The sequence below is a fragment of the Zoogloea sp. GW822-FHT05C07 genome, from assembly GCF_058800215.1.
This window is the reverse complement of the sequence record NZ_CM179510.1, coordinates 1,074,956-1,519,648: the sequence shown is the minus strand read 5'-3', so window position 1 is coordinate 1,519,648 and position 444,693 is coordinate 1,074,956. Positions and strand designations below refer to the sequence as shown.

The window sequence follows — 444,693 nt, the reverse complement described above, 5'->3', positions numbered from 1 at the left end:
TCGCCGAGACGGTCGCGGTGGAGGCGGGCTTGCCGGTGGCCATCTTCTCGATGGAAATGCCGGGCACCCAGCTGGCGACTCGTTTCCTCTCGTCCGTTGGCCGCATCGACCAGCACAAGATCCGGACCGGCAAGCTGAATGACGAGGAGTGGCAGCGCCTGACCTACGCGCTGGGTAAGCTCCATGAGGCACCGATCTTCATCGATGAAACGCCGGGCCTCAATCCGACCGACTTGCGCGCTCGCTGTCGTCGCCTGCACCGCCAGTGCGGTCGGCTGGGCCTGATCGTCATCGACTACCTGCAGCTGATGACTTCGCTAAAGGAAAGCGATAACCGCTCGGCTGAACTGTCCGAGATCTCCCGTTCGGTCAAATCCCTGGCCAAAGAGTTGCATGTGCCGATCATTGCGCTGTCGCAGTTGAACCGTAGTCTTGAGCAACGGCCGAACAAGCGCCCGGTGGCGTCCGATCTGCGGGAGTCCGGTGCAATCGAACAGGATGCAGACATCATCATGTTCATTTACCGGGACGAGATCTATAACCCTGACTCGCCGGACAAGGGGATGGCGGAACTGATTATCTCGAAGCACCGTAATGGTTCAACGGGGACCGTCCGGATGACCTTTATTGGTGAGTTCACGCGCTTCGAGAACTTTGCCGGTACTTATACCGGCGCAGGCGCTCCGGAATACTGATTGCTTGGATATCTAATTATTTTCCCAAATAGTGTTGACGCATTCCGATAACTCTTTATAATGCGCAGCTCTTTCGCTGCAGCGCGTTACGAAGTAGGCGCTACGGGGTGAGGAGGCGGTGCTGAAGCGGTTTGTGTGTTTCGGTGCTGGCGCGTTAAGCAGTTTGTTTCGAAGTGCTGAAACAAACTGCTTGACAGGGTTAAAAGGCTCTGTATAATGCGCACCTCTTCGCTGCTTCTGCAGCAGTTCTTTAAAAAGATGAACAACCGATAGGTGTGGGTGCTCGGTTTTGAGGGGTGACTGATTTATATCAGAAGCCACAAAGAAATTGAAGTATCTGCAGAAATCGTCAGGTTTCTGGAGTTTTTGGATTGAACTTAAGAGTTTGATCCTGGCTCAGATTGAACGCTGGCGGCATGCTTTACACATGCAAGTCGAACGGCAGCACGGGCTTCGGCCTGGTGGCGAGTGGCGAACGGGTGAGTAATGCATCGGAACGTGCCGTGTAATGGGGGATAACGTAGCGAAAGTTACGCTAATACCGCATACGCCCTGAGGGGGAAAGCGGGGGATCGTAAGACCTCGCGTTATACGAGCGGCCGATGTCGGATTAGCTAGTTGGTGGGGTAAAGGCCTACCAAGGCGACGATCCGTAGCGGGTCTGAGAGGATGATCCGCCACACTGGGACTGAGACACGGCCCAGACTCCTACGGGAGGCAGCAGTGGGGAATTTTGGACAATGGGCGAAAGCCTGATCCAGCCATGCCGCGTGAGTGAAGAAGGCCTTCGGGTTGTAAAGCTCTTTCAGTCGGAAAGAAATCCTTCGGGTTAATACCTCGGGGGGATGACGGTACCGACAGAAGAAGCACCGGCTAACTACGTGCCAGCAGCCGCGGTAATACGTAGGGTGCGAGCGTTAATCGGAATTACTGGGCGTAAAGCGTGCGCAGGCGGTGATGTAAGACAGATGTGAAATCCCCGGGCTCAACCTGGGAACTGCGTTTGTGACTGCATCACTCGAGTACGGCAGAGGGAGGTGGAATTCCGCGTGTAGCAGTGAAATGCGTAGAGATGCGGAGGAACACCGATGGCGAAGGCAGCCTCCTGGGCCAGTACTGACGCTCATGCACGAAAGCGTGGGGAGCAAACAGGATTAGATACCCTGGTAGTCCACGCCCTAAACGATGTCAACTAGTTGTTCGGTGAGGAGACTCATTGAGTAACGCAGCTAACGCGTGAAGTTGACCGCCTGGGGAGTACGGCCGCAAGGTTAAAACTCAAAGGAATTGACGGGGACCCGCACAAGCGGTGGATGATGTGGATTAATTCGATGCAACGCGAAAAACCTTACCTACCCTTGACATGCCAGGAACTTGCCAGAGATGGCTTGGTGCTCGAAAGAGAGCCTGGACACAGGTGCTGCATGGCTGTCGTCAGCTCGTGTCGTGAGATGTTGGGTTAAGTCCCGCAACGAGCGCAACCCTTGTCATTAGTTGCCAGCATTAAGTTGGGCACTCTAATGAGACTGCCGGTGACAAACCGGAGGAAGGTGGGGATGACGTCAAGTCCTCATGGCCCTTATGGGTAGGGCTTCACACGTCATACAATGGTCGGTACAGAGGGTTGCCAAGCCGCGAGGTGGAGCCAATCCCAGAAAGCCGATCGTAGTCCGGATTGGAGTCTGCAACTCGACTCCATGAAGTCGGAATCGCTAGTAATCGCAGATCAGCATGCTGCGGTGAATACGTTCCCGGGTCTTGTACACACCGCCCGTCACACCATGGGAGTGGGGTTTACCAGAAGTAGGTAGCTTAACCGCAAGGAGGGCGCTTACCACGGTGAGCTTCATGACTGGGGTGAAGTCGTAACAAGGTAGCCGTATCGGAAGGTGCGGCTGGATCACCTCCTTTCTAGAGAAAAACCTCTGAATCGAGTATCCACAACCTATCGGTTGTTTTTTAAAGAACAGTGAGAGGCTGGGCGTCAGGCAGTGAGACATCGCGGGCTGATGTCGGGCTGTCTGGGCTGATCCTCGAAACAGTAATGGGGGTCAGTAGCTCAGTCGGTTAGAGCACCGTCTTGATAAGGCGGGGGTCGTAGGTTCGATTCCTACCTGACCCACCAAGCGATCAAAGGGGGCATAGCTCAGCTGGGAGAGCACCGGCTTTGCAAGCCGGGGGTCGTCGGTTCGATCCCGACTGCCTCCACCAGAGATCAGAACAAAGCAGCACGGTGCGTGTGCTTTGTTCTGGTTTTTGCCAGTAAGACTGTTCGATCTTTAACAAAGTGGAAGAAGTGTGTAGCGTCTGTTGATGAGACAGAGGCTACATGGGTTGTGTGATTGCATTTGCATCACTGCTGGCTTTGAACCAGCACAGTGGTGATGCGCACAAGCGCGAGTTCGTCGATAGCTTTGTCTCTGAGCAATCAGAGTGCAACGTTATAGGATCAAGCGACAAAGTGCATGTGGTGGATGCCTTGGCGATCACAGGCGATGAAGGACGTGCAAGCCTGCGAAAAGCGGGGGGGAGCTGGCAATGGAGCTTTGATCCCCCGATATCCGAATGGGGAAACCCACCTCTTTTGAGGTATCCCTGACTGAATTCATAGGTCAGTGGAAGCGAACCGGGAGAACTGAAACATCTAAGTACCCCGAGGAAAAGAAATCAACCGAGATTCCCCAAGTAGTGGCGAGCGAACGGGGATGAGCCTGCACGACTAAACCGGTTACTTAACAGAACAAGCTGGAAAGCTTGGCCATAGTGGGTGATAGCCCCGTATGTGAAAAGTAGCCGGCGGGTCTGAGCGTGCGACAAGTAGGGCGGGACACGTGAAATCCTGTCTGAAGATGGGGGGACCATCCTCCAAGGCTAAATACTCGTGATCGACCGATAGTGAACCAGTACCGTGAGGGAAAGGCGAAAAGAACCCCGGGAGGGGAGTGAAATAGATCCTGAAACCGCATGCATACAAACAGTGGGAGCCTCGCAAGGGGTGACTGCGTACCTTTTGTATAATGGGTCAGCGACTTACGTTCAGTAGCAAGCTTAACCGGATAGGGGAGGCGTAGCGAAAGCGAGTCTGATAAGGGCGATTCAGTTGCTGGGCGTAGACCCGAAACCAAGTGATCTATCCATGGCCAGGATGAAGGTGCGGTAACACGCACTGGAGGTCCGAACCCACTAATGTTGAAAAATTAGGGGATGAGCTGTGGATAGGGGTGAAAGGCTAAACAAACTTGGAAATAGCTGGTTCTCCCCGAAAACTATTTAGGTAGTGCCTCGTGCGGACACTTCCGGGGGTAGAGCACTGTAATCGTTGGGGGGGTCATTGCGATCTACCCCGCGATAGCAAACTCCGAATACCGGAAAGTGATACACGGGAGACAGACGGTGGGTGCTAACGTCCATCGTCAAGAGGGAAACAACCCAGACCGCCAGCTAAGGTCCCAAATACATGGCTAAGTGGAAAACGAGGTGGGAAGGCATAGACAGCTAGGAGGTTGGCTTAGAAGCAGCCACCCTTTAAAGAAAGCGTAATAGCTCACTAGTCGAGTCGTCCTGCGCGGAAGATGTAACGGGGCTCAAGCCATGAACCGAAGCTGCGGATCTCGTAAGAGATGGTAGGGGAGCGTTCTGTAAGTCTGTGAAGGTGTCTTGTAAAGGATGCTGGAGATATCAGAAGTGCGAATGCTGACATGAGTAGCGATAAAGGGTGTGAAAAGCACCCTCGCCGAAAGCCCAAGGTTTCCTGCGCAACGTTCATCGACGCAGGGTGAGTCGGCCCCTAAGGCGAGGCAGAAATGCGTAGTCGATGGGAAACAGGTCAATATTCCTGTACCGCTCTATGATGCGATGGGGGGACGGAGAAGGTTAGGTCAGCCGGGTGTTGGACGTCCCGGTTTAAGCGTGTAGGCGTGCTCTTTAGGCAAATCCGGAGAGCTTAGCTGAGGCGTGACGACGAGGTCTCTTTGAGACCGAAGTGATTGATACCCTGCTTCCAGGAAAAGCCTCTAAGCTTCAGTCATAGAGTGACCGTACCGCAAACCGACACAGGTGGGCAGGTAGAAGATACTAAGGCGCTTGAGAGAACTCAGGAGAAGGAACTCGGCAAATTGATACCGTAACTTCGGGAGAAGGTATGCCTCGGTAGCTTGTAGGAGTACATCCGAAGGGCGAAGAGGCCGCAGAGAATCGGTGGCTGCGACTGTTTATTAAAAACACAGCACTCTGCAAACACGAAAGTGGACGTATAGGGTGTGACGCCTGCCCGGTGCCGGAAGGTTAAGTGATGGGGTGCAAGCTCTTGATCGAAGCCCCGGTAAACGGCGGCCGTAACTATAACGGTCCTAAGGTAGCGAAATTCCTTGTCGGGTAAGTTCCGACCTGCACGAATGGCGTAACGATGGCCACACTGTCTCCTCCTGAGACTCAGCGAAGTTGAAGTGTTTGTGAAGATGCAATCTCCCCGCGGCTAGACGGAAAGACCCCATGAACCTTTACTGTAGCTTTGCATTGGACTTTGACGGGACTTGTGTAGGATAGGTGGGAGGCGCTGAGACCAGGACGCTAGTTCTGGTGGAGCCGTCCTTGAAATACCACCCTGGTGTCGTTGAGGTTCTAACCTAGGTCTGTGAATCCAGATCGGGGACCGTGCATGGTAGGCAGTTTGACTGGGGCGGTCTCCTCCCAAAAGGTAACGGAGGAGTACGAAGGTCTTCTAGGTACGGTCGGACATCGTACTGATAGTGCAATGGCAAAAGAAGGCTTGACTGCGAGACCGACAAGTCGAGCAGGTGCGAAAGCAGGTCATAGTGATCCGGTGGTTCTGTATGGAAGGGCCATCGCTCAACGGATAAAAGGTACTCTGGGGATAACAGGCTGATTCCGCCCAAGAGTTCACATCGACGGCGGAGTTTGGCACCTCGATGTCGGCTCATCACATCCTGGGGCTGTAGCCGGTCCCAAGGGTATGGCTGTTCGCCATTTAAAGTGGTACGTGAGCTGGGTTTAAAACGTCGTGAGACAGTTTGGTCCCTATCTGCCGTGGGCGCTGGATATTTGAGGGGGCCTGCTCCTAGTACGAGAGGACCGGAGTGGACGGATCTCTGGTGTACCGGTTGTGACGCCAGTCGCATCGCCGGGTAGCTAAATCCGGAAGAGATAACCGCTGAAAGCATCTAAGCGGGAAACTCGCCTCAAGATGAGATATCCCTGGGAACTTGATTCCCCTGAAGGGTCGTTGAAGACCACGACGTTGATAGGCTGGGTGTGGAAGCGCAGTAATGCGTTAAGCTAACCAGTACTAATTGCCCGTGAGGCTTGATCCTATAACCTTGCAAAAAAGTGCAAGATGAACACCGCGCACAGCGCAGTCACACACCCCACAGAACACTTCTTCCCTTTGACGCTCAGCGCGAAAGCGCGCCTGAGCGGTACAAGTTATAGTCTGACGACCATAGCGTCTTGGAACCACCCCTTCCCATCCCGAACAGGACCGTGAAACGAGACCACGCCGATGATAGTGCACAGCCGTGCGTGAAAGTAGGTCATCGTCAGACTAACCCATCGAAGCCCCCGCAGAGTTCTCTGCGGGGGCTTTTTGTATTGGAAATTCGGAACCAAGAACACCCGCCCGAACCCGCGCAACCCTTACCGTATCACCATACAGCCGCGTAACGACCCGAATGTCAAGTTCGGGCATGATGGAGCGGCAAGGCTCAATTGCGTTCAATAGCAATGGTTGAAGTTGTGAATGGAAGCAGTGAAACACCGCTCAGGGGTCATCCCTGAAAGGAACGATACCCGAATACGGCGATGAAAGACTCAACCCAGCGTTGGACGGCCAAGCGCAAGAGCGCGTTGGTGATGGAAGCCCTGCAGGAAAAGACATACGGGCGTTTTGTCTGATTCTTTGGATACTTGGGGCGGATTGTGTATGGGAGTCATGATCTGTTGTCCTCGGTTGCCGGGTCATAGGGAAATGCAATCGGGTGGAATGACGACCATGTGCATGGATAATGCCCGGCTGGCGGCGCTGTTCCCGGATATCCCGACAAAGTAAGGCAGGTTCTGCCTGGTCAGTCTTTCGCGATCGGGACGTATGGCGACAAGGCGGGAGCACGGGGCTCTGTTTCGGGCAACATGACGTTTCCCCTTGCCTGGCTTGAAGGGATGGATATTTCTCAACCTAGCCAAGGTGGCGCGCAATTGCGAGATCCATGTTGTGGGGGGCTCGACTTCAGTTCATGAAGGAGCCGTGCCGCCGCTAGCTGTGGGGACAACGGCTGCCGTTTGATCGATGCATGACAGGAGCGCCAATGCTGCAGATAGAGATAGCCGACAGGATTGCGACCGTGACCCTGGACAGGGAAGACCGGCGTAATGCGCTTTGTGAGGAAATGGTCGAGGAGTTCTCGGCGGCGCTGGAATCCTTTCGTGGGGTAGGTGTGCGCTGCGTGGTGCTGCGAGCCAGGCCGGGCTGCAAAGTCTGGTCTGCCGGCCACGACATCAATGAGTTGCCAGAGGCCGGACACGATCCGCTGGCGTGGCGCGATCCGTTGCGCAAGTTGATTCGGGAGATCGAGAGTTTTCCTGCGCCGATCATCGCGATGATCGAGGGAAGCGTGTGGGGTGGTGCGTGTGAAACCGTGTTTGCCTGTGATCTGATCGTCGCTGCGGATGATGTGACCTTTGCGGCAACGCCAGCCAAACTGAGCGTGCCTTACAATGTGGGGGGCTTGCTGACTTTTCTGAATGCAGCAAACCTGCGCCTAGCCAAGGAAATGCTGTTTACCGCCGCTCCGCTGCCAGCGTCACGTTTGTGCAGTCTCGGGGTGATCAATCATGTCGTACCGAAGGTGGAGTTGGACGATGTGGTTTACGCTATGGCGAATCGTATTGCTGAGAATGCGCCCCTCTCCATTTCCGTAATGAAGGAGCAATTACGGATTTTGGCTGGCGCGCATGCCATGGCCCCGGAGGATTTCGAGCGGATCCAGGGCTTGCGTAGGGTGGTTTACAACAGCCGTGACTATGCGGAAGGACGACTGGCTTTCAAAGAGAAGCGGAGGCCGGAATTCAACGGAGAGTGAGCGACTCGTCCAAGTGTGCGGTGAGCGCCGCGATGTATCAATGCTCGAGGATCTACAAATGCAGAGCGAACAACGCAGGAAATTCAGCCGGGTGCACTTCCAGGAGGGGGCAATGCTGCAGTTGGCCGGGCATGGGCTGGCGTGCGAAGTGCGCGACCTGTCATTGAAAGGTGCATTGCTGACCTGTCCCGCTGTGGAGGGGCAGGTCAGTTCCGCCAAACGTGGCGAAGCCTGCCAATTGCGGCTGGTTCTGTCCGGGATAGGCGATGCCACGGTGTCGATGGATGGCGAGATTGCTCATGTCGAGCAAACTGGCGGCCAGCTTCATATCGGCATGCGCTGCAGGGAGATCGATCTGGACAGCATCACCCATCTGCGTCGTCTGGTGGAGCTCAATCTCGGGGATGCGGGTGTACTGGACCGTGAGATGGCCGCGCTGACAAGTGGTGACTGAAACATTCGCGGCGGCTGAGGTTTGGTGCCGCCGCGTTCGCTACGATCAGGTGCTGCTTCGGATGTGAAGTCAGCGCTTGATCTGATGGCCGATCACGCCGCCTACCGCTGCGCCACCGACCGTACCGCTCGTGCTGCCGCCGGTCAGCACCGATCCGGCAACGCCACCGATTGCCGCGCCGATTGCCGTGTTCTTGTCCCGGGAACTCATGTTCGAGCAGCCCGTGAAAGTGCTCATGGCCAGCACAAGCACCAAGGTTCTCGTCATCGTTTTCATGCTGTTCTCCAGTTGCTCTTCACTGTCGGTCGAGGCCGACGGCTTGTTTTTCCACTGTAGAAGATGCGCTGACGAGGGGGTGTAACCAGTCGTATGGATTTGTAAGCCGGCGTGCTGGGTGATTGCCGGCTTGGGCGCGCTCAGAGCACGAGGCCAGCGAATACTTCCTTGAAATAGGCGTCGTCTTCGGTTGCAACCTGGTGTCCGTTGGCGCTTTGATGGCGTTCGGCTTCGACCCGCTGTTCCAACTGCTTGGCAAGAAGATCGCGCAGTTCGGTGAAGCTCATGGCAGTGTCCTTTCAAGTGAGGGTTGGCGCGGCCTGCCACCTGGCGAGGGAGGAGAGGAAGGCGGGCGGCAGGCTATTTCGTCGCGCCGTACCGTCAATATATTTCGCGTGTTGCGGTGCAGCAAACGAGTATTTGTAATGCTACGATTAAGCTTTTCTTATTCGTTGGCGTGATGAGCTATCGATTGCCCCCTCTTTCTGCGCTGCGCGCATTTGAGTCGGCCGCCCGTCATCTGAGCTTCAAGCGAGCGGCTGCCGAACTCTTCGTGACGCCCGCGGCGATCAGCCAGCAGATCAAGACGCTCGAGACCTATCTCGATACCCCATTGTTCCGGCGCTTGCCGCGTGCGCTGGAGCTTACGGATGCGGGCGTTGCGATGCTGCCCAAGGTCAGCGAAGGACTCGCCAATCTCGTCGCGGCCGTGGAAACGACGCGCCACGGCGGGCCGCGTGCGCTGACGGTCCATGTCCCTCCTTTTTTTGCGCTGCGCTGGCTCGTGCCGCGGCTGCCACTGTTTGCGGCGTTGCACCCTGACATCGAATTGCGCCTGACCAGCAGCGATGCCAGCATCGACGGGGTGGGGGAGCCGGTCGAGGTGCTGGCAGACCTGCACGGCGATGTGACCGACGTGATGGTGCGTTTTGGTGCCGGGCGTTACGCAGGCTCCCAATGCGACCTGATTCTCGCGCCGGACTACATGCTGGTGTGCAGCCCGGAATTGATTGCTCGCTCAGGGCCTCTGCTGGCGCCGGCGGAGGTGTGTCGCCAAGTGTTGATCCATGATGAGTCCTTGCCGGACGAAGGTGGGCGTCCGAACTGGGCGGACTGGTTTCGTCTGGCCGGTCTACCGGGGGCCGATGTCAGTCGGGGACCACGCTTCTCGAGCACTGCGCTCGTGCTCGAAGCGGTTCTGGGCGGGCAGGGCGTGGCCCTGATCCTGCGGCCGCTCATTGAGGCCGATGTGGCAGCCGGCCGCCTGATTCTGCCTTTCGATGTGTCCATGCCTTCCCGCTATGCCTATCATCTGGTGATCTCCGATTCCGTCAGCGAGCGTCCGGAAGTGCGGGCTTTTCGCGAGTGGATGCTGACGGAAGCGGTCAAGCCGGACGGGCGGTAATGATGCGACCTTATCGCCAAATTTTCGGGTGATATAATCCGGCTTTGCCGAATTTCGCCACTGCCTGGCTTTTCCCGTGCAGCTTTTTGCCCTTGGGTTGAATCACCACACCGCGCCCCTGTCGATCCGCGAACAGGTCGCGTTTCGTCCTGAGCGTCTGGTTCAGGCACTGGCTGATCTGGTGGAGGCCAAGCCGGTGAAAGAGGCGGCCATCCTGTCCACCTGCAACCGCACCGAGTTGTATTTTGCGACCCAGCAGCCCCAGCATGCGGCGGACTGGTTTGCCGAGTACCACCGGGTCGCGCTGAAGGACATCTCTCCCTACCTTTATACATTTCCGCAGCGGGACGCGATCCGCCACGTGTTCCGTGTGGCGAGCGGGCTCGACTCGATGGTTATCGGCGAGCCGCAGATCCTTGGGCAGATGAAGGATGCGGTGCGCCAGGCCGAAGAGGCCGGGACGCTGGGCGCGACGATGCACAAGCTCTTCCAGCGCACCTTCTCGGTGGCCAAGGAAGTGCGCTCGACGACGGCGATCGGTGCCAACATCGTGTCGATGGCGGCCGCGGCCGTGCATCTGTCGGAGCGGATCTTCGAGCGGGTCAGCGACCAGAAGGTGTTGTTCATCGGTGCCGGCGAGATGATCGAGCTGTGCGCGGCGCACTTTGGCGGAGCCAAGCCCCGCCGCCTGACGATCGCCAACCGGACCCAGTCTCGGGCGGAAAACCTGGCGGCCCGTTTCGGCGGCGATGTGCTGCGTCTCGACCAGGTGGGTGAGGCGCTGGCCGGCTACGACATCGTGGTGTCCTGCACCGGCAGCCCCTTGCCCATCATCGGGCTCGGCATGGTTGAACGGGCCCTCAAGGTGCGTCGCCATCGCCCGATGGTCATGGTGGACCTGGCCGTGCCGCGGGATATCGAGGGTGAAGTCGCCGGGCTCGACGACGTGTTCCTCTACACTGTGGATGATCTCGCGCAGGTGGTGGATTCCGGTCTCGAATCCCGCCAGGCGGCGGTGGTCGAGGCAGAAACCATCATCGATGAACGCGTAGATGGCTTCCTGCATTGGCTCGACAGCCGCGATACGGTGCCGACGATCCGGGCGCTGCGCTCCCATGCGGATGAGTTGCGCCGGGCCGAACTTGAGCGGGCCGTGCGCCTGCTGTCCCGCGGCGACGATCCGCAGAAGGTGCTCGAGGCCCTCAGCCACGGGCTAACCAACAAGTTCATGCATGCCCCGACGCGCTTCCTGAACGACGCGGAGGGCGACCAGCGGGGCGACAGCGCCGAGCTGGTCCAGCGTATCTTCAATCTCCACCGAGACCACTAGCCCCTGCCGGGGCAGTCGTCCTCGCCTGCAGCCGCAGGCCCCATGCCAATGAAACAGCGTATCCGCGACAAGCTGGACAATCTTGCCGACCGTCTGCAGGAGCTCGATCGCCTGCTCGCCAGCAGCGAGGCGGCCAGCGACATGGACAACTACCGCAAGCTCACGCGCGAGCATGCCGAAATCTCGCCGGTCGTCGCGCTCTACCGGGATTTCTGTCAGGCGCTCGAAGACGAAGCCACCGCCCGGGACATGCTGGCCGACCCGGAGATGAAGGAACTGGCCGTTGCCGAGCTGGAGACCGCCCAGGCGACCCAGGCGCGCATCGACGGCGAACTGCAGACGGCCTTGCTGCCCCGCGATCCCAACGATGAGCGCAACCTGTTCCTGGAAATCCGCGCGGGTACCGGTGGCGACGAGGCGGCGCTGTTCGCCGGTGACCTGCTGCGCATGTACACCCGTTACGCGGAGCGTCAGGGCTGGCGTGTCGAGATCATTTCGGCCAGCGATTCCGAACTGGGCGGCTACAAGGAGGTCATCGTCCGGGTGGCCGGCAATGGCGCCTATTCCCGCCTGAAGTTCGAATCCGGTGGCCACCGCGTGCAGCGGGTGCCGGCCACCGAGACCCAGGGGCGCATCCATACGTCTGCTTGCACCGTGGCCGTGATGCCCGAAGCCGATGAAGTCGGCGACGTGGAACTCAACCCGGCCGATCTGCGCATCGATACCTTCCGGGCCTCCGGTGCGGGCGGCCAGCACATCAACAAGACCGACTCGGCGGTGCGTATCACCCACATTCCTACCGGCATCGTGGCAGAATGCCAGGACGGGCGCTCCCAGCACCAGAACAAGGCTTCCGCGCTGCGTGTGCTGGCGGCGCGAATCAAGGACATCCAGGTACGCGAGCAGCAGGCCCGCGAGGCTGCGACCCGCAAGAGCCTGGTCGGCAGCGGCGATCGTTCGGAACGCATCCGCACCTACAACTACCCGCAAGGCCGGCTCACCGATCATCGCATCAACCTGACCCTCTACAAGCTCGACGCGGTGATGCAGGGCGAGCTGGATGAAGTCATCGCGGCGCTGACTGCAGAGCATCAGGCCGAACTCCTGGCGGCACTGGCCGACGAGAATGCCTGAGCGGACCCTCGGGGCCGCGCTGGCGGCGGCGCGGGGGCGCATCCCGGCCAGCGAGGCGCGCATGTTCCTGTGCAGGCTGCTCGGCATCGGGGCTGCTCAGGTGGCGGCCTACCCGGAACGCGGCCTGTCGCTCGAGCAGTCCGCGCACTATGCGGCCTGGCTCGAACGTCGAGCGGCTGGCGAGCCGATGGCCTACATTCTCGGAGAGCGGGAATTCTACGGGCGGCCTTTCCAGGTGGGCTCGGCGGTGCTGATTCCACGCCCCGAAACCGAACTGATCGTCGATCTGGTCCGCGAGCGGATTGGTCCGGGGAGCGCGCCGCGCATCCTTGATCTGGGAACGGGTAGCGGCGCGCTGGCCGTGACGTTGGCGCTGGAGATTCCGGAGGCGCAGGTGATGGCGGTGGACCTGTCACCGGCCGCACTCGAGGTCGCGCGTGGCAATGCGGCCCGCCTCGGTGCTACGGTGCGCTTCATCGCGAGCGACTGGTTTTCCGCGGTGGACGCGACAGCTTTCGATTTCATTGTCAGCAATCCACCGTATATTGCCGATGCGGATCCGCACCTGGATGATGGCGACGTGCGTTTCGAGCCCCGCACGGCGCTGGCGTCAGGGCCCGCAGGGCTCGACGATCTGCGCCGGATTGCGCTGGCGGCGCCGGCCTTTCTGGCGCCCCGCGGTTACCTGTTCATGGAGCATGGCTACGATCAGGCAGCAATGGTCCGTGACTTGCTTGTTTCCTCTGGCTTCCAGGAGGTGGCGTCGGCAGTGGATCTGGCTGGTATCGAAAGAACGAGCCATGGCCGCCGCCCTTGACGCCTTCCTCCGTCAGGCCTAGACTTTCCCGACTGAATTGCTCAACTATTCTATTTGCGAGACCACGATGGACGTTCAAAAGATCATTCACGAACAAGTCACTACGCACCCGGTCGTGCTGTACATGAAGGGTACGCCGGCCATGCCGCGCTGTGGCTTCTCCGCCGCCGCCGCGCAGATCCTCAAGGTTTCCGGTGTGCAGGACCTGTTCTCTGTCGACGTGCTGTCCGACGACGCCATCCGCCAGGGCATCAAGGAATACGCCAACTGGCCGACCATTCCGCAGCTCTACATCAAGGGCGAATTCGTCGGCGGTTCGGACATCATGAAGGAAATGTTCGACTCCGGTGAGCTGAAGAAGCTGATCGACGAAGCGCTGGCCTGAACTAAGCGGGCTTGAAAACAGACGGGGCAGCCATTGGCTGCCCCGTTTGCATTGGTGGCCAGCTTGCTTCAGACGCTGGAGATGCGGCTGTTGGCCAGGGACAGGCGGGTGGCGAGGACTTCGAGGAAGCCCTTGTAGAAGTGCATCTGGCACAGCGCGGAGGCGCGCAGCAGGGCCGGCGCCCGGATGATCAGGATGCGCGTCTCGGCGGTGGCTTCCACCGAAGCGGTGCGTGCGCCGCGTCCGGCCGTGAAGAGTGCCATCTCACCGAAGCAGTCGCCGGTGCTGAGCACGTTGAGCAGGTGGCCCTTCTTGATGATGCGCAGCTCGCCATCCACGACGATGCAGAAATGATTGCCCGGCTCGCCTTCCTTCATGACGATGGAGCCGGCCGGAACCAGTCTCCATTCCGCGAAGCGGACGATCTCCCAGATTTCGATGTCGCTGAATTCCCGGAAAAAGCGGAAGGCGCGCAGACGCTCGAACTTGGCACTCTCCGGCGGCTCGCTGCGGTCGTCCGCTGCGAGGTTGCGGTTGCGGTAGGCCTGGGCCAGGTCGTGGGAAAACTCCATCCAGGTCGCGTAACGGGCGGATAGGTCCTTCTGCATCGCGCGCACGACGATGGCATCCAGTTCGGGCGGAATTTCAGGACGGATGCTCGATGGCGGTGGGGCGACCTGGTTGGCGATCTGGTAGATCAGGTTGACGTTGGTGCTGGCCTGGAAGGGCAGCTGCCCGGTCAGCAGCTGGTACATCACCACACCGAGGGAATAGATGTCGGTGCGGTGATCCAGCGGCATTTCGCGGACCTGCTGCGGCGACATGTAGGCCGGCGAACCAAGGCCCGACACCTGCGTCGTCTCACTGGCCGTGAATATAGCCGCGCCGAAGTCGGACACCTTGATGTCCTGACCATTCGGTGAGGTGAGCAGGATGTTGGCCGGCTTGATGTCCCGGTGCGTGACGCCCTGCAGGTAGGCGTAATCGAGGGCCCGCGTGCACTTGAAGATGATCTCCACGAGGCGCTCGAAGGACAGCAGATTGTCCGGCTTCGTGAAGGGCTCCAGCGTGCCGCCGGGCACGTACTCCATCACCACGTAGGCGTCCCGATCCTCGATGACCGCATCGTGGATCTGGGCGATGTGCGGATGCTGCAGCTTGCCGGCGAGGGAGGCCTCGTTGAGCAGCAGGTGGTGGTACAGCGCGGTGCGGTCGGTACTGCGCAGGATCTCCGGATGGAGGCGCTTGATGGCCACCTCGCGCTGGCTGAAAGGATCGAAGCCGAGATAGACGGCGCTCGTTGCGCTCTCGCCGAGCAAACGCCGGATCTCGTACTTGCCGATCCTTTCCATCATGTCTCTCCTCAGGCCAGACGCGCACGGGCGCGAGCGATGGCTGCGCGCACCTGATTGGGGGCCGTACCGCCCACGTGATCGCGGGCCGCCAGCGAGCCTTCCACCGTCAAGACTTGGAACACATCCTCACCCAGACGTTCGACTGCGCCGGCTACATGAGCCATTGCCGCGCGCAACTCTTCGAGCGGGATCTGCGGCAGGTCGCAGCCCTTTGCATCGGCGGCACGCACGGCCAGCGCAACGGCTTCGTGGGCGTCGCGGAAGGGCAGGCCCTTCTTGACCAGGTAGTCGGCCAGGTCGGTGGCGGTGGCGTAACCCTGGGTCAGCGCGGACTGCATGGCGGCCGGCTTGACGCGCACGTTGAAGACTTTTTCGCCGTTCTCGACGCGGCTGCCCATCATGTCAGCATAGATGCGCAGGGTGTCGATGGCGGTGTCGGCGGAGTCGAACAGCGGCTCCTTGTCTTCCTGGTTGTCCTTGTTGTAGGCCAGCGGCTGGCCTTTCATCAGGGTCAGCAGCGCGATCAGGTTGCCGTTGGCACGGCCGGTCTTGCCGCGCACCAGTTCGGGCACGTCGGGGTTCTTCTTTTGCGGCATGATCGAGCTGCCGGTGCAGAAGCGGTCGGCCAGGTCGATGAAGCCGACGCGCGGGCTCATCCACAGGATGAGTTCTTCCGACAGGCGCGACAGATGGGTCATCAGCAGCGACACGGCGGCGCTGAACTCGATGGCGAAGTCCCGGTCCGACACCGCGTCGAGGGAGTTGAAACAGACTTCCTCGAAACCCAGCAGCCCGGCCACGTATTCCCGGTCGATCGGGTAGGTGGTGCCGGCCAGAGCGGCGGAGCCCAGCGGCAGGCGGTTGACCCGCTTGCGACAGTCGGCGAAGCGCTCGGCGTCGCGGCGCGTCATCTCGTAGTACGCCATCAGGTGATGGCCGAAAGTGACCGGCTGGGCGACCTGCAGGTGGGTGAAGCCCGGCAGCGGGGTGTCGGCGTGGTGCTCGGCCAGGTCGAGGACGGCCAGTTGGAACTCGCGGATCAGGCCGAGGATGTTGTCGATGGCATCGCGCAGCCACAGGCGGATGTCGGTGGCGACCTGGTCGTTGCGGCTGCGGCCGGTGTGCAAACGCTTGCCGGCATCGCCGACGAGTGCGGTGAGGCGCTTCTCGATGTTGAGGTGGACGTCTTCGTCGTCCAGGTTCCAGGTGAACTCGCCGCGCTCGATCTCGCCGACGATCTGCGCCATGCCGCGCTCGATGTCGGCCAGATCGGTGGCGCCGATGATGCCCTGCTTGGCCAGCATCGTGGCGTGGGCGAGGGAGCCGCGGATATCCTGGGCGGCCATGCGGTTGTCGAAGAACACGCTGGCGGTGTAGCGCTTCACCAGGTCGGAAACGGGTTCGGAGAAGCGGCCGGACCAGGCCTTGGGGCTGTCCTGCGGCGAGGATTGATCTGCCATAATTGCGAATGCTCTCTGCGATTAAGTTGGCCTATGCCCGTGGAGAATCCCGTGGATTCAAGGTTTTGGCCCGATTTTTGACCCATGAGTATAAAACAAAACCCGCAGCTTGCCGGCCGTGTGCGCTACCAGGGGGCCTTGCCTGACTTCCGCAATCTGGGGGTCGTGCTGCGCATCCTGCTGCTCGTCAATGCACTGGCCCTGCTGGCGGTGTTCGTCCGCAACGAGGCTGGCAGCCGCTTTGCGCAGGACGTGCTCGACATGGCGATGCGGGTCGAATTCCCGCTGATCCTGTCGGTTTCGCTGCTGTTCCTGCTCCAGCCCGTGCTGGGGCGCCTGCCGACGCCGGGTGGAGCCATCGCCGCGGGCGGACTTGTTCTGGTGGTGGCCGTGCTCTCCCATCTGCTGCTGGCGCCGGTGGATGGCTATGGCCTGGGGCGTTCCCTGGTCTGGTCCTGGATGGCCCTCGGTTGTGTGCTGGCCTATTTCCATCACCGTGGCGCAACCTATGCGCCGGCGCTTGCCGAGGCCCGCCTGCTGGCGCTGACCGCACGGATCCGCCCGCACTTCCTGTTCAACAGCCTGAACGGTGTGCTGGGCGTGCTGCGTTCCAATCCACGGCGGGCCGAGGAGGCCCTGGAGGAGTTGTCCGATCTGTTCCGGGCCCTGATGCAGGACAACCGCGACCTGGTGCCGCTGGCCGAGGAGGCGCGCCTGTGCGAACGCTATCTGAGCCTGGAGCGCCTGCGCCTCGGCGGGCGGCTGGCGGTGGACTGGACGAGGGACCCGGCCGCCGATGCGGCGCTGGTGCCGCCGCTGATGCTCCAGCCGCTAGTCGAGAACGCCGTCTATCACGGCATCGAGCCCGGAGAGGCGGGGGGCACCGTCGCCATCTCCACGGCCCGGCGCGGTGCGGAAGTCCATATCGAGATCGCCAATCCCGTATGCGGCGTCGCCATGCACCATGTGGGCAACCGCATGGCGGTGGACAACATCCGGGAGCGCCTGATGCTGTTCTTCGATCTGGAAGCGAGCTTGGACGTCGAGCAGGGGGACGACGTTTACCGGGTGCGCATCCGTCTGCCTTTCAGGGTTGCCCGATGACTGCCGTGCCGCCGCTCTCCGTGCTGATCGTCGATGATGAAGCGCCGGCCCGCACGCGCCTCCAGGACCTGCTCGGCGATCTTGCCGAGGTGCACCCGACCCGCGTCATCGGTGCTGCGGGCAATGGCGTGGAAGCCCTGGCCGTGTTGGAGCGGGAGCGGGCGGACCTGGTGCTGACGGACATCCGCATGCCGGTCATGAACGGCATCGAGCTGGCCCGCCACCTGGGACGGCTCGAATCGCCGCCGGCCGTGGTGTTTACCACCGCCTACGACGAGTACGCGGTGCAGGCCTTCGAGTTGGCGGCGATCGATTACCTGCTCAAGCCGGTGCGTGCTAGCCGCCTCGCCGACGCGCTGGCCAAGGTGCGGCGCCAGCACCGGCCATCGGAGGACACCCTGCGCCAGCTGTCGCCGGGCGGGCGGGGGCATTTCTGCGTCAGCGAGCGCGGGCGCATTCTGCTGGTGCCGGTGGCTGATGTGCTGTTCCTCAAGGCTGAGCAGAAATACGTGGTGGCCCGCACCCGCGAGCGGGAATATCTGCTCGACGAATCCCTGGTGCAGCTTGAAGAGGAATTCGACGGCCGCTTCCTGCGCATCCACCGCAACAGCCTGATTGCCATCCATGCCGTGAAAGGCGTTGCACGCGCCACCACCGGCGAAGACGGTGAAGCCCACTGGGTCGTGCTGTTCGACGGGCTGGCCGAGCAGCTGCCGATCAGCCGGCGCCAGTGGCCGGTGGTCAAGGAAGCCTTGAAGGTCTAGGGAACGTCCGGTTTCGCGGGTGTTCCAAGATGGGCTCCCGTACAATCGTGCCCATGGAAAAACCTGGCACTACCCCCTCTTTGCTTTCGTATCCCCCTTACCGTCCCAAGCTGAAACGGGCGCCTTTCCTGCCCATGAGCCGGGCGGAAATGGACGCGCTCGGCTGGGACGAATGCGACATCATCGTCGTCACCGGCGATGCCTATATCGACCATCCCAGTTTCGGCATGGCGCTGGTCGGCCGCGCGCTGGAGGCCCAGGGTTTCCGCGTCGGCATCATCAGCCAGCCGGACTGGCATTCCGCCGACGCCTTCCGCGCTCTTGGCAAGCCTCGCCTGTTCTACGGCATTACCGCCGGGAACATGGATTCGATGATCAACCGCTACACCGCCGACCGCAAGCCGCGCTCGGACGACGCCTACACGGCGGACGCGCAGCCCGACAAGCGCCCCGACCGGGCGGTGGTGGTGTACGCCCAGCGCGCCCGCGAAGCCTATCCGGACGCCAACATCGTGATCGGCAGCATCGAGGCCAGCCTGCGCCGCATCGCCCATTACGACCACTGGTCCGAGAAGGTGCGCCGCTCGGTGCTGCCCGACTCCAAGGCTGACCTGCTGATCTTCGGCTCCGGCGAACGGGCGGTGATTGCGCTGGCCCATCGCCTGGCCGCCGGCGAGCCGATCGAAGAGATCCGCGATCTGCGCGGCACGGCCTTTATGGTCAAGCCAGGCTGGCACCCGGAGGGCTTCGTGGAGATCGATTCCGTCGCCATCGACCGGCCCGGCCCCGTCGAGCCTCATCCCGATCCCTATGCGATGGAGCCCCAGCAAACCGCCCCGGCGACGCCGGATGGCGCGCAGCCGGTGCGCATCGTGCCCGCCGCCGAGCGCGTCGCCGCCCGCAAGGCCGCACGTGCCCACCAGGTCATCCGCCTGCCGGCCTACGAGGTGGTGAAGGACGACCGGGTGATGTACGCCCACGCGTCGCGCACCTTCCACCTGGAGTCCAACCCCGGCAACGCCCGCGCGATGGTCCAGGCCCATGGCGTCGGCCCCGGCTGCCGCGACGTATGGCTCAACCCGCCGCCGCTGCCGCTCTCCACCGAGGAGATGGACTGGGTCTTCGGCCAGCCCTACGCCCGCCAGCCGCACCCGAGCTATGGCGAGGCGCGCATCCCGGCCTGGGACATGATCCGCTTCTCGATCAACATCATGCGTGGCTGTTTCGGCGGCTGTACCTTCTGCTCGATCACCGAGCACGAGGGGCGCATCATCCAGAGCCGCTCCGAGGCCTCCATCCTCAAGGAGATCGAGGAGATCCGCGACAAGACGCCGGGCTTCACCGGCACCATCTCCGACCTCGGCGGCCCGACCGCCAACATGTACCGGATGGCCTGCAAGGATCCGAAGATCGAGTCCTCCTGCCGGCGCCTGTCCTGCGTCTTTCCGGGCATCTGCGAAAACCTCGGCACCGACCATGGCCCGCTGATCCAGCTGTATCGCAAGGCGCGGGCGATCCCCGGCGTGAAGAAGGTGCTGATCGGCTCCGGCCTGCGCTACGATCTCGCCGTGCGCTCGCCGGAATACGTGAAGGAGCTGGTCACCCACCACGTCGGCGGCCTGCTCAAGATCGCTCCCGAGCACACAGAGGAAGGCCCGCTCTCCAAGATGATGAAGCCGGGTATCGGCACCTACGACCGCTTCAAGGAGATGTTCGAGCGCTTCTCGAAGGAAGCCGGCAAGAAGCAGCACCTGATTCCCTACTTCATCGCCGCCCACCCGGGCACCACGGACGAGGATATGGTCAATCTGGCCCTCTGGCTGAAGACCAACAATTTCAAGCTCGACCAGGTGCAGACCTTCATGCCGACGCCGATGGCGATGGCGACCACGATGTACCATTCCGGCAAGAACCCGCTACGCAAGGTGTCGGCGGGATCCGAAGCGGTCGATACGCCCAAGTCCGGCCGCCAGCGCCGCCTGCACAAGGCGCTGCTGCGCTACCACGATCCGGAAGGCTGGCCGCTGATCCGCGAAGCCCTGCGGGCGATGGGCCGCGGCGACCTGATCGGCGCATCTCCGCGCCACCTGGTGCCGCGCGATCAGCCGGTGGTCCTCGACCGTGGTGAAGGACGCAAGTGCGCAGCCGGCGCGCCGCGCAAGAGCGGCGGCAAGGCCGCCAGTCCTGTCGGTGCACGCCGTGCGCAGCCGGAGGTCCGCAAGCCGCCGGCGCTTGCGGCCGCGCGGCCGCGCGGGAAGCGCTGAAAGTTCATCGCCGCCGGCGGCCTGCCGGCGTGTTCTACTGAGTCACTCAGCCAGCGCCGTTTCGACTCATGCTGAATGGGCGAAAACGGGCCCGGCCGATCGGCCGGGCTTGTCTTTTCTGCGCGCGTCGGGGATGCACCATTGTCGTCTTTGCGACAAGCCCCGGTGTCCGCCGATGGCGCGGAAAGCCTTGTCCTGCAAGGCACGGCCGTTTTCGTACGGGCTGGCATTCCTTTTGCACAGTAATGGTCATTTGCCATCTACCTGCCAAGGAAGCCGCCATGCTGTACGACCGCTACGAAAAAGACCAACTCCTCTTCAACATGAACTTCAAGGAAGCCGTCGGCGACAAGGCTGCCTATCGCGGCGAGCTGGTGGTGATCGAAGGGGAAGTCGGTGATGCCCAAGGCCGCCGTAACGCGCCGAAGGCCGTGCTGAAGCAGGGCGTGTCCCTCGCCGCCGGCGACAAGCTGGTGTTCCTGGCCGGCTCCCTCGACCAGCTCGACCTGGTCGAACCGCTGTTGGCCAAGTACGGCCCAGACTTCGCCGAAGGCTCCAAGGCGATCCTGTTCGTGGTCAACGTCGCCAAGCCGGTGCTGTTCGATTTCAACGGCGCCACCGTCGAGCTGATCCCGCTGCAGGACGGCATGACCTGGAACGAACTGGCCGACCTGATCGGCTACGAAAAGGAAGACTTCAAGGGCCAGACCGCCTCCCAGAAGGTCGTGACCCTGGTGGATGGCCTGGCCTCCCGCAAGCCCAAGCTCGACAAGCTCACCCTCGCCGAAGTCATGGGCCTGGCCACCGACGCCAAGCGGGAAGCCCGCGGCGCGGTCTAAGCCACCGCCCCCGGAGAGGCGGCGGTTACGCCGTTTCTCCCTTTCCCTTGTAACCTGCCGACAGCCGGCTCGCCGTTCCTGCGAGCTGGCTGTGGTCGTTGCGTCCGGACACCCGAGCCGAGGCCTCAGCCATCATGCGCATCAATCAGCCTGTTACCCGTTCGGAAACCCTGCTGCCGGACGGTGAGTTCATCTATTCCCGTACCGACCTGAAGGGCACGATCATCGAGGCCAACGAGGCCTTCGCCACCGTCAGCGGTTTTCGCCGCGAGGAGATGCTCGGCCAGTCGCACAACATGGTGCGTCATCCGGACATGCCGCCGCAGGCCTTTGCCGACATGTGGCGTGACCTGCAGGCCGGGCGTCCGTGGCGCGGCCTGGTCAAGAACCGGCGCAGCGACGGCGGCTATTACTGGGTCGTCGCCAATGCCTCGCCGGTGCGCGAGCATGGCCGCGTCACCGGCTACCAGTCGATCCGCGCGCGCCCGGCGTCCGGCGACGTGGCCGCCGCGGAAGCGGCCTACAAGCGTATTACCGATGGCGACACGTCGATCCGTATCGAACATGGCCGCGTGGTGCCGGCGCGGGTGTCGCCGTGGGCTCTGCTCGGTTCCTTCCCGGTGCAGCTGATCGGCGTGGGTTTTGGCTGCCTGCTCGGCAGCCTGCTGATGGTGTCGGGTTTCGCGTCGGAGCTGCCGCCTTATGTATTGCAGGGCCTGGGCCTGATCGGCCTGCTGTGGAGCGCCTGGTTCCTGGCTTTCTTCGTGCCGCGCATGCGGCGGGATCTGGGGGCCATCACCGACCATATCGAACGCCTGCTGACCAGCGGCAACCTGGATCAGCGTTTCCATCTGGCGCGACCCGACGTCGTCGGGCAGATCGGCCGTGGGCTGGATGATTTCGTCGCGTCGGTGCAGGCCACGGTCCAGGGTATGGCGGATACGGCGTCGCAGGTCCAGCAGGTGGCCAGCCGGGTTGCCCAGGGCGTTGCCGAAAGCGCAAGTTCGGCGGAGGTGCAGGGCGAGGCGACGGCCTCGGCGGCCCAGGGCATCGAACAGATTTCCCAGTCCATCGGCACCGTCGCCGCGTCGGCGGCAGCAACCCGTGCGGCGGCGGAGGCGGCCAGCCAGGTATCGGTGCAGGGCGCCAGCCTGTCGGTGCAGGCCAGTGAAACCATCCTGGCGCTGGCCGAAACAGTCACCACGTCGGCCCAGCAGGTGGAGTTCCTCGGCACCCAGTCGGCGGAGATTTCACGCATTTCCGGCGTGATCCGCGAGATTGCCGATCAAACCAACCTGCTGGCCCTCAATGCGGCCATCGAGGCGGCGCGGGCCGGCGAGCAGGGCCGTGGTTTCGCGGTGGTTGCCGACGAGGTGCGCAAGCTGGCCGAGCGCACCGGCCAGGCGACCCAGGAGATCGGCACGATGATCGGCAGCATCCAGGCCGAAACCGGCAAGGCTGTGGATGGCATGCGCGCCGGCGCGGTGCAGGTGGAGGCGGGGGTGCGCCTGGTGCAGGACGCCCGTGAAGCCCTGCAGGCCATCCAGAGCCAGATGGCGGAAACCCAGGACATGGTGAACGGGATCTCGCGCCTGTCCGAAGAGCAGCAGGGGGCGGTGGCCCACCTGACCGGCAGCGTCGAGCGCGTGTCGGCAATGACCGACCAGAACCAGGCCGTCATCGGAGTGACCCGTGAGGCGGTGCAGATCCTCAATCAGGCTGTCGAGCGGATGGAGATTGCGGTAACCCAGTACGCGGTGTAGGTGGGGGCCAGCCCGGGGGCCGGAATGCCGGCCCCCGGCACCGTGTATCAGCCGCTGTTGCGCAGGCCGGCGGCGATGCCGTTGATGGACAGGTGGATGCCGCGTCGCACGCGTTCGTCCTGGTGCCCTTCCCGGTAGCGGTGCAGCAGTTCGACCTGCACGTGGTTGAGCGGGTCGAGGTAGGGGAAGCGGTTGCGGATCGAGCGCTTGAGCAGCGGGTTGGCGTCCAGCAGCTCGCCCTGGCCGCTGATGGTCAGCAGCATCTCGATGGTGCTGGCGTGCTCCTTGGCGATGCGCGGGAAGATCGCCTCGCGCAGCGCGCCGTCCTTGACCAAGTCCGCATAACGGCTGGCGATCGCGATGTCGCTCTTGGCCAGCACCATGTCCATGTTGGACAGCAGCGTCGAGAAGAAGGACCACTCCTTGTGCATCGCCTGCAGGCGGGCCAGGCCGGCGTCGCCGTGCTTGGCGATGTAGGCGTGCACCGCCGAGCCGAAGCCGTACCAGCCCGGCAGCATCAGGCGGCACTGGGCCCAGCTGAACACCCACGGGATGGCGCGCAGGTCTTCGATGGCGGTGGATTTCTTGCGGGACGCCGGGCGGCTGCCGATGTTCAGCGCGGCGATTTCCGAGATCACCGTGGATTCCCAGAAATAGCGCTCGAAGCCGTCGGTCTCATAGACGAGGTTGCGGTAGGCCTTGAAGGCGGCGTCCGACAGCTCGTCCATCGCTTCCAGGTATTCGGGGCGCGGAGCCGGATCGCGCGGCGCGAACAGCGTGGCTTCCAGCGTCGCGGCGGCCAGCACTTCCAGGTTGCGGCGGCCGACTTCCGGGTTGGCGTACTTGGAGGCGATGACTTCGCCCTGCTCGGTGAGGCGGATCTGCCCCTGCACCGCGCCGCCCGGCTGGGCCAGGATGGCCTGGTAGCTGGGGCCGCCGCCGCGGCCGACGGAGCCGCCGCGGCCGTGGAACAGGCGCAGGCGCACGCCGTGGCGGGCAAAGGTGTCCACCAGGCCGATCTCGGCCTTGTAGAGCTCCCAGCCGGAGGTCAGGAAGCCGCCGTCCTTGTTGCTGTCGGAGTAGCCGAGCATGACTTCCTGCTCCTTGCGGCGGGACGCCAGCAAGGCCATGTAGGCGGGCAGCGAGAACAGGCGGTCCATCACGCCGGCGGCGTTCTGCAGGTCGCCGATGGTCTCGAACAGCGGAATGATGTTCACGTCCAGCACGCCTTCGGCCGGGCGTAGCAGGCCGGCTTCCTTGGCCAGCACGGCGACTTCTAGGATGTCGGAGACGTCGTCGGTCTTGGAGATGATGCAGTTGGGTACCGCGGCCTTGCCGTAGCGCTGGTGGGCGGCGCGGGCGGCGCGGAAGATCGCCAGCTCGCCGCGGCTTTCCTCGGAATACTCGATCCACGGGGACGCCAGCGGGCGCGCGGTGGCGAGCTCTTCGAGCAGCATCTCGATGCGGCCGGCTTCGTCGAGGGCCAGGTAGTCCTTGGCCGGGTCAGCGGCCTTCAGCAGTTCGGCGACGACGCGCTCATGCACGTCGGAGTTCTGGCGCAGGTCGATCGGTGCCAGGTGGAAGCCGAACACCGAGACCGCCCGGCGCAGGTGGCGCAGGCGGCCGCGGGCGAGGGTGCCGAGGCCGTTGGCGGTGAGGGAGCGGTGCACGATCTCCAGCTCGTCGGCGAGTTCGTCCGGGCTGCCGTAGGGCGCTGCCGGCGCAACCGCGTGGCGCGGCGGCTGGTGGCCGAGGAGCTGCGCGTAGGTGGCGGCGAGGCGCGCATAGACGCCGGTGAGCGCGCGGCGATAGGGCTCGTCGCTACGGTGCGGCGAGCCGTCCGGCGATGCGCCGGCGAGGCGCAGCAGCGCGTCGGACGCGCTGACCAGGCCTTGGGCGATGGATAGCTGGGAGCCGAGGGTATGCACCTCGTCCATGAAGTAGGTCAGGGCCTTCTCGGCCTGGGTGGCGAGGGCCTTTTCGAGGATCTCGGCGGTGACGAAGGGGTTGCCGTCCCGGTCGCCGCCGATCCAGCTGCCGACGCGCATGAAGTTGGGCAGCTCCAGCGCGCCCCAGCTGCGATCGCGGGCCACCAGGCGGTCTTCCACGTTGGCGTAGAGGCGCGGTAGTTCGCGCAGGAAGCTGTAGTCGAAGTAGGACAGGCCGTTGCTGACCTCGTCCATCACCGACAGCTTCTCGGTGCGCAGCATGCGCGTCTGCCACAGGGTCAGCACCGCGCGGCGCAGGGCCTCGTCGTTGGCTTCCTGCTCGTCGGGGGTCAGCTGCATGCGGTCGCGCTCGTCGAGCAGGCGGGCGATCGCCATCTGACAGTTGAGGATGCTCTTGCGCTGCACCTCGGTCGGGTGGGCGGTCAGCACCGGCACCACGTTGGCGGTGTCGAAGAAGGCTGCCAGTTCCGTACTGCCCATGCCGGCCTCGAAGGCCCGCTCCAGCGCGTGGGCCAGGCTGCCTTCCTTCGGCGCGGAGCCGGCGATCTGGTGCGCGCGGGAGCGGCGGATGTGGTGCTGGTCCTCGGCGATGTTGGAGAGGTGCGAGAAGTAGCTGAAGGCGCGTACCACGTCGATGGTCTGGTCGCGGGACAGGGAGTCCAGCGTGGCTTCGAGTTCGCGGCGGGCGGCGTGGTCTTCGTGGCGGCGGAAGCGGATCGAGCTCTGGCGGATGGTCTCGACCAGGTCGAACACCGCTTCGCCTTCCTGGGCGCGCACGGTATCGCCAAGCACGCGGCCGAGCAGGCGGATGTCGTCACGGAGGGGGAGGTCCTTGTCTTCGCTGCTTGTCTGTTCGCTCATCGGGGGCGGAATCCTGTCCTGTCGGTTACGGTCGGCGCGGGAGGCGCATCAGGGCGCCATGCTAGAATCCAGACCCGAATGGTCGCCATAGGTGCCTACCCTGATTGCTGCGCTGCGCAAGTCTGCAGCTTGCCCGTGGGTTCCCGCCTTGTCCATTCCTCCGAACCGCCCATTTACGCCAGCCGAGCCCGAATACCGTGAGCGCCTCTACGCCCGACCGCATCGTCATCGCCACCCGTGAAAGCCGCCTCGCCCTGTGGCAGGCCGAGCACGTCAAAGCCCGTCTCGAAGCCTTGTACCCGTCCTGCCGCGTCGAACTGCTGGGCATGACCACCCGTGGCGACCAGATCCTCGACCGCCCGCTGGCCAAGGTCGGCGGCAAGGGCCTGTTCGTGAAAGAGCTGGAAACCGCGCTCCTCGACCGGGCGGCCGACATCGCCGTGCATTCGATGAAGGACGTGCCGATGACCCTCGCGCCCGAGTTCGCGCTGGTGGCTATCGCCGACCGTGAAGTGCCGCTGGATGCTTTCGTGTCCAACAAGTACGAGAGCCTCGACGACATGCCGCCGGGCGCCGTGGTGGGCACCTCCAGCCTGCGCCGTGAATCGCAGATCCACGCCCAGTACCCGATGCTGGCGGTCACCAGCCTGCGCGGCAACCTCGACACCCGTCTGCGCAAGCTCGACGAAGGCCAGTACGACGCGATCATCCTCGCCGCCGCTGGTCTGACCCGCCTTGGCCTCGCCAGCCGCATCCGCGCCACGCTGCCGTCCCACGTGTCGCTGCCGGCGGCCGGCCAGGGCGCGCTGGGCATCGAGGCGCTGGCTGATCGTCCCGAAGTGGCGGCGTGGATCGCTCCGCTGGCCAACCCCAACTCCGCCGCCTGCGTGCGCGCCGAACGGGCCACCTCGCGGGCGCTGGCCGGCAGCTGTGAAGTGCCGCTGGGCGCTTACGCCGAAGTGCAGGACGGCCAGCTGTGGCTGCGCGGCTTCGTCGCGCTGCCCGATGGTTCCCGCATCGCACGTGCCGAGCGGCGCGGCTCCATCGACCAGCCGGAGGCCCTCGGCCTGGCGCTGGCCGAAGACCTGCGGGCCGATGGCGCCGACGAGATCCTCGCCGGCCTGTAGCCATTCGATCATGGCCGTCGGCCAGCAACCCCTCGCCGGGCGCTCCATCCTCATCACCCGTCCGGCAGGGCAGGCCGACAGCCTGTGCGCGGCGCTTGCCGCGCTGGGGGCCGAGCCCCTGCGCTTTCCGCTGCTAACCATCTCGCCGGTGGCCGATCCATCGCCGCTGCAGGCCGCCGCCCGGCGCCTCGGCGATTTCACGCTGGTCTTCTTCGTCAGTCCCAACGCGGTGCATTTCGCCCTCGACGCAATGCTGCCGGTGATCGGCGCCTGGCCGGCCGGAGTGGCGCTGGCGACGGTCGGCAAGGGCAGCGAAGCCGCCCTGGCGGCGCGGGGATTTGCCGACGTGATCGCGCCGGCCGACGGCTTCGACAGCGAGGCCGTGCTGGCCTTGCCGGCTTTCCAGCCCGCCGCCGTGGCTGGCCGTCGGGTGCTGATCCTGCGCGGCGACGGCGGGCGCGACCTGCTCGGCGACACCCTCAAGGCCCGCGGTGCGCTGGTCGACTACCTGACCTGCTATCACCGCAGCGGGCCGGCGGAAGATTTCGCGCCGGTCGTCACCCGCGCCCGGGATGGGCGCCTCGATGCGCTGACGCTGACCAGCAGCGAGAGCGTCGGCCATCTGCTGGCCTTGCCGGATGCCACGGCCCTGCGGGACATCCCGGTATTCGTGCCGCACCCGCGCATCGCCGCGGCGGCGCAGGAGGCTGGTTTTTCCACGTTGATTGCCACCGGCGCCGGCGACCAGGGCCTCATCGATGGCCTCGTCGGCCATTTCGCCGAGCGCAAACACACTACTTATCCGGGTTAAACTCGTTTTCATGAGCAACGAAATTCCGAGCCTTCCCTCCATCGATGCCGCCCAGCCGGCGTCGTCGGCGCCCGCTTCGCGGCGCGGTTCCACCCTCATCGTCGCCGCCGTGGCGCTGGTCCTGCTGGGCTGGCAATGGGCCGACACCCGTAGCCGCATCACCGATCTGCAGGATGAACTGACCCGTCGCACCGCCGACGGCGACAACCTGGCCAAGGAAGGGCGCGTGCTGGCGAAGGAAGCCCAGGACCGTCTGCAGGAACTGCAGGGCAAGGTGGGCGCCCTGGAGGCGCGCCTGAACGATTCCCAGGGCCAGCAGGCGGCGCTGGAGGCCATGTACCAGGACTTCTCCCGCACCCGCGACGACCGCGTGCTCGGCGAGGTGGACCAGGCCGTGGCCATCGCCGTGCAGCAACTGCAACTGGCTGGCAACGTGCAGGCCGCGCTGTTTGCGCTGCAGACCGCCGACGCACGCCTGGGCAACATCGACCGTCCCCAGTGGCTGCCGCTGCGCAAGGCGCTGGCCGGCGACATCGAAACCCTCAAGTCGCTGCCGCAGGTGGATGCGGGCGGGATGGTCCTCAAGCTGGAAACCCTGATCGGCCGGCTGGACAACCTGCCGCTGGCCTTCGAGGCCAAGCCGAGGGGCGATGCGTCCAAGGCCGGCCACGCCGAAGCCGGCTGGCTGAAGGGGTTGTGGCTGGATTTCTGGGCCGAGTTCAGCCAGCTGGTCCGCATCGAGCGCATGGACCGGCCCGACCCGGCGCTGCTGGCGCCGAGCAATGCGGTGTTCCTGCGCGAGAACCTCAAGCTGCGCCTGCTCAATGCCCGTCTGGCGCTGCTGTCGCGGGACGGCAACTCCTTCCGCGAGGACGTACGCCTCGCCGCCCAGTGGCTGGAGCGCTACTTCGATGGCAATGACGCGTCGGTGAAGGCCGCCGGGCAGGATCTGGCTGAACTGCGCAAGGCGCCGGTCGGCGTCGACCTGCCGACCCTGCAGGCCAGCCAGTCCGCGCTGCGCAGCCTGATGGCGGCGCCGGAGAAGCGCGTCGAGGCCACCCAGGCCACGGCGAGCACACATGCCGCCAAGTCGGCCAAGAAGAACTGAGGTCGGCGATGCGTGGATTGTTGTGGTTGCTCGGCCTGTTCGCCCTTGCCGCCGGTCTCGCGGTGGCCGGCCGTTACAACGAAGGTTATGCGCTGCTGGTGTGGTCGCCGTACCGGGTGCAGATTTCCCTCAATCTGCTGATCCTGCTGCTGCTCGGCGGCTTCGGCATGCTCTACGGCGCCTCCCGCCTGGTCTCGCGGACGATGGCCCTGCCCGGCGCGGTGCAGCGTTTCCGCGCCCGGAAGAGCAAGGAGCGCGCATCCCAGGCGCTCTATGACGCGACCCGACTGCGCATCGAAGGGCGCTTCGGCCAGTCCCTCAAACAGGCGATCGCCGCCTACGAGGCCGCCGAGTCGCCGGGCCTGGCGGCGTTGATCGCGGCGCGAGCGGCCCATTCGATGCGTGATGACGAGCGCTACCGCCACTGGCTGGCCAAGGCCGCGGAGCACGACGGCGAGGTCCGCGTCGCGCGCCTGATGACCGAGGCCGAACTGGCGGTGGAAGGCCGTCGTTTCGACGAAGCCGCCGAGCGCATCGCCGACCTGCAGGCCGGTGGTCAGCGCCACATCGCCGCGCTGCGCCTGGCGCTGCGCACGGCCCAGTCCCAGGGCAACTGGGTGGAGGCGGTGCGCCTGGTGCGTCAGCTGGTCAAGGTCAAGGCCCTGCGCCCGGACCAGGCCGAGCCGGTCAAGCGCCGCGCCCACCAGGAAGGCCTGCGCCAGCGCGTTGGCGACGCCCGGGCCCTGCAGGCCTACTGGCAGGGCGTGCCGCGGGACGAGCAGCGCGATGCGGCGGTGGTGACCGAACTGGCCCGCGCGCTGATCGCGGCGGGGGACAGCGACGGTGCCCAGAAAGTCATCGAGGCCCGCTTGGCGGGCGAATGGGATTCGACGCTGGCCGGTGTGTACGGCCGCTGCGACGACGGCGATATCCGCGGCCGGCTGGTCCGGGCCGAGGAATGGCTCAAGAAGCATCCGCGGGACCCGCAGCTGCTGCTGACCCTGGGCCGCCTGTGCGTGCAGTCCCAGTTGTGGGGCAAAGCCGAGAGTTACCTGGAGGCCGCGCTGGCCATTGCCCCGGGCTGGGAGGCCCATGTCGAGCTGGCCCACCTAGCCGAACGTATCGAGCGCACGGACGATGCCAACCGGCATTACCGGGCGGCAGCGGAGCTGTCGCGCCGCTGATGTTTTACCGGGCCGGCATTCGCCGGCTCGTCATGCCTTTTTCAAATTCCGCGGATACCGTTAGAATTTTCGGGCTTGCCCAGCCGTGCAGCGACCCGTCGTGCTCGATAGTTTTTCTCAATTCAGATTATTTCTCTAATCAATTTGAGCGATTGGGCTGTCGGGCCTATCATGTGATCTCCAGAATTCATCAACCCGTGAAGGAAACAGCTATGTCCCTGATCAATACCGAAATCAAGCCGTTCAAGGCTACCGCTTTCAGCAATGGCAAGTTCGTTCCGGTTTCCGACGCCGACCTGAAGGGCAAGTGGTCCGTCGTTTTCTTCTACCCCGCTGACTTCACCTTCGTCTGCCCGACCGAGCTGGGCGACCTGGCTGACGTCTACCCCGAATTCCAGAAGCTGGGCGTCGAGTGCTACTCCGTTTCCACCGATACCCACTTCACGCACAAGGCCTGGGCCGACGCGTCCGACACCATCAAGAAGATCAACTACCCGATGGTTGGTGACCCGACCGGCACGATCACCCGCAACTTCGACGTGATGATCGAAGAAGAGGGCCTGGCCCTGCGCGGCACCTTCGTGATCAACCCGGAAGGCGTGATCAAGGTCGCCGAGATTCATGACCTGGGCATCGGCCGTGACGCCAAGGAACTGCTGCGCAAGGTGCAGGCTGCCCAGTACGTGGCTTCCCACCCGGGCGAAGTGTGTCCCGCCAAGTGGACCCCGGGCGAGGCGACCCTGTCCCCGTCCTTGGACCTGGTCGGCAAGATCTAATCAGCCGCCAGCCAGTTCTGGCGAGCTGTTCTGCAACGCCCGGACGTCCTTGCGACGTCCGGGCGTTATTGCATTTTGAGCGCCAACAAAAAAACCGCCGGATTCGATCCGGCGGTTTTTTTGTGTCTTTCAGTTCCTCAGGCCCTTCAAGCCCAGTCGCGGGGCACGAGGAAGTCCGTGTAGAGTTTCTCTTCCGCGCTGCCTGCCTCCGGGTGCCAGTCGTAGCGCCATTTGACGATCGGCGGCATGGACATCAGGATGGACTCGGTGCGCCCGCCGGATTGCAGGCCGAACAGGGTGCCTCGGTCGAAGACCAGGTTGAACTCCACGTAGCGTCCGCGGCGGTAGGCCTGGAAGTCGCGTTCCCGCTCGCCGTAGGGCGTGTCACGGCGACGTTCGACGACCGGCAGGTAGGCCGGCAGGAAGGCGTCGCCGACGCTGCGGGTCATTGCGAAAGCCGCATCGAAATCCACCTTGCCGTCGGCGCCGTGGTCGTCGAAGAACAGGCCGCCGACGCCGCGCGGCTCGTTGCGGTGCTTCAGGAAGAAGTAGCGGTCGCACCAGTCCTTCAGGCGTTGGTACTCGTCCTCGCCCCACGGCAGCACGGCGGCCTTGCAGGTGGCGTGGAAGTGGCGGACGTCTTTCTCGAAGGGGTAGTAGGGCGTCAGGTCCATGCCGCCGCCAAACCACCACACGTCGTCCTTGCCCGGCGCGGAGGCGATGAAGAAGCGCACGTTCATGTGCACGGTCGGGCAGTACGGGTTGCGCGGATGCAGGACCAGGGACACACCCATCGCCTCGTAGCTGCGGCCGGCCAGTTCGGGGCGTGCGGCGGTGGCGGACGGGGGCAGGCCTTCGCCCATCACATGGGAGAAGTTGCAGCCGCCGCGTTCGAAGAAGTTGCCCTCTTCGATCAGGCGGGTGAGACCGCCGCCGCCGGCCGGGCGCTCCCAGCTGTCGGTGACGAAGGGCTTGCCGTCGAAGCTTTCGAGGGCGCTGACGATGCGTGCCTGCAGGTCGAGGAGATAGGCCTTGACGGCGTTGCGGTCGGGCATGGGCGTCTTTCCGATGGAAAAGAAAAAGGCCGGCTCTGCAAGGAGCCGGCCAGGATCAACAGGTGCCAGGCAAGGCTGCCGGCGTCAGGCCTTGCGGCCGACCGCGCGGTAGCCGATGTCGCGGCGGCACTGCATGCCGTCGAACTGGATCTGGTCCACCTGTTCGTAGGCGAGCTTCTGGGCGCTCTTCACGTTGTCGCCGAGGGCGGTGACGCACAGCACGCGGCCGCCGCTGGTGCGCACTTCGCCGTCGGCTTCGGTGGTGCCTGCGTGGAAGACGTGCACGTCGTCGGAGACGGCGCTGTTCAGGCCGCGGATCGCGTCGCCCTTGCGCGGGCTGTCCGGGTAACCGGCGGCGGCCATCACCACGCCCAGTGCGAAGCGGCGGTCCCACTCGGCCTCGATCTTGTCGAGCTTGCCGGCGATGGCGGCCTCGACCAGATCAACCAGGTCGGACTTGAGGCGCATCATGATCGGCTGGGTTTCCGGGTCGCCCATGCGGCAGTTGAATTCGACCACGCGAGGCGCGCCCTTGCCGTCGATCATCAGGCCAGCGTACAGGAAGCCGGTGTAGGGCAGGCCGTCGGCGGCCATGCCGGCCAGCGTCGGGTTGATGATCTCGCGCATCACGCGGGCGTGCACCTCGGGGGTGACCACTGGGGCCGGTGAGTAAGCGCCCATGCCGCCGGTGTTGGGGCCGAGGTCGGCGTCCTTCAGGCGCTTGTGGTCCTGGGAGGTGGCCAGCGGCAGCGCGTGGCGGCCGTCGGCCATCACGATGAAGCTGGCTTCCTCGCCGTCCATGAACTCCTCGATGACAACCCGCGGGCCGCGCTCGTCGTACTGCACGCCGAGCGTGTTGTGGGTGAGCATCGCGTCGATGGCCTGGTGGGCCTCGTCGAGGGTCATTGCCACCACCACGCCCTTGCCGGCGGCCAGGCCGTCGGCCTTGATGACGATCGGCGCGCCTTCCGCGTCCACGTAGGCATGAGCCTCGGCGGAGTCGGAGAAGGTGCGGTACTTGGCGGTCGGGATGTTGTGGCGGATCAGGAACTGCTTGGCGAAGTCCTTCGAGCTCTCCAGCTGGGCGGCCAGCCTGGTGGGCCCGAAGATCGGCAGGCCGGCGGCGCGGAAGGCGTCGACGACGCCGGCGGCCAGTGGCGCCTCGGGGCCGACCACCGTCAGAGCGATCTGCTCCTTGCGGACGAATTCGACCAGCTCGGGGATCGCGGTGACCGCCACGTTCTCCACGCCCGGCTCACGGGCGGTGCCGGGGTTGCCGGGGGCGACGAAGACTTTCTGGATGCGCGGCGAGCGCGACAGCCTCCAGGCCAGCGCGTGTTCGCGACCGCCGGAGCCGATGACGAGGATCTTCATGGACGGGCCCCGGATCAGTGACGGAAGTGGCGGAAGCCGGTGAGGACCATCGCGATGCCCTGCTCGTCAGCAGCAGCTATCACTTCGGCGTCGCGCACCGAGCCACCCGGCTGGATGACGGCGGTGGCGCCAGCCTGGGCCAGCACGTCGAGACCGTCACGGAACGGGAAGAAGGCGTCGGACGCGACCACGCAGCCGGGGATCACCAGGCCGGCGTTCTCGGCCTTGATCTTGGCGATGCGGGCGGAGTCCACACGGCTCATCTGGCCGGCGCCGACGCCGATGGTCATGCCGTCCTTGCAATAGACGATGGCGTTGGACTTGACGTACTTGGCGACGCGCCAGGCGAACAGCAGGTCGCCGAGTTCCTGTTCGGTCGGCGCACGCTTGGTGACGACCTTCAAGTCGGCCGCGGTGATAGGCGCGAAGTCGGCGCTCTGCACCAGCAGGCCGCCGCCGACGCGCTTGTAATCCGGCTGCTTGACCTGGCCCAGCGGCACGATCAGCACGCGCACGTTCTGCTTGGCCTTCAGAAGTTCAAGGGCTTCGTCGGTGTAGGCGGGGGCGATCAGCACTTCCAGGAACTGGGCGCTGACGGCTTCGGCAGCGGCCTTGTCGACGGTGGTGTTGAAGGCGATGATGCCGCCGAAGGCGGACGTCGGATCGGTGGAGAAGGCCTTCTTGTAGGCTTCCAGCGGGCTGGCGGCGACGGCCACGCCACACGGGTTGGCGTGCTTGACGATGACGCAGGCGGTGCTGTCAAAAGCCTTCACGCATTCCCACGCGGCGTCGGAGTCGGCGATGTTGTTGTAGGACAGCTCCTTGCCCTGCACCTGGGTGTAGGCGGCGATGGCGCCGGCCGGGGCTTCGGATTCCTTGTAGAAGGCGGCGCTCTGGTGGGGGTTCTCGCCGTAGCGGAGGTCCTGCACCTTGTCGAAGGCCAGCTGGAAGCGCTCCGGGTAGGCCTTCTTGGAGCCGTCGTCGGCCAGCGCGGTCAGGTGGTTGGAGATCGCGCTGTCGTAACGGGCGGTGTGCGTGAAAGCCTTGCGGGCCAGGTCGAAACGGGTCTTGTAGGACAGCGCGCCGGCGTTGCCCTTCAGCTCGGCGACGATGGCCGCGTAGTCTTCCGGATCGGTCACGATGCCGACGCCGCCGGCTTCATTGCCGTGGTTCTTGGCCGCCGCGCGGACCATGGTCGGGCCGCCGATGTCGATGTTCTCGATGGCGTCTTCCAGCGTGCAGTCAGGCTTGGCGATGGTGGCCTGGAACGGGTAGAGGTTGACCACCACCAGGTCGATGCGCGGAATGCTGTGCTCTTCCAGCTTGGCCAGGTGCTCGGGCAGATCGCGGCGAGCCAGGATGCCACCGTGGACCTTGGGGTGCAGCGTCTTCACGCGGCCGTCGAGCATCTCCGGGAAGCCGGTGTAGTCGGACACGTCGGTGACCGGCAGGCCGGCATCGCGGAGGGACTTGGCGGTACCGCCGGTGGACAGCAGGGCGATGCCGAGGGCGGACAGTTCGCGGGCGAATTCGATCACGCCGGTCTTGTCGGAGACGCTGAGCAGGGCTTGGGTGACTTTCATGGTGTTTCTCTGGAAGGCCGCGGGGATGCCGCGGCGGTCAATGGAGGAAAACGGGGAGGGCGCCGCTCAGAGCAGTTCGTGCTCGGAGAGCTTGCGGCGCAGGGTGTTGCGGTTGATGCCGAGCATTTCGGCACACAGGGTCTGGTTGCCGCCGGCCTGCTTGAGGACGAACTCGAGCATCGGACGTTCGACGTTCTTGATCACCATGTCGTACAGGGCATTCGGCTTTTCGCCGTCGAGGTCGCGAAAATAGGTGTCCAGCGCCCGGCAGACGGACTCGGCAATCTCATTGCTGGTACTGCTCATGCTGCAAGCTCCTGGGGGAATTCTTCGGGTTCGGCATAGACCAGGCGGCTGTCCCGGTCGGCAAGGCTGCCGAAGAATTCGTCGATGGCAGCCAGCTGTGCCTGGACGGTCGGCAGAGTGTTCATGGTCTTGCGGAACTGCGCGGAGCCGACCAGGCCCTTGGTGTACCAGCTGATGTGCTTGCGGGCGATCTTCACGCCGGTGTCTTCGCCGTAGAAGGCGTAGAGGTCGGCGAGGTGCTCCTTGCACACCTGCAGGATTTCGGAAACCAGCGGGGGCGGCAGCTCTTCGCCGGTCTTCAGGAAGTGTTCGATCTCGCGGAAGATCCACGGGCGGCCCTGGGCGGCACGGCCGACCATGACGCCGTCGGCGCCGGTGTAGTCGAGCACGAACTTCGCTTTTTGCGGCGTGGTGATGTCGCCGTTGGCGATCACCGGGATGCGGACGCGGGTCTTCACGTCGGCGATGGTGTCGTACTCGGCGTTGCCGGTGTACTGGCAGGCGCGGGTGCGGCCGTGGATGGCGATCAGCTGCACGCCGGACTCCTCGGCGATGCGGGCTATCATCGGGGCGTTCTTGTTGGCCTTGTTCCAGCCGGTGCGGAACTTGAGCGTGACCGGCGTGCTGCCGGCGGCCTGGATGACGGCCTCGAGGATGCGCGCGACCAGCGGCTCGTCCTGCATCAGCGCCGAGCCGGCCATCACGTTGCAGACCTTTTTGGCCGGGCAGCCCATGTTGATGTCGATGATCTGCGCCCCGCGGTCGATGTTGTGGCGGGCCGCTTCGGCCATCATGGCCGGATCGGCGCCGGCGATCTGCACGGAGATCGGTTCCACCTCGCCGTCGTGGTTGGCGCGCCGCTGGGTTTTGGCGCTGCCGTAGAGCAGGGAGTTGGAGGTGACCATCTCGGACACGGCGAGACCCGCCCCCAACTTTTTGCAAAGCTGGCGGAAGGGACGATCCGTCACGCCGGCCATGGGCGCGACGAACAGGTTGTTTCGCAAGGTGAATCCGGCGAATTGCATCGGGGGAGGCACAGCTGGGGAAAAGCAGCGCATTCTACCTCAAGGGCCATCCGTCTGGCAGGTGCCGACTTCCCGCAATGGCGTGAGGTTCTTCCTTTCGGGAGAAGCGTTTCAGGGCACTTCGGAGTACTGCATGCGGCTCTGGATGCGCACTGCATGAGCCGCCAGGCGTGGACCGTAGGTCTTTTCGTACTTGCGCGGATTGGGCAGCATGACCGCCAGGCGGGCCGCCTGGGCGGGCGCCAGCTGGGCCACGGAAACCCGGTAATAGCGCTGGGCGGCGGCCTCGCAGCCGAAGATGCCGTCGCCCCATTCGACGACGTTGAGATAGACCTCGAGAATGCGCCGCTTGTCCCACAGGTTCTCGATCATCACGGTGATGAGGGCCTCTTCGGCCTTGCGCAGGTAGCTGCGGGCCGGGGACAGGAACAGGTTCTTGGCCAGCTGCTGGCTGATCGTCGAGCCGCCGGCAACGGCCTTGCCTTTCTTCTGGTTCTTCTCGATGGCCTTCTGGATGCCGTCCCAGTCGAAGCCCTCATGGTCCACGAACTTGTCGTCCTCGGCGGCGATGACGGCGCGCTTGAGGTGTACCGAGATCTTCTCGTACGGCACCCAGCGGTACTGGAGCTGGGCGGCGGGATTGCGGGCCAGCAGTTCCTCACGACGCAGGCTCATGAAGCTGGTTTCCGACGGCGGCTCCCATTTCCACCACAGCACGTGGCCGAGCAGCCACAGCTGATAGGCGATGAGGAGCAGGACCAGCGCCAGCAGGCCGCGGCGGGTCCAGTGCCAGAGGGTTTTCACCGCCGGCGCGCCTACAGGCTGGCGCGCAGTTCGGCGAGAACGGGGGCGCTCTGGGGGCGGACGCCGCGCCATAGCAGGAAGCTCTCGGCGGCCTGTTCGACGAGCATGCCGAGGCCGTCGGCCAGGCGCGCGGCGCCTTGCTCGCGGGCTGCGCGCATGAACGGGGTGTCGCCCTTGCCGTACATCATGTCGTAGGCCAGGCTGCCGGGGGCGTACAGGCCGGCCGGCAGGTCGGGGGCCGCGTCGGACAGGCTGGAGCTGGTGGCGTTGATGACCACGTCGAAGCACTCGCCGGCCAGTTCGGCAAAGCCGCAGCCCTGCGGGCGCTGGGCCCCGGAGGAGAACTCGTCGGCCAACTGGACGGCCTTGACGGCCGTGCGGTTGGCGATGGTGAGGCTGGCCGGCTGCGCGTCGAGCAGCGGCAGGATGGTGCCGCGGGCGGCGCCGCCGGCACCGAGCAGCAGCACGCGGCGGCCTTCCACCGGGCAGCCAAGGTTGACGGTGATGTCGCGCAGGATGCCGGCGCCGTCGGTGTTGTCGCCGAGCACGCCATCGGGGCCGAGGGCCAGCGTGTTGACCGCGCCGGCGGCCAGCGCCCGCGGAGTGTGGCGGTCGGCGAAATCGAAGGCTTCGAGCTTGAAGGGCACGGTCACGTTGAGGCCACGGCCGCCGGCAGCGCGGAAGGCCTCTACGCTGGCAACGAAGCCGTCGAGGGGCGCCAGCAGCGCTTCGTAGCTGAGGGCCTGGCCGGTCTGGGCGGCAAACAGGGTGTGGATGCGCGGCGACTTGCTGTGCGCGATCGGGTTGCCGATGACGGCGTAACGGTCCATCGTGGGCTTACTCTTTTTTGGCGGACGTCTGCAGCACGTCCGAGTTGGTGAAGGTCCAGGTGCGGGTGATCTCGATCACGTCGGTGTCACGCCGGATGTCCGGCGGAAAGGCCGCATAAGGGGCTGCCAGCTGGACGATGCGCCGGGCTGCTTCGTCCAGCACCTTGTGGCCGGACGAGCGGTGGATGTCGATGCTCTGTACGCTGCCATCGGCACGGATGGTGACGGACAGCAGCAGGCTGCCGTAGAGCTTGCCGCGGGCGGCGTCCGGGTAGTTGAGGGTGCCGACCCGTTCGATCTTCTGGCGCCAGTCTTCGGCGTACTGAGCGAAGCGGTATTCGTTGGCACGGGCACCGATGAACTTCTTGCGCGGCCGGGCTGAGTAATCCACCAGGTCCTTGTCGATCTGCGCCTCGATGCGGGCCACCGCGGCGGAGCTGTCAAGGAGATCGTAGCCCGACACCTGGCGCGGGGCTTCGGTGGGCGAGACCTGCTGGTTGTTCACCGGCAGCGCCGCTTGGCTGCGGCTGGCGGTCATGACCTGGGACTGGGGCGTTTCCGGGGCCTCGGCGCGGCGCTGGGCCTCGACCAGGCTGTCGCCGGAGCGGGTCTGCTCCAGCGGCGGCAGCGGCGTGCTCGGCCGGGCCTCCGCGCCGTCGGTGCCGCCGGCGTCGAGGTTGGTCTGGGCCAGTACGTCGGCCTGCTCGGGGCGCTCGGCGTGGCGCGAATTGACTAGCACCACTTCCAGCCCTTTGTCCCGGTGGCGCAGTTTGTCCGCGTCCGGCATCACGAAATGGATGGACAGCAGGACGGTGTGAGCGGCCAGGGACAGGCCGACCCCCCATTCCAGCGCGTAGCGGGCGGTGCCGCCGGTGAAGGTCGGCCAGATGCCGCCCTTGCCGGCGGCGGGAGGCGCGCTTGGCAGAGTGCTTGGTGGAGCGCTCGGCTGGGGAGGCTGGGGGCGGCGCAGGGCTTGCATGGGACTCGCGGTCAGGCGGCGGCAGGAGGCGCTTCCGTGGCGGTGGGCGCGGGTGCGTCTTCAGCCGGCGCCTCGTCGGGGAGCAGCTCTTCGTCTTCGGGGAGCGGGTCACCACTCGCTTCGCCCACGGTTTCGACGTAGGTGGCGCGGACTTCCACGTCCACCAGGTCGCTACGCTCGAGGGCCAGGCGGACCCGCGTGCCCGGCGGCAGCGTCGGCAGCGACGGGACCTTGAAGACGAAGGGGATGTCGTCGAGGCGGACCAGGCTTTCGCGTAGCACACGGGCCGTCACCTGCGGATGGCCGGCCTGGCGCAGCCAGCGCACGCACCAGTAGCGTTCCATGCCGCGCTGGAATTCGGCGTAGGCGGCATAGGTGAGTTCGAAGTCGCGCATCGCGGCGATCAGTTCCGGCGACTTGGGCGGGAAGGTCGGTGCCGTGCCGCGCAGCCAGCTGATCAGCTGCCATTGGTTGACCAGGTCCACGTAGCGCCGCAGCGGGGAACTGGACCAGGCGTAACAGTCGACGCCGAGGCCTTCGTGGGGCGCGGCGGCGGTGGTCATGCGCACCTTGCCGCCGGTCTGGGCCCGGTACAGGGCCGGAATACCGGCGTCGGCGAGAGCCTTGCCCCAGGTGCTGTTGGCGGCGATCATCAGTTCCGCGACCAGCTTGTCGAGGGGCGAGCCGCGCGGGCGGCGGCCGATCTCGATGCGGCCGGGGCCGTCGTCGGTGGTCTCGTTCCAGTCGACGCTGAAATTGTAGTCCACCATGTTCTGGTTGGCGGAAGGCTTGCCGCGGCCGGCCTCTAGGACGGTGGCCAGTTCCCACAGCAGGGTCAGCTCGGTCTTCCACTGGAAGTCCGGGCCACCGTCGGCCAGCGTGGTTTCGTTGAAGACCGGCTCGATGTCGTGGTGGCGCAGGTTGGCGACCACTGGCACGCGTTCGAGGCGCGAACTGTTGCCGGTGACGATCAGGTCGCGGCTGACCTCCAGGTACAGGGACAGGGCCGGACAGTCGCGCCCTTCGCCCAGCGTGAAGCGGGCCACCACGTCGTCCGGCAGCATGGTGATCTTGTTGCCGGGCATGTACACCGTGGACAGGCGTCCGCGGGCGATCCCGTCGAGGGCCGAGTCGCGGCCGAAGCCCAGGCCCGGCGCGGCGATGTGGATGCCGATGCGCCAGCCGTCGGTGGTCGGCGTGACCGAGAAGGCATCGTCGATCTCGGTGGTGGCGGCATCATCGATGGAGAAGGCGCGCACTTCGGCGAGCGGCAGGTCGGTGGGATCGACCGGCGCTTCGACGGCCGGGAAGGCGGTGCCGTCCGGGAAGTACTCGAACAGGAAACGGTCGAAATGCAGCTCGTGGGTCGAGGCCAGCGCGCCGCAGTCGAGTAGCAGGCGGGCCGCCGACTTGCCGTTTTCGGCACTGGCGGCTTCCAGGGCCTTGGTTTCGAGGCGGTTGCGGTCCGGCTTGTAGAGGAGCTGGCGGATCAGCGGTTTGAGCTCTTCCGGCAGCTGGCCGCCCAGCAGTTCGTCGCGCATGCGCTCGACGGCCGCCGCCTGCTGTTGCTTCTTCTCGAGGCCGGCGAGGGCGGCCTGCAGGATCTCGGCCGGTGCCTTGCGGAAACGGCCCTTGCCCTTGCGGTGGAAGTAGATCGGCGCGGCGTGCAGGCGCAGCAGCACGGCGACGGACTCCACCGGGCTCGGCACATGGCCGAAGTATTCCTGGGCGAACTCGGCAAAGCCGAACTCCTCGTCACCGCAGACTTCCCACAGGAATTCGGTGTCGAGGCCGCTCGCCTCGGCGTCGGCGCGGTCCAGCAGTTCGCTGGCGGAGGGCTGGTTGAAGCGCAGCAGCACATCCTTGCTCTTCAGCTTGAGGCGCTTGCCGTAGGGCGTTTCCACCTGCAGGGAGGCGTCGTTGTCGGTCAGGATGGTGCCGGTCTTGAAGGCACCATCCTCTTCGAAGAGCAGATTCATGGAATGGCCAAGCGGGAAAACAGCCGATTATAGCCAAGCCCGGGCCCTGCCCGGACGAAAGCAGTGCTCCGTTCGGGTCAGGCCGGCGTGGTGACGAAGTTGTGGATCAGGCCGAGCAGCACGTCTTCGTCGTAGGGCTTGCCAAGGTAGTGATTGACGCCGATTTCCTCCGCGTAACGCTTGTGCTTTTCGGCCGTGCGGGAGGTGATCATGATGATCGGTACGGCCTTCAGGCGGGCGTCGGCGCGGATGTTGCGGGTCAGGTCGAAGCCGTCCATGCGCGGCATCTCGATGTCGGCGATGACCACGTCGGGGGTGACCGTCAGCAGCTGCTCCAGTGCATCGACGCCGTCCTTGGCGGTGACGACCCGGTAACCTTCCCGTTCGAGCAGGCGCCCGGTGATCTTGCGCACCGTCAGGGAGTCATCGACCACCATCACCGTCGGCTGGCTCGGCGTGCTGACGCCGGCCTGGATCGGCGTTGCGTCGTCGCCCGTGTCCGGGCTGCGACCGGCCAGCGCGACCGGGTTGAGGATCAGTACGATCTCGCCATCGCCGAGCACCGTGGCGCCGGAGTAGCCCACCATCCGGGCGTACTGCGGGCCGGCGTTCTTGACGACGATTTCCTGGTTGCCGCGCAGCGCATCCACGTGCAAGGCCAGGGTCTCGCTGCCGGCGCGCAGCAGCAGCACCCAGTTGAAGCGCTCGACTTGTGGCTGCGAAACCTGGTCGCCGAGCAGGCGCGGCAGGTAGCGGTAGCCGTAGTGCTCCCCGAGCCAGTCGGTGCCGTGGTCGCCGCGGATCTTCTCGAGGGCTTCCGCCTTCAGTTCCAGCACCTGGGCGACCATCGACGAGGGGATTGCGAAGGTCCGGTTGCCGGCGCGCACCAGCAGCGCCTGGGTGACCGCGAGGGTCAGCGGCAGGTGGATGCGGAAAATGGTGCCTTCGCCGGGCGTCGTGTCTACGCTGATGCGGCCGCCGACCGCGGCGGTCTCGCTCTTCACCACGTCCATGCCGACGCCGCGACCGGCCAGGCTGGACAGGCTCGCGGTGGAGAAGCCCGGCACGAAGATCAGGTTGGTGAGGCGCTTGTCGTCGGCTTCCTCGTCGGCGGTGATCAGGCCGCTGTCGATGGCGTGCCGGCGGATGCGCGCAAAATCGAGGCCGGCGCCGTCGTCGCGGAATTCGATCAGCACCTCGTTGCCCTCGTGGGCGATCTTGAGGGTGATCTGGCCGATTTCCGGCTTGCCGGCGGCCCGCCGTGCTTCCGGCGTCTCGATGCCGTGGGCGACTGCATTGCGCACCAGGTGGGCCAGCGGGCCGCTCATCGCGTCGAGCACGCTGCGATCGATTTCGATCTGCCCGCCGATGATGTCCAGGTTGGCGCGGCGGCCGAGTTCCTTGGCGGTCTGGCGGACCAGGCGGTAGAGCCGCTCGGCCAGGCTGTCGAAGGGCACCATGCGCACGTGCATCAGCGATTGCTGCAGCTCGCGTGCCATGCGGGACTGGGCGTGCAGCGCCGATTCGGCGCCGTCCAGGTTGCGCAGCAGGTTCTGCTGCACGGTGGTCACGTCGCCGACGCTCTCCGCCATCATCCGCGTCAGTTCCTGCAGACGGGTGTAGCGGTCCATCTCCAGGGGGTCGAACTCGGTGTGCTGGGTTTCGACTTGGGACAGGCGCGACTGCATCTGCGTGTCGGCCTGGATTTCCACTTCCCGCAGCTGGTTGCGCAGGCGGATGACGTTCTCGGTGAGGTCGAGCAGGGAGCGGCGCAGCGTGCGCAGTTCGCCTTCGATGCGGGTGCGCGCGATGCTGATTTCGCCGGCTTCGTTGACGAACTGGTCGACGCGGCTGGCATCCACGCGCAGCTGGGTGCGGGCCGCGGGCGTGGCGGCCTCGCCGGCCTGCAGCGGGCTGCTGTCCTCGGCTGGTGCTGCGCCGGCGGGCTGCGCGGGGGCCGCTTCAGCCTGACCGCTCTGTAGCGTGTCGAGGGTTTGACGGGCATGGTCGAGGGCCGACTCGATCTCGTCGATGATCGCCGTGCCGCCAGGATCCTGGGCCCGGGCCCGTTCGAGGCGGGTTTCCAGGTCGTGGAGGTGCTGGCCGAGGTTCATCGCGCCGACCATCCGTGCGCTGCCCTTCAGGGTGTGCAGCAGACGCGCGACGCCGCTGACGTGGCCCGTTTCGGCCGGCGTTATACGCCAGGCGCGCAGGGCCGTGTCGAGGTGGTCGAGCAGCTCGTTGCCTTCGTCGAGGAAGATCGGCAGCAGTTCCGGGTCGAGGTCGTCGCGCAGCGGCGTGGCGGCCTGGCTGCTCTCGACCGGACGTGGTGCGCTTTCCTCGCGGGGGCGCAGCGTGGCGGTGACGAGCTCGGGCGGGGCCGTTGGCGCGGCGAGTCCGATGATGTCGTCCAGCTGGGAGGCCAGGATGGCGTCCAGCCGGGCGATCAGCTCTGGCTCCGGATCGGGCAGCACGCGGGCGCCGAGCTGAACCACCATGCTTTCGAGGGCGGCGGCCGTGTCGATCAATACTTCCGTCTGCTCCGCGGAAGGGGACTGGTCGAGGTCGGCGAGGCGCTGCTGGGCCAGTTCGAGGGACTTGGCCAGGTGCTGCGGGGCACTGAAATGGGCCGTACCGGAAATGCCGGCCAGCGTATGGGCGGCGCGGATCGACACAGTGGCCGGGGGCTGCGCCGGATTGAGCGGCAGGCGCGACAGTTCCTGGCGCAGCGTGGCCACATGCTGGCGGGCTTCGGCGAGGTACAGGTCGAACAGCGGGCGGGACAGCGTGATGTCGCCCAGGCGGACTTCGTCCGGCCCTGCGCTGATATCGGGCTGCGTGTCGATGGGGGCCGCTTCTGCCGGCGCCGGCTCTACGGCCTCGGCTTCTTCCACCTCCTCGAGTTCCTCGAACTCTTCGAGCTCGAGGCCTTCGGCGGCGATATCGATGTCCTCCACCGCAAGGAGGGCTTCGGGCAGCGTTTCGGCAGGAAGTTCGGCGAGGGGCTCTTCCACCTCTGCCGGAGTTTCCAGCTCGGCTTCCACTGCCGGCCCGGCTGCAGTTTCGAGGGCCGCGGCGTGATCGGCAGCTTGCTCCTGATCGAGCTCCAGGGCCTCAAGGGATTCATCTAGACTGATGTCTTCGAGGAGCTCCAGGGATTCGGGCTGTTCGAAGATGTCCTGGATCTCGACCGGGGCCGGGATTTCGAGGGTGTCCTCAAGCGTCGGCTCGGTTGCTTCGATCGCATCATCGGCCGGTTCATCGGCCGGGAGCAGGGCTTCGATTTCCACTGACTCCGGGGCACTCACCGGCTCCTCGTCGATGTCGAGGATTTCCAGGTCCAGGTCGTCGATGGACGTCGGCGTCCCGATTTCGGTGGGCAGGGGGATTTCCGCAGCCCTGTCTTCGACCGGGAGTTCGAAGCTCAGATCGAAATCGACCGGTGTGGGCGTGGACGCCTCCAAGATGGCGTCGGCGGGGAAGGACTCCTGCTCCGGTGGGGGCTGGTTGACCGGTTTCTCCGCCGCATGGGCTTCTTCGAAGCTGAGGTTGGGGAAGTCAAGGTCGACGGCTTCGAGCGCGCTGGCATGGGCCGCGGCGGCCAGCGTGAGGCTTTCACCCAGGTCAGTGGCCGCGAAGTCGAGCTCGGGCAGCGTGATCGAGGCTTCCAGGTCCACTTCCTGGGGGGCGCTGTCGAGGCTGATTTCGGTTAGGGGGGGTTCCGCAGGGGCCCTGCGCACGGCTTCGACGGCGCTCGGTTCGGCAGGTGCCGGGGGCGGGGCTGTTTCTTTGCGCAGGCGAGCCGCTTCGGCCAGCAGCGCGCTGACGTCTTTCTGATGGCCGGTGCCCGCTTCGAGCTGGTCGATCCAGGCCGAGAAATCCTGTGCGGCGTCCGCGATCAGTTGCAGGAGTTCGGCGTCGACCGGCAGTTCGAGGCGCAGCCAGTGGTTGAGGGTCTGTTCCAGGCCCCAGGCGGCTTCGCCGAAATCCCGGAGCCCGACCATCCGGCCGCTGCCTTTGAGGGTGTGGAAGCTGCGCCGGATGGCGGTGAGCACCTCCGCATCGGCCGGGTCCTGCTCCAGCTGCGCCAAGTTGGCGGCGATGGCGGCACGGACGTCGATGGCTTCCTCGATGAAGATCGCCAGCAGTTCTGCGTCGATCTCCTCCTCGCTGGCCTCGATCAGCCGGCTGGCCTCGGGGGACAGGGCCGGGGTTTCGGCGGCGGCGATCGGTGGTGTTTCACTGAATAGTGCGCCGGCGTCGAGCAGGCTGAGGGCCTGGCGGGCCTGTTGCTCAAGCTCGGTGTTGGCGGTCAGCGAGGCGTCCTGGCGCAGGCTTTCCAGGTTGATCTGCAGCTCGGTGCGCAGGCCGGAGTCGTCCGGATTGTCCTTCAGCGCGGCGGCGAGTGCGGCGGCTTCCCGGCGCTGCTGCGCGAGTTCGGCCTCGATGCTGGTGACGGGGTGCTGGCCGTCGGTGTCGGGGTGCAGGATGCGCTCGAGGTCGGCCGGGCCATGCTGCAGGGCTTCGATGTAGATGCCGAGGGCCGACAGGCGATGGGCGATTTCTTCGAAGTCCTGCTGTTCCGGCGACACGTCGTCGCTGGCGGACAGGGCGCGGATGCGGGCCGCAGCGTCCTGCAGCAAGCGGACTGCGCCATCCTCGTTGAGGACCGACAGGGCGCCTTCGATCTGCTTGAGGGGATCGCGTACTGCGGCGAGAACGTCCGTGCGGCTTGGCGCGCGGAAGAAACTATCCAGGTTCTGTTCGACCTCGCCCAGCGAGTTGAGGATCTCGTGGGCCAGTTGGCGATTGAGGTGGCGGCTGTGGGAGCCGCCGTCGGTGATCTCCAGCGGCGAAACCGTTTCGCCCCGTTGATGGGCCTGCAGGCGCCCTATCAGCTGGGCCAGTTGGGCATCGCTGACGTCATCGCCGTGCTGGTGGATGTCGAGGCGGGTCTCAAGCAGGAGCATCGTCGACGCCATGTCCATGGACAGGGCGTCGGTGAGCTGCAGCGGGTCCTGGCGCAGCCAGCGGGCCGTGGCGCCCAGCTCATCGAGCAGGGCCGAAACTTCCGGCTGGTCGATGCTGCGGGCCAGTGCGGTGAGGGGGGCCAGGGCGTCCTGGAAACGGGGCAGGCCGATGGCGCTTCCCTTGGCGAACTGGTTCCAGGCTTCCTTGGCATCGGCCAGACCGCTGCGCAGCCCGGCCAGCAGCGGTGCCTGGGGTGTGTCGCTAATGGGGCGCTTGCCCGCAGGCATCAGGTGTTCGAGCCGGTAGGCCGCGCGGATCGCGTCGATGGCCGGCGAGTGGGCGGTGGATACCGCAACCTGGTACAGCACGTCGCGCATCAGGCGCTCGGCGACGACACAGGAGCCTTCGAGGACACGCCTCATCTGCGCATCGATGCGGCCACAGAGGCGCTTGCTGATGGCGTCAGCAGGGATGCCCTGCAGGCCGAGGCTGTCGAAGAAGGCCGAGCAGGCCAGCCAGAAGGCCCGGGCCGCGGGTGTGGTCTGGAGGCTTTCGATGCCAGTCGCGGCTTCGCGCATTTCCTGCGGACCGGACGGGTCGCCAGGGGTTCTGAACCACTTCAGCAGGCCACGCTCGAAGCGGCTGCGCAGCCCACGCAGCTGCTTGGGATCGTCACCGTCAGTGGCCGGTGGGGCGAGTTCGGGACGCTGGTTCAGGTCGGGGAAGAACAGCTCGCTGGGCGTCGGGGCTTCCTGGCCTCGTGCGGCGGCCAGCTCGGCATACATGTCGAACAGCCGCAGGGCCTGGTCGGGCCTGCCACGGGTCAGTTCGTCGAGGTAGTTGCCGATGGCAGCGATGCAGCGGGCCGCCAGTTGGGCAATTTCCGGTGTGCAGGCGATCTGTTGGGAGGCCAACTCGCCGAGCAGGCGGTCGAGCTGGTCGGAGAACTGGGTCAGGCCATCCAGTCCGACGATGGACAGCGCACCGTGGGCCTGGTGCAGGTGGGTCTGGGCAAACTTGATCTGGCCGAGGCGGTCGGGGCTCGAGCTGGCTTCAGCCAGCGCTTCCGCCGCCCGCCCGAGGGCCAGGTCGATCTCGCCTTTGACCCAGGTCAGCGGACCCAGGTCGAGTTCGTGTGCAGGGTTCATCAATGGTTCTTCGGCGAAATCCGTGCGCTATCGGGGTCTCAGACCTTGAAGCCCGAGACGGAACCCTTGAGTTCGACAGCCAGATCGGCCAGTTCGCCGATGGAGACGGCGGTCTGCTGGGTGCCGGCGGTCGTGCGGTCGGTGATGGCGAGAATGTTCTTCATCTTCTCGGCCACCTGGGTTGCAGCCTTGGCCTGAACTTCAGTACTGACGGAGATGCGTTCGATCAGTTCGGCGGTTTCGGCGGACACGCGCTCGATTTCCGCCAGTTCCTGGCCGGCGGTTTCCGACAGGTGAGCACCGTCCACCACGTCGCGGGTGGCGTTTTCCATGGCCGCCACGGCGTCGCCGGTGTCGGTCTGAATGGTCTTCACGATCGCGCCGATCTGCTTGGTGGCTTCGGCGGAGCGTTCGGCAAGGCGCTGCACTTCTTCCGCAACCACCGAGAAGCCGCGCCCGGCTTCGCCGGCGGAGGCGGCCTGGATGGCTGCGTTGAGGGCGAGCACGTTGGTCTGTTCGGTAATGTCGGAAATCAGTTCCACGATTTCACCGATCTCCTGGGAGGATTCGCCAAGGCGTTTGATGCGCTTGGAGGTTTCCTGGATCTTCTCGCGGATGTCGTTCATGCCCTTGATGGTGTCTTCCACCGCGACGGCGCCCTTCTGGGCGGCCTGCAGGGAGCGCCGGGCAACCTGAGCGGACTGCAGCGCGTCTTCCGATGCAGCACTCATGGAGCTCGCCATGTTCTGGGCGGTTTCACCGGCGAGGCGCAGTTCCTGGGCCTGGCGTTCGGTGGCGGCCAACAGTTCGTCGGAGGTCTGCTGGGCAGACTCGGTGGCCGAGGTCACGCGGATGGCGGCGTCGTTGATGCGGCGCACCAGCACCGAGAGCTCTTCGATGGTGTAGTTCACCGAGTCGGCGATGGCGCCGGTGATGTCTTCCGTGACGGTGGCGCGGACGGTAAGGTCGCCGTCGGCCAGGTCGCCCATTTCGTTCATCAGCCGCAGAATGGCCTGCTGGGTGTTATTCCGCTCGGCTTCGGCAGATTCGCGCAGGCGTTCGGCCGCCAGGCGGCGACGAGCGATGTCGTCGTTGTAGGTCTTGGCCATCAGGGCCAGGCTGGCCAGCGTGATCAGCGCACAGAGGATGATCGCCAGGCTGACCCAGGTGAAGAAGCCGGTGTAGCCGTGGGTGTAGGCGTCGGTCAGCGCGGAGGTCTTCTCGAGCAGCGGGCCGGAGTTCTGGAAGATGTGGCTGCCGGCTTGCTTGGCCTGCACCAGCAGCTGGATGTTGCCGAGGATTTCCATCACCGAGGCGAGGTTGTCCTTGCTGACCTTCTCCAGTTCGGTGAGCTTGGTCTTGGCGTCGCTGCCGTCGGCGGTCATCTTCTGCAGCTGTTCGATGAGGTCGCGGAAGGTGTTGGTGTCCTTGCCGAGCAGGAAGGCCACTTCCGGGTCGATGGCATTGGCGACCAGCAGCGCGTTGGCGTTCTTGGCGATGCGCTGGGTCAGCATCACGACCTGGTTGGCGATGGCGATCTCGCGGGCCGATGCGCCGCCCTGCAGTTTGAGGGACGCCAGTTGCTCGGAGAGTTCGAGCAACTGGGGGTTCTTGGTGTTGATGGTGCTGACGGCCTTGCCCAGGCTGGTGAGGTTCTTTTCCTGGGCGAGCAGGGCGGTGGCGTCCTTGTCTGTCTTCTGCCACAGCTCGGTGACGGTGGCAAGTTCATCGGTGGCTGCGTTGGCGCCGCCCGGCACGCTGGTGCCGTTGACGTCGCCGCCGTTGGTCACCGCTTCGAGGAGGGTATTGAACTGTTCGCGGCTGTTCTTCAGTTCGATGAAGGCCTTGGAGTCTCCCTGCAAGGTCAGCTGGCTGGCCTTGGCGATCTGCTGGGACAGGGTGCGCATTTCGCCGCCGGCCGTCACGTAGGCGGTGCCGAAGTGGCTGACGCGGATCTGGTAGAGGACGAAGGCGCCGGTCAGTGCAGCGAAGACCAGGAAGGGGACGCGCAGGATGCGCAATTGTTCGGTGGACGATTTGCCGGCCAGAAAGGGAAGTGCCGCCTTGGTCACACCCTCGCCGGAATCGAGAATCGTATCCACATTGCCGGTGGCAGGCTTGCTGTTGCCTTTCGACAGTCCTGGTAGCTTGAATGCCATATTGTCCTCTTCAGCGGATCGAGACCGCTGTATCTCCCGAAATGAAATTCACGAAAGCGCAGCGTCCAGAAAGCGCGAGTGATTGAGCAATGCCGAAACCTTGAGTCGGGTCCAGGCGCCGCCGCGGCTGTCCTGGAGGCGGTCGCCGATCCACGGCCGTGTTTCGTCGGCGGGGGCCGGAACCGGGATGAAATCCTCGATGGAGCGCAGGCCCAGTGCGCGCGTCACGAGCAGCGCGCTGTTGAGGCCATGGCGTACGCCGACGAGCAGCAGCCGGGAATGGCCGGCGGGGGCGATCGGCGGCTCGCCGTGGAAGACGGCGAAGTCGACGACGCTGAACAGGTTGCCGCGTACGCTGGCCAGGCCCCGGAACCAGGGCTGGGTCAGCGGGACGTGGGCCAGGGGCGGCACCGCGAGGATCTCGCCGGCTTCGGTAAGGTCCACCAGCCAGTTGCGGCCACCGGCCTGGACGGCCAGGAGGGCCGACGCCCTGTTGTCGCGAGCCTCGGCCAGGCGTCGGGCAAGCCCGGCCTGGAATTCATGAAGACTGATCCGTTTGGCCATGGGGGCTCAACCGAGAGCGCGGATCTTGTCGAGCAGTGCGGCGTGATCGATGGGCTTGACCATGTAGTCGTGCGCGCCTTGGCGGAGGCCCCAGATCTTGTCGGTTTCCTGCCCCTTGCTGGTGCACATGATCACCGGGATGCTGCGGGTGGTTTCGTCCCGGGAGATCGTGCGGGTTGCCTGATAGCCGTTGGTGCCGGGCATCACGACGTCCATCAGGATCAGGTCGGGTTGCTCGCTCTTGCTCTTCAGCACCGCCTCGTCGCCGTTTTCGGCGGTCACCACCTGGTAGCCATTTTTCACCAGGACTTCCGACAGGGCCAGGCGCTCCGTCGGGGAGTCGTCTACAACAAGGATTTTCTTGATCGGCATGGACGCGGTTCTTGCAGTCAGTCGTTGGTGGAGGCCTGGCCCGCCTGGGTGTGGTTGGCCACCGAGCGCAGCAGGCTTTCCTTGGTGAAGGGTTTGGTCAGGTATTCGTCGGAGCCGGCCAGGCGGCCACGGGCGCGGTCGAACAGGCCGTCCTTGGACGACAGCATGATCACCGGGGTGGCTTTGAGGCGCGCGTTCTTCTTGATCAGGGCGCAGGTCTGATAGCCGTCGAGGCGCGGCATCATGATGTCGACGAAGATCAGATCGGGGGCATGGTCGGCGATCTTGGCCAGTGCGTCGAAACCGTCCTCGGCCAGCACGACCTGGCAGCCGGCCTGGGCGAGGAAGATTTCCGCGCTGCGGCGGATGGTGTTGCTGTCGTCGATGACCATGACCTTGATGCCGCTGAGATTCACCGGGGACCTCCGGAAACGGTTCGGGTGGCGTGATCGTTATGAATGGGCATGGTACTGGGCTGGGGGGCGGTCAGATTGCGACCATCTCGAAATCTTCCTTGCGGGCACCACATTCGGGGCAGGTCCAGTTCGGGGGTATGTCTTCCCAGCGGGTACCGGGCGTGATGCCCTCGTCCGGGGAGCCGGCTGCTTCGTCGTAGATGAAGCCACAGATCAGACACATCCAGGTCTTGTAGGGAGGATTTGCCATTTGGGTGCGGCGTAGTGATTTCGGCTAGAATCGCTTGGATCGTGAATGGTAGCGCAGTCGCAGTTAAATTTGTGCGTCCTTGTTTCTTCGAATGACTATATCCCGTAACGATCCTGGTCCTCCCCTAGTCCTTGTTTTTGCTGCATCCGATCCAACCGGTGGTGCGGGCATTCAGGCTGATATTATGACGTTGTCAGGCATGGGTTGCCACCCCCTGACGGTCATCACCGCGTTGACCGTCCAGGATACGGCCGGCGTGGAGGATGTGCTGCCTATCGACGCCGATTTCGTCGCCGAGCAGGCGCGGGCGGTCCTCGAGGACATGCCGGTGAAGGCCTTCAAGCTCGGCGTGCTGGGCAGCGTGGACAACATTGCCGCGATCGCCGAGATCATTTCCGACTATCCGCATGTGCCGGTGGTCGTCGATCCCGTGGTGGCGTCGGGGCGGGGCGATGAGCTCGCTTCCGAGGCGATGCTGGAGGCCATGCGAGAGCTCATCCTGCCGCAAGCCACCGTCATCACCCCCAACACCATCGAGGCGCGCCGCCTGGCCGACCTGCATCGGGACGGGCACGACGAGGGCTCCCTCTACGATTGCGCCACCCGCCTGCTGAATTCGGGCTGCGAACATGTGCTGATCACCGGCTCCCACGCCCAGACGCCTCAGGTCATCAATACCCTGTATGGCCGCGGCGGCGTGATCCGCGCCGATACCTGGGAACGCCTGCCGGGCAGCTACCACGGTTCAGGCTGTACGCTGGCATCTGCGGTGGCGGCGGCGCTGGCCCACGGCATGGAGATGTCGGCGGCGGTGCAGGAGGCACAGCGCTTCACGTGGAGAACGCTGGAGGCGGCCTTCCGGCCCGGCATGGGGCAGCACATTCCAGATCGATTTTTCTGGTCCAGGCCGAGCCTGGTTGAGAAGGACTGAACTGATGTTCGAACGTGGACTTTATCTAGTGACGCCGGACTGGAACGACACCGGGGCGTTGGCCGCTGCCGTGGCCGATGTGCTGCCGGCCCGGCCTGCCCTGGTGCAGTACCGAAACAAGAATGCCGATCCGTCCCTGAAGCGGGAACAGGCGGTCCGCCTGCTGGCCCTGTGTCGTCAGGCGGGGGTGCCGCTGGTGCTCAATGACGACCTGGCGCTCGCGCTGGAGATCGACGCCGACGGTGTTCACCTGGGCCGTGACGACGGCGATCCGGCGGCGGCCCGGCAGGCCCTCGGCACGCAGCGCATCCTCGGCGTCAGCTGCTACGGCGAATGGCCTCGCGCCGTAGCTGGCGCGGCGGCCGGTGTCGACTACGTCGCCTTCGGCGCCATGTATCCGTCTTCCACCAAGCCCGCCGCGGTGCCGGCGCCGCTCGACATCCTGACCCGCGCCAAGCGCGAGCTGGGCCTGCCGGTGGCGGCCATCGGTGGTATCACCCTCAACAATGCCCCGTCGCTGATCGACGCCGGCGCCGACCTGCTGGCCGTCATCAGCGACGTATTTGCAGCTCCCGCTCCGGCCGCCCGTGCGGCCGCCTACGCCGGGCTGTTCGATTGACCAACAAGGAAACACCAGCATGAGCCGTAACGAAGAACTCTTTGCCCGCGCCCAGCGCACCATCCCCGGTGGCGTCAATTCGCCGGTGCGGGCCTTCCGCTCGGTGGGCGGCACCCCGCGCTTCCTGAAGAAGGCGCTTGGCGCCCGCGTGTGGGATGCGGACGGCAAGGAATACCTCGACTACGTCGGCTCCTGGGGGCCGGCCATTCTTGGCCACGCCGATCCGGTGGTGGTCGAGGCGGTGCGTGCTGCGGCCCTCGAAGGCCTGTCCTTTGGCGCGCCGACCGAGCGCGAGATCGACATGGCCGAGCGCCTGTGCGAACTGCTGCCCAGCCTCGAGATGGTGCGTCTGGTGTCCAGCGGCACCGAAGCGACGATGAGCGCGATCCGCCTGGCCCGGGGCTTCACCGGCCGTGACGCGATCATCAAGTTCGAGGGTTGCTACCACGGCCACGCCGACAGCCTGCTGGTGAAGGCCGGCTCCGGCCTGCTGACCTTCGGCAATCCGTCGTCGGCCGGTGTGCCGGACGATTTCGCCAAGCACACCATCGTGCTCGACTACAACAACCCGGCCGAACTGGAAGAAACCTTCAAGGCCCGCGGCAGCGAGATCGCCTGCGTGATCATCGAGCCGATCGCCGGCAACATGAACCTCGTCAAGCCGTCTGCCGAGTACATGCACCTGCTGCGTCGCCTGTGCACCGAGCACGGCACGGTGCTGATCTTCGACGAGGTGATGACCGGTTTCCGCGTCGGCCCGCGCGGCGTGCAAGGCCTGTTCGGCATCACGCCGGACCTGACCACCCTCGGCAAGGTGATCGGCGGTGGCATGCCGGTGGGTGCCTTCGGCGGCCGTCGCGACATCATGGAAAAGATTGCCCCGCTGGGCGGCGTTTACCAGGCCGGCACCCTGTCCGGCAGCCCGGTGGCGGTGGCCGCCGGCCTCGCCAGCCTGGAGCAGATCGCCAAGCCGGGTTTCTACGAGGTGCTCACCGCCCGTACCGAACGCCTCGTCGCCGGCCTCAATGCGGCGGCGGCCAAGCACGGTGTGACTTTCATCGCCGATTCCGTCGGCGGCATGTTCGGCCTTTATTTCGCCAAGGCCGTGCCGCAGAGCTACGCCGACGTGATGGTCTCTGACCGGGAGCGCTTCAACCGCTTCTTCCACGCGATGCTGGATGCCGGGCACTACTTTGCGCCGTCGGCCTTCGAAGCCGGCTTCGTGTCGGCGGCCCACTCGGAAGCCGACATCGACAGCACCATCGCCGTGGCCGAAGCCTGGTTCGCCGCCAACGCGGGCTGAGGCTGCCGGCGGGTGAAAATCCGCTGAAGCGGACGTGAAAAGGGGGCGACTGGATCGCCTCCTTTGCTTGCGCAGCGTCCGGCTGGAGTCCCGGCTACATCAGGAAGATCGTCGCCAGCCCGAGGAAAATGAAGAACCCGCCGGAGTCGGTGACGGCGGTAATGATCACGCTGGAGCCGACCGCCGGATCCTGCCCGATGCGGTGGCGGAGCATCGGGGCCATTACGCCGACGAAGGCGGCGACGAGCAGGTTCAATGTCATCGCGGCGGTCATCACCAGGCCCAGCTTGCCACTGCCGTAGAGCACCCAGGCCAGGATGCCGAGGAGGCCGCCCCACACGATGCCGTTGATCAGCGCGACGCCGAGCTCCTTCTTGAGCAGGCGGCTCAGCGCGTCGTCCTGCACCTGGCCCATGGCGATGCCGCGGACGATCATCGTGATGGTCTGGTTGCCCGAGTTGCCGCCGATGCCGGCCACGATCGGCATCAGCGCGGCCAGCGCGACCAGCTTCTCGATGGAGCCTTCGAAGGCGCCGATCACCCGGCTGGCGATGAAGGCGGTGACCAGGTTGGCGGCCAGCCAGGACCAGCGGTTCTTCACCGAGTCCCACACCGGCGCGAAGATGTCTTCGCCTTCCTTCAGGCCGCCCTGGCTGAGCAGTTCGCTCTCGGTTTCCTCGCGGATGAAGTCCACCACTGTGGCCACCGTCACACGGCCGACCAGCTTGCGGTGGTAATCCACCACCGGCGCAGACACCAGGTCGTAGCGCTCGAAGGCCTGCGCGGCGGTTTCGGCTTCGTCGGAGGGTTCCAGCGTGAGGGTGTCGGTGAGCATGATCTCGCTCACCTCGGTTTCCGGGTCGTTGATCAGCAGCCGGTCGATCGGCAGCACGCCACGCAGGTGTTCGTCCCGGTCCACCACGAAGAGCTGGTCGGTGTGGTCAGGTAGTTCGTCGAAGCGGCGCAGGTAGCGCAGCACCACCTCCAGAGTGACGTCCTCGCGCACGGTGACCATCTCGAAATCCATCAGCGCGCCGACGGAGTCTTCCGGGTAGGACATGGCCGCACGCAGCTGCTCGCGCTCTTCCGGGTCGAGCCCCTGGTAGACCGCTTCCATCACCTCGTGGGGCAGGTCGGGCGCCAGGTCGGCCAGTTCGTCGGCGTCGAGCTGCTCGGCGGCGGCGCGGAGGGAGGCCGGGTCCATCGACTCGATCAGGGATTCCCGGACCGCGTCGGAGACTTCCAGCAGGATCTCGCCGTCTCGCTCGGCCTTGACCAGATCCCAGACGAACAGGCGTTCGTCGAGCGGCAGGGCTTCGAGGATGTGGGCGACGTCGGCGGAGTGCAGGCTGTCGAGCTTGTGGGTCAGCTCGTGGACGTGCTGCTTATGGACCAGGCTTTCCACCAGGTCGTGCTTGGGCATGTCCTGGCGGTGGACGAGCTCTTCCACCAGCTTGTGGCGGGCGAGGAGGTGCTGTATCTCGCGCAGGTGGCTGTCGAGGTCGTCGTGTTGCTGCAGGTCGTCGGTTTCGGCCATGGTCGCAATCCCGTGCTCCGCTGCGTGCCGGGCGGCGCGCAGGGGGCGGATTCTACGGGGTTTGCGGCGCTGCGGCGACCGCCATTTTCACGCCCGCGGAAGGGTTTTCGGTCAGGGCCAGGCGCGGGCGCCGAACATCATCCGCTTGGCGACGAAATGGCGTGCCGGTGGCAGCAGGTCGAGGGCGAACAGGCCGGCGCCGCGGGCGTGCTTGAGTGGGCCGAAGGTGGTGCTGAACAGGCGCACCAGCGTGTCGGTGAAGCGGATCGTGCCGTTCCGGTCGAGGCGGCGGGCGTCGGCGTAGGCAGCCAGGGTTTCCGTCGTGCCCGGGTCGCCGCCGGCGCGGATCAGCGTCTGGGCGCAGGCCCATACGTCGCGCAGGGCCAGGTTGTAGCCCTGGCCGGCGACCGGGTGGAGGGTCTGGGCGGCGTTGCCGAGCCACACCGTGCGGCGTCCGATCGGCTCCTGCCGGTAGCGCAGTACCAGCGGGTAGCGGGCGCGCGGGCCGACGGCGGCAAAGCGCAGGCGCTGGCCGAAGTGGTCCTGCAGGCGTGCCAGGTAGGCGTCGTCGTCGAGAGCGAGCAGCGCGTCCGCTTCATCCGGCGAGGCGGTGTGCACGATGGCGCAGTCGTGGCCGCAGGGCAGTGCGGCGAGGGGCCCCTGCGACGTGAAGCGTTCCCAGGCGCGGCCATGGTGCGGCGTGGCTGGCGTGACGACGCTGATCACCGCGTGCTGGCCGTAGTCCCGTTCGACGAGGGGGACATCTTCGTCACTGACGATGCTGCCTTCGGCACAGGCGGCCAGGCGGGCCGACAGATTGTGGCCGTCGGCGAGGCTGATCAGCACGTCGTCGGCACCGGGCACCAGGCGGCTGACCGTGGTGTGGTCGTGCAGCGGGATGCCGGCGGCCATCAGCGCGTCGTCCAGCGCCGCGGCCAGCGCGCCGGCGGCGACCACATAGCCGAGGGCCGGTTGGCCGTATTCCTCTGCGTGCAGCAGCGTGCGGCCGAGGCCGCCCTGGTGGGAGACGTGGATGCTCTCGATGGCGGTGGCCGGCAGACGATTCCACACACCAAGGCGTTCGAGGGTCAGGCGGGTGCCGTGGGACAGGGCCAGGATGCGCGGGTCGTCGCGGGCTGCGCCGCGCGGGCGGGCATCGACCAGCAGCATGTCGAGGCCGGCATCTTTGAGGGCGAGGGCCAGCGCCATGCCCACCGGGCCGGCGCCGACGATGACGAGGTCGTGGCGGTTCATGAAGATCGTTCGGATTGGATGGCCGAGCTCAGGCGCCGGCCATCACGGCTTCGATGTCGGCGACGCTCTTCGGCGTGGCGGCGGTGATGATCTCGCAGCCGGTGTCGGTGACCAGTGCGTCGTCCTCGATGCGGATGCCGATGTTCCAGAAGGCTTCCGGCACGCCGTCGGCGGGGCGGATGTAGCAGCCCGGTTCGACGGTCAGCATGTTGCCGGTGACCAGCGGGCGCCATTCGCCGGCCAGCTTGTATTCGCCGGCGTCGTGCACGTCGAGGCCGAGCCAGTGGCCGGTGCGGTGCATGTAGAACTGGCGGTAGCTGCCGGATTCGAGCACGCCGTCCAGCGTGCCGCTGAGCAGGCCCAGGTCGATGAAGCCCTGGGCGAGTACGCGGGTGGCGGCGTCGTGCGGGTCGTTCCAGCCGGCGCCGGGGCGGATCGCGTCGATGGCGGCGGCCTGGGAGGCCAGCACCAGTTCGTAGGCGGCCTTCTGCGGTCCGCTGAAGCGGCCGCTCACCGGGAAGCTGCGGGTGATGTCCGAGGCGTAGCCGTCGAGTTCGCAGCCGGCGTCGATCAGCAGCAGGTCGCCGTCCTTCAGCTGGCAGTCGTTTTCGACATAGTGCAGCACGCAGGCGTTGGCGCCGCCGGCGACGATGGAGCCGTAGGCGGGGGCCTGGCTGCCGTGGCGGCGGAATTCGTGCAGCAGCTCGGCTTCCACCTCGTATTCCCAGGCGCCCGGGCGGGTGGCGCGCATCGCGCGGCGGTGGGCGCCGGCGGAGATCTCGGCGGCGCGGCGCATGGTGGCGATTTCGCTGGCGTCCTTGATCAGGCGCATCTCGTCGATCAGGCCGCGCACGTCGCGGATCTGGGCGGGGGCATGGCAGCCGGTGCGAGCCTGGGCGCGCACGCGGTTGAGGGCGTCGGCGATGCGGCTGTCCCAGGCCGGCTCGTAGCCGACCGAATGGAAGATGGCCGGCTGGTTGCCGAACAGCGTGGCGAGCTGCTCGTCCAGTTCGGCGACCGGATGGGCTTCGTCGAAACCGAAGGTCTCCTGCGCCGCCTCGGGGCCGAAGCGGTAGCCGTCCCAGATTTCCCTTTCCATGTCCTTGGTGCGGCAGAACAGGATGCTGCGCGGGGTGTCGCCGGCCACCAGAACGAGCACTGCCTCGGGCTCGCGGAAGCCGGTGAGGTAGTAGAAGTAGCTGTCGAAGCGGTAGCCGTAGTGGGTGTCCCGGTTGCGCACGCGTTCCGGCGCGGTGGGAATGACGGCGACGCCGCCGCCAGCGGCCTGCATGGTCTGCAGCAGGCGGGCGCGGCGGGCCTGGAAGGGGGAAATGTCGAGGGGCATGGCGATGTCCGGTGGCTGGATTCTGGATTGACCGTGGGGTGGCCGCTTTGTTGCGAGCTTACGGCAATCCCGTCAGGGCGTGCAGGGACGGGCCTCGCGCAGGTAGGCGTCGAGTTCGCGCAGGCGCTCCGGCGTGCCCACGTCCACCCAGTTGCCGAGCAGGCGGATGCCGGCCACGTGCCTGCCAGTCATTGCTTTGCGCAGCAGCGGGGCCAGCTTGGCGGGGTGATTGCCATCCACGCCGATGAACAGCGCCGGGTGATAGGCGCCGATGCCGGAGAAGGTCAGGCGTTCGTCACCGTCGTCGTGGACCAGGCCGTCCGGGCACAGGGCGAAGTCGCCCTGCGGGTGGTGGGGCGGGTTGGTGACCAGCAGCAGGTGGGCCTGCGTGCCGCCGGGGCTCAGGGTGCCGGCGGCGCGGTGCAGGCCGGCAAGGTCGGCATCGCAGAAGACGTCGCCGTTCACCACCAGGAAGGGTTCGTTGCCGAGCAGCGGCAGCGCGCGGGCGATGCCGCCGGCGGTTTCCAGCGCGGTTTCTTCCGCCGAGTAACGGATGTGCACGCCGAAGCGCGAGCCGTCGCCGAGGGCGTCCTCGATCATCCGGCCCAAGTGGGCGTGGTTGATCACCAGCTCGCGGATGCCCGCCGCCGCCAGACGCTCGATGTGCCACACGATCAGCGGCTTGCCGCCCACTTCCAGCAAGGGCTTGGGGCAGTGGTCGGTGAGGGGGCGCATGCGTTCGCCGCGGCCGGCGGCGAGGATCATCGCTTTCATCGTCGTGGGCTCAGAACGAGTAGCCGACTTCGGTGATGGTCGGGTCGGTCTGTTCCAGGATGCGCAGCAGCGGCCTGAGTTCGCCGTAGCGTTCGCAGGTCTTGCGCAGGTAGTGCAGGACCAGCGGCATGTCCTTCAGGTAGCCGTCCTTGCCGTCCCGGTGATACAGGCGGGCGAAGATGCCCAGCACCTTGATGTGGCGCTGCACGCCCATGTATTCGTAATCGCGATGGAAGTCGGTGAAGTCCTCGCGCACCGGCAGGCCGAGGCTGCGCGCGGTTTCCCAGTAGCGGGCCAGCAGGTCGAGGGTGAAGTCCTCGTCCCAGTGGACATAGGCATCCTTGAGCAGGGAGGCCAGGTCGTAGCTCAGCGGGCCGTAGACGGCATCCTGGAAGTCGAGCACGCCCGGGTTGGGCTCGGACAGCATCAGGTTGCGGCTGTGGTAGTCGCGATGGACGTAGACCTTGGGCTCGGACAGGTTCACGTCGAGGACGCGGTCGAAGACTTCGTAGAGCTGCTGGGCCTGTTTGTCGGTGAGGGTGATGCCCTTGTGGCGCGACACGTACCACACCGGGAACAGCTCCATTTCCCGCTGTAGCAGTTCGCGGTCGTACTCGGGCAGCACGCCGGGCTTGCTGGAGAGCTGGATGCTCATCAGCGCGCCAAGGGCTTCCGCGTACAGGTTGTGGGCGTTGTCCTTGGTCAGCGCCTGCAGGTAGGTGCTGCTGCCCAGGTCGGACAGCAGCAGGAAGCCCTGCGCGAGATCCTGCTTGATGATCTGCGGCACATGCACGCCGGCGGCACCGAACAGTTCGGCCACCTTGATGTAGGGGCGGCAGTCCTCGTGGCTGGGGGGGGCGTCCATGACGATCTGCGATACGGGATCGTCGGCGAATGTCAGCCGGAAGTAGCGCCGGAAGCTGGCGTCGGCGCTGGCCGGGGCGAGTTCGAAGGCGCGGCCGGGAAATTCGGCGGCGATCCAGGCCTGGAGTTGTTGGCGTCGTTCCACGGGAGTCGAAGAAGTGTTCGTGTAAAATCCGGCAGTTTATCAAACCAAGCGGTCGGCTCGCCGGCTGGTTCCCGCTCCAGGATGAAACCACGTACGCAGTTGCGCTTCCTGTCCATCGCCCTTTTCGCCCTGTGGGGGCGGGCGGGTGCTGAAGATCTACCGCCCTTCGTGGTGTCGCCGTCGCTGCTCGGCAAGCCGGCCACCGTCCGGCCCGCCGCCACGCCGCAGCCGTCGGCGCCGGCCGCTGCTGCACCGTCCCGGCCTGTGACAGCATCCGCACCGGCACCGGCTGCAGCGAAGAAGGCCGCCACGCCGGCCGCTGGCGGACGCAAGGGCACCACGCTCCAGCCCGCCACGGCCGGAGCTGCGGCGCTGCCGCTCCACACAACGGTGATCGACGGCGACCGGGTGACCGGCCGCCAGGATCTGGATGCGGTGGCCGAGGGCTCGGCCGTGCTGACCCGAGACAACACTCGCGTCGAGGCCGACAAGCTTCAGTATTTTGAATTGACCGACGAGGTCGAGGCGACCGGTCATGTCCGCATCACTCGTGGCCAGGACGAGATGACCGGCCCCCATGCGCGCATGAGGGTGCAGGAACAGGTCGGGACCTTCGATTCGCCGAATTATTCGATCAGCCGCCCGCCGCGCGGCCCGCGTCCCGGCGAGGCGCCGCTGCTGCCTGGTCAGGCCATACCGATGAGCCAGCAACCGCTCACCGGCCATGGCTCGGCCGATTCCATGCAGATGGAAGGTGAGAACCAGTTCCGCTTCTTCAACGCCACCTGGACCAGCTGCAAGCCCGATCGGCCCGACTGGTACGTCAGGGCCAAGGAACTCGAGCTCGATTACGACAGCAGCGTGGGCGAAGCGACCAACGGGACGCTGATCTTCAAGGGCGTGCCGCTGGCCTACATGCCGTGGGCTGACTTTCCGCTCGGCGACAGCCGTAAATCCGGTCTGTTGTCGCCGACCTTCGGTACGTCGAACAAGGTCGGCTTCGACCTCACCATTCCGTACTACTTCAACCTGGCGCCGAACTACGACGACACGCTGACCACCCGCTACATGGGGCGGCGTGGCCTGCAGATGCGCAACGAGGCGCGCTACATCACGCCGACGTATCGGGGCATGAACTATTTCGAGTGGATGCCCAACGATGAAGTGGAAGGGCGCAGCCGGATGGCCGGCCAGATCCGCCACAATCAGGTCTTCGGCAACGGCTGGGCCGGCAACATCGACTTTTCCGGAGTTTCCGATCCGCGCTACTTCATCGACCTGAGTTCGCGGCTGGCGCTGACGTCGCAGGTCAACCTGCTGCGCCAGGGGGCGGTGAGCTACTCCGGCGGCGGGTGGTGGACGGCAACGGGCTTGGTGCAGGCCTACCAGACGCTGCAGGACCCCAACGGCGCGCCGGTGGCGGTTCCGTACAAACGCCTGCCGCAACTGACCCTGACCGCCAACCGGCCCGAGCTGCCCGGCGGTACCACCTTCCTGCTCAACAGCGAGTACGTGGCCTTCAGCCACCCGACCCTCGACGAGGGGCGGCGGATGACGCTCTACCCGCAGCTGTCCCTGCCTCTGCAGACTTCGGCGTTCTACATCACTCCGAAGATCGGCGTGCACATGACGCGCTATGACCTCGACCGCCGCACGACCGTCGGCGAGAACACGGTGACCCGGACGCTGCCGATCATGTCGGTGGACAGCGGCGTGACCTTCGAGCGCGATACCAGCTTTGCCGGCCGCGACTACGTGCAGACCCTCGAGCCGCGGGTGTATTACCTGTACGTGCCGTATCGCGACCAGTCGATGATTCCGAACTTCGATTCGGGCTCCTACGACTTCAACTTCGCGCAGCTCTTCGCCGAAAACGTCTACACCGGCGGCGACCGTATCTCCAACGCCAACCAGCTCACCACCGCGGTCCAGTCCCGCCTGATCGATCCCGCTACGGGGGCCGAGACGGTGCGCGCATTGGTCGGGCAGCGTTACTACATGGACGACCAGCGGGTGGTCTTGCCGGGCGGCACGCCACGTACCGGCAAGCGGGCCGACCTGCTGGGCGCCTTCGGCATCAATCTGGCACCGAAAACCCAGCTCGACACGACCTGGCAGTACAACCCGCGGGATCACTGGACCGAGAGATTCAACTTCGGTGTGCGCTTCCAGCCCAGCTACGCCCACGCCATCGGCGTCAACTGGCGCTATCGCCGCAACTACTCCACCGATGATGCCAACCCGGACGGTTTCCGCGACCTGGACATCACCGGCCAGTGGCCACTGTGGGGCAACTGGTATGGCGTGGCCCGTTACAACCGCAACCTGCGCGACCACCGCCTCAACCAGGGCGTGGCCGGCCTCGAATACAACGCCGGTTGCTGGGTCTTCCGCGGCGTCGTGCAGCAGCTGACCACCAGTGTCAATGACGTGACCCGCGCTTTCTTCTTCCAGCTCGATTTCAACGGCGCCGGCAGCCTTGGCTCCAGCCCGATCAACGTGCTCCGCCGTAGCATCCCCGGATATGGGAAGATCAACGACGGTTCCAACCCCTTCTACAGTGAAGACGACTTCTGATAGATCGTCCCGGCCCCATGAAACTGATCGTCTCCCTGCTCGCCGCCTACCTGGTCACCCAGTCCGCCTTCGCCGCCAACGGGCCGGTCGAAGTGGACCGCATCGTGGCCGTCGTGAATAGCGAAGTCATCACCCAGTCCGACCTGCGCCAGCGGGTCGACCAGGTCACTCGCCAGCTGTCCCGCCAGGGCACGCCGCTGCCGCCCGCCGACGTGCTCCAGAAGCAGGTGCTCGAGCGCCAGATCATGGAGCGGCTGCAGATCCAGCTGGCCAACGAAACCTCCCTGCGGGTCGACGATGTGACCCTCGACCGGGCCATCGGCCGCATCGCCGACAGCAACAAGCTGTCGATGACCGATTTCCGCAAGGCCCTCGAGAAGGACGGCCTGTCCTGGGATCGTTTCCGCGAAGAGATCCGCAACGAGATCCTGATCAGCCGCGTGCGCGAGCGCGAGGTGGAGAGCCGCATCGTGATCTCCGACGCCGAGGTGAACAACTTCCTGGCCCACCCGGAGAACGTGCTCGGTCAGCAGGAATTCAATCTGTCCCACATCCTGATCCGTACGCCGGAAGGCGCTACGCCGGAGCAGCTGGCCCGTGTCCGTGCCCGTGCCGAAGACGTGGCGGCCCGTGTCGCCCGTGGCGAGCCCTTCGATAAGCTGGCGGCCAGCTTTTCCGACGCGCCGGACGCCCTGTCCGGCGGCAATCTGGGCTGGCGTAGTTCGGAGCGTCTGCCCAGTCTCTTCGCCGAGGCCGTGGCCAGCCTAAATCCTGGCGACACGACCCCGATCCTGCGCAGCTCGGCGGGTTTCCACATCGTGCGCCTGCTCGACCGTCGCGGCGGCAATGAATCCGCGGCGCCGACCAAGGTGCAGCAGACCCACGCCCGTCACATCCTGATCAAGACCAGCGAAGTGGTGTCCGATGCGGAAGCCCGTCGCCGCCTGGCCGAACTGCGCGAGCGGGTGGTGCAGGGCGGTGCCAGCTTCGCCGAGCTGGCCAAGGTCCATTCCGCCGACCTGTCCGCCTCCAAGGGCGGCGATCTGGGCTGGATCTATCCGGGCGACACCGTGCCGGAATTCGAGCAGGCCATGGACGCCCTCAAGCCGGGCGAGCTCAGCCAGCCCATCCAGTCGCCTTTCGGCTGGCACCTGATCCAGGTGGAAGAGCGCCGTATGCAGGACGTCTCCGAAGACCGCAAGCGTGCGGCTGCCCGCAACGCCCTGCGCGAGCGCAAGATGGACGAGGCCTACCAGGACTGGCTGCGCCAGCTGCGCGACCGGGCCTATGTGGACTACCGCACGGAAGACAAATAAACCGGGAACGCGCGCTTCAGACGATGGTCTGACGCGCGTATAGTCTTTCCCCAGCCCCTGCAGAGGGGCTTTTTCCATTCTTCAGCTCCGTTCCGATGCCCTCTCAGCTTCCCGTTCTAGCCATCACCAGCGGCGAGCCCGCCGGGATCGGCCCTGACCTGTGCGCGGCCCTGCCGCGCCGCGAATGGCCCGCCCGTCTCGTCGTGCTGGGCGACCGCGACATGATCGCGGCACGCATCCACGCAGTCGAACCTTCCCTTGACATCATCGATTACCGCCCGGACGGCGCCTCCCGCGAGGGCGCGCTGGAAGTGCTGCATGTGCCGCTGGCCATGCCGGCCGCGCCCGGCCGCCTCGATGCGATCAATGCCCGCTACGTGCTGGCTGTGCTCGACCGGGCCATCGACGGCTGCAAGTCCGGCGAGTTCGCCGGCATGGTCACCGCGCCGGTGCACAAGGGCATCATCTGCGAAGCCGGTGTGCCGTTCTCCGGCCATACCGAATACCTCGCCGAAGCCACCGCCACGCCGCTGGTGGTGATGATGCTGGTCGGCGGCGGCCTGCGCGTGGCGCTGGCAACCACACACTTGCCGCTGAAGGACGTGCCGGCGGCGATCACCCGTCAGCTGCTCACCGACACCCTGCGCATCCTGCACAAGGACTTGCGCGAGCGCTTCGGCCTGGCGTCGCCGCGCATCCTGGTGGCCGGCCTCAACCCCCATGCAGGCGAGGGTGGCCACATGGGGATGGAGGAGATCGAGGTCATCACGCCGGTGCTGGACGCCCTGCGTGCCGAAGGCATGCAGCTCGTCGGCCCGCTGCCGGCCGACACCCTGTTCGTCCCGCACACGCTGGAGCAGGGCGATGCGGTGCTCGCCATGTATCACGACCAGGGGCTGCCGGTGCTCAAGCACGCCAGCTTCGGCGGCGGTGTCAACGTGACCCTCGGCCTGCCGATCATCCGCACCTCCGTCGATCATGGCACCGCGCTGGATCTGGCCGGCACCGGTCGTGCCGAGCCGGGCAGCCTGTTCGCGGCCGTCGAACTGGCCATCCAGATGGCCAAGGGGCGGAGTCAGGCATGAATACCCGTCGACGTTTGCTGATCGGCGCCGCGTCCGTGCTGGGCCTGGCTGCCTGTGGCGGCCTGCCGCAGAAATCCGCCGAGGCGCCCGCCCGCCCGCTGGCGGCGCGCAAGCCGAAGATCGCGCTGGCCCTGGGCGGCGGTGCGGCGCGTGGCTTCGCGCACATCGGGGTGATCAAGGCCCTGGAAACCAACGGCATCGTGTCGGACTTCGTGGTTGGCACCAGTGCCGGCTCGGTGGTCGGTGCGCTCTATGCGGCCGGCCACGGTCCCTTCGAACTGCAGCGCCTGGCGATCCAGCTCGACGAGTCGGCGATCACCGACTGGAGCCTGTTCGACCGCGGCGTGATCAAGGGTGAAGCCCTCGAGCGCTTCATCAACACCAATGTCGGCAACAAGCCCATCGAAGGGCTCAAACGGCGCTTCGCGGCGGTCACCACCGACCTGCAGAGCGGCGAGCCGATCCTCTTCCAGCGCGGCAACACCGGCACCGCGGTGCGCGCGTCGGCGTCCATCCCCGGTGTCTTCCCGCCGGTGCTGGTCAGCGGCCGCGAGTACGTGGACGGCGGCCTGGTGGCGCCGATCCCGGTGCGCGAGGCGCGTAGCCTCGGCGCCGACATCATCATCGCGGTGGACATCTCCGGCCGTCAGAGTGGCAAGAAGAACCAGGGCACCGCGGACGTCCTGCTCGACACCATCTCCATCATGGGCGGCGCCCTCGGCAAGGTCGAACTGGCCGGCGCCGACGTGATCATCCGTCCGGAGCTGCGCGGCGTGCCGGCTACCAACTTCCAGCAGCGCCATGAGGCGATCCTGGCTGGCGAGCAGGCCGGCTTCTCGGCGGTGGCACGCATCAAGGACGCGCTGGCCGCGTGGGAAAGGAAAAACGGATGAGCGAACAACATCAGGCGCGCAAGCGCTTCGGCCAGAACTTCCTGTCCGACCCCAACATCATCCGCAAGATCATCGAGGCGATCCGCCCGGTGGAAGGCGACCGCATGGTCGAGATCGGCCCCGGCCTCGGCGCGATGACCGAGCCGCTGATGGACCGCCTCGGCCACCTGCACGTGGTGGAAATCGACCGCGACCTGATCGCCCGCCTGAAGACGACCCACTCGCCAGAGCGCCTGACGATCCACGAGGGCGACGCCCTCAAGTTCGATTTCGGCAGCCTGGTGGCCGACGGCGCGCCGCTGCGGGTGGTCGGCAACCTGCCCTACAACATCTCCACGCCGATCCTGTTCCACCTGGCCGAGTATGCTGACAAGGTGAAGGACATGACCTTCATGCTGCAGAAGGAAGTGGTGATGCGTATGGTGGGCGAGCCGGGCACCGAGGAGTACGGGCGCCTGTCGGTGATGCTGCAGTACCGCTTCAACATGGGCCGCGTGTTCGACGTGCCGCCCGGCGCCTTCCGCCCGGCACCGAAGGTGATGTCGAGCATCGTGCGCATGGTGCCGCGGCCGGCGGCGGAATGCACGGCGGCCGACTACGCGCTGCTCGGCAAGATCGTCACCGCCGCCTTCGGCCAGCGCCGCAAGACCTTGCGCAACACGCTGCGCGATTACCTCGGCGAGGACGACTATGCGGCGCTCGGCATCGATCCTGGCCTGCGTGGCGAGAAGCTCGGTGTGGATGAGTTCGTGCGCATCGCCAACCATGTGACGGCGCGTGGCGTTGCAGCCGGTTGAGTCAGGCGGATGTGCCGTCCATGAAAAAGCCCGGCTACAAGCCGGGCTTTTTCATGGTGCGTGGCGATGATCAGCTTTTCTTCATCGGACAGGTGTTGATGCCGATCAGCGTGTAGGCGGGGCAGAAACCGATCAGCCCGGTGGCGATCGGCATCAGGCCGATCCACGCCCACACCGGGCCGCCGAGGGCTGCCCAGGCTACCAGCGCGGCACCGCCGCCGACGCGTACGATCCTGTCGAGATTACCTTCGTTCCGTTTCATGATGGCCTCCTTGGCCGATGTATTCAGGTGTACGTATTTCAACAGCATTTCGCGACGGGCGTCTGTAACCTTGGTTACACAGCCTGCCGGCCGTCAGCCCGTCGCGACGCGGCGCAGGCCGGCGGGGTCCAGGATTTCCACCTGTTCGCGGGACAGGGCGACGAGGCCTTGTTCGGCGAAGCCCTTCAGCAGGCGGCTGACGATCTCCCGTACGCTGCCCAGCTCGTCGGCCAGCTGCTGGTGGGTGACATGCAGGCGTTGTCCCTTGCCGAGCAGCAGCGCGGCGAGGCGCTGGTCGAGCTTGCGGAAGGCGACTTCCTCGATCAGCTGCATCAGGTCGGCAATGCGCTCGGAGAACAGTTGGAAGATGAAGTCGCGGAATGCCGCTTCGCCGAGCAGGGCCTGGAAATCGGCATTCGGCAGGAGCAGCAGCCGCGTCTCCGTCTCGGCGATGCCGCGGGCGTTGTAGGGTGTGTGGCCGAGCAGGCAGGCCGACGAGATGATGCAGGTCTCGCCCGGCGTGACCCGGTACAGCGGCAGTTCCCGCCCGTTGGGGGCGGCCTTGACGACCCGCAGGCTGCCCGACAGCACGAAGGGAAAACCCTGGCAGGCCTGTAGTTCGTCGAAGACGACGGCCCCGGCCGGTACGCTGATGACCTGGGCGTGCTGTTGCAGGCGTTGGTTGGCGGCGGCCGGCAGCGCCGCCAGCACCGGGTAAAGGGTGTTCAGCGGGGCGTTCAGCGCGCCGTCGGCGTTGTCCGTCATGCCAGTTCGACGACCACCGGCGCGTGGTCGGACGGGCGCTCCAGCTTGCGCGGGGCTTTGTCGGTGAAGCAGGCGGTGCATTTTTCTACCAGCGGCTGGGACACCAGCAGGTGGTCGATGCGCAGGCCGAAATTGCGGCGGAAGGCGCCCATGCGGTAGTCCCACCAGGAGAAGCTCTTCTCTGGCTGTTCGAAGAGCCGGAAGGCGTCGGTGAGGCCGATGTTCAGCAGGGCCTTGAAGGCGTCCCGTTCCGGCACCGACACGTGGATCTCGTCCTTCCAGTCCGGGTGGGCGTCCCGGTCTTCCGGGGCGATGTTGTAGTCTCCGCCGAGCACCAGTTGCGGTGTGGTTTGCAGTTCCGCCTTCAGCCAGGCGGTCAGCGCCTCCAGCCAGGCCAGCTTGTAGGCGAACTTGTCGGAACCGACCGCCTGCCCGTTGGGGAAATAGCCGCACACGATGCGGACGCCGTCGAGGGTGCCGGCAATGATGCGTTTCTGTTCGTCGGCGAAAGCGGGGATGTCCAGCGTGACGTTCTCCAGCGGTTTGCGCGTGAGGATGGCCACGCCGTTGTAGGTCTTCTGGCCGTTGAAGACGGCCTGGTAGCCGGCCGCTTCGATCTCTGCCAGCGGAAAGGCCTTGTTCTCGCACTTGAGCTCCTGCAGGCACAGGGCATCGGGCTGGTTGGCGGCCAGCCAGTCGACGACGTGGGGCAGGCGGACCTTGAGGGAGTTAACGTTCCAGGTGGCGATCTTCATGAGGTCTTGAAATCCAGTATTGGCGCGGGTTTGTCTTTTTGTGTGTGCTGCTGGCTACACATCTAGCTACACACCGCTAGTCGGCTTACCGTGATTGTGCCAGTGACGGTAGCGTTGCCGCTTGCTGATCGACGCGACGGGGGAGGGAGCCTGGGCTTCGGCTATCGTTGAGCTGCACAAGCGCGTTTCACGCTTGCGACGGAGATTTGGAAGTGTTCTGCGGTTGCCTTGATGCTGGCCGAGTTGCCGGCACGCCACGCGACCACCTCGCCATCATTCACCGTTTTCTTGCGCCCCAGGTGCTTGCCTTCCGCCCGTGCTCGCTCCAACCCGGCGAGCTGGCGAGCCTTCAGGTTCTCCCGTTCCAGTTCCGCCACTGCAGCCAGCATGGTGAGCATGAGCTTGCCCGCAGGCGTAGCCAGCTCGAAGCCTTCCCGCATTGAGATCACGGCCGCGCCGGTCTCCTTCAAGGCCTCGACGGTGTTCAGCACATCCAGGGTGTTACGGCCGAGGCGATCAATTGCAGCGACCACCACAACGTCACCTTCCCGCACATAACCGAGGAGGGCGGACAGGCCTGCCCGCTGAGTCGCAGCCACCGTGCCCGACACACCATCGTCGGAGAACCACTTATCCACCTTGTAGCGCTCAGCGATGGCGCGGCGCTGGTTTTCGCAGGTCTGGTCGTCGGTGGAGACGCGGGTATAGGCAACGATGGCGGACATGGCGGGCCTCTATGTGGCTCAAAATCTATAGCTCACACAATAGGCTAGCTCAAAATAGAAAACAACGATTTTGAGCTATGTGTTTTGGGGCTGTTTGGTTGTGGCTCAAAAGGTAAAGGTTTTGATCTACTTCAAAGCTGTTTGCCAGATGCAGACTCGTAGTCACCATCTGGTATCCATCAGGTCTTGTAGTGGAACAAGTCACAGCGCATCTATACACATCGTCATTTTCTACAGAGACATATCACGCTAGCGTATGAGACACCCTCAACTACCCTACAAGGGCATTGCGTAGGCCCGGATTGTTTCTACGAAATCGGCTTCCATTGCATTGAAATGAAGAACAACGCTAAACGACTTACTGTGAGATTTTACCGAGCTGGGATTGGGCCCGACGCTGTTGGCGGATCTATCATGAAACAGCTTCTTGATGCCCGTAGAGATGATGGCATGACGAAGCCTTTGGAGTTAGGTGAGAAATCATTGCAAGTCAGAGGGATCACCCCATCGAAGGATGGCAGGTCGATACGTGGGTACGTTGTACGGTTTCGTGATGACGCTCCTCTATCGGGATCGCGGAATGATCCAAAGGAGCAGCCTATTCACCTTGAGGCAGGCCACGAGATCATTGAACGAAATCATTTCGTTATTTTTCAAGAGCGTGCGGGACTTGAAGTCATTGCTTTTCAGCCATCACTCGAAGGCTGTCACATCAGCAATCTGGCCCACTATTTGACGTTACTCTTTGGTGCCAATGATGCAGTGCACATGGATGACATCCTTACGGTTGACGCATACAAGGCATTGCAGGGCGGCGGTCTGATCAAATCAATCCAATTCCGTATTGCAAAACCCAGGAGTAAGAAGTTTGCGCCAGACCCCAATGATGAATGGACGCAAGAGAGTATCGACTTCATGAAAGCAACTGGAGCCACAACTTTCACAGCAAAGATCACCACACAAGAAAGGTCACGTGGTCTGGTGAACGCACTCAACAAACTTAAGTTGTTAATGCAGTCACCACAAACAAAGGCTCTTCGAGTAAAAATGTCTGACTCATCACATCTGATCGATCTACTTGCCGATCGCGTGTACCAAGATATTAGCGTCGAAAAAGTAAACGGTCAGATCCCGTCAACAGCTGTCTGGAACGCCATCGAAGGCGCAAAATTGCAGGCGCAGCACCAACTTGATGAGTACTTTGGAACGGGAGATGAAGCACTTCACTAAACTGAGTTTGGTACTGTCATTGGCGTTAGGAGGACTTCTGTGGCAGTACGATCTCCTGCTGTGCATGAATAGTGGCGAACTGCGATCTGCTGTCGGTATTGCGGCGCAGATATCTGCGACGATGCTCGGCTTTCTTATTGCGGCTCTTTCAATCCTAGCATCGATCTCTGGACACCGCTTGCTACGCAATATGCAAAAAACAGGCCATTACCGAGTTCTTTTGCGGCGCCTGTTCTGGAACTCAGGGGCTTATGCGGTAGCCATGATTGCATCTTTCGTAGCAATCTTGGTTGACGGCACCTTGCTTACCTCCTTCTCTTTGATCGCATTGGTCCTTTTTACTTACGCGTGCCTTTTCCTCATCGATATCGGATGGAGATTTTGGCTCGTGCTCGCAAACCTGGGGACCAGTGATTGATTCAAAGCCCAACCATAAATATCTCTTCGATTGCCGCAGCCGACAGAGCACTGGATTGTGATTCCAGGTGTCACGGGCGCCCGGAACAGGAATCGAACCCGTAAGCCAAGCACCGGGGGAATCGAACCCCCGTCCGGGCTATCGATGTACCCAAACATCGCCGTCAGAGCGACAGGAGCGTTTCTTCGTAACGCAGCACTGGTTCGATCCCAGTACCGCCCATCTCCAAGATGCGAGACATGGGCCTACATGACCTTGCACCCCATGCAAGTGCGCGACCACCTCCCGGCAGGCTGGCAGGGTATCGACCCGTGCATGGTCTGCACGGTGCACTGCAGACAGCACAACGCCGGGACAAGCCCGGCGCTGGTTATGAACTGAACGCTTACAGGTGCCCGCCGATTGCCAGGCGGGCGATGTAGCCGGAGCGGGTTTCCCCGGCCGCCTTGGCGGCCCGGTCGAGACGGGAGAGCACCCGTCGTGGCAGGGTGATGTTTACCCGTTCGATCTGGTCATCGAGCATGGCCGGATCGATTTCGACCAGTGCCCAGATCCAGCCGACGAACTCCGGCCTCCCTTGGTGCGCACCGATGGGCCGGGCCGGCGGGACAGCTTCGCCATCGTCCAGCAGCCCATCGATGTGCAGCTCGATGGCTTCGCGGGCGTGCTCGATGGCCTCATCGAGGGTATCGCCAGCAGAGAAGCAGCCGGGCAGATCGGGCACGACCACGCCCCAGGCGCGGGTGTCGTCTCCCGGTTCGATAGCAATCGGGTAGCGCATGTTCAGGATCTCCATTACTTCAGGCCAGCTTGCTTCAGGATGGAATGCAGCGTGCCAGGCGGCAGGTCTTTCTTTGGGTGCGGCACGGTGACGCGGCCGGGCTTGGTCGGGTGCTTGAACTGGTGATGGCTGCCGCGAACGGCAACCTCTTCCCAGCCATCGGCCTTGAGCATTCGGATCACATCGGCACTGTTCATAGTGTGTAGCATACACACGCACCGGAAGTGCCGACAGTGCCACAGCAGCCTTGCCAGGAAGAAAAACCGAGAAAGCCCCCCGGATGGTCACTGTCAAAACTGCCAAATTGAGAAAAGACAGTTTTGGCAGTTCGGTTTCTAGTGCACATGGGCAAAATTCAGCCTCAGTGCCGTGCAGGCACGAGCGGCACCGACTTGGGATTGACCACGTACAGTTGCCGCGGCTTGGTACGTGAAGGCTCCTGCCACTCCTCCAGGTGCCCCAGCTCCACCAGCAGCCCAAGGCCCTCGGCCACGCGCTTCTGATCGGCCAGCCCTGACCACCCCGGCCGCCACACGTCGCGGCTGCCGAACCCCTCCCGCGCCAGATCCCCCTTCCTGATCCGCTCCAGAATCCGCCGGGCCGTGTCCGCCTCGCTCCCCTGGGCGACCCCGTAGCAGCGCCGGGCGTGCGTCTCCAGATACACGGCCCAGTGCAGTGCCCGCAGTGTCGAGGCGAGGCCGACCGGGCCGCCGTGTCCGTCCCCGAGGTGAAAGGTCAGGGCCAGCGCCGGGACCAGCTTGCGGTACTTGGCCAGGTGGGATTCGAGGGCTGGATACAGTTCGCCCGAGCGCAGGCCGGCTTCGAAGCCCGTGCGCCAATCGGTAAAGGCTTCCAGGGCTTCCGGATCGAAGCGCAGGAAAGGTGGACCACCCTCGCCTTCCTGCTCGGCACCACGGGCAAGGAGGGCATCGAGGGCGTCCAGCTCGTCAAACGCGGCGAAGGCCATGTCCTTGGCGGGGCCGTCCGGGTAGCGGTCCACGTTCCTCCAGGTGCCGCCGGTCTCCGGCCACACGAGCAGGCCGAAGCGGGCCAGCATGCCGTCGTCGGATGCCCCGCCACGCAGCGTGGCGCGCAGGTACTCCCCGAGGGGGCCGGGCTGGGCGCCGCCGATCACGCCCAGGCACACCGCCGGCACACGCCGATGGCCGCGGCCGATGCGGTCGAAGGTCCAACCGTCCTTGCCGTTCCAGCCCGTCATCAGGAAGGCGCGCAGCTCGGCGGCGTCTTCCCGGTCCAGGCCGGCGAGCCAGCCGGGCAGCTCGTCGCGGACCACCAGCAGGCCGCGCGGATTCTCGATGAGCTTCTCGGCCAAGGCTTCCACGGTCGCGCTGGCCACCGTGTAGCGGCGCAGGATCGGGGCTTCATCTGCATCGGGCGTGAGGAAGCTGGCCACGTCCACCAGGGCGTTGGGGTCCTTGCGGAGTGCCCGGGTCGCTTCCGACTTGCGGGCTTCGGCCCGCGCCTTGGCGATCTCGGCTTCGGCTCGCCATTGCCCTTGGGCTTGTGTCCATGCCTCCAGCGCACGGGCTTCTAGGCGCACGATCGGTGCCAGGGCCGCCATCATGGCCGGGCTCTTCATCATGCCGGGGCGCCCGACGATGCAGCCCCACAGGTTGGGAAACTCCTGCCAGTCGCTGCGGGCCTGGGGCCGGATGGCGCAGCGCCGGCCGATCAGGTTGCCGGCGGCGGCCACCATCGGCACGGCGACGAAGTCCGGTGGGCACTGCATGCGGTCGGCCACGTCCTGCACCCACGGCCGCAGCCGATCCGGCAGCAGCGCGTAGTCGAACGGGGCGACCGGCGCGAGGCCTTCCGGAAGCGGCAGGGGATCGGGCCAGGAGGCTACCGGCCAGGTACGCGGATCGCCCAGCGCCGGGGCCAGGGCGGCCCGTTCCTCCAGGCGGGCGGGCTCATAGGGGGGCGGTGCCTTCATGGCTGCACCTCCTGCCCGTGGGCCTCGCTGACGATGAACTCCGCCGCCGGCGTGCCGCCCGGCTGCAGCAGGATCAGCCGCTTGGGGCGTGCCGACACCAGTTCAGCCAACAGATGGCGCAGGCGTACCGCGTCCGGTACCGGTAGTGGCACCACCAGCACCGACAGGGCCGCCAGGTAGCGCCAATCGAGGCGGGACGGATGAAAGTCCGGCGGGCAGCAGATCGCCGGCCCCAGGCCTGTGACCGGCCCGGCCGGCCAGTGGTCGAGGAAGACCACCACCTGGCGCTGGGTGGGCACCAGATCCCGTGCCCGGGCGTCGGCCAGGTCACGGGCATAGGCTGGCAGGCGTCGGCCCGGAGAGCAGCGCCAGGCGGTGCGAGGGTCAGCGTTTGGGGCGCTCATAGCAAGCCCTTTTCTGCAAAGCTCAGTGGGCGGGATGCCCCGGCAACAATGATGTGATCGAGCACCCGTACATCGACCAGGGAAAGCGCACTGCGTAGGCTTCGGGTCAGATCGATGTCGGCCCGGCTGGGTGAAGACTTCCCCGACGGATGGTTGTGGGCCAGGATCACGGCCGCCGCAGAGAGCTCCAGCGCGCGGCGAACCAGCTCACGGGGATAGACATTGGTTTGCGCCAGCGTGCCAACGAACATCGGTTCGAATGAAATAACCTGGTTCTGCGCATCGAGGTAGAGCACGCAGAACACCTCGCGTGCATCCTCGGCCAGTTCGAACTTCAGGAACTCGCGTACTTCGTTCGGCGACTCAATTGCGACAGTTGTCTTTAGGAGGCGCTTCTCAAGCACCTTGCGGGCGCGGGCCAGCAAGCGTTCTTCCCGGTCGAGTTCGCTGAGCGGCGGACGGGTACGCGTGATCGGGGCCACGTAGTGGGCGGCCACTTCGGCCACTTTGACACGGCGGTTGCGGGGTGCGACCGGCGGGGCGCCGGTGAGACGTTGGAGGCTCATGACCGATCCCCCTTCACGAACGGGCGGCGACGCCGCGGCAGGTCGTCGAGGGCGGCGATGTCGGCCACGCGGCGGGATACGGGTGCCGGCATGGCCGGGGCGGCGGCCGTCAGGAAGCTGAACAGCGGGGCCAGGCCCGTGCGGCGCGGCAGCGTCGAGGGCGGCGCCGCCTTGAAGGTACGGGTGCTCATGCTCCGACCCTCCTGGCAAAGGTCAGGCGGAAAGCCAGGGCCGGGCCGGCGAAACGACGCAGGGCGCGGTACAGGTTCAGGGTTTGGATGGGAGATACAGGCGCGTGCAGACGTCTGCACGCCAAGGCGAGGGTTGCCATGGTGCGATGCTCCTACTTTGCGGACTAAATCCGCTCCCCGTCGCCAAACGGGGGGCGGGCCAAAGTGGGGTTGGCGAACCGGAAAGTAGGCACCGGCAGCCCGTGAGGGCTCCCCACCCGGCCCGCCATTGATCGGGGCGCACCAAGGGTGTTACGGACGCAAAAAAAGCCGCGGGGCGGCTTGAGTCCGCCTACTTTAATCGGGTCGCCAAACCCGGTCACCACTGTTTAGGTGACGGTGTTGAGTATCAACCCGGCATCGTGGACGCGTCAAGGGGATGGCATGAGAATTCTTCAACAATCGCATGTATGCTTTTGTTCTACCCGTTGCGAACAGGAGCCATCTCATGGATTTTGTTGCTATCGATTTCGAAACGGCCAATCCCGACTTTTCCAGCATCTGCCAGATAGGTGTGGCCCGCTTCAAAGACGGCCGGCTGTTCGATACCTGGGAATCGCTGGTTGATCCCCAGGACTACTTCAGCGGCTTCAACGTATCAATTCATGGTATCGATGAAGACGCCGTGCGCGGAGCGCCTAGCTGGCCGATAGCCTTCGCCGAATGCGCCCCTCTGCTGACTGGCGCCACCATCGTGAGTCATACCCCCTTTGATCGGGTTGCGTTAGCCAGAGCTTGTGAGAAGCACGGTATCGGGACGCCGGAGTGGCCTTGGCTAGATACGGCATGTGTTGCCCGGCGGGCCTGGCCTGGGGAAAAGTGGGCGCTTCGAAAGATCGCGAAGCGCTTGGGTATTACCTTCCTGCACCACAATGCCAGGGAAGATGCACGTGCTGCCGGTGAAGTTCTTCTACGTGCAATTCATGAGAACGGTCTTGATGTCGAAGGCTGGATGCAACGCGTTCGACAACCTATTGATCCGACGCGCACCCAGATTGCCAGCCCAGGAAATCCTGATGGCCCTCTCTACGGCGAAGTGCTGGTCTTTACCGGTACGCTTTCTTTGCCACGTAAGACAGCTGCGGAGCTGGCCGCCCGCGCAGGATGCGAGGTTGCGGAAGGGGTCACAAAGCACACGACGCTTCTGGTCGTTGGTGACCAGGACATCCGTCGTTTAGGCGGTGAAGAGCAAAGTTCGAAGCACCGGAAGGCGGAAGCCTTGATCGAAAAGGGACAGGCAATCCGAATCATCGGGGAGTCCGATTTCCAGCGGCTTTGCGGCCTGCATTGACTCTGGCCTGTCTTCTAGCTGCGGTCCAGACAAGCCGGGGGAGGTGGGCGCAGGGCGCAATTTGCGCCATGTTTCGAATGGACTGCGCTTGCGCCGACCTCGGCCGGTGTTCCGACTAATATTGGTTGTTCCGACTTGTTCACTACATAAGTCGGAACAACCTGCACTCCGTAAAGCCGCGCTGCTGCTGGGCTTCCGGTTTTTGTTCCGACCGTTCCGACTGTTCCGACCAGTTTGGGAATGCCCAAGCCTCCGCCCTTGTCACAGGCCGCCGCGGATACCCCCGAAAGCCGCGCCCGGCAAGGGCTGCAGGGGTATGAAGGCGCGGTGTGGTTTGGTGCTACCGATGGCGCTGCACAGGAAGGCACCAGCTCGACGATCCGGCACCAGGGCACAAAAAATGCCACTCGACCCGCCTTCATGCAGAGGAAAGCCCAACCTGTTTAGCCCCCCCTACCCCTTGGAAAATGTCTCTATAAAAATGTGGCTAGGCGTCCGGTCCCGAGACAAATTCCCGTAGAGATTTGCCCCCCCTACCCCCTACAGGGCGAGGGGAGTACCCCCCGGTCGAAACTCCCGCACACAAAAAAATGGCGGGACGTCCGGTCCCGCCGTGCCCTCTGCCAGAAATTGGATACCCCCTACCCCCTGGCAGGATGCTTCCCCAGGGCGGGGTGAAGCCGCCAGAGGCTGCAGCTCGCTCCGCCATCCTCGGGGAGCTGGCGCAGTGGATGCCCAAGGGTATAGGCCGGCGGCAGATCGTCCCGGCCACCGCAGTACCCATCCGACAGACCAGGGCGACGGAACGAAGCACAGCGCCTGCAGGCAAGGTCGAGGGCTTTTTCCGATGGCGCAAAGCCTTCCGAAGCCCCACCCACAACCGAGCTTTTTAATGACGTTGGATTGCCATTTTCACTTCTATCTTCCCTCGTCCATTCAAAAATGGTCGGAACGGTCGGTACAGTCGGAACAGAGCCCGCAAACCCAGTACTGGCAAGGCTTTCCGCTGTTCCGACCTTTTCGGGATTTTGGCTGTTGTTCCGACCATTCGAGTCGGAACAAGGCCAATTTGCCTCATTTTTAGGCAAGTCGGGGAACGATTGGGCGACAAGTTCAGACCAGTCAATCATGAGTTTTCAACCCTCATGGCATGGCCGCACCCATCCGTTTGGGGACAGGTGCGGCACGCTGCTTCAATCGGCTGTCAGGGCTTCAACGGCCGCCCGGGCTTCGAGCTGCGTCACACGGGCATCGAGCAGCTTGAGCTGTTCGAGCACATCGTTGATCAGCTTGAACTGCTGGTTCTGGAACTGCTGCACCTCGCCGAGCGCTTCCGTACCGCCGCGGATCTCCGCCTGGATCTTGCCAACCTCGGTCATCAAGGTTTGCTTGATCGGATCAAGGGCGGCGCGCACCAGCTCGCGGGCGGGGTCTTGCTTCTGCTTCTGAAACATCATGGTGACTCTCCTGAATGGGGTCAGGCCTGCGGGCCTGTCGTGTTGAGTTGAAGGGCTTCCTGCTCGATGCGATCCACCAGCTTGGTGACAATGGCTTCGAGCGCAGCCTGTTTCTTGGCCTCGAAGGCCGGGCGCATGAAGGGATGGGCGGCCATCTTGCTGGTGCCGAACTCCACCCAGCGCCAGTAGTAGGCATCGGTCCGGCCGTAGGCCTTCACGTTCTTCTGGCCGACCGATCCGTTCTTGGCCTGGCGGACATAGACCTGTGCCACCTCGCGGGTGCGCGTGCTGTCCGCCGGCACCCGTTTGACGGCAATGGCCCGCTTGAGGGTGCCCGGCGGCGGGTGCCCATCTGCCACCTTCCCGTGGTACTCGGGGGCCTGCTGCCTGGCTTCGTCCCGGATCACGGCTGCGCCGGCATAGACGGCCGCCCGCAGGGCGTTCTTGGCCACCCGCTTGGGCAGGTTTGCCAGCGCCTCGCTCACCGCGGCCAGGCCTTTGATTTCGACGGTCCCCATCACCCGTTCCTCGCCATGGCACGACGGGCCTGCACGCCTGCCTGCAGGGCCAGTTGCTGCACCGTACGCGCATCCACGGGGCCGGAGACGTGGAAGTGCAGGGTCTGGCTGAATCCTTCGGAGCTGGGCTTGTTCTGCGATGCCGGTACGATCTTCTCGCCCGCATGGATCTTGGCAATCATGTCGTGCGGCACGTAATCCGTGCCCACATCGAAGCTCGGCAACAGGGAAGCGAGGTTGGCGAGGAGGCCCGGAGAACCGCCCATGCCGCCCGCGTCGATGTAGTCTTCGGACGTCTTGGCCACGTTGGCCTTGGTGTTCCCCGAGAAGATGTTGCCGATACCAGCCAACCCCGTACCCAGCAGCCCCGAGCCCTGCAGGGACATCGCCAACGGCATGGTGATCTGCTGGCGGATGGCGATCCGGGCCAGATCGGCAATGATCGAATCGGCAAAGCTCTTGAAGTTCAGGCGACCGCTTGTCGTGAAGCTGACCAGTGCATCTTCCATGCTGCTGAAGCTGCGCGTGACGGCGGACTCCACCGCCTTGCCAGCGTCCTGGGCCTCTTTGATGTAAGCCCGGAATGCTCGATTGGCGCCGGCCTCTCCCGTTGTCGAGGCGGCTTCCATGGCGCTGGCTCGCAAGGCGTCGATCTTCGCCAGTTGGTCTGTCAGTCCTTCCGCCTGCAGGCGTTTGACCAGTGCGCTGTTCTGGGCGTCAAACGAGATGGCCGCCGCCGCTTCGGCGTGGCCCTGCATGGACTGGTAACGTGCATCCAGGCCGGCCAGTTGCCGCTCCAATTGCTCATAGGCTTTGGCCTGATCGAAGACGTTTTGCTCCAGCCTGGCGCTGCTGTCCTGCATGGAGCGAGCGCTGCGGTCCTTCACATCGGCCAGCTTGTTCTGGGCTTCCGCCTTCAGGCGCGTGTCGGTGGTGCGGGCCAGGAAGTCCTTCAAGATCTGTTCTTCCTTGGCATAGGCCACTGCCGCGTTGTCCGTGCTCAGCTTGATCGCATTGGCCCGAGCAGAGTAGTAGCCTTCAATGCTCATCAGATCATCCCGGTAGCTGCGCTCCAGCATCGCCGTCCGCTGACCCAGGAGATCCTTCTCGATCTGGATGCGGCGTTCCTGCTCCTTCAGCAGCCCATCGAGAACCTGCCGGCTGGTATCCACGATCTTCTGGTCATCGAGCGGCGAGGCACGGGGCGTGTACTTGAGATCCGGCTTTGCCTGCTCGGCAACCGCGGAGTCCGGAAAGTTGGTGGCGGCCAGGGCAAGCTGGGCCGCCCGCTGGATCTCCACGCTGTAACCGGCGTAGGCCTTGGCCACCGCCGCCGCGTTGTCCGCATAGACGACGGGGCGTTCCTGCTTCTCCCTGAGGAGGTCCTGGAAAGCAATCTGCTTCTGGACGGCCTCGATCTGCTGTTCCACATAGCGAAGCGCCCCCGCCGACATCTCGGGATTGGGCGGATTGACCGTCGACATGATCCTGGTCCGCTGGGCCTGAAGATCGGCCAGGCGCTTCTGGATCTCGTCCATATCCACCTTGGCGCCGCCCAGGAAGCTGCCAATGCCGAAGGTGTTGAGGGCCTTCCAGAAGCCCCCGGCGATCTTCGTCCCATCGTTCATGCGGTCGACGAAGGTGTTGAGCGTTGGCAGTGCGTCCATGGCCAGCGTGCGGTAAAACGTGCTGGTGCCGGCCGTGAGGCGCTGAACGGCTTTTTCGTAGTGATCGGCCGCATAAGCGGCCTCGTCGGTCACCTTGCCGACCATATCCTGGCGCTCGGCAAGCTCCTTCAGGAAGGGCAGCAACTGCGCACCGCTCTTGCCGAAAAGGTCCATAGCCAGGGCCGTTTTGCCGGCGCCATCGCGGTACTCGCTGAGCTTGTCGGCCACGGTCTTGAGGGCGTCAGCCGTATCCTGGGTGCGCAGCTCCTTCGCAGAAAGCCCCAGGGTGCTCAAGGCATGGCCGGCGCCCTTGGCTTCGTCGTCGGCCCCGGACATGGCCTTGGCCATGCGGACCAGGCCGGTTTCCACCGTGCTCATCTCCATGCCCGCCTGCTTGGCGGTGGCACTGAGCGCCGACAAAGCCTGCACACGAGCGCCGGTTTTCTCTGACAGGTCCTTCAGTTCCGCCATGCTGGAAATGGCCTTGTCCATCTGGCTGACGATGGCCGAAACCCCCAGGCCCGCGCCAACACCCAGGGAACCCATTGCGAAGTTGGCCATAGCCGATTTGGCCTTATCGAAAGCCGAAACCAGGTCGTTTCCGACGATGCCGCCGAAGCTGGTCAAGGTCTGCGAGCCTCGCGCGAGCATGGCGTCCACCTGGGCCATGACGTTCAAGTTGTCATTGGAGGCTTTGCCAAACTGCTTGGTGAGATCGGCGGCCCGGTTCAGGGCTGATTCAAAGTTGGCGGTCTCTGCCGAAAGGGAGACGGCCAACGAGCCGAGTGATGCCATAGGTAATACTCCTGAAGGGCGCGATGGAAAGGACAGTCCGCACCTGCGCCCGACGGCGCGGGCTGCTGGTTCAGTCGTCGCCGTCCAGGCTTCCTGTGATGGCGGGCGTGAGGAGATACAAGCGGCTGTAGCCGGCACCGGGTTCGCGGACCTTCACCGGGACGTTCTTGCCGTCGCCGTGCTCAAGCAGGCCCCGCTTGAGCAGTTCCTTGATGACCTGGGCGGGGTCGAATCCGCTGCAGAGTTCGGTCTTGAATACCGTCGGGTAGATCAGGTATTCGAAGATGTGATCGGCTTCGTTGAGACTGGCGGTGTCCTTCGTCGGCCGCTTCCAGCCCGCCCGATTCATCGTCCGCGGCGCGTGGGTGTCGGAGATGCTGGGGCGTCGCCAGTCTTCCAGCCGACCGCCGGCATGAGCCTGAATCCAGGCCTGTACCTGTTCCACCATCTTGCGGGGCTCGCGGTTCTCTTCGCCTCCGAACACATGCAACCAATCGCGGAAAAGGCGGCCGGCGGCGTTGATCGCTTCGCCTTGTGGCCACCCTGTCAGGCCCCATTCCGTGGCCTTCTCGCCGGCATAGGCCACGGCAGCAAAGCGGGTTGCAGCGCGGATGGCTTGGGACCCTGCGTTGCCGGACAAGGCGCGTTTCTCGAAGCTGGTCCGCAGCTGCTCGAACTCGGCGGGCATTGCGGCCCGGTGGTCGAGCACACGGCGGATGAACTCCGGATAGGCCGAGCCATAGTGCTCTTTAGCTTGCTGCTGGAGGTATTCCGAGAAGCGGGCCCCATCGGGCTGGCCGTGTAGTGTCTCCCAGCAGCCGAAACCGGCCTCTGCATCGGCGGGCAGTTCGCAGAACCGCACCTCCTGGCCGGCGTAGGCGCGCTCCTGGTTCTCCTCGAGAAACTGAGTCAGGCCCAGTTCGCCGTTCGACTGGAACAACAGCGAGAATGCCGCCGTTTCCCGAAGGCCTCCGGCTGCCTGGCCGCGGCCCTTGCCCTGGCCACTGGCGAGCATATAGGCGGCTTGGGCCACATCACGGGGGTTGCCGGACTGTTTGAGTTCATCGAGGAGAAGCGGCGCATCGCAGTGGCCGGCGGCCAGCATTTCGACTGCAGTACCTGTCTGCAACCAGCTCTTGCGGAACTCGGGCGAGCCACACAGGCTAGCGGCCGCCAGGAGCAAGCCCGATTTTCCCAGGCTACTGGTTCCCATCCAGTGGAACCCCCCAGCGATGTTGGGGTGGAGCCAGCAGAGGCCGCCGGCAAACGCTGCCGAAATAGCGAAAGCGAGGCGGGAATTCCCAACGGCCAGCGCCGCTACATGGGTACGCCATTGCTCCAGGCTGCCTTCCTGTTTGAACTGAGCGTGACCGCTTCCCACCGCCTGGTGAAGCCAGAGCTCCGCGCCTTCTGTGGCAATGGGGTCACGCTCGCCGCCGACTACAAATGACCAGCGGCCCGACTCGTTCACATCCTTGTGCCAACCGATCCGGCCCGTCACACGAGCACGCGCCGCGGGGCGAGAGCGATTGACATACATCTTCAACAGCCCACCCTTGTTGTCGCCGATGAAGAGACCGTGCCCGCGAAGCAACTTCGCGAGGGCTGCGCCATCGCCTTCCAGCATCTCGTCGGGCACCAGCACGCGGCGGCGGCGGCCGTCGTGATCCTGGAACGTCGCCAGACGGCACCAGCCTTCGCCCTTCGCATCACGCACCAGGTGCGTGATCTCCAGCGGAGCACAGACGAACTGCTCGACCTGCTCCCAGCCCTCACCACGTCGCTCCACCTTCAGGCGATAGACGCCTCGGCCTTCGTTGCCGTCACGCAGTTCGAACAGCTCGCCGCCTTGTGTAGGCGTCTGCACACCGCCGGCTTTGCCCTTGCCTTTGGTGCGGGCACGCTTCGCAGGCTGGGCTACGTCATCTGCTGGTGGTGCCGAGGCTGTCTCCGGGGCACTGGTGGCGCTTTCCACATCGGGGGCATGCGTGGGCACATCGACGGGGGTGTCATCGCCTTGTAGGGCCGGGAGCGCAGCCGCTGCCGCTTCGAGGATGCGGCGCACAGCGGCCGGGCCTTCACCATCGCGAGTGCTAGTCGCCAAGTCGTTAAAGTCGGTCGGGGCCTTGCCAGATTCCTGGTAGCCCACCCAACGCCCTTCCGGGTCGGCAAACTCCGGCATGGCAACGACACCGCCGACCGCCCGGGCCGCCTCATTCGCCCGGATCTGGCCCGCGTTGCGGCATTTGTGCGGCTGGTCGCAGCTCGGGCAGATGTCACCATCGGCCACCCGAACCGGTGCCTCGCAGGCCTGGCAGTGGCCGAAGGCGTCGTTGTCGGCGCACAGGATAATGCGGGCCTGCGGATAGGCCTCCTGCAGGGCGCGGGCAACGGGCTCCAGGCTGCCGGCGTCGAAGGCCACGGCAACCGGCCAGCCGGTTACCTGGTGCAGGCTGGCCGCGGTGGCGTAACCCTCGGCTATGCAAACAGGCTGATCGGGGAGGATCTCGCCGATCAAATGCAGCTTGCCGCGCTTCTCGCCGTGAGGCAGGAAGTCCTTGTCGCGGCCGTCCACCTTGTCGGCATAGATCGCCTGCAGGCTGTGCAGCGTGCCGGAGGGGCTGCGCATGGGCACCAGCAAAGCGTTGGGGATGCGTACCTCGTCCCATACCTCCGGACGGACTTCCGACCACTTGGACCAGGTTCCGACACGCAGCCCATAGGAAGGCACACCCTTGCGGGCGAGGTAGGGGTGATCGTCCGGCGCCGGCTTGGCGCTGTTCCAGATCCCGTTCGCCTTCCGACGGGCTTTGTCGCGCTTGGCCTTGGCTTCGGCTTCCCGTTCGGCGCGCTGGGCCTCCATGCGGGCGCGGTGGGCGGCCTCTTCCTCGGGCGTGAGCTGGCGGCCGACGTCGGCCCGCCAGTTTTCCCACTCAAGGCCATCCTTGAAGTTCTGGAAGCCACCGGCCGGGATGCCGTCCAAGTGCAGCAGATAAGCGCCATCCTTCTTGCCTTTCGGACCGCCGATCAGCTCGCACCGGTACAGCTTGCCGTCGGCGTCGATACGATCCGGCAGGAGCAGACCCCGGACGGCCGCAGCGGCACGGAACTGGGAGAGGATCGAGGCGGTGTCGATCATGTCTTCAGCCTCGCCCACTCAGTTTCTGAGCTACACGGTCACGCCATTTTTCCCAGGTCTCGCCGGGGCGAGAAGGAAGGCCAAGGGCCCGTGCCTTGGCTTCCAAGGCGGAATTGCTGGTCCGCCAGTCATCGCTGGAGATCGAGGGCGCTTCAGGCTCCTGGTGCTGCAGGCGGTCCGCTGCAATCCATACCGCTGCGAGCAGCAGCATCCAGGGGCGCTTGGTGCAGTAGGCCTCGCCGAACACAGGGGCCAACAAGCAACGCGCTTCCTGCAGATCCTTGGCGAAGGACGGTGCGCGAGAGGACTTGGCGGTGCTCATTTCCAAGCCTCCCCGCGGAGTGCTTTGCGAAGATCCCCAACGTTCCAGGCCGTTACGCCCTCGCTGAGACGCCGAGGTGCAGGTATGCGGCCGTTTTTTGACCAACGCCAAGTGGTGGCGGGGGAGATTTGGAACAGTGCCGATGTGACCGGCAAGCGCACATAGGCCGAGTCGGGCAGTGCGTCGAAGTTACGGAGGGCATCGGGAATTGCTATTGCAGCAGGCGCCGGGAGCGCGCTGACGGAGTCAGGGAAAAAGGCCTTGCGGCTGGATGCCTGGGTTTTCATGCCATGTCCTTAGATGGAGAGGCATGGCGCTACCTGCTGATACGCCATGCCTCGGTGGGAGACATGGCGAGATTAGGAATGGGCGTGAAAGCTGTAACGCTGCAAAGGGTTGTAGGAGGGTGGGGTAATGGGTTCTGTCAAACCCCTTGAATCCCGCAGCCACAAAGGGTTTCAGGGGGTTACCCCTTCGATTGCTTTTTGTTCCCCCCTTGACGTGCCCATGTAGGTCTAATGAGCGAGTCAATGGAATCTGCTTTGGCATCCGACGGGACGCGCTCCCTAATCCAGCTGAAGATTTCGTCTCTTTTTGGAGGCCTGCTCGGGTCTGCATCCACCCAAAATTTCCGTATAGCCTCAAACATTACGTCCAACTCACTCGGGGTGTCGTAGCCAGGGACAACCGGCATTTTGCATTCTTGAATGGTAGGTTGAGGCTCAGATAACCGCTGAGCGGGTTCTGGCGCGGGAACGTGCTGGACAACAATTGGTTTTGGCTTCTGTGGTTCTAGTGACTTTACAGCTTCAAGCAACCCTGTTGCTACATCAAACTTTTTGCCCCTGAGAAAACTCAAGATCGTCTTCGGTGGGCTTTCTCGTTTGAGCTGTCCGTGACGAATCGCCCGACTCAGCAAGTCTTCCAATTCATGGAACGAGTCGGTCGAAGTTAAGCCATAACGTTCATTACGAACGGTAGCTGGGTCATGGCCCAGAACGAGAGTCGCTGCTTCATCCAGAGTCCAATACGGCTTGCGAGCCCAACTAAGAAACATTGCCTTCTTCGCTTCAATCCGCCTCCGCTGCTCAGCCGCACTGCGTTCCGCCTCTTGCTGGCGAGTGACAGCAGCAGCAAGAGTCCGCAGTTCCTCTGAGGACTTAGCTTCAAGTTCGTCGCGGTAGGCCCAAGCTGTCCTCGCCGTGCGGCGTGATGCCTCCTCTACCTCTTCGTTTGATGCTCCGACGCGACAGAACTCACGCATACGTTCGATGTCGGTGTTCCTTGCCCATCCCTTCTCCCTGTCGTCCAGCAGGATGTCAATACACTGCTTACGCGCAGTTTTTTCATTCGCTTCCATGTAAGCGTCCCTTCGTACGCCCCTTCAAAATAGGTGCCGCGCCAGCGGGGTGAAGGTCTCCCCGTTTTCGGTTGGCCGACCTAGGCGCGGCGTGCTGCTCGGTTGATCTTCAGGTCATGCGGCATGGCCCCGCAGCGGGACAACCTTGCCCCCAGGTGCGATCCATTCTTTTCCTGACTCGCAGGCGAGTAAGAACGATGCCCACAGTTCCAGTGCTGCGCGGCGCTCCGTCAGGTAATCGTGCTGGTCATACACCGCAACCAGTCCGCCCAGGGAGTGGTTCAGGCAGCGTTCGGCAATCAGCACTGGCACCCCAAGTGCCGCCAGGTGACTGCGGGCGGTACTTCGCAGATCGTGCGGCGTGAAGCGCCGGGATTTGTCTCCGAGGCGGTCGCACAGCTTGTGCAGAATGGCGTTCAGCGCGCGCTGCTCGAAATGCGTTTCCTGGCCATGGGTGAGCAGGCGCCGCTGCTGTCGGGCAGGAAGGACGAAGCGGGAGCCACAGGCCAGCTCCTGGAGTTCTTTGAACCAGCCCACCGCGCACGGTGGCAGTGGGACGGTAAAGCCCTTGCCTGTCTTGCTGTTCTCATCGGGGATGAACCATTCCCCTTTGGACAAATCTACGTGAGTCCATTCGGCACGGGCCAGCTCGCCAACGCGGGCGCAGGTCACGAGTAGCAGCTTTACGGCCAACATGTTTTCGCGGCCGATCGATGGCAGGGCGGGGAAGATCGCCCGCAATTCTGCTTCGGTAAGCATGAGTCGCAGCCGGCGTGGATCTGCCTTGCCGCAGATCGCAGAAACCGAAATGCCAGCGCATGGATTGGTCACCACGACCCGGCGAGCGATACCGTGCTTGAAGATCTCCGACAGAGCGGTGAAGACCAGCTCCGCCACATTTACGGACTTCGCGCCCACGGATTCGATCAGGGCCACGACGTCGGCGCCGGTTACTTCACGGGCCGGAAGACTCCCAAGCTTCGGCAGGATAACGCCTTCGATGTGCTGCCGCCGCTGCTTGACGGTGGTATCCGCCAAGCGGGGAAAGGCCTTCTCCATGTAGTCGCTGGCCAAGGCGCGAAAGTTTTTTGCGCCTGCGCGTTCGATCTTGCCCAGTTGTTTTTCGCGGGCCGGGTCGGCTCCCTGGCTGATTCTCACACGGGCTTCCGCTGCCAGCTGGCGAGCTACGGCCAGCGTGATGTCAGGGTATCGGCCGAGGGTGAGTTCGTGGGCCTTGCCACCAAAGCGATATCGGAGCACCCACGTGCCGCCTCTCTGGCTGGCCTGGTAAGCGCTCATGGTGAAGGTGAGTCCGCCGCTGTCTGCTTTGGCTACCGGTTGCCCGGTCTTGATCCATGCGCGAAGGGCGATGTCGGTTAGATTTCCCAAGGGGCCTATTTCGTAATCTCAATTTGTTAGCTACGCAGATAGCTACACAAATTATAGGCGCTGGGGTGAGGTTTGGTGATTTTAATTGATGCATGAAAACCCAGGTTTTATGCGGCTTTCGCGCCTTTGTGAGACGGCGTGAAGCTACACAAAACGAGGAATTAACTTGCAGGTGGCGATCTTCATGGGGTCTTGAAATCCAGTATTGGCGCGGGTTTGGTGCGCTGGATGCGCTCTTGGCTGCACACCTGGCGACTCACCGCTGATGGGTTTGCCGTGATTGTGCCAGCGACAGGGGCCTTAGCGCTTGCGGATCCATGCCGCGAGGGCGGAGATCACGCGTCTGGACTGTGCAGGCCGAGCCAGGCCACGATGCCGGCAGTGCTGAGGAGCACGCCGACCGTGATGACGCCAGACCAGCCGGCGATGCCGTAGGCCTGGGCGGAGGCGAGCGAGCCGAGCGCGCCGCCGATGAAGTAGCTGGTCATGTAGGCGGCGGTCAGGCGGTTGCGCGCATCCGGACGGATCCGGTAGATCGCGCCCTGGTTGCTCACATGGACGCCCTGGACCGCCAAGTCGAGCAGCAGGACGCCGATCAGCAGGCTCGCCAGGCCGTGCTCGGCGGCCAGGCCCAGCGGCACCCAGGACAGCAGCAGCATGCCGAGCGCCAGCAGGGTCGCGATTTCCCCGCGCCCCGAATCGGCCAGGCGACCGGCGAGCGGGGCGGCGAGGGCGCCGGCCGCCCCGGCAAGGCCGAAGAGGCCGATGGTGGCCGGTGCGTAGCCGAAGGGCTGTGCGCTCAGGAAGAAGGCCATCGAGGTCCACAGCACGCTGAAGTTGGCAAAGGACAAGGCACCCAGCACCGCCCGGCGGCGCAGCACCGCTTCCTCGCGGAAGAGTTGGAGCACTGACAGCAGCAGGCGCGGATAGGGAAGATCCACGCTGTCGCCGCCGCTGGGCAGACGCCGCGCCAGCACGATGGCAATGGCGAGCATGGCCAGGGCGCCGGCGAAATAGACAGTGCGCCAGTCGCCGAGTCCTGCCAGCAGCCCGGCGATCGTGCGGGCGAGCAGAATGCCCAGCAGCAGGCCGCTCATCACCGTGCCGACGATCTTGCCGCGCTGGGCGGGCTCTGCCAGCGCGGCGGCGAGGGGAACCAGGATCTGCGCCACGACAGAACACAGGCCGGCAATGGTGGTGCCGACGAGCAGCATGGTGAGTCCGGGAGCCAGGCCATTGATCAGCAGGCCGCCGGCTGCCAGCAGGCTCATGGCGACGACCAGGCGGCGGCGGTCCACGAGGTCGCCCAGCGGCACGATCAACAGCAGGCCCAGGGCATAGCCGAGCTGGGCGGTCGTGACGATGGTGCCGGCGGTGCCGCTGTCCAGGTGCAGGTCGTCGGCGATGGCGGGCAGCAGGGGCTGCGCGTAGTAGTTACAGGCCACGGCCAGCCCGGTAGCGGCGGCCATGAGGCGCACCAGACCGGGCGTCAGGGCTTGGGTGTGTGGGGGCATTGGGGGCTCTCTTCGGCAGGGTATCCGGGGTGTCTGCCCTGGATCAATTGGAATCAACGTGCGGAGGGCAGTATCGGCAAGGCGGATTGATCATTCCAATGTATTGTTGATATTGGTTTGATCGTGAAAAGAGATTATTGAGATGAACCTGCGGCAGATTGATTTCGTGCTGGCCCTGGCCGAGGAAGGCAATTTCACGCGGGCCGCGGCGCGTTGCCATACCGTCCAGTCGGCCTTCAGTCACCAGGTGGCCCGTCTTGAGGAGGAGTTCGGCTCCCGGCTGTTCGAACGCTCGTCACGGCGGGTCGCCCTGACGGCGGCGGGGCGAATTTTCGTCGCCCATGCCCGCCAGGTGCAGGAGGCAACCCGCCGCCTGCGGGATGAAATGGCCGCGGCGACGGGCGAGATCCGCGGCACCCTGACCGTCGGGACGATCTCGACCCTCACTGTGGCCAATCTGCCGGCCTTGCTGGCCGAATTCCATCGCCGCCATCCCCGCGTCGATATCCGTCTTCACATCGGCATGAGTGATGCGCTGCTCGATGAACTGCGCGGTCAGCAGACCGATGCGGCCTTCATCGGGGTGTGGCCCGGCGAGCCGGTGGCGGGGGTGTCGGCGCGCCTCCTCAGCGAGGAGTGCCTGGTCGCGATCCTGCATCCGGACCATCCGCTGGCCGGGCGCAGCAGCCTGAGCCTGGGGGAACTGGCCGGGCAGACGCTGGTGGATTACCAGGCCGGCACCGGGCCGCGCCAGCAGACCGACGCCGCGTTCCGGGCGGCCGGTATCGAGCGGCGCGTGGCCTTCGAGGTCAACCATGCGGAGCTGCTCGAGCAGATCGTGCGCCAGGGCCTGGCCATTGGCCTGGTGCCCGAACAGTCGGCGCTGGGATACGCGGGGTTGCTCAGGGCCCGCATCGACGAGGCGCCGCAGCGCAAGGTCTACTTCGCCTGGAGCCGCAACCCCACGCCGGCCGCGGCGGCCTTCCAGGCGCTGGTACTGGGGGGCGATGCAGCGCAGGGAAACTGAAGGGTGCCGCGGTCCGGGTCGGGTTACGGCCGCTCAGGCCCCGCTGCGGGCCGTGTACCAGGCCCGTAGCGACTCCTCGGTGGCGCCGTAGGCGAACTCATCGGAGGCTTCGATGCCGGCGTCCTGCAGGCGCTTCTTCGGGCCGTCGCCGACTTTGGCGACGAGCAGGCCGGCGCAGTCGGAGAGGGCGCGGATGATTACCTCGCGCTTGTCCTCGTCGCCGAAGCCGCCCTGGCAATAGTGTTCGACAATGCGCTTTTCGACGAAGCGGATGCCATCTTTGTCGACTTCGTACACATGGAAGTCGTCGGCGTGGCCGAAGTGCAGGTCCACCTGACCATGGCCCTTGGTGGCGACGGCGATCTTGAGAGTGGCGGATTGGGTGGGAGTGTCGGTCATGGAGGCCTCGCTGGATGTCGGTGAGGGCCCCGCGGCGGCGGGGCCGTTACCGGAAAATCAAGCGAGGTCCATGCCAGTCAGGGCTTGCTGACGGGATAGCCGGCTTCGGTCAGCACACTGTTCCAGGCGGCCTCGGCGAACCCGCTTTCCAGCTTCTTGCCCACCAGCAGGCTGGGGGCGAAGGGATCCTTGCCGAAGCGGCTCTTGAAGGCGGTCACGTCGGCCTCCGTTTGCAGCAGGGTTTCCGAGAACGGGATGCCGCGCGTGGTGAGCAGAGCCCGTGCCTTGTCGCAGGCGTCGCCGCAGTCCTTGCCGACGTAGAGGGTCACCGGAAAATCGGCGGCGGCCTTCTTGACGGCGTAGGGTTGCTGGGCGGTGGCGCGGTTGGCCTGCAGCTTGCGCTCGTCGAACTTCTTCACCGACTGGGGCGGCGGCTGGTCGCTGTATTGCACGCGCCCCTTGTCGTCCACCCAGCGATAGGCGCTCTGGGCCGCCGCTGGCAGCGCAGCGGCTAACAGCAACAGGCCGAACAGCCGCCGCGCCGTCATGCCGGCACCATGCCGCTGTGGCGCAGCAGGGCGTCCACCTGCGGTTCGCGGCCACGGAAGGCCTTGAAGGAGTCGAGCGCCGGGCGGCTGCCGCCGACGGCGAGGATCTCGTTCCAGAAGCGTTCGCCGGTCTGGGCGTCGAGCACGCTGCCCTTCGGGCGGCCTTCCTCCTCGAAGGCGGCGAAGGCATCCGCCGACAGCACCTCGGCCCACTTGTAGCTGTAGTAGCCGGCCGCGTAGCCGCCCGCGAAGATGTGGCTGAAGCTGTTGGGGAAGCGGTGCCAGGCCGGCGGCACCAGCACGGCGACTTCCTTGCGTACCTCGGCGAGCAGGTCCAGCACGCTCCGCGTGGCCGGGTCGAAGTCCATGTGGATCTGCAGGTCGAACAGGGAGAACTCCAGCTGGCGCACGGTCTGCATGCCGCTCTGGAAGTTCTTGGCGGCGAGCATCTTGTCGAACAGTTCCTTCGGCAGCGGGGCACCGGTTTCGCTGTGGGCGGTCATTTCGCGGACCACGTCCCACTCCCAGCAGAAGTTCTCCATGAACTGGCTGGGCAGTTCGACGGCATCCCACTCGACGCCGTGGATACCGGACACCGCCAGGTCGTCCACCTTGGTCAGCAGATGGTGCAGGCCGTGGCCGCTCTCATGGAACAGGGTGATCACGTCGTCGTGGCTGAAGGTGGCCGGCTTGCCGCCCACCGGGCCGGGGAAGTTGCACACCAGGTAGGCCACTGGCGTCTCGATGCCGCTGGCGAGACGGCGGCGGGTGATTGCCGAATCCATCCAGGCGCCGCCCTTCTTGGTGTCGCGGGCGTAGAGGTCGAGGTAGAACTGGCCGACCAGCTGGCCGTCGCGCTCGATGCGGAAGAAGCGTACATCCGGATGCCAAACCGGGCCGGTGTCGGGCTTGATGCTGACCTGGTAGAGCTTCTGGACCACGCCGAACAGGCCGTCGAGCACCTTGGGTTCGGGCAGGTATTCCTTCACTTCCTGCTCGGAGAAGGCGTACTGGGCGACGCGCAGCTTCTCGGAGGCATAGCCCACGTCCCACGGTTCGAGTGGGTCGAGGCCCAGCTGGTCCTTGGCGAAGGCCTTCAGTTCGGCCAGGTCGCGTTCGGCGAAGGGCTTGGCCTTGGCGGCCAGTTCGCGCAGGAAGCCCAGGACCTGTTCCGGCGTGTCGGCCATCTTGGGCACCAGCGATACTTCGGCGTAGTTCCTGTAGCCCAGCAGCGCGGCCTCTTCGGCGCGCAGGGCGAGGATCTGCTTGATCAGCGGGCCGTTGTTCCACTCGGCCTTGCTGTAGCCGTTGTCGATCTCGGCGGCGCGGGTCGCGTAGGCGCGGTAGAGGGTTTCGCGCAGGGCCCGGTTGTCGGCATACTGCATGACCGGCAGATAGGACGGCATCTTGAGGCCGAACTTCCAGCCGGCGGTGCCGGCCTTGTCGGCGGCCTCGCGGGCGGCGGCGATGACGTCGTCGGGCAGGCCGGTCAGCTCGGCCTCGTCGGTGACGATGTGGGCGAAGGCGTTGGTGGCGTCGAGCAGGTTCTCGGAGAACTTGGCGCCGAGGCCGGCGAGTTCTTCCTGGATGGCCTGGAAGCGGGGTTTCTGCTCGTCCGGCAGCTCGGCGCCGGACAGGCGGAAGCCGCGCAGCTCGTTGTCGATGATGCGCTGGCGGGCCGGGCTCAGCGTGGCGAACTCGGCGCCGTTCTTGATGGCCTTATACTTCTGGAAGAGTTTGAGGTTCTGCCCCAGTTCGGCATAAAAGCGGGTGACCTCCGGCAGCATCACGTTGTAGGCTTCACGCCATTCGGGGGTGTCCATGACGCTGTGCATGTGGGCGGCAACGCCCCAGGCACGGCCGAGGCGCTCGCCTTCGTTCTCGATGGGTTCGACGAAGTTGGCCCAGGTGGGCGCGGCGGGGTCGTCCTGCAGGCGCTCGACGGTGGCGCGCAGGGCGTCCAGCAGGCTGCGGACGGCGGGCTCCACGTGGGCCGGTTCGATCGCGTCGAAGCGCGGCAGGCCGGAGAGTTCGAGCAGGGGCGAGGTGGCTGGCGTGTTGGTCATGTTCTTCGGGTGATCGGTTGAGTGGTTTTATTGTGCCGAATTCTGCGCGGAGTGTCGCCCTTGGCGACGGGTGCGGAGCGGCCGGGTTGAAGGGGACAAGCTGTGAGCGACAAGGCATTGAATCTGGCGGAGCAGGCTTTCCTGCATACCGTCACCAAGGAGCTGGAGGAGGGGGAGCTGCGCTTCCCGACCTCCATGGAAGTCACGATGCGTGTGCTCGAGGCCCTCGATGTGCCCGACATGGAGGTTTCCAAAATCTCCGCGATGGTGTCGGCCGAGCCCTTGCTGGCGGCGCGTACCGTGGCCCTGGCCAATTCCGTCTGGTACAACCCGGGCGGGCGCCTGGTGACCGATGTGCCGAAGGCGCTGGTGCGCATCGGTTTCGGCAAGCTGCGGGCGCTGGCCATGGCGGTGGCGGCCGAGCAGTTGCTGCATCGGGATCTGCTCGGGCCCTATCAGCCGCTGATCCGCAAGCTGTGGGCTCACAGCGTGGATGTGGCTGCGACGGCCTGCGTGCTGGCGCGGCGATGCACCCGGCTCGATCCGGACGCCGCCTTCTTTGCCGGTATGGTGCATGACATCGGCCAGTTCTTCCTGCTGGCGCGGGTATGGGAATACCCGGAGATGCTCAGTGACGAAAGCCCCCTGTCGGACCTGGTGCGGGTCTGGCATGCGCCGGTCGGGCGGGCGGTGCTGGCGGCGATGAACATGCCGCGGGAGCTGGTGGATGCCGTCGACAATCCCGAGCTTTATGGCGGCTCCTGGCCTCCGGGTACGATTCCGGACCTGATCTTCATCGCCAATCTGGTCGCCGAGACGCGCAATCCCTTCACGCCGGATACGGAAACCGAGAACCTGCGCCATGGTCTGGCCAAGGCCGCCACGCTGGGCCTGGACGAGGCCAAGCTGGCGGAGGTGCTGGAGGAGTCGGCGGAAGAGCGCAAGGCGCTGATCGACATCTTCCACGTCGGCTGACTGGGCTGTAAACGATCCAACCCGCCGTAGCGGGTTGGATGCGGGCATGTGGCTTTGGCCCGTGTGCTCGTTTCAGCAGTGGCCATGGGGCGAAGTCATCGCCCCATGGCCACTGGCCGGCTTACAGCGTGTTACCGGTCAGCTTCTCGTAGGCTTCCACGTACTTGGCCGCGGTGCGGGCGACGACTTCTTCCGGCAGCTTGGGCCCCGGGGCGACCTTGCCCCAGTCGAGGGTTTCCAGGTAATCGCGCACGTACTGCTTGTCGTAGCTCGGCGGGCTGATGCCCTCGGCGTAGCTGTCGGCGGGCCAGAAGCGCGAGGAGTCGGGCGTCAGGGCTTCGTCGATGAGGTGCAGCGTGCCGGCGGCGTCGATGCCGAACTCGAACTTGGTGTCGGCGATGATGATGCCGCGGGTGGCGGCATAGTCGGCGGCCTCGGTGTACAGGCGGATCGCCGCGTCGCGTGCTTCGGCCACCAGTTGGGCGCCGGTCTTGCCGGTGCCCTTGAGGGCGTCGGCGAGCAGCGCGTCAGTGCGGGCCTGGGCCTGTTCGAAGCTGATGTTCTCGTCGTGGTCACCGACGTCGGCCTTGCTGGCCGGCGTGAAGATCGGGAACGGCAGCTTCTGGGCCTGCTTGAGGCCGGCCGGCAGTTCGATGCCGCAGACGGCGCCGGTGTCCTGGTAGTCCTTCCAGCCGGAACCGATCACGTAGCCACGCACGACGGCCTCGATGGGCAGCGGGGTGAGGCGCTTGACGACCAGCGCGCGGCCGCGCACCTGCCCGGCTTCATCGGCGGCGACGACGCTGGCCGGGTCGATGCCGGTGAGCTGGTTGGGGACGATGTGGCCGAGCTTGGCGAACCAGAAGTTGGCCATGGCGGTGAGCACTTCGCCCTTGCGCGGGATCGGATCCGGCAGGATCACGTCGAAGGCCGACAGACGGTCGGAGGTGACGATGAGCAGCTTGTCGGCGTCGATGGCGTAGATGTCGCGCACCTTGCCGCGGCCCAGCAGGGGCAGGCTGCGGATGGAGGATTCGAAGAGCGGAGTGGTCACGGTCTGTCAGGTCCGTTGGACAAAACGCGATTATACCGACGCTGCGGAGGTGAGTAACGCTCACGTTCCGTGGCGCGGATCAGTCACCACCTGTTGGGGCGATTCATTCGCCCCGACGGTGTCAGAGTCCCAGCCCCACGGCCTCCGCTGAATCCTCTACGCGTGGCCTTCGGCGGCGGCCAGGTGCTTGCGCATGCGATGGGTGCCGATGGCGACCAGCGCGGCGATGACCGGGATCGCCACCGCGGTGATGCCTTCCGGCGTCAGCGGCTCGATGTAGTGCTTCACGCCCTTGGCCAGGTATTGCACCAGCTGCGAGGCGTAGTAGGTGATGGCCACCACCGACAGGCCTTCGACGGTTTCCTGCAGGTGCAGCTGAAGCTTGGCGCGGCGGTTCATCTGGGCCAGCAGTTCCTGGTTCTGGCGTTCCAGCTCGACCTCGACGCGGGTGCGCAGCAGCTGGCTGTTGCGCGCCACGCGGCTGGACAGGTCTTCCTGGCGGCGGGCCATCGTCACGCAGGTGTTCATCGCCGGCAGCAAGCGCCGTTCCATGAATTCGTGGAAGGTCGGCAGGCCGCTGATGCGCTGTTCGCGCAGCTCGGCGATGCGCTGCATGACCAGGCTGTGATAGGCCCGCGCGGCGCCGAAGCGGAAGGTGGTGCGGGCCACCGAGTGCTCGATTTCCGCCGCCATGGTGGTCAGGTCGGCCAGCACGCTGCGCTCGTCTTCCGGGTTGCGGGCCGAGCCGGTGCGGTCCATCAGGTCGGCGAGGCGCTGCTCGGCGCCGCCGATCATGCGGCCGACGTCCTTGGCCACCGGGAAGGCCAGCAGGGCCATCAGGCGGTAGGTCTCGATCTCCACCAGGCGCTGCACGGTACGGCCGGCCTGGCGGCGGGTCAGGGACACGTCGATGATCAGGAAGCGCGAGAAGCCTTCCTCGAACAGGAAGTCGGTGAACACCCAGGCGGCACCGTCGGCCACCTTGGCGCCGACCATTTGGTTGCCGGTCGGCGACAGCTTGGCCATCACGCTCTCGGGGGTGATTTCGGTGACGCTGCGCAGTTCAACGTGGGTGGCGACGATCAGCTTGCCGGGCAGGCTGCGCAGCCAGGCTTCCGGCACCACGGCCAGCGCCGAGGTGGGGTGCTCCAGCCCTTCGCCATGGGCAACCGAACGGAAGAAGGTGTAGCTGGAGAACTCGTTGTGCAGTTCCCACTTGAGCTGGAAGGTGCCGAAATCGATCAGGCTGTGGCGGCCGTCGCTGTCGATCGGGCGCTCGAGGAGCTTGCCGAGGGCGAGCAGGTGCTGCAGCGCGGCGTCGGCGGCGGTGTCCCCGTGGTGCATCGCCACATAGCTGATCAGCTGCGGGCTTTCCAGGGGCACCGGCGGCCGGGCGTGGAATTCGTCGTTGAGGGCCTGGCGCTGGTCGTGCTCGATGAAATAGTCGGGCAGGGTCATGGTGGGCGGCTCTGCGGCGCTGTCGGCCGGGCTGGGTCGGGCCGTCATCTTGCCGTTACGGCAGGGGCGCTGGCAAGGGCGGCTGCAGATGCGGCGTGGCGCGGATCACACTGGATGTTGCGGCGCAGCAACGATCAGCGGAACAGACTGGCGACGAACGCGACGACAAGAAGCAGCAGGCCGCCGCCGAGAATCTGCACGCGGCGGCGGAGTGCTTCGGCGGCGCGCACGAGTTCGGCGTTCTGGGCGGCAAGGGCGGCGAGCAGCTCGGCGCTGTCGTGCTGGCGGGCTTCGAGCTCGGCGAGGCGGGCATCGATGGCGCCGAAGCGGGAGTCCGGATCGGTGGTCGCCGGCGCGGCGGGGGCTACCGCTTCATCGGCGTGGTGCTTGCCGACCTTCTGCCACAGCCTGCGGGCGCCCTTGGCGACGGTCGGGGCATGGGCGATCACGTCGGACCAGGGAATTGCGCTGAACAGGGCGGACCAGGGGGCGGCCATCGGGGGCTCCTTTGAAAGGGGGAGAACGGGTTGGCTTGGGGACTTGGGCTTGACGTAGCGCTGGCTGTTGGGCCGGTGAGAGGGCGAACAAGTTCGCCGCGACGGGTCCCCCGGCGTGCGGTGCCATGGAAAACGGGGCCGCGTGGCCCCGTTTCATGACTGCCGGCGAGGACGGGGAGCGGACTCCCCGTGCCTTGCTTAGCGGACGATCTGGTTCAGGTCACCGCTCTTGTAGCGGGCGGCGATCTTGTCCAGGGACACCGGCTTGATCTTGCTGGCATTACCGGCGGTGCCGAAGGCTTCGAAGCGGGCCTTGCAGACCAGCTTGGCGGCTTCGCGGGCCGGCTTGAGGAACTCGCGCGGATCGAATTTGGAGGGGTTCTCGACGAAGAACTTGCGCACCGCGCCGGTCATGGCCAGGCGGATGTCGGTGTCGATGTTGATCTTGCGCACGCCGTACTTGATGCCGCGGACGATTTCCTCGACCGGCACGCCGTAGGTTTCCTTCATGTCGCCGCCGTACTCGCGGATGATCTCCAGCAGTTCCTGCGGCACCGAGGAGGAGCCGTGCATCACCAAGTGGGTGTTGGGGATGCGGGCGTTGATTTCCTTGATGCGCTCGATGGCCAGGATGTCGCCGGTGGGCTTGCGGGTGAACTTGTAGGCGCCATGGCTGGTGCCGATGGCGATGGCCAGCGCGTCCACGTTGGTCTGACGGACGAAGTCTGCGGCCTGGTCGGGGTCGGTCAGCATCTGGGAGTGATCCAGCGTGCCTTCGGCGCCGATGCCGTCTTCTTCACCGGCCTGGCCGGTTTCGAGGGAGCCCAGGCAGCCCAGTTCGCCTTCGACGCTGACGCCGATGGCGTGGGACATCTCGACCACGCGGCGGGTCACGTCCACGTTGTATTCGTAGGAGGAGGGGGTCTTGCCGTCCTCGAGCAGGGAGCCGTCCATCATCACCGACGAGAAGCCGGAGCGGATGGCGCCCTGGCAGACGGCGGCGGACTGGCCGTGGTCCTGGTGCATGACCACCGGGATGTGCGGATAGGCCTCGACGGCGGCGTCGATGAGGTGGCGCAGGAAGGCTTCGCCGGCGTATTTGCGGGCCCCGGCGGAGGCCTGCATGATCACCGGGCTGTCGGTTTCCGCAGCGGCTTCCATGATGGCCTGGACTTGTTCGAGGTTGTTGACGTTGAACGCGGGCAGGCCATAGCTGTTTTCGGCAGCGTGGTCGAGAAGCTGGCGCATGGAAACGAGAGGCATGGTTTTTCTCCGATGGCCGGAAGATTGGCCGGGTAAAGACTATAAAGGCAGGATTCTAGCGTGGCGGCATGCCGCCTGCGCGTCTGGCGGGCCCGGAGTTTACACCGGGATCCATGCTCATGTGCTAAGTGCTTGCTGCGGGCCGGGCCTGGGGGTGTCACCGACGCGCACGATCTTCATCGTGTTGGTGCCTCCGGCGGCGCCGATGGGTTCGCCGATGGTCAGCACGATGAGGTCGCCGTACTGTACGACGCCCTGTTCGAGGAGGATCTGCTCGGCTTCCCACAGCAGCACGTCCCGGTCGGCGTGGACTTGCGACATCAGCAGCGGGTAGACCTCCCGGTAGAGGGTCATCTGGTTGCGGGCCGAGATTTCCGGCGTCAGTGCGTAGATCGGCACGCCGCTGTTCAGGCGGCTCATCCACAGGGCGGTGGAGCCGGTCTGGGTGAGGGAGGCGATGGCCTTCACCTTCAGGTGGTAGGCGGTCCACATGGCGGCCATCGCGATGGACTGGTCGATGCGCGTGAACACCCGGTCGAGGAAGTCCCGGTCCATCGTCACCTCGGCGGATTTCTCGGCCTCGAGGCAGATGCGCGACATGGATTCGACGACCTCCACCGGGAATTTGCCTGAGGCGGTCTCGGCGGACAGCATCACCGCGTCGGTGCCGTCGAGCACCGCGTTGGCCACGTCGGACACTTCGGCGCGGGTCGGCACCGGGCTGTGGATCATCGATTCCATCATCTGCGTGGCGGTGATGGCGAGTTTGTGCTTCTCGCGGGCCAGCCGGATCATGCGTTTCTGCAGCGCCGGCACGGCGGCGTCGCCCACTTCGACGGCCAGGTCGCCGCGGGCCACCATGATGCCGTCGCTGGCATCGAGGATCTCTTCCAGGTTGGCAACCGCCTCGGTGCGCTCGATCTTGGCGATCAGTACCGCGCTGCTGCCGGCGGCGCGCAGCAGCTGGCGGGCCATGTACATGTCGGCCGCGCCCTTGGGGAAGGAGATTGCGACGAAGTCCACGCCAATCAGTGCGGCGGTCTTGATGTCTTCCATGTCCTTGGCGGTCAGCGCCGGGGCGGTGAGGCCGCCGCCCTGGCGGTTGATGCCCTTGTTGTTGGACAGTTCGCCGCCGACCTTGACCTTGGTGTGGATCTCGTGGCCGAGCACGCGCTCCACACTGAGCTTGAGGCGGCCGTCGTCGAGCAGCAGCACGTCGCCGGGCTTCACGTCGCGGGGCAGGTTCTTGTAGTCGAGGCCGACCCGGTGGGCATTGCCGAGCTCGCACTGGGCGTCGAGGATGAAGGCGGCGTCCTTCTGCAGCGTGATCCGGCCTTCCTCGAACTTGCCGACGCGGATCTTCGGCCCCTGCATGTCGGCCAGGATGCCGACCGGACGGCCGACCAGCTGGGACACTTCGCGGACCTGGCGGGCGCGGGCGATGTGATCGTCCGCCGTGCCGTGGGAGAAGTTCAGGCGCACTACGTCCACGCCCGACTGCACGAGGCGTTCGAGCACGCTGAGGTCGGAAGAGGCGGGGCCGAGGGTGGCGACGATCTTGGTGTGGCGGGACATGGGGTCTCCAGATATGGGCGCAACGGACGGCGAGGATTCTAGAAGCAGGTCCGGCCGCAAGTAAATCGCGGCGCGCTCAGGGCGTGTCGGCCGATGCCGTGGTCCCGTCGCGGCCGCCCAGCTTGCTGCGGTACATGGCGGCGTCGGCGTTGCGGGTCAGGGTTTCCAGGTCCTGGCCGTGGTCGGGGTACAGCGCGATGCCGATGCTCACCGACACGGAGCAGGACTGGCCGTCCAGCTCGAAGGGGGCGCCGATCGAGCGGCGGATCTTGTCGGCAACTGCAAAGGCTTCGTCAATGCCGTGGATGTCATGCAGCAGGGCCAGGAACTCGTCGCCGCCCTGGCGGGCGAGCAGATCGCTGGCGCGCAGGCAGTGGCGCATGCGGCGTGCCGTTTCCTGCAGCAGCGCGTCGCCGGCAGCGTGGCCGAGGCTGTCATTGACCGCCTTGAAGTGATCCAGGTCGAGGAAGAGCAGCGCGAAGCGCGTCCGGTGGCGGTGGGCGATCAGCAGGCTGTTGTTCATCTGCTCCATGAACATGGCCCGGTTGGCCAGGCCGGTCAGCGGGTCGTGGGTGGCCAGGTAGCGGATGCGTTCCTCGGCGGCCTTGCGCTCGGAAATGTCGGTGATAGTCAGGATGGCGCCCTGCAGTATTCCGGCCTCATCCATGTGCGGGGCGTGGGTGACGATGACGGTGATCAGCCGTCCGTCGGCGTTGTGCAGCTGTTCTTCCCGTGCGACGGCCTCACCGTGCCGCAGGTGTTCGATGAGGGCCTGGCTGCGGCTGGCGTCCGCGGTGGGCCACGTGCTGTCGAAGCGGCGGCCGAGCAATTCCGTTTCCGGGAAGCCTAGGAGCTTGAGGAGGCGAGGGTTCAGGTAGGTGAAGCACAGTTGGGCGTCGAGCGCGGCGATGCCGTCCTCGGACAGATTGACCAGCGTGCTGTAGCGGACTTCGCTGCGGCGCAGGGAGGCGCTGATGCGGACCAGTTCGACCGCCCGCTGGCGGGCCGCGCAGAAGGAGACGGTCAGCAGCACGAACAGGCCGGTGACCAGAATGATGGTCGCCTGCTCCAGGCGCCATTCGGAGGGCATTGCGGCGAGTTCGGGTGTGCTGTTGAAAACCAGTGTCCATACCCGGTTATCCATTTCTAGCGTGCTGCGGCTGCGTCGTGCCCCCTGCTCCGGCAGTGTGGGGTGGCTGTCGAAAAGCAGTGCCGACGGTGTCGGGTCATGGCCGTCGTAGATGCGCAGGTGCACGCGGGGGGCGGCATCCCCGAGGGTACCGGTGATCAGGTCGTTCATGCGGAAGGGACTGTAAACCCAGCCCATGAAGGCGGCTTCCCGCTGGGCCGGGGTAGTCAGCGTCGAGTCGCGCCGGAAGACCGGTAGATAGAGCAGGACGCCGGCCTGGATGTCGGTCGCGGTTTCCTGTACCAGCCTGACTTTGCCAGTCAGGGTTGGTGTCCCCAGTTCGCGCGCGCGCGCCATGGCGGTGTGGCGCACAGGCTCTGCGTACATGTCGAAGCCGAAGGCCCGCTGGTTGCGCCAGTCGAAGGGCTCCAGATAGAGGACGGCGGTGTATTCGGCACGTGGCCCCGGCGGGCCCAACTGATAGTCCACGAAGCCCTGATCATGCATCTCCCGCTCGTGGCGGCTTACCTCGGTGGCCGGTACGGGTACGGCAAACCCGACCCCCTGGATGCCGGGATAGTCTTCCGGCAGGCGCAGGGCATCCACATATTGTCGCCATTCCTCGCGTGTCACCTCGCGGGAGGCTGCGAACAGGGCCCGGGCGCCGCGCAGCACCTGCCGATAGGCCTTGAAGCGCTCGTCGATCTTCAGGGCGATTTCGCTCGTTTCGGCATTGAAGGCCCGCTGTTGCGTTTCCTGATGGCCGGTTTCGATGCGCTGCCACGCGATGCCGCCAGCGACCGTGCCCAGGATGAGCGCGATCAGCGTGGGGATGATTATCGCGGGCTGCAGGTAGCGCAGCATCCTGTCCTCTTCAACGACGTGCGGGCATTTGCCATCATGCCGGAAATCCCCGACCCCGACGGCATTCGCCGGGTAGGGCGAGGTATTTTCTTCCACGCGTGCACACGTGTGTTTTTGTTGGGGTGAGATAATCGAAACGACTCGTCGAGCATCCACTGCTCCGCCGTTGCGGCAGGTGCCGCAAGAGCTTGAGTTTGTCATAATCCCGGCTGAATAGTTTATCCAAGGACATCCATGATTCTCGTAACCGGCGGCGCCGGCTTCATCGGCGCCAACTTCGTACTGGACTGGCTTGCAACGCGTGACGAGCCGGTCGTCAATCTGGACGCCCTGACCTATGCGGGCAACCGGGAGAACCTGGCCTCCCTGGCGGGCGACGCCCGGCACGTGTTCGTGCACGGCGACATCTGCGACCGCGCCCTGATCGACCGCCTGCTGGCCGAACACCAGCCCCGCGCCATCGTCCACTTTGCCGCCGAAAGCCACGTGGACCGCAGCATCCACGGCCCGGGCGAGTTCATGCGCACCAACGTCGAAGGCACCTTCACCCTCCTCGAAGCCGCCCGTGCCTACTGGCAGGGCCTCGAAGGCGAGGCCAAGGCCGCCTTCCGCTTCCACCACGTGAGCACCGACGAGGTCTATGGTTCCCTCGGCCCGAACGATCCGGCCTTCACCGAAACCAAGACCTACGAACCGAACAGCCCGTACTCCGCCAGCAAGGCCGCCTCCGACCACCTCGTGCGCGCCTGGCACCACACCTACGGCCTGCCGGTCACCACCAGCAACTGCTCCAACAACTACGGGCCATACCACTTCCCCGAGAAGCTCATCCCGCTGATCATCGCCAACGCCCTGGCCGGCAAGCCGCTGCCCGTCTATGGCGACGGCCAGCAGATCCGCGACTGGCTGTACGTCACCGACCACTGCAGCGCCATCCGCGCCATCCTCGACGCCGGCACCCCCGGCGAGGTCTACAACGTCGGCGGCTGGAACGAGAAACCCAACATCGACATCGTCAAGACCCTCTGCGCGCTGCTCGACGAACTCCAGCCCGACCCCGCCGGCAGCTACAGCCGCCTGATCACCTACGTCGCCGACCGCCCCGGCCACGACCGCCGCTACGCCATCGACGCCCGCAAGATCGAACGCGAACTCGGCTGGCGCCCGGCCGAGACCTTCGAGACCGGCATCCGCAAAACGGTGGAGTGGTACCTCGCGCACCAGGACTGGGTCGCCCACGTGCAAAGCGGCGCCTACCGCGAGTGGCTCGAAAAGAACTACACCGCCCGCTGAAAGGACGCCCCCGATGAAGATCCTCCTCTTCGGCAAGAACGGCCAGGTCGGCTGGGAACTGCAGCGCAGCCTCGCCCCCTTGGGTGAGGTCATCGCCCTCGACCACGACGGCGCGCCGGGCCTCTCCGGCAACTTCGCCGACCCCGACAGTCTCGCCGCCACCGTCGACGCCGTCGCCCCCGACCTGATCGTCAACGCCGCCGCCCACACCGCCGTCGACAAGGCCGAAAGCGAACCCGACTTCGCCCGTGCGCTCAACGCCCTCGCGCCGGGCGTCCTCGCCCGCGAAGCGGCAAGGCAGGGTGCGCTGCTGGTCCATTACTCCACCGACTACGTCTTCGACGGCAGCGGTGATGCCCCGCGCACGGAAGAAGCGCCCACCGGCCCCTTGTCCGTGTATGGCCGCACCAAGCTCGAAGGCGAAGACCTCATCCGCCAGAGCGGCTGCCGCCACCTCATCTTCCGTACCAGCTGGGTGTACGCCGCCCGCGGCGGCAACTTCGCCAAGACCATGCTCCGGCTTGCCGCCGAACGCGATGCGCTTACCGTCATCGACGACCAGCACGGCGCCCCCACCGGCGCCGAGCTCCTCGCCGACGTCACCGCCCACGCCGCCCGCGCCACCCTCGCCAACCCGGACCTCGGTGGCCTCTACCACCTCGTCGCCGGTGGCGAGACCACCTGGCACGCCTACGCCTGCCACGTCATCGAATTCGCCCGCGCCCGCGGCATCCCGCTCAAGGTCGCGCTGGACGCGATCCGCCCGGTGCCCACCACGGCCTTCCCGACCCCCGCCGCCCGCCCGGCCAACTCCCGCCTCGACACCCGCAAGCTGCAGGCCGCCTTCGGCCTCACCGTGCCCGCGTGGCAGCAGGGCGTCGAACGCATGCTCACCGAAATCCTCCCGAACTGACCCAGGACCCCACCATGCAACGCAAAGGCATCATCCTCGCCGGCGGCTCCGGCACCCGGCTCCATCCCGCCACCCTGGCGGTGTCCAAGCAGCTCATCCCGGTCTACGACAAACCGATGATCTACTACCCCCTCAGCACCCTCATGCTGGCGGGCATCCGTGACATCCTGATCATCTCCACCCCCCAGGACACCCCGCGCTTCACCCAACTGCTCGGTGACGGCAGCCAGTGGGGCCTCAACCTCCAGTACGCCGTCCAGCCCAGCCCCGACGGCCTCGCCCAGGCCTTCCTGATCGGCGAAGACTTCGTCGGCAATAATCCTAGCGCCCTCGTGCTCGGCGACAACCTCTTCTACGGCCACGACCTCGCCGCCGACCTGCGCGCCGCCACCCAGAAAGAAGACGGCGCCACCGTCTTCGCCTACCCGGTCACCGACCCCGAGCGCTACGGCGTCGTCGAATTCGACGCCCACGGCCACGCCATCAGCCTCGAAGAGAAGCCCAAGGTCCCCAAGAGCCGCTACGCCGTCACCGGCCTCTACTTCTACGACCAGCGTGTCGTCGACGTCGCCAAGTCCATCCAGCCCAGCCCGCGCGGCGAGCTCGAGATCACCGACGTCAACCGCCAGTACCTCGACTGGGACGCCCTCGACGTGCAGGTCATGGGCCGCGGCCACGCCTGGCTCGACACCGGCACCCACGAAAGCCTGCTCGACGCCAGCCTGTTCATCCAGACCATCGAAAAGCGCCAGGGTCTCAAGATTGCCTGCCCCGAAGAGATCGCCTGGCGTGCCGGCTGGATCGACGCCGCCCACCTGCAAAAGCTCGCCGCCCCGCTCGCCAAGAACGGCTACGGCCAGTACCTGCTGCGCATCCTCGAAGAGAAGGTGTTCTGATGCAGGTCACCCCGACACGTATCCCGGGCCTCTTGATCCTCGAACCGAAAGTCTTCGGGGATGCCCGCGGCTTCTTCATGGAAAGCTTCAACGCCCGCGGCTTCCGTGAGGCCACCGGCCTCGACGTGGATTTCGTGCAGGACAACCACTCCCGCTCCGGGAAGGGCGTGCTGCGCGGCCTGCACTACCAGATCCAGCAACCGCAGGGCAAGCTCGTACGGGTCGTCAAGGGCCGCGTCTTCGACGTGGCGGTGGACCTGCGCCAGGGCTCGGACACCTTCGGGCAGTGGGAAGGCGTCGAGCTGTCGGAAGACAACCACCGCCAGTTCTGGGTGCCGGCGGGCTTCGCGCACGGCTTCGTGGTGCTCAGCGAGTCGGCGGACTTCCTCTACAAGACGACCGACTACTACGCCCCGCAGTTCGAGCGCAGCCTGGCCTGGAACGACCCGACGGTGGGTGTCGCGTGGCCGCTGCATGAACTGGACGGCGCGCCGCTGCTGTCGGCCAAGGATCAGGCGGGCAAGGTGCTGGCCGAGTGCGAGACTTTTGCCTGAGTTTTGTTTGGCGCGCTGTCGTGCTGGTCGCCTGACAACTATTTCTTTGTTTGCCTCGTGGGGCGCGCGCGATAATGTGCCCCTGTCATCTTTTGCCCGTGGAGTCTCCGTATGTCCCGTTCGCTGATCTACCTCGTCGCCGGCGCGCGCCCCAATTTCATGAAGATCGCGCCGATCGTGCGGGCCCTGCAGGCCCGGGCGGACCGCTTCGAGTTCAAGATCGTCCACACCGGCCAGCACTACGACCGGGAGATGAGCGACGTGTTCTTCGACGAGCTGGGGATTCCCAAGCCCGACTATCACCTGGAAGCCGGCGGCGGCAGCCACGCCACGCAGACCGCCAAGATCATGGTGGCCTTCGAGGAGATCTGCCAGCAGGCACGCCCCGATTGCGTGCTGGTGGTGGGGGATGTGAACTCCACGCTGGCCTGCTCCATCGACGCCAAGAAGCTGAATATCCCGGTGGCCCACGTGGAGGCCGGTCTGCGCAGCGGCGACATGCGCATGCCGGAAGAGATCAACCGCCTCGTCACCGACAGCATCTCCGACTGGTTCTTCTGTACCGAGCCAGCCGGTGTCGACAACCTGCTGAAGGAAGGCAAAGACCCCGCTGTGGTCTTCCACGTCGGCCACGTGATGGTGGACAACCTGCTGTTCCAGCGCGACAAGCTCGACGCGTCCGACAAGAGCGGCCTCGAAACCCAGGCGCTGAAGGCGAAGTATCCGCGCTACGGCGTCGTGACGCTGCACCGCCCGTCCAACGTGGATGACGAGGCCAACCTGCGCGGCATCGCCGGCGCACTGACCAAGATCGCCGCCGACTTGCCGCTGATCTTCCCGGTGCATCCGCGCACCCGCGGCAACCTGGAAAAGTTCGGTCTCGACCTGGGCCCCAACGTCGTGCTCACCAAGCCCCAGTCCTACATGGAGTTCCTCAACCTGTGGAAGGACGCGGCGCTGATCATGACCGACAGCGGCGGCCTGCAGGAGGAAACCACCGCGCTGGGCGTGCCCTGCCTGACGCTGCGCGAGAACACCGAGCGTCCGGTGACCATCGACGAGGGCAGCAACGTGCTGGTCGGTACCGACCCGGCCCGCATCCTGGAAGACGCGGCCAAGGTGCTGGCCGGCCAGGGCAAGCACGGGCGGCGTCCGCTGCTGTGGGACGGCAAGGCCGCCGAACGTACCGTTGCCGAGCTGGACCGCCTGCTGGAGTCCTGAGCGGCATCCGAAGGCGCCACTCCAAGGCGGCAGCTCCGGGCACGGAGTTGCCGCTTTTTCTTGTCAGCCCGTCCTCAGCCCACTTTCGATGGGCTGTGCAACTGGATCGCCACGTCGGCGATCCGTCCTTCCTCTTCCGGCGCACCCAGCGTCAGTGCGAGTTCCAGCTCTCCGTGCAGCCGGCAGCGGGCCACGCCGAGCAGCCAGGCCGGCGCAGCTGTATCGAAGTGGCGGGTGACGTCCGTCAGTTCGACGCGCAGGCGGGTCATGCGTAGTCCGAAGCCCGGCGCGGCGCCTGTCAGGTCGATGACGTTGAGGGATTCGAAGGTGGCCAGCACGGTTTGCAGGCTGCGCGCCAGCAGCGTGTCGATGCTATCCCGGTCCTTCGCCCAGGCCCGCAGTTCCAGATCGATGCGTCCTTCGCCGCGCTCCCGGTAGCCGGCGCTCCGCGTGCCACGCGTGCGTGCGACCACCTGCCCCGGCGGGGGCCGGAAGAAGCGCAGCGTGCGGCCATCCAGCAGGTAGGCGTCGCCGGCGGACAGGATCCGCCCTGGCGGGCTCTGCACTTCGGCCAGATCGCCGATAGCCTCGACCGGCAGCGGAAAATCCAGCGGATGCGCCGCATCGCTTAGCAGTGTTCCTTGCCAGCCCAGGCGGGCTGGATCCCGGGTCGGCGCTGCGTCGCCGTCCGCAGTACTGCGTGGCCGGCGTAGACGGGTGGCGTGGAGGGCGACGCGGCTGTCCCCCTGGGAAGGGGCGATGGCCGGACCGCCCTGCAGATCCTGGGCGGCGCCGAAGGTTTGCCGCAGGGCGGGCAGCAGCAGGTTTTCCAGGGCTCCCAGCATGGGATCGTCCTCAGGTGGGGGCCGGGGCCGTGTCCAGCACTCCGACCCGCAGTTGCAGCCAGGGGGCGTTACCCGGCCCGTCGAGGGGTAGCCAGGGGCCGTCAGCCGTCTGGTAACGGCTGTCCGTCACCCGTGGCGGCCGCTCCGGGTCGGCGTACCACAGCACGGCGCCTTCGCGCACCCGGCAGACCAGCCACCAGGTTCCGTCGGCGAGGGCCTGCGGTGTGGGAAGGCGTGCCGTCAGCCAGCTCGGGGCCGCCGCCGATGGCTCGTCCGCCAGCAGTTCGAAGTCCATGGTCAGCACCGGGCTGTCCTGCGGCAGGGCGCCGGTCGCCCGGTGGATGCTCAGCTGTCCCCGCGTGGCTTTGCCAAGGGGGCGCAGGCGCAGCGCGATGCTCGACAGTACGCCGCTCTCTACGGGTGGCAACACGACGGCCGCCGCGTGGCGGCTATCGCACAGCTGGGCCAGGGCCGTGCTGCCCTGGCCCTCCGGGAGCCAGGGCTGTTCGCCGGGGCGTGGCGTATCCGCCGGGCCGGGGCCTGGAACGGGCTGTGTCGGTGGTGGCGGAAGGGCCTCCAGTTCGGCCTCGAACGCCGACACGACGAAGGCTTGGTGGCCGGCGGAATGGATCAGCAGCGGCAGGCTGGTGGCCTGCGGATGGTCGCTGCGGTAGCGGTTCAGGGCCCGGGCCAGCCCCCCCACTTCGGTGGGCGTGAGCGGCAGCGGCCCGTCCGGCGTGAAGAACGGGGCTTCGTCGTCCACGGCCACTGTCAGGCCGCAGGGTTGCTGGCTGAGGTGAATGCTGAGCTGCTTGATCGACAGCGTGCCGGGGATGAGGACGCCAGTGGCCGTGTCGCCGACCTTGCCTTCGACGAGGGTTTCCACGCTCAGGCAGCTGGCGCTCTGCGGCGGAAAACCCTGGCGGCTACCGGTGGGCAGGGTGTCGAGGGGCATCACCGGCAGCCAGTTGCCGCGCTTGAAGAGTCGGGCGCGCACCCCGTTCCTGGGCGGCGGGTTGTCGGCGATGACAGTGAGGCCGATGACCGCACGCTCCTCGCCCCAGTCCGCGGTGGCCCAGCGCAGCGCGACGGCGGTATTGCCGTCCAAGTTCTTGTCGCCGGCGTCGCTCTGCAGCGCCGGCTGGATGGTCTGGACGCCGCCGTCCGCGGCCGCCAGCAGCAGACGGGCGTTGGCCAGGCGGCGGCCGGGGGGCACGCCGACGGTGAGCTTGAGACCGTCGGCGGCTGTGAACTGCCGTTTCCCGGCCGGCTGGCCGTCAGGGCCGCAGAGCGTCACCGATCCGTCCATGGAGGGCCTGCGCTCAGTTAGCGACCAGGCGTGGGCCGTTGGCCTCGCCGCTGGCGTCGGCGGCGGTTTCGGTAGCCAGCACTTCTTCCAGCACCTGGATGGCGCCGCTGATGCGCAGCAGTGTGCTGCGCAGTTCGTCCTGCTTCTTCTGCAGGTCGGCGAGTACCTTGGTGCCGGCGTCGTATTCGTCGCGGAGTTCGCTCAGGCGGGCTTCGAGTTGGTTTTTCATGATGGTCTGCGGGGAGGGTCAGCGGAGGAAAACAAAAATGTCGATGAGGCCCTGCTCGCCGTCGAAGGCGTCGAGGGCCTTGCCGATGGTGGTGCCGACGGGGGCGTCATCGGCGCGCATCGCGTGGCCGGGCAGGCTGGCGCTGGTCAGCAGGTCGCCGCGGCGGATTGGGCCGTTCTCGCCGCTGACCTTGCAGGGCACCCGGCCCGACAGGGCGACCGGGTATTCGCCGGGGCGTGGGAGGCGCCGGGCCGGGTCGGCGCCGAGCAGCAGGCCCGGCTGGGACGACACCACGCCGAGGACCAGCGGGTCCTGGCTGCGCCGACAGCGCAGCATGCCGTTGCCGTCCGGGTCGAGGCTGACCACGTCGCCGGCTTCCAGCGCCTCGACGGTATCGAAGTTCTCGGCGAGGTCGCGGTTGCCGGTCTGCACGTTGTTGCGCGCCCAGATGGTGGCCTCGGCCTCGATGTCGTAGGTGTGGATGCCGCCGCCCCAGCCCGGGGTCTTGGGGGTCGGTGAGAAGCCGTGGGTGCCCAGGTTGCCGGCGATGAACACGTTGTCCCAGATCTTCACGACCCGTCCGAGCGGCCCGCCGGTGGACCGGCCGAGGATCATCAGCGCGTTGTAGTCACCGCCGTCGTTCTCGAGGGCAGCATAGCCGGCCCGGTTGCCGAAGCCGGTGTGGCGGTGGCCCGTCTCGGTGAAGTAGAGGTCGGAGCCGCCGGCGTGGATGGCACCGCGCACGTCCAGGCGGGCGGCCGGTGCGCCGGTGCCGATCCCGACGCTGGCCTCGGTGATGGCGCACACCTTGCTGCCGAGGGTGGCGATGTTGCGCTGGTTGCCGCCATCGGCCTCGACACGCAGGAAGCGGAACTCCTGCCCGTCGGCGTCCGGGTTCATGTGCAGGTTGACGCCGGCCTTGCCGCTGTCGATGCGTTTCCAGGCGCCGTCGTAGTAGGCGTTGGAGCCCAGGTTGGTCCACGCCTCGGTGCGTCCGCCGGCGTCGATGGCGGTGAGGTTGCCCAGTTGCAGGCGGCTGCTCGGCGCCCGCTCGCTGCCCAGCGTCAGGCGCTCGCTGACCGACAGGCTGCCCTTGATCGCGCCGCCGCTGCGGCCGAGCGCGTTGCCGAGACTGGTGAGGATGTCATTGATCTGGGTGGTCAGGTCATGGGTGCTCAGCTTGAGGCTGCCGCGTACTTCGAGGTTCTGGACGGTGACGCTGGCGGCCGGGTCGATGCGGCTGCCGTCGATGGCTTTTTCGCGGATGCCTTCCCGCGGGATCGGGGTGCCGTTGCCGGTGCCGTGATCGTGGCCGGCCAGCGCCTCGCGGGCCTGCACCTGGGCTTCGTTCCAGTCGTCGGCGCGGATGATGTCGCCGGCGCTGCGCTTCACGTAGGGATCGGGGCGTTCGGCCATGGGGCGCTCCGTCAGTTGCGCAGCGGAAGGGCGCTGCGCAGGTCGTCGATCATCGCCTGCTGCTCCTTCACGGCCTGTACCAGCAGGGCCACCACCGCCGAGGTGTCGATGCCCTTCCAGCCGTCGGGGCCTTCACTGACGGCTTGGGGCAGGACCGCCTCGACGTCCTGGGCGAGTAGGCCGAGGACTTCCCGCGAGGCGTCACTCTTCCAGTTGAAACTGACGCCGCGCAGCTGGTTCAGCCGGGGCAGGGCCCGGTCGATCTCCTGGATATTGCATTTCAGGCGTTGGTCCGACTGTTGATACTGGCCTTGCATGGTCCACATTTTCGACGCGGCGAAGCCGCCCCAGTAGGCGTTGTTGGCCACGTTCTTGAGCCGCAGCCAGTCGTCGTTGGCCTCGTGGTCGCCGGTGCCCGACAGCCGCCACTTGTCGCCCAGGCGCAGCACGTCGGTTTTGAACACGCCGTTGATGGTGTCGAAGTGCATGCGGATGCCACGGTTGCTGTCGCGGATGTACAGGTTGTCATCCACATTGATGTACACCTGCCCCTGCCAGCGGTAGAAGGTGCCGTCGGCAGTCATGTGCTGGCCGATATCCGTGCTGACGTCGATGCCTTGGGAAAAGGTGCTGCCGTTGACCTCCAGGCGATCCCACACCGATACGCGGCGACCGAGGCCAGCACTGCGGTTGCCGACCAGCATCAGGGTCTTGTTGACCACGGTGTCGTTGCAGATTTCGGCACCGTTCGTCGTGCCTTCGTATTGCCCTGTCCAGGATGACGACAGGCGCAGTGGATTGTTGGCCGGAAAGAAGTCCACGATGGGGGTTTCGGAACCGTCGCTGGCCTTGGCCGCATGCACGCGAAGGCGTAACGCGCCAGCGGAGACGACGCTGACCGGGTGTGGGCTCTTAGTTCCGACGATCATGCCCGGTTCGGAGCCGAAGAAGCCGGCCACATGGCTCATCAGCCGGCCGTCGATGTTGCCGGCGCGCACCGACAGCTTGGCGTGCTCGGCGCCGACCACGTCGGCGACCCGGTTCCAGCCCTCGGCGTTTTCGGGGCTGTCGGTGCCGATGCCCAGGTCGCCGGTGGTGGTCAGGCGGGCCCCCGAAAAGCTGGCCAGGGCGGCGCGGATATCGGCGAGCTGGCTGGTCCCGGTCACCTTGAGCGGGCCGCCGATGGTGAGCTCCTTGAGGCTCAGCTTGATGTCCGGGTCGATCTTGCTGGCGTCGATGGCCTTGTCCTGGATGCCTTCGCGGGGGACCTGACGGGCGGCATCGCCGGTGTGGTCGTGGGCGCGCAGCTCGCTGCGGGCCCGCACCTGCATCTCGTTCCAGTCGGCGGCGAGCATGATGTCGCCGGGATCCTTGCGGAGATAGGGATCGGGTGTATCGGCCATCAGAAGATCACCTCCCAGGTTAGCGTCATTTCGAGGTTGCCCGCCCGGTTGATGAGCGGGAAGGTCACGCGGTTGTAGAGCACCGCTTCGGCACCCGGCAGACTGATCAGGATGCCGGCCTCCTGCAGGGCCTGCGGGTCGGCGCTGCCGGAGGCCGGCAGCGTGGCGGTGACGCGGGCGGTGATGCGTTGCTGCCCGTCGTGGTCGGCCAGCGCGATGCTCGGGATACTGGCCGGGGCCGAATCGAGCGGATCGCCGAGGGCGGTGTCGTCGAGGCTCACTGTGCCGCCCTGGCCGCCGACGGCGATGCGCAGCTCGGGCCCCTGGGCGGCGCCGGCGAACAGGCGGGCCAGCAGATTGCGGCCGGCATTGGTGATCAGGTTGTCCATCCGGTGTTTCTCCACCACGCGGCCGCTAGCATCGCGCAGTTCGATCGAGAGGCGGCCGGCGAGGCCGTGGCATTCCTTCATGGGCATCTTCTTCAACTCCTCGGGGCGATTCACCCCGCGTGGCTCCAGTCCAGGCGGGTGGTGTCGAACACCACCCGCATCGAAAAGCGTCCTTCGCCGGGCTCGTGGCGCTCTTGCGAGCTCAGGCCGAGGCTGGTTTGCAGTGTTCCGTCTTCCGGGGCAGCGTCTTCCGTCCAGCGCTGGGCTAGGGCGATCACCGAGAGCCCGTCGGCGGGCATCAGGTCCTCGCGGCGGGGCGGCTCCGGGAAGTCCACCATCGCCCGTACGCCGGCGGCGGTGGCCCGGGTGATGTCGCTGCGCAGCAGCTTGAGGGCGCCGCGGGTGGCGGCGGCGGCGACCCAGCTGGTCTTGGGAATGCGCAGGCGATAGCTGGCCGGTGGGCGCGACATCCAGTCGAGGCGCAGGGACAGGCGCGGTGCGTTGGCGGTGGTTTCCTCGCTGGCACTGCCGGTGTCGGTCTTGCTGAAGGACTCGAACAAGATGGAGGCGTAGCGGGAGTCGCTGCGGCTGATGGAGCCGTCGAGCAGCGCGAAGCTGGTGCCGCCCACGTCGTCGTGCCCGGCGAAGCGGGAGGTATGGACGGTGGTCGTGGCGTCGGCGAATTCGGCGTCGGGCTGGGCGAAAGTCAGCAGCATCCATTGGTTGCCGCCGCACTGCAGGCGCGGCGTGAGGACCCGCTGGTCGAGCACGCCGCAGCGCATGGCGCCGAGGGCCGACTGGGGATCGTCGAAGCGGTTGCCCCACAGGTAGAAGATCGAGTGGCTGACGTCCCGTTCCGTGCCGTCGGGCCCGATCAGCAGCGCCTGCCCGTTGAGGTGGGCGCTGAGCCAGGCGTGGTGTCCGGGGGCGTCGAAGCCGTCGAAGGGGGCGGCTTCGGCAGGCGTGACGGCGGGGTAAAGCACCAGGGTTTCGCCGGGTTTGACGGTGCCCGCGTAGAGGGTGATCTCGCCGGTGTCGATGCTGCGGATGGCCGGGTAGGCCGCCGGCTGTTCGGTGATCGTGAGGCTCAGCACCGGTCGGTCGGGGTGCAGGCTCGGATTGCTGATGGCAAACGGGCGGCGCAGGCGCGGCGCGCTTTCGGCATGGCTGGCCGGCAGGCTCGGGTTCTCGGTGAGCCAGGCTTCGATGACGGCCTTGGCGCGGTTGGGGCAGGCCATGTCGCCCTTGCCGCCGCAGGCGCTGCAGCGCTTGCGGGTGCCCGGTGGCATGCCGAAGGCGAGCGTGCTGTCCTGCTGGTGCAGCAGGCGCGGGCAGGGTTCGGCGCCGAGGTCGGCAATTGCCAGGGACAGCAGCGCCCGCGGGGTGGTCAAGCCGCCGGTGCGTACGCGGGCGGTGACCAGCAGGCGCTGGCGATAGGTTTCGCCGGGTTCCGGATCGAGCACAGCCAGGAAGGGCGCCAGGGCATCGGTGTCGGCTGCGCTGCTGGCGGTGACACTCAGGCTGAGCTCGTCGTTGCCGAGCGCGAAGGCGAGGCCGGGGAACAGGGCGCCGAGGGCTTCCGCCGGATCGACGGGCGGGCGGCCGTTGTGCGGGCGCCGCCAGCCTTCGCCGATCAGTTCGGTCAGCGCTTCGTCCCGCGGCGCGCTGTGGTCGAAGCGGATCTCCAGCCGGTCGGGGGACGGTCTGTCGTAGCCGGCGTGGTTGAGGCGCGGCGGCAGGCGGGCGACCTGCAGCAGCTGGCCGAGCTGTTCCACCGCGCTGGCGTCGTCCGCATCGTGCCGCTGCGCACTGGCCAGGCCGACCCAGCGGTCGTACTGCACGCGGGTCAGCGCGTCGTCGAGGCGGGCCAGGCTGGTGGCCAGACCGCTGATGACGGCGGCCACCGCGCTCCGTTCCGGCTGCGCCGTATAGATGCGTGGCAGCAGCTGCAGCAGGCGTTCCCGGCGCCGCCGCGGGTCAGACATCGCCGTTCTCCACGCGCAGCGTGACGGTCCGCGGCATGTGCTGCTCGCGCACGCTCACGTGGGCCCGCCCGCTGGCGTCGTCGAGCTCTTCGGCGAGCCCGTCCCGCTCGTGGATGACGGTGACGCGCAGGCGCGCCAGGGCGCTGTCGCCGGTAACCGCGGCGACGGCGGCGCGCAGCGTGGCATAGGCGACCTCCGCCGGCGCGTCCTCGCTGGCCTGGCGGGTAGCCTTGTCAAAGGCATCCTTGAGGGCGCTGGTCACGCGTGCCTGCAGGCCGTTGGTCGGCGTGCTGGCGGCGAGGGTCAGGTTCGCATCCACCCACACATTGAGCTTGGGCGGCTCGATGCTCAGGCGCAGCGGCAGGGCTTCGGGGTACAGGCCGATGCGCTCGCCGGGGCTGGCCAGCACGTCGCCGTTGCCGAGCAGGGAACGGTAGGCCACCGACTGGAGGCCATTGCCGTCCTGCCACACGAAGGGTTCCAGCAGCGGGCGCTGGCCGCTCCGGCTGCAGCCGACGATCGCGTCATGGCCGAGCAGCAGGGAGCGAACCTTGGCTTCGCGCACCGCCTCACCGACCTTCAGCTTGCCGAAGTAGTCGATGAGGGTGGCGCCAAGGCGTTTCTCGATGTCCTTCTGTTCCCGTTCGGAAAGCTCGGCATTGAGGGTCAGCGTTGCCGTGACCTGCACGAACACCGGGGTCGCCGGCCCGCAGCGCAGCACGATGCCGGCCGGGCGCACGTCCTCCAGGCGGTTGCGCACCTCTTCGAGCAGGTCGGCGGGGATGTCCTTGTCGCCGAGGATCACCTCCACCTCGCCGGGCCTGCCGCCGGGATTCTCCATCACCTGCACCTCCTGGATGCCCAGGCTGCGGGCGGCTTGTTCCAGCGCCGACACCGTGCCGGTGTTGGAGGACTGCACCAGCCGGCGGGCGCGGGCGCGCAGCTCGTCGTCGGTTTCCTCCCGCTGGCGGAGGACCAGGTCGCCGGGATTGCCGACCGTGTCGATGCCGGCGATCGGCCGCGGCAGCGTGGCTAGGGCGTTGGCCTTGACGGTGTTGCCGCCCGGTTCCACCGCGCGGACGCCGACCATCAGCTGGCGTTCGCCCTTGCCGAGCACGGCGTTGGCGGTGGTCGCAAAGAGGGGCACGTCGCGCCCGGCGACCAGCGTGCCGAGGGGGATGTGGATGTCTTCCGGGGCCGGCTGGCCGCGGCCGAACAGGGCCGTGCCTTCCAGGTGGCCGCCGCGCTGGCGTTCGATGCCGAGCAGCGCGACGACGTTGTCGAGGGCCGGGCCGCTGGCGCTGTCGAGGTAGGCGTTGCGGTAGACCGTATCGAGTTGCTCGTAGCAGACCGCCAGTTCGCGGGCGAAGGCCTCGGCCAGGGTGCGCACCACGCTGCCTTCGTTGGCGTCGGTGAGTGCCACGCGGCCGCCCATGCCCGAGCCGATGTCGGCCAACAGGGCGTCCACCACCTCGGCGAAGTCCTTTTTGATGAAGACCCGGTCAAGCGGCATCGATGCGTACCTCCACGCCAGCTTCCTGGCCGCCGACGGCGCGGACCCGGGCGACCACGTCGACGCCGTCGCGGCGGGCGTCGTGGGGTGTGACGGTGACCTGCAGCACCTCCTCGACGCGCGGGTCGCGCAGCAGCTCCTGGCGTACGTAGCGACGCAGCAGTTCGAGGTTGGGGCGGTCGAGGGGCTCGCCGATCAGGTCGCGGATGCGGCTGCCGTAGCGGGGGTGGGCGAGGCCGGCCAGTTCGCCGCGGTCCACCAGCAGGCGCAGGGTCAGGGCCTGGACCAGGTTCTCGACGCCGTCGATGGTTTCCAGGTCCTGCAGGCCGAGGGCCAGGTCGACGCCGGTTTCCTCACGGGGGAAGACCAGGCGCAGGTCGGTGCCGAACGGGTCGGGGGCGGTCGCCATGGTGGTGGCCTCCTTCACATCAGTCGTCCGGGGCCGGCGCTGGCGCCAGGCGGGCAGGGAATCCCGGGCGATACCAGGACCTGGGACGCGAACAGGGTGAGGGCCAGGTCCACGCTCTGAGCGAGGGCCTGGGCCAGCTTGGGCGCATCTTCGCCGCGCAGCCCGTTCTGGCTGAGCAGGCCATTGGCGAAGCCTTCCAGCGGGGACTGCAGTGGCACCGGCTGGAGCATGCCCGGGGCGGCGCTGACGAATCCGGCCACCGCGATGCCGGGCATCACCATGCTCTGGGCGCAGAACAGGTTGATGGCCTGGGCGACGGTGCCGGCGATGGTCTTCGCCAGGCCGTCCGCATCCTCGCCACGCAGCCCTTGCCCTTGGCACTGGGCGCCGGCCAGGCCCTCCAGCTGCGACGCGCCGGGTCCGCCGGCCGGCGGCGGCATCAGCTTGCCGGGGCCGGCGGTGGCGCCGCTGCCGGTGATCGGGTCGGCCGCCACCGGGATGCCGGGCATCACCATGGCCTGGGACAGGAACATCGTCAGCGCCTGGCCGGTAGTGTTGGCGATGGCGGTGGCGAGGCCGGGAATGTCCTCCCCCTGCAGGCCGGCGGCCTTGAGGAAGCCGCTGGCCGGGGATTCGATCTGGCTGGAGGTCGGGGCGGGCATGTCGGTTGTCCTCGCGTCAGCCCTTGGCCTTGACGGTGCCGGACGGCACCAGGGCCTTGCCGGTGTAGTAGCACTTGTGAGATTGCTCGGTGATCACGCCGGCGCCGTTCTTGCCCAGGTCCACGTTGCCGGATGCGTCGACGGTGAAGTCGGTGCATTTGATCGTGAGCTTGCCCTTCACCTCGATGGTCAGGTCGGCTTCGCCCTTCACCTCGATGTTGCCGTCCTTTTTCACCGTCACGACCGTTTTGCCGGCGGTGACGATGCAGGACTCGTCGGCGTCGATCGCGAAGCTGCTGACGCCGTCCGCGGTGGCGAAGGCGTGCCATTCCTTCTCTTTGTGCACTGGCGGATTGATCTTCTCGGAATACAGGCGGCCGACGACGACGGCCCGGTTCGGGTCGCCGCCGACGTAGCTGAGCAGAACCAGGTCGCCGACCTGCGGCGGGCTCACCATGCCGACATGGGGCGTGGCGATGGGGACCTTGCGCAGCTCAAGGCCACCTTCGCGCAACTGGACCGTGCATTCGTGGTTGTTGCCGTCGTCGTTCCCCGTGTGGGGGAAGACGCTGGTCACCACCGCCAGCTCGCCGAGGCGCAGGCTGCGCAGCTCGTCGCGGACCACCGCGCGGATGATGTCGATCGGATCGCTCATGGCCGGGTGTGCAGTGTTTGCCGGATCAGGCCGGGGCCTTCAGCGGATCGAAGCCCTTCGGCAGCGCATCGGCCTTGAAGCGCTTGGCCCGCTTGAGGTTCTTCGCGTCGTAGTCCAGGTGCAGCAGCCGGTTGAGGGTGGCGTTGTCGAGCTTGCCGCTGACCGGCAGTTCGTTGAGCTGCTGGAAGGTGCGCAGGCGGCCGGTGAACTCGGGGCTGAAGAGCTTGCGGTCGGCCACGTTGGGGGTGACGTAGCCGAGGGCTTCGAGGATCGCGTTGGCGTCCTGCACGTCGCTGCCGGCCTTGTCGGTGGAGAAGTCGAGCTCCCACACGGTTTCCACATCGGGGGCTTCGCCGAACTTGCCGATCGACTTGAGCGGCAGCTTGTCGGCGCCGGCTTCCCACAGGCGGCGGGCGCCGAGGCGGTTGATGTCGAGGGACGACACGCTGGCGCCCTTGCCGAAATTCTGCAGCTTGAAGTTCTGGTCGAAGCCGAACTGCAGCAGGCGCAGCGTGCCGGTGTGGGCGAGGACCACGTGGCTCTCGGTGGCGGTGCCGAGCTTGGCTTCGTCGAGCGGTGCCTGCTCGATGCCGAGCAGCTTGTAGAGGGACGCGCCGATGACTTTCAGGTCGTCCGGTTCGGGCACCTTGTCGGCGATCTGGACGATCTTGTCGATGATGTTGGCCACGTCGGGGATCGGCGAGTCGGGGCTCGGATCCTGGCCCACCGCCAGTTCGAGGGCGTTGATGAATTCCTTGCTGGTGGCGGTCTTGATGAACTCGGCGGAGACCTCGACGAGGGCCTTGGCGGCGTCGCCCTGGATCAACAGGTCGTTGGCGTCGAGGGTGAAGCGCTGCAGGTAGGCCACCGCCAGCGTGAGCACGTCGAGAGCCTTCATGACGCCCTTGGCGATTGCGTCGTCGCGGAACTCGCGCACGCGCACGACGCGTACCCAGCGCGGTGCCTGGTCCTGGCGCTTGCTGTTCTCGAGGGCGACGCGCACCCCGTCGAGCAGGATGGCGACGGCACGGAAGGGATTGTCGGCGCGGCCGTCGGCGGCCGGCGCGGGAACGGGCGTGTTGTCGGGCATGGTGCTTATCCTCCAGAAAGAGCGGCGCCGGGCGTGGCGCTGGCGGGGGTGGTCGGGGGGGCAGGCGTCTTGAGGGCCTTGAGGGCTTCGGAAAGATGGTCGAGGGCGCTGATGAGGCCGCGCCATTCAGCGGGGGCGAGCAGGGAGACGGCGCCTTCGGCGACCTCCACGCCCATGTCGAGCACGCCGGACACCTGGCGGATCGGCCCGGACACCTGCCGGGCGGCGCCGGCGGCATCACCCAGGCCGATGCCGAGGCGGGCCAGCCAGTCGCCGGAGGCGTCGGTGGCCGCGCCGATACCGCCGACGAAGCCCGGGATGCAGCCAAGCAGGGCGACCAGCGCATCGGCATCGAGGGCGGTGCGGCGCAGCGGGACGGCGCCAGCGCGGATTTCGCCGAGCACCCGGCCGAGCGCGTCGACGCCCTGGGCCAGTTGCGGCTGGGCGCCGAGGTCGCGGGCGATGTTGGGAATCTCCCGGGCGGTTTTGGTTTCCAGCAGGGCGGCCAGCGCCTGCACCAGAGCGGCGAGGTCGCGCACGATGTCGGCGGCGCTGCTCACTTCAGTCCTCCCTTGACGATGCGGTCGAGTTCCGGTGGCAGCTTGAGATCCTTGATATCACCGGCCAGACGGCCCGCCGCGTCGAGCACTTTCTTGAGCTGGTTGAGGAATTCGAGACCGCCGGAGAAGGCCTTCATCAACGAGCTGAACTTGGATGGATCGAGCTGCTTCAGGAAGGCCGCGCCTTCCTGGACATACTTGGACAGCATCGGGCCGAGGGCGCCAGCCTTGCCCAGCGCGTCGAAGAAGCCGCTGGCCTTGCCCGGATCGGCGGCGGCGAGGGTGTCGAGCACGCCGTTGAGCTGGCCGGTGTCCAGGCTGTCGAGCTTGTTGGCGACGGCGTCGCCGAGGGCGTCCATGTCGAGGTTGTCGAGCAGGGCCGGCTGGGCGGCGAGGGCTGCCGAAAGGGAGGCCGGATCCTGCAGCACGCCGGCCGCCGCCAGGCTGTTGTCGCTCCACGCGTCGGCATCGGCGGCGACGCCGTTGTCGACGTCGGCCAGCGCGGCGTCGCTGGCCTGGGGCGCTTCGATGTGCTCGCGCAGGCGCAGGCTGAAGCGGAAGCGGTCCCGGTAGCCGGCCACCTGGCGGACTTTGAAGTCTTCGATGATGACTTCGGTGAGATCGGTGCCAACCACCAGGTCGGCCGCGAAGGACTGGGGCTCAGCCTTGGCATGGGCCTGGCGTAGCGTCTCGAGGGACGACAGGGCTTCTTCGCCGAGCAGCAGGCCGTCGATGAGGATGGTGACCGGCTCGCGTCCCAGGTCCTGGAACACGCTGCCTTGCTGTTCGGGGACCCGCTGTTCGACGAGGGTGCGTGCTTCCTCTGTGTGCAGGTCTTGCACGCCGGTGAGTTCGATCTTGCCAATGCGCACGCTCATTTTCAGAAGCCCAGCCGGGTGAGCGTGCCGCGCTGGCGATCCAGCAGGTGGCGGACGTGGCGGACGCGCAGCGTGCCGCCTTGGCCGAGCAGGCTGGCGGCGGCATGGTCGGTGGGGAGGCCGTCGATCGAAACGAGGTCGCCGGGCTGAACCTTGGGGGCGGCGAAGACTTCCAGGCTGCCGCCGAGCAGGCGGGCGGCCAGGCTGGTGGCCCAGGCCTTGGCTACCGCCTCGACGGATTCGCCGGAGCGCAGTGCGCCTTCGCGCAGCCTGAACGGGCGGGCGCCGAGCTTGCCGGCCTGGACCTGGCCGTCGCTGTCGACAGCGGCCTTGGCGCTGACGCCGGCCAGGTCGGTGCTGAGCCAGTGGGCCTTGTCGGCCCCCTTGGCGCTGGCGGCGCCTTCACCCCACACCTCGATGCTGTCGAAGGCTGGGCTGCATTTCTGGATGGCCAGCCGGATCACCGTTTCGCCGAACTTGAAGCGGTGATCGGCGGAACCCGCCTTGGGGGCCGCGCAGTGGATCTTGCCGTCGCCGCTCGCATATAGGTCGGCACCGCACAGCAGGGCCAGGCGGCGCAGGTGGCCGAGGGCCGTGGGGCCGCGGTGCAGCGTCCAGCCTGACAGGTCCGGTCCCTTGCTGACGGTGCCGGCCGACGCGCCGACCTTGCCGATCAGGTCCTTGATGATGAAATCGGCGGACACGCTGTCGTAGGTGCCTTCCACTTCGTGGCGGCCGAGCTCGGCAATCGCGCCGTGGGCAACGAGGCTCTGGCCGGTAGCCCGGGCCGCGCTCTCCGCGAGCGTGCCGGTGAAGACGGTTTGTGCGCCATCGCCGACATCCAGCTTGACTGTGACGGTGTCGCCGGCGCTCGGCGGTGCCACATTGCTGTCCGCCAGCTCGATGGAGCACGCGGCGCCGGGGCCGTCCATGTTCAGGTCGACGCACAACTGCAGCAACTGGCGGTGGGATTCGCTGGCCTTGCTGCTGGCCAGCACGCTGCCGATCTGTACCTGGTAGGCGTTCTGGCGGACCGGCTTCATACGTCCAGCCCCTGGCGGCGGGCCGCATCGCGCAACAGGGCGACGAGGGCCGTCTCGAGTTCCTGCGCGTCGCGGGGGGCCGAGTTTTCGCTGGCCAGCGCCACGCTGACGTGGAAGTGATTATTGACGCGCGGGCCGGGGGCCATCGAGGGCGTCTGCTTGTCGTCGCTGTCGCGCAGGCTGCTGTCGGTGAGTTGCCAGGCCTTGTCGAGAACGGGGGCCATCGCGTCGGCGACGCGTCCGATGGGCGCGTTGCGGTAAGGTGGCGCCACGGGCTGCGGAGCCGGCGCTGAGGTTTGTGATGTGTCCGCCACTTCCGGCGTGTCGCCGCCCAGCGCTGAGGGCATCGCGGGCGCATCGCCGAACGGCCTTTTCAGGCGCCAGTGCCTGGGGCGTCGGCCGGAAGGCTCGGGGGCGGCCAGCGTGGGCTCTCCGGCAGAGGCTGCGGGTGGTCCGCTGGCGTCGCGCCGCGATGGAAAGTCAGGGGCTGGCTTGGTGGCGGGGCTTGAGCTGACAGGTGTCAGACTGGGCCCCGGGTCTGTCGATAAGGGTGCATCCGCCGCGAAGTCGGACGCAGGCGGAACGGAACGCAGCAGCGCGGGAGCCCTGATCGATTGTCCTGCGCCATCACCGGCATAGGTAGGCGCCACAACGGACTTCCGTTCGTCGGGTGGCTGCACACGTGTTTCTTCCCCTTCGCGTTGGACTACCGGGTGTTCCGTCACGCCAGCAACCCGAAGGACGGGAGGGTGATGGAAGGTGGGCGCGGGGGCAGGCACAACCGCCGGGTCGGTTGGTGTCGTGTGCTGGGGAGGCCTGTGCTGTGTGACTGATTTTCCGAGGGGCTGTGGGAGATGCGCTGCGGGGGATGCAGTGTCACGAGCTGATTGGAAACGTGCGTTGTTCGCCGGTTCGTTTGTCCTTGCGGGCGGAAGTGGAGATGCATCCATCACGGCAGGGATGGAGATGGGCCGGTCGATGTTCGGCGACAGCTCCTGTTTTGAGGAGCGAATGCTGTGGGCTGTGTTCTGCGGGGGCGCCCCGCTCGCGGGGGCCGCAGCGGGTGTTCCGGAGGACAGGGGCGTGGCGTATTCCTCTTCCTCGTCCGGAGCTGCGTCCACTTCCAGCGTGAGATTCCGCCGCGCCTCCTCCAGGCTGCGGGCCAGGGGCTGGAGAATGCGGGCGACGAGGAGCTCGGTTCCGGTCGTCACCGGGACATCCTTTCCACGGTCTCGTCGTCACCGTCGTCGTCGATGCGGATCACCGTGGCGTCCGGATGGTCGGCCAGGCTGCGGCGGCGGGGTGTCTGCGCAGCGGGCTGCAGCATGTCGAGCATGCGCAGCAGGCGGTCCACCTCGGCGGCGGGCGTCGCCCACACCTTGGTGGGCGTCCAGCCCAGCACCTGGCACAACCGCAGCGTGCGGGCAGCGCATTGGCGGGCGGCTTCGCCACCTTGCAGCAGGTGCTCGGCTTCTTCGTCGATGACGTTGAGGGCGACGGTGGCGTGGAGCAGCAGGGCGGTGGCGCGGGCGTCGAGATCGTCCAGGCCGGAGGGGGCGTCGAGGGTGACCACCGACGCGTCGACCATGCCTTCCAGGTAGCGTACCGGGTCGAACCAGCTGTCGTCGTGCTCCCCGGACAGGCTCGCGTCGAGGGCCGCGAGGCGCTGGTGCTCGGTCCAGGGGCGCAGGCGCGCGCGGGCCGGGTTGTCGTAGCTGCCGAGGACCAGCCATTCCCCTTCGGCCGGTGGCTGGGCGAGGGGGGCGTCGCCGCCGGCGGCCCACCACAGGGCGACGGGGGCGAGCGTGCGGCGGCCGGTATCGTCCGCCTCCACGCCGGCGAGCACCGCATCGCAGAGGGCTCGGCTATCGAGGCGCAAACCCGCCGCGGAGGGCGCGGCGCACAGGCGCAGGGTGTCCATGTGACGGCGATAAGTCCAGGGCGAAAGGGTGACGGCCAGCGTGTCGGTGGCGACGCCGAGGGGCCGGTGGAAGCCCGCGAAGTCGAGCCTGTAGGCCGTGCCGGCGAGGTTCAGCTCCAGCGGACCCAAGGGCTCATTCCTCGCGGATCCGCGTGGCGCTGAAGGTGTAGGCGGTGACGACGGTGCCGCCGGCACCGAGGCTGAAGGCCTTGTCCTCGATGTAGCAGTCGTCGAAGGAGACCGTGCGCTTTGGCGAATCGGCGGCGTCGTCCTTCTTGAGGTTGGCGACGAGCTGGAAGCGGGCCTGTTTGTCCAGGTGCCCGTCGAGCTTGAAGCTGGCCGAACGGACGGTGATCTCGCCCTGCACGGTGCGCAGGCCGAAGCTCACCGCAACGCGCTCGTCACTGCCCACGGCGCGGATGTCCTCACGTTCGGTGACGACGCGGTAGGCCAGGGACTGCAGGCCTTCGATGGCTTCGCCGTCGACCAGCACGCTGGAGCGATTGGCGGAAAAAACGGTCGGCATGGCGGGCTTCTCCGGAGAGGCTGGGGGCTACGGGGAAAACGGCGGCTCGGGCTGAGTTCGGCTCAGACCTGGACCAGGACCGTGGCGTAGATGTAGTCGATGGCCCGGACCGGGCGGACGGCCAGGTCCACGCGGACGATGCCCTGGGCGAAGTCCTGCTGGCTCGAATAGACGTTGAGCTTGAAGGCCGGGTCGGTGCCGTCGGTGGAGGGCACGATGGCGCCTTCCTTCTGCATCTGGACGAGGAATTCGACCAGCTTCTGCTTCAGGGCGCCGCGGCCCTCCTCGTTGTTGAGGCGGCCGATGAAGAGTTCGCCGATGGTTTTGACACCGCGCACCGCGTGGTCGGCGACCCGGCGCACGCTAATCTGGTCGCCGTCGGTGGTGAGGCCGCGGATCACGATGATGCCGCGGCCGCGCTGGGCGACGATGGGTACCACGTTCTTGCGCAGGAGCTCCTGCTGAGCTTCCACGCCGAGGGCCGGGGCGGGCTCGCCGAGGCCGGACAGGCGCTTGAAGGTGGGGGACTGGAAGTAGTCGAGGCTGCCGGTGGTGCCGGCCACCGCTCCGACGACGCCGGCCGGGGCGACCAGCACGAAGCGGTCGGAGACCAGCGTACCGGTGAGCTTGTCGGCGGCGGTTGCAATCTCTGCGGAGCTGGCGCCGGGGACTTCGCCGAAGCCGATGCGGCCCTGGCTGCGGGCGCTCATGCGGTCGCAATGACTGATCACGTCGGCATAGATGCGGCCGACCCTGGTGGCGTCCTTGGTGTCCTGCACTGACACCAGCACCATGTCCACGTCGGCCTCGTTCTCGAGCTGGGCGAGGGCCTGGCGGTAGGCGTCGGGGTCCGCGTCGCTGGCGCCGGCCAGTGCGTAGGCGGCGGCGTTGCTGTCCTTGCTGTCGGGGCTGTCCTTGGGGGCTTTGAGCTTGTCCCGGTCTTCGCTGATGCGCAGCAGCTGAGACTGGGCGGCGAGCACGTCGCGGGCATTACGGATCTGGTCGGCCGGATCGGCGGACAGGTTGCGGTGTACTTCCTTGTAATCGCTGCCGGCGTAGCGGGCGGTGAGGTCGAAGACCGTGCGGGTTTCATCCTCGCCGCTGTCGAGCTTCTTGCCGGTGGGAACCTGGCGCGACAGGATGCTGACCGCGATGGCGTTGCCCCACGGCCCCGGTGCGCGGGCGACGAGGGTGAAGGCGGCGGTGTTGCCGGTGGCGGCCGGGACCTTGACGCTCGCCGTGCTGCTGCAGGCAACCGGGCAGACGACCAGCTCGAAGACCCCGTTGCCGAGAGCTTGGGCGGCTTCGGGCAGGCTGAAGGCGCTGGCCGCGCCGAAACCGTCGATGAAGCTGCGCCAACTGGCTGCCCGACCGACGCCGGTCGGGTTCTCGATGATGCCGACCAGCCCGAGGACGCCCGACGGGGCGAGCTGCGGGGCGAGGACTTCCTTGACGACCTTGACTTCGACGCCGGGGATGATCAGTGCCATGGGGTGTCTCCTCCCGATCCTGTCTGTTGGAAAGCGGCGCCGATTGTACTGCTGTTTATGCTTTTGTCATTAATTTTGTGGGCGCCGCGATTCGCGATCTGATTAATCAGATTAGATGGCGTCTTGCCTATGTCAAGGGCGGGACGCGGTTGCGGACGGACAGGCGGAAAGCGGGCGTCCGGCGGTGGACGATGGAATCCGGCCGACCAGCGAGCACGCCAGGCGGACCCATTCGGAGGGCGTGCCGCTGGAGAGGGTGATGCCGCCCTGCCAGTCTGCCGAGGCGAGGCCCAGGCCGTTCGGCAGCCAGGCCAGCGCCAGGATGGGGCTGCCGTGGTGGAGCAGGGGCGCGTGCAGGACCTGGCCGGTGGCGGTGTCCCACAGGCGCAGCCGGCCTTGCCGATCGAAGCCGGCGAGGGTCCGGCCATCCGGAGAAAGGGCCAGGCCGAGCAGCGTGCCGCCTGTGCTGCCGAGCGGCGTCGCGGGTGTGGTGTCGGCATTCCAGCGCAGCAGCCCCTGTTGCTGGCTGGCGATGAGGAGCTGTCCGCCGCCGGGCAACCAGGCCGTGCCGTAGAGGGCGCCGCTGCCAGCCGCCGCTTGGCTGGCGAGTCGCCGTCCGTCGTGGCTGCCCCATACGCTGGCCCGGCCGTCGTAGCCGACGCTGACGAGACGCCGGGAGTCCGCGGAGAAGCTCAGGCTGGCCACCGGGCCGCCGTGTTCCGGCTGCACTGCGAGGGGCGTGGCGGCGGGCATCGCCCACAGGCGGATGCGCCCATCCCGCCCGCCGGCCGCGAGAAGCTGCCCGTCGGGGCTGAAGATCGCCCGCTGCAGCGGCGCTCCGTCCGCCAGCAGGGGGCGTGGCGGCCCGTCGCCGTTCGCGTCCCACAAGAGCAGGCGGCCGTCCTGGCCGGCGCTGGCGAGGCGCTGGCCGTCGGGGCTGAAGGCCAGGCTGCTGACCAGCGCGGTGTGGCCGTCGCGGGGGGCGCCGACTGGCGCGCCGCTGTTACCGTCGCGCCATTGCAGGCGGGCCCCGGCATCGGCGCTGACCAGGTGCCGTCCGTCCGGGCTGAAGGCCAGCGCCCACACGGTGTCCCTGGTGGGGGTCAGCAGCCTGCTCAGCGGGCCGTGGCCGCTGGTGTCGTGGCGGATCAGCAGGTCGTCGTCGCCGCCGGTGAGAAAACTGCCATCGGGCAGGAACAGCACGGCCAGCGCGTCGCCGGTGTGTCCGGGGCGCTCCAGGGCGGCCCGGCCCGGCTGGGTGAGGTCATGGACACGCACCTGGCGCTGTTCGCCAACGGCCACGAGGCGGCGTCCGTCCGGGCTGAAGGACAGCTTGCGCACCCCGGCTTCGTAGCCGCCGAGCGGGTCGCCGAGCTGGGTGAGGCGGGGTGCTTGCCACAGCAACACGTGCCGGTCCGCGCTGGCGGTGGCGAGGGTCTTGCCGTCCGGCGCGAAGGCCACGTCATGCAGCACGGCGGGGTGGCTGGCGCGGGCGAGCGGGGCGCTGCTGCCGTCGAGATGCCACAGGAACAGGTTGCCGTCGTAGCCGACCGAGGCCAGGGATTCGCCGTCGGGGCTGAAGGCCAGGGCGGTGACGGTGTCTGCGTGGGCCAGCAGCGGGCTGCCCAGCGGCGCGCCGCTGAGTCCGTCGCGCAGCACGATGCGCCGGTCGGCGCCTGCGCTGGCGAGGCGGCGGCCGTCCGGGCTGAAGACGAGGGCATGCACCGGGCCTTCGTGGTCGTCGAGGATCACGCGGGCGCGATGCTCGGCCACCTGCCACAGCACGATGCGGTGATCGGCGTCGGCGCTGGCGAGGGTCTGGCCGTCCGGGCTGAAGTCGAGGGCCAGCACGGCATTGGCGTGGGCCTGCAGGGTGGCGACGACGCTGCCGCCACGCCACAGCCGGATGCTGCCGTCCTTGCCTCCGCTGGCGACGAGCTGTCCGTCGGGGCTAACGGCCAGCGCCTGTACGCCTTTCTGGCCGGCCTGCCACCAGTCGAGGGGCGACTGGGCGAGGGCGGCGAGCAGGCTGTCGCGGGCTTCAAAGGTTGGCTCGCGCTGGTAGCTGGCGGCGGCCAGTTGCAGCGCACCGGCCAGGTTGCCGGTGGCCAGCTCGCTGGAGGATTCGGCCGCCAGCTGGCGGGACAGGGCGATCTCGCCGGCCTTCTCGGCCCGCTGCCATAGGAAGCCGGTGACGCCCGCGACCAGCGTGGCGGCGACGATGGCGACGACGGTGACGCGCCACACCCGCTGGTTGCGGCGCCGCTCGGCCTCCACGCGCCTTTCGGCGGCCGCCCGCGCCTGCTCGGCGGCGGTGGCTTCGTCGCGGGCCCGGCGGCTGGCGTCGAGGAAGGTCAGTGCAGGTTCGAGGGCGCGGCCGTACTGCCGGGCCCAGGCCGGGGTCGGTTGCGCGCGGGCCTGCCAGTCGAGGGCGAACTGCAGTTCGGGGTCGCGCCACAGGCTGGCTTCGCCGGCGGTATGGAGGTCGGAGGCATCGGCCAGGCGGCGCAGCATGCGTGCCGACTCGGCCTCCCGTGCGCCCCAGTCGCGCAGGCGATCCCAGATGCGCATCAGACTTTCGTGGGCCAGGTCCACGATGCTGCCGGCCTGCAGCGGAACATCGGCGGGAGGCATCAGGAAGGCCACGCCGGGGGCCCGGAATGGCGCCAGCGTGGCGTCCAGTCCGGCGGCGTCGGCGCCAGCGATGGCGGCCAGGTCGCCGAAGCGGGTCGGCCGGCGGATGCCGCGACTGTCGGTGCTGGTGTCGGTCAGTGCGCGGAAGGCGTGGGCGCACAAGGCTTGCTGCGCGGCTGTCAGGCCGGTGTGGATTTCCTCGGCATGCTGGTTGAGGGCTTGCGTGAGGGTGCCGATGGCGTCGTAGTGGCGGCCGTCGATGGGGCTCGCGTCGCCGCTGGCCAGCCAGTGGGCCCAGGTGCGCGCGAGGGCGTGCTGGAGCAGGGAGAGCTGGTCCGGGTCGTCACCCACGTCGTTCACCAGGCGGGTCAGCAGCGTCGGTGCGATGTCGGCGCCGAAGACCCGGGCGGGCCCGACGATGGCGGAGCGGCGTTCGTCGCGGCTCATCCGTGGCACCAGGTACTGGCCGCCGTTGATGGCCTCCGGCAGGCCGGCGAAGCGCGCGCAGTCGCCGAGGAAGTCGGAGCGCATCGTCATCACCACGTGGATCGGCACGTCCGCCAGGCGGGCTTCGAGCAGCAGATTGACGAAGGCGGTGGCCTGGTCATCCTGCGGGTCGGTCAGGCTGCGGTAGCGGAACAGCTCCTCGAACTGGTCCACCACCACCAATAGCTGTGTGCCGAGGGGCAGCGCGGCTTGCCGGTAGGCGTCGATGAGGCCGCGTCGGCTCATCGCCAGCGTGGCTTCGATGAGCTCGGCGGCGCTGAACGGCCCCGGCGGTGCCGCCTGGTGCAGCGCACCGGGCTGGGCGAGGGCTTCGGCCAGTGCGCGCAGGGGCTGGCCGCCGGGCCGGCAGCTGGCCATCCGCCAGGCGCTGCCGGCACTGGCCAGCAGGCCCCGGTGCAGGGCAGGGCGCAGGCCGCAATTGACGAGGGAGGACTTGCCGCAGCCCGAGCTGCCGATGACGGCCAGGAGGCGCTGGCGGGCGAGGGTGTCCACCATCGCATCCACCTGGGCTTCGCGGCCGAAGAACAGGTATTCCTCGTCTTCCCGGAAGGGGCGGATGCCTGGGTAAGGGCAGGTCGGTGTGGCGGCGTTGCTCATGGTGCCGGCTCCAGGCCGAGGGCGGCGGTAAGCGGGGCCAGCGTTTGTGGAGCGATGCCGTTCAGGCCGTCGAGGGTGTCCGCGTCGGCGAGGGCCTGCAGCACTTCCTTGTCGTCGCTGAGGGGCGGCGCCAGCAGTGTGAAGCGGGCGCACAGCGGGCGCTGCCGGTCCAGCCCCTGCAGTTTGCGCAGCTCGTTCTCCTGGTGGTACTTCCAGGTCTCGTCGCCGGCCCCGTAGTAGAGAATCAGCGCGTCGCAGTCGAGCGCACGCTGGCGGTTGGCTTCGCGGACTTCGGCAGCGTCGCCGGCGAACAGCGGCAGTGTGACGTCTAAGCCCAGCCCGCGCAGCTGCTTGATGAGCGGGACGCTGTCCTTGCGGTCGCGGGCGTCGCACAGCAGGTGGACCCGCGGCGTGCCGGTGGCGGCGCTGTCGGCCGCTGGGTCGGGGGCCGCTTCGGGTTTCTTCAGCGCGGCATGAATGGCCGCCTTGAGGGTTTCCAGGTCGCCGTTCACCAGGTCGGCGCCCAACTGCAGTGCGGCGTCCTGCTGCAGTGCGTCGATGAAGGCCTGCTGGGCTGGTTGTGTGCCGCTTGCCCCGGCGGGCAGCCAGATCACCCGGCGCAGGCCGGCCTGGCGGCTGCGTTCGGCGGCCAGCCGGTTCTGCAGTACGACGACCGATTCGCTGCTGTCACCGTCCGGTACCCGCCCGTAGCCTTCGCCGATCAGGTGGATTGACAGCGCGCTGCGCTCCAGCAGTTCGGCGACCGCGGCCCGGTGTTCGTCCTCGTCGTCCGGCAGGCGCCGGTCGGGCAGCACGGTGTAGCCGCAGCAGGCCAGTTCCGCCTCGATGCATTCGCGGGCGTCGCGGCGGTCGCGGCTGCATTCGGCGAGGAAGACGGCGGGTTTGACCGCTGCCGCGGCGTCGTTGGCGGCAGGCTGCTGCTGGAGTAGTTCGAGCTGGGCGGCCAGATCCCAGGCGAGCTTGTTGGCCTTGCGCAGGAAGGCCTGGCGGGGCTGGTCGCCGTAGGCGGGGTCCAGCTCGCGGGGCGTGCGGTCTTCGTCGAACTCGAAGAACTCGTAGCCGAGCAGCTGGCCGACCGCCTCGGGCAGCGTGCCGCTGCCGTCGATCGGCAGCTTGAGCACCTTGATGACGCGGGCCTTGTTGCCGACCACCAGGCGGTGTTCGTCTTCGGCCTGCCGACAGAAGTTGGTGATCTCGCGGGTGCACCATTCTGACTTCAGGTAGCGGGGCGTCAGCACCGACACGAATAGGGCGGTGCGCGACAGCTGATCGAGGATCTCGTCGGAGAACACGTCGTTGCCGCGCAGCTTGTCGTCCCGCCAGATATCGGCCGGGGCGCCCAGGCGCTGGCTGAGGAGGGTCTGCAGGGTGCTGTGGAACAGGCTCACCCAGCCCAGCTGGTCGGCCGTTAGCGGCTGGTTGTCCAGGTGGGCGTAGCTGATGAAGACCTGCCGTTCGAAGCTCATCGGGCGATCGCCGGCGGGAGGGGGATGGACTGGCCAGGGGGTACGAAGCGCTGCAGCCAGCCCGCGTAGGTGACCGGACACCACAGCTGCAGGCCGAGGCTTTCCAGGTGGGCGAACTCGTCGGCGCTGGGCATCGAGCGGTAGCGCCGTTGCCGCCTGTCCTGGGGATGGCCGGCGGGGCGGCGCCCGGCCGCGCATTCGTCGATGACTGCACGCAGCGTCGGGATGGCCAGCGGGTAGAGCTCGCGCACCTGGCTGAGCAGGCAGCGGCGTGGCTCGATGGGGTGGCGGTGGACGTCCAGCAGCGGGCCGTCGTCGATGCCCGGAGTGATCCAGTGGACGCTGCAGGCGAAGGCGTCGGCGCCGTCCAGCACTGCCCGCAGCGGAGCGTGCAGGCCGGCATAGACGGGCAGTTCGCCTGGGTGGACGTTGAGCATGCCGAAGCGCGGGATGGCGATGGTGTCTGCGTCGAAGAGCAGGCTGAAGCGGGCGACGATGACCAGGTCCGGTTCCAGTGCCGCCATCCGCTCGCGGGCGGCATGACCGTTCACGTCGCCGACCACCTGGATGGGCAGCTTGTAGCGCTCGGCGAGGCCGGCGAAGGTGGCTTCGGCCGCGTCCGGGCCTGACGGCAGCGCGTCGACCAGCGGAAAGACCAGTTCCTCCGGCAGCGTGCGTTCGAGGAAGCGCAGGGCGACCAGGCCCGGCACCGCGTTTTCCGAGTCGCGGGCCTTGTCCGATAGCCAGACTTCCTGGACTTGGTGGCCGGCCAGGGCCGGTAGCAGGCGGTTGAGGAAATGCAGGCCGTGGAGATCCCGCTTCGAGCAGACCAGGATGCGCATGTCAGTGTTCTCCGCTGTCGATGCCGACGATCTCGGCGACGTCGAGCAGCTTGAGGGGCGGGTAGCGGCCGAGCTGGAGGGCGACCGGAAGGTTGATGAGGTAGGAGAAGTTGCGCGGCAGCGTCACTGGGATGTCCGCCGGTGACGCCTTGTCGCGCAGGATGCGGACTGCCTGGGCGGCGGTGAAGCGGCCGACGTCCTCGTACTTGTTGACCACGCCGAACAGCGCGCGGGATTGCTGTACCGGCGCTTCGGCGGCGGCGAAGACGGGCAGGCCGCGGGCCAGTGCGCCGTCGGTGAGGGCGTCCCGGCGGCTGTTGAGAAAGCTGTCGGGGCCCTGATAGAGCAGGTCCACCTTCTCGCGGGCGAGCTCGTCCACCAGGCCCGGCAGCGCGTTGCCGTCCGGCGTGCCGGACGGGGACACCGGCAGCCGCCGCTCGACCAGCGTGAAGCCGTGGCTGGCGGCGAGGCTGCGGAGCTCGTCGCGGGTGCTGACCGAGTTGGACTCGGTCTCGTTGAGGATGTAGCCGATCCGCTTGAAGTCCAGGTAGCTGCGGGCGGCCTTGATCTGGGTCTCCACCGGCAGCAGGTAGAGGGTGCCGCTGACATTGCGGCGCGGGCGGCTGAGGGCGGGCACGATGCCGGCCGCGACGGGGTCGGAGACGATCATGAAGAGCACTGGCCGGTCGGTGATGTGGCGCTGGGGATCGACACGCCGCCAGTCGCCGACCGCCTCCTGGGTGACGGTCGTGCCCCAGGTGACCACCAGGTCCGGCTTGTCGCGGTGCACTTCGTCCACGAAGCCGGCGACGCGGCGTTTGTCCTGGGCGGCGTCGCGCAGCGTGAATTCGGCGGCGATGCCGTGCTGGCGGAAATAGGCCTGGAAGCCGCGGCAGGCCTCTTCGCAGCCGCGGAACAGCAGCATCGTGATGCGGTAAGGGGCGGCTTCCGTCGCCGGCTTCGCACTGCCCGGCAGCGGGGCCAGCAGGGCGGTGGCCGATGTGGCGACGGCGAGCAGCAGGCGGAGCGGGACGTTCACACGGCTTTCCTTTCCCAGGTTTGAAGGAGCGCAAATCCGAGGGTGGCGCCGATGACCAGCGCGCCTATCGTCGCCATCACGCCGCCATAGGCGGCCACCGCCAGCAGGCTGCCGGCCAGCAGCGGGCCGATCACCGCGCCGAGGCGCTCGACGGTGCGCAGCAAGACCACCGCGGCCGGACCGCTGCGACCGAGCATCGCCTGCAGCGCGGCGGCCGACAGGCCGGTGCCGATGCCGAGGGCGGCGATGCCGGTGAAAAGCGCCGGCGCGCCGCCGAGCAGCCCGGCCAGGCCACCGAGTCCGATCACCAGCCCGCCGAGGGCAACCAGGCCTCTTTCCCAGGCGTAGCGGTCGGCCAGCCAGGATGCCAACGGGTTGCTGGCGGCGACTAGCAGAAAATACATCATCATGGCCCTGCCGGTCGACCCGCTGCCGAAGCCTTCCTGCCGCAGCGCCAGTGGAACCAGGTAGAACAGAAAGCCGGCGAGGGCCAGTTTGGCCGGCAGCGCGGCGGTGAGCAGCGGGGCCAGGATCCGGCGCTGGAGCAGTAGCTGGAGCAGCGGTGGGGATGTATTGGCCGTGGCTGGGGCTGGCGGGCTGCGGTCCAGGCGCTGCACGAGCATGGCCAGCAGGCTCATGCCGACGGCCCCGGCAAAGACCGCGGCGGCGCCGAACTGCTCGGCCAGCAGGCCGCCGATCGGGGCGCCGCAGATCGCCGCCGTCTGCACCGCGCCGACGAACAGCGCGAGGGCGCGGGCCCGCTCGCCGTCCGCCGCAGCGCGCAGGAAATGCTGCTGCATGGCCATCGTGCCGATGGCGTAGCCCGCGGCGCACAGGCAGCGGGCGGCGACGAAGGCCGCGTAGCCGCCGCCGGCCAGTGCCCAGCCGAAGCCGGCAGCGGACAGTGCGGCACCGATGGCGAAGGTGCGGGCGGTGCCGAAGCGCTCGGCCCAGCGCCCGGCGAAGGGGGTCAGGAGAGCGAAGCTCGCCATGTAGGCGGAGATCGGCAGGCCGATTGCCGCCGCTCCGTGTTCGCCGGCCGCCTGGGCCAGGCCGGCGATGTGCAGTGGCAGGAAGGCGCGGGTCAGCTCTTCCGACAGGATCAGCAGGAACACCGCCAGCCGCGCCAGGCCGAGACGTCCGCGACCGGCGGAGGCCGGGTCGATGTGGTCGCCGGCGAGGATCGCACCGAGGGTTTCGTTGAACAGCACGACGGCAACCAGGAACACGATGGCCAGGTCGACGGCCTGGCTGAGCATTTCCCGATGGACCACGTGGCTGTCGGTGCTGGCCGTCAGCCGGGCCAGGGGCTGGCCGTCCGGGCCGGCGACGGTGGCTTCGACGTGGTGGCCAGGCTCGCCGGGGTGCGCGCGCAGGTAGTCGTGCGCGTGGCTCTGCAGGTGCAGGGACAGGATCTCCGGGTGGCGGGCGAGGGCGTCGTCGAAATAGGCCTCGACGCCGTTCAGGTGTTCGAAGGGAATGCCAAGGGCGAGCGCGGTGGAGATCCGCCTGGCCAGCGCGCTGGCCAGGATGTGCGCCTTGGCATCCAGCGCTGGGTGCAGGCGTTCGGAGAAGCTCGGCAGTGTCTGAATGCTGAGGGCCAGGCTGCTGGCGACGGCGAGCAGCAGGGCTGCGGCGAGGATGCGCACGCGCAGTCTTGCCTTTGTGCTGCCCCAGCGGGCCGCGGCTGCCAGCAGCAGGGGCAGTGCGACGGCGACCCCGGCCAGCGTGGCGAGCAGGCGGGGCCAGGCGGCACGGCGGGCAGCCTGTAGGGTTTCCGACAGCGCGCCGGCATCGACGTCGAACAACACGCCGCCGACGACTTCTCCATCGTTGTCGGCCAGACGCAGCCCGACCCGCAGCGGCCCCTGTGCCGGCAGCTGCGACCACGCGCCCTTGCTCTTGAGGAGGGCATCGAGTTCGCCTTGTTCCGGGGGGCGTCTCAGCGCTCCGCTGCTGAACAGGGAGACTCCGTCCGCCGCGACGACATGGATGGCCCGGATGTCCGGGTCTTCCGTCTGCAGGCGGGGCAGCAGGCGGCGGATGCCGGCCGACTCGGCGAGGAGCAGGCCGTTGGCGGAACTGCGCTGGAAGGTGGCCTGGACCTGGTCCGCGGCGATGGCGATGCGGGAGACGGTGATGCCGACCAGCAGGTCGTGCTCTTTATGGAGCAGCAGCAGCGCCTGCAGGCTCAGCGCGAGGGCCTGGGCGGTGAACAGCAGCAGGCCGATGCGCAGCCAGTGGCCCAGTGGAAAGGGGGAGGCCGGGGTGTCGGCAAGGTGCACCGCCCGGTTGATCGGGCGGGCGTCGGGGGCTGGCTGCATCCACGTCTCTCCGCGGCAGGGAGGGGCGTGGTTTGTTGTCCGTCAGGTCCGCCCCGTCATCCCGGAAGAATAGGCGAGAACGCGGGGCGGTGCACGTCGCATATGACGTGCGGCAGTTCGGGTCAGTCGGCCTGCTCAGTGGCGCCGCCGACCGGCGTGAACAGGGCGTCCACGAACTCCTTGGCGCGGAAGGTCTGCAGGTCGTCGATCTGCTCGCCAACACCGATGAAGCGCAGCGGCTTCGGGCTCTGGCGGGCGATGGCCGCCACCACGCCGCCTTTGGCGGTGCCGTCGAGCTTGGTGAGGACCAGGCCGGTGACGCCGATGGCGGCATCGAAGGCCTTGACCTGCTGCAGCGCGTTCTGCCCGATGTTGGCATCGAGCACCAGCAGCACTTCGTGGGGGCCGGAGGGTTCGGCCTTCTGTACGACCCGGCGGACCTTGGCGATTTCTTCCATCAGGTGCAGTTGGGTGGGCAGGCGGCCGGCGGTGTCGGCCAGCACGATGTCGATGTTGCGGGCGCGGGCGGCGTTGATCGCATCGAAGACCACGGCCGCCGGGTCGCCGGATTCCTGGGCGATGACGGCCACGCCGTTGCGCTCGCCCCAGGTCATCAGTTGTTCGCGGGCGGCGGCGCGGAAGGTGTCGCCGGCGGCAAGCAGCACGCTCTTGCCCTGGTTCTGGAAGTGCTTGGCCAGCTTGCCGATGGAGGTGGTCTTGCCGGAGCCGTTCACGCCCGCGATCATGATGATGTAAGGCTTGTGGCCGCTGATCTCGAGGGGCTGCTCAAGGGGCGCGAGGATGGACAGCAGGCCTTCGGCGAGGGCGCCCTGCAGCTGGTCGGCGGTTTCCAGCTTGTCGCGCTTCCAACGCAGGCGCAGTTCCTTCAGGAGGTGCTGGGTGGCCTCGACGCCGCAGTCGGCCATCAGCAGCGTGGTCTCGAGTTCTTCGAGGAGCTCCTCGTCGATCTTGCGGCGGGAGAACAGGCTGGTCAGGTTGCCGAGGCCGCCGCCGATCTGCTCGCGGGTGCGGGACAGGCCGGCGCGCAGGCGGTCCATCCACGAGCGCTTCTTTTCGGGCTCCGGCGCCGGGACTGCCGCAACGGGGGCCGGGGGCGGCACCGGCGCTTGCGGCGCGGGCGTGGCGGGGATGTCCGCCTCTGGCGCTGCGGCCGGCGCTTCGGGGGCCGGAGCCGGGCTGTCGCCGGGCTTGAGGGCTTTCTTGAGGAAACCAAACATGGGGTGCTGAGTCTGAATGTGGGTCGATCGGACCGGCGCATGGGGTGAAAAGGCCCGTCATGTCCGGTTGGCCGGGTCGTCGGAATGCCGCTATGATGCCGCGCCACACGCCGGCCCGCGGCCATCGTTCTTCAATTTTACCAGATGCTTCAACAGCCTATGATGAAACGCAGTTTGCGGATCGCCTCGTCCGCTGTCGCCCTTGCCGTGGCGCTGGCCGCCCCGGCCTGGGCCAATCCCTACGAGAGCGTGCTTCCGAATGGAATGAAGTTGATCGTCAAGGAGGACAAGCGGGCGCCGTCGGTGGTGCATATGGTGTGGTACAGGGTGGGCGCGATGGACGAGGTGGACGGCACCTCCGGCGTGGCCCATCTGCTCGAACACATGATGTTCAAGGGCACCAAAAAGGTTGGGCCCGGTGAGTTCAACAAGCTCGTCGCCGCGGTCGGCGGCCGCGACAACGCGTTCACCAGCCAGGATTACACGGCCTATTTCCAGCAGGTGCCGAAGGAAGGGCTGGGCCGCATGATGGCGCTGGAAGCCGACCGCATGGCCAATCTGCAGGTGACCGAGGCCGGTTTCAGCAAGGAAATCGAGGTCGTGAAGGAAGAGCGCCGCCTGCGCACCGACGACAAGCCCCGTGCCCTGGTGATCGAACAACTGATGGCGACCGCCTTCCAGGCCCATCCCTACCGCCGGCCGATCATCGGCTGGATGAACGATCTGGACAACATGACCGCCCGCGATGCGCGCGAGTGGTACCAGCGCTGGTATGTGCCCAACAACGCGACGCTGGTGGTGGTGGGCGACGTGGATCACAAGGCGGTCTTCAAGGAGGCGGAGCGCACCTACGGCCAGGTGAAGAGCCGTCCGCTGCCGGTGCGCAAGCCGCTTGTCGAGCCGGAGCAGACCGGGCCGCGGCGGACCGTGGTGAAGGCGCCGGCCGAACTGCCCTACGTGGCGCTGGCCTGGCGAGCGCCGACGCTGCACAACGTGAAGGGCGACGACGATTACTACGCGCTGCAGGTGCTGGCTGCCGTGCTGGACGGCTACGAAGGCGCCCGCCTGGCGAAGAACATCGTGCGCGGCAGTCGCGTGGCGGTGACCGCCGGTGCCGGTTACGACGGTTCGGCCCGCGGCGAATCCCTGTTCATCCTCGACGGGGCGCCGGCCGCCGGCAAGACGGTCGCCGACGTGGAGGCCGCGCTGCGCGCCGAGGTCGCGCGCATCCAGAACGAAGGCGTGTCGGACGAGGAATTGCGCCGCGTGAAGGTCCAGGCGGTGGCCGGCCAGGTCTTCAAGCGCGATTCGCTGATGGGCCAGGCGATGGAGATCGGCATGGACGAAATGGTCGGCCTGTCGTGGAAGGACGACGACCTGATGCTGCAGCGCATCCGCGGCGTCACCGCGGAGCAGGTGCAGGTGGTGGCCAGGAAGTATTTCCGTGATGACACCCTGACCGTCGCCCAGCTCGATCCGCTGCCGGTTGATCCCCAGGCCCGTGCCAAGGCCACTGCGCCGCATCAACATTGAGCGCCCCCGTTTTCGAGGTGATTTCCTGATGATTTCCCGTTATCAACGTCTCGGGGCGGCGCTGGCGCTGGCCCTGACGACCCTGTCGGCCCATGCGGGGCTGAACATCCAGACCTGGACCGCTGCCGGCGGCGCCAAGGTGTTCTTTGTCGAAAGCCATGCCTTGCCCATCGTCGATGTGCAGGTGGATTTCCGTGCCGGCGGTGCCGAGGTGCCGGCCGGCAAGGCCGGCGTCGCGGGGCTGACCCGCTCCCTGCTCGACGCCGGTGCCGGCGGCCTGGACGAAGAGGCCATCGCCAACCGTGTCGCCGACCTGGGCGTACAGATTGGTGGCGATGCCGACATGGATCGCGCGTCCCTGTCCCTGCGCACCCTCAGCAACCCGGAGGAGCGTAACGGCGCGGTCGATCTGCTGGCCACGCTGATTCAGCAGCCGAGCTTTCCGGAGGCCGTCGTCGAGCGGGAGAAGGCACGCAGCATCGCCGGCCTGAAGGAGGCCGACACCCAGCCCGACGCGATCCTGTCCCGCCGCTTCGCCGCCGCGGTGTTCCCCGACCATCCCTACGGCCGCCTGCCGAGCGTGGACACGGTGTCGTCGATCACGCGGGATGACCTGGTGGCGTTCTACAAGCGCAACTACACCGCCGCGCGGGCTGTGGTGAGCATCGTTGGCGACGTGTCGCGGGCCGAGGCGGAAGCCATTGCCACCCGTCTGACGAGTGGCCTGCCGGCCGGCGAGGCGGCGACCGCGACGCTGAACACGACGCAGCCGCAGGCCCAGACCATCCGTGTGCCGAATCCCTCGGCCCAGGCCCACATCTCCCTTGGCCTGCCCGGCATCCGCCGCGGCGACCCGGACTTCTTCCCGCTGGTGGTCGGCAACTACATCCTCGGCGGTGGCGGCTTCGTCTCGCGGCTGACCAACGAAGTGCGCGAGAAGCGCGGCTATGCCTATAGTGTCTACAGCTACTTCATGCCTCAGCGTGATGTGGGGCCCTTCGAGATCGGCCTACAGACCAAGGGCAGCCAGACCGACGATGCCTTGAAGGTGGTGTCGGCGACCCTTGAGGAATTCCTCGCCAAGGGGCCGACGGAGGCGGAGCTGAAGGCGGCCAAGGACAACCTGATCAATGGTTTCGCGCTGCGTCTCGACTCGAACCGCAAGATGCTGGAGCAGGTGGCCGTCATTGGCGGTTTCGGCCTGCCGCTGGATTACCTGGATACCTATCGGGACAAGATCAAGGCGGTGACCGTTGCGCAGATCCGTGAAGCCTTCAAGCGACACGTGTCGCCAGCCCATCTGGTGACGGTAGTGGTCGGGGGCGATGGCGACAAGACCGTGCCGGTGAAGACGGGGGCCAAGCCTTGAGCCGTGTCCGCATCATCGGTGGGGAATGGCGCTCGCGCCTGATTGACGTCAGCACCGTCAAGGGCCTGCGCCCCACGCCGGACCGGGTGCGCGAAACCCTGTTCAACTGGCTGGGGCAGGAACTCGACGGCCGGCGCTGTCTGGACCTGTTTGCCGGCAGCGGCGCGCTGGGTTTCGAGGCGGCATCCCGCGGGGCGGAGGGCGTGACGATGATCGAGCAGGACCCGGTGGCTTTCGCGGCCCTGCGCGACAACGCAAAAACCCTACAGGCAACACGTGTACAGATTGTGCGGGGCGATGCGCTAAAATTCGCGCGCTCCGCGCCTCAGCCCTTCGATGTGGTGTTTCTTGACCCGCCGTACCGGGCGGGCTGGATCGAGCGGATCGCTCCACTGCTGCCCGGCCTGCTGAGCAAGGGTGGGGTGGCCTATGTGGAAGCGGAGCACGGGATCGAGAGTATCGACGGATTGACGCGAATCAAGCACGGAACGGCCGGGCAGGTGTATTACCACCTCTTTGCTGCCTGCGCCTGACGGCCGCGTGGTTTTCTGCCAACAGGGAAGGGCTGCAGGATGAGGGACGGTATCGCGGTATATCCGGGGACTTTCGATCCCTTTACGCGGGGACACGAGGATCTGGTGCGGCGCGCGTCGCGCCTGTTCGAACGGGTCATCGTCGGTGTGGCCACCAGTGGCGGCAAGGGGCCGATCTTTACCGTCGAGGAGCGGGTCGAGATCGCCAAGGAAGTGCTGGCGGCCTACCCGAACGTGGAGGTAAAGGGTTTCTCGTGCCTGCTGATGGATTTCCTCCATCAGAACGGTGCGCGCGTCATCCTCCGCGGCCTGCGTGCGGTGTCGGATTTCGAGTACGAGTTTCAGATGGCCGGCATGAACCGCAAGCTCTACCCGGACGTGGAAACGGTCTTTTTGACCCCCTCCGACGAGTTCATGTTCGTATCGGCCACGATGGTGCGCGAGATCGCACGGCTCGGCGGCGATGTGAGCAAGTTTGTGCAGCCTGGCGTACTCGAGCGGCTGCATTTGAAGATCAACAGTTAGTAACGAAGGAAGTAAAGCAAAATGGCTTTGATGATTACCGACGAGTGCATCAACTGCGACGTCTGCGAGCCGGAATGCCCGAATGGTGCCATTTCCCAGGGTGAAGAGATCTACGTGATCGACCCGAACAAGTGTACCGAGTGCGTCGGCCATTTCGATGAACCCCAGTGCCAGCAGGTCTGTCCGGTGGACTGTATTCCCTTCAATCCGGAACACCCGGAGAGCAAGGAAGACCTGATGGAGAAGTTCCACAAGCTGACCGCCGAAAAGTAAGACGCGGCTTCAGTCCTGATGCAAAAAGGCCGGACGCTCCGATGGGAGCGCCCGGCCTTTTTGTTTTGCTGCCGGACCGTGGCCCGGCGCTCGTCTCAGGCAGCTAGGGCCGCCGCGGCGCTGCTGTCGGCGGGCATGTCGAGGGCACGCTCGATGCGCACGGACAGCGTGTCGAGCTGGCGGAGCTGCTGGACCAGCAGGTCTTCGGCCTGCTGCAGTTCGCCGACCCGGTCTTCCAGCGTGTCGGTGGCCTGGTGGATGCGCTTGACGCTTTCCAGGCGGCGCTTGAGCTGCAGCTGGTACTCGCGGACCTGGGTTTCCAGCGGCGCCATGACGGCCCGTAGCCACTGCTCGGCATCCCTGTTGGCGATTTCGAAGGTGCGCCGCGCCTGCACGGCGACGGTTTCGAAGAACTTCTGCGTGAGGGTGTGCTTCTCGGTGGTGACGATGGTCAGCACCGTGTTGAACTGGTTGTTGAAGGCTTCTTCCAGACGCTCGATCTCCTTCTCGTAGCGCAGCGTCGAGAACGCCGACGGAGCGGCCAGCTTGAGGCCGTGTTCGACGGTGAAGCGCTTGTACATGGCGTCGAGCATCTTGGAGATCTCGCCGACTTCGTCGGTGGATTTCCGGAGGTTGCCGCGCAGGTGTTCGAAGAAGCCCTTCATCGCTTCGCGCAGGCCGCGGGAGAAGGCGGAGTCGAGCATCGCCTCGCGGGTGCGCCGGGTTTCGTCGCGCAGCGCGTCGAGGCCCAGGTGGCCGAAGAGGTTGTTGGACAGGTTGGAGAACACGCTGCGCACCGCGTAGTACTTCTGCAGGCCCTGTTCGAACTCGTCCTTCTCGGAGCGCACCTTGCGCATCATGTATTCGATAACGTTCTGGTTCTTGCCGCGCAGGTCGGTGAGTTCCTGCAACTGCTCGCGCAGGCCGGTGAGGCGGGCGTTGAGCAGTTCGCGGCTGCGGCTGACGATGTCGCTCACATCGCCGTAGGTGTTGTCGCGCACGATGTCGCGCTTGGTCGGCAGCAGCTCGGTGGACAGGGCTTCCTCAAGTTCGACGATGCGGCTGCGGGCGAGCAGGTCCTCATCGTTATTGACCTTGGCGACCAGGCCTTTCTGTGCGGAGACCGGGTAAACCTGGCTCGGGTCGATGTCCAGCGTGTCGGCGACGCTGGCGACCTGCCCGTTGATCTCCCGCTCAATGTCGGCCTCGCTGCGCAGGCCGTCCCACAGGCCGTCGATCTTGTTGAGGGCCACCAGTCGGCCGCGCTGGCGGCGGCCGGCGTTCACGTGCTCGCGCCATACGGCCAGGTCGCTCTGGGTGACGCCGGTGTCGGCGGCCAGGATGAACAGCACCGCGTGGGCGTTGGGCAGCAGGTTGAGGGTCAGCTCCGGTTCGGCACCGATCGCGTTGAGGCCCGGTGTGTCGAGGATGACCAGCCCCTGCTCGAGCAGCGGGTGCGGGAACTGGATGATGGCGTGGCGCCAGCGCGGGATCTCGATCCCGCCATCGGCGTCGGGGCGCAGGCCGGCGTCGCCGCTGTCATCGACCGGGAAGCCCAGCTGGTCGGCCTCGGCACGACTGACCAGGCGGGTTTCGCCGACCTGAGCGAGGGCCTGCTGCAGGCTTTCGGCGGAGCTGGTGTCGAGGGGGCGGATCTGCCATTCCTCGGGGTAGCGCTTGAGTTCGGTGATGCTGGCGTTGGTCTTGCGGCTTTCGATGGGTAGCAGCCGGATCTCCGGCTTGTCGCCCGCCTTCCATTGCAGTTCGGTCGGGCACATGGTGGTGCGCCCGGCGCTGGACGGCAGGATGCGGTTGCCGTAGCCGGCGAAGAACACCGCGTTGATCAGTTCGGACTTGCCGCGGGAGAACTCGGCCACGAAGGCGACGATCAGCTTGTCCTCGCGCAGGCGATCAAGCAGGTATTGCAGGCGCAGGTCGGACTGGGCATCCCCGATTTCATTGAGGTGCAACCATTTGCGCAACTCCTCGATCCCGGTCGCGACGTCGCCGCGCCATTGGGTGTAAGCGGAGAAGTGTTCAGCAAGCATATGGGCGTCTTTCACGGGCTTCATTCCTGGCTGGGCGCCGCTTCGTCGGCACAAACGTCGAATATCCCAAGCATAAACGTGAACGCTGCCGGCAGGAACAGCTTTCAATGCTGACAGCGTGGGCAATAAAAGGTGGCGCGCTGTCCCATGATGCGTTTGCGGATCGGTGTGCCGCAGCTGCGGCAGGCTTCGCCGTCGCGTCCATAGACGAAATACTGCTGCTGGAAGTAGCCCGGTGCGCCGTTGCTGCCGACGAAATCGCGCAGCGTGCTGCCGCCGGCGGCCAGCGCGTCCTGCAGGGTCTCGCGGATGCAGGTGGCGAGGCGAGCGCAGCGGCGCGGGCCGAGTTCGCCCACTGGCGTGGTCGGATCGATACCGGCGCGGAACAGGCTCTCGGAGGCGTAGATGTTGCCGATGCCGACCACGTGGGTGGCGTCCATCAGGAACAGCTTGACCGGCGTCCTGCGCTCACGGCTCGCCCGGTGCAGCCAGGCGCCGTCGAAGACCTCGCCGAGGGGCTCGATGCCCAGGCCGGCGAGCAGCGGATGTTCGGTGTCGCCGGCCTGCCACAGGACCAGGCCGAAGCGGCGCGGGTCGCGCAGGCGCAGTGCCCGGCCGCTGAAGAGAATATCCAGGTGGTCGTGTTTTTCGGGCGGATGGTCCGCTGGCACGATGCGTAGGCTCCCCGACATGCCCAGGTGCACGAGCAGGCTGCCGGTCGCGAAACGGAACAGCAGGTATTTGGCGCGGCGCTCCACCGCCAGCAGGGCCTGGCCGGCGAGGATGTCTCCGAGATCGGCGGGGATCGGGTGGCGCAGGCGGCCGTTGCGGATGAGGACCGCGCTGACAGTAGCTCCGGCAAGTTCGGGGGCGATGCCCCGGCGGGTGGTCTCGACTTCGGGTAGCTCTGGCATGGGCGTGGGAGTTGGGTTGGCCTTGGGGTTTGCTTGCTTGGGGGCGGGGAAAGCGCCTAACATCCGGCGAGCCCCGAACCCTATTGTAATAGCGCGATCCAACCGGTGTCCGGGGGCCGCCGATGCCATCACCGTCCGCCCGGCGTGGCGGCTGCGGCCTTCTCCATCACCTTGTCAGAGCCTTTTCGATGACGTCTTTCATTCGCCTCGTGCGCCCGGCCCGCCTGCTGGCCGTTCTGTTGATAGCGGGGGGGCTGGCGACGGTGGCGCGGGCCCAGGAATCCGCCGTGGAAGACGTGGCGGACTCGGTCGCGACGTACCCCGCGCAGCAACTGACGCCGCAGATCCTGTACCAGCTGATGCTGGCGGAAATCGCCGGCGCGCGCGGGCAGCTGGTTGTATCGGCGCGCTCCTACCTGGATCTGGCCAAGCGTACGCGGGATCCGCGGATCGCCCGGCGGGCCGCAGAAATTGCTGCGGTCTCGCGCCAGGCCGATCTGGCCAGCGAGGCGTCGCGCCTGTGGCTGGAGCTCGATCCCGGCTCCTTACAGGCTCAGCAGCTGGCCAGTGGTGCGCTGGCCAACGAGGAGCGTATCGAGGAGCTGAGCGCCCAGCTGGCCAAAGCGCTGGCCCAACAGGGGCCGAATGTCAGTGTGGCGCTGATGGGGCTCAACCGCGGGCTGGCGCGGATTCCCGACAAGGTGCTGATCCGGCGCCTGGTGAATGAACTGACCGAACCCTATCTGGACCGGGCCGAGGCGCATTTCGCACGCGCCAACGCGGCCTTCGTCGCCGGTGATACGGCGGCGGCTTCCGAGGCTCTGGATGGCGCGCTGGCGATCCGGCCGGACTGGGAGCAGGCGATCATCCTGAAGGCCCAGTTCCAGCAGGAGGCCTCGCCTGGCGCCGGTGTAAAGACCTTGCGCAGCTACCTCGGCACCAATTCCGAATCCCGCGAGGCGCGCATTGTGCTGGCCCGCATGCTGGTGGCCAGCCGGGAGTTCGCCGAGGCGCGCGAGCAGTTCGAGATCCTGCTCAAGCTATCCCCCGACGACCGGGACGTGGTCCATGCGGCGGGCCTGCTGGCCATGCAGCAGGGCGATCGCCAGGCCGCCGAGGCCCATTTCCGCCATCTGCTGAATCTCGGTTTCGGCGATCCGGACACCATCCGCATGTACCTCGGCCAGATCGCCGAGGATGCCAAGCGCTACGACGATGCCCTCAATTGGTATCGGGCGGTGGCGCCGGGCCCGCAGTTCATCGGCGCCCAGGTGCGCTTCGCCCAGGCGCTGGCCAACCGCGGCAAGCTGGCCGAGGGCCGCCAACATCTGCAGGCCGCGGCCAGCGCGGCGCCCCAGGACAAGCTCCAGTATGTGCTCGCCGAGGCGCAGTTGCTGCGGGATGCCAACCGGGCGGAGGATGCCTTCGAGGTGCTCGACGAGGCCCTGCGCCGCGATCCCGAGAATACTGACCTGCTGTACGAGTCCGCGCTGGCCGCCGAGCGGCTCGGCCGCGTCGAGGCGATGGAAGGGCGCCTGCGCAAGGTCATTGCCCTCAAGCCCGACCAGGCCCATGCCTATAACGCGCTTGGCTATTCCCTCGTCGACCGCAACATGCGCCTCGACGAAGCGGAGATGCTGATCCGCAAGGCGCTCAGCCTGTTGCCCGGCGATCCCTTCATCATCGACAGCCTGGGCTGGGCCCTGTATCGCAAGGGCAAGCTCCCTGAGGCCCTGGAGCAATTGCAGGCCGCTTTCGAACTGCGCGCCGATCCGGAGATCGCGGCCCATCTGGGTGAGGTCCTGTGGATGCTCGGACGGCGGGATGAGGCGGCCAAGACATGGCGGGAGGCGGCCAAGGCCAACCCGGACAACACCGTGCTCGTCGACGTGATCAAGAAATTCAAGCCGTGATGCGAGTCCTTGCCGCGAGCTTGCTGCCGCTGGTTCTTTGTGCCTGCGCCATGCAGCCGGTGACGCCACCTTCAGCCGTGAAGGCCCCGGCAGCGCCGTCTTTGGCTGCGCTGTCCCGTTTCGAGATCGATGGCCGCCTGCAGGTGCGCGACGGCGACAAGACCGCCGCCGTCGGCGTCGAATGGATGCACGCGGAGGAGGGGGACGAATGGCTGTTCTCCGGCCCGCTGGGGCAGGGGTTGGCGCGCATTCAGTCCGACCCGGACGGTGCCCGGATGACTCTCGCCGACGGGCGGCGCGTCGAGGCCGCGTCGGCGGCGGAGTTGGCCGAGCGCCTGTTCGACGTGCAGGCGCCCTTTGCGCAGTTACCGCGCTGGGTGACCGCTCGTGTGCCGGGCGGGGCTGAGATCCGTGAGCTCGATGCCGCGGGACGCCCGCTGCGTGTCATCGACCAGGGATGGACCGTCGAATACCTGGAATACACCGACGACGGCCGGGCGGCGCTACCCCGCAAGATCGACATCCACCGTGGCGACACCCGGCTGCGCCTGATCATCGATACCTGGAATCCCTGACGTGACCCTCGCCCAATTCGATCCGGCTGCCACCCTCCGCGTGGCTGCTCCGGCCAAGATCAACCTCTTTCTGCACATCGTCGGGCGTCGCCCGGATGGCTATCATCTGCTGCAGACCGCCTTCCGCATGCTCGACTGGGGGGACGAGATCACCCTGCGCCGCCGCGACGATGGAGCGATCCTGCGCTCCATCGACATTCCCGGCGTACCGGCGGAGTCCGATCTGGTCGTGAGGGCCGCGCGGGCCCTGCAGGCGGCGACGGGCAGCACCTTCGGCGCAGAGATCGGCGTCAGCAAGAAGATCCCCATGGGCGGCGGCCTGGGCGGCGGAAGTTCGGATGCGGCTTCGGTGTTGCTCGCGCTCAACAGGATCTGGGGCTGCGGGCTGTCTCGCCAGCGTCTGCAGGAAATCGGCCTCAAGCTGGGCGCCGACGTGCCCTTCTTCATCTTCGGAGAGACCGCTTTTGCCGAGGGCGTGGGGGAGGATCTGACCCCCTTGAGCGTGCTGCCCGCCTGGTACGTAATGGTGGCTCCGAGCGTTTTCGTGCCAACTTCAGAAATATTTTCTGATCCCCTGTTGACACGCGATAGTGAAATCCTAATAATGCAGGCCTTCGCAACGCACACAACGCGAAACGACATGCAGGCAACAGCATGCAGAAAGTTTCCGAAAGTGGCTGAAGCGCTAGATTGGTTGTCGCAGTACGGGGCAGCAAGAATGAGCGGTTCAGGGGCTTGCATCTTCGCTCCCTTCGATACGAAGGAAGCAGCAGAGCAGGTTCTGGCCAAAGCGCCGCAGGGTTTGAAGGTCTGGGTAGCCGAAGGGCTCGACAGGCACCCTCTGCAGAGCTGGGTTGTGTAAGTAGCGAAAACGATTTCTTGGGGAGTCGCCAAGTTGGTCAAGGCACCGGATTTTGATTCCGGCATTCGAAGGTTCGAATCCTTCTTCCCCAGCCAAATTATGCGGGCAGGCCAAAAACCTGCCCGTTTTGTTTTAAGCTGTTCTTCATCGCAGTAACGAGAGGTGATCATGGCTTCGGGCAGCCTGATGGTTTTCACCGGCAACGCCAACCCCAAACTGGCCGCAGATGTGGTGCGCCGCTTGGGCAAGTCTCTGGGTTCCGCCACTGTGGGGCGTTTCTCCGACGGCGAAGTCAATGTCGAACTGCTGGAGAACGTGCGTGGCAAGGACATCTTCGTCCTCCAGCCGACCTGCGTTCCCACCAACGATAACATCATGGAGCTGTTGATCATGGTGGACGCGCTGAAGCGCGCTTCCGCCGGCCGGATCACCGCAGCCATTCCTTATTTTGGTTACGCCCGTCAGGATCGCCGTCCGCGCTCCGCACGTGTGCCCATCACCGCCAAGGTGGTGGCCAACATGCTGCAGGCCGCCGGTGTCCAGCGCGTCCTGACCGTCGACCTGCACGCTGACCAGATCCAGGGTTTCTTCGACATTCCGGTGGACAACATCTACGCAACCCCTGTGTTGCTGGATTACCTGGAAAAGCAGAAGTACGACGACCTGATGGTCGTTTCCCCGGACGTCGGCGGCGTGGTTCGTGCCCGTGCCTTCGCCAAGCGCCTCGAGTGCGATCTGGCGATCATCGACAAGCGTCGTCCCAAGGCCAACGTGTCCGAAGTGATGAACATCATCGGTGAGGTCGAAGGCCGCACCTGTGTGATCATGGACGACATCGTCGATACCGCCGGCACCCTGTGCAAGGCCGCCCAGGCGCTCAAGGAAAACGGTGCCAAGCGCGTGCTGGCCTACTGTACCCACGCGGTGCTGTCCGGCCCGGCGATCAGCCGCATCAACGAGTCCGATCTCGACGAGCTGATCGTTACCGACACCATCCCGCTGTCCGACGAGGCCAAGGCCTGCGGCAAGATCGGTTCGGTGTCCATCGCCGACCTGCTGGCCGACACCATTCTGCGGATCAGTAACGAAGAGTCGGTGAGTTCGCTCTTCACCGAGTAAATCGTCAAGTTTTGAGCCGGTGGGTGAAAGCCCGCCGGCTTTTTTCAGCCTGTCTGGTCGCGGACAGGCTTTTTACTGGAGTAGTACTGATGACCATTCAATTCAATGCCAAGTCGCGCGTTCAGCAGGGTTCGAGTGCGAGCCGCCGCCTGCGTCGTGCCGGCAGCGTGCCCGCCATCGTGTTCGGTGGTGCCGCCGCTCCCCAGCAGGTCGAAGTCGATCACAACGAGATCTACCACGCCCTGCGCAACGAAGCCTTCCACGCCTCCGTGCTGAGCATGGTCCTGGACGGTGCCGTCCAGTCCGTGATCCTGAAGGATGCCCAGTGGCACCCGTACAAGCAGCAAGTGCTGCACCTGGACTTCCAGCGTGTTGACGCTGCCCACAAGATCCACGTCAAGGTGCCCCTGCACTTCGTGAATGCCGAGATCGCTCCGGGTGTCAAGCTCGACGGCGGCATCGTGTCCCACGTCATGACCGAAGTCGAACTCGAGTGCCTGCCCGGCGACCTGCCCGAGTTCATCCAGGTTGACCTGAAGGATCTGGCTTCCGGCCACTCCGTGCACGTGTCCAACCTCGTCCTGCCGGCCAGCGTCAAGGCGCTGACCCACGGTGAAGACCCCGTCGTGGCGACCATCCTGGCCGTCCGCGGTAGTGGCGACGACGCAGCTGAAACCCCGGCTGCCTGATTCTCTCCGGGATTGCGAGGTCGATAACGTATGAGCCAGCTTGTACCCAAGCTCGTCGTCGGCCTCGGCAACCCCGGTGCGGAATACGCTGAAACCCGGCATAACGCCGGGTTTTGGTTTTGTGAGCGCCTCGCCCGTGATCTGGGCACCAGTTTCAGCAGGGAAGCCCGCTTCCATGGCCTCGCTGCCAATGCCCGCAATGACGGCGTCTGGCTGCTGATGCCGCAGACCTTCATGAACCGCTCCGGCCAGTCGGTGGCCGCGCTGGCGCGTTTTTATCGCATCGCGCCCGCCGAGATCCTGGTGGTGCATGACGAACTCGATATTCCCCCCGGCCAGTTGCGCGTCAAGTTCGGCGGCGGCCTGGGTGGCCATAATGGCCTCAAGGACATCACTGCCCACCTGGGAACGCAGGACTTCTGGCGCCTGCGCATCGGCATTGGCCATCCGGGCGACCGCAACGAGGTGGTGAACTTCGTCCTCAAGCCGCCCCGGCGCGAGGAGTCCGTCCTCATCGACGAATCCATCGATCGTGCCTTGTTGGCCTGGCCGCTGATCGCGCGGGCCGACTGGAATGGTGCGACCCAGCGCCTCAATACCCGTCCTGCCGAGCCGAAAACTCCCCGCTGATTTCGCCGCGAGGCCTTAAGGCCTGCAGCGCCTTTGCCGTAATACCCCTCATAGACAACAACTGACCGGAAATCAAAAACCGGCACCAATCTGGGGTGGTAAGCATGCGCAAGCTATCGGATACGCCTATCTGGCTACGTCTGACGGGGGCAATCTGGCTGATGCTGGTGATCGCTTGGGGGGGCATGATCGCGTGGGAAACCCGCGTCAACCGGGATATCGCAATTGCGCAGGCGGAAGACTTCGCGCACAGCATCCACGAAATGACCATGGCCGGCCTGACCGGCATGATGATCACCGGTACGGTAGGACAGCGGGAGGTCTTTCTCGACCAGATCAAGCAGCTGTCGGTCATCCGCGATCTCGAAGTGATCCGCGGTGAAGCTGTTAACAAGCAGTTCGGGCCTGACAAGCGGCCCATGCGTGCGCTCGACGCAGACGAGCAGCAGGCATTGACTACCGGCAAGGCGTTAGTGCGGGTGGATCATGGCAGCGCAGGTGAGTTCCTGAAAGTCGTCAAGCCGGCGCTGGCGGCCACCAATTACCTTGGCAAGAACTGTACGGCCTGCCACCAGGTGACGCCAGGCACGCCACTGGGCCTGGTGAGCATGAAGATTTCCCTCGACCGGGTGAACGAGGCGGTGGACACCTTCCTGTGGAAGAGCATCGTCAGTGCGCTGGTGGTGTCCATACCGCTGATCGTTTTCGTGATGATCTTCATCCGGCGTTTTGTCGTGAATCCGCTCACCGAGATGAACAACAGTCTGGCCGAGATCGCCAAGGGCGAGGGCGACCTGACCCGGCGCCTGACCGTGGCCGGGCAGGACGAAATCGGCAAGACTGCATCCACCTTCAACGAGATGCTCGGCACGATCGCCCAGCTGGTGCGGCATGTGTCCGAGTCGGCGGCGCGGGTGACCAGTTCGGCCCATCAGCTGTCGTCCAGTGCCGGCCGGGTGGCCGACGGCTCCCGCCGCCAGAACGATCAGTCGATGAATGCGGCGGCGTCGGTGGAGCACATGGCGGCCAACATCGCCAACGTGGCGGCCAGCGCCGAGCGGGTGCACCAGCGTTCCCAGGAGAGTCTGAAGCAGGCCGGCGAAGGCAGCCGGACCCTGGATTCGCTGGTGGCGGAAGTGAGCCATGCGGAGAGCGCGGTGCGGGAAATGGCCTCGTCGGTGGAGCAGTTTGTCGAATCAACCACCGCGATCACCACGATGACCCAGGAGGTGCGTGACATCGCTGAGCAGACCAACCTGCTGGCGCTCAATGCTGCTATCGAGGCGGCTCGTGCCGGCGAGCAGGGGCGTGGCTTTGCGGTGGTGGCGGACGAGGTGCGCAAGCTGGCCGAGAAGTCGGCCCGCTCCGCCGGCGAGATCGACGCGGTCACGTCGCGCCTCAGCAAGCAGTCGGTGGCGGTGCGCGAATCCATCCAGCAAGGTCTGGAGCATCTGGCGTCCAGTCGTGAAGCGGTGTCCACGGTGTCCAGCGCGATCACTGCCGGCAATGAGTCTGTGGTGGCGGTCGGGCATGGCCTCGACGAGATCGCTGAGGCGACGGAGCAGCAGCGCTCGGCCAGCGCTGCGGTGGCCGAGAGCATCGAGTCGATCGCCGCGATGGCGCGGGACAACAACGAAGCGGTCGAGTCCACGGCCCGCGCCGCTCAGGACATGGAGAACCTCGCCAGCCAGTTGCAGCAGACAGTGTCGCGTTTCCGGGTCTAAGCCGGAGGCGTGCGGTGCTGGAAACGGACGGCTGCGGCCGTCCGTTTTGCTTTTGGGCTGCCACGTTCAGCCCACCGGATGGAACGCTACCTGCTTGCCAGGCTGCCCGAGGACAGCCGGCCGTTCCTTGTGCCCGCAGATGGTGGGCCCGGCCGTTTGTCCGTGACATTCCGGAAGCCATCCTGTCATGAACCCGACACCCAGCCTGCCCACCCGCGACGACAAGGTCTTCGTGGCCGGCCATCGCGGCATGATCGGCGCCGCCCTCGTGCGTACCCTCGAAGCCCGCGGCTACACCGACATCCTGGTCCGCAACGATATCCAGCTCGACATCCTCGATCAGCGTTCGGTTTTCGAGCTGATCGAGTTCCAGCGCCCCGCGTACGTCTTCTGTGCCGCCGAGCGCCCGCCGTCCGGCGAGGTGGAAGAGCCGGGCCGGGTGCTGTTCGAGAACCTGACGATCCAGAACAACCTCATCCACGGCGCCTACGAGGCGGCGGTGCGCTGGCTCGCTTTCATCGCGGCAGATGGCATCTACCCGGCAGGCGCGGTGGAGCCCGTCGCGGAGTCCGCGGTGATGAGCGGACCACCGGCGGCCGGCGCCTATGGCCAGGCCAAGTTGACCGGAGTACAGCTATGCGGCGCCTACCGCGCCCAGTACGGCCAGTCCTTCGTGAGTATCGTGCCGTCCTGCGTCTATGGTCCGGCGGACGACTTCGATCTGCATGGCGACCGGCCGGTCCCTGTGTTGTTGCGCCAGCTGCATCTGGCCAGGCTGGTGCAGAGCAATACGCTCGACGCGATTTCCGCCGACGAGAAGCGCTACGGGCGTATTCCGGATGAGGTGCTGGCCCGCCTCGGGCTGGCGCGCGGAGAGGGCAAGCGCTTCGTGGCGACCGGCGCCGCGCCGTCCGTCCTCCTGCCCTGGGCCGCCGACTCGCGCTGGGATCTGATTTTTGCCGACGATCTGGCGACGGTTTGTGTGGACCTGATGGAGCGGGGCTACGACGGGCCGATGCTCAATGTGGGAAGTGCGATCCGGGTGACGCTGGCCGAGCTGGCCAGTGCGCTGGCGGCGGTGGTCGGTTACGAGGGCCGCATCGAGTTTGCAGCGACGGGGGCGGCCAGCTCGCCGCTGCTCGATACGGGCCGCCTGTCGGCGCTCGGGCTGGCGGTGAGAACCGCCCTCGAAACCGGGCTGGCTGCGACCTACGCGGACTACTCCGCCGATCGCAAGAGGAAGGCCACCGCCGTCGCTGTCTGACGCTGCGGCCGTCCGCGTCAGCGGATGCCGGCGCGCTGGATCAGGGCCTGGATCTCGCCGACGATGCCGCGCCGGAAAGCCAGCACGCAGGCGACGAAGATCGCCCCCATGATCACCGTCACCCATGAGCCGACCTTGTCGGCCAGCTCGTTCTGCAGGCTGACGATGGTCGCCGAGCCGACTGCCGGGCCGAGGATGGTGCCGAGGCCGCCGAGCAGGGTCATCAGCACCACCTCGCCGGAGGTGTGCCAATGCACGTCCGACAGGGAGGCGAGCTGGAAGACCAGGGTCTTGGTCGCGCCGGCGAGGCCAGCCAGCGAAGCCGAGATCACGAAGGCCAGCAGCTTGAATTTGGCCACGTCGTAGCCAAGGGACACCGCCCGCGGCTCGTTCTCGCGGATGGCCTTGAGGATCTGGCCGAAGGGCGAATGGATCGTCCGGTAGATGATGAAGAAGCCGAGGCTGAACACCGCGTACACCAGGTAGTACATGGCGATGTTGTCCGATAGGTCGATGATGCCGAACAGGTGGCCGCGGGGCACGCCCTGCAGGCCGTCCTCGCCGCCGGTGGCCGGCACCTGCAGGACCAGGAAGTACACCATCTGGGCGAGGGCCAGCGTGATCATCGCGAAGTAGATGCCGGTGCGGCGGATCGCCAGAATGCCGAACAGCCAGCCGAGCAGGCCGGCGCTGACCGTGCCGGCCAGGATGCCGACCTCGGGCGACACGCCGGAGTCACGCACCAGCAGGCCGCACACATAGCCTGCCGTGCCGAGAAATGCGGCGTGGCCGAAGGACAGCAGGCCGGCAAAGCCGAGCAGCAGGTTGAAGGCGCTGGCGAACAGCGCGAAGCAGAACAGCTTCATCAGGAAGGTCGGGTACACCGCGAAGGGTGCGAGCAGGCCGACGACGAACAGGCCGGTGTATAGCACCTCGGTCTTGATCAGGGCACTGGGCTGGGCGGGAGAGTTCACGCTGACTCCTGGTTTCCGTGGATCAGGCCTTGCCGAACAGGCCCGCAGGCCGCACCAGCAGGACGATGACCATGATGACGAAGACGACGACGGCGGAGGCTTCCGGGTAGAAGACCTTGGTCAGCCCCTCGATGAGGCCCAGCCCGATGCCGGTGACGATAGAGCCGAGGATGGAGCCCATGCCGCCGATCACCACCACGGCGAAGACCACGATGATCAGGTTGGAGCCCATCAGCGGATTGACCTGGAACACCGGCGCGGCGAGCACGCCGGCGAAGGCCGCCAGCGCCACGCCGTAGCCGTAGGTGAAGGTGATCAGCAGCGGCACGTTGATGCCCAGCGCCTGGACGATCTGCGGGTTCTCGGTGCCGGCGCGCAGGTAGGCGCCGAGGCGGGTCTTCTCGATCATGAACCAGGTGCCGAAGCACACCGTCAGCGACGCGACGACGACCCACGCACGGTACAGGGGCAGGAACATGAAGCCCAGATGGATGCCGCCGGAGAGGGCTTCCGGCACCTCGTAGGATTCGCCGGAGATGCCGAACTGGTCGCGGAAGATGCCCTCGATGATCAGCGCCAGCCCGAAGGTGAGCAGCAGGCCGTAGAGGTGATCCAGCTTGTAGAGCTTGCGCAGCATGGTCCGCTCGAGGATCACGCCGAGCAGGCCGACCAGCAGCGGTGCGGCGATCAGCGCGACCCAGTAGTTGACCTGGAATTTGGTGAGGGCCAGCCAGGCGACGAAGGCGCCCATCATGTACTGCGCGCCGTGGGCGAAGTTGATGATGTTGAGCAGGCCGAAGATGATCGCCAGCCCGAGGCTGAGGATCGCGTAGAAGGAGCCGTTGATCAGCCCGACCAGCAACTGGCTGCCGAGCAGGGCGGTCGGGACGCCGAAGATTTCCATGGGGCACTCCAGTCCTGGTATCGCGTCGGGCTACCAGACAATGTTGGGGACGCTGCTCCCTGTGGCGGCGACGGCAGCCGCCACACAGGAGAGGGGCTGCCGCGATTACTTCTTGACCAGCGCGCAGCGCGACTGGGACAGGGGCTGGAAGGCCTCCGCCGCCGGGATGGTCTGGCGCACGTTGTAGTAGTCCCACGGGTACTTGGAGTCCGCCGGCTTCTTCACCTGCATCAGGTACATGTCGTGCACCATGCGGCCGTCGTCGCGGATCTGCCCGTTCTTCGCGAAGAAGTCGTTGATCGGCATCTTCTTCATCTGCGCCATGACCTTCTTGGTGTCGTCGGTGCCGGCCGCCTTGACCGCCTTCAGGTAGTGGTAGATCGACGAGTACTGGCCGGCCTGGACCATCGTCGGCATCTTCTTCTGCACGCCGAAGAAGCGCTTCGACCAGGCGCGGGTCTCGTCGTTGAGGTCCCAGTAGAAGCCTTCGGTCAGGTACATGCCCTGGGTGGATTTGAGGCCGAGTGCGTGTACGTCGGTGATGAACATCAGCAGGCCCGCCAGGGTCTGGGTCGGCGTGATGCCGAACTCGGCGGCCTGCTTGATCGAGTTGGTGGTGTCGGCGCCGGCGTTGGCGAGGCCGATGACCTGGGCGCCGGAGGCCTGGGCCTTGAGCAGGAAGGACGAGAAGTCCGAGCCCGGGAAGGGATGGCGCACCGAGCCGAGTACCTTGCCGCCGTTGGCGACGACCACCGCCGAGGCATCTTTCTCGAGGGCCTGGCCGAAGGCGTAGTCGGCGGTGATGAAGAACCAGCTCTTGCCGCCCTGCTTGGTGACAGCCCTGGCGGTGCCGTTGGCCAGCGCGTAGGTGTCATAGGCGTAGTGCACCGTCACGTCGTTGCACTGCTCGTTGGTGATGGCCGTCGAGCCGGGGCCGTTCATGATCGCGATGCGGTCCTTCTCTTTGGCCACCTTCATCACCGCCAGCGCGGTGGACGTGGTGACCAGTTCGGTGGCGGTATCCACGCCTTCGCGCTCGAACCATTCGCGGGCCTTGTTGGAGGCGATGTCGGCCTTGTTCTGGTGGTCGGCGGTGACCACCTCGATCTTGAAGTTCGGCTTCTCCTTGGCGATGAAGTCCTCGATGGCCATCTTGGTGGCCAGCACCGCGCCGGAGCCGGCCAGGTCGGAATAGGTGCCCGAGAGGTCGGTGAGCACGCCGATCTTCACCACGCCGCCGGAGATCTGCGCGTGGGCGCCGGCGGACAAGGTGGCGAGGGCGGCGGCACAGGCCAGGCTCATCGTCTTCTTCATGCTCATGTCTCTCACTCCTTCTGCTTGTTGTGTCGGGATGTTCAGACGCCCAGCGTGTGGTGCAGCCAGTCCATGCGGCCGGGCAATTCTTCCTTGCTGATCGTGGCCAGGATCTCGCCGTGCTCCAGCACGTAGTGGCGGTCGGCCAGCGGCGCGGCGAAGCGGAAGTTCTGCTCCACCAGGATGATCGTGAAGCCGCGTGCCTTGAGCTCGTTGATGACTTCGCCGAGCTTTTTGACGATGACCGGCGCCAGGCCTTCGGTGATTTCGTCGAGCAGCAGCAGCTTGGCGCCGGTGCGCAGCACGCGGGCCATCGCGAGCATCTGCTGCTCACCGCCGGACAGCTTGGTGCCGGGGCTGTTGCGGCGCTCCAGCAGGTTGGGGAACATCGCGTAGAGCTCGTCCACCGACATGCCGCCGCTGGCCACCTGGGGCGGCAGCAGCAGGTTCTCCTCGGTGGTCAGGGAGGCGAAGATCGCGCGTTCTTCCGGCACGTAGCCGATGCCGTAGCGGGCCATGCGGTGGGTCGGTTCGGCGATGACTTCCTTGCCATTCACCATGATCGAGCCGCTGCGCCGGCCCACCAGGCCGAGGATGGACTTGAGGGTGGTCGAGCGGCCGGCGCCGTTGCGGCCCAGCAGCGTGACGCACTCGCCGCGGCCGACGTGCAGTTCGATGCCGTGCAGGATGTGTGATTCGCCGTAGAACGCGTGCAGGTCGCGGATGCGCAGCATTTCGGGCTTGGGGTCGAAGGCGCTGGTCATGGGGCGGGCTTCCGGTCAGTGGTGGGCGTCGTGCATGTCGGCCGAGCCCACGTAGGCTTCGAGCACCTGCGGGTTCTTGGAGACCTCCGCGTAGGGGCCTTCGGCGAGGATGCTGCCTCGCTGCAGCACGGTGATGCGGTCGCACAGGTCGGCCACCACCGACAGGTTGTGCTCCACCATCAGGATCGTGCGATCGACGGACACCTTGCGGATCAGCGCGACGACGCGGGCGATGTCCTCGTGGCCCATGCCCTGGGTCGGTTCGTCGAGGAGCATCATCGTCGGCTCCAGCGCCAGCGTCGTCGCGATCTCCAGTGCGCGCTTGCGGCCATAGGGCATTTCGGCGGTGACGGTGTCGGCGAAGCCGGCCAGGTCCACCGATTCCAGCAGTTCCATCGCGCGGCCGTTGAGCGTGTCCAGGCTCTTTTTCGAGCGCCAGAAGTGAAACTCGGTGCCGAGCTTCCGCTGCAGGCCGATGCGTACGTTCTCCATCACCGTCAGGTGCGGAAAGGTCGCCGAGATCTGGAAGGAGCGCACCAGCCCGCGCCGGGCGGTGGCCGCCGGCGCCTCGCGGGTGATGTCCTGCCCGTCGAAGCTGATCGTGCCGCGGGTTGGCGGCAGGAACTTGGTGAGCAGGTTGAAAACGGTGGTCTTGCCGGCGCCGTTGGGGCCGATCAGCGCGTGGATGTGGCCGCGCCGGACTTTCAGATCCACACTGGAAACCGCGGTGAAGCCCTTGAATTCCTTCGTCAGGCCGGCGGTTTCGAGGATGTATTCGCTCATGGAGCCTCCCGCTGCGTGGCGGATCAACGTTTCGTTGGGAGGGTTCGGCGGGCGCGGACGGGAATGGGGCGCCGCTGCGTCTCGATGAAGTGGCAGGCCAGTCGCAGGGCGAGGGCGAGCGTGATGATCGTCGCCAGGATGGGCAAGGGGCTCATGGCGGTGTCTCCGTATCGTTATGGCTGCTAGCCTAGGGCCGGACCTTGTCCACAGCGTTGCTCAAATGTAACGAATGTTGCGATATGCCAGCCGGGCGGCCCTGCCGCGGAGCGCCTTTGCTGGCGCCACAAGGGCCTGGCGGCCGGGACGTGGCGAAGGCTAGGAAATACCCGAACGACGTGGGCCGATCATGGGGCTTCCCACGTCCGCTGCAGCACGGGCCGCCGCAAGCGCTAGAATGCAGGATTGCAACAAACCATTCGTTTGAAGACGGAGTCCCCCGAGATGCCCCAGTACCGTTCCCGCACCTCCACCGCCGGTCGCAACATGGCCGGCGCCCGCGCCCTGTGGCGCGCCACCGGCATGAAGGACGGCGATTTCGAAAAGCCGATCATCGCCGTGGTCAACAGCTTCACCCAGTTCGTACCGGGCCACGTGCACCTGAAGGACCTGGGCCAGCTGGTCGCGCGGGAGATCGAGAAGGCCGGCGGCGTCGCCAAGGAATTCAACACCATCGCCGTCGATGACGGTATCGCCATGGGGCATGGCGGCATGCTCTACAGCCTGCCCAGCCGCGACCTGATTGCCGATAGCGTCGAGTACATGTGCAACGCCCACACCGCCGACGCGATGGTGTGCATCTCGAACTGTGACAAGATCACCCCGGGCATGCTGATGGCCGCGCTGCGCCTCAACATCCCGGCGATCTTCGTGTCCGGCGGCCCAATGGAGGCCGGCAAGGTCAAGTGGGAAGCCAAGGTGATCTCCCTCGACCTGGTAGACGCCATGGTCAAGGCCGCCGACAGCAGCTGCTCCGACGAGGAAGTGGACGCCATCGAGCGCTCCGCCTGCCCGACCTGCGGCTCCTGTTCCGGCATGTTCACCGCCAACTCCATGAACTGCCTGACCGAGGCGCTGGGCCTGTCCCTGCCCGGCAACGGCACCGTGCTGGCCACCCACGCCGACCGCGAGCAGCTGTTCCTGCGCGCCGGCCGCACCATCGTCGGCATGGCCCGCCGTTACTACGAGCAGGACGACGAGTCCGTGTTGCCGCGCTCCATCGCCAGCTTCAAGGCCTTCGAGAACGCCATCAGTCTCGACGTGGCGATGGGCGGCTCCACCAACACCGTGCTGCACCTGTTGGCCGCCGCCAAGGAGGCCGGTGTGGATTTCACGATGAAGGACATCGACCGCATCTCCCGCCACGTGCCCTGCCTGTGCAAGGTGGCACCGGCCGTGGCCGACGTCCACATCGAGGACGTGCACCGCGCCGGCGGCATCATGGGCATCCTCGGCGAGCTGAACCGCGCCGGCCTGCTGCACACTGACCTGCCCACCGTGCATGCCAAGACCCTCGGCGAAGCGCTGGCCTCCTGGGACGTGATGCAGGCCCACGACAGCGGCGTGTTCAACTTCTACAAGGCTGCGCCGGGCGGCGTGCCGACCCAGGTCGCCTTCAGCCAGGACCGCCGCTGGAACGAGCTGGACCTGGACCGCAGCAAGGGCGTGATCCGTGACAAGGCCAACGCCTTCAGCCAGGAGGGCGGCCTCGCCGTGCTGTACGGCAACATCGCCGAGAAGGGCTGCATCGTGAAGACCGCCGGTGTCGATGAATCCATCTGGGTGTTCACCGGCCGCGCCCGCGTGTTCGAGAGCCAGGAAGACGCGGTGGCCGGCATCCTCGCCGACCAGATCGTCGCCGGCGACGTGGTGGTGATCCGCTACGAAGGCCCGAAGGGCGGCCCGGGCATGCAGGAAATGCTCTACCCGACCAGCTACCTCAAGTCCAAGGGCCTGGGCGCCGCCTGTGCGCTGCTCACCGACGGGCGTTTCTCCGGCGGCACCTCCGGCCTCTCCATCGGCCACGCCTCGCCGGAAGCCGCCTGTGGTGGCGCGATCGGCCTTGTGGAAGAGGGCGACACCATCGAGATCGACATCCCCAACCGCCGCATCAACCTGGCGGTGTCCGACGAGGTGCTGGCGACCCGTCGCGCCGCCCAGGACACCCGTGGCTGGAAGCCGGCCAACCGCGTCCGCCACGTGTCGGCCGCACTGCAGGCCTACGCGGCGCTCACCACCAGCGCCGATACCGGCGCGGTGCGTGATGTGACGCAGGTCCAGCGCTGAGTTTCACTGCAGCGTGATCGAACAAAGCCCGGCGAAAGCCGGGCTTTGTTTTTGTGGAGCAAGTTCCCGCGTCCGTGGACGTCGTTCAGACTGCGGAGTGCGAATGCGCCCGCCCCTGCAGTCTGTCGCGTCGCCCTGGCCTAGCGCGCCAGCTCCTCCAGTGACGCGTGCAGCTTGGGCACGAACAGCGCGTCCTGCTCGCTGATCTGGGCCAGGGCGTAGCGGATCAGCTGGGTGCCGGCGGGGATGGCATCCGGCGCATTGTCCAGTTCCGCGGCGAAGCGGCCGATGCTGCTGGCCACCAGCCGCGTGATGCGCGGGTTCTCGCCAAAGACGCGGGCTGTGCCGACGGCGTTGCTGATCAGCGCGGCGGTGGCCTCGAAGTGGTCGGGTTTCGGCTTGGCCATGGCGTGTCCTCCAGGGCAGGGGTCAATCCACGTGTACGTCGTCGGCTGCCCGGTTGGCGCCGTAGTTGCGCAGCCGGTTCTCGGCGGCGACGCCGAGGATCTTCAGCAGCCAGGGCGGCGGCGAGTTTTCCATCGCGTGCTGGAATTTGGTGATCACTTCGTCCGCGGTGCCGCCTTCCGCCAGTTTGATCGGGTAGATGTCGGCGCGGATGATCTTGGCCGCCGCCGGGCCGCCGACGGACACCACGTACACCACGTGGCAGTCGCCGATGAGCTGGGCGCGGAACAGGTTCTTGTCCGGCGCGAAATCCGCCTCGGCCGTGTGGCGGACGTCTATCAGGCGGCTCCCGGTGGGCGACACCTGATAGACCAGGAAGCGCAGGCAGGAGCCGAAGTGGCCGTTGAGTGCCAGGCCGAAGTCGGAGGCGATGGCGACGCGCACCGAGCCCGGCATGTCGCCTTCGTTGTAGGGCTCGAGCGGCGGCAGGCCCTCGTCGTCATCGGCGTCGCCCCACAGGATGCGCACGGCCAGCTTCATGGCTTCCAGGCCGATGCCGATGTCTTCACCATCCTCTTCGCCGTCGAGGCTGCCGAAGCCGGTTTTCAGGTGGGTGACGGTGATGTTGCGCAGGGTCTCGGTGTCGATGCTGTCGCCGAGGCATTCCTGCAGCACTTCGATGAGGCGGGTCAGGCCGATGTTGGGCATGGCCCGCGCGGCAAGGGCCACCCGGAGGGCGGCCTCGCGGGTGATCTTTTCGGGTTTTTCCATGGGGGACTCCGCTCGCTTGTGATGTTTCCCCAGCTATCAGCAGATACAGTGCCAGCTCCCGGTGCGTCGTCGGGTGTGCTGTTCAAGTGCTTGTCGGCAAAGCGGAAGTTGGCGGATGCCGGGGCCCGCCCAGCGGCCGGCGATGTGTCGTTTCAGCGACAAAGCCCGCATCCGGCGTGGCGGGAAAGCGGCGGCAGGATGTCGCCTTCCTGACAAGCCGGGGGCGTCAAGGGGGCTGGAATGCCGCGCCGGGGGCGCTATCCGGGCCTGGGAAGGCGTGGTTCGAAGCTTGCTAAGGCCTTGTTCGACACCGCCGGATTGCGGCGGTCTTCGACAATGCGACAGCGGGAGACCCACATGGATGCAAGAGTTAGCGTGAAGGACAGGAACGGCCGGGCGGTCACCGTGGGCGAACATGTGCGGATCCTGTCCGTTTCGCCGGACCCGGACATGGACGAGGACGAACTGGACATGATCATGTTCATGGTCGGGGCGATCTCCGAGGTGGAGAAGATCGATGAGGAGGGCCGCGCCTGGGTGACCATGTGGTGGAACTGCGTGGAGACGACGGCGGTGAGTAGCGTCGGCCTCTTCCCCCACGAAATGGAATGGGTGCCGCCGGAGCTGGGCTAGGGCGTGCGGACGTGCATGCCAAATCGTCGATTTTAAAGGTCCACAAACTTCAGGGCTGTTCGTTTCCGGACAGCCCCCGGGAAGGGCTCAAGCCCTGATCAGCCCGGGCAGTCCCCGGCCTGCAAACCCCGGGAACACCTCCGCCAGGCGCCCGTCGGCGAGGCGCAGGTGGCGTTCGCAGAGCGTGGCCAGCACATCGCGGAAGTCCGTGGTGACGGCCAGGTCGCGCCCTTCATAAAGGGCCGACGCGTCCAGGCCGGGCCAGCGGCCATGGACCTTGCCCCCGGCGACGCGGCCGCCGAGCAGCCACATCACGTTGCCATGCCCGTGATCGGTGCCGCCATTACCGTTCTGGCGCACGGTGCGCCCGAACTCGGACATCACCACGATCTGGGTTTCGTCCAGGCGTGGCCCGAGGCCCCGCGCCAATTCGGCCAGGCCCTGGGCCAGGGGCTGCAGGCGCCCGGCCAGCTGGCCTTTGGCTGCGCCCTGGTTGGCGTGGGTATCCCATCCTCCGACGGCCATGAAGGCTAACTGGATGCCCCCGTCCTGGCGCATCAGGCGCGCCAGGCGGGCCGCGTCGCCGGGAAAGCCCGCCGCAGGTGGGGCGCCGTTGTCGGCGGTGGTCATCTCCTGTGCGAGGCGGGCCGGGTCGAGGGCCTCCATGGCTTCCTTGTGGGCGCGCTGGGACTCCCGGTAGGCCCGTGACAGCTTGTCGTCGCTGTCGTACAGGCGATCGAAGGCCTGGGCGACCTTGGGCCGGTCGAGCAGGGTCGGGCGCGTGGCCCGGTCGCCCAGGGGCAGGTTCGCCACCGGCTGGCGCCCCGCCAGGGCACGCGGCAGCACTGCGCCCATGCCGAGGGCGCGCAGCGGCGCGGGGTTGGCCACCGGCGGCAACGCCCCGAGCAGGCGATTGAGCCAGCCGTCCGGGGTTGTCCTGCGCCCCGGCGTGCCGGACTCCATGTAGTCCTGGGCGTCGAAGTGGGAGCGGCTGGGGTCCGGCGACCCGGATGCATGCACGAAGGCCAGGCGCCCGCCCTGCCAGTACGGCAGCAGGGGCGCCAGGGCCGGGTGCAGACCGAAGCGCCCGTCCAGGTCCAGGACCCCGTTCTCGCCGCCCGGCGGGGCCAGGGCGATGGTCGATCTGGCGCGATAGTATTCGGGCTCGCCGTAGGGCACCACGATGCTCAGGCCATCCACCGCCCCGCGCAGGAACACCACCACCAGCCGGCCTGCGCCGGCTGCACCCGGTTCCCCCCGGGCCGCGATGGCCGAGCGCCCGCAAGGCAGCAGCACGGCGCCACCCAGAGCCGCCATCTTGAGGAAATCCCGGCGCAGCATCGCGTGTCTCCAGGGTCAGTGATGCATGAAATCAGGGCTGCCGAGCACCAGCGCGGCTCGCAGGGTCGGCGCCGATTGTTCCACCTCCGCGCGGGTCCTGGCCGAAATGGAACTGCCCAGGGTTGTCAGCAGGCGCGCCGCATCCACCGAGGGCTGCCCTTTGACGGACGCGTCGCGCATTTCCCGGGCGCGGCCGGCGCCGCTCGGCACGGCCGTGGCCAGCATTGCACCGCCCCCCTCGCCAGGCGCTTCGGCCAGGACCAGCCTGCCGCCCGCCAGGGCCGAAGCAAAGTCGATGCGGCGGCTCACCGCATCGGGGCTGAGCCAGGCGTCCTCGGTATTCTTGTAGCCGTCGGGGGGCAGGCAACCGTACAGCGGCATGCCCAGCTGATTGAGCGTTCCCAGCAGCGGGCGGACATTGCGCACCGGATTACCCGCAGCGCGCAGGGACGACAGCACGTACTGGTAAGGCGTCTTGAACTTGGCCCCCTGGAAGGCGGGGGTGCGGAACTCCTTGCTCGCGAACAAGCTCGCCAGCACCGCGCGGATATCGCCGTCGGTCTCCAGGAAGCGCCGGGACAAGTGTTCCACCAGGGTGGGGGGCGGAACATCGGCGACGAAATACTGGGCGAGCTGGTAGCTGATGTGCCTGGCAGTGGCCGGCTGGCGGGCCAGCACATCGAGCGCCCATTCGCCCTCGGCCTGGCCACGCGCCGTCACCGGGCGCCCCAGCCAGGTCTTGTCCCCGTTGTCGTGGCGCCGGGGGTCGAAGAAGAACAGGGCGTCGCCCCGTCTGGTGCGCGCATCGAAGGTCCAGCCTGTGAGCATGCGGGCCAGCTCGGTCACGTCATGCTGGCTATATCCCCCATCGACGCCGAGGGTATGCAGCTCCATCAACTCGCGGGCGTAGTTCTCGTTGAGGCCGGATGTCTTCGCCGCCGGCCCGCCGCCGCGGGGGTGGAAATCGGGCGACACGGACAGCCAGTTGTCCAGGTAGAACAGCATGGCCGGATGGTGGGCCGTGGCGCCCAGCAGATCGCGGAAGCGTCCCAGGGCGTAGGGCCGGATCGCCTCGCGCTCGTAAGACTCCACAAGGACGCGGTCGAGCCCCTTGCCGGCGAAGACATTGAAGTGATTGAACCAGAAATCGACCATGACCTCCTGCAACTGCCGGGGGCTTTGCAGCGCCTGCAGCAGGCGGGCTTCGCCGGCCTCCAGGGCCACGCGGCGCAACAGCTCCCGCCGCTGGGCCTTGGCATCCTCGCCCTCCGAGCGAACCGCCTGCTGCGCCTCCCGGAACTGGCCGATGAGTTCCCGGGGAGACGCATTTGCCGAATCGAGGCCCGCCAGATCGCGGCTGAGCGATCCGGGTATAGGCAAGCGTTCGGGATGCAGTTGCTCATCGATATAACGATCGACACCCACCTGCATGACGTGGGCCAGATCGCCCGGCGCGGGGCCAAAGCTCAGGCGGTTGAGGACATGCAGCGCGGCTCGCTCGCCGGCGCCGTCGTCCGCGCGCAGCGCCACTGGCGTGAGAAAGGCCAACAACAGCGCTACCGCGCAGCCCAGTTTCCCAACGGCTGGAGCCATGGCCGCGAACCCTTACTGGCCGATCTGGCGGCTGACCGCGTTTTCCTGCTGGTTCAGGGTCCGCTGTTCGCGCTTGGTGATATGGCCTCCGTTCTGGCTGGCCATCATGCGCTCCTCGCGGCGGATCTGCCGGTCTTCCCTGTGCAGGGCAGCGGCCTGCTTGCCACTGATCTCCCCTTCCTTCACTTCCTGATTGATGCGGTGATTCTGGTTCGCCAGCCGGCCATTCACTTCGGCGCGACGGGGATGCGTCTTGGCCCACTGACCATCGGCCGCAAAAGTGTTGCCTATGACAACGGAAGCCATGGCGGACACGACGAGGGCGGAAAACAGGTTGCGATGCTGCTTGGTCATGATGATCTCCTCCGCAGGAAAGGGGCTTTCAATTGGAGCAGGCGCGAATCGTCCTGCCTGCGAACACTAACGTTCTGGCCTGACGCCTGTTTGACATCGAAAATGTAAGCAAGCGGCCTCATTTGCAAGCACGTGTTGCGCGGGCCGCCTCTGCCTCTTTCAAGCCGGTGCGGATTCAGAGCTTCTTTTCCATGAACAGGGCCTGGCCCATGGCCGGGTCGAGCTGGTAGCCCGCGAAGCCGCTGTTCAGGTAGGCCTGGCGGGCGCCGGCATTGCCTTCGAGCACCTCGAGGGTCAGCTTGCAGCAGCCCCGTTGCCGCGCCACCTGTTCGGCGTGGGCCAGCAGGGCCGTGGCGATGCCGCGGCGGCGGAAGTCTTCATGCACGATGATGTCGTGCACATTCAACAGCGGTTTGCCGGCGAAGGTGGAGAAGCCCTCCACGCAGTTGATCAGCCCTGCGGCCTGCCGCTCCTCCTTCTTGTTCCAGTAGGCAATGAAGCTCAGCACGGTCGGGCGGCGGCGCAGTTCGTCCGGCAGGCGCGTGCGCAGCGTGTCGCTCATGGCCTGGCCGCTGCCGGTCGGGCCACGCATGTAGTGGTCGAGCAGGACGAGGAAGTCGTCGCGCTGGGCTGCGTCGTCGAAGTCGACGGGCTGGATGGAAAGGTCGCTCATCGTAGGGATCGGAAAACTCGGGTTTATGTCGTTTGATTGGTTTGGAAGTGGACGTATGGTTTCCGTTTGACCGGTCAGTCGATTACCAGTCTCCCGGCGCTATTGGCGCGACGGCCTGTCGTGAATTGATAAAGCCTTGTCGGATAAGGGTTTTTGAAGCGTTCCGAAATTGGGCACGCTTTTTGTTAAATCCCCTCTCGCCATGTGCGACCGTGCCGGCCCGCTTGCGTCGCAATAGATCAGAACATATCCGGGCCCGATGTTCCACCAGGGGGTTGGTATCCATGACTGAAACGTTCTACGAAGTGCTGCGGCGGCAAGGCATCACGCGCCGCAGCTTCATGAAATTCTGCAGCCTGACGGCCACCTCGCTGGGCCTCGGCAGCGCTTTCGTACCCAAGATCGCCCACGCGCTGGAAAACAAGCCGCGCACGCCGGTGATCTGGCTGCACGGTCTGGAGTGCACCTGCTGCTCGGAGTCCTTCATCCGCTCGGCCCATCCGCTGACCAAGGACGTGGTGCTGTCGATGCTGTCCCTCGATTACGACGACACGCTGATGGCGGCTGCCGGCCACCAGGCCGAGGCGATCATCGAAGAGGTCAAGAAGAAGTACAAGGGCAACTACATCGTTGCCGTCGAAGGCAATCCGCCGCTCAACGAAGATGGCATGTTCTGCATCCACGGCGGCCGTCCCTTCGTGGAAGTGCTGAAGGAAACCTGTGCCGACGCCAAGGCCATCATCAGCTGGGGTGCCTGCGCGTCCTACGGCTGCGTGCAGGCCGCCAAGCCGAACCCGACCCGCGCGACGCCGGTGCACAAAGTGATCACCGACAAGCCCATCGTGCGCGTGCCCGGTTGCCCGCCGATCGCCGAGGTGATGACCGGCGTCGTCACCTACATGCTGACCTTCGACAAGATTCCCGAGCTGGATCGCCAGGGCCGCCCGAAGATGTTCTACGGCCAGCGCATTCACGACAAGTGCTACCGTCGTCCTCACTTCGACGCCGGCCAGTTCGTCGAGAACTGGGACGACGACGCGGCGCGCAAGGGCTATTGCCTTTACAAGATGGGCTGCAAGGGCCCGACCACCTACAACGCCTGCTCGTCGATGCGCTGGAACGGCGGCGTCAGTTGGCCGGTGCAGTCCGGCCACGGCTGCATCGGCTGCTCGGAAGACGGCTTCTGGGACAAGGGCAGCTTCTACGACCGCGTCACCGACATCAAGCAGTTCGCCATCGAAGGCAATGCCGACAAGGTCGGCGGCACGGCGGCCGGCGTGGTCGGTGCGGCGGTTGCCGCCCATGCCGCGGTGACGGCGCTGGCGCGGGCCCGCAGCGACAAGCAGGGCGACAACCAGAATTCGGGAGATAAATAATGACTGTGCTTGAAACCCAGGGCTTCAAGCTCGATAACTCCGGCAAGCGCGTGGTGGTCGATCCGGTGTGCCGGATCGAGGGCCACATGCGTGTCGAGGTGAACATCGACGACAAGAACGTGATCCGCAACGCGGTGTCCACCGGCACCATGTGGCGCGGGCTGGAGGTGATCCTGAAGGGCCGCGACCCGCGCGATGCGTGGGCCTTCACCGAGCGGATCTGTGGCGTGTGCACCGGCACCCATGCGCTGACGTCCGTGCGCGCGGTGGAAGATGCCTTGGCGATCCAGATCCCGGAGAACGCCAACATCATCCGCAACCTGATGCAGCTGAACCTGTACATCCACGACCACCTGGTGCACTTCTATCATCTGCACGCGCTGGACTGGGTGGACGTGGTGTCGGCGCTGAAGGCCGATCCGAAGAAGACCTCCGAACTGGCCCAGAGCATTTCCAGCTGGCCGCTGTCCTCGCCGGGCTATTTCCGCGACGTGCAGAACCGCTTGAAGAAGTTCGTCGAATCCGGCCAGCTCGGCCCCTTCATGAACGGCTACTGGGGCAACCCGGCCTACAAGCTGCCGCCCGAAGCCAACCTGATGGCGGTCACTCACTACCTGGAAGCGCTGGATTTCCAGAAGGACATCGTCAAGGTCCACACCATCTTCGGCGGCAAGAACCCGCACCCGAACTGGCTGGTCGGCGGCGTGCCCTGCGCCATCAACCTGGAAGGCACCGGCGCGGTCGGGGCGATCAACATGGAGCGCCTGAACCTGGTCAGCTCCATCATCGACCGCTGCATCGACTTCATCGACAACGTCTACATCCCTGACCTGAAGGCCATCGCCAGCTTCTACAAGGACTGGACCTACGGCGGCGGCATCTCGTCCCAGGCGCTGCTGTCCTACGGCGACATCCCGGACAAGGCCAACGATTACTCCGCGTCCAGCCTGCTGCTGCCGCGCGGCGCGATCATCGGCGGCGATCTGACCAAGATCCACGAGGTGGACCTGAAGGACCCGGAACAGATCCAGGAATTCGTCGCCCACAGCTGGTACAAGTACGCCGACGAGTCCAAGGGGCTGCATCCCTTCGATGGCGTCACCGAGCCGCACTTCGAGCTCGGCAAGAACACCAAGGGTACCAAGACCCGGATCGAGAGCCTCGACGAAGCGGGCAAGTATTCGTGGATCAAGGCGCCGCGCTGGCGCGGCAACGCGATGGAAGTGGGCCCGCTGGCCCGCTACGTGATCGGCTACGTGCAGAAGAACCCGGAGTTCAAGGAACCCGTCGACAAGCTGCTGTCCGACCTCGGCCTGCCGCTGCAGGCGATCTTCTCGACCCTCGGCCGTACCGCCGCGCGGGGCCTGGAGGCCTCGTGGGCGGCGCACAAGTCGCGCTACTTCTTCGACAAGCTGATCGCCAACCTGAAGGCCGGTGACCTCAATACCGCCAACATCGACAAGTGGGAGCCGAGCAAGTGGCCGGCCGAAACCAAGGGTGCCGGCTTCACCGAGGCGCCGCGCGGCGCGCTGGGGCACTGGATCAAGATCAAGGACGGCCGTATCGACAACTACCAGGCCGTGGTGCCGACCACCTGGAACGGCGGTCCGCGCGACGACAAGGGGCAGATCGGCGCCTTCGAGGCCTCGCTGATGAACACCCCGGTGGCCAAGCCCGACGAGCCGCTGGAGATCCTGCGCACGCTGCATTCCTTCGATCCCTGCCTGGCCTGCTCCACCCACGTGATGGCGCCGGACGGACAGGAAATGGCATCGGTCAAGGTTCGCTGAGGAGGCAATGATGACCCCCATGCTCACTTCGTTTGCCAGGCCCTGCGGGGCCGCCTGTCGGGAGGGCTGATCATGTTGTCACAACAGGACATGCTGGAAGCCGAGAGGCACGGCCGGCAGGTACGCTCGATCTACGTGTATGAAGCCCCGGTGCGCCTGTGGCACTGGATCAACGCGCTGGCGATGGTGGTGCTGGCGGTCAGCGGCTACTTCATCGGCAAGCCGCTGCCGACGCTGCCTGGCGAGGCGTCCGACAACTTCCTGATGGGCTACATCCGCTTCGCCCATTTCGCTGCAGCCTACATCTTCGCGGTAGGGCTGGTCGGGCGGGTGTATTGGGCTTTCGTCGGCAACCACCATTCGCGCCAGATCTTCAAGCTGCCGATCTTCAACGGCCACTGGTGGAGCGAAGTGTTCTTCGAGCTGCGCTGGTATCTGTTCCTCGAGAAGCAGCCGAAGAAATACGTCGGTCACAACCCGATGGCGCAGCTGATGATGTTCTTCTTTTTCACCGTGCTGGCCTTCGGCATGCTGTGCACCGGCTTCGCGCTGTATGGCGAGGGCCTGGGTCTCGGCTCCTGGGCCGACCGTCTGTTCGGCTGGGTGATCCCGCTGCTCGGCGGCTCGATGCAGACCCACAGCCTGCACCGGCTGGGCATGTGGATCATGATGAGCTTCGCCGTCGTGCATGTGTATGCGGCGATCCGTGAAGACATCATGAGCCGCCAGAGCCTGATCTCGACGATGGTGTCGGGCTGGCGGATGTTCAAGGACTGAGTGTTGCGCACTACCGCGCAATGACCCGCAAGGTCTCCCTCCCCGGGCCGGACCGTCCCTGGAAACAGGGCGTTCCGGCCTTTCTGCGTCTACGCCCGGGAAGGCGCCCGCTGCATCCGGGCTTCTTTCTGGAGAGCCGTTTCCTGGTGCCCCTGGGCATCACCCAGGATGCGCTGGCGAAGGCGCTGGGGATCTCCCGGCGCCGGGTCAATGAGCTGGTGCGCGGCAAGCGTGCCGTGACGCCGGATACGGCGGTACGGCTGGCGCTGCTGTTTCAGCTGGAGCCGGCTTTCTGGCTGGGGTTGCAGTTGCAGTGGGACTTGTATCGGGAGTGCCGGGCCGTGGGCGGCCCGGATCGCTCAGGGGATCAGTGACAGCATGTGAATGATGCCGGCGGAGCACAGCGTCAATAGCAGCACTGCGCTGATTCCGGCGGCTGCCAGTGGGGCATAGCTGACATTGGAGAAGTGGCGCCCGCAGTTGCGGCAGCGGAAATACTCGCTGAACTGGATGCCGGCGATCCGACGCGGCTTGATCCGGGAAATGCGTATGTCGGTGCTGCCGCAGTGGACGCAGGTCGGCGTCGTCGGTGTCCAGAACGAGGTGCGGCGTGCCGGGCGGTGGCGGTCCTCAGTGCGGAGCGCATGCGCTTTGGCCTTGACTGCTGGTGAGGCGGGTGGGCGCCCCGTGTCGTTCTCCGGCGTCGTGCTGTCGGGTTCGGCCTCGTCGTCGTTTTGCTTGGCGGATCGTCGGCTACGGTGCAGGTGGAAGGCCAGGGCGCTTGCCACCAATGTCAGTGCGATGATCAGCCCGGTCTTCAGGTGGGGCAGGATGCCCAGATACAGGCTCTTCAGGTCCTGCAAGCTCCAGGACGAGTCGTCCGCCGCCGCAGGCGTGCTGGACGACGTGGTGGACTCGCCGCTCTGGTTCTTGAGTTCTTTCAGTTTTTCGTGGCCATGCCAGGCGGCATCGGCGGGCCCCATGCCGGCCCGGGTCAGCAGCACTGCATCATCGAAGGCAAAGCCGGCCTCCCACCAGGCCAGGCGGTCGCGCGGGGTAAAGCCCTCGCGTTTCCATTGGGCCGGATCGGACTGGTCCAGGTCCGCCATCAGCGTGCGGTTGTTCTTGGTCGAGTCACGCCATTCGGCCGCTTCGTCCGGATCGAACCCCTTGTCCGACCAGGTGCGGGCCACCAGCGGTGGAAAGCCGGCGTGCTTCCAGGCGAGGGCGTCCTGCGGCTTGAACGCGTAGTTTTCCCACTCCCGGGCTTCCGCCGGCCTCATGCCGGTATCTTCCCAGCGGGAGATCTTGCGGGGGGCCGACTGTGCGTCCCCCTCCGTCTCCGCGGCGGCGGTACTCGCTGGTTTCTCGGGGTTGTCTTCCGCCGGCCAGGCCAGCGGTGCAGCCGTCAGGAGGGCAAGGGCGGTGAGGCTGGGGAGGATCTTCTTCATGGGCTCAAGACAATAAACCACTCCGTTCGGGAGTGCAGCGCAAATTCCGTTGCAATGCGGAAAAATTCCTCCTGTGTTGCCCGTGATATGTCTTTGAAATATATGCATGGCAGCGCGTGATGTCGGGCGGGACTGCCGGGCAGGGGGTGGTATGCGAATGGTCTTTTTTTGTGTTCTTTGGTGGAAGGATGTGTTTCTATTTTTTGTTTGTTTGGAATGATGGTATCCGCCCTGCGTCGCAGGGGGCATTTGCGCCCGCTCGGATTGGGCCAGGCAGGCCTTGCGGACACGCTTTCCGGCGACGAATCCGGCTGAGCCCAAGTCCGGCACGGAACTTGATTGTGTAACCTATCCCGTTACAAAGGCGTGTTCATGACTTCCGTGCCGCGAATTCTCGTTTTGGGTATCGGCAATCTCCTGTGGGCCGACGAAGGCTTCGGCGTGCGTTGTGTGGAGGCACTGGCCGAACGCTATGCGTTGCCGGACAACGTCACCGCGATGGACGGCGGTACCCAGGGCCTGTACCTGTTGCCCTATGTGGAGGAGGCGCAGCGCCTGCTGGTCTTCGATGCTGTGGATTATGGCGATGCGCCGGGCACGCTGCGCATCGTCACCGGCAGTGAGGTGCCGCGCTTCATGGGTGCGAAAAAGATGAGTCTGCACCAGACTGGTTTCCAGGAGGTGCTGGCGTCTGCCGAGTTGCTCGGCCGCCTGCCCGAAGAACTGGTGCTGATCGGTTGTCAGCCGGTTGAGCTGGAGGATTTCGGCGGCAGCCTGCGCGATGCGGTGAAGGCGCAGATCGAGCCGGCGCTGGCGGTAGCCGGCGAATGGCTGGCCCGCTGGGGCTCGCCGCTGGCCCCGCGCGAAGGTGCCGGGCCGCGCCTCAACGAAGGCAGCCTGGAAATGGCCAATTACGAGTCCGGCCGCCCCAGCGAGCAGGAGGCCTGCCGCTTCGGCGATGCGCGCTTCCTGCAGGAGGGCTGAGCCGTGTGCCTCGGCGTACCGTATCGCGTTATCGAATCCGCCGGCTGGATGGCCCGCTGCGACGGGCCGGACGGCGAGCAGCACATCGACCTGTCGCTGGTCGGCGAACAGCCGCCCGGCGCCTGGCTGCTGACCTTTCTCGGCGCCGCGCGGGAGGTGATCGACGCCGACCGGGCCGCCGCCATCAACAACGCGCTGGCAGCGCTCGATGCGGCAATGGCCGGCGACCATGCGCGCATCGATGCGCTGTTCGCCGACCTGGTCGATCGCGAACCGAGCCTGCCCGATCACTTGAAGGATCTTTCATGAGCGTTCAATTCGCGCCGCCCCAGTCGTCCCTCGACAAGCTGGACGCGGCCCTCAAGCGCCTGGCCGAGCGCCACGGCTTCGAGCGCGTCGCCGACGCGGCCGCCTTCGACGCCGGCGCGGGGCTGGCCGTGCTGCTGCTGACCGACGACCCCCAGCGCAGCCCCGAATCCCTCGACGTCATCGTCGTGCTGCCCGAGGCGTTGCAGGCCCTCGGCCTGCCGGCGCGGCGCTTCGCCGCCGATGCGCAGGTGAGCCCGCAGCTCGCCAAGCGGTTTGGCGCCAGCCGTTTCCCGAGCGTCGTCGTGCTGCGCGACGGCGCTTACCTGGGCGCCTTCAGCGGCATCCTCGACTGGGGCCCCTTCGTCGGCGAGCTGCAAGGCCTGGCTGCCGCCGCCCCCAGCCGTCCCCCGATTTCCGTTGCTGTCCAGGACGCCAGGAGCTGTTCATGAAACCCTTCCCGATTCCCGTCGTACCCGTCGGCCCCGGTTCGCAGACCGACGAAGCGCCCGACTACCTGGCCATGCCGAGCGGCATGAACACCTTCCAGGCGCCGCGCCTGCCGGAGGCCGCCAGCGCCGCCGACATCGCGCGGGCGGCGGAGGTGCTCGAAGGCCTGCTGGCGGTGATGCGCAACCAGCCCATCGACGCCGCCCAGCCGGCGACGGCGCTGCTCGACGATGAGTCGGCCGGCGTCCGCGAAGTTCTGACCCAGTCCCTCGGCTTTGGCGAGGTGTCGGCCTTCACGCTGGCGCCGAGCCGCGTGCGCGTGCAGGAAACCGCCTTCGCCGCGCTGTGGCGCGTGCTGGAGGAGGGCGTCGATGGGCAAATCGTCGCCGACCGCCTCTTCGCCGGTCCGGTGCCGGTCGAGCTGTACGCGGCGATGCGCGCCACCACGCTGCCCGAGCTGAGCCTGCCGCCGCTGCTGCCCAACATGATGAACGGCGAGGCGCTGCTTGCCGAAGTCCAGCAGCAGGCCGCCCGCCATCAGTTCGGCAAGCCCGCCCACGTGATCAACCTGACCCTGCTGCCGGTCACCGAGACGGATCTGGACTACCTGTACGGCGCCCTCGGCCACCGGGAGGTGTCGATCCTGTCGCGCGGCTACGGCAACTGCCGCGTCACCAGCACGCGGCTCTCCAATGTGTGGTGGGTGCAGTACTTCAACAGCATGGACAGCCTGATCCTCAACACCATCGAGGTGGTGGACATGCCGGAGGTGGTGCTGGCAGCCGCCGAGGACTACGCGGACTCCATCGAACGCCTGGGCGAATACATCCTGATGCTGAAGGAGGGTTGAGCATGTTCGAGGGCTCCTTCCTCGGCGACGGCGCCAAGCTGGCCGATACCGACAAGCTGGAATGCGGCATCTGCTGGTCGGTCTACGATCCGGCCGAAGGCGACGAGCACTGGGGTATTCCGCCCGGCACGCCGTTCTCGCGGTTGCCGGAGCACTGGCGCTGCCCCACCTGCGATGCGCCGCAGCACAAGTTCATGGTGCTGAAGGATGACTGATCCGCTGGCCGCCGCCGGGCTGGTCGAGCGCATCGAGGCCTGCTACCGCGGCGTCGCCGCCGGAGCGATGGCCGACGTGCCGCTGTGCAACCCCGTGCTGTCCGTGCGGCTGCTGGGGCTGGCGGACTGGGAAGGCGTCCGCGTCGGAGTGCTGGTGATGCCGTGGGCGATCAACCTGCTGCTGCTGCCGGGCAGCACCCCGTGGCAGGTGGTGCCGGCGCTGTCCAAGCAGCACTGGCGTTTCCCGAGCGGCGATTACGAGTTCATCCACGCCGAGGATGTCGGCTTCGGGCCCTTCCAGGTGTGCTCGTTGTTCTCGCCGGCGCTGGAGTTCGATTCGATGGAGGCCGCCTGCGCGACGGCCCAGGCGGCCTTGTTGGCCCTGTTGCGCCCGCCGCTGGAGGCGTCCGTGGACGCGTCGGCGGTCGAGCCCATGTCGCGCCGGCGCTGGCTGTTCGGGCGCGGCAACGCGTCGGCGGCGTGAGGCGGGAGCATTACCGATGATGAATGGCCCCCTTGCCGGCGGGCTGCGCGTCAGCGCGCGCTGGGCGGATGGCTGTTTGCACGACTGGCGGGTCCATCTGCTCCGGCCACCGGTCGCCAAGGCCCTGGTCGGGCTTACGCCGGACGAGGCGCTGAGCCGCGTGCCGCTGTACTACAGCCTGTGCGCACAGGCCCAGCGGGAAGCCGGGCGCCTGGCCCTGCTGGCTGCCGGGTGGGCCACCGAGGAGCCGACGGAAAGCTGGCTGCTGTGGGCCGAGTGCCTGCACGAACACCTGTGGCGCCTGCTGCTCGACTGGCCGCGGCGTTTCGGCGCGGCGCCGCAGACGGCAGCCTTCGCGGCCTGGCGTGGCGCGCGCGGGCGGGGGCGGCAGGCCCTGGTGGCGGCCACCGCGCGGGTGGTCGACGAAACCCTGTGGGGCGGTGGCCGCGAAGGGGCGCTTGAGGCAGGGTTGAACCGCCTGGACGCCGAAGGGGCGCCGGCGATCCGCGCCGGGCTCGAAGCCCGTTTGCTGGCGGTGCACGCGGCGCTGGAATCCCTGGCGGCGGACGACGTCTATCCCTACGGCAGCACCGGCCGGCCGGCGGCCGGGCACGGCGAGGCGTGGATCCATACGGCCCGTGGTGCGCTGCGCCACGAACTGCGGTTGGACGGGGGCCGCGTTGCCGCCTGGCGTGTGGAGGCGCCGACGGATCGCAATTTCATTGGCGAAACAGGTATCGTGAAGCTGCTACCCGCCGAGCTGACGACGCGGGCCGCGGCGCAGGAGGCGGTGGAGCGGGCGGTGCTGCTGCTCGACCCCTGCGTGGCGTATGAAGTGGAGATTGCGGATGCATGAAATGTCGCTGGCGGAAGGGATCCGCCAGATCGTCGAGGACGCCGGGCGCAGCCAGGGCTTCAATAGGGTGAAGACGGTGGTGCTGGAAATCGGTCAGCTGTCATCGGTGGAGCCGGACAGCCTGCGCTTCTGCTTCGACGTGGTGATGCAGGACAGCATCGCTGCCGGCGCGGCGCTGCAGATCGACAGCGTGCCCGGCAGCGGCTGGTGCATGCAGTGCGCCGAGACGGTGCCCGTCGCGGCGCTGTACGATCCGTGCCCGAAATGCGGCAGCTACCAGGTGCAGGCCACCGGCGGCACCGAGATGCGGGTCAAGGAACTAGAAATCGAATGAAGGTGGTTTGAGACATGTGCAATGTGTGCGGTTGCGGAACCGGAGAAACCCGCCTGGAGGGCGAAGCCCTCGATCACGAGCATGAACACGAGCACGTGCACGCCGACGGCAGCGTGCATCGCCATGCCCATCACCACGCGGACGAGCATGCGCACGGCCACACGCCCTACCAGTGGGTGCCGGCCGCGGCCCATGGGCACACCCACCGCCATGCCGACGGCTCTGTGCACAGCCACGACCACGCCCAGGAGGGCGAGCACATCCACGACCATGGCGACGGCAGCGTGCACTACGGCCACGGCCCGGCCGGCGCCCACGCGCCGGGCATGAGCCAGGCGCAGATGGTCAAGATCGAGCAGAACATCCTCGCCAAGAACGACGGCTACGCCGAGCGCAACCGCAGCTGGCTGGCCGACCGGGGCATCCTGGCGCTGAACCTGGTGTCCAGCCCGGGCTCCGGCAAGACCACGCTGCTGGTGCGCACCATCGAAGAGTTGAAGAGCAAGGTGCCGGTCGCCGTCGTCGAGGGCGACCAGCAGACCAGCTTTGACGCCGAGCGCATCCGCGCCACCGGCGCGCCCGCGCTGCAGATCAACACCGGCAAGGGCTGCCACCTGGACGCCCACATGGTCGGCCGCGCGCTGGAAAAACTGACTCCGCCGGAAGACAGCGTGCTGCTCGTCGAAAACGTCGGCAACCTGGTCTGCCCGGCTGCCTTCGACCTGGGTGAGGCCGCCAAGGTGGTGGTGCTGTCGGTGACGGAAGGGGAGGACAAGCCCCTCAAGTATCCGGACATGTTCGCCGCCGCGCGCTTGATGCTGGTGAACAAGATCGACCTGCTGCCCTACCTGAGCTTCGACGTGCACAAGGCCATCGACTTCGCGCGGCGGGTCAATCCCCGGCTCGAGGTGATTCAGGTGTCCGCCACCACTGGCGCCGGTTTTGCCGACTGGCTGGAATGGATCGACGCCCGTCGCGGCGAGGCCCGCGCCGGCCGTCAGCAGACCGTCGCCCAACTGCGCGCGCGCATCGCGGAGCTGGAAGCCCGGCTTGCCGCCAAGGGGTGACGCGCCGATGCTGATGATCGTCGATCCGACCTGCGTTGCCCGCCGCCTGCGCGTGCGTGGCGTCGTGCAGGGCGTGGGCTTCCGGCCCTTTGTTTACCGCTTCGCCCGCACGCTCGGGCTCACCGGCTGGGTGCGCAACGATGGCGCCGGCGTGGAAATTGAGATCCAGGGTGGTGAAGCCATCCTCGATGCCTTCACCCAGTGCCTGGCCAGCGAATCGCCGCCGCTGGCGCGGGTGGACTCCATCGAGCCGGAGGTGATCGCGCCTGATCTGGCGCGCACCGAGTTCATGATCCTGCCCAGCGCCGACAGCGCGGTGGCCACCGCCATCGGCCCGGACACGGCGATATGCCCGTCCTGTCTCGGCGAGCTGTTCGACCCGGACGACCGCCGCTGGCGCTACGCCTTCATCAACTGCACCAACTGCGGCCCGCGCTACACGATCACCCGCCACCTGCCCTACGACCGCGCCCACACCAGCATGGTGGCTTTTCCGCAGTGCCCGCACTGCGAGGCCGAGTACGCCTTTCCGGGCGACCGGCGTTTCCATGCCGAGCCCAACGCCTGCCCGATCTGCGGCCCCCATCTGAGCCTTTACGAACCTCACGGCGTGCGTGCGCTGGCCCGCGACCCGGTGGGCGAGACGCTGCGCCGCCTGCAACTCGGAGAGATCGTCGCGCTGAAGGGCCTGGGCGGTTTCCACCTGGCCTGCGACGCCGCCGACGGCGACGCGGTGACCCGCCTGCGGGTGCGCAAGCGCCGCCCGCACAAGCCGCTGGCGCTGATGTTCGCCAACCTGGCCAGCGTGAAGCGCTGGGCGCGGGTGTCGGAGGCGGAAGCTGCGGCGCTGGAAAGTCCCGAGCGGCCGATCGTGCTGCTGGAAAAGCTGCCGGGCTTCGACCGGATGTTCCCGGGCATCGCGCCGGGCCTCGATGAAGTCGGCGTGATGCTGCCCTACACGCCGCTGCAATACTTGATCTTCCACGACGCCGCCGGCCGACCGGCCGGCACCGCGTGGCTGGCCGACACGCAGCCGCTGGGCCTCCTGATGACCAGCGCCAACCCCCACGGGGAGCCGCTGGTGAAGGACAACGCCGAAGCCTTCGAACGCTTGGCCGACATCGCCGACGTGCTGCTGATGCACGACCGGGACATCGTCGTGCGCTGCGACGACTCGGTGCTGCGCCTGCGTCCGGATCTGCCGGCCGGGCCGCATGAAGCAGCAGGGGCTGGCATCCAGTTCATGCGCCGCGCGCGGGGCTTCACGCCGCTGTCCCTGCCACTGCCCGACGACGGCCCGGTGGTGTTGGCCTTCGGTGCCCACCTCAAGGCGACCCTGTGCCTGGCCCGCGGGCGTGAGGCCTTCCTGTCCCAGCACATCGGCGGCCTCGACAACCCGGCGGCCTGCGCGGCGCTGGACGAGGCGGCCGAACACCTGCAGTCCATCCTGTCGGTACAGCCGGCGGCGGTGGCCCATGACGCCCATCCCGATTACTACTCGACGCAGGCCGCGCTGGCGCTGGCCGAGCGCCTGGACATCCCGGCGATCCCGGTCCAGCACCACCACGCCCACCTGGCCGCGGTGTGCGCCGAGCATCGCCTTGAAGGGCCGGTGCTCGGCCTGGCCGCCGACGGCGTCGGTCTCGGTACCGACGGCATGCCTTGGGGCGGCGAACTGCTCTACGTGGATGGCGCCGAGTTCCGCCGCCTCGGCCACCTCAGCCCCTTGCCGCTGCCCGGCGGCGACCGCGCTGCGCGGGAGCCGTGGCGCATGGCCTGCGGCGTGCTGCACGCGCTGGGGCGGGGTGACGAGGCTGCGCGGCGTTTCCCCGAACAGGCCGGCGTCGAGCAGGTGCTGGTGATGCTGCAGAAGGGCACCCGCTGCCCGCCGACCACCAGCCTCGGCCGCTGGTTCGACGCGGCGGTCGGCCTGCTCGGCATCTGCGACACGATGACTTTCGAAGGCCAGGCGGCGATGCTGCTGGAGTCCCTCGCGCGAGCCTTCGGCGACTGCCTGGCGCTGCCCGGCAGCTACTACATCGACGAGCGCCCGGAGGCGGGCCTGTCGGTGCTCAATCTCTATCCGCTGCTCAATCACCTCGCCGATGAGGACGATGCGGCCCGCGGCGCGGCCCGCTTCCACGCCGGGCTCGTCGATGGCCTGGCCCAATGGCTCGGCAACGCGGCCCTCGCCACTGGCATCCGCCAGGTCGTGCTGTCCGGCGGCTGCCTGCACAACCGCCTGCTCGCCAGCGGTCTGCGCACGCGTCTGCAGGCCCGCGGGCTGAAGGTGTTCGAAGCCCAGCACGCGCCTCCCGGCGACGGCGGCGTGGCCCTCGGCCAGGCCTGGGTGGCCCGCGCGCAGCTGGCGCGGGGCGTGTGGTGAGCGCCGGGCTGCCCGGCAACAGGAAGGACTGAATTCATGTGTCTCGCAATTCCGACCCGTGTGGTCGAACTCCTGCCCGACGGCCAGGCCCTGGTGGACCTGGGCGGCGTGCGCAAGACGATTTCCCTCGAACTGGTGGACGACGTGCTGCCCGGTGACTACGTGATCGTCCACGTGGGCTACGCGCTGACCCGCCTCGACCCGGAAGAGGCCGAGCGCACGCTGGCGCTGATGCGGGAAGCCGGCATCGACGTGGCCGGCGAGGCGGCGTCCGCATGAAGTACGTGGACGAATTCCGCGACGGGGAGGTCGCCCGCGGCCTCGCCGAGGCCATTGCCCGCGAAGTGCGGCCGGACCGGCGTTACGCCTTCATGGAGTTCTGTGGCGGCCATACCCACGCGATCTCCCGCTACGGCGTGGCCGATCTGCTGCCGCCGCAGGTGCGCATGATCCACGGCCCTGGCTGCCCGGTGTGCGTGCTGCCCATCGGCCGCATCGACCAGGCCATCGGCCTGGCGCTCGAGCGTGGCGTCACCGTGTGCACCTACGGCGACACCCTGCGCGTACCGGCTTCCGGCGGCTTGTCGATGCTGCGCGCGCGGGCCAGGGGCGCCGACATCCGCATGATCTATTCGGCGGCGGACGCGCTGGCGCTGGCGCAGAAGGAGCCCCAGCGGCAGGTGGTGTTTTTCGCGATCGGCTTCGAGACCACCACGCCGCCCACCGCGCTGGTGATCCGTCAGGCGGCCCAGCTGGGCCTGAAGAATTTCAGCGTGCTGTGCTGCCACGTGCTGACGCCGTCGGCGATCACCGCGATCCTCGAATCACCGGAGGTGCGCGAACTTGGCACGGTGCCGCTGGACGGCTTCATCGGTCCGGCCCACGTCAGCACGGTGATCGGCAGCCGCCCGTATGCGCACTTTGCCGAGGAGTACCGCAAGCCGGTGGTGATCGCCGGCTTCGAGCCCCTCGACGTGATGCAGGCGATCCGCATGCTGGTGCGTCAGGTGAACGAGGGCCGGGCCGAAGTCGAGAACGAGTTCTCCCGCGCGGTTAGCGAGGACGGCAACCTGAAGGCCCAGGCCCTGGTGTCGGAAATCTTCGAGCTGCGCCGCGACTTCGAATGGCGCGGTCTTGGCACGGTGCCCTATTCGGCACTGCGCATCCGCGAGCGCTTTGCCGGCTTCGACGCCGAGGCGCGTTTCGGCCTGCGCTACCAGGGCGTGCCGGACCACAAGTCCTGCGAATGCGGGGCCATTCTGCGCGGGGTCAAGATGCCCCTCGACTGCAAGCTGTTCGGCACCGTGTGCACGCCGGAGACGCCGATGGGTTCGTGCATGGTGTCGTCCGAAGGGGCCTGCGCAGCCCACTACACCTACGGCCGCTTCCGCGACATCCCGGTTGTTGCTGCATGATGGAGCGCTTTTTCCAAGTCCTTGTGCCGAAAGGGAACAATGGCTTAAATCAGCCACGTTTGGTCAGTGATTTATTACCGAAAACAGGGTTAAATCTCGTCTCGTTGCGGCCGATAAGCCGCCATACGGTCCGTTCGAGGCCGAGCAAGGAGACAAGAAAATGAACCTGTTCAAAAGTCTGCGGGGAGCGCCGGCCCCGGGTGTCGTAACACTGCAATGCCGTGCGTCCGAGGTTGCCCAGCGCCTCGCGTCCGCATCCATCGCACCGACCTTCGTCGGCGGCTACGTGTCGCCCCACGTGGATATCGACCAGGTTGCCCGCGCCGTGACCACCCGTTTCCCGGGTGTGCCGGTGATGCTGTGTTCCACCGCCGGCGAGCTGTGCGGCGAGACCGACAACCTGTACTGCCATACCGGCGAGCACTGGGACCGGGTCGTGCTGCAGTGCTTCGACGCCTCGCTGATCGCCCGCGCCCAGCTGGTGGCCGTGCCGCTGGCCTGCGAGGACCTGCGCCGTGGCAAGGCCGAAGTGCCGGTGAAGGAGCGCCTGGCGCGCATCGCCCGCAACATCGAGGCGGTGCGCCTCGACATGGACATCGACTACCGGGACACGCTGGCCTATGTGCTGTTCGACGGCCTGTCGGCATCCGAGTCCTTCTTCATGGAGGCGCTCTACGATTCCGGGCGCTTCCCCTGTCTGTTCGTCGGCGGCTCGGCCGGCGGCAAGTTCGACTTCAAGAACACCTGGATCCACGACGGCACGCGCCGCCTGGAGAACCACGCGCTGATCGCCTTTCTGAAGGTGGCCAAGGGCACCCGCTTCGGCGTGCTGAAGAGCCAGAACTTCGTGCCGGACGGCCCGCGCTTCCCGGTCATCGGCGCCTCGCTGGAGCAGCGCTACGTCAGCCAGGTGATTGCCGCCGATGGCCGCATCGTGCCCTTCATCGACGCGCTGTGCGCCCATTTCCGCTGCGAGCCGGCCCAGCTGGAAGGCAAGCTGGCCGATTACTCCTTCGCGATCCAGGTCGGCAAGGAGATCTTCGTCCGCTCGGTGGTGAATGTGGACGTGGGCTCCGGCCGCGTGAATTTCTACTGTGACATCTCGCCGGGCGAGGAGCTGATGCTGGTCCGCCGGACTGGCCTGGTGCAGAGCACCGAGCAGGATTTCCGTAAGTTCATGGCCGGCAAGCCCGGCGCGCCGGTGGCCGGCATCCTCAACGACTGCATCCTGCGCCGCCTGTACAACGACAAGGAACTGTCCCGCGTCGGCAGCGCACTGCCGTGCAAGCAGATGGCCGGTTTCTCGACCTTCGGCGAGATCCTCGGCCTCAACCTGAACCAGACACTCACCGCGGTGTTCTTCTTCCGTGTGTCGGAAGGCACGCCCTTCCGCGACGACTACGTGGACAACTTCGTCGCCCACTACGGCGAGTTCAAGGCCTTCTTCCTGCGTCGCCAGAGCGCCAAGCTGACCGGCCTGTCACGGGTCATCGTCAAGCAGATCGCCGACTACCAGGCCGAAGCCTTTCACAGCCAGCTCGACCCGTCGAACTTCGACGACAACATCGCGCTGGTGGTGCACGGCCTCAACAGCCTCGGACAGACGCTGCAGTCGTCCCATTCCCTGCGCGACCAGATGGCGCACCAACTGGAGAGCTGCGCGGGCGACCTGTATTCCTCGGTGGGTGATTTGTCCGTCCACATCGACGAGCAGGAAAGGGTTGTGAATGCGGCTGGCGGCACGGTCAGCGAACTGACGCACCAGGCCGCCGACAGTGCCGACAGCGCGCGCAAGCTCGCCCAGGCCAGCGGCCGCATCCAGGGCGTCGTGGAGGTCATCCAGCAGATCGCCGATCAGACTAATTTGCTGGCCCTCAATGCGGCGATCGAGGCCGCGCGGGCCGGCGAGGCTGGGCGCGGCTTTGCGGTGGTGGCCGACGAGGTGCGCAAGCTGGCCGAGAAGTCCCGTGCCAGCGCCGGCGAGATCGGCACCGACATCTCCACGCTGGCCAGCGAGATCGGCCGCGTTGCGCAGGAGATCGAGCGCCAGGCCGGCGACGTGTCCAACCTGTCCGGCATGCTCACCGACATCCAGGCCTTCAGCGGCAAGACTTCCGAGACGGCCGACCACACCAAGGCGGTGGCCGACACCCTCAAACACCTGACCGAGAGCCAACTGAGCCGGGGCTGACCCGGCGGGCACGCCTGCGCGTGCCGTGCCGCTCGGCCCCGAACGACACGACACGCCCATGCTGCCCTGTGACCTCTCCACGCGCGGGGGCCGGCCATGTTGACCGGCGCCCTGCTCGGCATCGTCGAGGATGCCGCCCACGCGATCCTGACCCTCACCGACGGGGTCGATGACGCGACCCTGTTCTCCCTGCGCCTGACCCGCGACGAGGCGATCCGCCGCCTGATCGTCATCGCCGACTCCCTCGGCAATTTGCCCACCGACGCGGCCACCGCGCTGTCGTCCCTCGACCGGGACGGCTGGGCGCTGACCGCCCGCGGCCTCCTCAGCATCCAGCGCGACACGGTGGATGAGGCACTGGCCTTCGGCGTGCGCTCCCTGGTGCCGGCGCTGATACTCAACCTGCGCCGCTACCGCCGCAGCCATCCCGACCTGTTCGTGTTCAAGCCCTGATATGAAAAAAGCCTACGTCCGCCCCCTCGACCTGCGCCACGGCAGCGTGGACCTTTCCCATGGCGGCGGTGGCCGCGCGATGGTCCAGCTGATCAGCGACATCTTCGCCCGCGCCTTCGACAACGAATGGCTGCGCCGAGGCGACGACGGCGCCGTGCTGCCGGCGCCGGCCCCCGGCGAGCGCCTGGTAGTGGCCACCGACGCCCACGTGGTGTCGCCGCTGTTCTTCCCCGGCGGCGACATCGGCTGCCTGTGCGTGCACGGCACCATCAACGACGTGGCGGTGATGGGCGCCCGCCCGCTGTACCTGGCCGCCAGCTTCGTGCTCGAAGAGGGCTTCCCGCTGGCCGAGCTGCAGCGCGTGGTGCTGAGCATGGCCGCGGCGGCCAGGGAGGCCGGCGTGCCGGTGGTCACCGGCGACACCAAGGTGGTCGAGAAAGGCAAGGGCGACGGCATCTTCATCACCACCACCGGCATCGGTGCGCTGCCGGCCGGGTGCGAGCTGTCCGGCGCCAACGCGCGGCCCGGCGACGCGGTGATCGTCTCCGGCACCCTCGGCGATCACGGCATGGCGATCATGGCCCAGCGCGAGAACCTGGCCTTCGATTCGGCGATCCGCTCCGACACCGCCGCGCTGCACGGCCTTGCCGCCGTGGCGATGGCCGCCGCGCCGGACCTGCGCCTGCTGCGCGACCCGACCCGCGGCGGCCTGGCCGCCACCCTCAACGAGATTGCCCAGCAGTCGGGCGTCGGCATCGTCCTCGACGAAGCGGCCATCCCGGTGGACCCGCAGGTCGCTGCCGCCTGCGAGTTCCTGGGCCTCGACCCGCTCAACATCGCCAACGAAGGTAAGTTGATCGCCGTCTGCCCGGCGGCGCAGGCCGACGGGCTGCTCGCCGCGCTGCGCGCCCATCCCCTTGGCGCGCGGGCGGCGAAGGTTGGCGAGGTGATCGCCGACGAGCACCGCTTCGTGCAGATGAAAACCGCCTTCGGCGGCCGCCGCATGGTGGACTGGCTGGCCGGCGAACAGCTGCCGCGGATTTGTTAACCCCTCAGGAGAGACCGACCATGTACATCGCCATGAACCGTTTCCGCATCGCCCCGGGCCGCGAGGCCGAGTTCATCGACATCTGGAAGCAGCGCGAATCGCACCTGGACGAGGTGCCGGGCTTCAAGGAGTTCCACCTGCTGCAGGGACCGACGACGCCGGAGTTCACGCTGTTCGCATCCCATTCGGTGTGGGAGTCGGCGGCCGCCTTCGAGGCCTGGACCCGCTCTGAGGCCTTCCGTAAGGCCCACGCCGGCGCCGGCACGAGCCGCGACATCTACCTGGGGCCGCCGCAGTTCGAGGGCTTCGAGGCCGTGCTGTAAATCGTGCGCATCCTGCTGCTGACCCACAGTTTCAACAGCCTGACCCAGCGCCTCTTCGAGGCGCTGGCGGTGCGCGGTCATGAACTATCGGTGGAGTTCGACATCGCCGACTCGGTCACCGACGAGGCGGTCGCGCTGTTCCAGCCGGACGTGCTGCTGGCGCCCTTCCTCAAGCGGGCTATTCCCGAGTCGCTGTGGTCGCGCCAGCTGTGCCTGATCGTCCATCCCGGCATTGTTGGCGACCGTGGCCCGTCGGCGCTGGACTGGGCGATCCAGTCCGGCGCGGTGGAGTGGGGCGTCACCGTGCTGCAGGCCGAGGCGGAGATGGACGCCGGCCCGGTGTGGGGCAGTGCGACCTTTCCGATGCGGCCGGCCAAGAAGTCCAGCCTGTATCGCAACGAAGTGACCGAAGCGGCGCTGGCCGCCGTGCTGGACGCCCTCGACCGCGTGGACGACTGGCGTGCCGGCCGCTGGCAGCCGCGTCGCGTGCAGCCTGGTGACGGCGATGTGCGGGGCGGCCTGCAGCCGCTGATGCGCCAGGCCGACCGCGCCATCGACTGGCAGCGCGACAGCAGCGCACAGATCCTCGCCCGCCTGCGCGCGGCGGACGGTTTTCCCGGCGTGGCGGACAGCCTGTTCGGCGTGCCCTGCCACCTGTTCGACGCCCATCCGGCACCCCTTGAGCCCGGCGCCACGCCCGGTGCGCTGCTGGCCCGGCGGGACGGCGCGGTGCTGCGCGCCACAGTGGACGGAGCGGTGTGGATCGGCCATGTGAAGCGCGGCGACCGGCCGGATGCGATCAAGCTGCCGGCCACCATCGCCTTCGCCGCCGAGGCCGCCGGCCTGCCCGAGCGACCCGGCGAGCTGTGGCGCGCCGCCGACGACGACGGTGCCGAGTTGCGCTACCGGGAGGAGGCGGGTGGGGCGGTCGGTGTGCTGTCCTTCGATTTCTACAACGGGGCGATGGCCACCGACCAGTGTCGGCGCCTGATCGCCGCCATCGACTTCGTCCGCAGCAGGCCGACCCGCGTGCTGGTGCTGGAGGGCGGGGCGGATTTCTGGTCCAACGGCATCCACCTCAACCGCATCGAGGCCGTGCAGCTGGACGGCGGTTCGGCGGCCGACGCATCGTGGGACAACATCAATGCGATGGACGACGTGTGCCTCGCGATCCTGCTGCTCACCGACCGCCTGACGGTGGCGGCCCTGCGCGGCAATGCCGGCGCCGGCGGCTGCTTCCTGGCGCTGGCCGCCGACCACGTGTGGGCGCGGGACGGGGTGATCCTCAGCCCGCACTACAAGAACATGGGCAACCTGTACGGCTCGGAATACTGGACCTACCTGCTGCCGCGGCGGGTGGGGGCGGACGGCGCCCGCGCAATCATGGCCGCGCGCCTGCCTCTTGGCGCGCCACGGGCGGTGGAGGGCGGGCTCATCGACGCCTGCTTCGGCACCGACCGGCCGGCCTTCGAGGCCGAGGTGCTGGCCCGCGCCACCGCGCTGGCCGACGCGCCGGACTACGCAGAGCGCCTCGCCGCCAAGCAGGCCCGCCGCGCCGCCGACGAGGCCGCCAAGCCGCTAGCTACCTACCGCGATGAAGAACTTGCCCACATGCGCCGCAACTTCTACGGCTTCGACCCCAGTTACCACGGCGCACGCTACCATTTCGTGATGAAAAGCCCCCAGTCCTGGACCCCCCGCCACCTCGCCCGCCACCGGGAGGTCGGCCGATGAATACTCCTTTCAAACCCGCTGCCCGCCTACCGGCGGTGCTGGTGGTGGATGACGAAGTCCGTTCCCAGGAAGCCTTGCGCCGCACCCTCGACGAGGAGTTCGAGGTATTCACCGCCTCGTCGGCGGAAGAGGCCGGCACCATCCTCGAACGGGAAGTCATCCAGGTGCTGCTGTGCGATCAGCGCATGCCGGGCGAGTCCGGCGTGGCCTTTCTGAAGCGCGTGCGCGAGCAGTGGCCGGACGTGGTGCGCATCATCATCTCCGGCTATACGGACTCCGAAGACATCATCGCCGGCATCAACGATGCGGGCATCTACCAGTACCTGCTCAAGCCCTGGCAGCCGGACCACCTGCTGATGGCGATCCGCAACGCCGCCGAGCTGCACCGCCTGCAGGCCGAGAACCAGCGCCTCAGCTTGGAGCTGCGCACCGCCGGGCCGGTGCTGAAGAAGCGCGTCGAGATGAAGTACGAGCGGGTCAAGCGCGAGTTCGGCCTCGACGGACTGACCCGTGCGCCGGGCAGCCCGCTCAACCCGGTCTGCGAGCTGATCGCCCAGGTGGCGCCGTTCGACCTGTCGGTGCTGATCTCCGGCGAGTCCGGCACCGGCAAGGAGATGATCGCGCGGGCGCTCCACTATCAGAGCAGCCGTGCCGACAAGGCCTTCGTCATCGAGAACTGCGGGGCGCTGCCCGATCAGCTGCTGGAGGCCGAATTGTTCGGCTACAAGCGCGGCGCCTTCACCGGCGCTTACGAGGACCGCATCGGCCTGTTCCAGCAGGCGGATGGCGGCACCCTGTTCCTCGACGAGATCGGTGAGACCTCGCCGGCCTTCCAGGTCAAGCTGCTGCGGGTGCTGCAGGAGGGCGAGTTCCGCCCGCTCGGCAGCACCCGCCCGGTGACGGTGGACGTGCGGGTCATCGCCGCCACCAACCGGGACCTGGAAACCGAGGTGCGGGAAGGGCGCTTCCGCGAGGATCTGTACTACCGGCTGGCCATCGTGCCGCTGCACGTGCCGCCATTGCGCGAACGGCCGATGGACATCCCGCTGCTCGCCGAGCGCCTGCTGGAGGCCAGCCGCAACGCCCTCGGCAAGGACAGCGAGGGCTTTACCCAGGAAGCCCTGAACTGCATGGCCGCCTACCGCTGGCCGGGCAATGTGCGGGAACTGCAGAACGCCATCCTGCGCATGCTGGCCCTGTCTTCCGAGCCGCGCCTGGGCGCCCACCTGCTGGCGCCGCGGGTGCTGCAGGCCGGCGCAGACGGCCGCGACGAGAGCCCCTACGACGGTGATCTGGAAGCGGTTGGCTTCAGCGGCACGCTGCAGGAGCGCGTCGATGCCCTCGAGGCTCGCGTGCTGAAGGAGACCCTGATCCGTTTGCGCTGGAACAAGACTCGCGCCGCCAACGAACTGGGCCTGTCCCGCGTCGGCTTGCGCGCCAAGCTGGCCCGTTTCGGGCTGGACGGCGGCGATAAGGCGGGGGACGCGGAGTGAAGCTGCTGTGGTTGCAGTCCGGCGGTTGCGGCGGCTGCACGATGTCGCTGCTGTGCTCCGGCTCGCGGGATCTGCCTGGCCTGCTGGCGTCGGCGGGCATCGAGCTGGCCTGGCATCCGTCCCTGTCGGAGGCGACCGGTGACGAGGTGCGCGCGCTGCTGGCCGATTTCGAGTCCGGCCGCGAGCCCCTCGACCTGCTATGCGTCGAAGGCTCCCTGCTCACCGGCCCCAACGGCAGCGGCCGCTTTCACATGCTGGCCGGCACCGGCCGGCCGATGATTGCCTGGGTGCGGGCGCTGGCGGCCCGCGCCCGCTACACGCTGGGCATCGGCACCTGCGCGGCCTATGGCGGGATCACCGCCGCCGGCAATAACCCGGCGGGGGCGATCGGCCTGCAGTACGACGGCCAGCATCCGGGCGGGCTGCTGGGCGTCGATTACCGCTCGGCCGCCGGTCTGCCGGTGATCAACGTGGCGGGCTGTCCGACCCATCCGGACTGGGTGGTGGACACGCTGCTGGCGCTGGCGCTGGGCCAGTTCGCCGCAGGCGACATGGACGCCCTCGGGCGGCCGCGCTTCTATGCCGACCAGCTGGTGCACCACGGCTGCACGCGCAACGAGTTTTACGAGTTCAAGGCCAGCGCCGAGAAACCCGGCGACCTGGGCTGCATGATGGAGCACATGGGTTGCAAGGGCACCCAGGCCCATGCCGACTGCAACATCCGCCCGTGGAACGGCGTCGGCTCGTGCACCAATGGTGGCTACCCATGCATCAGTTGCACCGAGCCCGGCTTCGAAGCGCCGGGCCACCCCTTTGCGCGCACGCCGAAGGTGGCTGGCATTCCGATCGGTTTGCCGTCGGACATGCCCAAGGCTTGGTTCGTCGCCCTGGCGGCCCTGTCGAAGTCGGCCACGCCGGCGCGGGTGCGCCATAACGCGGTGGCCGAGACACCGGTGGTGGCGCCGGCCATCCGCAAGACAGGACTCAAGTGAGATGACGCGTGTAACGGTAGGCCCCTTCAACCGCGTGGAGGGCGACCTGGAGGTCAGCCTGGAGATGGAGAACGGGCGGGTGGCCGCGGCCTACGTCAATTCGCCGCTGTTCCGCGGCTTCGAGCAGATCCTGGTCGGCCGCGAGGCGCTGGATGCGCTGGTGATCGTGCCGCGCATCTGCGGCATCTGTTCGGTGTCCCAGTCGGCCGCTGCCGCTGCTGCGCTGGCCGACCTGGCCGGCGTGCAGCCGACGCCCAATGGCCGCCGGATGGGCAACCTGATCCTCGCCGCCGAGAACCTGGCCGACCATTTCACCCATTTCTACCTGTTCTTCATGCCGGATTTCGCCCGCGAGGCCTACCGGGCGCGGGCCTGGTTCCCGGCCGCCGAGGCGCGCTTCAAGGCGGTCAACGGAACGGCGACGCGCGACGCACTGCCGGCACGGGCGGGCTTCCTGCAGATCATGGGCCTGCTCGCCGGCAAGTGGCCCCATTCGCTGACGCTGCAGCCGGGCGGCGTGGCGCGGGCACCCCAGGCGGCCGAGCGCCTGCGGGTTTTTGCTGCGCTGCGGGAGTTTCGCGGCTGGCTGGAGCGGCAGCTGTTCGGCGACAAGCTGGAGGCCATCGCGGCCCTCGATTCCCAGGTCGCACTGCATCGCTGGATGGACAGCCGGCCGGCGGAGGTCAGCGATTTCCGCCTGTTCCTGGAGATCGCCGAGGATCTGCAGTTGGCGCGCTACGGCCGCGGCACGGACCGCTTCCTGAGCCATGGCGCCTATCCGAAAGCCGGCGGCGGCTGGCTGTTTCCGCGCGGCGTGCTCGACTTGCCGGCGGGGGCGCTGCAGCCCTTCCTGCCCGGCGACGTGCTGGAGGATGTCAGCCATGCCTGGCTGGAGGACGAGCCGCCGCGCCATCCGTCAGAAGGCGAAACGCGGCCGGTGGAGGACAAGCCGGGCGCCTACACGTGGTGCAAGGCGCCGCGCTGGCAGCAGCAGGTGGTGGAGTGCGGCGCGCTGGCCCGCCAGGTCGTCGCCGGCCATCCGCTGATCCGCGAACTGGTGGCCCAGGGCGGCGGCAATGTGTTCAGCCGGGTCGTTGCGCGTCTGCTGGAGCTGGCAATCGTTGTGCCGGCGATGGAGAACTGGCTGCGCGACGTGGACGACAGCCCGTTCTGCGCCCAGGTGGCGTTGCCCGGCGACGGGCGCGGCGTCGGCCTGGTGGAGGCGGCCCGCGGAGCATTGGGGCACTGGGTCACCCTGCGCGGCGGGCACATCAGCCGTTATCAGATCATCGCGCCGACGACCTGGAACTTCTCGCCGCGGGACGCCGCGGATATTCCCGGCGCTCTGGAGCAGGCCCTGGTCGGCCTGCCGGAAGACCAGCCCCTGCTGGTGCAGCACGTGGTGCGCAGTTTCGATCCCTGCATGGTCTGCACCGTCCACTGAGCAATAGGGCGGAGGGGCGTATCAGCGGTTCCCCTGGCGCTCTTCCCGCTGCCCTTCCTGATGCTGCGGGCCACGGTCGTGGCCGGTGCCGCGTTCTTGGCGTGGCGGTTGTGCTTCGTGCTGCGGCTCGGGGCGGGCAGGCGGCGGTGTGAAGGCCCGCGGCGGCTCCTGGCGTGGTGCGGCGTGTTGTTCCTGGCGGGGCGGGGTGTTCGGCATGCTGCCGCCGTGCCAGCCGGGATTCTGGGCCGGCATGGCGTTGCGCGGAGGCTGCTGCTGTTGCTGGGGCATGACCTCCTGGCGCGGCGGCCGGTTGCGTTCCCGTTCCCTGTCGCCGTCACGTTCGCGCTCACGCTCGGCCTCCCGGCGCCCTTGTTCGCGTTCCCAGCCCCTCTCCTGTCCCCTCTCGTGCTCCCGATCGCGGTCGAAGCGTGGCGCCGGGTAGGGCTGGCTCCAGCCGCCCGGCGGCGGCATGGCCCGCTGCGGATGCATGATGGGTGCAGCCGGGGGCGGCCGGTCACGCCAGCGGTCGCGGTCGCCGTACCAGGGCTGGCGACGGTAATGTGCTCCCCAGTAGTCGCCGATGAAGAAGCTGATCAGCGGGATGCCGAGCGTCGGTCCGTACTGCAGGATCGGTACGCTGCTGCCTCCCCAGGGGTAGTACAGGCTGCCGGCGTAGACCCAGCCGCGGGCCCCGAAGGACAGCTGCACGTCGCACCACTGGTAGTCCGACAGGCAGCCGAACAGGCGGGCTTCCATGCCCGGTGCCAGCGTCATCAGGATGGGGTAATCGGGCGCCGGGCCCGCGAACAGCTGGACAGGTTCCGCGATCAACACGGTCTGGGCCTGGGCGGCGGCAGGCAAAAGAACGGCCGCGAAGGCAAGGGGGCGGAGCAGACGGACGACGGGCATGATGGGCTCCCGGAGTGGGCCGGGTCAGGGCAAGGGCGAAGGTTCCTGCTTTTTATCTTAGAGCCCCTTCGTAAGCGCTTCGACAGGACTCTGTAAGCGCAGATTACCACCGCTGGCCGGGAGCCATGAAAGCCTGTCGGCCCCTCATGTGGCGGTAAAGTTGCCGGGCGAGGCGCCGTAGAGCAGGGCATCTTCACGTCTGTACCGAGGTTTGCCATGAAAATCGCCGCATCCAGCATGGATATGCAAGCCAGCCATCGCAGCCAGGCCACGCTGGCGGTGGACGAGCGCCTGTCGGCGTGGGGCGGGCGTCGGCCGGATGGCGCCGCCGGTCAGAGCCGCATCGCGCGCAGCGTGGTGGTGTCCCAGGCGGCCCGCCAGGCCCTCCGCCAGGAACAGGCCCAGGCTTCTGCCACGGTTGCCAAGTCGGGTGACGACGACGGGACCAAGAACGATCCCAAGCTGGCGTTGCTCAAGACCATCATCGAGCAACTGACCGGCCAGCGAATCCGCCTGATGTCGGTCGATTCGCTGAGCACCGCGCAGCAGGCGGGGGGCACGGTACAGGCCGCGCAGTTCGGCATTGCCTACGACCGCACGGAAACCCGTACCGAGTCGGAGGAAACCCATTTCGAGGCGAGCGGCACGATCCAGACCGCCGACGGCAAGCGCATCGATTTCAGCGTTGCGCTGTCGATGGCGCGCAGCGAGACGACGACCAGCAGCGTGAGCCTGCGGGCCGGCAATGCGGTGAGCAAGGATCCGCTGGTAATCAATTTTTCCGGTGAGGCGGCCAGCCTCAGCAGCCAGCGCTTCAGTTTTGATCTGATGGGCGACGGCCAGCAGGTGGACATGCCGCTGCTCGGCCAGGGCAGCGGCTTCCTGGTGCTCGATGCGGTGGGCGGCGGTAAGGTGACTTCGGGTAAGCAGCTTTTCGGGCCGGCCAGTGGTGACGGCTTTGCCGACCTGGCCAAGTACGACGGCGATGCCAGCGGCTGGATCGACGAGGCCGACGCGGTGTTCGACCGCCTCGGCGTGTGGACGCCCGACGCCAGCGGTGGCGGCAGCGTGCGCTCCCTGCGCGATGCCGGTGTCGGCGCGCTGTACCTGGGCCGCACGGCGACCCCGTTCACGCTGAAGGAAGGCGCTGCGCTGGGCGCCGTGCGCAGCACCGGTGTCTACGTGGCCGAGGACGGCCACGTGGGGACGATGCAGCAGGTGGATGTGAACGTCTGAGCGCTGCGGGCTCAGGCGATTTCCGGGGCGCCGATCTTGGCCCTGAAGGCGGGCGGGATGAGGGCGGCGCGCTTGGCGGTGTAATCGAAGAACAGGATGCCCATCTTGCCGCGTGCCACTTCGCGGCCGCTGGCCTTGTCGGCGACCGTCCACATCAGGTCGAAGCCGTACTTGTTGAAATCGGCGGGCGCCATCGAGAACGCCAGGGTCTCGCCGTGGAAGGCTTCTGACTTGTATTGCAGTGCGGCATCGGCGACCACGATCCCGACCCCTTCCACGTCCAACTCGTCGTAGCCGAAGGAGCGGAAGAAGCGCACCCGCGCCTCCGACAGCAGCCCGATGAGGGCGGCGTTGTCCAGGTGCTGGGCCTTGTTGATGTGGGTGATGTAGATCGGGATGTCGGTCGAGAAGAGGAACTGCTCGGGCAGTTCGATCTGGATGCGGGCCATGGGATGTCCTCGGGGGCGATAGGTCTGTCATTCGATTATCGCAGTGCAGCGAAGCGCATGGGGCGTCGATTGCGGTGCGCCGGGGCGAGAGGCAGAATGCTTTGCCTGACCTTGCCTGGAGCGCCCCGTGGAACGTTTCACCATCTCCCTCGACGAAGACCTGGCCCGCGAGTTCGATGCGCTGATCGCCGCCCGTGGTTACTCGAACCGTTCCGAGGCGGTGCGCGACATCCTGCGCGCCCAGCTGGAAAGCAACCGGCTGGCGCGGGAAGAGGCGGGGCACTGCATCGCCAACCTGTCCTACGTTTATAACCACCACGAGCGCGAGCTGGCGGAGCGCATCACCCACGATCAGCACGAGCACCACGACCTCTGCGTGGCGACGCTGCATGCGCACCTGGATCACGACAACTGCATGGAAAGTGTCATCCTGCGTGGGCCGACGGCTGAAGTGCGGGCCTTTGCCGATGCGCTGATCGCCAAGCCGGGCATCCGCCACGGCGCGCTGAACCTGGTGACGGCGGAATTCGGTGCGCAGAGCCATACCCACGGCCACAGCCATCCGCATGCCGATGGGCATACCCATCCCCATGGCCATTACCGGCCGCGGAGCTGAGCATGGCGGACGGTGAGCGTCGCCTGCCCGATTCCTCCGCCTTGCTGGCCGCGGCGCCGGAAGGCGTGGGGGAGGGCGCCTGGATCGACGTGATCCAGAAGATGGACGAGGTCTATTCCGACCTGCTGCAGTACGAGGTCGCCCTCGAGGAGAAGAATGCCAAGCTGGAGGAGAGCCAAGGCTTCATCCTGTCGGTGCTGACCTCGATCTCCGACATCCTGGTGGTGTGCGACCGGCGCGGGCGCATCGAGGAGGTGAACCGTTCCCTGGAGGCCTTCACCGGGCGGGGTGCGGATACGCTGCGCGGCACGCCCTTCTTCGAACTGCTGGCCGATCCGGCGGCCGTTGAGGTGGCGCACGGCTGGTTCGCGCTGCGCGGCGATGCGCCCATCCATGATTGCGAGCTGGCCCTGCGGGCTGCTGACGGCAGCGCGGTGCCGGTGTCCGTCAACTGCACGCCGCGCTATTCCTCGGTGGGCAAGTCGCTGGGGATGGTGATCACCGGGCGGCCGGTGGGGGAGCTGCGCAAGGCCTATTCGGCACTGCGCCAGGCCCACGACGACCTCAAGCGGACCCAGCAGCAGCTGCTGCACTCGGAGAAGATGGCGTCCCTCGGCCGCCTGGTGGCCGGTGTCGCCCATGAACTCAACAACCCGATCAGCTTCATCCTCGGCAACACCCATGCACTCAAGCGCTACGCGGGGCGCCTGGCGGAATACCTGGCGGCGGTGCATGCCTGCGAGCAGCCGGAGGTCCTGGGCGAGCTGCGCCAGCGGCTGCGCATCGACCGCATCCTCGGTGACCTGGATCCGCTGATCGAAGGCACCATCGAAGGGGCCGAGCGGACCCGCGACATCGTCGATGGCCTGAAGCGCTTTTCCGCGCTGGACCGGGAGGAAAGTAGCCGCTTCGACCTGGTGGCGGTGATCGGCCGCTCGGTAAACTGGGTGTGCAAGGCGGCGCCGGAGCGCTTTGCGGTGGATGTCCGCCTGCCGGCCGAATTGCCGGTGGTCGGTTCGTCGGGGCAGATGCAGCAGGTGGTGATGAACCTGGTGCAGAACGCCGGCGACGCCACTGCCGGCCAGGATACGGCGCGCCTGCAGATCGACGGGGCGATCGAGGACGGGGCGGTGGTGGTGCGCTTCCACGACAACGGCCCCGGCATCGACGCCCGCCATCTGCCGCATATCTTCGATCCCTTCTTCACCACCAAGCCGGTGGGCAGCGGAACCGGCCTGGGCCTGTCGATCAGCTATGGCATCGTCGAGCGCCATGGCGGTGCGCTGAGTGCCGGCAACCATCCCGACGGTGGTGCGGAGTTCGTGCTGCGTCTGCCGTGGGTGGGGTCTGCGGCCGCGGTGGGGAAGTCCTGAGCCGGCTGGAAAGTCGGTTTGCTGTGTGGGCGTGCCGCCGGCAGGCGGCTTGCCGTCATCAGGAGGGCGGAGCTTGCGGCGACGCGGCCCGGAGCTGTGGCACGGATGTTGTATGAACTAAGATAGTTTCTTCATACGGATCGTCTGCAATCGCCTCATGCCCGCCTTGCCTTCCGATCATCTCGCCCTCGTCCTGCTGGTCTTCGTCCTCGGCCTCAAGCATGGTTTCGACGCCGACCACCTCGCCACCATCGACGGGCTGACACGCTTCAATGCCCGCACCAACCCGGGCTGGGCGCGCTATTGCGGGACCTTGTTCTCCCTCGGCCATGGTGCCGTGGTGGTGGCCATTGCGCTGGCGGTGAGCATGCTGTCCGGGGCGTGGTCGGCGCCGGCATGGCTGGAGCTGTCGGGGGCGTGGATATCGATCGCCTTCCTGATCCTCCTCGGCGTGCTCAATTTGCGTGCGGTCTTCGCTGCCGAAGCGCACGAAATGGTGCATCCGGTGGGCCTGAAAGGACGCTGGCTGGGGCGTCTCGGGCAGGCGGCCCATCCGGGCGGGGTGGCGCTGGTGGGCGCGTTGTTCGCGTTGTCCTTCGATACGGTGAGTCAGGCGGCGCTGTTCGCGATGGCCGGTGTGCAGGCTGGCGGCTGGCTGCCGGCGGCCGGGCTGGGGCTGGTCTTCATGCTCGGCATGCTGATCGCCGACGGTGTCAATGGCTGGTGGATCGCCCGCCTGATCGCCCGCGCCGACGGTACGGCACGGGTGGCGTCGCGGGTGATGGCGCTGGCGGTGGCCGGCATGAGCCTGCTCGTGGCGGCCTATGGGCTGGCGCGGATGGTGTCGCCCGAGCTGGAAGCCTGGGGCGAGGGCAGGGAGCTGGCGCTGGGCGGCCTGGTGGTCGGGGTGGTCTTCGTCAGCTTCGTGCTGGGTCTGCGGCTGGCCCGCGGGCAGGTTGTGGCGTCCCGGACGGTGGCCTGAAGGGGGCCGTGGCGGCGGGACAGGTCCACCAACGGTGGACAATTCGGTAGCATCCGTCCCTTCGCCCTTGATCGATCTTAAGGCCGCCCGGCGGCCGGAGCGGCAGATTACGCACTGCCGCCGGATGCCGATCATGCAGGGCCGGCTGTACCGACTGACTACGACGAGTACCTCTTGAAGACCGACACATCCTCCGCCGTCGCCATCCTCGCCCGGGTTGCCGGACCAGGCCTTCCGCACGTTTTTGTGCGCCGTACGCCGTGCTGACGGATCGCGGTGTGCTGGTTGCGCTGGCGGCGTCGCTGGCACTGCACGGAGCGGCGCTGGGGCTTGGTGGGCTGGCGCCGGCCGGCGTCACGACGCCTCCGCGGGTGCTCGAGGCGCGTCTGGTGCAGGAAGAAGTGCTTCCCGAGAAGCCGAAGCTTCCACCCCGTCAGGAGTCATTGCCGCAGCAGCCAAGACATGAGCCACCCAGGCCGGAAATCCGTCATTCGCCGGTACCCGCGCCGGTGCCGGTGGTGTCGGCGCCGCCCCGACTGGTGAGCGAGACGCCGGCCGAGCGGCCCGCCGCGCCGGTGATCAGTGGGGCATCCACTGCGTCGCCTGTGGCGGCTGTCCAGGGCGGCACGCCGACGCCCAGTACGACCAGTTCCGCGGCAGGGAACGTGGGCGCCGCGTCGGCGCCGGCGTATTCACCGCCGGGCTTCGGTGCCGGCTACCTGCATAATCCGAAGCCCGCGTATCCGATGATGGCCCGGCGCCGTGGCCTGGAAGGTATCGTGCGCCTCGATGTGCGGGTGTCCGTTGATGGCATCCCGACGGCGGTCAGGGTGCGCGAGAGTTCGGGGCATGAAAGCCTCGACGAGGCGGCCACGACGGCGGTGTGGCACTGGAAGTTCGTGCCGGCCAAGCGTGGCGGGGAGCCGATCGAGGATACCGTGGTGGTGCCGGTGCGCTTCCGTCTCGGTGATGACGCAGGTTGAGTGGATAGTGATATGGCTTTGCATCTGTGGCTGGGTTTCTTCCTGACGACGCTGGTGGTGGCGCTGTCTCCGGGGCCGGGGGCCGTGCTGAGCATGAGCGTCGGGATCCGCCTGGGTTATCGCCATGCGCTGAAGGCGATTCTGGGCCTGCAGACGGCGCTGTTGCTGCAACTGGCGCTAGTGGGGCTTGGCCTGGGGGCGGTGCTGGCGGCGTCCGAGCTGGCCTTCCTGGTCATCAAGCTGGCCGGCGCGGCGTACCTGGTGTGGCTGGGGATCCAGCGTTGGCGTGAGCCCCTGGCCATCGGCGAGGCGGGGGCTGATGTGAATCGCGGGTTCTACCGCCAGGGCATCCTGGTCAATCTCGGCAATCCGAAGGCGATCGTGTTCATCGCCGCGCTGGTGCCCCAGTTCATCGATCCGCAGGCACCGCAGCCGCCACAGTTCGCGGTGATCGCGCTGACTATGTGCAGTCTGGATACCGCGGTGATGTCGTGTTACGCGTTGCTGGCGAGCCGTTTCCGTGGCGTGCTGGCCAGCCCGCGGCGGGGGCTGCTCGCCAATCGGGTCTTCGGCAGCATCTTTGTTGCCGCCGGAGCCCTGCTGGCGGGAACCTCCCGCCAGTAAACCGCGATTCAATCGCGGGCGGCGAATTCGGCAAACAGGCTGTCGAGGCCGAGCTCGTCGACGCCGAATTCTTTCTCCACAGGTTCTGCCCAGTCTGTCCAGTCCGGTGACGGCCCGTCGCGCAGGCGGCGGCCGACCGCCAGCATTAGCGTGATCCGGCGCGGAGTGTCGGCCAGCCGCGCGGCCAGATGCGGATCGTGATGGCAGCGGATCGCCTCGCAGACCACGTCGGGCAGCTTCCAGTTACGCGCGACGAGGAATCCCGCTGCGGCGTGGTCGCAGCCTGTCATTGCGTCCACCGCGCGGGTGGCGGCCTCCAGCACCGGGCCGCTGTGGCGCAGCAGGTGGGCGTGTTCGGGCGTGCGGCGCAACAGCACGGCGACGCCGGCGTCCTGCATCAGGGCTGCGAGATAGGTCGTGTCTCCCCAGGCCCGGTGTGCCGAGTCGCTACGACAGAAGAGATAGCTGAGGTCCGCGGCACGGGCGCTCGCCTGCCACAGGGCTTCGATGGCCGTGGCATCCAGGCCGGTGCAGTGGCCGCGCATCGTGGTGCTGGCGGCGGTGGCGAGGGTGCGCGTCCGGCCCAGCATGGTGATCGCCTCCAGGGCTGAGCGGGGGGCGTTGCGCGGCCGGAACACGGGAGAGTTGGCCACGCGCATCAGGGCGCCTGTCAGCGCGGGGTCGTGGACGACCGCCGCGGCGAGTTCGCGGGGCCCCGCATCTTCGTCCGCCGCTGCTGCCTGCAGGCGCAGAAAGCCGGCGCCGGGGCTCGGCAGGACTACGCCGCTAGAGAGAACGGCGGTAACGAGTGCATCCTGATCATTCATGGCGAGAGAGCTTTCCTGTTGGATGGCCCATTTCACTACAACAGGGGGCTTTCCACAAAAAACACAAATAGTGTTTGACAGCCTTTTTATGCCTGCCTATAATGCGCGTCTCGTTTGGAGGGGTTCCCGAGCGGTCAAAGGGATCAGACTGTAAATCTGACGGCACTGCCTTCGAAGGTTCGAATCCTTCCCCCTCCACCACGGTTTTGTTTTTGCTGTTTGCTTCGCCCGCTGGTTGCGGTGTTGTGAGTGGTGATTGTGAGTCGTACGTTGTAATGCGGGTGTAGCTCAATGGTAGAGCAGAAGCCTTCCAAGCTTATGACGAGGGTTCGATTCCCTTCACCCGCTCCAGGTTGAGTGTGTGAGGCCCATGTAGCTCAGTGGCAGAGCACTCCCTTGGTAAGGGAGAGGTCGGCAGTTCAATCCTGCCCATGGGCACCACGATTTGGTGCGGCAGCTCAGGGTGAGTACCCGGTTTTCTGATTTTTTTGCGGAGTTGATGACATGGCAAAGGAAAAGTTCGAGCGGAAAAAGCCGCACGTGAACGTTGGTACGATTGGTCACGTTGACCATGGCAAGACCACGCTGACGGCTGCAATCACGACCGTTCTGTCGCGCAAGTTCGGCGGCGAGGCAAAGGCCTACGACCAGATCGATGCGGCGCCGGAAGAAAAGGCTCGTGGTATCACCATCAACACCGCGCACGTCGAATACGAAACCGAGACCCGTCACTACGCTCACGTTGACTGTCCGGGTCACGCGGACTACGTGAAGAACATGATTACCGGCGCAGCCCAGATGGACGGCGCGATCCTGGTGTGTTCCGCTGCTGACGGCCCGATGCCGCAGACCCGTGAGCACATTCTGCTGGCCCGTCAGGTTGGCGTGCCGTTCATCATCGTCTATCTGAACAAGTGCGACATGGTTGACGACGAAGAGCTGCTCGAGCTGGTCGAAATGGAAGTGCGCGAGCTGCTCTCCAAGTACGACTTCCCGGGTGATGACGTGCCCATCGTCAAGGGTTCCGCCCTGAAGGCGCTGGAAGGCGATCAGTCCGATATCGGCGAGCCCTCCATCTTCCGTCTGGCCGATGCTCTGGATTCCTACATCCCGACTCCGGAACGTGCCATCGATCTGCCGTTCCTGCTGCCGATCGAAGACGTCTTCTCCATCTCCGGTCGTGGTACTGTGGTGACCGGTCGTGTTGAGCGCGGCATCGTCAAGGTTGGTGAAGAAATCGAGATCGTTGGTATCAAGCCGACCGTCAAGACGATCTGCACCGGCGTGGAAATGTTCCGCAAGCTGCTGGATCAGGGTCAGGCTGGCGACAACGTCGGCGTGCTGCTGCGCGGCACCAAGCGTGAAGACGTCGAGCGCGGCCAAGTGCTGTGCAAGCCGGGTTCCATCAAGCCGCACACCCACTTCACTGGTGAAGTGTATGTGCTGTCGAAGGAAGAAGGCGGCCGTCACACCCCGTTCTTCAATAACTACCGTCCGCAGTTCTACTTCCGTACTACGGACGTGACCGGTTCGATCTCCCTGCCGGAAGGCACCGAGATGGTCATGCCGGGCGACAACATCTCCATGACTGTCAAGCTGATTGCTCCGATCGCCATGGAAGAAGGTCTGCGTTTCGCCATCCGTGAAGGCGGTCGTACCGTCGGCGCTGGTGTCGTTGCCAAGGTTATCGAGTAAAACTCGATAGTCGTACTCGAAGTGCCCTGCTCCCCGCGGGGTTCTTCGTAGTCTCTGCTGCAGGGGTATAGCTCAACTGGCAGAGCGTCGGTCTCCAAAACCGAAGGTTGGGGGTTCGATTCCCTCTGCCCCTGCCATAGTTAATTCAGGCGCAAGTCTCAATGGCCGACAAAATCAAGTTTGCGCTGGCACTGGTTCTACTGGTGGCCGGCGTTGTGGGCTTCTATCTGCTCTCCGAGCAGGCAATGGTTCTGCGTGTTCTTTCGGTGCTCGCGGGCGTCGCGCTTTGCGCTGCTGTGGCTTGGAAGACCGAGCCTGGGCAGCGTTTTGCCGTTTTCGCTAACGAAACCGTAGCGGAAACCAAGAAAGTCGCCTGGCCTTCCCGCAAGGAAACGTTCCAGACCACCGGTATCGTCTTCGCTTTCGTGGTGATCATGGCGGTCTTCCTGTGGGTGACCGACAAGACCCTCGAATGGACCCTTTACGACCTGATCCTGGGCTGGAAAAAATCATGAGCAAGCGTTGGTACGTGGTACACGCCTATTCCGGCTTTGAAAAGTCGGTACAGCGGGCGCTCGTCGAGCGTATTGCCCGCGCTGGCATGCAGGATTTCTTCGGTCAGATTCTCGTTCCCGTCGAAGAAGTCGTAGAAATGCGGAATGGTCAGAAGAGCATCTCCGAACGCAAGTTCTTCCCCGGCTATGTGCTGGTGGAAATGGAGATGAACGACGACAGCTGGCACTTGATCAAGTCGACGCCGAAAGTCACCGGTTTCGTCGGCGGCACGGCCAACAAGCCGACCCCGATTTCCGAAAAGGAAGTCGAGAAGATCATGCAGCAGATGCGTGATGGCGTTGATAAGCCGCGTCCGAAGGTGCTGTTCGAAGTGGGTGAAATGGTCCGTGTGAAGGAAGGCCCGTTCACCGATTTCAACGGCTCCGTCGAAGAGGTCAATTACGAAAAGAGCAAGATCCGCGTCTCGGTGACCATCTTTGGTCGTGCGACGCCGGTCGAACTGGATTTCAGTCAGGTCGAAAAGACTTGACTCCGCTAGGGCGCTACGGCGCCCTGTTTTGAGCCCGCAAGGGCAGAGGAGCGTGGGTTTTCCGCGCGCTAGTACTCAATAAGGAGTTGCCGAATGGCAAAGAAGATTATTGGCTACATCAAGCTGCAGGTTCCTGCAGGCAAAGCCAACCCCAGCCCCCCGATCGGTCCCGCTCTCGGTCAGCGCGGCCTCAACATCATGGAGTTCTGCAAGGCGTTCAACGCCCAGACCCAAGGTGTCGAGCCCGGTCTGCCGATCCCCGTCGTGATCACCGCCTTCGCGGACAAGAGCTTCACCTTCGTGATGAAGTCTCCCCCGGCCACGATCCTGATCAAGAAGGCCGCCGGTATCCAGAAGGGCTCTCCGAAGCCCCATACCGACAAGGTTGGCACGATCACCAAGGCCCAGTGTGAAGAAATCGCCAAGGTCAAGGTCAAGGATCTCACCGCCGCTGACGTCGAAGCCGCTATCCGTACCATCGCTGGCTCCGCTCGCAGCATGGGCATCACCGTGGAGGGCCTCTAACATGGCAAAGTTGTCCAAGCGTGTTCTGGCCCTGCGTGCCAAGGTCGATCGTAACAAGACCTACCCGCTGACCGAAGCCCTGACCCTGGTCAAGGAAAACGCCACTGCCAAGTTCGACGAATCCGTCGATATCGCGGTGAACCTCGGCGTTGATGCCAAGAAGTCCGACCAACTGGTTCGTGGCTCCGTGGTGCTGCCCGCCGGCACCGGCAAGACCGTTCGTGTCGCCGTGTTCGCCCAGGGCGACAAGGCTGAAGCCGCCCGTGCGGCCGGCGCCGATGTGGTTGGTTTCGACGACCTCGCCGAGCAGGTGAAGGGCGGCACGATCGATTTCGATCTGTGCATCGCCACGCCGGACGCCATGCGCGTCGTCGGCGCCCTTGGCCAGATCCTCGGCCCCCGTGGCCTGATGCCGAACCCGAAGGTCGGCACCGTGACCATGGACGTGACCACCGCTGTCAAGAACGCCAAGGCCGGTCAGGTTCAGTACCGTACCGACAAGGCCGGTCTGATCCACGCCACCGTGGGCCGTGCTTCCTTCTCCGTGGAAGCGCTGCAGCAGAACATCAACGCCCTCATCGACGCGCTGGTCAAGGCCAAGCCCGCCGCTTCCAAGGGTGTGTATCTCCGCAAGGTTGCCGTGTCGTCCACCATGGGCGCCGGTGTTCGCGTGGAACCTGCTACTGCCGCCGCGCAGCAGCAATAAGAACTTTGGGACGGCTGATCACCGCAGGGTGGCCGGCCGGATCGTCAAAGACCGCAGGTGCAGTCCGGTTCCGGCCGGACGGCTTAATCATAGAAAACCTGCGTAGACGGTGCCCCAGACAGGATTTTCCGCTTTTCGTGCCAACGAAAGGTAAAGCTCCTGATCCAGGTCGCCGTAGGTGCGATGAAGTTTTCATCGCGTGTTGACTTGATAGGAGGAAAGACCTTGAGTCTGAATCTCGACGACAAGAAGGCCGTAGTGGCCGAGGTGTCGGCACAAGTAGCGAACGCCCAGACCATCGTCGTGGCTGAGTACGCAGGCATCGAGGTGGGCAATCTCACCGTCCTGCGCGCCAAGGCCCGTGATGCCGGCGTTTACCTGCGCGTGCTGAAGAACACCCTGGCCCGTCGTGCCGTGGCTGAAACGTCCTTCGCTGCGCTGGCCGATCAAATGACCGGCCCGCTGATCTATAGCATCTCCGCTGACCCCGTGGCTGCCGCCAAGGTTCTCGCCGATTTCGCGAAGACCAACGACAAGCTGGTGCTGAAGGCTGGCTCTTATGCCGGCAACGTGCTCGACAAGGCCGGCGTGCAAGCCCTGGCCGCGATCCCGAGCCGCGAAGAACTGCTCGCCAAGCTGCTGGGCGTCATGCAGGCCCCGGTGTCCGGCTTTGCCGGTCTGCTGGCCGCACTCGCCAAGAAGCGTGAAGAAGAAGCCGCGGCCTGATCGCTCGATCCCCGGCAAAACGTACGAAATTAGATCTGGAGTATTTTGAGATGGCAATCACCAAAGAAGACATCCTCGAAGCCGTTGGCGCGCTGACCGTTATGGAACTGAACGACCTGGTCAAGGCGTTCGAAGAGAAGTTCGGCGTGTCCGCCGCTGCCATGGCCGTCGCCGCTCCTGGCGCCGCCGGTGCTGCTGCCGCTGTTGAAGAGCAGACCGAATTCACCGTCGTGCTGAATGCCGCCGGCGACAAGAAGGTTGAAGTGATTAAGGTTGTCCGTGCCGTTACCGGCCTGGGCCTGAAGGAAGCCAAGGACCTCGTCGATGGCGCTCCGAAGCCCGTGAAGGAAGGCATCGCCAAGGCTGACGCCGAAGCTCTGAAGAAGCAGCTTGAAGACGCTGGCGCGAAGGTCGAAATCAAGTAATTTTGATTTCCCGCAAGGGGCTGATGCCATTTTGGCATCGGCCCTTTTGCGCTTTCTATTTTCTGTTTTACCCGTCCAAGCCAGACGACAAAAAAGAGCGTTCGATGCAGATTAAAGCGCGACATGCGTTGAATCAAGTGTCCGAAATGCTGTCTTTTGTCTTCTGACGTCCGACTTCTCAGACCCGGAGCATCTATGGCGTACTCCTACACCGAGAAAAAGCGTATTCGTAAAAGCTTCGCCAAGCGCGCAGCTGTAAAGAATGTGCCTTATCTGCTGGCCACTCAGCTTGAATCCTACGCGTCCTTCCTGCAAGCAGAAACTCTGCCGGCAGCCCGGGCAAACCAGGGTCTTCAAGCTGCCTTCAACTCCATTTTTCCGATTACCAGCCACAGCGGCAATGCTCGGCTGGAATTCGTGCAATTCAATCTCGGTGAGCCTGCCTTCGATGTGAAGGAATGTCAGCAACGCGGCCTTACGTATGCATCGCCGCTGCGGGCACGGGTCCGTCTGGTCATTCTGGACAAGGAAGCGGCCAAGGAGACCATCAAGGAAGTCAAGGAGCAGGAAGTGTACATGGGCGAGATTCCGCTCATGACCAACAACGGCTCCTTCGTCGTGAACGGTACCGAGCGGGTCATCGTGTCCCAGCTGCACCGTTCGCCGGGCGTCTTCTTCGAGCACGATCGCGGCAAGACCCACTCCTCGGGCAAGCTGCTGTTCTCCGCCCGCATCATTCCCTACCGTGGCTCCTGGCTCGACTTCGAGTTCGATCCGAAGGACTACCTGTATTTCCGCGTGGACCGTCGCCGCAAGATGCCGGTGACCATCCTGCTGAAGGCGATCGGCATGACGCCGGAAGAGATTCTGGCCACCTTCCACGATTTTGAGAAGTTTTCGCTGCTGGATGACGGCGCCCAGTTCGGCCTGGTTCCGGATCGTCTGCGCGGCGAGATGGCCAAGTTCGACGTTGTGGACGCGTCCGGCAAGGTCATCGTGACCAAGGACAAGCGGATCACCGCCAAGCACATCCGTGAGCTGGCGACCGCCGGCATCGACATGGTGACTGTGCAGGACGACTTCCTGCTCGGCCGCGTGCTGGCGACCAATATCGTCAGCCCGGATGGCGAACTCGTTGCGCGTGCCAACGAAGAGATCACCGAAGACGTTCTCGACAAGCTGCGGGACGCCGGTGTCACTGATTTCAACACGCTGTACCTGAACGATCTGGACCGCGGTTCGCACATCTCCCAGACCCTGCGCACGGACGAAACCGCCGACCAGTGGGCTGCCCGTGTCGCGATCTACCGCATGATGCGTCCGGGTGAGCCGCCCACGGAGGATGCCGTCGAGGCGCTGTTCCAGGGCCTGTTCTACCTGCCCGAGCGCTACGACCTGTCGGTCGTCGGTCGCATGAAGTTCAATCGCCGCGCCTATCCGGAAAAGCTGGACGACAAGGCGCCGGAATGGCAGAAGCGCCTGTACGAAACCGTCGGCCCTAAGGACGGCGAAGGTCCGGGCACCCTGTCCAACGAGGACATCCTGGCGGTCGTCGGCGTGCTGGTCGAACTGCGTAACGGCCGTGGCGAGATCGACGATATCGATCACCTCGGTAACCGTCGCGTGCGTTCCGTCGGCGAACTGGCCGAGAACCAGTTCCGCGCCGGTCTGGTGCGTGTCGAGCGTGCGGTGAAGGAGCGTCTGGGTCAGGCCGAGAGCGACAACCTGATGCCCCACGACCTGATCAACGCCAAGCCGATCAGCGCTGCGATCAAGGAATTCTTCGGTTCCAGCCAGCTGTCCCAGTTCATGGACCAGACCAACCCGCTGGCCGAGATCACCCACAAGCGCCGCGTGTCGGCCCTTGGCCCGGGCGGTCTGACCCGCGAGCGTGCCGGCTTTGAAGTGCGAGACGTGCACCCGACCCACTACGGCCGCGTGTGTCCTATCGAAACGCCGGAAGGCCCGAACATCGGTCTGATCAACTCGCTGGCACTGTTCGCCCGCACCAACCAGTACGGCTTCCTCGAAACCCCGTACCGCAAGGTGGCTGACGGCAAGATCACCGACCAGATCGACTACCTGTCCGCCATCGAGGAAGGCCAGTACGTGATCGCCCAGGCGAACGCGGAAATCGATGCTGAAGGTAAGCTGATCGACGAGCTGGTGTCCTGCCGTATCCGCGGCGAATCGATGCTGGTGACCGCCGACCAGATCCAGTACATGGACGTGGCGCCGGGTCAGATCGTGTCCGTGGCAGCCTCGCTGATTCCGTTCCTGGAGCACGACGATGCGAACCGTGCACTGATGGGCGCCAACATGCAGCGTCAGGCCGTGCCCTGCCTGCGTCCGGAGAAGCCATTCGTCGGTACCGGTATCGAGCGCACCGTGGCGGTGGACTCGGGTACTGCCGAGCAGGCTCTTCGCGGTGGTGTCGTAGACTACGTGGACGCCAACCGCGTCGTGATCCGTGTGAACGACGATGAAACCGTTGCCGGTGAAGTCGGCGTCGACATCTACAACCTGATCAAGTACACCCGTTCCAACCAGAACACCAACATCAACCAGCGTCCGGTGGTGAAGGTGGGCGACAAGGTTGCGCGCGGTGACGTGATCGCCGACGGTGCTTCCACCGACATGGGCGAACTGGCTCTCGGCCAGAACATGTTGATCGCCTACATGACCTGGAACGGCTACAACTTCGAAGATTCGATCCTGATCTCCGAACGCGTGGTTGCCGACGACCGCTTCACCTCGATCCACATCGAGGAACTGACCGTCGTCGCCCGTGACACCAAGCTGGGTCCTGAGGAAATCACCCGCGACATCGCGTCGCTGGGCGAAGCCCAACTGTCCCGTCTGGACGAGTCCGGCATCGTTTACATCGGTGCCGAAGTCGAAGCCGGTGACGTGCTGGTCGGCAAGGTCACGCCCAAGGGCGAAACCCAGCTGACGCCGGAAGAGAAGCTGCTGCGCGCGATCTTCGGCGAGAAGGCTTCCGACGTGAAGGACACCTCGCTGCGCGTGCCGTCCGGCATGAACGGCGTGGTCATCGACGTGCAGGTGTTCACCCGCGAAGGCATCGAGCGCGACAAGCGTGCCCAGTCGATCATCGACGACATGCTGCGCGGCTTCAAGACCGATCTGGCCGACCAGATGCGTATCGTGGAGCGTGACGCTTTCGAACGTATCGAGCGGATGATCATCGGCCAGCCCGCCAACGGCGGTCCGAAGCGTCTCGCCAAGGGTGCCGTGATCACCAAGGAATACCTGGACGGCGTCGAGCACTACACCTGGTTCGACATCCGCATGGCCGATGAAGCCATCGCGGCCCAGATGGAAGCCGTGCGCGAAGCCCTCGAGAAGACCCGCAAGGACTTCGACCTGGCTTTCGAAGCCAAGAAGAAGAAGCTCACCCAGGGCGACGAACTGCCGCCGGGCGTGCAGAAGATGGTCAAGGTCTACCTCGCCGTGAAGCGCCGTCTGCAGCCTGGCGACAAGATGGCCGGCCGTCACGGTAACAAGGGTGTGGTCTCCAAGATCGTCCCGGTTGAAGACATGCCGTACATGGAAGACGGCACGCCGATGGACATCGTGCTGAACCCGCTGGGCGTTCCGTCGCGGATGAACATCGGTCAGGTGCTGGAAACCCATCTCGGCTGGGCTGCCAAGGGCCTCGGCAACAAGATCGACAGCATGCTGCGCGCCAAGGCCAGTGCCGCCGAGGTTCGCGGTTTCCTGGAAGAGATCTATAACGATAGTGGCAAGCCGGAAGAGATCAGCGACTTCACCGAAGTCGAGGTGTTCGAGCTGGCGCACAACCTGCGCAAGGGCGTGCCGTTCGCGACGCCGGTCTTTGACGGCGCCGAAGAAGGCGAGATCCAGGGGATGCTCGAGTTGGCAGGTCTGCCGTCCAGCGGTCAGGTTAACCTGTTCGACGGCCGCACCGGCGAGCCCTTCGAGCGTCAGGTGACCGTCGGCTACAAGCACATGCTGAAGCTGCACCACTTGGTCGATGACAAGATGCACGCCCGTTCCACCGGCCCGTACTCCCTGGTTACCCAGCAGCCGCTGGGCGGTAAGGCGCAGTTCGGCGGCCAGCGTTTCGGTGAAATGGAAGTGTGGGCACTTGAAGCCTACGGTGCTGCCTACACGCTGCAGGAAATGCTGACCGTCAAGTCGGATGACGTGACCGGCCGGACCAAGGTGTACGAAAACATCGTCAAGGGCGAGCACAAGATTGATGCCGGCATGCCGGAATCCTTCAACGTGCTGGTCAAGGAAATTCGCTCTCTGGCCATCGATATCGATCTGGACCGCTACTAAGCGCCCCATGTCGACGATGCGTGCTCACCCTGGATGGAGTGATTGATGAAAAGTTTGCTCGCTGATCTGTTCAAGCAAAGCCTGCCGAACGAGGAAGAGTTCGATGCCATTACCATCAGCCTGGCGTCTCCCGAGACGATCCGGTCCTGGTCGTATGGCGAAGTGAAAAAGCCTGAGACCATCAACTACCGGACTTTCAAGCCGGAACGTGATGGCCTCTTCTGTGCCAAGATCTTTGGCCCGGTGAAGGACTACGAGTGCCTGTGCGGCAAGTACAAGCGCCTCAAGCACCGCGGTGTGATTTGCGAGAAGTGCGGCGTCGAAGTGACGCTGTCGAAGGTCCGCCGTGAGCGCATGGCGCACATCGAGCTGGCCTCGGTGGTCGCCCACATCTGGTTCCTGAAGAGCCTGCCGAGCCGTCTCGGCATGGTGCTCGACATGACCCTGCGCGACATCGAGCGCGTGCTGTACTTCGAAGCCTACGTGGTCACCGATCCCGGCATGACCCCGCTGAACCGTGCCCAGATCCTGTCGGAAGACGACTACCTGGCCAAGGTCGAAGAGTACGGTGACGACTTCATCGCGCTGATGGGCGCCGAAGGTATCCGCGAGATGCTGCGCAGCCTCGATCTGCCCCACGAGATCGAGAAGCTCCGCTCCGAGCTGGAAACCACCGGTTCCGAAGCCAAGATCAAGAAGATCTCCAAGCGCCTGAAGGTGCTCGAGGCCTTCCAGCAGTCCGGCATCAAGCCGGACTGGATGATCCTCGAAGTGCTGCCCGTGCTACCGCCGGACCTGCGTCCGCTGGTGCCGCTGGATGGCGGCCGCTTTGCGACCTCCGATCTGAACGACCTCTACCGTCGCGTCATCAACCGGAACAACCGTCTGAAGCGTCTGCTCGAGCTGAAGGCACCGGAAATCATCGTCCGCAACGAAAAGCGGATGCTGCAGGAGTCCGTCGACTCCCTGCTCGACAACGGTCGTCGCGGCAAGGCCATGACCGGCGCCAACAAGCGTCCGCTCAAGTCCCTGGCCGACATGATCAAGGGTAAGGGCGGTCGTTTCCGTCAGAACCTGCTGGGTAAGCGCGTCGACTACTCCGGTCGTTCGGTTATTACCGTGGGCCCGCAGCTCAAGCTGCACCAGTGCGGCCTGCCCAAGCTGATGGCCCTCGAGCTGTTCAAGCCCTTCATCTTCAACAAGCTGGAGCTGATGGGTCTCGCGACCACCATCAAGCAGGCGAAGAAGATGGTGGAAGGCCAGGAGCCGGTGGTGTGGGACATCCTCGAAGAGGTGATCCGCGAACATCCGGTTATGCTGAACCGTGCGCCGACGCTGCACCGTCTGGGTATTCAGGCTTTCGAGCCGACCCTGATCGAAGGCAAGGCCCTGCAACTGCACCCGCTGGTCTGCGTTGCCTTCAACGCCGACTTCGACGGTGACCAGATGGCAGTTCACGTGCCGCTGTCGCTGGAAGCGCAGATGGAAGCCCGTACGCTGATGCTGGCCTCCAACAACGTGCTGTCCCCCGCCAACGGCGAGCCGATCATCGTGCCGTCCCAGGATATCGTGCTGGGTCTGTACTACGCGACGCGTGTTGGCGTGAATGCCAAGGGTGAGGGCATGGCCTTTGCCGACGTGGGCGAAGTCAAGCGCGCCTACGAATCTGGTCAGGTGTCCCTGCACGCCAAAGTCATCGTCCGTCTGAAGGAATGGGATCTCGGCCCCGAAGGCGAGACGATCGAGAAGATCACCCGCCACGAGACTACCGTCGGCCGTGCGATCCTGTCGGAAATCCTGCCGGCCGGCCTTCCCTTTAGCGTGCTGCAGAAGCCGATGAAGAAGAAGGAGATCTCCAAGCTGATCAACGCCTCCTTCCGTCGCTGTGGCCTGAAGGCCACGGTGGTCTTCGCCGACAAGCTGATGCAGGCCGGTTTCGGCCTGGCGACGCGCGCCGGCATCTCGATCGCCGTTAAGGACATGCTGGTGCCTGAACTCAAGCACCCGCTGATCCAGGCCGCCGAACAGGAAGTCAAGGAAATCGCCCAGCAGTACACCTCCGGTCTGGTTACCGACGGTGAGCGCTACAACAAGGTGGTGGATATCTGGGGTCGTGCTGGTGACCAGGTCGCCAAGGCGATGATGGACCAGCTCGGCCAGGAAGATGTCGTCGATCGCAACGGCAACACGGTCAAGCAGGAGTCCTTCAACTCCATCTACATGATGGCCGACTCTGGCGCACGGGGCTCCGCTGCGCAGATCCGTCAGCTGGCCGGTATGCGGGGCCTGATGGCGAAGCCGGACGGCTCCATTATCGAAACGCCTATCACGACCAACTTCCGCGAAGGTCTGAACGTTCTGCAGTACTTCATCTCCACCCACGGTGCCCGTAAGGGTCTGGCGGATACGGCGCTGAAGACCGCGAACTCCGGTTACCTGACCCGTCGTCTGGTGGACGTGACGCAGGATCTGGTTGTCATCGAGGATGACTGCGGCACCAAGAGCGGCTTCCTGATGAAGGCGCTAATCGAAGGTGGCGAGGTTGTCGAACCGCTGCGCGACCGTATTCTCGGCCGCGTCACTACCGACGATCTGGTCAACCCGGACAGCCAGGAAACCGTCATCGAAGCCGGCACCATGCTGGACGAAGATGCCGTAGAGCTCATCGAGAGCGTCGGTATCGACGAAGTCCGCGTGCGCACCCCGCTGTCCTGCGAGACCCGCTACGGTCTTTGCGCGAAGTGCTATGGCCGCGATCTGGGCCGTGGTTCCCTGGTGAATGCCGGTGAGGCGGTCGGCGTGATCGCAGCCCAGTCGATCGGCGAGCCGGGTACCCAGCTGACGATGCGTACCTTCCACGTGGGTGGTGCTGCATCCCGGGCTGCGGCGGCAAGCTCCGTCGAAGCCAAGTCCGCTGGTGTGATTCGCTTTACGCAGAACATGCGTTACGTGGCCAACGCCAAGGGCGAGAAGATCGTCATCTCCCGTTCGGCCGAAGTCGTCGTCACCGACGAAATGGGCCGCGAGCGCGAACGCCACAAGATCCCGTACGGCGCCACGCTGTCCGTCGACGAGGGGGTGGTGATCAAGGCTGGCACGCAACTCGCAACGTGGGATCCGCATACCCGTCCGATCATCACCGAGTACGCCGGTTTCGTTAAGTTCGAGAACGTGGAAGAGGGCGTCACCGTCGCCAAGCAGATCGACGAAGTGACCGGCCTGTCCACACTGGTGGTCATCGACGCCAAGCGTCGTGGTGCCAGCTCGGCCAAGGGTGTGCGTCCGCAGGTCAAGCTGCTCACAGAGACGGGCGAGGAAGTGCGGATCGCCGGGACGGAGCACGCCGTCTCGATCACGTTCCAGGTCGGTTCGCTGATCACCGTGAAGGACGGTCAGGAAGTGTCCGTGGGTGACGTGCTGGCACGTATCCCGCAAGAATCCGCGAAGACCCGCGACATTACCGGTGGTCTCCCGCGTGTGGCAGAACTCTTCGAGGCTCGCGCTCCGAAGGATGCCGGCGTTCTCGCCGAGGTGACGGGTACCGTTTCCTTCGGCAAGGACACCAAGGGCAAACAGCGTCTTGTGATCACCGAGCCGGATGGCGCGGTCCATGAGTTTCTGATCCCGAAGGACAAGCACGTCATGGTTCACGACGGTCAAGTTGTGAACAAGGGCGAGCTGATCGTCGACGGTCCGGCGGACCCGCACGACATCCTGCGTCTGCAGGGTGTCGAGGCACTGGCCCGCTACATCATCGATGAAGTGCAGGACGTGTATCGACTGCAAGGCGTGAAGATCAACGACAAGCACATCGAGGTGATCGTTCGCCAGATGTTGCGTCGTGTGGTGATCACGGACCCGGGCGATACCGGTTTCATCCGCGAGGAGCAGGTCGAGCGTGCGGAAGTCCTGGACGAGAACGATAAGATCGTTGTCGAAGGCAAGTTGCCGGCCAACTACAGCTACTTGTTGTTGGGTATTACGAAGGCGTCCTTGTCTACCGATTCGTTCATCTCTGCAGCTTCCTTCCAGGAAACGACCCGCGTGCTGACTGAGGCTGCAATTCTCGGCAAGCGTGACGAGCTTCGTGGCCTCAAGGAAAACGTCATTGTCGGCCGTCTGATTCCGGCAGGTACCGGTCTGGCCTATCACCGCAATCGTAAAGCCCAGACGCTGGGCGAAGATCTTGGTGAAGGGCACGCTTGGGAACCGCGGGTAGAGGCTTCGGAAGCCGAAAATGCTCCGCATGCCGGTTGACGGAAACTTGACGAAGGCGATATACTCCGGCCTCTTTTTGCGGACTGGCCAATCGTAGTCAGTCGCAGCCGGAATAACCATCCGAGGCGGTCCCTGGCGGGCTGCCTCGGTGTTTTGGGAAATTCTTAGCTATGCCAACAATTAATCAACTCGTTCGTAAGGGCCGGCAGGCGCCCGTTTCCAAGAGCAAGGTCCCCGCGCTCGAGGCTTGCCCGCAAAAGCGTGGTGTTTGCACCCGCGTTTACACCACCACTCCGAAGAAGCCGAACTCCGCGCTGCGTAAGGTTGCCAAGGTTCGTCTGACCAACGGCTTCGAAGTGATCTCCTACATCGGTGGTGAAGGTCACAACCTGCAGGAGCACTCCGTTGTGCTGATCCGCGGCGGCCGGGTTAAGGACTTGCCTGGTGTGCGTTACCACATCGTGCGCGGCTCCCTCGACCTGCAGGGCGTCAAGGGGCGTAAGCAGTCCCGCTCGAAGTACGGTGCCAAGCGCCCGAAGAAGTCTTAATTGTCGGCATTCAAAGAATAGCGAGAGTCAATCATGCCCCGTCGCCGTGACGTACCCAAGCGTGAAGTCCTGCCCGATCCGAAGTTCGGTAGCCAGGATGTTTCCAAGTTCATTAACGCCATTATGCAGAGCGGCAAGAAGTCCGTCGCTGAGCGTATCGTGTATGGCGCTTTCGACGCCATCGTTGCCAAGGCCGCTGGTAAGGATCCCCTCGAGGTCTTCTCCGCTGCGCTGAGCAATGTTCGCCCGGTCGTGGAAGTGAAGAGCCGCCGTGTTGGTGGTGCCAACTATCAGGTGCCCGTCGAGGTGCGTCCGGCCCGTCGTATGGCTCTGTCCATGCGTTGGCTGCGTGAGGCCGCCCGCAAGCGCTCCGAGAAGTCCATGGCCCAGCGCCTGGCTGGTGAGTTGCTCGAGGCTGCTGAAGGCCGTGGCGCCGCGATGAAGAAGCGTGAAGAAGTGCACCGCATGGCTGAAGCCAACAAGGCCTTCTCGCACTACCGCTTCTGATATTCGATGAAGTCTAAGTCGGGCCCTGAAAGGGGCTCGACTTATTTGTAAGTATCTGTACGGGCTCCGTCTTGCGGGGCTCGCAAATTCAGGAAGGCAAGGTTAGCACTGTGGCACGGAAGACCCCGATCGAGCGCTACCGTAATATCGGTATCTCGGCTCACATTGATGCCGGCAAAACCACCACGACGGAACGCATCCTTTTTTATACGGGTGTGAACCACAAGATCGGTGAAGTTCACGATGGCGCTGCCACCATGGACTGGATGGAGCAAGAGCAGGAGCGGGGTATTACCATTACCTCCGCTGCAACTACTTGCTTCTGGAAGGGCATGGAAATGAACCTCCCAGAGCATCGCTTCAACATCATCGATACCCCGGGACACGTGGACTTCACTATTGAAGTCGAGCGTTCGATGCGTGTGCTTGACGGTGCCTGCATGGTGTACTGCGCCGTGGGTGGTGTTCAGCCTCAGTCTGAAACCGTGTGGCGTCAGGCTACCAAGTACAAGGTGCCCCGCCTTGCCTTCGTGAACAAGATGGACCGTTCCGGCGCCAACTTCTTCAAGGTCGTCGACCAGATGAAGACCCGCCTGAAGGCCAATCCGGTTCCGGTCGTGATTCCCATCGGTGCTGAAGATACCTTCACTGGTGTGGTTGACCTGATCAAAATGAAGGCCATCCTGTGGGATGAGGCTTCCCAGGGTATGAAGTTCGAGTATGTCGACATCCCCGCCGAGCTGGAGGCTGATGCCCAGTCCTGGCGTGAGCAGATGGTCGAGGCCGCTGCTGAGGCTTCCGAGGAGCTCATGAACGAGTACCTCGAGAACGGTGACCTGTCCGAAGAGAAGATCAAGTTTGGTCTTCGTACCCGCACCATCGCCTGTGAAATCCAGCCGATGCTGTGCGGTACCGCGTTCAAGAACAAGGGTGTGCAGCGCATGCTGGACGCCGTCATCGAATTCCTGCCGTCCCCGGTCGATATTCCGCCGGTCCAGGGTGAGGATGATGATGGTAAGGCTGTCGAGCGCAAGGCTTCCGATAGCGAGAAGTTTGCTGCGCTGGCTTTCAAGCTGATGACCGATCCGTTTGTTGGTCAGCTGACCTTTGTGCGCGTGTACTCCGGCGTGCTGAACTCTGGAGCCACCGTCCTGAACTCCGTCAAGGACAAGAAGGAGCGCATTGGCCGTATCCTGCAGATGCACGCCAACGAGCGTGAAGAAATCAAGGAGGTTCTGGCTGGTGACATCGCTGCTTGTGTGGGTCTAAAGGAAGTTACTACGGGTGAAACCCTGTGTGATCCGGATGCGCCGATCATCCTCGAGCGCATGGAGTTCCCGGATCCCGTGATTCACGTTGCCGTTGAGCCGAAGACCAAGAGCGACCAGGAGAAGATGGGTATTGCTCTGGGGCGTCTGGCTGCAGAAGATCCGTCCTTCCGTGTGCGTACCGATGAAGAGTCCGGTCAGACCATCATCTCGGGTATGGGTGAGCTGCACCTCGAGATCATTGTTGACCGCATGAAGCGTGAATTCAACGTTGAGGCCAATGTCGGTGCTCCTCAGGTTGCTTACCGCGAAGCCATTCGCAAGGCGGTCGAGCAGGAAGGTAAGTTCGTCAAGCAGTCCGGCGGCCGTGGTCAGTTCGGTCACGTGTGGATCAAGCTCGAGCCGAACGAAACCGGCAAGGGTTATGAATTTGTCGATGCGATCAAGGGTGGTGTTGTTCCTCGTGAATACATCCCGGCGGTCGACAAGGGGCTGCAGGAGACGCTGCCGAATGGCGTGCTGGCTGGCTTCCCGGTGGTTGACGTCAAGGTCACGCTGTTCGATGGTTCTTACCACGACGTTGACTCCAACGAAAACGCCTTCAAGATGGCTGCGTCCATGGCATTCAAGGATGCAATGCGCAAGGCCAATCCGGTTCTGCTTGAGCCGATGATGGCGGTTGTTGTCGAGACCCCGGAAGACTACATGGGTAACGTGATGGGTGATCTGTCCTCCCGTCGCGGCATTGTTCAGGGTATGGATGACATTCCTGGCGGCATGAAGGAAGTTAAGGCGGAAGTTCCGCTGGCCGAGATGTTCGGTTACGCTACGCAGCTCCGCTCCCTGACCCAGGGTCGTGCGACCTACTCCATGGAGTTCAAGCACTACTCTGAAGCGCCGAAGAGTGTCGCGGAAGCCGTTATCAGCAATCGCAAGTAATTAATCGAAATTAGACAAGGATCAAGCAATGGCAAAGGAAAAGTTCGAGCGGAAAAAGCCGCACGTGAACGTTGGTACGATTGGTCACGTTGACCATGGCAAGACCACGCTGACGGCTGCAATCACGACCGTTCTGTCGCGCAAGTTCGGCGGCGAGGCAAAGGCCTACGACCAGATCGATGCGGCGCCGGAAGAAAAGGCTCGTGGTATCACCATCAACACCGCGCACGTCGAATACGAAACCGAGACCCGTCACTACGCTCACGTTGACTGTCCGGGTCACGCGGACTACGTGAAGAACATGATTACCGGCGCAGCCCAGATGGACGGCGCGATCCTGGTGTGTTCCGCTGCTGACGGCCCGATGCCGCAGACCCGTGAGCACATTCTGCTGGCCCGTCAGGTTGGCGTGCCGTTCATCATCGTCTATCTGAACAAGTGCGACATGGTTGACGACGAAGAGCTGCTCGAGCTGGTCGAAATGGAAGTGCGCGAGCTGCTCTCCAAGTACGACTTCCCGGGTGATGACGTGCCCATCGTCAAGGGTTCCGCCCTGAAGGCGCTGGAAGGCGATCAGTCCGATATCGGCGAGCCCTCCATCTTCCGTCTGGCCGATGCTCTGGATTCCTACATCCCGACTCCGGAACGTGCCATCGATCTGCCGTTCCTGCTGCCGATCGAAGACGTCTTCTCCATCTCCGGTCGTGGTACTGTGGTGACCGGTCGTGTTGAGCGCGGCATCGTCAAGGTTGGTGAAGAAATCGAGATCGTTGGTATCAAGCCGACCGTCAAGACGATCTGCACCGGCGTGGAAATGTTCCGCAAGCTGCTGGATCAGGGTCAGGCTGGCGACAACGTCGGCGTGCTGCTGCGCGGCACCAAGCGTGAAGACGTCGAGCGCGGCCAAGTGCTGTGCAAGCCGGGTTCCATCAAGCCGCACACCCACTTCACTGGTGAAGTGTATGTGCTGTCGAAGGAAGAAGGCGGCCGTCACACCCCGTTCTTCAATAACTACCGTCCGCAGTTCTACTTCCGTACTACGGACGTGACCGGTTCGATCTCCCTGCCGGAAGGCACCGAGATGGTCATGCCGGGCGACAACATCTCCATGACTGTCAAGCTGATTGCTCCGATCGCCATGGAAGAAGGTCTGCGTTTCGCCATCCGTGAAGGCGGTCGTACCGTCGGCGCTGGTGTCGTTGCCAAGGTTATCGAGTAATAGCTTTTCGGGTGCGGCGCATGGTGTGCCGCACCGTCTGCTCTTTGGGAAATAACATGCAAAACCAAAAGATCCGTATCCGCCTCAAGGCTTTCGACTACAAGCTCATTGATCAGTCCGCCCTTGAGATCGTGGATACTGCGAAGCGTACCGGGGCAGTCGTCCGTGGCCCCGTGCCTCTGCCGACTCGCATTGAGCGCTTCGACCTGTTGCGCTCCCCGCACGTCAACAAGACTTCCCGTGACCAGTTCGAGATTCGTACTCATCTGCGTCTGATGGATATCGTGGATCCCACCGACAAGACCGTCGACGCGCTGATGAAGCTCGATTTGCCGGCCGGTGTTGACGTCGAAATCAAGCTGCAGTAATCGAATCTATTGCGCTAAATGCGCAAGGGCCGGTATAATCCGGCCCTTGCGCTTTTTGGCGCAGTTTTTGATGACAATCGGTCCTGGTCAATCGCAACCAGGGTAAGGAGAATAAAATGAGTCTAGGCCTTGTCGGGCGCAAGGTGGGCATGACTCGCATTTTTGCTGAGGATGGTCAATCCATTCCGGTGACTGTGCTGGATGTGTCCAATAACCGTGTGACCCAGATCAAAACGGCTGAAACGGACGGCTATTCCGCCGTTCAGGTGACCTTTGGCGTTCGGCGTGCTAGTCGCGTCAATAAGGCGGCTGCCGGGCATCTTGCCAAGGCAGGTGTCGAAGCTGGTCATGTTTTTAAGGAATTTCGTGTCGATACCGACCGCCTGGCTTCCCTGAAGGCTGGCGATGTTGTTGGCGTCGATATTTTTGCGGTTGGTCAGAAGGTCGATGTGAGTGGTGTTTCGATTGGTAAGGGCTATGCCGGTACCATCAAGCGTCACAACTTCGCCTCCGGTCGTGCGACCCACGGTAACTCCCGTAGCCACAACGTTCCGGGCTCCATCGGTATGGCGCAGGATCCGGGTCGTGTGTTCCCCGGTAAGCGTATGACCGGTCACCTCGGTGCCGCGAATACCACGGTGCAGAACCTCGAAGTGATTCGCGTTGATGTCGAGCGCGGTCTGCTGTTGATCAAGGGCGGCGTGCCCGGTCATGACGGTGCCGACGTGGTTGTTCGTCCGGCTGTCAAGGCTGGCAACTGAGGGGAAGCGCGATGGAACTGAAGCTGTTGAATGAACAGGGTCAGTCGTCTGCAACCCTGCAGGCGTCCGACGCACTGTTCGGCCGTGAATACAACGAAGCCCTGATTCATCAGGTCGTCGTTGCCTATATGGCTAATGCCCGTTCTGGCAATCGTGCCCAGAAGGGGCGTGATGAAGTTGCTCATACCACCCACAAGCCGTGGCGTCAGAAGGGTACGGGTCGTGCTCGTTCCGGTATGAGTTCCAGCCCGATTTGGCGTGGGGGCGGTCGTGCCTTCCCGAACAAGCCGGACGAGAACTTCTCCCACAAGGTGAACCGCAAGATGTACCGCGCTGGTGTGGCTGCCATTTTGTCGCAGCTCGCTCGTGATGGTCGCCTGTCGGTTGTTGAAGATTTTGCCGTCGAGGCTCCGAAGACCAAGCTTCTGGCTCAGAAGCTGAAGAATCTCGGTCTGGAATCGGTCCTCGTGATCACCGATTCCTTCGACGAGAATCTTTACCTGTCGTCCCGGAATCTGCCGAACGTGCTCGTGCTGGAAGTCAGCGAGGCCGATCCGGTGTCCCTGGTGCGCTTCCCGAACGTGCTGGTCACGAAGGGTGCCGTCGCCAAGATGGAGGAAATTTGGCAATGAGCGCATTCAAGGAAGAGCGTCTGCTGCAGGTGCTGCTCGCCCCGCAGATCTCTGAGAAGGCGACCCTGATCGCCGACAAGAACGAGCAGGTCGTTTTTCGCGTTGCCAGCGACGCCACCAAGCCTGAAGTCAAGGCTGCAGTCGAACTTCTGTTCAAAGTGGAAGTGAAGGCTGTCCAGGTTGCGAACGTTAAGGGCAAGCAAAAGCGTTTCGGCAAGGTTTTCGGTCGTCGTAAAGACTGGAAGAAGGCTTACGTCAGCCTCAAGCCGGGCCAAGAAATCAACTTCGCGGCCGGGGAGTAAGCAAGATGGCACTCGTTAAAGTCAAACCGACTTCCGCTGGCCGCCGTGCCGTGGTTAAGGTGGTTAACGCCGGCCTTCACAAGGGCGCACCTGTCGCCTCCCTGGTGGAGAAGCAGTCGAAGACCGCCGGTCGTAACAACAACGGCCACATCACCACGCGTCACAAGGGTGGTGGTCACAAGCAGCACTACCGTGTCGTCGATTTCCGTCGCAACAAGGACGGCATTGTCGCCAAGGTCGAGCGTCTCGAGTATGACCCGAATCGCTCTGCCAACATCGCGCTGCTGTGCTACGCCGATGGTGAGCGTCGTTACATCATTGCGCCGAAGGGCCTGGTTGTCGGTCAGGTCGTGGTAAGCGGTTCCGAGGCTCCGATCAAGGCTGGCAATACGCTGCCGATCCGGAATATTCCGGTTGGTACGACGCTGCACTGCGTTGAAATGATCCCGGGTAAGGGTGCTCAGCTCGCACGCGCTGCCGGTACTTCCGTTCAGCTGCTGGCTCGTGAAGGCATTTACGCTCAGGTTCGTCTGCGCTCTGGTGAGATCCGTCGCGTGCACATCGAGTGCCGCGCGACGATCGGGGAAGTGGGTAACGAAGAGCACAGCCTGCGCAAGATCGGCAAGGCCGGTGCGAATCGTTGGCGTGGTATCCGCCCGACCGTTCGCGGTACGGCTATGAACCCGGTCGATCACCCGCACGGTGGTGGTGAAGGCCGTACGGGCGAGGGCCGCGTGCCTGTCAGTCCGTGGGGTCAGCCGACCAAGGGTTATCGTACCCGTAGCGTCAAGCGTACCGACTCCATGATTGTTCAGCGTCGGCACAAGCGATAAGAGGTAAGACATGGCACGTTCTATTAAGAAGGGCCCGTTCATCGATGCTCACCTCCTGAAGAAGGTGGATGCGGCTCGGGCCTCGAATGACAAGCGCCCGATCAAGACCTGGTCGCGTCGCTCCACTGTGCTTCCGGATTTCGTGGGTCTGACCATCGCCGTGCATAACGGTCGTCAGCACATTCCGGTGTACGTTTCCGAAAACATGGTTGGTCACAAGCTCGGCGAATTTGCGCTGACCCGTACGTTCAAGGGTCACGCTGCGAGCAAGAAGGCCAAGCGCTAAGGGGTAATGACAATGGAAACCAAAGCCATTCTCCGCGGCGTTCGACTGTCGGAACAAAAGGGTCGCCTGGTGGCTGACCTGGTGCGCGGCAAGACTGTTGAGCAGGCGCTGAATATTCTGACCTTCTCGCCCAAAAAGGGCGCGAAAATCATCAAGAAGGTTGTCGAGTCCGCTATCGCCAACGCCGAGCATAACGACGGCGCCGATATCGACTCGCTGCGTGTCAAGACGATCTACGTCGAGCAGGGCATGACGTTGAAGCGTTTTACTGCGCGTGCGAAGGGTCGTGGCAACCGGATCAGCAAGCCGACCTGCCATATCTACGTGACGGTCGGAGAGTAAGGGGAACCCATGGGACAGAAAATCCATCCGACTGGCTTTCGCCTGGCGGTAACGCGTAACTGGGGCTCTCGTTGGTTTGCTGCTGGTAGCGACTTCTCCACGATGCTCAACGAGGACCTGAAGGTTCGCGCGCATCTGAAGAAGAAGCTTGCCCACGCTTCCGTGAGCCGCGTCGTCATTGAGCGTCCTGCCAAGAACGCCCGTATCACCGTTTTCAGCGCCCGTCCGGGTGTTGTGATCGGCAAGAAGGGTGAGGACATCGAAAAGCTGAAGGCTGATCTGCAGGGCATCATCGGTGTGCCGGTTCACGTCAACATCGAAGAAGTTCGCAAGCCCGAGACCGATGCTCAGCTGATCGCCGATTCTATCGCTCAGCAGCTGGTCAAGCGGATCATGTTCCGTCGCGCGATGAAGCGTGCGATGCAGAACGCAATGCGTCTGGGTGCCCAAGGCATCAAGATCATGAGCTCTGGCCGCCTGAACGGCGCGGAAATCGCCCGTACCGAGTGGTATCGCGAAGGTCGTGTGCCCCTGCACACCCTGCGTGCCGACATCGATTACGGTGTTTCCGAAGCTCACACTACCTACGGTGTCATCGGCATCAAGGTGTGGGTTTACAAGGGCGAGGCGCTCGCCCGCAACGAGCAGCCCGCTGCGACGGAGAACGAGGGTGAAGCCCGTCGTGGCCGTCGTCGCAATGAGGGTGCCGACAGCAAGCCGGGTGCCAAGCGGCCCGCGCGCCGCACTGGCGGCGATCAGGCTGATGGCGCAAAACGGACCAAGAAAGAAGCAGGAGTGAATGATGCTGCAGCCGTCGAGAAGGAAGTATCGTAAGGAGCAGAAGGGCCGCAATAAGGGTCTCGCCACCCGCGGTGCCAAGGTTAGCTTTGGCGAGTACGGTCTGAAGGCGGTTGGGCGTGGTCGTCTCACTGCTCGTCAGATTGAGTCTGCTCGTCGTGCGATGACCCGTCACATCAAGCGTGGCGGTCGTATTTGGATTCGTGTGTTCCCGGACAAGCCGATTTCTCAGAAGCCGGCGGAAGTGCGGATGGGTAACGGTAAGGGTAGTCCGGAATACTGGGTTGCCGAGATTCAGCCCGGCAAGGTTCTCTACGAGATGGATGGTGTTGATGAGGCCCTGGCTCGTGAGGCGTTCCGTCTTGCTGCCGCCAAGCTTCCGATCGAAACCGTCTTTGTTGTCCGGATGGTGGGGTAAATCATGAAAGCTTCGGAATTGCAGGCGAAAGACGCCGGCCAGCTCAACGCTGAACTGCTCGAGCTGCTGAAGGCTCAATTCAGCCTTCGCATGCAGCTTGCCACGCAGCAGCTGGGCAACACTTCGCAGCTCGGCAAGGTCCGTAAGGATATCGCTCGGGTCAAGACCATTCTTCGTCAGAAGGCGGGTGCGAAATGACTGAACAAGTGAAAAACAAGCGCGTCGAAGTCGGCCGCGTTGTCAGCGACAAGATGACGAACACCGTGACCGTCCTGGTCGAGCGTCGTGTGAAGCATCCGCTGTACGGCAAGGTGATCAAGCGCACTGCCAAGTACCATGCCCACGTCGAGGCTGGTGTTGCGAAGGAAGGCGATCTCGTCGAAATCGAGGAAACCCGCCCGATCTCCAAGACCAAGACCTGGCGAGTGACCAAGGTTCTCGAGCAGGTTGTGGCGGTTTAAGTAGTTGATGTTGTAGAAATGGCTTGCCAAGTGATTGGCAAGCCATTATTATTGCTGTCTTTGCTCTTGCACGGTTCCGTGCAAGTCCAATCAACCCGAACGGGATCCAAAACTGGTCGCGCCAAGCGAGCCAAGTTGGAGAGTGTAAATGATCCAAATGCAAACGATGCTTGACGTCGCCGATAATACCGGCGCGCGTCACGTGATGTGCATCAAGGTGTTGGGCGGCTCCAAGCGTCGCTACGCCGGTGTTGGTGACATCATCAAGGTGAGTATTAAAGATGCGGCACCTCGTGGTCGCGTCAAGAAGGGCGATGTTTACAGCGCCGTGGTGGTTCGTACCGCCAAGGGTGTGCGTCGTCCGGATGGCTCGCTCATCAAGTTTGATCGCAATGCTGCGGTCCTGCTTAACAACAAGGGCGAGCCGATTGGTACGCGTATCTTCGGGCCGGTCACGCGCGAGCTGCGTACCGAAAAGTTCATGAAGATCGTCTCCCTGGCGCCTGAAGTTCTCTAAGGGGTTATTGTGAATAAGATTCGCAAAGGCGACGAAGTTGCCGTCCTTACGGGCAAAGACAAGGGTAAGCGCGGTACCGTTCTGCGTGTTCTGGAATGTGCTGTTGTCGTTGAAGGCATCAATCGCGTCAAGAAGCACGTGCGCCCGAACCCGATGAAGGGTCAAGTTGGCGGTATCGTCGAAAAGGAAATGCCGATCGACACCTCCAATGTGGCGCTGTTCAATGCGGCCACCCAGAAGGCTGATCGCGTTGGCTTCAAGGTGCTTGAAGATGGTCGCAAAGTGCGCGTCTTCAAGTCCAATGGCGAAGTAGTGGATGCGTAAGGGGTAGTCATGGCGCGCCTGCAAGAATTCTATAAAGAGACCGTTGCGCCTGAGCTTCTCACGAAGTTCGGCTACAAGTCGGTCATGGAAGTCCCCCGTATCACCAAGATCACCCTGAATATGGGTGTTGGTGAAGCGGTGGGTGATAAGAAGGTTCTCGACTACGCCGTTGGCGATCTGCAGAAGATTGCTGGCCAGAAGCCGGTGACCACGAAGGCGAAGAAGTCCATCGCGGGCTTCAAGATTCGCGACGGCTACCCGATCGGCTGCATGGTCACCCTGCGTGGTCCCCGCATGTTCGAGTTTCTCGATCGCCTGGTTACGATTGCCATGCCGCGTATTCGCGACTTCCGTGGTATCGCTGGCAAGGGTTTTGACGGTCGTGGTAATTACAATCTGGGCGTCAAAGAGCAGATCATTTTCCCGGAAATCGAGTACGACAAGATCGATGCTCTGCGTGGGATGAATATCAGCATCACGACGACGGCCAAGACGGACGACGAAGCGCGCGCTCTGCTCGCCGCGTTCAAGTTCCCTTTCAAGAACTGAGGGTGATATGGCGAAACTGTCTCTGATCCAGCGCGAAGAGAAGCGCGCCAAGATGGTTGCGAAGTATGCGGCCAAGCGCGCTGCTCTGTTTGAGCAGATCAATAACGCCAAGCTGTCCGACGAAGAGCGCATGGTCGCCCGTCTGCAGCTGCAACAGTTGCCGCGCAATTCCAGCCCGAGCCGTCAGCGTAATCGCTGCGAGCAGACTGGTCGCCCGCGTGGTGTTTTCCGTAAATTCGGTCTGTGCCGTAACAAACTGCGTGAAGTTGCCTTCCGTGGTGAAGTTCCTGGCATGACCAAGGCAAGCTGGTAAGGGGTCGATAGATATGAGCATGTCTGATCCGATCGCCGATATGCTGACGCGTATTCGTAACGCTCAGCAGGCGCAAAAGAGCTCTGTCGCGATGCCTTCTTCCAAGCTGAAGGTTGCAATCGCGAAGGTTCTGCAGAGCGAAGGTTACATCGATGATTTTGCTGTGACCGAAGCTTCCGGCAAGGCCGAGCTGGCCCTGTCCCTGAAGTATTACGCCGGTCGTCCGGTTATTGAACGCATTGAGCGCGTGAGCCGTCCCGGTCTCCGCGTTTACAAGGGTAGCGATGACCTGCCCCGCGTGATGAATGGTCTTGGTGTGGCGATTGTGTCCACTCCCAGGGGCGTGATGACTGATCGTGCTGCGCGCGCTGGCCGTCTCGGCGGCGAAGTGCTGTGCCTCGTGGCTTAAGGGGAGAGTGAAATGTCCCGTGTAGCCAAGAATCCCGTTGCCGTTCCGGCTGGTGTGGATGTCACCATTGGTGGCGGCCAGATCGTCGTGAAGGGCCCCCTGGGTACGCTGACCCAGGTTCTGCATCCTTCGGTCAAGGTCGAGCGCGAAGGCGATGGCCTGCAGTGCTCCGCCATCGAGGGTGCCGTGAATGCCAAGGCCATGTCCGGCACCGTTCGTGCACTGGTCAATAACATGGTTGCAGGCGTCTCCAAGGGTTTCGAGCGCAAGCTGACCCTGGTTGGCGTGGGTTACCGTGCCCAGGCCCAAGGCGACAAGCTGAACCTGAGCCTCGGTTTCTCGCACCCTGTGGTGCACCAGATGCCTGCCGGCATCAAGGTTGAGACCCCGTCTCAGACCGAGATCATCATCAAGGGTGTCGACAAGCAGGTCGTCGGCAAGGTTGCTGCTGAAGTGCGTGCGTACCGCGCGCCCGAGCCTTACAAGGGCAAGGGTGTTCGTTACTCCGACGAAGTGGTCACCTTGAAAGAAACCAAGAAGAAGTAAGGGCGGATCATGATCACCAAGAAGGAATCGCGTTTGCGCCGTGCACGGAAAACCCGTGCCAAGATCGCGGAAATGAAGGCAGTCCGTCTGTCCGTGTTCCGTTCCAACTCCCACATCTACGCGCAAATCATCGCGGGTTGTGGTTCCAAGGTTCTGGCGGCTGCTTCGACCGTTGAGGCCGATGTGCGTGCCCAGGTGTCCAACGGTGGCAATAAGGCCGCTGCTGTGGCGGTCGGCAAGCTGATCGCTGAGCGTGCCAAGGCTGCTGGTATTGAGGCTGTTGCGTTCGATCGCGCAGGCTTTCAGTACCACGGTCGCGTGAAGGCGCTTGCCGATGCCGCCCGCGAAGGCGGATTGAAGTTCTAAGCGAGGTTTAGCATGGCTAAGCAGCAAGGTAATAAAAAAGTGCAGGCCTCCGAGGAGCGCGACGACGGCCTGCGCGAAAAGATGGTTTCCATCAACCGTGTCACCAAGGTGGTGAAGGGCGGCCGGATTCTCGGTTTCGCCGCGCTGACCGTGGTTGGTGACGGTGATGGTGGCATCGGCATGGGCAAGGGCAAGTCCCGTGAAGTCCCGGTTGCCGTGCAAAAAGCAATGGAAGAGGCCCGTCGCAAGATGGCCAAGGTTTCCCTGAAGAACGGCACGCTGCATCACTCCGTGATCGGCAAGCATGGCGCTTCGCATGTGCTGATGCAGCCGGCCCCGCAAGGTACCGGCATCATCGCCGGCGGCGCGATGCGTGCAGTCTTCGAAGTGATGGGTGTGACCGACATCATCGCCAAGTCCATTGGTTCGACCAACCCGTACAACGTGGTGCGTGCCACGCTGAATGGTCTGTTGGCCACCAACGCACCGTCCGTCATCGCTGCCAAGCGTGGCAAGACGGTCGAAGAGATTCAGGGGTAAGTCATGTCCGACAAGAAACTGAAGGTAACGCTGGTCAAGAGCGTTATCGGCACGAAACAATCCCATCGTGCAACCGTCCGCGGTCTTGGGCTCCGTCGTCTCCACCACACGGTGGAGCTGCAGGACACTCCTGCAGTCCGGGGCATGATTACCAAGGTCGCTTACCTTGTTAAGTTGGAGGCTTAAATGCGCCTGAATGCGATTAAACCTGCAGCGGGTGCCAAGCACGCTGCAAAGCGCGTCGGTCGTGGCATCGGCAGCGGTCTGGGTAAGACGGCTGGCCGTGGTCACAAAGGCCAAAAGTCCCGTACCGGCGGTTTCCACAAGGTTGGCTTCGAGGGCGGTCAGATGCCCATGCAGCGTCGTCTGCCGAAGCGTGGCTTCGTGTCGCTGACCCGTGCGCGTATCGGTGAGGTTCGCCTTTCCGAGCTGGATGCTCTGCCGGTTGATGACATCGATCTGCTGGTTCTGCAGCAGGCCGGTATCGTTGCTGCGGACGCGCTGGCTGCCAAGGTTGTGCTGTCCGGCTCCATCAGCCGCAAGGTCAATCTGCGCGGTGTGGCTGCGACCAAGGGCGCCAAGGCTGCTATCGAAGCTGCCGGCGGTTCCGTCGAGTCTGCCGAGTAAGGTTTAGCGTGGCTAACCAACAGTCCGCGCTAGCGACTCCTGGTAAGTTCGGGGACCTCAAGCGACGTCTGATGTTCTTGCTGGGCGCGCTGATCGTTTATCGTATCGGCGCGCATATCCCGGTTCCCGGGATTGATCCAGTAGCCTTGAGTGATCTGTTCAAGAGCCAGAAAGGGGGCATCCTCGGAGTCTTCAATCTGTTCTCCGGGGGCGCACTTTCCCGTTTCACAATCTTCGCACTGGGGATCATGCCGTATATTTCGGCATCGATCATCATGCAGTTGCTGACGGTTGCATCTCCGCAACTAGAGGCGCTTAAGAAGGAAGGTGAGGCGGGTCGGAGGAAAATCACTCAGTTCACCCGCTACGGAACGCTGGCTCTGGCTCTCTTTCAGGGGCTGGGTATTGCGGTTGCTCTGGAGTCGCAGCAGGGCTTGGTTATCGAGCCTGGTTTGACCTTCCGATTCGTGACTGTTTCCACTCTGGTTACCGGGACAATGTTCCTGATGTGGCTGGGTGAGCAGATTACTGAGCGGGGTCTGGGTAACGGTATCTCGATCATCATCTTCGCGGGTATCGCGGCAGGTCTTCCCAATTCTTTGGGTGGCTTGTTCGAGTTGGTGCGGACTGGCGCCATGCACCCCTTCACTGCACTGGTGATTTGTGTGCTGGTGGTGGTTGTGACGGGTGTGGTTGTCTTCGTCGAGCGTGGTCAGCGGAAGATTCTGGTGAACTATGCGAAGCGTCAGGTTGGCAACAAGATCTATGGTGGTCAGAGTTCGCATCTGCCTCTGAAGCTGAATATGGCGGGCGTGATCCCTCCGATCTTTGCATCCAGCATCATCCTGTTCCCCGCGACGCTGGCCCAGTGGTTCGGTTCGTCCGAAAAGATGGCGTGGCTGAAGGATCTCGGTTCGACGCTTGCTCCGGGGCAGCCGATCTATGTGATTCTTTATGCTGCCGCGATTGTGTTCTTCTGTTTCTTCTATACCGCGCTGGTCTTCAGTTCTAAGGAGACGGCCGACAATCTGAAGAAGAGTGGAGCCTTCGTTCCGGGGATTCGTCCTGGTGAGCAGACTGCGCGCTACATCGACAAGATCCTGATGCGGCTCACGTTGGCTGGTGCGGTGTACATCACGCTTGTTTGTTTGCTGCCCGAGTTTCTGATCCTGAAGTGGAATGTACCTTTCTATTTCGGTGGGACCTCCTTGTTGATCATCGTGGTGGTGACGATGGACTTCATGTCCCAGGTTCAGGCGTACATCATGTCCCACCAGTATGAGAGCCTTTTGAAGAAGGCTAACTTCAAGGGTTCGCGAGTTCCGCTCAAATAGTCTTATGTCGAAGGAAGATTACATTGAAATGCAGGGTGAGGTTCTGGAGAACCTTCCCAACGCAACCTTCAAGGTGAAGCTCGAAAACGGCCATGTCGTTTTGGGGTATATCTCCGGAAAGATGCGTATGCACTACATTCGTATTCTTCCTGGTGACAAAGTGACTGTGCAGCTGACCCCGTACGATTTGAGTAGAGCCCGGATCGTTTTCCGCGCGAAATAACAGAAAAGTAGTTAGGAGCTAGAAATGAGAGTTCAAGCATCTGTCAAGCGGCTTTGCAGAAACTGCAAGATTGTCCGCCGTAAAGGTGTGGTTCGCGTGATCTGCACGGATCCGCGTCACAAGCAGCGCCAGGGTTGATGCGGTCACCCGCATTCTTTATAATTTAATGTTTAGTATTTTGGGGTGAACGCATGGCCCGCATCGCAGGGGTAAACATTCCCAACCACAAGCACACTGAAATCGCGCTGACCGCGATTTACGGTATCGGCCGTACCCGCGCGCAGCAGATTTGTGATGCTGCTGCTGTCGGGCGTGCAGCCAAGATTAAAGACCTTACCGAGTCCGATATGGAACGGCTCCGCGACGAAGTCGCGAAGTTCACCGTCGAAGGTGATCTGCGCCGTGAAGTGACGATGAGTATCAAGCGCCTCATGGATCTGGGGTGCTATCGCGGGGTGCGCCATCGTCGTGGTTTGCCCCTTCGTGGCCAGCGTACGCGTACCAATGCCCGTACCCGCAAGGGGCCGCGCAAGGCGATCGCCGGCAAGAAGTAATAGGGATTAGACATGGCTAAGACTGCTGCGAAGGTTCGCAAGAAGATCAAGAAGAACGTGGCCGAAGGTATTGCCCACGTTCACGCGTCTTTCAATAACACGATTATCACCATCACCGACCGTCAAGGTAATGCCCTGTCCTGGGCCACCTCCGGTGGTGCCGGCTTCAAGGGCTCGCGTAAGAGCACCCCGTTTGCTGCTCAGGTTGCTGCTGAAGCGGCTGGCAAGGTGGCCATCGAGTGCGGTATCAAGAATCTGGAAGTGCGCGTCAAGGGCCCCGGCCCTGGCCGTGAATCCAGTGTGCGTGCGCTGAATGCGCTCGGTATCAAGATCACTACGATTACCGATATCACGCCGATCCCGCACAACGGCTGCCGTCCGCCGAAGAAGCGTCGTATCTGACAAGGAGTTGAACAGTGGCTCGTAATCTTGACCCCAAGTGCCGTCAGTGCCGTCGTGAGGGTGAGAAGCTCTTCCTGAAGGGCGAAAAATGTTTTACCGACAAGTGCGCGATTGAGCGTCGTTCCTACGCTCCCGGTCAGCACGGTCAAAAATCCGGTCAGCGCCTGTCCGGTTACGGCGTGCAACTGCGTGAAAAGCAGAAGATCCGTCGTGTGTACGGTGTGCTCGAGCGTCAGTTCCGCAAGACCTACGCTGAAGCCGATCGTCGCAAGGGCCAGACGGGTGAGAACCTGCTGCAGCTCCTCGAAGGTCGTCTGGACGCTGTTGCATATCGCATGGGTTTTGGTGCTTCCCGCGCTGAAGCTCGTCAGGTCGTCCGTCACAACGGCGTTCTGATCAATGGCAAGCGTGTGAACATTCCGTCTTACACCGTTCGCCCGGGCGATGAGATTCAGCTGACCGACAGCGCACGCAACCAGCTCCGCGTCAAGGCCGCTCTGGAGGCCGCTGAGTCCCGTGGTTTCCCGGAATGGCTTGCGGTCGACATCAAGGCCGGCAAGGGTACCCTGAAGGCTTACCCGCAGCGTTCCGAACTGCCGGCGACCTTGAACGAAGGTCTGGTTGTCGAACTGTATTCGCGTTAATGGTGGTCGCGCCCATGGCGCGACTCTATAGAAGGATTGTCGATGCAAAGTAATGCTCTGCTGAAACCGCGCATCATCGAGGTGCAGAATGTTTCGCCGGTGCACGCCCGGGTGACGATGGAGCCGTTTGAACGCGGCTTCGGTCACACGCTGGGTAATGCCCTGCGGCGTATTCTGCTGTCCTCGTTGCCGGGCTACGCGCCGACCGAGGTGTCGATCGAGGGCGTACTGCATGAGTACTCGACGCTCGATGGTGTGCGTGAAGATGTCGTTGATCTTCTGCTCAACCTGAAGGGTGTGGTTCTCAAGCTGCACGGCCGTGCTGAAGCCACGTTGTCGTTGGCGAAGTCTGGTGAAGGCGTGGTAACGGCGGCTGATATTGAAGTCTCCCACGACGTCGAAGTGATCAATCCGGATCACGTGCTGGCTCACCTCGCTCCGGGCGGCAAGCTGGATCTGCAGATCAAGGTTGAGCAGGGTCGTGGTTACGTCCCTGGTAACCAGCGTCCGGCCGCCAGCGAGTCGAAGGCGATTGGCCGTATCGTTCTCGATGCGTCTTTCAGCCCGGTTCGCCGCGTGAGCTATGCGGTCGAAAGCGCGCGCGTTGAGCAGCGCACCGATCTGGATCGCCTGGTTCTCGACATCGAGACGAACGGCGCGGTGGATCCGGAAGAGGCTGTGCGCTTTGCTGCGCGCGTCCTGATGGATCAGCTTTCCGTGTTTGCCGATCTGGAGGGCACCCCGACTGCGGTGGAGGCTCCGAAGGCTCCGGCGATCGATCCCATCCTTTTGCGTCCGGTAGATGATCTCGAATTGACGGTTCGTTCTGCGAACTGCCTGAAGGCCGAGAACATTTATTACATCGGTGATCTGATTCAGCGCACCGAAACTGAATTGCTCAAGACCCCGAATCTGGGGCGCAAGTCGCTGAATGAGATCAAGGAAGTCCTTGCCTCGCGCGGTTTGACGCTGGGCATGAAACTTGAAAACTGGCCGCCGGCCGGGCTGGAAAAGCTCGGTTGAGCGTAACGAAGAAGAGGTAATTTCAAATGCGTCACCGTAACGGTCTTCGCAAGCTCAACCGCACCAGCAGCCACCGTCAGGCTATGCTGCGCAACATGGCAAATTCCCTGCTGCGTCACGAAGTCATCAAGACCACCGTGCCGAAGGCCAAGGAGCTGCGCCGGGTTGTTGAGTCGCTGATCACGCTTGGCAAGAAGCCGAGCCTGGCTAATCGTCGTCTGGCGTTCGATCGCCTTCGCGATCGTGAAATCGTCGTCAAGATCTTTGACGAGCTGGGTCCGCGTTTCGCTGCTCGTAACGGCGGTTATCTGCGCATCCTGAAGTGCGGTTTCCGCGATGGCGACAACGCGCCGATGGCGTTCGTTGAGCTGCTGGACCGTCCGGAAGGCGAAGTTGAAGCTCCGGAAGCTGAACAAGCTGCGGCGTAAGCCATAAGTTTGGAAGTTGATGACAGAAAGGGTCAGCGTAAGCTGGCCCTTTTTGTTTTATAGAGCCGTCTTGGCGGAGGGCTGGTGTGGGACGTTATTGGTATGCCGTGTTCGCGGTGTCGGTGCTCCTGCATCTTGTTGCGTTTTGGCCCGCTCCGCGAGCACCTGTGTCCGGGGCGACGCCATTCGTTGTTCGCTTCGTGCAGAGGTCAAGCTTGGATGGCGGTCTCCAGGCTACGGCGGACTTGAGTTCGACCTCGCCTGATCCCCCGCGGCAGGGCAGTGGATCTGGCGAGGCTGCGGTGGTGGCAAAGGGCGGCAAGGCTATCGTGTCGCACCAGCGGATGGAGCTTGAGCCATCGTCTCGGACACGCCAGGCGATTGGTGTGCAGGCCGCCCCATCGCTAGCCGTGGAAAGGGCGCTCCTGACATCTCCCTCAGAGCTCGGCGATTCCAGTGAGGAAGAGGACACCTGGATCGGACGATACAGATTCGCGCTGGCAGCGGCCGCCGTTCGCTTGCAGAAGGCCTCGGGGCTGCTTGCCGCGCAGGGACTGCAGGGGCGAGTGGTGGTTGCCGTGCATTTCGGCGCCGGGTTGCCGGACGTTGGTTTGGCTGAGTCCAGCGGTCGGACCGCGCTGGATGATCGCGCGCTGGACCTTGTGCGACGCGCCGTCACACAGGTGCCGGCGCCGGCAGGGAAGGGGGCTGCTGCGGTGGAGCTTCCGATTCTGTTTGAGGCCCAGGAGTGATCACGGGCTGAGGAGGGCGCGATCTTGCGGCGTGCTTATCGGTAAGTGCCAGGGATGGGGATGGCCAAGGTTGTCGTGTGCAGGTCGAAGCGGCCCTGACGCCGATCCTCGAAATAGCATTTCAGCGTGTATTCGATGGAGCGAAATGCGAGTTCATCCCAGGGGATCTCCGTTTCCGTGATCAGCGACGCTTCAAGAGACTCTTCGCCCGGCGCAAAGTCGGGATCAAGCAAGCGAGCACGATAGATGATGTGGATCTGGCTGATATGCGGGAGGTCTACGAACGTGAACATCTCAGTCAGTTCGATCTTTGCGCCTGCTTCTTCAAGGGTCTCGCGCAATGCCGCTTGCCCCGTGGTTTCGTTGTTTTCCATGAAGCCAGCAGGTAAAGTCCAGCAACCGTAGCGGGGTTCGATGGCCCGGCGACACATGAGGATCTTGTCTTCCCATTCGGCAATGGCGCCTACGACGACTTTCGGGTTTTGGTAGTGGATCGTTCCACACTGGTCGCAAACGTGGCGGGGGAGATTGTCTCCCGGTGGAACCTTGAGGCTTACGGGCGCGCCGCAGTGGGAACAGAAATTCATGGTTGGCGGAGAGGCTTGGATATTCCGTTCATTCTAATTCAATGGCAGTGGGGTATACCTAGCGCTTGCGGCTGTGCGCCGGCTTCCGTGGCTTGGCTCAAGTGAAGGCACGATTCTTCCGATACAGTCGGACTAGATAGGGAACGCTGGTGAGAGCCAGGCGGGGATATGGCAGCGGCGATTGATATTACGAAGTTCGAGCAATTGAAGGTTTCGGGAGATTTGCCGTCTCCGAAGGGCGTTGCCTTAGCCATCATCAGATTGATTCAGCGGGAGAGTAGCTCAATCGATGACCTGGCCCGCGTAGTGAAAACAGACCCGGCCTTTGTCGGGCGTCTGATCAAGGCGGCCAATTCCAGAGCGGCCCATGGGCGCCGTGCGGTGGCGTCAGTCAACGAAGCTCTGATGGTCCTGGGCTTGCCAGCGGTTCGTACGCTTGCGCTGGGATTTTCCCTTTTGTCGAATTATCGGGGCGGCGCCTGCCAAGGCTTTGATTACGAGCGCTACTGGGGCGGCTGTCTGGTGTACGGCATCGCCATGCAGGCTATTACCCAGCGCACGCGGGTCGCTGCTGCGGAAGAGACGTTTTGCCTGGGTCTGCTGGCCAGGGTTGGCGAGTTGGCGCTGGCCACGCTTTACCCGGCGGATTACGAGCGGGTACTGAAGCAGACGCTGGAATTCAGGGATGTCAGCCTGACTCTGCTGGAGCAAAAGGCGTTTGCCATGGATCATCGGCAGCTGACGGCTGCAATGCTCGCCGATTGGGGGATGCCGCGCATATTTCATGAGACAGCCTATTTTGCTGAGGCACCGGAGGATTCGGGCTATGCGGATGGCTCGCGTGAGTTTGTCGTTGTTCAGTCGCTCCATCTGGCCGCCTACATAGCGGAAGTGTGTACTGCCGCGGCTCCTGAGCGCCCCAATCTGATGAAGAGACTGTTTGAGATCGGGGCGGCGCTGTCCTTCGATCGTGGCGCGGTGACCGAGCTTTGCGACCATGTGGTCAGCGAATGGCAATCCTGGGGGCCGCTGCTGGCCCTGCAGACCGAGGATGTTCCTCCGTTCAACGAACTGGCGATTCGCGGCGAGGAATTGGCTGCGCGCCGAGCAGATGTGCCCAGTGCAGGGGGTGTTCAGGACGGCCCTGATGTTGTGGCGGGGCCGATGCTGGAAGGGGAGTCGGGCGTGATCCCGTCGATGCGCGTGCTCATCGTCGATGATGACGTTTCCATGCGGACCGTCGTGCGCAAGGTGCTTGAGACCGTTGGGCACAGGGTGATGGAGGCTGGTGACGGGCGGATCGGGATGGAGATGGCGCTCGAATTCCAGCCCCAGTTGATGATCGTGGATTGGGTCATGCCCGAGATGACCGGGCTCGAACTGACACGCGCACTGCGACAGACGAAGATCGGGCGCGCCATTTACATCCTCATCATGACGAGTCTCGATGACGACGATCGATTGATCGAGGCGTTCGAGAACGGCGTCGATGACTTCATGAACAAGCCGATCAATCCGCGGGTTCTTGCCGCACGCCTGCGTGCCGGGCAGCGGGTGATTCGCCTGCAACAGGAGGTGGATCGGGATCGCGAAGAGATCCGCCGTTTTGCGGCTGAACTGGCCGTGTCCAACCGGCGGTTGCAAGAAGTGGCGCTGACCGATGCGTTGACAGGGTTTCCCAATCGGCGCTACGCGATGGATCGTATCCAGCAGGAGTGGCTGGTTTCGACGCGGACGCGCCGTGCCTTGTCGGTGATGGTCATCGACGTGGATCAGTTCAAGCTTTATAACGACTCCCATGGTCACGATGTCGGTGATGCGGTGCTCAAGCGGGTTGCCAGCATGGTAAAGGGCGCGCTGCGTGCGCAGGATGTTGTCGCCAGGACCGGGGGAGATGAGTTTCTGGTCATCTGCCCGGATACCAACCTGGATGCAGCGCTGGCTTGCGCAGAGCGGGTGCGTTTTGCCGTGGAGAATGTGCGAACTCCACTCAACGGCATTGCCATCAAGGTCTCCCTCAGTATCGGCGTCGCAAGCCGGGACGGGCAGATGCCGGACCCTGATGCCCTGATCAAATGTGCCGACCAGGGGCTCTATGTGGCCAAGGACAAGGGGCGAAACCGGGTCATGAGCGTGCAGGTTTCGCGTCCGGGGCCCGTCATTTCGCCCCGATGAAAAATGTCCAGCAGGTTGCATCCTGATCTTTGCTATTGAAAATGATGGTCGCGCATCGATGAGTCTGAACGGCTACGTGGCAAATCGTGATGGAAGTGGTGACGGAGACATCGGAATCCTGGTGGTCGATGATTGCGAGGACGATGTCTTTTTGTTGGGGCGAGCGCTTGTCAAATGGGGGATGAAGATCCGTTGCGAGCGCGTCGATAATGCTGATGCAATGCGTGATGCGCTGCGCTTGCCGGGTTGGGATATCGTCATCTCCGATCATCGAATGCCAGGCTTCGATTCCGCCGCGGCGTTGCAGGTTCTGAAAGACAGTGGCCGTGATCTGCCCTTCGTGATCTACTCTGGAGTCATCACCGATCAGCAGGCCTTTTCGTCGATGCTGGATGACGGAGTCAGCGATTATGTGCCGAAGGGGCATTTCGCTCGCCTTGTCCCCGTCATCACCCGGGAACTGCGCGGGGCTGCGGCCCGCCGGGTGGCGCGTGAGGCGGGTAGCCAGATACAGGCGCTGGCCTATTTCGACTCCCTGTGTCTGCTGCCGAATCGACAGCTGATGTGCGCACGTCTGGCTGAGTGGGCGCGGGAGGCCGATGCGCGGCAGAGTCAGCTGAAGGCTGCGGTCTTTCATGTGGATCTGGACCGCTTTCAGCGGATTAATTCGAGCTTTGGTTACGAGGCCGGTAATGTCTTGCTGCGCCAGGTAGCCAAGCGTCTGCTGGAGAGCTCCGAGTCTCACGGTCTCGTCGCGCGACTCGGCGGAGACGCCTTCGGCATTCTTGTTCCGGGCGTCTGCGAATACGGCGCTGCGGAGGTTTTTGCCCGTTGGTTGCTGCGGGCCTTCGAACTGCCGTTTGTGTTGGACAAGATCGAATTGTTTCTGTCGGTCAGCGTTGGTGTGGCGTGGGTGCGGGAGGGAGATGGGGACATCTTTTCCCTGCTGACCCATGCGGAAACCGCCATGAGCGCGGTCAAGCAGAAGGGTGGAAACGGCTACCGCATCTTCGACGCGGACATGCTGAGCGGTTCGGCGGAGCGGATCGCGCTGGAAAGTGACCTGCGCTTCGCCATCGAACGGAACGAACTGTGGGTGGCCTACCAGCCGTGCGTAGAGGGTGCCGACGGCCGTGTGGTGAGTGCGGAGGCGCTCTTGCGCTGGCGTCATCCGCGTCTGGGGCCGATCGGTCCAGACCGCTTCATCCCGATTGCGGACGAGAGCGGGATGATCATCGAACTCGGTGAATGGGTGATGCGGGAGGCGTGCCGGGAATGTGGGCGTTGGCGGGACATGGGTATGGATGGCATGTTCGTGTCGGTCAATGTCTCGGCGGTTCAGTTTGCCCAGCCGCGGCTCATCGAGTCGGTGCGGCGTGCGCTTGAGGACGCCGGCCTGGAGCCTGCTGGCCTGCAGCTTGAGATCACGGAATCTTCGTTGATGCAGGATGCCGAGACGGCAGTGGCGATGTTGCGGGCCTTCAAGAACATGGGGGTCAGGGTAGCCATCGACGATTTCGGTACCGGCTATTCGTCGTTGGCGTACCTCAAGCGCTTTCCCGTCGATGTGATCAAGGTCGATCAGTCTTTTGTGCGGGATCTGTGCGAGGACGAGGAGAATGCTGCAATTGTCCGCGCGATCATTGTGCTGGCACGCAGCATGCGTCTTCACGTCATTGCGGAAGGCGTTGAATCATCGAGCCAGGTGGATGCGCTGCGCACCGACGGCTGCGATTTCTTCCAAGGCTATCTGTTCGGCAGGCCGGTGGCTGCAGCGGAGTTCCGGGCCACGCTGGCGCGCATGCCGGATGGGTCGGCCAGTGCCGGGCAAGCGGGTCTTTCAGGCAGATTTGACTGATCCTGATTTTCATGTAAGATTTTTTCTTACATTTGCAGGTGGTTTGTTTCTTACTTCATAATCCGTATTCATCGGATGGCGAGCCTTGCCGGGTAACGGCAGAATTTGCCGCATACGATGGCCGAATGCTGAGGAGAAGACCATGCGCACCAATGGTATGCAAGATGAAATCAGAGAGTTGAATCTCGCTTACCTGATGCTGGCTCAGCAGATGCTGCGGGAAGACCGCGCTGCAGCCATTTACCGTCTCGGGATTGGAGAGGACGTGGCCGCGATCCTCGAAGGCCTGAGTTCTGCGCAGGTCCTACGGATGGCCAGTTCGAACATGTTGCTGTGCCAGTTCCGCTTCAACGACACGATGCTCGTTGATCTGCTGTCGGCCCATGGCCGGGAGCGCGGGACCGCGCATCTGCATGCGGCCATCCTCGCTGCAGGCCGTCCGGTAGAGGATCTGGCCTGAGCCTTGTGAGCCTGCCCGGGAGGTGCCGTGCGTAATAAAAGCGTATTGGCTGAGGCGCAGGACATTCAGAAGGCTGTCGAGTTGATACGCCTCGGCGCGCGCATGCAGATGCTTGAGGCGGAAACCTCCTTGAGCCGTGAGCGCTTGCTCAAGTTGTACAAGGAGGTCAAGGGGGTATCGCCGCCGAAGGGGATGCTGCCTTTTTCCACGGACTGGTTCATGTCGTGGCAGCCGAACATCCATGCCTCCCTGTTCATGGCGCTGTACCGCTTTGTGCGCAAGCATGCCAAGCTGGATGGACTGGGTGCGATTGTGCAGGCCTATCGGCTGTACAACGAGCACATCGAGTCCTTCGAGATGGAACAGGTCTTGAGCCTGACCCGGGCGTGGACGCTGATCCGCTTCTTTGATGCCAGTTTGCTGCAATCGGCGCGCTGTACATGCTGTGGCGGGGAGTTTGTTACCCATGCCTTCGATCCCATTCATGAGTATGTCTGTGGCTTGTGCCATGTGCCTTCCCGGGCCGGGAAGACGCGTAAGGTGGCGCCGGGGGCAGAGGAGGCCACCGGGCCTTGAGCTGAGTTCCAGATGACCAAAAATGCCGCCATTCTTGTGGCGGCATTTTTTTTGGAATTGAAGGGGACGACAGGCTTGCCTCCCGGGCTCAAGTTTTCGGGGGGAGGGCCGATATCGCCGAAGAAGAATAACGCGTCGGGTGCGCCGCCATAAGGACGCGTCCGCTGATAGAGGTTGCAGCGATGTTTTTGATCATCGGCTATGTGATTATCCTGGCGGCTTCGCTAGGCACTTATGCAGTGCACGGCAGTCTGGCCGCGCTGTGGGTGCCCACCGAATACATCGCAATCGTCGGCCTGACCATTGGGGGCTTCGTGGCAGGCAATGGCCCCAAGGCAATCAAGGGAACGATTGCGGCACTGCCTACCATTTTCAAGGGATCGCCGTACAACAAGGCGTTCTATGTGGATGTGCTGTGCATGCTGTACGAGATCCTTGCCAAGGTACGCAAGGAAGGGCTGATGTCGATCGAAGGGGATGTGGAGAACCCGGAGGGGAGTCCGATCCTGTCCAAGTACCCGGCCTTCACGAAGGATCATCACGCTGTCGATTTCCTTTGCGATTACCTGCGGATGATGGTCGGCGGCAATTTGAATGCATTCGAGATCGAGAACCTGATGGACGTGGAAATGGAAACCCATCATCAGGAAGCCCATGGCCCGGCTCACGTTGTGTCCAAGGTTGCAGACGGCGTGCCGGCCTTCGGTATCGTCGTGGCGGTGATGGGTGTGGTGAACGTGATGGGCTCAGTCGGCCAGCCGCCGGCGGTGCTCGGCAAGATGATCGGCGGAGCGCTGGTTGGGACCTTCCTGGGTATCCTTGTGTCCTATGGCTTTGTCGCCCCGGTTGCCGGGCAGCTCGAACAGAAGGTGGACGAAGGCGGCAAGATCTACCAGTGCATCAAGGCGGTGCTGCTGGCCAGCATGAATGGTTATGCGCCGCAGGTGGCGGTGGAGTTTGGCCGGAAGGTCCTGTTCTCGTCCGACAGGCCCAGCTTTGCCGAGTTGGAAGAAGCCATCAAGAGCCGCAAGTGAGGTTGGCTACAGTGGATCTCCGTGAAGCAGGAGGGGGCGCTGAATGAGCGACGATACCCAGCAGCCAATCGTCGTCAAGAAGATCAAGAAGGGCGGCGGCGGCGCCCATGGCGGGGCCTGGAAGATCGCCTACGCCGACTTCGTGACGGCCATGATGGCCTTCTTCCTGCTGATGTGGCTTCTCGGTTCGACGGCGCAGGGTGACCTGAAGGGCATCGCCGATTTCTTCAGCTCGCCCCTCAAGGTTGCGATGAATGGTGGTTCGGGGGCCGGTGACGCACTCAGCCCGATCGCTGGCGGTGGGCAGGATCTCACGCGTTCGGTCGGTCAGGTCAAACGCGGCGACGTGGAGGGCAAGCGCTCGATCAACATCGAGGCCGCGAAGGGGGCGACCAAGCCAGAAGGTGACGATGGCAAGAGCATCCAGAGCAAGAGCGAAGAGCGGAAGGAGCGCGCCCGGCTCGAGGATCTGAAAGGGCAGATCGAGGCGATCATCGAGGCGAGCCCCAGTCTGCGGGCCTTCAAGAACCAGCTCCTGCTCGACATCACAACTGAAGGCCTGCGCATCCAGATCGTGGATGAGCAGAATCGACCGATGTTCGATTCTGCCAGTGCTGCACTCAGACCCTATACGCAGGAATTGTTGCGGGCCATCGGTGCGACGCTCAATGGTGTGGAGAACAACGTGAGCCTTTCCGGGCATACCGACTCGACCCGCTACGCGGGAGGGGAGCGGGGGTTCTCCAACTGGGAGCTGTCTGCCAACCGGGCCAATGCATCCCGGCGCGAGCTGGTGGCCGGTGGTCTCGCCGAAGGGAAAATGGTACGTGTGATCGGCCTTGCCGATACCGTGCCGCTCGACCCCGCTAATCCGAATGCGCCCATCAATCGAAGGATTAGCATCGTCGTGCTCAACCGGCATGCCGAGGCAGCGCTGAAGGCGAGTACCAACCGGACGCTGGAAGTCAGCAACGGGGATGAAATGGATGCGGCGGATATCCGCAGCGGCATGGTAAAAGGGACGCGTCCGGCACAGTGAATTCCGTCCGGAAAGGCGATTTGGTGGGTGGCAATAAGCGGGGGCTGGTTATCCTGCGGGCCAGGTGCTAGAAAAATGTCACGATCAAATGCAGTGTTGATAGGCGTTGTGTGGTCCTTGCTGGTCACCGGCGCGGCCGCCTTCTTGCTGAGTGCCAATGTTTGGCAGGTGCTTGCTTGCGTGGCGCTGGCCATGGGCTGGTGCTGTGTGCTCCTGATGCGGGGGGCTGCATCGTCCGTTGTGGTGTCGGCCGAGCTGTCGTCGTCGGAAGCGGCTGGAGTGGCGACGCTGGAAAGTGCGCTGGGCGACGCCGTCTTGGGCTTCCGGCAGCAGCATGCGGCGGTCTTGGAGGAGGTCCGTAGCGTCGAGGCGAGGTTGTCCAGTGCCATTGTGACCCTGACGCAGAGTTTTCAGGGCATCCTGTCCTCCACCGGCCAGCAGCAGGAGATTGCTCTCGGGCTCGCCAAGGAGGGGGATTCCGTCGATGGCATCAGTCGCTTCGATGACTTCGTTGCCCATACCTCAGGCGTCATGCAGCGGGTTGTGGATAGCGTGATCACGAACAGCAAGCTGGGTATGGAACTGGTGGAGCTGACCGATCGCATTTCGAAGCGGGCCAGTGACGTGGAGATGATCCTGGGAGAGATCGGCGCGATTGCCAAGCAGACCAATCTGCTCGCCCTCAATGCAGCCATCGAGGCAGCTCGTGCAGGTGAGGCGGGCCGCGGGTTTGCGGTGGTTGCCGATGAGGTGAGGGATTTGTCCACGCGTACGACCCAGTTCAGCCAGCAGATTGCGGTGGTCATGAAGTCCATGCGCGAAGGGGTGAAGGGGACCGAGGATGCGATCGCCAAGCTGGCGTCCACGGACATGAACTTTGCGCTGGAGTCGAAGCAGCAGGTGGAGCGGGTGCTCACGTCAATGGAGACGCTCAACAAGGCGCGTATCGATGCCATCAGGGAGTTGGGTGAGCATACCCACGCGATGGATGCGGAAGTGAACCGTGCGGTGACAGCGCTGCAGTTCCAGGATCTCGTGTCGCAGTTGATCGGCCGCGTGGAGCGGCGGGTCGAGAGGCTGGGCCTGGTGGAGCAGGAACTGGATGCACTGATCGGCGAGATCCGGCTGGTTTGCGCGGGAGATGTCCGTTCCCTGCCGCAGGCGGCCGAATCGGTCCGGAAGCGGCTTGCCGAACTTGTCGTTGTCGAAGCGCAGGGCGCCGGGTGCGCTCAGGAAGTCTCGCATGGCGGGATCGATTTGTTTTAGTTTTTCAGAACCCTAGGAAATAGACGATGGCCAAGATCGTACTGACTGTTGATGATTCTGCTTCAATCCGGCAGATGGTTTCATTCACCCTGAAAAGTGCCGGCTATGAAGTCGTTGAAGCCGTCGATGGCATGGATGGCCTCGACAAGGCGAAAGCCAAGGCCTGCAACCTGGTGCTGACCGACCAGAATATGCCCCGCATGGATGGCCTGTCGCTGATCAAGTCGCTGCGGGCTATGCCCCAGTACCGTACGGTGCCGATCCTGATGCTGACCACCGAGTCCTCGGACACCATGAAGTCGCAGGGGCGCGCCGCGGGTGCGACCGGCTGGCTGGTGAAGCCCTTCGATCCGCAGAAGCTCATCGAAGTGGTCAAGAAGGTGATCGGCTGACAAAGCTGGTGCAGGGCGGGCGTCACGGGAGGCAGTCATGGCCATAGATATGAGCCAGTTCTACCAGGTCTTCTTCGAGGAGGCCGCTGAGCATCTGGCGAGCATGGAAGCGTTGCTGCTCGCTATCGACCCGGGGGCGCCCGATGCTGAGGATGTGAATGCCCTTTTCCGGGCGGCCCATTCCATCAAGGGGTCGAGCGGTACGTTTGGCTTCCAGGACATGATGGAGGTCACTCACATCCTCGAAACCATGCTCGATCGCGTACGCAAGGGCGAGGCGCCCCTGACGGACGAGATGGTCGATGCATCGCTGGTGGCCGGGGATGTGCTGAAGAATCTGCTGGCGGCTCACCGGGGGGAGGACGAGGCAGACCGGGAGGCGGCCGAGGCCATCTGCCACCGGCTCGAGGCCTTGTGCCGTGCCCTTGATGCGCCTCCCAAGCGTGCGCCTGCCATTCTTCCGCCGGCCGCGCCAGTCGAGGATGTGCCCCCGTCAAAGAGTTATGACCTGCTGTTTTCGCTGGTCGGCGATATCGGTGGTGGGCGCGATATGTTCGCAGACCTGCTGGCCGAACTGGGGCGTGTCGGCACAGTGGATACGCTGGAAGCGCCCACGCCGGGTGATCGCCATTGCCACCTGCGCATTGCGACCGACGTGGATGCGGATTTCCTGCGTGGCGTGCTTGATTTCGTGGCAGAGGCCGCCTCTTTGCGCATCGAGCCGCTTGCCGTCGCTGCAGAGGAAGAAGCCTATGGTTTCTTCGAGGATCTCCCCGCGGTAACGGGCGCCACCCAGTGGCGCAGCAGCGACGATGCCTATGGTTTCTTCGAGCCTCTTCCGTCGGCGTCCAGCGCGGTTGCGACCGAGGAAGCCTACGGCTTTTTCGATGAGCAGGAAGTGGCCACTTTGCTGGCCAGGCAGCAGGCAGCCGAGCCCTACGGCTTCTTCGACGACGTGCCGGCACCCGATGCGGAGCCTCCGCGCGCCGAGGAGGTGCCTGAGGCCGCGTATGGATTGTTCGAGCCTTTGCCCCAGCCGGACGCACAGGAGGCCGTTGTACCGGAACCAGCGGAGGGGGGGGGCGCCGCAGGGGGGGCGGTGCCGCTCGCAGCCGCCGCTGCGCCGCCGCCTGCCCGCAAGCCGGCTGCACGGACCGCGGCGGGAGGCGATAACGGCTCCATCCGGGTCAGCGTCGAAAAGGTGGATCAGATGATCAACCTCGTTGGCGAGCTCGTCATCACCCAGGCCATGCTGACCCAGGCCGCGGTCAATGTGGATCCGGTCATCTGTGAACGCCTGATCAACGGTCTGGCGCAGTTGGAGCGCAATACCCGCGATCTGCAGGAGTCCGTGATGTCGATCCGGATGATGCCGATCTCCGTGGTATTCAGCCGTTTCCCGCGGGTCGTCAGGGATCTGTCCCACAAGCTGGGCAAGCAGGTGGAGCTGAAGACCATCGGCGAGAGCACCGAGATGGACAAGAGCCTCGTCGAGCGCATTACAGATCCGCTGACCCACCTCGTGCGCAACAGCCTCGACCATGGCCTCGAAACACCCGAGAAGCGCCGTGCCGCGGGCAAGTCCGAAACCGGCACGATCACCCTCAGCGCCTATCATCAAAGTGGCAATATCGTCATCGAGGTCGGCGATGACGGGGCAGGCCTCAATCGCGCGCGCATCCTGGCCAAGGCCCGGGAGCGCGGTATGGCGGTCAGCGATTCGATGAGCGATCAGGATGTCTGGCAGCTCATCATGGAGCCGGGCTTCTCCACTGCCGACCAGGTGACCGAGGTGTCGGGGCGCGGCGTCGGCATGGATGTCGTGAAGAAGAACATCTCGGCGATGGGGGGGCGCATCGAGCTTGATTCCATGGCCGGCATCGGGACCCGCATCACCGTGCGCCTGCCGCTGACGCTGGCGATCCTGGATGGCATGAGCGTCGGCGTCGGACCGGAAACCTACATCATTCCGCTCAGCTATGTTATGGAGTCCATGCAGCCCGAGCGGGGCATGATGAAGAGTGTGTCCGGCGTGGAGCGGCTGATCCAGGTGCGCGGCGAATACCTGCCGGTCATCTGCCTGCACGAGGTGTTCCGCATTCCTGCCGCGATCACCGACTGGTCGAAGGGCATCATGGTGGTGCTCGAGGCAGATGGTCAGAGCGCCGCCCTGTTCATCGACCACCTCATCGGTCAGCACCAGGTGGTCATCAAGAGCCTGGAGGCCAATTACCGTCGGGTTCAGGGCATCGCGGGTGCCACCATCATGGGTGATGGACGGGTGGCGCTGATTCTCGACGTGCCCATGCTCGTCGGGATGGCCAGGCGGGTGTTGCCGGCGGCGGCCTGAAAGGGCGGGCGGTTCTCCGTACGGAAGGGGCGCCGGTCGCCAAGGGTGATTTTTGGTGTCACGGTCCCCGTCGCCGGCTTCAGAAAAGGTGTCTCGTGCCGTAAAGGCGGGTGTTCCCTTGGAGGAGTGTTGCCATGCTGCAGGCCGCCCAGACCACTGCCGCGCAGGAGTCCGAAGACTCCGGTGCTGTGCAGGAATTGCTGACCTTTACCCTCGGCGCAGAGGAGTACGCCATCGACATCCTGAAGGTTCAGGAGATTCGTGGCTACGATGCGGTCACTACGATCGCCAATGCCCCCAGCTTCATCAAAGGGGTCATCAACCTGCGTGGCACGATCGTGCCAATCGTTGATCTGCGGATCAAATTCTCCGTTGGCGTTGCCGAGTACACGCCTTTTACCGTCGTCATCATTCTCAACATCGCCGGCCGGGTGGTGGGGATGGTGGTCGACGCGGTATCCGACGTCATTGCCCTCAAGCCCGAGCAGATCCGTCCGGCGCCCGACTTCGCTTCGTCGGTGGATACCGCCTACATCATGGGGCTTGGTGCGCTCAGTGAACGGATGCTGATCGTCGTCGATATCGAACGCTTGATGCTCTCCAGCGAAATGGCGCTGGTGGACGAGGCTGCTGCTTAAGTCTGCCGATCTGGCCACCCCCACATCCTAAGAAAGTCGTCGTCATGAGTAGCCTTCTCTCTCCCGCGGTTGGAGTGATGAACCGCCTGTCCGTGCAGGGCAAGATGCTCCTGCTTGGTCTGATAGCAATGGTGTCCGTGGTGGTGCTGGCGTACATGTTGTTGGCCCGGGTTGAAGGGGATATCTCCTTTTCTGAAAAGGAAACCCAGACTGCGCCCTTGGTAATGCCTGCGCGTCATCTGATGCAGGCGCTCCAGGCTCATCGAGGGGTCGCTCAGGGCCTGATCGGTGGTAATACTGCTCTGGTCGGCAGATTGGCCGAATTGCGTGCTCAGGTTGACAAGGCCATTGCTGAAGGTGATGCCGTGACTGCCCGTTTTGGCGAGAGCCTGGGGGTAGCGTCGGAATGGGGGGCGATTCGTCAGGGTTGGAGCGAGGTGCAGTCCAAGGCGGTCAGCGTTTCGGGGCCCGAGAGCTTCAAGCTGCATACGGATTACATCGCCCGGGTCCGGGGGTTCATTAATTTAGTCGCCGACAAAACCAACGCCACGCTCGATCCGGAACTCGAAACCTACTACCTGATGGACTTGTTCACTGTTCGCCTCCCGGCGCTTTCCGAGGATGCGGGGCGGGCGCGGGCGCTGGGTACTGCGCTGGCCATCCGTCAACGTAGTACGGAGGCCGAGCGGATCGATATGAACGTCTTCATGCGGCGTTTGGCGGACGGACGTGAGGGCGTTGAGGCGGGCATCACCAAGGTCGGCAGCAACGATGCGGCACTGCGCGCCCGTCTGGATGTGCCGGGCAAGAACTTCGACGCGGCGGCCAAGGCCTTTGGGGTGTTGGTCAACGGGCAGGTCGTGCAGGGGGAGGCTATTTCCGTCGCTCCCACGCAAGTGTTCGACGAGGGCTCCAAGGTTGTGGACGCGAACTACGAGATTCTTGACGTGGCCGCCAGGGAGTTCGATCGCTTTCTCCAGTTGCGACTTGAGCACCTGTATCTGGCGCGTTGGACCGCGATTGGGGTGATCTGCTTCAGCCTATTGGTTGTGGGTTACCTGTTTCTCGGATTCCGTCGCACCATGCTTGATGGTATCGGCGAGATTCAGGCGGGGGTGAAGCGTATGGCGGACGGCCGGCTCGATGAGCCCGTGCTGGTCGTTTCGCACGATGCGTTTGGCGAGATCGCGACCGCGCTGAATGGCATGCAGGCCAGTCTCAAGGCTCGCCTGCTGGCCGAACACGAGGTGGCGGAGGTTAATTCGCGGGTACGGAACGCGCTGGACAAGGCCTCCACCAACATCATGCTTGCCGACAACGATGGGCAGATCGTCTATTGCAACGAGGCGGTGCTGGCCATGTTGAGAGACGCGGAGGCTGATATCCGCCGTGATCTGCCGAGCTTTAGTGTCAATGGGCTGATCGGCCGTAATTTTGACGACTTCCACCAGAATCCGAGTCATCAACGCAATCTTCTTGGCCGTCTGCAGGGTGAGCATAAGGCAACAGTACGGGTCGGCGGCCGCACTTTTGCTCTTGTGGCCAACCCGGTCGTCAATGTGCAGGGGGTGAGGTTGGGTTCGGTCGTGGAGTGGCAGGACCGGACCAACGAGGTCCGTGTCGAGCAGGAACTGGCCGGGCTGCTGGAAGCCGCTGTGGCCGGGGACTTCGCCCGTCGTCTGTCGCTGGAGGGCAAGGTCGGTATCTTTGCGACGGTTGCCGAAGGTATGAATAACCTGATGGGGATCGTTTCCACCAGTCTGGAGGATCTTGCGCGTGTCTTGAACGCAATTGCGCGGGGCGATCTGACGGAGACCATCACGGCGGAATACAGCGGGACGTTCGGTCAGTTGAAGGACGACACGAACACGACGGTGGAACGTCTGCGCGAAGTGGTCGGGCAGATCAAGGAAGCTGCGGAGTCGATCAACGTGGCGGCGCAGGAGATCTCGGCGGGTAACTCGGACCTGTCGTCGCGCACGGAGGAGCAGGCGAGCAGCCTGGAAGAGACGGCGAGTTCGATGGAGCAACTGAACGCGACGGTGCGTCAGAACGCGGACAACGCGCGCCAGGCGCGGGAGCTGGCCAGCTCGAGCAACGAAGTGGCAGTGCAGGGCGGCGAGATGGTGTCGCGGGTGGTGGGCACGATGGGCTCGATCCAGGAGAGCTCGAAGAAGATCGCGGACATCATCGGAGTGATCGACTCGATCGCGTTCCAGACGAACATCCTGGCGCTCAATGCGGCGGTGGAAGCGGCGCGGGCGGGCGAGCAGGGACGTGGCTTCGCGGTGGTGGCGAGCGAGGTGCGGAGCCTGGCGCAGCGCAGCGCGCAGGCGGCGCGGGAGATCAAGGCGCTGATCGCGGACAGTGTGGACAAGGTGGAGGACGGTGCGCGGCTGGTCAATGAAGCGGGGCAGACGATGGAAGACGTGGTGTCAAACTTCCAGAAGCTGTCGGCGCTGGTGACGGACATTGCGGAGGCGAGCCAGGAGCAGAGCGGTGGGATCGAGCAGGTAACGCAGGCGGTGGGCCAGATGGACGAGGTGACGCAGCAGAATGCGGCGCTGGTGGAGGAGGCGGCGGCAGCGGCCGAGAGCCTCGAGGAGCAGGCCCGTAGTCTCGTAAGGTCCGTGGCAACCTTCCGCCTTTCTGCCCCGCGCGGCGAGGTGGCACCGGCCAGCCTGGATTTTGATGGGGTGATCCAGGCCCACATGGGCTGGAAGCACAAGTTGCGTAACTACCTTTCTGGCGAAGGAGAGGCCCTGGATCCTGGCGTTGTCTCTCGGGACGACAAGTGTGTGCTTGGCTGCTGGATACATGGGGAGGGCAAGCGCTATGCAGGTAATTCCCATTACACCGCCCTGCGCAGCAAGCACGCGGATTTCCATGCCTGTGCCGGTGCTGTCATCCGAGCCAAGCAGGATGGAGATGACGCGGGGGCACGGCGTTTGTTGCTCAATGAGTTCTCTGTGCTTTCCGACGAAACGATTCAAGAAATTCGCCACATGAAGCAGAGCTGTGCCGGGCTTCCCGTTCCTGTTTCGATGCTGGATGTTCCGAAGGCCAGTGTGACAACTCTGTCATCCCACGTTCGGGGCGAGAAGGGTAGCGGAGGCGGAGGCAAGGTCGCCGCACCGTTGCCCAAGATCAAAGCAGGAGCCGTGAATCTGGCGGAAGCCGAGTGGGAAGAGTTTTGAACATTTGATTGGCCATTGGCCGTCGTGTGCTGTTGGCGAGGGAAGGATTCGAGATGAAAATAAATATGCCGGTGACCCAGCACGAGGTTGAATTGAAGGAGACGACGCTGATCGTTTCCAAGACCGACCTCAAGGGGCAGATCACCTATATCAATTCGGACTTCATCGCGATCAGTGGGTTTGCCGAGGTGGAACTGCTCGGTCAGCCCCACAACATCGTGCGCCATCCTGATATGCCGGTGGAGGCCTTTGCCGACATGTGGCAGTCCCTGAAGGCGGGGCGTCCTTGGGTCGGGATGGTCAAGAACCGTTGCAAGAACGGGGATTACTACTGGGTCGAAGCCCATGCCTCGCCGATTTTCGACAACGGCCGTGTCCTTGGATACATGTCGGTGCGCCGCAAGGCCAGCCTGGACAAGATTCGCGCTGCGGAGGCTGCATATGCCCAGTTCCGCGAAGGAAAGGCCGGCGGTAAGCAGATCATGGACGGCAAGGTCGTGTCGGGCGGTGTCGGGCTCAAGTTCGGGCGCTGGTTGGGCAGTACGTCACTGGCCGCGCGTTCCGCACTGGCGGCGACGCTGGCGCTGGTGGTGATCCTCGGGGCTGGTTCGTTGTACATGCGCGGACGGGCCAGCGAGGCGCTCGAATCCCAAGGGCTGGCCGTGGTTTCCGACAAGGTGGCGGCCGTGCGGGCGTTGGTCGAATCCAAGGCACAGAGCCTACGAGTCGAAACCGACCGACTCGCTAACCTCTTTGCGTCCAGTCTGGGGGATGGCTTCACAGTTAATACTGTGGGTGAGGGAATGCCGGTACTGCTCAACGGCAGTACGGTGATGAACCTGCGTACCCAGGAGGTGGATCGCTTCACGGCAGCAAGCGGGGCGGTAGCCACCCTGTTTGCCCGGAAGGGGGATGAGTTCTATCGTGTCGCCACTTCGGTAAAGAAGGAGAGTGGCGAGCGCGCCGTCGGGACTACGCTGGCTCACGACAGCCCTGCCTATGCCCGTTTGCTGGCCGGTGAGCGCTATGTGGGCAAGGTCATGTTGTTCGGTGTCGATGCCTACACCGGCTATGCACCCATCAAGGACAGCAGTGGCAAGGTGATTGGTGCCACCTTTGTCGGACGCAAGTTCGCTGAGGAAATGGCGGCCTTGCGTCAGCAGATCAAGGCCATCCGCTTCGGCGATTCGGGCTATGCCTATGTGTTGGATTCGACGGCAGGCAAGACCCAGGGGACCTTGGTCGTTCACCCGGCCAAGGAAGGGCAAAGTGTCCTCGAATCGAAGGACGCGGGTGGGCGCCCATTTATCCGCGAGATGCTGGAGCGCAAGCAGGGGGTGATCCGCTACCCGTGGCTGAATGCCGAACTGAACGAGACCTCGGCCCGCGAGAAGATTGTGGCTTTCGACAGTTTTCCCGAATGGAACTGGTTGATCGCCGGCGGTACCTACATGGATGAGTTCGAGAGCGTTTCCCGCAACATCGGCTTCATGCTGCTGGGTATCAGCCTGTTGGCAACTGTATTGCTTGCAGGGCTCATCTTTGGGCTGCTGCGCGGCCTGATTGCACGCCCGTTGGAGGCGATGGTTCGGACTGCGCAGAGTGTTGCCAATGGTCGTTATGACAACGAAATCAATGTGAGCCGCAATGACGAGGTGGGCCGTGTCATGCAGGCGATCGAATCGATGCAGGTCAAGCTGGGTTTTGAGTTCGCCGAGCAGCAGCGGGTCAGCAACGAGAACTCCCGCATTCGCCAAGCCCTGGATAGTGTGGAGACGAATGTGCGGATCGCCGAGCCGGACGGCAGGGTCATCTACGCAAATCCAGCTTTGCTGAAGACCATTCGCGGCATAGAAGGGGAGGTCGGCAGGAGTGTTCCGGGTTTCCGTGCCGACAATTTTGTCGGTAGCGACGTTACCCGCTTGTATGCCGATCAGGCCGCTGCACGGCTGCGCCTGGCTAGTTTGCAGCAGGCAACGCGCAGCATGATGGAGATCGGTGGGCGCAGTTTCGAAATTGTGACCAGCCCCATCTTCAACGCGGCGGGCGAGCGCCTGGGGTCGGTGGGCGAATGGCGTGACCGCACTGATGAACTGGCCGCGGAGCGGGAGATCCAGGCCATCGTGTCGGCGGCGGCGGACGGAGATTTTTCTGCCCGCCTGCAGCGTGAAGGCAAGACGGGCTTCTTTGCGGATCTGACGGATGGTATCAACCGCTTGATGGAAGGGGTGGCGGGAAGCCTGAACGATCTCGCCCGGGTGCTGAACGCGATTGCGCGGGGCGACCTGACGGAGACCATCACGGCGGAGTACAGCGGGACCTTCGGTCAGCTGAAGGGTGACACGAACACGACAGTGGAACGTCTGCGCGAAGTGGTCGGGCAGATCAAGGAAGCTGCGGAGTCGATCAACGTGGCGGCGCAGGAGATCTCGGCGGGTAACTCGGACCTGTCGGCGCGCACGGAAGAGCAGGCGAGCAGCCTGGAAGAGACGGCGAGCTCGATGGAGCAACTGAACGCAACGGTGCGTCAGAACGCGGACAGCGCGCGCCAGGCGCGGGAGCTGGCCAGCTCGAGCAACGAAGTGGCAGTGCAGGGCGGCGAGATGGTGTCGCGGGTGGTGGGCACGATGGGCTCGATCCAGGAGAGCTCGAAGAAGATCGCGGACATCATCGGAGTGATCGACTCGATCGCGTTCCAGACGAACATCCTGGCGCTCAATGCGGCGGTGGAAGCGGCGCGGGCGGGCGAGCAGGGACGTGGCTTCGCGGTGGTGGCGAGCGAGGTGCGGAGCCTGGCGCAGCGCAGCGCGCAGGCGGCGCGGGAGATCAAGGCGCTGATCGCGGACAGTGTAGACAAGGTGGAGGACGGTGCGCGGCTGGTCAATGAAGCGGGGCAGACGATGGAAGACGTGGTGTCAAACTTCCAGAAGCTGTCGGCGCTGGTGACGGACATTGCGGAGGCGAGCCAGGAGCAGAGCGGCGGGATCGAGCAGGTAACGCAGGCGGTGGGCCAGATGGACGAGGTGACGCAGCAGAATGCGGCGCTGGTGGAGGAGGCGGCGGCAGCGGCCGAGAGTCTGGAAGACCAGGCCCGCAGCCTTGTCCGTTCGGTGGCGATGTTCCGCTTGCAGCTTGGTCAGCAGGCGGTGCAACCGGCCGCTGTCGAGCCCCGTCCCCTGGCCGATAATGTTGCGCGTCTGCCCGAGCGCACTGCGCGGCCGGCGGCCGCGCGTGCCGCGGCACCGCTTCCGAAGGTACGGCGTACCGGCGGGGTGGTGGGTAGCGACCTCGATGACGAATGGGAAGAGTTCTAGAAAGAAACAGCTTCATGTCGGAAAAACCGTTTTCCCGTAATCCCTTGCCGTCGTTGGGCACGCCCGTGTCGCGTCCCGGCGCGGGCGTCCGGCCGGCTCCGGCTCCGGCTGCCGTGCGGAGCCCTGCATCGGCCATGCCGGATCGCGAGTTCCAGTTCTCGGCTGCGGATTTCGAACGCGTCCGTGACCTGATCTACCGCCATGCCGGCATCTCCCTGTCACCGATCAAGCAGGACATGGTGTACAGCCGTCTGGCCCGCCGCTTGCGGGCGCGGGGAGACCGCACGTTCAGCGAGTATCTGGACCGGGCCCAGCGCGAGCCGCACGAATGGGAAACCTTCGTCAACAGCCTCACAACCAATCTGACCTCTTTCTTCCGGGAGGCACACCATTTCGAGATGCTTGCGGAGCGCCTGAAGAAGCATGTGGGGCGCTCCCCGTTCCGTATCTGGTGCAGTGCTGCATCGACGGGTGAGGAGCCATACAGCCTGGCGATCACCGCGTGCGAGGCTTTCAACAGTCTGAGTCCGCCCGTGCAGATCGTCGCCACCGACATCGATACCAATGTGCTCGCCACGGCCGAGAAGGGGGTTTATGGCCTCGATCGGGTCGAACGCCTGTCGCGGGAGCGCATGCAGCGTTTCTTCCTGAAGGGAACTGGAACGCAGGATGGCTACGCCCGCGTGCGTCCGGAGTTGCAACGCCTGATCGAGTTCCGGCGCATCAACTTGCTGGACAAGAGCTGGGCGGTGCAGGGGCCCTTTGATGCCCTGTTCTGCCGTAACGTGATGATCTACTTCGACAAGCCGACTCAGCATGGCATCCTCCAGCGTTTCGTGCCGCTGCTGAAGCGGGATGGACTGCTGTTCGCCGGCCATTCGGAGAGCTTCCTGCATTCGGCAGACCTTTTCCGGTCCCTCGGCCGGACCGTTTACGAAAGGGCCGATGCCCGTGCACCCTGATCCTGGTTATGCGGAACATCTGGCGGGCAACCGTTACTTCGACCGGACATTCGACTGCGATGCGGTGAAGGTGTTGCCGGGCGAGTATTTCGTGACCACGTCCGACATGGTCCTGGTCACCGTGCTCGGATCATGCGTTACAGCCTGTGTGAGGGATCGGGACAAGGGTCTGGGAGGCATGAACCATTTCATGCTACCCGAGAACGGCGGCGATGGCGGTGTGCTGTCCACGTCGGCCCGCTATGGTGCCTACGCGATGGAAGTGCTGCTGAACCATCTGCTCAAGCTGGGCGCGCGTCGGAGTAGCCTGGAGGCCAAGGTCTTCGGCGGCGGGAAGGTGCTCGCGAGCCTCACTCAGGCCCAGGTGGGTGAAAAGAACGCCGAGTTTGTGCTGAACTATCTGAAGACCGAGCGCATACCGGTGGTCGCTCAGGATCTGCTCGACATTTATCCGCGCAAGGTATATTTCTTCCCGGCCAGTGGGCGCGTGATGATGAAGAAGCTGGTGCGAGTGAAGAATGACACGCTCATCGCTCGCGAACGTGAGTATGAAGCCCGCTTGCGGCGCGATAATGTTCAGGGTGACATCGAACTGTTTGGCTGACGGGGCGTAGGGGTTCCGTCCTGATCTGGAAGTGAAGCATGACAATCAAGGTTCTGGTCGTCGACGATTCGGCGCTGATGCGCAGTTTGCTGTCGGAGGTGATCAATTCGGCCCCGGATCTGGAGGTCGTGGGTGTGGCACCCGACCCCCTTGCCGCCCGGGAAATGATCAAGACCCTCAATCCGGACGTCCTGACCCTCGACATCGAGATGCCCCGCATGGACGGCCTCGATTTCCTGGAGCGCCTGATGAGACTGCGCCCCATGCCGGTGGTGATGATCTCGAGTCTGACCAAGCATGGTTCTGAGGCGACCTTGCAGGCCCTCGAGCTGGGCGCTGTCGATTTTCTACCCAAGCCGAAGTTCGACCTGCCGGCGGGTATCGAGGCCTACCGTATAGAAATTTGTGACAAGATCCGGGCCGCGTGTGGGGCCCGTCTGCAATCCAGGGTGTCTGCCGCGCCGGCTGCGACCGCGGCCGGATCCTTGCAGAGAGAGAGTTCCGTGTCTGTTCCAGGAGGTTCGGGGAGCTTGCCCGAAAGAGTTCTCCAGGAGCGCCTGATCCTGATCGGCGCATCCACCGGGGGGACGGAAGCGATCAAGGAAGTGCTATGTTCGCTGCCGGCGCAAATGCCGGGGATCCTGCTCGTGCAGCACATGCCCGAGATGTTCACCGCGTCCTTCGCCAAGCGCCTGGATGGCTTGTGCCAGCTGAGGGTCAAGGAAGCCGAGCATGGCGAGCGGGTTGTGCCCGGTACGGCCTATCTGGCGCCCGGGCATTCCCATCTGTCGGTGCGTCGCTCCGCGGGTGGGTATGTGTGCGAACTGGCCCAGTCGGAGCCGGTCAACCGTCATCGGCCAGCCGTCGATGTGCTGTTCCATTCGGCCGCCAGCCAGATCGGCGCCAACGGCATCGGCGTGATCCTCACCGGCATGGGCAAGGATGGCGCGCAGGGCATGTTGGCGATGCACAAGGCCGGGGCGTGGACGATCGGGCAGGATCAGGACTCCTGTGTCGTCTACGGGATGCCGAGGGAGGCCGCCAGCATCGGGGCGCTCGATGAGGTCGCTTCCCTCAAGGATGTCGGTCAGCGTGTTCTGGCTCGTCTGCGGGGCGGTGAGCGGCGCGGAAAAGTGTGAAAATGCGAGGGTGAGGCCGGATCGGCCAGCCAGTCGCAAGAAGCGAGTCATAGCACAGCAGAGGCATTACATGGATACAACAGTGAGTACCCAACAGAACCAGGCCCGCATCCAGCTCTCGGGTCGGTTCGATTTCAACTCTCACCGGGAGTTTCGCGACGCGGTCGACAGGGCGCTGAGCAGTCCCGACACCTCCGAAGTGACCGTCGATCTGGCCAACGTGGCCTATCTCGACAGCTCCGCGCTCGGCATGTTGCTGATGCTGCGGGACAAGGCCAAGGGTGCCGGCAAGACGGTGCGCCTGGCCAACGCGAAGGGGAGCGTCCACCAGGTGCTCGAGATCGCCAATTTCGGAAAGTTGTTTCCCATCGACTGAGCACGTGCCTGTCCATTCCGCTCACGGGCTGCGTTGATGCGCCGTCGCCGTGACGGATTTGTGATCCGGGCATTGGGTGATCTTTAAAGTTCTGTTTCGGCTGGCCGATAAGTGGGCGACGTTCATGTTACCTGTCGATGACGGGTAACGGAGCGGAGGCTCCGGCGCGCGGGGGGCGTGCCGGTTCCCGGGGGAGGCGCACACGCCTGCCCATACCCATTTCAATACACGGGGTTGGCCGGACATCATGCAAATTCAGATTTTTTCCCTTATTGCCGGTCTGATCGTCGCAGGAGGCAGCGTCGGTCTGGGAGTGGCTTTCGGTACCCCACTCGGGGCAGGTCTTGCTGTTGGGGGGCTTGCTCTCGGCGCTGCGGTCGGCGTAATTGTGCTGTTCGCGGTCCGTCTCATGTTCGTGCAGCCTCTGGCAGAATTGCACGACACCATCAAGGCAATGCACAAGGACGGGGATCTTTCCCGTCGGGCGCCTGTTTCCAGCGGCAAGGTCGGTGAGGTCGAGGCTGTTTTCAACGAGCTGATCGGCAGCTTCCAGGGCATCGTCGGCAAGGTGATTTTCGACGCCCAGCGCGTATCCGAGGCTGCCGACCTGTTGTCCGGCCATGCGGGGAACGTGGCTGAAGGTTCGGGCAGCCAGAAGGTCGCCGCGGAGAGCATGGTCATGGCCATCGAGCAGATGACGGCCGGCGTCAACGCGGTTGCCGACCATGCCAGCCAGACGGCGACCAACGCCCAGGTGGCGCGCGAGCTGTCCATCAAGGGGGCCGAGATTGTGACCAGCGCGTCGCGGGAGATCGAGCAGATCGCGCGCTCGGTCGAGGATTCCGCCCAGGTGATCTCCGCGCTCGGCGAACGTTCCGAGGCCATCAGCGGCATCGTCAAGGTCATCCGCGAAATCGCGGATCAGACCAATCTGCTGGCCCTCAATGCGGCTATTGAAGCTGCCCGTGCGGGTGAGCAGGGGCGTGGTTTTGCTGTGGTCGCGGACGAGGTCCGCAAGCTGGCGGAGCGGACCTCGTCCGCGACGACCGAGATCAGCACGATGATCTCCGCGATCCAGTCCGAAACGAAGACGGCCATCGCCTCCATCGACGCGGGTAGTGCCCAGGCCCACGCTGGCGCTGCGCTGGCCCAGAAGGCGGCCGACTCCCTCCAGCAGATCAACGAGGGTGCCCAGCAGACGATGGAGAAGGTGGACGCCATTGCCGAAGCGATCAATGCCCATAGCCGCGAGGCCGACCAGATCGTCGGGCATGTGCGGGAGATCATGGACATGGTGGGCCGCAACTCGGCCGGCGCGCAGGAAACCCTCGATGAGGCATCGAGCCTGAGCGGGCTTGCGGTGAATCTCAAGGAAATCAGCCGCGTCTTCAAGCTCGGTCCCCAGGGCGAGCAGGCGATGGGCGTACACAAGAGAATGCCCAGCGCCGTGCAGGAAGCGGCCCGGCAGATCGGCCAGCTTCTCGAGCAGGCGATCGCCGGAGGCCAGGTCAGCGAGACCGATGTCTTCGACGACAGCTACAAGCCGATTCCCAATACCCGCCCACAGAAGTACAGTACGCGCTTCGACGGATTGACCGACCGACTCTTCCCTGCCGTGCAGGAGCGCTTGCTGGATGGTGGCGGGGAATTGGTATATGCCATCGGTACCGACCGCAATGGCTACGTTCCAACCCACAACAAGCGCTTCAGTCTGGCGCTGACGGGAGATTACGAGAAGGATTTCGTTGGTAACCGGGGCAAGCGTATCTTTGATGATCCGGTCGGAAAGCAATGCGGGAAGCACGAAATGCCGTTCCTGATCCAGACGTACCGGCGCGATACCGGCGAGATCATGCACGATATTTCGGCTCCGATTTATGTGAATGGTCGTCACTGGGGCGGCTTCCGGATAGGCTACCGGGCCTGATTCGAAGCGTTCCCGAGAAAGTCCGGCCCGCCTTTGCGGGCCGTTTTGTCATTATGCAGAGGTGGGAAATGGTGTCTGACGATCCTCAAGATTGTTGGCCCCCCGCCGATATTGCTTCCAAGTCGAGGCCTGCCCCATCTGGATGGCAGGTGGTCTGCGACGGAGAGTGAGCATGTCCGAACTTCTCAAGAACATTGATGCGCGTACTCGGCTGGCGGGTACAAATAAGCTCGAGATCCTGCTGTTTACACTCGGGGTTGATCCCCGTACCGGCCGGCGCGAGACCTTCGGCATCAATGTCTTCAAGGTCCGCGAGGTCATGCGGACGCCGCCCATCACTGCCGCGCCGGAAATGCCGTCGTCGGTGGAAGGCATGGTGAGCCTGCGTGGCGTGCTGGTGCCGGTGGTCGATCTGGCCAAGTATGCCGGCATGGGCAGCGAAGGTCCGCGCGACATCATGATCGTCACCGAGTACAACGGGCACACTCAGGGTTTCCTGGTCGAGGCGGTGGATACCATCCTGCGCCTGGACTGGTCGCAGATGCGGGTGCCGCCGGAAATGCTGACGGCCAACCTGGGTGGTCTGGTCACCGCAGTGACGGAACTGCCCGGCCCCAAGCTGGTGATGCTGCTCGACGTGGAAAAGGTCTTGTCCGAAACCACCCGTTATGACGATGAGTTCCTCTTCAAGGGGATCGAGCCGATCATGACCGACGAGCCGCCGACGGTCTATTTTGCCGATGACTCCTCCGTGGCCCGCAAGCAGATCGAACGCACGCTCGATGCCTTGGGCATTCGCTACGTGGGGGCAGTGAATGGACGTCATGCCTGGGAAGAGCTTGAGAAGTTGGCCAGCTTTGCTGCTTCGAGCGGGCGCAAGGTCAAGGACCTGCTGGCCCTGATCCTGACTGACGTGGAAATGCCCGAGATGGACGGCTACATCCTGACGAAACGGATCAAGACCGACCCGCGCTTCGAGGGGATTCCGGTGATCATGCATTCGTCGCTGTCGGGCATGTCCAACCAGCAACTCGGCCGTTCGGTGGGCGTCGACGAATACGTGGCCAAGTTCGAGCCGCAGCGGCTGGCCGAAGTGCTGCGCCGCCTGATCACCCAGCGTACCGCAGCCAAGGCGGACTGAAGGAAGTAAAGGAGCATGATGAGCATGGATCATGTCGATCGTGGGCTGCTTGAGGCCGTCGACGCCCGTACGAAACTGGCGGGCTCCAACCGCATGGAAATCCTGCTGTTCTCGCTGGGTACCCAGGAGATCTTCGGGATCAACGTGTTCAAGGTCCGGGAAGTGTCCCGTACCCCCTTCATTACCAAGGCGCCCAACATGCCGATTGGCGTGGAAGGGCTGATCTCCCTGCGCGGCAACGTCATCCCGGTGCTGGCCCTGGCCAAGATCATGGGGATCTCCGCCCCGGGTGATCCGCTGGGCGGCTCGATGATGGTCACCGAGTACAGCAAGCGCACGCTGGGTTTCCTGGTGCACGAGGTGGACCGCATCATCCGCGTCGAATGGGACAAGGTGCGCGCGCCCGACAACGTCACGTCGTCCGGCCATCACTTCATCACTGCCATCACCGAACTGCAGGACGGCAAGCTGGTGTCCATCCTCGACGTGGAAACCATCCTTGCCAGCACCTTCGGTGAGGCCATCGTCGGCCAGATCCACCCGCTGGAAGGCGGGCAGGACGCCACGGTGTTCTTCGTCGATGATTCGGCGGTGGCCCGCAAGAAGATCGTGGAAACCCTGGACAAGCTCGGCGTGCGTCACAAGCATGCGCTCAACGGCCTCGAGGCCTGGACGCGCCTTGAAGGCATGGCGACCCATGCCCAGCAGCGCGGTGCCAGCCTGTCCGATGAACTCAACCTCATTCTGGTCGACGCGGAGATGCCCGAGATGGACGGCTACGTGCTGACCCGCAACATCAAGTCGGACGCCCGCTTCGAGGGCATTCCGGTTGTCATGCACTCGTCCCTGTCGTCGGAAGCCAACCGCGCGATGGGTAAAAGTGTCGGTGTCGATTCCTACGTGGCCAAATTCGATGCCGAAGTCCTGGCTGATACCCTGCGCCCCTTGCTGATGCGGGCCTACCGGGATTGAACGGAGATCAACAATATGTCGGACCCCAAGATGAAATTTCTCGTTGTCGACGACTTCTCGACCATGCGCCGGATCGTTCGCAACCTCCTGAAGGAGCTCGGCTTCACCAACGTGGATGAGGCGGAGGACGGGCAGATCGCGCTGCAGAAGCTCAACTCCCTGCCGTTCGACTTCGTGGTGACGGACTGGAACATGCCCAACATGGATGGCCTGACCCTGCTGCAGAACATTCGTGCGACCCCGGCCCTCAAGCACCTGCCGGTGCTGATGATCACCGCCGAGGCGAAGAAGGAAAACATCATCGCGGCGGCGCAGGCCGGCGCCAGCGGCTACATCGTCAAGCCTTTCACGGCGGCAACTCTTTCCGAAAAGCTCGAGAAGATTTTCGAAAAGATGGGCAAGAAGGCTGCCTGAGGGCTGCGGACCAGACGGAAATCCATCATGGCAAAACGGCTCAAATTCGATGAATCCGGCGACAACGACGATCTGCAGTCCCTTTTCGACAGCATTGCCGATGGAGCCCCTCCGGCTCCGGCGGCACCGCCGCCTCGCCTTGAAGTAGTTTCGCCGGCCAGCAGTGCAGGGGGCGACGACGACGAACTGCAGGCCCTGTTCGATTCGGTGGCCAGCGAGTACACCACGGGTGATGCCGCCGCTGCTGAACAGGAGGCGCGTCCGCACAGCTGTGACGGGGTTTTCAACCGGATCGGTGTGATGACCAGGCAACTGCATGACACCCTGCGGGAACTCGGTTATGACCGCAGCCTGCAGGAGGCGGCCCACGCGATTCCCGATGCCCGCCAGCGTCTCACCTATATCGCCGAGATGACCGAGCAGGCCGCCAGCAAGGTGCTGAACGCGACCGACATCGCCAAGCCGATCCAGGACAAGGTCGAGGCCGATGCCGGTGCGCTGCGCACCCGCTGGGACCGCCTCTACGCCAATCAGCTGAGCCCGGATGAGTTCCGGCTGCTGGCGGGTGAGACCCGGGACTTCCTCGGCAATGTCATGGCCAGCAGCCGCGATACCAATGCGCAATTGCTGGAGATCATGATGGCCCAGGACTTCCAGGATCTCACCGGGCAGGTCATCAAGAAGGTCGTGGATCTGGCCCAGAACCTTGAAAAGCAGCTTCTGCAGGTGCTGATCGAGACGATTCCTGCAGAGCGCAAGGTGGACGACGGTCTCCTGAATGGTCCGGTGATCAACGCCGTGGGGCGTGATGACGTGGTATCGAACCAGGAGCAGGTGGATGACCTGCTGGAGAGCCTGGGTTTCTGACCGGGAAGTAGCGGGCGAGCCCACAAGGAGCAGAGCAAATGAGCGATTTTGGCGGGATGGAAGACCTGTTGCAGGACTTCCTGGTCGAGGCCGGGGATCTCCTGTCGGGCGTGGACAACAAGTTGGTGGACCTGGAGCGGGCGCCCAATGACAAGGGCCTGCTCAACGACATTTTTCGGGGTTTCCACACCATCAAGGGCGGGGCAGGTTTCCTGAATGCCGCCGAGCTGGTCACCCTGTGTCACCTCACCGAAAACCTTTTCGACAAGTTGCGCAATGGCGAACTGGATGTGACGCCGGAAGTGATGGACGTGATCCTTTCGTCCACCGGTGCGGTTCGCGACATGTTCGGCTACCTGGAGCAAGGCGTGCAGCCGCCGGCTGCCGCAGCCAGCCTGATCGAAAGCCTGCGCCTGGCGATTGTCGGCGGGCTGTCCCATGAGCCTGCCGCCATTCCGGTGGCTCCGGTCAAGGCCGCGCCGGCGCAAGCCGCTGCGGCGGTTGCTGCGCCTCGGGCGGCAATGCCTGCTAGCGATGGGCCGGACTGGAACGCGTTGTTCGAAACGGTGACGGGGGCCCGGCCCGCCGCACCTCAGGTCGCGGCCCAGGTGCCGGTGACGATCGAGGCCCCGGCACCAGTCGTGATGCATCAGTCCGACGAGGCGTTGGTCCACAAGACGCCCGATCAGATCATCAAGGCCGCTGTTGGCCGGCGTGTGACTGACAAGCCGGGTGCCTCCGGGCCCATCGGCCGTCGTGACAGCGAAAAGACCCGCGACAACTCGATCCGTGTCGATACCTCGCGCCTCGATCAGGTGCTGAACCTGTCCGGTGAAATCGGCCTGACCAAGAACCGCCTGAATGCGCTGCGCAGCGACATCCTGAACGGCCGCAACGACACCGAGACCCTGCATGCGCTCGATCTGGCGGTCAGCCAGCTCGACCTGCTGGTGTCCGACCTGCAGAACGCGGTGATGAAGACCCGCATGCAGCCGATCGGCCGCCTGTTCCAGAAGTACCCGCGGATCGCCCGTGACCTGGCCCGTAACCTGGGCAAGGACGTGGAGCTGGTACTGGCCGGCGAGGAAACCGAGATCGACAAGACGATGATCGAGGACTTGTCCGATCCGATCATCCACCTGATCCGCAACGCGGTGGACCACGGTGTCGAGGATACCCAGGAGCGCCTGGCCAATGGCAAGCCGGAGAAGTCCGTCGTGCGCCTCGAGGCCCGTCAGGAAGGCGACCACATCGTGATCCTGGTGGCCGACGACGGCCGTGGCATGAACGCCGAGCGCCTGCGTGCCAAGGCGGTGGAGAAGGGCCTTATCACCGATGAGGAAGCCAACACCATGGATGAGCGCCAGAGCTTCAACCTGGTGTTCCTGCCCGGTTTCTCGATGGCCAGCCAGATTTCCGACGTGTCTGGCCGTGGGGTCGGCATGGATGTGGTGCGGACGAACATCCAGAAGCTCAACGGCTCCATCGATATCCGCTCCAGTCTCGGCAAGGGGACGACCTTTGTCATCAGTCTGCCGCTGACGCTGGCGATCCTGCCGGTGCTGCTGGTGCGACTCGGCGAGCAGCCCTTCGCCGTGCCCCTGTCGATGGTCCGCGAGATCCTGCCGATCGAGCCGGCCGAGGTTCAGGAAGTCGGTGGGCGGGCGACGATGGTCGTGCGCGGCGAGGTCCTGCCGATCATGCCGCTGACCACGCTGCTTGGGTGGGAGCCGGTGCAGACGCCGGAATACGGTGTGCTGATGCAGAGCGCCGAGCAGAGCTTCATCCTGGCCATCGACAGCTTCGCCGGTCGCGAGGATGCGGTGATCAAGTCCCTCGACGATTTCCGTCCGAAGGGTGTGGCCGGCGTCACGACGCTGTCCAACGGCCAGATCGTGCTGATCCTCGACATGAAGGAACTGCTGGGTGCGCTCGGCGGCGATACCCGTGGCGTGTCCCGCCGCGAACTGCTCGCCAGGCTGGAGGTGCCCGCGCTGGCGGCCTGAGCCGTACGACCGGGTGGCGCGGTAGCACGTCGCCCGCCGGCCGGCCATGTGAAATACGGCGCTCGTAAGTTGGGCGGTGGTCGGTTAGGATAGGTCCTGACTGCCGCCGCCCTTCGCCTTTAAGGTGTCGCGTGCCTTGTCCGGCAGGAGGAGGGCGTGTGGGTGGCTTCGATTTCGACTACTGGAAACACCTCGCAGAGCATGATCCTGCAGCCTTCTTCCAGGCCAGGGAAGTGGCCCTGCGCCAGTGCATCGCGATGCATCCCGGTCAGGAGGAGCCGCTGTCCGCGCTGCAGTCCCGGATAGACATGACCCGTGTGCTGGCGGGCAGTCCGGTGCAGGCCTGTCGGGACATCCTCGACATGATGGAAGAGCACCTGATCGTGCTCAGTCTCAAGCTCGCCGAATTGCAGCAGGAAACCGACAGCCTGCGGGGGCTGCTGGGGGGCTCGCAATCCTGACGCCGGCGCGGGAAATACCGCGCCAAAATCCTGCTGTTCCTTGCGCCGCGCCGCGTTGTCTGCGCGTATCCTGAGCGTCCCTGAACAACTTCCGGATCGTCCGTGGCTGAAGACAGCGACGCCGAAAAAACAGAACCAGCCTCAGGCAGGCGGCTAGAACAGGCTAAAGAGGAAGGGCAGGTACCCCATTCGCGGGAGCTGTCCACCTTCATCCTGCTGATCGTCGGCGTTGTCGGCTTGTATGTGCTCGGGCGTTGGGGCGGGCACCGCATGATGGGCCTCGTGAAGGATGCCCTGTCCTTCGAGCGCAAGGCTGCTTTCGACCCCGAAGGCATGGGGCATGCCCTGTCGACTCTGGCCACGGACGGGCTGTTCACCGTCGCACCTCTGTTGAGCGCGCTCGTCCTGGCCACGCTGGTCACGCCCTTCGTGATGGGCGGCTGGGTGTTTTCCACCAAGGTCTTCACGCCCGATCTGAACCGTCTGAATCCCTTGCCCGGCCTGGGCCGGATGTTCTCGACCCAGGGGCTGGCCGAGCTGGTCAAGGCCAGCCTCAAGGCTGTGCTGGTGGGGAGCGTCGGGGTGTGGGTGATATGGCGCGAGCGGGACCACCTGTTTGGCCTGATGATGCAGCCCATCGAATCCAGCGTGGACGATTTCGCCAGTCTGGTGCTGTATTCGACGCTGCTGATCGTCGCCAGCCTGGCGCTGATCGCGGGGCTCGATGTGCCCTATCAGCTGTGGGAATACCACCGCAAGCTGCGCATGTCGAAGGAAGAGCTGCGCCAGGAAATGAAGGAGCAGGAGGGCGATCCGCAGATCAAGGCGCGCATCCGGGCGGCCCAACGGGAGATGTCCCGCCGCCGCATGATGGCCCAGGTGCCGACGGCCAACGTGGTGGTGACCAACCCGACGCACTATGCGGTGGCCCTGCGCTATGACCCGGAAGCCGCCGGGGCGCCGGTGGTGATCGCCAAGGGCATGAACCTGATCGCCCACAACATCCGCGAGCTGGCCCAGGAGAATGGCATCCCGGTGCTCGAGGCGCCGCCGCTGGCGCGGGCCCTGTACGCCCATTGCGAACTCGACCACCAGATCCCGGCCACGCTCTACACGGTGGTGGCCGAGGTCATGGCCTACGTGTACCAGCTCAATCACTGGATTACCGAGGGCGGCCTGCCGCCAGAGGTGCCGGCCCAGCTGGAGGTGCCCGCCGGCATGGATCCGGCGGAGAAGCGGCCGGAAGGGGCTTGAGCCCGCCGCCACGGCGTGCTCCGAATTGGACGGTAAATCCCTGTTTCTTCCAGCCTTTCATCCGGTCGGAGGAGGAGGACCATGGCGGCCATGAATGGTAGTCTGAACCTGCGAACGCTCTTCGCGCCCAGCAACATCCGCACCCTGGCCGGCCCGCTGCTCATCATCCTGATTCTGGCGATGATGGTGCTGCCCTTGCCGGCCTTCGTGCTGGACCTGATGTTCACCTTCAACATCGCGGTGTCGGTGATCGTCATGCTGGTGGCGATGTACGCTCTCAAGCCGCTGGAGTTCTCGGTCTTTCCGACCGTTCTGCTGGTGACCACGCTGCTGCGCCTGTCCCTCAACGTGGCGTCCACGCGGGTGGTGCTGCTGGAGGGGCATACGGGGCCCGACGCGGCCGGCAAGGTGATCGAGGCCTTCGGGCACTTCCTGGTCGGCGGCAATACGGCGGTCGGCCTGGTGGTATTCATCATCCTCACGGTGATCAACTTCGTGGTGATCACCAAGGGCGCCGGGCGGATTGCCGAAGTGGGCGCGCGCTTCACGCTGGACGCGATGCCCGGCAAGCAGATGGCCATCGATGCCGACCTCAACGCTGGTCTCATCGATGAGAAGGAGGCCAAGCGCCGCCGTTCCGAGACGGCCCAGGAAGCCGACTTCTACGGGGCGATGGACGGTGCGTCGAAGTTCGTGCGCGGCGATGCGGTGGCCGGCATCCTCATCATGGCCATCAACGTGGTCGGCGGCCTGATCGTCGGTGTGCTCCAGCACAACATGGAGCTTGCCCAGGCGGCCAACAACTACACGCTGCTGACCATCGGTGATGGCCTGGTAGCTCAGCTGCCTGCGCTGATCATCTCGGTGGCGGCGGGCCTGGTGGTGTCTCGTGTCGGTGACGACGGCGACATGGGCTCGCAGCTGATCGGCCAGGTCTTCACCAATCCGCAGGTGCTGGTGATGACTTCGGCGATCCTGGGCATTCTCGGCCTCATTCCGGGTATGCCCAATCTGGTTTTTCTGATGCTCGCCGCTGGGCTGGGCTTTCTGGCTTGGCGGGGCGGAAAGGGCAAGGCCGAAGTCGTCGAGGAAGAGGCGCCCGCTGCGGCACCCATTGTGTCTGCCGAGAGCCAGGAGGCGAGTTGGGCGGACGTGTCGCCGGTGGATGTGCTGGGCCTGGAAGTCGGCTACCGGCTGATCCCGATGGTGGACAAGGGGCAGGACGGGGAACTGCTCAAGCGTATCCGTGGGCTTCGCAAGAAGTTCGCCCGCGATATCGGCTTCCTTGCCGCGCCGGTGCACATCCGCGACAACCTGGAGCTCAAGCCCAACGAATACCGGATCGTGCTGAAGGGCGTTGAGGTTGGCACCGGTGCCGCCTTCCCGGGGCAGTTCATGGCGATCAATCCGGGGCGGGTGGCTGGCCCCCTCAACGGGCGGGAAACCACCGACCCGGCTTTTGGCCTACCTGCTGTATGGATCGATACGAGCCAGCGGGAGCAGGCCCATGCGCTCGGCTACACGGTCGTCGATGCCAGTACCGTGGTGGCCACCCACCTGAATCACGTCATCCTCAGTCACGCCTCCGAACTGCTCGGCCGCCTCGAAACCCAGGCGCTGCTCGACCACATTGCCAAGGAAACGCCGAAGCTGGTCGAGGATCTGGTGCCCAAGCTGCTGTCGCTGTCGACCGTGCAGCGGGTGCTGCAGAACCTCCTCGACGAGGGTGTCAATATCCGCGACATGCGGACCATCATCGAGGTGCTGGCGGAGTGCGCGCCGCGCATCCAGGATCCGTTGGAGCTCACCACGCGCGTCCGTCAGTCCCTTGGCCGCGCCATCGTGCAGGGCCTTTTCCCGGGCAATGGGGAAGTTCAGGTCATGGCTCTCGACCCCGGCCTCGAGCGCGTGCTGATGCAGGCCATGGCCGGTGGTGGGCCGGAGGGCGGCGCGATCGAGCCGGGGCTGGCCGACACGCTGCTGCGTGAAACAGCAGCGGCCGCCCAGCGCATGGAGGATATCGGCCTGCCAGCGGTCCTGCTGGTGCCCGCACCGCTGCGCTGGCTGCTGTCCCGCTTCCTGCGGAGGGCCGTGCCCAGTCTCAAGGTGGTGGCCAATTCCGAGGTTCCCGAGACCCGCCTGATCCGCGTATCGGCAATGATCGCCGTGACTTCGTGAGCATGTTCTGACGGTGTCAGTAGGAATAGCGCCTTAAAACCTGTCTTTTCTGCGCCTTCAATAGGCGTGGGTCCGGAGACAATCGAAGCTACCGAAGTGCCAGCTGGCGTGTGCACGCGCCCAGCCCCTGAAGGCCTTCGTTCCCGGAGACAGGAGCATGAACGTCAAGCGCTACTTTGCCAAAACCGCTCGCGAGGCCCTTCGCATGTTGAAGGATGATCTTGGGCCGGATGCGGTGGTGCTTTCCAATCGGGCCGCCAATGGAGGCGTCGAGATCCTCGCATTGCCGGCCGGCGACGTGGCCAGCATGCAGGCCCAGCGCGCCCGCAGCCAGGCTCCGGCTGTCCAGGCTGCAGCTGCGCCGGCGGTCGCTCCGAAGCCTCCGGAAGATTTCTTCGATGACGATTTCCGCGTCAGCCTGTCGCGGGCGGGAAGCAATCGCCAGCAATCGGCTGTTGCGTCCGTTCCCCCAGCTGCGCCCGCCGCTTCGATGTCACGGCCGGTAGCGGCCCCGCAGCGCGCTCCTGCTGCGGTGCAGAGCTTCACGCCGCCGCGAGTCGAGTTGAATCGGGAAGTCTTCAATGCCGCCTCGGCCCAGGTCCGGCGCCCGCCGGTGGAGCCGGCGATGGCAGCTGCTGCGGCACCGCGCTCACCGCTGCGCAGCGAGCCCGTTCCGTCGCCCGCCGCGCCGGCCCGGGACGCTGCCGCGCGCCAGCGTCCTGGAGGCATCGAGGAGGAGGCGCGCATCCGTGCCCTCGAAAACGCCAATTCCCAGATGGCCAACGAACTGGCCGCCATCCGCGGCATGCTGGAGCGCCAGCTTGCCGGCTTTGCGTGGGGCGAGATGGCCCGTACCGCGCCGGGCCGTACGCGTCTGATCGGGGATCTGCTGGAAGCTGGGTTCTCGGCCATGCTGGCCCGCGAGCTGGCCGAGGAAGTGCCGGAGGATGAGGCGCCGGAAGAGGCGCACCGCCTGCTGCAGGCCTCCCTCGACCAGCGTTTCCGCTCCATGGCCAGCGACGTGGACATCATCGACCGGGGGGGCGTGTATGCGCTGGTCGGCCCCACCGGCGTCGGCAAGACCACCACCACGGCCAAGCTGGCCGCCCGCTGCGTCGTGCGCCATGGCGCCGACAAACTGGCCCTGATCACCACCGACGGCTACCGGATCGGCGCCCACGAACAGCTACGCATCTACGGCCGTATCCTCGGCGTGCCGGTCTTCGTGGTCCGCGACGCGACCGATCTGCGCGAGACCCTGGCCGGCCTGCGCGACAAGCACATGGTGCTGATCGACACGATGGGCATGAGCCAGCGCGACAAGATGGTGGCCGAGCAGGCCGCGATGCTGACCGGCGCGGGCAAGGTGTCGCGCCTGCTGCTGCTCAATGCGACCAGCCGTGGCGACACCCTCGACGACGTGGTCAATGCCTATGCCGGTGACGATCTGGCCGGCGTGATCCTCACCAAGATGGATGAGGCCATGTCCCTGGCGCCGGTGCTCGACGTGGCGATCCGCCGCCAGGTGGAAGTCTTTTACGTCGCCAACGGCCAGCGGGTGCCGGAAGACCTGCACCTGCCGAACCGCGACAAGCTTCTCGGCCAGGCGCTCCGCGAGCTGCCGGCCAGCTCGCCGTTCCGCCTCGATCCGCTGGAGGCCGGCCTGATGCTGGCGACCAGCGCCAAGGGCCGCGGAGCCAGCCTGAGGGGAGGCCTCTAAGATGCTGCATGCTTCCGATCAGGCTGCCGGCCTGCGCCGCCTGTTCCGCCGTACGCCTTCAGCCGTGGTGGCCTTGTTCACCTCGGGCCGCTCACCCCGTGACCTGGCCGTGCAGGCCTTGCTGGCGCTGACCGATGGCGCGCGGCGCGTGGTGGCGATCGACGAACACGCGCCCGAGCGTGGCTCCCTGCTGGCCGCCTTCGGCTTTCCGGAAGGCGGCGATCTGCTCGGCGCCCTGCAGGGACAGCACGATGTGACCGAAACGATGCGTGAGGTGACCGACGGCCTGTGGATCGTGCCGGCCGCGGCCACCGTGCAGGCGGTTCCGCTCCTCGGCGCCAGCCACCATGCGCGGCTGGAGGCCGGCATCACCGAGCTGCAGCGCCGGGCCGACCTGCTGGCAATCCACACGGTCGGTGATGCCCGTCGCCTGACGCCCTTCGCCCGCGCGGCGGGGCGCCGCCTGCTGGTGGTGGAGGCGAGCGGCGTCGGCGCGCGGGGGGCCTGCCAATGGATCAAGGGGCTGGCCGCCGCCGGCGCGGGGTCGCTGGAGATTGCCGTCAGCGGGGCCCGCGACCGGGCCGATGCAACCGCCCTGTTTGCCAGCCTGCAGGATTTCAGTAACCGCCATGTCGGCCTGCCGCTGGTGTGGCGCGGTGAGGTGGAGCGCGACCCGCTGGCCGAGGCAATGACGACGCCGCTCGGCGCGCGCCATCCTGCCGACGGTGCCGGCGCCTTCATCCGGCGCCTGCGTGCCTGGTCGACCCAGGCCGGAATGGCCGGTTGAATCGACCCGTTCGTGGATTGTGTCGCACAGGGCATTGAGAAGCGTAGCGTTGCCGGTGGGGGTCTCGTAACATGCGGACGGCCCCGGAAACCCAGATCAGAAAGCTGATGACAGATGTACACCGCCTCCGGCACCCTCGATAAAGAGCAACTCGTTGTCCAGTACGCACCGCTGGTCAAACGCATTGCCTATCACCTGATGGCCAAGTTGCCGGCCAGCGTTCAGGTGGAGGACATCATCCAGAACGGCATGCTGGGCCTGCTCGACGCGATCAACCGCTATGAGGAAGGCCTGGGGGCGCAATTCGAAACCTATGCGGTGCAGCGCGTGCGCGGTGCCATGCTCGATGGCTTGCGCGAGAACGACTGGCTGCCGCGCAGCCTGCGGCGGGACATGCGGCGCATCGAGGCCGCCGTGCACCAGCTCGAGCAGCAGAACGGCCGGCCGCCCACGGAAACGGAACTGGCCGACTCCCTCGGGCTGCCCCTCGCCGAGTACCAGCACATGCTGCAGGAAGCCCGCGGCTACCAGCTGGTGTATTTCGAGGATTTCTCCGGTGACGGGGAGGACGACTATCTGGAGCGCCACATCACGCTGGAGGGGAATGATCCCCTGACCCTGCTGCTCGAGGGCAACATGCGGGACGTGCTGGTGAAGGCCATTGACGATCTGCCGGAGCGCGAGCAGACCGTGATGGGGCTCTACTATGAGCAGGACATGAACCTGCGCGAGATCGGCGAAGTTCTCGGCGTATCCGAATCGCGGGTGTGCCAGTTGCACAGCCAGGCTATCGCGCGGCTGCGCGCGCGCATCTCCGGGGCGGCGCAGGGCATGGCGAAGGCCAAGGGTGAAGGCCGTGGCCGCGGCCGGCGTCCGGCAGCATCCTGAACCACGGCCAGAGGGCGCGCATGGACAGCATCAGTCTTATCGGGATCACCCTTGCCCTGGCGGCAATTCTCATCGGCCAGGTGCTGGAGGGCGGGCATGTAGGTTCATTGATCCAGCCCACGGCCTTCATGATCGTCATCGGCGGCACCCTTGGCGCGGTCATGCTGCAGAGTTCTTTGCAGGTCTTCCGCACCGGGGTCCGAATGGTCCGCTGGGTCTTCGTCCCGCCGGCGCTCAACCACGCCGAGTTGATCGCGCAGATCGTCGACTGGAGCCACGTGGCTCGCAAGGAAGGCCTGCTGTCCCTGGAGGCGCAGATTCCGGCGCTGGAGGACCCCTTCATTCAGAAGGGCCTGCAATTGCTGGTCGATGGGGTCGAGCCGGAGCGCCTGCGGGATGTGCTGGAGGTGGATATCGACACCTGGGAGGCGCAGATGAGGCAGGGCGCGAAGATCTGGGAGGCGGCCGGTGGCTACGCGCCGACGATCGGCATCCTGGGGGCGGTGATGGGCCTGATCCACGTGATGGAGAATCTGTCCGATCCGTCGCGCCTCGGTTCTGGGATCGCCGTCGCCTTCGTGGCGACGATCTATGGCGTGGGCTCGGCCAACCTGATCTTCCTGCCGGTCTCGAAGAAGCTCATGGCCGTCATCGGCACGCTGGTCTCCATGCGGGAGATGCTGCTCGACGGACTTGTCGGGATCGCAAATGGCGACAATCCCCGCATTATCGAACGCCGTCTGAGCGGGTACGTGGGCTAAGGGCATGGCGCGGCGGCGTGGAAAGCGGGAAGACGAGCACGAGAGCCATGAGCGCTGGCTGGTCTCCTACGCCGACTTCATCACCCTGCTGTTCGCTTTCTTCGTGGTGATGTATTCCCTGTCGTCGCTCAACGAGGGCAAGTACCGGATCATGTCCGATTCGGTGGTGAACGCCTTTCGCAACATCGCCAACAGCGACAACCCACGGATCGCGTCAAATCCGATCCCGCCAATCCGCCCGAGCACGGCAACGCCACCGAATGCGGCCGGCGAGACCGACGAGGCGCGTCGTTCGAAGGCCGAGCGGGTGCGCAACATGGCCGAGGAGATCCGCAAGGTGCTGGCCCCGCTGGTGGCCGATGGTCAGGTGCGGGTCACCGAAGGGGCGTTCGGGATCACCGTCGAGATCAACGCAAGCGTGCTCTTTGCGCCGGGGTACGCCCAGCTCGGGCCGGAGGCCGTCAGGGCGTTGCGTGCGGTGGCCCAGGTGCTGGCCGGAGCGGAGTTTCCGATCACCGTCGAAGGGCATACCGACGTGACGCCGATTGCGACCGCGATGTTTCCGTCCAACTGGGAGTTGTCTGCTGTACGGGCCTCCAGCGTGGTGCGCCTGTTCATCGAGAACGGCGTCAAGCCTGCACGCCTGACGGCGGCGGGCTACGGCGATCAACGGCCGGTCGCCGACAATGCCACGCCGGACGGGCGTGCCCGCAACCGCCGCGTCACGATCCTGATCGAATCGCGGGTCGCCGAGCCGGAGCCGAACAAGCCTGTCAGAGCTTCAGGCGTGGCCGATTCCATCCTGCCGTCGAATGAGCCGGCCTTGCCGTCCGCGCGGGCGCCGGCAGGGGATGCGGCAGCGCCGGCGGCTTCGGGTCAGGATAAACGCTGAGAGGCTCTGAACCGGCTGAACGGACTGGGTGAGCTGCTGAGTGGAACGCCGAGGCCGAGATCAGGCCGATCCCAGGTGGCGGCCGCCTCCGGTGGGGCGCGACTGACCGTCCTGGCCATAGATCTGTGGATGTTCGGCGGCGGCAAGCAGCGTGCTCAGGGCCTGCTGGTTGTTCTGCAGGCGCTCGCGGATCAGTTGTCCATTGACGCGATTGCGTTCCCTGGCCTCGGTGGCGAGGGTGATCACCTCGTCCCAGCTGGCGAGCGCTTCCGGCATGCTGCCGAGGGCGAGCCGGATGTTCTCGTTGCTGACCCGGGCGCCGGCTCGCGAGAACATCACGGTCCTGTCGTCGGACAGGCGCTGCAGCGTGCGGTAAAGCGAGGTCTTTTCCTCGGCAAGCGTCGTCAGGGTGTCGATCTTGCCGGCGATCAGCAAGGCCTCCTCCTGCTGCAGCAGTGCGATGAAGCTCTGCAGGCCGCTGCGCTCCTCGCCGATGAGCACGGCAAGGCGATGAATGAAGGTCTGATCGACGGTTGCCATGCTCTATCAGGCGCGCCCGGTCTGGGTGGCCAGCATCTGGCGAACGCTTTCGATCAGCCCGTCCGCGACCTTGCCGGTATCCACCTTGAAGTGACCCTGGCTCATGGCCTGCTTGATCTCATCGACCTTGGCGCTGTCCACGACGGGGGTGCTGGCGATGGTTTCTTCCATCTGTTGCATGCGCGACGACAGGGAGGAGATCTCGACCTTGTCGGTATCGCTGCTGCTCGATTGCGTCCTGGTGCTGTCCTTGGTTGCACGGGTTCGTCCGTCGCTGGACGGCAGGCCACCGGTCGCTTTGACTGAGTTTTCAATCTTCACGGTCTTGTCCTTTCTTCCACAAGTCGTTCAGGTCAACGACGCGCAGGGCCAAAACTTTAACCCGTTTGAATGTCATGGAGGCCGTGCATTACGGGGTGATGATCTCGATGAACCCGCCGTTGCGGGCAATGCCGCGCACGACCTGGCCGGTGCTCAGGCGGACCTGCGCGCCCTGGCCGTCGGGGGCCGTGCTCAGCGCCGTTCCGTCGTTGGCCACCTGAAAGCCGGGGCCGCGGGAAATGACCTTCACCGGCTGGCCCTGGACGACGGCCGGCGGCAGGCGCAAGTGGCTGGCGGCCAGCGGCTTGCCGGCGGCCAGGGAGATGCGCGCGGCGTAGCCGACGGCCTGTGACGGGTCGGTCAGTACATCCGGAGCCTGGGCGCTCAGCTCACCGGTTTCGTGGCGCAGGTCGCTGGGCCCGACGATCTGCCCGGCCAGCAGGGGGGCCGCCGTGACCAGATAGACGCCCCGGACCCGGACGTCTGCGGGCACGTAAGCGGACCAGGGGGTCGGTGCCAGGCAGCGCACGCCGACGGTCAGGCGGCCCCACGGGCGGCTGCCGGGAGGCATGAAGGCTTCCAGTTGAAGGCAGGGCGGGAGGACGTTGTCGGCGGCGAAGTCGCCCACCTGCACATGTACCTCGCCGGGCAGGCTGCGGCTCTGGATGTTGAGGAAGCGTGAGACTTCGGCGCGTACCGGGGCGGGGTCCTGGCGGGCGACGGCCGGGAGCGCCAGTGTGCACAGGCCCAGCAGGGCCAGTACGGGCATGAGGCGGAGCAGGACGGACTTCATGGGGCGAAGGTTTGGACGGATGTCCTTATTCGACCACGTCCAGCAGGATAGTGCGAAAAAAATCAGCAGATCTTTTCCGGCAGGCGTGACGCAAGGGGCGGCACTTGCCGGTATGGGCGGCAAAGTTTGCCGTTGCCGCTGGAGCTGCGGTGCCTGTCGCGCAAATTGACGAGGGATTCACCGCCTGTTTGGGCCATCGGAAGGCGTGCCCGTGGCGTAGAGTGCTTGGCACGGAAGCTGCATTGAAATGATCTAGAACCGCGGTGCCTTGTTTGGCGAGTTGTATATCGGCACCGATGGAAACGAACTTTAGGGGTGAATCGAATGGCCGATCGACTGGACAACGAGTTGCGCTTTCACCAGGCAGCGCTCAACGTGCGGGCGTATCGCCAGCAGGTGATCGCTTCCAACATCGCCAATGCCGACACGCCCAACTACAAGGCCCGTGACGTCGATTTCCGCGAAGCCCTGAACGGCGCGCTGGGTGGCAAGACGAGCGGCCTGCCGCTTACCACGACCTCGGTCGGCCATCTGCCGGGCAGCGCCGGCAATGTGCTGGACGCCAGCCTCAAGTACCGGACGGAAGAGCAGGGCGCCATCGACGGCAACACGGTGAGCATGGATGCGGAGCGCAGCGCGTTTGCCGAGAACTCGGTCCAGTACCAGGCCAGCATCACCTTCATCAACGGCCTGCTGCGCTCCATGCAGCAAGCCATCCAGGGCCAATAAGGAGCGTATCGTGAGCATGCTCAACGTCTTCCACGTGGCCGGCAGTGCGCTGAACGCCCAGGCTCTGCGCCTCAACACCACCGCCAGCAACCTGGCCAACGCCGACAGCATCACCTCCAGCAACGGCCAGCCCTACAAGGCCAAGCAGGTGGTCTTCGCGGCGACGCCGATGGCCGGGCCGGGCGCCCAGGGCGTGCAGGTTACGCAGATCGTCGAAAGCGCCGCACCGATGCGCATGGTGTACGACCCGAAGAGCCCAGCCGCCAATGGGGAAGGCTATGTGGCGCTGCCGAACGTGAACGTGGTCGAGGAAATGACCAACATGATTTCGGCTTCCCGGGCCTACCAGACCAACGCCGAGGTCATGGGGACGGCCAAGTCCCTGATGGAAAAAACCCTGGCCATTGGCCAGTAAGCGTAACGGAGCACGATGATGAGTACCGTCAATTCGACCACTTCGACCAACGCCGCGGATGTCCTGGCTGCCCTGCAGAAGTCCTCGACGACAACCACCGCCAAGACCGATGATTCGCAGACCCGTTTCCTGAAGCTGCTCACCGAGCAGCTCAAGAACCAGGATCCGCTGAACCCCACCGACAATGCGCAGATGACGTCGCAGCTGGCCCAGATCAGCACCGTGAACGGCATCGACAAGCTCAACGCGACGCTGACTTCCCTGCTCGACCAGTCCCAGTCCAGCGACGCGCTGCAGGCCGCCGCGCTGGTGGGCAAGGGCGTGATGGTCGCCGGCAGCGCCTTGACCCTGTCGAGCAGCAAGGCTTACGGTGGCTTCGAGGTCGCCAGTGCCGCGGACAAGGTGACGGTCACGATCAAGGACGCCAGCGGCAACGAGGTGCGCAAGATGGAACTAGGTCCCGTCGACGAAGCCGGGGTCTACAACTTTGCTTGGGATGGCACGACCAACAGCGGCGCCGTCGCGGCGGATGGCAAGTACACGGTCAGCGTCAGTGCAACCCGGGGCGATACCGATGTGAAGCCGACAGCGCTGACCCTCACCACGGTCAACAGCGTGCTGCGTTCCAGCGCCGGCAGCGTGTCGCTGGACGTGGGGTCGGGCGGGACCGTGGGCTTGTCCGACATCAAGCAGATTCTGTAAGCGGAGACGAAAATGGCATTCCAACAAGGTTTGAGCGGCCTGTCGATTGCGTCCAAGGCGCTCGATGCGATCAGCAACAACGTGTCCAACTCCGGGACCGTCGGCTACAAGCAAGCCGTTGCCCAGTTCTCCGACGTCTTCGCAGCCTCGCTGGCCAGCGGCGGAACCCAGGTCGGTATCGGCGCCCAGGTTGCCAAGGTCTCCCAGCAGTTCGGCCAAGGCAACATCACGACCAGCACCAATGGCCTGGATCTGGCGATCAACGGCCAGGGCTTCTTCCGCATGGACAACGAGGGGGCCATCACCTATAGCCGGAACGGCCAGTTCGAGACCGACAAGAACGGCTACATCGTGAATGCCCAGGGTTTGCGTCTGACCGGCAAGGTTGCCGACGCGAACGGCGTGCTGACCGGTGCTACCGGCGACCTCAAGCTCAACCTCAGCGACGCCAAGCCGCAGGCGACCAGCAGTGCCGGCTACAACGTCAACCTGGACTCCCGTTCGGCCACGCCCACGTCGCTCACCGCCGCTTCGGGCAAGAGTGCAGCGATCGCGTCGCTGACCGGTGCTGCGCCGGCCTTCACGCTGGCGGCGACCGATCAGCTGACCTTCCAGCTCGACGGCGAAACTGGCTCCACGGTGGTGAACATGCCGGCAGGAACCTATAACGACGTGGGCTCCCTGGCCTCGGCCATCCAGACCGCCATCGACCAGAGCTCCCTCAAGGGGCGCATCAAGGTGTCGGGCGACAGCACGCCGGCCCTCACCTTCACGTCGGCCCGTACCGGTCGTTTGTCCAATATCACTGTTACCGGCACGCCCGCGTCCTTGCTGCCCACTACGACCACGCAGGGCAGCAATGCCAACTTCAGCATCACCGATCCGTCGAGCTATACCAGCTCCACGTCCCAGACGGTGTACGACTCCCTCGGCAATCCGCACACCCAGTCCCTGTATTTCGTGAAGACCGCCCAGGCCAACACCTGGGATGTGTACAGCAGCCTGGATGGGCTGCCGCCGCAGATCAACCCGGACGCCAAGACGCTGAACCCGGCCACCACCGAGAACCGCTGGATGTCGATCAGCTTCGACAGCAACGGGGTGTTCCAGAGCTCCAGCCTGTACCAGATCGACCCGGCCAACCCGACCCAGATGGCTTATGTGCAGAGCCCGAGCTCCAAGATCCAGGTTGGCTACGATATCTCGACCGGTGCCACCAGCCAGTTGACCTTCGACGTGGATCTGGCCGGTACGACCCAGTTCGGCAACAGCTACGGGATCAACCAGCTGACCCAGGACGGTTTCACCACCGGCAAGCTGTCGGGCCTGAGCGTCAGCGCCGACGGCACGGTGCTGGGCAACTTCAGCAATGGCCAGTCGCGGGTCATGGGGCAGGTGTATCTGGTCAGCTTCCAGAACCCCAATGGCCTCAAGTCCATCGGCGGCAACCAGTGGGTGTCCACCAACGAATCCGGGGCGGAGCAGCCGAATGCGCCAGGTACCGGCGTGCTGGGTGTGCTCCAGTCCGGCGCGCTGGAGGACTCCAACGTCGACCTCACCTCCGAGCTGGTCAATATGATTACCCAGCAGCGCGCCTACCAGGCCAACGCCCAGTCCATCAAGACCGAGGACCAGGTGCTGCAGACGTTGGTCAACCTGCGTTGATGAGCCTAGAGGGCTAAGCCTTGGACCGACTGATCTATACCGCGATGACCGGCGCCGCCTCCACGATGGGGCAGGAGGCGTCCGTCGCGCACAACATGGCCAACGCCACCAGCACCGGCTTCAAGGCGGAACTGCACCGCCTGCGCGCCGTGCCGGTCCAGAACGCGCTGCTGCCGACGCGGGCCTTCGTCGTCGATGCCAGCGTCTCGGACGATCTTTCGCCCGGGGCGCTGCAGAGCACCGGGCGCGGGCTCGACATGGCGGTCCAGGGCCAGGGTTGGTTTGCGGTGCAGTTGCCGGACGGCAGCGAAGCCTATACCCGTGATGGCAGCTTCGAACTCAGCCCCAATGGCATCCTGCAGACCCGCAGCGGTTTGCCGGTGCTCGGCAATGGCGGCCCGATCACCATTCCGCCGGACGTGGAAGTGCAGCTGGGCGCCGATGGCACGCTGTCGACGGTGCAGCGCTCGGGTTCGCGCAACAGCACCAGCGCCGTGGACCAGCTGAAGCTCGTCAATCCGCCCACGCAGGACCTGCAGCGCGGCGCCGATGGCCTGTTTCGCCTGGCGAATGGTGCCCAGGCGCCGGCAGATCCTGCCGTCAAGGTTGCCGCCGGCTACCTGGAGGGCAGCAACGTGAATGTCGTCGAACAGATGGTGTCGATGATTTCCCTGTCCCGCCAGTACGAAATGCAGACCAAGCTGCTGAGTACCGCCAAGGAGATGGATCAGTCCGCCACCCAGCTTGTTTCCAAGAGCTGAGCGGCACTGACTAAACTGGAATAGACGGGGCTTTCCTCGTCTGCTCCGGAGCTGGAACACCTCTTGCTCAGTCTAGTATTGAATCCGCTGCACCGGCCGATCTTGCCGCCGCAGTAACCAGACACCAGGAGCCCTCCATGCTCATCCGTTCCCTCTCGACCGCCGCTTCCGGCCTCGAGGCCCAGCAGACCCAGCTGGACGTCATCTCCAACAACCTGGCCAACGTCTCGACCAATGGCTTCAAGCGTTCGCGGGCCGTTTTCGAGGATCTGCTGTACCAGAATCTGCGCCAGCCCGGCGCCCAGTCTACGCAGCAGACGACCATCCCGTCCGGCCTGCAGATCGGTGTCGGCGTGCGGCCCATCGCGACGGAGCGCAACCATACCCAGGGTTCGCTGACGCAGACCGGCAACGCGCTGGATGTGGCGATCAACGGCGAGGGCTTTTTCCAGATCCTGCTGCCCGACGGCACCACCGCCTACACGCGGGACGGCGCCTTCCAGAAGGATTCCAACGGGCAGATCGTGACCTCCAGCGGCTACCCGCTGCAGCCGGCCATCACGATCCCTTCCAACGCCCTGTCGCTGACCATCGGCAAGGACGGCGTTGTGTCGGTGACGCTGCCGAACCAGACCGCGCCCTCCCAGATCGGCAACATCCAGGTGGCCAGCTTCGTCAATTCCGGCGGTCTGCAGAGCGTTGGCGAAAACCTGTACCTCGAGACCGCGGCCAGCGGCACGCCCAACCCGAACACGCCGGGCACCAATGGCGTCGGCGTGCTCAACCAGACCTACGTCGAATCCTCAAACGTGAACGTGGCCGAGGAACTGGTACTGATGATCCAGACCCAGCGCGCCTACGAACTCAATTCCAAGGCGGTGTCCACGTCCGACTCGATGCTCGGCAAGCTGACGTCCCTGTAAGTCCTTAGCTGCGGAGATTGATCGTGTCCCTGTCCCGTATCCTTTCCGTGCTGTTGCTGGCCGGGCTGAGCGGCTGTGCCGCGCTGCAGAGCACGCCGCCGACGGCGGTCCATCAGCCGATGACCATCCGTCCGGAGGCCCGTCCGGCCCAGGCGTCCCAGGGCGGCTCGATCTTCCAGCCGAGCTTCTCGCGCCCCCTGTTCGAAGACCGGCGGGCCCGCTTCGTCGGCGACGTGATCACCATCAACCTGGTCGAGCAGACCGCCGCGAGCAAGAAGTCGTCGGCCACCGCAGAGCGCAACTCCAGCCTCAGCGCCTCCCTGTCGGGCCTGGCCAAGGTGCCGCTGGCCGGTGCGCTCAACGGGCTCGGCGCGACGGCGTCGGACGCCAGCAAGTTTGGTGGCAAGGGGGATGCGGCGGCCAACAACGCCTTCACCGGCACGATCACCACGACGGTCATCGAGGTGCTGTCCAACGGCAACCTGCTGGTGTCCGGCGAAAAGCAGATCGCCATCAACCAGGGCAATGAATTCATCCGCTTCTCCGGCATCGTCAATCCGGTGAACGTGACCGGCGCCAACACCGTGCAATCGACGCAGGTCGCCGATGCGCGCATCGAGTACCGGGCCAACGGCTACATCGATGAAACCGAGAACATGGGTTGGCTGCAGCGTTTCTTCGTGAACGTGATGCCTTTCTGAAAGGTCTGACGATGTTCCCCTTGTCCCGTCTGTGTCTGGCCCTTGCCGTTGCGGCGAGCCTGGCCGTCGCGGCGCCGGCCCGGGCCGAGCGCCTCAAGGATCTGGCGTCGATCGGCGGCGTGCGGCAGAACCAGCTGATCGGCTACGGCCTGGTGGTCGGCCTCGACGGCTCCGGCGACCAGACCACCCAGACGCCATTCACGGTGCAGAGCATCATCAACATGCTCGGCAACCTGGGTATCACGCTGCCGCCCGGCCAGTCCCTGCAGCTCAAGAACGTCGCGGCGGTGATGGTCACCGCCAGCCTGCCGCCGTTTGCCCGCCCGGGCCAGCAGATCGACGTCACGGTCTCGTCGATGGGCAACGCCCGCTCGCTGAAAGGGGGCACGCTGGTCATGACGCCGCTGAAGGGGGCCGACGGACAGGTCTATGCGATGGCCCAGGGCAGCCTCGCGGTGAGCGGTGCCAGCGGGTCTGCCGGCGGCGCCAAGGTCACCGTCAACCACCTGGCGGCCGGGCGGATTCCCGGCGGGGCCACGGTGGAGCGCGGGGTGGCGACGCCGGTGGGGCAGGGCGACTCGATCTTCGTGGAGCTCAACGACGCCGACTTCGGCACCGCCCAGAACGTGGTCGACGCCATCAACCGCCTTGTGCCGGGGTCCGCCCAGGCCATCGATGGCCGGCAGATCCAGGTGCTGGCGCCGGACGATTCCGGTCGGCGGGTGGCCTTTCTCGGTCGCCTCGAGAACCTCGACGTGACACCGGCGGTGCAGGCCGCCAAGGTGATCGTCAATTCGCGGACCGGCTCGGTGGTCATGAACCAGAAGGTGGCGCTGCAGAACTGCGCGGTGGCCCATGGCAGCCTGACCGTGACGGTGAATAACGAGCCGCAGGTGAGCCAGCCGAATCCGCTGTCCGCCGGCCAGACGGCGGTTACCGACAAGGGCTCGGTGGACATCAAGCAGGACGGTGGCACACTGTTCAACATCAAGGCCGGCACCAACCTCGCCGACGTGGTCAAGGCGCTCAACGCGGTGGGGGCCAACCCCCTTGAGCTGATCGCCATCCTGCAGGCCATGAAGGCCAGCGGCGCGCTGCGGGCCGAGCTCGAGGTGATCTGATGGCGGCGGACTTCAGCCAGATCAACGCCCTCGATCCGAACGCGCTGTCCGGGCTGAAGCGCCTGACGAAGGACAACTCGCCGGAGGCCATCAAGGCGGCGTCCCGCCAGTTCGAGGCCTTGTTCGTGCAGCAGGTCATGAAGTCCATGCGCGATGCCGCCCCCACCAAGGGCGGCATGTTCGACAGCGAAGAGACGCGCATGTACCAGTCGCTGCTCGACCAGCAGATGTCCATGCAACTCTCCACCCGCGGGCGTGGTTTTGGCCTCGCCAAGGTCATCGAGCGGCAGATGAGCCAGGGGCGGGAGCCGGTGACCCAGCCGGATGGCCCAGTGCCGCTGGAACCGTCGATCAAGCGGAACTTCGACACCGCGGTGTCGCCGGCGGCAAAGGTAGGTGGCGAAGCGGCAAATCCTGCCGCAAGCTTGCCGGCGGCATCGGCATCGGCATCGGCATCGGCATCGGCATCGGCATCGGCATCGGCATCGGCATCGAGCACCGTTGCCCCGCAGTTGTCGGGCATGCCGGCCGGCAGTCGGGCCCGGGCCTTCGTCGACAAGGTGTGGCCGCAGGCCGTCGAGGCCAGCAAGGCCACCGGCATTCCGGCGCGTTTTCTGGTGGCCCAGGCCGCCCTCGAGACCGGCTGGGGCAAACACGAACTGAAGAACGCCGACGGCACACCGAGCTACAACCTCTTCAACATCAAGGCGGGGCGCAGCTGGAGCGGCGCCACGGTGAATACCTCCACCACCGAACACCGCAACGGCCAGGCGACGGCGGAGAGCGCCCGCTTCCGCGCCTATGGCTCCTACGAAGAGTCCTTCCGCGACTACGCCCGCCTGATCGGCAGCAACCCGCGCTATGCGGCGGTGGTCGGCCAGACGGACGCGACCCGCTTTGCCCGTGGCCTGCAGGCCGCCGGCTACGCCACCGATCCCATGTACGCGGACAAGCTCGCCCGCATCATCAACGGCAATACCCTGCGGGTTGCCCTCGGCGCCGGATCCGTACCCAGCGCCTGAGCGGCGGTGTTTGCCGGTTCGTTGCTGGCAAAGTTCTTGCGTAGTCTGCCGTAGATACCTCCGAATCAGGGACGCGGATCATGGGCAGCAGCATCTTCAATATTGGCCTCACCGGACTCAACGCCGCCCAGGCGGGGCTGATCACGACCAGTCACAACATCTCGAATGCGGGAACGGCCGGTTACAGCCGTCAGACGACGGTCCAGAGCACCAACCCAGCCATGTTCAGCGGCGCGGGTTTCTTCGGTGAAGGGACCAAGGTCGATACCATTAAGCGGGCCTACGACAGTTTCCTGAGCAACCAGGTGCTGTCCGCCGACACCAAGTACAACGAGTACAACACCTACAGCACGGAGATCAGCCAGATCGACAACATGCTGGCGGATTCCACGGTGGGCCTTGAACCGGCGGTGGATTCCTTCTTCCAGGGGGTGCAGGAAGTGGCGGCCAACCCGTCCAGTATCCCGGCCCGCCAGTCGATGATCTCCTCGGCCCAGAGCCTGGTGGACCGCTTCCAGAACCTGGCAACCCGCCTCAGCGACGTCCGGGCCGGCGTCGAAGGGCAGATCAAGGACACTGTCACGTCGATCAGCTCCTACGCCGAGCAGATCGCCGACGTCAATCGCCAGATCGCCATCGCCCAGCAGGCGGGTTCGTCCCAGCCGGCCAACGATCTGCTCGACAAGCGCGACCAGTTGGTGAAGGAACTGAACCAGCTGGTGCGGGTGTCCACCACCACCGCCAGCGACGGCTCCATGTCGGTCTTCATCGGTACCGGCCAGCCGCTGGTGGTCGGCATCAATGCCACCAAGCTCGAAGCCCGCCCGTCCTCCACCGATCCGACCCGCCTCAACGTCAATATCATCACGCCGAGCGGTGCCCCGCTGACTGTGCCGGAAAACCTGCTCGGCGGCGGCAAGCTCGGCGGCCTGCTGACGATGCGCTCCGAGTCCCTCGATGCGACGCAGAACCAGCTCGGCCTGATCGCCGTCGGCCTGAGTGCCGCGTTCAACGCCCAGCACGCGCTGGGCCAGGATCTCAACGGAAACCTCGGCACGTCTTTCTTCACGACCCCCGCCGTGACCGTGCTGAGCGACGCAAGCTCGACCACGACGCCGCCGACGGTGCAGTTCGGCGACGTGTCCAAGCTGACCGGCGACGACTACAAGCTCGTCTTCACCGACGCCGTTGGCAACTATTCGCTGACCCGGCTTTCCGACGGCATGTCCGTGAGCCCCGCAACGGTCGGGCTGTCGATCACGCCGCCAGCAACCTCCAAAGCGGGTGACAGCTTCGTCATCCAGCCCACCCGCAACGCGGCGGCCAACATCAACGTCGCCATTACCGATACCCGCATGATCGCGGCGGCGGCGCCGGTCACCGCGTCGGCCACGAGTACCAACCTGGGGTCTGCCAGCATCACCGCGCCGGTGGTGTCGAGCACCTCCAACCTGGCCAGCTTCGGCACCAGCGCGGCTCCGCTGACGCTGACCTACTCGGGCGGTACGCTGACCGGCTTCCCGGCCGGCCTGCCCGTCACCTATACGCCGCCGGGCGGCACGGCGGTCACCGTGGCGGCCCCGGCGGCTTCCATCCCCTACACCAGCGGGATGACGATCAGCTTCGGTGGGGTGTCCTTCACGATGAACGGCGCGCCGCAGGCCAACGACACCTTCAAGCTGGGCCCCAACACGGGGGGCGTGTCGGACAGCCGCAACGCTGTCCTGTTGGGCAATCTGCAGACCACCAAGCTGATGCTCTCCGCCAGCGGCCAACCGTCGGCAACCTTCCAGTCGGTGTATGCGCAGCTGGTCAGCGCGGTCGGCAACAAGGCCCGCGAGGTCAGCGTGAACAGTGACGCGCAGAAAAGCCTGGTGGATCAGGCGGTTCAGGCCCAGCAGTCGGTGGCAGGCGTAAATCTCGATGAAGAAGCCGCCAATTTGATCCGTTATCAACAGGCATACCAGGCGGCAGGCAAGGTCATGAGCATTGCCTCCAAACTTTTCGACCAAGTGCTGGCCCTCGGCCAGTAAGGAGCGCCATCATGCGAGTCACCACCGGCATGATTTTCGACAGCGGCGTCGCGCAGATCCAGGCGCAGAACAGCCAGTTGATGAAGAGCCAGAAGGAAGTCGCCACCGGCCGCCGGGTGCTGGCGCCGTCCGACGATCCGGTCGCATCGGCGCGGGCGCTGGAAGTGACCCAGTCGAAGAGCGTCAATGCGCTGTACACCTCCAACCAGGGCTACGCGTCGGACCAGCTCAAGCTGGTGGACAGCAAGCTCAGCGCCGCGACGGACCTTGTGACCTACGTGCGTACCCGCGCCGTCGAATCCGGCAACGGGACCTATTCGAGCAGCGAGCAAGCCAGCATCGCATCGGACCTGGCCGAGCAATACACCGCGCTGCAGGGCATCGCGAACAGCCAGGACTCCACCGGCGAATACATCTTTGGCGGCTACACCAGCAACGTGCAGCCCTTTACCGGCAGCATGACCACCGGCATGACCTACCAGGGCGACCAGGGTGCGCGCACGCTGCAGATCTCCGCATCGCGCAATCTGCCGGTCACCAGTTCCGGCGACGAGATCTTCAATACGCTGCGGGCGCCGGCCGGTTCGGCCTTTGCGCTCAGCTCGGCCGGCAATACCGGCTCGGCGCTGGTTTCCGGCATGAGCCTGAGCGGCTACAACGGCCACTCCTACGATATCAGCGTGGCGGCGGGGCCGACCTACCAGGTCTTCGACTCCACGGCCGATCCGACCCATGCCGCACCGATCACCCCGACGGTGACCATCAGCGGTTCGGACACGACCCTCAACTTCGGTGGCGTCACGCTGACGGTGACCGGCGCCCCGGCGGCCGGCGACAGCTACTCGGTCAGCACGGTCGCCAGCGCCTTCGACATCACGGGCAATTTCGTGAGCGCCCTGAAGTCGGGCAACTCCGCCGTCACCCGCTTCGGCGGCCGCCAGGCGATTGCCGGCATGGACGCCGCGCAGGACAGCATTTCGCGGGTGCAGGCCGGCGTCGGCTCGCGCATGCTGGAAGTGGAGACCCAGCAGAACATCGGCGGCAGCCTGGACCTGCAGTACAGCGAAACCCTGTCGCGCCTGCAGGACGCCGACTATGCTTCGGCGGTCAGCAGCCTGTCCCAGCAGCAGATCTACCTGCAGGCCGCCCAGCAGAGTTTCATCAAGGTCAGCAACCTGTCCCTGTTCAACTACATCAACTGACGCCATGGCGCCTGGGTTGCCCCGCTGTGCACTGCTCGGCCTGGCGCTGCTTGCCGGTTGCAGCAGCACGCCGCCGAAGGAGTGGCTGCTGGCGCCGGCGGCGGTCATGATCGCCTCGGATGCGGGCTACCTGAAGGCTCCGATGCTGGCGGGCGCGCTGATCTTCTACGTGGTCAGCGATCCTTTCGCGCCGAACTGGAGCATCGAGGAAGCCCGTCAGGGCGACGACCGCTACCTGCTGGCCCTGCGCCTGAAGGCCATTCATTCGGGGGGCGACGGCGAGGCCCGCCAGGTGTTCATGCGTCGGGCGGCGCAACTGGCTGGACAGCCGGGCTTTGCGTCCTACCAAGTGGTCTCGTGGCAGGAAGGGCTCGAAAGCACCCGTCCGTTTGCCCAGCGGGTCGCGTACGGCGAGCTGCGCCTCGTCCGTGCAGAGCCTGCGCCGGGCCTGCCGGTGAGATAAGCGTCACACCACCATGCCTGCAAGTGTTTAGGAGCCTTGCGGGATAGGGCCGAGTTTCGTATGGTGCGCGCTTCGACCGCAGGAATTTGCTGACATGGACCGAATGACCGAGAGACGGAAGGATCGCCGCATTCCGCTGGGCTGCAAGGTGGGTATCCGGCCCTACGGCGGGGGGCCGACCGTGGTCGGGACCTGCGTCGAACTGGGCGTCGGCGGCATGACCATCCACTCCAGCCATGTACCGCGAATGGACGAAGTCTTTGAGGTTGCCGTGCTGCCGGCCGACAGCGGCGGCACCTACATGCCGCTGCATGCCCGCGTGCGGGTGCGGCGCTGTCATGGGCTCGAGCAGGCCGGCGTTTACGAGATGGGCGTGGAGATCATCGAGATCATCCGCTGAAGAGTCGCGCTGACCGCATCCCGCGGTCGTCAGGCGGTCGTGGCCAGCGTCGGGCTGGGTGCCGGATTGCCGGCAAAAACGACAATTTTTCAAGTTCCTCCGTTGGGCAAGGCTTGCCCGGGTGATAGCCCTGCAGGACGTCCACTTCCCGTTGCATCGGTGGCGAGGCCGCCGGTGCGTTCCTAAAGCCCTATTTCACGGGCAGTCCGAGGCCCGATCAGGGTCTGTGCCAGCGAGTCCGGAATCCGCGCCTGATCGGCATCGAGGGGGATGCGGCCGGCCATGATCTCCGCTGCCGACTGGGGGTGGAGCGGCTGCTTTTGTGGCTCGGCGTAGCCGTCGGGAAACAGCGGCGCGAGGCTGTGGGGGTCGTACTTGTCGGTGGCGCCGAGGGTGTGCAGCAACTCGTGGGCGATGACCACCGCGTTGCGCTGGCGCTCGCTGCGACTGGCGAAAACCTTCACGACGCCGAGCGTGCCCTTTTCGAGGCCGACCGAATGGTCCAGCGACGGGGTCAGCGCCGGATCGTGGTAGAGCAGGAACAGGCGCACGTCGGGCCGTGGCCCTGGGGCGGCATCGTGGCGCCAGGCCCAGAAGCGCAGCTGCAGGCTCCAGCCCATCATCGTCAGCGCGTTGCCGCCGGCCGGGAAGGACGGCGGCTGACTGTTCAGCGGCGGGGCCAGGTTGATCGCCAGGGGCCGCAGCAGCGAATGTCCGTGGCGCTGCAGCTCGCCTTCCAGCCAGTCGCCGATGACCGTGAAGTCTTCGGGCTTCAGGTCGGCCACGATGCGCCGGCTCGTATCGGAAGGATCGGCAGCGATCGGATAGACCGTCACATGCAGGGTGCTGTCCCATGCGGTGCTGCGGGCACTGGATTTCCAGCTGCCGACGGCGACGGTGGCGAGGATGAACAGCAGGATGGCGATGCGGAGCTTGCGGAACATGGGGAATCGCTGTGGGCCGCAGCGCGGCTTCCGGAAAGAGTCCGGATTATGCCAAAAGATTTTGTACGGACCAGAAAAAAGCCCGGCCAGATGGCCGGGCTCGGGTACTACGACAGGGCGTGATCAGGCGACAGTGACCGGGATCTTGCCGATCTTGGCCTGCCATTCCTTCGGGCCGGTGTTGTGCACGCTGGTGCCGGAGGAGTCCACCGCGACGGTGACGGGCATGTCCTGCACGTCGAACTCGTAGATGGCTTCCATGCCCAGGTCGGCAAAGCCGACGACCTTGGCGCTCTTGATGGCCTTGGCTACCAGGTAGGCGGCGCCGCCGACGGCCATCAGGTAGGCGGAATTGTTGTCCTTGATCGCCTCGATCGCCACGGGGCCACGCTCGGACTTGCCGATCATGGAGATCAGGCCGGTCTTCTCGAGCATCATGCGGGTGAACTTGTCCATGCGGGTGGCGGTGGTCGGGCCGGCGGGGCCGACGACTTCGTCACGCACCGGATCCACCGGGCCGACGTAATAGATCACGCGGTTGGTGAAGTCCACCGGCAGGGTTTCGCCCTTGGCCAGCATGTCGGCGATGCGCTTGTGGGCGGCGTCGCGGCCGGTCAGCATCTTGCCGTTGAGCAGCAGCTTCTGGCCCGGCTTCCAGGCGGCGACTTCTTCCTTGGTCAGGGTGTCCAGATTGACGCGGGTGGCCGACTTGAGGTCCGGCGTCCAGGTGACGGCGGGCCAGTCTTCCAGCTTCGGCGGTTCGATCTTGGCCGGGCCGGAGCCGTCCAGGTGGAAGTGGCAGTGGCGGGTGGCGGCGCAGTTGGGCACCAGCGCGACCGGCAGGTTGGCGGCGTGGCAGGGGTAGTCCAGCACCTTCACGTCGAGCACGGTGGTCAGGCCGCCGAGGCCCTGGGCGCCGACGCCCAGCGCATTGACCTTCTCGTACAGTTCGAGGCGCAGCTCTTCGGCGCGGCTGAGGGTGGCGCCGGAGGCGGCCTTTTCCTTCAGCTCATGGATGTTCACCGGCGCCATGATGGATTCCTTGGCGAGCAGCATGGCCTTTTCGGGCGTACCGCCGATGCCGATGCCAATGATGCCCGGCGGACACCAGCCGGCGCCCATCTCGGGGATCTTGTGGAGGACCCAGTCCACCAGGTCGTCGGACGGGTTGAGCATCGCGAACTTGGACTTGGCTTCGGAACCGCCGCCCTTGGCCGCGCAGATCACTTCCACGTGGTGGCCTTCGACGATCTCGAAGTGCACCACGGCCGGGGTGTTGTCCTTGGTGTTCTTGCGGGCACCGGCGGGGTCGGACAGCACGGAGGCGCGCAGGGGGTTCTCCGGGTTGCTGTAGGCGCGGCGCACGCCTTCGTTGATCATCTCCTGGATGCTCATGGTGGCGTCCGGCCAGCTGACCTGCATGCCGACCTTGATGAACACCATGCCGATGCCGGTGTCCTGGCAGATCGGGCGGTGGCCTTCGGCGGCCATGCGGGAGTTGGTCAGGATCTGGGCGATGGCGTCCTTGGCGGCGGGGGATTCCTCGCGCTCGTAGGCTTCGCCCAGGGCCTTGATGTAGTCCAGCGGGTGGTAGTAGCTGATGTACTGGAAGGCGTCCGCGACGGACTGGATGAGGTCTTCCTGTTTGATGGCGGTCATGGGTGAGGCTCCCTCTACGTGATGTCTTTAGTGTTTGGACAGCAGGACGGTCTGGTTCATGATCTTGTCGACCATCGCCATGGCGAGGGCCGAGAACAGGAACACGACATGGATGATCACCTGCCACTGGATCGTGTGCTCGGGCAGGTTGCCGGCATTGATGAAGGTCTTCAGCAGATGGATCGACGAGATGCCGATGATGGCGGTGGACAGCTTGATCTTCAGTACCCCGGCGTTCACATGGGACAGCCATTCGGGCTGGTCCGGATGATTCTCCAGGTCGAGGCGCGACACGAAGGTTTCGTAGCCGCCGATGATGACCATGATCAGCAGGTTGGCGATCATCACCACGTCGATCAGGCCGAGGACCACCAGCATGGTCTCGGTCTCGCTGATGTGGCCGCCGGATTCGAAGACCGAGCTCACCAGGTGGAACAGCTCGGCCATGAAAAGATAAACATAGATGCCCTGGGCGACGACCAGGCCGAGGTACAGCGGCGCCTGGAGCCAGCGGCTCCAGAAGATGAAGCGTTCGAGTTGCTGGGGACCGTTGCTCATGATGATGGGCTGCAGTTGGGGAACCCCGGATTTTATCATCGGCGAACGGCTCTCCAAGACGCTAAAATAGAGAACTTTGCTTTTCCGCCTCAAGGGCTTTACGCATGAACCTGCAACCCATCACCGCGCTGTCGCCCCTCGACGGGCGCTACGAATCCAAGGTCTCCGCGCTGCGCGAGCACTTCTCCGAGTTCGGCCTGATCCGCAACCGCGTGAAGGTCGAGATCGAGTGGCTGAAGGCCCTCGCCGCCGCGCCCGGGCTGGTCGAGATCGCGCCGTTCTCCGCCGCCACGATCGCCGAGCTGGATGCCGTGATCGCCGAGTTCTCGGTGGCCGACGGTGAGGCCGTGAAGGCCATCGAGGCGACCACCAACCACGACGTGAAGGCCATGGAATACTGGCTGAAGCAGCGCCTCGGCCATAACCCCGAAGTCACCCGCGTCACCGAGTTCATCCACTTCGGCTGTACCTCGGAAGACATCAACAACGTGTCCCACGCGCTGATGCTGCGCGACGGCCGCGACGGCGTGCTGCTGCCGTCCCTCGACAAGATCATCGCCCGCCTGGTTGAACTGGCCCACCAGCATGCCGAGCTGCCGATGCTGTCGCGCACCCACGGCCAGCCCGCCAGCCCGACCACCCTCGGCAAGGAAATGGCCAACGTGGTGTATCGCCTGCGCCGCGTGCGCAAGGCCATCGCCGACGTCGAGCTGACCGCCAAGTTCAACGGCGCCGTGGGCAACTACAACGCCCACCTGTCCGCCTACCCCGAGTTCGACTGGGAAGGCTTCAACGGCCGCTTCATCGAATCCCTCGGCCTGGCCTTCAACCCCTACACGATCCAGATCGAGCCCCACGACGCGATGGCCGAGCTGTACGACGCCACCGCCCGCGCCAACACCATCGTGCTGGATATCTGCCGCGACATCTGGATGTACATCTCCCTCGGCTACTTCAAGCAGAAGCTGAAGGCCGGCGAGATCGGCTCGTCCACGATGCCGCACAAGGTCAACCCGATCGACTTCGAGAACGCCGAAGGCAACCTGGGCCTCGCCAACAGCGTGTTGCGCCACCTGGCCGACAAGCTGCCGGTGTCCCGCATGCAGCGCGACCTGACCGACTCCACCGTGCTGCGCAACATGGGCGTGGCCTTCGGCTACGCCGTGCTGGCCTACGACTCCTGCCTGCGCGGCCTCGGCAAGCTGGAAGCCGAGCCGGCCCGCCTGGCCGCCGACCTGGACGCCTGCTGGGAAGTGCTGGCCGAGCCGATCCAGACCGTGATGCGCCGCTACGCCGTGCCCAACCCCTACGAGCAGCTCAAGGAACTGACCCGCGGCAAGGGCATCACCAAGGCCGCGCTGCAGGCCTTCATCGGCACGCTGGCCATCCCCGAAGCCGAGAAGGCCCGTCTGCTGGAGATGACCCCCGCCAGCTACATCGGCAAGGCCGCCGAGCTGGCCAAGCGCATCTGAGGAGACGGACATGGCTTTTGCCGACAAGCTCAAGACTCTGCCGGGCGTGTCCCATCTCTCTGCGATCCAGCTGATCGATGCCGCCGATGCGGTGGTGGCCACCATCGAGAACAAACCCGGCCAGGCCGGCTCACTGGCGGTGTACAACCACCTGGCGCAGATCCATGGCGCGATCACTCCCGAAGCGGCAACCCAGGGCATCGCGATCTACGAGGAGCACAGTGAGGATGCACGCCTGAACCCAGGCAAGCATCCCAACATCGATCGCCTGATCGGCCTCGTCGAGCGCGGTGAAACCCTGCGCGTGAAGCACGTCTTCGCGACCTGAGCCGCGCTGTTGCATGGGGCGCCCGAGGGCGCCCCGCCAGCAGTTCCCAAAAAGCAAAACCCCCGGCAAGTCCGGGGGTTTTGCTTTGCGGCTCCCGGCCGCAGCCGGGAATGCAGCCTACGCGTCGGCTCAGGCGTTCAGGCCCGTGATCATGCCGGCACCCACCGTGTTGTTGGTGGATTCGTCGATCAGGATGAAGGCGCCGGTAGCGCGCGAGTCGGTGTAGTTGTCGGCGAAGACCGGCTGGGCCAGCTTGAGCTGCAGGCGGGCGATGTCGTTCATGGCCAGCGTGGTCGCCGCTTCCTTGTCCAGCGTGTTGATGTCCAGGCGGTGGGTGATGCTCGCCACCTTGGCCTTCACTTCGCGGGTAGTGTGGCGCAGCCAGTAGGTGCGCGCCGGCGACAGCGGGGTTTCCGACAGCCAGCAGACGATGGCTTCGACCTGCTTGGTCTGAGCCGGCACTTCGGCGCTGCTGACGATCATGTCGCCGCGGGAGATGTCGATCTCGTCTTCCAGCAGCAGGGTCACGGACTGCTCATGGATCGCCTTGGGCAGGGACTCGCCGTACAGCTGGATGTCCTTGACCTTGGTGGTCAGGCCGTTGGGCAGCACGGTGACGCTGTCGCCGACCTTGATCTCGCCGGACTCGACGCGACCCATGAAGCCGCGGTAGTCGTGCAGCTCGGGGTTGTCGGAAGCCTGCGGGCGGCACACGTACTGGACCGGAAAGCGGAAGCTCTCGGCCTGTTCGGTGTGGGCGGCGGGGGCGGCTTCGAGGATGTCGATCATCGTCGGGCCGTCGTACCAGTCGAGGCGCTCGCCACGGTCCACGATCATGTCGCCGTTGAGGGCCGACAGCGGGATGAAGCGCACGTCGGTGAGGCCGATCTGGTCGGCGAAGGCCTTGTACTCGGCAACGATCCGGTCGTAGGTGGCCTGGTCGTAATCGACGAGGTCCATCTTGTTGACGGCCACCACCACGTGGGGAATGCCCACCAGCTTGGTCAGGTAGCTGTGGCGGCGGGTCTGGGTCAGCACGCCCTTGCGCGCGTCGATCAGGATGATCGCCAGGTTCGCGGTGGACGCGGCGGTCACCATGTTGCGGGTGTACTGCTCGTGGCCCGGCGCGTCGGCGATGATGTACTTGCGGGTGCCGGTCGAGAAGTAGCGGTAGGCCACGTCGATGGTGATGCCCTGTTCGCGCTCGGCCTGCAGGCCGTCGGTGAGCAGGGACAGGTCGACGGCGGTCATGCCGCGCTTGCTGGAGGTGCGTTCGATGGCGGTGAGGGTGTCGGCGAGGATGGCCTTGGTGTCGAACAGCAGACGGCCGATCAGGGTGCTCTTGCCGTCATCGACCGAGCCGCAGGTCAGGAAGCGCAGCAGGCCGCGGTCTTCAACGTGTTGGGCGCTCATTTAGAAGTAACCCTCTTTCTTGCGTTGTTCCATGGAGGCTTCGCTGGTCTGGTCATCCAGACGGGTCGCGCCGCGCTCGGTGATCGTGGTGGTGGCGGTTTCGAGCACGATCTTCTCGACGTTGTCGGCGTCGGACTCCACCGGGGCGGTGCAGGAGATGTCGCCGACGGTGCGGAAGCGCACCTGCAGGTCGATGATCTCTTCGCCGGGCTTGGGCAGGTTGGTCAGCTCGCCGTTCATCAGCGGCACGTTGACCGGCACGATGGCGCCGGAACGCATCACCACCGGGCGGGTGTGGGCGAAGTAGATGCTCGGCAGCTCAAGCTTCTCGCGCTCGATGTACTGCCACACGTCCATCTCGGTCCAGTTGGAGATCGGGAAGGCGCGGATGTTCTCACCCTTGTGGCTGCGCGCGTTGTAGAGGTTCCACAGCTCCGGGCGCTGGTTCTTCGGGTCCCATTGGCCGAACTCGTCGCGGAAGCTCATGATGCGCTCCTTGGCGCGGGCCTTTTCCTCGTCGCGGCGGGCACCGCCGATACAGGCGTCGAAGCCGAACTCCTCGATGGCTTCCAGCAGCGTCACGGACTGGTGCTTGTTGCGCGATTCGTTTTCGTGCTTGAGGACGACGGTGCCGCGCTTCATGGAGTCTTCGACGGAGCGTACGATCAGGCGCTCGCCCAGCTCGGCGGCGCGCTTGTCGCGGAACGCGACCACTTCCTTGTAGTTGTGGCCGGTGTCGATGTGCATCAGCGGGAAGGGGAACTTGCCCGGGCGGAAGGCCTTTTCGGCCAGGCGCAGCATGCAGATGGAGTCCTTGCCGCCGGAGAACAGCAGCACGGGGTTGCTGCACTGGCCGGCCACTTCACGCATGATGTGGATGGCTTCGGATTCGAGCCAATCCAGGTGGCTCAGGGTCTGTTTGGTGAGCGTCGACATTGCTTTACTCGTTTTATGGTTCCTGGGTGCCCGTCACTTCTTGACGTGCAGGCCGCATTCCTTGGTTTCCGGATTTTCCCACCACCAGCGGCCGGCGCGGACGTCCTCGCCGATCGACACCGGGCGGGTGCACGGGGCGCAACCGATGCTCGGGTAGAACTTGTCGTGCAGCGCGTTGTACGGAACCTTGTTGAGGCGGATGTAGCCCCACACTTCCTTCTCGGTCCAGTCGGAGAGCGGGTTGAACTTGATCAGGCCGTTGCCCTCGTCGAACTGGCGCTTCGGCAGGTCGGTGCGGGTGGTGGACTGCTGGGCGCGCAGGCCGGTGATCCAGGCCTGCTTGCCGGCCAGCGCGCGGCCCAGCGGCTCGACCTTGCGGGCGTGGCAGCAGGCCTTGCGCAGCTCGACGCTGTCGTAGAAGGCGTTGATGCCGTTTTCCCGCGTGAAGGCCTCGATGGCCTCGTGGTTCGGGTAGAAGAACTTCAGCTTGAGGCCGTAGTGCTTCTGCACCTCGGCCATCAGGTCGTAGGTTTCCAGCGGCAGGCGGCCGGTGTCCAGCGAGAAGATCTCGATGGGCAGCTGGTTGGTGGCGATCACGTCGGTGAGCACCATGTCCTCGGCGCCGAGGCTGTTGGCCATCGTGATGGCCGGCAGTTCGGCGGCCCAGGCGGCCAGGTCGGCCTTGAGCTGGGCGACCTTGGCTTCCAGGCTGGCGAGCAGCACCGGATCGTCGAGCTTGGGGTTCTGGTTCGGATGCATGACGGCGTCTCCTCGCTCAGGCCACGCGCTGGGCGCGGCGGAACAGGGGTTCGGGCTGGTCGATGGCGGCCTGGTAGGGCGCGGAGAAGTCCTTCAGGCTGCTCAGCGCTTCTTCCAGCTGGGCGTCGCTGTACTTGCCGGTCTTCGGCTGGATGGCGTCGAAGCCGCAGCGCTGCATGAAGAAGAACTGGTCGCGCAGCACGTCGCCGATGGCGCGGACTTCGCCCTTGTAGGCGTAGCGGCTGCGCAGCAGCGCGGCGTTGGAGTACGAACGGCCGTCGGTGAACTTGGGGAAGTTCAGCGCGATGGCGCCGATGCTGTCCAGGTCGCCTTCGAGGTCGTCCACGCTCTCACTGCTGTCCAGCCACACGCCGAGGCCGGCACGGCCGGAGAGGGCGCCCTTGTGGGCCTGCCACACGGCGAGGGGCACGAACACCGGACCATCGGGCAGGCTCAGCGCCTCGGGGCCCTGGACTTCGTCGAGGACGAGGATTTCTGCGGCGTCGTCGATCACGCGGCCGTTCTTGATGAGCTTAGGCATGTTGCTTCCTTTCGATGATCGCGGCTTCGCCATACACGCCGAGCTTGAAGGGGTCGAGGCCGGTGCGGCGGACGGTGTCGATGAAGCGCTCGCCGTCCTGGCGCTGGGCCCGGTAGACGTCGATGATCTTGCTGATCACGTCGGGCATTTCGGCGGCGGCAAACGAGCGGCCGATCACCTTGCCGATGCTGGTGTCGTTGCCCTGGGCGCCGCCGAGGCTGACCTGGTACCACTCCTCACCGTTCTTGTCGACGCCGAGGATGCCGATGTGGCCCACGTGGTGGTGGCCGCAGGAGTTCATGCAGCCGGAGATGTTGAGCTCGATGTCGCCGATGTCGTAGAGGTAGTCCAGGTCGTCGAAACGGGCCTGGATCGCATTGGCGATGGGGATCGACTTGGCGTTGGCGAGCGCGCAGAAATCGCCGCCAGGGCAGCAGATGATGTCGGTCAGCAGGCCGAAGGTCGGCGTTGCCAGGCCGGTGGCGCGGGCCTTCTCCCACAGCGCGAAGAGGTCGGCCTGCTTGACGTCGGCCAGTACCAGGTTCTGCTCGTGGGTGGCGCGCACTTCGCCGAAGCTGTAGGCGTCGGCCCACTCGGCAACCAGGTCGAGCTGCTCGGCGGTGATGTCGCCGGGTGCAGTGGCCGGGTTCTTCAGGGACAGCACGACGATCGCGTAGCCGGGCACCTTGTGGGCCAGCACGTTGCGGCGGGCCCATGCGGCGAAGGCCGTGTTGGTGGCGCGCTGGCTGGCGTAGCCGGCGTCCTCGCCCGGCAGGGCTTCATAGGCGGGCGTCGTGAAGTGGGCGGCGACGCGGGCCACCTCGGCTTCCGTCAGCGTGTTGGCGCCATCCTTGCCGAAGGCCCATTCCTCCTCGACCTGGCGCTTGAACTCGGCGGGGCCAAGGGCCTTGACGAGGATCTTGATGCGCGCCTTGTAGAGGTTGTCGCGGCGGCCATAGCGGTTGTACACCCGCAGGATCGCTTCGCAGTAGGTGATGATGTGCTGCCAGGGCACGAAGTCGCTGATCTCTTCACCGATGATCGGGGTGCGGCCCATGCCGCCGCCGACCAGCACGCGGAAGCCGATCTCGCCGGCCGCATTGCGCTTCAGCTCGAGGCCGATGTCGTGGCACTGGATGACCGCGCGGTCCTGGTCGGCGCCGTTCACGGCGATCTTGAATTTGCGCGGCAGGAAGGCAAATTCCGGGTGGAAGGTGCTCCACTGGCGCAGCACCTCGCACCACGGGCGCGGGTCGATGTACTCGTCACCGGCCACGCCGGCGAAGGGGTCGGAGGTGATGTTGCGGATGCACGCGCCGGAGGTCTGGATGGCGTGCATCTGCACCTGCGCCAGCTCGGCCAGGATCTCGGGCACCAGCTTCAGCTCGGGCCAGTTGAACTGCACGTTCTGGCGCGTGGTGATGTGGGCGTAGTCCTTGTCGTAGCTGCGAGCGATGTGGGCGAGCTTGCGAACCTGCGTGGACGACAGCAGGCCGTAGGGCACGGCAACCCGCAGCATCGGCGCGTGGCGCTGGATGTACAGGCCGTTCTGCAGGCGCAGCGGGCGGAACTCGTCGTCGGTCAGCTCACCGGCCAGGTAACGCCGGGTCTGGTCGCGGAACTGGGCGACGCGCTCGTCGACGATCTTCTGGTCGTAGGGGTCGTAACGGTACATTTCGTTTTCCTGGTTTATTCGTAAGCCCGGTCAGGCCGCAATCAACTTGCTGCCCACCAAGACCAGCATGGTTGCCAGAATCGGACGCAGCACCCGGTCGGGGACGCGGGTGGAAATGTGGCTGCCCAGCCAGATGCCCGGCAGGGAGCCGATCAGCAGGCTGCCCAGCAAGGCCCAGTCGACACTGCCGAGGAACCAGTGGCCGATGCCGGCCACCAGCGTCAGGGGCACCGCGTGGGCGATGTCGCTGCCGACGATGCGCAAGGTCGTCAGCCGCGGATACAAAAAGAACAGGGCGCTGACGCCCAGAGCGCCGGCACCCACCGAAGAGATCGACACCAGTACGCCCAGCACGGCACCGGTCAGGATGGTCAGCAGCTTGGTGCGCTGCGGATTTTCCTGGCCGCCGGAGTGCTTCAGCGCGTAGGCCTGGATCTGCTTGCGAAACACGATTGCCACCGCCGTGAGGAGCAGTGCGATACCCAGCGAAACCTTGATCAGGCTGCCGGCGCCGCCAATGCCGCCGGGGGCGAAATAGCCCACCAGCAGCAGCGTGATCGTCGAGGCGGGAATGCTACCCGTGGCCAGGCGGCGCGTCACCGTCCAGTCCACCGTGCCCTTCATGCCGTGGGCGACGGTTCCGGTGGCCTTGGTGATGGCGGCATAGAGCAGGTCGGTCCCGACGGCCACCGACGGGTTGATACCGAACAGCAGGACAAGCAGCGGCGTCATCAGGGACCCGCCCCCTACGCCGGTCAGACCGACGATGGCACCCACGGAGAAGCCGGCAATCGTGTAAGCGATACTCATGATAAGCCCAAATTCCTTGTGCGGCGCATCGTAGAACGTGTTGTTAGAGCAAAGAAGGTGTTTTAGGTTAAACCTTTAGAACTTATAGTTCTAATATTCTATTTTCAGCTTCTTCCACGGGGTTTGGCGCCGATGAACATCCAGCAACTGCGCTATGTATTCGAGGTGGCCCGCCATGGCCTCAACGTGTCGGAGGCCGCTGAGGCGCTGTTCACCTCCCAGCCTGGCGTGTCGAAGCAGATCCGCGTGCTGGAAGAAGAGCTGGGGGTGGAGATCTTCGTGCGCCACGGCAAGCGCCTGGTGGACATCACGGAGCCCGGGAAGCAGGTGCTCACGATCGTCGGGCGCATTCTCCAGGAAGTGGACAACCTGCGCGAAGTCGGTGCCGAGTTCAGCAACGAGGCGAGCGGCAGTTTGTCGATCGCCTTTACACATACGCAGGCCCGCTATGCGCTGCCGAAGGTGGTGCAGGCCTTCATGGCGCGCTACCCCAACGTGCGCCTGTCCTTCCACCAGGGCAACCCGCGCCAGGTTTGCGACTACGTGCTGTCCGGCGTGGCCGACATCGCCATCGCCACCGAGGCCATTGCCGAGCACGAAGACATCGTGATGTTGCCCTGCTACCAGTGGAACCGCTGCGTCGTCGCGCCGCTGCGCCATCCCATCCTGACGACGCAGCCGCTGACGCTGGAAGCCATCGCCCGTTATCCGCTGGTGACCTACGACTTCGCCTTCACCGGCCGCAACCGCATCAACGAGGCCTTCACCGGGCGCGGCCTGAAGCCCAACGTGGTGCTCACCGCCATCGATTCGGATGTGATCAAGACCTACGTGGCGATGGGGCTCGGCGTCGGCATTATCGCCAAGATGGCCTATGACCCCGTGGCGGACAAAGAACTGGGCATGCTGGATGCCGCCCATCTGTTCGCGTCGAGCACGACGCGCATCGGCCTGCGAAAGAACGCCTGGCTGCGCGGCTACATCTACGCCTTCATCGAGTGCTTTGCGCCGCACCTCAGCCGGCGGGTCGTGGATGCGGCGCTGGCGGGCGGCGGCGAGGATCCGGGCCTGTGAGGCGGCACAAATGAAAAGAGCCGGGGCGGGGCCCCGGCTCGATCATCCCGCCACCGGCGGTGATCAGGACTGCTTGCGCTGACGGCGATAGAGACCGAACAGGCCGAGCGCCGCGAGAGCCAGCGAAGTCGGCTCGGGGACTTGCGTCATGGCCGCGCCGCCCATCAGATACACGTCGCCGAAGCCGCCGCTGTCGCAGTTGGTGGTCTGACCGCTGGACAGGTAGCCCTGACCGTTCTTCGGATCCGTGCCGCCGAAGCAGCCCATCAGCATGCGCACGGAGATGGTGTCGTAACCCTGCTTGATGTAGTTCTCGAGGTTCGCGTTCAGCTCAGGCAGGAAGGCCGCGAACTCGGTCTTGTCGGTGCCCTGGGAGTTGTCGACCTCAGTGACCAGATTGCCGCCGTTATAAGTGTGCGGACAGGAGCCACCCGGGTAGGCAAGGGTCTGCGAGTTGTCGTACAGGCAGATGGTGCCAGACACCGTATCGAAATCCGACGCCGAGGGCTGGCTCAGGAAGTTCTTGCCGCTCGTGAAGCTCGAGTAGCCCTGGGTGCTGCCGTTGAACTCGTAATTGATGTCGGGCAGTCCGCCACCGGACTTGCGCACCGTGATCAGGCTCCAGATGTCCATCGACGTCGTCGAGCTCTGCGGCTGGTTGTAGTCGAACATGATCATCAACTCGTGGCGCAAGCCATCCGACGTGGTCAGTGCGTCCCGCAGCCAGGTGGTGCTGACGTCCCAGGTGCCGATGTTGTCCTGGGTGCTGGACAGGCTGTTGTTGCTCGGGTCGGCCATGTTGCCGGCAAACATCGTGGTGCCGTCCGAGCGGCCGGTGGCCAGGAAGTTGACACTGCCCGAATTCGACTTGAAGCCGTCCTCCACCAGCGCCGGAGCCGGGCTGGTGTCGCCGTTATTAAGTGCGGCGGCGCCGCCGGCCTGGACCACGATGGAGTCCTTCAGCAGGCCTTGGGACGACTGAACGACGTAGCCGCCGGCCGACGTCGTCGTGCCCTGGGCCTGACCATTCAGGAAGTTGAGGAAGGGCAGGGAGCAGCTGACGGCGTCGCCGAAGCTGGCACAGGCCGGGGAGCTCTTGTTGATGGCCGGGCCATCGTAGATGGCGATCGGGCCTGCCTGCGCACCATTTGCAAAAAATGCGGAAGTTATGGCAACGGCGGATAGTAGATTGTTTTTATTGAGTTTCATGATGAAACCTCCTCTTGGCTTTCGTGATAGGCCGATGTTTGGTATTTCTGACGAAACTTCAGCATTTGCCGTGCCAGTTTTGATGAAATTGTCGTAAGGCCTTATGGGGAGCGGCTTTGGGGCGTGCGTGGAGGTGGCCGTGGAGAAACCTGCTGGGCAGTGTGTAAATATTCCTGACAAAAACACCAATATTGTGATGACGGCGCGAATGTTTCCGAGTGCCTGCGAGTGTTTCCAGATTCTTCCATTGGCATTCCGGACAGCGGTTTATGAGAGACTTGGGGTTCCCGCTGACGTCCCGTTCCTGTTATGCAATCCCTGACCACTCTTGCCGCGCTGCTGCTGGCCTCCGTGCTTCTTGTGCCCTTGTTCAAACGGGCCGGGTTGGGCACGGTGCTGGGCTATCTGGCAGTCGGCGTACTGATCGGGCCTTTTGGCGTGAAGCTGGTCCGCGACCCGGACAACCTGCTCCATACGGCCGAGCTTGGCGTCGTGCTGCTGCTCTTCGTCATCGGCCTGGAACTGAAGCCCTCGCGGCTGTGGGCCTTGCGGCGTTCGGTGTTCGGGCTCGGCGCGCTGCAGCTGTTCGGGGTGGCGGCGGCGCTGGCCGGCGCCGGCCGCTATCTGGGCCTGTCGTGGCCGGCGGCGACGGTGGTGGGGATCATCCTGGCTTTATCGTCGACGGCCTTCGTGCTGCCGACCCTCGCCGAGCGGCGCGAACTCTCTACCCGTCATGGGCGCGAGGCTTTCGCAATTCTGCTGTTTCAGGATCTGTCCGTCATTCCGCTGCTGGCCCTGATCCCGCTGTTCGGCACCGGGCGGTCGACGGCGCTGACCCATCCGGCGGTCGGCCTCGGCTTGCTGGCGGTGGTGGCGGTGATCGGCCGGCCGACGCTGGACATGCTGTTCCGCCACGTGGCGCGGGTGAACAGCCGGGAAATGTTCACCGCCGCCGCGCTGGCCACGGTGCTGGGCCTGGCGCTGCTGATGCAGGCCGGCGGCCTGTCCATGTCGCTGGGCGCCTTCGTGGCCGGCGTGCTGCTGGCCGACTCGGAATTCCGCCACGAACTGGAAGCGGCCATCGCGCCCTTCCAGGGCTTGCTGCTGGGCCTGTTCTTCATGGCCGTCGGGATGTCCACCAACATCGACCTGCTGCTCAAGTTCCCATGGCAGATCGCCCAGCTCACCGTCGGGCTGATCGTCGTGAAGGGCGTGGTGCTGTTCGTGCTGCGGCGTCTGTTCGGCGGCACGACGGGGGATGCGCGCCTGCTGGCCCTGGTGCTGGCCCAGGGCGGTGAATTCGCCTTCGTGCTGTTCGATGCGGCCCAGTCCTTCAGCGTGCTCGGCGAAGTGCAGGCCGACAAGCTGACGCTGGTGGTGGCCATGTCGATGGCGGTGTCGCCGCTGCTGCTGATGTTCGGCGACTGGCTGGCCAAATCCGCCAAGAAGAATGAAGTGCCGCGGGACTTCGACGAGATGCCGGAGGACGGCAGCGAGGTGGTGATCGCCGGCTTCGGGCGCGTCGGGCAGATCGTCGGGCGCCTGCTGCTGGCGCGGGGCATCAGCTTCACGGCGCTGGATTCCGATGCCGGCCAGGTGGATACCGTGCGCCGCTTCGGCCTCAAGGTCTTCTACGGCGATGCGGCCCACCTGGATCTCTTGCATGCGGCGCAGATCGGCCAGGCCAAGGTCTTCGTGCTGGCCATCGACGACGTGGAAGCCTCCCTGCGCACCGCCGAGCTGGTGCGTAAGCATTTCCCGCACGTGCAGATCGTCGCGCGGGCGCGCAACCGTTTCCACGCCAGCCGCCTGATGGACCTGGGCATCGAGCGGCAGATCCGCGAGGCGCTGCCGTCGAGCCTGGAAATGGCCAAGTGGACGCTGGAGCTGCTCAACGAGCCACCGGCGCTGGCCGAGCAGATGGTCAATCGCTTCGCCCGCCACGACGCCGAGGTGCTGGCCCGCCAGCAGGCCATCGGCCACGACGAGCACAAGCTGATCCAGTCCTCGTTGGAGGCCCGCGAGGAGCTGGCTCAGGTGCTGGAGGAGGCCCGCGTGGCCTTCACCCGCAAGGGGCGCGGCGCCACGTCCTGAGTGGGCGTCCTCCCGCGGGACGCCGCGAGTGCGCTGACGGAATGATTTTTTCCCGTGAAAAAATCATTATTCCGGCTGAAAAAAACCGTTTGTCCCATGACAAAAAGCTCGGGTGGCATCTCCTGATGATCGGGTGGCGTGCCAAAAATCTTTTGCCACGTCACCCGGCGAGTTTTTCATGTGCCCAGCCGATTTAGTGACGTGACGCAACGATTCCGTCGTGCGGCTGGACGATTCTTTGGCGTGAAAAATCCAGTTTTTGGGTAGAAAAAGCCGATTTTTCGGCTGACAAAAAATCTTTGTCACGCCCCCCGGTGATCGGGTGGTGTGTCAAAAGCCTTTCGTCAGGCCACTCAATGATTCAGCCGCGTGGCGGAATCACTCTTCCAGCTGCAGAAAACTCTGTGCTTCGCCGCCACGGGCGAGGGCCAGCATCAGTGCGATGCGGGCCTTGGCGGGGGGCAGGTCGCCGGCGGTGAGCCAGCCTTCCCGGTCGTCGTCGGCGTTGGCGTTGTGGTCCACCGGGCCAGCGCAGCGGCTGGCGCGCAGGATCGCCACGCCGTGTTCGCGGGCCCGCGCGAGGGCCGGCTGCCACGCGGCGGGCACGCTGCCGTGGCCGGTGAGGGCCAGCACCAGGCCGCGGGCGCCGGCGGCGATGCAGGCATCCACCAGCTCCGGCGGCGCGCCGGCGTAGCCCATCAGCACGTCCACCCGCGGCAGCGTGGCCGGGCTCAGGTCGGCGCAGCGCCCGTCGGGGCGGCCGTCGGTCCATGGGCGCGGCGATTCGAAGGCGTCCAGCCCGCTCGTGCGGGCCTTGCCGAGCCAGCGCGCCGGGTAGGCGGTCCGGTTCATCACCGCCAGCACGCCCTTGCCCTGGGCGCTTGGGCTGGCGGCCAGGCACACGGCGGCGCGCAGGTTGGCCGGGCCATCGGCCTGCGGGTGGTCGGCCGGGCGCATGGCGCCGGTCAGCACCACCGGCTTGTCGCCGGGCAGCGTGAGGTGCAGGAAGTAGGCGGTCTCTTCCAGCGTGTCGGTGCCGTGCAGGATCACCACGCCGCTTATCGCCGGGTCGGCCAGCGCACGCCGCGCGGCAGCCAGGATCCCCAGCCAGTCGGCGGGGGTCATGTCCTTGCTGTCGAGGGACAGGATCTGCTCGGCGCTCAGCTCGGCGGTGGCGTCCAGGCCGGGGACGGCAGCGAGGAGTTGTTCCACCGGGCGTACGCCGGCCCGGTAACGGGGGCTGTCGGCGGCGGGATCGGCTTCGCCGGCGATGGTGCCGCCGGTGGCCAGCAGGTGGATGCGCGGACGGGGCATGGCGCTGGGCTCAGTGGGTCAGGATCTTGGCGAGGAACTGGCGCGCGCGTTCGGAGCGCGGGTTGCCGAAGAAGCTGTCCTTGTCGTCGTCCTCGACGATCTGGCCCTTGTCCATGAAGAGGATGCGGTTGGCGACCTTCTTGGCGAAGCCCATCTCGTGGGTCACGCACATCATCGTCATGCCCTCGTGGGCGAGCTCGACCATCACGTCGAGGACTTCGTTGATCATCTCCGGGTCGAGGGCCGACGTGGGCTCGTCGAAGAGCATGCAGATCGGGTCCATCGCCAGCGCGCGGGCAATCGCCACACGCTGCTGCTGGCCGCCGGAGAGCTGGCCGGGAAACTTGTCCGCGTGGGCCTTGAGGCCGACCCGGTCGAGGAGCTTGAGGCCCTTGTCGGTGGCGGCGTCCCGGCCGCGGCCGAGCACCTTGATCTGGGCGATGGTCAGGTTGTCGGTGATGCTCATGTGCGGGAACAGCTCGAAGTGCTGGAAGACCATGCCGACACGGCTGCGCAGCCGGGGCAGATCGGTCTTCGGGTCGCCGACGGAGATGCCGTCCACGCTGATGGTGCCGCTCTGGAAGGGCTCCAGGCCGTTGACGCACTTGATCAGCGTGGATTTGCCGCTGCCGGACGGCCCGCAGACGACGATCACCTCGCCCTTCTTGACCTCGGTGGAGCAGTCGGTGAGGACCTGGAAGGCCCCGTAGTGCTTGGAAACGTTCTGGATGGAAATCATCTCGGGCTCCGGAAATCAGTGCGCCACGTGGGCGTTGAGCTTTTTCTGGTAACGGCGGACCACCTGGGAGGCCGCGAAGCAGATCACGAAATAGACGGCGCCGGCGAACAGCAGCAGCTCGACCAGCCGTCCGTCCCGGTCGCCGATCTTGTAGGCGGCGCCGAAGAAATCGGCCAGCGCCGACACATAGACCAGGGACGTATCCTGGAACAGCACGATGGCCTGGGTCAGCAGCAGCGGCACCATGTTGCGGAAGGCCTGGGGCAGCACGACCAGGCGCATCGCCTGGGCGTAGCTCATGCCCAGTGCGGAGGCGGCGGAGATCTGCCCCTTGGGCACCGACTGGATGCCGGCGCGGATGATCTCCGAGTAGTAGGCCGCCTCGAACAGCGCGAAGCCGACCAGCGCCGAGGCCAGGCGCACGTCGGTGTTCGGATCGAGATTGAAGAAGCCGCGCAGCACCTGCGGGACGATCAGGAAGAACCACAGCAGCACCATCACCAGCGGGATGGCGCGGAACAGATTGACGTAGCCGGCGGCCAGCCAGGCCAGGGGCTTGAGGGCGGACAGGCGGGCCATGGCCAGCAGCGTGCCCCAGGCGATGCCGAACAGCACCGCGCAGACGGTGATCTCGAGGGAGACCTTCATGCCCTCCCACAGGAAGGGCAGGGCGCCGGGGATCGAGGACCAGTCGAATTCGTACATGTCACTTGCCCCCCAGGTAGCCGGGCACCCGCGTGCGGGCCTCGACGATGCGCATCAGGCCCATCACGACGACGTTGATGGCGAGATACAGCAGCGTCACGGCGATGAAGGACTCGTAGGGCTGGGCGGTGTAATCGACCAGCTGGCGGCCCTGGGCGGCCAGTTCGAGCAGGCCGATGGTCGAGCACACCGCGGAGTTCTTGAAGATGTTGAGGAACTCCGAGGTGAGCGGCGGCACGATGAGGCGGAAGGCCATCGGCAGCAGCACGTGGCGGTAGGTTTGCGGCAGCGTGAAGCCGAGGGCCAGGCCGGCGGCCTTCTGGCCGCGGGGCAGCGCACCGATGCCGGCGCGGACCTGCTCGGCGACGCGGGCGCTGGTGAAGAAGGCCAGGCACAGCATGGCTGCCAGGAACTGCTGGGTGAGCGGTGACAGCTGCTGCTTGAAGGCGTCGCCGAGGCCGAAGGGCAGCAGCTCCGGCAGCACGAAGTACCAGCTGAACAGCTGCACCAGCAGCGGGGTGTTGCGGAAGATCTCCACGTAGGCGGCGGCGAGGCCGGACAAGGCCTTGTTCGGAGCGGTGCGCAGCACGCCGACCAGGCTGCCCAGGGCCAGCGCGACGAGCCAGGCCGACAGGGACAGCACGATGGTGGTCTGCAGGCCCGACAGCAGCCAGACCAGGTAGGTGGTTTCACCGGTCGGGACCGGACTGCCGAAGATGCTCCAGTTCCATTGGTAGCCCATGCGGGTCTCCTTGCGGAAGGTGGCGGCTGCGAAGGCGTTCGCCTCTACGTTCAGCGGAAGCCGGCGGCGTGTCCGGGCCGGCTTCCGCCGCCTGCAGTCAGGTGCTCACTCGAAGGGCTTGTCGTTGGGCGCCTTGTAGAGCTTGAGCATGGCGTCGGAGAGCGGGAAGTTGAGGTTCAGTCCCTTGGGGGGGATGGGCTGGGTGAACCACTTCTTGTAGATGGCCTCGGCCTCGCCGGAGGTCATGGTCTTGGCGAGGGCGGCATCGACGACCTTCTTGAAGCCGGGGTCGTCCTTCCTGAGCATGCAGCCGTAGGCCTCGAAGCTCTGCGGTGTGCCGGTGACGACCCAGTCGGCGGGGCGCTTGGCCTTGGCCATTTCGCCGTAGAGGAGGGCGTCGTCCATCATGAAGGCGACGGCGCGGCCGGTCTCGAGGGTGAGGAAGGCCTCGCCGTGGTCCTTGGCGGAGATGATGTTCATGCCGAGCTTCTTGTCCTCGTTCATCTTGCGGATGAGGCGCTCGGAGGTGGTGCCGGCGGTGGTGACGACGTTCTTGCCGGCGAGGTCGGGGAAGTCCTTGATGCCGGACTCCTTCTTGGTCATCAGGCGGGTGCCGATGATGAAGAGGGTGTCGGAGAAGGCGACCTGGCGGGCGCGCTCGGCGTTATGGGTGGTGGAGCCGCACTCGATGTCGATGGTGCCGTTCTGGATGAGGGGGATGCGGTTCTGGGAGGTGACGGGGGTGAGTTTGACCTGCAGGCTGGGCAGTTTGAGGTTGGCCTTCACCGCGTCGACGACCTTGAGCATCAGCTCCTGGCTGTAGCCGACGACCTGCTGCTTGTCGTCGTAGTAGGAGAAGGGGATGGACGACTCCCGGTGGCCCAGGGAGATGGTGCCGCTGTCCTTGATCTTCTTGAGGGTCGGCGATTCCTGGGCGGCGGCCGGCAGGGTGGCGAGGCCGGCGGTCAGGGCCAGGGCGGCGAGGGCGAACTTGCGGGTACAGGACATGAGCGGCTTCCTCCACGGGATGTCGAACGATCACGGATGGGGTACTTTCGCCCGTCGCCCGGCGGCGAAGCGAGGCGGGGCGCGCCTTGGCGCGCAGTGCGGGCATTGTAGCCCGCTCCGTCGCCAGGCGGGCGGCTGCCGCGCGTGTGCCCGTTTTGCCTATACCGATTCGATACGTGCGTGGATGGCCTTCAGGTCGGCTTCGTCGAGGGTCTCGCGGGCCAGCAGGTCGTGGGCGGTTTCCTCGAGGATCGCCCGGCGCGCGGTGAGGATGGACAGGCTGCGCTCGAAGGCCGCGGCGACGATGCGGCGCACCGCGCAGTCGATCTCGCGGGCGGTCTCCTCGGAGTAGGCGCGCTCCTGCGGCGGGGCCGCGTTCTGGCCGAGGAAGTTGGCCTTGTCGGTGTCGTAGGCCACGTTGCCGAGCTCGGCGTCCATGCCGAAGCGCATGACGATGGAGCGGGCGATGGAGGTGACCTTTTGCAGGTCGTCGGCGGCGCCGGTGGATACTTCGCCGAAGACGATCTGCTCGGCCGCGCGGCCGCCCAGCAGCACCGCCATCTTGTTCTCCAGCTCGGCGCGGGTCATCAGGAAGCGGTCTTCGGTGGGGCGCTGGATGGTGTAGCCGAGGGCGCCGACGCCGCGCGGGATGATGCTGATCTTGTGCACCGGGTCGGTGCCGGGCAGGCCCATGGCGACCAGCGCGTGGCCCATCTCGTGGTAGGCGACGACGGTGCGCTCGTGCTCGTTGAGGACGCGGTTTTTCTTTTCGAGGCCGGCGACGATGCGCTCGACGGCCACCGTGAAGTCGTCGACGGTGACCGACTGGCCGTTGCGCCGTGTGGCGACCAGCGCCGCTTCGTTGCACAGGTTGGCCAGGTCGGCGCCGGAGAAGCCCGGCGTCAGCGCGGCAACCTTCTCGGGGTCGGTGTCCGGGGCGAGGGCGATCTTCTTCATGTGCACCGCCAGGATCGCGATGCGGCCTTTTTTGTCGGGGCGGTCGACGAGCACTTGGCGGTCGAAGCGGCCGGCGCGCAGCAGCGCCGGGTCTAGCACCTCGGGGCGGTTGGTGGCCGCCAGCAGGACCAGGCCGGAGGATGAGTCGAAGCCGTCCAGCTCCACCAGCAGCTGGTTGAGGGTCTGTTCCTTCTCGTCGTGGCCGCCCATCGCGAAGGCGCCGCGGGCACGCCCCATGGCGTCCAGTTCGTCGATGAAAATGATCGCCGGGGCCTTGGCGCGGGCCTGCTCGAAGAGGTCGCGCACGCGGGCCGCGCCGACGCCGACGAACATCTCGACGAACTCGGAGCCGGAGATCGAGAAGAAGGGCACGCCGGCCTCACCGGCCACCGCCTTGGCGATCAGGGTCTTGCCGGTGCCCGGCGGGCCGACCAGTAGCACGCCCTTCGGCACGCGGCCGCCGAGGCGGCCGTAGCGCTGCGGATCCTTCAGGAAGCCGACGACTTCCTTCAGCTCGTCCTTGGCCTCGTCCACGCCGGCCACGTCCTCGAAGCTGACGCCGGTATTGGCCGCCACGTAGACCTTGGCCTTGCTCTTGCCGAGGTTCATGAAGCCGCCGCCGAGGCCCTGCTTGCCGGCGAACTTGCGCATCGCGAACATCCAGATGGCGACGAAGATGACTGCCGGCAGCACCCAGCCGAGGATGTCGCGGAACAGAGTGTTCTCGACGACGCCGGTGAATTTGACGTCGTACTGGCCGAGGTCCTTGGCCAGCGCCGGATCGACGCGGGTGGTGACGAACTTCTGGCGGCCGTCCTGCAGGGGCTGCTTGAAGGTGCCCTGGATGGTGTTGTCGGCGATGGCGATCTCGGCCACCTCGCCGGCCTTCACCATGCGCTGGAACTCGCTGTAGGGCACCGGCTCGACGGTGCGCATCTGCACCCACAGGTCGTGCAGCGTGAAGATCGCAAACAGGGCGAAGACGAAGTACCAGAGGCTGAACTGGGTTTTCTTTTCCATGGGCTGGAGAGGAGGGAAGTGCGGGGCGTGGATCCGATATGGGGGCGGGGTGTGCCCATTCAAGCGCTGGGTTCTGATTGGGGTGGGTCGGCGCGGGATCTTCTGTCAAGACCGGACCTCGCTGCGGGAGTTCCCTGTGCGACGCCAGCGGTGCTGGTGTATTGCCCTTGCAAAGGGGGCGCCCCTTTGTTTGGAGCAACAAAAAACGGCACCCGAAAGTGCCGTTTTTTGTTGTTGCGTGCCCCGCGCAGGGCGGGGCGCCGGCTTCCTCAGCGGTTGCCGTTGTTGCTGCGCGGCGAGAACAGCGCGGCCGGCTTGATGTCGCCGGTCTTGCGGCCGGTCAGGGTGACGGCCGGACGGGTGCTTTCTTCCAGCGCGGCCGGCGTGCCACGGTTCGGGTTGCCACCGTTCCCACCCTTGCCACGTCCCCCCTGGCCGCCGTTGCCCTGGCGGTGGAGGTTGAAGCTGGCTTCCGGGTCACGGTATTGCGGCTTGGCCTTGGACTTGTAATCGACGCGGTTGCCGAAATCGTCGTCCGAGTTGGCATTCTGGCGGGGGGCGCGTTGCTCGCGGTTGCCCGGTTCGCCGCCACCCTGGGGCTTGCCGTCCTGGTTGCGACCTTGACGACCCTGGCGGTCCTGCGGCTGTCCCTGGCGGGCGGGGCGGCCCTGGCCTTGCCCCTGACCCTGCTGACCTTGTCCTTGGCCCTGTCTTTGGGGGCGGGACTGCTGGCCTTGGCTCTGACCTTGGGCCTGCTCCTGGCCTTGGCCCTTAGGCTTGGCCTGGCGTTGGCCTTGTTTCTGACCCTGACCCTGCTTCTCGCCTTGCTTCTGGCCTTGGGATTGACCTTGACCCTGGCCCTGGCGGCGATCGCGGCCGCCGTTATGGGCTCCGCGGGGTTCGCGGGGCGGGCGCTCGTCGCTCTCGGCGGGGGCCGCGGAGGGCACGAAGTCGGGCACCTCGACCTTGTCGATGAGGCGCTTCATCAGGCGCTCGATGTCCTTCAGCAGCGGCAGCTCTTCCCGGTCCACCAGGGACACGGCGGCGCCGGAGGCGCCGGCCCGGCCGGTGCGGCCGATGCGGTGCACGTAGTCTTCCGACACGTTGGGCAGGTCGAAGTTGACGACTTGCGGCAGCTGGTCGATGTCGAGGCCGCGGGCGGCGATGTCGGTGGCGACCAGCACCTGCAGCTTGGCGTCCTTGAAGTCGGCCAGCGCGCGGGTGCGTGCCGACTGGCTCTTGTTGCCGTGGATGGCTGCAGACGGGATGCCGTGCTTGGCGAGGTATTCGGCCAGCTTGTTGGCGCCGTGTTTGGTGCGGGTGAACACCAGCACCTGGAACCACTGGTGCTTGTTGATCAGGAAGGCCAGCAGTTCGCGCTTCTGCTTCTGCGGGCACAGGTGCACCGATTGCTGCACCAGCTCGGAGGCGGTGTTGCGGCGTGCCACCTCGACGAAGCCAGGGTTGTGCAGCAGGCCGTCGGCGAGGGCCTTGATCTCGTCGGAGAAGGTCGCCGAGAACAGCAGGTTCTGGCGCTTCTTGGGCAGCAGCGCGAGGATCTTCTTGATGTCGCGGATGAAGCCCATGTCGAGCATGCGGTCGGCCTCGTCGAGGACGAGGATCTCCACGCCGGACAGGTCGATGGTGCCCTGGTTCTGGTGGTCGAGCAGACGGCCCGGCGTGGCGACCAGGATGTCCACCTTCTTCTTGAGTTTGGTGATCTGCGGGTTGATCGCGACGCCACCGAACATGACCATCGACGTGAGCGGCAGGTGCTTGCCGTAGGTCTGCACGGATTCCTCGACCTGAGCCGCCAGTTCGCGGGTCGGCGTGAGGATCAGGCAGCGTGGGCGGCCGGCCTTCTGGTTATGGGCGTGCGCTTCCGACAGGATGTGCAGGATCGGCAGCGTGAAGCCGGCGGTCTTGCCCGTACCGGTCTGCGCGGCGGCCATCAGGTCGCCACCGGCGAGAACCTGCGGGATGGCCTGGGCCTGGATCGGGGTGGGGGCCGTGTAGCCGGTTTCGGCGATGGCCTGCTGGATGGGCTCGCTGAGGGCGAGATCGGCAAAAGTAATCGCAACCGGCGCCGGGGCGGCGGACTGGACTTGAGTCATGGGATGTCGGGCTCCTGCGACGGCCTGACCGCTCTTGGGAAGCGGCACCAATCGGGGCGGACGCAACGAGAGTTCGTGATCGCGGGGCGATCAGTCGAAACGGATGAAAGAGTGACCTGTACGCTGATTGGCTTGCGCAAGGCCCCAGAATTGTACGGGCTTTGGCGGTTCTTTGGGGTGTTTTTTGGCGCTGGCGTGCTGCGTTTCGGGGCGCCGCACGCCAGCGCCGGGGCCGGAAGCCTCAGGCTTCCGGCCGGGTGGCGACGTAAACGCCGGCGACGATCTGCGGCAGGCCGGCGATGGCCAGCAGCACTGGCGAGTTCTGCAGCGCGAAGACGCTCATGGCGAGCCCGAAGCTGAGGCCGCCGAGGGCGAAATGCTTGCCGCGCCGGCTGATCGTGCCGCTCTCCATCCACGCGCGCACATGCGGGCCGACCGCGGGAACCGTGTACAGCTTATGCTGCAGGCGCGGACAGCTCTTGCTCCACGCCCATGCGGCGACGATCCAGAAGATGGTGGTGGGCAGCAGCGGCAGGAACAGGCCCACCGTGCCCACCGCGAAACAGGCCCAGCCGATCAGGAACAGGCTCTGGCGGCCAATGAGCTGGATGAGGCTGGGGGCCGGCGGCGCGACGGCGTCGTGGCAGGTGTCGGGGGGCATGATGCTTCCTTTCTTCTTATGGGCACTGGGCCGGCTTGTGGCCGGAGCGTGCCGATGTATGTGCTGAACGGTCTGCAGCAGCAGGGCGGGTCGCGCGTCGCCGACGGGAAGGCGGTTGCGCCGCCCTTGGTCGCTGCCACGCGGGAAAAGCCCCGGCTTCTGTGTAGTCAGCGTCTCCGTCCCAATGGTTCCTGCATCCCGTCATTTGGGTTGGATATGAAGATCGCGCGGAGATTCCGGCGGTCGGCGACGCACGCGGCAAGCCCTGCGGAGCGTGGTGAGGCCAGTATCGGTGGAGGCGGGAGGGAGCGTCCAGTTAATTGATTCTCTGCATTGAATAGAAATTATCTATTCATCAGTCTGGCGTCAGATCGCCGGGGAAACCGTCGCCGGCACGAAGACCAGCCGCCCGTCGGCGAGGCGGTGAGGCTCCACGTCCACGTCGTAGAGGCTGCGCATCAGCGGGCGGGTGATGATCTCCGCCGGGGCGCCGTCGGCGGCGATGCGGCCGTCCCGCAGGATCGCCACGCGGTGGGAGCCGTGCAGTACATGGTCCGGGTGATGGGTGGTCTTCAGGACGCCGAAGCCGTCGGCGGCCAGGCTGCGCAGCAGTTCGAGGAGGCGCAGCTGGTTGCCGTAGTCGAGGCCGCTGGTCGGTTCGTCCATTACCAGCAGGCGGGCGCCCTGGGCGAGGGCGCGGGCGATCAGCGCGAGCTGGCGTTCGCCGCCGGAGATCTCGGTGTACGGGCGTTCGGCCAGGTGTGCGATGCCCAGGCGGGCGAGGGCCTCGTCCGCTGCCTGCCGGTCGGCCGCCCCGAGACGGCCCGTGAGGCCGGCGTGGGGCAGTCGGCCGAGCAGCACGACATCCCGCACCCGGTAGGGAAACGGGCTGACATGCACCTGCGGCACATAGGCCAGCCGGCGGGCCAGCAGGCGCCGCGGGATCGACGCGATGGGCGTGCCGTCGAGGTGGATCGCGCCGGCGGCGGGGCGCAGCAGGCCGAGGAGCAGGCGCAGCAGGGTACTCTTGCCGGCGCCGTTGGCGCCCAGCAGGGACACCACTTCGCCGGTGCCGACCTGCAGGTCCACGCCGTCCAGCACGGTCCGGCCGCGCCAAGCGTAGCGCAGGCCGCGGGCGAGCAGCACGGCGCTCATGCCCACGCCTTCCGGGCACGGCCGAGAACCAGCAGGAAGACCGGGATGCCGATCAGCTCGGTGACGATGCCGATCGGGATCTCCGTCGTGCTCCAGGTTCGCGACAGGCTGTCGGCGCCGAGCAGGAACAGGGCGCCGAGACCGGCGCTGGCGGGCAGCAGGCGGCTGTTGCCGGGGCCGACCAGGAGGCGTGCGATGTGCGGCACGATCAGGCCGACCCAGCCGATCATGCCGGCCAGCGATACGGTGAGTGCCGAGACCAGCGTGGCGGCGGCGATCACCGTGTAGCGCACCGCGCGCACGGGCACGCCGAGGCTGCGCGCTTCATCGTCGCCCATCGACAGCGCGTCGAGGGCGCGCCCGAGGGCCGACAGCAGCAGCACGCCGCCGCCGATCGGCAGGGCCAGGCTGCCGACCTGGGTCAGGTCGGCCACCGCGAGGCTGCCCATCAGCCAGTAAACGATGGCCGGTAGCTGGTTGTAGGGGTCGGCGACGTACTTCACCATCGACAGCAGGGACGAGAACAGCGCCGCGCTGACGATGCCGCCGAGCACCAGCATGACGATCGCGCCGCCGCCGAACAGTGTGGCGATGCCGACCCCGATGGCCACCGCGGCGACGCCCATCGCGAAGGCCAGCGCCTGGACCTGCAGCCAGTCCAGCGACAGCAGGATGCCGAGGGCCGCCCCGAAGGCTGCGCCGGCCAGCACGCCGAGCAGGCCGGGGGATACCAGCGGGTTGCGGAAGACCGCCTGGAAGGCCGCGCCGGAGCTGGCCAGTGCGGCGCCGACCAGCACCGCGGCGAGGACCCGCGGCAGGCGGATGCGCACGACCAGGTTGTAGAGCACCTCGAACTCTTCCGGCGGCAGCGGCCGCCAGCCCAGCGCCGCGCCGAGCAGGTGCAGGATGTCGTCCATCGGCAGCGGGTAGCGGCCTATGCTCAGCGCGGCCAGCATGGCGGTGCCGAGCAGGGCCGGCAGGCCGAGGAGCGGCAGCAGGGGATGGCGGGCGAGGCTCATCGTGGCTCCGGGCGCGGGTCGCTGACGAAGCCGATGCGGCTCACCCCCTGGCGGGAGGCCGTCGCCATGCTGCGCGCCACGGCTCCGTAGGGGGTGGCAGCGTCTGCCTGCAGGTGCAGTTCGGGAACCGCCTTGAGCCGTCCGGCGGCGCCCAGGCGGCTTTCCAGTTCGGCGCTGGAGATCGCCTGGCCGTTCCAGAACAGCTGCCCGTCGGCAGTCAGCCCCAGGCGGATCGCGTCGGGGCGGGGCCGCGTCGGGGCGCTTGCGGCACGCGGCAGTTCGATCTGCACCGAGTGGGTCAGCAGCGGCGCGGCGACGATGAAGATCACCAGCAGCACCAGCATCACGTCGATCAACGGGATCATGTTGATCTCGGCGATCGGGCGGCGCTCGCCGCCGGGGGTGAGGGAGAAGCCCATCACGCGGCCCTCGCGACGGGGGCTGCGTGGGCGGGCGCAGTCATGGCTGCTGCGTGGGCTTCATCGATGGCCGGCGCCAGGCCGCTGACGAGGAAGCCCAGTAGTTCATGGGCGAAGCCTTCCAGTTCGTCGAGCAGGCGACGGTTGGCGCGACCCAGCGCGTTGTAGGCCAGCAGCGCTGGGATCGCCACGGCGAGGCCGCAGGCGGTCATCACCAGCGCTTCGCCGACCGGGCCGGCGACCTTGTCCAGGCTGCCGGCGCCTTCCGCGCCGATGCCGACGAGGGCGTGGTAGATGCCCCACACGGTGCCGAACAGGCCAACGAAGGGGGCTGTTGCGGCGACCGAGCCGATCAGCGCGAGGCCCGCGTCGAGGCGGGCGCCCGCTTCGGCGAGGCCGCGGTTGAAGGCCTGCAGCAGGAACACGTCGGGGGCCGACAGCTGGATCGCCGCCTGGCCGTCGCGGCGGCCGTTCCACTGGCGGCAGGCGTCCAATGCCAGGCGGGACAGGCGCACCCACGGACAGCTTGGCGGCTGGGCGGCCAGCAGGCGCTCGAAGGCGGCCGGCGACGCGCAGGCGGTGAGGCCCGCGGCGGACAGCCGCCCCTGGCGCCGCAGCTGGAAGACCTGCCAGCTCTTCAGGGCGATCTGGTACCAGCAGGCGAGGGACATCGCGAGCAGGGCGGCGAGCACCAGGCGCCCGAGGGCGTCGGCGTGGGACAGGGAATGGAGGATGCCGCTGCTGTCTGCCATGGTCAGGATCTCCGCAGGGTGAAGTTGATGGGGACGATGACCCACGCGGCCACCGGGCCGTCGCCCTGACGGGCGGGGACGAAGCGCCAGCGGCGCACCGCGTCGATGGCTGCCTGGTCGAGGCGCTCGAAGCCGGAGCCTTGATGCACCCGGATGTCGCCGGCGCGGCCGTCGGTGGTGACGAAGACCCGCAGCTGCACGTTGCCCTGTTCCCGCAACTGGCGGCTGGCGGCGGGATAGTCGGGGGCTGGGTTGCTCAGGTAGTCGGCGTCGAAATGCGGCGGGCTGTCCGTCACCGGGGCGGCGCTGTGCGACGCTGGCGTGGCGGCTTCGCGGGGCGCGGGAGATTCGTGGGCGCGGCTGTCCGGGGTGCTGTCGGCCGGTGGGGGGGCGCTGGGCGCAGGGGCGGCTGAGGTGGCCGGTGAGGGGGGCATTGCCACCGGACGGCTGGACTGCAACGGTGCCGCTGATGGTCGCGCTGCCGGCCGGGGCGCCGGTGAGGCTGCGGTGCGGGCCTGCTGGGGGCGGGGCGTCGGTGGCGTGGCTGTTGGTGCTGCGGGGGGCTGCGGCGTGGGCACCGTGGGTTCGGCGATCCAGGCGACCTGCAGGATCTTCGGTGCTTCCGTCTGCGGCGCCGGGGGGCTCAGGGCCAGCAGGCCCGCCGCGGCCAGGCCGTGGGCGGCGAGGACGACGCCCGCCGCGCCGAGCCGGGGGCCCGCTGCCGGGGCATGCACCGTGGCGTTCATCCCGTCCGCCTCAGCGCGGCATCGATTCGGCGAGGGAGAAGAAGCCGTGGGCCTTGTCCAGCTCGCCGTCGCGGACGACCACCCGGTGGATCAGCCAGCGACCGTCACGCAGGCGCCAGGCGCGCAGGGACTCGGCGTAGGCCAGGGTGCGGAAGGCGGTGGGGATCTCCGGCCCGCGGCTTTCCTCGAGCACGTAGCTGTGGGCGCAGTAGCAGGCGTTGTCGTCCTCGTCGCGGCCGAGGATGCGGGCCGCGGTGACCACGTAATCCATGTAGTGGTCGAAATACAGGGGCGCGATGACCTGCTCCTGCCATTCGGGGGGCAGGCCCTCGTTCCAGCGGATCGAGGTTTCCGTGCGGCGGGTGTGGCCGGGGCGGATGTCAAAGTATTGATGTGTATATAGCGTTGCGTGAGACATGGTCGAGCCTCGTTTGTCGGTGGCAACTCCGGCCGTGTCGGCCGTCAGTGTCGTTGTTATTACAGTCTTTGTCGGTTGTACTTCAGAAACCGTGGCCTTGCGCCGGATTTGGCGCATCACGCCGTTTCGTTATGTACTTGTGCAAATAGCGTGCCGGTGGGCAGGAGCCGCGGCGGCGTGCCTTGGGCGGTGTGCGGAGCGGGCCGGAGCGCGGCCAGGGGCGTGGGTTTCCGCTGCCATGCACCCAAAAAAGGCCGTGCTCCGTTGCCGGTGCACGGCCAAGGCGCGCTTTACGCGAGCTGGAGTCTCACATCATGCGAGAGCGGTGGGGCCGCGCTGGGCGGCCATTGCGGCGTAGGGGCGGCGGGCCGGCGCCGCCTTGGTGGTACGCCGGTTGATCATGCGGATCGACATGGCTTCCAGCCAGTTCCAGTATTCCTCGCGCACGTCGTCGGGGAGGCCTTCCTCGTCCAGGGCCTGCCACAGGAGATCCAGCCAGGTTTCGCGGGCGGCTTCGTCGATGGTGAAGGGGAAGTGGCGCGTGCGCATGCAGGTGTGGCCGAACTGCGGCGTGAAGTTCGCCGGGCCGCCGCAGCCACAGGCGGGAGCGTCGGCGGACAGTAGCGGCAGCTCCGTGGTGGAGGTGCTGGAAGCGGACGGAGCGGTCGAGGAAGGGGCCTGGCACATGCGGGCAATCTCCGGAAAAAGGGTCAGGGACGGGGCAGGAGTTCGGCGAGGTCGCCGTCGCTGACCTGCGTGTGCAGGAACAGACGGTAGAACTCGCGGGTTTCCCGGCGCAGGTCCAGCGGCAGGCGGTTGGGGTAGAACACGCTGGCCAGCCACTGGGCGCCGAGGGCGCGCATCGCGGAGGGCGGGCGGTCGAGCCAGTTGAAGGGCCAGCGCGGCACCGCGTAGATGTGGCCGTCCTTCACCGCGCGGATGGCCTGCCAGCGCGGGTCGCTGCGCACGGCGGCGGCGAACTTCGGGTCCTGGGCGAGGATCACCTGCGGGTCGGCGGCGATGACCTGCTCCAGGCTGATCGCCTCCATGCCCATGTGGGTACGGGGCTCGCAGCGGTGGATGTTGTAGCCGCCGGCCAGTTCGATGGCCTCGGTGTGAAAGGAACGGTGGCAGTCGGTGGTGAGGCCGGCCGGGCCTTCGGCGTAGTAAACGCGCACTCGTTCCTTTTCGGGGATGGCGGCGATGCCGGCCTGCAGGCGGGCCAGGGCCTTCTCGACGTAGGTGGCCTGGGCTTCACTGGCCTTGCCGTCACGGCCCAGCAGGCGGCCGGTGAAGCGGAGCGCCGCCGGCCAGTCGGCGAGGGTGTCGAGGTGGATGAAGACCACCGGCATGCCGATGCGGCCGAAGAAGTTCTCCACCATCTCCCGGTCCACGAAGGGGCTCTGCCAGGCCAGCGCGATCTGGGCACGGGTGCCCAGCACTTCCTCCGGGTTGGCAGCGCGGCCCATGCCATAGACGCCGCCGAGCACCGGCAGGTCGGCGAGGCCGGCGGGCAGGTAGCGGCGGGCTTCCGGCTCGAAGACCAGGTTGACGCCGACCATCGTCTCGGGCGCGACCATCGCCAGAAGCACGCTGAGCGGCGGGGCGGAGCCGTAGACGCGCTTGATGCGCTCCGGCACCTGCACACGGCGGCCGGCCATGTCCACGATCTCCCGTGCCGGTGCAGGCGGAGCGGCGAGGAACAGTAGCGCCAGCAGGCTCATCGGGCGGAGGAGGGCGAGAAGAAAACGCATGGCTTACTCCGGGCTGGGCAGGCGCCGGCCGGTGGCCGACAGGGGGAAGATCCACGGGCCGCCGGCGGCCCGGTCGGCAGCGATGAGATCGGCCTGGCCCCGGGGCCCGGTGAGGTAGTCGGCGATGCGGTGGGCCAGACGGCGGCGCGGGCCGTCGGCCGGATGGCGCGGGCCGGGCTCGACCACCACGAAGACCCGGCGCATCGCCGGATCGCCCTTCAGCAGCACCTTGAGACCGGCGTCGGGCATCTTGCCGAAGGCTACCGGCATGTGCCCGACCACCGCGTAGGCGCCCTGGCGGGCGGCGGACAGCAGGACTTCCTGCGGGCGCTCGGCGTCGTCGTAGAGCTGCTGGCGCGGGCCGGGGCGCAGGCCGGCCTGGCGCCACAGGTGCTGCACGATGGTGAAGCTGCCGGGATCGCGGAAGGCCAGCAGCGGCGCGTCGTGGGCGGCGATGCGGCGCAGCGCCTCGGCGGCGTCGGGTGCGTCGGCGATGCCGGCCGGATCGCTGGCGGGGCCGACCAGCACGTGCTCGTTGAGGGCCCAGGCGCGCAGCGGCGCGGCGTAGCCCGCGGCGAGGAGCTGGAAGGTCTCGTCGCTGCCGTGGATCACCAGCAGGTCGGCCTCGCCGTGCTGGAAGACCGGTACGACGCTCTCCTTGGGCGCCGCGGCGACCAGTTCGATGGCAACGCCGGTGGCCTTGCTGGCCCGGCGGGCCAGTTCAGGCCACACGCCGGCCATCACCGGGCCGCCGACCACCGCCACGTGCAGTACCGGTGGCGTGGGGTTGGCGGTGGCGGGCCGGGCGACGGCCAGCAGCAGGCCGGCCAGCAGCGGCGTCAGGCGCCGCAGGTTGAGGGATGTCATCGCGGACCTCAGAAGCTCAGCGCCAGCTTGCCGAGCAGGGTGCGCGGGTTGCCGGGGTAATAGTTGGTGGTGCCGGTCTGCAGGTCGCCGGAGTCGATCAGGCCGAGGTACTTGCGGTCGAACAGGTTGAGGGCGCTGAGGCTGGCATCCACGCGGGTCGGGCCGATCTGCCAGTGGTAGCCCAGTTCCAGGTCCACCAGCGTGTAGCCGCCGAAGCGGTTGGTATGCACCGAGTCGTCGTAGCGGCCGCCCATGTAGCGCAGCAGCGGCACGGCGCGGAAGTCGCCGGCCTTCCATTCGGCGCCGAGGGTGCCGATGAGGCGCGGGGTGTCGGGGAACTGCTGGCCCTTGACGGCCACGACGGTGCTGGCCGCGGTGCTCAGGTTCTCGTCGAACACTGCGCGGCTCCACGACGCGCTGCCGAACAGGTTGAGGCTGGGGCGCGGTTCCCAGCCGGCGGCCAGTTGCACGCCGGCCAGGTGGCCGTTGCCGATGTTCTGGCCGTAGTTGAGGCCGACCGTCGGGTCATACACGTTCACCGACTTGTTGTTGATGCTGGCGTAGTAGACCGTCGGCTCCACGTAGCCCTGGGCGAAGCGCAGGCGCAGGCCGAGGTCGGCGGCGTCGTCGGTTTCCGGCTTGAGCTTGTTCCACAGGCTCTGGGCGAGGGCCTGCTGGCTGGCCTTGAGGTTGCGGATGTTGCTGTTCCAGATGTCGAAGGAGGCCGGGCCGATGTTGCGGCCGGCCGAGAAGCGCCCTTCGACGGCCGGCGTGAAGGCGTAGCGCAGGCCGAACCACGGCAGCACCTTGTCGACGGTCTGGCCGTCCACCGCCACCGAGACGCCCGGCGAGGCGGCCAGCGCGGCGCGGTAGGACACGTCGCCGACGCCGGTCTTGGTGTACTCGGCGAGGCTCGGCATCTTTTCCTGGAACCAGCGCAGGCCGCCTTCGACCTGCAGCGCCTGGTACTGCCAGGAGGCCATCGCGAAGAGGGTCTGGAAAACGTGGCGGCCGGTGACTTCGCTGAGGGTGGTCCAGCCCTGGTTGCTGCTGCTGGCGGTGGCGGCGGCCCAGCTCAGGCCGCTGGCGGTGGCGGTGTAGAAGCGCTGGGCGTTGGGCGGGCCGGGGGGCTGCATCGACGTGTAGCTGTAGCCGGCCTTGAGGCGGGTGGCGTCGATGCGGGTTTCCACGTCGGCGCTGGCGCCGAAGCTGTTGTGCTCCATGATCCACTGGCGGACCTTGTTGGTGCCATTGGCATCGAAGGTGGAGCCGGACTCGTCGAAGCTGAACAACTTGAGGCGGGCCCGGGTGTCGTTGCTGACGCGGTATTCGGCCTCGCCGATGTAGGCCTGGTTGTTGAAGCTCTGGCGGTTGTAGGCGTAGTAGTTCTGGTAGTTGCCGGCCACCGGCTTGGCGTCGTAGCCGGTGTAGCGGTAGGTGGACAGGTCGAGGGCCTGGGCGGCGGTCAGCGGCTTGTAGTTGTTCTGGTCGATGTTGCTGTTCACCGCCAGCAGCTTGAGTGTGAGCTTGCCCAGGTCGGTGGCGACGGCCAGCAGGTAGTTCTCGCGCTCGGCCTGGCCGGGGCCGCGCCACAGGTTGGCGCGGGCGGTGGAGGCGGACGCGGCGATCCGCGTATTGGCCGGGCCGAAGCTGCCGCTGTCCACCCGTGCGAAGTAGCGCTCGAAACCGTTGTCGCCGCTGGCGGCGGATAAGCTGCCGCCGGCCTGCTGCGTCGGCCACAGGATCTGGCTGTCGAGGGCGCCGGCGGTGTTGAAGAGGGCGGCCTGATCGGGTGCGATCGGCCCCTGGGCCAGGCTCACGCCGGCCAGGTTCTCCACGTCGAACATCTGCAGATAGCCGGGGCCGGGGTTGATGTTGGACAGGGTCAGGCCATCCACGGTGCCGACGGCGCCGTGCCAGGCGGCGATGCCGCGCACCCGCATGCCCTTGTTGCCGCCGATCCGGCTGGTCAGGCCGTAGGGATCGAGGGCCTGCACCTTCACGGCCGGCAGGCCGGAAACCATCGTGTAGGGATTGGTGCCGCCTGCGGCGCCGAAGGTCTCGAGGCCGTCCGGGCCGACCTGGTACGCCGTGGCGGACGTGTCCGGCCGCGAAGACAGGAAGCCGGCGTAGCCGGGTTCCGCAGTGCCGGTGACCTGAACCACGCCCAGCGTCGGCGTGTCGGCCGCGCGCAGGTCGGCGGAAATGAGAATGCTGGCGAAGGCGGCCCCGACCGCAGCGGCGACAGGCGTGGGAATGGAGGGGCGGGCCGTCGGGCGACGGCGCGGGGCGGAGCGGATTCTCATGGTGGACACGAACCTTATTCGATATGTTGTTACTGATATAGCGTTGTTAGCACCTGGCGTGCCTGTTTGCTGCGTTGCACCCAAATGAAGGCTGTCTTGCCTGTTTCGGTGCGTACGGAAACGGTGCGAAGTCCATTCTTGCGGCGGATCAAGTTATTTGCGGTGGAGCTCAATAAGCCTTCAATTTGTAGGGTTTCAGACATCGTTATGTAGTAAGTTACACATCGATACAAAGTTCTGCTTGGGTTTGTGTGCGGTGCACAAGGATTTTTCCGCAGGCACGGTCATTGCTGGGATTGAGCGGAAAAAGATCTGTCTTTCGATATATACAAATTTATATAGATGGTGTTCAGGGGGTCTCTGTGAAGATGAAAAAGAAACAGATGCAGGCGTGGGTGATGAGCGGCGTGTCGGCGGCGCTGGCCGGATCGGCGGTGGCGGCGGACGGGGTGTTCCAGCTCGGTACGGTGGATGTGGTGGCCAGCCCGGTCGATGCGGCGGTGCCGGGGGAAACCGTGATCAAGGGCGAGGCCCTGCGCCAGTTCAACCGCGACACCCTCGGCAATGCGGTGGCGCTGACGCCGGGGATCAGCCTGTCCCGCAACAGCCGCAACGAGGACATCGTCTATCTGCGCGGCTTCGACGTGCGCCAGGTGCCGCTGTTCATCGACGGCATTCCGGCCTACGTGCCCTATGACGGCTATGTGGACTTCGGCCGCTTCACGACCTTCGACCTGGCGGAGATCCGCGTCGCCAAGGGCGCTGCATCGCTGCTCTACGGACCCAACACGCTGGGCGGGGCGATCAACCTGGTCAGCCGCAAGCCGGTGAAGGAACTCGAAGGCGACCTGCGGGCCGGCTTCGGCGCCGGCGGCCTGCAGAAATACGCCGCCAACGTGGGCAGCAACCAGGGCATGTGGTACATGCAGCTCGGCGCGTCCTACACCGACAGCAACTACTTCCCGCTGTCGAACAATTACTCGGCGAAGTCCATTCCGACCAGCGCCAGCAACGCGACCCGCAACGTGCTGGAGGACGGCGGTCACCGGGAGAACTCCTACCAGACCGACTCCCGCCTGTCCCTCAAGCTGGGCCTGACCCCCAACGCCACCGATGAATACGCCATCGGCTACGTTCAACAGAACGGCCGCAAGGGCAACCCGCCCTACGCCGGCAATGCGCCGGGGCAGTACCTGAGCATCGGCGGCGGCGCCAACAGCCGCTTCTGGCAGTGGCCGTACTGGAACCTGGAGAGCACCTATTTCATCGCCAACGTGGCGGTCGGGCAGGACCACGTCGTCAAGGCTCGGGTGTACCAGGACAACTACGACAACAAGATCCTCGCCTACTCCAACGGCAGCTATTCCTCGCTGATCGCCAACACCACCAACTTCCCGAGCTGGTACAAGGACTCCACCACCGGCGTGTCGGTCGAGCTGGACAGCTTCGCGTTCAGCGGCCACGAGCTGGCCATCGCCTACCACTACAAGGAAGACAAGCACCAGGACAACGGCCTGGCCCTCCGCAAGAACTACCGGGATGTGACCACCTCCATCGCGGTGGAGGACATGATCCGCGTGTCCGACCTGTGGCGCCTGCGCCTCGGCGCCAGCCACGACCAGCGCGACGCGAAGGAGGTGTACTACTGGCCGACCGGCTCCACGTCCGGCACCAACTGGCTGGCCGAGCTGACCCGCAAGCTTGGCGGCGGGGCCGAAGCATTTGCCAGCGTCGCCCACAAGACCCGCTTCCCGACCATCAAGGACCGCTACTCGGCGTCCCTCGGCAGCGGCCTGCCGAACCCCGACCTCAAGCCCGAGCGCGCCCTCAACGTCGAGACCGGCCTGCGCGGCAGCCCGTGGGGCGGCGCCCGCGGCCAGGCCAGCCTGTTCTACAGCCGCATCGAGAACCTGATGCAGCGCGTGAACATCATCCCGGTGTCCCTGTGCAACCAGCCGGGCGTCGGCGCGGCGACCTCCTGTGCGCAGCTGCAGAACATCGCCGAGGCGCGCCATGCCGGCGTCGAGCTGTCTTTGGAGCAGACCCTCGGCCACGGCTGGACGGTGGGCGGCAACTACACCTACCTCGATCGGGAGAACCGGACCTCGACGACCCCGCTCACCGACACCCCGCGCAACCGCCTGTTCGCCTACGCCAGCTGGAAGCCCGCCGACCGCTGGGAATACCAGGCCTCGGTGGATGCGGAGAACGGCCGCATGGTGGCCTACGGCAGCGGCAACGCGGCGACCTACGTGAAGATGGGTGGCTTTGCGCTGGCCAACGTGAAGGCGGTGTACAAACCAGTGCCGGCGTGGGCGCTGGAGGTGGGCGCGACCAACCTGTTCGATGCCAACTACGCGCTGGCCGACGGCTACCCGATGCCCGGCCGCATGTGGTTCGCCAACGGTTCCTACAAGTTCTGAGGACGTGGTCATGGACAGCCTGCACAAACCTTCCCGCCGCGCCTTCGTGCGTGCCGCCGGCGCCCTTGCGGCGGCGGGGGCGTCCAGCCGCCTGTGGGCGGCGCCAACGAAGGATGTAGTGGTGCTCACCGCCTACCCGGACGCGGTGGTGTCGCGTTTCGAGGCCGCTTTCGAGAAGGCCTGGCCCCAGTACCGTCTGCGCATCGTCTGGCGCATGCCCCACGACGCCTTGCCCTACCTGCGCCAGGCGGGGCAGGGTGGCGTGGACGTGTACTGGAGTGCGTCGCCCAAGACCTACGCCCAGCTCAAGGACGAGCATGCTTTCCGCAAGCTGCCAGTGAGCCTGGAGGGCCTGCCGGGGCGGGTCGGTGGCAGTGTCATCAACGATCCGGACGGCTTCTATGCGGCGTCCGAGGTGGCCGGCTACGGCTTCGCGGTGAACCCGGCCTACCTGCACAGCCACGGCCTGCCGGCGGCGGCCGACTGGAGCGACCTGGCCGATCCGGTGTATGCCGGCCACCTGGCGGTGCCGGACCCGGTGGAGGTGGGCTTCGCGCCGGTGCTGGTGGACATTCCGCTGCAGGCCTACGGCTGGGACATCGGCTGGGCGCTGTGGAGCGCCATCGCGGCCAATGCGGCCTTTACCGGGCGCGGCGGCACCTTCGTCAGCGACGAGATCGGCGGCGGGCGCAAGGGCATCGGGCTGTCCATCGACTTCTTCGTCGCCTCGGCGGTGGCCAACGGTGCGCCGGTCAAGTTCATCTACCCGCGCCAGGGCGGCGTCAATCCGGCCCACATCGCGGTGACCGCCGGCAGCCCGAACCCGGACGGCGCGAAGGCCTTCGTGGACTTCGTGCTGTCCGAGGCCGGGCAGAAGATCCTCGCCCACCCGGACATCCGCAAGCTGCCGGTGCGGCCGTCGGTCTACGCGGGCTTGCCGGCCGGCTACCACGATCCCTTCGCCACCGCCGCGCGGGGCGGCTATCTCTACGACAACGCCCGTGGGCGCGGCCGCGCGGCGCCGATTGCGGCGGCCTTCGGGCAGGCCTTCGTGCGCCCCCATGCGCGCCTCGTTGAGCTGTGGCGGCGCCTGCATGCGGCCGACGGAGCGGCCTGGAATACGGTCTGGCCGCTGCTGACGGCGCCGCCGCTGAAGGAGGCGGAGGTCGACGATCCGGCGATCCAGCGCGCCTTCTTCGCCCGCCGCGACGACCCGGCCGCCGAGGCGCTGGCCGCCGGCCTGGAAAAAACCTGGGCGAGTCGCGTGGATGAGCGTTACGCGAAGGCTGCCAGCCTGCTGGGGGTAGCCTGATGCGGCGGCTGGGTTTTCTGTTGCTGGTGTGCGGCATTCTCGCCGGGGCGCCGGCCCGGGCCTCGGCGGACTGGCAGGTGGCGGACGCCGGCCGTGAGGCTTTCGCGCGGCCGCTGGACGGCCTGACCGACGCGGAGCGGGACCGTTTCTTCCACGGCCGCTCCCTGTTCAACCAGAGCTGGGTGGTGGCGCCGGCCAAGGACGACCAGGTGGACGGCCTCGGGCCGCTGTACAACCGGCTGGCCTGCATCTCCTGCCACGCCCGCAACGGCCGCGGCCTGCCGCCGGAGCAGCCGGACGAGCGCATGCAGTCGATGCTGGTACGGCTGTCGGTGGTCGGGCGGGGCCCGCATGGCGGACCGCGACCCCACCCGGCCTATGGCGACCAGTTCAACGAGGAAGGCATTCCCGGCGTGCCCGGCGAGGGGCGCGTGCGCCTGGGCTGGATCGAGTCCAAGCACCGGCTGGCGGATGGCGAAGTGGTCTCGCTGCGCCGTCCGCGGCTGGCTTTCACCGAACTGGGCTACGGGGCCATCGGCAGGGTGCTGACCTCGCCGCGGGTCGGCCAGCAGGTGGTGGGCATGGGGCTGCTCGATGCGGTGTCGGCGCAGACCCTGGCGGCGCTGGCCGCGGAGCGCAAGGCGGACGGCGTGAAAGGGCGTGTAAACCGGGTGTGGAATCCGGAAACCGCTGCACTGGAGGCCGGCCGCTTCGGCTACAAGGCCAACATGCCGACGCTGCGCGCACAGATCGCCGGGGCTTTCCTGGGCGACCTGGGAATCACGTCCGACCTGCATCCGGCGCAGAACTGTACCGCCGCGCAGTCCGCCTGCCGGCAGGCGCCGAACGGCGGTACGCCGGAGCTGAGCGCCCGCCAGCTGGACGACGCGGAGTTCTACCTGGCCCACCTGGCCGTGCCGGCCCGCCGCAATGCGGACAGCGAGGCCGTGCGGCGCGGCGAGGCGCTGTTCGTTGCCAGCGGCTGTGCGCAGTGCCACCGGCCGAGCCTCTCGACTGGTGCGTCGCCGCGTTTCCCGCGCCTCGCCGGGCAGACCATCGCGCCCTATACGGATCTGCTGATCCACGACATGGGTTCCGGGCTGGCCGATGGCCGGCCGGATTTCGCGGCCTCGGGGCGGGAGTGGCGCACGCCGCCGCTGTGGGGGATCGGGCTGACGCAGACGATCAGCGAGCAGCAGCGCTATCTCCACGACGGCCGCGCGCGCAGCTTGACCGAGGCGATCTTGTGGCATGGCGGCGAGGCGAAGGTGGCGAGCAAGCGCTTCGCAGCACTGCCGGTTGGGGAGCGTCGTGCGCTGCTGGCCTTTCTTGAAAGCCTGTGAGGCGAGGGGGATTACCTGGGGGGAGAAACTGGTTCCTGATTGATACGCAAATAAGCTGCGCAAATGCACTGCGATTGGGCGTTCGCTGTATTTAAGTGCATATAGGGCGCTGCGGCGCAGTGCAGCAGCTTGTGTGGCGCGTATCGCGGTGCGTGCCGGAGGAAGGGGGGCGGAACCGGGTTGGTGCGCTCAGCTGACGAGGCCGAGGATTACCGATGGGGCCTTGAACGCGGCGGTGGCCGGAGCGCCGACTTTCAGGCCGAGGGTGACTGAGCTTTCATGGGTGATCGTGGCGTGGACGGTCTGCCCGTTGCCGAGGGTGAGGGCTACGTCGGTGCTGATCGGCCCCTCGGTGATCGCCGAGATCGTCCCGTCGAGGCAGTTGCGGGCCGACAGCCTGGCCCCCGTGCCGCCGGCCACGAGCAGTACCGACGAGGCTTTGACGAAGGCCTGGACGGGGGTGCCGGCGGCGAGGTTGAGTTCCCTGACCGCGTCGTTGGCGACGGTGGCGACGATCTTCAGGCCGCCGGGCAGCGCCACGTCCACCTCGGAATTGATGGTGCCGAGCGTGATGGCGTCGATGGTGCCGTCGAAGGCGTTGCGGGCGCTGATCTTCATGGGACGTTCTCCGGAAACGATGGCTGCGGGTGCCAGCATGCGATGGTGCCGCCCGCTTGCGCAAGGGCGTCGATTCCTTTCAAGCGTGCCGCGCTGCGGGTTGGTGGCCCGCTATTTGCTGGAGTACAGTACGCTCCGTTGTATATCGATATATATAGGAACAATAATGACAACCCGCCGCACCATTCACCACAAGCTTGTCGGGAAGCTGACAGTCGATACCGAGTTCGGCACCTTTCTCGGCGACACGCGCATTCGCCTGCTGGAGGCCATCGACCGCTACGGCTCGATCTCCCAGGCCGCCAAGGCCGTACCGCTGTCTTACAAGGCGGCGTGGGACGCCGTGGACGCGATGAACAACCTGGCCGAGGCGCCGCTGGTGGAGCGTTCGGTGGGCGGCAAGCATGGCGGCGGTACCAACCTCACCGACTACGGCCGCCGCGTCATCGCGATGTACCGGGCGGTGGAACAGGAATACCAGGAAGCCATCGACCGCCTGTCGGCTCGCCTCGGCGACGGCGGGGAGGGCAGCATGCGCCAGTTCCAGACCCTGCTGCGCCGCATGTCGATGCGTACCAGCGCGCGCAACCAGTTCGCCGGCACGATCAGTGGCCTGCGCGAAGGCGAGGTGAGCTTCGAGGTGCGGGTGCGTCTCGACGATGCCAACGAAATCGTCGCGGTGATCACCCGCGAGAGTGCCGAGACGCTGGAACTGGGCATCGGCCAGGACGTGCACGCCTTCGTCAAGGCGCCATCGGTGCTGCTGATCACCGATCCGCAGGCGCGCACCACTGCCCGCAACCACCTGTGGGGCGAAGTCAGCCGCATCCACGAAGGGCCGGTGAGCTCGGAAGTGACGATCACCTTGCCCGGCGGGCGCACCGTCACCTCGGTGGTGACCCACGACAGCATCAACAACCTCGGCCTCGCCATCGGCACGCCGGCCTGTGCGGTCTTCCAGGCCACGTCGGTGATCCTCGCCATCTTCGACTGAATTTCAACCTGACCGGAGTCCTTCGATGAAACCTTCCTTCCGTTCGCTCGCGCTGTTTGCCGTCCTCGCCGGCTCCTCCCTGCTGGCCCAGGCTGAAGAGGTGTCGGTGGCGGTGGCCGCCAACTTCACCGCGCCGATGCAGAAGATCGCCGCCGAGTTCGAAAAGGCCACCGGCCACAAGGCCCAGCTGGTGTTCGGCTCGACGGGCAAGTTCTACGCCCAGATCAAGTCCGGCGCGCCCTTCCAGGTGCTGCTGGCGGCCGACGACGAAACCCCGGCCAAGCTCGTCAAGGAAGGCGACGGCGTGGCGGGCAGCAGCTTCACCTACGCGATCGGCAAGCTGGTGCTGTGGTCGCCGAAGGCTGGCGTGGTGGACGACAAGGGCGACGTGCTGAAGGGCGCCAGGTTCGAGCACCTGTCCGTCGCCAATCCCAAGCTGGCGCCTTACGGCCTGGCCGCGATGGAAACCCTCAAGGCCCTCGGCCTGGCCGACAGCCTGCAGCCCAAGATCGTCCTCGCCGAGAGCATCGGCCAGGCCCAGCAGTTCGTGTCGTCGGGCAGTGCCGAGCTGGGCTTCATCGCCTATTCGCAGATCCACAAGGACGGCAAGCTGATCGACGGTGGCTCCTACTGGCTGGTGCCGTCCAAGTACTACAGCCAGATCCGTCAGGACGCGGTGGTGCTCGGCAAGGGCAAGGGGCATGCCGGCGTGGAGGCGCTGACCGCCTTCCTGAAGTCGCCGACCGCGGCGGCGATCATCAAGTCCTACGGGTACGAACTCTGATCGATGGTTGAGCGATGGAATTGACACCGGAAGACTGGTCGGCGGTTCGCCTGACCCTCGAGCTGTCCACCCTCGTCACGGTGTTGTTGCTGATCATAGGGACCCCCATCGCCTGGTGGCTGGCCCGCACCCGGTCGCGCCTGCGCGGCGTGATCGGAGCGGTGGTGTCGCTGCCCATCGTGCTGCCGCCGACGGTGCTGGGTTTCTACCTGCTGGTGCTGATGGGGCCGCAGGGGGCGGTGGGGCGCTTCACCGAGGCCCTCGGCTTCGGGCGGCTGCCCTTCACCTTCACCGGCCTGGTGGTGGCCTCGATCATCTATTCGTTGCCCTTCGTCGTGCAGCCGATCCAGAACGCCTTCATGGCGATGGGCGACCGCCCGCTGGAGGTCGCCGCGACGCTGCGCGCCTCGCCACTGGCCACCTTCTTCACGGTCACGCTGCCGCTGGCCCGGCCGGGCTTCATCACCGCGGCCATCCTCGGCTTTGCGCATACGGTGGGCGAGTTCGGCGTGGTGCTGATGATCGGTGGCAACATCCCGGACAAGACGCGGGTCATCTCGATGCAGATCTACAACCACGTGGAAGCGATGGAGTACGGCCAGGCCCACGGCCTCGCCGCCGGCCTGCTGGCCTTTTCCTTCATCGTGCTGCTGGGGCTCTACGCCGTTGGCGGGCGCAACGGGCTGGGAGGCGGGCGATGAGCGACGCCGGCATCCAGCTGCAGTGCCGCCTGCCGCTGGCGGATTTCACCCTCGAGGCGGACCTGAATCTGCCCGGCCGCGGCGTGACCGCGCTGTTCGGAGCTTCGGGTTCGGGCAAGACCTCGCTGCTGCGCTGTGTGGCCGGGCTGGCGAGGCCGGTCGGGCGCGTGGAGATCAACGGCGAATGCTGGCAGGACGACGCGCGGCGGATCTTCCTGCCGACCCACAAGCGCGCCCTCGGCTATGTGTTCCAGGAAGCCAGCCTGTTCGCCCACCTGTCGGTGCGCGCCAACCTGGAGTTCGGCATGAAGCGCATCGCCGCTGCGGAGCGCAAGGTCGGCTGGGAGGCGGCGGTCGAACTGCTGGGCATCGGCCATCTGCTGGAGCGCGGCACCGCCGCGCTGTCCGGCGGCGAGCGCCAGCGGGTGGCAATCGCCCGGGCGCTGCTGACCAGTCCGCAGCTGTTGCTGATGGACGAGCCGCTGGCGGCGCTGGACAGTCGGCGCAAGCAGGAGATCCTGCCCTATCTCGAACGCCTGCACGACGAGCTGGCGACGCCGATCCTGTACGTCAGCCATTCGCCGGACGAGGTGGCGCGGCTGGCCGATCACATGGTCTTGCTGGAGCAGGGCAGGGTGACGGCCTGCGGGTCGACCGCCGAGCTGCTGGCCCGCCTCGATCTGACGCTGGCCCTCGACGAGGACGCGGCGGTGCTGGTGGACACCCAGGTCGTCGGCCATGACGAGGATTACCAGCTGACCCGCCTGGGTTTCCCCGGCGGCGTCATCAAGGTGACGCGCAAGGCCCTCGACGTCGGGAAGCGGGCCCGCCTGAAAATCCAGGCCCGCGACGTGAGCATCGCGCTGACCGGCGAACACCCGTCGAGCATCGTCAACCGCCTGCCGGCGCGCATCGTCGGCTTCGGCGACGCGGCGCACCCGGCCCAGTGCCTGGTGCGCCTGGATGCGGGCGGCACGCCGCTGCTGGCGCGCATCACCCGCCTGTCGAAAGACCAGCTCGGCCTGCGCGAAGGCCTGCCGGTCGTCGCGCAGATCAAGTCGGTGGCGCTGCTGGCCTGAATGTGGGCCGGCAGCGCCGTCGGCCTTTACAGCATCATGATCACCGACTTCGGCTCGGTGTACAGCTCCAGCGCCGAGCGGCCGGCCTCGCGGCCGATGCCCGACTGCTTGAAGCCGCCGAAGGGCATCACGCTCTCGATGATGTTGTGGCAGTTCACCCACACGGTGCCGGCCTGGATCTTCGGGATCAGGCGGTGCACCCGCGCCAGGTCGTTGGACCAGATGCTGGCGGCGAGGCCGTAGGGCGTGTCGTTGGCACGGCGGGCGATGTCGTCCAGGTCCTCGAAGGGCTGGGCGACGACCACCGGGCCGAAGATCTCCTCGCGCACCACGCGCATGTCCTCATGCACGTCCACCAGCACGGTGGGCTTCACGAAGCAGCCCGGGCCGTCGCTGCCCACACCGCCGGCCGCCGCGCGGGCGCCTTCCGACAGGCCGCTGCGCACATAGTCGAGCACGCGGTTCTGCTGCACCTTGGAAACCAGCGGGCCGATCTGCGTGCTCGGGTCGATGCCCGGGCCGATCTTCATGCCGTCGGCGATGCTGGCGAGCTGCTCCACCACCGCGTCGAAGCGGCTGCGATGCACGTACAGGCGGGAGCCGGCGGTGCACACCTGGCCCTGGTTGAAGAAGATGGCCTGGGCGGCGCCGGCCGCGGCGACCGCCGGATCGACGTCGTCGAGGACGATTACCGGGCTCTTGCCGCCCAGCTCCAGCGACACGCGGGTCATGTTCTCCATTGCGGCCTTGCCGACCAGCTTGCCGACTTCCGTCGAGCCGGTGAAGGCGACCTTGTTGATACCGGGGTGGGAGGCCAGTGCGGCGCCGGCGGTGTGGCCGAGGCCGGTGAGTACATTGAGCACGCCGGCCGGGTAGCCGGCCTGCTGGGCCAGTTCGCCGAGGCGCAGGGCGGTCAGCGGGGTGTCCTCGGCGGGCTTGAGGATCATCGTGCAGCCGGCGGCCAGCGCCGGGGCGATCTTCCACACCGCCATCAGCAGCGGGAAGTTCCACGGGATGATCGCGCCGACCACGCCCACCGGCTCGCGGCGGGTGAAGCCGAAGAACTCCCGGTCGCGCACCAGGGGGGCCGACAGCTCCATCGTCGCGCCTTCAAGCTTGGTCGCCCAGCCGGCCATGTAGCGGATGAAATCCACCGACAGGGCCACATCCACGTGGCGGGCCATCGTCACCGGCTTGCCGTTGTCGAGGGCTTCCAGCTCGGCGAACTCCTGGGCGTTGGCTTCCAGCAGGTCGGCCAGTTTCAGCAACAGGCGTTCCCGGTCCACCGGGCGGTGGCGCGGCCATTCGCCGGACTCGAAGGCGCGGCGGGCGGCCTGCACGGCGCGGTCGACGTCGGCGGACTCGCCGGCCGGCACGTGGCAGAAGGCCTCGCCGCTGGCCGGGTCGATGACCGGCAGCGTGGTGCCGGACAGGGCCTCCACCCACTCGCCGCCGATCAGCATCTTGCGGGGCGCGGCGAGGAATGCGGCGGTGGCGGGGTTCAGTTCGATTCCATGAAAGCGGTTCATGTGGCGTGTCTCCTTCTTCGTGGTGGGGGCGATCAATAGACGTACAGCACCCGGGCCTGCAGGGAACTGGTCTTGGGGCCTTCCTCGATCTTCAGGTCCTGGGCGTACTGGAGCTGGACCTGCCACTGCTTGTCGACGAAGGACGCCCAGGTGAGCATCGCGGTGCCGTTGTTCTTGGCGCCGGACAGCTCGACGCCGTCGAGCTTCTCCTTGGCGCCCCAGGCGTGGCGGTAGGTGGCGGCGACGTAGGTGGCGTCGCTGAGGTGGTAGCGCAGGTGGCCGTGGGCTTGCAGCAGCGGGTCCTTCTGGGCCTTGGTGTCGCGCTGGTCCTGGTAGAACTCGGTCTCGCCGATCAGGTCGAGGGTCCATTTGTCGGACAGCTTGCGGATGTAGCCGACCTGCAGGTCGGTGGCCCAGCGGTTGTTGCTGAGGGCGAAGCCCTGGTTCTTGTCGCTGCCGGTGGGGGCAGTGAAGAACACCGACCAGCCCAGGTGCTCGCCCTTGGCCAGGTCGGCGAGGGTCCATAGCGTGGCGCCGAAGATCACGTCGCCGAGGCCGCTGGTCTTGCTGTCGGACAGGCCGATCTTCTGGCTGCCGAAGGGCACGATGATCTGCGGGTCGATGATGTAGTCGCCCAGCTTCATGAAGTGCACGTAACGCAGGATGCCGGCATTGACCGACAGGTCCAGGTTGTCGACGACCTTGTTGCCCTTGCTGTACACCTTGTCGCCGCGGGGGAACTGGGCGTAGGCGAGGAGCAGGTTGGTGCCGGCGGGCAGGCCGGTGTAGTCGCCCGGATCGGGGCGCACGTCTGCGAAGGCCGGGCCCGCCGACAGGCCGGCGGCGAGGAGGCTGGCGGCGCACAGGCGCAGGGCGAAGCGCTGGGTGGTGGTCATGGTCTTGTCTCCTGGTTGTTATGGTCTGGGTGCTGCGCAATAAAAGGGCCGCGGTCCGCCTGAAGGGGAGGGTGGGGACCGCGGCAAGAGGGAGCTGCTGCTCCGGAGGAGGCGGTGCGTCAGTGACGACGGTTGTGCTTCAAGGCTTGGGCCGCACGGCGTCGGCAGTGCCCTGGATGAAGGCCTTGATCTTCTCCACGTCGGCGGCGCTGAGCTTGCCGCTGAAGTCGGGCATGCCCTTCTTCACGAAGGGGCCGTTGAAGACGAAGTCGGACAGGTTCTCGATGTCCCTGGACGGCACGTAGCCCAGGTTCGGTACGTTGCCGCCCTTGTCGACACCGGGCACGCCGTGGCAGAACACGCAGTTGCTGACGTAGAGCTTGGTGCCTTCGGCGATGTGGGCCGGGTCGTACTTGACGCCGGAGATCAGCTCGCCGAGGGCGTAGGGCTGCGGCTGGGGCAGCGGCGCGTTGGCGCCGACGGCAAAGGTGTAGACGCGGCCGTGGTCCTGCTTGTCGGTGGCCCGTTGGGACAGACCGAACACGCCGCCCCAGCCCACCGCGATGGACACGTACTGGCGGCCATCCACCTCGTAGGTGACCGGCGGGGCGATGATGCCGGTGCCGATCGGGGCCTCCCACAGCTTGTCGCCCTTGTCGGCGCTGTAGGCCGCGAAGCGCCCGTCGGCGGTGCCGGCGAAGACCAGGTTGCCGGCGGTGGTGAGGGTGCCGCCGTTCCACGGCGAAGCGTATTCCTGGCGCCAAACCTCCTTCTGCTTGACCGGGTCCCAGGCGATCAGGCGGCCGAAGGGCTTGCTCTTCGGCGGCTGGGTGTTGATCAGCATGCCGGTGTTCCAGCCGGTGCCAGCCTGGGGCTGGCCGGGCCGGGGGGCGTTCGGGCTCCAGTCCTTGTCCTCGGCCAGGTTGAGCGGCACGTTCTGCACCGGGAAGTAGGCCAGGCCGGTCTTCGGGTTGAAGGACATGGCGTGCCAGTTGTGGCCGCCAAAGGGGCCGGGGACGCTGTCGAAGGCCTCGCGGGAGCGGGCCTCGGGCGTCTCGATGGGGCGGCCGTTCTTGTCGTAGCCGGTGGCCCAGTTCACCTCGGTGAAGGGTTTGGCGGAGATGAACTTGCCGTTGGTCCGGTCGATGACGAAGAAGAAGCCGTTCTTCGGCGCGTGCAGGATCACCTTGCGCTTCTTGCCGTCGAGGACGAGGTCGGTGAGGATCATGTCCTGCACCGAGGTGTAGTCCCAGTTGTCGCCCGGCGTCTCCTGGTAATGCCAGACGTACTTGCCGGTGTCCGGGTCGAGGGCGACGATGGAGGCCAGGTAGAGGTTGTCGCCGCCGCCGGGGCTGCGCTTGCGGTGGTTCCACGGTGAGCCGTTGCCGGTGCCCACGTACATCAGGTTGAGCTCCGGGTCATAGGTCATGCTGTTCCAGGCGGTGCCGCCGCCCCCATTGACCCACCACTTGCCGGCCGGGTCCCAGGTCTTGGCGGCCTTGGCCATGGCTTCGTTCTCGAAGGGCTTGGCTGGGTCGCCCGGCACGGTGTACCAGCGCCACTTCTGCTCGCCGGTCTCGGCATCGTAGGCGGTGAGATAGCCGCGCACGCCGTATTCGGCGCCGCCGTTGCCGATGATCACCTTGCCCTTGATGACCCGCGGTGCGCCGGTGACGGTGTAGGAGTGGCTGTGGTCCTCGATGGTGTCCTTCTCCCACACCGGCTTGCCGGTGGCGGCGTCGAGGGCGACCAGGCGGCCGTCGAAGGTGCCGACGAAGACCTTGCCCTTGTACAGCGCCACACCGCGGTTCACCACGTCGCAACAGCCCTTGTAGCCCATCTCGCGGGGCACCTTGGGATCATAGGTCCACAGCTTCTTGCCGCTGCGCACGTCCACCGCGTGCACCACGCTCCACGAGGCCGACACGTACATGATGCCGTCCACCACCAGCGGGGTGGCTTCGACGCCGCGGGTCGACTCCAGGTTGTAGCTCCACGCCAGGCCGAGCTGCTTGACGTTGCCGGCGTTGATGCCGGTGAGCTTGCTGTGGCGGGTCTCGGCGTAGTCGAGGCCGTAGGTCGGCCAGTCGCGGCTCGTCGCGGCGTTGGCACGGACGGCCTTCTCGTCCACCCGGGCGGTGGCGGCGGCGATGTGTTCGCGTGAGCTCTTGGCGGGTTCGGCGAAGCTGGAGCCGGCGGTCAGACCGAAGGTGACCAGCAGGGCCACGGCGAGCGCAGGTTCAATCCGCCGGCGGCGGGGGGCGTGAGGGTGCATCGTGTCTCCTGATTGACTTCGTTTGTTGAAGTTCTTTACTGTGGAACGCGTTTCCGCGGGGTCGCGGAGCAGACTCCCGGTGGCGCACACATCGATTTGCAGCATCCGTGCCGACCTCGGGTAATACGTAAAAATCACAAAAAATCAGGCCTTTGCTGCCGCCAAGGGAGCGCCCGGAGAAAACGCCGGGATGGGTGGTTGACTTGAAACGAGTCAGTCCGGCGCCGCCGGTTGACTCGTTACTGGCCGTATCGAGGAGACAATTCGTGGGCGAGCTGCTGACAACTTTCGAGGCGCGGGTGCAACGGGCCCGGCGCGATTTCTTCGACGAAGGACGGATGCCGACCGGCCTCGTTTCCGACGCGGTGATCCGCTCGTGGGAACGTTCGCGCGGGCAGGGGCTGGGGGCCGCCGACCGGCGCGTGTTCAGCCCGATTTCGCGCCAGCAGGTGGGGTGGATCGAGGAGCGCAACCGCCGCCTGGTGGAACATGCGCTACCGGAGATGGAGAAGCTGCGCGCGGCGCTGGCCCGCGGCGGCTGGGGCATCGTGTGCACGGACGCCGACGGGGTGGTGGTGAAGGCCTTGTTCGGCAGCGGAAGTGCCTACCGGGACATGGACCGGATCTTCGAGGTCGGCCGGTCGATCGGCGAAAGCAGCATCGGCACCACCGGCCCCGGCTGCGCGCTGGTGGACCGTCAGCCGGTGGTGGTGCGCGCCGCCGAGCATTTTCTCGATGAGATCCGTGGCTTTTCCTGCGCGTCGGTGCCGATCTTCGACCCGGCCGGCGACCTGGCCGGCGTGCTCGACGCCACCCGCTACTGCAACGGCGGGCCGGTGACGGTGCTGGAGCCGCTGGCGATCGCCGCGCGAGCGGTGGAGAACCGCATGCTGGCCGGCCTCGGCGCAGCGCTGACGATGGGTTTCCATTACCGTCCGGACCTGCTCGGTACGCCGCTCGAAGGGGTCATCGCTTTCGCCGAGACCGGGCAGGTGCTGGGCGCCAACGGGGCGGCCCGCCAGTTGCTGGAACTGGCGGCGGAAGGGCAGGCCGGCATGGACTTCGCAGGTTTGTTCGATTGCCCGCCGGAGACCTTCAGCCTGGCCCTGTCCGGTCGCCTGGCCCAGGGCGTGGTGTGGAGCGACGGCGGCTTGCGCTTCGAGGCACGCTTCGAGGCGGCCCGCAAGGGTTCGCTGCTGGCCTGCCTGGGGGAAGCCGCGCGCACCGCGCAGCGGGCCGGCACGCTGCAGGTCGCGGTGCCCGCCGGGGCGGAGCCGAGCGAAGTGGATGGCGTCGCCGAGCGGGCCCTGCAGATCGCCCGGCGGGCGTTCCAGCGCGACATCCCGGTGCTCATCAACGGCGAGACCGGCACCGGCAAGGAAGTGCTGGCGCGCCACCTGCACGACGGCTGCGAGCGCGCAGGCGGGCCTTTCGTGGCGATCAACTGTTCGTCCCTGCCGGCCGGGCTCATCGAGTCGGAGTTTTTCGGCTACGAGGACGGCGCCTTCACCGGCGGCCGGCGTGGCGGGGCGCCCGGCAAGTTCGAGCTGGCGCGGGGCGGTACGCTGTTCCTCGATGAGATCGGCGACATGCCGCTGGAACTGCAGGGGCGTTTGCTGCGCGTGCTGCAGGAGCGCAGCTTCACGCGTCTGGGCGGGGCCAAGCTGATCGCCTTCGATGCGCGCATCGTCGCCGCGACGCACCGCAGCCTGGACGAGCTGGTGGCCAGCGGGGGCTTCCGGGAGGATCTGTATTACCGCATCAAGGGCGTGCGGGTCAGCCTGCCGGCGCTGCGCGAGCGGGCCGACCGGGAAGCCCTCATCGAGCGCCTGCTGGCCCGGGAGGCCGGCGACGGGCCCTGTCCGCCGCTATCGGCGGCGGCCCGCCGGCTGCTGCTGGGCTATGCCTGGCCGGGCAACATCCGCCAGCTGGGCCATGTACTGCGCCTGGCGCTGACGCTGGCCGACGGCGAGGCGCTGATCGATGTGGAGCATCTGCCCGAGGAGTTGCTGGAGGATGCTGGCCGGCCGGTGGCTGCGGTAAGCGCTGGCGCGCCGGACGGCCAGGCGTCCCTGCGCGACGTGGAGCTCGATGCGGTGCGGGCGGCGATGGAGAAATGTGCCGGCAACGTGTCGGCTGCCGCCCGCTGCCTGGGGGTGGCGCGGGCGACGATGTACCGCAAGCTGCGCCTGCTGGAGGCGGCGGGCGCCGCCGGTTAGCTTAGACGCGGAAGCGGGCCACGCTGCTGCGCAGCTGGTCCGCGACGCCGGTCAGGCGGCCGGCGGTATCGGCGGCGGATGCGGCCGCCGCTGCGTTCTCCTCGGACATCTGCGCAATGTTCTCCACGTTGCGGGCCAGTTCGGTGGACGCGCCGCGCTGTTCGTGGAGGGCGTCGGAGATCGTCTCGATGGCGCCCTGCATGGTCCGCGTGGAAGCCTGGATCTCGCCCATCGATTCGCCGGCCGTACGGGCGCTGATCACCACCTGGCCGACCAGCTCGCGGCTGGACTGCATGCTGTTTACGGCATCCACCGCGCCCTGCTGGATCGCGCCGACCACCTGGCTGATCTCCTGCACGGAGCTGGTCGTGCGTTCGGCCAGCTTGCGCACCTCATCGGCCACCACGGCGAAGCCGCGGCCCTGTTCGCCGGCACGGGCCGCTTCGATGGCGGCATTGAGGGCCAGCAGGTTGGTCTGGTCGGCGACCTCGCGGATCACCACGGTGATGCGGTCGATCTGCCGGACCTGCTCGGACAGGGCCTGGATGCGCTCGGCGGTACTGTCCACCTGGTTGGCGACCTGGCCGATGCGGCTGGCGGCGTCGTCCACACCGCGGGCGCCGGTGGCGGCCTTGTCGCCGGCGTCCCTGGCCTGGCGATTGGCGTCGTCGGCGCTGGAGCCCACGTGGTCGATGCTCACCGTCAGCTCTTCGACGGCGGCGGCAGCCGCGGCCGTCGAGCTGGACTGCTGGCTGGAGCTGAAGGACACCTGCTGGGCGGTGCTGGACAGCTGGGCGGCGGAGCCGGCCACGCTCTCGGAGCTGGCGATGATGTCGCGGATGGTCTGGGCCAGGTCCTGGCGCATGGATTGCAGCGCCTCCAGCAGCTTGCCGATCTCGTCCCGCGGGCCGTGGCTGTCGCTGCCGGCAGTGAAGTCGCCGGCAGCGATGCGCCCGGCGATCCGGTTGGCGTCGGACAGGCGCTGCTTGAGGTAGCGGGTCGTCGTCACGCTGATGAGGCCCTGCAGGACGGCGGCGACGACGAGCACCACGATGGCGGTGGTGCTGGCCCGGTCCTTGATCTCACGGGCTTCGACGGTGGCCTGTTCGCCAAGTGTCTTGTTGAACTGGAAATGGTCGTCGAGCTGGCTCTCGAACTTGCGGGCCAGCGGCACGTGCTTGAGCAGGTGTTCCCGGGCCTCGGCCTTGCGCTGGGTGCGGGACAGGGCCAGGGTTTCGTCGAGGAGCTTGTCGAACTCGGCGAGGGTGGCTTTTTCTGCCTCGAGGTATTGGCGGTCCTGCGCGTTGGCGATCAGGCCTTCGTAATCCTTGAGAGCTTTCGTGGTGCTGGCCTGGGCCTCGCGGATCGACTTTTCGGTGGCCTCCATCTGCGCCGGGTCATCCTGCATCACGTGGCGGTCGGCGCGCAGGCGGCTGCGGCTATACCACAGGCGCGCATCGCTGAGCTGGATGAGGCTTGGGATCACGTTGGCGCTGGCCTGGCTGGTCGTCTCGAAGACCCGGTCGGTCTCGTAGTAATTTACCCCGGTCAGGACGATTAGTCCGAGGATTGCGCAGCCCACCAAGAGCTGCAGGCGTTGAAGAATGGACATCATGCGTCTCCCACTGATTCATCTGTTTTTTTGATTTCCGCCTTGGCAGAAATCCTGTTGGGGTAAATACGGCGTCGTTGGACATTACTTTAGGTACGTGAAGCAGGTGCGTGAAGGCCTGCGCTGCGTGCGCCGGGCGGTACGGGCCCGCGGACGGTCGTACAATCCATGCTTGTCTCACTGCGCTGCCGGCCTTGCCGACGCTCTGTCCCGATGTCCCTTGCCGCTTCCGTGCTCGTCCTGCCGAGCCCTTTCTTCTCCGATTCCGACACCATCCGCCTGCTCGAAGCGGCGGATTGCGACACTCAGTGGATCCTGCGCCAGGTGGTTTCCGGCGCCTATGACAAGCCCTTCGTCATCGACGACGGCATGACGCGGACCCTGCATTTCTCGCTGTCGCTGATCCAGAGCACGATGAGCCTGAAGGACCCCTTCGCGCTGGAGCTGGATTACACCCAGGCGATGATGAGCTTCCTGCTGTTCCTGCCGCGTCCGCGCCAGATGCTGATGCTGGGCCTCGGCGGCGGCTCACTGGCCAAGTTCTGCTACCGGCATGTCGGCTCGGCGAGGATCGCCGTGGTGGAGATCGACCCCCATGTGATCGCCTTCCGCGAGCAGTTCGAGCTGCCGCCGGACGACGGGCGCCTGCAGGTCATCGAAGGCGACGGCGCCGACCACGTGCTGCGCAGCGCCGGCTGGGAGGAGCGGCCGGACGTGATCATGATGGACGCCTTCGACCGTCACGGCCTGTCCGGCTCGGTGAGTTCGACGCAGTTCTACCAGAGCGTGCATGACGCGCTGGCCGGGCGCGGCGTGATGGTCGCCAACCTGGCCGGCGACAAGGCCGACCGGGAGGACCACCTGGCGATGATCGCCGAGGTCTTCGATGACCGTCTGCTGACGATGGCGATTCCTGACGGCAACGACATCGTGCTGGCCTTCCGGGCGCCGTCCTTCGCGCCCCGCTGGCGGGACATCGCAAACCAGGCCAAGGCCTTGCGCACGCGCACCGGGCTGGATTTCCCGAAATTCGCCGAGCGCCTGGAGCGCAGCCGGCGCCTGCGTTACGTGTGAGCGCGCGCCTTACGGCGTGATGCCTTGCGGGTGGCTGTACACCACCAGCCGGCGGTCGCGGGCAAAGCCGGCCAGCGTGACGCCGGTGTCGGTGGCGAGGCGGATCGCCAGCGCGGTGGGCGCCGATACGGCGACCAGCGTGCGGATGCCGACGGCGGCGACCTTCTGCACCATCTCGTAGCTGGCGCGGCTGGAGACCAGCACGAAACCGTCCTCGGTGGGCCGCCCCTGGCGGGCCAGGTGGCCGAGGAGCTTGTCGAGGGCGTTGTGGCGGCCGACGTCTTCGCGCAGCGCGTGGATGCGGCCGTCCCGGTCGATCCACGCGGCGGCATGCACGGCGCCGGTGGTGTGGCGCAGGCGCTGCCAGCCGGGCAGCTCGACCAGGCCGCGGCCGATGGCGGCGGCGGGCACCGGCTCGCCGGGCGGCAGCGGGGCCAGCGGGCGGGCGAGGGCGTCGAGGCTCTCCAGCCCGCACAGGCCGCAGCCGGTGCGGCCGGCCAGGTTGCGGCGGCGTTCCTTGAGGGCTACGAAGCGTTCGGAGGCGACCTGCAGGCGCAGCTCGATGCCGCGCGGATGCGGGTGTTGTTCGCAGTCGTAGAGCTCGCCGCGGGCGGCGAGGATGCCTTCGCTGAGGCTGAAGCCGAGGGCCAGATCATCCAGGTCGGACGGTGTGGCCAGCAGCACGGCGTGGGAGATGCCGTTGTACACCAGCGCCACCGGCACTTCCTCGATGACTTCGTCGAGGTCGCGGTGGGCCTGGTCGCCATCCACGCGCAGCACCGTGGTCTGACGGCTGGTGGGCCAGGCGTGTTCGCCGTCGGCGGTCGGGAGGGGGCAGGAAGGCGTGTTCATCGGCGGGGCTGCGGGCTGGGGTGAGGGCGTCGCCCCATTGTAGCGGCGGGGGCGGCCACAGGGCCGCTTTCAGGCGTGGGCGATGCGCGGGCCGCCGAGCTGGCGGGCCTGCAGCGCGCGGGCGTCGGCCAGCGTAAGCAGGCCGTCGGCGTCGTCGGCGTCCAGCGGGAAGGTGGCGATGCCGACGTGCGTGCCGAGCAGCGTATAGGGTGCGCTGTCGCCGAAGGGGCGGTCGAGTGCGGCCAGCACCTTGGCGGCGACTTGGTCGGCGTCGGCCGGGCGTTCGAGTTCGGCGAGCAGGATCACGAAATCGTTGTCGTCCAGGCGGGCCACCGTGTCGCAGGCCCGCACGCAGGTGCGCAGGCGGTTGGCGGTGTCGAGCAGCTGGCGGTCGCCGGCGGCCTGGCCGTCGAATTCGTCCATGCCCTTGAAGTCGTTGAGATCCACCAGCACTACGCCGACCTGGCTGTGCTGGCGCTGGGCGCGGGTGATCGCCTGGTGCAGCCGGTCGGTGAGCAGGCGCCGGTTGGGCAGGCCGGTGAGGGCGTCGTGGTAGGCCAGGTGACGCACCCGCTCGTTGCCGCGTACCTGCTCGGTGACGTCCAGCGCGATGCCGTGGTGGCCGATGAAGGCGCCGTGCTCGTTGACGCGCGGCATGCCGCAGATGCTGAGCCAGCGGGGCTGGCCTTCGTCGGGGACTTCGAGGAGCAGGTTGCGGAAGCCGTGGCGGTTCTCGAAGGCGCGCAGCGTGGCGGCCTGGCCGGCGGGCACGCCGTCGGCCCGGTGGAAATGCCACCAGTGGCGGCCGATGCTGTCCGCCAGGTGGTTGTCGTCGGCGCCGTGGCGGGTGATGCGGGTCAGGCGGTGCTGGGCGTCGGTCTGCCAGTACCAGTCGGCGCTATGCCCGAGCAAGTCGTGCAGCTGGGCGCTGGCCAGTTGCTGGCGGGCGGTGGCGCCGACCCGTTCGCTGATGTCGCTGACGATCCACACGATCTGTCGGGGCGCCGGGCCCGGATCCACCGCCTGGGCGGCGATGTCGGCCCAGAAGATGCTGCCGTCGCCACGCCGCAGGCGCGCGGATTCCCGGTAAGCCTGACCGCGCAGGAAGGCGCTAACCGCGGCGCGGGCGTGGCGCCGCCATTCGCGCCGGTCGGCCAGCCAGGAGGCCAGGCGGCGGCCGGCGATGTTGCCGGGGCCGTCGTGGATGAGTTCGGCAAAGCGCTGGTTGCTGTGCAGTACGCGCCCGCCGTGGGACAGCACGATCGCCTCGCTGGCGTGGTCGAGCATGGTCTGGTGGCGGCGCCAGTGCTCGCCGTCCGACAGTGGCATGGCGCGCAGGCTGCCGTGCAGCAGGTCGTTGATGGCTACCGCGAGCAGCGCGAAGACGCCCAGCCACAGCCCCGCCAGTGGCAGGGCCGGCGGCGGGCTGGCGAGGGTCTGGATGAACAGCGGCAGCAGGGCGGTGCCGGTGAAGATCGCGTAGGTGCCGCGGCTGCGTGCCAGCAAGCCGGCCCCCGCGACGATCACCCCACCGAGGATCAGGAACAGCGTGAGCTGGGTGTGGGGGCTGGACTCGTAGGGACCGAGCAGGGACAGGGCGCCCCAGGCAGCCCCGGCGAGCAGGGCGCCGACGCTGGCCAGATAGGTTTGCAGCGCGCCGTCGTCGGCCTGGGTGATGGCGCTTCGCCGGCGCAGGGGCTGGGTGGCGAGCAGCAGCTGGATGCAGCCGGTGCCCAGCCACCAGGCCAGCAGCGGGTAGGGCTGGGACAGCTGCGGCCACAGCGCGGCGACGGCCACGATGCAGGCCAGCTGGGCGATGAAATGGACGCGGAAGCGCGCCCGGCTGTGCCGGCCGTCGTCTGCGGGGGCCAGCATCAGAGCCGGATTGAGGGGGAGGAGGCAGCCTGACTTCATGCGAGGGACGAGAACGTGGCGGTTGCACCGGGGCAGTGGCCTGGCATGGGCTTCGCGCCGCCGTTCGGGGCTGCGACAATGGCGGGCGGCGAGCCTGCGCAGGAATCCGGGATTATCCCGGCACCGGGCGGTCGGAGGAATATGCCAAAAGTCATAAGATATGTGTTTGGATTTGCATTTTGTGGCGCCGGGGGCGCTTTTGATGGAGCGCGCGCATGAGTCTTGAGGCGGATGCGGGGCGTGGGGTGGTGGTCGGCCGCTTCGCCCCGTCGCCGAGCGGCCCGCTGCATTTCGGTTCGCTGGTGGCGGCCCTCGGCAGCTGCCTGTCGGCGCGCAGCCAGGGTGGGCAGTGGCTGTTGCGCATCGAGGACGTGGATACGCCGCGCTGCGTGCCCGGTGCCGCCGAGGGCATCCTGCACACGCTGGAGCGCTTCGGCTTCGAGTGGGACGGCCCGGTGGTCTGGCAGAGCGCCCGCGGCGATGTCTACCGGGAGGCCTTCGCGCGCTTGCAGGCGGCTGGCCGGATCTTCGGCTGTGCGTGCACGCGCAAGGAGATGGCCGATTCGGCGCTGGCCCGGGATGGCACGCGGCGCTACCCCGGCACCTGCCGCGACGGCCTGCCGCCGGGCCGCGCGGCGCGGGCCTACCGCCTGCGGGTGGCGCCCGGCACGGTGAGCTTCGACGACCGCGTGCAGGGGACCATCGCTGAAGATGTGGCCGCCGACGTGGGCGACTTCGTGCTGCTGCGCGCCGACGGCCTGTTCGCCTACCAGCTGGCGGTGGTGGTGGATGACGCAGAGGCGGGCATCACTGAGGTGGTCCGCGGCGCCGACCTGCTCGATTCGACCTGTCGCCAGATTTTGCTGCAGCGCCTGCTGGACTTTCCTGTGCCGGCCTACGCCCATCTCCCGGTGGCCTGCAACGCCGCCGGCGAGAAGCTCTCCAAGCAGACGCTGGCCCGCGCGGTGGACGAGGGCGAGCCGGCCCGGCTGCTGGCGGACGTGCTGGACTTCCTCGGCCAGTGCCCGCCGACGGACCTGGCAGAGTCGGGTCTGGCGGCGGTGTGGGCCTGGGGGCGCGACAACTGGTCGATGGACAAGGTGCCGCGCCGGCGCATCCAGCCGGCACCCGGCTACGCTTAGGGGCGAGTCGTCGCGGAGAGGGGGCGCGAACTCCGTGCCGGCGGTGCGGGTCCACCAGCAATCGGGCGGGGGCAAGGGGCTTCCGCTGGAACGAGCAGACTGGAGATCCGAATGAATGCAGTCCTATCCCGCGTTGTACTGAGCGCGCTGCTGGGCCTGGCGCTGCCGGTGGTGGCGGCGGAGCCCGCAGCAAAGGTGGTGCCAGCGGCGCCAGCACTCCCCGAAGCCGGGCAGGCCTGTCCGGCGCTGCTTAACTACACCTTCCCGCGCCTGCAGGATGAATCTCCGCAGCCCCTGTGCCAGTACCGCGGCAAGGTGGTGCTGGTGGTCAACACCGCCAGCTACTGCGGTTTCACCGGCCAGTACGACGGCCTTGAGAAGATGTACGCCAAGTACAAGGAGCAGGGGCTGGTTGTGCTGGGCTTCCCGTCCAACGACTTCGGCGGCCAGGAGCCGGGCAACAACAAGGAGATCGCCGATTTCTGCCGGCTGACCTACGGCGTCAAGTTCCCGATGCTGGGCAAGTCGGACGTGGTGGGCAGCGCCACCAATCCGCTCTACAAGCAGCTGGCGTCCATCACCGGCGAGAAGCCGAAGTGGAATTTCCACAAATACCTGATCGACCGCAGTGGTCAGAAGGTGCTCAGCTTCCCGAGCACGACGGCGCCGGACAACAAGACCTTCGTCACCGCCGTCGAGCGGGCCCTCGCCGAACGTCCCTGATCCCCGCGGAGGCCGGGCTTAGGGCGGCAGAGCCCGCATCGGTGCGCTACGCTGAAGACAGGTGGCGGCCGATCCGCGCTTGCGGAGGGTGGTTTGCGGGTCACTGGAAGCGGGAGCGGCGATGACCTGGTTCGGTCCGACGAATACGCCCATCACCGACTGGCGAGGCCGGCGGGTGTGGATCATCGGTGCGTCCAGGGGCATCGGGGCGGCGCTGGCCGTCGAGCTGGACCGGCGCGGCGCGCGGCTGGCCCTGTCGGCGCGCAACGCCCCGCGCCTGCGCCAGCTGGCGGCGGAACTGCACGACGCGCTGGTGCTGCCCCTCGACGTCACCGACGCCGGCGCCTTCACGCCGGCCATGCTGAACATCCTCGACAGCTGGGGCGGTGTCGATCTGGTCATCATCAGCGCCGGAACCTATACCCCGCTACGGGCCTGGGACCTGACCACCGACTCGGCCCGGCAGACCGTGCACACCAACCTGCTGGGCGTGATGGACGGTGTCGCTGCGGTGGTGCCCCAATTGATCCGCCAAGGCGCCGGCGCCATCGCCATCTTCGGCGGCGTGGCCGGCTACCGGGGGCTACCCCAGGCGCTGGCCTACGGGCCGAGCAAGGCGGCGCTGATCAACTTCGCCGAGATCCTCTATCTCGACCTGGCGCCGCGCGGTGTGTCGGTCTTCCTGATCAACCCCGGCTTCGTCGCCACGCCGCTGAGCGCCAGGAACGACCCGGAGACGGCGGCGCTGATCTCGGCCGAGGACGCCGCCCGGCGCATCATCCACGGCTTTGCCGGCGGTGCCTTCGAAATCCATTTCCCGCACCGCTTCACGCGGATCATGAAGGTGCTGCGCTGGCTGCCTGACCGGGTCTATTTCCACCTCATCTCGCGGGGTGACGGCCTCTAGATCGGTGGGCGGTTCCGGCGTGCCTAGCAGTTGCTGCAACAGTTGGTGTTCGCGGCGCAGGCAGTCCAGTTCGAGCCGGCGCAATTGCCGCAGCCCGGCCAGCAGGGTGGGCAGCAGGCCGGCCTCGGCGGGCTGCGGCACGATCAGCAGCGTGCCGTCACTGGCCGCCCGCAGTCCTGTCCAGCCGCCTTCCTCCAGTTGCAGCGGAACGCCAGGTTCGAGGATCTGCGAAGCGTGCTGAAGCTGCTCGCCGAGCCAGCGCGGCGGCGGCGTGCAGGCCAGCCGGCCGTCCTGGACGACCAGGCGGGTGCCGGCGTCGAACTGGAGCAGGCGCGTTTCCCCGGCGTGAAAGCGCAGGCTGCGGATGGCGGAAATCGGGGCTGGCATCGTGAGGACTCCTGGCGGTGAAGAATGGCTCCAGCCTACGGATCGGGGGCTCGTGCCGACAGACACAGGGTCGGACTTTCTGTGCCGGTACAGCGGCGGTGCCGACGGACTGTTATGGTGCGTCTTGTGCCGATCTGTGCCTGTGTCGGTGCGTTCCGATCGGAGATCATCGGGCGATGGAAAACGCCGAATTCGAAGACCTGCTGTATGCCCGCGTCGCCGGCCACTACCGGCGCGCGATCCATGCCGGCGTACTGGTGCCGGGGGCGCGCATGCCCTCGTTGCGCACCCTTACGCGGACCCATCGGGTCAGCCTGAGCACGGCCCTGCAGGCTTGCCGCAGCCTGGAGGACGAAGGCCTGCTGGAGGCGCGGGCCCGTTCCGGCTACTACGTGCTGCGCCAGCGCCACGCGCAGCTGCAGCCGGTACGCGAACCGGACCCGCGGCAGGTGCTGCCCGATCCGGCGTCCTTCAGCGGCATCCACGACCGGGTGTCGGACTTCGTCGCCAGGTGCGAGCGCTTCCCGGTGCATACCAACCTGGCGCTGGCCTTCGGCGCGCCCGAGGCCTATCCCCAGGAGGCGCTGAAGAACGCCGCGCTGCGGGCTCTGCGGCGGCGTCCCGAGGTGCTGGTCAGCCCGGTTCCGCCGCAGGGCGATCCGGGCTTCCGCAAAGTGCTGGCGCAGCGCGCTTTGGCCGCCGGCATGCAGCCGACGGCGGACGAGATCCTCGTCACCCACGGCTGTACCGAGGCGATCAACCTGGCCCTGCGCGCTGTGGCCCAGCCCGGCGACGTGGTCGCGGTGGAGTCGCCGACCTATTTCGGTCTGCTGCAGGTCATCGAGAGCCTGGGCCTGCGGACGCTGGAAATCCCCACCAGCCCGAGCCGCGGTCTGTCGGTGGAGGCCCTCGAACTGGCCTACCAGACCCACGAGCGGATCCGCGCGGTGGTGGTGGTGCCGAATTTCCAGAATCCCCTCGGTTCCGTCATGCCGGATGCCGAGAAGGCCCGCCTGGTGGTCCTGTGCGAAACCTACGGGGTTGCGTTGGTGGAGGACGACATCTATGGCGCCCTCGGGGATGACGATCTGCCGCTGAAGAGCTGCAAGGCCTGGGACCGGACCGGCAACGTGATCTATTGCGGCTCGCTGCACAAGATGCTGGCGCCCGGCATGCGCGTCGGCTGGATGATCAGCGGGCGCTGGGAGGCGCGGGTGCGCATGCTCAAGCACGCCCAGAGCCGGCCCAACGACGCACTGGCGCAGATCGCCCTCGGGGAGTTCATGGGCAGCCACGCCTTCGATCGCCACCTGATCCGACTGCGCCAGCTGCTCAAGGCCCAGCGGGCGTCGATGGCCGAAGCCATCGCCAGCCATTTCCCGGCGGGCACGCGCCTCAACATGCCAGGGGGCGGCATGCTGTTATGGGTGGAGATGCCGGAGGGGCGCTCGTCGCAGGCGGTTTTCGAAGCGGCGCTGGCGGAGGGCATCCGCGTGGCGCCGGGGGTGATGTTCTCCAACTCCGCGCGCTTCGATCATTTCCTGCGCATCAGTTGTGGCTTTCCCTTCTCGCCGCGGATCGACGCGGCCCTGCAGCGCCTGGCGCAGATCGTGGCGGACGGCCGCTGACGGCTGCCGGCGCCACCCGTCGCCGCTAGATCACCAGCTGGGTGCCCAGTTCGACCACGCGGTTGTTGGGGATCTTGAAGAAGTCCGTCGCACTGGTGGCGTTCTTCGACATGAAGGCGAACAGGCGCGCGCGCCACGGGTTGATGCGGCGGCCGAGCACGTTGGGGATGACTGTCTCCCGCGATACGTAGAAGGTCGTCTCCATCATGTCGAAGGGCTCGCCGTAGCGCTTGCAGCATTGCAGCGCCTGCGGAATGTCCGGATCCTCCATGAAGCCATAGCGGATCACGATGCGAAGGAAGCTCTTGTTCATGCGGTGCAGGTAGATGCGCTCCATCTCGTTCACGTGCGGCGTGTCGGCCGTTTCGACGGTCACCAGGGCGACCCGCTCGTGCAGGATCTGGTTGTGCTTGAGGTTGTGCAGCAGCGCGGCCGGCACGCCTTCCTTCGAGCTGGTCATGAAGACCGCGGTGCCGTTCACCCGGTGCACGTCGCACAGAGTGTCGAGGAACACCGACATCGGGATGCCCTGTTTGGCGAGCTCCCGGCGCACCAGCCGGCGGCCGCGGCGCCAGGTGGTCAGCACGGTGAAGGAGCCCAGTCCTGCGGCGATCGGGAACCAGCCGCCTTCGGGGATCTTGAGGGCGTTGGCGGCGAAGAAGGCGATGTCCACCGCCAGGAAGGCGCCGATCACCAGCGCCACCACGACCGGATGCCAGCGCCACAGCAGGACCATCACGAAGGCCACCAGCACGGTATCGATGAGCATCGTGCCGGTGACGGCGATGCCGTAGGCGGCGGCCAGGTTGGACGAGTTCTTGAAGCCGAGCACCAGTGCCACCACCGCCAGGTAGAGAGTCCAGTTGGTGAAGGGGACGTAGATCTGGCCGGCTTCGGCGCCCGACGTATGGACGATCAGCATGCGCGGCAGGAAGCCCATCTGCACGGCCTGACGGGCCACCGAGAAGGCGCCGGAGATCACCGCCTGGGAGGCGATCACGGTGGCCAGCGTGGCCAGGATGACCAGCGGGATCGTGGCCCAGTTGGGGCCCAGGTGGAAGAACGGACTTTCGATGGCGGCCGGTTCGTTGAGCAGCAGGGCGCCCTGGCCGAAGTAGTTGAGCACCAGCGCCGGCAGCACGAAACCGAACCAGGCCAGGCGGATCGGGAAGCGGCCGAAGTGGCCCATGTCGGTGTACAAGGCCTCGCCGCCGGTCACCGACAGCACCACCGAGCCGAGGGCCAGGAAGGCGAGATGCGGCTGGTGGGTGACGAAACCGACCGCGTAGGCCGGGTTGAGGGCCGTCAGCACCGCCGGGTGGCGGCTGATCTCAAGGATGCCGAGCAGGCCGAGAATGGCGAACCAGCCAATCATCACCGGCCCGAAGAACATGCCGACGGTGCCGGTGCCGCGCTTCTGGATGACGAACAGCACTGTCAGGATCACCAGCGTCAGCGGTATCACGTAGCGGGCGAAGTCCGGCGAGACGATCTCGAGCCCCTCGACGGCCGACAGTACCGAGATGGCCGGCGTGATCATGCTGTCGCCGTAGAACAGCGCGGCGGCGAAGATGCCCAGCAGCGAGATGGCCCAGGTTACGGTCTGGTGGTTGCGGGCGTTCTCGGTGATCAGCGACAGCAGGGCCAGGGAGCCGCCTTCGCCGCGGTTGTCGGCGCGCATGATCACGCTGACGTACTTGAGGGTGACCAGCGCCATGATCGACCAGAACACCAGGGACAGCACGCCGAGGATGTTGTCCGGCGTGACGGGAATGGGATGGTGCCCGTTGAAGATTTCCTTGAGGGCATACAGGGGGCTGGTGCCGATGTCGCCGAAGACGACGCCGATGGCGCTGACGACTACCGGGGCGAGGGGCTTGCGGAAGTGTGCTGAGGACACGGCCGGGCTCTTTCTTTTTTGTTGATCGGGGAATGCGCTGCTTGCGGTCGCCGGTCTATTGTCCGGGTCTGGCCCCCGCTGATATTGACCTGTCGCAAGCGGGTGCGCGTGGGCGGGGCCTCATCCACGCATGTTCGTGGGGGCAAGGCGGGCGACAGATTACACCGTACGCCGTCGTGTGGCGCTCTTGCTGCAGCGGGGTGGGGCGACGGGTAAAGGAAAGGGAATGCCTGCCGGTGGCGGTCAGGTCGATGGCAGAGGCGGGTTCGTGGCGGAGAGCGAGGGGTTTGCCCTCCGTCACAGGCGGCCGCTCAGGGCTTGAGGGCCGGGTGCTTGAGGGCGTGGGCCGCTTCCATCAGGTAGTGGCGGCCTTCTTCCTCGTTCCGCTGCAGGCCCAGTTCGCCGTTGAGGTAGGCCATCGCGAGGGTCTGGCAGGCTTCCGGGTGGTCCTGCTCGGCGGCTGCCGTGTACAGGCGCAGCGCTTCGGCATTGTCGCGAGGAACGCCGTCGCCTTCCCGGTAGGCGTTGGCGAGCAGGAACTGCGCGGCGGCAACGCCGGCGTCGGCGGCCCGGCGCAGCCAGAGGGCCGCCTCGGTGTGATCGGCCTGCACGCCGTAGCCGTCACGCCAGGCGATGCCCAGGTAGTAGGCCGCGCCGATGTGGCCGGCCTGGCCGGCCGCGGAGAACCACGCGAAGGCGCGGACCGCGTCGGCGGGAACGCCGGCGGTGCCGGCCGAATACAGCTTGCCGAGCTGAAAGCGGGCCTCCACGTCGCGGTCCTCGGCGGCGCGGCGCAGCCACAGGAGGGCCATCCCGTTCTGGTCACCGCGATTCAGCAGGGCCAGCCCCAGCGTGCGGCGGGCGGCGGTGGTGCCGCCGTCGGCCAGGGCCGTCAGGTGGGCCAGCGCAGTATCCTGCCGGCCGGGGCCGGCGAGGATCTGCAGCTGGGCCAGCTCGGCCGTCGTGGGGGCCGCGTGGGGGGCGCGGCTGGCCCAGGCGATGCCGCCCAGGGCCGCCGCCGCGGCCAGCAGGGCGGCGGCGAGGCGCGGTTGGCGGGGCTTACTTCGAAAGGTCAAGCGCATACAGGGCGAGGCTCTTGCCGCTGCCGTCATCGGCCTGCAGCTGGGTGATGCCGGCCAGGCCGGCGGCCTGGGCGAGGGGCAGCTTGCCCGGCGCCGAGTGGAAGACCACCTGGCCGGCGGTCGTCACCGGCGTGAAGCGCCAGCTGCGGTCCGAGCCGTTGGCGGTGCGGGTGATCGTCTTCGCCGTCTTGATGTACTGGATCAGCACGTCCCGGTTGGCATCCGGCGAGGCGTAGATGGTCTTGCTGCCGTCCAGGCCCGGGAAGCTGCCGCCGCCGCTGGCCCGGTAGTTGTTGGTGGCGACGATGAACTCCTTGGCCGGGTCGATGGCCACGCCCTTGTACTTGAGGTTGACGATGCGGCTGCCGACCGGCTGGGTCACGTCGATCTCGTAGCGGATGTCCGGGCTGGTGAATATGTCGAAGTTGTAGCCGGGGAAGCTGCCGACCAGTTCCTGCTGGGCGGTGCTCGCCGGGTCGATCTGGTTGAAGCGCTTGGCGGCGGTCTCCAGCCAGTTCCTGATGTCGGCACCAGTGACCTTCACCGCGTAGATGGTGTTGGGGTACAGGTAGAGGTCGGCGGCGTTATTGATCGCCAGGTTGCCCTGCTGCACGTCGGTGTAGTCGGTGCCGCCGGCGAAGCCGCTCTTGAACGGGGCGCTGACCGACAGCACTGGCAGCGCCGCGTACTGGGGCAGGTTGGCGGCCACGTATTTGGCGACGTAGTCGGCCTGGGCCTGGTTCACCAACTCGATGGCACCCGGATCGCCGACGTCGGCGAAGTAGCTGGACATTTCGAAGTCGGTGCTGCCGATCGGCGTCTTCACGTAGTCGATGGTGGCCTGGTGCTCGGTCGCGATGGCCGCGGCGACGGTCGGGTCGACGGCCACGTAGCTCTTGTCGGCGTTCTGCGTGGAGCGGGCCTGCACGACGGTCTTGCTCCTGTCGATGGTCCAGGTCTTGCCGTCGTAGGTCAGGTCGAACTTGATGACGCCGAGGTGCTTGCCCCAGTAGTTGGCCATCACTGTCGGCACGCCGTTCACGGTGCCACCTACCTTGTCCACGCCGGGCAGGTTGAACTGGGCGACGGTGCTGGTGGCGTTCGGGAAGATCTGGTGGGAGTGGCCGATCAGCATCGCATCCACGCCGGCCACCTTGGACAGGTGGTAGCTGCCGTTCTCCATCGTCGGCGAGTAGGTGCTGTCGTCGAGGCCGCCGTGGGAGATCACCACCACCAGATCGGCGCCTTTGGCGCGCATTTCCGGAATGTACTTCTCGGCGGCTTCCTTGACGCCGACGGTATAGACCTTGCCGTCCAGCCAGCGTTTGTCCCAGCTCATGATGGTCGGCGGGGTGAAGCCGATGATGCCGACCTTGACGGTGCCGGTGACCGGCTTGCCGTCCGGGCCGGTGGCGGTGACGGTCTTGTTGATGATGGTGTAGGGCTGGAACAGCGGGGCGCCCGACTTGACGCTGTTCACGTTGGCCAGCACCTGCGGGAAGCTGGGGCCCTTGCAGGTCGGCTGGGCGGCTGGGTCGGCCAGACCGTCCACGTTGAAGCGGTTGCCGGTGACCTGGCTCAGGAAGGGCAGGCCGTAGTTGAACTCATGGTTGCCGATGCCGCCGCCTTCGAAGCCGGCGGCGTTCATCACCTTGTACATGGCCAGCGGCTGGCTGCAGGACACCGGGTTGATCAGCGCCTGGTAGTCGGACAGCGCGGTGCCCTGGATGGTGTCGCCGTTGTCGAGCAGCAGGGTGTTGGGGAATTCCTGGCGGGCCTGGTTGATCAGCGTGGCGGTGCGCTCGAAGCCGAGGGACTTGTCTTCGGCGAGCTTGAAGTAGTCGTAGCTGACCACGTTGGTGTGCAGATCGGTGGTTTCCAGCAGGGCCAGCGTAGCCTTGGTGCCGGTGGGCACGTTCTGGCTGTCGTGGTTGCTGCTGCCGCAGCCGTGCAGGAACAGGCTGGCCAGCAGACAGCCGGCGGCCACTTCGAGGCGGGAATAGGTCGTGGAAGGCATGGAGCACCAGGCGGGCGAGGGAAAGCCAGGGAGGATCGCCGCTGCCGGTTGCGATGGCATGACGATATTCTTGCGCCTGTGCTGATGGGGAGTGAAACCGACGTAATGGGCACGCTTTCGTAAGGGGTATTGGCTGAGCAACGCGCTGCTGGATAGGAAGGGGCTCGCGGCGGGGGCCGCGCGCGCGTACCGTCTCTTGTGAATGTAAAGATGCGTGGATGGCTTCGTGGCACATGCTGATGGCCTGCAATATGACTTCGCAATGTGCAAAAATGATAGCCCTTGCGGCCCATGGGCCAATTTTGGAGATTCCCATGGGATTGCGACTGAAGTTCAATCTGGTGCTGCTGGCGGTGTTCCTGGGCGGATTCGGGGTGGCCGGCTACATCTCCCACGACCTGCTGTACCGGAATGCCCGCGAGCAGGTGCTCGGCGAGGCGCGGCTGGTCATGGAGGCGGCGCTGGCGATCCGTGGCTACACCGTCGGACAGGTGAAGCCGCACCTCAACCCGCTGATGGACAAGCAGTTTCTGCCGCAGACGGTGCCGGCCTACGCGGCTACCGAAACCCTCAACGAGCTGCACAAGAAGTACCCCAACTACGCCTACAAGGAAGCCACCCTCAACCCGACCAACCCGCGAGACCGGGCGGCGGACTGGGAGGCCGACCTGATCGGCACCTTCCGCAACACGCCGGACAGCAAGGAGATCACCGGCCAGCGCGACACGCCCACCGGTCCGGCGCTGTACGTGGCGCACCCGATCCGCATCGAGACGGCGGCCTGTCTGCCCTGCCACAGCTCGCCCGAGGCGGCGCCGCCGAGCATGATCAAGGTGTATGGCAGTGCCAACGGCTTCGGCTGGAAGCTCAACGAGGTGGTCGGCGCCCAGGTGGTGTCTGTGCCGATGTCGGTGCCGCTCGACAATGCCGCCCACGCCTTCCGTACCTTCATGATGTCCCTGGCGGCGGTCTTCATCGCGGTCTTCGCGGTGCTCAACCTGATGCTGTCGTGGCTGATCATCCGGCCGGTGTCGCGCATGTCGGAGGCGGCGGACAAGATCAGCACCGGCGACTTCAACCAGCCGGAGTTCCCGGAAGGCGGCAAGGACGAAGTGTCTGTGCTGGCCAGTTCCTTCAACCGCATGCGTCGCAGCCTCGAGAAGGCGATGCAGATGATCGACACCTGATCCGCAGGCTACCGTGAGCGACGAGAACCTTCCGTCCGGGCCGGGGCAGGACGACCTGTTCGCACTGCCATCCGGCTACGTCATCAACGAGTACCGCATCGAGCGGGTGCTCGGAGGGGGCGGCTTCGGCATCACCTACCTGGCCCACGATACCCATCTGGACTGCCAGGTGGCAATCAAGGAATACCTGCCCAAGGATCTCGCCGTGCGGCGCGACGGTCTTGCCGTGCGGCCGCGCTCCAGCGAGGCGGCCAAGGGCTTCGAATGGGGCTTGCAGCGCTTCCTGCTCGAATCGCGGGCGCTGGCCAGTTTCCACCACCCGGGCATCGTGCGGGTGCTGCGTTATTTCCGCGGCAACGACACCGCCTACATGGTGATGGAATACGAGACCGGCCAGCCGCTGCAGCGCTGGCTGGTGGGGCGCCTGCCCCTCGACCGGGCGAGCCTGGTGCGCATCGTGCGGCCGCTGCTCGACGGGCTGGAGGCGATCCACGCGGCGGGTTTCCTGCACCGGGACATCAAGCCCGGCAACATCTACATCCGCGCCGACGGCTCGCCGGTGCTGCTCGACTTCGGCTCGGCCCGCCGGCTGGAGCTGGACGGCATCGACCAGACCCTCACCGCGGTGGTGACGCCGGGTTTCGCGCCGGCCGAGCAATACCACCGCCACGGCAAGCAGGGGCCGTGGACCGACCTCTATGCGCTGGCCGGCGTCATGTACTGGATGGTCACCGGCAAGCTGCCGATGGAAGCCTTCGCGCGCCTGCGCGAGGACGCCATGCCGAAGGCGGCCGACATCGGCAACGCGGATGCCTTCGGCGCCGGCATGCTGAAGGCCATCGACTGGGCGCTCAATCCGGACGAAGACAAGCGTCCGCGCCAGGTGGCGGATTTCCGCCGGGCCTGTCTGGCGCCGCCGACCGGCGGCGAGGCGTCCGAACCGCCGGTGGAGGCGCCGCTGCCCCTCGGCCTGTCGGCGTCGGAGGCGCGCACCTTCATCGGTGCGGTGCTGTTCGCCGACGTGGCCGTGGCGGCCAGCGACGAGGCGGCCCAGCGGGAAGGGCGCTCGCGCCTGGTGCAGATGCTCACTCAGGCCATCGCCCCGGTGCCGCCCACCACGCGGCTGGCGGTCAATACCAAGGAAGGCTGCGCGGTCTGCTACGTCGGCGATCCGGAGGACGCGCTGCGTACCGCGGTGCAGTTGGGTGATGCGGCGGCGGGCGCGGGGATCGGCGTGCATATGGGCATCAACCTCGGCCCGGTGCGGGTGGCGCCCGACCCCAACGGGCGCTCGCGCATCCTTGGCGACGGCATCACCACGGCTTTCCGCGTGATGCGCTTCTCCAGCCCCGGCCAGGTGCTGGTGGCACGGGCCTACTACGAAGTCATTTACCAGCTCAAGAAAAACGCCGGCGACTACTTCCGCCACATCGGCATGCGCCGAGATCCCCAGGCCCGCGACCATGAGCTTTACGCCTACAGCGGGGTCAGCCTGCTGGCCAGCGCGCGGGTGGCCGAGCTGTCGATCCGCCAGGCGGCGGTCGGTGGCGACCTGAGCCCGGCGGCCATCGAAGCGGCCGAGCGCATCCTGGCGCTGCACATCGGGCCGATGGCGAAGATCCTGGTCCGCAAGACCCTGCCGCGGGCCGAGAACCTGTCGGGGCTACATGAACTGCTGGCGGCGATGATCCCCGATCCGGCGCCGCGCAGCGCCTTCCTGTCCAGCGTGGTGGCGGCCTCCGGGCCGGTGTCGGGGGCCGCTTCGTCGCGCAGCGTGCTTGCCGGTACGGCCGCGCGCAGCTCGGCCAGTGTGTCGTCGTCGGCGGCCGGAGCGCTCAGTGTGATTCCGGAGGCCGATCTGGCCCGGGTCGAGCAGATCTTTGCCCGCTACATCGGGCCGATGGCCAGGGTGCTGGTGCGCCGCGAGTCCCGCACCGCCAACAGCGTGGCAACCCTGTGCCGGGCGCTGGCCAGCCATATCGACAAGGATGCCGAGCGCCGGCGTTTCATGAGCGAGGCCGGCCCGGCGGAATGAGCCCGGTCCGGCATGGAGAAGAGCATGGACGTACAACCGATTCGCCTGACCCCCGGCCAGGACCTGCGCCGCGCGCTGGAGTGCGCGCTGTTCGCCGAGGGCGGTTCGGCGGCCTTCGTGCTGGCCGGCATCGGCAGCCTGAGCAGCGCGCATCTGCGCCTGGCCGGCGCCGGTGAACTGCGGGCGTGGGACGGCGACATCGAGCTGTTGAGCCTCAGCGGCACCATCGCCGCCAACGGTTCCCACCTGCATGGGGCGGTGGCGACGGCGTCCGGCACGGTGATCGGCGGTCACCTGGGTTATGGCTGCATCGTGCGCACGACCGCCGAGATCCTGCTGATGCGCCTGCCGGGCTGGGATTTCCAGCGCGAGCCCGACCTGCAGACCGGCTACGCCGAGCTGGTGGTGCGCCAGCGGGCCTCAGACTGGGGCTGAGGTTTCGGCGGTGCCGCTGGCCAGCGTGGCCACGGCCTCGGCAAGGGTCTTGATGGCGGCCATCGGCGGTGCGGCGCGCAGGTAGGCGACGCCGGTCTGCACGCGGCTGATCTGCGCCGGCACTTCAAGCACCGTCAGGTCGGCCCGGTGCGGCGACTGTTCCACCACCCGGCGCGGCAGCAGCGTCCACCCGAGGCCCACCGACACGCAGCCGATGATGCCTTCCAGCGTGCCGAACTCCATCGCATCGGACACCGCGTGGCCGCTGGCCCGCTGCCAGGCTAGAGCGCGGGTGCGGTAGGCGCAGCCCTCGCGGAACAGGATCACCGGCTGCAGCACCGGGTCGGTGCCGGCCGCGCAGACCTGCACCAGTTCCTCCATCACCAACTCCTCGAAAACCAGTTCCGGATGGATCACCGGCCCGCCGATGAAGGCGCAGTCGAGCTTGTGGTCGAGCAGGCGTTCGATCAGCGCGGCGCTGGTGTCGGTGCTGACCCGCAGTTCGACGCGCGGATGGCGGGTCCGCACGGCCTTCAGCGCGCGGGGCAGGTGCACGGCGGCGAAGGTTTCCATCGCGCCGATGCGCAGCTCGCCGGCGCTTTCGCCAACCTGGCGGACCGCGGCGCTGGTTTCCCGTTCGAGCAGCAGCATGCGGCGGGCGTAGTCGAGGAGCACCCGCCCCGACGGTGCCAGCTCCAGTCCGCGCCCCTTGCGGTGGAACAGCTCGGTGCCGAGTTCCTCCTCCAGCCGGCGGATGCGGCCCGTCACGTTGGACTGGACGGTGTTCAGCTTGCGGGAGGCGGCGAGGATGCCGCCTTCCTCGACCACCGCCTGGAAGGTGCGCAGCGCGACGAGTTCCATATTCGTATCTCCATTAGAGAACTGAATGTTCTTGATAAATCATTTGATGAGATAGTTTAGTCTGTTTATCGTGTCTGCTCCAACCGCAAGGAGTCTGCCGCCATGAGCGAACACAGTTCTGCTGCCGAACGTTTCCGCGTGCTTGGCGCCGGCATCTTCAGCCTGGTGCTGGCGCTGGGCGTCGCCCGCTTCGCCTACACGCCGCTGCTGCCGCTGATGCAGCAACAGGCCGGGCTGGGCGTGGCCGAAGGTGGCTTGCTGGCGGCCGTCAATTACGCCGGTTACCTGAGCGGCGCGCTGCTCGCGTCGCTGATCGGCGATCTCGTTGTGAAGGACCGCCTGTACCGCATCGGCATGGTGCTGGCGGTGATGAGCACCGGGGTCATGGGCCTCAGCACCGATCCACTGGTGTGGGCGCTGTCGCGTTTCGTCGCCGGTCTGGCCAGCGCGGCGGGCATGTTGTTCGGCACCGGGCTGATCCTCAATTGGCTGATCCGCCACAATCACCGCAGCGAGTTGGGCATCCATTTCGCCGGTATCGGCATCGGCATCACCGTCTGCGCGGCGGCGGTGGCGCTGATGAGCCAGTGGCTGGACTGGCGCCAGCAGTGGTTCGCGCTGACAGCCTTCGGCGCCGTGCTGCTGGTGCCGGCGCTGCGCTGGCTGCCGTCGCCGGGGCGCAACCCGGCCAGCCACAGCGCCGCGCAGATGGCGGACCGGCCGCCGACGGCGGGCTTCCTGCGCCTGTTTATGGCCGCCTATTTCTGTGCCGGCATCGGCTACGTGGTTAGCGCGACCTTCATCGTCGCCATCGTGGACCGTCTGCCGGGCCTCGCCGGCAAGGGCTCGCTGGTGTTCCTGGCGATCGGCGTGGCGGCCGCGCCGGCCTGCATCCTGTGGGATCTGGTGGCGCGCCGCACGGGCGAGCTGAACGCACTGATCGTCGCGGCGCTGCTGCAGATCGTCGGCATCGTGCTGCCGGTCACCGTGGGCGGGCTGGCCGCGGCGCTCGTCGGGGCGCTGCTGTTCGGCGCCACCTTCATCGGCATGGTGAGCCTGGTGCTGACGATGGCCGGCCGCTACTACCCGACCCGTCCGGCCAAGATGATGGGCAAGATGACGCTTTCCTACGGAGCCGCCCAGATCCTCGGCCCGGCCGTCACCGGCTGGCTGGCCACGGCGGTCGGCAGCTACACGGCGGGGCTGTACCTGGCCGGGGCGATGATGGCAGTCGGCACGCTGTTGCTGGTGCTGCTGCGCGGCCTTGAAAAGCGGGAGATGTGCGCCGCCGGCCTGCGGCCCTGTGCGCAGGGCTGAGCACTCGCGTCGCTGCTGAGCGAGCCATCAAATGCAAAGGCCCTGCCGGAATCCGGCAGGGCCTTGTGGCCATGAACGGGGGAAGCGCTCCGCTTACTTGCCCGATTCGGTGTTGTTGCCGGTGGTGTTGTCGAGGCGCTTGGCCTCGTCTTCGCTGATGTACTCGAAGACCCGCACGACCTTCTGCACGCCGCTGGTGGTGCGCGCGACCTCGGTGGCGGCGTCGCCTTCCCGCTGGGTGACGAGGCCCATCAGGTAGACCGTGGAAGCTTCGGTGACGACCTTGACCTGCTGCACGCGGAAGGCCTTCTGGTCCACGAAGCGGGCCTTCACCTTGGAGCTGATGAAGCTGTCGTTGCTGCGTGCGGACAGGATGCTGCTGGGCGCGACGCGCAGCTCGTTGACCACTTCCTTTACGTTCTCGACGGCGGCGGCAATGCGTCCGGCCTCGTCGCGGCTGCTCTCGTTGAAGGCTTCGCCGGTCAGCAGCAGCTTGCGGTTGAAAGCGGTGGTGTTGACGTGCACCTTGTCGCCGAGGGCATCTTCGATGCGCTTGACGCTCTTCCACTCGATGCTCTCGTCTTCCACGTAGGCGCCGGAACTGCGCCGGTCGGAAACCATGGCGACGGCCATGCCGGTGCCGCCTACGATGACCGGGATGCAGCCCTGGGCGGCAGCCAGGGTGCCGAGGACCAGCGCGGTCCAGGCCAGGGACTTGCGGGCTAGGTTCATTCTTCCACTCCGAGGAAAAGGCAATCGATGCCGTCGCACAGGCAGTGCAGGGTGACCAGGTGGACTTCCTGGATGCGCGCGGTGCGGTCGGACGGGACGCACAGGTGGATGTCGCCGGGGCCGAGGTGTTCGACCATCTTGCCGCCGCCTTTGCCGGTGAGGGCCACCACGTGCATCTCCCGCTCGTGGGCGGTGTGGATGGCCTCGATCACGTTGGGCGAGTTGCCGCTGGTGGAAATGGCCAGCAGCACGTCGCCGGGCTGGCCGAGGGCGCGCACCTGCTTGGAGAAGATCTGGTTGTAGTCGTAGTCGTTGGCGATGGAGGTCAGCGTCGAGCTGTCGGTGGTCAGCGCCATGCCGGCCAGCGGCGGACGTTCCATCTCGAAGCGGTTCAGCAGCTCGGCGGCAAAGTGCTGGGCGTCGGCGGCCGAACCACCGTTGCCGCAAGCCAGGATCTTGCCGTTGTTCATCAGGCAGTGCGTCATCGTTTCGATGGCCGCGGCGATGGGCTCGGCCATGAACTCGAGGGCGGCCAGCTTGGTCTGGGCGCTGTCGGTGAATTGCTGCGCGATACGGGCGACGAGATCCATCTTTGACTCCGGGAAAAATTGGCCGCGATTCTAGCATTTGCGCCCGCGGACCAGCCCTATGGAAGAAATACGCTTACAAACCGACGAGTACATCCACGTGCAGCCGCTTCCACGGATTGGGATCCCTGGCCAGCTTGCCGATGCGGCCGCCGATGGCGGTGCCCCGGTCCATCTCCTCGGCCACCGCCCGGTTCTCGGCGCGGGGCAGGTAGCCGAGCTTCCGGCCGCGCCATTCGACGCGCACCGCGAAGCGGTCGTGCGGGTTGTCGGGCTCGCGGATCAGGGCCAGCGCGTCGCCCTCGTGCATCTCGTCCCACAGGATCTTGCCGCCGTAGTACTGGAAGCCGGCCAGCGGCGAACTCTGCACGAGGATGCGCACCTGCTGCGCGGTAACCGGCGGAACGATGCCGGTGCCGAGCAGCAGCGCCAGCAGGACGTGCTCAATACGCATCGAAGGCACCCCGTAGCCATTCGATGCCGTCGCTGTCGAGACGTTCCAGCAGCACTGCGTCGAAGCGGCAGGGCTGGTTGGCGTAGCGCCGGCCGGCACCGTTCAGCCAGTAGCGGGCGGCGAGGATCACGCGCTGGCGCTTGGCCGCGGTGATGCTTGCCGCGGCGCCGCCGAAGCGGCTGTTGCTGCGCAGGCGCACCTCGACGAAGACCACGCTGCTCCGGTCGATGGCGATCAGGTCCACCTCGCCGCCGCGGCAGCGCACGTTGCGGGCCAGGATCGTCAGCCCGTGTTTTTCCAGGTGGGCGGCGGCCAGCGCCTCGGCCGCCGCGCCACGGCGCAGGTGTTCGGCTTGCATCGGCGGGGTGGCGCGCCCACAATCTGCGTCCCCCGCCTCCTGTCCCCAGTCCTGCCATGCATCCTGCCCTTTCCGACGCATCGTCCGCCTCCTCGCTGAATAAGACGGCGTCATTGTATGTGGTGGCCACGCCCTTGGGGAACCTGCAGGACATGAGCCTGCGCGCGCTGGCCGTGCTGAAGGCGGTGGACGCGGTGGCCGCCGAGGACACCCGCCACAGCCAGCGCTTGCTCGATGCCTTCGACATCCGGACGCGGCTGGTCGCGCTGCACGAACACAACGAGCAGGAGGCCGCCGGGCTGGTGATCCGCATGCTGGAGGAGGGCAAGCAGGTGGCGCTGATCACCGATGCCGGCACGCCGGCGGTGTCCGACCCCGGCGCGCGGGCGGTGGCGCGGGTGCAGGATGCCGGCTTTCAGGTGGTGCCGGTACCGGGAGCCTGCGCTGCCATTGCGGCGCTGTCGGCGTCCGGCCTCGCCGACGGGCATTTCCATTTCCACGGCTTCCTGCCGACCAAGTCGGCGGCCCGCAAGACCGCGCTGGACAGCCTGCGCGGCGTGCCGGGCACGCTGGTGTTTTACGAGGCGCCGCACCGCATCGTCGAGACGCTGGACGACCTGGCGGCGACGCTGGAGCCGACGCGCCAGATCGTCGTCGCCCGCGAGCTGACCAAGATGTTCGAGCAGATCGTGCGCATGCCGCTGGCCGACGCGCCGGCCTGGCTGGCCGCTGATGCCAACCGCGCCCGCGGCGAGTTCGTGCTGCTGGTGTCGGCGGCGCCGGCCAGCGAGGGCCTGTCGCCGGAGGCCGAGCGGGTGCTGGGCCTGCTGTTCGCCGAGTTGCCGGTGAAGCAGGCGGCCAAGCTGGCTGCGGCGATCACCGGTGCGTCGAAGAACGCGCTCTACGAGCGGGCGCTGGAGCTGCGCGACAGCTGAAGCGTTGAGCGCCCCCCAGGCTGGGCTGCGCACCGCCCGACCCCCGAGGGGAGAAGGAAACTGGGGTCGGCCGGCGTTTCCTTGTGAGGCTCCGCCGGGTTTTCAGTGCAGGTGCTGGCCGTCGCGGCCGAGCAGGGTGACCTCCACGCGCTGGGAGCCGATACGGTTGCCCTGGCCGAAGCGCACCTGGAAGCCGCCCAGGTCGATGTCCAGGCTTTCGAGGGACTGCATCACCGTGGCTGGTGTCGGCGTGCCCTTGGTGCGGCGGATCGCCTCGATCAACACGCGGGCGCCGACGTATTCCTCGAAGCTGGTGTAGGACGGTTCGGCGCCTGGCGCAAAGCGCTGCAGCGCGGCGCTGTAGTCCCGCGCGATGCGCGTCACGCCGCTGAAGGGCGAGGGCATGACCTGGGTGATGCCGACGCCGCGCGCCGCGTCGCCCCCCGCCAGCTGGTGCAGTTCGCGCCCATTCACCACCGAGATGCTGAACAGCTGGGTGCCGGGGCTGACCGGCTGGTAGGCCTTGACGAAGGCGGCGGTCGGTCGCACCACGCCGATCATGATGACGGCCTGCGGCGCGCCGGCCGCGATGTCGCGCACGGCGGCGGCGACGTCCTCGGTGTTCTTTTCGTAGCTGCCCTTGCTGACGATCTTCAGCTTGTGCTTTTCCAGGGCCCGTTCGACGCCAGCCAGGCCGGCCTGGCCGAAGGGGTCGTTCTGGTAGAACACCGCAATGCGCTGCAGGCCGGAGGCGACGAACTGGCGCACCATGGCCTCGGTCTCGTCGCCGTAGCTGGCGCGGATGTGGAAGATCCACGGGTTGTAGGGCGAGCGCAGCGGCTCGCCGCCGGTGTAGGGGGCGATCAGTGCGATGTTGCCGTCGGCCAGCACGCCGTGCTTGAGCAGTTCGGCGATGTTGCCGGTGCCGGCATAGCCGATCAGCGCCACCGCCTTGTCGCGATTGATCAGTTCGTGGGTCAGGCGCACGGTTTCGGCGGTCTGGTAGCCGTCGTCCTTGACCACGTGGGTCAGGGTGCGGCCGCCGACGCCGCCGGCCGCATTGGCGGCGTCGATGGCGATCCGCACGCCCAGCGCCATCTCCTTGCCGGTGCTTGCCAGTACGCCGCTGAGCGGCGCGCTCTGGCCGATCACCACCGTTTCGGCCCGTGCCGGGCGGTTTGCCGCAAAACCCAGGATGAGTGCCAGCAGGCACCCGCCGAGCAACCCTTGTCTCCATGTGTTCAGCATTCTCATGCCTTTCTTATATGAAAATGGCGTGAGTATGGAGGGCGTCAGGGTGTCGTCTTATGACCTGCTGCTGGGTGGGCGAGTGACGAATTCCCCGCCTTGGGTGCGGGGAACCAGGGTTTGAAGGCGTGACGGGCGGCAGCCCGGCTCAGAAGCGCTGGCTGAGGCCGACGGTGAAACTGCGCGGCGACGTGAGCTGGCCGGCTTGCGGATCCAGCGGGTCGGTCTTGGCGTACTGGCTGACCGCCAGCTGCAGCAGCCCATAGACCTGGGTGTGCGGCGCGACGGCGTAGCTGAGGCCGGGGCTGAGGTAGAAGGCGTGGCCGCCCGATGCCGGGTTGGCGGCGCCGCCGCCGTCCCGCGAGCGGTGCAGTGCGTTGAGCTGCAGCAGGCCGGTGAGCCCCGGGGCCAGTTCGTAGTGGGTGCCCAGGTCGAGCTTGACCTCGGTGCCCGGGCGGTAGTCGCTACGGGTGGCGACGGCGGTCTGCAGCTGGGCGCTGGCGAACCAGCCCCAGCCGGTGCCCGGCAGAATCTGGAAGTAGTAGGCGCCGAGGATGGCGTCGGTGCTGCCGCTGCCCGGCTGGGCGGAGCGCTCCAGCGCGTAGGGCGTGCCCGGATCGGCCGGATCAGGCGGGTTCATGGTCTTGTTGGTGGCGCCGGTCGGCAGCTTGAGGCCGAAGCGCAGGCCGACGCCGGAGAACGGGTTGCCCGGATCGAGGCGGTAGCGGCTGACGACCCGCATGTCGCCGATCTCGTGGAAGCTGGCCGACTGGGTGAAGGGGCCGTCGATCGACGAGTCGAAGGTGTGGCGGTGGTCGCGCATCACCACCGGCAGGCTGAGCGTGGCGCTCCAGTGCGCATTGAAGGTGTATTCGGCGTCCAGGTTGAGGAGCCGGTTGACGCTGCGCTGGTTCTCGATCTCCTCGTCGCTGCCGCTGGGGGGGGCCGCGGCGATGCGGGAATGGCCGGCGCGCAGCGTGTTGGCCCTGGCGTAGGAGTAGCGCGCGTCAAGGCGCAGGCCTTCAGAGCTGGAGAGGCCCTGGGTATCCCAGTTGGTGTCCACCGTGCAAAAGGACGAACCGCAGGAGGCGTGGGCCGCGGGGGCCAGCACGGCGGCCAGCAGGGTGCAGAGGTATCTTTTCATGGGGCGCGCTCTCGGTTGCCGCGGCCGGCTGGCCAGGCGGAACGCGACAGAGCTTAGCCGAGGGCGCCGGCCCGGCCCTGCGACACGATGTCGCAGCACCGGGCCGGTGTGGTGCCTCTCAAGGAAACGCCGGGCCGCCTCAAGTTTCCTTGTCCCCCGCGGGGGGAGGGCTGGGCTACGCCCAGCCCAGGGGGCTCAGCTGTCGCCGCCCTGCAGGCCGTACTTGCGGAGCTTGTCGTGCAACGTGGTCTTGGGCACGCGCAGGGCCTCGGCGCTGCGCGCCAGGCTACCGCCCTGGCGGCGCAGTTCGGCGGCGATCAGGCTGCGCTCGAAGCTCTCCACCGATTCGGCCAGCGAGGCCGGTGGCGCGTCGCCGGGGGGGCCGCCGAGGACGTCCTTGCCGACGCCGAGGACCACGCAGTCTGCGACATTGCGCAGTTCGCGCACGTTGCCGGGCCAGGTGTGGGCCATCAGGCGGCGCATCTGTTCGGGCGGCACGCTGGGCAGCGGACGTTCATGGCGGTGGGCGGCTTGCAGCAGGAAGTGTTCGAGCAGCAGCGGGATGTCCTCGCGGCGTTCGCGCAGCGGCGGCAGGTCGATGGTGACCACGTTGAGGCGGTAGTAGAGGTCGGCGCGGAAGGTCTGGCGTTCGGCCCGTTCCTTGAGGTCGTCCTTGGTGGCGGCGACGACCCGGCAATCCACCGGCTGCAGCTGGTTGGAGCCGAGGCGCTCCACGACGCGCTCCTGCAGCACGCGCAGCAGCTTGATCTGCACGCCCAGTGGCATGCTTTCCAGTTCGTCGAGGAAGAGGGTGCCCTTGTTGGCGTATTCGATCTTGCCGATGCGGCGTTTCTGGGCACCGGTGAAGGCGCCGGCCTCGTGGCCGAACAGTTCGCTGTCGAGCAGGTTGTCGGGCAGGCCGCCGCAGTTGAGGGCCACGAAGGGGCCGCTCTTGCGCGGCGAGAGTTCGTGCAGGCACTGGGCGATGAGCTCCTTGCCAGTGCCGGTTTCGCCACGCACCAGGACGTCCACGCTGGTGCCGGCCACGTCGCTGATCAGCTGGCGCACGCGGGCCATCTGCGGCGAGCGGCCGATCAGCTTGGCTTCGATGCCGTCGCGCTGTTCCAGGCGGCGGCGCAGGTCGAGCACTTCGAGAGTCAGCCCGCGCTTGTCGAGGGCGCGGCGCACCACGTCCACCAGCAGTTCCGGCGAGAAGGGTTTCTGGATGAAATCGTAGGCGCCGTTGCGCATGGCCTCGACGGCGAGCGTCACGTCGCCGTGGCCGGTGATGATGATCACCGGCAGGTCGGCGTCCATGGCCTGGCAGCGTCGCAGCACTTCCATGCCGTCGGCTTTGGGCAGGCGCATGTCGGTGACGACGATGCCGGGAAAGCCGGCGGCGAGGCGCGCCAGGCCGTCCTCGGCGGAGCCGACGCCTTCCACCGGGATGTCGGCCAGCATCATGGCCTGCTCGCAGCCGAGGCGTACGTCGGGGTCGTCTTCGATGATGAGTACGCGGAGTTCGGGAATCATGACGGTTCTTTCGGGGCGGCAGGGAGTTGCAGGATAAAGCGGGCACCACCTTCGGGGCGGTTCTCGGCACGCAGGTCGCCACCGAATTCGCGGACGATGTCGCGGGAGATGGCCAGGCCGAGGCCCAGCCCTTCGCCGGCCGGCTTGGTGGTGAAGAAGGGTTCGAACAGCGCGCCGTCGTCGGGCAGGCCGCAGCCGCTGTCGGCGATGACGAGTTCCAGGTCGCCGTCGGCGCGGGGCGCGGCTTCGATGAGGAGTTCCTTGCGCTCACTGTCGGCCATTGCGTCGCCGGCGTTGCGGATCAGGTTGATGAGCACCTGTTCGAGGCGGTTCTGGTCGCACCAGGCGATGGCCTGGCCGGGTTCGCAGTGGTTTGTGATGGTGACGCCGGCCTTGCCGAGGCGCTGGTCGAGCAGGAACAGCGCAGCGCTGACGGCGTGTGCCAGGTCGGCGGCGGCAGGTACCGCCGGCGATTTGCGCGCGAAGGTCTTCAGAGGGGTGATGATGCGGCCCATCTGGTCGGCCAGGCGGGCGATGATCGTCAGGTTCTGCTCGACGGTCGGCAGGTTGCCGCGCTTCATGAATTCGATGGCGTTGCCCGACAGGGTGCGCATGGCGCCCAAGGGTTGGGCCAGCTCGTGGGTGATGCCGGCGGCCAGTTGGCCGAGCACGGCCAGCTTGGCGGCCTGCACGAGTTCGTCCTGGGCGGCGCGCAGGGTCTGCTCGGCCTGCTGGCGTTCGGCCACTTCCTTGCGCAGGCGCGCGTTCGTGTCGGTCAGCGCACGGGTGCGGCGGGCGACCTTGCTTTCGAGCTGGGCGTTGGCTTGTTCGAGCAGTTCCTTGGCTTCCAGCTTCTGGCGCACGATGCGCCGGCGCTGGGCCAGTACCAGCAGCAGCAGCAGCACGAAGCCGGTGGCCACCGCGGCCAGCGCGCCGTGGCCGAGGGCCTGGGTGCGTACCGGGCGCAGGTCGGAGAAGATCAGCAGGCGCCAGCCCACGTCCTGGAGGCCGCGCCCATGCACCAGGTAGCTGCCGGCGAAGCCAGGGTGCGGTTTGGCGCGGGCGTTTTGAATCGACATATGCACGACCTGGCCTTCAGGGCTCGAGTCTTCCTCTATGCGTGCCGGGAAGTCGCCGATCGGCCCTTCGTTGTAGAGGCGGCTCATCTTGACGTCCACGCGGGTGTCGAGGGGCAGTGGCTTGAGGGCGGTATAGCGCCATTCGGGCACCGAGGACAGGATCACCACGCCGTTGCCGTCGGCGATCAGGGCCGGTGCGCCTAGCAGTTCCCAGGCCTGGTCGAGTTGTCCGAGGCTGATCTTGATGACGGCCACGCCGACCACCCGCTCGCCGTCGCGGATCGGCGTGGACACGAAGTAGCCCGGTTCGCCGCGGGTGGTGCCGATGGCAAAGTGGCGCCCGACGCGTCCAGCGAGGCCTTCGGCGAAATAGCTGCGGAAGGACAGGTCCTCGCCGACGAAGTTCTCGCTCGGGTGGTTCCAGTTGCTGGAGGCGAGCACGATGCCGCGCGGGTCCACCACGAAGATCGCAATGCTGCCGATGTGCTCGTTGAGCTGCTGCAGGAAGCGGTTGGCGGCATGTACGCTCGCTGGGCTGCGCGGGCTGCGCATCACGTTGAGGACTTCTTCGTTGAGCTGGATGGTGGCCGGGATGTGGGCGTAGCGGTTGACGATGCCGTCCACGGCGGCGGCGAACAGGTCCAGTCGATGACCGGCGTCGGTGCGCAGGGTCTGCATGCCCTGGTATTCGCTGGCCCGGTAGCCGCCGATGCCGATCAGGCCGATCACCAGCAGGAAGGCGGCGACGATCAGCGGGTTCGGCGACACGGAGCGCGAGGGCGGCAGCTGCTGCGGGGCCGGTGCCGGAGGGGTGTCGGTCATCGAGTGTCGGTGTGCTTCCGTTGGTGGGGTGGCGGGGGCGGGAAGGATGCGCCCGCCCGCCGGCCGGCGGTGGAGGCGTCTCCGCTCAAGGATACAGCCCCCGCAGCGCCCCTGCCGGGCCGGCGGGGGCGGTGCTTCTCTCCGCGTTCTTGCTCAGTATTCCATGAACATCCGCTGCAGTTCCTTGCTGTCCTGGGTCTTGGTCAGGGCCACGGCGGCGAGGATGCGGGCCTTCTGGGGGTTGAGGTCGTGGGCGACGACCCAGTCGTACTTGTCGTCGGGCTGCTCGGCGTTGCGCAGCACGAAGCCGCCGCCGACCACGCGGGACGAGCGGATGATCTGCACGCCCTTGCCGCGCAGTTCCTGCAGGGCCGGTACGACTGCGCCGCTGACCGAGCCGTTGCCGGTGCCGGCGTGGATGACGGCGCGAGCGCCGCCTTCGGCGAAGGCCCTGTAGGCGGTGGGGGTGGCATTGCCGTAGCCGTAGGCGATGTCCACCGGGGCCAGCTTGTCGAGCTTGTCGATGTCGAACTCGGTGCCGGTGGTGTGGCGTTTGGCGGGGGCGCGGAACCAGTAGGTCTTGCCTTCGACGATCATGCCCAGCGGGCCCCACGGGCTCTTGAAGGCTTCGGTCTTGATGTTGACCGACTTGCTCACGTCGCGGCCGGTGTGGATCTCGTCGTTCATGGTGACCAGCACGCCCTTGCCGGCAGCGTCCTTGGCCGCAGCCACGGCCACCGCGTTGTAGAGGTTGAGCATGCCGTCGGCGGACATGGCGGTGCCCGGCCGCATGGAGCCGACCACCACCACCGGCTTGTCGGTCTTCAGTACCAGGTTCAGGAAGTAGGCGGTTTCTTCCAGCGTGTCGGTGCCGTGGGTGATCACGATGCCGTCCACGTCCGGCTGGCGGGCGAGGGCCGCGACGCGCTTGCCGAGGGTCAGCAGGTTGTCGTTGGTGAAGCTCTCGGAGGCGATCTGGAAGACCTGCTCGCCGCGGACCTCGGCGACATTGGCCAGTTCCGGCACGCCGGCGATGAGCTTGTCCACCGGCACCTTGGCGGCCTGGTAGGTGGCGCTGTTGGCGACACTGGCGCCGGCCCCGGCAATGGTGCCGCCGGTGGCGAGGATCACCACGTGGGGCTTGCCGTCGGCGTAGGCGGCGGGAAAGGCGCCGGCCAGGCTGGCGGCGAGGAGGGATGACAGGACGAAGGGGCGGGTGAACAGACGGTTCATGGTGGGTCTCCTGGGTGTGGGGTATGGGTTTGGGGGGCGATCAGAAGTTGTGGCGGATGCCGGCGGCGATCGAGCGGTTGTCCAGCCCGGCGGCGGTGCCGAGGAAGCTGTAGGCGCCGCCTCCGCCGACGGTCTGCGCGCTGTCGTTGTCGATCCGGGTGTAGTAGGCGTAGAGCTTGCTGCGCTTGGACAGGTTGTAGTTGTAGGCCACGGTGTACTGCTTGCCGGCGGTGTCGTGGGTTCCACTGTAGTCGCCGGCCACGCCGACGTTGAGGTGGAACTCGTGGGCGCCGACCGGGGCCATCACGGCGACCCGGTAGTAGTTGCGGCTGACGGCGTCGGTGAGGGTGTCGCGGCGGGAGCGCTCGAACAGCGCGCCGAGCACCAGGGGGCCGAAGTTGTAGCTGCCGCCGGCAGTGATCGCGCGGTCGTTGTTGAGGCGGACGGCGTCGCTGCCATCCAGGTCCTTGGTGTTCTGGGCGGACACGTAGGTGATGGCGGCGTGCAGCGGGCCCTGGTCGTAACTGCCGACCAGGCCGAGGTGGTGGGGCGTGCGCTTGGTGCCGGTGGTTACGGGGGCCTCGTCCAGCAGCGCGTAGTCGGCCTCGAAGGTGAAGCCGGCGATGGTCGGGCTGGTGTACCACACGGTGTTGTTCATGCGCCCGCCGGCGGCGGTGGAGTTGCCGCTGACGGCCGGTGACAGCAGCGCATCGGCGGAATAGCCCGAGTCGTGGTTGTGCATGCTGATGTAGTCGTAGAGTGCGTAGTACGCCGGGCCGAGGGTGCGCCCGAGGCGCAGCGTGCCCTGGGCGGTACGCAGGCCGACGAAGCTGTCGCGGCTGGCCAGGGACGTGGAGTCGCTGCCGTCGACGCGGATGCGGCTTTCGACCTGAAAGAGTGCGGCCATGCCGCCGCCCAGTTCCTCGGTGCCGCGGAAGCCGATGCGCGAGGCGTTGTCATTGACGACGTTGTGGGCTGGGCCTTGTTCCGCCTTGACGTTTTCGAAGGTGGCGTTGATGCGTCCATAGAACACCACGTTGGAGTCGGCGTGGGCATTCAGTGCGGCGAGGCCTGCAAGCGTGACCAGGGTGATGCGGGTCGTTCTCTTCATTTTTCTGGATTCGGGCGTGGGGTGGGCGGCGGGGCTCATTCGAAAGCCTTGTCGTTGGGCGCCTTGTAGAGCTTGAGCATGGCGTCGGAGAGCGGGAAGTTGAGGTTCAGTCCCTTGGGGGGGATGGGCTGGGTGAACCACTTCTTGTAGATGGCCTCGGCCTCGCCGGAGGTCATGGTCTTGGCGAGGGCGGCATCGACGACCTTCTTGAAGCCGGGGTCGTCCTTCCTGAGCATGCAGCCGTAGGCCTCGAAGCTCTGCGGTGTGCCGGTGACGACCCAGTCGGCGGGGCGCTTGGCCTTGGCCATTTCGCCGTAGAGGAGGGCGTCGTCCATCATGAAGGCGACGGCGCGGCCGGTCTCGAGGGTGAGGAAGGCCTCGCCGTGGTCCTTGGCGGAGATGATGTTCATGCCGAGCTTCTTGTCCTCGTTCATCTTGCGGATGAGGCGCTCGGAGGTGGTGCCGGCGGTGGTGACGACGTTCTTGCCGGCGAGGTCGGGGAAGTCCTTGATGCCGGACTCCTTCTTGGTCATCAGGCGGGTGCCGATGATGAAGAGGGTGTCGGAGAAGGCGACCTGGCGGGCGCGCTCGGCGTTATGGGTGGTGGAGCCGCACTCGATGTCGATGGTGCCGTTCTGGATGAGGGGGATGCGGTTCTGGGAGGTGACGGGGGTGAGTTTGACCTGCAGGCTGGGCAGTTTGAGGTTGGCCTTCACCGCGTCGACGACCTTGAGCATCAGCTCCTGGCTGTAGCCGACGACCTGCTGCTTGTCGTCGTAGTAGGAGAAGGGGATGGACGACTCCCGGTGGCCCAGGGAGATGGTGCCGCTGTCCTTGATCTTCTTGAGGGTCGGCGATTCCTGGGCGGCGGCGGACTGAGCCAGTCCGCCGGCGAGCAGGCAGGTCAGGACGAACTTCGGTGGGGCGTGCATGGTCGGTGTCTCCAATGTTCTGTTTTATTGGCGCGGCAGCGTCGCGCTGACTTCTCTTTGCACGGGCTGTGCCAGCCGTCCGACCATGCAGGAGGCGTTGCAAGTGATTGATTCGAAATGGCGTGGTGATGCCGAACGGCATAGATGTGTTCGGTTTTCCGGATGAGGCCTGGATAGAAGGTCGGAAATCCGGATGAGCCGGGGGCAGACGGGGAGGGCGGCGATGGCGATCAATTTGCTATTGAGAACCATTCGCGTTAATGCTAATGTCCGAATTGCTCCCCTCAACCCCGGCCTTGGCCGGCTCATGAAAGGTATCCGTCATGCGTTCCACCCTGTTCGCCCTCACCATCGCCCTGCTGCCCGCCGCCGCCTTTGCTGGCGCCAAGTGCGAGCCCCATCCCAAGTCCGAATGGATTCCCGAGGCAGAAGCGAAGGCACGCCTGGAGGCCCAGTACGAGGTCCGCAAGTTCAAGATCGACGGCTCGTGCTACGAGATCTATGGCAAGAACAAGGAAGGCAAGAAGGTCGAGATCTATTTCGATACCAAGACCCTGGCCATCGTGAAGGCCGAGATCGAGCAGTAAGTGCATCGCGAAGCTCGCCCGCGCCCCGTGTGGAATCGTCTCGTCCGTCTGACGCACTGGGGCGTTGCAGGGCTTGTGCTGTTCAACTCCTTCAACGAGAGCGGAGAGATCCACCGGCTCGCCGGCTACGTGGCGGTGGCGTTGGTGCTGCTGCGCCTCGTGCACGGGCTGATGGCAGCAGGCGGCTCGACCGCCGCCCTGCCGCTGCCCGGCTGGCAGGCGATCCGCTTACACCTGGCTGATCTGCTGCGCGGCAAAGGCCATACCGGCGTAGGCCACAATCCGGTCGGGCAGTGGATGGCCTACCTGTTGTGGATGCTGATCATCGCCCTCGGCGTGACCGGCTGGATGGCCCGCCTGGACGCCTTCTGGGGCGACGACTGGCTGATCGAGCTCCACCAGGGGCTGGCCGACGGGCTGCTGGGCTGCGTGGCGGTGCACCTGGCCGGCGTGGTGGTGATGAGCATCGTGCAGCGGGAGAACCTGGCCCGGGCCATGGTCACCGGGCGCAAGGGCGGCTGAAGCTGCAGGCGGCCGGGGCGGGCTGCTAAAATGTTGAATTAGTCATCTGCCGACGGAAATTCGCCATGCCGAACCTGACCCTCACCCGCCCCGACGACTGGCACCTGCACGTGCGCGACGGCGCCGCCCTGGCTGTGGTGGTGCCCGACACCGCCCGCCGTTTCGGCCGGGCGCTGATCATGCCCAACCTCAAGCCGCCGGTGACCAGCGTGGAGCAGGCCGCGGCCTACCGGGAGCGCATCCTCGCCGCTGTGCCGGCCGGCCTCAAGTTCGCGCCGCTGATGACGTTGTACCTCACTGACAGCCTCAAGCCCGAAGAGATCGACAAGGCCGCCGCCAGCGGCTTCATCCCCGCCGCCAAGCTCTACCCGGCCGGCGCGACGACCAACTCGGACGCGGGCGTCACCGACATCGCCAAGGTCCATCCCGTGCTCGAACGGATGGCCGAGGCGGGCATCGTTCTCTGTGTTCATGGCGAGGTAACCCATGCTGACGTTGATATCTTTGATCGCGAGCGCGTCTTTATCGATCGCGTGCTGGCGCCGCTTGCAGCGCGCTACCCGACCCTGCGCATCGTCTTCGAGCACATCACGACGGCCGACGCGGCGCAGTTTGTAACCGAGGCAGGCCCCAATGTGGGGGCGACCATCACCGCCCACCACCTGCTGCTCAACCGCAACGCGATCTTTGCCGGCGGCATCCGGCCGCACCACTATTGCCTGCCGGTTCTCAAGCGCGAGACCCACCGGGAGGCGCTGGTGAAGGTCGCCACGTCCGGCAGCAACAAGTTCTTCCTCGGTACCGACTCGGCGCCCCACGCCAAGAGCACCAAGGAGTCCGCCTGCGGCTGCGCCGGCTGCTACACCGCCCACGCTGGCATCGAGCTGTATGCCGAGGCCTTCGAGCAGGCCGGTGCGCTGGACAAGCTGGAAGCCTTCGCCAGCTTCAACGGCCCGGACTTCTACCGCCTGCCGCGTAACACCGACACGATCACGCTGGCGAAGGAAAGCTGGGACGTGCCGGCCGGCGTTGACTACCTGCCGGGCGATCCGCTGGTGCCGCTGCGCGGCGGCGAGCAGATCCACTGGAAACTGGTCTGAGTTTCTCGATACGACGATGCGCGCGACCTCTGTCCTCAAGACGCTGCTGATCCTCGCCGCCGTGCCCTTGCTCTCCGCCTGCGAGAATGACGGCATCGCCTACCTCATCGACGGCAAGGACCACTCCATCTCCCTGCTGCGCGAGCAGCGCTGGTTCTGGAGCGACGAGGTGGCCCAGTCCATCGTCGTGTCGCGCATGCCCACCTGCCTGCGCCGCTACGAGATCAAGCCCGGTGTCGCCGGCGCGGTGAAGATGGAGGTCTACGAAGCTGGCGACTACCTGTGGGCCCTCAAGCAGGGCAAGAACTGGTATCTCGCCGGCACGGAAAGATGCGAGTTCCAGCGCTGGGACGACCCGCCGGAGGAGCCGCCCGGGCGGCTCGTCGGTACCTTCACGCGCAAGAACGACACGCTGGAGTTCGTCGAGGCCACCGAGCAGTCCAAGCCGATCAAGCCCTCCGCCGAATGAGTGCGTCTGTCGACGTTCCGGCGGCGCTGGCCGACCGTCCGCTGTTCGACGGGCTGGCCGGCTTGCTGGCGCGTTTCACGGCGCAGGGCCTGCCGGGGCACGACGCGCTCGATGCCTTGTATGCCGAGGCGACTGTTGGCGCGGACGTTCGCCGGCTGCGCTTCGTGCCGCCAGTGGAAGGCGCCGTCTACGAGGCCTACATCGCCGGCCACGACGCGGTGCCGACGCGGCCCGACGACTGGCACGACTTCTTCAACGCGCTGGCCTGGTGCGTGTGGCCGCGCAGCAAGTCGGCCTGCAACCGGCTGCATCTGCAGGCCTTCGAGGCCCGTTCCTCCGCTGGACTGAACGGGCGCGGCCCACTGCGCGACGCGCTGACCCAGTTCGACGAGTGCGGTGTGCTGGTGGCCGGTTCCGATGCGGAAATCCTGCAGCTGCTGGCCGCTCATGAATGGGAGGAGGCGTTCTGGCGGCGGCGCCAGCGCCTCGCCGAGAGCACCCGCTTCCTGGTTTTCGGGCATGCCACCTGGGACCAGTTGCGTGCGCCCTTCACGGGGTTGTGCGCCAAGGCGATCTACCGGCAGGTGGATGAGGCCTGGCTCGGCTTGCCGGTCGGGCAGCGCCAGGCGGAGGCCGACGCCTGGCTGGCCGCGCATCTCGCCAGCATCGCCGACGCGCTGGCACCGGCGGCGCTGCGGCCCTTGCCTCTGCTGGGCATTCCAGGTGTCACGCCAAACAGCGAAAACGCGGATTACTATCGTGACCGGCGGCAGTTCCGCCCCCGTGCCCACTCGCGGCACGCTGTGCGATCCCCTGCGATGGCGTGACGGCTTGACCGGCGAAGCGGGGGCACCGAATATTCGCGCTCGATTTTCTCCGTGCCGCGGGCGCGGAGGCTCCTTGACCACTTGTGGGTGATCCCATCATGCAGATCGTGTCGGCCCTGCGTTCCTTCCTCGAACTCGATATCACACCCGACAGCGACGGCGTACTGGCCACCCGGCGCAGCAACCTGCGCCGCCTGCGGGTTTTTTCCGTGGTCTTCCTGCTGATCCTGGTGCCGGGCCTGGTGTGGAATTTCCTGCGCCCCCCTGAATACCGGGCGACCGCCCGGGTGCAGTTCACCGCTGGCTCCGATGTGCCGCGGGGCACGTCCGCGCCGGCCGGAGGCGAAAGCGGGCAGGCCGACCTGCTGACCCAGGTGCAGGTGCTGACCAGCCGTCCGCTGCTCGACAAGGTGGCCCGGGCGCTCGGTGACAGCGGGCATCCGCTGACGGGGAGCGATCCGGCCGCCGAGCTGCAGACCATGATCGGGGTCGCCCCGGTGGAGGGCACTGGCGTCATCGAACTGCAGGCGATCGGCCCCAAGCCGGAACTGCTGGCGGCGGTGCTGAATTCGCTCATCGAACAGTACACGACGGAAATGAAGGCCTCCTTCGGCGCGGCGGCCAGCGAAGGGCTGACGCGGGCACGGGAGGAGGCCGCCTCGCTGGCAAAGGCGGCCGTCGAAAGACGGGATCGGCTGGACGCCTTTCGGGCCAGGAACGGGGTAGTTTCCCCCGAGCGGGACGAGAACGAAGCCGTTTCCAAGATGAAGGGCCTGAGCGCCTCCCTCAGCACGGCCACCGAGAAGGTCGCGATTGCCGAATCCCGCCTGCGGGCCCTGCAGGAGCGTATCGACGCGGGCAAATGGGGCGCCAATCCGAAGGATGATTCGGCCCTCGCCGGGATGGAGGCGCGCTTGTCCCAGTGGCGCGAAGAATACCGGGAACTGGAGCGCACCTATACGCCGAGCTTCCTCAGCATGGATCCGCGGGCTCGCGCACAGCGTTCGCGGATGGCCGAGCTGGAGCGGCAGATCGATGCCCAGCGCGCCAATGGCCAGCAGATGGCGCTGGCGGCAGCCCAGGAGGAGGTGGCCAGCAGCCGTGCGACCGCTGAGAGGCTGCAGGCGCAGATCAGCACCCAGCGTGGCTCGATCCAGAACTTCTCGGAGCGCTTCGTGCAGGTCAAATCCCTGGAGAACGACCTGGCGCAGATCGAGAAGGCCGGCCGCGAGGCGCTGGAGCGTCTGGCCAAGATGGAGGCCAGCGAGCGCAGCCGCCTGCCGTCTCTGAGTCTCGTCGAGGCCGCCAATGTGCCCCAGTCGGCCTTTCGTCCGAACTACCTGCGCGATGGCCTGATCGTCCTCGGCCTGGCCTTCGGCCTGGGCCTGCTGGCGATCTGGTTCGTCGAACTGTTCAACCGCCCGCCGCCGGCCAAGGCGGCGCCGAGCAACACCACGCTGATCATCCCTCAGCCCTGGATGATGCCGGGAGGTGCTCCGCAGGCCATGCTGGGGCCGAACCACATTGCCAGCCTGCCTCCGGCGGGGGCCGCCGCGGGCCTGCTGCCGGCTGCGGCGGCGAGCCTGCGGGAGCTGCGCCAGGACGAATTGACCGCCTTGCTGGCGGCGGCGCCCGGCAAGGCCCGGGATGTCGTGGCACTGCTCCTCCTTGGCCTGAGCTCGAGCGAGGCGCTGGCCCTGCGCGCGGCTGACCTGGATGGCGCAGCCGGAACCCTCAAGGTCGGCGGCGCCGCGGCGCGTACGCTGCCGGTGCCGGCCTGGCTGCTCAAGGATCTGACGGTGGACGCCGGGGCGCCGGATGCGCCGCTGCTGCAGGGGGAGGGCGGTACTGCGCTGAGCACCGAGGATGTGCAGTCCATGCTCGCCTGCGCCGCCTTCGACGGTGGACTGGTCAATGCAGCCAGCATCACGCCGGAGGCTTTGCGGCATACTTGCACCGCCTGGCTGGTGCGCCAGGGGTTGCGCTTTTCAGATCTGGCGGCGCTGGTCGGGCGCCCCAATGCCGAGGACCTGTCGGTCTATGCCGATCTTGCGCCCGCCGGGCCCAAGAGGAGCACCGCCGAAGTCGATGTGCTGATGCCTTCGCTGCGGGACATCGAAGCTTGAGGCCGGACCCAGAATTTTTATCAAGGAAGTGAACATGCTGCAGAAATACCCCGCCTTCCCCGGTGTGGCCGGCCCGGTCGTCGTGATCGTCATGGACGGTTACGGCCTGCCCAAGAACGACGCCGGCAGCGCCATTGCCGCCGCCCGCAAGCCGACTCTCGACCGCCTGTTCGCCAACTATCCGAACATCTCCCTGCGCGCCCACGGCACCGCCGTCGGCATGCCGTCGGACGACGACATGGGCAACTCGGAAGTCGGCCACAACGCCATCGGCGCAGGCCAGGTGTATTCCCAGGGGGCCGCGCTGGTGGCCAACGCGATTGCCGACGGTTCGATCTGGCAAGGAGAGGCCTGGCAGCAGATCGTAGCCGGCGCCAAGTCCGGCCGTGGCGTGATCCACTTCATCGGCCTGTTCTCCGACGGCAACGTGCATAGCCACATCGACCACCTCAAGGCGATGGTCGTGCAGGCCAAGGCCGAAGGCGTGAAGACCGTGCGCATCCACGCGCTCATCGACGGTCGCGACGTGCCCGAGACCAGCGCGCTGGAATACGTGGTGCCCTTCGAAGCCTTCCTGGCCGAAGTCAGCACCGACGGTTTCGACGCCCGCATCGCCTCCGGCGGCGGCCGCCAGTACATCACCATGGACCGCTACGACGCCAACTGGCCGATGGTCGACAAGGGCTGGAAGACCCACGTGCTCGGCGAAGGCACCCAGTTCGCCAACGCCACCGCGGCCATCAACGGCCTGCGCGAGCGCCATCCGGGCACCATCGACCAGGATCTGCCGGAGTTCGTCATCGCTGACGGCGGCAAGCCCATCGGCACCATCGAGGACGGCGATTCGGTCGTCTTCTACAACTTCCGCGGCGACCGGGCCATCGAGATCACCCGCGCCTTCGTCGAGGACGACTTCGACAAGTTCGACCGCGTGCGCCACCCCAAGGTCACCTACGCTGGCATGCTCCAGTACGACGGCGACCTGCAGCTGCCGAAGCGCTTCCTGGTGGCTCCGCCGGCCATCAAGGACACTTCCGGCGAATGGTTCAGCAAGGCCGGCCTGGCCCAGTTCGCGTGCTCCGAGACGCAGAAGTTCGGTCACGTGACCTACTTCTGGAACGGCAACCGCTCCGGCAAGTTCGAAGGCGAAACCTGGCAGGAAGTCCCCAGCGACGTGGTGCCGTTCGAGCAGCGTCCTTGGATGAAGGCCGCCGAGATCACCGACGCGCTGATCGCCGCGCTGCAGTCCGGCCAGTACAAGATTCTGCGCTGCAACTACGCCAACGGCGACATGGTCGGCCACACTGGCAACTTCCAGGCAGCGGCGATTGCCGTCGAGGCTGTTGACCTGGCCCTGTCGCGGCTGCTGCCGGCCATCGACGCCGCCGGTGGGGTAGCGCTGATCACCGCCGACCACGGCAATGCCGACGAGATGTTCGAACTGGACAAGAAGACCAAGCAGCCCGCCCTCAACAAGGACGGCTCCTTCAAGGCCAAGACCGCCCACACCCTCAACCCGGTGCCGCTGATCCTCTACGACAACGTCAGCGGCGGCAAGCTGGGCCTCAAGCAGACCCCGACCGCCGGCCTGTCGAGCATCGCCGCCACCGTCGCCAACCTGCTCGGGCTGGAAAAGCACGCCAAGTGGGACGAGGGCGTGCTGAAGGTGAAGTAAAGGTCTGATCCTGTTGGGGGCGCTTCATCGGCCCCCATGGGAAGTTTGTCCCGACGGCCTGCCGCCGTGCCCGCTTGCGTTAGGGGCAGGGCTGCAGGCCGCGTGCCATCAGGGCACGATCACATAGTCGGGGTTGGCGATGGCGAAGACGGCCTGGCGGTCTGCGGCCGGCGGGTAGATCCACTGGGTGGTGATGTCCCGCTTGAGGTTCTTGGCGTCCTGCCGCGTCAGGCTGATCTGGCGGTCCCAGCCTTCGGTGTACAGCGCGCCCCAGGCGCCGAGATCCAGGCAGGTCACGTACTTGGGCTGGCTGTAGGCGTGCAGCGGCAGGCCGATCAGTTCGGCGGCGGCATTGTGGCCGGCGACCCGCCCGAGGCTCAGCGCGTGCTGGCAGGACATGAGGGCCACGTTGCCCTGGTCGTCCGTGGCCGCATGGGCGACGTCGCCGGTGACGAACACGTCGGCCGCCTGGCTGGCGCGCAGGTAGGGATCGACGTGGACGCGGCCCTGGGCGTCATGCTCACCGGGAATCTGCGCAGCGAGCGGATTGGCGCGGGCGCCGGCGGTCCACACGACGGTGCTGGCTTCGATGCGCTGTCCCGCCGAAGTCGTGATCCCGCCCGCGTCGATGGCCGTCACCGCGATGCCGGTGACGATCTCCACGCCGCACTCGGCCAGCGCCGCCTCGATGACCGGTCGCGGCTCCGGGCCCAGGTCGGGGCCGATGCCCGGCGCTTGTTCGATCACCACCACGCGAACCTCGGCTTCCGTGCCCAGAATCCCGCGCAGGCGCTGCGGCATTTCCGCCGCCGTCTCGATGCCGGTGAGACCGCCGCCAACGACGACCACCGTGTTGCGCGCCGGTGTTGCGGGGCATGTCGCCAGGGCGGCGAGGTGTGCCGCGAGGGTCTTGGCGTTGGCCAGCTGGTCCACATTGAAGCTGAACTCCGCGATGCCCGGGACAGGCGGCTGGAACAGCGTGCTGCCGGTGGCAAGCACGAACTTGTCGTAACCCAGGGTGCTGCGTGCGCCATCGTTGCTGACGACCTCGACTTCATGACGGTCGCTGCGGATCGACTCGACCCGTCCGGCCATGTGGCGGACTCCGGTCGCTGCGAACAGCGCCAGCAGGTCCGGATCGATGTTCTCGATAACGGCTTCGTAAAGGCGCGGGCGGACGACCAGCGTGGGGCTCGGGGACACCACCACCACCTCGACGTCCGTCCTGCCGGCCAGCCCGACTGCACGGGCTGCCGACAGCGCTGCCCACAAACCGGCAAAGCCGGAACCCGCGATGACAATTTGCTGCGTCATTCCATGTACTCCTAGCAAACGCCGGACGTAGAGGGGCCTTGCGCAGGGGCGCAATAATTCGCTCGGCACATCCGGCAGGGGCCGAGGGCGATTGACCTAAGGGGAGGGCGGCGCGGGCGGCATGCCGCGCCGCGAAGTATCAGGCCGGGGGCTTGGGCTTGCGGCCGGGCTTGCGGTTGCCGGTGCGCTCGCTGGTCCAGTCATGGACCTCGACGAAGAACTCGCCGGGTGCCTTGCGGCTGAAGCTGGTCGCCACCTCGGCGAGGGAGTGGGTCGCCAGCTCGTCACGCATCGCTTTTTCGGCCTGCAGCATGATCTTGTGGATGCCGCACACGCCGCTGGTCGCCCAGTCGGGCGGCGTTTCACCAAATACCGCACAGCGGCTGCGGATCTCCTGGCAATCGAAGAGCGGTTTGTCGCCTTCGATGGCATCGACGATGTGCAGGAAGTTGATCTCCTCCGGCGGCCGGGCCAGGCGGTAGCCGCCCCGCACGCCCTCGCTGGCGGCAACGATGCCGGCCTTTTCGAGCTTGGGGAAGATCTTGGCGACGAAGCTCGGCGAGATGCCCTGCAACTCTGCCAGGTCGCGACTGCTCAGCGCAGTGTCCCCTGAGCCGACGAGCCACAGGAGGCAGTGAATGCCGTATTCGACGCTAACGGTTAGATGTGCCATAACGCAGACTATATTTGTCTTTGTTTAAGATGACAACAAAAACGTGGACTTTATTTGTCTGCGTAAAAATCGCAGGAATGATGGACGGAATACATCAAGCTCGGCAGCCCGACATAAGCCACGCTTTCGTTGCCCCGGCGCTGCACGTGACAGACACCGCTGCAAGCCTTCTCACGGATGAAGTGCGGGCGTTAATCGCGGCGAGGCAGATGCACCGGCACAAGCCGGGTTGATTCAGTAGGCGCTGAAGCGTTGCGCCAGCTTGTGTTCACGGAAATGGGACACGACGAAATCGATGAAAGCCCGGGTCTTGGCCGGCAGCAGCTTTTGCGCAGGGAAGTAGAGCGAGAGGGCGCCGGCATCGGCATACCAGTCCGGCAGGACGCGGACGAGTCGTAGGCTGGCGAGATAGGGCTGGGCGTTGGGCATGCTGGCGACGGCGATGCCCAGGCCCTGCTCGGCCGCCTCAAGTGCAGCGGCCGGGTCGCTCATGGTCATGCGGACCTGCATGTCTATCGGCCTCTGTTCCTTATGGCGGGTGTCCTTGCTGTTGATCAGTGCCCACGGGCGGATACGCCCGGTTTGCGGCGAGCGAATGAGAATGCCGGCGTGTTGTTTCAGCTGGTCCGGATGTGTGATTGCGGGTTTATTGGAGAGATAGGCCTGGGAGGCGAGCAGCACCATGTGCGCCGGCGCCAGTTCGCGGGCGACCAGGCCGGGAGGGAGCTCGAAGCCGCCGCCGATGGCGGCGTCGAAACCCTCGGCGATCAGATCGACCTGGCGATTGTCGAAATGCCAGTCGGGCACGATGGCCGGATGCAGGGCGAGAAAGTCGCTGAGCAGGGGCACGATGTGCTCGCGCCCAAAGGCGTTGCCCATGCTGACCTTCAGCGTGCCGGCGGCTTGTCCTTCCGTATCGGCCAGGTTGGCGACCGCACTCTGGATAGTTGCCAGGCTGTTACTGACCTCGGCCAGGAAGCGCGTGCCGGCCTCGGTTAGGCGCAGGCTGCGCGTGCTGCGCTGGAACAGGCGTATGCCCAGGCCGGCCTCCAGCCGGGCCACGTTCTTGCCCACGGCGGCCGAGGTCAAGCCCAGGCGCCGTGCCGCTTCGGAGAAGCTGCCGGCTTCGGCGCTGCGAACGAAGCATTCGATGCTGCCTAAGGTTTCCATGCGCTTTTCAGACCCGCTCTAGTCGGTCTATTTGAAACTATTGGTTTAAAAAGAATAAAGGAATTCATGGCTTATCGCGATGAAGTGATCGGCGGATAGTGCGCTCCATGGCGTCGCGATAAGGCGGTGCCAAACCACTCAAGGAGAAGCATCATGTCGAAGCAGGCGCAAAACGTACAAGCCCAAGTCAATCATCTGGTCGGCAAGGTCGCCTTCGTTCAGGGCGGTTCGCGCGGCATTGGCGCCGCCATTGCCAGGCGGCTGGCACGTGATGGTGCCGCCGTGGCGCTGACTTACGCCAGTTCGGCCGGCAAGGCGCAGGAAGTCGTCGCAGAGATCGAAGCCGCCGGCGGTCGCGCCATGGCGATCAAGGCCGACAGCGCCGATGCCGTGCAGATCAAGGCTGCTGTGCAGCTGGCCGCCGACACCTACGGCAAGATCGACATCCTGGTGAACAACGCCGGTGTGCTGGCCCTGGGCAATGTTGCCGAGGCGGAGATTCCGCTCGAAGACATCGATCGCACGCTGGCCGTGAATGTGCGCAGCGTGATCGTCGCGTCGCAGGCGGTGGTCAAGCACATGGACCGGGGCGGCCGCATCATCACCATCGGCAGCACCAACTCCGACCGCATGCCCTTCCAGGGCGGCTCGGTGTACGCCATGAGCAAGGCGGCCATCGTCGGGCTGACCAAGGGCCTGGCGCGCGACCTCGGTCCGCTCGGCATCACGGTCAATAACATTCAGCCGGGCCCGATCGACACCGAGATGAATCCGGACAGCGGGGATTTTGCGCAGACCCTGAAGGGCCTGATGGCCCTGCCGCGCTACGGCTCGGCGGAGGAGGTGGCGAGTTTCGCGGCTTATCTGGCCGGCCCCGAGGCGGCCTACATCACCGGCGCCAGTCTGTTGGTCGATGGCGGATTCTCCGCCTGACCCCGGCGAATCCGGCCTCGCCGCCGGACGCCAACGGAAAAGGGGGCCGCAGCCCCCTTCCAATCCCCGCTCAGGGCAAGGCTTACTGGTTCTTGAATTCCGGCTTGCGCTTCTCGACGAAGGCGGCCATGCCTTCCTTCTGGTCGTCCAGCGCGAAGGCGGAATGGAAGACGCGGCGCTCGAACAGCAGGCCTTCGTTGAGGCTGCTCTCGAAGGACCGGTTCACCGATTCCTTGATCATCATGACCACCGGCAGGGAGTAGCCGGCGATGGTTTCGGCCGCCTTGAGAGCCTCGTCGACCAGCTGGTCGGCGGGGATCACGCGGGCGACGAGGCCGGACTTCTCGGCTTCGGCAGCGTCCATCATGCGGGCGGTCAGGCACAGGTCCATGGCCTTGCCTTTACCGACTGCGCGGGGCAGACGCTGGGTACCGCCGGCGCCGGGCAGGATGCCCAGCTTGACTTCGGGCTGGCCGAACTTGGCGGTGTCGGCGGCGAAGATCATGTCGCAGCTCATCGCCAGTTCGCAGCCGCCGCCGAGGGCGAAGCCGGCCACCGCGGCGATGATCGGCTTGCGGCAGGTCTTCACGCGTTCCCAGTTGCGGGTGATGTAGTCGCCCTTGTAGGCGTCCATGTAGCTGAAGTTGGCCATCATCGTGATGTCGGCGCCGGCCGCGAAGGCCTTTTCGGAGCCGGTGATGACGACACAGCCAATGTTCTCGTCGGCCTCGAAGCCGTTGAGGGCCACGCCCAGTTCGTCCACCAGCGCGTCATTGAGGGCGTTGAGGGCCTTCGGACGGTTGAGGGTGATCAGGCCGACCTTGCCGCGGGTCTCGACGAGAATGTTCTGATATTCCACTTGGTTCTCCTGTTGTCGCTGTTTTATTAGAGTGCCCCCGCCGTGCGCAGCCCGTCGATCTCCGCCGGGGTGAAACCCCAGTCGGCGAGCACGTCCTCGCCGGTGCCATCGACGACCGGCGGACGGGGCTGCGCGGGAATGCTGCGGCTGAAGCGTGGGGCCGGGGCCGGCTGCACGACGCCGCCGACCTCGATGAAAGTGCCGCGAGCCCGATTGTGCGGGTGTTCGGGTGCTTCGTCCATGTCCAGAACGGGCGCCACGCAGGCATCGCTGCCTTCCAGCAGCGCGCACCAGGCGTCGCGGCTGCGACTAGCCAGATGGGTGGCGAGGCGGGTTTTCAGTTCTGGCCAGCGGCTGCGTTCCCATTGCTGGCTGAAATCCGGATCGTCGATGCCGGCTTTTTGCAGGAGCAGTGCGTAGAACTGGGGTTCGATGGGGCCGATGGAGATGTACTTGCCGTCGGCGCAGCGGTAGGTGTCGTAGAACGGCGCACCGCCGTCGAGCAGGTTGGTGCCGCGCGCTTGCGACCACTGGCCCATGGCCTTCAGCGTGTACATCATGCTCATCAGCAGCGCCGAGCCGTCGGTCATCGCCGCGTCCACCACCTGGCCGTGGCCGGAGCTGCGCGCTTCTGTGAGGGCTGCCAGTACACCGACCACCAGCAGCATCGCGCCGCCGCCACAGTCGGCCACCAGATTCAGCGGCACCACCGGCTTGCCGCCGGCCTCGCCGATGGCGTGCAGCGCGCCGGACAAGGACAGGTAGTTGATGTCGTGGCCGGCGCTCTGGGACAGGGGCCCGTATTGGCCCCAGCCAGTCATGCGGCCATAGACGAGACGCGGATTGGCGGCCAGGCTCTCGGTGGGGCCAAGGCCGAGGCGCTCCATCACGCCGGGGCGGAAGCCCTCGATCAGGATGTCGGCGCCGGCAAGCAGGCGCCGTGCGGCGTCCAGGCCCTCGGCTTTCTTGAGGTCGAGGCGCACGACGCGACGGCTGCGGTTGAGGATGTCCCGCTGCGGATCGAAGATCTCGAAACCGGGCTTGGCGTTGGGGGGCGGCTTGCGTTCGATGCGCACCACCTCGGCGCCGAGGTCGGCGAGGATCATCGCGCCCATCGGGGCGGGGCCGAGGGCGGCGAATTCGACGATTTTCACGCCGTGGAGAGGACCCATGTTGTCTCCTTCCTGATTGGTTCTTGTGCGGACTGGCGCTGGAACGTGCGCAGAAGTTGCAACGAGGCCCCCGAGATCGAGAGGCGGAACGCCGCCGTAATCGATTACGGTGCGGTCCGGCCGCGCGAGATCGGGGGCCTCGTTATGGTTGATGCCTGGCTTTATTCAGCGGCGATGCTGCGGCCGATGACCAGACGCTGGATGTCGTTGGCGCCTTCGTAGATCTGGCAGATGCGCACGTCGCGGTAGATGCGCTCGACCGGGAAGTCGCTGGTGTAGCCGACGCCGCCGTGGATCTGGATGGCGTCGGAGGCGATCTTCTCGGCGGCTTCGGAGGCGAACATCTTGGCCATCGAGGCTTCCTTCAGGCAGGGCTTGCCGGCGTCCTTGAGCTGGGCAGCGCGCCACACCATCAGGCGGGCGGCGTCGAGCAGGGTGTTCATGTCGGCCAGCTTGAAGTTGACCGCCTGGTGCTCGATGATCGGCACGCCGAAGGTGACGCGCTCCTTGGCGTAGCGAATGGCGGCCTCGAAGGCGGCGCGGGCCATGCCGATGCTCTGGGCCGCGATGCCGATGCGGCCGGCTTCCAGGTTCGAAAGGGCGATCTTGTAGCCTTCGCCTTCCTTGCCGAGCAGGGCTGAAGCGGGCACGCGGCAGTTCTCGAGGATGATCTGCACGGTGTCGGAGGCATGCTGGCCCATCTTCTCTTCGGTACGGCCGACGATGAAGCCGGGCGTGGCAGTCGGCACCAGGAAGCAGGAGATGCCCTTCTTGCCGGCGGCCTTGTCGGTGACGGCGAAGACGATGGCCATCTGGGCGTGCTTGCCGGTGGTGATGAACTGCTTGACGCCGTTCAGCACGAAGTGGTCGCCGTCCTTGTCCGCCCGAGTGGTGATGGCCGCCGCGTCGGAGCCGGTGTGGGGCTCGGTGAGGCAGAAGCAGCCGAGCTTTTCGCCGCGGGCGAGGGGCTTCAGCCATTCTTCCTTCTGCGCATCGGTGCCGTACTTTTGCGTGATGCCGCAGGCCAGGGAGTTCTGCACCGAGACGATGGTAGAGGTGGCGCCGTCGCCGGCGGCGATCTCTTCCAGCGTCAGCACCAGGCTCATGTAGTCCATGCCGGCGCCGCCCCATTCCTCGGGCACTACCATGCCCAGCGCGCCGAGTTCGCCGAGTTCCTTGAGGGCCTGGGCGGGGAAGGTGTGATGCTTGTCCCATTCGGCGGCGAAGGGGGCGAGGCGCTCCTGCGCGAAGGCACGCATGGAGTCGCGGATCATTTCCTGTTCTTGGGTGAGGATCATCGTGTGGGTCCTTTCTTTACAGCATCTCGACGGCCAGGGCCGTCGCTTCGCCGCCGCCGATGCACAGGCTGGCAATGCCGCGCTTGCCGCCGGTTTTCTTGAGGGCGCCGAGGAGGGTGACGATGATGCGGGCGCCGGAGGCGCCGATGGGGTGGCCGAGAGCGCAGGCGCCGCCGTGGATGTTGACCTTGGCGGGGTCGAGGGCGAGGTCGCGGATGGCGGCCATGGTCACCACCGCGAAGGCTTCGTTGATCTCCCACAGATCCACGTCGCCAGCACTCCAGCCGGCCTTGGCGAGGAGCTTCTGCATCGCGCCGACCGGGGCGGTGGGGAACAGGGCCGGGGTGTTGGCGTGGTTGGTGTGGCCGACGATGCGGGCCAGCGGCTTGGCGCCCAGCTTTTCGGCGGTGGAGGCGCGCATCAGCACGAGGGCGGCGGCGCCGTCGGAGATGGAGCTGGAGTTGGCCGGGGTCACCGTGCCGTCCTTCTTGAAGGCCGGCTTGAGGCTCGGGATCTTCTCGATGTTGGCCTTGGGCGGCTGCTCGTCGCTGGCGATGGTCACGTCGCCCTTGCGGCCGGCGACGGTGACGGGGGTGACTTCCCACTCGAAGGAGCCGTCCTTGATGGCGGCCTGGGCGCGGGTGGTCGAGGTGATCGCCCAGGCGTCCTGCTCCTCGCGGGTGAAGCCGTAGGAGGCGGCGCATTCTTCAGCGAAGGTGCCCATCAGGCGGCCGTTGGTTTCCTTGCCGTAGCGGTCTTCGAGGCCGTCGAAGAACATGTGGTCGAGCACCTGGCCGTGGCCGAGGCGCATGCCGCCGCGGGCCTTGGGCAGCATGTAGGGGGCGTTGCTCATGGACTCCATGCCGCCGGCGACGATCACGTCGCTGCTGCCGGCCACCAGCAGGTCATGGGCCAGCAGCGTGGCCTTCATGCCGGAGCCGCACACCTTGTTGATGGTGGTACAGCCGGCGGACAGGGGCAGGCCGCCGTTGAGGGCGGCCTGGCGGGCCGGCGCCTGGCCGAGGCCGGCGGGCAGCACGCAGCCGAAGATCAGTTCCTGCACCACGTCGGCGGGCAGGCCGGAACGCTCGACAGCGGCCTTGACGGCGACGCCGCCCAGCTGCGGCGCGGTGAGGCTGGCGAAGTCGCCCTGGAAACCGCCCATCGGGGTGCGGGCGGCGGAGACGATGACGATCGGGTCGTGGGTGCTCATGGTGTGTGGCCTTTCGCGAATTCGGTGGGGAAGGGGCTTACTTGGCGGCCATGCGGATGGCGCCGTCGAGGCGGATCACTTCGCCGTTCAGGTAGCTGTTGCTGAAGATGTGTTCCACCAGCGCGGCGTACTCGGCCGGCTTGCCCATGCGGGAGGGGAAGGGAACCATCTTGCCGAGGGCCTCCTGCACGTCGGCGGGCATGCCGAGCAGCATCGGGGTTTCCATGATGCCGGGGGCGATGGTCATCACGCGGATGCCGGTGCGGGATAGTTCGCGGGCGATTGGCAGGGTCATGGCGACCACGCCGCCCTTGGACGCGGCGTAGGCAGCCTGGCCGAGCTGGCCGTCGAAGGCGGCCACCGACGCGGTGCTGACGATCACGCCGCGCTCGCCGCCGGCGTTGGGCTCGTTCTTGCTCATGATCTCCGCGGCGAGGCGGGTCATGTTGAAGGTGCCGATCAGGTTGATGTTGATGGTGCGGGCGAAGGACTCCAGCTTGTGGGCGCCTTCCTTGCCGACGACCTTCTCGGCCGGGGCGATGCCGGCACAGTTCACCAGGCCACGCAGGGTGCCCAGCTCGACGGCGGCGGCGAAGGCCGCCTTGGCGCTGTCCTCACCGGTCACGTCGGTGGCGACGAAGCGGGCGTTGGCGCCCAGCTCGCGGGCCTGGGCTTCACCGGCTTCCTTGTTCACATCGGCCAGCACGACCTTGCCGCCCTTGGCGACGATCATCTGCGCGGTGGCGGCGCCGAGGCCCGAACCGCCGCCGGTCACCACGAATACGTTGTTCTGGATTTCCATCTATCTCTCTCCTCGTTGCTGTCGGCTGAATGGCCCGCCCAAGCGGGCACGATGTGGGGCGCAGTCTAGGCACAAGCCCGGCTGGCTTCCATGCCTAAAACGCTCAATGTGGATGATAGAATTTGCCACATCGAAAGGGCGCAAAGCCCCGTGTGGCGCGGCGAGGCGTGGTTCCGGCAGCCCGTCGGGGGCGCGCTTCCGGGGCTGCGTCCCGAACCCTTTCCCTGTTCCTGTTTCCGGCCGGATTTCCATGAGCGAACCCACGTCCGACAAGGGCACGATCTCCATCGGCTTCGTCCATGAAGCGCTGGTGGAAGTTCGCGCGCGCGGTTTCGACGTGGACGCGCTGTTGAACCAGGCCGGCATCTCGCCGGAACTTCTCAACGCGCCGCAGGCGCGGGTGTCGTCGGAGCACTTCGCGGTGCTGTGGCACCTCATCGCCCAGGTGATGGACGACGAGTTCTTCGGCATGGATTCCCACCGCATGAAGGCCGGCAGCTTCACGCTGCTGTGCCATAGCGTGATCCATTGCGACACGCTGGAACGGGCGCTGCGCCGGGCGCTGCGCTTCTTCCGGCTGCTCCTCGACGACCTGGAAGGCGTGCTGGTACGCGACGGCGAGACGGCCCGCGTCGAGATCATCGACCGCCAGGCCGAGCCGCGGCGGGCCTTCGCCTACGGCACCTTCCTGATCATTCTGCACGGACTGGCCTGCTGGCTGATCGGGCGGCGCATTCCGCTGGGCCATGCGCGCTTCCGTTGCCTGGAGCCGGACTTCAGCGCCGAGTGGCGGGTGCTGTTCTCGCCGGACCTGCGCTTCGGCGACGCATGCACCGAGATCGCCTTTCCAGCCGAATTCCTCGACATGCCCACCGTGCAGAACGAGCGCACGATGAAGCTGTTCCTGCGCAGCGCGCCGGCCAATTTCCTGGTCAAGTACCGTAACAGCGAAGGGCTGGTGGCGCGCATCCGGCGCCGCCTGCGGCGGTTGCCGCCGGACGCGTGGCCGGACTTCGAGACCCTCGCCCAGCAGCTGCATTTCTCGGTGTCCACGTTGCGCCGGCACTTGCTCGACGAAGGCCAGTCTTACCAGTCGATCAAGGACGACCTGCGTCTCGACCTGGCGATCAGCCAGCTCAGCCATTCGGACAAATCGGTGCTCGACATCGCGCTGGAGCTGGGCTTCGCCGAGGCCAGCGCGTTTCACCGGGCGTTCAAGAAGTGGACCGGCGCACGGCCGGGCGAATACCGGCGCGCCCTCGCCGGACACTAGCGGAAAGGGAGCATCCTGATGGCGGCCGAAACCTCACCCTCCAGGCCGGCACGTCGTTTCCGCTGGCCGCTGCACATCCATATTTCAACGCTGTTCTTCGTGCTGGTGCTGCTCGCCGGCGGCAGCATCGCCTGGCTGTCCTACACGCGCAGCGCGCAGATGCTGGAGCGGGCCGCCGGCGATCTGCTGGGGCGCATCTCGCAGCAGACGGCGGGCGATATGGAGAGCCTGCTGCAGCCCGTCAACGCCAGCCTGCGCCTGCTGGCCCTGCAGCCGCTGGTGCGGACCGGCACGCTGGCCGAGCGGCGCGAGAGCCTGGCGGTCCTGCAGGAGGCGCTGCTGGCCACGCCATCGGTGAGTTCCTTCTACGTCGGCTACGCGACCGGCGACTTCTTCCTGCTGATGCGCTTCACCAGCGACGAGGACCGGCGCCAGCTCGGCGCGCCGCGGGGGGCGGCCTATGTGATCCAGAGCATCGCCGGGCAGGACGGCCGCTTCATTTTCCTCGACGATGCGCTGGCCGAGCTGAAGCTGCGGGAGCGCCCGGAATATCCGAGCAATTACGATCCGCGCCGGCGCGGCTGGTACACGCAGGCCATGGGCAGCCGCGACTCGGTGCTGACCGCGCCCTACCTGTTCGCGGCCACCGGCAAGCTCGGCATGACGCTGGCGCGCCGTGCCGAGTCCGGCCGTGCGGTGGTGGGGGCCGACATCCGCCTGGCCGCGCTGGATGACACGCTGCGCCGCCAGCGCATTACGCCGGGCTCGCAGCTGGTGCTGTTCGACGTGGACAAACGGGTGATCGCCTACTCGGAGCCGGGCTGGCAGCCCCGTGCTGTCGGCGGCACGGTCGAGCGGCCGCTGCTGTCCGCGCTGGACGGTGGCGGGTTGGCGGGGCTGGCAGCCCGCTTGCCTGGGCTCGACAGATCCGGCGAGATGCCGATGACTGCCTTCGCGTCGGGCGGCCGCAGCTGGCATGGGGCGGTGGCCCAGCTGTCCCTGCAGGGTGGCCGGCCGGTCTATCTCGGCGTGGCGATCCCCGATGAGGAATTGCTCACCGAGGCCCGGGAGATCCGCAACAGCTCCATCGCCGCGACGCTGATCGTCGTGCTGCTGGCCTTGCCGCTGACCTACTGGACGGCCCGCCTGGTGGCGCGGCCGATCCGCGAACTGGCCGTGGAGACCGCGGCGATCCGCCGTTTCGACTTCGCAGGGGCGGTGAAGACCCGCTCGGTGGTGCGTGAGGTGGACGATCTGGCGGCGGATCTGGGGGCGATGAAGGGCGCCGTCCGGCGCTTCCTCGACATTGCGTCGTTGATTGCCGAGGAGTCCGACTTCGACCGCCTGTTGCCGCGCTTGGTGGACGAGACGCTGGCGGTGGTCGGCGCACGGGCAGGGGGGCTCTACCTGGCGCGGGACGGTGACGGTGGCGACGGGCTGGATGCGGTGGCCTTGCGTGGAGCCGATGGCAACAGCCTGCCGATGCCCGTTGCGCCGTTGGGCGAGGCGATGGCCGAACTGGTGCCCGCCGGCGCACGCTCGGCCGTTGGCGAGCTACGCTCCGGCCACGGCGCCGGGCGCAGTTGCACCGGTCTGTGCGAGGCCATCGGCGAGCACACGCTGGCCTATCTGGCGGTGCCGCTGCTCGACCGCAAGCAGCAGCGTCTGGGCTTGCTGGTGTTGTGGTTCCGGCAGGCGCCGGACCCGGAGCTGGTGCATTTCGTCGAGGCGCTGTCCGGTTCGGCGGCGGTGTCCGTCGAGACGCGCGGCCTGATCCATGCGCAGAAGCAGATGTTCGAGTCCTTCGTCCGCCTGCTGGCCGGCGCCATCGACGCCAAGAGCCCCTACACCGGCGGCCACTGCGCGCGGGTGCCGGTGCTGTCGAAGATGCTGGCGCGGGCGGCCTGCGCGGCGACCGAGGGGCCGTACCGCGATTTCTGCCTCAGCGACGAGGAGTGGGAGGCGGTGCATATCGCGGCCTGGCTGCACGACTGCGGCAAGGTCACCACGCCGGAATACGTGGTGGACAAGGCCACCAAGCTGGAGACGATCTACGACCGCATCCACGAGGTGCGAATGCGTTTCGAGGTGCTCAAGCGCGACGCGGAGGTGGCATGCTGGCGTGCCATCGCCGATGGGGCGGATGCCGTCGAAGAACGGGCACGGCTGACCGAAGCGTGGGCCCAGCTCGACGAGGAGTTCGCCTTCGTGGCGTCGTGCAACCAGGGTGGCGAGGCGATGGCGCCGGAGCGTGTCGAGCGCCTGCGGCAGATCGCCGGGCGGACCTGGCTGCGCACCTTCGACGACCGGCTCGGCGTCTCCGAGGACGAGCGCCGCCGCAAGCCGGCCACAAGTCTGCCGGTGCAGGAGGCGCTGCTGGCCGACAAGTCCGAGCACCGCATCGAGCGCCGCCCTGAGGAGCGCATCGCGGCGGACAACCCGTGGGGCTTCCGCATGGCGGTGCCGGAGCTGCTCTACAACCGTGGCGAGCTGGCCAACCTGTCGGTGGCGCGGGGCACCCTCACTGAGGAGGACCGCTACAAGATCAACGAGCACATCGTGCAGACCATCCGCATGCTCGCCGCGCTGCCTTTCCCGCGCCATCTGAAGGCGGTGCCGGAACTCGCCGGCGGGCACCACGAGAAGATGGACGGCACCGGCTACCCGCGCGGCCTGCACCGGGACGAGATGAGCCCGGTGGCGCGGATGATCGCCATCGCCGACATCTTCGAGGCGCTGACCGCGGTGGATCGGCCCTACAAGCGCGGCAAGCGCCTGTCGGAGGCGATGGCGATCATGGCGCGCATGCGCGACGCGGCGCACATTGACGCGGAGCTGTTCGCGCTGTTCGTGCAGGCAGGGGTGTATCGGGATTACGCGCTGCGCTTCATGCAGCCGGAGTGCATCGACGACGTGGACGAGGCGGCGCTGCTGAGGCAGGGCTGAGGCGACGGGGCGTACTGCGGGGGAGAGGTGGTGGGTGGTGCGTTGCCCGGCAGCGGATCGCGCCGCCGGGCAAGGTGTGGTGCGGACGAAGCTCAGTTCGTCAGGTTGGCGGCCGCCAGGGCGGTCAGCCAGCCGCTGGCCACGACGCCGGCCGGGAACAGCAGGCGCATGCGGGTCGGGAAGGGGTAGCTCTCGACCCAGCGATAGAACACCGACCCGCCGGCGATGCTGACGGACAGCGCAACCAGCAGGCCGGCCGCGTTGATGACCGGGTTAGTCGGGAAGAAGTAGGTGATGGTGGCATTGACCAGCAGGCACAGCGGGAAATGCACCAGGAACACCGAATAGGAAATGCGGCTCAGACGGGCCAGCGGGGCCGGCAGCGGCATGGTGTGCAGCACGTGGGTCCACCGCGCCAGGCCGAGGAAGACCGCGACGGTGCCGGCGATGGCGATGCGGCCGCGGAAGTCCACGCTCAGTGCGGCGATGGCCAGCAGGGCCAGCAGGGCCAGCCAGCGGCCGGCCAGTTCGCGGCCGGACGCCCACCAGGCCAGCATGCCCATGCCGAAGGCGCCGAAGAAGTAGAAGGCGCTCTCGTCCCACCAGGCGTCCCGGTTGAAGTAGAACAGGGACGCGATGGTCATGCCGCCGATCAGCAGCGGCGCGGCGGCGCGCAGGGCTGGCTGGCGGTGGGCCAGCTGGGTTGGCAGCCACAGCAGCAGGATGCCCAGCGCGAAGAGCTGGAAGTCGATGGCCACGTACCACACGCCGGCCGACAGGGCTTCCTGGTCGAGCAGGTCGTGCAGCAACAACACGTGGGCCAGCAGGCGGGGCAGGTCGGGGGCCGACGAGATGGAATGGTGGTCCATCACCAGACCGGCCAGCGCCGAACAGCAGATGGCGATCAGCAGCGCGGCGGAATAGGGAACGACGAGGCGGGTATAGCGCTGCAGCAGCGCGTACAGCGGCACGATCGGCGTCGGCAGCCCGGCGGGGGCGAACTTGGATGCGAACAGGAAACCGGAGACGACCAGGAAGATCTGCACCGCCATGCGGGCATAGACGTCCAGGCCTTCGATCAGCGTCGGCATCAGGGGTTTGGCTACATCCGCCATCGGGCCGTAAAAGGCCAGGTGGTGCAGCACGATCAATACACAGGCGATGGCCTTGAGGGCATCTATCGCCGGCATTCTTAGAGCTTCACTGCGCATGGGTTCGCGTGTCCTCCGGAAGGCAGGAATCGATGCTCAACATGCGGGCACGAGCGGGCTCTGCGGCCTGCTCGGGCGGACAGGATCTGCGGGAAGGAAAGGTGGCCGATGCGGTTCTGGCACGGTGTGCCGGATGCTCGACGAAGCTGGGACAGAAACAGATCAATCCGGAAAATCGCCGGTTGGGGCGATGTTGCTCGGCGTGTTGAACGCTAGCCCGTAATTATACGGAGCATACGCAGGGGTGTGGTCAAAATTCGCCCAAAATGGGCATATCCCGAAAGATATGCCCATTCGTCCGGCGGGAGGCGCGGGCGCGCGCCGGAGGGCTTACGGCTTGTAGGCTTCGACCGGCAGGGTGATCGTCACTTCATCGCCTACGTGAGGGGCGTATTTGCCCATGTTGAAATCGGTGCGCTTGACCTTGGCGGTGGCGGTGGCGCCACAGGCATCCTTCTTCAGCATCGGGTGCGGCATGCAGTGGAAGGATACAACGGTCAGGGTCACCGGCTTGGTGATGCCCTTGAGGGTCAGGTTGCCTTCGATGGTGGTCGGCTTGTCGCCGTCGAAGTTCACCTTGGTGGACTTGTAGGTGGCGGTCGGGAACTGGGCCGTGGCCAGGAAATCCTCACCCTGGATGTGTTGGTTGAACAGCGGGTAGCCGGTGTCCACCGAGGTGGTGTCGATGGTCACGTCGACGGAGCCGGTCTTGGCGGCCTTGTCCAGGGTGATGGTGCCGCTGGCCTTATCGAAGCGCGACAGCTGAATGGAGTAGCCGAGGTGGCTGTACTCGAAGCGCGGCAGGGTGTGGGTACCGTCGATGGTGTAGGTTTCCGGTGCAGCAAATGCGGCGGACGACAGGGCGGCGGCGATGGCCAGGGTGACGAGTTTCTTCATGCTGAATCTCCGTTTTACGTTGAGGTTTGGGGTTGGGGGTTGTTGGGGATTACTTCTTGGCCACGGCCACCGGGGCAGCCACGACGTGGAACTTGATCTCGATTTCGTTGGCGACGGCGCTGACATCGGACCAAGGGCCTTCGCCGATGTTGAAGTCCATGCGCTTGAGCACGAAGGCGCCGTCGAAGACGCCGTTGGCGCCGTCCTGCTTGAAGGTGAAGGGGGCGGTGACGTCGCGGGTCTGGCCCTTGATGGTCATCTTGCCGACGGCCTCGAAGCGGTTGCCGCCGAGGGCCTTGACGCCGGTGGACACGAACTTGGCGGTCGGGAAGGCCTTGACGTTGAACCATTGCTTGCCGACCACTTCGTCGTTGGCGTCCTTGGAGCCGGCGTCGATGCTGGCCAGGTCGATCTCCAGCGTGGTGCTGGCGGCGGTCGGTTTGGCCGGGTCGAAGGCTAGCTGGGCGGCGAACTTCTTGAAGCTGCCGGGCACCGGTACGCCCATCTGCTTGGACGTGAAGGCGAGGCTGCTCTTGGCGGCATCCACCTGCTTGAACTCGACGGCGTGGGCGGCGCCGGCCAGCAGCAGGGCGGCGGCGGACAGGGCGATGTGATTGATCTTCATGGTGTCTCTCCTTGTATTTGGGGGCGGCTTACTTGCCGAAGGGCAGCATGCGGCGCAGGGTGCTGTCCTTGTCGATGATGTGGTGCTTGAGGGCGCCGGCCAGGTGCAGGCCGACCAGGGAAATCAGGGACCAGCTGAGGACTTCGTGCATTTCCTCGAGCAGCTCACCCAGCTCCTTGTCCTTGCCGATCAGGTCGGGGATCGGCAGCACGCCGAAATACACCACCTGGAAGCCCTTGGCCGAGCTCATCAGCCAGCCGGACAGGGGTACCAGGAACATCAGCAGGTACAGCAGGTGATGGGTGCCCTCGGCGATCTTGTGCTGCCAGGCCGGCATCGGCAGCGGCGCCGGCGGGCGATGGGTGAGGCGCCACAGGATGCGCGGCACGAACAGCAGCAGCACCGTCATGCCGATCCACTTGTGATACGAGTACAGCTTGAGCTTGTTCGGCGACAGGGGCAGGCCGTGCATGTACAGGCCGAGCGGGAAGGCTGCCAGGATCAGGATGGCGATCAGCCAGTGGGCCGCGATGGCGGGGCCGGTATAGCGTGCGGTGGGTTGGTTCATTTTTATTGCTCCGTGCGGAAAGGGGACGCACTGCCTGTTTGCCACAGGTAAGCGTCCATCGCCAGACCGCCGTAGGTGTATTCCGGTTCCAGGCGGAGGGGGATTTCGTCCTTTTCGGCGGCGCCGAGGGCGACGAACAACGGTAGCAGGTGCTCCTCGCTGGGATGGGCATCGGCGCCGTGAGGGGCGATGCGGCGGTAGTCCAGCAGGGCGGGCCGGTCGTCGCGGGACAGGGCTTCGCCGAGCCAGTCGGAGAAGGCCTGGGCCTGCGGCACGACGGTGCTGTTGGTGCCCCAGGTGAGCCAGCCGAAGTTGTGGGTCACCGCGCCGGAGGCGAGGATCAGCACCCCTTCGTCACGCAGCGGGCGCAGCGCGACGCCGAGGCGGCGGTGCCAGTCGGTGCCGGCGTAGGGCTGCAGCGCGAGCTGGACGACCGGCAGGTCGGCCTGCGGGTACATCGCCTTCAGCGGAATCCAGGCGCCGTGGTCGAGGCCGCGGTCGGGCACTTCCTCGATCGGCAGACCGGCGCCGGCGAGGAGCTCGCGGACCCGCGCGGCTACGTCCGGCGCGCCGGGGGCCGGGTATTCCATCGCGTACAGGGCCGGCGGGAAGCCGCCGAAGTCGTGGATGGTTTCCGGCGTCGCGGCGGTGCTGACGGTCGGCTGGCGGGCCGCCCAGTGGGCGGAGATCACCAGTACCGCGCGGGGGCGCGGCAGGTCGGCGCCAAGGCGTTCCCACAGATGGACGGTGGCACCCGGGTTGAGCAGCACGTCGGGCGCGCCGTGGGACACGAAGAGGACGGGTTGGCGGGCGGTCATGAGACGCTCCTCGGGGTGAAGTATTCGTGGATCATGCAGTCGAGGGACTTGGGCGGGTGGCCGACCAAGGCCGCGAAATCATTGCTGGTGCGTGCAAAGCGCCCTTCGGCGACGGCGCGGAACAGGCTGCCGAGGGCACTGGCCTGCCATGCCGGCAGGCCGGCCTGCTGCTGGGTGGCGACGTAATCGGCCTCGGTGATTGCCGTGTAGCGCAGCGGCTGGCCACCGACCCGGGCGATCTTGCCGGCGATCGCCGCGTAGCCGCTGGCGACCTGGCCGGTGAGTTCATACACATGCTTTTCCAGGCGCGGGGCGAGGGCGGCGGCGGCCATCGCCTGGGCCAGCTCGTCGCGGGACACCAGACTGACGATCCCTTCGCCGGCCGGCAGCGCCAGGATGCCGTCGTTCAGCGCCGGCCCGGCCAATTGGGGGAGGTCGTCGGCGTACAGCGTGTTGCGCAGCACCGTGTGGGCGAGGCCGCTGTCGGCCAGCGCGCTTTCGGCTTCCCGGTGCATCGCGGCACATTCGGCCGGCGAGTCGGCGGCCACGTCCAGCAGGCTGACGTAGAAGACGTGCTGCACGCCGGCGTCGCGGGCGGCGGCGATGGCCTGGCGGTAGCGGGCGATGCGCTGCGGCCGCGGGCCGTCGGTGGCGGTCAAAATCAGGCGCTCGACGCCGCTGAAGGCGCTGGCCAGCGTGGCCGGCCGGTCGAAGTCCCCGTGGCGGATCTCCACGCCGCGGCTCGCCAGGTCGGCGGCCCGGGCGGGCTCGCGGACGCTCACTGCCAGCCGGCCGGCCACGGGGGCCGGGGAGCGGGCGATGAGGTGCTGGACGATGCGCCGGCCGAGTCGACCATTGGCGCCGCTGACGAGGATCACGGCAGTTCTCTCTTGTTGGGTGTTGGTTGGTGGAGTGAACTTTATGCTTTCGATTGGAACGGAAATAGCCTTTAATGGTGAAATGTTTGTTGCCTGATTTGAAACAATGGATCGTCTGCATGCGATGGAAGTGTTCGTCCGCGTCGCTGAGGCCGGCAGCTTCACCGCCGCTGCCGATCACCTGGGGCTGGCCCGCTCGGCGGTGACCCGCCAGATCGCTGCGCTGGAGGCCCACCTGGGCGTCAAGCTGATCGCCCGCAGCACACGCAGTCTCAAGCTCACCTCGGCGGGGCTGGCCTACCTGGAACGCAGTCGGGAGATCCTCGACCTGGTCGGCGTCGCCGAGAGCGACCTGGCCGGTGGCGACCGCCGCCCGCGCGGGCCGATCCGCATCAGCGTGCCGATGAGCTTCGGTGTGCGCCATCTGGTGCCGCTGGTCGCCGATTTCGTCACCACCTATCCTGAAGTCAGCCTGGACATGGACTTCGACGACCGCCAGGTGAACCTCATCGAGGGCGGCCTTGACCTGGCCATCCGCATCACCACGCAGCTGGACCCAACTCAGGTGGCGCGGCGCCTGTCAGTGGCGCGGATGGTCACGCTGGCCTCGCCGGCCTATCTTGACCGGCACGGCTGCCCGCAGAAGCCGGAGGATCTGCTGGCCCACCAGTGTCTGGGCTACACCGGCACCGCCAAGGTCAGCTGGCCCTACCTCGTCGATGAGGAACTGCTGTGGGTGCCGGTGCGCTGCCGCCTGCAGGCCAACAGCGGCGACGCGCTGGTGGAGATGGCCCAGCGCGGCCTCGGCATCTGCCACCAGCCGAGCTTCATCGCCGCGCCGGCAATCCAGGCCGGCTTGCTGACGCGCATCCTGGCCGATTTTCCGGGGCCCGAGCTGGGTATCTATGCGGTATTCCCCAGCAACCGCTACGTACCCAGCCGGGTGCGCGCGCTGGCGGACTATCTGGCCGAGCGCATCGGGCCCGTGCCGTACTGGGACCAGGGCCTGCCGTAAGCGTCAATCGCACGCGGATTGCCGCTCTCGGGAACTCTGCTATAACACCATCATGACCGGCCCCGACAGAGAGAACACGCATCCGCTTCAGGGGCGCTAGCTCCCATCCGCGGCCACCATGAGCGCCGGCCATGCTCCCTTCAGGGAAGGAGACGCATCCATGAAGCGCGCATATGTGGCCGCGTTCGCGGCGGTCGTGGCTGTTCTTTGCGGTTCTTATCTGGCATTCCGCTCCCCGGTTTTTGAGACCGGCTGGCAGCAGGCCCATGCGGATAATCCGGCTGCCGCAGCACCGGCCGCGCCGGTTGCCACGGCAGCCCCGCAACCCGATGCGGGCAGTGTGGACCAGGATGCGCCGTACCGGGAGTCCTGCGCCCGCGAGGGGCTCAACGAGTCCGAATGCGTCGGCCGCCTGATCTGGTTCAAGGCCACCGCCGGCAACGACCGTTTCCACACCTACACCTTCCAGCAGCGCGTCGGCGTGCTGGTGGACTGGTTCCGGGTGCTGCGCTCCGACCAGCGCGACGACCGCTTCTGGGCCTGGGGCATCATCAACGATCCGGCCTGCTGCAAGCCCGGCGACGCCAACTGTCCGGCCAAGTCGATGGACGAGACCTATGGCTTCGACTGGTGCCCCGGCGACGACGTGCTGCTCAAGCATGTTGGCAAGGCGGATTACGTGGACCCGGCCTGCGGCCTGAAGGACGCAGCCCTCGATCCGGACGACCCACACACCAAGGGCGGGACCCTCGACCAGCGCCACAGCGCCTGCGACCTCAAGTTCGGCACCTCGACCGGCGCGCTGGGCATCCGCAAGTTTCCCAACCCACGTTTCGATGCGACCAAGTGGAAGGCCGTCAACGGTGGTGCCGGCAACTGGGCGGGCTTCGATCGCAAGATGGACGCGACCACCGGCATCGAGTCCGACAGCCGGGTCAGCAAATTGGCCGACGCGTCCGTCGAGCCGCCCTTCCTGATCGGTACCTCCTGCGGCTCCTGTCATATCGCCTTCGATCCCCTCAACCCGCCGGCCGACCCGGCCCATCCCAAGTGGGAGAACATCAAGGGACTGATCGGCAACCAGTACACCCGCATGTCCGAACTGCTCGGCTCGGGCATGTCCAAGTCGTCGCTCGAATACCAGATGTTTGCCCACGCCCGGCCGGGGGTGACGGACACTTCGGCGATCTCCCATGACCAGGTGAATAACCCCGGTACCATCAACGCGCTGATCAACGTGGCCCAGCGCCCGGTGTTCAAGGGCGACACCGTCACCAAGTGGCGCAAGGTGGCCGACTGCGGCGTGGAGAAGGACGAGTCCAAGTGCTGGTGCGAGCCCGGCCGGCAGGGCAAGTGCTGGCAGTTCTCTACGCGCAAGGACGACACGACCACCGTACACCTGGGCGGGCAGAAGGTTGTGCTGCCCGGCGTGCATCACATCCTGAAAGGCGGGGAAGACTCCATCGGTGCGCTGGAGGCGATCCAGCGGGTGTATTTCAACATCGGCTCCTGCTCGGAGCAGTGCTGGGTCAATCACTTCAGCGACATGCGTCAGGTGGACCCCGAGCAGCGCGGCTTCGGCCAGACGCCCTTCAACATCGGCCAGTGCCGGCGCGATTGCCCGAACTTCCGGGCGGTGGAAGACCGTCTGCAGAACGTATTGGATTTCTTCACGTCCGCCGAGTCGGATGAAATGGATCTCTTCGCGGCCCGCGCCAACGCCCGCAAGCTGAAGAGCCCAGGCGCCACGTACACCCGCGCCGACCTGACCGCCGACCTGGAGAAAGAGTTCGGCAAGGGCGCCGTGGCCCGTGGCCAGACGGTGTTTGCCGAGAACTGCGCGCGCTGCCATTCCAGCATTCCCGAGGCGGACGGTGGGCCGTTCAAGAGCCGGGATTTCGCCGCCACCAATGATGCCCACCCGCGTAAGGTGCGCGCCGATTTCCTCGGCAACGACCAGGCCACGCCGGTGACCGAGGTCGGCACCTTCCCTTGCCGTGCGCTGCATTCCAACCACATGGCCGGCCATCTCTATCAGGAGTACGCGTCGGAAACCCTGCGCGGCCGGCCCTCGGTGGCCGATCTGCCCCAGCGGGAAGACCTCAAGAACGGCGGGCGCGGCTACATGCGCAACATCTCGCTGGTGAACGTGTGGGCTACCGCTCCCTTCATGCACAACAACGCCATCGGGCCCGAGGTGTGCGGCAACCCGGCCAACAAGGACAACGATTTCTTCCGCGCCCGTTACGCGGGGCCGGACAACAAGCTGCTGGCCGAGCAGCCCGCCTGCGTGCGCTACGACCCCAGCGTGGAAGGGCGCTTCGATCTCTACAGGCGCTCCATGTTCGAGCTGCTGCACCCGCAGGAGCGGGGCCGCAAGGTGACACTGACCAACGCCGACCTGATCGTCGATGTGGGCATCCGCCCGCTGGAGGGTAAGACCGAGAAGCCGCTAGGCGGCTTCGGCCAGGCGCGCATTCCGATGGGGGCGAGCGCCGGCTTCCTCAACGGCCTGCTGCACAAGCAGCTGATCGGTGACCTGTTTCTCGCCAAGCGCGATCCGGCCCGGCTGGAGGCGGCCGGCAAGAAGGACCTGATCCCGACCCTGCAGGCGCTCGCCGACGAGGTGCTGAAGAACCCGGCGCGCTTCGTGGAGATCCTGCGCGAGAAGCGGGACTTCCTCGCCGCCAACTACGTGACCTGCGACCAACTCGTCGAGAACGAGGGCCATCGCTTCGGCGAGGACCTGAGCGAAGCGGACAAGAAGGCCATCACCGCCTTCCTGGCAACCCTGTGAGAGGAGCGACGCCATGAAAACCGCTTCTGCCGTCGCCCTTGTGTCCGTCGCCGCCGTGCTGGGCCTGAGTGCCTGCAGCAAGAAGGTGGAGGCGCCGAACATCCCGTTCGCGCCCTACGACAAGAGCTATTCCTCCAAGCTGGACATGGCCCAGGTCGATTATCTCTACCCGATCCCAACCGCCGAGTTGGCCAAGCTGACGCCGGACTACCTGGCTACGCTGGACCAGGAGCAGCTCGACCAGATCTACGCCCGCCTGACCGCCGGGCCGATTCCCGACGGCGCCTTCGACGGCCGCATCCTGTTGCCCAAGGGCAGCAGTGGCAAGTTCCGTCTGTCGGAGATCGTCGGCGGCTTTGCCGGCACGGTGCTCAACCTGAAGGGGCTGGTGCTGGAGGACGTCGGCGAGGCCCTGTGGCGCGGCAAGGTCTTCTACCGCCAGGATCGCGTGCTGCGCAACCGCATCGAGGATCTGGCCGTGCTGAAGAAGATCGGCCTGGTGCAGGGCGAGCCGAAGAAGATGGACTTCAACGGCAAGCAGACCTGGCTGCTGTTCCCCGCCAAGCTGTACTGCGGCCAGAGCCTGCTGGATGCGCGGCGGGAGTCGATCATCATCGACTACTTCTTCACCGACGAGATTCCCGGCTACCAGGAGAACCCGGACTTCCTCGCCGGCCGGCGCGGGCTGCGGGTGCGTGACGAGATCCGCATGATCCGGCCGGGCTTCTACCTGGGGCGTGCCTACCTGGACAAGGGCTTCGCCCTCAACTTCACGCTCTACAACAAGGACATGGACGACAAGGGGCAAGAGGCCTTCGTGAAAACCGGCGCGGTGCAGGAGGATTGCTGGCCGGGCACCCAGCAGCGCAAGGTCCTCGCGTCGGCGGGGCGCTGAGGGGCGGCGACGTGGAGCGCCGCGATGAACCTTCCGTGCTGTCGTGCCCGCCTGGCGGGTGTGCTGCTCGCCGCTGCGGCAAACATGGTTGCCGCAGGGACGCCTGATGGACCGCAGACCGGTGGGACTGCGGTCTGGATCGTGAATCCGGCCGAGCCCGGCGCGCATCTGCCGCCGCTCGGCCAGTCCCTGTTCGACCGCCTGTTCGCGGGGGAGGGCGGGGCGCACGATTTGCCCTTTCCCTTTGAAAGATTGCTGGCGCGCGTCGACCGTGAATTGGCCCGGGACCCGGCCAGCGCGCTGCCGCCGGTGAAGCGGGTGCTCATCCCGCTCGGGCGCTCCTTGCAGCGTACCGCCGCGGCGCCGGATTACTTCGACTACCCGCGGGTGGTCGTCGCTGTGGATTCACCGCCGGCCGCAGGCTCGCCCTTCCTGCTGAAGGACCGCCTCTACATCGGCTATCAGGAAAAGTCGGCGGTGCTGGAAGTGATCAGCTTCAACGAGGCCGCTGGCCGCTTCGAGTTCCAGCTGGTCAAGGACTATCGCTCCGGCGGCCGGCCGCAGGTCTTCTACGCCAACCGCAACATCTGCTTCGCCTGCCACCAGAACGGCGCGCCGATCTTCTCCCGTGCGCTGTGGGATGAGACCAATGCGAACCCGGCGGTCGCCGCGCTGCTGGCGGCCAGCGGACGATCCTTCTACGGTATTCCGCCGCAGCGCGGCGTGGACCTGCCCTATGCCATCGACAACGCGGTGCGGCGGGCCAACCGTTTCGCGCTGGCCCAGCGCCTGTGGCGCGAAGGCTGTGGCGACGGCGAGGCCGGGCGGCGTTGCCGGGCCGGTCTCTTCGCGGCGGCGCTGCGCCTGCGTTTGGCGGACGGGCGCATGGCGGTGCCGGACGCCGCTTTCGACGACGCCGTCGGACGCCCGCTGCGGGCCACCGCGGCACGCCGCTGGCCAGCCGGGCTGGCCCTTGGACGCCCGGACCTGCCCAATCGCAACCCCTTGCAAGGCATGACCGAATGGCCGGCGGCGGCGTCGGCGCGGGTCGCCTTCTCCAACGTGCCGGCGCGCTTCGAGCCGCTGCTGCCGAGGCCGGCGGAGGCCTGGTGGCGGGGCGATGCGCCGGAGGCCATCGCCGAGGCGGTGGCCGGCGTGGCGGAGTTCGTCGAGGACGGCGACTGGCCACGGTTGCGGGCCGCGTTGGCGCGGCGGGCTGCGCGTCTGCCACGGCGGGAAGTGACGCTGACTTGTACCGCGGCGCCTGGTGGATACGTGGCTGACTGCAAGGGTGAGGGCGGCGCTTCTTTGCGGCTCGACCGGCAGGCGGGCCGCGTCGAGCGCCTGAGCCTGGCTGGCGAACCGCCGCTGCCGGGCTTCCCGTTGCGGGGGGCGCAGGGCGGCGTTCGCGTGGCCGGTGGAAACGTGCTCGAGACGGTGGACGTGCGTGGCCTGCGCGATGGCGCCGGTCCCTTGCGGCTGCGCCTGCGTGCCGATGGACAGGTGGCCGAGGCGGCCTTGTTGGGGATCGCTGCAAGCCCGCAGGGGGAAAGCCTGCTGGATGCGCCGGCGATTGCCGGCAGCGGCTTAATCCGCGCGGTGCTGGCGCAGCTGGGCGAGCCCGCCATCGTCGCCAGGCTGCCGGTGCCGGCCGTGCCGCGCCTGGAGCGTCCGGCCAGCTCGCCGGGTGTGGCGACGGGCGGGGCTGTGCGTCCGGACCTGGCCGGCTTCTACGCCTGGTGTGCCGCGTGTCACCTGAGCGCGGAGTCCTTTCCTCCGAATTTCCTGCAGGGGCCGGCGGCCGAGCTGGAGTCCCGCATCCGCCAGTGCGCGCCGCGGATCTACGTGCGCCTGGCGATGGCGCGCCGCGCGCCGTCCGGGCGGGCGAAGACGCCGATGCCGCCGGCCAGCATGTTGCCGGCCTTCCACAGCGATCCGGAGGCGTGGGCGAAGAGCGGCGACCGGGCCGCGCTGGAGGCGGTGGTGGCGGCCCAGTTGCGTAGCGAATCCGGGCGGGAACCGGATGTGGATCGACTGTTGGCGGGGGGCTACGAAGCGCTGCGCCCCTGCCTGGCGCCGGTGGCCGCGGCGCGCTAGACGACGAGGAGAAGAACATGACGAGCCCAGCCGCACCCGCCAGCCGTTGGCGCCAGCGTTTCATGATCCTGTTTGCCATCACCGTGCTGCTGCCGGCGACGGTGGGCCTGTGGCTGCTTGGTCGCTTCAGTGGCGATTCGCCGGTGGATTACGCCGACCCTGTCGAGCACTTCAAGTACGGCTCCACCGGCGGCGAGCACGAGATGGGTTTTCCGTACTGGATCTGGCGCGCGCTGCCGCAGGTGTGCGGGCAGTACTTGCCAGGCAAGGGCTATGAGTCCCTCGGCATGATCTACGAGAAGGGACCGAACGGGCACCTCCGCGATCTGCCGGTGGGCACGTCGAAGCGGCGCTACCAGGGCATCGACCGGGTCTTCGTGAATTGCGCGGTGTGCCACACCAGCACCGTACGCAAGGCGCCGGACGCACCGCCGCAATTGGTGGTGGGCATGCCGGCGGCGCTGTTCGACATGCAGGCCTTCGAGACCTTCTTCTTCAAGTGTGCGGCGGACCCGAAGTTCTCCACGGAATATCTGGTTCCCGAGATCCAGCGCCTCGGCGCCGGGCTCGACCTGTTCGACCGGGAAGTGGTCTATCCGGCGGCCATCGCCATCATGCGTGACCGGGTGCTGGCGCTGAAGGGGCGCTTCGAATGGGTGTTCCAGCAGCAGCCGTGGGGGCCGGGGCGGGTGGATACCTTCAACTCGGCCAAGGTGATCTTCAACTTCCCGATGCACCTGCTCGACCCGAAGGAGTTCGATGCGCCGGCGGACTTTCCGTCGATCTGGTTGCAGCGTCCGCGCCGGGAGCCGCGGATGATGGAACTGCACTGGGACGGAAACAACACTGACATGACCGAGCGCAACAAGAGCGCCGCCTTCGGCACCGGCACCACGCCGCCGACCATCGACCTGCCGCGCATCAAGCGCGTGGAGGACTGGATTCTCGGCGCCGAACCGCCGGCCTTCGGCAAGCTGTTCCCCATCGACCAGGCCCTGGCGACCCGTGGAGCGCCGATCTACAAGGAATACTGTGCGAGTTGCCATGGTGCGTCGGGGCGGGATTTCAGCGGCGACCGGGTGGGGCACGTGACGCCCATCGCGCAGATCGGTACCGACCGGCGGCGGCTGGATTCCTACACTTACACGCTGGCGGTCAACCAGGCGACGCTCTACGCCGGCTACCCGTGGCGCTTCACCACCTTCCACAAGACCTACGGCTACGCCAACATGCCGCTGGATGGCCTCTGGCTGCGCGCGCCCTACCTGCACAACGGCTCGGTGCCCAGCCTGTTCGACCTGCTGCAGCCGGCTTCCCGGCGGCCGGCAGTGTTCTACCGGGGCAACGACGTGTTCGATCCGCTGAAGGTGGGCTTCGTGTCCGACCAGCCGGAAATGGAGGGCCGCAAGTTCTTCAGCTACGACACCCGCCAGCCCGGCAACGGCAATGGCGGCCACGAGGGGCGGGCCTACGGCACTGAGTTGCCGGAGGCCGACAAGGCCGCGCTGGTGGAATTCCTCAAGACCTTCTGAACGGGAGCCTGCCATGCTTGCCGACCGTCGTGAAACCCGCCGCGCCTGGCTGCGCGCGGGCCTGTCCGTGTTGCTGCTGCTGATCATCGCCGGCGCCTACCTGGCCTGGGACCGGGGTTTCCGCGAGGAGCCGCAGCCGGCCTGGGTCTTCGAGTCGCCGGAGATGCGCTTCAAGTACGGCTCCATCGGTGCCGAGCACGATGCGGGGATTCCGTACTGGATCTTCTACGTGCTGCCGCGGGTCTTCCCCGAGAAGTTCCGCCAGGACGGGCAGACCGTGCCGGGCGGTTACGCGGCCCTCGGGGTGTCGTGGGAGCAGGGCCAGGAACTGCCGGCCGGCTTCACCAAGAAGACCATCGGCTTTCCGCGGGTCGCCAACAACTGCGCCGCCTGCCATACCACCAGCTACCGGAAGAGCGCGGATTCCAACCCGGTGTTCGTCGTCGGCGGCCCAGGGCACACCCTCAACATCGAGAACTTCTTCCGCCTGCTGATCGACTGCGCCGCCGATCCGCGCTTCGAGGCGGACATCCTGATGGCGGAGATCAACCGGGTGACCAAGCTGGATCTGATCGACAAGCTGCTGTACCGCTTCCTGATCATTCCTATGACCAAAAAGCGCCTGCTGGAGCGGGAGGCGCAGTTCGCGTGGATCTACCGCACGGACTTTCCCGAGTGGGGGCGCGGGCGAGACGACAGCATGAACCTCACCAAGTACTTCATGATCCGCGCGCCGATGGATGACACCTTCGGCCCGGGCGACATCCCGGCGATCTGGAACCTGGGCAAGTACCACGCCGAGCGCGGCCAGCTGCCCAACTATGCGGGCGACAGCCACGACGTGCGCTCGGTGATCATCGATTCGGCCCTCGGTGTGCTGGGCGCGCCGCCGGCCGACAAGGCGGATTTTCTCAAGCAGGTGCAGTGGCTGCAGGACTACCTCTCCAGCCTGCAGCCGCCGCGCTACCCCTTCCCGGTCGATGCCGGGCAGGCGGCCGCCGGCAAGGCGGTGTTCGACGCCCAGTGCGCCCGCTGCCACGCCAGCGAACGTACCGGCACGCGCATCCCCCTCGACGAGGTGGGCACCGACCGGGCCCGCCTGGATACCTGGAACAAGGGCGCTGCGATCAAGGCCAATCAGGTCGTCACCGCGATGGGCATACCCCGTAAGGGGCTGGTGGAAGAGGACCTCAACGGCTACAAGATTCCCTTCCTGGACGGCATCTGGTTGCGCGCCCCCTATCTGCACAACGGCTCCGTGCCGACCTTGCGGGATCTGCTGGAGCCGGCAGCGGCCCGGCCGAAGATCTTCTGGAGCGGCTACGACGTATACGACCCGCAGCGGGTTGGCTTCATCACTGACGGGGACGAGGCCCGGCGCGTCGGCACGCATTTCGACACCGGGGTCAAGGGCGGCGGCAACCAGGGCCACGAGTTCGGAAGCAGCCTGCCGGCGGGCGACAAGGAGGCGCTGCTGGAGTACCTGAAGACCCTGTGATCATTACTGACTGCGGGTACTGGCAGGAAACTCCGCCAGCGCCTAAGATGGCGCGGCCCGGTGGCTGCATGAGCGCTAGCGGGCCGATCACAACAACATCAATTCATTTCACTACCCCAGGAGTGCCTCCATGTCTTCTACCGTTACCCTCGGCGGAAACCCCGTCCCCGTTGAAGGCGATCTGCCGCAGAAGGGCCAGACCGCACCGGCCTTTAGCCTCGTCGCCAAGGATCTGGCCGACACCCCGCTGGCCAGCTTCGCTGGCAAGCGCAAGGTGCTGAACATCTTCCCGAGCATTGACACGCCGACCTGCGCCACTTCCGTGCGCAAGTTCAACCTGTCCGCCAGCACGCTGCCCAATACCGTGGTGCTGTGCATCTCCGCCGACCTGCCGTTTGCCCAGTCCCGCTTCTGCGGCGCAGAGGGCCTGGAAAACGTGGTGACCCTGTCCACCCTGCGTGGCAGTGAATTCATCAAGAACTACGGCGTGGCCCTGGCCGCCGGTCCGCTGGCCGGCCTGACCGCCCGCGCGGTGGTGGTGCTCGACGAGAACGACAAGGTCCTGCACAGCGAGCTGGTGCCGGAAATCAAGCAAGAGCCCAACTACGACGCTGCGCTGGCCGCTCTGGGCTGATAGATAGAAGGAAGAAGGAACGATGACGGGGACCGACGCTCAACTGACCGAGGAACACATCACCGCGCTGGTGCATGGCTTCTATGCCCGGGCGCGAGCCGATGCGCTGCTCGGCCCCGTCTTCGCTGCCGAGGTGGACGACTGGGATCACCACCATCTGGTGATTCGCGCGTTCTGGTCCCGCGTGCTGCTGGGCACCGACCGTTACGGCGGCTCGCCCTACCCGGTGCATGTGCGCCTGCCGGTCAAGGCCGAGCACTTCGACCGTTGGCTGGAACTGTTCCGCGAGGCGGCGGTGGAGTTTCTGCCGCCCGCAGCGGCGCAGACGGCCATCGAAAAGGCCGACATGATGGCTGCCAGCTTCAAGGCCGGGATGTTCACGCTGACCGGCCGGGACGCCTGAACCGGGCGCTTCAGCGTAGCAGGCTTTAGCGCAGCAGGTAGGCGAGGCCGACGGCGATCGCCACCAGCGTAGCGATCAACACCGCACCGGCCGCCACATCCTTGGCGATGCCGATCTCCGGGTGCTGACCCGGATGGAGCAGGTCGGCGAGGGTTTCAATGGCCGTATTGGCCATCTCCGCAACGAGCACCAGCCCCACCGCCAGGGCTACCAGGGCCCACCACAGCAGCGGTGCGCCGGTGGCCGCCAGAAAGATGATGACGCCGAGCACCGCCAGGCCGTGCACGCGCATGCTGCGTTCCCGGCGGAAGGCCATGATGACGCCGTTCAGCGCGTAGCCGAAACGGCGAAAGAGGGCTTGTCCTTTCATGGACGGGAATTTATACGGAAACGCCGGGTGCCGTCAGGCGAACGTGGAGATGAGGTTGCCGACCAGCCCTTCATTCAGCGTCGCGGCGATTGCCACGCTGGCCAAGGCGGGTTCGGCCTGCAAGAGGCTCAGCCATTCTCCGGTCATGCTGGAGGGCAGGGTGTCTGCCAGAACCCCGGTGGAGGAATAGATCCCGGACTCCAGCGTCGTCTGCATCAAGGCCGAGAGGATCGACGACGCCGACTCGAACTGTCCGCCGCCCTGGGAGCTCACGCCGCTGGGGAAGGCGCTGGTGAACGTACCCGCTTCGGCAATCGAGTTGAACAGCGAGACGGGATTGGTGCTGTTCGTGGCCAGTTGGTCCCCGTTCAGGGCGCCCAGCAATTGCGCCTCTGCCGACAGGGATACCACGGTGCTGGAAAGCAGTGGCGTGTTCGACGACGCAATGGCCCGCCCTGTCGTCTGAACCGGCAGGTAATACGCGTTCAGTGGAAGGATGGAGGAAATCGTCGTCATCTGCGTCGCTCCCGTCCCGCAGTGAGTACGGAGGGAAGCACCCGTGCACACCCAGTATAGGTCGCGGATGGCGATTGCTCTGCCGGGCCGCATGACCGTGGTGCTGAGGCGGATGTCTGGCGGATCGGCGGACTGACGGAACCAGGGGACTGACGGGTCGGGCGGCGCAGATTGGCATCCGCAAATGAAAAACCCCAGCCGGTTTCGGCTGGGGTTGATCTGGTGGGCCCGCAGGGGCTCGAACCCTGGACCAAAGGATTCGTCACACTGCGACTTTCGTCGCCGATGCGTCTGCCGCAGGGGCAGGGCGTCTTGCGTGCGCTGGACTATCTCATCGCCTTCACGTCGGCAGCTGCATTGACGTGTTCAGGCGTCGGGCGCTCGTGGCGGTCATTAAGGGAACTCGATCCCTCCGCTAGTCTCTGCACCTTCCGGAGCTGTAGCCCCGGCTTGGCTCAGGGTTGCCATTCGCATTCTCATGCGGGCAGGGTTCCCTGAATTCACCCGATTTTTCAATCGCCGTTTCCGGCGAAAGTCACCATTGATGAGTCCTCTGCTCTAACCGACTGAGCTACAGGCCCGAAACCGCGATTCTAGCAGCTGTGCCCCATCGAGGCGAGGCTGCTGCCCGTCGTCCGGCATGAAACGCAGGCCGGACGACGGGGTGTGGCTTGATTACGCTTCGTTGTCGAGGAAGCTGCGCAGGCGCTCGGAGCGGCTTGGGTGACGCAGCTTGCGCAGGGCCTTGGCTTCGATCTGGCGGATACGCTCGCGGGTCACGTCGAACTGCTTGCCCACTTCTTCCAGCGTGTGGTCGGTGTTCATCTCGATACCGAAACGCATGCGCAGCACCTTGGCTTCCCGCGGAGTGAGGGAGTCCAGCACTTCCTTGGTGGCGTCGCGCAGGCTGGAGTACAGCGCCGCTTCGGCCGGGGCCAGCGTGGCGTTGTCCTCGATGAAGTCGCCCAGGTGGGAGTCGTCGTCGTCGCCGATCGGGGTCTCCATGGAGATCGGCTCCTTGGAGATCTTGAGGATCTTGCGGATCTTCTCCTCGGGCATTTCCATCTTCTCGGCCAGCGTCTGCGGATCGGGCTCATTGCCGGTTTCCTGCAGGATCTGGCGGGAGATCCGGTTCATCTTGTTGATCGTCTCGATCATGTGCACCGGGATACGGATGGTGCGCGCCTGGTCGGCGATCGAACGGGTGATGGCCTGGCGGATCCACCACGTGGCGTACGTGGAGAATTTGTAGCCGCGGCGGTATTCGAACTTGTCCACGGCCTTCATCAGACCGATGTTGCCTTCCTGGATCAGGTCGAGGAACTGCAGGCCGCGGTTGGTGTACTTCTTGGCGATGGAGATCACCAGACGCAGGTTGGCCTCGGTCATCTCGCGCTTGGCGCGGCGGGCCTTGGCCTCACCGGTGGACATCTGCTTGTTGATGTCCTTGAGTTCCTTCAGCGGGATGCCGATGCGCGCTTCCAGGTCGATCAGCTTCTGCTGCTCCTCGAGCACGGCGGGCTGCATGCGCATCAGCACCGGCGCGTTCTTCGGGCCGTTGGCGATCTCCTTCTTCAGCCAGTCGAGATCGGTCTCGTTGCCGGGGAAGCTCTTGATGAAGTGCGGGCGCGGCATGCTGGCCTTGTCCACACAGAGATGCAGGATCTTGCGTTCGTGGGCGCGGGCCTGGTCCACCATGTGGCGCACCGCGTCGCACAGCCTTTCGGTGGTGCGGGCGGTGAAGCGGATGTTCATCAGCTCGGAAGAGACCTGTTCCTGGTACTTCAGGTAGATCTTGTCCTGGAAACCCTTCTTCTGCAGGGTGGCGGACATCTTCTCATAGAGGTCGCGCAGGGCCGCGAAGCGCTCCAGCGCGTCGGTCTTCAGCTTGATGAGGGAGGCTGACTGGGCACCGCCACCACCGGCGTCATCTTCGTCTTCCTCTTCCTCTGCGTCGTCCACGTCGTCCAGGTCTTCGCTTTCGGCGAGTTCCTCGATCTCCTCCACGGCGTTGGGATCGATCAGGCCGTCGATCAGCTCGTCGATGCGCATCTCGTCCTTGGAGATCTTGTCGGCGGCTTCGAGGATGTCGGCGATCGTCGTCGGGCAGGCGGAGATCGCCTGGATCATGTGCTTGAGGCCTTCCTCGATGCGCTTGGCGATCTCGATTTCGCCTTCGCGGGTGAGGAGCTCGACAGTGCCCATTTCACGCATGTACATGCGGACGGGGTCGGTCGTGCGGCCGAATTCGGAATCGACGGCGGACAGGGTCTGCTCGGCTTCGGCTTCGGCCTGTTCGTCATCCACCACCGTCGGGGCGACTTCGGACATCAGGAGATCTTCGGCGGCCGGGGCCACGTCGAAGACCTGGATACCCATGTCGTTGAAGGTGGTGATGATGGACTCGATCTGCTCGGCGTCCACCAGGTCGTCGGGCAGGTGGTCGTTGATTTCGGCGTAGGTCAGGTAACCCCGTTCCTTGCCGAGGGCGATCAGGCTCTTCAACCGGGTGCGGCGAACCTCGGCCTCTTCCGCCGAGGGGGCCTCGGCGATCATCGGGGCGAGTTTGTCCTTGACCTTCGCGGCTCGCGGCTTGGCTGGTGCTTTGCGCGGTTGTTTGGCTTTGTCGGTGGTCATGGCTATCCTCGATGTGTCGTCGATTGGCTCGCGGCGAATTTCGCGAAACCGAAAATTATATTACGAATCCGATGCTTTTGTGCGTACACGGAGTTTCTGTTTGTGCAGTAGTAACTCTGCGAGCTGTCTTCTTTCGGCCGGATTGAGGCCGCTTTCCCGGTCACGGGTGGTCAATGATTCAATCTGGTGGCTGACGGCGTCGGCTTCGAGCTTCTGGATCGTGTCGTTGAACAAGGGTTCAATCGTCGCGTCGTCGAAGGCCGTATCGGCCAACTGACCGGCGATCCTGGCCAGAAGTTCGGCGTGCGGGGTGTCCCGGTAATGTTCGAGCAGCGCGCCGATGCCGTGGGTCGGCAGATCGCCGACGCTCATCGCGTCGGTGATGGCGATCAGCGCACGACCTTCCGGCGTGTCGTCGGGCAGCAGGTCGATGGGCAGGCGGGCGGCCCACAGCGGGTGCAGCACGACGACCTTGAGCAGGGCTTCGACCGGGCTCTGGGGTGCCTGGCGTGGCGTCAGGCGCGGAAAGCCCGAGCCGTTGCGGCGCCCACCGCGGAAATTGCGCTCGAAGGGCGGGTTGTCGTCGAACTGGCGTGGGGCCGCGGCTGCCTTGATGCCGAAGGCCCGCTCGACTTCCGCCTGGGTGAAGCCCGCCACTTCGGCGAGCATCTTGATGACCTGCAGGCGCAGCAGCGGGGCGCCGATGCGGGTGACCAGCGGCTTGGCTTCGTGGACCAGTTTGGCGCAGCCTTCGGCGGTGGACAGATCGATGTCCTTCCTGAGTTCGGCGAGCAGGAATTCGGCCAGCGGCAGCGCGCCGTTCATCGCGGTGCGGAAGGCGTCGGGGCCCTCGGCGCGCACGAAGCTGTCCGGGTCGTGCTCCTCGGGGAGGAACAGGAAGCTGATGGTCTTGTTGTCGGCCAGGTGTTCCAGGCTGACCTCGAGGGCCCGCCCGGCGGCGCGGCGTCCGGCGGCATCCCCGTCGAAGCAGAACACGACCCGGTCGGTGAGGCGCAGCAGCTTCTGGATGTGGTGCGGCGTGGCGGCGGTGCCGAGGGTCGCGACGGCGTTGGCGACGCCGAACTGGGCCAGTCCGACGACGTCCATGTAGCCTTCGACGACCAGGACGGCGCCCTGTTCGCGGATGCTCTGGCGGGCCTGCACGAGGCCGTAGAGTTCGCGCCCCTTCTCGAAGATCGGGGTTTCCGGCGAGTTGAGGTACTTGGGTTCGCCCTTGCCGAGAACGCGTCCGCCGAAGCCGATCACGTTGCCGCGCTGATCCTGGATCGGGAAGATGATGCGGTCGCGGAAGCGGTCGTAGCGCCGACCCTGCTCGTTTTCGAGGACCAGGCCGCATTCGAGCAGGCTGGCGACGCTGTAGTCGGCAAAGGCGGCCTGCAGGGATTGCCAGCCTTCCGGAGCGTAGCCGAGGCCGTAGCGGGCGGCGATCTCTCCGGTCAGGCCGCGGCCCTTCAGGTAGTCGATGGCGACCGGGCTGCGCTTGAGCTGTTCCTTGTAGAACCGGGCGGCCTGGGCCATCTGTTCGGTGAGGGATTGCTCGCGGCTGCGGTCATGCTTGGGCGTGAAATCGTCCTGGGGGACTTCCATGCCCACGCTGGAGGCGAGCTCCTTCACGGCATCGACGAAGCCGAGGCCGCTGTATTCCATCAGGAAGCTGATCGCGCTGCCGTGCACGCCGCAGCCGAAGCAGTGGTAGAACTGCTTGGTCGGGCTGACGGAAAACGACGCCGACTTCTCTCCGTGGAAAGGGCAGCAGGCGAAATAATTCGCGCCCCCCTTTTTGAGCGGCAGGTAGCGTTCGACGACCTCGACGATATCGACGCGGGCGAGAAGATCCTGGATGAAGGATTGCGGAATCATGATCTAGGGCAGGCGCACCGGCGCGCCGTCCCCATGAATCCTAGTTGCCGAGGCGGCTTTTCACCAGTTTGGAGACCTCGGCCATGTCGGCCTTGCCGGCCAGTTGCGGCTTGAGGACGGCCATCAGCTTGCCCATGTCGGCCGGGCCGCTGGCACCGGTGCTGGACACGGCGGCGTCGATGATCGTGACGATCTGTTCGGTGCTCAGGCCGGCGGGCTTGTAAGCGGTCAGTACGTCGATCTCGAAGCGCTCGGCGCTGGCCAGGTCGAAGCGCTGGGCGGCCTCGTACTGGGCGACGGAGTCGCGGCGCTGCTTGAGCATCTTGTCCACGACGGCGACCACTGCGTCGTCGTCCAGCTCGATGCGCTCATCCACTTCCTTTTGCTTGATGGCGGCGAGAAGCAGGCGAAGGGCGGACAGGCGAGCGGTTTCCTTGGCACGCATGGCGGCCTTCATGTCGTCGTTGACGCGGACCTTGAGAGACATGGGGGTTCCTTGCTGGAGACGGCCGTTAGGCCGGCGGCGCCGGAGAGGCGAATTCGGCGCAACGGAAAAGCACAAACGCCACGCGCTCGCGCAGAAGCGCGTATCGCGTGGCGATCGGGAAGCGTGTACTCGGGGTGTTGCTTAGTACATCTTCGGGGGCAGGGTTTGGCTGCGGAGGCGCTTGTGATGGCGCTTGACCGCGGCAGCCAGCTTGCGCTTGCGCTCGGCAGTCGGCTTCTCGTAGAACTCGCGGGAGCGGAGTTCGGGCAGCAGGCCCACTTTTTCAATGGTGCGCTTGAAGCGGCGAATGGCGACTTCAAACGGCTCGTTTTCTTTGACGCGGATACCCGGCATTGCGTGCTTCCTTGAAAATTCTTTGGACGGAAAGAATAAGAGTATAACCAAGTCGCTTGGGTCTACCAAGTCCACTTTTCGCTTTGTCTTCCGTCACAGGGTAAAATCCCGGTTTTTCCGCGGACCGCGCAATGCTTGTTCTGGGTATCGAATCCTCCTGCGACGAGACGGGTGTCGCGATCTACGACACCGACAAGGGCGTGTTGTTGGCCCATCGCCTGCACTCCCAGATCGATCTCCATGCGGCCTATGGCGGCGTGGTGCCGGAACTGGCGTCCCGCGATCATATCCGGCGTCTGCCGCTGCTGTTGCGGGAGACCCTCGATGCGACGGGGCTGGCCATGGGCGATATCGACGCGATCGCCTACACGGCCGGTCCGGGGCTGGCTGGCGCGCTGCTGGTTGGTGCGAGTGTCGCCGAAGCGCTGGGCGTTGCGCTGAACGTGCCGGTGCTGCCCGTGCATCACCTGGAAGGGCATCTGCTGTCGCCGCTGCTGTCAGCTGATCCGCCCACCTTTCCGTTCGTGGCCCTGCTGGTTTCCGGCGGACATACGCAATTGATGCGGGTGGCTGGCGTCGGCGACTACGTGCTGCTCGGTGAGACGGTCGACGATGCGGCTGGTGAGGCCTTCGACAAGACGGCCAAGCTCATCGGCCTGGGCTATCCCGGCGGGCCGGCGCTTGCCAAGCTGGCGCTGCGGGGGGCGCCCGGTCGTTTCAAGCTGCCGCGCCCCATGTTGCACAGCAAGGATTTCGATTTCAGCTTCAGCGGGTTGAAGACGGCAGTATTGACGGCCGCAACGGCGCTGGATTTCCGCGAAGAGGACAAGGCCGATCTGGCGGCCGAGTTCCAGGCCGCAGCGGTGGACGTCCTGGTTGCCAAGTCGATGGCGGCCTTGCGTCATACCGGGCTGAAGCAGCTGGTCGTGGCGGGCGGGGTCGGTGCCAACCAGGTGTTGCGAGCCCAGCTGGATGCCGCGGCCGCGAAGCGGAAGGCCAGGGTGTATTACCCTGAGCTGGAGCTGTGCACCGACAACGGGGCGATGATCGCGTTTGCCGGCGCCCTGCGCTTTGCTGCAGGGGAGCGGGGCGGTGATGGAAGCGGCCGCTTTGCGGTCCGCCCCCGCTGGAGCCTGCAGGAAATCGTTCCGCCCGTCGTAGCCTGAGCCGCGGGGCTTCAGGCCGGTTTTTTCTTCTTGCTGCCGATGCGCCCTTCCTGGCCGGCGCGCAAACGCTTGATGTTGTCCTTGTGGCGCCAGATCAGCAGGGCGGACATGCAGCTGATGGCGATGATCCAGGTGTTGTCGAGCCCGAGCAGGGCACTGAACAGCGGAGCCGCCAGCGCCGCACTCAGGGCCGCCAGCGATGAATAGCGGAAGGTGAAGGCCACGAAAAGCCATGTGCCGAGGGTGGCAAGCCCGAGCCAGCCGCTGGCCCCGAGCAGAACGCCGGCGGCGGTGGCAACGCCCTTGCCTCCCTTGAAACCCAGGAATACGGGGAAGACGTGGCCGAGAAAGGCGGCAAGACCCGCTGCCGCGATGGCCGGCATGCCCAGGCCCTGGGAGGCGGCAAAGTAAGCGGCCAGCGTAACGGCCAGCCAGCCCTTGAATGCATCGCCCAATAGCGTCAAGGCGGCGGCGAGCTTGTTGCCGCTGCGCAGGACATTGGTGGCGCCAGGATTGCCGGAGCCATAGGTACGAGGGTCGGCCATGCCGAAAAGTCGGGATACGACGACCGCGAAGGGAATTGAGCCGAGCAGGTAGGCGGCTGCGAGCAGAAGCGCGAGTTGCATGTTGTGTTGAGCGCTGACCAGGGTGGGCGCAATTTTAGCTGGGACGAATGATGGATTTTATTTTTATCGAGGCATTGCGGGTGAAATCCCGTGTCGGGATTTATCCGCGCGAAAGAGCGGCTGAGCAGACGCTGGAGCTGAATCTCACGTTCGGCGTGCCGGATGCGGCGGCGGAGCATGACGACATTGCTGACACCATCGACTACGCGAAGGTGATCGAACGGATCCGCAATGAGCTGGCCGTTCGGCAATTCAATCTGATCGAAACGCTAGGCGAATTCATCGTCAATTTGCTGTTCGATGAATTCGGAGCCCCGTGGGTCAAGCTCGCCATAGCGAAGATCGGGGTAATGAAGGATGTGAAGCGTGTGGGCGTATTCATTGAGCGCGGCCGCGACGGACTGGCGCCGCCGCCGCACTCTCCGACCGCGGGTTTGCCGCATTGAGCATGCGGCAAACCCGGCCGGCAATCAGGCCGCGGCAGGCGCTTCTGCGCGCAATTCGTCGAGGGGCTTGCCCTGGGCCAGCCAGTCGATGACCCACTGGGGCTTGCGGCCATGGCCGGTCCAGCCGATGGCGGCATTTTCCGGGTGACGGAACTTGATTACCGAAGCTGGCTTGGCGGCCGCCTTCTTGGCGGGTTTGGCAGCGGCTTTCTTGGGGGCCGCCGGCGCGGCCTTTTCGGTGTTTTCCTGGCCGATGACTTCGGTCAGGCTCATGCCGTGTTCTGCAGCCAGCTTCTGCATGCGCTTCAGCAGGTCTTTCTTGGCGGAGTCGGAACGGCGCCGAATCTCGGTTTCGACTTTGGTTTGCAGGCGGCGCAATTCGGCAAGGGAGAGCGAGGAGATGTCCATGGCGTTTCTTTCCTTCAGCTTGGAGCTGAGCTGAGTTGATGTGGCGAGGCGGTCGTAAGGTGCCGTCTTGTAGGATCTTTATTGCTGGTCTTATTTTGCCACCGTTTTCCGGTGATTTGGCAAGTGTTTTATTTCCATTTATTCCAGTGCCACGCTGACCAGCTTGGGCTTGAGTATTTGCAGCAAGTCGTGGGGGTGAACCCCGACGAGAAAGCCGCGGCGCCCGCCGTTGATATAGATCAGCGGCAGGTCGAGGATGCTGTTTTCCATAAAGACGGGCAGCGTCTTCTTTGTGCCAAATGGGGAGGTGCCGCCCACGAGATAGCCCGTGTGGCGCTGTGCTACTGCGGGATCGCACGGGCTGACCTGCTTGTGGCCGGCCTGCCGCGCCAGTTCCTTCGTCGAAACCTTGCGATCGCCGTGCATTAATACGATCAGGGGCTGGCGCGCTTCGTTCTCCATCACCAGTGTCTTGACGACCGCATGCTCGGGAACATTAAGCTCCCGAGCCGATACGCGGGTGCCGCCATGTTCCTCGTAAGTGTAGAGATGGGTCGAGAAGGCCGCCTTGTGCTGGCGCAGAAAGCGGGTGGCCGGTGTTTCCGGCGCATTGTGATCTTGGCGGGACATGGCTTTACTGGAAATGAATCGTGGGCTACAGATCGGGTTGACCGAAAATATCCCGTGGAGTTTCGAAGAGATTGCCCTGAATTTCACCGCTGCGGCCCGAATTTCCTTCGTGGGCCAATAGCCAGCGCTTGATGTCGATCAGGTAGCCTTTTTCATTGTGGGCGAATCCGCCGATTCCGGAGTGCGTGACGACCCGGTGACAGGGAATGGCGAGAGGGAAGGGGTTGTCGCCGCAGGCCTGCCCGACCGCGCGGGGAACGCTGCCGACGTCCTTTGCAAGCTCGCCGTAGGTGCGCGTCCGGCCACAGGGAATGGTTGCGATGGCGGCCCATATACGGCGGCGGTACAGGCTCCCCTGAATGAGCAGCGGCAGTACGAATTGGGCGTCGGGGTCCTGCAGATAGCGTGCGATTTGCGCGACGGCCTTTTCGGCCAGTTCGTCGCGTGCCGATTGCAGCGGGTGCTCGCTCGGCAAAAAGACGATTTGCTCGATAAAGCCTGCGCGCGTGGCAACACCGATGTGGCCGAATGGCATCGGCATGACGGCCGCGAACTGGGGCGAAGGATCGCCGGCGTTGCGCAAAGGGGAGGAGGGCATGGCCGGATTGTGCGCCCCGCTTCGCCGCCTCGGCAAGGACGCTTCGCTTTGCCGGGTGGTGGCTTTCTTCGCTGCTCGGGCTGCGGCCTATTCAGGCTTGGGCGGATTCGTTGCGTGCCATTGGGAAATGCCGTGCCAGGTATATCGGCGGTCTGACCAGACGACTCCCCGGTGGGCGTCGGGGGTATTGCCGGAAAGCACTTGATGCGGATCCGCATGTGTTGATGCGCGGGTTCCAGGGGTACGCGCAATCCCGGCTTTCGCGTACGCATATGGCGGCTGGCGAGTTTGTCGCGGTTGGCGAATTGAGTTTCCGCAATAGCAGTCGAGGGCACGTGAGATGGGTGGCGAAGGGACGAGCCGATCGCTATTGGTCGCCGGGAAAGGCCTTGCCGTTTGGCGGGTCATAAAAAGCGCCCGCTCGTTGCGCATGTCTGCGCTTCGAGCGGGCGTTTGGGTACTGCGTGCGATAACGCCCCGGGGCGCTATCTGGGTCAGGCGCGGACCTGGCCTTCTCCGAATACGATCCACTTCTGGCTGGTCAGGCCTTCGAGGCCAACCGGGCCGCGGGCGTGGATCTTGTCGGTGGAAATGCCGATCTCCGCGCCGAGGCCGTATTCGAAGCCGTCGGCAAAGCGCGTCGACGCGTTGATCATCACCGAGGAGGAGTCCACTTCGCGCAGGAAGCGCATGGCGCGGGTGTGATTCTCGGTGACGATGGCTTCGGTGTGCTGGGACGAATGGGTGTTGATGTGGGCAATGGCTTCGTCGAGTCCGTCAACGACCTTTATGGCGATGATCGGCGCGAGGAATTCCTCGCTCCAGTCCGATTCCGAAGCGGCCTTGAGCTGCGTGTCGGCAATGCCAGCTTCGCGCAGGATGGCGAGGGAGATCGGACAGGCGCGCAGCTCGACGCCCTTGCCGGCCAGCATGGTGCCGATGGCGGGCAACTGGGCGCGGGCCACGCTGGCGTCCACCAACAGGGATTCGGTGGTGTTGCAGGTGCCGTAGCGCTGGGTCTTTGCGTTCTCGACGATGGCGAGGGCCTTGGCTGCGTCGGCGAATTCGTCCACGTACACGTGGCAGTTGCCGTCAAGGTGCTTGATCACCGGTACGCGGGCTTCGTTGGAGATGCGCTCGATGAGGCCCTTGCCGCCGCGGGGCACGATGACGTCCACGAACTCGGGCATCGTGATGAGCTCGCCGACGGCGGCGCGATCGGTGGTTTCGATGACCTGGATGGCGGCCTCCGGCAGGCCGGCGGCGGCGAGGCCGGCACGCACGCAGGCAGCGATCGCCTGGTTGGAGTGCAGGGCTTCCTTGCCGCCGCGCAGGATCGCGGCGTTGCCGGACTTCAGACACAGGGCGGCGGCGTCGGCGGTGACGTTGGGGCGGGCTTCGTAGATGATGCCGATGACGCCCAGCGGCACGCGCATCTTGCCGACGGTGATGCCGGACGGGCGACGCTTGAGGTCGGTCATCTCGCCGACCGGGTCGGGCAGCGCGGCAACCTGCTCCAGGCCGACGGCCATCCTTTCGATGCCTTTTTCGGACAGGGTCAGGCGGTCGATCATGGCCGGTTCGAGGCCGTTGGCGCGGGCTTCTTCCAGATCCTGGCGGTTGGCGGCGGCCAGTTCGGCCTTGCGTGCGCGGATCTCGGCGGCCATCGCGAGGAGGGCCTTGTTCTTGGCGTCGGTGGAGGCGGCAGCCACGCCGCGCGATGCAGCGCGGGCCTGGCGACCGACGGTCTGCATGTAGGTCTTGATGTCCATCTTCGTCGTCTCGTCTCGGTTGGTGGCGCGGGGCTCAGCGCCGGGCCGGGGCTTGCTGGGTGGCTGTGGCGCGGGTAAGGCGCAGGCACAGCTGGAGGAATTCATCCCATACGTCGCCGCTGGCCAGACCCTTGATCATCCGGTCAATCTTTGCAGCGTGCAAGATCGATGTGCGCAGGATAGCGGAGGTCAGGCGCGGCAATGCGCGCTGGATGGCCTGCTTGCGGCGTTCATCGTAGACGCGCTCGGCCTTCAGAAGGTTCGGCAGGGGCTGGCCTTCGTCCAGGCCGAGGCGGAGGCTGGCGAGGGTGCGGATCTCGTTGGCGAGCGTCCACAGCACCAGCGGCGGCGCTTCGCCTTCGCCCTTTAGGCCTTCCAGCAGGCGGGCACAACGGCCGGCGTCGCCTTCCAGCAGGGCCTGGCGCAGCTTGTCCACGTCGTAGCGGGCCACGTTGAGCACCGCGTCGCGCACCGTGGCCAGGTTCAGTGGTCCGGGTGGGTGGAGCAGGCCCAGTTTGAGGATTTCCTGGTGGGCGGCGAGCAGGTTGCCTTCCACGTGATCGGCGATGAAGTTCAGCGCGTCCGCATCCGCTTTCTGTTGCTGGCGGTTGAGGCGCAGCGCGATCCATTCCGGGAGGCGCTCCCGTTCCGGCGCATTGAGCTCGACCGCCACGCCGGCTTCGGCAAGGGCGACGAACCAGGCGGACTTGCGGGTTGCCCAGTCGATTTCGGGCAGTGTAACGAGGGTGACGACACCGTCGTCGAGATTGCGCGCGTAGCGCTGCAGCGCTTCGCCGCCTTCGCGGCCGGGCTTGCCGTTGGGAATGCGCAGGTCTACCAGCTTGCTGGTGCCGAACAGGGACAGGTTGCCGGCGGCGGCCTGCAGGGACTCCCAGCGGAAGCCCTGGCCGGCCACCAGCACCTCCCGCTCCTCGTAGCCCTGCTTGCGGGCGGCTGCGCGGATCGCGTCGCCGGCTTCGAGCACCAGCAGCGGTTCGTTGCCGTGCAGCAGGTAGAGCGGGGTGAGGGGCTTGTCGAGTTGGGCGGCGAGCTGCTCCGGACGCAGGATCACGGCTTGGGCTCGGCTTCCGGCATCTTCACCGCAGCCAGGCGGCGCATCAGCTGCTGCACCAGATCGCCCTGCATGTCCCGGTAGAGCAGGAGTTCTTCCTGTTCCTTGGCGAGCAGCTGGGAGTCGTCGAAGGCGAGGTCGCGCTTCAGGTAGATTTCGTTGGGCGCGAGGACTTCGCGGCCGGCCTTGTCCACAACGCGGAAGTAGAAGCGCTGGCGCAACTGATATTCGCGCACGCGGCCCTGGGCGTTGAGGGCCAGGATTGCCTTCTCTCTTGCGTCGGCGAGCACCTCCAGGCGGACCTGGGCGCCCTCCGGCGTATCGACGATGCGTGTTTCACTGCCGGCGCGGATCTGCCGCCGGATGGCCGCGGCCAGGTCGGAGTACTGGTACATCCCCAGGTAGATCGACTCGAAGGGGAGCGGGCGTGGCCCGCGCAGCTGGAAGCCGCAGCCGGCCAGCAGCAGCGGCACGGCGCCGATGGCGGCGAGGGCCCGGCGGCGGGCGGGGGACGACGGGGTCTGGCTCATGGGCGCGATTCCTTTTGCAGGCGCTGGCGTTCCTTGGAGTAGGCGTCGAAGTCGGGGCCCGCCGGATCCGGCGAGGTGTCGTGGCCCGGCTGGCCTTGCTGCCGGGCGTTCTCCTGCCGGATGCCTTCGTAGACCACTCTCTCTGTGGCTGTACCGCAGCCTGAGAGAAGGGCAAGGAACGAGAGACAGGCGACGGTACGCATGATGCGGGCCCCTTTTTCGTTCAGCAGACGATGTTGACGAGGCGGCCGGGAACGACGACGACCTTCTTGGCCGGCTTGCCTTCCATGAACTTGACCGCGGCCTCGTTGGCCAGTGCGGCCGCTTCGATCGCGTCCTTGGCCGCATCGGCCGGCACGCGCAGTGCGCCGCGCAGCTTGCCATTGACCTGCAGCATTAACTCGATCTCGTCCTGCACCAGCGCGGCGTCGAGGGGCTCCGGCCAGGCGGCCTTGAGAATGTCCTCACCGTAGCCGAGTTCGGCCCACAGGGCGTGGCTGATGTGCGGGGTGAGCGGCGACAGCACGCGCAGCAGGATGCCGAAGCATTCCTCGATCACCTCGGCGGCCAGGGCACCTTCGCGCGGGGCCTTTTCGATGGCGTTGAGCATCTTCATCGTGGCGGAGGCCACGGTGTTGAACTGCTGCTTGGCGAGGTCGTAGTTGGCCTGCTTGAGGAGCAGGTGGATCTCGCGGCGGAAGCCGGCCAGCGCCTCCGGCAGTTTGGCGCCGTTCAGGCTGCGCTCGGCGCCGATCTGCGGGCGGATCTCGCTGGCGAGCACGTGGCCGAAGCTCCACACCCGGCGCAGGAAGCGATAGGCACCTTCGACGCCGGCGTCGGACCATTCGAGGGTTTGTTCGGGCGGCGCGGCGAACATCATGAAGAAGCGAGCGGTGTCGGCGCCGTATTGCTCGATGAGCGACTGCGGGTCCACGCCGTTGTTCTTCGACTTGGACATGGTGGTCAGCTCGTGCTCGAGCACGGTGCCGTCCTTCTTCAATGTCGCGCCGGTGATCTGGCCCTTGGCATCCTTCTGGATGTCGATCTCGCTTTCCCAGAAGTAGTTCTTGCCGCCGCCTTCGGGCTTGTGGAAGAAGGCGTTGTTGAGAACCATGCCCTGGGTCAGCAGGTGGGCGAAGGGCTCGCGGTAGGTGACCAGGCCGATGTCGCGCATCACCTTGGTCCAGAAGCGCGAGTAGAGCAGGTGCAGGATGGCGTGCTCGATGCCGCCGATGTACTGGTCGACGGTCATCCAGTAGCCGGTTTCGTCGTCCACCATCTTGTCGGCGCCGAACCTGGTGGCGTAGCGGGCGTAGTACCAGGACGAGTCCACGAAGGTGTCCATGGTGTCGGTCTCGCGACGGGCCGGCTTGCCGCAGCACGGGCAGGGGGTGTCGAGGAAGTCGGCGCGCTTGTGCAGCGGGTTGCCGGAGCCGTCCGGCACGCAGTCTTCGGGTAGCACCACCGGGAGCTGGTCGTCGGGCACCGGCACCGAGCCGCAGCTGTCGCAGTGGATGATGGGGATCGGGCAGCCCCAGTAGCGCTGGCGGGAGACGCCCCAGTCGCGCAGACGCCATTGGATCTTCTTCTCGCCGACGTTCTTGGCAGCCAGGTCGGCGGCGATCGCGTCGACGGCGGCTTCATAGCCGAGGCCGTCGTACTTGCCGGAATTGACGCAGGCGCCGTCTTTGCTGCCGTACCACTCTTCCCAGGCGCCTGTGGAGTAGGGCTTGTCGCCGAGGGCGACGACCTGCGCGATGGGCAGGCTGTATTTCTTCGCGAAGGCGAAGTCGCGCTCGTCGTGGGCGGGCACGCCCATCACGGCGCCGTCGCCGTAGCTCATCAGCACGTAGTTGCCGACCCATACCTCGACCTGCTTACCGGTCAGCGGGTGGGTGACGAACAGGCCGGTGGGCAGGCCTTCCTTCTCCATCGTGGCCATGTCGGCTTCCATCACCGAGCCGTGCTTGCACTTCTCGATGAAGGCGGCCAGCGCCGGGTTGTCCTTGGCAGCGTGCAGGGCCAGCGGGTGCTCGGCGGCCACGGCGCAGAAGGTGACGCCCATGATGGTGTCGGCGCGGGTGGTGAACACCCACAGCTCGCCATTGTTGATGAGTTGGCCGTCGTCGCCCGTGATGTCGTGGCTGAACGCGAAGCGCACGCCAGTGCTCTTGCCGATCCAGTTGGCCTGCATCAGCTTGACGCGCTCGGGCCAGCCGCCGAGGGTGTCCAGGTCGGACAGCAGCTCGTCGGCGTAGTCGGTGATCTTCAGGTAGTAGCCGGGGATCTCGCGTTTCTCGACGAGGGCGCCGGTGCGCCAGCCGCGGCCGTCGATGACCTGCTCGTTGGCGAGCACGGTCTGGTCGACCGGATCCCAGTTGACGACCTGGGTCTTGCGCTCGGCAATGCCCTTTTCGAGCATGCGCAGGAACAGCCACTGGTTCCACTTGTAGTACTCGGGGGTGCAGGTGGCCAGCTCGCGGCTCCAGTCGATGGCGAAACCCAGCGACTTGAGCTGCTGCTTCATGTAGGCGATGTTGTCATAGGTCCACTTGGCCGGCGGCACCTGGTTCTTGATCGCGGCGTTCTCGGCGGGCAGGCCGAAAGCGTCCCAGCCCATCGGCTGCAGGACGTTGTAGCCCTTCATCTTGTGGAAGCGGGACAGCACGTCGCCGATCGTGTAGTTGCGCACGTGGCCCATGTGCAGCTTTCCCGACGGATACGGGAACATGGACAGGCAGTAGTACTTGGGCTTCGACTCGTCGGCGGTGACGCGGAAGGCTTCCGAGTTGTCCCAGTGCTGCTGGGCGGCGCGTTCGATATCGGCGGGGAGGTATTTGTCCTGCATGGGCGGAAAAGTCGCGGATGGAACGAAACCGCGCATTATAAACCGGTCCGGTAAAGCCCGCAGGGGCGCGCTCAAGACATTGATGTGACGAGACATTTCCTCTTCATATCAAGCCGTGGTGTATGTCATGGCCAGATGCGTCTGTTACAATCGCGCTCCCGCAATGCAGCATTTTCCTATGTCCGAGCCCCTTGTCCGTCTTGAGAATGTGCGCTTCGCCTATGGCGAGCGGATGATCCTGCGCGACATTTCCCTGTCCATTCCGCGTGGTCAGGTGGTTGCCATCATGGGAGGCAGCGGTTGTGGCAAAACTACTCTGCTGCGCCTGATCGGCGGGCAGGAGCGTGCGGTCGGCGGTCGCGTGCTGGTCGACGGCCAGGATGTCGGTACGCTGGACCGCGAGGATCTGTACACGCTGCGCCGGCGCATGGGCATGCTGTTCCAGTTCGGCGCCTTGTTCACCGACATGACGGTATTTGACAACGTGGCCTTTCCGCTGCGCGAGCACACCGATCTGCCGCCGGAGCTGATCAACGATCTGGTGCTGATGAAGCTGCATGCTGTCGGCCTGCGCGGTGCTGCCCAGTTGCGGCCGGGGGAGCTTTCCGGTGGCATGGCGCGCCGCGTCGCGCTGGCGCGGACGATCGCCCTAGATCCGATGCTGCTGATGTACGACGAGCCCTTCACCGGCCTCGATCCGATTTCCCTTGGTGTGATCGGGCAGCTGATCCGCCGCCTCAACAACGCGCTTGGCGCGAGCTCGCTGATCGTCACCCACGACATCCAGGAGTCCCTGCAGATCGTGGACTACATCTATTTCATTTCCGAAGGGCGGGTCGTCGCCCAGGGGACGCCGGACGAGATCCGTAACACCTCCGATCCCTTCGTGCATCAGTTCGTGCACGCCGAGGCCGATGGCCCGGTGCCTTTCCACTATCCCGCCGGCGACTACGCGACGGCGCTGGTCGGAGGAGCCGGCTGATGGGTGACGTATTGCGAAGGCTGGGCTCCCTAGCGATCAGCGGGGTGTGGCAACTGGGCTTCATCGCCCGTTTCTTCGTATTGATCCTGCGTTACTCGGGGCAGTCCTTCATGCGGCTGCACCTGACGATCCGCGAGCTGTACTTCAGCGGCGTGATGTCGCTACTGATCATCCTGGTGTCCGGCCTGTTCGTTGGCCTGGTGCTGGGGCTGCAGGGCTATGAAATCCTGCAGCGCTATGGCTCCAGCGAGGCGATGGGCACGATGGTGGCTTTGTCCTTGTTGCGGGAACTCGGCCCGGTCGTGGCTGGTCTGCTGTTCGCCAGCCGGGCTGGCTCGGCGGTGACGGCGGAAATCGGCCTGATGAAGGTGACCGAGCAGCTCAAGGCGATGGACATGATGGCGGTCAATCCGATCGCCCGTGTGGTGGCGCCGCGCTTCTGGGGCGGCGTAGTGTCCATGCCGCTGCTGGCGGCGCTGTTCTCGACGATGGGGATTTTCGGTGGCTGGCTGATCGGGGTGGTGTTCATCGGTGTCGATGACGGTGCCTTCTGGTCGCAGATGCGGTCGGCCGTCGATTTCCGTTACGACGTGCTCAACGGCGTCTTCAAGAGCTCCGTGTTCGGTGTTGCTGTCGCGTTGATCGCCGTGTTCGAAGGCTACGACTGCGTGCCGACCGCCGAAGGGGTGTCCCGGGCGATCACGCGTACCGTCGTGAGCTCCGCGCTGGCCATTCTGGCGCTCGATTTTGTAATGACGTCTTTCATGTTCCGAGGTCTATGATGAGTCGCACGACGCTCGACCTGTGGGTCGGTGTTTTCGTGGCAATGGGTATCGCCGCGTTGTTGTTCCTGGCCCTCAAGGTCGCCAGCATTTCCGGGTCGGACATCCAGTCGCCCTATACCCTCAGCGCCCGTTTCGACAACATCGGCGGCCTCAAGGTGCGTGCGCCAGTGAAGAGTGCCGGCGTGCTGGTCGGGCGGGTCACCGAAATTCGCTACGACAATGAACACTTTCAGGCCGAAGTTGTCTTCTCGGTGGACGGGCGCTACAAGTTCCCGACAGACACGTTTGCCAACATCCTGACCTCAGGCCTGCTCGGCGAGCAGTACCTCGGCCTTGATCCCGGCGGGGAGGAAAAGACACTCGCGCCAGGTGAGGTCATCAAAAAGACCCAGTCCGCCGTTGTTCTCGAGAAGCTGATCAGCCAGTTCATGTTCAACAAGGCGGCTGAAGGAGAGCAGGCACCCGCAAAGTAAGGAAGAAGGCTTGCGGGGGCGGATCAATACAGAGAGCGCCGCGCGCTTTGCGCGGGCCGGAATGACAATGAAGAAGAACAGCAAACCTGAATCGACCTTGCTGCGACGGAGCGCGCTGGCCATTGGGCTGGCGTTCGCTGTGGCGGGCTGTGCAGGGCCCGGCGGGCATCCCAAGGATCCCCTTGAGCCAATGAATCGCGCTACTTTCCAGCTCAATGAAAAGGCGGACAAGTATGTGATGCGTCCGGTGGCCGAGGTCTACGATCAGGCGCCGCTGCCGCTGAAGACGGGTGTCGCGAACTTCTTCGGCAACATTGCGGACGTATGGATCGGCGTCAATAACCTGCTACAGGGCAAGTTCGTCGACGGTCTCTCCGACGGCGGGCGCTTCCTGCTCAACTCCACGGTCGGCCTGCTGGGCGTCTTCGACGTTGCGAGCGAGATTGGCCTCGAAAAGCATGACGAAGACCTCGGCCAGACGCTTGGCCGCTGGGGCGTCGGTGATGGTCCTTACCTTGTGCTGCCCTTGCTGGGGCCGAGCAATGTCCGGGATGGCGTGTCGCTCATCGGCGACTTCCATTTCGATCCGCTCATGCAGCTCGAGGATGTCGGCGCTCGCAACAGCCTGACCGGCCTGCGCTTCGTCAGCAAGCGGGCTGCGCTGCTGGGGGCCGATACGGCCGCCGAAGAGGCCGCGCTGGACAAGTACGGCTACATGCGCAGTTTCTACATCCAGTACCGCCGTAACCAGATCTTCGACGGCCAGCCGCCGCGCGAAAAAGATCTGGACGACGATGACTCCTCCGATAAGGACAAGGCGGCCACCGACGCGAATGCGGCTGGCGCTGCCACTGATAAATCTTCCTCCCCCGACAAGAAGGAAAGCCAATGAAACGCCTCACTTCCCTGTTTGCCGCGCTGGTACTGGGCCTTGGCATCCAGTTCAGCGCCGCTGCCAATACCGTGGCGCCCGATGTGCTGGTCAAGAGCGTCAGTGATGACGTGATTTCCATCGTCCGTCAGGACAAGGCCATCCAGTCCGGTGACACCCGCAAAGCCGTCAGTCTGGTCGAAACCAAGGTGTTGCCTTACTTCGACTTCGCCCACATGACCCGTCTGGCCGTCGGCAAGGACTGGAAGCAGGCTTCCGCCGACCAGAAGAGCACGCTGACCCAGGAATTCAAGACGCTGCTGGTGCGCACCTATTCCAATGCTCTGACCAAGTACCGTGACCAGCAGATCGATTTCGAACCGCTGAAGGCCAAGCCCGAGGAGACCGACGTGATCGTGCGTACCAAAGTGCGCCAGGCGGGTGCCAAGGCCGTGCAGATCGATTACAACCTCGAGAAGCAGGGCGACAACTGGAAGGTCTACGACGTGCTGGTGGCTGGCGTGAGTCTGGTCACCAACTACCGTGACGAGTTCGGACAGGAAGTGCGCGCCGGCGGCATCGATGGGCTGATCAAGACCCTGAAGGACAAGAACAAGCAGATCGACCCCGCGGTCGCTGCCAAAAAATGATCCAGGCTGAAGGCGCACGCCTGAGTCTCAGCGGCCCGCTGACCATCGCTACCGTTGCGGCGGTGGCGGAGGCTGGGCGCGAGCAGGTCGTCGGTGGCGACCGTGTCGTCGACCTGTCTGGCGTCACGCAGGTGGATTCCGCTGCGCTGGCCCTGCTGCTGAGCTGGCAGCGCAGCAGCAGGGCCGCCGGGCATCAGCTCTCCATCGACCGGGCGCCAACGGCTCTGGTCTGTCTCGCGTCCCTCTACGACGTCGATTCCATTCTTTCTCTGGCTCGCTGAGCCTGTCGGGTTTTATGAGTCCAGCGATCCGCATTGCCGGCGTCACCAAGCGTTTCCGTTCCCTGCAGGCCCTGGCCGGCGTCGACCTGGAGGTGGCCCAGGGCGAGTTCTTCGGCCTGCTCGGCCCCAACGGGGCCGGCAAGACCACTCTGATTTCCTCCCTGGCGGGGTTGGCACGGCCGGATTCCGGCACGCTGGAAGTCATGGGCCACGACGTGGTCCGCGACTACCGCGCCGCGCGCCTGGCCCTCGGCGTGGTGCCGCAGGAGCTGGTCTTCGATCCGTTCTTCAACGTGCGCGAGATGCTGCGCATCCAGTCGGGCTACTTCGGTATCCGCAACAACGACGACTGGATCGACGAGATCCTGCATCACCTGGACCTCACCGAGAAAGCCAGTTCCAACATGCGCATGCTGTCGGGCGGCATGAAGCGCCGGGCGCTGGTGGCCCAGGCGCTGGTGCACCGTCCGCCGGTCATCGTCCTTGACGAGCCGACTGCCGGCGTGGACGTGGAGTTGCGCCATGGCCTGTGGCAGTTCATCCGCAAGCTGAACGAGGATGGCCACACCATCGTGCTGACCACCCACTACCTCGAAGAGGCCGAGTCCCTGTGCGGACGCATCGCCATGCTGAAGGCGGGGCGCATCGTGGCACTGGACACGACGGCCAATCTGCTGCAGCGTTTCGCCAGCCATACGCTGCAACTGCGGCTGGCGAAGCCCGTTGTCGTGTCGCCGGGGCTGGAGGGCCACGTGCTTTCCCGGGATGGCCTGCAATGGGTGCTTGGCTTCGATAATTTCGACGAGGTCGGGCATCTGCTTGCCGGCCTCAAGTCCGCCGGTGCCGAGATCGTCGACATGGCCCTCGGCAAGCCCGACCTGGAACAGGTCTTCGTCGGCGTGATGAACCAGAACTGAGGCAGCATGGAAGGTTTCAAGACCCTGTTGTACAAGGAGTGCCTGCGCTTCTGGAAGGTAGGCTTCCAGACGGTGCTGTCGCCGGTGCTCAATGCGGTGCTCTATCTACTGATTTTCGGCCATGTGCTGGAGGATCACGTTCAGCCGTTTCCGGGCGTCAATTACACGGCTTTTCTGGTGCCGGGCCTGGTGATGATGACGGTGCTGCAGAACGCCTTCGCCAACAGCTCGTCGTCGCTGATCCAGAGCAAGATCACCGGCAACATCGTGTTTGTGCTGTTGCCGCCAATTTCGTACCGGGAGTTCTATTCCGCCTACGTGCTGGCGGCGGTGCTGCGCGGCAGCCTGTGCGGCATCGGTGTGCTGCTGGCGGCCTTGCCCTTTGCGCACCTGCCTTTCGCCGAACCGCTGTGGATCGTCGCCTTCATGCTGATCGGCGGCGCGTTTCTTGCGAGCCTCGGCGTGATCGCGGGGATCTGGGCCGACAAGTTCGACCAGCTGGCGGCCTTCCAGAACTTCCTGATCATGCCGCTGACGATGCTCTCCGGCGTGTTCTACTCGATCCATTCGCTGCCGGGTTTCTGGCAGGGGGTGTCGCATTTCAACCCGTTTTTCTTCATGATTGACGGGTTCAGGTATGGCTTTTTCGGAGTCTCCGATGTCTCGCCGTGGGCGAGCCTCGGAGTCGTGACTGTCTGTTTTGTCGTGCTCGCGGTGCTCACCCTGCAAATGCTTGCCAGGGGCTACAAGCTGCGGGCCTGAGGAGTGATTATGTTTCCGGCGACTGAAATCGAACGACTGATTGCTGCAGGTCTCGAATGTGATTTCCTGCAGATCGAAGGGGATGACGGCACCCATTTCACGGGTATCGTCGTCAGCCCGGCTTTCGAAGGCAAGCCGCGGGTGCGCCAGCACCAGGCGGTGTATGCCACCTTGGGCAAGCTGATGGGCAACGAGATCCACGCCCTCCAGTTGTCGACCTTTACGCCCGGCCAATGGGCAGAATTGCAGAAGGAACTGGGCTGATCGCCCTTTGATGCATGGATAAACTGCTGATCGAAGGCGGCGTCCGCCTGTCCGGCGAGATCGCCATTTCCGGTGCCAAGAACGCCGCGCTGCCCATCCTGTGTGCGGCGCTGCTGACCAGCGAACCGGTGACCTTCACCAATGTGCCGCGTCTCAACGACATTGGCACGCTGCTGCGCCTGCTCGAACAGATGGGTGTCAAGGTGAGCCGTGATGGCGACACCGTCACGCTGGATGCCGGTGGGGTGAACAACCCCGTTGCGTCCTACGAGATGGTCAAGACCATGCGTGCCTCCATCCTCGTGCTCGGCCCGCTCGTCGCCCGCTTCGGCGAGGCGCAGGTGAGCCTGCCCGGCGGCTGCGCGATCGGCGCCCGCCCGGTGGACCAGCACATCAAGGGCCTGCAGGCGATGGGGGCCGAGGTCAAGGTCGAGCATGGCTATGTGCACGCCAAGGTGCCCAAGCTGAAGGGCGCCCGCCTGTTCACCGACATGGTCACCGTGACCGGCACCGAGAACCTGATGATGGCGGCCTGTCTGGCCGACGGCGAGACCGTCATCGAAAACGCCGCCCGCGAGCCGGAAGTGGTCGATCTGGCCAACTGCCTGGTGTCGATGGGCGCGCAGATCTCCGGCGCCGGCGGCGACGTGATCCGCATCAAGGGCGTGCCGGCCCTGCATGGTGCAACCCACCGCATCATGCCGGACCGCATCGAGACCGGTACCTACCTGTGCGCGGCAGCCATCACCGGCGGCGATGTCCGCGTGACCGGCACGTCCACCAGCTACCTGGATGCGGTCATCGACAAGCTGATGGATGCCGGCTGTGAAGTGATCGGCGAGCGCGACGCGATCCGCCTGAAGGCGCCCGAGCGGCTCACGTCGGTGAGCCTGCGCACCGCGCCTTACCCGGCTTTCCCGACCGACATGCAGGCCCAGTTCATGGCGATCAACGCGGTGGCCAACGGCACGGCGGTGATCCGCGAGACGATCTTCGAAAACCGCTTCATGCATGCGGTCGAGCTGCAGCGTCTCGGGGCGGACCTCCGCATCGACGGCAACACGGCCTTCGTGAAGGGCGTCGAGCGTCTGCAGGGTGCGACGGTGATGGCGACCGACCTGCGTGCGTCGGCGAGCCTGATCATCGCGGCACTGGTGGCCGAAGGCGAAACCACGGTGGATCGCATCTACCACCTGGATCGTGGCTACGAGCGTCTGGAAGAGAAGCTGTCTGCGCTCGGCGCTCGCGTCCGGCGAATTCGCTGAGCCGCGTAATCGGGTGGGCCGCCTCGGCGGCCCATGGCTGAGGCGGGGCTAGCTGCCCGGCGTCACGGCCAGCACTTTCAGCTGGATGGCGTGGCCGTCAGGGGTGTGCCAGTCGATGATCTGGCCCACCGACAATCCCAGCAGGGCGCTGCCGGCTGGGGAAAAAATCGATACCTTGCCGTCGCTGCTGCCCGCGTCGTGGGGCCAGGCGAGGGTCAGATCGTATTCGCGTCCGGACATTTCCTCGCGGAAGCGGGCGCGGCTGTTCATGCTGATCACGTCTGCGGGCATGTCCTCATCGTCGACTACGGTGGCCCGTTCTAGCTCGCCGCGCAGGCCGTCGAGATCGCTGCGGTTACGGGTGGGCGGCTTGGACAGCAGGGCTTCGAGGCGTTCGAGGTCGCGGGTGGACACGATGATTTCGGGTTTCACTGGGTACTCCTTAGGTTCGATCAAAAGAAAATGGCCGATCCCGCCGGACGGCGGTTCAGCCACGAGCCAAGGCTAGCAGAAAGGGGACGCTGCGCAAACGTCCCGCCGCATCGGGCGCGAAGGGCTCCCCGAATCGGATAGAATCGCGCTTTACGCACACAGAGCATCATCTTGAACGGCATTACGCTTGCCCTCTCGAAGGGCCGAATCTTCGAGGAAACCCTGCCGCTGCTCGCCGCCGCGGGGATCACGCCGACCGATAACCCGGAGACGTCGCGCAAGCTCATCATCGGCACCAACCGGCCGGATGTGCGGCTGGTCATCGTGCGCGCCACCGATACGCCGACCTACGTGCAGTACGGTGCGGCGGACATGGGTATCGCCGGCAAGGACGTGCTGCTGGAGCACGGTGGCGCCGGCCTGTACCAGCCGCTGGACCTCAATATCGCCAAGTGCCGCCTGTGCGTGGCCGTGCCGAAGGAGTTCGACTACGCCGCCGCCGTCCAGCGCGGTGCGCGCATCCGCGTGGCGACCAAGTACGTGAAAGCGGCCAAGGCACACTTTGCGGCCAAGGGCATGCACGTGGACCTGATCAAGCTCTACGGCTCCATGGAACTCGCGCCGTTGGTCGGCCTGGCCGACGCGATCGTCGACCTGGTGTCTACCGGCAGCACGCTGAAGGCCAACAACCTGGTGGAGGTGGAGGACATCATGCCGATCAGCTCCCGCCTCGTCGTCAATCAGGCCTCCCTCAAGCTCAAGCGCGAGCTGATCCAGCCGGTGCTGGAGGCCTTTGCAGGAGCCATCAAGAAATGAGCGCCCAGATCCGTCGCCTGTCTTCCGCCGAACCCGACTTCATCGCCACGCTGGATGCGCTGCTGGCCTTCGAAGGCAGCACCGATGCGGCCATCGAGCAGGCGGTCGGCGACATCCTGACGAACGTGCGCAAAAAAGGTGACGCAGCGGTTGTCGAGTACACCCGCCGCTTCGATCATCTGGATGTGAGCGACATGGCGGCGCTGGAGCTGCCGCGGGTTCAGCTCGAGGCCGCGCTGGCGGGGCTAAGCGACGAGCAGCGCCAGGCGCTGGAAGCCGCCGCGGCGCGCGTGCGCACCTATCACGAACGGCAGGTGCTGGAGTCCTGGCGCTACAACGACGAGTCCGCAGGCATGGCCGGCACCCGTCTGGGCCAGAAGGTCACGCCGCTGGACCGCGTCGGCCTGTACGTGCCGGGTGGCCGTGCGTCCTATCCCAGCTCGGTGCTGATGAACGCGATTCCGGCCAAGGTGGCCGGCGTCGGCGAGCTGATCATGGTGGTGCCGACGCCCCGTGGCGAGCGCAGCCAGTTGGTGTTGGCCGCCGCCGCGATCACCGGCGTGGATCGCGTGTTCACCATCGGTGGCGCCCAGGCCGTGGCCGCGCTGGCCTACGGCACGCAGACCATCCCGCAGGTGGACAAGATCGTCGGTCCGGGCAATGCCTACGTGGCAAGCGCCAAGCGCCGCGTCTTCGGCACCGTCGGCATCGACATGGTGGCAGGGCCGTCCGAGGTGCTGATCATCTCCGACGGCACCGGCAATCCTGACTGGGTGGCGATGGACCTGTTCGCGCAGGCCGAGCACGACGAACTTGCCCAGTCGATCCTGCTGTGTACCGACGAAGCTTTCATTGCCCAGGTGGAGGCGAGCATCGCCCGCCTGCTGCCGGAAATGCCGCGCCGCGACACCATCGCCACGTCGCTGGCCAATCGCGGTGCCCTGGTGTTGGTGCGTGACCTGGCGGAAGCCTGTCAGGTCGCCAACCGTATCGCGCCGGAACACCTGGAGCTGTCGCTGGCCGATCCGTACCAGTGGATCGACCAGATCCGCCACGCCGGCGCGATCTTCATCGGCCACTACTCGGTCGAGGCCCTCGGCGACTACTGCGCCGGCCCCAACCACGTGTTGCCGACGATGCGCAGTGCGCGCTTCTCCAGCCCGCTGGGGGTGTACGACTTCCAGAAGCGCACCAGCCTCATCGACATTTCGGAGCAGGGCGCCCAGACCCTCGGCCGGATCGCCTCGGTGCTGGCCCACGGTGAAGGCCTGCAGGCCCACGCCCGTTCGGCGGAGATGCGTCTGAAGGGCTGATTCATGCCCTTGGTTGGATGTGAAAAAGCCGCACCCGAGGGTGCGGCTTTTTCGTTAACGCCGGCACCCGCAGAATCAGGCCAGGATCGCCTTCAGCGCCTGAACGAGCAGCGTGCACTGCGCATCGGTGCCCACGGTGATGCGCAGGAACTGATCGATACGCGCAGCCTTGAAGTGGCGCACGATGATGCTGCGTTCGCGCAGCGCTGCGGCCAGGGCCGCAGCATCGTGGGTCGGATGGCGGGCGAACACGAAATTGGCGGCAGATGGCAGCACCTCGAAGCCCAGCCCGGCGAGATCGCCGGACAGGGTTTCGCGGCTGGCGATGACCTGCCGGCGGGTCTGCTCGAAGTAGGCTTCGTCGTCCAGCGCGGCGCTGGCGCCGACGAGGGCCAGGCGGTCGAGGGGGTAGGAGTTGAAGCTGTCCTTCACGCGGGTCAGGGCTTCGACGAGTTCCGGCTGGCCGATCGCGAAGCCAGTGCGCAGGCCGGCAAGGGAGCGCGACTTGGACAGGGTCTGGGTGACCAGCACGTTGGGGTAGCGCTTCACCAGCGCTACGGCGGTGGGGATTGCGTCGAGCCCGCCGAAATCCACGTAGGCCTCGTCGATGACGATCGGGCTGTCCGGCAGGCCTTCCGCCAGGCGGGCGATCTCGTCGAGCGCCAGCAGGCGGCCGGTGGGCGCGTTCGGATTCGGGAAAATCACGCCGCCAACCCGGTCGGCACCGCGCGACAGGTAGTCGTCCACGCGGATCGCGAAGTGCCCGTCGAGGGGGATGGCTTCGAAATCGATGCCATACAGCCCGCAGTACACCGGGTAGAAGCTGTAGGTGATGTCCGGGAACAGCAGCGGCGCGTCATGCTTGAGCAGGGCCTGGAAGGTGTGGGCGAGGACTTCGTCCGAGCTGTTGCCGACGAAAACCCACTCCGGCGCCACGTCGAAATGGCGGGCGACGGCGGCCTTCAGCTGTGCTCCGGTTGGATCCGGGTAGAGCTTCAGGCGGTCCGCATCGTCACCGAGCTCGGCGCGGATGGCGTCGAGCACGCGCGGGCTCGGCGGGTAGGGGTTCTCGTTAGTGTTGAGCTTGACCAGGTTGGCGAGCTTGGGCTGCTCGCCGGGAACGTAAGGGGTCAGGCCGTGGACGACGGGGCTCCAGAAACGGCTCATGGCAGGTCGGCGCAGCACCCTAAGTGCCGCAAGGGACTGTAAAAACGCTAGATGCTATCATGGCCCCATTCGTTCCAAGTCCATCACCGTTTTTCTGGAAATAAGCGCAATGCGGCAAGCCGAAATATCCCGCAATACCCTTGAGACGCAGATCCGGGTCAGGGTCGACCTGGACGGCTCGGGCAAGAGTCAGCTCAATACCGGTATCGGTTTCTTCGACCACATGCTCGATCAGATCGCCCGCCATGGCTGCTTCGATCTGGACATCGAGGCCACCGGCGACCTGCACATCGACGGCCACCACACCGTCGAGGACGTCGGCATCACCGTCGGCCAGGCCTTTGCGAAGGCGCTGGGCGACAAGAAGGGGCTGACCCGCTACGGTCATGCCTACGTGCCCCTCGACGAAGCCCTGTCGCGGGTCGTCGTCGATCTGTCCGGCCGGCCGGGCCTGGAGTTTGACGTGCCCTTCACCGCCGGTGCGATCGGCGCGCTGGACACCCAGCTGGTATATGAGTTCTTCCAGGGTTTCGTGAATCACGCCGGTGTCAGCCTGCACATCGACAACCTGAAGGGTCGCAACGCCCATCACCAGTGCGAAACGGTGTTCAAGGCCTTTGGCCGTGCGCTGCGCATGGCGGTTACGCCGGATCCCCGTCAGGCTGGTGTGGTGCCTTCCACCAAGGGGGCCCTGTGAGCAAGATCGCAATCATCGATTACGGCATGGGCAACCTGCGTTCGGTGGCCAAGGCCATCGAGCACGTCTCCAAAGGGGTTGAGGTTGTCATCACCGCGGATCCGGCCGAAGTGCTGTCGGCGGAGCGGGTGGTTTTCCCGGGGCAGGGCGCGATGCCCGACTGCATGCGTGAACTGGATGCCCGCGGCCTGCGCCCGGCAGTGCTCGAGGCGGCCCGCAGCAAGCCCTTCCTGGGGATCTGCATCGGCCAGCAGATGCTCTTCGAGCATAGCGAAGAAGGCAATGTGCCGGGGCTTGGCATCTTCCGCGGCGAGGTGCGCCGTTTCCCCGCTGACAAGATGGTGGCAGCCGACGGTTCGCGCCTGAAGGTTCCGCACATGGGCTGGAACGAGGTGTGGCAGAAACAGGCGCATCCCCTGTGGGCCAACATCGAGGACGGCGCCCGTTTCTACTACGTGCACAGTTATTATGTGGACCCGGCGGATCCCGCCATTGTGGCGGCCACCACGGAATACGGCATCCCCTTTACCGGCGCGGTAGCGCAGGCTAATATCTTCGCCATTCAATTCCACCCGGAAAAGAGCGCGCACGCGGGCCTGCAACTGCTGTCCAACTTCGTTACCTGGAATCCCTGAGATTCCTGAAGCGCGGCTTTTCGTCATCCCGCATTCCGTTTCAACTCCTTACCGTCTTTCCTCTTATGCTGCTGATTCCCGCTATTGACCTCAAGGACGGTCACTGCGTGCGCCTGAAACAAGGCGAAATGGACGCTGCCACGGTCTTCTCCGAAGACCCCCGGTCAACGGCCCGTCACTGGGCCGACCAAGGTGCCCGGCGCCTTCATCTCGTGGACCTCAACGGTGCCTTCGCCGGCAAGCCGAAGAATGAAGCGGCGATCAAGTCCATCCTGCAGGAAGTCGGCGACGAGATCCCGGTCCAGCTCGGTGGCGGCATCCGCGACCTGGACACCATCGAGCGCTATCTCGATGCCGGCCTCAGCTACGTGATCATCGGCACCGCTGCGGTGAAAAACCCGGGTTTCCTGCACGATGCGTGCAGCGCCTTCCCGGGCCACATCATCGTCGGCCTGGATGCCAAGGATGGCAAGGTGGCCGTGGACGGCTGGTCCAAGCTGACCGGCCACGACGTTGTGGACCTCGCCAAGAAGTTCGAGGACTACGGTGTCGAAGGCGTCATCTACACGGACATTGGCCGTGACGGCATGCTGTCCGGTGTGAACATCGAAGCCACCGTCAAGCTGGCCCAGGCCCTGCGCATTCCGGTTATCGCCAGCGGCGGCATTGCGGCGCTGGCCGACGTGGAAGCCCTGTGTGCGGTCGAGTCCGAAGGCATCACCGGCGCTATCACCGGCCGTGCGATCTACGAAGGCACGCTGGACTTCGCTGCCGCTCAGGCTCGCGCCGACGAGCTGAGCCCGGCGGACTGATTCATGCTGGCCAAACGCATCATTCCCTGCCTCGACGTCAGCGCCGGTCGCGTCGTCAAGGGCGTCAACTTCGTCGAACTGCGCGATGCCGGCGACCCGGTCGAGGTTGCCCGCCGCTATGACGAGCAGGGTGCCGACGAGATCACCTTCCTCGACATCACCGCCAGCTCCGACGACCGCAACATCATCCTGCACGTAGTCGAGCAGGTCGCCGAACAGGTCTTCATTCCGCTCACCGTCGGTGGCGGTGTGCGGACCGTCGATGACGTGCGCCGCCTGCTCAATGCCGGTGCCGACAAGGTCAGCATCAACACTGCCGCGGTGAATAATCCGCAAGTGGTGGCCGATGCGTCTGGCAAGGTCGGCAGCCAGTGCATCGTGGTGGCCATCGACGCCAAGCAGGTAGCGCCGGGCAAGTGGGAGGTGTTCACCCACGGTGGGCGCAATCGCACCGGCCTCGACGCCATCGAATGGGCGCGTCGTATCGAGTCCCTCGGTGCCGGCGAGATCCTGCTCACCAGCATGGACCGGGACGGCACCAAGAACGGCTTCGACCTGGAACTGACTCGCGCGGTATCCGATGCGGTGTCCATTCCGGTCATCGCCAGCGGCGGCGTGGGCAGTCTCGACCATCTCGCCGATGGCGTCACCAAGGGGCGGGCGGATGCGGTGCTGGCCGCCAGTATCTTCCATTTCGGTGATCACACGGTGCGCGAAGCCAAGGAGCTGATGCGCGCCCGCGGTATCGAGGTGCGCCTGTGAGCAATTCTGCATGGCTCGACGAACTGGCCTGGGACAAGGATGGGCTGATCCCGGCCATCGCCCAGGATGCCGAAACCGGCGACGTGATGATGTTCGCGTGGATGAACCGCGAGGCCTTGGCCAAGACTGCCGAACTCGGTGAAGCGGTGTATTTCTCGCGTTCCCGTGGGCGTCTGTGGCACAAGGGCGAGGAGTCCGGCCACACGCAGAAGATTCGTGAGATCCGTGTCGACTGCGACAACGACGTGGTGCTCCTGAAGATCGAGCAGGTCGGCGGCATTGCCTGCCATACCGGGCGGCGCAGCTGCTTCTTCCAGAAATACTTCGCCGACGGCCGCTGGGAGGCTGTGGAACCGGTTCTCAAAGACCCGAAGGACATATACAAATGATCGACATCGAAGTGCTGCACCGGGTGGCGCAAACTCTTGCCGAGCGTAAGGAAGCCAGCCCCGAGTCCTCCTACGTCTCCAGCCTGTTCCACAAGGGCACCGACGCCATATGCAAGAAGGTCGCCGAGGAAGCCGCCGAGACCATCATGGCGGCCAAGGACAAGGATCTGCTGCACGTGGTGTGGGAAGTCACCGACCTGTGGTTCCATACCATGGTCCTGCTGGCCCACTACGGTCTGTCGGTGGACGACGTGCTCGCCGAGTTCCGCCGCCGCGAAGGCGTGTCGGGCATCGACGAGAAGAAGTCCCGCAGCGCCAAGTAAGGGAATTTTCGCGATGCACGACTGTCTGTTCTGCCGTATCGTCCGGGGCGAGATCCCGGCGGCAAAGGTCTATGAAGACGACGAGGTGCTGGCTTTCAAGGACATCCAGCCTCAGCGTCCGGTCCACGTGCTGGTCATCCCGAAGAAGCATGTCACGTCGCTGGCACACGCCACGCCGGAAGACATCCCCGTCTTCGGCAAGATGCTGGTCCTGGCCAACCAGATTGCCGCCGATCAAGGAAGTCCCGATGGCTTCCGGTCCATCATCAATACCGGTCGCGTCGGCGGGCAGGAAGTCATGCATGTGCACATGCACATCGTTGGTGGGCAAGAGCCGGTCGGGCCGATGCTTAAACGGTAGTTTCAAGGAGATTTTTGAATGGGTTCATTCAGCATTTGGCACTGGCTGATCGTTCTGGTGATCGTGATGCTCGTGTTCGGCACCAAGAAGCTGCGCAACATCGGGCAGGATCTCGGTGGGGCGGTCAAGGGCTTCAAGGAAGGCATGCGTGATGCCGACCAGGGAGCCGGCGACGCGAACCAGAAGATCGCTTCTGGCAGCGGTCAAACCATCGACGCGGAAGCGCGGGAAAAGAACAAGTCCTGATCCCGTTCCCGCGTCAGTCGCGGAGGAGGGGCGCATCACGCCCCTCTTTTCGTTTCTGATGCGGTGTGCCCGCGATCAGCGCTCACTCTCCTTAGGCAGATGGAATGTTCGACATCGGTTTTTCTGAACTCGTAGTCATCGGTATCGTAGCCCTGCTGGTGCTCGGGCCCGAGCGCCTGCCCAAGGTGGCACGCACCACCGGCCACATCCTGGGGCGTCTGCAGCGCTATGTGGCCGACGTCAAATCGGACATCAATCGCGAGATGCAGCTCGACGAACTCAAGCGCCTGCAGGAAGAGGCCCGCAAGTCGGCGATGGAATTCGAGTCCACGGTCCGGAGCGAGGTCGCCGGAATCGAAAGCGGCGTTGCCTCGTCTCTGCAGTCCGCGTCGTCGGCCGTTGCCGACCTGGAAAGCAGTTTCAAGGCTTCGGCTGAACCTGCCGTGGAGACGGCTGTATCTGCGGCTCCGGAGCAACTGGCCCAGGCTGCGCCTGCCACGTCGCCGCTGGACGTTGAAGCCATGCCCGATACGATGGTGATGCCCAGTCCGGAACTGGACGAGCGCCAGCTGGCGCTCGATATCGACCGTCCTGAGCCCGCATCCAAGAGTTCCAAGACAACATGAGCGTTCAGGAAGACAGCTTCATCTCCCACCTCATCGAACTGCGCGACCGCCTGCTGCGCTGCGTGGTTGCGCTGGTGGTCGTCTTCGCCTGCCTGATGCCCTGGGCCGGCGATATCTACGACGTTCTCGCCCATCCGATGATGCAGGCCCTGCCCGAAGGCACCCGCATGATTGCCACGGGCGTCGTCACGCCGTTCTTCGTGCCGATGAAAGTCACTCTCATGGTGGCCTTCGTCATTGCCTTGCCCTTCCTCCTCTATCAGGCCTGGGCTTTCATTGCGCCGGGGTTGTATGCGCATGAAAAGCGTCTGGCCCTGCCGCTGGTGGTTGGCAGTACGGTGCTGTTCGTGGCGGGGATGGCGTTCTGTTACTTCTTCGTCTTTGGCACTGTTTTCAAGTTTATTAACACCTTTGCGCCAAAGAGCATCACGCCGGCGCCGGACATCGAGCAGTACCTGTCCTTCGTGATGTCCATGTTCCTGGCCTTTGGCATCACTTTTGAGGTGCCGGTCTTCGTCATCATCCTGACCAAAATGGGCGTGGTGGATGTGGCCAAGCTCAAGGAGGCGCGTCCCTACGTGATCGTGGGGGCCTTCGTGGTTGCCGCCGTCGTCACGCCGCCGGATGTCGTTTCCCAGCTCATGCTGGCCATCCCGATGTGCCTGCTGTACGAGCTAGGCATATTCCTGGCGCGCTTCGTCAGCAAGGGGCACATAGAGGCTGCCGCTGAGTGACAACAAAAAGGGGCGCGTATAGCGCCCCTTTCGTTTGGGTTGCACCGCGCCTGCTGCTTTTGCGCGATGGACGTCGAGCCGGCATGGAGCGAGTGCTCCACGGGTAGGGGGGGCTCCCGATTGATGACATTGGTGTATTTTTTGTGCATCATCCTGGCCTTTTCAGATCCCTTGCAGGAGGCCTCGATGAATCTTCCGGAACTGCTGTCCCCGCTTGAAAACTCCGCTGGTCCGTGTGGCGAGGACTTGTCGTTCTCGGCGGAGTTCGATGCGCTCCAGGAGGCGCGGCGCTTCGACGATCCGACCCTCGCCCAAGGCGAGTGGGTGGCGGAGATCAAGGAGGCGGATTGGGCCGCTGTCGTGCGCCTGAGTTCGGACCTGCTGGCGCGCCGTACCAAGGATCTGCGTGTTGCCGCCTGGTTTGCCGAAGCCCGCTGCAAGCGTGACGGCCTGGCCGGCCTGGCCGATGGCTACGAACTTCTGCTCGGTCTGTGCGAGCGCTTCTGGGACGGGCTGCATCCCCTGCCGGAGGAGGATGGAAACCAGGAGCCGCGGGCTGGAGTGTTCGACTGGTGGCTGGCGCAGACGGTACGGCTGCTGCGCGAGCTTCCCCTGTCGCATTCACCGAAAGGGGTTTTCAGCCTGCTGGCCCGGGAGCGGGCGCGCGGCCATGCTGCGGACGCGGAACAGTCGGGGCATGAGTCCGACGAAGGTCGCCCCGGCGATGTGCTGGCCACCCTCGATGCCGCGATGCGTGACACGCCGCGGCAGCACCTTCTTGCCAGTCTCGCCGGGATCGAGCGCCTCACGGCCTGCATGCAGGGGCTACGTGGTTTCCTCGATGCCCGGATGGGCGAGTCTGGTCCGTCGTTCGGCGCAAGCATCGATGTCCTGGATGATCTTTCCAGAAGTCTCAGGCCGTATCTGGGGGCGGGCGAGGACGCCGGGGCTGTCAGGGCGCCAGCCGCCGCCGAGTCCGGCTCCCTGCATGTGCCGGCTCAAGCACCGGTTCATGGCGGCGGGGGCGGAGCGGAGTTCCGCGTGCAGGCCATCCAGTCGCGCGCCCAGGCCATCCAGCAGCTCGAGCTGATCGCCGCCTATTTCCGGCAGACCGAGCCCCACAGCCCGGTGGCCTACCTGGCCGACAAGGCAGCCCGATGGGGGCGCATGCCCCTGCATGAATGGCTGCGCAGTGTGGTGAAGGACGAGGCCGTGCTGTTCCGGATGGAAGAGCTGCTGGGGTTGGAGTGCTCGGCTGCTCCGGCTGCGGATTGACGGCAGTTGGGCCAGCGCGCTGTCTTCACAGGGCGTGGCTCCGCCGTCAGGTGGCCACGTACAGGCTTTCCTTCAGTTCCTCCATGACCACATAGCTGCGGGAGTCCGCGTGGGGCGGCAGCTGGTGGAGGATGCTGCTCAGCAGCTTGCGATAGTCGTGCATTTCGGCGAGCCGGGCCTTGACGAGATAGTCGAAGTCCCCGGAGACCATGTGGCACTCCATCACCGATGGGATCTGCAGCAGTTCTTGTTTGACCTTGTCGAAAATCTCCTCGCATTTCGCGCTGAGGCGGATTTCGACAAAGACAAGCAGTTTCAGGCCCAGTGCGTGGGGGTTCAGGCGGGCATGATAGCCAGTGATGAAGCCCTCGCGCTCCAGCCGACGGACCCGTTCGGTACAGGGCGTAGCCGACAGACCGATGCGCGTGGCCAGATCTGTCATGGTGATGCGACCATCCTGCTGTAGGTGGTCGAGGATGTTTCGGTCGATTGGGTCGAGGTCGCGCATGGGTGCATTCCTTATGAGTTGAAGAGGGTGGGTTTCAGGATTGAGCTGGGTGGCCGCTGAAAAGGAGTCGACCAGATCGCTCAGCGGCGATCTGGTCATCTCACGGGCGAGAGGCTTGCCGGACCCTGGGCACGTGCGCGGGAACGGACCGTTCAGCCGCGCCGTGCCGGAGCGCGGCCGTCCGCGGGAGGCGGGAGCTGCAGGTGGCGGGAGCCGCGGGCTTCGAATTCGGCCTTGCGCTCATCCGCCTTCTTGCGCTGTTCCGGGGTCAAGATCTGATAGACCTTGTTCAGGTTCGCGGCGCGGAGTTGGGCCATTTCGGCTTCGGCCTTGGCGCCCTGCTCGGCAAGTGCCTTGACCTTGGCTTCGTCGTACTGGGCCGAGAAGGTGAGGGCACGAAGCTCCTCATGGCTCTTGCGGATTTCCTTGGCCTTCTCCCGGAATGTCGGGGCCTGTTCATGGAAGATCTTGAAGATCTGGTCCCGCTGGCCTTCGGTCAGGTTCAGGTCGCGCAGGAAGGGCAGTGGGGGAATGCCGTCGCCGTGCATGCCGGATTCCATCCCCGGACCGAAACCATGCGGAGCCGGTCTATTGCAGTGGCCGCCGGCCCCGCCAGCCTGGACGGCGAACGGAATGGCGACGATGCCGATGCTCACCAGCAGGGCGGAAAGAAGATTTCGAGGCAGTTTCATTGCAGTCTCCAAACGTTGATTGGGTACATCAGGGGGATCAGCCTGATGACTGAAATTCTCGCGGCGAACGGGGTAAAGGGCGGTCACCTGCCTGTAAATGCCGGTAAAGAGAGTTTTTCCGCGTATTGGGCGGACGTCCCCCTGGTTTGCTGCTCTTCCTTCTGCCGGGCGCGGAGTGCGTCCAGCCGGCTTTCCACGATGAGTTGGTCGCGGTGGTCGCCATCGGCGCTCTTCAGTGCCAGTTCGAATTGTTCGAGGGCGCTGCGGGTGTTGCCGATGGCGGCGTAATACTCCCCTTGGTGGAGGTGCGACTTCTGGTTGAGGCCCTGGGCCGCAGCCGCTTCCGCTGCGATCTGGTGCAGGTCGGGGTCCTGCGGGCGCTGCAGGAGATGCGCCTCGGCAAACTGGAGCGCGGGTCCGAAGTCCCGGGTCTTGATCAGCAGCCGAGGGTAGTCGTAGACCAGTTGCAGATGGCCGGGATAGCGCTTCAGGGCGGCTTCATAGCGCTGCCGGGCGGCCTCGTTCTGCCCTGACTGGGTGAGCACCTGGCCGGCGAGCGCCTCGATCATCGGGTGATGGACCTTCTCCCGTTCCAGCCCGGCAAGTTCCTTCTCGGCTGCGGGGAAATCCTGCGCGCGCAGATAGGCGGCGGCGAGGCCATAGCGGAGGGCGTTGCGATCCCGGTAACTGCCTTCCTGCAGATCAGTGGTGAAACGGGCCACGGCTTCCCGTGGCTGGCCTTCGTAGCTGCGCAGCAGGGCCCGGACGAGCTTGTATTCCTGGCTGTCCGGCACCTGCTTGTAGGTGCTGGCGAATGCCCGGTCCTGGGCCTCGGCGATGCGTTCGTGGGTCAGCGGGTGGGTCCGCAGGTAGGACGGGACGCTGGCGGAGTCGGCCAGGCGGGTGGCCTGCTGGAGGCGCTCGAAGAAGCTGGCCATCGCGCGCGGGTCGAAGCCGGCGTTGGTCAGCAGTTGAAAACCGATGCGGTCGGCTTCCTGTTCGTGCTCGCGTGTGTAGTTGATCTGGCTCTGGATCTGGGCGGCGCCGACGCCGGTCATCGCGGCCATGGCCGCCTGGCCGTTGCCGGTACCCGCCGCGATGAGGGCGCCGAGCATCGCGGCGATGGACAGGACCTGATTGCCCGCCTGGCCGGCGATCTGGCGCGCGATGTGGTGCTGGGAGACGTGGCTGATTTCGTGGGCCATTACTGAGGCCAGCTCGCTTTCGTTTTGCGTGGCGAGGATCAGCGCAGTATTGACGCCCACATGTCCGCCGGGCAGCGCAAAGGCGTTGAGTTCATTGGATGCGACGGCGAAGAACTCGAAGGACTCGCGGGCCGTCTCCGGGTCGCGCTGCAGCAGGCGCCGCCCCAGGTTTTCTAGGTAGGCATTGACTTCCGGGTCGTCGAGCCAGGCGCCGCTGGCGTGCAGGCTTTGCATGCTCTGGGCGCCGAGTGTCTGTTCCATCTGCGGGCTAACGATGGCCGCCGATGCCTCGCCCAGATCCGGCAGCTGCGCAGCGCTGGCGCCGGCGCCGAAAAGCAGGGCGATGGCGAGGCTCGTCAGGCGAAAGCACTTTTTCATGACAATGATGGAGATGCCGCGGAAGTTGAGTGAAATCTTCGCGGAGCAGGCTGTTAATCCCGGTTTGCGACGTGTAAAGGGATGTAAATGCCGGTAAAAACACCTGCCGTTGCGCGTGGCTCCGGCCTCGCCCGCACGTATCATTTCCGCTGAGGTCATGAAGGTGGATACGAGATGAGCAAGGTTTTGCTGGTGGACGACGACGTGGAGCTGTCTTCCATGTTGAGCGAATACATCGCACAGGAAGGGTTTGCGGCCGATTGCGTGCATGACGGAGAGGCCGGCGTCGCCGCGGCGCTGGCCGGCGGCTACGACATCGTCGTGCTCGATGTGATGATGCCGCGGGTAGGAGGAATCGAGGCGCTGCGCCGCATCCGTGCCCAGAGCAAGGTGCCCGTGCTGATGCTGACTGCCAAGGGCGACGATGTGGACCGCATCGTCGGGCTGGAACTGGGCGCCGACGATTACGTGCCGAAGCCGTGTACGCCGCGGGAACTCGTCGCGCGCCTGCGGGCGATCCTGCGGCGGACCCAGGCGGCTGCGCCCACCGAGACCGCCAATGGCGGGCCGCTGGTCGCCGGCGCGCTGTGCATGTGGCCGCAGATGCGCCGCGCCCAGTGGCAGGGGGCGCCGCTGGAGCTGACCAGTACCGAATACAACCTGCTGGAGGTGCTCGCCCGTAACGCCGGCCGCGTGGTGAGCAAGGCGGAGCTGTCCGAGCAGGGGCTGGGCCGGCCGCTGGCGCGCTTCGATCGCAGCATCGATGTGCACCTTTCCAGCATCCGCCACAAGCTGGGCACGCGTCCTGACGGGCGGTCGTGGATCGAGACGGTGCGTGGCTTGGGCTATCAGCTGGTGCGCGAATGAGACTGGGCCGGCTGTTCTGGAAGTTCTTCTTCGCGTTCTGGCTGGCGCTGCTGCTGGCCAGTGCCGGCGTCGGTACCGCCGTGTGGTTCCATCACCAGAGCGAGCTCGAGCGCCTCGGCCGGGAGCGGGATCCCTTCGTCGCGGGGGGCGGGCGGGCGACGACGGCGGTGACGGTGGCCGAGTCCGTGTTGCGCCACGGCGGGCCGGCGGCCTTGCGCGCCATGCTGACCGAGCTGTCGCGCGAGCGTTGGCCGCAGCTGCTGGTGGTGGATGAGAAGGGCGACGATTTGCTCGGGCGGCCGACGACCCCTGAGTCGGTGGCCGCCGCCAGGCAGCAGGCTGCGCTGGGCGAGGCATATCGGGCCGCGCGTCTGGTCGAGTTGCCGGCCGGCAGTGGCAGCTGGTTGCTGTTCGTGCCGGCAGGCGGGCCGGAGATGCGTCCTCCGCTGCCGCCCCTGTCGCGTCTTGCCGGACCGCCGGGTGAGCCGCCGCGGGACTTCCGTCCGGGCTTCGGTCGGCCTGCCGAGCCGAGCCCGTGGATGCCGGTGGGAATTGGCCTGCTGACCAGCGTGGCGTTCAGCGCGCTGCTGGCGTGGTACCTGTCCAAGCCGATCAGAAACCTGCGCTGGGCGTTGGGAGCTGTTGCCGAAGGGCGGCTGGAAACCCGCGTCAAGCCGCTGATGGGCGCGCGGCGCGACGAGATTGCCGACCTTGGCCAGGACTTCGACCGCATGGCCCAGCAGTTGCAATCCCTGATCGGCGCCCAGCGTCGGCTGCTCCACGATGTGTCCCATGAGCTGCGCTCGCCGCTGGCGCGCCTGCAGGTGGCGATCGGGCTGGCGCGGCAGGATCCTGCCAAGCTCGACGTGACGCTGGACCGGATCGAACGCGAGGCGGTGCGGCTCGACGAAATGGTTGGACAGTTGCTGACCATCGCCCGACTGGATGCGGGCACTCGCGACAGCCGGGAGGATGTGCTCGAGCTGGTGGACCTCGCCGCGGCAATTGCCGATGATGCCCGTTTCGAAGCCCACTCGAAAGGCCGCGAGCTGCATTTCGCCGGGCGCGGTGAGGCGGAACTGCGGGTCCGTGGCGAGCTGATCCAGCGCGCCTTCGAGAACGTGATCCGCAATGCGGTGAAATACACTGGTGAAGGCACCAAGGTCGATGTCGAGGCTTGGGTGGAGCAGGGGCAGTTCGTGCTGCGGGTCGCCGATCGCGGGCCGGGCGTGCCGGAAAGCGACCTGGAGGCGATCTTTGAGCCCTTCTACCGGGCTGCGAATGGAAGCTCTGCAGGCGGCTTCGGGCTCGGTCTGGCCATCGCCCGGCGGGCGGTGACGGCGCATGGCGGAGAGATCCGCGCCCGCAACCGGGACGGAGGCGGGCTGGCGGTCGACATCCGCCTGCCGCTGAATTTCCAAAAGGATTAGGCGTGGCGGGGGCAAGCTGTTAGAATGCCTCGTGGCGGGTCTCCCCGCATTGCAGCGCGGTGAACCTGGTCAGGGCCGGAAGGCAGCAGCCACAGCCGTTCCCTGCAAGTGCCGGGGGTCAGGCTCGCCACCCCAAATTCAGAAAAGGGCGTCCCAGTGGGGCGCCCTTTTTGTTTTTGTGTTTCTGCATCCCCTTGCCCGTATCCGTCGGACTGACCGGCGGGCGGCCTGCTAGAATTCCGCCATGGCTTACCAAGTACTTGCCCGCAAGTGGCGCCCGCGCAGTTTCGAGACGCTCGTCGGGCAGGAACATGTCGTGCGCGCGCTGACCCATGCGCTGTCCACCGGACGTCTGCATCACGCCTACTTGTTCACCGGTACGCGGGGGGTCGGCAAGACGACCATCTCGCGGATCCTCGCCAAGGCGCTCAACTGCGAGACGGGTGTGACGGCGACGCCGTGCAACCAATGTTCGGCCTGTACCGCCATCGACGCGGACCGTTTCCCCGACTACGTGGAAATGGATGCGGCGTCCAATCGTGGTGTGGACGACATGGCGGCGCTGCTCGACCAGGCGGTCTATGCGCCGGTGCAGGGGCGCTACAAGGTCTACATGATCGACGAAGTGCACATGCTGACCGGGCATGCCTTCAACGCGATGCTGAAGACCCTGGAAGAGCCGCCCGAGCACGTCAAGTTCATCATCGCGACGACCGATCCTCAGAAGATCCCGGTCACCGTGCTGTCCCGCTGCCTGCAGTTCAATCTCAAGCAGATGCCGCCGGGGCACATCATCGGCCACCTGACGCGCCTGCTCGAGGCCGAGAATGTGCCTTTCGAGCCGGGTGCGCTGCGCCACATCGCCAAGGCGGCCAGCGGTTCGATGCGGGACTCCCTGTCCCTGCTCGACCAGGCCATAGCCCACGGCGCCGGCAAGGTGGAAGAGCTGGCCGTGCAGGACATGCTTGGCACGGTGGGTGACGACCACCTGTATGCGGTCCTCGATGCGTTGCGCAGCAATGACGTGCAGGCCCTGATGGCGACCGTCGAGGCCATGGAGGCGCGCAGCCTGTCCTTCGAGTCGGCGCTGCAGTCGCTGGCCGGCCTCATCCACCGCATCGCGCTGGGCCAGCTGGCGCCGACGGCGCTGGCCGACGAGAGTGAAGCCAGCCGGCTGGCGCCCTACATCGAGGCCTTCGACGCGGAATTCCTGCAGCTGGCCTACCAGATCGCAGTGCATGGGCGGGATGAGTTGCCGCTGGCGCCGGATGACGTCACCGGTTTCTCGATGACGTTGCTGCGCCTGTTCGCATTCCGGCCCGAACAGCCGGCGGCGCTTGGTGGCGTGCTGGCCGGGGGCGGCGGAGCTGGGCAGGGCCGGCCGTTGCCAGAGGTCGCATTGCGTCCTGCTATGCCGCGTGCCGTGGCCGGCGTTACGCCTTCGGCGGCCACCGCGCCCGTTCAGGCTGCCCGGCCTCCTGTTGCGATGCCGGAGCCGGCAGCGCGCCGCCCCGATGAGCTGCGCACCTCGCCGAAACTCGTCGAGACTCCGCCGCCGGTGGAGCCGCCCCGTGTGGCACCCGCGGCCGCTGCGCAGCGGGAAACATCGTCTGATTACGGCAGCAGCGTTCCACCGTGGGAAGATCTGCCGCCCGAAGCCCATGAGCTTGCTCCCGTCTGCCATTCCGAGCCGCGCCCGGCCCAGGCTGAGCGGGTCGAGCCGGTCCGTCCTGTCGAGCCGACGCCGGTCAGGGCCCGCGAACCTGCCGGCATGCCTGGCGCGCTGCCGGCGTCCGGCGACGACTGGCATGGATTGCTGAACCAGCTGGGGCTGGGCGCGCTGAATCTGCAGCTGGCCCAGAACTGTGAATTGCTGGGCGTCGAGGGTGACAGCTTCAGGCTGCGCCTGTCCGAGTCCCACCAGCACCTGCTGCAGATCAACCGCAGTGGCGCGGAGCGCCTGCAGGAGGCGCTGACTGCCCATCTCGGCAGGCCGGTCCGTGTCGGCATCGAGGTCGGTACCATCGCCACCGCAACGCCGGCTCAGCGTAACCAGGCCGAAAAGGCCGAGCGTCATGCCGCGGCGGTTGTGTCTCTTGAGCAGGACCCCTTTGTCCGCGAACTTATCCAACGTTTCGATGCGAGGCTTGAAGAAGCCTCGGTCAAACCCCTTTGAACCTATCTGGAGTACATCACCATGATGAAAGGCGGCATCGCCGGCCTGATGAAGCAGGCTCAGCAAATGCAGGACAACATGAAGAAGATGCAGGACAGCCTCGGAGGTATCGAGGTTGAAGGCCAGTCCGGCGCCGGCATGGTCAAGATCACCATGACCTGCAAGTACGACGTGCGTCGCGTGAACATCGATGCGTCCGTGCTGGATGACAAGGAAATGCTGGAAGATCTGATCGCCGCGGCGGTGAATGACGCCGTGCGCCGGGTCGAGACGACAACCCAGGAGAAGATGTCCGGATTCACTGCCGGGCTGAACCTGCCCCCGGGCTTCAAGCTGCCGTTCTGATCGGCCGCATGACACGTTCCCGCATGCAGAGGGCTCGATGAGCTCGCCGTCCACTCTCGACGTCCTGATCGAGGCCCTGCGCTGCCTGCCGGGCGTGGGGCCGAAATCGGCCCAGCGGATGGCCTTCCATCTGCTGCAGCGGGATCAGCGCGGCGCGGCGCGATTGGCGACAGCCCTCGGGCACGCGCTCGAGGTGCTGCGCCATTGCTCCCGCTGCAACACCTTCTGTGAAGAAGAAGTCTGCAACCGCTGCGCCAATCCCCAGCGGGATGCGACCCAGCTGTGCGTCGTCGAGATGCCGGCCGATCTGGCCATGCTGGAGCAGACGCACAGTTACCACGGCCTGTATTACGTGCTGATGGGGCGCTTGTCGCCTCTCGATGGCATCGGGCCGCGGGAGCTCGGGCTGGAGAAATTCCTGCATCGGGCCTGCGACGGTGCCGTGCAGGAAGTGATTCTCGCCACCAACTTCACCAACGAGGGCGAGGCGACCGCCCACATGATTTCCGAACTCCTGCGCAGCCGTGGCATCAAGGTCAGCCGCATCGCGCGCGGCATCCCGGTCGGTGGCGAGCTGGAGCACACGGATACCGGCACCATCGCTCAGGCGCTGGTCGAGCGTCGTTCCCTTTAGCCTTTCTCCGTCTTTCGCCGCGAGGCTGTTCATGAGCCAGGAAGTCAAACCCCTTGCCGGGGTCAAGGTGCTGGAGCTCGGTACCCTGATCGCCGGGCCTTTCTGTACCCGCATCCTTGCCGAGTTCGGCGCCGAGGTCGTCAAGGTCGAAGCGCCGGACGGTGGCGACCCTCTGCGCAAGTGGCGAAAGCTCCACGAGGGCACGTCCCTGTGGTGGTCGGTGCAGGCCCGCAACAAGAAATCGCTGACCGCGAACCTGAAGCACCCGGAAGGCCTGGCCATCGTGCGTCGGCTGGCGGCGGAGGCCGACATCGTCGTCGAAAATTTCCGCCCCGGCGTGCTCGAGAAGCTCGGGCTCGGCTGGGATGTGCTGTCTGCGGCCAACCCCGGCCTGGTGATGGTGCGCCTGTCCGGCTTCGGCCAGACCGGGCCGTACAAGGATCGCCCGGGTTTCGGCGCGATCGGCGAGTCGATGGGTGGGCTGCGCTACATCAGCGGCTTTCCGGATCGTCCTCCGGTGCGTACCGGCATCTCCATCGGCGACTCCATCGCGGCCCTGTGGGCGGCCATTGGCGGCTTGATGGCGTTGCGCCACCGGGAGGTGAACGGCGGCACCGGCCAGGTGGTGGATGTGGCGCTGTATGAAGCCGTCTTTGCGATGATGGAGAGCATGGTGCCGGAGTTCGACGTCGCCGGTTTCGTGCGCGAGCGCACCGGCAACATCATGCCGGGCATCACGCCGTCGAACACCCACACCACGCGGGATGGGCGTCACATCATCATCGGCGGCAATGGTGATGCGATCTTCAAGCGCCTGATGCTTGCCGTCGGCCGGCAGGATCTGGCGGAGGCGCCAGACCTCGCCGACAACGCCGGCCGCGACCGGCGTGCTGCCGAGATCTATGCGGTGATCGAAGCGTGGGTGGTGGAGCGCGACGGCGACACCGTGCTGGCAGCGATGGAGGCCGCCGAGGTGCCGGCCAGTTCGGTGTTCTCGGTGGCAGACATGTTCCGTGATCCGCAGTTCATCGCCCGCGGCATGTTCGAATCGGTGCGCTTGCCGGACGGTACGCCGATGCGCATTCCGGGGGTCGTGCCGCGCCTGACCGCAACACCCGGCTCGACGGAATGGCTGGGGCCCCGCCTTGGCGAGCACACCGATGAGATCCTGCGCGGCCTGGGTTACGTGGATGAGACCATTGCCGGTCTGAGGGAGCAGGGCGCGATCTGAGCCCCGTCGATGTCGGCAGTGGGGATGTCTCGCGGTATCATATTTGCATTATCTGCCA

Annotated in this window: 422 protein-coding genes, 7 tRNA genes, 3 rRNA genes and 1 other RNA gene (1 of these 433 running past the window's edge); 250 read left to right on the top strand and 183 right to left on the bottom strand. The window is 65.8% G+C overall.

The features are described from left to right. The 8 genes from dnaB to AC3QL2_RS07195 all read left to right on the top strand — a co-directional run. Positions 1-695, top strand: partial view of a replicative DNA helicase gene (gene dnaB, locus AC3QL2_RS07230; protein WP_493235264.1) — the final stretch only. Its footprint begins 709 nt before the window's first position; 695 of the gene's 1,404 nt are visible here — the last part of the coding sequence; the start codon falls outside the window, past its left edge; the stop codon is at positions 693-695. A gap of 373 nt (positions 696-1,068) precedes the next feature. Then, a 16S ribosomal RNA gene (locus tag AC3QL2_RS07225) occupies positions 1,069-2,606 on the top strand. A gap of 137 nt (positions 2,607-2,743) precedes the next feature. Further along, positions 2,744-2,820 (top strand) — tRNA-Ile (locus AC3QL2_RS07220). A 10-nt stretch (positions 2,821-2,830) separates the two neighbouring features. After that, positions 2,831-2,906 (top strand) — tRNA-Ala (locus AC3QL2_RS07215). A 236-nt stretch (positions 2,907-3,142) separates the two neighbouring features. Beyond that, a 23S ribosomal RNA gene (locus AC3QL2_RS07210) occupies positions 3,143-6,025 on the top strand. Positions 6,026-6,143: 118 nt separating this feature from the next. Next, positions 6,144-6,256, top strand: a 5S ribosomal RNA gene (rrf, locus tag AC3QL2_RS07205). Together the 16S, 23S and 5S rRNA genes with 2 tRNA genes alongside form the textbook arrangement of a ribosomal RNA operon. Before the next feature lie 759 nt (positions 6,257-7,015). Next, positions 7,016-7,789 (top strand): methylmalonyl-CoA decarboxylase, encoded by a 774-nt coding sequence (gene scpB, locus AC3QL2_RS07200; protein ID WP_493235578.1) that lies wholly within the window; start codon positions 7,016-7,018, stop codon positions 7,787-7,789. A gap of 58 nt (positions 7,790-7,847) precedes the next feature. Continuing rightward, positions 7,848-8,243, top strand: coding sequence for a PilZ domain-containing protein (locus AC3QL2_RS07195; protein ID WP_493235579.1), 396 nt, complete (start codon positions 7,848-7,850; stop codon positions 8,241-8,243). A gap of 69 nt (positions 8,244-8,312) precedes the next feature. On the opposite strand, the gene AC3QL2_RS07190 is transcribed toward AC3QL2_RS07195, so the two are convergent. Continuing rightward, on the bottom strand, positions 8,313-8,519 hold the full coding sequence (locus AC3QL2_RS07190; RefSeq protein WP_493235580.1) for a YMGG-like glycine zipper-containing protein: 207 nt from the start codon (positions 8,517-8,519) through the stop codon (positions 8,313-8,315). Between the two features lie 140 nt (positions 8,520-8,659). Further along, positions 8,660-8,806 (bottom strand): hypothetical protein, encoded by a 147-nt coding sequence (locus tag AC3QL2_RS07185; protein ID WP_493235582.1) that lies wholly within the window; start codon positions 8,804-8,806, stop codon positions 8,660-8,662. Between the two features lie 173 nt (positions 8,807-8,979). Here AC3QL2_RS07185 and gcvA point away from each other — a divergent pair, with 173 nt between their 5' ends. From gcvA to grxD, 5 genes are all read left to right on the top strand, one after another. Beyond that, the gene (gene gcvA / locus AC3QL2_RS07180) at positions 8,980-9,924 is read left to right on the top strand and encodes a transcriptional regulator GcvA (protein WP_493235584.1); all 945 of its coding nucleotides are present in this window, start codon (positions 8,980-8,982) and stop codon (positions 9,922-9,924) included. A 76-nt stretch (positions 9,925-10,000) separates the two neighbouring features. Next, positions 10,001-11,254: a glutamyl-tRNA reductase gene (gene hemA / locus AC3QL2_RS07175; protein WP_493235585.1), complete on the top strand. Its 1,254-nt coding sequence runs from the start codon at positions 10,001-10,003 to the stop codon at positions 11,252-11,254. A gap of 48 nt (positions 11,255-11,302) precedes the next feature. After that, positions 11,303-12,388: a peptide chain release factor 1 gene (gene prfA / locus AC3QL2_RS07170; RefSeq protein ID WP_493235586.1), complete on the top strand. Its 1,086-nt coding sequence runs from the start codon at positions 11,303-11,305 to the stop codon at positions 12,386-12,388. Continuing rightward, positions 12,381-13,205, top strand: coding sequence for a peptide chain release factor N(5)-glutamine methyltransferase (gene prmC / locus AC3QL2_RS07165; protein ID WP_493235587.1), 825 nt, complete (start codon positions 12,381-12,383; stop codon positions 13,203-13,205). Before prfA ends, prmC begins: the two co-directional genes overlap by 8 nt. A 67-nt stretch (positions 13,206-13,272) precedes the next feature. Further along, positions 13,273-13,590 carry a Grx4 family monothiol glutaredoxin gene (gene grxD, locus AC3QL2_RS07160; protein WP_493235588.1) on the top strand — a complete coding sequence of 106 codons (318 nt, stop codon included), beginning with the start codon at positions 13,273-13,275 and terminating at the stop codon, positions 13,588-13,590. A 68-nt stretch (positions 13,591-13,658) separates the two neighbouring features. Here grxD and AC3QL2_RS07155 read toward each other — a convergent pair whose 3' ends face one another. Beyond that, positions 13,659-14,945, bottom strand: coding sequence for a protein kinase domain-containing protein (locus tag AC3QL2_RS07155; RefSeq protein ID WP_493235589.1), 1,287 nt, complete (start codon positions 14,943-14,945; stop codon positions 13,659-13,661). A gap of 8 nt (positions 14,946-14,953) precedes the next feature. Continuing rightward, positions 14,954-16,405, bottom strand: a complete 1,452-nt coding sequence (argH, locus tag AC3QL2_RS07150) for an argininosuccinate lyase (RefSeq protein ID WP_493235591.1) — start codon at positions 16,403-16,405, stop codon at positions 14,954-14,956. A gap of 84 nt (positions 16,406-16,489) precedes the next feature. Here argH and AC3QL2_RS07145 point away from each other — a divergent pair, with 84 nt between their 5' ends. The 5 genes from AC3QL2_RS07145 to AC3QL2_RS07125 all read left to right on the top strand — a co-directional run bounded on the left by AC3QL2_RS07145 (position 16,490) and on the right by AC3QL2_RS07125 (position 23,139). After that, positions 16,490-17,509, top strand: coding sequence for a sensor histidine kinase (locus AC3QL2_RS07145; RefSeq protein ID WP_493235592.1), 1,020 nt, complete (start codon positions 16,490-16,492; stop codon positions 17,507-17,509). Further along, complete coding sequence (locus AC3QL2_RS07140) at positions 17,506-18,273, top strand: LytR/AlgR family response regulator transcription factor (RefSeq protein ID WP_493235594.1); 768 nt, start codon at positions 17,506-17,508, stop codon at positions 18,271-18,273. The genes AC3QL2_RS07145 and AC3QL2_RS07140 overlap by 4 nt, the downstream gene beginning before the upstream one ends. A 134-nt stretch (positions 18,274-18,407) precedes the next feature. Further along, positions 18,408-20,537: a YgiQ family radical SAM protein gene (locus AC3QL2_RS07135; protein WP_493235595.1), complete on the top strand. Its 2,130-nt coding sequence runs from the start codon at positions 18,408-18,410 to the stop codon at positions 20,535-20,537. Between the two features lie 281 nt (positions 20,538-20,818). Beyond that, on the top strand, positions 20,819-21,376 hold the full coding sequence (locus AC3QL2_RS07130) for a hypothetical protein (RefSeq protein ID WP_481119647.1): 558 nt from the start codon (positions 20,819-20,821) through the stop codon (positions 21,374-21,376). Positions 21,377-21,510: 134 nt separating this feature from the next. Further along, on the top strand, positions 21,511-23,139 hold the full coding sequence (locus tag AC3QL2_RS07125; RefSeq protein ID WP_493235597.1) for a methyl-accepting chemotaxis protein: 1,629 nt from the start codon (positions 21,511-21,513) through the stop codon (positions 23,137-23,139). A 47-nt stretch (positions 23,140-23,186) separates the two neighbouring features. On the opposite strand, the gene ppc is transcribed toward AC3QL2_RS07125, so the two are convergent. Next, positions 23,187-25,949 carry a phosphoenolpyruvate carboxylase gene (gene ppc / locus AC3QL2_RS07120; protein WP_493235599.1) on the bottom strand — a complete coding sequence of 921 codons (2,763 nt, stop codon included), beginning with the start codon at positions 25,947-25,949 and terminating at the stop codon, positions 23,187-23,189. A gap of 197 nt (positions 25,950-26,146) precedes the next feature. Here ppc and hemC point away from each other — a divergent pair, with 197 nt between their 5' ends. From hemC to ahpC, 5 genes are all read left to right on the top strand, one after another. Continuing rightward, complete coding sequence (hemC, locus tag AC3QL2_RS07115; RefSeq protein ID WP_493235600.1) at positions 26,147-27,076, top strand: hydroxymethylbilane synthase; 930 nt, start codon at positions 26,147-26,149, stop codon at positions 27,074-27,076. Further along, positions 27,045-27,887 carry a uroporphyrinogen-III synthase gene (locus tag AC3QL2_RS07110; protein ID WP_493235602.1) on the top strand — a complete coding sequence of 281 codons (843 nt, stop codon included), beginning with the start codon at positions 27,045-27,047 and terminating at the stop codon, positions 27,885-27,887. The genes hemC and AC3QL2_RS07110 overlap by 32 nt, the downstream gene beginning before the upstream one ends. A 10-nt stretch (positions 27,888-27,897) precedes the next feature. Beyond that, a complete protein-coding gene (locus AC3QL2_RS07105; RefSeq protein ID WP_493235604.1) occupies positions 27,898-28,995 on the top strand; it encodes a uroporphyrinogen-III C-methyltransferase in 1,098 nt (365 codons plus the stop codon). An 8-nt stretch (positions 28,996-29,003) separates the two neighbouring features. After that, positions 29,004-30,179, top strand: coding sequence for a heme biosynthesis HemY N-terminal domain-containing protein (locus AC3QL2_RS07100; RefSeq protein WP_493235606.1), 1,176 nt, complete (start codon positions 29,004-29,006; stop codon positions 30,177-30,179). A gap of 212 nt (positions 30,180-30,391) precedes the next feature. Next, the gene (ahpC, locus tag AC3QL2_RS07095) at positions 30,392-30,955 is read left to right on the top strand and encodes an alkyl hydroperoxide reductase subunit C (protein ID WP_493235607.1); all 564 of its coding nucleotides are present in this window, start codon (positions 30,392-30,394) and stop codon (positions 30,953-30,955) included. Between the two features lie 146 nt (positions 30,956-31,101). On the opposite strand, the gene hemF is transcribed toward ahpC, so the two are convergent. The 15 genes from hemF to AC3QL2_RS07020 all read right to left on the bottom strand — a co-directional run bounded on the left by hemF (position 31,102) and on the right by AC3QL2_RS07020 (position 50,743). After that, positions 31,102-32,010 carry an oxygen-dependent coproporphyrinogen oxidase gene (gene hemF / locus AC3QL2_RS07090; protein WP_493235608.1) on the bottom strand — a complete coding sequence of 303 codons (909 nt, stop codon included), beginning with the start codon at positions 32,008-32,010 and terminating at the stop codon, positions 31,102-31,104. Between the two features lie 84 nt (positions 32,011-32,094). Beyond that, positions 32,095-33,384, bottom strand: a complete 1,290-nt coding sequence (gene purD / locus AC3QL2_RS07085) for a phosphoribosylamine--glycine ligase (protein WP_493235609.1) — start codon at positions 33,382-33,384, stop codon at positions 32,095-32,097. A gap of 14 nt (positions 33,385-33,398) precedes the next feature. Beyond that, positions 33,399-34,967 (bottom strand): bifunctional phosphoribosylaminoimidazolecarboxamide formyltransferase/IMP cyclohydrolase, encoded by a 1,569-nt coding sequence (gene purH, locus AC3QL2_RS07080; protein ID WP_493235611.1) that lies wholly within the window; start codon positions 34,965-34,967, stop codon positions 33,399-33,401. Between the two features lie 66 nt (positions 34,968-35,033). Next, on the bottom strand, positions 35,034-35,273 hold the full coding sequence (locus tag AC3QL2_RS07075) for a helix-turn-helix domain-containing protein (RefSeq protein WP_079436885.1): 240 nt from the start codon (positions 35,271-35,273) through the stop codon (positions 35,034-35,036). Beyond that, a complete protein-coding gene (gene dusB / locus AC3QL2_RS07070; protein WP_493235612.1) occupies positions 35,270-36,298 on the bottom strand; it encodes a tRNA dihydrouridine synthase DusB in 1,029 nt (342 codons plus the stop codon). The genes AC3QL2_RS07075 and dusB overlap by 4 nt, the downstream gene beginning before the upstream one ends. 111 nt (positions 36,299-36,409) lie before the next feature. Beyond that, complete coding sequence (gene mtgA / locus AC3QL2_RS07065; protein ID WP_493235614.1) at positions 36,410-37,102, bottom strand: monofunctional biosynthetic peptidoglycan transglycosylase; 693 nt, start codon at positions 37,100-37,102, stop codon at positions 36,410-36,412. Between the two features lie 11 nt (positions 37,103-37,113). Further along, positions 37,114-37,932: a shikimate dehydrogenase gene (aroE, locus tag AC3QL2_RS07060; protein WP_493235615.1), complete on the bottom strand. Its 819-nt coding sequence runs from the start codon at positions 37,930-37,932 to the stop codon at positions 37,114-37,116. 7 nt (positions 37,933-37,939) lie between these two features. Continuing rightward, positions 37,940-38,911, bottom strand: coding sequence for an energy transducer TonB (locus AC3QL2_RS07055; RefSeq protein WP_493235616.1), 972 nt, complete (start codon positions 38,909-38,911; stop codon positions 37,940-37,942). Positions 38,912-38,922: 11 nt separating this feature from the next. Continuing rightward, a complete protein-coding gene (locus AC3QL2_RS07050; RefSeq protein ID WP_493235618.1) occupies positions 38,923-40,890 on the bottom strand; it encodes an RNB domain-containing ribonuclease in 1,968 nt (655 codons plus the stop codon). A gap of 77 nt (positions 40,891-40,967) precedes the next feature. Beyond that, entirely contained in the window at positions 40,968-47,009 is a 6,042-nt protein-coding gene (locus AC3QL2_RS07045) for a FimL-related protein (protein ID WP_493235620.1), read from the bottom strand. Between the two features lie 38 nt (positions 47,010-47,047). Next, complete coding sequence (locus AC3QL2_RS07040; protein WP_493235621.1) at positions 47,048-49,168, bottom strand: methyl-accepting chemotaxis protein; 2,121 nt, start codon at positions 49,166-49,168, stop codon at positions 47,048-47,050. Between the two features lie 48 nt (positions 49,169-49,216). After that, positions 49,217-49,732: a chemotaxis protein CheW gene (locus AC3QL2_RS07035; protein ID WP_493235623.1), complete on the bottom strand. Its 516-nt coding sequence runs from the start codon at positions 49,730-49,732 to the stop codon at positions 49,217-49,219. A 6-nt stretch (positions 49,733-49,738) separates the two neighbouring features. Further along, positions 49,739-50,104 (bottom strand): response regulator transcription factor, encoded by a 366-nt coding sequence (locus AC3QL2_RS07030; RefSeq protein ID WP_493235624.1) that lies wholly within the window; start codon positions 50,102-50,104, stop codon positions 49,739-49,741. Between the two features lie 17 nt (positions 50,105-50,121). Further along, complete coding sequence (locus AC3QL2_RS07025; RefSeq protein ID WP_493235625.1) at positions 50,122-50,520, bottom strand: response regulator; 399 nt, start codon at positions 50,518-50,520, stop codon at positions 50,122-50,124. Between the two features lie 70 nt (positions 50,521-50,590). Continuing rightward, entirely contained in the window at positions 50,591-50,743 is a 153-nt protein-coding gene (locus AC3QL2_RS07020) for a rubredoxin (RefSeq protein ID WP_493235680.1), read from the bottom strand. A gap of 118 nt (positions 50,744-50,861) precedes the next feature. Between AC3QL2_RS07020 and thiD the strand changes: the two genes are divergently transcribed. The 3 genes from thiD to hemL are packed head-to-tail and all read left to right on the top strand — an operon-like array spanning position 50,862 to position 53,623. Then, entirely contained in the window at positions 50,862-51,701 is an 840-nt protein-coding gene (gene thiD / locus AC3QL2_RS07015) for a bifunctional hydroxymethylpyrimidine kinase/phosphomethylpyrimidine kinase (RefSeq protein WP_493235626.1), read from the top strand. Between the two features lie 4 nt (positions 51,702-51,705). Next, a complete protein-coding gene (gene thiE / locus AC3QL2_RS07010) occupies positions 51,706-52,320 on the top strand; it encodes a thiamine phosphate synthase (RefSeq protein WP_493235628.1) in 615 nt (204 codons plus the stop codon). A 19-nt stretch (positions 52,321-52,339) separates the two neighbouring features. After that, positions 52,340-53,623 (top strand): glutamate-1-semialdehyde 2,1-aminomutase, encoded by a 1,284-nt coding sequence (gene hemL / locus AC3QL2_RS07005; protein ID WP_493235629.1) that lies wholly within the window; start codon positions 52,340-52,342, stop codon positions 53,621-53,623. A gap of 94 nt (positions 53,624-53,717) precedes the next feature. Here hemL and mgtE read toward each other — a convergent pair whose 3' ends face one another. The 5 genes from mgtE to AC3QL2_RS06980 form a co-directional block, all read right to left on the bottom strand. After that, entirely contained in the window at positions 53,718-55,160 is a 1,443-nt protein-coding gene (mgtE, locus tag AC3QL2_RS07000) for a magnesium transporter (RefSeq protein ID WP_493235630.1), read from the bottom strand. 111 nt (positions 55,161-55,271) lie between these two features. Continuing rightward, positions 55,272-56,414 carry an FAD-dependent monooxygenase gene (locus AC3QL2_RS06995; RefSeq protein ID WP_493235631.1) on the bottom strand — a complete coding sequence of 381 codons (1,143 nt, stop codon included), beginning with the start codon at positions 56,412-56,414 and terminating at the stop codon, positions 55,272-55,274. A 28-nt stretch (positions 56,415-56,442) separates the two neighbouring features. Further along, on the bottom strand, positions 56,443-57,759 hold the full coding sequence (gene pepP, locus AC3QL2_RS06990) for a Xaa-Pro aminopeptidase (protein ID WP_493235632.1): 1,317 nt from the start codon (positions 57,757-57,759) through the stop codon (positions 56,443-56,445). A 72-nt stretch (positions 57,760-57,831) separates the two neighbouring features. After that, positions 57,832-58,524: an N-acetylmuramate alpha-1-phosphate uridylyltransferase MurU gene (gene murU, locus AC3QL2_RS06985; RefSeq protein WP_493235681.1), complete on the bottom strand. Its 693-nt coding sequence runs from the start codon at positions 58,522-58,524 to the stop codon at positions 57,832-57,834. A gap of 19 nt (positions 58,525-58,543) precedes the next feature. Beyond that, entirely contained in the window at positions 58,544-59,542 is a 999-nt protein-coding gene (locus tag AC3QL2_RS06980) for an aminoglycoside phosphotransferase family protein (protein WP_493235633.1), read from the bottom strand. An 81-nt stretch (positions 59,543-59,623) separates the two neighbouring features. Between AC3QL2_RS06980 and AC3QL2_RS06975 the strand changes: the two genes are divergently transcribed. The 5 genes from AC3QL2_RS06975 (at position 59,624) to rsmA (ending at position 66,210) form a co-directional block, all read left to right on the top strand. Beyond that, positions 59,624-62,119, top strand: coding sequence for an LPS-assembly protein LptD (locus AC3QL2_RS06975; RefSeq protein WP_493235635.1), 2,496 nt, complete (start codon positions 59,624-59,626; stop codon positions 62,117-62,119). Positions 62,120-62,136: 17 nt separating this feature from the next. Beyond that, positions 62,137-63,435: a peptidylprolyl isomerase gene (locus tag AC3QL2_RS06970; RefSeq protein WP_493235637.1), complete on the top strand. Its 1,299-nt coding sequence runs from the start codon at positions 62,137-62,139 to the stop codon at positions 63,433-63,435. Between the two features lie 95 nt (positions 63,436-63,530). Further along, the gene (pdxA, locus tag AC3QL2_RS06965) at positions 63,531-64,520 is read left to right on the top strand and encodes a 4-hydroxythreonine-4-phosphate dehydrogenase PdxA (protein WP_493235638.1); all 990 of its coding nucleotides are present in this window, start codon (positions 63,531-63,533) and stop codon (positions 64,518-64,520) included. Continuing rightward, on the top strand, positions 64,517-65,413 hold the full coding sequence (locus AC3QL2_RS06960) for a patatin-like phospholipase family protein (protein ID WP_493235640.1): 897 nt from the start codon (positions 64,517-64,519) through the stop codon (positions 65,411-65,413). Before pdxA ends, AC3QL2_RS06960 begins: the two co-directional genes overlap by 4 nt. Next, positions 65,410-66,210 (top strand): 16S rRNA (adenine(1518)-N(6)/adenine(1519)-N(6))-dimethyltransferase RsmA, encoded by an 801-nt coding sequence (rsmA, locus tag AC3QL2_RS06955; RefSeq protein ID WP_493235641.1) that lies wholly within the window; start codon positions 65,410-65,412, stop codon positions 66,208-66,210. Before AC3QL2_RS06960 ends, rsmA begins: the two co-directional genes overlap by 4 nt. A gap of 70 nt (positions 66,211-66,280) precedes the next feature. Here the strand turns inward: rsmA and AC3QL2_RS06950 are convergent, their stop codons facing one another. From AC3QL2_RS06950 to AC3QL2_RS06935, 4 genes are all read right to left on the bottom strand, one after another. After that, the gene (locus AC3QL2_RS06950) at positions 66,281-66,472 is read right to left on the bottom strand and encodes a YgaP family membrane protein (RefSeq protein ID WP_493235642.1); all 192 of its coding nucleotides are present in this window, start codon (positions 66,470-66,472) and stop codon (positions 66,281-66,283) included. A gap of 93 nt (positions 66,473-66,565) precedes the next feature. Next, entirely contained in the window at positions 66,566-67,237 is a 672-nt protein-coding gene (locus tag AC3QL2_RS06945) for a Crp/Fnr family transcriptional regulator (RefSeq protein WP_493235643.1), read from the bottom strand. Continuing rightward, entirely contained in the window at positions 67,234-67,992 is a 759-nt protein-coding gene (gene xth / locus AC3QL2_RS06940) for an exodeoxyribonuclease III (RefSeq protein ID WP_493235644.1), read from the bottom strand. The genes AC3QL2_RS06945 and xth overlap by 4 nt, the downstream gene beginning before the upstream one ends. 161 nt (positions 67,993-68,153) lie before the next feature. Beyond that, entirely contained in the window at positions 68,154-68,717 is a 564-nt protein-coding gene (locus tag AC3QL2_RS06935; protein WP_493235645.1) for a recombinase family protein, read from the bottom strand. Between the two features lie 414 nt (positions 68,718-69,131). Here AC3QL2_RS06935 and AC3QL2_RS06930 point away from each other — a divergent pair, with 414 nt between their 5' ends. Both AC3QL2_RS06930 and AC3QL2_RS06925 read left to right on the top strand, forming a co-directional pair. Beyond that, positions 69,132-69,947, top strand: a complete 816-nt coding sequence (locus AC3QL2_RS06930; RefSeq protein ID WP_493235647.1) for a DUF6731 family protein — start codon at positions 69,132-69,134, stop codon at positions 69,945-69,947. Continuing rightward, positions 69,931-70,365, top strand: coding sequence for a hypothetical protein (locus tag AC3QL2_RS06925; protein ID WP_493235648.1), 435 nt, complete (start codon positions 69,931-69,933; stop codon positions 70,363-70,365). Before AC3QL2_RS06930 ends, AC3QL2_RS06925 begins: the two co-directional genes overlap by 17 nt. A gap of 385 nt (positions 70,366-70,750) precedes the next feature. On the opposite strand, the gene AC3QL2_RS06920 is transcribed toward AC3QL2_RS06925, so the two are convergent. From AC3QL2_RS06920 to AC3QL2_RS06895, 6 genes are all read right to left on the bottom strand, one after another. Next, on the bottom strand, positions 70,751-71,146 hold the full coding sequence (locus AC3QL2_RS06920; RefSeq protein ID WP_493235649.1) for a type II toxin-antitoxin system HicB family antitoxin: 396 nt from the start codon (positions 71,144-71,146) through the stop codon (positions 70,751-70,753). Positions 71,147-71,160: 14 nt separating this feature from the next. Continuing rightward, entirely contained in the window at positions 71,161-71,319 is a 159-nt protein-coding gene (locus tag AC3QL2_RS06915) for a type II toxin-antitoxin system HicA family toxin (protein ID WP_493240370.1), read from the bottom strand. A gap of 188 nt (positions 71,320-71,507) precedes the next feature. Beyond that, positions 71,508-73,100: a YfjI family protein gene (locus AC3QL2_RS06910; protein ID WP_493235653.1), complete on the bottom strand. Its 1,593-nt coding sequence runs from the start codon at positions 73,098-73,100 to the stop codon at positions 71,508-71,510. Beyond that, positions 73,097-73,504, bottom strand: coding sequence for a hypothetical protein (locus AC3QL2_RS06905; protein ID WP_493235655.1), 408 nt, complete (start codon positions 73,502-73,504; stop codon positions 73,097-73,099). Before AC3QL2_RS06905 ends, AC3QL2_RS06910 begins: the two co-directional genes overlap by 4 nt. Continuing rightward, complete coding sequence (radC, locus tag AC3QL2_RS06900; RefSeq protein WP_493235656.1) at positions 73,501-74,070, bottom strand: RadC family protein; 570 nt, start codon at positions 74,068-74,070, stop codon at positions 73,501-73,503. Before radC ends, AC3QL2_RS06905 begins: the two co-directional genes overlap by 4 nt. Further along, the gene (locus AC3QL2_RS06895; protein ID WP_493235657.1) at positions 74,067-74,261 is read right to left on the bottom strand and encodes a hypothetical protein; all 195 of its coding nucleotides are present in this window, start codon (positions 74,259-74,261) and stop codon (positions 74,067-74,069) included. Before AC3QL2_RS06895 ends, radC begins: the two co-directional genes overlap by 4 nt. A gap of 487 nt (positions 74,262-74,748) precedes the next feature. On the opposite strand from AC3QL2_RS06895, the gene AC3QL2_RS06890 reads away from it, so the two are divergent. After that, on the top strand, positions 74,749-75,591 hold the full coding sequence (locus AC3QL2_RS06890) for an exonuclease domain-containing protein (protein WP_493235659.1): 843 nt from the start codon (positions 74,749-74,751) through the stop codon (positions 75,589-75,591). 1,193 nt (positions 75,592-76,784) lie between these two features. On the opposite strand, the gene AC3QL2_RS06885 is transcribed toward AC3QL2_RS06890, so the two are convergent. From AC3QL2_RS06885 to AC3QL2_RS06850, 8 genes are all read right to left on the bottom strand, one after another. Continuing rightward, on the bottom strand, positions 76,785-77,048 hold the full coding sequence (locus tag AC3QL2_RS06885) for a hypothetical protein (protein ID WP_493235660.1): 264 nt from the start codon (positions 77,046-77,048) through the stop codon (positions 76,785-76,787). A 20-nt stretch (positions 77,049-77,068) separates the two neighbouring features. Further along, the gene (locus AC3QL2_RS06880; protein WP_493235661.1) at positions 77,069-77,566 is read right to left on the bottom strand and encodes an HK97-gp10 family putative phage morphogenesis protein; all 498 of its coding nucleotides are present in this window, start codon (positions 77,564-77,566) and stop codon (positions 77,069-77,071) included. Continuing rightward, on the bottom strand, positions 77,566-80,166 hold the full coding sequence (locus AC3QL2_RS06875; RefSeq protein ID WP_493235662.1) for a phage tail tape measure C-terminal domain-containing protein: 2,601 nt from the start codon (positions 80,164-80,166) through the stop codon (positions 77,566-77,568). Before AC3QL2_RS06875 ends, AC3QL2_RS06880 begins: the two co-directional genes overlap by 1 nt. Next, positions 80,099-83,167, bottom strand: coding sequence for a DUF927 domain-containing protein (locus AC3QL2_RS06870; RefSeq protein ID WP_493235663.1), 3,069 nt, complete (start codon positions 83,165-83,167; stop codon positions 80,099-80,101). Before AC3QL2_RS06870 ends, AC3QL2_RS06875 begins: the two co-directional genes overlap by 68 nt. 4 nt (positions 83,168-83,171) lie before the next feature. Next, positions 83,172-83,489 carry a hypothetical protein gene (locus tag AC3QL2_RS06865; RefSeq protein WP_493235664.1) on the bottom strand — a complete coding sequence of 106 codons (318 nt, stop codon included), beginning with the start codon at positions 83,487-83,489 and terminating at the stop codon, positions 83,172-83,174. Between the two features lie 466 nt (positions 83,490-83,955). Continuing rightward, positions 83,956-84,849 (bottom strand): hypothetical protein, encoded by an 894-nt coding sequence (locus tag AC3QL2_RS06860; RefSeq protein WP_493235665.1) that lies wholly within the window; start codon positions 84,847-84,849, stop codon positions 83,956-83,958. A gap of 114 nt (positions 84,850-84,963) precedes the next feature. Further along, positions 84,964-86,238, bottom strand: a complete 1,275-nt coding sequence (locus tag AC3QL2_RS06855; protein WP_493235666.1) for a tyrosine-type recombinase/integrase — start codon at positions 86,236-86,238, stop codon at positions 84,964-84,966. Positions 86,239-86,573: 335 nt separating this feature from the next. Continuing rightward, complete coding sequence (locus tag AC3QL2_RS06850) at positions 86,574-87,752, bottom strand: MFS transporter (protein WP_493235668.1); 1,179 nt, start codon at positions 87,750-87,752, stop codon at positions 86,574-86,576. Between the two features lie 142 nt (positions 87,753-87,894). On the opposite strand from AC3QL2_RS06850, the gene AC3QL2_RS06845 reads away from it, so the two are divergent. Beyond that, positions 87,895-88,779 (top strand): LysR family transcriptional regulator, encoded by an 885-nt coding sequence (locus AC3QL2_RS06845; RefSeq protein WP_493235669.1) that lies wholly within the window; start codon positions 87,895-87,897, stop codon positions 88,777-88,779. Between the two features lie 33 nt (positions 88,780-88,812). On the opposite strand, the gene AC3QL2_RS06840 is transcribed toward AC3QL2_RS06845, so the two are convergent. The 3 genes from AC3QL2_RS06840 to AC3QL2_RS06830 all read right to left on the bottom strand — a co-directional run bounded on the left by AC3QL2_RS06840 (position 88,813) and on the right by AC3QL2_RS06830 (position 91,792). After that, the gene (locus AC3QL2_RS06840) at positions 88,813-89,178 is read right to left on the bottom strand and encodes a NifB/NifX family molybdenum-iron cluster-binding protein (RefSeq protein WP_481115734.1); all 366 of its coding nucleotides are present in this window, start codon (positions 89,176-89,178) and stop codon (positions 88,813-88,815) included. A 77-nt stretch (positions 89,179-89,255) separates the two neighbouring features. Next, complete coding sequence (locus tag AC3QL2_RS06835) at positions 89,256-89,726, bottom strand: DUF4124 domain-containing protein (RefSeq protein WP_493235670.1); 471 nt, start codon at positions 89,724-89,726, stop codon at positions 89,256-89,258. Further along, entirely contained in the window at positions 89,723-91,792 is a 2,070-nt protein-coding gene (locus AC3QL2_RS06830; RefSeq protein ID WP_493235671.1) for a M3 family metallopeptidase, read from the bottom strand. Before AC3QL2_RS06830 ends, AC3QL2_RS06835 begins: the two co-directional genes overlap by 4 nt. Positions 91,793-91,894: 102 nt before the next feature. On the opposite strand from AC3QL2_RS06830, the gene AC3QL2_RS06825 reads away from it, so the two are divergent. Continuing rightward, positions 91,895-92,767 (top strand): HDOD domain-containing protein, encoded by an 873-nt coding sequence (locus tag AC3QL2_RS06825; protein WP_493235672.1) that lies wholly within the window; start codon positions 91,895-91,897, stop codon positions 92,765-92,767. 121 nt (positions 92,768-92,888) lie between these two features. Here AC3QL2_RS06825 and AC3QL2_RS06820 read toward each other — a convergent pair whose 3' ends face one another. The 6 genes from AC3QL2_RS06820 to AC3QL2_RS06795 form a co-directional block, all read right to left on the bottom strand. Then, a complete protein-coding gene (locus tag AC3QL2_RS06820) occupies positions 92,889-93,821 on the bottom strand; it encodes a phosphoribosylaminoimidazolesuccinocarboxamide synthase (RefSeq protein WP_493235673.1) in 933 nt (310 codons plus the stop codon). Positions 93,822-93,977: 156 nt separating this feature from the next. Next, the gene (locus AC3QL2_RS06815) at positions 93,978-95,279 is read right to left on the bottom strand and encodes a DUF3422 family protein (protein WP_493235682.1); all 1,302 of its coding nucleotides are present in this window, start codon (positions 95,277-95,279) and stop codon (positions 93,978-93,980) included. A gap of 134 nt (positions 95,280-95,413) precedes the next feature. Continuing rightward, positions 95,414-95,776 (bottom strand): hypothetical protein, encoded by a 363-nt coding sequence (locus AC3QL2_RS06810; protein WP_493235674.1) that lies wholly within the window; start codon positions 95,774-95,776, stop codon positions 95,414-95,416. A gap of 198 nt (positions 95,777-95,974) precedes the next feature. Next, positions 95,975-97,039 carry a class II fructose-bisphosphate aldolase gene (gene fba, locus AC3QL2_RS06805; RefSeq protein ID WP_493235675.1) on the bottom strand — a complete coding sequence of 355 codons (1,065 nt, stop codon included), beginning with the start codon at positions 97,037-97,039 and terminating at the stop codon, positions 95,975-95,977. A 117-nt stretch (positions 97,040-97,156) separates the two neighbouring features. Further along, positions 97,157-98,614, bottom strand: coding sequence for a pyruvate kinase (pyk, locus tag AC3QL2_RS06800; RefSeq protein WP_493235677.1), 1,458 nt, complete (start codon positions 98,612-98,614; stop codon positions 97,157-97,159). A gap of 76 nt (positions 98,615-98,690) precedes the next feature. Next, on the bottom strand, positions 98,691-100,703 hold the full coding sequence (locus AC3QL2_RS06795) for a CHASE domain-containing protein (protein ID WP_493235678.1): 2,013 nt from the start codon (positions 100,701-100,703) through the stop codon (positions 98,691-98,693). A gap of 138 nt (positions 100,704-100,841) precedes the next feature. Between AC3QL2_RS06795 and rfbB the strand changes: the two genes are divergently transcribed. The 5 genes from rfbB to wecB all read left to right on the top strand — a co-directional run bounded on the left by rfbB (position 100,842) and on the right by wecB (position 105,484). Continuing rightward, a complete protein-coding gene (rfbB, locus tag AC3QL2_RS06790; RefSeq protein ID WP_493240369.1) occupies positions 100,842-101,900 on the top strand; it encodes a dTDP-glucose 4,6-dehydratase in 1,059 nt (352 codons plus the stop codon). Between the two features lie 13 nt (positions 101,901-101,913). Continuing rightward, entirely contained in the window at positions 101,914-102,813 is a 900-nt protein-coding gene (gene rfbD / locus AC3QL2_RS06785) for a dTDP-4-dehydrorhamnose reductase (protein ID WP_493236440.1), read from the top strand. A gap of 14 nt (positions 102,814-102,827) precedes the next feature. Then, on the top strand, positions 102,828-103,709 hold the full coding sequence (gene rfbA, locus AC3QL2_RS06780) for a glucose-1-phosphate thymidylyltransferase RfbA (protein ID WP_493231638.1): 882 nt from the start codon (positions 102,828-102,830) through the stop codon (positions 103,707-103,709). Next, a complete protein-coding gene (gene rfbC, locus AC3QL2_RS06775) occupies positions 103,709-104,263 on the top strand; it encodes a dTDP-4-dehydrorhamnose 3,5-epimerase (protein WP_493231639.1) in 555 nt (184 codons plus the stop codon). The genes rfbA and rfbC overlap by 1 nt, the downstream gene beginning before the upstream one ends. 111 nt (positions 104,264-104,374) lie before the next feature. Beyond that, complete coding sequence (gene wecB / locus AC3QL2_RS06770) at positions 104,375-105,484, top strand: non-hydrolyzing UDP-N-acetylglucosamine 2-epimerase (protein WP_493231641.1); 1,110 nt, start codon at positions 104,375-104,377, stop codon at positions 105,482-105,484. A gap of 74 nt (positions 105,485-105,558) precedes the next feature. Here wecB and AC3QL2_RS06765 read toward each other — a convergent pair whose 3' ends face one another. The 25 genes from AC3QL2_RS06765 to ftsY all read right to left on the bottom strand — a co-directional run bounded on the left by AC3QL2_RS06765 (position 105,559) and on the right by ftsY (position 134,475). Then, positions 105,559-106,329 carry a hypothetical protein gene (locus AC3QL2_RS06765; protein WP_493231642.1) on the bottom strand — a complete coding sequence of 257 codons (771 nt, stop codon included), beginning with the start codon at positions 106,327-106,329 and terminating at the stop codon, positions 105,559-105,561. A gap of 10 nt (positions 106,330-106,339) precedes the next feature. Further along, positions 106,340-107,638, bottom strand: a complete 1,299-nt coding sequence (locus AC3QL2_RS06760; protein WP_493231643.1) for a hypothetical protein — start codon at positions 107,636-107,638, stop codon at positions 106,340-106,342. A 13-nt stretch (positions 107,639-107,651) separates the two neighbouring features. Continuing rightward, on the bottom strand, positions 107,652-107,867 hold the full coding sequence (locus AC3QL2_RS06755; RefSeq protein WP_493231644.1) for a hypothetical protein: 216 nt from the start codon (positions 107,865-107,867) through the stop codon (positions 107,652-107,654). Between the two features lie 18 nt (positions 107,868-107,885). Further along, positions 107,886-109,283, bottom strand: coding sequence for a hypothetical protein (locus AC3QL2_RS06750; RefSeq protein WP_493231645.1), 1,398 nt, complete (start codon positions 109,281-109,283; stop codon positions 107,886-107,888). Between the two features lie 11 nt (positions 109,284-109,294). Then, positions 109,295-110,686 (bottom strand): tail fiber domain-containing protein, encoded by a 1,392-nt coding sequence (locus AC3QL2_RS06745; RefSeq protein ID WP_493231646.1) that lies wholly within the window; start codon positions 110,684-110,686, stop codon positions 109,295-109,297. After that, the gene (locus tag AC3QL2_RS06740) at positions 110,686-111,162 is read right to left on the bottom strand and encodes a hypothetical protein (RefSeq protein WP_493231648.1); all 477 of its coding nucleotides are present in this window, start codon (positions 111,160-111,162) and stop codon (positions 110,686-110,688) included. Before AC3QL2_RS06740 ends, AC3QL2_RS06745 begins: the two co-directional genes overlap by 1 nt. A 23-nt stretch (positions 111,163-111,185) precedes the next feature. Continuing rightward, positions 111,186-113,060 carry a hypothetical protein gene (locus AC3QL2_RS06735; protein WP_493231650.1) on the bottom strand — a complete coding sequence of 625 codons (1,875 nt, stop codon included), beginning with the start codon at positions 113,058-113,060 and terminating at the stop codon, positions 111,186-111,188. After that, positions 113,053-114,573 carry a baseplate J/gp47 family protein gene (locus tag AC3QL2_RS06730; protein WP_493231652.1) on the bottom strand — a complete coding sequence of 507 codons (1,521 nt, stop codon included), beginning with the start codon at positions 114,571-114,573 and terminating at the stop codon, positions 113,053-113,055. Before AC3QL2_RS06730 ends, AC3QL2_RS06735 begins: the two co-directional genes overlap by 8 nt. Continuing rightward, positions 114,563-114,982, bottom strand: coding sequence for a contractile injection system sheath initiator (locus AC3QL2_RS06725; RefSeq protein ID WP_493231653.1), 420 nt, complete (start codon positions 114,980-114,982; stop codon positions 114,563-114,565). Before AC3QL2_RS06725 ends, AC3QL2_RS06730 begins: the two co-directional genes overlap by 11 nt. A gap of 14 nt (positions 114,983-114,996) precedes the next feature. After that, positions 114,997-115,644 (bottom strand): hypothetical protein, encoded by a 648-nt coding sequence (locus AC3QL2_RS06720; RefSeq protein ID WP_493231655.1) that lies wholly within the window; start codon positions 115,642-115,644, stop codon positions 114,997-114,999. 16 nt (positions 115,645-115,660) lie between these two features. After that, a complete protein-coding gene (locus tag AC3QL2_RS06715; protein WP_493231657.1) occupies positions 115,661-116,299 on the bottom strand; it encodes a phage baseplate assembly protein V in 639 nt (212 codons plus the stop codon). A 25-nt stretch (positions 116,300-116,324) separates the two neighbouring features. Continuing rightward, positions 116,325-117,389 (bottom strand): peptidoglycan-binding domain-containing protein, encoded by a 1,065-nt coding sequence (locus AC3QL2_RS06710; protein WP_493231659.1) that lies wholly within the window; start codon positions 117,387-117,389, stop codon positions 116,325-116,327. Between the two features lie 5 nt (positions 117,390-117,394). After that, entirely contained in the window at positions 117,395-117,949 is a 555-nt protein-coding gene (locus AC3QL2_RS06705) for a hypothetical protein (protein WP_493231660.1), read from the bottom strand. After that, positions 117,946-118,827 carry a hypothetical protein gene (locus AC3QL2_RS06700; protein WP_493231662.1) on the bottom strand — a complete coding sequence of 294 codons (882 nt, stop codon included), beginning with the start codon at positions 118,825-118,827 and terminating at the stop codon, positions 117,946-117,948. Before AC3QL2_RS06700 ends, AC3QL2_RS06705 begins: the two co-directional genes overlap by 4 nt. Before the next feature lie 2 nt (positions 118,828-118,829). After that, positions 118,830-119,870, bottom strand: coding sequence for a hypothetical protein (locus AC3QL2_RS06695; RefSeq protein WP_493231664.1), 1,041 nt, complete (start codon positions 119,868-119,870; stop codon positions 118,830-118,832). Further along, complete coding sequence (locus tag AC3QL2_RS06690) at positions 119,867-120,217, bottom strand: hypothetical protein (protein WP_493231665.1); 351 nt, start codon at positions 120,215-120,217, stop codon at positions 119,867-119,869. Before AC3QL2_RS06690 ends, AC3QL2_RS06695 begins: the two co-directional genes overlap by 4 nt. Positions 120,218-121,077: 860 nt before the next feature. Beyond that, on the bottom strand, positions 121,078-121,920 hold the full coding sequence (locus tag AC3QL2_RS06685) for a hypothetical protein (RefSeq protein WP_493231666.1): 843 nt from the start codon (positions 121,918-121,920) through the stop codon (positions 121,078-121,080). Positions 121,921-121,924: 4 nt separating this feature from the next. Further along, entirely contained in the window at positions 121,925-122,317 is a 393-nt protein-coding gene (locus AC3QL2_RS06680; protein ID WP_481117436.1) for a hypothetical protein, read from the bottom strand. A gap of 62 nt (positions 122,318-122,379) precedes the next feature. Further along, the gene (locus AC3QL2_RS06675; protein ID WP_493231668.1) at positions 122,380-123,807 is read right to left on the bottom strand and encodes a phage tail sheath subtilisin-like domain-containing protein; all 1,428 of its coding nucleotides are present in this window, start codon (positions 123,805-123,807) and stop codon (positions 122,380-122,382) included. Between the two features lie 132 nt (positions 123,808-123,939). After that, the gene (locus AC3QL2_RS06670) at positions 123,940-127,545 is read right to left on the bottom strand and encodes an nSTAND1 domain-containing NTPase (protein WP_493231670.1); all 3,606 of its coding nucleotides are present in this window, start codon (positions 127,543-127,545) and stop codon (positions 123,940-123,942) included. Beyond that, positions 127,542-129,032, bottom strand: coding sequence for a TIR domain-containing protein (locus AC3QL2_RS06665; protein WP_493231671.1), 1,491 nt, complete (start codon positions 129,030-129,032; stop codon positions 127,542-127,544). Before AC3QL2_RS06665 ends, AC3QL2_RS06670 begins: the two co-directional genes overlap by 4 nt. Then, the gene (locus AC3QL2_RS06660) at positions 129,029-129,874 is read right to left on the bottom strand and encodes a formyltransferase family protein (RefSeq protein ID WP_493231673.1); all 846 of its coding nucleotides are present in this window, start codon (positions 129,872-129,874) and stop codon (positions 129,029-129,031) included. Before AC3QL2_RS06660 ends, AC3QL2_RS06665 begins: the two co-directional genes overlap by 4 nt. Position 129,875: 1 nt before the next feature. Further along, positions 129,876-130,913: an ABC transporter substrate-binding protein gene (locus AC3QL2_RS06655; protein WP_493231675.1), complete on the bottom strand. Its 1,038-nt coding sequence runs from the start codon at positions 130,911-130,913 to the stop codon at positions 129,876-129,878. Continuing rightward, positions 130,910-133,237, bottom strand: a complete 2,328-nt coding sequence (locus tag AC3QL2_RS06650) for an MFS transporter (protein WP_493231676.1) — start codon at positions 133,235-133,237, stop codon at positions 130,910-130,912. Before AC3QL2_RS06650 ends, AC3QL2_RS06655 begins: the two co-directional genes overlap by 4 nt. 122 nt (positions 133,238-133,359) lie before the next feature. After that, on the bottom strand, positions 133,360-134,475 hold the full coding sequence (gene ftsY / locus AC3QL2_RS06645; RefSeq protein WP_493231677.1) for a signal recognition particle-docking protein FtsY: 1,116 nt from the start codon (positions 134,473-134,475) through the stop codon (positions 133,360-133,362). A 162-nt stretch (positions 134,476-134,637) separates the two neighbouring features. On the opposite strand from ftsY, the gene AC3QL2_RS06640 reads away from it, so the two are divergent. The 5 genes from AC3QL2_RS06640 to AC3QL2_RS06620 are packed head-to-tail and all read left to right on the top strand — an operon-like array spanning position 134,638 to position 138,708. After that, the gene (locus AC3QL2_RS06640) at positions 134,638-136,008 is read left to right on the top strand and encodes a M16 family metallopeptidase (protein WP_493231679.1); all 1,371 of its coding nucleotides are present in this window, start codon (positions 134,638-134,640) and stop codon (positions 136,006-136,008) included. A 28-nt stretch (positions 136,009-136,036) separates the two neighbouring features. After that, positions 136,037-137,377 (top strand): M16 family metallopeptidase, encoded by a 1,341-nt coding sequence (locus tag AC3QL2_RS06635; protein WP_493231681.1) that lies wholly within the window; start codon positions 136,037-136,039, stop codon positions 137,375-137,377. Then, the gene (gene rsmD / locus AC3QL2_RS06630) at positions 137,374-137,910 is read left to right on the top strand and encodes a 16S rRNA (guanine(966)-N(2))-methyltransferase RsmD (RefSeq protein ID WP_493231682.1); all 537 of its coding nucleotides are present in this window, start codon (positions 137,374-137,376) and stop codon (positions 137,908-137,910) included. The genes AC3QL2_RS06635 and rsmD overlap by 4 nt, the downstream gene beginning before the upstream one ends. A 39-nt stretch (positions 137,911-137,949) precedes the next feature. Next, a complete protein-coding gene (gene coaD / locus AC3QL2_RS06625) occupies positions 137,950-138,435 on the top strand; it encodes a pantetheine-phosphate adenylyltransferase (RefSeq protein WP_493231683.1) in 486 nt (161 codons plus the stop codon). A gap of 21 nt (positions 138,436-138,456) precedes the next feature. Further along, positions 138,457-138,708 (top strand): YfhL family 4Fe-4S dicluster ferredoxin, encoded by a 252-nt coding sequence (locus tag AC3QL2_RS06620; RefSeq protein WP_481117448.1) that lies wholly within the window; start codon positions 138,457-138,459, stop codon positions 138,706-138,708. 95 nt (positions 138,709-138,803) lie between these two features. Here the strand turns inward: AC3QL2_RS06620 and AC3QL2_RS06615 are convergent, their stop codons facing one another. Together AC3QL2_RS06615 and mutM are read right to left on the bottom strand one after the other, a co-directional pair. Next, positions 138,804-140,756 (bottom strand): dynamin family protein, encoded by a 1,953-nt coding sequence (locus tag AC3QL2_RS06615; RefSeq protein WP_493232308.1) that lies wholly within the window; start codon positions 140,754-140,756, stop codon positions 138,804-138,806. A gap of 104 nt (positions 140,757-140,860) precedes the next feature. Then, positions 140,861-141,670, bottom strand: a complete 810-nt coding sequence (gene mutM / locus AC3QL2_RS06610; protein ID WP_493231685.1) for a bifunctional DNA-formamidopyrimidine glycosylase/DNA-(apurinic or apyrimidinic site) lyase — start codon at positions 141,668-141,670, stop codon at positions 140,861-140,863. A gap of 188 nt (positions 141,671-141,858) precedes the next feature. On the opposite strand from mutM, the gene AC3QL2_RS06605 reads away from it, so the two are divergent. The 9 genes from AC3QL2_RS06605 (at position 141,859) to AC3QL2_RS06565 (ending at position 150,446) form a co-directional block, all read left to right on the top strand. Next, the gene (locus AC3QL2_RS06605; protein ID WP_493231687.1) at positions 141,859-143,583 is read left to right on the top strand and encodes a tetratricopeptide repeat protein; all 1,725 of its coding nucleotides are present in this window, start codon (positions 141,859-141,861) and stop codon (positions 143,581-143,583) included. Next, on the top strand, positions 143,583-144,158 hold the full coding sequence (gene lolB / locus AC3QL2_RS06600; RefSeq protein ID WP_493231689.1) for a lipoprotein insertase outer membrane protein LolB: 576 nt from the start codon (positions 143,583-143,585) through the stop codon (positions 144,156-144,158). Before AC3QL2_RS06605 ends, lolB begins: the two co-directional genes overlap by 1 nt. 1 nt (position 144,159) lies before the next feature. Then, the gene (gene ispE, locus AC3QL2_RS06595; RefSeq protein ID WP_493231691.1) at positions 144,160-145,020 is read left to right on the top strand and encodes a 4-(cytidine 5'-diphospho)-2-C-methyl-D-erythritol kinase; all 861 of its coding nucleotides are present in this window, start codon (positions 144,160-144,162) and stop codon (positions 145,018-145,020) included. Positions 145,021-145,038: 18 nt separating this feature from the next. Further along, positions 145,039-145,115 (top strand) — tRNA-Gln (locus AC3QL2_RS06590). Positions 145,116-145,188: 73 nt separating this feature from the next. Next, the gene (locus tag AC3QL2_RS06585; protein ID WP_374481938.1) at positions 145,189-146,139 is read left to right on the top strand and encodes a ribose-phosphate pyrophosphokinase; all 951 of its coding nucleotides are present in this window, start codon (positions 145,189-145,191) and stop codon (positions 146,137-146,139) included. 89 nt (positions 146,140-146,228) lie between these two features. Continuing rightward, on the top strand, positions 146,229-146,828 hold the full coding sequence (locus AC3QL2_RS06580) for a 50S ribosomal protein L25/general stress protein Ctc (protein WP_493231692.1): 600 nt from the start codon (positions 146,229-146,231) through the stop codon (positions 146,826-146,828). 30 nt (positions 146,829-146,858) lie between these two features. Next, on the top strand, positions 146,859-147,458 hold the full coding sequence (pth, locus tag AC3QL2_RS06575) for an aminoacyl-tRNA hydrolase (RefSeq protein ID WP_493231694.1): 600 nt from the start codon (positions 146,859-146,861) through the stop codon (positions 147,456-147,458). Positions 147,459-147,562: 104 nt separating this feature from the next. Beyond that, entirely contained in the window at positions 147,563-149,182 is a 1,620-nt protein-coding gene (locus AC3QL2_RS06570; protein WP_493231695.1) for a methyl-accepting chemotaxis protein, read from the top strand. Positions 149,183-149,369: 187 nt separating this feature from the next. Next, positions 149,370-150,446, top strand: a complete 1,077-nt coding sequence (locus AC3QL2_RS06565; protein WP_493231697.1) for an NAD-dependent epimerase/dehydratase family protein — start codon at positions 149,370-149,372, stop codon at positions 150,444-150,446. Between the two features lie 17 nt (positions 150,447-150,463). Here the strand turns inward: AC3QL2_RS06565 and AC3QL2_RS06560 are convergent, their stop codons facing one another. The 6 genes from AC3QL2_RS06560 to AC3QL2_RS06535 all read right to left on the bottom strand — a co-directional run bounded on the left by AC3QL2_RS06560 (position 150,464) and on the right by AC3QL2_RS06535 (position 155,340). After that, positions 150,464-151,420 (bottom strand): branched-chain amino acid ABC transporter permease, encoded by a 957-nt coding sequence (locus AC3QL2_RS06560; RefSeq protein WP_493231699.1) that lies wholly within the window; start codon positions 151,418-151,420, stop codon positions 150,464-150,466. Positions 151,421-151,442: 22 nt separating this feature from the next. Continuing rightward, positions 151,443-152,324, bottom strand: coding sequence for a branched-chain amino acid ABC transporter permease (locus AC3QL2_RS06555; protein WP_493231700.1), 882 nt, complete (start codon positions 152,322-152,324; stop codon positions 151,443-151,445). Between the two features lie 105 nt (positions 152,325-152,429). After that, the gene (locus AC3QL2_RS06550) at positions 152,430-153,644 is read right to left on the bottom strand and encodes an ABC transporter substrate-binding protein (protein WP_493231702.1); all 1,215 of its coding nucleotides are present in this window, start codon (positions 153,642-153,644) and stop codon (positions 152,430-152,432) included. A gap of 35 nt (positions 153,645-153,679) precedes the next feature. Beyond that, positions 153,680-154,402 (bottom strand): ABC transporter ATP-binding protein, encoded by a 723-nt coding sequence (locus tag AC3QL2_RS06545; protein WP_493231703.1) that lies wholly within the window; start codon positions 154,400-154,402, stop codon positions 153,680-153,682. A gap of 15 nt (positions 154,403-154,417) precedes the next feature. Continuing rightward, positions 154,418-155,185, bottom strand: a complete 768-nt coding sequence (locus AC3QL2_RS06540) for an ABC transporter ATP-binding protein (RefSeq protein WP_493231705.1) — start codon at positions 155,183-155,185, stop codon at positions 154,418-154,420. Positions 155,186-155,208: 23 nt separating this feature from the next. Continuing rightward, on the bottom strand, positions 155,209-155,340 hold the full coding sequence (locus tag AC3QL2_RS06535) for a hypothetical protein (RefSeq protein WP_493231707.1): 132 nt from the start codon (positions 155,338-155,340) through the stop codon (positions 155,209-155,211). Between the two features lie 286 nt (positions 155,341-155,626). Here AC3QL2_RS06535 and ilvD point away from each other — a divergent pair, with 286 nt between their 5' ends. Beyond that, a complete protein-coding gene (gene ilvD / locus AC3QL2_RS06530) occupies positions 155,627-157,468 on the top strand; it encodes a dihydroxy-acid dehydratase (RefSeq protein WP_493231708.1) in 1,842 nt (613 codons plus the stop codon). A gap of 140 nt (positions 157,469-157,608) precedes the next feature. Here the strand turns inward: ilvD and AC3QL2_RS06525 are convergent, their stop codons facing one another. Together AC3QL2_RS06525 and AC3QL2_RS06520 are read right to left on the bottom strand one after the other, a co-directional pair. Continuing rightward, positions 157,609-157,875, bottom strand: coding sequence for a hypothetical protein (locus AC3QL2_RS06525; protein WP_493231709.1), 267 nt, complete (start codon positions 157,873-157,875; stop codon positions 157,609-157,611). Between the two features lie 22 nt (positions 157,876-157,897). Beyond that, the gene (locus AC3QL2_RS06520; protein WP_493231710.1) at positions 157,898-158,644 is read right to left on the bottom strand and encodes a dinitrogenase iron-molybdenum cofactor biosynthesis protein; all 747 of its coding nucleotides are present in this window, start codon (positions 158,642-158,644) and stop codon (positions 157,898-157,900) included. A 357-nt stretch (positions 158,645-159,001) separates the two neighbouring features. On the opposite strand from AC3QL2_RS06520, the gene AC3QL2_RS06515 reads away from it, so the two are divergent. Further along, positions 159,002-159,277, top strand: coding sequence for a hypothetical protein (locus AC3QL2_RS06515; protein ID WP_481117466.1), 276 nt, complete (start codon positions 159,002-159,004; stop codon positions 159,275-159,277). 87 nt (positions 159,278-159,364) lie between these two features. Here AC3QL2_RS06515 and AC3QL2_RS06510 read toward each other — a convergent pair whose 3' ends face one another. The 4 genes from AC3QL2_RS06510 to AC3QL2_RS06495 all read right to left on the bottom strand — a co-directional run bounded on the left by AC3QL2_RS06510 (position 159,365) and on the right by AC3QL2_RS06495 (position 163,238). Beyond that, positions 159,365-160,618 carry a DUF1501 domain-containing protein gene (locus AC3QL2_RS06510; RefSeq protein ID WP_493231712.1) on the bottom strand — a complete coding sequence of 418 codons (1,254 nt, stop codon included), beginning with the start codon at positions 160,616-160,618 and terminating at the stop codon, positions 159,365-159,367. Between the two features lie 15 nt (positions 160,619-160,633). Next, positions 160,634-162,211, bottom strand: a complete 1,578-nt coding sequence (locus AC3QL2_RS06505) for a DUF1800 domain-containing protein (RefSeq protein WP_493231713.1) — start codon at positions 162,209-162,211, stop codon at positions 160,634-160,636. A gap of 12 nt (positions 162,212-162,223) precedes the next feature. After that, positions 162,224-162,565: a hypothetical protein gene (locus AC3QL2_RS06500; RefSeq protein ID WP_493231714.1), complete on the bottom strand. Its 342-nt coding sequence runs from the start codon at positions 162,563-162,565 to the stop codon at positions 162,224-162,226. A gap of 175 nt (positions 162,566-162,740) precedes the next feature. Then, the gene (locus tag AC3QL2_RS06495; RefSeq protein WP_493231716.1) at positions 162,741-163,238 is read right to left on the bottom strand and encodes a GNAT family N-acetyltransferase; all 498 of its coding nucleotides are present in this window, start codon (positions 163,236-163,238) and stop codon (positions 162,741-162,743) included. 284 nt (positions 163,239-163,522) lie between these two features. Here AC3QL2_RS06495 and AC3QL2_RS06490 point away from each other — a divergent pair, with 284 nt between their 5' ends. The 4 genes from AC3QL2_RS06490 to AC3QL2_RS06475 all read left to right on the top strand — a co-directional run bounded on the left by AC3QL2_RS06490 (position 163,523) and on the right by AC3QL2_RS06475 (position 167,555). Further along, positions 163,523-164,614, top strand: a complete 1,092-nt coding sequence (locus AC3QL2_RS06490; RefSeq protein WP_481119550.1) for a hydrogenase small subunit — start codon at positions 163,523-163,525, stop codon at positions 164,612-164,614. Beyond that, on the top strand, positions 164,614-166,404 hold the full coding sequence (locus tag AC3QL2_RS06485; RefSeq protein WP_079432600.1) for a nickel-dependent hydrogenase large subunit: 1,791 nt from the start codon (positions 164,614-164,616) through the stop codon (positions 166,402-166,404). Before AC3QL2_RS06490 ends, AC3QL2_RS06485 begins: the two co-directional genes overlap by 1 nt. Before the next feature lie 72 nt (positions 166,405-166,476). Continuing rightward, a complete protein-coding gene (gene cybH, locus AC3QL2_RS06480; RefSeq protein WP_493231718.1) occupies positions 166,477-167,181 on the top strand; it encodes a Ni/Fe-hydrogenase, b-type cytochrome subunit in 705 nt (234 codons plus the stop codon). Between the two features lie 20 nt (positions 167,182-167,201). After that, positions 167,202-167,555 (top strand): HigA family addiction module antitoxin, encoded by a 354-nt coding sequence (locus tag AC3QL2_RS06475; RefSeq protein WP_493231719.1) that lies wholly within the window; start codon positions 167,202-167,204, stop codon positions 167,553-167,555. Here the strand turns inward: AC3QL2_RS06475 and AC3QL2_RS06470 are convergent. Continuing rightward, complete coding sequence (locus AC3QL2_RS06470; RefSeq protein ID WP_493231721.1) at positions 167,541-168,632, bottom strand: hypothetical protein; 1,092 nt, start codon at positions 168,630-168,632, stop codon at positions 167,541-167,543. The genes AC3QL2_RS06475 and AC3QL2_RS06470 overlap by 15 nt on opposite strands. Positions 168,633-169,004: 372 nt before the next feature. Between AC3QL2_RS06470 and AC3QL2_RS06465 the strand changes: the two genes are divergently transcribed. From AC3QL2_RS06465 to AC3QL2_RS06370, 20 genes are all read left to right on the top strand, one after another. After that, positions 169,005-169,616, top strand: a complete 612-nt coding sequence (locus AC3QL2_RS06465; protein WP_493231722.1) for a HyaD/HybD family hydrogenase maturation endopeptidase — start codon at positions 169,005-169,007, stop codon at positions 169,614-169,616. Positions 169,617-169,619: 3 nt separating this feature from the next. Beyond that, positions 169,620-169,925, top strand: coding sequence for a HypC/HybG/HupF family hydrogenase formation chaperone (locus AC3QL2_RS06460; RefSeq protein WP_493231724.1), 306 nt, complete (start codon positions 169,620-169,622; stop codon positions 169,923-169,925). Then, entirely contained in the window at positions 169,922-170,374 is a 453-nt protein-coding gene (locus AC3QL2_RS06455) for a thioredoxin domain-containing protein (RefSeq protein ID WP_493231726.1), read from the top strand. The genes AC3QL2_RS06460 and AC3QL2_RS06455 overlap by 4 nt, the downstream gene beginning before the upstream one ends. Then, positions 170,371-171,222: a hydrogenase expression/formation protein gene (locus AC3QL2_RS06450; RefSeq protein WP_493231728.1), complete on the top strand. Its 852-nt coding sequence runs from the start codon at positions 170,371-170,373 to the stop codon at positions 171,220-171,222. The genes AC3QL2_RS06455 and AC3QL2_RS06450 overlap by 4 nt, the downstream gene beginning before the upstream one ends. A gap of 2 nt (positions 171,223-171,224) precedes the next feature. After that, complete coding sequence (locus tag AC3QL2_RS06445) at positions 171,225-171,437, top strand: rubredoxin (RefSeq protein ID WP_374481889.1); 213 nt, start codon at positions 171,225-171,227, stop codon at positions 171,435-171,437. Continuing rightward, complete coding sequence (hybE, locus tag AC3QL2_RS06440) at positions 171,430-171,921, top strand: [NiFe]-hydrogenase assembly chaperone HybE (protein ID WP_493231729.1); 492 nt, start codon at positions 171,430-171,432, stop codon at positions 171,919-171,921. The genes AC3QL2_RS06445 and hybE overlap by 8 nt, the downstream gene beginning before the upstream one ends. Before the next feature lie 16 nt (positions 171,922-171,937). Beyond that, a complete protein-coding gene (locus AC3QL2_RS06435) occupies positions 171,938-172,777 on the top strand; it encodes a hypothetical protein (protein ID WP_493231731.1) in 840 nt (279 codons plus the stop codon). Beyond that, positions 172,770-173,111, top strand: coding sequence for a hydrogenase maturation nickel metallochaperone HypA (gene hypA, locus AC3QL2_RS06430; RefSeq protein ID WP_493231733.1), 342 nt, complete (start codon positions 172,770-172,772; stop codon positions 173,109-173,111). Before AC3QL2_RS06435 ends, hypA begins: the two co-directional genes overlap by 8 nt. A gap of 14 nt (positions 173,112-173,125) precedes the next feature. Beyond that, positions 173,126-174,178 carry a hydrogenase nickel incorporation protein HypB gene (gene hypB, locus AC3QL2_RS06425; protein ID WP_493231734.1) on the top strand — a complete coding sequence of 351 codons (1,053 nt, stop codon included), beginning with the start codon at positions 173,126-173,128 and terminating at the stop codon, positions 174,176-174,178. Between the two features lie 7 nt (positions 174,179-174,185). Further along, a complete protein-coding gene (hypF, locus tag AC3QL2_RS06420) occupies positions 174,186-176,564 on the top strand; it encodes a carbamoyltransferase HypF (protein WP_493231736.1) in 2,379 nt (792 codons plus the stop codon). Positions 176,565-176,600: 36 nt separating this feature from the next. Beyond that, entirely contained in the window at positions 176,601-176,843 is a 243-nt protein-coding gene (locus tag AC3QL2_RS06415; RefSeq protein WP_493231737.1) for a HypC/HybG/HupF family hydrogenase formation chaperone, read from the top strand. Continuing rightward, positions 176,840-177,979, top strand: coding sequence for a hydrogenase formation protein HypD (gene hypD / locus AC3QL2_RS06410; protein WP_493231739.1), 1,140 nt, complete (start codon positions 176,840-176,842; stop codon positions 177,977-177,979). Before AC3QL2_RS06415 ends, hypD begins: the two co-directional genes overlap by 4 nt. Positions 177,980-178,139: 160 nt before the next feature. Continuing rightward, complete coding sequence (locus tag AC3QL2_RS06405) at positions 178,140-180,170, top strand: methyl-accepting chemotaxis protein (RefSeq protein ID WP_493231741.1); 2,031 nt, start codon at positions 178,140-178,142, stop codon at positions 180,168-180,170. 96 nt (positions 180,171-180,266) lie between these two features. Beyond that, on the top strand, positions 180,267-180,623 hold the full coding sequence (locus tag AC3QL2_RS06400) for a hypothetical protein (protein WP_493231742.1): 357 nt from the start codon (positions 180,267-180,269) through the stop codon (positions 180,621-180,623). 1 nt (position 180,624) lies between these two features. After that, positions 180,625-181,671, top strand: a complete 1,047-nt coding sequence (gene hypE / locus AC3QL2_RS06395) for a hydrogenase expression/formation protein HypE (protein ID WP_493231743.1) — start codon at positions 180,625-180,627, stop codon at positions 181,669-181,671. Between the two features lie 20 nt (positions 181,672-181,691). Continuing rightward, a complete protein-coding gene (gene hmuQ / locus AC3QL2_RS06390) occupies positions 181,692-181,994 on the top strand; it encodes a heme-degrading protein HmuQ (protein ID WP_079432619.1) in 303 nt (100 codons plus the stop codon). Between the two features lie 3 nt (positions 181,995-181,997). Further along, positions 181,998-183,728 carry an enoyl-CoA hydratase-related protein gene (locus AC3QL2_RS06385; RefSeq protein WP_493231745.1) on the top strand — a complete coding sequence of 577 codons (1,731 nt, stop codon included), beginning with the start codon at positions 181,998-182,000 and terminating at the stop codon, positions 183,726-183,728. Further along, complete coding sequence (locus tag AC3QL2_RS06380) at positions 183,725-185,221, top strand: sigma-54-dependent transcriptional regulator (protein ID WP_079432621.1); 1,497 nt, start codon at positions 183,725-183,727, stop codon at positions 185,219-185,221. Before AC3QL2_RS06385 ends, AC3QL2_RS06380 begins: the two co-directional genes overlap by 4 nt. After that, positions 185,218-186,213, top strand: coding sequence for an NADH-quinone oxidoreductase subunit B family protein (locus AC3QL2_RS06375; RefSeq protein ID WP_493231747.1), 996 nt, complete (start codon positions 185,218-185,220; stop codon positions 186,211-186,213). Before AC3QL2_RS06380 ends, AC3QL2_RS06375 begins: the two co-directional genes overlap by 4 nt. A gap of 1 nt (position 186,214) precedes the next feature. After that, positions 186,215-187,657, top strand: coding sequence for a nickel-dependent hydrogenase large subunit (locus AC3QL2_RS06370; protein WP_493231749.1), 1,443 nt, complete (start codon positions 186,215-186,217; stop codon positions 187,655-187,657). A 21-nt stretch (positions 187,658-187,678) separates the two neighbouring features. On the opposite strand, the gene AC3QL2_RS06365 is transcribed toward AC3QL2_RS06370, so the two are convergent. Then, entirely contained in the window at positions 187,679-188,566 is an 888-nt protein-coding gene (locus tag AC3QL2_RS06365) for an SH3 domain-containing protein (RefSeq protein WP_493231751.1), read from the bottom strand. 216 nt (positions 188,567-188,782) lie between these two features. Here AC3QL2_RS06365 and AC3QL2_RS06360 point away from each other — a divergent pair, with 216 nt between their 5' ends. Beyond that, a complete protein-coding gene (locus AC3QL2_RS06360) occupies positions 188,783-189,802 on the top strand; it encodes an SPM autocatalytic domain-containing protein (protein WP_493231752.1) in 1,020 nt (339 codons plus the stop codon). 11 nt (positions 189,803-189,813) lie between these two features. Here the strand turns inward: AC3QL2_RS06360 and AC3QL2_RS06355 are convergent, their stop codons facing one another. Beyond that, positions 189,814-190,251: an acyl-CoA thioesterase gene (locus tag AC3QL2_RS06355; RefSeq protein ID WP_493231754.1), complete on the bottom strand. Its 438-nt coding sequence runs from the start codon at positions 190,249-190,251 to the stop codon at positions 189,814-189,816. A 127-nt stretch (positions 190,252-190,378) separates the two neighbouring features. Here AC3QL2_RS06355 and nikR point away from each other — a divergent pair, with 127 nt between their 5' ends. The 5 genes from nikR (at position 190,379) to rhtB (ending at position 194,829) form a co-directional block, all read left to right on the top strand. After that, positions 190,379-190,867: a nickel-responsive transcriptional regulator NikR gene (nikR, locus tag AC3QL2_RS06350; protein ID WP_493231755.1), complete on the top strand. Its 489-nt coding sequence runs from the start codon at positions 190,379-190,381 to the stop codon at positions 190,865-190,867. A gap of 2 nt (positions 190,868-190,869) precedes the next feature. Further along, positions 190,870-192,240 (top strand): sensor histidine kinase, encoded by a 1,371-nt coding sequence (locus tag AC3QL2_RS06345; RefSeq protein ID WP_493231756.1) that lies wholly within the window; start codon positions 190,870-190,872, stop codon positions 192,238-192,240. Between the two features lie 157 nt (positions 192,241-192,397). Beyond that, a complete protein-coding gene (locus AC3QL2_RS06340) occupies positions 192,398-193,222 on the top strand; it encodes a HoxN/HupN/NixA family nickel/cobalt transporter (RefSeq protein ID WP_493231758.1) in 825 nt (274 codons plus the stop codon). 260 nt (positions 193,223-193,482) lie between these two features. Further along, complete coding sequence (locus AC3QL2_RS06335; protein ID WP_493231759.1) at positions 193,483-194,205, top strand: energy transducer TonB; 723 nt, start codon at positions 193,483-193,485, stop codon at positions 194,203-194,205. 12 nt (positions 194,206-194,217) lie between these two features. After that, the gene (rhtB, locus tag AC3QL2_RS06330; protein ID WP_493231761.1) at positions 194,218-194,829 is read left to right on the top strand and encodes a homoserine/homoserine lactone efflux protein; all 612 of its coding nucleotides are present in this window, start codon (positions 194,218-194,220) and stop codon (positions 194,827-194,829) included. A gap of 8 nt (positions 194,830-194,837) precedes the next feature. Here the strand turns inward: rhtB and AC3QL2_RS06325 are convergent, their stop codons facing one another. After that, positions 194,838-195,656, bottom strand: coding sequence for an HDOD domain-containing protein (locus AC3QL2_RS06325; RefSeq protein WP_493231762.1), 819 nt, complete (start codon positions 195,654-195,656; stop codon positions 194,838-194,840). Between the two features lie 116 nt (positions 195,657-195,772). On the opposite strand from AC3QL2_RS06325, the gene AC3QL2_RS06320 reads away from it, so the two are divergent. From AC3QL2_RS06320 to AC3QL2_RS06090, 47 genes are all read left to right on the top strand, one after another. Continuing rightward, a tRNA-Tyr gene (locus tag AC3QL2_RS06320) sits at positions 195,773-195,857 on the top strand. A 76-nt stretch (positions 195,858-195,933) separates the two neighbouring features. Continuing rightward, positions 195,934-196,007: transfer RNA gene (locus tag AC3QL2_RS06315), tRNA-Gly, on the top strand. Positions 196,008-196,022: 15 nt separating this feature from the next. Continuing rightward, positions 196,023-196,097 (top strand) — tRNA-Thr (locus AC3QL2_RS06310). 63 nt (positions 196,098-196,160) lie between these two features. Next, a complete protein-coding gene (gene tuf / locus AC3QL2_RS06305) occupies positions 196,161-197,351 on the top strand; it encodes an elongation factor Tu (protein WP_493231764.1) in 1,191 nt (396 codons plus the stop codon). A gap of 61 nt (positions 197,352-197,412) precedes the next feature. After that, positions 197,413-197,488: transfer RNA gene (locus AC3QL2_RS06300), tRNA-Trp, on the top strand. A 24-nt stretch (positions 197,489-197,512) separates the two neighbouring features. After that, a complete protein-coding gene (secE, locus tag AC3QL2_RS06295) occupies positions 197,513-197,866 on the top strand; it encodes a preprotein translocase subunit SecE (RefSeq protein ID WP_079432637.1) in 354 nt (117 codons plus the stop codon). After that, on the top strand, positions 197,863-198,396 hold the full coding sequence (gene nusG / locus AC3QL2_RS06290) for a transcription termination/antitermination protein NusG (protein WP_481117508.1): 534 nt from the start codon (positions 197,863-197,865) through the stop codon (positions 198,394-198,396). Before secE ends, nusG begins: the two co-directional genes overlap by 4 nt. Before the next feature lie 93 nt (positions 198,397-198,489). Then, positions 198,490-198,921, top strand: coding sequence for a 50S ribosomal protein L11 (gene rplK / locus AC3QL2_RS06285; protein ID WP_169148540.1), 432 nt, complete (start codon positions 198,490-198,492; stop codon positions 198,919-198,921). Between the two features lies 1 nt (position 198,922). Continuing rightward, positions 198,923-199,627: a 50S ribosomal protein L1 gene (gene rplA, locus AC3QL2_RS06280; RefSeq protein WP_493231767.1), complete on the top strand. Its 705-nt coding sequence runs from the start codon at positions 198,923-198,925 to the stop codon at positions 199,625-199,627. Between the two features lie 225 nt (positions 199,628-199,852). Then, the gene (rplJ, locus tag AC3QL2_RS06275) at positions 199,853-200,353 is read left to right on the top strand and encodes a 50S ribosomal protein L10 (RefSeq protein ID WP_493231768.1); all 501 of its coding nucleotides are present in this window, start codon (positions 199,853-199,855) and stop codon (positions 200,351-200,353) included. 50 nt (positions 200,354-200,403) lie between these two features. Continuing rightward, complete coding sequence (rplL, locus tag AC3QL2_RS06270) at positions 200,404-200,778, top strand: 50S ribosomal protein L7/L12 (protein WP_481119514.1); 375 nt, start codon at positions 200,404-200,406, stop codon at positions 200,776-200,778. 195 nt (positions 200,779-200,973) lie between these two features. Continuing rightward, on the top strand, positions 200,974-205,104 hold the full coding sequence (gene rpoB, locus AC3QL2_RS06265; RefSeq protein WP_493231770.1) for a DNA-directed RNA polymerase subunit beta: 4,131 nt from the start codon (positions 200,974-200,976) through the stop codon (positions 205,102-205,104). A 45-nt stretch (positions 205,105-205,149) separates the two neighbouring features. Next, positions 205,150-209,361: a DNA-directed RNA polymerase subunit beta' gene (gene rpoC / locus AC3QL2_RS06260; protein WP_493231771.1), complete on the top strand. Its 4,212-nt coding sequence runs from the start codon at positions 205,150-205,152 to the stop codon at positions 209,359-209,361. A gap of 131 nt (positions 209,362-209,492) precedes the next feature. Next, positions 209,493-209,870: a 30S ribosomal protein S12 gene (gene rpsL / locus AC3QL2_RS06255; RefSeq protein ID WP_493231773.1), complete on the top strand. Its 378-nt coding sequence runs from the start codon at positions 209,493-209,495 to the stop codon at positions 209,868-209,870. Between the two features lie 33 nt (positions 209,871-209,903). Continuing rightward, positions 209,904-210,377, top strand: coding sequence for a 30S ribosomal protein S7 (gene rpsG, locus AC3QL2_RS06250; protein WP_079432646.1), 474 nt, complete (start codon positions 209,904-209,906; stop codon positions 210,375-210,377). Between the two features lie 110 nt (positions 210,378-210,487). Next, positions 210,488-212,584, top strand: a complete 2,097-nt coding sequence (gene fusA, locus AC3QL2_RS06245) for an elongation factor G (protein WP_493231775.1) — start codon at positions 210,488-210,490, stop codon at positions 212,582-212,584. Between the two features lie 28 nt (positions 212,585-212,612). Next, the gene (tuf, locus tag AC3QL2_RS06240) at positions 212,613-213,803 is read left to right on the top strand and encodes an elongation factor Tu (protein ID WP_493231764.1); all 1,191 of its coding nucleotides are present in this window, start codon (positions 212,613-212,615) and stop codon (positions 213,801-213,803) included. Between the two features lie 56 nt (positions 213,804-213,859). After that, positions 213,860-214,171 (top strand): 30S ribosomal protein S10, encoded by a 312-nt coding sequence (gene rpsJ / locus AC3QL2_RS06235; protein ID WP_079432648.1) that lies wholly within the window; start codon positions 213,860-213,862, stop codon positions 214,169-214,171. A gap of 116 nt (positions 214,172-214,287) precedes the next feature. Continuing rightward, on the top strand, positions 214,288-214,932 hold the full coding sequence (gene rplC, locus AC3QL2_RS06230; RefSeq protein WP_493231776.1) for a 50S ribosomal protein L3: 645 nt from the start codon (positions 214,288-214,290) through the stop codon (positions 214,930-214,932). A gap of 11 nt (positions 214,933-214,943) precedes the next feature. After that, the gene (gene rplD / locus AC3QL2_RS06225; protein ID WP_493231778.1) at positions 214,944-215,564 is read left to right on the top strand and encodes a 50S ribosomal protein L4; all 621 of its coding nucleotides are present in this window, start codon (positions 214,944-214,946) and stop codon (positions 215,562-215,564) included. Beyond that, entirely contained in the window at positions 215,561-215,866 is a 306-nt protein-coding gene (rplW, locus tag AC3QL2_RS06220; protein ID WP_079432650.1) for a 50S ribosomal protein L23, read from the top strand. Before rplD ends, rplW begins: the two co-directional genes overlap by 4 nt. 5 nt (positions 215,867-215,871) lie before the next feature. Beyond that, entirely contained in the window at positions 215,872-216,699 is an 828-nt protein-coding gene (gene rplB, locus AC3QL2_RS06215; protein ID WP_493231780.1) for a 50S ribosomal protein L2, read from the top strand. 10 nt (positions 216,700-216,709) lie between these two features. Next, positions 216,710-216,985 (top strand): 30S ribosomal protein S19, encoded by a 276-nt coding sequence (gene rpsS, locus AC3QL2_RS06210; RefSeq protein ID WP_011767136.1) that lies wholly within the window; start codon positions 216,710-216,712, stop codon positions 216,983-216,985. Between the two features lie 12 nt (positions 216,986-216,997). Next, positions 216,998-217,327, top strand: a complete 330-nt coding sequence (gene rplV, locus AC3QL2_RS06205; protein ID WP_079432652.1) for a 50S ribosomal protein L22 — start codon at positions 216,998-217,000, stop codon at positions 217,325-217,327. 9 nt (positions 217,328-217,336) lie between these two features. Beyond that, complete coding sequence (rpsC, locus tag AC3QL2_RS06200) at positions 217,337-218,161, top strand: 30S ribosomal protein S3 (protein ID WP_481119508.1); 825 nt, start codon at positions 217,337-217,339, stop codon at positions 218,159-218,161. Then, on the top strand, positions 218,130-218,543 hold the full coding sequence (gene rplP, locus AC3QL2_RS06195; protein WP_079432654.1) for a 50S ribosomal protein L16: 414 nt from the start codon (positions 218,130-218,132) through the stop codon (positions 218,541-218,543). Before rpsC ends, rplP begins: the two co-directional genes overlap by 32 nt. Before the next feature lie 3 nt (positions 218,544-218,546). Beyond that, the gene (gene rpmC, locus AC3QL2_RS06190) at positions 218,547-218,741 is read left to right on the top strand and encodes a 50S ribosomal protein L29 (protein WP_079432655.1); all 195 of its coding nucleotides are present in this window, start codon (positions 218,547-218,549) and stop codon (positions 218,739-218,741) included. Next, on the top strand, positions 218,738-219,004 hold the full coding sequence (gene rpsQ, locus AC3QL2_RS06185) for a 30S ribosomal protein S17 (protein WP_493231782.1): 267 nt from the start codon (positions 218,738-218,740) through the stop codon (positions 219,002-219,004). Before rpmC ends, rpsQ begins: the two co-directional genes overlap by 4 nt. A 148-nt stretch (positions 219,005-219,152) precedes the next feature. Then, positions 219,153-219,521 carry a 50S ribosomal protein L14 gene (rplN, locus tag AC3QL2_RS06180; RefSeq protein ID WP_079432657.1) on the top strand — a complete coding sequence of 123 codons (369 nt, stop codon included), beginning with the start codon at positions 219,153-219,155 and terminating at the stop codon, positions 219,519-219,521. 9 nt (positions 219,522-219,530) lie between these two features. Continuing rightward, positions 219,531-219,845, top strand: a complete 315-nt coding sequence (gene rplX, locus AC3QL2_RS06175) for a 50S ribosomal protein L24 (protein WP_493231785.1) — start codon at positions 219,531-219,533, stop codon at positions 219,843-219,845. A gap of 9 nt (positions 219,846-219,854) precedes the next feature. Next, positions 219,855-220,394: a 50S ribosomal protein L5 gene (gene rplE, locus AC3QL2_RS06170; protein ID WP_481117521.1), complete on the top strand. Its 540-nt coding sequence runs from the start codon at positions 219,855-219,857 to the stop codon at positions 220,392-220,394. Between the two features lie 7 nt (positions 220,395-220,401). After that, complete coding sequence (gene rpsN / locus AC3QL2_RS06165) at positions 220,402-220,707, top strand: 30S ribosomal protein S14 (RefSeq protein ID WP_493231786.1); 306 nt, start codon at positions 220,402-220,404, stop codon at positions 220,705-220,707. 13 nt (positions 220,708-220,720) lie between these two features. Further along, on the top strand, positions 220,721-221,116 hold the full coding sequence (gene rpsH / locus AC3QL2_RS06160; RefSeq protein WP_493231788.1) for a 30S ribosomal protein S8: 396 nt from the start codon (positions 220,721-220,723) through the stop codon (positions 221,114-221,116). A 12-nt stretch (positions 221,117-221,128) separates the two neighbouring features. Next, positions 221,129-221,662, top strand: coding sequence for a 50S ribosomal protein L6 (gene rplF, locus AC3QL2_RS06155; RefSeq protein WP_493231790.1), 534 nt, complete (start codon positions 221,129-221,131; stop codon positions 221,660-221,662). A gap of 12 nt (positions 221,663-221,674) precedes the next feature. After that, positions 221,675-222,028: a 50S ribosomal protein L18 gene (gene rplR, locus AC3QL2_RS06150; protein ID WP_493232309.1), complete on the top strand. Its 354-nt coding sequence runs from the start codon at positions 221,675-221,677 to the stop codon at positions 222,026-222,028. Between the two features lie 12 nt (positions 222,029-222,040). After that, positions 222,041-222,568 (top strand): 30S ribosomal protein S5, encoded by a 528-nt coding sequence (gene rpsE, locus AC3QL2_RS06145; RefSeq protein WP_493231791.1) that lies wholly within the window; start codon positions 222,041-222,043, stop codon positions 222,566-222,568. 3 nt (positions 222,569-222,571) lie between these two features. After that, the gene (gene rpmD, locus AC3QL2_RS06140; RefSeq protein ID WP_079432664.1) at positions 222,572-222,754 is read left to right on the top strand and encodes a 50S ribosomal protein L30; all 183 of its coding nucleotides are present in this window, start codon (positions 222,572-222,574) and stop codon (positions 222,752-222,754) included. Further along, complete coding sequence (gene rplO / locus AC3QL2_RS06135) at positions 222,755-223,195, top strand: 50S ribosomal protein L15 (protein ID WP_493231792.1); 441 nt, start codon at positions 222,755-222,757, stop codon at positions 223,193-223,195. It begins immediately after the preceding gene. Positions 223,196-223,266: 71 nt separating this feature from the next. After that, positions 223,267-224,529, top strand: coding sequence for a preprotein translocase subunit SecY (gene secY / locus AC3QL2_RS06130; RefSeq protein ID WP_493232310.1), 1,263 nt, complete (start codon positions 223,267-223,269; stop codon positions 224,527-224,529). Positions 224,530-224,533: 4 nt separating this feature from the next. Beyond that, positions 224,534-224,752 carry a translation initiation factor IF-1 gene (gene infA, locus AC3QL2_RS06125; RefSeq protein WP_493231793.1) on the top strand — a complete coding sequence of 73 codons (219 nt, stop codon included), beginning with the start codon at positions 224,534-224,536 and terminating at the stop codon, positions 224,750-224,752. A 24-nt stretch (positions 224,753-224,776) separates the two neighbouring features. After that, entirely contained in the window at positions 224,777-224,890 is a 114-nt protein-coding gene (gene rpmJ / locus AC3QL2_RS06120) for a 50S ribosomal protein L36 (RefSeq protein ID WP_079432668.1), read from the top strand. 53 nt (positions 224,891-224,943) lie between these two features. Then, positions 224,944-225,306, top strand: coding sequence for a 30S ribosomal protein S13 (gene rpsM, locus AC3QL2_RS06115; protein ID WP_493231795.1), 363 nt, complete (start codon positions 224,944-224,946; stop codon positions 225,304-225,306). A gap of 12 nt (positions 225,307-225,318) precedes the next feature. Continuing rightward, positions 225,319-225,708: a 30S ribosomal protein S11 gene (rpsK, locus tag AC3QL2_RS06110; protein WP_079432670.1), complete on the top strand. Its 390-nt coding sequence runs from the start codon at positions 225,319-225,321 to the stop codon at positions 225,706-225,708. Between the two features lie 14 nt (positions 225,709-225,722). Then, entirely contained in the window at positions 225,723-226,352 is a 630-nt protein-coding gene (gene rpsD / locus AC3QL2_RS06105; protein WP_493231796.1) for a 30S ribosomal protein S4, read from the top strand. Between the two features lie 42 nt (positions 226,353-226,394). Then, positions 226,395-227,375, top strand: a complete 981-nt coding sequence (locus tag AC3QL2_RS06100; RefSeq protein ID WP_493231797.1) for a DNA-directed RNA polymerase subunit alpha — start codon at positions 226,395-226,397, stop codon at positions 227,373-227,375. Between the two features lie 26 nt (positions 227,376-227,401). Then, entirely contained in the window at positions 227,402-227,803 is a 402-nt protein-coding gene (gene rplQ, locus AC3QL2_RS06095; protein WP_493231799.1) for a 50S ribosomal protein L17, read from the top strand. A 245-nt stretch (positions 227,804-228,048) separates the two neighbouring features. Next, positions 228,049-228,555, top strand: coding sequence for a TonB family protein (locus tag AC3QL2_RS06090; protein ID WP_493231801.1), 507 nt, complete (start codon positions 228,049-228,051; stop codon positions 228,553-228,555). Between the two features lie 35 nt (positions 228,556-228,590). On the opposite strand, the gene AC3QL2_RS06085 is transcribed toward AC3QL2_RS06090, so the two are convergent. Further along, positions 228,591-229,142 carry an NUDIX hydrolase gene (locus tag AC3QL2_RS06085; RefSeq protein ID WP_493231803.1) on the bottom strand — a complete coding sequence of 184 codons (552 nt, stop codon included), beginning with the start codon at positions 229,140-229,142 and terminating at the stop codon, positions 228,591-228,593. Between the two features lie 168 nt (positions 229,143-229,310). Between AC3QL2_RS06085 and AC3QL2_RS06080 the strand changes: the two genes are divergently transcribed. The 30 genes from AC3QL2_RS06080 to motD all read left to right on the top strand — a co-directional run bounded on the left by AC3QL2_RS06080 (position 229,311) and on the right by motD (position 266,790). Then, on the top strand, positions 229,311-231,317 hold the full coding sequence (locus tag AC3QL2_RS06080) for a GGDEF domain-containing response regulator (RefSeq protein WP_493231804.1): 2,007 nt from the start codon (positions 229,311-229,313) through the stop codon (positions 231,315-231,317). 58 nt (positions 231,318-231,375) lie between these two features. After that, positions 231,376-233,175, top strand: a complete 1,800-nt coding sequence (locus AC3QL2_RS06075) for a putative bifunctional diguanylate cyclase/phosphodiesterase (RefSeq protein WP_493231806.1) — start codon at positions 231,376-231,378, stop codon at positions 233,173-233,175. Between the two features lie 142 nt (positions 233,176-233,317). Next, on the top strand, positions 233,318-233,635 hold the full coding sequence (gene flhD / locus AC3QL2_RS06070; protein WP_493231807.1) for a flagellar transcriptional regulator FlhD: 318 nt from the start codon (positions 233,318-233,320) through the stop codon (positions 233,633-233,635). Between the two features lie 27 nt (positions 233,636-233,662). After that, positions 233,663-234,211, top strand: coding sequence for a flagellar transcriptional regulator FlhC (gene flhC, locus AC3QL2_RS06065; RefSeq protein ID WP_493231809.1), 549 nt, complete (start codon positions 233,663-233,665; stop codon positions 234,209-234,211). Positions 234,212-234,393: 182 nt separating this feature from the next. Beyond that, positions 234,394-235,245 (top strand): flagellar motor stator protein MotA, encoded by an 852-nt coding sequence (gene motA, locus AC3QL2_RS06060; RefSeq protein ID WP_493231810.1) that lies wholly within the window; start codon positions 234,394-234,396, stop codon positions 235,243-235,245. 43 nt (positions 235,246-235,288) lie between these two features. Further along, a complete protein-coding gene (motB, locus tag AC3QL2_RS06055; protein WP_493231812.1) occupies positions 235,289-236,284 on the top strand; it encodes a flagellar motor protein MotB in 996 nt (331 codons plus the stop codon). A gap of 117 nt (positions 236,285-236,401) precedes the next feature. Next, a complete protein-coding gene (locus AC3QL2_RS06050) occupies positions 236,402-237,550 on the top strand; it encodes a methyl-accepting chemotaxis protein (protein WP_493231814.1) in 1,149 nt (382 codons plus the stop codon). Between the two features lie 26 nt (positions 237,551-237,576). Further along, positions 237,577-237,942: a response regulator gene (locus AC3QL2_RS06045; protein WP_493231815.1), complete on the top strand. Its 366-nt coding sequence runs from the start codon at positions 237,577-237,579 to the stop codon at positions 237,940-237,942. A 37-nt stretch (positions 237,943-237,979) separates the two neighbouring features. Next, positions 237,980-240,292: a chemotaxis protein CheW gene (locus AC3QL2_RS06040; RefSeq protein ID WP_493231817.1), complete on the top strand. Its 2,313-nt coding sequence runs from the start codon at positions 237,980-237,982 to the stop codon at positions 240,290-240,292. 134 nt (positions 240,293-240,426) lie between these two features. Continuing rightward, the gene (locus AC3QL2_RS06035; RefSeq protein WP_493231819.1) at positions 240,427-240,930 is read left to right on the top strand and encodes a chemotaxis protein CheW; all 504 of its coding nucleotides are present in this window, start codon (positions 240,427-240,429) and stop codon (positions 240,928-240,930) included. 77 nt (positions 240,931-241,007) lie between these two features. Then, the gene (locus AC3QL2_RS06030; RefSeq protein ID WP_493231820.1) at positions 241,008-244,127 is read left to right on the top strand and encodes a methyl-accepting chemotaxis protein; all 3,120 of its coding nucleotides are present in this window, start codon (positions 241,008-241,010) and stop codon (positions 244,125-244,127) included. Positions 244,128-244,180: 53 nt separating this feature from the next. Then, a complete protein-coding gene (locus AC3QL2_RS06025; RefSeq protein ID WP_493231821.1) occupies positions 244,181-247,441 on the top strand; it encodes a Cache 3/Cache 2 fusion domain-containing protein in 3,261 nt (1,086 codons plus the stop codon). A gap of 134 nt (positions 247,442-247,575) precedes the next feature. Beyond that, positions 247,576-248,403: a CheR family methyltransferase gene (locus AC3QL2_RS06020; protein ID WP_493231823.1), complete on the top strand. Its 828-nt coding sequence runs from the start codon at positions 247,576-247,578 to the stop codon at positions 248,401-248,403. Continuing rightward, the gene (cheD, locus tag AC3QL2_RS06015) at positions 248,387-249,007 is read left to right on the top strand and encodes a chemoreceptor glutamine deamidase CheD (RefSeq protein WP_493231825.1); all 621 of its coding nucleotides are present in this window, start codon (positions 248,387-248,389) and stop codon (positions 249,005-249,007) included. Before AC3QL2_RS06020 ends, cheD begins: the two co-directional genes overlap by 17 nt. 38 nt (positions 249,008-249,045) lie before the next feature. Beyond that, on the top strand, positions 249,046-250,146 hold the full coding sequence (locus AC3QL2_RS06010; RefSeq protein ID WP_493231827.1) for a protein-glutamate methylesterase/protein-glutamine glutaminase: 1,101 nt from the start codon (positions 249,046-249,048) through the stop codon (positions 250,144-250,146). A gap of 82 nt (positions 250,147-250,228) precedes the next feature. Continuing rightward, entirely contained in the window at positions 250,229-250,522 is a 294-nt protein-coding gene (locus AC3QL2_RS06005) for an STAS domain-containing protein (protein WP_493231829.1), read from the top strand. A 247-nt stretch (positions 250,523-250,769) separates the two neighbouring features. Further along, positions 250,770-252,449 carry a methyl-accepting chemotaxis protein gene (locus AC3QL2_RS06000; protein ID WP_493231831.1) on the top strand — a complete coding sequence of 560 codons (1,680 nt, stop codon included), beginning with the start codon at positions 250,770-250,772 and terminating at the stop codon, positions 252,447-252,449. Positions 252,450-252,621: 172 nt separating this feature from the next. Next, entirely contained in the window at positions 252,622-253,590 is a 969-nt protein-coding gene (locus AC3QL2_RS05995) for a chemotaxis protein (RefSeq protein ID WP_493231833.1), read from the top strand. A 24-nt stretch (positions 253,591-253,614) separates the two neighbouring features. Then, positions 253,615-254,562: a chemotaxis protein gene (locus AC3QL2_RS05990; protein WP_493231835.1), complete on the top strand. Its 948-nt coding sequence runs from the start codon at positions 253,615-253,617 to the stop codon at positions 254,560-254,562. A gap of 15 nt (positions 254,563-254,577) precedes the next feature. Further along, positions 254,578-254,976 carry a chemotaxis response regulator CheY gene (gene cheY, locus AC3QL2_RS05985; RefSeq protein WP_079432693.1) on the top strand — a complete coding sequence of 133 codons (399 nt, stop codon included), beginning with the start codon at positions 254,578-254,580 and terminating at the stop codon, positions 254,974-254,976. A 27-nt stretch (positions 254,977-255,003) separates the two neighbouring features. Next, on the top strand, positions 255,004-255,843 hold the full coding sequence (gene cheZ, locus AC3QL2_RS05980; RefSeq protein WP_493231837.1) for a protein phosphatase CheZ: 840 nt from the start codon (positions 255,004-255,006) through the stop codon (positions 255,841-255,843). Positions 255,844-255,881: 38 nt separating this feature from the next. Continuing rightward, positions 255,882-257,849 (top strand): chemotaxis protein CheA, encoded by a 1,968-nt coding sequence (locus AC3QL2_RS05975; RefSeq protein ID WP_493231839.1) that lies wholly within the window; start codon positions 255,882-255,884, stop codon positions 257,847-257,849. A gap of 158 nt (positions 257,850-258,007) precedes the next feature. Next, positions 258,008-258,310 (top strand): DUF3135 domain-containing protein, encoded by a 303-nt coding sequence (locus AC3QL2_RS05970; RefSeq protein ID WP_493231841.1) that lies wholly within the window; start codon positions 258,008-258,010, stop codon positions 258,308-258,310. 102 nt (positions 258,311-258,412) lie between these two features. Then, positions 258,413-259,564 (top strand): flagellar biosynthesis protein FlhB, encoded by a 1,152-nt coding sequence (flhB, locus tag AC3QL2_RS05965; RefSeq protein WP_493231843.1) that lies wholly within the window; start codon positions 258,413-258,415, stop codon positions 259,562-259,564. Between the two features lie 90 nt (positions 259,565-259,654). Further along, complete coding sequence (gene flhA, locus AC3QL2_RS05960) at positions 259,655-261,742, top strand: flagellar biosynthesis protein FlhA (RefSeq protein ID WP_493232311.1); 2,088 nt, start codon at positions 259,655-259,657, stop codon at positions 261,740-261,742. A gap of 157 nt (positions 261,743-261,899) precedes the next feature. Next, positions 261,900-263,462, top strand: a complete 1,563-nt coding sequence (gene flhF / locus AC3QL2_RS05955) for a flagellar biosynthesis GTPase FlhF (protein ID WP_493231845.1) — start codon at positions 261,900-261,902, stop codon at positions 263,460-263,462. Position 263,463: 1 nt separating this feature from the next. Next, positions 263,464-264,249 carry a MinD/ParA family ATP-binding protein gene (locus AC3QL2_RS05950; protein ID WP_493231847.1) on the top strand — a complete coding sequence of 262 codons (786 nt, stop codon included), beginning with the start codon at positions 263,464-263,466 and terminating at the stop codon, positions 264,247-264,249. A 114-nt stretch (positions 264,250-264,363) separates the two neighbouring features. Further along, positions 264,364-265,137, top strand: a complete 774-nt coding sequence (locus tag AC3QL2_RS05945) for an RNA polymerase sigma factor FliA (protein WP_493231848.1) — start codon at positions 264,364-264,366, stop codon at positions 265,135-265,137. Between the two features lie 20 nt (positions 265,138-265,157). After that, entirely contained in the window at positions 265,158-265,898 is a 741-nt protein-coding gene (locus AC3QL2_RS05940; RefSeq protein ID WP_493231850.1) for a flagellar motor protein, read from the top strand. A 4-nt stretch (positions 265,899-265,902) separates the two neighbouring features. Next, the gene (motD, locus tag AC3QL2_RS05935; protein WP_493231852.1) at positions 265,903-266,790 is read left to right on the top strand and encodes a flagellar motor protein MotD; all 888 of its coding nucleotides are present in this window, start codon (positions 265,903-265,905) and stop codon (positions 266,788-266,790) included. A gap of 60 nt (positions 266,791-266,850) precedes the next feature. Here the strand turns inward: motD and AC3QL2_RS05930 are convergent, their stop codons facing one another. From AC3QL2_RS05930 to flgA, 3 genes are all read right to left on the bottom strand, one after another. Then, positions 266,851-267,330, bottom strand: a complete 480-nt coding sequence (locus tag AC3QL2_RS05930) for a flagella synthesis protein FlgN (RefSeq protein ID WP_493231853.1) — start codon at positions 267,328-267,330, stop codon at positions 266,851-266,853. Positions 267,331-267,336: 6 nt separating this feature from the next. After that, positions 267,337-267,651 carry a flagellar biosynthesis anti-sigma factor FlgM gene (gene flgM, locus AC3QL2_RS05925; protein WP_493231855.1) on the bottom strand — a complete coding sequence of 105 codons (315 nt, stop codon included), beginning with the start codon at positions 267,649-267,651 and terminating at the stop codon, positions 267,337-267,339. 88 nt (positions 267,652-267,739) lie between these two features. Further along, positions 267,740-268,444, bottom strand: coding sequence for a flagellar basal body P-ring formation chaperone FlgA (gene flgA / locus AC3QL2_RS05920; protein ID WP_493231857.1), 705 nt, complete (start codon positions 268,442-268,444; stop codon positions 267,740-267,742). 324 nt (positions 268,445-268,768) lie between these two features. On the opposite strand from flgA, the gene flgB reads away from it, so the two are divergent. The 13 genes from flgB to AC3QL2_RS05855 all read left to right on the top strand — a co-directional run bounded on the left by flgB (position 268,769) and on the right by AC3QL2_RS05855 (position 280,581). After that, entirely contained in the window at positions 268,769-269,173 is a 405-nt protein-coding gene (flgB, locus tag AC3QL2_RS05915; RefSeq protein WP_493231859.1) for a flagellar basal body rod protein FlgB, read from the top strand. A 10-nt stretch (positions 269,174-269,183) separates the two neighbouring features. After that, positions 269,184-269,588 (top strand): flagellar basal body rod protein FlgC, encoded by a 405-nt coding sequence (gene flgC / locus AC3QL2_RS05910; RefSeq protein ID WP_493231861.1) that lies wholly within the window; start codon positions 269,184-269,186, stop codon positions 269,586-269,588. A gap of 18 nt (positions 269,589-269,606) precedes the next feature. Beyond that, a complete protein-coding gene (locus AC3QL2_RS05905) occupies positions 269,607-270,290 on the top strand; it encodes a flagellar hook assembly protein FlgD (RefSeq protein WP_493231862.1) in 684 nt (227 codons plus the stop codon). A gap of 12 nt (positions 270,291-270,302) precedes the next feature. Next, a complete protein-coding gene (locus AC3QL2_RS05900) occupies positions 270,303-271,955 on the top strand; it encodes a flagellar hook protein FlgE (protein ID WP_493231863.1) in 1,653 nt (550 codons plus the stop codon). A 20-nt stretch (positions 271,956-271,975) separates the two neighbouring features. Further along, positions 271,976-272,716 (top strand): flagellar basal-body rod protein FlgF, encoded by a 741-nt coding sequence (flgF, locus tag AC3QL2_RS05895; RefSeq protein WP_493231864.1) that lies wholly within the window; start codon positions 271,976-271,978, stop codon positions 272,714-272,716. A gap of 137 nt (positions 272,717-272,853) precedes the next feature. Next, positions 272,854-273,639: a flagellar basal-body rod protein FlgG gene (flgG, locus tag AC3QL2_RS05890; protein ID WP_493231866.1), complete on the top strand. Its 786-nt coding sequence runs from the start codon at positions 272,854-272,856 to the stop codon at positions 273,637-273,639. 23 nt (positions 273,640-273,662) lie between these two features. Further along, positions 273,663-274,340, top strand: a complete 678-nt coding sequence (locus AC3QL2_RS05885) for a flagellar basal body L-ring protein FlgH (protein ID WP_493231868.1) — start codon at positions 273,663-273,665, stop codon at positions 274,338-274,340. Positions 274,341-274,351: 11 nt separating this feature from the next. Further along, entirely contained in the window at positions 274,352-275,461 is a 1,110-nt protein-coding gene (locus AC3QL2_RS05880; RefSeq protein WP_493231869.1) for a flagellar basal body P-ring protein FlgI, read from the top strand. Beyond that, positions 275,461-276,483, top strand: coding sequence for a flagellar assembly peptidoglycan hydrolase FlgJ (gene flgJ, locus AC3QL2_RS05875; protein WP_493231870.1), 1,023 nt, complete (start codon positions 275,461-275,463; stop codon positions 276,481-276,483). The genes AC3QL2_RS05880 and flgJ overlap by 1 nt, the downstream gene beginning before the upstream one ends. Positions 276,484-276,563: 80 nt before the next feature. Beyond that, the gene (gene flgK / locus AC3QL2_RS05870; protein ID WP_493231872.1) at positions 276,564-278,516 is read left to right on the top strand and encodes a flagellar hook-associated protein FlgK; all 1,953 of its coding nucleotides are present in this window, start codon (positions 276,564-276,566) and stop codon (positions 278,514-278,516) included. A gap of 11 nt (positions 278,517-278,527) precedes the next feature. After that, complete coding sequence (gene flgL, locus AC3QL2_RS05865; protein WP_493231873.1) at positions 278,528-279,718, top strand: flagellar hook-associated protein FlgL; 1,191 nt, start codon at positions 278,528-278,530, stop codon at positions 279,716-279,718. 16 nt (positions 279,719-279,734) lie between these two features. Beyond that, the gene (locus tag AC3QL2_RS05860; RefSeq protein WP_493231875.1) at positions 279,735-280,181 is read left to right on the top strand and encodes a hypothetical protein; all 447 of its coding nucleotides are present in this window, start codon (positions 279,735-279,737) and stop codon (positions 280,179-280,181) included. A 94-nt stretch (positions 280,182-280,275) separates the two neighbouring features. Beyond that, complete coding sequence (locus tag AC3QL2_RS05855; protein WP_493231877.1) at positions 280,276-280,581, top strand: PilZ domain-containing protein; 306 nt, start codon at positions 280,276-280,278, stop codon at positions 280,579-280,581. 182 nt (positions 280,582-280,763) lie between these two features. Here AC3QL2_RS05855 and AC3QL2_RS05850 read toward each other — a convergent pair whose 3' ends face one another. The 3 genes from AC3QL2_RS05850 to AC3QL2_RS05840 all read right to left on the bottom strand — a co-directional run bounded on the left by AC3QL2_RS05850 (position 280,764) and on the right by AC3QL2_RS05840 (position 283,742). Next, positions 280,764-281,525 (bottom strand): hypothetical protein, encoded by a 762-nt coding sequence (locus AC3QL2_RS05850; RefSeq protein WP_493231878.1) that lies wholly within the window; start codon positions 281,523-281,525, stop codon positions 280,764-280,766. A gap of 123 nt (positions 281,526-281,648) precedes the next feature. Continuing rightward, positions 281,649-283,184 carry a fumarate hydratase gene (locus AC3QL2_RS05845; protein ID WP_493231879.1) on the bottom strand — a complete coding sequence of 512 codons (1,536 nt, stop codon included), beginning with the start codon at positions 283,182-283,184 and terminating at the stop codon, positions 281,649-281,651. A gap of 27 nt (positions 283,185-283,211) precedes the next feature. Next, positions 283,212-283,742, bottom strand: a complete 531-nt coding sequence (locus AC3QL2_RS05840; RefSeq protein ID WP_493231881.1) for a TIGR00645 family protein — start codon at positions 283,740-283,742, stop codon at positions 283,212-283,214. 104 nt (positions 283,743-283,846) lie between these two features. Between AC3QL2_RS05840 and purB the strand changes: the two genes are divergently transcribed. Both purB and AC3QL2_RS05830 read left to right on the top strand, forming a co-directional pair. Beyond that, a complete protein-coding gene (purB, locus tag AC3QL2_RS05835; protein WP_493231883.1) occupies positions 283,847-285,214 on the top strand; it encodes an adenylosuccinate lyase in 1,368 nt (455 codons plus the stop codon). 10 nt (positions 285,215-285,224) lie between these two features. Further along, complete coding sequence (locus AC3QL2_RS05830; protein WP_493231884.1) at positions 285,225-285,542, top strand: DUF2322 family protein; 318 nt, start codon at positions 285,225-285,227, stop codon at positions 285,540-285,542. 129 nt (positions 285,543-285,671) lie between these two features. Here AC3QL2_RS05830 and cysN read toward each other — a convergent pair whose 3' ends face one another. The 6 genes from cysN to AC3QL2_RS05800 are packed head-to-tail and all read right to left on the bottom strand — an operon-like array spanning position 285,672 to position 291,676. Continuing rightward, a complete protein-coding gene (gene cysN / locus AC3QL2_RS05825; protein ID WP_493231886.1) occupies positions 285,672-286,955 on the bottom strand; it encodes a sulfate adenylyltransferase subunit CysN in 1,284 nt (427 codons plus the stop codon). Then, positions 286,956-287,891: a sulfate adenylyltransferase subunit CysD gene (cysD, locus tag AC3QL2_RS05820; RefSeq protein WP_493231887.1), complete on the bottom strand. Its 936-nt coding sequence runs from the start codon at positions 287,889-287,891 to the stop codon at positions 286,956-286,958. It lies immediately after the preceding gene. A 33-nt stretch (positions 287,892-287,924) separates the two neighbouring features. Continuing rightward, complete coding sequence (locus tag AC3QL2_RS05815; protein ID WP_493231889.1) at positions 287,925-288,650, bottom strand: phosphoadenylyl-sulfate reductase; 726 nt, start codon at positions 288,648-288,650, stop codon at positions 287,925-287,927. Between the two features lie 16 nt (positions 288,651-288,666). Further along, positions 288,667-289,191, bottom strand: coding sequence for a DUF934 domain-containing protein (locus AC3QL2_RS05810; protein ID WP_493231891.1), 525 nt, complete (start codon positions 289,189-289,191; stop codon positions 288,667-288,669). Then, complete coding sequence (locus tag AC3QL2_RS05805) at positions 289,184-290,866, bottom strand: nitrite/sulfite reductase (RefSeq protein WP_493231892.1); 1,683 nt, start codon at positions 290,864-290,866, stop codon at positions 289,184-289,186. The genes AC3QL2_RS05810 and AC3QL2_RS05805 overlap by 8 nt, the downstream gene beginning before the upstream one ends. A 30-nt stretch (positions 290,867-290,896) precedes the next feature. Then, positions 290,897-291,676, bottom strand: a complete 780-nt coding sequence (locus tag AC3QL2_RS05800) for a sulfite exporter TauE/SafE family protein (protein WP_493231893.1) — start codon at positions 291,674-291,676, stop codon at positions 290,897-290,899. A 132-nt stretch (positions 291,677-291,808) separates the two neighbouring features. On the opposite strand from AC3QL2_RS05800, the gene cysB reads away from it, so the two are divergent. Further along, on the top strand, positions 291,809-292,750 hold the full coding sequence (cysB, locus tag AC3QL2_RS05795) for an HTH-type transcriptional regulator CysB (protein ID WP_493231895.1): 942 nt from the start codon (positions 291,809-291,811) through the stop codon (positions 292,748-292,750). Positions 292,751-292,813: 63 nt separating this feature from the next. Here the strand turns inward: cysB and AC3QL2_RS05790 are convergent, their stop codons facing one another. Further along, the gene (locus AC3QL2_RS05790; RefSeq protein ID WP_493231897.1) at positions 292,814-293,959 is read right to left on the bottom strand and encodes a PEP-CTERM sorting domain-containing protein; all 1,146 of its coding nucleotides are present in this window, start codon (positions 293,957-293,959) and stop codon (positions 292,814-292,816) included. 309 nt (positions 293,960-294,268) lie between these two features. On the opposite strand from AC3QL2_RS05790, the gene AC3QL2_RS05785 reads away from it, so the two are divergent. After that, positions 294,269-296,053, top strand: coding sequence for a monovalent cation:proton antiporter-2 (CPA2) family protein (locus AC3QL2_RS05785; RefSeq protein WP_493231899.1), 1,785 nt, complete (start codon positions 294,269-294,271; stop codon positions 296,051-296,053). A 378-nt stretch (positions 296,054-296,431) separates the two neighbouring features. On the opposite strand, the gene AC3QL2_RS05780 is transcribed toward AC3QL2_RS05785, so the two are convergent. The 18 genes from AC3QL2_RS05780 to AC3QL2_RS05695 all read right to left on the bottom strand — a co-directional run bounded on the left by AC3QL2_RS05780 (position 296,432) and on the right by AC3QL2_RS05695 (position 314,749). Continuing rightward, positions 296,432-297,367: an asparaginase gene (locus AC3QL2_RS05780; RefSeq protein ID WP_493231900.1), complete on the bottom strand. Its 936-nt coding sequence runs from the start codon at positions 297,365-297,367 to the stop codon at positions 296,432-296,434. Between the two features lie 10 nt (positions 297,368-297,377). Beyond that, a complete protein-coding gene (locus AC3QL2_RS05775) occupies positions 297,378-298,106 on the bottom strand; it encodes an amino acid ABC transporter ATP-binding protein (RefSeq protein WP_481119420.1) in 729 nt (242 codons plus the stop codon). Positions 298,107-298,121: 15 nt separating this feature from the next. Then, entirely contained in the window at positions 298,122-298,811 is a 690-nt protein-coding gene (gltK, locus tag AC3QL2_RS05770) for a glutamate/aspartate ABC transporter permease GltK (protein WP_493231901.1), read from the bottom strand. 1 nt (position 298,812) lies between these two features. Next, a complete protein-coding gene (locus AC3QL2_RS05765; protein ID WP_493231903.1) occupies positions 298,813-299,553 on the bottom strand; it encodes an amino acid ABC transporter permease in 741 nt (246 codons plus the stop codon). Between the two features lie 105 nt (positions 299,554-299,658). Beyond that, on the bottom strand, positions 299,659-300,561 hold the full coding sequence (locus AC3QL2_RS05760; protein WP_493231905.1) for a glutamate/aspartate ABC transporter substrate-binding protein: 903 nt from the start codon (positions 300,559-300,561) through the stop codon (positions 299,659-299,661). A gap of 159 nt (positions 300,562-300,720) precedes the next feature. Beyond that, positions 300,721-302,538: an ATP-dependent zinc metalloprotease FtsH gene (gene ftsH / locus AC3QL2_RS05755; protein ID WP_493231907.1), complete on the bottom strand. Its 1,818-nt coding sequence runs from the start codon at positions 302,536-302,538 to the stop codon at positions 300,721-300,723. Between the two features lie 269 nt (positions 302,539-302,807). Continuing rightward, a complete protein-coding gene (locus tag AC3QL2_RS05750) occupies positions 302,808-304,652 on the bottom strand; it encodes a DEAD/DEAH box helicase (protein WP_493231909.1) in 1,845 nt (614 codons plus the stop codon). Between the two features lie 241 nt (positions 304,653-304,893). Next, positions 304,894-305,313: a YbaN family protein gene (locus AC3QL2_RS05745; protein WP_493231911.1), complete on the bottom strand. Its 420-nt coding sequence runs from the start codon at positions 305,311-305,313 to the stop codon at positions 304,894-304,896. Positions 305,314-305,679: 366 nt separating this feature from the next. Then, a complete protein-coding gene (locus AC3QL2_RS05740) occupies positions 305,680-306,468 on the bottom strand; it encodes an ABC transporter ATP-binding protein (protein ID WP_493231913.1) in 789 nt (262 codons plus the stop codon). Next, positions 306,465-307,487, bottom strand: coding sequence for a FecCD family ABC transporter permease (locus AC3QL2_RS05735; protein ID WP_493231915.1), 1,023 nt, complete (start codon positions 307,485-307,487; stop codon positions 306,465-306,467). Before AC3QL2_RS05735 ends, AC3QL2_RS05740 begins: the two co-directional genes overlap by 4 nt. After that, entirely contained in the window at positions 307,484-307,906 is a 423-nt protein-coding gene (locus AC3QL2_RS05730) for an ExbD/TolR family protein (RefSeq protein ID WP_493231916.1), read from the bottom strand. Before AC3QL2_RS05730 ends, AC3QL2_RS05735 begins: the two co-directional genes overlap by 4 nt. Continuing rightward, positions 307,906-308,658 carry a MotA/TolQ/ExbB proton channel family protein gene (locus tag AC3QL2_RS05725; protein ID WP_493231917.1) on the bottom strand — a complete coding sequence of 251 codons (753 nt, stop codon included), beginning with the start codon at positions 308,656-308,658 and terminating at the stop codon, positions 307,906-307,908. The genes AC3QL2_RS05730 and AC3QL2_RS05725 overlap by 1 nt, the downstream gene beginning before the upstream one ends. Before the next feature lie 2 nt (positions 308,659-308,660). Then, on the bottom strand, positions 308,661-309,404 hold the full coding sequence (locus AC3QL2_RS05720) for an energy transducer TonB (protein ID WP_493231919.1): 744 nt from the start codon (positions 309,402-309,404) through the stop codon (positions 308,661-308,663). 10 nt (positions 309,405-309,414) lie between these two features. Further along, a complete protein-coding gene (locus tag AC3QL2_RS05715; RefSeq protein WP_481117608.1) occupies positions 309,415-309,822 on the bottom strand; it encodes a hypothetical protein in 408 nt (135 codons plus the stop codon). Between the two features lie 312 nt (positions 309,823-310,134). After that, complete coding sequence (locus AC3QL2_RS05710) at positions 310,135-310,509, bottom strand: globin domain-containing protein (protein WP_493231921.1); 375 nt, start codon at positions 310,507-310,509, stop codon at positions 310,135-310,137. Positions 310,510-310,532: 23 nt separating this feature from the next. Continuing rightward, the gene (locus tag AC3QL2_RS05705) at positions 310,533-311,576 is read right to left on the bottom strand and encodes an ABC transporter substrate-binding protein (protein ID WP_493231922.1); all 1,044 of its coding nucleotides are present in this window, start codon (positions 311,574-311,576) and stop codon (positions 310,533-310,535) included. A gap of 3 nt (positions 311,577-311,579) precedes the next feature. Next, entirely contained in the window at positions 311,580-312,443 is an 864-nt protein-coding gene (locus tag AC3QL2_RS05700; protein WP_493231924.1) for a substrate-binding domain-containing protein, read from the bottom strand. Between the two features lie 8 nt (positions 312,444-312,451). Beyond that, positions 312,452-314,749, bottom strand: coding sequence for a TonB-dependent receptor (locus AC3QL2_RS05695; protein WP_493232312.1), 2,298 nt, complete (start codon positions 314,747-314,749; stop codon positions 312,452-312,454). Positions 314,750-315,117: 368 nt separating this feature from the next. Here AC3QL2_RS05695 and AC3QL2_RS05690 point away from each other — a divergent pair, with 368 nt between their 5' ends. Genes AC3QL2_RS05690 through AC3QL2_RS05680 form a run of 3 tightly spaced genes read left to right on the top strand, consistent with a single transcriptional unit; the run spans position 315,118 to position 319,827 of the window. Then, on the top strand, positions 315,118-317,172 hold the full coding sequence (locus tag AC3QL2_RS05690; RefSeq protein ID WP_493231925.1) for a TonB-dependent receptor plug domain-containing protein: 2,055 nt from the start codon (positions 315,118-315,120) through the stop codon (positions 317,170-317,172). Positions 317,173-317,182: 10 nt separating this feature from the next. Continuing rightward, entirely contained in the window at positions 317,183-318,484 is a 1,302-nt protein-coding gene (locus AC3QL2_RS05685; RefSeq protein WP_493231927.1) for an ABC transporter substrate-binding protein, read from the top strand. Further along, positions 318,484-319,827, top strand: a complete 1,344-nt coding sequence (locus tag AC3QL2_RS05680; RefSeq protein WP_493231929.1) for a di-heme oxidoreductase family protein — start codon at positions 318,484-318,486, stop codon at positions 319,825-319,827. Before AC3QL2_RS05685 ends, AC3QL2_RS05680 begins: the two co-directional genes overlap by 1 nt. A gap of 189 nt (positions 319,828-320,016) precedes the next feature. Here AC3QL2_RS05680 and AC3QL2_RS05675 read toward each other — a convergent pair whose 3' ends face one another. Then, positions 320,017-320,445, bottom strand: coding sequence for a TOBE domain-containing protein (locus AC3QL2_RS05675; protein ID WP_493231931.1), 429 nt, complete (start codon positions 320,443-320,445; stop codon positions 320,017-320,019). Between the two features lie 166 nt (positions 320,446-320,611). Between AC3QL2_RS05675 and AC3QL2_RS05670 the strand changes: the two genes are divergently transcribed. Genes AC3QL2_RS05670 through modC form a run of 4 tightly spaced genes read left to right on the top strand, consistent with a single transcriptional unit; the run spans position 320,612 to position 324,003 of the window. Continuing rightward, on the top strand, positions 320,612-321,439 hold the full coding sequence (locus AC3QL2_RS05670) for a TOBE domain-containing protein (protein WP_493231932.1): 828 nt from the start codon (positions 320,612-320,614) through the stop codon (positions 321,437-321,439). A gap of 25 nt (positions 321,440-321,464) precedes the next feature. Further along, positions 321,465-322,223 carry a molybdate ABC transporter substrate-binding protein gene (gene modA, locus AC3QL2_RS05665; protein ID WP_493231934.1) on the top strand — a complete coding sequence of 253 codons (759 nt, stop codon included), beginning with the start codon at positions 321,465-321,467 and terminating at the stop codon, positions 322,221-322,223. Positions 322,224-322,237: 14 nt separating this feature from the next. Next, a complete protein-coding gene (gene modB, locus AC3QL2_RS05660) occupies positions 322,238-322,924 on the top strand; it encodes a molybdate ABC transporter permease subunit (protein WP_493231936.1) in 687 nt (228 codons plus the stop codon). Next, on the top strand, positions 322,921-324,003 hold the full coding sequence (gene modC / locus AC3QL2_RS05655; RefSeq protein ID WP_493231938.1) for a molybdenum ABC transporter ATP-binding protein: 1,083 nt from the start codon (positions 322,921-322,923) through the stop codon (positions 324,001-324,003). Before modB ends, modC begins: the two co-directional genes overlap by 4 nt. Positions 324,004-324,029: 26 nt before the next feature. Here the strand turns inward: modC and AC3QL2_RS05650 are convergent, their stop codons facing one another. The 3 genes from AC3QL2_RS05650 to AC3QL2_RS05640 all read right to left on the bottom strand — a co-directional run bounded on the left by AC3QL2_RS05650 (position 324,030) and on the right by AC3QL2_RS05640 (position 328,703). Next, positions 324,030-325,532 carry an aldehyde dehydrogenase family protein gene (locus tag AC3QL2_RS05650; protein ID WP_493231939.1) on the bottom strand — a complete coding sequence of 501 codons (1,503 nt, stop codon included), beginning with the start codon at positions 325,530-325,532 and terminating at the stop codon, positions 324,030-324,032. A 32-nt stretch (positions 325,533-325,564) separates the two neighbouring features. After that, positions 325,565-326,428 carry a transporter gene (locus tag AC3QL2_RS05645; RefSeq protein ID WP_493231941.1) on the bottom strand — a complete coding sequence of 288 codons (864 nt, stop codon included), beginning with the start codon at positions 326,426-326,428 and terminating at the stop codon, positions 325,565-325,567. Positions 326,429-326,567: 139 nt separating this feature from the next. Further along, complete coding sequence (locus AC3QL2_RS05640) at positions 326,568-328,703, bottom strand: PQQ-dependent dehydrogenase, methanol/ethanol family (RefSeq protein ID WP_493231943.1); 2,136 nt, start codon at positions 328,701-328,703, stop codon at positions 326,568-326,570. 266 nt (positions 328,704-328,969) lie between these two features. Here AC3QL2_RS05640 and AC3QL2_RS05635 point away from each other — a divergent pair, with 266 nt between their 5' ends. Then, positions 328,970-330,922, top strand: a complete 1,953-nt coding sequence (locus AC3QL2_RS05635; RefSeq protein ID WP_493231945.1) for a sigma-54-dependent Fis family transcriptional regulator — start codon at positions 328,970-328,972, stop codon at positions 330,920-330,922. Position 330,923: 1 nt separating this feature from the next. Here the strand turns inward: AC3QL2_RS05635 and AC3QL2_RS05630 are convergent, their stop codons facing one another. Continuing rightward, the gene (locus AC3QL2_RS05630; protein WP_493231947.1) at positions 330,924-332,537 is read right to left on the bottom strand and encodes a methyl-accepting chemotaxis protein; all 1,614 of its coding nucleotides are present in this window, start codon (positions 332,535-332,537) and stop codon (positions 330,924-330,926) included. 210 nt (positions 332,538-332,747) lie between these two features. On the opposite strand from AC3QL2_RS05630, the gene AC3QL2_RS05625 reads away from it, so the two are divergent. Further along, on the top strand, positions 332,748-333,608 hold the full coding sequence (locus AC3QL2_RS05625; RefSeq protein WP_493231949.1) for a fused MFS/spermidine synthase: 861 nt from the start codon (positions 332,748-332,750) through the stop codon (positions 333,606-333,608). A gap of 9 nt (positions 333,609-333,617) precedes the next feature. On the opposite strand, the gene fdhD is transcribed toward AC3QL2_RS05625, so the two are convergent. Beyond that, on the bottom strand, positions 333,618-334,460 hold the full coding sequence (gene fdhD, locus AC3QL2_RS05620) for a formate dehydrogenase accessory sulfurtransferase FdhD (RefSeq protein WP_493231951.1): 843 nt from the start codon (positions 334,458-334,460) through the stop codon (positions 333,618-333,620). Positions 334,461-334,529: 69 nt separating this feature from the next. Beyond that, positions 334,530-336,335 carry a diguanylate cyclase domain-containing protein gene (locus AC3QL2_RS05615; protein ID WP_493231953.1) on the bottom strand — a complete coding sequence of 602 codons (1,806 nt, stop codon included), beginning with the start codon at positions 336,333-336,335 and terminating at the stop codon, positions 334,530-334,532. A 254-nt stretch (positions 336,336-336,589) separates the two neighbouring features. Here AC3QL2_RS05615 and gluQRS point away from each other — a divergent pair, with 254 nt between their 5' ends. The 5 genes from gluQRS to AC3QL2_RS05590 all read left to right on the top strand — a co-directional run bounded on the left by gluQRS (position 336,590) and on the right by AC3QL2_RS05590 (position 341,161). Further along, positions 336,590-337,516, top strand: a complete 927-nt coding sequence (gene gluQRS / locus AC3QL2_RS05610; RefSeq protein WP_493231954.1) for a tRNA glutamyl-Q(34) synthetase GluQRS — start codon at positions 336,590-336,592, stop codon at positions 337,514-337,516. 111 nt (positions 337,517-337,627) lie between these two features. After that, entirely contained in the window at positions 337,628-338,239 is a 612-nt protein-coding gene (locus AC3QL2_RS05605) for a glutathione peroxidase (protein WP_493231955.1), read from the top strand. Positions 338,240-338,360: 121 nt separating this feature from the next. Further along, entirely contained in the window at positions 338,361-339,146 is a 786-nt protein-coding gene (locus AC3QL2_RS05600) for an SDR family NAD(P)-dependent oxidoreductase (protein ID WP_493231957.1), read from the top strand. A 30-nt stretch (positions 339,147-339,176) separates the two neighbouring features. Next, complete coding sequence (locus AC3QL2_RS05595) at positions 339,177-339,554, top strand: hypothetical protein (RefSeq protein WP_493231958.1); 378 nt, start codon at positions 339,177-339,179, stop codon at positions 339,552-339,554. 155 nt (positions 339,555-339,709) lie between these two features. Beyond that, complete coding sequence (locus tag AC3QL2_RS05590; protein ID WP_493231959.1) at positions 339,710-341,161, top strand: aminotransferase-like domain-containing protein; 1,452 nt, start codon at positions 339,710-339,712, stop codon at positions 341,159-341,161. Positions 341,162-341,186: 25 nt separating this feature from the next. On the opposite strand, the gene AC3QL2_RS05585 is transcribed toward AC3QL2_RS05590, so the two are convergent. The 3 genes from AC3QL2_RS05585 to AC3QL2_RS05575 all read right to left on the bottom strand — a co-directional run bounded on the left by AC3QL2_RS05585 (position 341,187) and on the right by AC3QL2_RS05575 (position 346,160). After that, positions 341,187-343,061 carry a potassium transporter Kup gene (locus AC3QL2_RS05585; RefSeq protein ID WP_493231961.1) on the bottom strand — a complete coding sequence of 625 codons (1,875 nt, stop codon included), beginning with the start codon at positions 343,059-343,061 and terminating at the stop codon, positions 341,187-341,189. A 311-nt stretch (positions 343,062-343,372) separates the two neighbouring features. Then, a complete protein-coding gene (locus tag AC3QL2_RS05580; RefSeq protein WP_493231963.1) occupies positions 343,373-344,137 on the bottom strand; it encodes a tetratricopeptide repeat protein in 765 nt (254 codons plus the stop codon). Beyond that, positions 344,121-346,160, bottom strand: coding sequence for a bifunctional 2',3'-cyclic-nucleotide 2'-phosphodiesterase/3'-nucleotidase (locus AC3QL2_RS05575; protein ID WP_493231964.1), 2,040 nt, complete (start codon positions 346,158-346,160; stop codon positions 344,121-344,123). The genes AC3QL2_RS05580 and AC3QL2_RS05575 overlap by 17 nt, the downstream gene beginning before the upstream one ends. Before the next feature lie 314 nt (positions 346,161-346,474). Here AC3QL2_RS05575 and AC3QL2_RS05570 point away from each other — a divergent pair, with 314 nt between their 5' ends. From AC3QL2_RS05570 to AC3QL2_RS05560, 3 genes are read left to right on the top strand one after another with little or no spacing between them, the layout of a single operon-like run. Next, positions 346,475-347,347 (top strand): Tll0287-like domain-containing protein, encoded by an 873-nt coding sequence (locus AC3QL2_RS05570; RefSeq protein WP_493231966.1) that lies wholly within the window; start codon positions 346,475-346,477, stop codon positions 347,345-347,347. Positions 347,348-347,360: 13 nt separating this feature from the next. Next, complete coding sequence (locus AC3QL2_RS05565; RefSeq protein ID WP_493231967.1) at positions 347,361-349,382, top strand: protein kinase domain-containing protein; 2,022 nt, start codon at positions 347,361-347,363, stop codon at positions 349,380-349,382. 24 nt (positions 349,383-349,406) lie between these two features. After that, positions 349,407-349,817, top strand: coding sequence for a PPC domain-containing DNA-binding protein (locus tag AC3QL2_RS05560; protein WP_493231968.1), 411 nt, complete (start codon positions 349,407-349,409; stop codon positions 349,815-349,817). On the opposite strand, the gene AC3QL2_RS05555 is transcribed toward AC3QL2_RS05560, so the two are convergent. Further along, entirely contained in the window at positions 349,803-350,678 is an 876-nt protein-coding gene (locus AC3QL2_RS05555; protein ID WP_493231970.1) for a LysR family transcriptional regulator, read from the bottom strand. The genes AC3QL2_RS05560 and AC3QL2_RS05555 overlap by 15 nt on opposite strands. Positions 350,679-350,780: 102 nt before the next feature. Here AC3QL2_RS05555 and AC3QL2_RS05550 point away from each other — a divergent pair, with 102 nt between their 5' ends. Continuing rightward, entirely contained in the window at positions 350,781-351,995 is a 1,215-nt protein-coding gene (locus AC3QL2_RS05550; RefSeq protein WP_493231971.1) for a YbfB/YjiJ family MFS transporter, read from the top strand. Between the two features lie 93 nt (positions 351,996-352,088). Here the strand turns inward: AC3QL2_RS05550 and AC3QL2_RS05545 are convergent, their stop codons facing one another. From AC3QL2_RS05545 to AC3QL2_RS05530, 4 genes are all read right to left on the bottom strand, one after another. Continuing rightward, a complete protein-coding gene (locus tag AC3QL2_RS05545; RefSeq protein ID WP_493231973.1) occupies positions 352,089-352,727 on the bottom strand; it encodes a BON domain-containing protein in 639 nt (212 codons plus the stop codon). After that, a complete protein-coding gene (locus AC3QL2_RS05540) occupies positions 352,724-353,317 on the bottom strand; it encodes a phosphoheptose isomerase (RefSeq protein WP_493231974.1) in 594 nt (197 codons plus the stop codon). Before AC3QL2_RS05540 ends, AC3QL2_RS05545 begins: the two co-directional genes overlap by 4 nt. Positions 353,318-353,390: 73 nt before the next feature. Then, positions 353,391-353,768, bottom strand: a complete 378-nt coding sequence (locus tag AC3QL2_RS05535) for an HIRAN domain-containing protein (RefSeq protein ID WP_493231976.1) — start codon at positions 353,766-353,768, stop codon at positions 353,391-353,393. Then, a complete protein-coding gene (locus AC3QL2_RS05530) occupies positions 353,758-354,126 on the bottom strand; it encodes a YraN family protein (protein WP_493231978.1) in 369 nt (122 codons plus the stop codon). The genes AC3QL2_RS05535 and AC3QL2_RS05530 overlap by 11 nt, the downstream gene beginning before the upstream one ends. Positions 354,127-354,239: 113 nt before the next feature. On the opposite strand from AC3QL2_RS05530, the gene rsmI reads away from it, so the two are divergent. After that, positions 354,240-355,061 (top strand): 16S rRNA (cytidine(1402)-2'-O)-methyltransferase, encoded by an 822-nt coding sequence (rsmI, locus tag AC3QL2_RS05525; RefSeq protein ID WP_493232313.1) that lies wholly within the window; start codon positions 354,240-354,242, stop codon positions 355,059-355,061. A 102-nt stretch (positions 355,062-355,163) separates the two neighbouring features. On the opposite strand, the gene AC3QL2_RS05520 is transcribed toward rsmI, so the two are convergent. The 7 genes from AC3QL2_RS05520 to AC3QL2_RS05490 all read right to left on the bottom strand — a co-directional run bounded on the left by AC3QL2_RS05520 (position 355,164) and on the right by AC3QL2_RS05490 (position 364,163). After that, positions 355,164-356,315, bottom strand: coding sequence for an ABC transporter substrate-binding protein (locus tag AC3QL2_RS05520; RefSeq protein ID WP_493231979.1), 1,152 nt, complete (start codon positions 356,313-356,315; stop codon positions 355,164-355,166). A 142-nt stretch (positions 356,316-356,457) separates the two neighbouring features. Then, a complete protein-coding gene (locus AC3QL2_RS05515; RefSeq protein WP_493231981.1) occupies positions 356,458-357,453 on the bottom strand; it encodes a transporter in 996 nt (331 codons plus the stop codon). A gap of 195 nt (positions 357,454-357,648) precedes the next feature. Beyond that, on the bottom strand, positions 357,649-358,986 hold the full coding sequence (locus AC3QL2_RS05510; protein ID WP_493231982.1) for a sigma-54-dependent transcriptional regulator: 1,338 nt from the start codon (positions 358,984-358,986) through the stop codon (positions 357,649-357,651). Further along, the gene (locus AC3QL2_RS05505; protein ID WP_493231984.1) at positions 358,983-360,887 is read right to left on the bottom strand and encodes a sensor histidine kinase; all 1,905 of its coding nucleotides are present in this window, start codon (positions 360,885-360,887) and stop codon (positions 358,983-358,985) included. Before AC3QL2_RS05505 ends, AC3QL2_RS05510 begins: the two co-directional genes overlap by 4 nt. 153 nt (positions 360,888-361,040) lie before the next feature. Further along, positions 361,041-362,120 (bottom strand): asparaginase, encoded by a 1,080-nt coding sequence (locus tag AC3QL2_RS05500; protein ID WP_493231985.1) that lies wholly within the window; start codon positions 362,118-362,120, stop codon positions 361,041-361,043. A 40-nt stretch (positions 362,121-362,160) separates the two neighbouring features. Beyond that, complete coding sequence (locus AC3QL2_RS05495; RefSeq protein WP_493231987.1) at positions 362,161-363,231, bottom strand: porin; 1,071 nt, start codon at positions 363,229-363,231, stop codon at positions 362,161-362,163. Between the two features lie 35 nt (positions 363,232-363,266). Then, positions 363,267-364,163 (bottom strand): glutamate/aspartate ABC transporter substrate-binding protein, encoded by an 897-nt coding sequence (locus AC3QL2_RS05490; RefSeq protein ID WP_493231988.1) that lies wholly within the window; start codon positions 364,161-364,163, stop codon positions 363,267-363,269. Between the two features lie 323 nt (positions 364,164-364,486). Between AC3QL2_RS05490 and AC3QL2_RS05485 the strand changes: the two genes are divergently transcribed. The 7 genes from AC3QL2_RS05485 to gpmI all read left to right on the top strand — a co-directional run bounded on the left by AC3QL2_RS05485 (position 364,487) and on the right by gpmI (position 371,469). Continuing rightward, complete coding sequence (locus tag AC3QL2_RS05485; protein ID WP_481119357.1) at positions 364,487-364,750, top strand: PepSY domain-containing protein; 264 nt, start codon at positions 364,487-364,489, stop codon at positions 364,748-364,750. After that, on the top strand, positions 364,751-365,272 hold the full coding sequence (locus AC3QL2_RS05480) for a cytochrome b/b6 domain-containing protein (RefSeq protein WP_493231989.1): 522 nt from the start codon (positions 364,751-364,753) through the stop codon (positions 365,270-365,272). 65 nt (positions 365,273-365,337) lie between these two features. After that, entirely contained in the window at positions 365,338-366,372 is a 1,035-nt protein-coding gene (gene pyrC, locus AC3QL2_RS05475; RefSeq protein ID WP_493231990.1) for a dihydroorotase, read from the top strand. A 16-nt stretch (positions 366,373-366,388) separates the two neighbouring features. Beyond that, positions 366,389-366,841, top strand: coding sequence for a hypothetical protein (locus AC3QL2_RS05470; RefSeq protein WP_493231992.1), 453 nt, complete (start codon positions 366,389-366,391; stop codon positions 366,839-366,841). Then, positions 366,838-367,668, top strand: a complete 831-nt coding sequence (locus AC3QL2_RS05465; RefSeq protein WP_493231993.1) for a DUF3025 domain-containing protein — start codon at positions 366,838-366,840, stop codon at positions 367,666-367,668. The genes AC3QL2_RS05470 and AC3QL2_RS05465 overlap by 4 nt, the downstream gene beginning before the upstream one ends. 98 nt (positions 367,669-367,766) lie before the next feature. Next, a complete protein-coding gene (locus tag AC3QL2_RS05460; protein ID WP_493231994.1) occupies positions 367,767-369,794 on the top strand; it encodes a GumC family protein in 2,028 nt (675 codons plus the stop codon). Positions 369,795-369,828: 34 nt separating this feature from the next. After that, positions 369,829-371,469, top strand: coding sequence for a 2,3-bisphosphoglycerate-independent phosphoglycerate mutase (gene gpmI / locus AC3QL2_RS05455; protein ID WP_493231996.1), 1,641 nt, complete (start codon positions 369,829-369,831; stop codon positions 371,467-371,469). Between the two features lie 108 nt (positions 371,470-371,577). Here the strand turns inward: gpmI and AC3QL2_RS05450 are convergent, their stop codons facing one another. The 3 genes from AC3QL2_RS05450 to AC3QL2_RS05440 all read right to left on the bottom strand — a co-directional run bounded on the left by AC3QL2_RS05450 (position 371,578) and on the right by AC3QL2_RS05440 (position 374,626). Continuing rightward, positions 371,578-372,783: an NAD(P)/FAD-dependent oxidoreductase gene (locus AC3QL2_RS05450; RefSeq protein WP_493231998.1), complete on the bottom strand. Its 1,206-nt coding sequence runs from the start codon at positions 372,781-372,783 to the stop codon at positions 371,578-371,580. A 139-nt stretch (positions 372,784-372,922) separates the two neighbouring features. After that, positions 372,923-373,456, bottom strand: coding sequence for an RrF2 family transcriptional regulator (locus AC3QL2_RS05445; RefSeq protein ID WP_493231999.1), 534 nt, complete (start codon positions 373,454-373,456; stop codon positions 372,923-372,925). A 234-nt stretch (positions 373,457-373,690) separates the two neighbouring features. Then, entirely contained in the window at positions 373,691-374,626 is a 936-nt protein-coding gene (locus tag AC3QL2_RS05440) for a LysR family transcriptional regulator (protein WP_493232001.1), read from the bottom strand. A gap of 153 nt (positions 374,627-374,779) precedes the next feature. Between AC3QL2_RS05440 and AC3QL2_RS05435 the strand changes: the two genes are divergently transcribed. Beyond that, positions 374,780-375,559, top strand: a complete 780-nt coding sequence (locus AC3QL2_RS05435; RefSeq protein ID WP_493232003.1) for a 3-oxoacyl-ACP reductase family protein — start codon at positions 374,780-374,782, stop codon at positions 375,557-375,559. A gap of 82 nt (positions 375,560-375,641) precedes the next feature. Here AC3QL2_RS05435 and AC3QL2_RS05430 read toward each other — a convergent pair whose 3' ends face one another. The 5 genes from AC3QL2_RS05430 to AC3QL2_RS05410 form a co-directional block, all read right to left on the bottom strand. Continuing rightward, entirely contained in the window at positions 375,642-376,418 is a 777-nt protein-coding gene (locus tag AC3QL2_RS05430; RefSeq protein ID WP_493232005.1) for an enoyl-CoA hydratase, read from the bottom strand. Positions 376,419-376,444: 26 nt separating this feature from the next. Further along, positions 376,445-377,590 carry a CaiB/BaiF CoA transferase family protein gene (locus AC3QL2_RS05425; RefSeq protein ID WP_493232007.1) on the bottom strand — a complete coding sequence of 382 codons (1,146 nt, stop codon included), beginning with the start codon at positions 377,588-377,590 and terminating at the stop codon, positions 376,445-376,447. 161 nt (positions 377,591-377,751) lie between these two features. Then, complete coding sequence (locus tag AC3QL2_RS05420; protein ID WP_493232009.1) at positions 377,752-378,888, bottom strand: acyl-CoA dehydrogenase; 1,137 nt, start codon at positions 378,886-378,888, stop codon at positions 377,752-377,754. 16 nt (positions 378,889-378,904) lie between these two features. After that, the gene (locus tag AC3QL2_RS05415; RefSeq protein ID WP_493232011.1) at positions 378,905-380,101 is read right to left on the bottom strand and encodes an acetyl-CoA C-acetyltransferase; all 1,197 of its coding nucleotides are present in this window, start codon (positions 380,099-380,101) and stop codon (positions 378,905-378,907) included. A 37-nt stretch (positions 380,102-380,138) separates the two neighbouring features. Continuing rightward, positions 380,139-380,903, bottom strand: a complete 765-nt coding sequence (locus tag AC3QL2_RS05410) for a 3-hydroxyacyl-CoA dehydrogenase (RefSeq protein ID WP_493232013.1) — start codon at positions 380,901-380,903, stop codon at positions 380,139-380,141. Positions 380,904-381,153: 250 nt separating this feature from the next. Between AC3QL2_RS05410 and AC3QL2_RS05405 the strand changes: the two genes are divergently transcribed. Then, on the top strand, positions 381,154-382,176 hold the full coding sequence (locus AC3QL2_RS05405) for an AraC family transcriptional regulator (RefSeq protein ID WP_493232014.1): 1,023 nt from the start codon (positions 381,154-381,156) through the stop codon (positions 382,174-382,176). 18 nt (positions 382,177-382,194) lie between these two features. Then, the gene (locus tag AC3QL2_RS05400) at positions 382,195-385,122 is read left to right on the top strand and encodes an HD domain-containing phosphohydrolase (RefSeq protein WP_493232016.1); all 2,928 of its coding nucleotides are present in this window, start codon (positions 382,195-382,197) and stop codon (positions 385,120-385,122) included. 92 nt (positions 385,123-385,214) lie between these two features. On the opposite strand, the gene AC3QL2_RS05395 is transcribed toward AC3QL2_RS05400, so the two are convergent. The 6 genes from AC3QL2_RS05395 to AC3QL2_RS05370 all read right to left on the bottom strand — a co-directional run bounded on the left by AC3QL2_RS05395 (position 385,215) and on the right by AC3QL2_RS05370 (position 390,119). Next, positions 385,215-386,312 carry an acyltransferase family protein gene (locus AC3QL2_RS05395; RefSeq protein WP_493232018.1) on the bottom strand — a complete coding sequence of 366 codons (1,098 nt, stop codon included), beginning with the start codon at positions 386,310-386,312 and terminating at the stop codon, positions 385,215-385,217. Positions 386,313-386,663: 351 nt separating this feature from the next. Then, on the bottom strand, positions 386,664-387,230 hold the full coding sequence (locus AC3QL2_RS05390) for a YceI family protein (protein WP_493232020.1): 567 nt from the start codon (positions 387,228-387,230) through the stop codon (positions 386,664-386,666). A 49-nt stretch (positions 387,231-387,279) separates the two neighbouring features. Beyond that, on the bottom strand, positions 387,280-387,855 hold the full coding sequence (locus AC3QL2_RS05385) for a YceI family protein (RefSeq protein ID WP_493232022.1): 576 nt from the start codon (positions 387,853-387,855) through the stop codon (positions 387,280-387,282). A gap of 28 nt (positions 387,856-387,883) precedes the next feature. Next, positions 387,884-388,423, bottom strand: a complete 540-nt coding sequence (locus AC3QL2_RS05380) for a cytochrome b (RefSeq protein ID WP_493232024.1) — start codon at positions 388,421-388,423, stop codon at positions 387,884-387,886. Positions 388,424-388,425: 2 nt separating this feature from the next. Further along, positions 388,426-389,241 carry a DODA-type extradiol aromatic ring-opening family dioxygenase gene (locus AC3QL2_RS05375; RefSeq protein ID WP_493232026.1) on the bottom strand — a complete coding sequence of 272 codons (816 nt, stop codon included), beginning with the start codon at positions 389,239-389,241 and terminating at the stop codon, positions 388,426-388,428. Then, the gene (locus tag AC3QL2_RS05370) at positions 389,238-390,119 is read right to left on the bottom strand and encodes an SDR family oxidoreductase (RefSeq protein ID WP_493232028.1); all 882 of its coding nucleotides are present in this window, start codon (positions 390,117-390,119) and stop codon (positions 389,238-389,240) included. The genes AC3QL2_RS05375 and AC3QL2_RS05370 overlap by 4 nt, the downstream gene beginning before the upstream one ends. Before the next feature lie 106 nt (positions 390,120-390,225). Between AC3QL2_RS05370 and AC3QL2_RS05365 the strand changes: the two genes are divergently transcribed. From AC3QL2_RS05365 to AC3QL2_RS05330, 8 genes are all read left to right on the top strand, one after another. Further along, positions 390,226-391,134, top strand: coding sequence for a LysR family transcriptional regulator (locus AC3QL2_RS05365; protein WP_493232030.1), 909 nt, complete (start codon positions 390,226-390,228; stop codon positions 391,132-391,134). Between the two features lie 160 nt (positions 391,135-391,294). Next, on the top strand, positions 391,295-393,931 hold the full coding sequence (locus tag AC3QL2_RS05360; protein ID WP_493232032.1) for a cytochrome c: 2,637 nt from the start codon (positions 391,295-391,297) through the stop codon (positions 393,929-393,931). A 13-nt stretch (positions 393,932-393,944) separates the two neighbouring features. Next, positions 393,945-394,826 carry a hypothetical protein gene (locus AC3QL2_RS05355; RefSeq protein ID WP_493232034.1) on the top strand — a complete coding sequence of 294 codons (882 nt, stop codon included), beginning with the start codon at positions 393,945-393,947 and terminating at the stop codon, positions 394,824-394,826. A gap of 24 nt (positions 394,827-394,850) precedes the next feature. Next, positions 394,851-396,923 (top strand): hypothetical protein, encoded by a 2,073-nt coding sequence (locus AC3QL2_RS05350; protein WP_493232035.1) that lies wholly within the window; start codon positions 394,851-394,853, stop codon positions 396,921-396,923. A gap of 17 nt (positions 396,924-396,940) precedes the next feature. Then, a complete protein-coding gene (locus tag AC3QL2_RS05345) occupies positions 396,941-398,455 on the top strand; it encodes a c-type cytochrome (RefSeq protein ID WP_493232037.1) in 1,515 nt (504 codons plus the stop codon). A 13-nt stretch (positions 398,456-398,468) separates the two neighbouring features. Beyond that, entirely contained in the window at positions 398,469-399,953 is a 1,485-nt protein-coding gene (locus AC3QL2_RS05340) for a c-type cytochrome (protein WP_493232039.1), read from the top strand. A gap of 130 nt (positions 399,954-400,083) precedes the next feature. Further along, a complete protein-coding gene (tpx, locus tag AC3QL2_RS05335) occupies positions 400,084-400,587 on the top strand; it encodes a thiol peroxidase (RefSeq protein ID WP_493232041.1) in 504 nt (167 codons plus the stop codon). A 22-nt stretch (positions 400,588-400,609) separates the two neighbouring features. After that, entirely contained in the window at positions 400,610-400,990 is a 381-nt protein-coding gene (locus tag AC3QL2_RS05330; RefSeq protein WP_493232043.1) for a group III truncated hemoglobin, read from the top strand. Between the two features lie 25 nt (positions 400,991-401,015). On the opposite strand, the gene AC3QL2_RS05325 is transcribed toward AC3QL2_RS05330, so the two are convergent. The 6 genes from AC3QL2_RS05325 to rpsU all read right to left on the bottom strand — a co-directional run bounded on the left by AC3QL2_RS05325 (position 401,016) and on the right by rpsU (position 407,235). Continuing rightward, positions 401,016-401,360 (bottom strand): diacylglycerol kinase, encoded by a 345-nt coding sequence (locus AC3QL2_RS05325; protein WP_493232044.1) that lies wholly within the window; start codon positions 401,358-401,360, stop codon positions 401,016-401,018. A 33-nt stretch (positions 401,361-401,393) separates the two neighbouring features. After that, complete coding sequence (locus AC3QL2_RS05320) at positions 401,394-401,876, bottom strand: hypothetical protein (protein ID WP_493232046.1); 483 nt, start codon at positions 401,874-401,876, stop codon at positions 401,394-401,396. A 675-nt stretch (positions 401,877-402,551) separates the two neighbouring features. Then, entirely contained in the window at positions 402,552-404,513 is a 1,962-nt protein-coding gene (rpoD, locus tag AC3QL2_RS05315; protein ID WP_493232047.1) for an RNA polymerase sigma factor RpoD, read from the bottom strand. Between the two features lie 60 nt (positions 404,514-404,573). Further along, positions 404,574-406,394, bottom strand: coding sequence for a DNA primase (gene dnaG, locus AC3QL2_RS05310; protein WP_493232048.1), 1,821 nt, complete (start codon positions 406,392-406,394; stop codon positions 404,574-404,576). A gap of 40 nt (positions 406,395-406,434) precedes the next feature. Beyond that, complete coding sequence (locus AC3QL2_RS05305; RefSeq protein WP_493232050.1) at positions 406,435-406,881, bottom strand: GatB/YqeY domain-containing protein; 447 nt, start codon at positions 406,879-406,881, stop codon at positions 406,435-406,437. A gap of 141 nt (positions 406,882-407,022) precedes the next feature. Next, a complete protein-coding gene (gene rpsU, locus AC3QL2_RS05300) occupies positions 407,023-407,235 on the bottom strand; it encodes a 30S ribosomal protein S21 (protein ID WP_079432811.1) in 213 nt (70 codons plus the stop codon). A gap of 131 nt (positions 407,236-407,366) precedes the next feature. Between rpsU and tsaD the strand changes: the two genes are divergently transcribed. Next, positions 407,367-408,401: a tRNA (adenosine(37)-N6)-threonylcarbamoyltransferase complex transferase subunit TsaD gene (gene tsaD, locus AC3QL2_RS05295; protein WP_493232052.1), complete on the top strand. Its 1,035-nt coding sequence runs from the start codon at positions 407,367-407,369 to the stop codon at positions 408,399-408,401. An 11-nt stretch (positions 408,402-408,412) separates the two neighbouring features. On the opposite strand, the gene plsY is transcribed toward tsaD, so the two are convergent. Further along, the gene (plsY, locus tag AC3QL2_RS05290) at positions 408,413-409,027 is read right to left on the bottom strand and encodes a glycerol-3-phosphate 1-O-acyltransferase PlsY (RefSeq protein WP_493232054.1); all 615 of its coding nucleotides are present in this window, start codon (positions 409,025-409,027) and stop codon (positions 408,413-408,415) included. 50 nt (positions 409,028-409,077) lie between these two features. Here plsY and AC3QL2_RS05285 point away from each other — a divergent pair, with 50 nt between their 5' ends. Continuing rightward, positions 409,078-409,473 (top strand): dihydroneopterin aldolase, encoded by a 396-nt coding sequence (locus AC3QL2_RS05285; protein ID WP_493232314.1) that lies wholly within the window; start codon positions 409,078-409,080, stop codon positions 409,471-409,473. A gap of 24 nt (positions 409,474-409,497) precedes the next feature. On the opposite strand, the gene AC3QL2_RS05280 is transcribed toward AC3QL2_RS05285, so the two are convergent. From AC3QL2_RS05280 to leuS, 8 genes are all read right to left on the bottom strand, one after another. Further along, the gene (locus tag AC3QL2_RS05280) at positions 409,498-409,881 is read right to left on the bottom strand and encodes an H-NS histone family protein (RefSeq protein ID WP_493232056.1); all 384 of its coding nucleotides are present in this window, start codon (positions 409,879-409,881) and stop codon (positions 409,498-409,500) included. Between the two features lie 138 nt (positions 409,882-410,019). After that, positions 410,020-410,511 carry a Cys-tRNA(Pro) deacylase gene (gene ybaK, locus AC3QL2_RS05275; RefSeq protein ID WP_493232058.1) on the bottom strand — a complete coding sequence of 164 codons (492 nt, stop codon included), beginning with the start codon at positions 410,509-410,511 and terminating at the stop codon, positions 410,020-410,022. A 25-nt stretch (positions 410,512-410,536) separates the two neighbouring features. Next, positions 410,537-411,109, bottom strand: a complete 573-nt coding sequence (locus tag AC3QL2_RS05270; protein ID WP_493232059.1) for a methylated-DNA--[protein]-cysteine S-methyltransferase — start codon at positions 411,107-411,109, stop codon at positions 410,537-410,539. Positions 411,110-411,603: 494 nt separating this feature from the next. Beyond that, entirely contained in the window at positions 411,604-412,881 is a 1,278-nt protein-coding gene (locus tag AC3QL2_RS05265; protein ID WP_493232061.1) for a glutamate-5-semialdehyde dehydrogenase, read from the bottom strand. A gap of 34 nt (positions 412,882-412,915) precedes the next feature. Continuing rightward, the gene (gene holA / locus AC3QL2_RS05260; RefSeq protein ID WP_493232063.1) at positions 412,916-413,953 is read right to left on the bottom strand and encodes a DNA polymerase III subunit delta; all 1,038 of its coding nucleotides are present in this window, start codon (positions 413,951-413,953) and stop codon (positions 412,916-412,918) included. Continuing rightward, complete coding sequence (locus AC3QL2_RS05255) at positions 413,950-414,483, bottom strand: LPS-assembly lipoprotein LptE (RefSeq protein WP_493232065.1); 534 nt, start codon at positions 414,481-414,483, stop codon at positions 413,950-413,952. Before AC3QL2_RS05255 ends, holA begins: the two co-directional genes overlap by 4 nt. After that, positions 414,480-414,686 carry a hypothetical protein gene (locus tag AC3QL2_RS05250; RefSeq protein WP_493232066.1) on the bottom strand — a complete coding sequence of 69 codons (207 nt, stop codon included), beginning with the start codon at positions 414,684-414,686 and terminating at the stop codon, positions 414,480-414,482. The genes AC3QL2_RS05255 and AC3QL2_RS05250 overlap by 4 nt, the downstream gene beginning before the upstream one ends. Positions 414,687-414,706: 20 nt before the next feature. Continuing rightward, positions 414,707-417,331: a leucine--tRNA ligase gene (leuS, locus tag AC3QL2_RS05245; RefSeq protein ID WP_493232068.1), complete on the bottom strand. Its 2,625-nt coding sequence runs from the start codon at positions 417,329-417,331 to the stop codon at positions 414,707-414,709. Between the two features lie 178 nt (positions 417,332-417,509). Between leuS and AC3QL2_RS05240 the strand changes: the two genes are divergently transcribed. The 10 genes from AC3QL2_RS05240 (at position 417,510) to murA (ending at position 424,581) form a co-directional block, all read left to right on the top strand. Further along, positions 417,510-418,313: an ABC transporter ATP-binding protein gene (locus tag AC3QL2_RS05240; protein WP_493232069.1), complete on the top strand. Its 804-nt coding sequence runs from the start codon at positions 417,510-417,512 to the stop codon at positions 418,311-418,313. Further along, complete coding sequence (gene mlaE / locus AC3QL2_RS05235; RefSeq protein ID WP_493232071.1) at positions 418,313-419,095, top strand: lipid asymmetry maintenance ABC transporter permease subunit MlaE; 783 nt, start codon at positions 418,313-418,315, stop codon at positions 419,093-419,095. The genes AC3QL2_RS05240 and mlaE overlap by 1 nt, the downstream gene beginning before the upstream one ends. Beyond that, positions 419,095-419,571: an outer membrane lipid asymmetry maintenance protein MlaD gene (gene mlaD / locus AC3QL2_RS05230; RefSeq protein WP_493232073.1), complete on the top strand. Its 477-nt coding sequence runs from the start codon at positions 419,095-419,097 to the stop codon at positions 419,569-419,571. The genes mlaE and mlaD overlap by 1 nt, the downstream gene beginning before the upstream one ends. A gap of 67 nt (positions 419,572-419,638) precedes the next feature. Continuing rightward, entirely contained in the window at positions 419,639-420,463 is an 825-nt protein-coding gene (locus tag AC3QL2_RS05225) for an MlaA family lipoprotein (protein WP_493232074.1), read from the top strand. Continuing rightward, positions 420,460-421,092 (top strand): MlaC/ttg2D family ABC transporter substrate-binding protein, encoded by a 633-nt coding sequence (locus AC3QL2_RS05220; protein WP_493232076.1) that lies wholly within the window; start codon positions 420,460-420,462, stop codon positions 421,090-421,092. Before AC3QL2_RS05225 ends, AC3QL2_RS05220 begins: the two co-directional genes overlap by 4 nt. After that, on the top strand, positions 421,089-421,373 hold the full coding sequence (locus AC3QL2_RS05215; RefSeq protein ID WP_493232078.1) for an STAS domain-containing protein: 285 nt from the start codon (positions 421,089-421,091) through the stop codon (positions 421,371-421,373). The genes AC3QL2_RS05220 and AC3QL2_RS05215 overlap by 4 nt, the downstream gene beginning before the upstream one ends. 14 nt (positions 421,374-421,387) lie before the next feature. Further along, positions 421,388-422,290 (top strand): ABC transporter ATP-binding protein, encoded by a 903-nt coding sequence (locus AC3QL2_RS05210; RefSeq protein ID WP_493232079.1) that lies wholly within the window; start codon positions 421,388-421,390, stop codon positions 422,288-422,290. A 6-nt stretch (positions 422,291-422,296) separates the two neighbouring features. Then, positions 422,297-423,052 carry an ABC transporter permease gene (locus AC3QL2_RS05205; RefSeq protein WP_493232081.1) on the top strand — a complete coding sequence of 252 codons (756 nt, stop codon included), beginning with the start codon at positions 422,297-422,299 and terminating at the stop codon, positions 423,050-423,052. A gap of 9 nt (positions 423,053-423,061) precedes the next feature. After that, complete coding sequence (locus tag AC3QL2_RS05200; protein WP_493232083.1) at positions 423,062-423,316, top strand: BolA family protein; 255 nt, start codon at positions 423,062-423,064, stop codon at positions 423,314-423,316. Between the two features lie 14 nt (positions 423,317-423,330). Next, positions 423,331-424,581, top strand: a complete 1,251-nt coding sequence (murA, locus tag AC3QL2_RS05195; RefSeq protein ID WP_493232084.1) for a UDP-N-acetylglucosamine 1-carboxyvinyltransferase — start codon at positions 423,331-423,333, stop codon at positions 424,579-424,581. A gap of 48 nt (positions 424,582-424,629) precedes the next feature. Here murA and rnk read toward each other — a convergent pair whose 3' ends face one another. Further along, positions 424,630-425,013: a nucleoside diphosphate kinase regulator gene (rnk, locus tag AC3QL2_RS05190; protein ID WP_493232086.1), complete on the bottom strand. Its 384-nt coding sequence runs from the start codon at positions 425,011-425,013 to the stop codon at positions 424,630-424,632. Positions 425,014-425,184: 171 nt separating this feature from the next. Between rnk and hisG the strand changes: the two genes are divergently transcribed. Both hisG and hisD read left to right on the top strand, forming a co-directional pair. After that, the gene (gene hisG / locus AC3QL2_RS05185; protein ID WP_481119298.1) at positions 425,185-425,829 is read left to right on the top strand and encodes an ATP phosphoribosyltransferase; all 645 of its coding nucleotides are present in this window, start codon (positions 425,185-425,187) and stop codon (positions 425,827-425,829) included. Next, entirely contained in the window at positions 425,826-427,142 is a 1,317-nt protein-coding gene (gene hisD / locus AC3QL2_RS05180) for a histidinol dehydrogenase (RefSeq protein ID WP_493232087.1), read from the top strand. Before hisG ends, hisD begins: the two co-directional genes overlap by 4 nt. Before the next feature lie 75 nt (positions 427,143-427,217). Here the strand turns inward: hisD and hisC are convergent, their stop codons facing one another. After that, a complete protein-coding gene (gene hisC, locus AC3QL2_RS05175; protein ID WP_493232088.1) occupies positions 427,218-428,309 on the bottom strand; it encodes a histidinol-phosphate transaminase in 1,092 nt (363 codons plus the stop codon). A 109-nt stretch (positions 428,310-428,418) separates the two neighbouring features. Here hisC and hisB point away from each other — a divergent pair, with 109 nt between their 5' ends. The 11 genes from hisB (at position 428,419) to tssA (ending at position 435,169) form a co-directional block, all read left to right on the top strand. Continuing rightward, on the top strand, positions 428,419-429,006 hold the full coding sequence (hisB, locus tag AC3QL2_RS05170) for an imidazoleglycerol-phosphate dehydratase HisB (RefSeq protein ID WP_374486300.1): 588 nt from the start codon (positions 428,419-428,421) through the stop codon (positions 429,004-429,006). Beyond that, a complete protein-coding gene (hisH, locus tag AC3QL2_RS05165) occupies positions 429,003-429,641 on the top strand; it encodes an imidazole glycerol phosphate synthase subunit HisH (RefSeq protein WP_493232090.1) in 639 nt (212 codons plus the stop codon). Before hisB ends, hisH begins: the two co-directional genes overlap by 4 nt. Before the next feature lie 65 nt (positions 429,642-429,706). Continuing rightward, positions 429,707-430,453 carry a 1-(5-phosphoribosyl)-5-[(5-phosphoribosylamino)methylideneamino]imidazole-4-carboxamide isomerase gene (gene hisA / locus AC3QL2_RS05160; protein WP_493232092.1) on the top strand — a complete coding sequence of 249 codons (747 nt, stop codon included), beginning with the start codon at positions 429,707-429,709 and terminating at the stop codon, positions 430,451-430,453. A 3-nt stretch (positions 430,454-430,456) separates the two neighbouring features. Then, positions 430,457-431,215, top strand: a complete 759-nt coding sequence (hisF, locus tag AC3QL2_RS05155; protein WP_481119292.1) for an imidazole glycerol phosphate synthase subunit HisF — start codon at positions 430,457-430,459, stop codon at positions 431,213-431,215. Beyond that, positions 431,212-431,604 (top strand): phosphoribosyl-AMP cyclohydrolase, encoded by a 393-nt coding sequence (gene hisI, locus AC3QL2_RS05150; RefSeq protein WP_493232094.1) that lies wholly within the window; start codon positions 431,212-431,214, stop codon positions 431,602-431,604. The genes hisF and hisI overlap by 4 nt, the downstream gene beginning before the upstream one ends. Then, positions 431,601-431,927 (top strand): phosphoribosyl-ATP diphosphatase, encoded by a 327-nt coding sequence (locus tag AC3QL2_RS05145; RefSeq protein WP_493232095.1) that lies wholly within the window; start codon positions 431,601-431,603, stop codon positions 431,925-431,927. The genes hisI and AC3QL2_RS05145 overlap by 4 nt, the downstream gene beginning before the upstream one ends. A gap of 13 nt (positions 431,928-431,940) precedes the next feature. Next, the gene (locus AC3QL2_RS05140) at positions 431,941-432,288 is read left to right on the top strand and encodes a histidine triad nucleotide-binding protein (RefSeq protein WP_493232097.1); all 348 of its coding nucleotides are present in this window, start codon (positions 431,941-431,943) and stop codon (positions 432,286-432,288) included. Positions 432,289-432,306: 18 nt separating this feature from the next. After that, a complete protein-coding gene (gene tatA, locus AC3QL2_RS05135; protein ID WP_374486293.1) occupies positions 432,307-432,534 on the top strand; it encodes a Sec-independent protein translocase subunit TatA in 228 nt (75 codons plus the stop codon). 104 nt (positions 432,535-432,638) lie between these two features. Continuing rightward, the gene (tatB, locus tag AC3QL2_RS05130) at positions 432,639-433,160 is read left to right on the top strand and encodes a Sec-independent protein translocase protein TatB (protein WP_493232098.1); all 522 of its coding nucleotides are present in this window, start codon (positions 432,639-432,641) and stop codon (positions 433,158-433,160) included. Beyond that, positions 433,157-433,894 carry a twin-arginine translocase subunit TatC gene (gene tatC / locus AC3QL2_RS05125; protein WP_493232100.1) on the top strand — a complete coding sequence of 246 codons (738 nt, stop codon included), beginning with the start codon at positions 433,157-433,159 and terminating at the stop codon, positions 433,892-433,894. The genes tatB and tatC overlap by 4 nt, the downstream gene beginning before the upstream one ends. Positions 433,895-434,080: 186 nt before the next feature. Beyond that, the gene (gene tssA / locus AC3QL2_RS05120; RefSeq protein ID WP_493232102.1) at positions 434,081-435,169 is read left to right on the top strand and encodes a type VI secretion system protein TssA; all 1,089 of its coding nucleotides are present in this window, start codon (positions 434,081-434,083) and stop codon (positions 435,167-435,169) included. Between the two features lie 46 nt (positions 435,170-435,215). On the opposite strand, the gene AC3QL2_RS05115 is transcribed toward tssA, so the two are convergent. From AC3QL2_RS05115 to AC3QL2_RS05105, 3 genes are all read right to left on the bottom strand, one after another. After that, positions 435,216-435,677: an Lrp/AsnC ligand binding domain-containing protein gene (locus AC3QL2_RS05115; RefSeq protein WP_493232103.1), complete on the bottom strand. Its 462-nt coding sequence runs from the start codon at positions 435,675-435,677 to the stop codon at positions 435,216-435,218. Between the two features lie 152 nt (positions 435,678-435,829). Further along, entirely contained in the window at positions 435,830-436,369 is a 540-nt protein-coding gene (locus tag AC3QL2_RS05110; protein ID WP_493232105.1) for a Spy/CpxP family protein refolding chaperone, read from the bottom strand. 83 nt (positions 436,370-436,452) lie between these two features. Further along, positions 436,453-437,952: a M48 family metalloprotease gene (locus AC3QL2_RS05105; RefSeq protein WP_493232106.1), complete on the bottom strand. Its 1,500-nt coding sequence runs from the start codon at positions 437,950-437,952 to the stop codon at positions 436,453-436,455. A gap of 174 nt (positions 437,953-438,126) precedes the next feature. On the opposite strand from AC3QL2_RS05105, the gene AC3QL2_RS05100 reads away from it, so the two are divergent. The 7 genes from AC3QL2_RS05100 to AC3QL2_RS05070 all read left to right on the top strand — a co-directional run bounded on the left by AC3QL2_RS05100 (position 438,127) and on the right by AC3QL2_RS05070 (position 444,635). Further along, positions 438,127-438,819: a response regulator gene (locus AC3QL2_RS05100; protein WP_493232108.1), complete on the top strand. Its 693-nt coding sequence runs from the start codon at positions 438,127-438,129 to the stop codon at positions 438,817-438,819. Further along, positions 438,816-440,249 (top strand): sensor histidine kinase, encoded by a 1,434-nt coding sequence (locus tag AC3QL2_RS05095; RefSeq protein WP_493232110.1) that lies wholly within the window; start codon positions 438,816-438,818, stop codon positions 440,247-440,249. The genes AC3QL2_RS05100 and AC3QL2_RS05095 overlap by 4 nt, the downstream gene beginning before the upstream one ends. Positions 440,250-440,282: 33 nt before the next feature. Further along, an RNA gene (ffs, locus tag AC3QL2_RS05090) (signal recognition particle sRNA small type) lies at positions 440,283-440,381 on the top strand. A 112-nt stretch (positions 440,382-440,493) separates the two neighbouring features. Then, positions 440,494-442,425 carry a DNA polymerase III subunit gamma/tau gene (gene dnaX / locus AC3QL2_RS05085; RefSeq protein WP_493232112.1) on the top strand — a complete coding sequence of 644 codons (1,932 nt, stop codon included), beginning with the start codon at positions 440,494-440,496 and terminating at the stop codon, positions 442,423-442,425. A 21-nt stretch (positions 442,426-442,446) separates the two neighbouring features. Further along, positions 442,447-442,770, top strand: a complete 324-nt coding sequence (locus tag AC3QL2_RS05080; RefSeq protein ID WP_493232113.1) for a YbaB/EbfC family nucleoid-associated protein — start codon at positions 442,447-442,449, stop codon at positions 442,768-442,770. Between the two features lie 37 nt (positions 442,771-442,807). Then, positions 442,808-443,404: a recombination mediator RecR gene (gene recR / locus AC3QL2_RS05075; RefSeq protein WP_493232114.1), complete on the top strand. Its 597-nt coding sequence runs from the start codon at positions 442,808-442,810 to the stop codon at positions 443,402-443,404. Between the two features lie 31 nt (positions 443,405-443,435). Then, positions 443,436-444,635: a CaiB/BaiF CoA transferase family protein gene (locus tag AC3QL2_RS05070; protein WP_493232116.1), complete on the top strand. Its 1,200-nt coding sequence runs from the start codon at positions 443,436-443,438 to the stop codon at positions 444,633-444,635. Positions 444,636-444,693: the final 58 nt, after the last annotated feature.

Excerpts from the sequence above, each read along its gene's own strand:
- AC3QL2_RS06535 (WP_493231707.1), bottom strand. The coding sequence starts at position 155,340 with ATGAGCCCCTTGCCCATCCTGGCGACGATCATCACGCTCGCCCTCGCC.
- AC3QL2_RS06845 (WP_493235669.1), top strand. The coding sequence starts at position 87,895 with ATGAACCTGCGGCAGATTGATTTCGTGCTGGCCCTGGCCGAGGAAGGC.
- AC3QL2_RS05675 (WP_493231931.1), bottom strand. The coding sequence starts at position 320,445 with ATGAAGATCAGCGCCCGCAACGCCTTCGACGGCACCATCGACGCCATC.
- rpmC (WP_079432655.1), top strand. The coding sequence starts at position 218,547 with ATGAAAGCTTCGGAATTGCAGGCGAAAGACGCCGGCCAGCTCAACGCT.
- AC3QL2_RS06735 (WP_493231650.1), bottom strand. The coding sequence starts at position 113,060 with ATGTCTGACCCGCGGCGGCGCCGGGAACGCCTGCTGCAGCTGCTGCCA.
- rplO (WP_493231792.1), top strand. The coding sequence starts at position 222,755 with ATGCGCCTGAATGCGATTAAACCTGCAGCGGGTGCCAAGCACGCTGCA.
- gcvA (WP_493235584.1), top strand. The coding sequence starts at position 8,980 with ATGAGCTATCGATTGCCCCCTCTTTCTGCGCTGCGCGCATTTGAGTCG.
- AC3QL2_RS05215 (WP_493232078.1), top strand. The coding sequence starts at position 421,089 with ATGATCCAGGCTGAAGGCGCACGCCTGAGTCTCAGCGGCCCGCTGACC.
- AC3QL2_RS05080 (WP_493232113.1), top strand. The coding sequence starts at position 442,447 with ATGATGAAAGGCGGCATCGCCGGCCTGATGAAGCAGGCTCAGCAAATG.
- AC3QL2_RS06340 (WP_493231758.1), top strand. The coding sequence starts at position 192,398 with ATGCCCGCCTTGCCTTCCGATCATCTCGCCCTCGTCCTGCTGGTCTTC.
- AC3QL2_RS05440 (WP_493232001.1), bottom strand. The coding sequence starts at position 374,626 with ATGGAAACCTTAGGCAGCATCGAATGCTTCGTTCGCAGCGCCGAAGCC.
- dusB (WP_493235612.1), bottom strand. The coding sequence starts at position 36,298 with ATGCAATTCGCCGGATTCACCTTGCGAAACAACCTGTTCGTCGCGCCC.
- rpsQ (WP_493231782.1), top strand. The coding sequence starts at position 218,738 with ATGACTGAACAAGTGAAAAACAAGCGCGTCGAAGTCGGCCGCGTTGTC.
- tssA (WP_493232102.1), top strand. The coding sequence starts at position 434,081 with ATGAATCTTCCGGAACTGCTGTCCCCGCTTGAAAACTCCGCTGGTCCG.
- AC3QL2_RS05520 (WP_493231979.1), bottom strand. The coding sequence starts at position 356,315 with ATGAGAATGCTGAACACATGGAGACAAGGGTTGCTCGGCGGGTGCCTG.
- AC3QL2_RS05850 (WP_493231878.1), bottom strand. The coding sequence starts at position 281,525 with ATGTTCCGCAAGCTCCGCATCGCCATCCTGCTGTTCATCCTCGCCACC.
- infA (WP_493231793.1), top strand. The coding sequence starts at position 224,534 with ATGTCGAAGGAAGATTACATTGAAATGCAGGGTGAGGTTCTGGAGAAC.
- cheD (WP_493231825.1), top strand. The coding sequence starts at position 248,387 with ATGCCCGTGCACCCTGATCCTGGTTATGCGGAACATCTGGCGGGCAAC.
- AC3QL2_RS05505 (WP_493231984.1), bottom strand. The coding sequence starts at position 360,887 with ATGACCGACACCCCTCCGGCACCGGCCCCGCAGCAGCTGCCGCCCTCG.
- murU (WP_493235681.1), bottom strand. The coding sequence starts at position 58,524 with ATGATCCTCGCCGCCGGCCGCGGCGAACGCATGCGCCCCCTCACCGAC.
- AC3QL2_RS05265 (WP_493232061.1), bottom strand. The coding sequence starts at position 412,881 with ATGGACATCAAGACCTACATGCAGACCGTCGGTCGCCAGGCCCGCGCT.
- AC3QL2_RS06605 (WP_493231687.1), top strand. The coding sequence starts at position 141,859 with ATGACGTCTTTCATTCGCCTCGTGCGCCCGGCCCGCCTGCTGGCCGTT.
- AC3QL2_RS05725 (WP_493231917.1), bottom strand. The coding sequence starts at position 308,658 with ATGGCAGACAGCAGCGGCATCCTCCATTCCCTGTCCCACGCCGACGCC.
- AC3QL2_RS06865 (WP_493235664.1), bottom strand. The coding sequence starts at position 83,489 with ATGAGCACCGCCAAGTCCTCTCGCGCACCGTCCTTCGCCAAGGATCTG.
- rplV (WP_079432652.1), top strand. The coding sequence starts at position 216,998 with ATGGAAACCAAAGCCATTCTCCGCGGCGTTCGACTGTCGGAACAAAAG.
- coaD (WP_493231683.1), top strand. The coding sequence starts at position 137,950 with ATGAGGGACGGTATCGCGGTATATCCGGGGACTTTCGATCCCTTTACG.
- AC3QL2_RS05545 (WP_493231973.1), bottom strand. The coding sequence starts at position 352,727 with ATGAACCTAGCCCGCAAGTCCCTGGCCTGGACCGCGCTGGTCCTCGGC.
- hisA (WP_493232092.1), top strand. The coding sequence starts at position 429,707 with ATGCTGCTGATTCCCGCTATTGACCTCAAGGACGGTCACTGCGTGCGC.
- AC3QL2_RS06640 (WP_493231679.1), top strand. The coding sequence starts at position 134,638 with ATGAAACGCAGTTTGCGGATCGCCTCGTCCGCTGTCGCCCTTGCCGTG.
- AC3QL2_RS06925 (WP_493235648.1), top strand. The coding sequence starts at position 69,931 with ATGAAGCACTTCACTAAACTGAGTTTGGTACTGTCATTGGCGTTAGGA.
- flhD (WP_493231807.1), top strand. The coding sequence starts at position 233,318 with ATGCGCACCAATGGTATGCAAGATGAAATCAGAGAGTTGAATCTCGCT.
- hmuQ (WP_079432619.1), top strand. The coding sequence starts at position 181,692 with ATGTACATCGCCATGAACCGTTTCCGCATCGCCCCGGGCCGCGAGGCC.
- flgK (WP_493231872.1), top strand. The coding sequence starts at position 276,564 with ATGGGCAGCAGCATCTTCAATATTGGCCTCACCGGACTCAACGCCGCC.
- AC3QL2_RS06745 (WP_493231646.1), bottom strand. The coding sequence starts at position 110,686 with ATGGCCGATACACCCGATCCCTATCTCCGCAAGGATCCCGGCGACATC.
- AC3QL2_RS06525 (WP_493231709.1), bottom strand. The coding sequence starts at position 157,875 with ATGGCCAAGCCGAAACCCGACCACTTCGAGGCCACCGCCGCGCTGATC.
- AC3QL2_RS05225 (WP_493232074.1), top strand. The coding sequence starts at position 419,639 with ATGAAGAAGAACAGCAAACCTGAATCGACCTTGCTGCGACGGAGCGCG.
- secY (WP_493232310.1), top strand. The coding sequence starts at position 223,267 with ATGTTCTTGCTGGGCGCGCTGATCGTTTATCGTATCGGCGCGCATATC.
- AC3QL2_RS05905 (WP_493231862.1), top strand. The coding sequence starts at position 269,607 with ATGAGTACCGTCAATTCGACCACTTCGACCAACGCCGCGGATGTCCTG.
- rplD (WP_493231778.1), top strand. The coding sequence starts at position 214,944 with ATGGAACTGAAGCTGTTGAATGAACAGGGTCAGTCGTCTGCAACCCTG.
- AC3QL2_RS05775 (WP_481119420.1), bottom strand. The coding sequence starts at position 298,106 with ATGATTTCCATCCAGAACGTTTCCAAGCACTACGGGGCCTTCCAGGTC.
- AC3QL2_RS06500 (WP_493231714.1), bottom strand. The coding sequence starts at position 162,565 with ATGACCAAGCAGCATCGCAACCTGTTTTCCGCCCTCGTCGTGTCCGCC.
- AC3QL2_RS05285 (WP_493232314.1), top strand. The coding sequence starts at position 409,078 with ATGGATTTTATTTTTATCGAGGCATTGCGGGTGAAATCCCGTGTCGGG.
- AC3QL2_RS05855 (WP_493231877.1), top strand. The coding sequence starts at position 280,276 with ATGGACCGAATGACCGAGAGACGGAAGGATCGCCGCATTCCGCTGGGC.
- AC3QL2_RS07050 (WP_493235618.1), bottom strand. The coding sequence starts at position 40,890 with ATGAATCTGCTCTTCGAAGAGGATGGTGCCTTCAAGACCGGCACCATC.
- AC3QL2_RS05110 (WP_493232105.1), bottom strand. The coding sequence starts at position 436,369 with ATGAAACTGCCTCGAAATCTTCTTTCCGCCCTGCTGGTGAGCATCGGC.
- AC3QL2_RS05630 (WP_493231947.1), bottom strand. The coding sequence starts at position 332,537 with ATGATGTCCATTCTTCAACGCCTGCAGCTCTTGGTGGGCTGCGCAATC.
- AC3QL2_RS06540 (WP_493231705.1), bottom strand. The coding sequence starts at position 155,185 with ATGAGCGAATACATCCTCGAAACCGCCGGCCTGACGAAGGAATTCAAG.
- ftsY (WP_493231677.1), bottom strand. The coding sequence starts at position 134,475 with ATGTTTGGTTTCCTCAAGAAAGCCCTCAAGCCCGGCGACAGCCCGGCT.
- rpmD (WP_079432664.1), top strand. The coding sequence starts at position 222,572 with ATGTCCGACAAGAAACTGAAGGTAACGCTGGTCAAGAGCGTTATCGGC.
- AC3QL2_RS05220 (WP_493232076.1), top strand. The coding sequence starts at position 420,460 with ATGAAACGCCTCACTTCCCTGTTTGCCGCGCTGGTACTGGGCCTTGGC.
- AC3QL2_RS06890 (WP_493235659.1), top strand. The coding sequence starts at position 74,749 with ATGGATTTTGTTGCTATCGATTTCGAAACGGCCAATCCCGACTTTTCC.
- fdhD (WP_493231951.1), bottom strand. The coding sequence starts at position 334,460 with ATGAACACGCCTTCCTGCCCCCTCCCGACCGCCGACGGCGAACACGCC.
- AC3QL2_RS06030 (WP_493231820.1), top strand. The coding sequence starts at position 241,008 with ATGAACCGCCTGTCCGTGCAGGGCAAGATGCTCCTGCTTGGTCTGATA.
- AC3QL2_RS06515 (WP_481117466.1), top strand. The coding sequence starts at position 159,002 with ATGGATGCAAGAGTTAGCGTGAAGGACAGGAACGGCCGGGCGGTCACC.
- AC3QL2_RS05490 (WP_493231988.1), bottom strand. The coding sequence starts at position 364,163 with ATGCACGCCCCACCGAAGTTCGTCCTGACCTGCCTGCTCGCCGGCGGA.
- AC3QL2_RS05495 (WP_493231987.1), bottom strand. The coding sequence starts at position 363,231 with ATGAAGAGAACGACCCGCATCACCCTGGTCACGCTTGCAGGCCTCGCC.
- AC3QL2_RS06870 (WP_493235663.1), bottom strand. The coding sequence starts at position 83,167 with ATGATCGACACCGCCTCGATCCTCTCCCAGTTCCGTGCCGCTGCGGCC.
- AC3QL2_RS05730 (WP_493231916.1), bottom strand. The coding sequence starts at position 307,906 with ATGGGCTTCTCCCTCACCCCCGGCGGCGAGCGCCGCCCGATCGCCGAG.
- AC3QL2_RS05735 (WP_493231915.1), bottom strand. The coding sequence starts at position 307,487 with ATGAGCCTCGCCCGCCATCCCCTGCTGCCGCTCCTCGGCCTGCCGGCC.
- AC3QL2_RS06975 (WP_493235635.1), top strand. The coding sequence starts at position 59,624 with ATGAAACCACGTACGCAGTTGCGCTTCCTGTCCATCGCCCTTTTCGCC.
- AC3QL2_RS05280 (WP_493232056.1), bottom strand. The coding sequence starts at position 409,881 with ATGGACATCTCCTCGCTCTCCCTTGCCGAATTGCGCCGCCTGCAAACC.
- AC3QL2_RS05880 (WP_493231869.1), top strand. The coding sequence starts at position 274,352 with ATGTTCCCCTTGTCCCGTCTGTGTCTGGCCCTTGCCGTTGCGGCGAGC.
- AC3QL2_RS05355 (WP_493232034.1), top strand. The coding sequence starts at position 393,945 with ATGAAAACCGCTTCTGCCGTCGCCCTTGTGTCCGTCGCCGCCGTGCTG.
- AC3QL2_RS07145 (WP_493235592.1), top strand. The coding sequence starts at position 16,490 with ATGAGTATAAAACAAAACCCGCAGCTTGCCGGCCGTGTGCGCTACCAG.
- AC3QL2_RS05805 (WP_493231892.1), bottom strand. The coding sequence starts at position 290,866 with ATGTACCGTTACGACCCCTACGACCAGAAGATCGTCGACGAGCGCGTC.
- mlaE (WP_493232071.1), top strand. The coding sequence starts at position 418,313 with ATGGGTGACGTATTGCGAAGGCTGGGCTCCCTAGCGATCAGCGGGGTG.
- AC3QL2_RS05605 (WP_493231955.1), top strand. The coding sequence starts at position 337,628 with ATGAATGCAGTCCTATCCCGCGTTGTACTGAGCGCGCTGCTGGGCCTG.
- AC3QL2_RS07140 (WP_493235594.1), top strand. The coding sequence starts at position 17,506 with ATGACTGCCGTGCCGCCGCTCTCCGTGCTGATCGTCGATGATGAAGCG.
- AC3QL2_RS05540 (WP_493231974.1), bottom strand. The coding sequence starts at position 353,317 with ATGGATCTCGTCGCCCGTATCGCGCAGCAATTCACCGACAGCGCCCAG.
- AC3QL2_RS05625 (WP_493231949.1), top strand. The coding sequence starts at position 332,748 with ATGTCCCTTGCCGCTTCCGTGCTCGTCCTGCCGAGCCCTTTCTTCTCC.
- AC3QL2_RS06850 (WP_493235668.1), bottom strand. The coding sequence starts at position 87,752 with ATGCCCCCACACACCCAAGCCCTGACGCCCGGTCTGGTGCGCCTCATG.
- AC3QL2_RS05270 (WP_493232059.1), bottom strand. The coding sequence starts at position 411,109 with ATGCCCTCCTCCCCTTTGCGCAACGCCGGCGATCCTTCGCCCCAGTTC.
- rplE (WP_481117521.1), top strand. The coding sequence starts at position 219,855 with ATGGCGCGCCTGCAAGAATTCTATAAAGAGACCGTTGCGCCTGAGCTT.
- AC3QL2_RS05435 (WP_493232003.1), top strand. The coding sequence starts at position 374,780 with ATGTCGAAGCAGGCGCAAAACGTACAAGCCCAAGTCAATCATCTGGTC.
- AC3QL2_RS05570 (WP_493231966.1), top strand. The coding sequence starts at position 346,475 with ATGGGATTGCGACTGAAGTTCAATCTGGTGCTGCTGGCGGTGTTCCTG.
- AC3QL2_RS05100 (WP_493232108.1), top strand. The coding sequence starts at position 438,127 with ATGAGCAAGGTTTTGCTGGTGGACGACGACGTGGAGCTGTCTTCCATG.
- AC3QL2_RS06710 (WP_493231659.1), bottom strand. The coding sequence starts at position 117,389 with ATGCCCGACAACACGCCCGTTCCCGCGCCGGCCGCCGACGGCCGCGCC.
- AC3QL2_RS05685 (WP_493231927.1), top strand. The coding sequence starts at position 317,183 with ATGGACAGCCTGCACAAACCTTCCCGCCGCGCCTTCGTGCGTGCCGCC.
- AC3QL2_RS05210 (WP_493232079.1), top strand. The coding sequence starts at position 421,388 with ATGAGTCCAGCGATCCGCATTGCCGGCGTCACCAAGCGTTTCCGTTCC.
- AC3QL2_RS05785 (WP_493231899.1), top strand. The coding sequence starts at position 294,269 with ATGCAATCCCTGACCACTCTTGCCGCGCTGCTGCTGGCCTCCGTGCTT.
- AC3QL2_RS06000 (WP_493231831.1), top strand. The coding sequence starts at position 250,770 with ATGCAAATTCAGATTTTTTCCCTTATTGCCGGTCTGATCGTCGCAGGA.
- nusG (WP_481117508.1), top strand. The coding sequence starts at position 197,863 with ATGAGCAAGCGTTGGTACGTGGTACACGCCTATTCCGGCTTTGAAAAG.
- rpsE (WP_493231791.1), top strand. The coding sequence starts at position 222,041 with ATGGCTAAGCAGCAAGGTAATAAAAAAGTGCAGGCCTCCGAGGAGCGC.
- AC3QL2_RS05950 (WP_493231847.1), top strand. The coding sequence starts at position 263,464 with ATGCTGCATGCTTCCGATCAGGCTGCCGGCCTGCGCCGCCTGTTCCGC.
- AC3QL2_RS06505 (WP_493231713.1), bottom strand. The coding sequence starts at position 162,211 with ATGGCTCCAGCCGTTGGGAAACTGGGCTGCGCGGTAGCGCTGTTGTTG.
- mlaD (WP_493232073.1), top strand. The coding sequence starts at position 419,095 with ATGAGTCGCACGACGCTCGACCTGTGGGTCGGTGTTTTCGTGGCAATG.
- AC3QL2_RS06960 (WP_493235640.1), top strand. The coding sequence starts at position 64,517 with ATGAATACCCGTCGACGTTTGCTGATCGGCGCCGCGTCCGTGCTGGGC.
- AC3QL2_RS06370 (WP_493231749.1), top strand. The coding sequence starts at position 186,215 with ATGACGCGTGTAACGGTAGGCCCCTTCAACCGCGTGGAGGGCGACCTG.
- rsmA (WP_493235641.1), top strand. The coding sequence starts at position 65,410 with ATGAGCGAACAACATCAGGCGCGCAAGCGCTTCGGCCAGAACTTCCTG.
- flgB (WP_493231859.1), top strand. The coding sequence starts at position 268,769 with ATGGCCGATCGACTGGACAACGAGTTGCGCTTTCACCAGGCAGCGCTC.
- secE (WP_079432637.1), top strand. The coding sequence starts at position 197,513 with ATGGCCGACAAAATCAAGTTTGCGCTGGCACTGGTTCTACTGGTGGCC.
- AC3QL2_RS06325 (WP_493231762.1), bottom strand. The coding sequence starts at position 195,656 with ATGAATGATCAGGATGCACTCGTTACCGCCGTTCTCTCTAGCGGCGTA.
- motA (WP_493231810.1), top strand. The coding sequence starts at position 234,394 with ATGTTTTTGATCATCGGCTATGTGATTATCCTGGCGGCTTCGCTAGGC.
- recR (WP_493232114.1), top strand. The coding sequence starts at position 442,808 with ATGAGCTCGCCGTCCACTCTCGACGTCCTGATCGAGGCCCTGCGCTGC.
- thiD (WP_493235626.1), top strand. The coding sequence starts at position 50,862 with ATGACTATATCCCGTAACGATCCTGGTCCTCCCCTAGTCCTTGTTTTT.
- AC3QL2_RS05450 (WP_493231998.1), bottom strand. The coding sequence starts at position 372,783 with ATGACGCAGCAAATTGTCATCGCGGGTTCCGGCTTTGCCGGTTTGTGG.
- AC3QL2_RS06700 (WP_493231662.1), bottom strand. The coding sequence starts at position 118,827 with ATGAGCGTGCGCATTGGCAAGATCGAACTCACCGGCGTGCAAGACCTG.
- AC3QL2_RS05740 (WP_493231913.1), bottom strand. The coding sequence starts at position 306,468 with ATGAGCGCCGTGCTGCTCGCCCGCGGCCTGCGCTACGCTTGGCGCGGC.
- AC3QL2_RS06750 (WP_493231645.1), bottom strand. The coding sequence starts at position 109,283 with ATGGCCGAACGCCCCGATCCCTACGTGAAGCGCAGCGCCGGCGACATC.
- rpsL (WP_493231773.1), top strand. The coding sequence starts at position 209,493 with ATGCCAACAATTAATCAACTCGTTCGTAAGGGCCGGCAGGCGCCCGTT.
- AC3QL2_RS06760 (WP_493231643.1), bottom strand. The coding sequence starts at position 107,638 with ATGGACGGATCGGTGACGCTCTGCGGCCCTGACGGCCAGCCGGCCGGG.
- hisC (WP_493232088.1), bottom strand. The coding sequence starts at position 428,309 with ATGAGCCGTTTCTGGAGCCCCGTCGTCCACGGCCTGACCCCTTACGTT.
- pyk (WP_493235677.1), bottom strand. The coding sequence starts at position 98,614 with ATGTCCCGCCACACCAAGATCGTCGCCACCCTCGGCCCCGCCTCTTCC.
- AC3QL2_RS05425 (WP_493232007.1), bottom strand. The coding sequence starts at position 377,590 with ATGGGTCCTCTCCACGGCGTGAAAATCGTCGAATTCGCCGCCCTCGGC.
- AC3QL2_RS06660 (WP_493231673.1), bottom strand. The coding sequence starts at position 129,874 with ATGCGCATCCTGGTCTGCTCGAAGCGGGATCTCCACGGCCTGCATTTC.
- AC3QL2_RS06080 (WP_493231804.1), top strand. The coding sequence starts at position 229,311 with ATGGCAGCGGCGATTGATATTACGAAGTTCGAGCAATTGAAGGTTTCG.
- hypA (WP_493231733.1), top strand. The coding sequence starts at position 172,770 with ATGCATGAAATGTCGCTGGCGGAAGGGATCCGCCAGATCGTCGAGGAC.
- rpsH (WP_493231788.1), top strand. The coding sequence starts at position 220,721 with ATGAGCATGTCTGATCCGATCGCCGATATGCTGACGCGTATTCGTAAC.
- rplQ (WP_493231799.1), top strand. The coding sequence starts at position 227,402 with ATGCGTCACCGTAACGGTCTTCGCAAGCTCAACCGCACCAGCAGCCAC.
- pdxA (WP_493235638.1), top strand. The coding sequence starts at position 63,531 with ATGCCCTCTCAGCTTCCCGTTCTAGCCATCACCAGCGGCGAGCCCGCC.
- AC3QL2_RS05350 (WP_493232035.1), top strand. The coding sequence starts at position 394,851 with ATGAACCTTCCGTGCTGTCGTGCCCGCCTGGCGGGTGTGCTGCTCGCC.
- motD (WP_493231852.1), top strand. The coding sequence starts at position 265,903 with ATGGCGCGGCGGCGTGGAAAGCGGGAAGACGAGCACGAGAGCCATGAG.
- AC3QL2_RS06470 (WP_493231721.1), bottom strand. The coding sequence starts at position 168,632 with ATGAAGAAGATCCTCCCCAGCCTCACCGCCCTTGCCCTCCTGACGGCT.
- hisD (WP_493232087.1), top strand. The coding sequence starts at position 425,826 with ATGAGCGCCCAGATCCGTCGCCTGTCTTCCGCCGAACCCGACTTCATC.
- AC3QL2_RS05575 (WP_493231964.1), bottom strand. The coding sequence starts at position 346,160 with ATGCCTTCCACGACCTATTCCCGCCTCGAAGTGGCCGCCGGCTGTCTG.
- pyrC (WP_493231990.1), top strand. The coding sequence starts at position 365,338 with ATGCCGAACCTGACCCTCACCCGCCCCGACGACTGGCACCTGCACGTG.
- AC3QL2_RS07135 (WP_493235595.1), top strand. The coding sequence starts at position 18,408 with ATGAGCCGGGCGGAAATGGACGCGCTCGGCTGGGACGAATGCGACATC.
- flgA (WP_493231857.1), bottom strand. The coding sequence starts at position 268,444 with ATGAAGTCCGTCCTGCTCCGCCTCATGCCCGTACTGGCCCTGCTGGGC.
- AC3QL2_RS05255 (WP_493232065.1), bottom strand. The coding sequence starts at position 414,483 with ATGAGCCAGACCCCGTCGTCCCCCGCCCGCCGCCGGGCCCTCGCCGCC.
- AC3QL2_RS07075 (WP_079436885.1), bottom strand. The coding sequence starts at position 35,273 with ATGAGCAGTACCAGCAATGAGATTGCCGAGTCCGTCTGCCGGGCGCTG.
- cysB (WP_493231895.1), top strand. The coding sequence starts at position 291,809 with ATGAACATCCAGCAACTGCGCTATGTATTCGAGGTGGCCCGCCATGGC.
- plsY (WP_493232054.1), bottom strand. The coding sequence starts at position 409,027 with ATGCAACTCGCGCTTCTGCTCGCAGCCGCCTACCTGCTCGGCTCAATT.
- AC3QL2_RS06840 (WP_481115734.1), bottom strand. The coding sequence starts at position 89,178 with ATGACCGACACTCCCACCCAATCCGCCACTCTCAAGATCGCCGTCGCC.
- AC3QL2_RS05140 (WP_493232097.1), top strand. The coding sequence starts at position 431,941 with ATGCACGACTGTCTGTTCTGCCGTATCGTCCGGGGCGAGATCCCGGCG.
- AC3QL2_RS06970 (WP_493235637.1), top strand. The coding sequence starts at position 62,137 with ATGAAACTGATCGTCTCCCTGCTCGCCGCCTACCTGGTCACCCAGTCC.
- ybaK (WP_493232058.1), bottom strand. The coding sequence starts at position 410,511 with ATGTCCCGCCAAGATCACAATGCGCCGGAAACACCGGCCACCCGCTTT.
- AC3QL2_RS05345 (WP_493232037.1), top strand. The coding sequence starts at position 396,941 with ATGACGAGCCCAGCCGCACCCGCCAGCCGTTGGCGCCAGCGTTTCATG.
- AC3QL2_RS05600 (WP_493231957.1), top strand. The coding sequence starts at position 338,361 with ATGACCTGGTTCGGTCCGACGAATACGCCCATCACCGACTGGCGAGGC.
- mutM (WP_493231685.1), bottom strand. The coding sequence starts at position 141,670 with ATGCCAGAGCTACCCGAAGTCGAGACCACCCGCCGGGGCATCGCCCCC.
- AC3QL2_RS05815 (WP_493231889.1), bottom strand. The coding sequence starts at position 288,650 with ATGCATCCGAACCAGAACCCCAAGCTCGACGATCCGGTGCTGCTCGCC.
- cheZ (WP_493231837.1), top strand. The coding sequence starts at position 255,004 with ATGGCAAAACGGCTCAAATTCGATGAATCCGGCGACAACGACGATCTG.
- AC3QL2_RS05535 (WP_493231976.1), bottom strand. The coding sequence starts at position 353,768 with ATGCGTATTGAGCACGTCCTGCTGGCGCTGCTGCTCGGCACCGGCATC.
- AC3QL2_RS06675 (WP_493231668.1), bottom strand. The coding sequence starts at position 123,807 with ATGGCACTGATCATCCCCGGCGTCGAAGTCAAGGTCGTCAAGGAAGTC.
- AC3QL2_RS06615 (WP_493232308.1), bottom strand. The coding sequence starts at position 140,756 with ATGCTTGCTGAACACTTCTCCGCTTACACCCAATGGCGCGGCGACGTC.
- AC3QL2_RS05710 (WP_493231921.1), bottom strand. The coding sequence starts at position 310,509 with ATGTGCCAGGCCCCTTCCTCGACCGCTCCGTCCGCTTCCAGCACCTCC.
- AC3QL2_RS06100 (WP_493231797.1), top strand. The coding sequence starts at position 226,395 with ATGCAAAGTAATGCTCTGCTGAAACCGCGCATCATCGAGGTGCAGAAT.
- AC3QL2_RS05640 (WP_493231943.1), bottom strand. The coding sequence starts at position 328,703 with ATGCACCCTCACGCCCCCCGCCGCCGGCGGATTGAACCTGCGCTCGCC.
- AC3QL2_RS06380 (WP_079432621.1), top strand. The coding sequence starts at position 183,725 with ATGAATACTCCTTTCAAACCCGCTGCCCGCCTACCGGCGGTGCTGGTG.
- gltK (WP_493231901.1), bottom strand. The coding sequence starts at position 298,811 with ATGTACGAATTCGACTGGTCCTCGATCCCCGGCGCCCTGCCCTTCCTG.
- AC3QL2_RS05750 (WP_493231909.1), bottom strand. The coding sequence starts at position 304,652 with ATGACTCAAGTCCAGTCCGCCGCCCCGGCGCCGGTTGCGATTACTTTT.
- rpsJ (WP_079432648.1), top strand. The coding sequence starts at position 213,860 with ATGCAAAACCAAAAGATCCGTATCCGCCTCAAGGCTTTCGACTACAAG.
- AC3QL2_RS06680 (WP_481117436.1), bottom strand. The coding sequence starts at position 122,317 with ATGCCGACCGTTTTTTCCGCCAATCGCTCCAGCGTGCTGGTCGACGGC.
- AC3QL2_RS05340 (WP_493232039.1), top strand. The coding sequence starts at position 398,469 with ATGCTTGCCGACCGTCGTGAAACCCGCCGCGCCTGGCTGCGCGCGGGC.
- lolB (WP_493231689.1), top strand. The coding sequence starts at position 143,583 with ATGCGAGTCCTTGCCGCGAGCTTGCTGCCGCTGGTTCTTTGTGCCTGC.
- AC3QL2_RS06950 (WP_493235642.1), bottom strand. The coding sequence starts at position 66,472 with ATGAAACGGAACGAAGGTAATCTCGACAGGATCGTACGCGTCGGCGGC.
- modB (WP_493231936.1), top strand. The coding sequence starts at position 322,238 with ATGGAATTGACACCGGAAGACTGGTCGGCGGTTCGCCTGACCCTCGAG.
- AC3QL2_RS06670 (WP_493231670.1), bottom strand. The coding sequence starts at position 127,545 with ATGAGCAACGCCGCCACACCGACCTGCCCTTACCCAGGCATCCGCCCC.
- AC3QL2_RS05400 (WP_493232016.1), top strand. The coding sequence starts at position 382,195 with ATGGCGGCCGAAACCTCACCCTCCAGGCCGGCACGTCGTTTCCGCTGG.
- modC (WP_493231938.1), top strand. The coding sequence starts at position 322,921 with ATGAGCGACGCCGGCATCCAGCTGCAGTGCCGCCTGCCGCTGGCGGAT.
- AC3QL2_RS06830 (WP_493235671.1), bottom strand. The coding sequence starts at position 91,792 with ATGACCAACACGCCAGCCACCTCGCCCCTGCTCGAACTCTCCGGCCTG.
- AC3QL2_RS05745 (WP_493231911.1), bottom strand. The coding sequence starts at position 305,313 with ATGCCCCCCGACACCTGCCACGACGCCGTCGCGCCGCCGGCCCCCAGC.
- dnaX (WP_493232112.1), top strand. The coding sequence starts at position 440,494 with ATGGCTTACCAAGTACTTGCCCGCAAGTGGCGCCCGCGCAGTTTCGAG.
- AC3QL2_RS06620 (WP_481117448.1), top strand. The coding sequence starts at position 138,457 with ATGGCTTTGATGATTACCGACGAGTGCATCAACTGCGACGTCTGCGAG.
- rfbD (WP_493236440.1), top strand. The coding sequence starts at position 101,914 with ATGAAGATCCTCCTCTTCGGCAAGAACGGCCAGGTCGGCTGGGAACTG.
- scpB (WP_493235578.1), top strand. The coding sequence starts at position 7,016 with ATGCTGCAGATAGAGATAGCCGACAGGATTGCGACCGTGACCCTGGAC.
- ppc (WP_493235599.1), bottom strand. The coding sequence starts at position 25,949 with ATGAGCGAACAGACAAGCAGCGAAGACAAGGACCTCCCCCTCCGTGAC.
- hypB (WP_493231734.1), top strand. The coding sequence starts at position 173,126 with ATGTGCAATGTGTGCGGTTGCGGAACCGGAGAAACCCGCCTGGAGGGC.
- AC3QL2_RS06860 (WP_493235665.1), bottom strand. The coding sequence starts at position 84,849 with ATGGAAGCGAATGAAAAAACTGCGCGTAAGCAGTGTATTGACATCCTG.
- AC3QL2_RS05205 (WP_493232081.1), top strand. The coding sequence starts at position 422,297 with ATGGAAGGTTTCAAGACCCTGTTGTACAAGGAGTGCCTGCGCTTCTGG.
- AC3QL2_RS07130 (WP_481119647.1), top strand. The coding sequence starts at position 20,819 with ATGCTGTACGACCGCTACGAAAAAGACCAACTCCTCTTCAACATGAAC.
- hypF (WP_493231736.1), top strand. The coding sequence starts at position 174,186 with ATGCTGATGATCGTCGATCCGACCTGCGTTGCCCGCCGCCTGCGCGTG.
- AC3QL2_RS06695 (WP_493231664.1), bottom strand. The coding sequence starts at position 119,870 with ATGAAGCCGGTCCGCCAGAACGCCTACCAGGTACAGATCGGCAGCGTG.
- AC3QL2_RS06435 (WP_493231731.1), top strand. The coding sequence starts at position 171,938 with ATGATGAATGGCCCCCTTGCCGGCGGGCTGCGCGTCAGCGCGCGCTGG.
- AC3QL2_RS06545 (WP_493231703.1), bottom strand. The coding sequence starts at position 154,402 with ATGACCAGCGCCTTCGACCCCAAGCCCGAAATGCTGCGCATCCGCGAC.
- AC3QL2_RS05695 (WP_493232312.1), bottom strand. The coding sequence starts at position 314,749 with ATGAGAATCCGCTCCGCCCCGCGCCGTCGCCCGACGGCCCGCCCCTCC.
- AC3QL2_RS05390 (WP_493232020.1), bottom strand. The coding sequence starts at position 387,230 with ATGAAGAAACTCGTCACCCTGGCCATCGCCGCCGCCCTGTCGTCCGCC.
- ftsH (WP_493231907.1), bottom strand. The coding sequence starts at position 302,538 with ATGGAAAAGAAAACCCAGTTCAGCCTCTGGTACTTCGTCTTCGCCCTG.
- AC3QL2_RS06930 (WP_493235647.1), top strand. The coding sequence starts at position 69,132 with ATGAAACAGCTTCTTGATGCCCGTAGAGATGATGGCATGACGAAGCCT.
- rplP (WP_079432654.1), top strand. The coding sequence starts at position 218,130 with ATGCTGCAGCCGTCGAGAAGGAAGTATCGTAAGGAGCAGAAGGGCCGC.
- AC3QL2_RS06755 (WP_493231644.1), bottom strand. The coding sequence starts at position 107,867 with ATGAAAAACCAACTCGAAGCCCGCCTGAGCGAACTCCGCGACGAATAC.
- AC3QL2_RS05105 (WP_493232106.1), bottom strand. The coding sequence starts at position 437,952 with ATGAAAAAGTGCTTTCGCCTGACGAGCCTCGCCATCGCCCTGCTTTTC.
- AC3QL2_RS06740 (WP_493231648.1), bottom strand. The coding sequence starts at position 111,162 with ATGCCCATGAAGGAATGCCACGGCCTCGCCGGCCGCCTCTCGATCGAA.
- AC3QL2_RS05445 (WP_493231999.1), bottom strand. The coding sequence starts at position 373,456 with ATGGCACATCTAACCGTTAGCGTCGAATACGGCATTCACTGCCTCCTG.
- AC3QL2_RS06085 (WP_493231803.1), bottom strand. The coding sequence starts at position 229,142 with ATGAATTTCTGTTCCCACTGCGGCGCGCCCGTAAGCCTCAAGGTTCCA.
- pth (WP_493231694.1), top strand. The coding sequence starts at position 146,859 with ATGAGCCAGCTTGTACCCAAGCTCGTCGTCGGCCTCGGCAACCCCGGT.
- AC3QL2_RS05410 (WP_493232013.1), bottom strand. The coding sequence starts at position 380,903 with ATGGAAATCCAGAACAACGTATTCGTGGTGACCGGCGGCGGTTCGGGC.
- flgL (WP_493231873.1), top strand. The coding sequence starts at position 278,528 with ATGCGAGTCACCACCGGCATGATTTTCGACAGCGGCGTCGCGCAGATC.
- AC3QL2_RS06905 (WP_493235655.1), bottom strand. The coding sequence starts at position 73,504 with ATGAGCGCCCCAAACGCTGACCCTCGCACCGCCTGGCGCTGCTCTCCG.
- AC3QL2_RS06465 (WP_493231722.1), top strand. The coding sequence starts at position 169,005 with ATGACTTCCGTGCCGCGAATTCTCGTTTTGGGTATCGGCAATCTCCTG.
- gluQRS (WP_493231954.1), top strand. The coding sequence starts at position 336,590 with ATGAGTCTTGAGGCGGATGCGGGGCGTGGGGTGGTGGTCGGCCGCTTC.
- ahpC (WP_493235607.1), top strand. The coding sequence starts at position 30,392 with ATGTCCCTGATCAATACCGAAATCAAGCCGTTCAAGGCTACCGCTTTC.
- rpoB (WP_493231770.1), top strand. The coding sequence starts at position 200,974 with ATGGCGTACTCCTACACCGAGAAAAAGCGTATTCGTAAAAGCTTCGCC.
- AC3QL2_RS05900 (WP_493231863.1), top strand. The coding sequence starts at position 270,303 with ATGGCATTCCAACAAGGTTTGAGCGGCCTGTCGATTGCGTCCAAGGCG.
- AC3QL2_RS05305 (WP_493232050.1), bottom strand. The coding sequence starts at position 406,881 with ATGTCTCTCAAGGTCCGCGTCAACGACGACATGAAGGCCGCCATGCGT.
- AC3QL2_RS05555 (WP_493231970.1), bottom strand. The coding sequence starts at position 350,678 with ATGGAACTCGTCGCGCTGCGCACCTTCCAGGCGGTGGTCGAGGAAGGC.
- AC3QL2_RS06570 (WP_493231695.1), top strand. The coding sequence starts at position 147,563 with ATGCGCAAGCTATCGGATACGCCTATCTGGCTACGTCTGACGGGGGCA.
- AC3QL2_RS07040 (WP_493235621.1), bottom strand. The coding sequence starts at position 49,168 with ATGGCATTCAAGCTACCAGGACTGTCGAAAGGCAACAGCAAGCCTGCC.
- AC3QL2_RS05800 (WP_493231893.1), bottom strand. The coding sequence starts at position 291,676 with ATGAGTATCGCTTACACGATTGCCGGCTTCTCCGTGGGTGCCATCGTC.
- AC3QL2_RS06405 (WP_493231741.1), top strand. The coding sequence starts at position 178,140 with ATGAACCTGTTCAAAAGTCTGCGGGGAGCGCCGGCCCCGGGTGTCGTA.
- AC3QL2_RS06040 (WP_493231817.1), top strand. The coding sequence starts at position 237,980 with ATGGCCATAGATATGAGCCAGTTCTACCAGGTCTTCTTCGAGGAGGCC.
- AC3QL2_RS06715 (WP_493231657.1), bottom strand. The coding sequence starts at position 116,299 with ATGAGCGATCCGATCGACATCATCCGCGCGGTGGTCCGCGACGAGCTG.
- AC3QL2_RS05330 (WP_493232043.1), top strand. The coding sequence starts at position 400,610 with ATGACGGGGACCGACGCTCAACTGACCGAGGAACACATCACCGCGCTG.
- AC3QL2_RS05325 (WP_493232044.1), bottom strand. The coding sequence starts at position 401,360 with ATGAAAGGACAAGCCCTCTTTCGCCGTTTCGGCTACGCGCTGAACGGC.
- AC3QL2_RS05840 (WP_493231881.1), bottom strand. The coding sequence starts at position 283,742 with ATGAGCAACGGTCCCCAGCAACTCGAACGCTTCATCTTCTGGAGCCGC.
- AC3QL2_RS06725 (WP_493231653.1), bottom strand. The coding sequence starts at position 114,982 with ATGGCGACCGCCCCCGACCCGTTCGGCACCGACCTGCGCCTGGTCTTC.
- AC3QL2_RS05145 (WP_493232095.1), top strand. The coding sequence starts at position 431,601 with ATGATCGACATCGAAGTGCTGCACCGGGTGGCGCAAACTCTTGCCGAG.
- AC3QL2_RS05590 (WP_493231959.1), top strand. The coding sequence starts at position 339,710 with ATGGAAAACGCCGAATTCGAAGACCTGCTGTATGCCCGCGTCGCCGGC.
- AC3QL2_RS05615 (WP_493231953.1), bottom strand. The coding sequence starts at position 336,335 with ATGCTGGCCCCCGCAGACGACGGCCGGCACAGCCGGGCGCGCTTCCGC.
- AC3QL2_RS05945 (WP_493231848.1), top strand. The coding sequence starts at position 264,364 with ATGTACACCGCCTCCGGCACCCTCGATAAAGAGCAACTCGTTGTCCAG.
- AC3QL2_RS05705 (WP_493231922.1), bottom strand. The coding sequence starts at position 311,576 with ATGCGTTTTCTTCTCGCCCTCCTCCGCCCGATGAGCCTGCTGGCGCTA.
- AC3QL2_RS06345 (WP_493231756.1), top strand. The coding sequence starts at position 190,870 with ATGGCGGACGGTGAGCGTCGCCTGCCCGATTCCTCCGCCTTGCTGGCC.
- AC3QL2_RS05765 (WP_493231903.1), bottom strand. The coding sequence starts at position 299,553 with ATGGGCTACCAATGGAACTGGAGCATCTTCGGCAGTCCGGTCCCGACC.
- AC3QL2_RS06835 (WP_493235670.1), bottom strand. The coding sequence starts at position 89,726 with ATGACGGCGCGGCGGCTGTTCGGCCTGTTGCTGTTAGCCGCTGCGCTG.
- tatB (WP_493232098.1), top strand. The coding sequence starts at position 432,639 with ATGTTCGACATCGGTTTTTCTGAACTCGTAGTCATCGGTATCGTAGCC.
- xth (WP_493235644.1), bottom strand. The coding sequence starts at position 67,992 with ATGAAGATCGCCACCTGGAACGTTAACTCCCTCAAGGTCCGCCTGCCC.
- AC3QL2_RS05485 (WP_481119357.1), top strand. The coding sequence starts at position 364,487 with ATGCGTTCCACCCTGTTCGCCCTCACCATCGCCCTGCTGCCCGCCGCC.
- AC3QL2_RS05375 (WP_493232026.1), bottom strand. The coding sequence starts at position 389,241 with ATGACCGCCCGCCAACCCGTCCTCTTCGTGTCCCACGGCGCGCCCGAC.
- cybH (WP_493231718.1), top strand. The coding sequence starts at position 166,477 with ATGTTGTCACAACAGGACATGCTGGAAGCCGAGAGGCACGGCCGGCAG.
- AC3QL2_RS06815 (WP_493235682.1), bottom strand. The coding sequence starts at position 95,279 with ATGACCCTGCCCGACTATTTCATCGAGCACGACCAGCGCCAGGCCCTC.
- AC3QL2_RS05550 (WP_493231971.1), top strand. The coding sequence starts at position 350,781 with ATGAGCGAACACAGTTCTGCTGCCGAACGTTTCCGCGTGCTTGGCGCC.
- AC3QL2_RS05760 (WP_493231905.1), bottom strand. The coding sequence starts at position 300,561 with ATGTCCTGTACCCGCAAGTTCGCCCTCGCCGCCCTGGCCCTGACCGCC.
- AC3QL2_RS06945 (WP_493235643.1), bottom strand. The coding sequence starts at position 67,237 with ATGACGGACAACGCCGACGGCGCGCTGAACGCCCCGCTGAACACCCTT.
- purH (WP_493235611.1), bottom strand. The coding sequence starts at position 34,967 with ATGAAAGTCACCCAAGCCCTGCTCAGCGTCTCCGACAAGACCGGCGTG.
- tuf (WP_493231764.1), top strand. The coding sequence starts at position 196,161 with ATGGCAAAGGAAAAGTTCGAGCGGAAAAAGCCGCACGTGAACGTTGGT.
- AC3QL2_RS05810 (WP_493231891.1), bottom strand. The coding sequence starts at position 289,191 with ATGCCTAAGCTCATCAAGAACGGCCGCGTGATCGACGACGCCGCAGAA.
- AC3QL2_RS06400 (WP_493231742.1), top strand. The coding sequence starts at position 180,267 with ATGTTGACCGGCGCCCTGCTCGGCATCGTCGAGGATGCCGCCCACGCG.
- AC3QL2_RS06730 (WP_493231652.1), bottom strand. The coding sequence starts at position 114,573 with ATGCCGCTTGACCGGGTCTTCATCAAAAAGGACTTCGCCGAGGTGGTG.
- AC3QL2_RS05650 (WP_493231939.1), bottom strand. The coding sequence starts at position 325,532 with ATGAACCGCTTTCATGGAATCGAACTGAACCCCGCCACCGCCGCATTC.
- AC3QL2_RS06920 (WP_493235649.1), bottom strand. The coding sequence starts at position 71,146 with ATGCGCTACCCGATTGCTATCGAACCGGGAGACGACACCCGCGCCTGG.
- AC3QL2_RS07055 (WP_493235616.1), bottom strand. The coding sequence starts at position 38,911 with ATGCAAGCCCTGCGCCGCCCCCAGCCTCCCCAGCCGAGCGCTCCACCA.
- AC3QL2_RS05115 (WP_493232103.1), bottom strand. The coding sequence starts at position 435,677 with ATGCGCGACCTCGACCCAATCGACCGAAACATCCTCGACCACCTACAG.
- AC3QL2_RS05095 (WP_493232110.1), top strand. The coding sequence starts at position 438,816 with ATGAGACTGGGCCGGCTGTTCTGGAAGTTCTTCTTCGCGTTCTGGCTG.
- AC3QL2_RS06690 (WP_493231665.1), bottom strand. The coding sequence starts at position 120,217 with ATGCCCTCAGCGCTGGGCGGCGACACGCCGGAAGTGGCGGACACATCA.
- ilvD (WP_493231708.1), top strand. The coding sequence starts at position 155,627 with ATGCCCCAGTACCGTTCCCGCACCTCCACCGCCGGTCGCAACATGGCC.
- AC3QL2_RS07035 (WP_493235623.1), bottom strand. The coding sequence starts at position 49,732 with ATGGCCAAACGGATCAGTCTTCATGAATTCCAGGCCGGGCTTGCCCGA.
- AC3QL2_RS06555 (WP_493231700.1), bottom strand. The coding sequence starts at position 152,324 with ATGGAAATCTTCGGCGTCCCGACCGCCCTGCTCGGCAGCCAGTTGCTG.
- AC3QL2_RS06360 (WP_493231752.1), top strand. The coding sequence starts at position 188,783 with ATGAAAATCGCCGCATCCAGCATGGATATGCAAGCCAGCCATCGCAGC.
- rpsG (WP_079432646.1), top strand. The coding sequence starts at position 209,904 with ATGCCCCGTCGCCGTGACGTACCCAAGCGTGAAGTCCTGCCCGATCCG.
- rpmJ (WP_079432668.1), top strand. The coding sequence starts at position 224,777 with ATGAGAGTTCAAGCATCTGTCAAGCGGCTTTGCAGAAACTGCAAGATT.
- cysN (WP_493231886.1), bottom strand. The coding sequence starts at position 286,955 with ATGAGCGCCCAACACGTTGAAGACCGCGGCCTGCTGCGCTTCCTGACC.
- AC3QL2_RS06045 (WP_493231815.1), top strand. The coding sequence starts at position 237,577 with ATGGCCAAGATCGTACTGACTGTTGATGATTCTGCTTCAATCCGGCAG.
- AC3QL2_RS05990 (WP_493231835.1), top strand. The coding sequence starts at position 253,615 with ATGGATCATGTCGATCGTGGGCTGCTTGAGGCCGTCGACGCCCGTACG.
- AC3QL2_RS05780 (WP_493231900.1), bottom strand. The coding sequence starts at position 297,367 with ATGCCCCGTCCGCGCATCCACCTGCTGGCCACCGGCGGCACCATCGCC.
- AC3QL2_RS06935 (WP_493235645.1), bottom strand. The coding sequence starts at position 68,717 with ATGTCCGCCATCGTTGCCTATACCCGCGTCTCCACCGACGACCAGACC.
- AC3QL2_RS06665 (WP_493231671.1), bottom strand. The coding sequence starts at position 129,032 with ATGAGCTTCGAACGGCAGGTCTTCATCAGCTACGCCCACCTGGACAAC.
- AC3QL2_RS05690 (WP_493231925.1), top strand. The coding sequence starts at position 315,118 with ATGAAAAAGAAACAGATGCAGGCGTGGGTGATGAGCGGCGTGTCGGCG.
- AC3QL2_RS05995 (WP_493231833.1), top strand. The coding sequence starts at position 252,622 with ATGTCCGAACTTCTCAAGAACATTGATGCGCGTACTCGGCTGGCGGGT.
- grxD (WP_493235588.1), top strand. The coding sequence starts at position 13,273 with ATGGACGTTCAAAAGATCATTCACGAACAAGTCACTACGCACCCGGTC.
- AC3QL2_RS06495 (WP_493231716.1), bottom strand. The coding sequence starts at position 163,238 with ATGAGCGACCTTTCCATCCAGCCCGTCGACTTCGACGACGCAGCCCAG.
- hisB (WP_374486300.1), top strand. The coding sequence starts at position 428,419 with ATGCGGCAAGCCGAAATATCCCGCAATACCCTTGAGACGCAGATCCGG.
- AC3QL2_RS06635 (WP_493231681.1), top strand. The coding sequence starts at position 136,037 with ATGATTTCCCGTTATCAACGTCTCGGGGCGGCGCTGGCGCTGGCCCTG.
- rpsU (WP_079432811.1), bottom strand. The coding sequence starts at position 407,235 with ATGCCGGGTATCCGCGTCAAAGAAAACGAGCCGTTTGAAGTCGCCATT.
- AC3QL2_RS05940 (WP_493231850.1), top strand. The coding sequence starts at position 265,158 with ATGGACAGCATCAGTCTTATCGGGATCACCCTTGCCCTGGCGGCAATT.
- aroE (WP_493235615.1), bottom strand. The coding sequence starts at position 37,932 with ATGGACCGTTACGCCGTCATCGGCAACCCGATCGCGCACAGCAAGTCG.
- AC3QL2_RS07030 (WP_493235624.1), bottom strand. The coding sequence starts at position 50,104 with ATGCCGATCAAGAAAATCCTTGTTGTAGACGACTCCCCGACGGAGCGC.
- rplK (WP_169148540.1), top strand. The coding sequence starts at position 198,490 with ATGGCAAAGAAGATTATTGGCTACATCAAGCTGCAGGTTCCTGCAGGC.
- prmC (WP_493235587.1), top strand. The coding sequence starts at position 12,381 with ATGCCTGAGCGGACCCTCGGGGCCGCGCTGGCGGCGGCGCGGGGGCGC.
- cheY (WP_079432693.1), top strand. The coding sequence starts at position 254,578 with ATGTCGGACCCCAAGATGAAATTTCTCGTTGTCGACGACTTCTCGACC.
- prfA (WP_493235586.1), top strand. The coding sequence starts at position 11,303 with ATGAAACAGCGTATCCGCGACAAGCTGGACAATCTTGCCGACCGTCTG.
- AC3QL2_RS05500 (WP_493231985.1), bottom strand. The coding sequence starts at position 362,120 with ATGAACCGTCTGTTCACCCGCCCCTTCGTCCTGTCATCCCTCCTCGCC.
- AC3QL2_RS06025 (WP_493231821.1), top strand. The coding sequence starts at position 244,181 with ATGAAAATAAATATGCCGGTGACCCAGCACGAGGTTGAATTGAAGGAG.
- rplL (WP_481119514.1), top strand. The coding sequence starts at position 200,404 with ATGGCAATCACCAAAGAAGACATCCTCGAAGCCGTTGGCGCGCTGACC.
- AC3QL2_RS05720 (WP_493231919.1), bottom strand. The coding sequence starts at position 309,404 with ATGAACGCCACGGTGCATGCCCCGGCAGCGGGCCCCCGGCTCGGCGCG.
- AC3QL2_RS05240 (WP_493232069.1), top strand. The coding sequence starts at position 417,510 with ATGTCCGAGCCCCTTGTCCGTCTTGAGAATGTGCGCTTCGCCTATGGC.
- AC3QL2_RS05975 (WP_493231839.1), top strand. The coding sequence starts at position 255,882 with ATGAGCGATTTTGGCGGGATGGAAGACCTGTTGCAGGACTTCCTGGTC.
- AC3QL2_RS05680 (WP_493231929.1), top strand. The coding sequence starts at position 318,484 with ATGCGGCGGCTGGGTTTTCTGTTGCTGGTGTGCGGCATTCTCGCCGGG.
- AC3QL2_RS06550 (WP_493231702.1), bottom strand. The coding sequence starts at position 153,644 with ATGAGCATGAAGAAGACGATGAGCCTGGCCTGTGCCGCCGCCCTCGCC.
- AC3QL2_RS05560 (WP_493231968.1), top strand. The coding sequence starts at position 349,407 with ATGGACGTACAACCGATTCGCCTGACCCCCGGCCAGGACCTGCGCCGC.
- fba (WP_493235675.1), bottom strand. The coding sequence starts at position 97,039 with ATGCCTCTCGTTTCCATGCGCCAGCTTCTCGACCACGCTGCCGAAAAC.
- AC3QL2_RS05830 (WP_493231884.1), top strand. The coding sequence starts at position 285,225 with ATGGCTTTTGCCGACAAGCTCAAGACTCTGCCGGGCGTGTCCCATCTC.
- flhA (WP_493232311.1), top strand. The coding sequence starts at position 259,655 with ATGAATGGTAGTCTGAACCTGCGAACGCTCTTCGCGCCCAGCAACATC.
- rpsM (WP_493231795.1), top strand. The coding sequence starts at position 224,944 with ATGGCCCGCATCGCAGGGGTAAACATTCCCAACCACAAGCACACTGAA.
- AC3QL2_RS05530 (WP_493231978.1), bottom strand. The coding sequence starts at position 354,126 with ATGCAAGCCGAACACCTGCGCCGTGGCGCGGCGGCCGAGGCGCTGGCC.
- AC3QL2_RS06475 (WP_493231719.1), top strand. The coding sequence starts at position 167,202 with ATGACCCGCAAGGTCTCCCTCCCCGGGCCGGACCGTCCCTGGAAACAG.
- AC3QL2_RS06510 (WP_493231712.1), bottom strand. The coding sequence starts at position 160,618 with ATGCTGCGCCGGGATTTCCTCAAGATGGCGGCTCTGGGTGGCGCCGTG.
- tatC (WP_493232100.1), top strand. The coding sequence starts at position 433,157 with ATGAGCGTTCAGGAAGACAGCTTCATCTCCCACCTCATCGAACTGCGC.
- purD (WP_493235609.1), bottom strand. The coding sequence starts at position 33,384 with ATGAAGATCCTCGTCATCGGCTCCGGCGGTCGCGAACACGCGCTGGCC.
- AC3QL2_RS06580 (WP_493231692.1), top strand. The coding sequence starts at position 146,229 with ATGACCATTCAATTCAATGCCAAGTCGCGCGTTCAGCAGGGTTCGAGT.
- rfbC (WP_493231639.1), top strand. The coding sequence starts at position 103,709 with ATGCAGGTCACCCCGACACGTATCCCGGGCCTCTTGATCCTCGAACCG.
- rfbB (WP_493240369.1), top strand. The coding sequence starts at position 100,842 with ATGATTCTCGTAACCGGCGGCGCCGGCTTCATCGGCGCCAACTTCGTA.
- AC3QL2_RS05790 (WP_493231897.1), bottom strand. The coding sequence starts at position 293,959 with ATGAAACTCAATAAAAACAATCTACTATCCGCCGTTGCCATAACTTCC.
- AC3QL2_RS05715 (WP_481117608.1), bottom strand. The coding sequence starts at position 309,822 with ATGTCTCACGCAACGCTATATACACATCAATACTTTGACATCCGCCCC.
- motB (WP_493231812.1), top strand. The coding sequence starts at position 235,289 with ATGAGCGACGATACCCAGCAGCCAATCGTCGTCAAGAAGATCAAGAAG.
- AC3QL2_RS05465 (WP_493231993.1), top strand. The coding sequence starts at position 366,838 with ATGAGTGCGTCTGTCGACGTTCCGGCGGCGCTGGCCGACCGTCCGCTG.
- flhF (WP_493231845.1), top strand. The coding sequence starts at position 261,900 with ATGAACGTCAAGCGCTACTTTGCCAAAACCGCTCGCGAGGCCCTTCGC.
- tuf (WP_493231764.1), top strand. The coding sequence starts at position 212,613 with ATGGCAAAGGAAAAGTTCGAGCGGAAAAAGCCGCACGTGAACGTTGGT.
- hypE (WP_493231743.1), top strand. The coding sequence starts at position 180,625 with ATGAAAAAAGCCTACGTCCGCCCCCTCGACCTGCGCCACGGCAGCGTG.
- rplF (WP_493231790.1), top strand. The coding sequence starts at position 221,129 with ATGTCCCGTGTAGCCAAGAATCCCGTTGCCGTTCCGGCTGGTGTGGAT.
- AC3QL2_RS06415 (WP_493231737.1), top strand. The coding sequence starts at position 176,601 with ATGTGTCTCGCAATTCCGACCCGTGTGGTCGAACTCCTGCCCGACGGC.
- AC3QL2_RS06445 (WP_374481889.1), top strand. The coding sequence starts at position 171,225 with ATGTTCGAGGGCTCCTTCCTCGGCGACGGCGCCAAGCTGGCCGATACC.
- AC3QL2_RS06075 (WP_493231806.1), top strand. The coding sequence starts at position 231,376 with ATGAGTCTGAACGGCTACGTGGCAAATCGTGATGGAAGTGGTGACGGA.
- AC3QL2_RS06885 (WP_493235660.1), bottom strand. The coding sequence starts at position 77,048 with ATGATGTTTCAGAAGCAGAAGCAAGACCCCGCCCGCGAGCTGGTGCGC.
- AC3QL2_RS06585 (WP_374481938.1), top strand. The coding sequence starts at position 145,189 with ATGGCTTCGGGCAGCCTGATGGTTTTCACCGGCAACGCCAACCCCAAA.
- AC3QL2_RS06520 (WP_493231710.1), bottom strand. The coding sequence starts at position 158,644 with ATGGAAAAACCCGAAAAGATCACCCGCGAGGCCGCCCTCCGGGTGGCC.
- modA (WP_493231934.1), top strand. The coding sequence starts at position 321,465 with ATGAAACCTTCCTTCCGTTCGCTCGCGCTGTTTGCCGTCCTCGCCGGC.
- AC3QL2_RS06455 (WP_493231726.1), top strand. The coding sequence starts at position 169,922 with ATGAGCGTTCAATTCGCGCCGCCCCAGTCGTCCCTCGACAAGCTGGAC.
- rpoD (WP_493232047.1), bottom strand. The coding sequence starts at position 404,513 with ATGACCACCGACAAAGCCAAACAACCGCGCAAAGCACCAGCCAAGCCG.
- AC3QL2_RS06365 (WP_493231751.1), bottom strand. The coding sequence starts at position 188,566 with ATGCCCGTCGTCCGTCTGCTCCGCCCCCTTGCCTTCGCGGCCGTTCTT.
- AC3QL2_RS06895 (WP_493235657.1), bottom strand. The coding sequence starts at position 74,261 with ATGAGCACCCGTACCTTCAAGGCGGCGCCGCCCTCGACGCTGCCGCGC.
- AC3QL2_RS07105 (WP_493235604.1), top strand. The coding sequence starts at position 27,898 with ATGAGCAACGAAATTCCGAGCCTTCCCTCCATCGATGCCGCCCAGCCG.
- AC3QL2_RS06485 (WP_079432600.1), top strand. The coding sequence starts at position 164,614 with ATGACTGTGCTTGAAACCCAGGGCTTCAAGCTCGATAACTCCGGCAAG.
- leuS (WP_493232068.1), bottom strand. The coding sequence starts at position 417,331 with ATGCAGGACAAATACCTCCCCGCCGATATCGAACGCGCCGCCCAGCAG.
- flgJ (WP_493231870.1), top strand. The coding sequence starts at position 275,461 with ATGGCGGCGGACTTCAGCCAGATCAACGCCCTCGATCCGAACGCGCTG.
- rpsS (WP_011767136.1), top strand. The coding sequence starts at position 216,710 with ATGGCACGTTCTATTAAGAAGGGCCCGTTCATCGATGCTCACCTCCTG.
- AC3QL2_RS07125 (WP_493235597.1), top strand. The coding sequence starts at position 21,511 with ATGCGCATCAATCAGCCTGTTACCCGTTCGGAAACCCTGCTGCCGGAC.
- rplN (WP_079432657.1), top strand. The coding sequence starts at position 219,153 with ATGATCCAAATGCAAACGATGCTTGACGTCGCCGATAATACCGGCGCG.
- AC3QL2_RS05645 (WP_493231941.1), bottom strand. The coding sequence starts at position 326,428 with ATGACCACCACCCAGCGCTTCGCCCTGCGCCTGTGCGCCGCCAGCCTC.
- AC3QL2_RS05460 (WP_493231994.1), top strand. The coding sequence starts at position 367,767 with ATGCAGATCGTGTCGGCCCTGCGTTCCTTCCTCGAACTCGATATCACA.
- thiE (WP_493235628.1), top strand. The coding sequence starts at position 51,706 with ATGTTCGAACGTGGACTTTATCTAGTGACGCCGGACTGGAACGACACC.
- argH (WP_493235591.1), bottom strand. The coding sequence starts at position 16,405 with ATGGCAGATCAATCCTCGCCGCAGGACAGCCCCAAGGCCTGGTCCGGC.
- AC3QL2_RS07195 (WP_493235579.1), top strand. The coding sequence starts at position 7,848 with ATGCAGAGCGAACAACGCAGGAAATTCAGCCGGGTGCACTTCCAGGAG.
- AC3QL2_RS06765 (WP_493231642.1), bottom strand. The coding sequence starts at position 106,329 with ATGCTGGGAGCCCTGGAAAACCTGCTGCTGCCCGCCCTGCGGCAAACC.
- AC3QL2_RS05700 (WP_493231924.1), bottom strand. The coding sequence starts at position 312,443 with ATGACATCCCTCAACCTGCGGCGCCTGACGCCGCTGCTGGCCGGCCTG.
- AC3QL2_RS05510 (WP_493231982.1), bottom strand. The coding sequence starts at position 358,986 with ATGATTCCCGAACTCCGCGTACTCATCATCGAAGACGACCCCGACGTA.
- AC3QL2_RS05365 (WP_493232030.1), top strand. The coding sequence starts at position 390,226 with ATGGATCGTCTGCATGCGATGGAAGTGTTCGTCCGCGTCGCTGAGGCC.
- AC3QL2_RS06810 (WP_493235674.1), bottom strand. The coding sequence starts at position 95,776 with ATGGCCGCCCCCTGGTCCGCCCTGTTCAGCGCAATTCCCTGGTCCGAC.
- rfbA (WP_493231638.1), top strand. The coding sequence starts at position 102,828 with ATGCAACGCAAAGGCATCATCCTCGCCGGCGGCTCCGGCACCCGGCTC.
- AC3QL2_RS07190 (WP_493235580.1), bottom strand. The coding sequence starts at position 8,519 with ATGAAAACGATGACGAGAACCTTGGTGCTTGTGCTGGCCATGAGCACT.
- AC3QL2_RS05670 (WP_493231932.1), top strand. The coding sequence starts at position 320,612 with ATGACAACCCGCCGCACCATTCACCACAAGCTTGTCGGGAAGCTGACA.
- AC3QL2_RS05200 (WP_493232083.1), top strand. The coding sequence starts at position 423,062 with ATGTTTCCGGCGACTGAAATCGAACGACTGATTGCTGCAGGTCTCGAA.
- AC3QL2_RS06020 (WP_493231823.1), top strand. The coding sequence starts at position 247,576 with ATGCCGGATCGCGAGTTCCAGTTCTCGGCTGCGGATTTCGAACGCGTC.
- AC3QL2_RS06915 (WP_493240370.1), bottom strand. The coding sequence starts at position 71,319 with ATGCTCAAGGCCGATGGCTGGGAAGAGGTTGCCGTTCGCGGCAGCCAT.
- purB (WP_493231883.1), top strand. The coding sequence starts at position 283,847 with ATGAACCTGCAACCCATCACCGCGCTGTCGCCCCTCGACGGGCGCTAC.
- AC3QL2_RS06565 (WP_493231697.1), top strand. The coding sequence starts at position 149,370 with ATGAACCCGACACCCAGCCTGCCCACCCGCGACGACAAGGTCTTCGTG.
- rplC (WP_493231776.1), top strand. The coding sequence starts at position 214,288 with ATGAGTCTAGGCCTTGTCGGGCGCAAGGTGGGCATGACTCGCATTTTT.
- mgtE (WP_493235630.1), bottom strand. The coding sequence starts at position 55,160 with ATGGCCGAAACCGACGACCTGCAGCAACACGACGACCTCGACAGCCAC.
- hybE (WP_493231729.1), top strand. The coding sequence starts at position 171,430 with ATGACTGATCCGCTGGCCGCCGCCGGGCTGGTCGAGCGCATCGAGGCC.
- AC3QL2_RS05415 (WP_493232011.1), bottom strand. The coding sequence starts at position 380,101 with ATGAGCACCCACGACCCGATCGTCATCGTCTCCGCCGCCCGCACCCCG.
- radC (WP_493235656.1), bottom strand. The coding sequence starts at position 74,070 with ATGAGCCTCCAACGTCTCACCGGCGCCCCGCCGGTCGCACCCCGCAAC.
- cysD (WP_493231887.1), bottom strand. The coding sequence starts at position 287,891 with ATGTCGACGCTCACCAAACAGACCCTGAGCCACCTGGATTGGCTCGAA.
- pepP (WP_493235632.1), bottom strand. The coding sequence starts at position 57,759 with ATGCCCCTCGACATTTCCCCCTTCCAGGCCCGCCGCGCCCGCCTGCTG.
- AC3QL2_RS07020 (WP_493235680.1), bottom strand. The coding sequence starts at position 50,743 with ATGTGTCTGATCTGTGGCTTCATCTACGACGAAGCAGCCGGCTCCCCG.
- AC3QL2_RS05405 (WP_493232014.1), top strand. The coding sequence starts at position 381,154 with ATGAGCGAACCCACGTCCGACAAGGGCACGATCTCCATCGGCTTCGTC.
- AC3QL2_RS05930 (WP_493231853.1), bottom strand. The coding sequence starts at position 267,330 with ATGGCAACCGTCGATCAGACCTTCATTCATCGCCTTGCCGTGCTCATC.
- tatA (WP_374486293.1), top strand. The coding sequence starts at position 432,307 with ATGGGTTCATTCAGCATTTGGCACTGGCTGATCGTTCTGGTGATCGTG.
- dnaG (WP_493232048.1), bottom strand. The coding sequence starts at position 406,394 with ATGATTCCGCAATCCTTCATCCAGGATCTTCTCGCCCGCGTCGATATC.
- AC3QL2_RS05360 (WP_493232032.1), top strand. The coding sequence starts at position 391,295 with ATGAAGCGCGCATATGTGGCCGCGTTCGCGGCGGTCGTGGCTGTTCTT.
- gpmI (WP_493231996.1), top strand. The coding sequence starts at position 369,829 with ATGCTGCAGAAATACCCCGCCTTCCCCGGTGTGGCCGGCCCGGTCGTC.
- AC3QL2_RS05515 (WP_493231981.1), bottom strand. The coding sequence starts at position 357,453 with ATGAAAAGATACCTCTGCACCCTGCTGGCCGCCGTGCTGGCCCCCGCG.
- murA (WP_493232084.1), top strand. The coding sequence starts at position 423,331 with ATGGATAAACTGCTGATCGAAGGCGGCGTCCGCCTGTCCGGCGAGATC.
- rpsK (WP_079432670.1), top strand. The coding sequence starts at position 225,319 with ATGGCTAAGACTGCTGCGAAGGTTCGCAAGAAGATCAAGAAGAACGTG.
- rplA (WP_493231767.1), top strand. The coding sequence starts at position 198,923 with ATGGCAAAGTTGTCCAAGCGTGTTCTGGCCCTGCGTGCCAAGGTCGAT.
- AC3QL2_RS06995 (WP_493235631.1), bottom strand. The coding sequence starts at position 56,414 with ATGAACCGCCACGACCTCGTCATCGTCGGCGCCGGCCCGGTGGGCATG.
- AC3QL2_RS07045 (WP_493235620.1), bottom strand. The coding sequence starts at position 47,009 with ATGAACCCTGCACACGAACTCGACCTGGGTCCGCTGACCTGGGTCAAA.
- AC3QL2_RS05845 (WP_493231879.1), bottom strand. The coding sequence starts at position 283,184 with ATGACCGCCATCAAACAGGAAGACCTCATCCAGTCCGTCGCGGACGCC.
- AC3QL2_RS07185 (WP_493235582.1), bottom strand. The coding sequence starts at position 8,806 with ATGAGCTTCACCGAACTGCGCGATCTTCTTGCCAAGCAGTTGGAACAG.
- AC3QL2_RS05380 (WP_493232024.1), bottom strand. The coding sequence starts at position 388,423 with ATGAACCAACCCACCGCACGCTATACCGGCCCCGCCATCGCGGCCCAC.
- AC3QL2_RS05250 (WP_493232066.1), bottom strand. The coding sequence starts at position 414,686 with ATGCGTACCGTCGCCTGTCTCTCGTTCCTTGCCCTTCTCTCAGGCTGC.
- AC3QL2_RS06355 (WP_493231754.1), bottom strand. The coding sequence starts at position 190,251 with ATGGCCCGCATCCAGATCGAACTGCCCGAGCAGTTCCTCTTCTCGACC.
- rpsN (WP_493231786.1), top strand. The coding sequence starts at position 220,402 with ATGGCGAAACTGTCTCTGATCCAGCGCGAAGAGAAGCGCGCCAAGATG.
- rplW (WP_079432650.1), top strand. The coding sequence starts at position 215,561 with ATGAGCGCATTCAAGGAAGAGCGTCTGCTGCAGGTGCTGCTCGCCCCG.
- AC3QL2_RS06450 (WP_493231728.1), top strand. The coding sequence starts at position 170,371 with ATGAAACCCTTCCCGATTCCCGTCGTACCCGTCGGCCCCGGTTCGCAG.
- hypD (WP_493231739.1), top strand. The coding sequence starts at position 176,840 with ATGAAGTACGTGGACGAATTCCGCGACGGGGAGGTCGCCCGCGGCCTC.
- AC3QL2_RS06650 (WP_493231676.1), bottom strand. The coding sequence starts at position 133,237 with ATGCAGCCAGCCCCCGACGCCCGCCCGATCAACCGGGCGGTGCACCTT.
- hisF (WP_481119292.1), top strand. The coding sequence starts at position 430,457 with ATGCTGGCCAAACGCATCATTCCCTGCCTCGACGTCAGCGCCGGTCGC.
- hemL (WP_493235629.1), top strand. The coding sequence starts at position 52,340 with ATGAGCCGTAACGAAGAACTCTTTGCCCGCGCCCAGCGCACCATCCCC.
- rpoC (WP_493231771.1), top strand. The coding sequence starts at position 205,150 with ATGAAAAGTTTGCTCGCTGATCTGTTCAAGCAAAGCCTGCCGAACGAG.
- wecB (WP_493231641.1), top strand. The coding sequence starts at position 104,375 with ATGTCCCGTTCGCTGATCTACCTCGTCGCCGGCGCGCGCCCCAATTTC.
- AC3QL2_RS06720 (WP_493231655.1), bottom strand. The coding sequence starts at position 115,644 with ATGCCCGCCCCGACCTCCAGCCAGATCGAATCCCCGGCCAGCGGCTTC.
- rplB (WP_493231780.1), top strand. The coding sequence starts at position 215,872 with ATGGCACTCGTTAAAGTCAAACCGACTTCCGCTGGCCGCCGTGCCGTG.
- AC3QL2_RS05470 (WP_493231992.1), top strand. The coding sequence starts at position 366,389 with ATGCGCGCGACCTCTGTCCTCAAGACGCTGCTGATCCTCGCCGCCGTG.
- AC3QL2_RS05420 (WP_493232009.1), bottom strand. The coding sequence starts at position 378,888 with ATGATCCTCACCCAAGAACAGGAAATGATCCGCGACTCCATGCGTGCC.
- tsaD (WP_493232052.1), top strand. The coding sequence starts at position 407,367 with ATGCTTGTTCTGGGTATCGAATCCTCCTGCGACGAGACGGGTGTCGCG.
- AC3QL2_RS05070 (WP_493232116.1), top strand. The coding sequence starts at position 443,436 with ATGAGCCAGGAAGTCAAACCCCTTGCCGGGGTCAAGGTGCTGGAGCTC.
- AC3QL2_RS05320 (WP_493232046.1), bottom strand. The coding sequence starts at position 401,876 with ATGACGACGATTTCCTCCATCCTTCCACTGAACGCGTATTACCTGCCG.
- AC3QL2_RS06010 (WP_493231827.1), top strand. The coding sequence starts at position 249,046 with ATGACAATCAAGGTTCTGGTCGTCGACGATTCGGCGCTGATGCGCAGT.
- tpx (WP_493232041.1), top strand. The coding sequence starts at position 400,084 with ATGTCTTCTACCGTTACCCTCGGCGGAAACCCCGTCCCCGTTGAAGGC.
- AC3QL2_RS07155 (WP_493235589.1), bottom strand. The coding sequence starts at position 14,945 with ATGATGGAAAGGATCGGCAAGTACGAGATCCGGCGTTTGCTCGGCGAG.
- AC3QL2_RS06880 (WP_493235661.1), bottom strand. The coding sequence starts at position 77,566 with ATGGGGACCGTCGAAATCAAAGGCCTGGCCGCGGTGAGCGAGGCGCTG.
- AC3QL2_RS06035 (WP_493231819.1), top strand. The coding sequence starts at position 240,427 with ATGCTGCAGGCCGCCCAGACCACTGCCGCGCAGGAGTCCGAAGACTCC.
- AC3QL2_RS06910 (WP_493235653.1), bottom strand. The coding sequence starts at position 73,100 with ATGAAGGCACCGCCCCCCTATGAGCCCGCCCGCCTGGAGGAACGGGCC.
- AC3QL2_RS05395 (WP_493232018.1), bottom strand. The coding sequence starts at position 386,312 with ATGCCGGCGATAGATGCCCTCAAGGCCATCGCCTGTGTATTGATCGTG.
- flgG (WP_493231866.1), top strand. The coding sequence starts at position 272,854 with ATGCTCATCCGTTCCCTCTCGACCGCCGCTTCCGGCCTCGAGGCCCAG.
- AC3QL2_RS05385 (WP_493232022.1), bottom strand. The coding sequence starts at position 387,855 with ATGAAGATCAATCACATCGCCCTGTCCGCCGCCGCCCTGCTGCTGGCC.
- AC3QL2_RS07100 (WP_493235606.1), top strand. The coding sequence starts at position 29,004 with ATGCGTGGATTGTTGTGGTTGCTCGGCCTGTTCGCCCTTGCCGCCGGT.
- rhtB (WP_493231761.1), top strand. The coding sequence starts at position 194,218 with ATGGCTTTGCATCTGTGGCTGGGTTTCTTCCTGACGACGCTGGTGGTG.
- rpsC (WP_481119508.1), top strand. The coding sequence starts at position 217,337 with ATGGGACAGAAAATCCATCCGACTGGCTTTCGCCTGGCGGTAACGCGT.
- AC3QL2_RS06490 (WP_481119550.1), top strand. The coding sequence starts at position 163,523 with ATGACTGAAACGTTCTACGAAGTGCTGCGGCGGCAAGGCATCACGCGC.
- AC3QL2_RS07110 (WP_493235602.1), top strand. The coding sequence starts at position 27,045 with ATGGCGCCGACGAGATCCTCGCCGGCCTGTAGCCATTCGATCATGGCC.
- hemF (WP_493235608.1), bottom strand. The coding sequence starts at position 32,010 with ATGCCCGACCGCAACGCCGTCAAGGCCTATCTCCTCGACCTGCAGGCA.